The sequence below is a fragment of the Weissella koreensis KCTC 3621 genome (assembly GCF_000277645.1).
This window is the reverse complement of record NZ_AKGG01000005.1, coordinates 1-461,373: the sequence shown is the minus strand read 5'-3', so window position 1 is coordinate 461,373 and position 461,373 is coordinate 1. Positions and strand designations below refer to the sequence as shown.

Below are 461,373 nucleotides of genomic sequence, written 5' to 3'. Positions count from 1 at the left end.
TGACAAATATTTTAATATCAAAAATATGCATATTTATGAAGCAGGCTCTAATGTATTAAAAAAATCTTTACTAGATGGTGATGTTGACATTGCATTATTGGGTTCACTAAATAGCAATGTTCATGAAGAGTTAAATCAAGAGCCATTCGTAAAAGCTCATTTTAAAATTTTCGTTTCTAAAAAAAATCCCCTTTCGCAAAAGGAAAGTGTTTCTTTCGCTGATCTGAAAAAAGAACAATTTATAGCACTAGATTCTAATTTTGTTCATAATCAGGCCATGACAATTTTCGCCAATGAAAATAACATTAGACCGAATTTTTTTATGAAAACTTCCGATATAAATTTTTTAATGAATATGGTTGCAGAAAACTTAGGTATTGCCTTATTAGCTGATATCGTCAACCCAAATTCATCAAATATAGTTGTACTCCCCTTAAATGATGAGAATCAGCCAACATTCATAGGAAGTATAGCATTTAGAAGAAATCACATCTTAACACCGGAAGAACAAATGTTTAGCACAGTTCTTTCAAAATATTCGAACACAAAAAATGAAATTAGTGATCAATAAGTATTTAATTTAACCAGATTAATCAAAAAAACAAAACTGGAAAGAAGTATTTTGACGTTAAGTCATCTACCTCCAACCAGTTTTATTTTTATAATATTAATTAAATTCATAGTTAATTTATTTCAAAATTTTATTACATTATCAAACGTCATATTCTAATTCTTTAATCGCCGCATCCATATATGCATTAGCACTTTTCATTTCTTGATTGTCGTATTCCACTGCGCCGGTTTTTAAACTAATATCAATATCCTTTAACGATTTAGAATTAATCAATAATTGATCAAAATTATCTTTAATTCGCTCCTCAACTATTTTTGCTCCATCAAGATCAGTATATAAAAGTGTCGCCCACGTTAAATTACTTTCATCATCATTTAATAAATAGGAAATATCATTACCACGAGTACTGTGTTTTAAGGCTGTCGTAGTTAAATCAATTAATTCATCAATCCGTCGTTCACTCATAATTTCTCTTAATTGTTCCAAATAGCGAACTTGAATGGCTACAACACTGGTAGGAATGTTAAACCGTTGACTGGTTTCTGTAAATACATTTGAATCCTCTAAAAACGCAGCCGTTGTTCTTAGATTGGTTTTGGTATTAAAAGCACCCTGTTCAATGATTCGATTTTGCAACTCTAGATTATCACTTTGTAATTGTCGCACTCTATTAGTCATTGAATAAAAAGTAAAGGATAATACTAATGGTGCAATCAACCAATAAATTTGTAATAGTTCTATTTCCCCATGATTAATTGAATTTAAAAAAATCATGTAGAGAACCTGCCCAAACATAAAGACTAAATTAAAAGAAAGCCCAATAAACAAACCAAAAAAATACATTATTAAGATCAATAACATGGTGACAAATAAATAAATTGCATTTGCCATTAATTGACCTGATAACTCTGTCATAATCGCCGTTATTAAAATCAATGCCAAAAAAATTAATAAATAAACATCACTTAAAATTGAGGTGCTTTTATTATCTTTCATGATTATTCCTTCCAAATCTCAGCTTATCATTTTTATATAAAATGACGATAATTACACCAATCAATGAAATCAGGATCAATGTAAAGACAACAAGATATACTATTAATTTTTGATTCCGTTTTAATCTTAAGTCAAGGTCTAATTTGGCGTCAGCAGCAATATCTTTTTTAAAACGATATGTCTTTTGTTGGTTATCTCGATCAATAACAATCGCATCCCCATCAACTTGGGATAATCCACTCTGTGAACTAACTGTGTTCGCAGCCATCGCTACATCTTGTTCATGGATAGCCGTTAAAATTAAGATTGACCGTTTCTGATTATAGGGTGAGCGTAACAACTGTGCCGTTCCAATTTTACGACTATAGTTGGACTCCAAACTCATTTTTTCATTGGACACAATATTTTTAAAATGATGATCAAATTTAAAATATAAATCATTATTGGAATTTCTAATAAATTGATTATCCTTAGGTGTCCCAAAGGCAATAATACTGCTATTTGCTAGTTGTGTTTTGTTGGGTGTTTTATGATAAACTTTTATCTGCCCGGTATTCTGTTCAACATAACTACCTATCCCATTAAATAAACTAGAAAGTGTATCAAGATAAATACTATTCAATTTTTCAGGTCGAATCAACGCGATATGCTCATATGTCTTATTCTTAATAAAAGTACTAGGATAATTAGAAAATAACAAATTATTCATCGGCTCTGTTTGGATCGTAACCTTGGATTGTTTTTCAATAATGGCCCATGGTGTTTGATTCAATGAAGATTGGTTATTTACCATATCGAAAATAACTTTTATATTAAACCCTTTTCCAAGCGCTTGGCCATTTGGTATTTTAATTTCAAAAATGTCATTATCTGCTTTTTTGGCAGTTAATTGATGACTTCCAATCTTTTTTCCATCAAGTTCAACCGTCACTAGGGATTTACTAAAATCAATATTTTTAGCATATTTTGTATGGAGGCGAATTGTCGAACCATTCGCATTATTACGAGCTTTTGGCATTTCAAGTGAATAAGTTGCCTCTTGATGACCGGAACCCGATAAAGTCGTGTCATTTGATGAGATTTCTTGAACAAATTTATTTGTTGGTGAAGCCAAGTAAGTTTCAGTTTTTGGTGAAATCTTTTTGTTCGCTTGTTGCGTCTCTTTCATTAACTCTGAATTAGAAACAAATCGTGCGGCCTTAATCAATTGTTTATTCGTTTTCGCAGTTACTACTAGGTAATGTTTTCCTTGATCATTAATAGCTTTAATGCACGCTTCTTGTTGGCCCAAATCTTTACCAACTTCTTTGAATTGTTCTGGGAGATGTGCTTGTTTAGAAATAATGATTTGATAATCATAATTATTTATCGCCTGGTCATCACTATTAATTAACGATATTTTACCTTTATCTGATACTACACCATCAATTCCTGATAAAGCATACAGGTTTGCTTCTAACTCTGGATCAGATAGATTAGTGTTAATACGGATAGCCGATTTTTGATTTATCACTGTATCAAAACCTGTAAAATGATCATAAAATTGATTGATTTTATCATCTGCTTCAGATAATGAATAATCCAAATTAATATTTGAATCTTGATAAACCGTCAACCAATTAGCTGGTGTTGCCAAAAGCGTTGTATTATTATCACTTTGATTAAATATTTGTCCTGAAATTTGTAAATGATTCGATCCTTGCAATAAATCAACGGGGACATCAATCGTTTTATTTTGGATATCATCCGTTGCATCTGGTCGAAAAGAATAGAATTTAATCCCATTCATAGATAATGTTAAGTCTGAAACGTTATAATCATCGAGTTGTGATATCTTAAAATTAAAGTTAATTATTCCTTTATTAACATCCCAATAATCCATTTTATTAAAAAACACATCCTCTTGGACCGTTTCACCAGATATTGTCATATTAGAATTATTAAAATTTTGACTAAAATTTTGGTTTTCATTACTATTATCTGCCCAAACAATTGTTGTGGATCCATATATCATCCCCAATATTAAAGCAATTAATAATAATATCCCTTGAAACTTTTTACTTATACCGTTTAGTCTTATACCACTTGGCTTCTTTATGAAAAATTTGTTCTCTAACATATCCCACCATCCCGTATAGCGCCACTGCTAACCACATCTGACTATATATTAAATACATTGCAACAATCATAAACAAGTTACTTATTTTCATCTCGCCTTTTTCAGTGGTAATAGTAATAAATGTTGTCACAATGAAACTCAAGATTGCAACAAACCATAATTCATTGCTAAACCCTGTTAAGGTTGAATGTGTTATTCCTGCAACTGATAATACAAAAATAATATCTGACAAAATTAATGATGTCAGTAATAGAAAGTATATTGACGCAAAATATACTAAATCAAACCGAATGTGTTTACATGCTTTAGTAAAAAGTTTCTTAAAGTTCTTCAACACAACATAAATATTTCCTTTAACCCAACGCGTTCGTTGGTGGAACCAAACATCCATCGTTTGAGGTTCTTGCTCCCAAGTCACCGCCAATGGTTGGAACTTAATTAAATACCCTAATCCGTAGATTTGAAAACTAATTTCCGTATCTTCAGCTAGCGCTTTTTCATCCCATCCCCCAACTTTTTCAATAAGCTCGCGCCGAATAACATAATTCGTGCCTGGGATTGTTCCTAGATGAAATAGTTGTTGTCTTCCAGCCTGAGCCATCCATTGAAATGATAGCGTTTCAATATTAATAAATCTGGTTAGAATAGAAGCATTTTTATTTCTGGTCCTAAATTTACCAATGACTGCTCCATATTCATCATGTCCCATCAATTCGGCCACTAAATAGCGCAATGCTCCATGTTCTGGTGTATTATCTGCATCATAAATTGAAATAACGGAACCTTTTGCTTTTTTTAATCCAATATTTAATGCATTTGACTTCCCTTTCCCACCATTTACTGCATCGGTATTAATCACTTTCAGATTTCGATCCGGATTAACTTGTTGCAAAGTTTTCAATAATTCAGCAGAATTGTCATTTGAATTATCATTAATTACAATGATTTCATATTTATCAGCAGGATAATCAAATGCTAATAGTGATTGAACTGTTTTTACAATTACAATTCCCTCATTATGCGCAGGTACCATAATAGAAACAAAAGGAGTTTCATTCTTTAGTTGTGGAGCTGGTGTATTAGTCCAATTTAAATAATAAATATACCCAGCAATGGTCAAAATAACATTCACAATCATAATTCCCCAAATGGAAATAATCGCAATAAATAAAGCAATATCTAAAATAGAAATTTTAGTCACCTCTTTCTATGCTATTAATCATTATGGCGCTTGAACATTTTCAAATATATTTTTCTTCCCTTTACTAAAAAGATACCTAAAATTACAAAAGTAATCCCAAAAAAGAACCACATTATCCGATTTTGACTATTAAAAAACTTATTTCCCCAGTTTTCAACTGGTTGATATTTAGGCGCTCTTTTAATCGTAACCTTAACATTATCCCTATTGGCTATTTTATTATCTAATAAATATTGATGATTAGAGTAGGCAATGTCATGATCACTAGTTGAGAGTTGTGTTTCAATATCATTTTCATCGTTTGTAAATAATTTAAATTTGATATTTTTAATTTCATTTTCTAATTGTTTTAATTTTTTAGTGTTATCTGGCATTTCAAATGTAATCGCCAAAGGGATATCTGCATGAAAATCAACATTATTCAATGTTGTCCCTCTTAAATCGGAATTAATCTGATTCATCTCGACCGCATAGATCGAATTTTTAACCGTTTTACTATAATTATCTTGTTGAGCAAAGCCAAATTGTTTAGGATTTGGAAATAAAATTTGTGTATTAGAAGAGTCCCCATAACCCTTTTTATAGGTATTATCACGTAACCAGTACTCGTCAAGTCCAAGTCCAATTGGATATACATTTCTATCAATTAAATGATTAACTCCATCCTGTGTTTGCCTTTGTAATTTATCAATATTACTATCACTAGGACCTGAATCACCGACATATGGATTTTTAATAAATAGGAGTCCCCCGCTATTTGTTACACGATTTAATTCATTTACAAATTTTTGATAAGCATATAAATCAAAATTACCGTCGGAAATGGTTGCTGAAATCGCAAAGGTTCGCTTTGTTTGTTTTAAATATCTGGTTATCTTCTTCAATAAAGCTAAATCAGTATACGGAGTAACTCCACCAATCGTCAATAAAGGCGGGTTTACTCTATTAGGTAAATTAAACATTCTTTTTATTAACGTTGCTAATAAAAACGTGCTATCATCATCACTGGCATAATAAGGAACGTATCCTTGATTACGACTAATAATTCCATATGGGTATTCGTGATCCTGACCTTGTATTTTTAAAGAACCGATCGTCGTGGTATCTGATGACAATTGATCAAAAACTGTCAATTTATCTAATTGCGGTAAATGTTGTTCAACTTTCCGATCTGGATCCTTAAGAATAAACTCTCGTTGATGGTAGCTAATTGTTTCCCCATTAATATCATTCATTTCGTTTAAATTCATATTATCTCCAATATGAATTTGTATCCCATTGAAATTTAATCGGTCTTCATCTAACGCCTTATTACTTTGTTCATGCTCAGGCCAATTAATTAAGGTTACAACGCCATCATATTTATCATCATCTAGTTCGCCAGCTTGATATTCATCTATCTGCATCATTTGAACATTACAGCCTGTACTAACTAATAGGCGATTAAGTGAATATACATTTTCCGCTTTATTATTATCAATATTAAGTGAATCATACATAAATAAAACTACAGGTTGTTTAGTGTCAGCCTGTCCCGCAGCATTGAATAAAAACATTTCCACAATTAAAGTGATTAAAACTAACCATATTTTTTTGAACATATCTTATTCTTCTTTTTGTGTATTAAAATGCCAGAGTTGATGATTAAGTGTATCTGAAATCGTTATTACCAAAATTAAGTCAATCGCAACATCAGCATAGAAAAGGTGTTTTGCTAAATCTGCATCACCATCCCCTATTATGGAAATGATAGGAATACCTATGGCCATGCTCATCATTCCCATGACCATAAACCATCTTGTTGTACCAGGATTATTAACCTTCTTATTTTTGAAATCATCATACATCGCTACAGAATTTACGAAAGCCAAAGTAAATGTTAATAAAATTAAGAAGGAAAATTTTTGTGGAAATAATGCTCTCATTAAAATTCTAAATCCCGTGAAATATTTAACCTGTTTATACGGCTTAGCTCCAGACTGACGAGTATAATCACCCACTGCCTGTGGTTGCGTAGCCATTAAATCTTCAGCTGCTAAATCTAATAGACGTTTAAACTGCGTAAAATGCTTAACATAATATTTTACAATCCAAAATGTGTTAATTTTATTAGTTAAATGTTTCTCGGTATATTTTTCTGGGGGCATTATATCAGAATAATTCTTAGGATTATAAGCTCCACCACGTGTCAGACTAAATTGGCCGTTAATACCTTCTTTTTCGATTTGTTTACCTGGATCAGCGTCGTTGTATAAAACAACACCATTTGCAAAGCTTTGGTACATATTAATGTCATTAAACTCTTTTGGAATCAAAAGGAACGTTATAATTCCTGTTACCAAGATAGCTAACATGCCTGACAAAATATAAATTCGATATTTTTTCAAACCTTGAGCTAAAAGCAAACTCATCGATATAACTAAAAAGCTTAACGCTAACGGAGCATTTTGTTGTTTGTTAAAAACAAACAAAATCACACATATAAAATATGTTAAAATTAATAACCAATTTTTTTTATAACGTCGCCTACTCCATAACAGTAACATGGCAGCAGCAAGAAGCATAAAAATATACCCACCGGCCTCAGCAAATAAAGAATTCATATACAATGTGAAAGATGAATCTGCAAAAACAAATACAACTAGCAAAGCAATTAAGTAATTCGTAAAATTCCTTTTACCTAACGTCAAAGCTTCTGTCAAAAAATAAATAGTTCCACAAAATGGTACAAAGTAAACAACTCCCATAAATCTAATATCAAAAACCGTTTTACTATAAAAAAATTCATTTATCCAAATCGCAATTTTTACTAGACCATTCTGAGAGGAATGTATCACAGTTGGATGCTCATTAAAATACTGCATGATATTATAATGTTGTAAAACATATTGATATGTATCACCAACCCCTTTACGTGAAGGATAGAGTCCATTTTGATAAATCACTCGCCAGAAATCACCATTATCAGCATATCCATGAGGACTGTTACTAAATAACAATGGTCCTACAATTAATATCGTTAAAATTACTGCCAACATGGATGGTGTTATAAATCTTAAAAATTTTGTCTCTACTTTTATTTTCATAAGACTAACGCCTTTGTAATTATATTTTTATTCAGCAGCAATCAACGCATTTAAATTATTATATGAATAAAATTGCCTACTTTTTACATCCCCTAATCCGCCTTTGTATTTACCATTTTTAATCTGACTCTGCCAAATGATCGTCATGGCATCTTGATAATGCTTTTTATCATTTGTTAATTTAAAAATTTGAGCAGCTAAAGCATAATTAGCTACTGATGTATCGTGATTAATCGGAGAGCCTTGCGTTGAATAACTATTAAACAAGGTCTTGTTCTCTACCTTTTCAATTAACCATTTTTGACTTGTATTCTTTAATTTTCCAACTTGTGCCAAATGTAATAATACTTCTAAAGCTTCCGAAGTATTTAAATCATTTGAACTATAAATCCTACTTTTTACATTAAAATTACTGGCATACAATGGGAAATCATCTGATAAATAACCTTCTTCTACAATTTTAATTTGCTGTTCATATTTTCTTTGATCAGGCTTACTTTGTTCTAAGCCCCTTAAAGTATCCAAATCATAATAGGCCAAGCTACTATTCGCTGACCCTTTTTTCAATACAGGGTCATAATAGTCCAGCACTGTCCCATCTTTAATCGCCGTTCCTTTTAAGTGGTTATAAATTTCAGAGATATCTTTCTCATAAAAATCGGTTTTATATCTTTGATCATACATAATTAATGCTCGAACAATTCTTAAATCATCTAATGTTGCATTTACATTGGATAATTTTTTATTATTTGGATCATAACGATAATTGAACTGATCATTTTTCCAAAAAGTTGCTTTGGTATTTTTATAAAAATCTTGGAATGAGTCTTTTGAATCCATTTCAATTAAGTATTGTAACCACATTCCTGATGATTCTGTTAACATTTCCTTACCAGTAGCTAAATTAGTATTCTGAGCATTAACTTTAGCGAAGGGATTAGTGTAAATTCCCTCTTTGATTAATAAATTACTTTTAATAAAACCAACTAAGTTTTGTGTTTGTTCTGGATAATTGTTGAATTTTTTATTTTTCACTAAATTAGCATTATCTATTTTTATTAAATGGCTCTGGTAAATCTCCCTACGAACTCCAAAAAAAATGATAATTACAGCAAAAATTATAATTAACATTACGATATTTTTATGTTTTTTCATTATCATCACTCTATATTCTTATTGTATTATAATTAATATATAATTAAAAAATTAAATCTTAATCATTTATATATACGCATTCATTTTAAAGCGTTATATATGTTTAGTCAAAGCAAAACGGAAGGAACTATAACATGAACAAAATCAAAGTAATGTCTATTTTTGGTACACGCCCTGAAGCCATTAAAATGGCTCCAATTATTTTAGAACTAAAGAAACGTCCTAAGGTATTCGAAACTATTACCGTTATCACCTCTCAACATCGTCAAATGCTAGATCAAGTTTTAGACATTTTCCACATAAAGCCTGATTTTGATTTAAATATAATGAAGCCTAACCAAACACTCAGTCAAATTACAAGTCGGGTTTTATCCCAGTTAGATGTAATCATTGAGCAAGAACATCCAGATATAATCTTAGTCCATGGCGATACAACTACAACATTTGCGGCTAGCATCGCAGCCTTCTATCACCAAATAAAATTAGGTCATGTTGAGGCAGGCTTAAGAACATGGAATAAATATAGTCCATTTCCTGAAGAAATGAATCGTCAAATGACGGATGTACTAAGTGATGTCTATTTTACACCCACTCAACAAAGTTATGATAATTTAATTAAAGAAAACCATAATCCTAATAAAATATATATTACTGGCAATACCGCCATTGACGCGCTTAAACAAACCGTGAACAGTAACTATAAAAATCAGATCTTTCAATTAAATGATTCTAATCATAAAATGATTTTAGTAACCATGCATCGTCGTGAAAATCAAGGTGCTCCGATGTTACATGTTTTTAAGGCGATTCGTAAAGTTGTTGATACTTTCCCAAATATTGAGGTTGTCTATCCCGTTCACCTTAGTCCTACAGTTCAAAAATATGCACAAGAAGTACTAGGTAATCATGATCGAATACATTTAATTCAACCATTAGATGTTATAGACTTTCATAATTTAGCTGCTCAAAGTTACTTTATTATGACTGACTCTGGTGGTATTCAGGAAGAAGCACCCTCACTAGGTAAACCAGTATTGGTCTTAAGAGATACTACTGAACGTCCCGAAGGTGTTCAAGCTGGTACGCTTAAATTAGTTGGTACCAAAGAAAGTAATGTTTTAGCTGCGATGGTTGAATTATTAGAGCAGCCCAAGGTGTATCAGGCAATGGCATATGCCAAAAATCCTTATGGCGATGGTAACGCTGCCACTAATATCATTAATGCAATTCAAAAAGAATTTAATAATAAATAACATGCAAAATAAAAAGGGCGTATTCTCATTAGAGATACGCTCCTTTTTTATCTATTATATTTTTATTATTTCCTGATCAATTGTAATTGAGCTTCTACCATTATTTTTGGAATGATATAAGGCGTTATCCGCTCGTTGATAAACATCATTAAATTCTTTATCAGTTTTATTTATCTCTGTCACTCCCATAGAAATGGTCAATTTTAAGGCTACTCCTTCATTTACTAAAGGATTACTCTTAACTCTTATAGCAACTTGCTTTGCCAATTCTTTTGCTTTATCAACTTTTGATGAATATACTAGTATCCCAAATTCTTCTCCACCTAGACGAAAGGCCTGACCGTCTAAATCTGACTTTGATAAAACATATTGCGTTTGTCGGGTCACTAATTGCAGCACTTGATCTCCAATTGTATGACCATAAGTATCGTTAAATGATTTAAATTTATCAATATCAAACATAATCAAGCTAAAAGTTTTATGATTGAGCTGAAACATCTGAAAGGCTCTTTCACTGGCCTGATTAAAACTTTCACGATTTAACACACCAGTTAAATAATCCTTTTTTGAAGCATTTTCAATTTTAAGATATCGGTCTAACGAAGTCCGTACAAAATAATTTAAATAGTGAACAACAGACATCAAAAGTATAAATTTAACAATTAATGCCACGTAATTATAAATAGTTTGACCGCGAAGGCCTAAAATTAACACCATCCACCATGAACTTCCCCAAATTATGAGCCAAAATAAATAAACTAACATATTACCCAATATTTTTTTAGAATTCATATTAACATAATAAGTAGATAATGCTATTAAGACTATACCAACCATTCCCAGACCTAATTGAAAATGATTCAATGTCGTTTGGGTTGAAAAATAAATAAATAATCCTAAGGACAAAATAATCCCATATAAAATTTGAGCACGACTATCTAGCATAATCAAAAAATAATATAAAATTACTAATTGTAAATCAGTTTGAGGTAAAGAAAATACACCTCCATTTATGGCTATCAGATATGCCTGAAAACTTATAACAGTTATGATAGGTATCAATCCACCCAAGAGGTTCATATTTCTTCGCTCCGCTCTAGAATTAAAGCGACCACGGTTTGAAAAAACTAAAATAAAATCAACCACTAGCAAACCTAAAACAATTATGAAATCATGTAATGTATTATAAGAAAACGATTGCCAAATTGAACTCCATAATTGGCTTAAAATATCTAGCATAAACATTCCTTCTTTAATTAAATAGTAAAAGCATCGTCGCAAAAATTGTGACGATGCTTTGAAAATTAATCAATAATTTTTTTACGATCATCAATCAACAATGGAATAGGCAAAATATCACTTGGTTTTGCAAAAAGATATCCTTGTTGAATGATAATATCATGATCCTTCAACCACGAAGACAATTCTTCTTTTTCAATTCCCTCAATTACAAGGTCTAATTGGTTATCGATAGTAATAGTATTTAATAACTGAATCATCAATGTAACTTGATCATCATCCAAAATATTACGAACATGAACCAAAGACCATTTGATTCGTGTCAAATAATCTTTAACTAACAAGAAATTACCAATTGAATTATTCCCTTGTTCCATATCATCAAGCGCAATTTTGTATCCTAATTCATGAATTGCTTTAAAAGCTTCGACATTAATTGCAGTAGTATATTCATACTGTCGATCAGTAGCCGGATTTTCAGTAATTTCAATAATTAAGCGATCACGTAATTCTGGCTTGATTAAATTCAATAATTGATATGTCCCTGCGTATTCAAGCTCCTGTTGATCCAAATTAAATGAAAAAAGACTATTTGGGTTCATTTCCAAAATTTGTGGTAAGGCTTGGGCTAAAAAATCTAAATAATTGCGATGATGCTCTTCGGTGTTTGTTGCTTCTGCATACAAAGCACCTGGAAATCCAGGAACACTATGACTACGTAACAATAGCTCATATTCATCATAATCAGCGTGCTCTAAATTAACAATTTTTTGACCCATAAAATAAAAATCGTACATGTTTTGTAATTCCTCCAAATAGTAATTGTTTTCTAATGATGGTTAAATTAATTTGATTGGCTCGACACCTGCCGGTTTAGCAAATAAATAACCTTGTTGATTTGTAATATTATTTTTTACTAGCCAATCTGATATTTCCGATGCTTCAATTCCTTCAATTACTAGTTCTAAATCAAATTGATGACTTAATTTATTTAAAAATTGAATGATTCCTTCAATACTTTCATTTGGAATTCGATTTATTACATGCACATATGACCATTTAATCTGATGAATATATGGCATTACAAGTAACAAGTTTCCTATTGAATTATTCCCTTGTGTAATATCATCTAACGCTACTCGATATCCCAACAGATTAATTTGCTTAATCACCTCAACATTAATAGATTTGGGGTAACTTTTATGCCTTTTCAAAGGTGGCAATTCTGTAATCTCTATTGTTAAATTTCCCCTAAACTCAGGATTTATTTTTTTCAAAAAATCTAGCGTTGCATCATATTCTAACTCTTGCTGATCCAAATTAAGACCAAATTTATTACCTGGATTTAATGCTAAAATATGATTTAATTCATGCTCCAAAAAAGATAAATATTCTAGATGTAGTTCTTCAGAAGTCATATAAGCAACATATTGTTCTGCAGGGAAACCAGGAATACTATGACTACGTAATAATAATTCGTATTCAGGGCCTTCAGGATTTAATAAATTTACTATTTTTTGACCCATAAAATAAAAATCATTCATCTTTACGTACCGATCTCCAATCATTAAATATACATTAGTTAAATTTTAATTGTTATTTAACATTTTGTAAACATTTAAATATTGTTTTTACCAAATATTTAATAACAACAAATTTGGAGTATGATATTATATTTATTTAAATGAATTAAAAAAAGTTCTCAAATGAATTGAGAACTTTTGATATTATCGTGTAATTAACGCTGAAACACCCATTCCACCACCTACACAGAGTGCCGCAACTCCAGTTTTCTTATCATCATGGATAAGTTCATAAATTAAAGTAACTAAAATTCGACTTCCGGATGCACCAACAGGATGTCCTAACGCAATCGCACCACCATTAGGGTTCACAATCGCTGGATCTAATCCTAATAATTGATCACCAACTACCAATGATGGTGCCGCAAAAGCTTCATTTAATTCAAAATAATCAACTTCAGATTGTTTAAAATCAGGATGATCTTTAAAAAGCTTTTCAACAGCATAGTATGAGCCAATTCCCATTAGTTCAGGCTCTAGCCCTACTAATGCAGACGCTTGCCACTGTGCTAATGGTTCTATTCCTAATTCGTGCATCTTGCTTTCACTGATTAATACGACTGCAGCTGCACCATCATTTAAGCCTGAGGCATTCCCCGCCGTAACTGCACCATCTTCTTGATAAACTGGCTTCAATTTGGCCAATTTTTCTAATGATGTATCCCGTCGCGGTGCCTCATCTTGATCGACAACATAAGAATTACCTTTACGATCAATCATTGGTAACGATACAATTTCATCATCAAAGCGGTGTTTATCTTGTGCACTCACTGCTCTTTGATGACTTTGATAACTAAATTCATCCATCTCTTCTCGTGAAATATCATATTTTTTAGCAACGTTTTCCGCAGTAATTCCCATATGATAACCACCTTGAGCGTCAGTCAAAGCATCCGACAATAAGGCATCAATCATCCTACCATCACCCAAACGGGCTCCAAAACGGGCTTGATCGACAATATAAGGGGCTTTAGACATACTTTCCATCCCCCCAGCAACAACGATATCTGCTTGGTGTGCTTGAATTAAAGCTGCGCCCATATTGATGCTGGATAGTCCTGATCCACACACATCATTAATCGTTATTGATGGTACTTGTATCGGAAGTCCGGCCTTTAAAGCAGCTTGACGAGCCGGATTTTGACCTTGACCCGCTTGGACTACATTCCCCATCAAGACTTGACTAACTTGATCAGCCTCTAAACCTGATTGATCTAAAGCTCCTTTAATTACAAATGAGCCTAAATCCGAGGCCGTTAAGGAAGACAATGTGCCTCCAAACTTACCAATTGGGGTTCGTTTTGCCCCAATAATATAAACTCGCTCCATAATCCGTTCTCCTATGGCTAATAACTTTTAATCTTCATATTTTATTTTGAAATAACCGTTCCGCGATATAAGCTACCTTCAATCGCTACATTCATATTTGCTTGATTAACCGGTACTGGTAATTCAATTTGAATCCCATAATTTGTATCATTTGGTACAACCCCAACAAAGGCTGACCCATTCAACATCATTTGTACTAAATCACCAGCTTGATATGATCCTTTGATTAAAACATTTTGACTTGAATTGACTAATTGCTTATTAATTTCAGTATATGGCCCTGCTAATCGTACTGTCGTTAAATTTTCAATTTCATCACTGACGGATGCGGTTTGCTCTGTTACTGCTGCATTGGCTACGACAGGCTGAAACAAATTAAAATTAACTGTTACCATTACCGTTGCAAGTGAGCTAATCAAAAATAATTTTGCCTGATTAACTGGGCTCACCTTTGAAAAATTCTTTAATATTGCCATTGACTGAGTACCTCCGTCTTTCAATATCATCATTATGGCGGAAAAAGTATAAACCAAACTTTAAATTAAAGAAATAAATTTACATTAGTGTCATCTAGCTATTGTAACCGCATTCTATTGCTATTAATCAATTAATTAATTTGTTAATGAAGCGTTTGTAATGCATTTTTAATATTTTCATCACCACCACGCATCACAATAGTTTTACCAATTGTTGTTGGGTAGTTAATGACCTCAGCCAAAACTCGTGCCACTGTTGGGATGGTATTTTCACCAAATTGATTTTCATTTAAACTTACCCCAGTGACTTCATCGTTTTCAGTCAAAGAACCTGGTTGCAAAATTGTATATGCCAAACTAGTTCGCGTTTGTAACCATTGATCAGCATAGAACTTAGCAATATTATATGGTGTTAATCCAGATTCATAACCCCCAGGCCATTCACTTTGTCGATCGGCTTTATATGAACTTAATTGAATATAACGTTTAATACCTAATTGTTCCATAGCTGTCATTAACTTAACGGCACCATTCAGATCAACTTCTAATAAGGCTTTACCTCGTGAACCTGCTACAAAGTAAACCGCATCGAAAGTCGCCATTTGTTTAATTTTATCAGCAATATCATCAACAGAAGCATGTACCAAATCTAGGGCGACTAAATTATTAGTATCCCCATTAATTGTACTATTGCGAGTTCCAATAACTTGGTGCCCTGCTTGTTCTAATTCCTGAATTAATGCTTTCCCAACACGACCACTTGCACCTACAACTAATACTTGCATAATATTCCTTCTTTCTAATAAATGATTATTCTTATCCTATTAATTTTAATCTCAAAATTATCAGGAACTTTTATAAAAAATAAAAGTACGGCTAAGATATATTATATCCTAACCGCCTCATATTAGTTATTATTTGTTAGTTATTATTTGATGACATTCCAAATATTCTTAAAATGTATAAGAATAAGTTAATAAAATCTAGATATAGGCTAAGTGCCCCATATACAGCTACACCTTGTTCTGCTTGATGATTACCAGCAATTTGTAAATACATTTGCTTTAAACGATTCATGTCATAGGCAGTAATAATCGCAAAGATTACTACACCAGCCCATGATATTAGCATGTATAAGACTGTTCCACCAATAAAGATATTGAGAATCCCACCAATAATCAAAGCAAAAACTGCCCCAAATACAATCGTTCCCATCTTAGACATATCACGTTTAGTTGTAGCCCCATACAAGGCCATCCCCATAAACAGGGCAGCGGTTGTAATAAACGCCAAGATGATTGTTTGTGGCGTCATGTATAACAAGATGGAAGTAAAGAAAAGTCCCATGATTACACTATAGGCCATTAACAATCCAAAGGACCGCGCTGGATTTTCCATTGCTGAACGTGCCGCTACCCAGCTGATTCCAAAGAGAATAGCAAAGAGAACTAGCGTGGGAACAATTCCCGTTGTCAAAGCTAAGATCTGTTGAGCAAACATCGTTACGCCGATAAAGACTGTTGCAGCCGTTACCAATAAGGCCATCCCCATATAGCTATAAACTTTTAGGAAAAACGAATTCAAACCCGAAGTTCCAGGATTAACTAAACGTGGTCCTTTTGATCGCAAATTATCCATAAATATTCTTACTCCTTTACCTTAACTAATTGTAACTACCATTCTATACTAAAATGCTTAAAATAACCATAATGGGTCCAATAGAAACGTGTACTGCTACTGTAGGTTTGATGTAAGATTTGAGAGAATTTTTTCATATGCAAATTCAGTTTGTTGTACATCTCCAGCCCCCATAAATACGACCACTGGGTTCTGATCATGTTGCATTAATGGCGCTACATCATCAGGTGAGATAATTCCTCCAAACTTTGTCATCTTAGCCCCAAGGTCAGCTGAAGAAATATTACCTTGCGTCTCGCGAGCTGAGGCAAAAATATCTGTCAAATAGACACGATCAGCGAGATCTAATGATTCCGCAAATTCATCTAAATAGGCGATCGTTCTTGAAAAAGTGTGTGGTTGGAAGACAGCAACTAGTTCACGACCAGGAAATTTTTGTCGGGCCGCATCCAAAGTTGCTTTAATTTCAGAAGGATGATGCGCATAATCATCAATAATCGTAACATCACCCACTGTCTTTTCAGTAAAGCGGCGTTTTACTCCTTTAAAGCTCAATAACTCTTGCTGCAACAAATCAAGATCTATTTCTTCAACGTATGCCACAGCGATAACTGACAATGAGTTTAAAATTCCATGTATTCCAAAGAGCGGAACTTGGAAATTACCAAGTAATTCATCATGATAATAAGCATCAAAACTTGATCCCTTAGTTGAACGTTTGATATTTTTAGCAATAAAATCATCTTTATCATTCAAACCGTAGTAGTAAACTGGGACATCCGTTTCCAATTCACGTAATTTAACATCATCACCCCAAGCAAAGATTGCCTTCTTAACATTATGACTAAAATCATTGAAAGCATCAAATACATCATCAATATCTCGATAATAATCAGGATGATCAAAGTCAATATTCGTCATAATAGCATAATCAGGGGTGTAATCCTTGAAATGACGACGATATTCGTCAGCTTCAAAGGCGAAGAAACGAGCATCTGGAACCCCTTTTCCCGTTCCATCACCAATCAAATATGAAGTTGGAGCAATCCCTGACAAAACATGAGCTAAAAGACCGGTTGTTGATGTTTTACCATGGGCCCCAGCAACACCAACTGAAGTGTATTGACCAATCAAGGTCTGAACTAATTCAGGATAAGTTAGCATTTCAACTTCTGAACCTAATTTCAAAGCTGCTGCTACTTCCACTTGTTGATCATCAAAAGCATTTCCTCGGATCACAATCATTCCTGGCTTAATATTTTGCGCATCAAATGAATACATCGGAATGCCAGCAGCAGCAAGCGGCTTTTGAGTAAAAGTATATTGATCAATATCTGATCCAGACACTTCATAGCCTTGATCGTGCAGAATTAACGCTAGCGAACTCATTCCTGATCCTTTAATTCCAATAAAATAATATAATTTCTGTTTGTCCATTACTTATTACCTTCTTCTGACTTATTTTGAATTTTATTTAAAATAATTCAAATTAACTTGTTGTGCCACCGAATTTTCTTCGGAAATAATATCATCCAAACTTAAGCCTAGGCCTCTACTCTTTACAAGCATCTCATTAGAATCAATTACCACATCGGGTGTTTTAGTTTTAGTTTTAGTTTTAGCTTTAATTTCATTTACTGAATCGACATCAACTGATTCCTCAGGTTTCAGGTTTACTGGAGCCAAATTAATATACCCCAAATCACGTTTATGTTTAATCAGTTGTTCCACAGCTTGATCATAATTAGGAAAATATTCTTGGTAACGTAATACTGGTCGCTCTAGCATTGTGACTCCTTAGGCCTCTTGACCTTGAAATAACTTTTGAGCAGCAGGAGATTGAGGATCAAAAATCGTTCCGATCGGAGCAAAATCATCAGGCAAGATTAATGCCCCCGGTTGAGTTGGCGCGTTAGGTAAATTCAATTCACGTCCTGAAACAATCATTCCATTAGAAGTAACTCCTCGTAATTCACCAGGCCAAATAATTAATCCATTAGGCATCATTGTTCCAACTTGAGCTACCACAACTTTAATATTAGCTTGCATGTTTGGTGAACCTGAAACAATTTGAACCATTTGATCATCGCCCACTTCAGTCGAAGTCACTTTTAAATGATCAGAATCAGGGTGTTCTTCAGCACTTCGAACATAACCAACCACCAATTTAACCTGAACCTTATCCAATTGAACTTCAAACCCAGCATTAATAATTGCTTGATTTAGTTGATCAATTTGCGTATTAGTCAAAAATATCTGACCTGCTTGAAAATCTTTAACATCAATAATATCAGCGACCTTCAAAAAATTAACGCCTACTAAATCACCAGATTGACTCATAATAACTGTCACATTATTTTTGGTCTCAGCTAGATCTTTTTCACTAGATGGTGCTGTGATTGCAATTAAAACATCCCCTAAAGCTGCAGGGTTATAACTTGTAATTAACATATTTAATCTCCATAAATAATATCATTGACGGTGGCCGCATCTAATTGCAAAATCAAGCGTTCCACCAAGGACTTTGCTGCTTCAAAATCAGCAATTGACCAAAGCGTTTGGTGTGTATGAATATAACGAGAAGCTACACCTAGTGTAACTGATGGAATCCCATTATTTTGTGATTGTGCACCAGCAGAATCCGTGCCCCCATTTGGGACAAAGTATTGCAGTGGTATTTTTTCATCATTCGCAATATCCAAGATGAATTCTTTCAATCGACGGGGCATAATAACCCCTGGGTCCATAACTCTTAAGATGGTTCCTTGATCTAATTGACCTTGTCCGGTAGAACTATTTAAATCGTCCGCGGTTGAACTATCCAGACCAAAGAAGATATCCGGTTTTAACTGATGAACAGCTGGTCCAACCCCACGTAAACCAACTTCTTCCTGAACATTAGCCCCCATCATTAAGGTGTTAGGTAGAGTTTGATCTTGTAATTTATCTAAGACATCCAAAATAGTTACCAGACCAAATCGATTATCCCAACTTTTTGAAATCACGCGTTTTTGATTAGCTAAGAGCTCTGTTTTAACTTGCGGCACGATAAAATCACCAGGTCGAACTCCAAATTCTAATGCTTCTGACTTTGATGTAAATCCACCATCAAAAAGAATATCATCTAAGTTCGGTGCACCATTAACTCCACTTTGGTTTCGTAATAGATGTGGCGGAATTGATGATGATATTACTGGATAACTTTGTTCCCGTGTAAATAAAGTGAATCGTTGAGCTGATACCACAAATGGATTCCAGCCACCTAAAGGCTTCACTTCCAATAATCCTAGATCTGTTACCGCTTTAACAATAAACCCAACCTCATCAAAATGAGCTCCAAACATAATCCGAGGAGCTTTTTCATCGTTATTTTCACGAATTCCGTATAAACCACCTAAACCATTTTGAACAACTTCATCAACTAATGGCGTTAAATCTTGTCGAAAAGCTTTACGGACCATAAATTCTTGTCCTGATGTTCCTTGTAATTCTGTATATTTAACAATTCTTTCCCATGTTGACGTATCCATTTCAAGCCTTCTTTCTACATCATCTTTATCTTTCAAATAATTCTATTCTAAAGTATGTTTTATTATTACTCCTGGCTTAAAAAACCACGAATTTGTGATTCTAACATATTGATAGCAATCTTATTTGATCCCCCTTCAGGAATAATAATATCTGCATAACGTTTGGTTGGTTCAACGAATTGATGATACATTGGTTTAACTGTATCTAAATATTGATCAATGATTGATTTAGGTGTACGTCCACGCTCAACCATATCCCGTTGTAATCTGCGAATAAAACGAATATCATCATCAGTATCAACATAAACTTTAATGTTAATTAAATCTCGTAATCGTGCATCCACAAAAAGCAATACACCTTCAACGATAATGACATCGGCTGGCTGAACAGTTAGCGTCTCTTTTGACCGAGTTGAATTAACATAATCATAGATGGGCTCCTCGATTGTCTCTCGTTTCAATAGCTCTTGTAGTTGATTAATCATCAAATCAGTATCAAAAGCATCTGGATGATCATAATTCCTAGCCCGTCGTTCATCTAGGGTTAAGTGATCTTGTTGCTTATAATAGGAATCCTGTGCAATCATAACAACTGATTCCCCTGCTAAATGTTCCACAATTTCTCGACTAACCGTAGTTTTTCCTGAACCCGAACCACCACTAACTCCAATAATAATTGGCTTTTTCCCTAGCATATTATTTATTCTCTCTTTATTTTTTATTTGATTGGTAAATCAATTTTAATCGTTGTCCCAACACTCACTTGACTCTTAACATTAATTGTACCATGCAATTTATCAACCCACTCGTGAACAATTGATAATCCAAGACCAGTACCTGGAATTTGTTGATTTCGTGACTTATCAATTCGATAAAAACGATCAAAAATTTGATTTTGGGCGTTGCTAGCAATACCTAATCCGGTATCTTTGACGCTTATTTTAATGCGCTGACCAATTTTTTCAACTCTAATTATTAATAACCCATTCTTTTTATTATATTTAATCGCATTAGAAATTAAATTACTTAAAATTTGTTGTAATGGTTCTAAATAATATTCAATTTGTAAATTAATCATTAATTCTAGACGTAAATTTTTAGCCTCAATAGCTTGTGACTGGCCTTTTAAGATAGTTTGTACAACTTGATCTACATCTATTTTAACAAGTGGCAATACCTTATCCTCTATTTTAATCACCGACAAAATATCATTGGTTAAGTCTAATAATCGCTTAGATTCGTGCGCAATAATATCCAGAAATTCATGCTTAACTTCTTCTGGCATAGTTTGATCATCTAAGAGGGTATCAGTAAAACCAATAATTGAGGTCAAAGGTGTTTTTAATTCGTGCGAAACATTCGCCAAAAATTTAGTTTGTTGGAACTGTGCCTCAATTAGATCAGTTACATCATAAAAAGCAATAACAACGGTATCTGATTGCATAGCAGATCGATAATACTCCATGGTTAAATCTAAAAATTTAGCTTTACTACCTTGTTCTAAAGTAATCATTTTATGATGATTACCCTTTTTCAAAATTCCACGTTCAATAAAGGCGATCAAATCATGATAATTCAAAAGGTCATCATAGTGATGTCCAATAACCTCATCTGGTAATTGAAGTGCTTGCCTTGCTGTTGGGTTGATACGCAAAATTTGACGACTTGTCGTAATTTCAATAATTCCAACAGGCATATCGTTCCAAACCGTATTTAAAATATTCTCATTATGTAAGGCCATTTGAATTTGAACTTGCTTCTCTTGCTGCAATCGATTAACAGTTTGTGCTAAAGGTGCTAAACGATGTCTGGGATCTAAAATAATATTTCCGCGCTCACCAATCTGACCTACCCGATTATTAAATTCAGCTAAAGCTTGATCTTGCCTATATTGCATAATAGCTGATATTAATCCTAGTATTATAGCCAAGCTAAGTTCCACTTCAAGGCCCATAAAAAGCGGCCACGCCTTGATATCAGCATTTAATTTTAAAATAATAAAAGTACAGAATTGAAGAATTAAAAAGACAATCAACATACGCCAAAACCACTGACGCATGTATTTCCACCATTTCTGCATATTATTTACTTTCCTCCTGGCTAAATCGATAACCAAAACCTCTGACCGTTTTAATAAGCATAGGGTCTTTAGGGTTAGCTTCGATTTTGTCTCGCAAGTTCGATAAATGCATATCAACCATTCTTGTATCTAAACCAGATAGTTCAATTCCCCAAGCACCTTTTGCCATTTCTGAACGATCTAAAGTCCGCCCCGCATGTTGCATCATATAAGCTAATAGATCATATTCTTTAGGCGTTAAGTTTAACATGACCTGATCTTGGTAAACTTTTTGTTGAAATAGATCAATTTGTAAATTATGTAGATGAATCGAATTCATTGTTGTTCCATCTGAAAGCGCATTATGACCATTCTTAATTACTTTCTTGTGTGCTTTAGTGTTGCGACGTAGCACTGCTTTAACCCGTGCAAGTAATTCTCGGACTTGAAAAGGCTTAGCCAAATAATCATCGGCACCACTATCTAATCCGTTGACCTTGTCACTTTCAGTATCCATTGCAGTCAACATAATAATTGGTACACTATTATGCTTCTTCCTTAATTGTTTAGTGAGGGTCATGCCATCAACACCTGGTAACATTAAATCAAGAAGAATCAAATCTGGATGATGTTCCTCTACTAGTTCGATAACTGCCTGACCATCACCAGTAGTCACGACATTAAAGTTATTTTGCTCTAAATTATATTTTATTAATGTTACAATTGCTGGCTCATCATCAACGACTAAAATAGTTGTCATAAACATCGCCCCCATTTAGATGTTATAAATATACTATTTATCATTTTATCAAATTTTATCGTTCAATATCAATACTTTAAGTCTGTTAAATACTAATATTTCGCTAAGTTAAACAATAAAAGTTTAAAATATTGATACTATTTTTAAATATTCAAAAAAAGTCACCATTTTATGCTAAGCACAAGACGATGACAATTTATAATTAAAATTTAAGATTTAAGAATTAATTTAAGCTTGCTTGTTTTTTATGCTTAATGAGCCAATGGATCGTCCAGATTCCAAATAACATCAATCCTCCGAAGATATAAAGAATCTTTGATCCGAATGGTTCAACCATATAACCTACTAAAATCACAATCATAGGTACCCATAAATCAATTGAGAAAAACGAGATACTCATCACTCTACCTAAGAATTTAGGATTACTTTCCTGTTGATTGACTGTATTAATTTTAATCGTGACAGAAGCTCGTACAGCCCCTGCAGCAATTACCAAGACGGTCAAAACCGGTAAATATGGGAAAACCGCTGCTAAAATATAAACAACGCCTAAAATAGATAGGTCAAGATATAAAGTTTGCAATCGATTAAATTTTGGCGCCCGCGCTAACCAAATCCCCATTATTAAGCCCGCTATTGCTGCCAAAGATAACATTCCAGAATAAATTTTTGCATCCCCACCATAAACTTTTTGTACTAAATATGGAGTTGCCACCACAAATCCTTCCGAAAAGAAGTTTGACCACATAGCTAACAACATCGATTCTAGTAATTTTGGTGTATTGAAAACATAATGATAACCTTCAACAATCCCTTTAAACATTGGTTGATGATTTTTAGCAACTTTTTCTGGATGATATTTAATCAAGGAATTAATTCCAGCTGTTAAAATCAAAAGCCCACTATAAATTAACAAAAAATCTTTAAAATTAATCCAATTTAATGAGAGTAAAACTCCTCCAGCCATTGGTCCTAAAGCCTGACCCAAGGTAAAAGCCATACTAATCATAGCATTAAATCGTGGCACTCGATTGGCCTTAATGACATCGGGTAAAAGCGTCCGTCCCGCTGGATATGCAAATGATATATCAACATTCAAGACAAAGGTTACCGCAAATAAAAGCCAGATTTGCGGATTATCAGGATTCAAGAAAAATGACAGCAATAATATAATAATACCACCAACTAAATCTGCACCCGCTAATAACATTTTACGATTATATCGATCCAATAAAATCCCAACTATCAGGTCGCAAATCATAAATACCACAAATCCAAAACCTGTTAACCAACCTAAAATTTTTGCATTACCAAAACTAGCTACTAAAAACCAGTTCAAAGCAAAACGGTAAATCCCTTCGCCAAAAACTGAGGCAAAATTCGACCCCAATAACGGCCAACTAAAATTCTGTTTTTTTGTTTCCATTTCCAACTTGAATTCCTCCTAAAATAAAAGGGCACGGATTTGATTAATCCAAGCCATTTTATTCATTAATTTTTTTAATTTATCCTACTGTGCTCCACGCGCTGTACAAATAGCCACAAAATTTTTAAATAGGACAACAAAATCAAACCATTGACTTTGATTATCAATATATTGTAATTCAATATCAGCACGTTGTGGATATTGAATATTACTACGCCCACTTCCTTGCCATAGTCCCATTGCACCTGGTCTCACTGACAATAATTTATTAATCCGCTCAACCGTCTCATATTCATGAAGTTCAGAGGGAACAATCGGGCGTGGCCCAATCACAGTCATATCACCAATTAAAATATTTAAAAATTGAGGCAGCTCATCAATACTTGTTTTACGAATAAAAGCACCAAAACGAGTAATTCGAGGGTCTTCACCAATTGGTAATTTATAGCCATTATCAACAAATTTTTTATAAAGAACTGGATTTTCATAAAGACGTTCTTCAGCACCAACAACCATCGAACGAAATTTATAAATTTTAAATGGTTTTCCATATTCACCAATTCGCGTTTGTTTATAGAAAACTGGTCCTCGATTAAGTCCAAAGAGATAAAAACAAGTAACGATTAGAAAAAGTGGTGACAACATAATCAAAGCAAAAAGTGAAACCGAAATATCAACAAATCGTTTTGAAAAAACATATAAAGAATTTTTTCTCATAACTTACCTAATCATCCTTCCCTATTCAAACTTTTTATCTTGTTAAGTTTACTTTAAAACTTAGCAGTCATTTTTTGCGAGTCACTAGTAATAACATTTTGGTTTTGATCTAATACCGGTGCAAAAGCGATGGTTGCTCGATTTAAGATTTGTTTTTCTTGACCGTCTTTTCCAACTAAAATAGTTGCAAAAGTTTCTACAGTTTCTCCTGGTTGAATCATTTTTTGACTCAACTTCGCATCATTATCCAAACCACTTTGAACAGTCACCACATCGTTTGATGATAATTCAACTTCCTTTACACCGTCCGTTTGAATGATTCGGTTAGTTTTATTAGTGATTGAATAATTAAGTATTAAGGTCTGATAGTCACCATCAATACTACGATCATTCAATGCCATCCTTGCCATTTGTAAGGCTTCATCTGTTTTTGGTTGATTTAATTGTACCTTTATCTTATTTAAAGTATAACTCACCTCAGAATCCATTAATTGTTGATCAGGATTGGCGTTTATTTGTTGTAATTCACTTCGATTTCCAGCAGGACTGATACTATATTGCCCCGGCTTAGTTAAATTCCCACTTGCAACATATTGGTCAGAGTTACTATCGTTCTTAGAAACTTCATAAGTCCTTTTATTTGTCTTATGCTTAGCCCCATCTTGTAACGGTTTAATTGACTCTTCATTTATCTTCTGGCTTGTCTTAATTTGTCCTTGATTCTGACTATCATTATTTTTGTGAGTGAATTTTGCTATAGCAATTCCGATAAGTAATAATAAAATAATTGCAGCAATTCCAATCATCCACCATCTCTTCTTTTTCAAGTTCTAATACCTACCCTAAAATTAATTGTATTCCATCAACACGATAACCAAAAACTGAATGCATTTTTTGATCAACCTCGAATATTAACTTGCTTTGATCCCAGCCGTTTAAATTACGTAAGTCCCTCAATATTATTTGGCCTTCCATTTGTGTTTTAATTTTAATTTGTTTTTGATCTATTTCAAGTGATATCGCTGGTAAAACGATATCATGATTACGCACCATAATTTGATATTGTTCAGGCATCGCTAATGTTGCTGCCCTTAATTGTGATAAATTCATAACTATCCTTCATATTATCTATTTTTTGTCTAATCTCGTCAATCTTTTAATATCTTATTTTGATCATTTGATTACAACATATCAATTAAGTAAAACATATATATTAATAATAATTATACCTAAATGTTTATAAAATATGAATTATGAACTGCGATAAACACACATTAAAAAAAGAAGTAGGCTATTAGACCTACTTCTTTAACTTTAAATATTAATTTTTTATTAAGAGATTTATTGAAATTTTTTCTTAATTTTATCTAACTTTGTTTCTTCGCCATTCATCGCATTTTGGAATTTCTTCAAAGCATCTTGTTGGTCGCGGGTTAACTTAGTCGGAACATCAATATAAACTACAACATATTGATCACCATAACCAGATCCTTGTAGGCGAGGGGCTCCTTTTCCACGTAAACGGAAACGTTTTCCATTCGCTGTACCAGCTGGTATTTTCAACTTAGCTTCCCCATGAACCGTCTTCACCAGAATTTCACCACCAAGGGTTGCTGTTGCAAAATCAAGTGGTTGTTCTAAGTAAACATCTGCTCCATCTCGTTCAAAGCCATCCTTAGATGCAGCCACATGGAATACAACGAAAAGATCTCCAAAAGGCCCACCATTTGATCCAGCTTCACCGTAACCACTCATGCGCATTTGTTGGCCGTCATCAATTCCAGCTGGAACTGTTACTTTAACCTTCTTATGTTCACTTTGACCATTTGATCCAGTGCGGTTATATTCGATTTCAGTATCTAAACCAGCAATAGCTTCTTCAAATGTTAAATTAAGACGGTATTGTAAATCAGACCCTTGTCGAGGCCGATTAGGATCAAAGGCCCCGCCGAACATTTGACTAAATATATCACCAAAATCAGAATAACCACCTTGGCCACCAAATCCACCACCGAAACCACCTTGACCACCAAATCCTTGTTGGTCACCAGTCGTCCCAAATTGGTCATATGATGCACGCTTCTTTTCATCACCTAAAGTTTCATAAGCATCTTGAACTTTTTTATAGGTATCTTCGGCACCTGGTTCTTTATTAATATCTGGATGATATTTTTTCGACAATTTTCGATAAGCCTTTTTTATATCATCTTGCGATGCATTCTTATCAAGTCCTAACGTTTCATATAAATCTGTGTTGTTCATGAGGAAAACCCGCCTCCATTTTTTTATTTTTTATGTATAAGAAAAGGGCACAAACCCCATTCTTAATGGTAAACGTCCTCACGAGAGTAATTTCAATTACTTTTTATCGTCAGAAACGTCTTCGAAATCACCATCAACAGTATTATCATCGGCCTTATCTTCAGACCCTTCAGCACCTTGTTCAGGAGCTGCTTGTTGATACAACTTAACTGCTAACTCTTGAGAAACTTTTTCCAAAGCTTCCTTCTTTTCAGCCATTTGATCTAGATCATCAGCTTCCTTAGCAGACTTCAATTCTGTAAGAGCATCTTCAACAGGCTTCTTGTCATCAGCTGATAACTTGTCTCCTGTATCTTCCAATGTCTTCTCAGCTGAGAAAATCAATTGGTCAACATCATTGCGCAAATCAACTTCTTCCTTACGCTTCTTGTCGGCTTCTTCATTAGCCTTAGCATCGTTCATCATCTTTTCAATTTCTTCGTCAGACAATGATCCAGAATTTTGGATAGTAATCTTTTGTTCCTTTTGAGTTCCAAGATCCTTGGCTGAAACAGTTACAATTCCGTTTCGGTCAATATCAAACTTAACTTCAATTTGTGGTACACCACGTGGAGCAGCTGGAATATCAGTCAATTGGAAACGTCCTAATGTCTTGTTGTCAGCGGCCATAGCTCGCTCACCTTGCAAAACATGAATATCAACGGCTGGTTGGTTATCAGCAGCAGTTGAGAAGACTTGTGACTTTGAAGTAGGAATAGTTGTATTACGATCGATCAACTTAGTGAATACACCACCCATTGTTTCAATTCCAAGTGTTAATGGTGTGACATCAAGCAAAACGACATCCTTAACATCACCAGTAATAACACCACCTTGTACAGCAGCTCCCAAAGCAACCGCTTCATCTGGATTGATTGAGTGATTTGGTTCCTTACCAGTCAAATCCTTAACGAATTCTTGCACAGCAGGAATTCGAGTAGATCCTCCATTCAAGATAACTTGATCAATATCAGCATTTGATAGTCCGGCATCCTTCAAAGCAGTTTCAACTGAAGCCTTAGTACGTTCAACTAGATCATGTGTCAATTGATTGAACTTAGCTCGAGTCAAAGTTGTTTGAATATGAAGAGGACCATTATCTGATGAAGCAATAAATGGCAAATCAATTTGTGCTTCTGTAGCTTGTGACAAAGTCTTCTTAGCAGTTTCAGCAGCTTCCTTCAAACGTTGCATAGCCAAAGCATCTTGCTTCAAATCAATACCATTTTCGTTCTTGAAGTCTTCAGCTAACCAATCAATAACCTTTTCGTCAAAGTCATCACCACCAAGGTGTGTATCTCCTGATGTTGACAAAACTTCAAAGACTCCATCTCCTAATTCAAGGATAGAAACGTCAAATGTTCCACCACCAAGGTCATAAACTAAGACTTTTTCATCCTTAGTCAAATCATCAAGGCCATATGCCAAAGCTGCAGCCGTTGGTTCGTTGATAATACGTTCAACTTCCAACCCAGCAATCTTACCAGCATTCTTAGTAGCTTGACGTTGTGCGTCGTTAAAGTATGCAGGAACAGTGATAACAGCCTTATCAACTGTTTCTCCCAAATAATCTTCAGCATACTTCTTGATGTATTGCAAAATCATTGCTGAAATTTCTTCTGGAGTATAATCTTTTCCGGCTACCGTAACTTTATAACCATCTTCACCCATATGTGACTTAATTGATACAATTGTATCTGGGTTTGTCATTGCTTGACGCTTAGCTGTATCACCAACTTGGCTCTCACCATTCTTAAATGAAACAACTGATGAAGTTGTCCGTCCACCGTTTGGGTTAGTGATAACTTTTGGAGTTCCACCTTCCATAACAGCAACAGCAGAATTTGTAGTTCCTAAATCAATACCAATAATCTTTGACATATTAATTTACCTCGACTTATATTTTTTAATTTTTATTTAAATTAGTTATAAACAACAACCATTGCTGGTCGTACAACCCGATCAGCTAGTAAGTATCCCTTTTGCAAAACTTGAGCAATCGTATCAGCTGGATGTTGGTCATCCGCTGGTTGAGTTTGAACTGATTGATGCATTTCAGGATCAAATGGTTCACCAACCACACCGACAGCCTTGATGTCATTATCTTCCAAGGCGCTGTTCAAACTCTTGTAGACTATTTCTACACCACTCTTAATTTTTTGAGCGGACTCATCATTGGCTTCAACGTCAATGGCCCGTTCTAAATTATCTAAAGCTGGCAAAATTGATTTAGCTAGCTTTTGATTGGCGTACTTTAATGAAGTTGCCTGTTCTTTTGCGAAACGAGTTTGCATATTTTGCATTTCTGCATTGGTACGCAAATATTTATCTTCTAATGCATCGTACTTTGCTTGCAATTCTTGCAATGGATCCACTTCCACTGAATCTTCATCATTAGAAACATCAGCATCGGTTGCAACTGTTTCACTATCAGTTTGATGGTCTGTTTCATCAACTGGTTCTAATAACTCTTCGTCAACTGACTCTGTTTGCTCCGCCTTATTATCGGCCATACCAACACCTCTTTTCTAATAATATTCTTGTAATTCTTCTACTACGGCTTGTCGAACTTCATTTAGAATCGTAACAATCTTAGGATATGGCATATTAGTTGGCCCTAATATCGCTAACTCTCCAAATCCATGCATCGGTATTTGGTAACGCGTTGAGACTAAACTATAAGGTTTTAAAATCTCATCTGAATTTTCTTCGCCAATTTGTACAAAGACTCCTTCATTCGCAGAACCAATAATTTTATGCATTTCTTCAGGATCATCTAACAATTGATATAAGGCCTTAATATCTCCTAAATCACTATCAGTAGTAAAGTCCATTATATTCAAACTTCCCCCAATGAAAACCTTATCCTGAATTGCCTGTGAGAGCATATCTCCAAACAATTGCAAGAAAGCTTGAGGTGACCGAATAGTTCGCTCCAAATCTAATGGAAAATCACCACTCAGACTTTGCAAAGCTTCACGAATTGGACGTCCAACTAATTGATGATTAATATATGTGACAATTATCTTTAGTTCTTCAATTGATGTTCCCTTAGGAAGACGGAAACTTTGACTGGCAGTTTGACCATTACTAGTCACTAACACTGCCATAATTTGCTGTCCATCAATTGGAATTAGTTGAAAACCCGAGAGCTTTACGTCATTAGTCGCTGGTTTTAACGCAATGGCTGTATATCCTGTGATATTTGCCATAAATTTAGTGACCTGAATTAACAAATCATCAACTTGTTGAAATCTTCGACTAAAAGTGCGATAAATTTGTTGTCGCTCCTCTTTTGAAGGACGGTGAGTTCTCATTAAATAATCAACATAGAAACGATAACCCTGTTGAGAAGGAATACGACCAGAAGAAGCGTGCTCCTTCTGAATCAATCCTTGATCCTCTAAATGTGCCATCTCATTTCGAATTGTCGCCGAACTAACCGGTAGATCTACATCAACCAACAAAGCTTTTGAGCCAACAGCTTTTCCAAATCGGATGTAATCAGCAATAATCGCATTTAAAATGATTCTTTGCCGTTCTGTTAACATCTCAATTTTTCCTTTCTTGGTTATTAGCACTCTTACTTTCTTATTGCTAACAACTATAATAATACACTCAAAAAAATAAATGTCAACTATTTTGGCACTTGATTTTATGGAGTGCCAAAATACTTAGAATAGTTCAATACATATTATGCTAATTTTAACGTTCTTACTTGATAAATAAGGGCTTTTATCCATTAAAATACCAAATTAAAGTTATCATCAATATCGGCTTTCGTACCAAAAGTATAAAATAATTCACTATTATTAAAATTTAAAATAAAAATAAAAAAGAATTATCTAATGTAAGAATAAAAAATCATGAGATTTTTAAACCCATTCATCATATTACTTACAAGATAATTCTTTTTACTTATCAAAGTTAATCTTAATTATAAAAAACTTTCAATTAATTTTAGTCCAAGAAATCACGTAATTGCTTTGAACGCGTTGGATGGCGAAGTTTCCGAAGTGCCTTGGCTTCGATTTGACGAATTCGTTCTCGCGTCACACCAAAGACTTTACCAACTTCTTCTAATGTTCGAGTCCGGCCATCTTCTAATCCAAAGCGCAAACGTAAGACGTTCTCTTCACGATCAGTTAGAGTATCTAGTACTGATTCTAGCTGTTCCTTCAACATTTGATATGCGGCGGAATCAGCTGGTGAAACAGCTTCATTGTCTTCAATGAAATCACCTAGATGTGAATCATCTTCTTCACCAATTGGCGTTTCTAAGGAAACTGGTTCTTGCGCAATTTTAAGAATATCACGAACTTTTTCTGTCGCAATATCCATCTCAGCCCCAATTTCCTCAGGAGTTGGTTCTCGTCCCAAATCAGAAAGCAATGATCGTTGGATTCGGATTAATTTATTAATCGTTTCCACCATATGCACTGGAATTCTAATTGTACGAGCTTGGTCGGCAATTGCGCGAGTGATCGCTTGACGAATCCACCATGTGGCATAAGTTGAAAATTTGAACCCCTTACGGTAATCGAACTTCTCAACTGCCTTCATCAAGCCCATATTTCCTTCTTGAATCAAATCCAAGAATTGCATTCCACGACCAACATAACGTTTTGCAATTGAAACCACCAAACGCAAATTAGCCTCAGCCAATTCTTGCTTAGCAGATGCATCACCCTCTTCAATACGTTCGGCCAATGCAACTTCTTCTGGACCTGTCAATAAGCTAACACGGCCAATCTCTTTTAAATACATACGTACAGGATCATTAATTTTAATCCCAGATGGTGCTTCAGCTGCTTGCTTTAATTCTTTTTCACTTAAAGCCGTCTTTTTATTATTCAAAGCACGCATAGCTGGTTCACCTTGTTCATCAACAATGGCAATCCCAGCTGCTTCGACCTTATCATATAGTTCATCAATTTGGTTAGCATTTAAATTCCAACGTTTAACCAATGTTTCATGCAATTCATCTTCTTTAATTGTCGTTGATTTTTTGTATTCTTTTACAAGATCCTTAATTGCTTTGTCAAAACCTTTTTGATCAAAATCTACATCAGTTTGCTCTACTTTTTTAGGCATACTATCGCTCCTTAATTGTTTAAAAATTACTGTTGATTAGATTGTGCTGCTTGCTTTTCTCGTAATAAAGATAAAACTTCAAAGCTTAATTGAGTCGCTAAAACTTCATTATTAACTTGCTTAGCCTCCAACAACTCACGTTGTTTTTGTTTAATTTTTTCTTCAAGCGGCGCTCGATTTAATAACACACCAATATACTCATCCACTTGATCTAATTCCTGCATCATAGCATCATCAATTTGATCTAATTGTGAAAGCACTCTAACTAAATCCGGTTCCTTTACAAAATCCATAAAATCAGCCCAATTATCAATTTCTTGAATCTGATTCTTTTGTTTATAGCCATCAGCTAGCATAAACAAAGTTTCATAAACCACATCAACAAAATGAAAATCAAGCCTACTAGTAACCTTTAACCAAGCATCTTGATGTTTTAACATCCAAGTTAATAAAATTTGTTCAGCCTGCTCCACCTGAGATAAAACCGGTTTTTCAACCAGGTTTGGCGTTTCTAATATTGGAACGTAATTATCTTTTACCCGAGTATTTTCTGTCTGCCTGGAGGCTTGTTGCTGCATCATTAAGTTGCGCAATTGCTCTTCTAAGCCAGAACTGCTTACATTAAACTCTGTTGCTAACTGTTGCATATAGGTTTGACGCACTAATGGTTCTTTCACTTGTGCAAGTGCTGGTAAAACTTGCTCAATATAATTGAAAATATCACTTTGATTGCTTAAGTCATAGTCCTTACGAAGATAGTTCAAATTAAACTCAACCGGATCTTTTAAATTACGAGTCAAAACTTCTCGCAAAGCGTCGATTCCTTGACTACGTAAATATTCATCAGGATCTTGTCCATCAGGAATATTAATAATTTTAATTTTTAATGAACTATTTTTATTAATTAGGTCAATTGCTCGATAAGTAGCTGCTTGTCCAGCTGTATCCGCATCATAAGCAATATTAATTTCTTCGGCGCTTTGACCTAATCGGCGAACCTGAGTTTTAGTAAGACTTGTCCCCATTGAAGCAACTCCATTATGAATTCCTGCCTGAAAAGCGGCAATAACATCCATAAAGCCTTCAAAAAGAATGACAACCTTACTTTTTTTAATTGTTGTCTTAGCTAGATCAAAATTAAATAACTCTTCTGATTTATCAAACAAAGCACTTTCGGGACTATTCATGTACTTAGCGATCGTCGTATCGTTTGACATTCGACGACCGGAAAAAGCAATTGGTGCGCCTTCACGATTTCTAATCGTAAACAATATGCGATCAACAAACCGATCATGCAGCGTTCCATCATCCCAAACAATAAATAGTTCTGATTCACGCATCAACTGATAATCTACTTTTTTTTCATTAAAATAATTATATAAAGCATCACCTTCCGGCGCGTATCCAAGCATGTAAGCATCAATCGTCGTATCATCAAGCCCCCGTTGATGCAGATACTGTAAGGCATCATCCCCAATTTCGGCATTAACCAATAAATAATGATAAAATTTAGTCGCTTCATCATACAATGCTAGAAGATCGCGTTGATGTTGTGAAATTTGGCGTTTCTCATCTGAACTCACTGTGTAAGTTGAGTCAAGTTCTATCCCTGTCATACTTGCCACTTTAGCAACAGCTTGCGGGAAAGATAATTCTTCTTTTTCCATTAAAAAAGTAAAAGCATTTCCACCACGTCCACACGAAAAACAATGAAAAATCTGTTTTTCTTCATTAACTGAAAACGATGGTGTTCGTTCTTCATGCCATGGACAACGGCCGAAGAGGTTCCGTCCTTGTTTTTTTAAAGCCACATAAGGGCTAACCACATCAACAATATTCACACTTTGCCGAATATTTTCGACTAATTCATCTGGAATTGAGATTGCGATGATGACCCCTCCTCATTTTTTTACACCAAATAAGCAACCTTAAGTATGACATTTATCATCATACTTTGTCAATGATTTTAAGAGCTTAAATCCGTTGTCAAACCTTAATTTATCATCACTCCTATTTATAGTTATAAGTAACAATAATGATTGATGAATTCTACCCTAAATTCAAGAAATTTAATAGGTACTTTCTGTTTATTAATACTACACTATATGTCAATATTACAAACAAAAATATACATAGCACAAGAATGGATTAATCATTTAATTAATGCGTTTTTCCCCTTCATAAACATGGCCTTTAGAATAAATCAATTTATCCTTATGCTCAATTGTTTTTAATTGTTTTTTTGACAGTTCGACCTTATGCCATTTTCCGGTTTTATCTTTTACCCTTATAAACTCTTTATCATTTCGACTATGATGAGTAAGCAAGTTCCAAAATATCAAATTTCTGAAAAAGCTGGATTGATTATGGCGATAATGTATAGATTGTCTGCGATTATTATTATGTTGACTAATTTTTGAACGATCATTAGTTCTACTATTACCACTCCGGACTGATTTTCTTGAGCTAATATGATTTGTCGTATGAGTAGTAACATGAGGTGTTATATGCGGAGTTGTGTGCATTGATACCAATAAAATTGGTAAAATCACAATCCCTAAAATGCTTTTATTCATTATTTAATCTCCATTATTTAAATTTTATAATTATGTATATGATACGGCTTTATTATAGCCAATCTTTATGAATAAACAATATTTTAATTTTACTAATTTCAGCAAAAATAACCGAACCACAATATCATCATAATCAATAGTTTCCTGTATCATTTGCCATTGCAGAAAATGTGTATCACTGTATAATAAGCTTCTAATTGTTGGCATTAAATTTTTATCGCTATACTACAATATTCAACATCAGCAATCTTCGATACAAAAGGTGTCTCTTATGGATAGTATTATTGTCGTTACATCTGAAAATATCGCAAATTATGAGGTAATCGTAACATTAGGGGGAGGTGTTCGATCTAACAACACGTTCACGAAATTTATTTTCTAGTTTCGGCCAAGATATGAAAATAATTATTGATGACGAGATCAAAGGTTATACTAAGCTCCAAGATATTGCCCGTGAAGAAGCAATTCAAAGAATGCGTGACCATGCCCAATCACTTGGTGCTAATGCACAATCATTATGTTCCGATTTGATTCTTCATCTGCAACAATTGGCGACTCAGTCATTGCTTATGGTACTGCCGTTAAAATTAAACCAACCAACGAATAAAATATCAACTTATCATAATATGTAATATTATGAAATAACGCTTAACCAAAAAATCGTTAAGTTGTAATATGTTGCTTAAAATAATTTATTTAAGTGGTAACAATTTTACTGTATAATCAGGCATTATCAATTAAAATTAAGCTTTAATTAACATATTTAGGCTATTCTTTGGCATAATAACATTTATAAATCTAGTGGAGGTCACATATGACCAATCAAAAACTTCCCTCACGAAACGAAAAACATAATAAAAAATCAATTAAAAAGCAATCTAAAAACAAACATCTTTTACTTAAATGGTTTGGATTCCTCTTAATAATAATCATCACGGTTGGTTGCCTATTTAAATTACAAATTTTCGCCATTCACGGAGAAGCTAAGACCTATCAGCTCTCCAATGGCCAGAGTGTCCAATTACAAAAAACAAACTTCAAAACATATTTAACTGCAACCAATACTAATAAAAAAATCACTGGACTTCAAACTTTAAATAATAAACAATATTATTTTGATCCTAAAACTAATGAAATGGTTTATGGGTTAAAGAAATTTGATAACAACTACTATTACTTCACTAAAGATGGTTCTGATGATGCCATTCAAGCATACGAGCATGTATCTAATAATTTAAAATCCGATAATCCCATTATCGAAAAAGCTATCTCTTCTGGTTCAAAATTAATTGGTAAAAGCCCCTACGTCTATGGTGGTGGTCGAACTGAATCTGATATTAAGAAAAACCGGTTTGATTGTTCTTCGTTTGTTTCTTGGTTTTACCGTCAGGCAGGTCAACCACTAGTAGTTCAAGCCTATACTAGGACCTCACTATTAGCTACAACAGGGACTTCATATACTTGGTACACAAAAGAGCGTGGCGACCTTTTAATCACCCCTGATGGATATCCTGAAGAACGTCAACACGTAGCTATTTATCTCGGTGATAATTTTATTTTGCATGATGCTGCTTCTCAAAATGGAGTAACTATTACTCGTTTAGATCAATTAGTTAATCCAAAAACTTCAAAAACATTGACTTGGGAAAAACTATTTAAACCAGGTTACGTCCAACGCGAAGTTTAGTTTCTTAAATATAAACTAAAAAACTCTTATCCTAAGTTAGCGCTAGGATAAGAGCTTTTATTTTAATATGATCATTTTTATTCAAAACGACTTAATTCGCCTTCATTTGTAAGGGCATCTTTACCATGCTGCTTAGAATAATAAACAAATCCATCTGCACGATCATAAATTTGCCGAGCATTAACATCCGAATCAACATGAACCATCGTCATCCCCATCGAGATAGACAAATGTATATCAGAATTATCTTTCTTAATATCTATTTGATGAATACGTGAACCAATTTTTCTCACTAGAGTCTCTGTCCGTTCATTCTCATGTTTCCGAATCAACATTCCAAATTCTTCACCACCTAAACGATACAATTTACCACCTAAATAACTACGATTTAATTCATCTTGTACCGTCTTAGTAACTTCTTTTAGAACTTCATCACCCATTAAATGTCCATATGTATCATTGAACGATTTAAAATTATCAATATCGAACATGACAAAAGCCAAACTAAAATTATTTTCAATACTTTCCATAAATAATGTTGTAAAATCTTCGTTAAATGCCTCACGATTAAAGGTTCCCGTTAAAAAGTCCCTGTTTATTTCATCCATCATTTTATGATAATTATTCCATCGCTTTAAAACAATTTGATTAATAATCAAAACTACACTTATGAAAACTATAAATTTCAAAACTAAGGCTATATACATCATAACAGTTAAATCTTTTGATAAAATCAACATTAACCACCAAGCATTAGCAAAACATAAAACTGATATTATTTTCAAATACCAACTACTAACAATCTTTTTAGCATTTCGTTGAATTATAAACATTACAATAATTGCTAATATTAATCCAAAAATACCAAGGATCAAATGTGCTATGGGCAATTTATAAGCCCCATCGCATATAAAGAAGACTGCGAGTACAATGGCCAATCCACTATCTACATAAACTTGAACCTTAGTATTAAACATTAGCAAAAAATAAAACATTAGTATCAATTGTAAATTCGATTCATATAACCCAAAATTATCAACTCTTGTTAATCTCCAATACATTTGGAGCGAAAGGACCGCCATTAATGGAATAAAGCCTGCAATCACAGCTGTCTTTCGTTGCAATTTTCGATTTTGAATAAAGTTTTCATCTAACATTCCAACAGCAATATAACAAATTAGAATTAACCCAAAGACAATAAAAAGTCCTTCAAAACTAGAAGCATAAAAAACATGAATAAACACATCCAAAAATTGATCAATTGTGTTTAGTATACTATTCAACATACATTTATCTATTCTCCTTTTTTATATTTATTTATTTAATTATAAAAATTACACAACAGTTCATTATAAATTAATTAACAGTATATATTTTTCTGTTTTTGCATAAATTAATGCATTTTTTGCCACTAGCTTACTTTTCGTAATAACTAAAGTCAAAAAATGACGACAGGCGAATTTCACCCATCATCATAAATATATCAATAAATGATTTTAATTAATAACAAAGCCAGCAAGACTTGGAAAATAATCGTCATAAATCCATATCCTAAATACTTTAACCCCGAATTAGCAATCGTTTTCCATTTTAGATTGAGACCAATTCCTGCTAAATTAATTACTCCAAAGAATCCAGTAATCGTTTTTGCTCCTGTTACTACAGAATTAGGAACATTAATTAAAGAACTAATAATTAATAAAGCGATGAAAGTATAAATAAACCAAGGCACTAGCTTATATATCTTTAGATGATTGGTATCTTTTTTCATAGTATTAGACTGATTCTTTAAATTATCTCTTTTCACAATCGTTGACATGGTTAAAACAACCACTGCCAACATAATAACTCGTAACATTTTATACAATGTCGCATAATCAATTACCTGCGGATTAACTAACGATGCCGTTCCAATTACCTGTCCCACCGATTGAACTGTCCCACCAATCAAGGCACCTATTAATAGGTTGTTGCCATGAAAAATAGCTGGTCCAATAACCGGCAACACAAACAATAGAACAACACCTGAAAGTGATACAGTGGCTACCGCTGTTCTACGCTGCGTATCAGTAGCCCCGATCTCTGGTGCCACTGCTGCAATAGCACTAGACCCACAGACTGCATTACCAGCTCCCATCAACATTCCCGACTGTTGGTCTACTTTGAAAATCCATTTTCCAATCCACATAACAAACAAGATCGTAGCAGGCATTAATATAATTATATACAAAATTCCTTGCCAACCTAAAGATTGTATAGTTTGTAAAGTGACTTCAATCCCCAAAAGAGCAATTCCAATTTCAATCGGATATTTCTCGGACCATTTAATTCCTGCTGCTAATTCTGGCTTATTAAACAAAGTATTTCCTAAAATAATTCCTAAAATTAATGCAATTGCTTCTGCCCCTAAACTTGGCAAAAATGTACTTAAAAATTCTGAGACTATTGATACAAAAATAGTTACTAAAATTCCCCACCACATATTCTGTTTAATTCTCATTTACTCCTTCTCCTCACAATAATGCTGTTTAACATTACTTACTTTAAGCTTCTTAGTGCTATTAGTAAAATAGATTGTTATAATGATTATCATTAATATTTATAATAACGATTGGAAATAAATCATGTTTGATCTTTTTAAAACATTCATAACTGTTTATGAAACAAAAAGCTTTACCCATGCCGCCCAAAATCTATTTATCTCACAACCTACAGTAACTGTTCGCATTCAAAAATTAGAAAAAGAATTAAAGGCTACTCTATTTTTAAGAGATCAAAATCATCAAATTATTCCAACAGAAGCAGCAACTTTATTCTATCCTCAAGCCATTGCCCAATTAAAAGATTGGCAGCAATTTAAAGCTAATATGCATCAACGTTCGGCGAATAAAATGCCTTTTAAAATTGCAGTTTCACACAGTGCGGCCACTAGCATTATGCCAATTATATTCAAAGTACTAGAACCATATCTAGATAATCTTGATCTAACCATCGAGATGCAAAATTCAGAAGAGGTTTTTAAATTAGTCTGTAATCATAATATTCAATTTGGTATTATTGAAAAGCCTATTCGAGGAGATCAAACACAAAGTTTCGCTCTGTTCCAAGATGAGCTTGTTTTGGCTGGCCCTCAAAACACCGGTAATTTCTTTATTCGTGAAGAAGGTTCTGGAGTCAGCCACTATACAAAACAATATCTAAAATCTTCTTCTTTACAAATTGATCATTTAATTAGTATGAATAGCAATGATATGATCGTCGCACATATTAAAGCAGGATTAGGTGCTTCACTTATTTCTAAGCGATTCGTGGACCAAGATACTATTTTTCAAGAATTGAATGCTCAGTATCAACGTGTCTTTTACGGTCTAGCTTATCTAGATGAGCGTGACCCTCTCGTATTAAAAATTATCGATGATATTAGGAAAACCAAAAATATATAATTACCAATATAAGTGTTTGAGATAAAAATTATATTTATACAATAAACATGATGTCGCCTGTATCTTTTAGACTCAATTCCCTAAATTAAATTCCGACTATAACTTAATCAAAATGAAAAAGAGGTATTATCAATAAATACCTCTTTAACATAAGATGATTCAATTTTTACCATTAATTATAAATAAAAGCTATTTAGTGAAATATTATCTTCCCACAGTTGCGCCTGTAGTTCCACCAACACTATTATCGCCACTATTAGTGTCAACATCATCTTGATTTGAAGATGTTCCATCATTACTACCAGTTAGAGTATTATTGGCTGTAGACGAAGGAGCGGTAGATGATGCTACTGGTTGTTGAACAGTAGCAGGTGTTGTTGTCCTAGAAGTATATGCTGGCGTTACAGTAGATGAAGACACAGATTCTACTTCCGATTCACTTTCTGCTTCACTGGAGTTTTCCTCTGAAGATGATGATTCCGAATTATCATCTTCACCATCACCAACTACAATTTTAATTTTCTTAGTTTCATTACCATTCTTAGCTTCAACATAATAAGTACCATTATTTTTTAGAACTAAGATGTAACGACGTTCTTCGGTAGATGTTGTCCAATCAATCGGCTTAATCACATCATCATCACCAGTCACCTTAGCCGACGTATTAGCTGATAAAGTGACTTTTAGTTTAGCTTTACCATCCTTCAAGGATAGTTCGGTATTATTAACCTTAACAAAATCTTTATTTGGTGTCTCCACCGTTGAATCTTGATTTGATGATCGATCACTTGTAATCTTGAAATATCCACCACCAGCACCAATAACAATAATTGCAACTAACAATCCAATTGTAAATTTCTTACCTATACTCAATGTTACATACCTCACTATAATATGCTAATATGCAGAAAATAACTTTTTCTTATGTATTTTAGATTCTTCAAAGCGAACCAGCTTATTCCCGTTCATCAATGCTTTAGCATTTTTTTCAAATAGAACAGGCATTTGATCGCCCGATTTTTTACCTAATTTTTCAAACGCGGCAGCCATTTGATACTGTCGTCCTGAAATATGATGTGCGTCTGATGCAAAGACATGAGCCAAACCAGCATCAATTATATCTTCACTAAATTTCATGACTGCTTTCCCAAAAGTACCCATATAAGAATTAGCAGTAACCTGAGCATAAGCACCCGAAGAAACAATTTGATACAACAGTTCTGGCTTTTTCATAAATTTCGTATTACGCTCGGGATGAACGACCACCGGAATTTTACCCATTTGTTGTAACTTAAATAACAAATCCATCGTATAACTTGGAACATCATCTGAAGGAAACTCTATCAAAATATATCGTCCTTCTGGATCGGTTGACAAAATATCATTGTGTTCAATAGCTCTCAGTAAGTTTCCATTGATTCTAACCTCTTGAGAAGGAAAAACATTCAATGGAATATTAGCCTCTTGCAAAGCTACTTGGAATTGCGCCGTTAAATCAACGACATCCTTTGCATGATTTATGTATCGCCCATTCATATGATGTGGGGTCATCAGAGCATCTGTAATACCGTCCTCAACTGCGGCCCTAGCCAAATCCAAAGAATCAGCCAAACTCTTCGAACCATCATCGATATTTGGTAATAAATGACTATGTACATCTATCATGATTTTCTCCTTTAAACTTATTACTATATATATCACATTCAGACAGAAAAAAGTAGTATGAAATGAAAAATACATTTCTGTTACATAAACTCAATAAAAGCTTTAGTTAACTTAATTACAAATTATTAATATCATTATTTACATCGTCTTCAATATCTTTATTAATATCTTTTACCATCAAAACATTGAGCACCGTACGTAATAAAATAGTTAAATCCCCTAAGAGAGTTATATGATTTGCATAAGCATTATCAAGTGCTGCTTTTGTTTCGTCCGAAATATTATTCCTACCATTAATTTGAGCTAACCCAGTAATACCTGGTCGAACTAAATTAGCTCCATTTTTTTCACGAAGCTTAACTACATACAAATCACTATCAGAAAGTGGCCTTGGACCTACAATACTCATTTCACCTTTAACAATATTCCATAATTGTGGTAGTTCGTCTAATGACGTTTTACGTAAAAAACGTCCAACTGGAGTTACGTAATCACCAATATTTTTAAATTCTTGGTTTGATATCTCAGGCGTATCTACTCTCATTGAACGAAATTTATACATCGTAAAAATTTTTGAATTTATTCCATATCTCTTTTGTGCAAAAAATACCGGTCCATTCGATGTCATTTTAATACATAATGCCTCAATTATCATTGGAATAATCAAGATCACCAACATACACAAAGCAATTATTGTATCTAGAAAACGTTTTGCCCGCCTATACATAATAAACTCCCAACCTAACCCTTAAAAATTTATATTTTACTTCGTCTCCCCGTATCCATAACCATAACCATAACCATAAGCACTATCTTTCTCTTCTTTACGGTCAACACGTTCTACGACACCCAAAATTTTAGTATCAGCCATTTTTAAATTTTCAACCGTTCGCTTGATATTTGCTTTCAAAGTTTTACCAATCTTAACAGTAATCACTACTCCATCAGTATGCTGACGCAAGACCATAGCATCAGTCACTGCCAAAACCGGAGGAACATCAAAGATAATAATATCATAATTATTACGCATCCATTTAACTAAGGGAGTCATACGATTAGAACCTAGTAATTCTGAAGGATTCGGTGGCACCGGTCCTGATGTCAAAACTTCCAAATTTTCAATGAAAGTTTTTTTGACAATCTCTCGAGGTTGATCGCCTTTAGCTAAGATCGTCGTCAACCCATTCGTATTCCATAGATCAAATGTTGAATGAGCCGTTGGACGACGTAAATCAGCATCTACATATAAGACTTTTTTGCCAGCCTGAGCCCAAGTTACCGCTAAATTACTTGACACCATTGTCTTACCATCCGACATTTCAGGGGACGTTATCATAATAATTTGAAAGTTGTCGACTAATTCTCCTGAAAATTCAATATTCGTTCTTAACGTTCTGAATTGTTCAGAAATAACATTTTTTGGTTCCACGAAGGTAATTAATCGTGCGCCATTGTTTTTCGTTTCATTATCTACTTTTTTATTTTTATTAAAATTTAAAAAACTCATAAATGACTCCTTTCAAGCCTCAAAAAAATTAGCTACATGTAAGTTAAGCACTAGTGCATCTTATTTTGAATGGCTATTCCATCCTCAATATCTAATCGGCCTTCTACATAGCTAATCTTTCCCAAATTAATTAATTGAAGTTCATCAGTTAAGAAATCAACATCTTTAACGGTTCGATCAGTTAATTCTCTAATCACTCCCCAGATAAATCCAATCAAAACACCTAAAATCAAACCAGCTAACGTTATTAATTTAACATTAGGTGAAACAGGTGTATTTTTAACAGTTGCTTTCGACACAATCGAAACATTAGAAATACTCATAATAGAAGCCACTTTATTTTTAAAAGTTTTAGCAATTGCGTTAGCAATATCTTTTGACATCTTTGCATTATCAGACTTTACTGTTAATGAGAAAATTTGTGAGTTTTGTTGATTTGAAACAGAAATCATCGATCCCAAAGTATCAGCATTAATTTCTTTTGTCGTATATTTACCCGGAACTTCTTTATATTCATCCGGAGTATCATCAGACCCTTTTTTAGTTTGAATTTGTTGAGTTTTTGTTAAACTGTCCACAACTTCATTTAAAATGATAGGTCTAGTAATAATGTCTTTATATGTATTAATCAACTGGACGTCAGCTTGCTGGTCTGCATATTGTGTTCCACCATTCTGACCATCCTGTTTCCGATTAACCAGCAATGAAGCTGATGAGCTATATTCTGGTTGAATCATAAATTTTGAAACTCCAAATGCAATCGCACCAAAAACGACACCCATTACAATCATCAATTCCATATGACGACGAATAATTACCCAAATACGAGTTAAATCAATTGTGTTATTCATGTAAATCCACCCTACTATAGTTTTATAATTTATACCAAAATTAATATTAATTATACACTAAATAAAATCTAATCCAATATAAAAATAGAAATAAACTAGAATGCTGTTTCCCCATTCAAATGAAAAAGGACAATCATTCATAAAGATGATTGTCCTTTTTTAGGTTATTTTGATAATTTTTACATATCATTTTATTAGATTCTAAAGACGATTCCAGTGAATTGAATCATTAAATTATCATTTTAATTTTCATTCATTGCTGTTTCAATTTCATCATGAACTCGTGTAATCTCACTCTGTGGAATCACTTGATACGAAACACCATTTTCCATAATTCCCTGACCCATAATTTGATCAGTTTTAATAGTATTAGCTGCCTTGTTATACTTCAAAGCAAGGTTTTGTAATGATGATTGAGAGATATTTGATCGCACGTTATCTGAAACAGATGCCAAGAAATCACTTGATAATACAGAGGTTGGATTTTTCTTTAATTTATTAATAACTGCTTCAACCACTAATTGTTGACGTTGTTGACGTCCATAATCGCCCTGAGGGTCTTCATGACGCATCCGTGAAAATGCCAGTGCTTCTGCTCCATCCATGCTATAACTTTGACCGTTGGCAAATGAATATCCTTCATAATCGAACGTCAAAGGTGCAGTTACAGTCACTCCACCAACGGAATTAACTAATTGTTTCAAACCATTCATATTTACCAATAAGTAACCATCAAGTTTAATATCCAATAAATCTTCAACAGCACTGATTGCTGATTCTGAGTTACCTTCAGCATAAGCAGCATTAAGCTTAGCTGTATGACCATTTAATTGAATTTTAGTATCTCGTTCAATAGAAACCAAGGTAGTTTTTTGTGATTTTGGATTAACGGTCATGACCATCATTGTATCTGTCCGACCTTTTTCACTACGACCGAGTGCTCCTGTATCAGTTCCAAGTAACAAATATGAAACAGACTGACTAGCACCAGTTTTTTTGTCGGAGGTCTTACTCAAGTCACTATCTAAGGAATTAATTTTAGAAGTTGTATTGTGTAATTGGTAGAATGCATACCCACCAAATCCAGCTCCTAAGACTACAATAATTCCTAAAATACTTAACAAAAATTTTTTCATGATTTTCCCCAATTCTTTTTGAATTAGACTTATTATAACCTAATGTTAAAATATTACAAAAATAATTTAGCATTATCATGATCCTATACCATATTTTTAAGGACACAATTTAATTATGACCTTGTTTTAAAAAAACTAATAAAATTTTATTAAATTCATCGAATGATTCTAAATGTGGCACATGTCCAACTCCCATAAAATGATACCCAATCGATTTAGCATCACCTTGCAATTTCAAGGCAGCTTCAGGATAATCTGATGGATATAAAGGCGAGTCATCCCCCGACAAAAACAAATGCGGACGATCTTCAAGCGGCAAAACATCTCGCCAATCTTGTACAAGTCCATCTAATAATAAGGGACGCGTTAACTTAAAATCGAACGGAGTATAGTAATCTGATAAATTTCTTTTAATTTCATCTGTTAAATGCTTTTTTGTTAATTTAATACGTGGAAAACGGTCTGTAAAGCTCGCTAATTGTGTCATAGATGATTCCTTCAACCCAGTCGTCCAGGTTCCCTCATTGAGCAATTTGGGTGGCTGATCTTCTGTAGTTAAACTAATCACCTTTTGGTTACCGAAGAGAGATACATAAATTTCAGCAACACTAGCGCCCATTGAGTGTCCAACAACATGAAATTTTTTAACATTAACTGTTTTTATCAATTCTTGCACGTCCATAGCTAAGCGAGCAATTCGCAATCCTTGAAGCGTTTTATCACTATTTCCATGGCTACGGTAGTCCATCCGTAAAGTCCGATATCCAGCAGTATTTAATGCCTCAACTTGTGGTAACCAAGTTGAAATATTACTAGAATATCCACCAAGGAGCAATACAACCTGACCATCAAATGGTCCATCCCACTGATAATGAATTCTAATTCCATCATTAGTTTTGAAAAATGACATTAATTAACCCTCCCAGTCTACCTTGCATATTTCTTTTTATTATTGATTCCAACTATAAAACTAAAAATTATCTTAGTCTAAATTTTTAAAACTTACAAATAGTTTTAAATTAAATTTATTAACATTATAGATATACCTATTTAAAAGTATCCGATAATAAAAAAAGTCACTGCATCTCAAAACTTTGATGTAGTGGCTCCCTAATTTTAAACACTTGATATCAAATTTAAATTTATATAAGAATAGGTTTTACTCTTCCCATAGCCTTCAAATATGAATTCCCATTCCATCTGCGACTTCTGCTGCATCCATAATCGCCTCACCCAAAGTGGGATGCGGATGGATAGTTAGTGAAATATCTTCAGAAGTCAAGCCATTCTCAATTGCCAATGATAGTTCTGAAATCAAATCTGAAGCACCAGGACCTACAATTTGTGCTCCCAACATTGCTTTAGTAGTTTTATCTGTAATCAAACGGATAAAACCAACACCTGCATCCATAGCTAAAGCTCGCCCGTTAGCTGCAAAAGGAAACTTAATAATTTGCGCATCAAGTTGATTGGCTGCAACAGAATCCGGTGTTTCTCCAGTTGAAGCTAATTCAATATGCGTATAAGCAACAGATGGCAATGAATAATGTATATCATGGGCATTATCAGCACCACTAATAGCTGCAGCTGCAACTTTACCTTCAAAGCTAGCCTTATGTGCCAAAGCCGGTCCAGCCACGATATCACCAATAGCATAAATATGTGGAACACTGGTACGCATACTGTCATCAGTCTCTAATAAACCATGTTCACCTTGCTTAATATCTGTATTATTTAAGCCCAAAGTATCAGTATTAGCTTTTCGACCAACAGATACGAGCAAATAATCACCAGTCACCGTTTGTTCTTGACCATCAACTTCAAAGGTCAAAGTTACATCTTGATCCGTTTGTGTTGCTGATTTTGCCATTGCTGATGTAAAAATTTCACCACCGTGCTCTTTAAAGTCCTTAATGACTGGTTTAGTCATTTCAGCATCAAATCCATTTAACGTATGGTCTAATCCTTCAATGATAGTTACTTTAGATCCTAAATTAGCATATGCACCACCTAATTCAGAACCAATCACCCCACCCCCAATAACAATTAAATGCTTTGGGATTTCTGGAAGACTCAATGCTCCAGTTGAATCAACAATACGTCCTCCAAATTTAAAACTCGGGATCTCAATAGGCCTTGATCCAGTTGAGATAATACAATCATCAAACTGTAAAAGTTGATGTCCATCTTCTTGGACCACATTTAAAGTTTCATTATCATTGAAACTTGCCTCACCTTTAATAATATTAACATGATGCTTTTTCAATAACATTGCTACACCACCTGTCAATTTTTCAACGACTTGATGTTGTTTCCAAGCTTGTGTTTTTTGCCAATCTAATTTACCAGTCATTGTTAACCCAAATGGATTTTCTTCCTGTGTTTCTCGATAATGATGACTTACGTTAATCAACGCTTTTGATGGAATACAACCAATATTAAGACAAACTCCACCAATTTGGTCCCGCTCAATTAGCGTCACGTTTTGACCTAATTCAGCTGCCCGAATAGCAGCTACGTAACCGCCTGGGCCTGAGCCAATAATAACGGTTCCTACTTCTGTTGCCTGTGCTCCTACAACCATTTCACTACACCTCCATTAACATAAATGCTGGATCAGCTAACAATTGCTTTAAATAATTCATGGCATTTTGTGCTAACATACCGTCAATCAACCGATGATCATAACTTAAGGAAAGCTTCATATTTTGTCCAATACTTAGTTCACCTTCTGCGTCAACAATTGGCTCCTTCAAAATTGAACCTAAGCCAAGAATCATAACTTCTTGTCCATTAATGATTGGTGTAAACCAAGTTCCGCGAGCAGAACCCAGATTTGAAATAGTCATTGTACCACCTTGCATTTGTGCAGGCTTAATCGAATTATTACGAACTGCTTCTGCTAATTCACTAATTTCTTGTGCGATTGCTTGAATTGATTTACTTTCAGCATGGGCAATTACTGGTACATATAATCCAGCGGGCGCATTAACAGCAATTCCCATATTAACAGTGTTATGATATACAATTTCCTTAGTATTCATATCTAATGAAGAATTTAATTCAGGGAATTTTTTTCCTACAGCAGCCATTGCTTTAACAGCATAAGCTAAATAAGTTAGGTGTATTCCCTGTTCCTTCATCTGATCTTTGAAAGTTTTTCGATGCTGGACTAACTTAGAAACTTCAATACTATCGAAATTAGTAACAGTCGGGATTGTTTCATTCTGGTGTGCCATAGCCTTAGCAATTGCCTTACGAACACCAGTCATTGGCTGACGTCCTTCTTTGGTTTCAGGTGCATGAACAATCGGGGTTGGTTTAGCTTCCACTTCAGCTATAGGATTTGATACTGGAATATTTGTAGTTTCTGTTGACGATGTTTTATTTTGAGATACAGTTGATCCAAAAAAATTCTGAACATCCTGCAAAGTAATATGCCCATGTCGTCCTGTTGCTAACACTTGGTTCAAGTCTATTTGATGTTCTGCTGCATAATGACGAACAGATGGCATTGCTAAAATTTGACCATTTGATGCCATAACCGGACTTTTAACTTCCACTTGATTTGAAGTTGGCGTAGCTTCTGTGACATTAACTGTCGTAGCCTCATCTTGTTTTGGCACTTGTTCTTGTTTTGGTTTTACATCTGAACTTCCACCTGTTCCGTCCCCATCAAATTCAATCAATGGATCTCCAACGGAAACCGTAGTATTGGGATCAACAAATAGTTTTGTCACCTTCCCTGCATATGGTGATAATATTTCTTGCATTAACTTATCATTTTGGACTTCGGCCACTGAATCATCAACTGCGACCTGATCACCCACTTCAACAAGCCAATTGGTAATATCACCTTCAGCCATTCCTTCACCAATATCGGGCATTTTAAAAATTTCAGTCATAATTTACTACCTCCTTAGCTTTGGCTACTACATCATCTGCTTTAATCATCCAATCATTCTCGGCTTGCCCAAAGGGATAAACGGAATCAGGTGCTGCAACACGGCCAATGGGAGCTTTTAAGCTAAGGATAAATCTTTCTGAAATTTCAGCCATAACCGTTGCACCGATTCCGGCCATTCGCTGCGCTTCTTGTACTACCAAGACGCGGCCAGTCTTTTGAACCGATTCACCAATCGTTTTAATATCAATAGGTGAAACTGTCCTCAAATCAACTACCTCTGCATTAATCCCCTGCTTAGCTAGTTCATCAGCCGCTTTCAATGATACTGGCACTGAACCACCATAAGCAATAATCGTAATGTCATCGCCCTCGCGTGCAATAGCAGCTTGATCAAGTGGCGTGGTGTAATAGCCTTCAGGAACCTCGCCTTTTAATGAACGATACAAGTGTAGGTTTTCCAAGAAAACAACGGGATCGTTTGATTCGATTGAACTTAACAAAAGTCCCTTCGCATCTGCCGGATTAGCAGGCATAACAACTCGAATTCCGGGGACCTGAGCAACCATCCCCTCCAAGTTATCTGCGTGCATCTCTGGGGTCTTCGTTCCACCACCGTATGGTGAACGGACCACAATTGGCATATTACGCGTATTATTAAAGCGATAACGAGTTCGAGCCATTTGTCCTGCGATTGAATCCATTACCTCATAGACAAATCCAAAGAATTGAATTTCCATAATTGGTCGATAATTTTGTGTAGCCAATCCCATTGCTAATCCACCAATTCCTGATTCAGCCAATGGTGTATTAAATACACGATCCTCTCCAAATTTTGCCTGTAGTCCGTCAGTTGCTCGGAAAACTCCACCATTTTTACCAACATCTTCTCCAAAGATTAATGTATTTTCGTCCTTTGCTAGGGCTAGATCCAAGGCCTCTTGAATTGCCGCAATATATGTTTTATTAGCCATAATTACTTTCCCTCGCTTTCAAACTTTTCAATCTGTTCTTGCATTGCTTGGCTTGGCACTTCTAAGGTATTTTTAATAAAGTCCGAAATTTTTTGCTTTTCAATATTGTCAGCAATTTTAATTTGGTCATCAATTAATGCATTAACTTCATCTACATAAGACTGTTCCTTATTTTCATCCCAAATACCCTTTTCAGTCATAAACTGTCGCATCCGAATCAATGGCTCACGCTTCCACCAGTCATCAATATCTGATTGATCACGATAACGTAATGGATCATCCCCAGCCGTTGAATGTGGCTCCAAACGATTTGTTAAAGTTTCTATCAAAACTGGGCCGTTTCCAGCAACTGTCCAGGCTCGGGCTTTCTTAGTAGCTAAGTACATGGCGAGTGGATCGTTTCCATCGACCACCATACTTGGTAGTCCTGAAGCCCAACCTTTAGCTGCCAAATGCTGGGCTGCCGTTTGTAATTTACGTGGTGTAGATATAGCATATCCGTTATTTTGAACAAAGAAGACTGCATTAGCCTTATACGCAGATGCAAAATTAATTCCTTCGTAGAAATCACCCTGTGATGAACCTCCATCACCGGTGTAGGCATATGCTACAGCGTCCTGTTTGCGTTTCTTAAGTCCAAGTGCCGTTCCAGCCGCTTCAACATATTGAGCTCCTATAATAATCTGTGGCATCCAAGCATTAACTGGTTGACCATCTTCAGTGGTCATTTCATTTCCCTTAACATGTCCTCGTGACCAAAGTATCGCTTTCCAAATTGGCCAACCCTTTACAATGGTTTCTGGAATATCACGATATCCTGGAAAAAGCCAATCTTCATCTTTAAAAGCATACGAAGATGCCATTTGTGATGCTTCTTGACCAGCAGTCGGAGCGAAGAACCCGAAACGTCCTTGTTTAGCTAATTTGGTTGAGCGAATATCTAATTGACGGCTCAAAATCATCCGTTGCATAATTGCAATTAAATCTTCATCACTAATATCCGCTTGTTGAAATGTTTCTTCATCGATGAGCTTTCCATCATTATTCAATAACTGGAGAGTCGGAAAAGCCTCATCTTGCTGCTGAAGTTGGTAATCAAAATCTAATATTTTTGCATTCTTTTCTGTTATATTTGCCATTTCGGGCTCCTTTCTAATCTACATTGTCACCAACAAAGAGGTTTGTCAGTTCTTGATTTGTAATTCCGCCAAAATACTGACCATCTTGATTAGTCGCTAAGACCTTTTCAACCGCTTTTTTTTCAAAGGGTACCCCAACGAAAAGGTCTTTGATTTCACGCCAATCACGTACCCCTAAGAAATCACCTTTAAAGTTAATATCTTGGATAATACCTTGTGTCACATTGACTTGAACATCAATACTACCGCCCGTAAACTTAGCATGGTTTTCAAAATCAAATTTTGGACTATTTCCATAGTTCCAATCCCAAGTCGCAAATTTTTGATCTCGTAAATTTTTAATTCCTTCTAATTGTGCTGGTGATAATACAATTTCATCATCTTGACCTCTATTCGTTAGAAAATAACGTAACTCATCAATAAATTTTTCAATTGTGAGGTCTTTAGGAGCATAGTCTTTAATATTACCGACACGTGCACGTACTGACTTAGCTGCCTTTGAAATGAATTTTTCGTCAGCAACATTCAATGCATGCACCATTGCATCAACATCAGTATTCCAAAGTAAGGTTCCATGATGCATTAGGTACCCACCAGCATAACGTTGAGCATTTCCAGAAATTTTTTTACCATCCACTTCTAGATCATTACGCCCCGTGATTTTGGCATCAATCCCCAATGAATGTAAAGCCTCATACATTGGTTGAACAAACTGTTTAAAATTAACGGAACTACTCTTTTCGACTGGAACAAAAAAGGTAAAACAAATATTACCTAAATCATGATAGACCGCACCACCGCCGGAAACGCGACGAACAACTTGAACATGGTTTTTATCAATATAGTCTTGATTAATTTCACCAAAAGTATTTTGATTTTGTCCTACAATCACGGCGCGTTTATTTTGCCATAAAGCGAATACTGGCTCAGTTGGCTTTAGATTATCTAATAACCAGCTATCCATCGCGATATTATCATAGGCATCTTGGCCCAAATAATTGATGTACCTCATAATTTCAACCCCTTTGCATATACTAATGAAAGCGCTTACTCTTTCCTACAATTTCAGTATATCACATATTAAATAGGTACGTTACGATAAAATGTAACGTTTCAAGCTATATAATTTATATATTAAATTTTATTGATCATTTTCTTTATATCTAATGTTTTTAATATTAACTATTGTTGTAAACACTACATGCTTAAATAATAAAAACATCTATTTTTAATCAAAAAAGCCAAGCTAGTTTTTAAACTAACTTGGCTTCATAATTTTAATTTTCTAATTCAAAGCATACTTTTGAATCGCCTTCGCTACTCCGGAATGATTATTATCATCCGTCATGACATTAGCCAAATCCTTAATCTCAGGAATTGAATTACCCATTGCAACTCCCAAGCCAGCAGCTTTAATCATCGTTACATCATTAGCCTGGTCTCCGATCGCCATGGTTTCTTCCACAGCAACATTAAGATAATCAGCTAACGCAAGTAAAGCATTCCCTTTAGAAGTTTCTTTGTTAACAAATTCTAAATTATTTGCAGTCGAACGAATTACCGTAACTTGTTCTTCAATCGATGTTGGAATAATCCTCTGAATTCGATCTAACTTTTCAGAATCAGCATTGGCAATTGCCTTAATTAAGTTAGTATCTTCTAAATCAATATCTTTTTCCAAAACATGTAGTGGTAAGTTAACTAGGTAATTTTCATAACTAGCCCACGGATCAATCAAAGTAGTTGTCGTATAAGCTTGATCTTGATCCTCTGCTTGAAGATAAATACGCTGGTCATGCATAAATTGATTAATTTCAGTCCATTCATCCAAAGTTAAAGCTGAGGAAAAAAGAATCTTTTGACCATCAGCAGTCTGCATTAATCCACCATTATGCGTAATGACATATTGATCACCACCATCAATTCCCAATTCATTCAACAGAGGCTTAACACCTGATAACGGGCGACCAGTCGTAATGACAATTTTGATGCCTTGATCTAATGCATCGCGAATAGCTGCCTTAACAGAGGATGTAACCTCATGCTGATCATTTAACAAAGTACCATCAATATCAATTGATATAATTTTTATATTATTCATACTGTCATCCTTTACTTTACCATCACCACAAAATTATTAAGTAGTTTAATCCAGTTAATATTATATTATTTCATTTAAAATGATCCGAGATTAGAAATCATAATTCCACCAAACACTACCAAAAGCGATCCAACAATGGCATAGATTAATTGACGTTTAGATTTCTTTTCGCCCAAAATGAATATTCCGCCAAATACTCCAACAACAACTCCCATTTGTGACAACGTTGTAGCAACTGCTTGACCAACGGCAGGATTTGCAGCTGAAACGAACATAAAGACATTTCCAACTGCCCAAACTAAACCAGTTATAATATTACGCCAAGTTGGTAACTCAAACATAATTGAACGTTCTTTTAAGAAGAAAATAACAATAATGAATGCACCTAGAACTTGTCCAATCGATTGTGGTCCGACAACTGCCGTCATATAATACAAGCCATTTCCATTGGGCGCACCATGAACTGCATCCGAAATATATCCTAATTTAAATAGTAAGTTAGGCAAAACGAAATACATCATGAAGCCTAATGTAGATACAAGCATTGCTAATAAACCAGATTTAAAATTATAATCTGGGTTTTCTACCTTAGGAGTTTTTGAATCTGGTAACGACGTCAAAATAGCTCCTACTACCACACTCAAAATAGCCAATGAACCAAACAACCACATTTTTCCAGTTGACCATTCACCCAAGACCGCTGCTGCCATCAAAGCATTAGCAACAATTTGGCCTCCCGTTGAAATAGGATTTCCAACTGAAACTCCCATTTTTTTGAACCCGATAAATTGTCCGGCCGTTCCAACCGCCCAAAAAAGACCTGAAACAAATCCAACAACCCATAACCGTGGATTCATTGCAAAATCAAATCCAGCGGATGGAATAACATACAATACTAAAGTTAATATTCCAAAGATCAATGCTCCAAAAGTCATACCCAAACTTTGTTGCCCTGCAGATCCTCCCATTTTGGTTGTCACAATTCCAGTTGCACCCCAAGCTAAAGCTGGAATTAATGCAATTAATAATGATGCTTGCATTTTTATTTCCCCATTTCCAAATATATATTATGTTAAGAATTGTATCACATAAAACAATGAAAGCGTTACCTTTTTGTAAATTAATTACATTATTTTTTGTAAATTTAATATTTTTTGTAAATTAATTGCAAATTGGTACATATGTCTATAGTTAAATCGTTTAACCATTTATCCTATATTTTTTAAAATTGGTTTATCAGATATAAAATTAACTAATTTAATGCTTAAAAATTTTATAAATACTTTCTTAAAAATGGCAAAAAAAAGAGCGAATCGAAATTCGCTCTCTTAAAGATTTGTAGGTGGATTAATTTACTTAACCGCGTCCTTCAATCCCTTTCCAGGCTTGAATGCTGGAATCTTTGATGCTGGAATATCAATTTCAGCATTTGTACGTGGGTTGCGACCCTTACGGGCTGCACGTGTACGTACTTCAAAAGTTCCAAATCCAATTAATTGAACCTTTTCACCAGTGCTCAATTCTTCTTGAATTGCGGCAAAAGTAGCATCAACAGCAGTTGTTGCATCCTTCTTTGAGAAACCAGCTTCCGCTACCTTGTTGATCAAGTCTTGCTTGTTAGCCATGCGACTATCCTCCTGATATGTTCGATCATAATTTTTTGAATCATAAAGTTAAGCTAACTTTATGTCGATATTAAATTTATCATAATTTGAGCGCAATAACAAGCGTTTTCATGAAACAAATGCCGTAACAGCGCCTTTTATAACACTTTTTTAATATTTAATCCACTTATAATTTTAAAAAATACATTATTCAAGCAATTTTATGTTCTTGCTCGCTTGATAATATGAATTGGAGTTCCTTCAAAATCAAAGGATTTTCTGATCTTATTTTCCAAAAATCGTTCATATGAAAAGTGCATCAATTCTGGATCATTCACAAAGACTACAAACGTTGGTGGTTGAATTGAAACTTGCGTAGCGTAATAAACACGCAATCGTTTACCATTGCGATTTGGTGCCGGATTCAAGGCCAACGCATCCATCACCACCTCATTTAAGGTTGCAGATTGAATACGACGTTGATGATTTTCATTAACTTTCTTAATCATCTCAGGTAACTTGTCCAAACGTTGTTTAGTCTTAGCTGATACGAAGACAATTGGTGCATATGCCAAATACTGGAACTCTGCACGAATCAACTCTTCAAATTCATGCATTGTGTGATTATCTTTTTCAAGTGTATCCCACTTGTTAACAACGATAATTACTGCTCTACCAGCCTCGTGTGCATATCCAGCAACGTGCTTATCTTGATCCCGAATTCCTTCTTCAGCATTCAAAACCATTAATACGACATTTGAATCATCAATTGCTCGCATCGCCCGCATAACAGAATACTTTTCAGTGTTCTCATAGACTTTACCGCGCTTACGAATTCCAGCCGTGTCAACCATTGTAAATTGGTCACCGCTATCAGTGACGAATTTAGTATCAATTGCATCACGAGTCGTTCCCGCTATATCTGAAACAATTACTCGTTCTTCTCCTAGCAAAGCGTTCACTAATGAAGACTTTCCAACATTTGGTCGCCCAATAAACGAGAATCGAATAGTATCATCATCTGGAACTCCTGCATCAGTTGGGAATTTACTTATGATTTCATCAAGTAAATCACCTAATCCAGTTCCATGCGAACCAGAGATTGGGAATGGTTCACCAAATCCAAGCGCATAAAAATCAAAAATTTCACTACGCATTTCAAAATTATCAACTTTATTAACCGCCAAAACAACTGGTTTATTAGTCTTATAAAGCATTTTAGCAACTTGCTCATCTGCTTCAGCTAGGCCTTCACGACCAGAAACCATAAAGACGATTACATCAGCTTCATCCATTGCTATTTCGGCTTGTTGCTTAATTTCACTCATGAATGGTTCGTCACTCATTTCAATTCCACCAGTATCAATTAACCGGAACTCATGAGTCAACCATTCAGCGCGTGTATATATCCGATCACGAGTCACACCGGGTGTATCTTCAACAATCGAGATTCTATCACCCGCAATTCGATTAAAAATCGTTGATTTACCAACGTTAGGGCGTCCTACAATTGCTACAACTGGGTAGGCCATTTCGCCACCTCTTTTCTACTAATTTGCTTTTTCATATAATAACATCAATTATACCATTAAAACTTAGATAAACTGTAGACATATTATAGTAAGTATATAATTCAGTTACTAATTGTCGAATGAAAAAAGGCTGGAACAAAAGTCCCAGCCTTTCTATCTAACATTTTAAAATATAATTAATTTTAGTCGAAGTCCTTCAAGTTGAACAAGTCACCCAAAGTTGCATTTCCTTCTTCTTCAGTCGTTGAATAGTTCATAGGAGCTGATTCACGACGGCTGTTGTTACGACGACCACCACCGTTATTGTTACTACGACGGCTGTTGTTATTTGAGCTATTTGAGTTGTTGTTATTGTTGCTACGACGTTGTTCACCATCGTTATTGTCTCCACCTTCACGGGCAGGGGCTTCAGTCAAAGCCTTGATTGACAATGACAAACGTTGGCGTTCAGGGTTAACATCAAGAACCTTAACTTGAACCTTATCTCCAGCCTTCAAAACATCTGAAGGGTTTTCAACGTGTTGGTGTGAAATTTGTGAAACGTGAACTAATCCTTCAACACCAGGGAATACTTCCACAAAGGCACCAAAGTCAACGACACGTCGAACAGTTCCTTCAAGAACAGTTCCTTCAGGAGCATTTTGAGCAGCTGAGTCCCAAGGTCCAGGTTGAGTAGCCTTGATTGACAATGAGATACGTTCCTTTTCAGGATCCAATCCCAAAACCTTAACCTTAACGTCTTCACCAACTGACAAAACATCTGATGGTTGTGAAACACGTTCGTATGAAATTTCAGAAACGTGAACCAATCCGTCAACACCACCAAGGTCAATGAAAGCACCAAAGTTAGTCATACGAGCAACCTTACCTTCAACAATATCACCAACAGTAAGTTCTTCAAAGACACGCTTCAAAGCTTCTGAACGCTCAGCTGACAAAACAGCCTTACGTGACAAGATCAAACGTGATTCAGCAACATTAATCTCAATGATTTGTGCCTTAACAGTTTGTCCCTTGTATTGGTTCAAGTCTTGAACAAAGCGGTTCTCGATCATTGAGGCAGGAATAAATCCACGTACGCCTGCAACATCAACAACTAATCCACCCTTAACGACTTGCGTAACAGGAGCTTCAACAATGTCATCTTCGTTGTACTTGCTTGCGATTTCTTCCCAAGCACGACGAGCTTCTAATTGACGCTTTGAAAGGATCCATGAGTATCCTTCTTTTTCTGAAGTAATAGGCATCTTAACTACAGCTTCAATCTTGTCTCCAACCTTAACAAGGTCGTTAACATCAGCATCACGATCACTAGTCAACTCGCGGGCAGGGATTACACCTTCAACTCCAGCACCATCAATTCCAACTACAACTTGATGAGCATCATCAATCGTTAAAACTTCACCAGTGACAACATCGCCAACCTTCACATCAGGTTGTGCGTCAAGTGCAGCCAATAGCTCGTTGTTTTCTTCATTCATTACAATAATTCCTCCTGGTCACACGAATGTGATAATAAAGTCCATTATAAAATAAACAGCCATCAATTTCCAGTGTTTTCGTGTGACTTTTTAATTTTTTTAATTTAAAGCTGTCAAAAGTTATTAAACATTTAACCTCTTTATTTTACACTATTTTATTCTTTTTTGCGATCATTGATTTTAATTAGACTAAGTTCAGCTCATTATTAGCATGCTTTTCATTAATTATTTGTTTAATAATCTTAACTACTTCTGAAATAGATAAGCCTGTCGTATCAACTTCAATGGCATCAGAAGCCTTTTTTAATGGGCTAATTAATCGGGTAGAATCTAAATAATCGCGTTTTTGAACAGCAGCTTCAATTTCAGCTAAACTTTCGGTCATCCCTTTAGCTTGATTTTCCTTATAACGGCGTAATGCCCGTTCATGTACCGAAGCTATCAAAAATATTTTAACTTCAGCTTTTGGTAAAACAGTAGTTCCTATATCACGTCCATCCATCACCACTCCACCATTATTGGCAATCTTCCGTTGTAATTGTGTCATCAAATCACGTACAGCAGCATATGATGAAATCTCAGAAACATTTGCGGTAACCTCAATGCTACGAATTTCTTGTGTAATTTCTTTTTGATTCAAGAATACTTTTTGGACCGGTTCACCTGGAGCAAAACTAATTTCCAAGCTTGGAACCAACGCTGAAACTGATGACTCATCTTCTGGGGCAATTCCTGATCTTAAAACAGCCACAGTAATTGCTCGATACATAGCCCCAGTATCAACGTAGACGTATTTTAAATCGTTTGCTAAAATCTTCGCAATAGTTGATTTACCTGCTGACGCTGGCCCATCAATTGCAATTTGTATTTCATTCATCATATCTCACCTAATCATCTTTAATCATTTGGAATTATTATTTAAAAAATAATTCCATTTCAATTTTCCATATTATCATAAACCAGGCAATTATGTCTGAATTACCTTATTTCATTTTTCAGAAAATAAAAAAGCTGGAACCCCGTTAGTTCCAGCAAATTAATAAGCCATCCTACTAATTATAAAAATAAAATTTCATCAATATATTATGCTTTATTTAACCTTAACGTCTTTACCGATCCATTGCGTATAATTATCAGCAGTTAATCCTGGATTTAATGCATATAATTGATCCACAGAAATATTATTCGCGGCAGCAAATCCATACAAAGTTGGACGGTTCGAAGGTAGTTCCATTTTAACGGTACTCTCAGCCTTATCAGATGACTCTTTAGCTGCTTCCTCTTCTGAAGAAGATTTGGCCTTAGCAGCCTGTTCTTCTGAATCTTTTGCAGCTTTTTCTTCAGAATCAGATTTGGCTTTGGCAGCTTTCTTTTCTGAAGCAGCCTTAGCTTCTGAAGCCTTTTGTTTCTTCAATTTATCTTTTTCTGACTTTGTTTGACCATCCACCTTGGAAGTCGATGTTTTTGTTTGATTATTACTCAATCCTGATACTGCTGTACCTTGACTAGCTTGATTTGGGTTATTTAATTCTTTCAAATAACTATAAACAGGTACAAACGAAAGAACTAAAATTAATGTCACTAATAATCCCACAACAAAACTAACTCGCTTAGTCTTCTTGCGATTTGCAGTACGTGAGTATTTTTTAACAGTTTCTTCTTGGTTGTCAAATGACGTTTCCCAAGGCTTATTTTGATCATCCATTTCGCTGGAAACCTCCACAACAGTTTTAATGTTACTAAATTACCATAAATTTCAATAAAAAGGGAAGCCTTTTATGTCGGTCTTTACTTTATATTAAACAGTTGCTGCATTTTATCTGACCAAGAGGGTATTTTATTATCCTTTTTTGCCTTTACGATTGAATTTTTACGTGCAAATTTTTGCAAATCCAAAGGCTGATTCGCTGCTTCATATTTTGAATCAAAAGGATTTTCATCTTGGAAAGTCGTTAAAATAAATTTCCGCAGTCCTTGTTCCAACTTAACATACGTTAATAATTGGCTTAAAGCCCTCAATCTTTGTTTCCGTCGTTGATCAAACTGAATCTTCAATTGATCCGGCGTTTGTCCTTGCTCCAAATAATAATTAATTAAGTTAACTTGGTTTTCATTTATTCCTGATACCTGATCTCTTTCTTTAGCCACTAAATCAACAGTTGATGGTTCAGGTAGAGTTAGATCAATCAAATATGATTGTAATAATTCATCTCCTGGTGCATACAATAATATTGCAACCGCCGTCTTACTGTCACGCCCTGCTCGACCGAATTCTTGTAGATAATTGGTTAAATCACTACTTAATTGATAATGAATCACATATCTGACATCAGATTTATTTAATCCCATCCCGAAAGCAGATGTGGCAATTATGACATCAATTTGATCTAACATAAACTGTCGTTGAATTCGATAACGCGTGTAATAATCTAAGCCTGCATGATAAGCTACCGCGGTCAATCCCGTTGCATCAGTTAAACTACGAGCTAAAGAATTTGCTAATTTACGAGAGGAAACATAAACAATACCCGGCCCTTGTAATCCATGTACTAATTGTATCAAACGACTTTCTTTTTCTTGTTCATTTGCTAATTGTTCGGTATTCAAAAATATATTAGGTCGGTCTATCGAAGTTTCATACACAAATGTGTCTGAATTATTAATATCAAATAAGTTCAGCATTTGTTGCCCCATCTTTGGTGTTGCTGTTGCTGTCAGCAATAATAATTGTGGTCTATTCAATCCTTGATATATTTCTGGTAATCTCAAATATTCAGGTCGAAAATCTGGCCCCCAACTTAACATAGTATGAGCTTCATCAATTACTAATAGGTTTAAATCGATTTGTTTTAAGCGCGATTGAACTTGTTCATCTGACAACATTTCTGGTGATATAAATAAGAATTTAAATGTATTTAATTGTTGTAAGGCTTGTTGTCGCTCCGCACGAGATAAAGTAGAATTGAGTGCCACAACCCGTTTCTCGCCCATATAATTCAAGCTAGAAACCTGGTCTTGCATCAAAGAAAGTAATGGTGAGACGATTACAACTAAACCAGTACGTAAATGCCCCGTCATTTGATAAAGAAGACTTTTACCACCACCAGTAGGTAATATCGCCAATGTATTACGTTGATCCAACAAAGCCGTCAGAATTTCTTCCTGACCAGGTCGAAAATGACTATAACCAAAATATTTATTCAATGCTACTTGTAAGTTTATCATGCTTAACACCCTCATCTAACAAAACACAGTCATACCAGATTCATTCTACTTCAGATAATAATTCTTTTTTTACTTTTTGAATTTGATATAGTCTGAAATAAAAGAACTCATCTGGTGCACCTGTAACTCGCACCTGTTGAAACGACCATGATTCTGGCGCACCGACTAACTTTCCTTCAAAATAAGCAATCAATTCTGGCGTCAATAACTGTTGATAATCAAATTGTTCAAAGGGCATAAAAATAGCAGCTGAAAGTAAATGTTCACGAACTGTCCCCAACTTCAAACGGCGTATTTGACTAATTTTATCAAGTGCTATGCCATTTTCGTAAGCCTGATACGTCTGTAACATCGATGAACTTAACAATTGTTGAGTTTGCTTCAATAAATTCCAAAGTTGCTTTAATAAATACTGATTACCAGCCTGTTCTAAAAATTTAACTAATTTAGCATACTGATCTAATTCCCAAAAATATACATCTTGATCATTCCAAGACATTGGAAACTGTAATTGATCAGCACGTAATCCAGGTTGTTGATACCCTGTCCAAGTATTAACCAATCGATCCGCGTCCCAATCCGTTAATGTCCTTAAAAACCTTTGTAATTCTTGGACCCAGTTAAAAGTTAAGTCGTTTTGCTTTTGAAATTGAAACCATTGTTTAACCAACCCTCGTAATTTTAAACGATTTGATATGGGATAATATTTATTATTTTGAAAAGAATATTCTGATACCGCTTGATTAGCCAATAAGAACATTTCTCGAAACTCAAACAAATTCGTTTCCCCACTATACAAAAAAAATCGCGGATAATAATGATCTAATTGTGCTTCTTCTAAAATTTTTTGCCCTTGATCAGTTTTGATAAACATCCCAGGCTCAACTTCTTGTAAAGCATTTTGTTTAATTAATTTCTGTATTAAAAGATCATATTGTTCTTTGGTTAATTGCGGTTGAAAATTAATCAGTGCAAATAACTGATACGCCAAACCATTAAAAGATGTTGAGACCGTCAAATGATTAGTTAATAGGCCAAAAATGACACGTTGGCGTCGAGGTTGCTTCATGTCAAAACACATTAATAAAAATTCTGGTGTCATTCAATCTGCCCCTCTCTTAATGGAATTACTTAATAAATTAGCAACAACTAATTTGTCCTTATCAAATATACCGTTATAATTCTTTATTAGCTATTGTTTTTATTAAATAAATACATTCCTCAAATAAAAAAAGATCTATACCTATTATCTGAAATAATAGCTACAAATCCGTTAAAGTATTACAAGCGACCTGAACTCTTCCGCATTTGCCGTCCGTTTTTAAGATATTGTACTTCGTCATGTCGAAGTGCTCGATATTCACCTGATGCTAAATCAGTGACTTCTAACATTCCATAACGTTCACGATGTAACTTAATAACCGGATGCCCAACTGTTTTTAACATTTCTTTGACCTGGTGATAACGGCCCTCATGAATTGTTAACTGAATTGTTGAAGTACCTTTTTTTCGATCAGTACGAAGAATATCAGCACGCGCCTCGGCAGTTTTCTTACCATCTACAACCACACCTAGTCGTAGTGCTTTCAATTCGTCATTAGTGGGTACACCTTTTACTTTAGCCACATAAACCTTATCTATTTTATAACGCGGGTGCATTAATTGGTTCGCCAATTCCCCATCATTAGTTAGTAACAGAGCTCCGGTGGTGTCATAATCCAATCTCCCTACAGGGTAAACTCGTTCTTTGACTTCATCTAAAACATCAATAACAGTAGTCCGTCCCTTTTCATCTGAAGCCGTAGTGACAACACCACGTGGCTTATTTAAGAGATAATAAACCAATTTTTCAGAGCCTTCAATGGGACTACCATCGACTTCAATCTTATTACCTGGTTCTACGCGTGTTCCCAATTCAGTCACGATCTTTCCATTAACGGTAACATGTCCTTCAGCAATAAGCTTTTCAGAGGCTCGTCTTGAAGCAACACCAGCTTGTGCCATTACCTTTTGTAATCTTTCTGCCATTTAATCCTCACTTCTAATCAGATAAATCTAAATCTGATAATTGTTGTTTTTGCCATTTATTTAAGATCTTTTGTGTACGAATAGTACCCATTAAAATAGTGTTAGGAAACCAATTAGTTAATGCCGTGTAAATTTCACCACCAACTAATTTACGTTCATAGTTTACGACTTCTGGGCTAAATGCCACGAGCTGCAAAATTAGAATTTCTTCCATTTCTTCAACGCCGATAACCGCTGTGAAATGTCTTGTTTTTGGATCTTTCCATAACATTAAATGTCTATTCGAATTAGCATGGTACCAATTCACTTCACGTTGGATCTCCACAAAAGTTGGTAGATTATCAACATGTGACATCAGTCCCATCGCAATTTTAGGTTGCGTTTCTGAAACCATCACTAACATGCTGTTGCTCTCCTCATCTTAATTGACAAATTATTTTAATCTTCTTGTTCATCATTAGTCGATTGATCAACTACTAATAAAATTCCTTCTTCATCTTGTTGAATCAGATGTTCTTTATATAAGTGACCTAAAGCCCGCTTGAACTGCCCCTTTGACATCCCAAAATAATTTGTGATTGACTCTGGTTCAGATTTATCATTGTATGGCAAACGCCCTGTCCGTGATCGTTGTAGAAGTGTCAATATCATTTTGGCATCTCCATCAATAGCTTGATAGGCCATTGGCTTTAATGATAGGTTCAAAATTCCATCAGGTCTTACTCCAATGACTCGTGTATCCAGCTGTTCACCCATCCGTGGTTCATGATAACGTTCACTAGGATGGATAAATCCCATATTAAAATCTTCTGTTAAGACCAAAGTTCCTACCATCTTCAAACGATAGACCGTTGCCTTTACATGCTTTTGGCCTTTCATACTGGTCTTAGCTGGAATTCGAACTGCATTCAAAATTTCATTAGTGGCCAACTCACCCCATAAACGATCTTTATTATCGATCCGTAGAGTAATCATGAGTCGATCCCCACGTTGTGGCCATAATTCTTTAATTGTAGGTAATTCATCCAAAGAAACCACTAAGTCCTTATTTGGCAATCCTATATCCACGAACACCCCAAGGTCTCGTCTTACATCAGTGACCGTTCCAAAAGCATAATGTCCCAAACGAACATCTGGAATGTTTTTGGTAATTTGAAGCTGATTAGATTGGTTTTCATAAGCAAAGCCAGTCACTAATCCCCCGATATGGAGGGGCTTTTGAAGCTCACTTTTATCAATTTCATAAGTAACTCCATCAATTTGTGCAAAGAAAGATTGCTCATTTTCATCAGTTACTTTAGCTGTAATAATTATACCGACTTTTTTTTCCATCTTAAACTCTCTCATTAATTTATTATTTAAATCGTGTAACCAAATTACATAATTCGTCTACTAACTTAAATCCATCTGGTTCTTAAGGTTAAACTCTATTATGCCATAAAAAAAGACGTGATTGTTATTAATTGCTAAAAAGCTTTAAAAACCACGTCTTTTTTAAGTCATTCTTTAATTAAATTTTTATTGTTCTTTTTTTGTGAACAAGTTTGAAAATGGTGAGTCACCAGTATTGGCAACTTGCGTTAGGAAAATTTTAATTGCTGTTTGGGTAGTTAGCCCTTGTGTCTTAAAAATTTCATCAGCGGCGTCTTTAACACCCTCTTCAACTCTTAATTGAATTAATTTTTCTGCCATAAGTTCTTCCTCTCGTTTTTATATAAATTTCAAATGTGTTATTAGATTAACATGCTTAAATTACGACTGTCAAAAGAATTTGTTCACTTATATTACCAAAATTCACGATATTTTGATAAATTGAGGCATTTAATGACGTAATTTTTCATCAAATATTAATATTTAGTCTCAAAATTACCTGTTATAACAGCCCTATTACAACACTTAAAGCTTAAAGAAAGCCTTAAATATCGAGTACTATGATTTTTTTAATCATGCAAAAATATTTTAAAATATAAATTAAATCTCTTTTTTTATAATTTAAAGCCCATAAAAAAAGAGACCAGGATAAATAAAACCCCAATCTTCTTTGAATATCATCAAAAATTTCGCGAACCATTTTTATTTTTGATTCACGTATCAGCGTAATACTATTTTAACTTACTTAAATGCCCTTTTAACGGAACTAACATCCTTAACATTTTTAATCGAATCCATCACCCGTTCTAATTGAGCTAAGTTGTGCACCTCAACCGTCAACGATATAATCGCTTGATTGTTACCATCAACCCGACCATTAATTGAATTCAAGGTCTGTGCATGGTTTCCGATCATTCTGATAACGTCATTCAACAAGCGTGCTCGACTTTCTCCAGTTACCACTAGATCTGTTACATATTCACGTTTACTATTATCTGAGTCTTCATCCCATTTGACATCAACCAATCGTTGACTTAATTCAGCTTCACTTGCTAAATTAGGGCAACCCACTCGATGTACCGAAACACCTCGACCCTTGGTAATATATCCAACAACATCATCTCCTGGAACAGGCGTACAGCAACGCCCTAAGCGTACAAGCATTGAATCAATCCCTTGAATCACAATTGGATCATCACCATGATGATGCTTAGTTTTATGATCTTCTTCATCTTTTGCAACTGTTTCATGTTGTTCAAAGACCAAAGCTTCCTCTTCAGACAAGCGTTGTTCTTCCATTCGTTTACGGAGGTCTTCTGTTAACTTATTCGTCACCCCTTGGACTGATTGATCACCGTAGCCAATCGCTGCATACATATCTCCGATTGATTGATAATGTAGACGTTCCATCACTTGTTCAGTATTTTTATTTGTCATTAATTCATCGAGATTATATCCTTGAGAAATTAAATAATTCATCAATTCCTGTTTTCCAGCAATTGAATTTTCTGAATGGTTTTGCTTTTTAAAATATTGTCGTATTTTATTACGTGCTCGTCGCGTCTTAACTAATTTAAGCCAATCACGATTCGGCTTAGCTATTGCACTAGTAATGATTTCAACAATATCACCCGTCTTAATTTCATAATCTAAAGGAACAATCTTACCATTTACTTTTGCTCCAGTTGTAGAATTTCCAACCTTTGTGTGAATCGAATAAGCCATATCTAATGGACCCGCCCCTTGGGTCAGTTCAACTACATCGCCTAAAGGTGTAAACGCATAGACTCGATCTGTGAAAAGATCACTTTTGACTGTTTCCATGAAATCACCAGAATCTTTCGACTCTGTTTGTAATTCTAAAATGCTTTGAATCATATTTAATTGTTGTTGATCTGAATTTTGAACATCTGCTCCATCGAACTTACCTTCTTTATAAGCCCAGTGAGCTGCTACACCAAATTCAGCCACCTCATGCATATCATGTGTTCTGATTTGAATTTCCAACGGACGACCTTCAGGACCAATTACAGAAGTATGAAGCGATTGATATCCATTCGCTTTAGGTAAAGCAATATAATCCTTAAACCGACCAGGCATCGGTGTCCAATGGGAATGAATTGCCCCTAAAACGGCATAACAGTCTCCAATTGAATTTACAATAACTCGAATTGCCAACAAATCATAAATTTCTTCAAATGCTTTTTGTTTCTTTTGCATCTTACGGTAGATAGAATAAATATGTTTAGGTCTTCCGTAAACTGAAACATTCTTCAATTTCAAATTATCAATTGTAACCTTAATTTCATCAACAGCCGTTGCAACAATTTCTAAGCGTTCATTTCGACGAAGCTGCATGTCCTGTGCAATAGCATGATATGCTTCATAATCAAGATAACGAAGAGAAGTATCTTCTAATTCCCATTTAATTGTCATAATTCCTAAACGATCAGCTAATGGTGCATAGATTTCCAAAGTTTCCCCTGCAATACGCTTTTGTTTTGCTGGGTTCAAAGCATCCAACGTTCGAATATTATGCAACCGGTCAGCCAATTTAACAAAAATTACACGAATGTCATGGGACATCGCCAAGAGCAACTTACGATGGTTTTCTGCTAAACGTTCTGAATCCGATTTATATTCTATTTTAGAAATTTTCGAAACACCATCAACAATTGCTGCGACATCTTCCCCAAACCGTTCCACAATATCTTCTAATTCAGCAGGCGTATCCTCTACAACATCATGTAAATAACCAGCAATAACTGTATCCGGATCCATATATAAATCAGCTAAAATCCCTGCCACTTGAATGGGATGAATAATATATGGTTCGCCAGACCGTCGTCGTTGTTCTTTATGTAGTCCGTTGGCATACTCAAAGGCACGATCTACTGCGTCAACATGATTTGCATTCATATAGCTAGTGTAAATATCATGTACTTCTGTTTGTGTATATACTTTTGCTTCTGTCATATTAAACCTGATTTCTCGATTGATTGCCGATAGGGATTTTCACCCGCAGCATTTAATCGGTTTTGATAATATCATTGTAACTAAAAATAAGCTACCTGACAAACCACGACCTGCAACGTTTAAAAACCAATCCTAATTAATAATTTTTATAATACTACAAATTTATATCAAGACTCGTTGGATCTGTTCTTTTAAAACAAAAAAACTTCGTCTTAAAATCATTTCTTATATCTTGACTAAGGCCTCTTTCAACAATTTGTAAACATTTTGAAAGTCAACTTAATAAATATAACGGATTAAAGATTCAAACCTATTTGAAGATATGAAGATCATTGCAACAAACATACACAATTGGTTTATGTTAATCAACCTTCACTGCTTTAAATGAAATATTTTGTTGCCCAAAAATTCGGACTAATTTTTGTTCTACTTCAAGCCCAGCTGATAATTGATAACCACTAGATAATTTAAGGGCCTGTTTTTTATTTTTAGGATTTATTAATATTACTACGTTCGCCCCTGGATGATTTTGTGCAATTTGAGCAAGATTTTTAAGTCTTGCTTCTGGAATTGGCCAAACATGGGGCCGAATATACCAAATTCCTTGACTAATTTTCTCAACCCCTGCTTGCTTATCATTTTGAATCAAACTATTGGCTGGGATCATTTGATCAACCACAACTTGTAAGTCAATTTGATTTCTTTGATACTCCACATTTCCATAAACAGCAATCAATCCGCCGTTAACTAAATGAGTCTGATATTGCTGATATTGTTTTGGAAAAACGGTTAATGATAACTTTCCTGTTAAATCCGTCGTATCAACAAATGCCATCTGAGTTCCTTTTTTAGTCCGAATTACTTTAACCTTATCGATCATCAAAATAAGTTTCACCCCATTTTGACCTGCTATCAACTCACTTACATTGGTATAAACACTAGAATCAACTTCTTGAATAATTTTTTCCAAAGGATGCCCACTTAAATAAATTCCAAGAACTGCAAATTCTTGATTTAATTTTTCGATTTTCGTATAATCATCCATTACTACTTGTTTAGGTTTCAATCGATTCAATAAATCCAATGAATTACCAGCCAGTTGTACTGCATCTAAATATCCAGGTAAGATGAAACTTACCATCCTTCGATTGGGTTGTAAAGCATCTAACCCTCCCGCCATAATCAAGGGTTCCAAAAATTTCATTTGTCGAAAAGGTTGATCAATTCGTAATAATAAATCACCCAAGTTCTTAAATGGTCCATTCGTTTGACGTGAAAAAATTAAATGATCACGAAAATCCTTACGCAAACCTTTAATGCTAGCTAGACCCATCTGTAAATAATCATTTGTCACGGAGTAACCAGCAAAGCTCTGATTAATTTGCGGTCCTAAAACTTTAACGCCCCGCATTCGAGCCTCATTTATATAAATACGCACCTTATCTTGATTACTAATTTCTAAGTTCAAGACTGCTTTATAAAAAGCCAACGGATAATGTACCTTTAAAAAGGCCAATTCAAAAGCTAATTTAGAATATGCAACCGCATGCGATTTATTAAATCCGTATGATCCAAATCGTTCAATATATTGATAGACTTCTTCAGCTACTAAATCATATTGACCCAGTTTTTGAGCTCCTGTCAAAAATTGTTTCTTAACTTTTTCCATCTGAATGGTATCTTTTTTAGAAATTGCACGACGTAACAAATCGGCTTCAGCCAAACTAAATCCAGCAAATTCTTCGGCAACGCGCATCACCTGTTCTTGATACACAATTACCCCATAAGTTGGTGCTAATAGTTGATCAATAGTTTCCGCAATTTTAGGAATCATTTCTTGTTGATGCTTCCGCGCAATAAAATGTGGAATATTGGCCATGGGACCGGGCCGATATAGAGCATTAGCCGCAACTAAATCATTAAATTGATCTGGTTTCATCTGCTGCAACATTTGTTTCATCCCATTTGATTCAAACTGAAAGATACCATTTGTTTGACCAAGGCCAAATAAAGCTAATGTTTCTGGATCATTTAAATCAATTGTTTTCAAATCAAACGTTGGTTCAATTTTGTGTACTTCTCGCAATGCGATCGCTAAGATATTCAAATTAGATAATGCTAGAAAATCAATTTTCAACAAACCAAGTTGCTCTACCGGATTTTTCGTTAATTGGGTCACTAAGCGTCCATCCTCACCTAATTGTACTGGAATAGACTCCACTAAAGGATTATTCGCAATAACTACTCCAGCCGCATGTAACGAACTGTTTCGTGGTATTCCTGTTAACTGTAAGGCTGTTTTCCACAATAAATCTCCGTCAACAGGAAGATCTAAAATTTCATTTTGGAAACTTTGTGATTTTTGATAAGCTTCTTCTAAATTAATAGCATCTTTAGGCAAGCTGCGTGCTAATTTATCGATCTCAGTTGGTTTAAGTCCGAACACTCGAGCTACATCCCGTAAACTTTGCTTCATCCCCATCGTTGAAAAAGTAATAATTTGCGCAATTTTATCATGCCCATATTTTGTATGTAAATAGTCTAAAACTACTTCTCGTTTATTATCCGGAATATCGATATCAATATCTGGCATTTGTGCTCGTTTAGGATTTAAAAAACGTTCAAACAATAGATCATAAGCAATCGGATCTACTTCCGTAATTCCTAAACAATATGCCACCAAAGAACCCGCTACCGAGCCGCGCCCGGGTCCAGTCATAATCTCATGGGTTTTTGCGAAATTAATTACATCCCAAACAATTAAAAAATAATAATCAAAATCTAGCTCGTCAATAATTTTCAATTCATACTCTAAACGTTCTTGATATTGATGATATTGAATTGATGAAATCGCTAAACGTTCAAGCCCTGATTGAGTTAATTTCAATAACTTTTGTTTGGCTTCTTGCTTACTTTCGTAAAAACTAGGTAACTCAATTTTTCTTTGTGGCAATGTAAAATCAACTTTTTTTGCCAAAACATCTGTTTCATCCGCCGCGCTTTGAAGTCCTGAATCAACATAGGACTGGTACCAATCATCCCTTTGCCTTAAGGCTTGTTCACCTGATTCTTTTTTAGCCGCACCCACATTAGTAATGGTCTCACCAGCTTTTAAATAGGTTAAAACTTTATATGCAAAATGATCTTGTGATTTTGCATATCTAATTTCATCAAAGGCCAGTAATGGCACATTCATTTCTTGACTTAGTTTAGTTTCTGCTCTCAATAATTCAGCATCCATCTGTAAATCAATTCCAAGCCAAAGTTGTGCGCTATTTAGTAATATTTTAAACCGATCAATTAATAGACGCCCTTGATTAAAATCATTCATTAAATTAAGCGACAACTCACTTGTTGGTGGGATCACAATTAAAAGTCCAGATAAATGATTTTGCTGCGCTAAAGTTGTTAAATCCAAAGCTTTTTGCTGTGTTCGTTGTTGACTAGCTAGTATCAATAAATTTTGATAACCTGTTTCATTTTGAACATATACATGCAGAGGAAAAGTCATGCCCTTATTGATTAAGCCTTGAACTTCAATAGTTATTCCTAAAATAGGTGTTAGACCATTCTTTTTAGCTTGTTGATAAAAATTAACCATTGCATATAAATTTTGTTCATCAGCTAGACCCACGGCTGAATAACCTAAATATTTAGCATATTCAGTATATACATTAGGTAGCATCGGACTTTTTAATAAACTATACGCACTTCGAACATTTAATGGCACCATTTTAGATCCCCCCTTTCATCAGAAATTAATTATATTTTAGTATAACAAATTTAAAAAACATACTTTAAAAACAAAAGACCGAATAACTACATAGTAAGTTACTCAGCCTTAATTTAAATTAATTACATTAATTCTCTTTTGATTCATCTTCTTCAGCTTGGCTCGTTTTAGGAGCAAAACTACGAGAAATATAATAAACCAAAATAGTTCCTATTGATCCAGCAACTAAGGCCGAAACCATTGCTTGAGTATAATCGGCTGGTACATTTTGTAATGCACTACCAATATATCCGATTACTGCCCCTAAAATGGCGGTCCAAAAGAAAGTCGTAAAATACTTCATTATTTTTTCTCCACTCTTCAAAAATCTTTAATTTAACTTAATTTCATTTTACGCCTTTATTAAATAATTACCACCTTTTATTTATCTAAATGTTGGCCGATAATAATTCCAAATTTGATAGGCATAATCATTATTTTCATCAGCTTCGCCTTCAGTCAAAAGCTCTTTTTTCCAGGCACCCTCAATTGGATCTAACATAACATCACCATGGTAGTCAGTAGCTAAATAAGTAACTAATAGCCGATCTGCAATCGGCAAATATGAATCATAAATTCCTTTACCACCAATCACCATTAATTGCTTCTGTTCTTCATCAGCAATCGCTTCTGCCGTTTCAATTGAATAAACCTTTTTAAATCCAACAGGAACTTCCAAATCTTTTTGGTGTGTTAAAACTAAATTAATTCGGTTAGGCAATGGTTGTCCGTGCAAGGACATCATCGTATTTCGGCCCATCAAAACAACCTGATTTTTGGTTTTTTGCGCAAAAAATTTCATATCTCCTTGAACGTGCCATGGAATGGATCCATCTTTAGCAATCGTCCCGTCCTTTGTTTGCGCCCAAATCAATACTTTTTCTGCCATTTACAAACTCCTTTTTAAGCCCGCTCGGACAAATCAGCCCAACGATCCATCGTCTCTTCTAATTTTTGATTATTTTCATCGAGTTCTTTTTGTAAGTCTGCTAATTTACCAAAATCATCGCCGGCTTCATTCATATCGTTAGTGATTTGATCAATTTTTAATTCAAACTCATTAATTCGATCTTCAATAGTTTCAAATTCACGTTGCTCTTTATAAGTAAGCTTCTTTTTAGCCGATTCAACAGGCGTTGCGGCCAATGGAGTTTCGACTAATGTTGATTTTTCTTCAGATTTTATAATATCAGAATCCGTAAGTGTTGGAGCACCATATTGATCTAAATAGTCTGAAAAAGAACCAGTAAATCGATCAATGGTACCTTGTCCTTTAAATATAAGCAAATGATCAGCAACTTTATCTAAGAAATAGCGATCATGGGAAACCGTAATAACCGTCCCTGCAAAATGCTTCAAGTATTCTTCTAAGACAGTTAATGTCCCAATATCAAGATCGTTGGTCGGTTCATCCAGCAACAAAACATTTGGTTGTTGCAATAAAATTTTTAGTAAGAAGAGACGACGCTTTTCACCACCTGATAACTTTCGAATTAAGGTTCCGTGCATGAAGCTCGGAAACAAAAACTGTTCAAGTAAATCAGCAACTGAAACCTTCTCGCCATCACTAGTAGTTACAGACTGGGCCACTTCAGAAAGATATGCAATCACCCGCTTATCCTCTGGAATAGGTTCAGTTTGTTGAGTGTAGTATCCAAGCTGAACAGTCTCACCAATATCAATTGTTCCCTGATCCAAAGGAGTCTTACCACTAATTACATTTAATAATGTTGATTTACCGGTCCCATTTGGTCCTGTTATTCCGATTCTTTGATTTGCTTGAATTAATTCATTAAAATCTTTTAAAATCGTCATATCATCAAAACTCAATTGAGCCTCATTGATTTCAATAACTTTCTTACCCAACCGCTTTTGACCTAAATTAACTTCAACAGTCCCATCAATTTGAAGCGTACCTTGCTGTTCTTGTAAATCAGAAAAACGAGTTTCACGCGCCTTTTGCTTTGTACTTCGAGCTCGGGCTGAAGTTTTCATCCAAGCTAATTCTTTTTTATAAAGCTGGGAACTCTTGTGATCAGCAATTTCCTCTGCTGCCACACGTTCAGCCTTAGCCAAAACATAATCTTGATAATTACCGGTATATTCATACAACTTTCCAAAGGATAGTTCGAAAACACGGTTAGCAACGTGATCCAAAAAATAACGATCATGGGTGACCGTCATAACTGATCCTGAATAAGTTGCCAAATATTTCTCCAACCATTCTATGGAATCAAAATCAAGATGATTCGTTGGTTCATCCAACAACAAAAGATCAGGTGCTTGGATTAGAACTTGAGCTAACCCCACTCGCTTTTTTTGACCCCCAGACAATGCTTTAATTGGTAAATTCAAATCTGGTAAATGAAGCTGCGAAAGAATCGTTTTAACTTCTGACTCGGCCGTCCAAGCATCCTCTTGGGTCATCCGTTGTTCTAATTTAGTATAGCGATCCTGAGCCTTTTCATCTAAAGGATTTTCAGCATATGTTGTCACCGCTTTTTCATAATCGCGAATTAATTCGAAAACCGGCTGAGCTCCTGCAAAAACAGCCTCCAAAACTAATTTTTCTGGGTCCAGATCTGGATCTTGTGTTAGATAACCGACTGAATAATCATTAGGGGTCTCAATTTCACCATTATCGGCTGGAACTGTCTGGGCTAAAGCATTTAACAAAGTTGTTTTACCAGTCCCATTCACACCTACAATTCCAATTCGATCACCTGTTTCAATCAAGAAAGAGATCTTATCTAATAACGTTTTTTCACCATACACACTCTGCAATTTTATTGCCCGTAGCTGTTTCATTTATTATTATCTCGTATTTCCTAAAATATCTTTATTTAACATTATAACATTAAGATTTTTGTTTTAAGCTAGCCTTGTTGTATTTTTACTGATATTTAAAATAGCACACGATCACTATTTATTTGGTATTTTAATTGCCAAAACCATTCAGTGAATTTTTTTAATCAATAACAAAAACACTCGATATGCTAAATGATATTTTATAAATTCGGGTGCGAATTTGGTGCGAATTATTTCAAATGGTGCGAATTTTTGACTAATTAAAACAACTTACGGTAACTTATAACTAATTATAAAAAGTCGCTAACCGTTGACATAGAGCCAACAATAGCGACTTAATAACATTCTATGGGCGCAAACGCGTCATAGTTCTTGGGAATGGAATTGCTTCACGAATATGTTCTTCACCCGTGATCCAAGTAACAGCTCGTTCCAAGCCAAGTCCAAATCCAGAATGTGGAACTGAACCGTATTTACGAAGATCTAGATACCAAGCATATTCATCCATATCAAGTCCCTGCTCTTCAATACGTTGAGCTAAGTAATCATAATCAGTATCACGCTCAGAACCACCAATAATTTCACCATAACCTTCAGGTGCTAATAAGTCTGCTGAAATAACCACATCATCCCGTGTTGGATGGCGTTTCATATAGAAAGCCTTGATCTTCTTTGGGAAATTAGTAATAAAGACCGGACTAGCAAAATGATTAGCCAAGAATGTTTCTTCTGGTGAACCGAAATCTACACCCCATTCGACATCAAAGTCATTTTCTTGTAGCAACTTAATAGCATCATCATATGAAACCCGTGGATATGGCAACTTCGTATACGAAGCTAATAGCTCCTTGTCGCGTCCCAAAAGGTCTAATTCATATGAATTACGTTCTAAGACAGAATTAATTAGATAAGCAATATAACGCTCTTGTATTTCTAAGGATGCATCTTGATCCATCCAAGCCATTTCTGGTTCAATCATCCAGAATTCAGTCAAATGACGGCGTGTTTTTGACTTTTCTGCTCGGAAAGTTGGACCAAAAGTAAAGACCTTTCCAAACGCCATAGCTCCCGCTTCAGCATATAATTGACCAGTCTGTGATAAATATGCTTCTGTATCAAAATACTCTGTAGAGAATAATTCAGTCGTTCCCTCAGGTGCTGAACCAGTTAAGAACGGTGCATCGACTTTGATGAACCCTTCTTTATTGAAAAATTCATAAGTTGCTGCAATCATAGTATTTCGGATACGCAACACAGCAAACGGTTGGATGTGACGAAGATATAGATGACGACGATCCATCAAGAAATCTGTTCCATGTTCTTTAGGAGTAATTGGATAATCTTCAGAAGCACCAACTACTACCAAATCCTTGACATCCATTTCGTATCCAAAATCAGAACGAGCATCTTCTTTAATAGTTCCAACTAAGTACATGCTTGTTTCTTGCTTTAACTCTTTAGCTTTGGCAAAAATTTCGTCACCCACTTCAGCCTTAACTACAACGGCTTGCATAAAAGCCGTTCCATCACGCAATTGTAGAAATTGTAGTTTACCTGAGCCACGTTTATTACGTAACCAAGCCCCAATTCTAACTTCCTGCCCCACGTAGTTTTTGACATCCTCTAATCGAATTGTATCCATCTTGTTTCTCCTCTAATTATTTTAATCATTGTTACATTTATAAATTATTAATCGACCGTACCACTTTACCATTAGTAAATTGAACGGTGATAAAATTCAAATTTCCATTTTGGTCAATAAATTTAACTTCCCAAACCGGCACTTTTTTATAAATACCCATTCCAATATTAGTGATCTTTTTTGGTTGATATTTTTGTTCGACTTGTTTTTTAACGGTTTGATAAGACTTTCCCTCATTCATCGCCAAAACCGTCATATCTTTAGTCTTCGCATTCACAATTACGCCTGTCTTTTTATTCTTATCGTTTTTACCAATCAAAGTATAATAATCACCTGATCGATTGCTCCAATAAAAATTTTGAACCGACTTTAATTTATGCTTTTTAATAACTAAATTACTGTATTCTTGATTAGCGTGATTAATTGGTTTTGTAGCCGCAACCAAGACACTATAGCCAATAATTGCCAATAAAATTACACCTAGAATTATCCACAAAACCCAATGAGTATGTGATTTTCGCCGATTCAGTTGTCGCATTTGCATGCTATTTTACCCCAATATTTTTATTAATCTTTCATTTTGCACTTAGCTAAGTGTAGCAAACTTAAAGTCAATTTTAAAGCCTGATCCGTGGTTTGATCTCAATTCTAAAAATATTGTCACAACCATTTTTAAAATTGTTGTTTTTATTAAGATCAGACATGAATTATTATTCTTTATCTTTGTTATCTAAATCTTGCTGATCAAAAAAATGAACTAATTGTTCTACCATCTGACTAGCTGGAATTACTTGACTTGGTAATTCATCTGGCAACATTTTAAGCATCGTTTTCCCATATTGTTTATGAACAATACGTGAATCCAAAATAACAATAGCCCCATAATCTTGATCTGAACGAATCAGACGTCCCACTCCTTGACGTAACTTAAGTGTAGCCTTGGGTAAAGTACTCTGATGGAAAAAGCTTTGCTTACTAGCTGTAAACTGCTGTTCTTCAACCTTTTGTAAAATCGTATCTGGTTGTTCAAAGGGCAATCTAGTCAGAATCAAAAGTTCTAATTGCTGTTTAGGTAAATCAATTCCTTCCCAAAAACTAAGTGCACCAAAAACCATCAATTCTTTTTCATTTTGCAAACGTTTTAAAATTTTCGACTTATTTCCGGAAATTCCTTGAGCCAAAACAGTCATTTTGCTTTCATGATAAATTTTATTTTCCGTTACTAAGCGATAAACGCGATCCATTAATTCCAGTGAAGTAAACAGTACTAAAGTGTTTTTTGATAATTTTCCCAAGATTGCTAAAATCTGCTTTGCTAAATAATTACCATAATCAGGTGCACTAGGAACTACACCATCTTCAATCAATAACATTTCTGCTTGTTTAGACCAATTGAATGATTCTTTAAACTTCTCAACTTGTGCAGTTTTAGCATCTAAATTCAGACGCGTGTACAAGTAAGTTGACTTAGCACTATTAAATAGTGTGGCGCCAATCATCAATGGTGGTAAGAAAGATGGATAAAGATTGTTTTTAAAATAGTCCTTTGTATGTAATAAAGCTCCTGTTAATTGGATACTAGGTCCATTCTGACCATGATAGTCTGTTAACCAAAAGACACTAGTCTCAGCATAATCGATCATAGAATCTTGGAAAGTTTGTAGAGTATTTATCGTTTGACCAATTTTTTCCACTAAATAACGAAAATCGGCCAAACTTTGACGCTCACTAATACTAAAAGGCGTCCCTACCTGAATAAAGGCTTCCATCATTTCATTCAAAGTCACTTGTAAAGTCTGAATTAACTGTTTTACCTGGCTAAAATCATTTTGATGTTCAACCCAAAAACGAGTTAAGTTATCAGATGTAACTAAATACTCATCTTTTCCTACTGTCGCAGGCATCTTGACACTCAAAATAAATTGTCGATATAGACTTTGTTGAATATTTGTTAGATGAATCAACAATTGTGCAAAGCTTTCTATAAAATTTTTTTCCAATTGATGCCCTTTTGGCAGACGTTCCAATATCAATTGCAAATCATTATTTTTATTAGTTGTTAAGGAATGTTGCAATAATTCCGTTTGCGCGATTAAACTAGACCAATTAACTTGGTGCCGGCTATGTTGCAGAACAACATCTGGTAAATTCTGGGCCTCATCAATAACCAAAAAAGGTTTCTTCTCTTGTTGAGTAATTTGGTTAATTTGGCGAGTCAAGTAGGCATGATTAACAACTAAGAACGTAGCTTGACTACTCAAAATTAATTGGCGATGTACAAATTCATGTTGATAAAATTTTGATGCTTCTGGATTATTGGCCGTTTGCGTCAATTGCCGTAAAAAATCAGGACTAACGTTATTCAAATTCAATTCATCAAAATCTCCAGTTAACGTCTCTGTCAACCATACTAAAATTTGTGCTTTCACAAATTGCATGGCGATCGAACCTTCATCGCGCACTAACGAGCGCTTAAAACTTTGTAAGTTCAAATAATTTTGCTGACCTTTTAGTTGAACCCCACGTACCTCAAACGGTAGTAAAGATTTAAGTGTTTGATTAATTGTAGTGTTAACTTGCTTTTGTAGCGCCTTAGTCGGTACTGATAAGACAACTTGACGCCCTTGTTGTAGCGCCAAATACGCAAGTGGAACCAAATAGCCTAAAGTTTTACCCATTCCCGTTGGGGCTTCAACAACCATTGCATTTTCACCAGGATTAGTTGATAAATCATCAGTTCTACAATAATGTTCATAAATCTTATTCATAAGGCGTGCTTGTTGATGGCGATAGTCTAAATCGGGAGCTAATAATGTTTTCTGCTCTTCTTCTTTTTTAGGATAATGTAATTCCGGTTGGTGTTGCTTATAAGCTGATGGGGCTGAAAAGCGTCTTAAAGCCAAACGATCAACAACTTCTAAATTATTAGCAAGTGGTTGAGGATGTCGCCTGTTTTCCGCCAACGCCCAAGCAAAAATTTGTTTTGTTTCCCGTGGTAATGCCAAGGGTAAATCATTTAGTTGTTGAAGCGTGATCATCGGCAATCCCAATGCTTTCCGTTGGGCAGCAATCAATAATTCACCCGTTGCTTTAGCATCACTATCAGCTCTATGCGGGTTCAAATGGTCAATTCCTAGTTGTTGCGTAAGATCACCTAATCGATAACTTGAAGCAGTAGGCCACAAAATCTGTGCTAAAGCTACAGTGTCTAAAGCTAGATTTGTTAACGGTGTTAGTCCTACTCGTTCAAATTCAGCATTTAAAAAAGGAAGATCAAAATTAACATTATGCGCAACAAAGACCGTCTCGCTGAGCATAGCATGCAAAGTTTGTGCCACATCCTCAAAATATGGCATTTTTTTCACCATTGCATCATTAATATGTGTTAATTTTTGAATTCCAATCGGGATTGATTGTCCCGGATTAACCAATGTTGAAAAATGGTTTATAATTTTTTGATTCCGCACAAAAGCAACCGCTACCTGCATTATTCGGCCGGCCTGATTTTGATTACTCGTTGTTTCTAAATCAACGACGGCATAAATCGTTTTTGCATCCACAATCTAACCTCACATGTTCCATAATGTCCTTCCAATTGTACCATGAGTTTACATTTTAGGTGTTTTAAAATTACCGTTTTAACCCATTTAAATCATGAAAATATCATTCTGCCATAAATTATAAAATAGCTATAAATTCATTTGACTTTCTTAAATTATCGCTATTATTAAGGTATAGAATCTTTAAATGCTTCAATATTAGCTAAAAAGTTGGTAAAATGTATTGATTAATAATATTTTTAGAAATGGTGGTTCAATGTCTTGAAAAAAACATCAATCGGTAAAAGTCACGCCAAAGTAATTTTAATGGGTGAACACTCGGTCGTCTATGGCCAACCAGCGATTGCTTTACCGCTTCCCGATATTACTTTTACTGCCACAATTGAAGAACGATTAGCTGGTCAAATTATTTTTACTCCAACGTATCAAGGACCTTTCTCTGGTTTGGCTGAAGGTTATGAGGGAATTCGACAGTTAGTCAATCGACTACTTATCAATTTCAACGCAATCAAGCAACCATTTACCTTACGTCTTCGCTCCGATATTCCTCAAGAACGAGGGATGGGTTCTTCAGCCGCTAGTGCCACTGCAATTATTCGCGCTTTTTACGATTTTTTTGATACTAGCCTTGATGCTGTTACATTACAAAAATGGACGGCCATTGAAGAAAGAATCACACATGGAACACCATCTGGTTTAGATGCCGCAACAGTCTCAAGTAATTCTCCCATCTGGTTTATTAAACATAAAATAACCCAATCGTTCTCGTTGAATTTACAAGGGGTGATTGTCCTAGCAGATACTGGGATCAAAGGTCAAACTGGTTTAGCAGTTTCCGTAGTCCGCAGCCTATTGGAAGAAAACCCTGTTGAAGCTAAGCAACATATTAAAGAATTGGGTTCGTTAGCCACTCAAGCGCAACAAGCCCTACAAACTAATAATTTGAAAGAATTGGGTAATTTAATGAATCAAGCCCAACTAGAATTAACAGCTCTTGAAGTATCACATCCCAAATTAGATATTCTAATTAATGCTGCTAAAAAAGCCGGAGCCCTTGGTGCTAAGTTGACCGGTGGCGGGATTGGCGGAACAATGTTAGCTCTGGCGCCCAATCAAGAAGTAGCCAACAAAATTATTGCATCATTAGAGGCTGCGGGGGCCAATGAAGTTTGGACTCAAACCTACCCTACTCATTAAAAAAAGGAGAACTTAATCATGGTGGCTTTTACAGCGCGTGCACATACAAATATTGCCCTGTTGAAATATTGGGGGAAAGCAGATCAAAAATTAATAATCCCCACCACCACCTCGATTAGCCTAACTTTAAATGAATTTTATACAGAAACCACCGTTGAATTTAATGATGATTTAGCAAATGATCAAATAACTTTAGATCACCAACCCTTAAAAGCAAAGGATCAGAAAAAAATCATTAACTTTCTGGATTTAATTCGCGCACAAGCCAATATCAATACATACGCCAAGGTTGAATCATTTAATCATGTTCCAACCGCTGCTGGCTTAGCATCGTCTGCCTCTGCATTTGCAGCTTTAGCTGGTGCGTCTGCTGCAGCCGCTGGTCTTGACCTAACACCTGCTGACCTTTCTCGCTTAGCACGTCAAGGTTCAGGTTCTGCCAGCCGTTCGATCTTTGGCGGCTTCGTTCAGTGGGATCGAGGAACTGATCATCAAACTTCTGTTGCCCATCCGCTTCAGGAACAAGTCGATTGGCCCATTCAGCTCTTGACAGTAATTGTTTCAGATCAACCTAAAAAAATAAATTCTCGTGGTGGAATGCAGAACGCCATGCAAAATTCTCCCTTTTATCAAAGTTGGGTTGAACGTTCCAACGCGCTTGTTAAACCAATGCAAACAGCGATCAATCAACATGACCTAGCCACCTTAGGAAAAATTGCTGAACAAAATGCATTAGAGATGCATGCCCAAAATATGGTAGCTAACCCTCCATTCTTTTACTTAACTGATATTTCATGGAAGATCATCAATTTGGTTCAAGAATTACGAGAAAATGGTCTAAAAGTCTATGCGACTATGGATGCAGGACCTAATGTAAAAATAATCTCACATCCAGATGACACTGAAAAAATTGAAGATGCTTTGCATACGATCTTACCTGAAATAACAATTCAAGTAGCTACGCCGGGCCCAGGGTTAAAAATCTGGCAGAATGGGGCCACACATGCTTAAGCTTCAGATTCCGGGTAAATTATTTTTAGCAGGTGAATTTGCAGTTACTCATAGTGGTCACTCTAGTTTAGTGATGGCGATTGATCGATACATTGACTTTAAAATTAAACCAGCTTCACAAATAGAAATCCAAAGCGATCTCTTAGGAGCATATTCCATTCCTAATAATCAATTAAAAAATTTACCTAATACTCTTGATGAACAATGGCAACTAATTCAATCAGCACTGAATATCTTTGAGGAATTTCGGAAAGATTTAGAAAAATCACCTGCACTAAAGCCTTTCAGTTTAGAAATTGAAAGCCATCTGAGCATCGATCACATTAAAATCGGTTTGGGATCATCTGGCGCAACGGTGGTCGGAGTATTGGCTAGTTTGTTACAATTTCATCAGATCTCTTTCTCTAAAACAAAGCTTTTTAAATTAGCATCTTTAGCTCTCCTCCAACTCCCTAAATTCAAAAAAGGATCAATGGGTGATATCGCAGCAGCATGTTTTGGCGGAATTGTCTTTTATCAAAAATTTGATCAAGCTTGGGTGGAAAAAGAAAAACGCCAAACTTCACTTCTCAATTTAATTAATATGGAATGGCCTTTATTAAAATTAGAAAATGCCCATTTACCAAATAATTGGCACCTTCTTGTGGGTTGGACTAAAAGTCCTGCTGATACCCAAACTAGTTTAAAACAAATCAATCAAAGTAAATCACAAGAATTAGAATCAGAATTTTTAATAGATTCTGATCGAGATGTCTTAAAAATACAAAAATCACTTGCACAAAATGATTGGTCTGCTTTTAATTTGGCAATAACTTCAATTCAGAAGACATTAATTAATTACACTATTAATCAAAATATACCTTATCAAACACCAGCTTTACAGCACTTTTTATCCGATGCAAAGTTATTTAATCTTCCTAGTAAAATATCAGGGGCTGGAAATGGCGACAACGGTATTGCTTTTACATTAAATCGTATTCCCGATCCTAAACTATTAGATACTTGGAAAACTCATGGTATTCAAAATCTCCCTCTTAACATTGCACCGGTGAAAGGAACTTATTATGGAATCTGAACACGCACATCGTAAAGATGAACACTTAGCTTTAGCGGAAGCTGAATTTAAAAAAAATCCCCCGATTTCATCACTTGAGCAAATCCGCTTAATTCATCGATCTTTGCCAGAAACAAATGTCCAAGAAATCAATCTACAGGTTCAAGATTCAGCTTTGGGTTGGGATTATCCTTTCTACATTGAAGCTATGACCGGTGGAAGTCAAAAGACAGGTGAGATTAATGAACAGCTAGCTAAAATCGCAAAAATAACCGGATTAGCCATGGCTGTCGGTTCACAAAGTATCGCTCTCAAAGATCATAATGCTATTTCTTCTTTTGAAGTTGCTCGTAAATCCAATCCTGATGGTTTTTTAATTGCCAACTTAGGAGCAGGGCATACTGCTCATGAAGCTCAACAAGTAGTTGATATGATTGGCGCTAACGCGCTTGAAATCCATGTAAATGTAGCCCAAGAAATTGTAATGGCTGAAGGGGATCGTGATTTTCATTGGATGGAATCAATTGGGGAAATCATTAATACGATTCACGTTCCAGTAATCATTAAAGAAGTTGGCTTTGGAATGGATCAACAAACTATTAAGCAACTTGAACAAATGGGTGCTCAATATATTAATGTCGGTGGCCGTTCTGGTACTAATTTCGCAATAATTGAAGATCGAAGAAACCGCACTACTGTAACTAAGCAAAGTCATCAATATTTATACGATTGGGGTCAAACTACAGCAGAATCGCTATTAGAAACTAAAGATAGCCATGCTAAGATTTTGGCTACTGGTGGCATCACCTCTCCCCTTGATGTTGTTAAGGCTCAGGTCTTAGGCGCTAAGGCAGTGGGGGTTGCCGGTTACTTTTTACATGACCTACTTAAATATGGTCCGGATCACTTAATTGAAACCATTCAATTATGGCAATCTCATCTGCCTAAACTTTATGCTCTAGTAGGTGCAAATGGACAGAATGATTTACCAAATGTTCCATATATTTTAAGCCCTGAGTTAAATAGTTATGCTCAACAACGTCATTTAGATTAGCCTAATTTTTAAATTTTTATTAATAGAAGTTGCGATTTAATAAACTATTACGTCAAAAAAGCGAACTTGCTAAACAAGTTCGCTTTTTATTTATATACTTAAGCTATGAGAAATTTACAAACTGAAACCATTCGCCAACAAACGGATGATCAAATTATTGATGCAACTTTAACACTACTTCAAAGCCAGTCGTATGACCAACTTGCGGTAACTGAAATCACCCGTAAGGCAGGCGTGTCTAGAATGGCTTTCTATCGACATTTCGGGACAAAAGAAAATATTATTCACACGATCATTGAACAATTAACCAATGATTTTTCACATGATGCCCAGCACCTCCCGCAAGATTCAAGAGCGGTAGCGCAAGCATTTTTTGAATTCATCCAAGCTAACGCGGTTGAGATTGCCATTCTTTTAAATGCAGGTCTCCGCGAACAATTCTACCCGCCTTTGCGAGATATCTTGCATGACTTGTATTCTGATATTTTACGTAATCATGCTACTAATGCTGCAATTGTCGATTATATTTCAGACTTCACTGCTTCTGGTATGCTAGCAATTGCGATTCGTTGGATTTCAACAGGAATGCACGATTCAATTGAAAGTTTAGCAGAGATGGCAAAAGAAATGACAGATGCACAAGGATCATTTCTATAAAAATTTAATACCATTCCAAAATAAAAGATTGAACCTAACATCTCTGTTTAGGTTCAATCTTTTTTAATTCTAATTATATTGAGTAATTGTCGTAAATACATTCTAATTTATTTGACCCGTTCTCCTTGATTTTCGCTATTATCAGCTAAATTATCTTTCACTGAATCATAGCCATCCTTTGTTTTATCCTTAATAGTTTGACCCATATCACCCGCTTTGTCTTGCAAAGTTACTTGATTTTTGTTGAATTCACGAGCAGTTTGAATATCTACTACCTTTACATTCAACTCGATCAACTCAAGACCTGTCATTTCCATGATTTTAGTCTTAACCAATTCTTGAATCTTTTGATAGATGGTACGAGCATCCTTTCCAAATTCGGTAATGATATCGAGGTCTACCGCAACTTGCTCTTTACCAACTTCAACTTCTACACCTTCTGTGGGATTTGAACTATTAACCAACTTATTTTTAACATTTGCAATAAATCCAGCGTCAATTCCAAGTAGTCCATCAATTTTCTCAATTGAATAACCCACAATTTTTTGAATAACTTTATCATCAAAAGTTAAATCGCCTTTAATTACTTGATTTTTATTACTTCCCTTTTCCATAATAATATCTCCTTTTTTTATGATTCAGTAAATATTTGTTTGATTTTTTCAAATGATATATTCCAATTTTGAATGATCCAACCAATAAACCAACCAATTCCACCAAATAAAATAACTAAAACAGAATTCCAGAATCCAAAAACTAGAATCAAAATTGCTAGTAATAAGCCAATGACTAGTCCAATTTTAGATGCTTCTAATTTTAAATTTTGCATCTCCTTACCTCCTTCTACTAAAGGACGCGAATATTCTTACTATTTTTTGGGCGATTTATAACAATATTTGTATTAATTTTATTTATATCAGTATTTTTAAGTAATTCATTTAAATCCTTGTTAATTTGGTCTTGTAATCTTATGATTTTTTGTACTTTATCTTGTTGATATTTTGATTCGGCAGATACCTTAATCTTAATTGAATGAACTTGGTTTTTTATTTTAATATTGATATTTTCCAAATTTTCATCTTTAAATCTTTGATTAATAAAACTGCTAATCCCGCGATTATCAAGAGCCAATTTTCCACTCTTCTGATTGGTTAATACAACATTATTCTTAGCCGATGGCCAGAAAATAATCGTAAATAACATAATAATCAAAAAAACAACACAAATTATCAGATAAATTTCGATAATTGTTTCAACGGTAAAATTATTAATATTGTTTTGAATTAACCATGCATTAATTTGATTCCCTATCATTTTACTTTCATGAGGTTTAATCATTGATATGAAAGGGAATATATACAATATAGTAACAATAGCCATTAATATTTTTTTCCATTTTTTCATATTATCAACCGCCTTTATTTCATTCTATTAATAACCAATGAAATAATTAATACTAATATAATTACCCTCAATAGCAATAGAATTAAAACTATTCCAGACAATGTTGGCCCTTAAATATTTATCCTAATCACAAACCAACAATATTATAAAAGATACTAATAATGCCACATAATCCTAATGGCTAACATTCCAATAATTAAACTCGAATATAATCACCTCCTTTTTGTATACGTTTACATTGTTGCTATAAGTATATTCTAACAATTTTTATTATATTTAGCAAACGATTACATTATAATTAGATTAAAAAATGTAAATGTCTCAAATTTCAAAAAGAATATAACCTTCTGTGACTCCTAAATGACATTATTTTTCCATTTGTCTATAAATGATTTTAAACAAAAAATGATGGGCATAAAAAAGAATTTTATTCTCTCTTATGCTCATCATTTGTATTGTTAATTATTTTTGATTAGCTGCTTCTGTATAAGACGAAAGTGCCGTCTTTAAATCACTATCCGCAATATGAACATCAGCCTTATCTAATTGCTTTCCAATAAAGGTTTGCATTGCCTTTGAATCAGAATTTAATTTATCTTCAACAATAATGTCCTTCATCTTTGCCTTTGACTTGGCAAAGCTATCTTTTTTATCCTTTGAATTTAATTTGATAACATAATAACTATCGCTGGTGCTAGTAGTTCCATCAGCTGTTACCTTCACTGGTGTTTCTGACATATCACCAACTTTCAAATTAAAAGCAGCATCACGCACTGTACTATTCACAACAGAAGAACTAACGGTTGAATCAAATTTATCTAGTTTTCCGCCCTTATCCTTCGTAGCGGTATCAGTTGACTTATCTTTTGCTTCATCCTCAAAGCTAGTACCGTCTTTAATATCACTAATCACCTTTTTAGCATCATCTTCTGAATCAGTTTTAATGATTGAAGCACTAACATTTGGTGTATAAGCGTCATAAGTCTGCTTCAATTCTTTATTTGTAAATTTTTGATTAGCTTGATAAGCGGCTTTTTCCAAAGCTGAAAGATAAAGGCTATCCTTATATGATTCAGTTGTCATTCCACTACTTTGCAAGGTTGTCTCAAATGATGAACCATATTGCTTCTTTGCATCAGCATATTGCTTATCAACATCTTTTTGATTTACCTTATCCCCATAATCTTTTTGTAAAACTTGCTTAATCATCAAGTTCGCAAATGTTTGCTTACCCTCTGGTGTTTTTTTCAAATTTTCATATAATTTCTGTTCTGAAATTGAACCTGCATTTGAAGTTGCAACATTTTTTCCGCTTGACAATCCAAAAGCTACCAAACCACCTGCAATAATTATTAATCCACCAAATACTAATAAACCTTTTTTCATAAAAAATAACACTCCTTTATTAATCGTTCTCAATTTTATTCATCCGAGCACCCATTGCAAATTGACCATTATCAATTTGGGATTCTCGAATCTTCAGATGGGCTGCAAAATCTGGATTAGAATATGAAAGCCGACCTGCTGTGATTGCCCAACTTTGTTTTCGCCAATTTTGGAGCAACACTTCATCATCTGAGGTTACCCGATCTGTCATATATCTTACCATCATTCTAATCCAGTTGACGCCAGTAATTTTATTTAAAAATGCTAAATGTGTAAACGGCATTGGTCTTAAATCATCTGCTTGCACTTCTTGTTCAAAAGGCCAATGGTCAACAACCAATTGATATAAGCCCGGATGAGCCACCTTTAATTTAGGCCGTGGTAATGATTTATAGAGCGATTCAGTCATTACCTTTTGATCAATAATTATCTGAGAATTATCTTGTTGTGCCATTGAAATTGGCGTCAATATTTGACCATCCCAGAAATAATTTACAATTGTTTGTTCATTGTTTTCAGATAAGCTTGTTGGTAAATATTTATCTTTGGCAATGACATTAACTGATACACCCATTTCTCTTAATTTAGTAATTAATTTAATTCGATTTCCCGGAATAAAAACATACTGAGGATTTTCAACTTCTAGAATACTCATCACGTCAGATAATTCTAAAGGCTCATAGTAATGTTTATCAGCAATTTGCGGAATGAATAATAGATCATTAGGATTATTATTCATAACAATCGTTGGAATACCTAAACGTCGCAGCTCTGAACTAACCATCGACATAGTATATGATCCAGCAGCGCCATCCCCTAAGCGAAATGCCCCAGTTCCGACAACCAATGCGGAATTCTGTGAAAGCCGGCTTGTTTCGTTTTCTTTTTCAAATGTGCTATAGAAATGTGGATTGTTTTCATCAAATTCTCCAGCCGACGGATCAAAAGCTTTAAACGTTGGTAAGATATTTTTGTCCCAACGGAAACGCCTAATTTTTTCATACTCTTCATCCCACAACTTAGCCATCAATCCATCACTTAGACCATAATACTTGGCTTCCCGTAAAATATCCGTATTCCACGGATGAGAGGCAACATCTTCTTCAATACGCATAATCCGTTGTAATTTATAAAAATAGAACGGATTAATTTTAGTCATCTCCGCTAATTCGTCAACAGTATATCCACGACGCAACGCCTCCATCAGTACAAGTATTCGATTATCGCGTGGATGAATAATACGTTCGATTAGATCATCTTCAGATAACGTATTCATAATTGTTGGTGAGAAATCACGACTATTAAAATGCGCTGCTCGTAAGGCCTTTTCGAGTGCCTCTTCCACACTACGTCCAACTCCAATCGTAGCACCAACTGATTTTTGAATCGTATTTAGCCGATGATCCGTAACCACCCACGAGGCTTCAAACTCACCAAAGCTAAAAACTGGAAAACGTGTCACAATATGATCCATAACTGGTTCTAATAGGGCCGTATTGTCAGTGAAGTTAGATGGTAACTTCACTTCAGTCAAATTTTCACCCATTACCAAGCTAACCATAACTGGCAATAAAGGATAACCCGTTGAAACTGCAATAAATGCTGATTGACGATCAAAATATGGATTTAACCGAGTTACAACATATTCTTCAGTCTCGGAATTAACCGCAAATCGGACCTGAGCCAAGCCAATAATGTTAAATCCTCGCATCAGATTAAAAGCTGATCTACGCAATTTTTGTAAAACTGGGTCAGACAGAGTTTGAATTGGTGTTAGGGCAATTGAATCTGATGTATGAATACCAACTGGATCCATATCTTCGATTCCTCCTACCAAAATCATGTGATCTGAATGATCGCGAAGCACAACCAATGTAATTTCTTGATATCCACTAATTCCTTGATCAATGTTCACCTGTTTCGTTGGTGAGCGTTCTAATGCTAGTTGAACCGCCTCCTCCAATTGCTCTGGACTATTTGCATTTAGACGTAGAGTTCCAGAACTTGAAGTTACAGGTCTAACCACCACTGGAAAATTAATATCCCGAGCAGCATCAAAGGCTTCAGTGACGTTCGTAGCTAACTTTGTTTTAACCCCTGTTTCACCTAAATCTTCCAAATTTCTACGCAAAAGTTCGGTGTTTTGAGTTGCTTCCAAAGCAGCCATTGAAAGACCGAGCATCTTAGGTGTAGCATCTCCCATTGTATTAACAAGTTGGTAAATAATCTGTACCCCAGGTGTCCCGCCAATATTGGCCATCACACTGGTAATATCATATTTTTCAATAATTTCGATTAAATTTTCAACCGTCAAATCAGCAATAATGGGCGTAATATCAGAACGTTCAATTGTAAAATTATAAGGATTATCATCAACTAAAAAGACATTTGCTCCTTTAGCTTTTAATACGGAAACAGCTTGATAGCTAGCAAAATCACTCTCTGTTTCGTGGTTAAAATCATTCGCGGAGCCACCAACGATTAAAACGTTCTCATTCATCGTAAGCTCCCCCCTTTCCGAGCTGTCACCATTTCCATAAATTCTGCAAAAATATCAGTTGCTTCATACGGTCCAGGTGCACCGTCTGGGAAAAACTGAACACTAAATGCTGGATAGTCTCGATGCCTTATCCCTAAAATTGATTTGTCCATCAAATCCAAGTGAGTGACCATTAATTCCGTTTCTTTCAAAGATTCTCGATTGACAGCATAACCACTCCCTTGATTTGCAAAGATGATCTCACCTGTAATTTGCTCTCGAATTGGATGATTCATTCCATGATGTTCAAAAGTCAATGGTTCTAATTCAGCACCATTTGCAAGGGCAAATAATTCATGACCTAGTCCAATTCCTAGCAAGGGCATTTCCGTTTGAACCATTCGAATCAATTTTAAAATCGACTCATTTAGCTTCAAAGGATTCCCAGGTCCTGATGATAAAACAATCCCATCTGGATCCAAATTAACAATTTGTTCTAATGTCGCGTCGTATGGTAAAACCGTGATATTAGCATCATAATCTCTTAAACTACGTAAAATTCCATTCTTCAAACCAAAATCTAATATAACTACATCAGCACCTCGACCAGGATTTGCATAAGGTTTAGGTGTTGAAGCCTGTGCCACTTGATTTGTTGGCAAAACCATTGCTCTTAATTGATCAAAAGCGTGGTCGTCTGGAACATCAACAATACTAGCTTTTTGTGTTCCCGTTTTTCTCAAATGTCGAGCTAAAGCCCGTGTATCAATCTGTGAAATTCCAGGTATATTGTGACGCCTCAAAAAAGAGTCTAAACTCATTTGTTGCAGACGATTGGTTGAAACGTCTGAAATTTCACGAGCAACGACTCCTTTAATTGTAGGAACGATTGCCTCATCTGCTCGATGATTAATCCCTGTAGCTCCAATGGTTGGTGTTGTAAACATTACAATTTGATTATGATAAATTGGATTGGTAATAATCTCTTGATACCCCGACATGGCTGTATTAAAGACAATTTCACCAAAAGTTGTTGCGGGTGATCCAAAGGCTTCCCCTTTGAACACCGTTTGGTCTTGTAGTATTAAATATCGCTGGGTCATGAATTGATCCCCTTAATGCTTTTAATTTTAAACTTCTTGATATATTTTTTAAACAATTTCAACAGAATCTTGTTGGTCTAATTCTCGTACATGAACTTTAATTCTTTCCGAAGCTGCCGTTGGAATATTTTTACCGACGAAATCAGCACGAATAGGCAATTCACGATGACCTCGATCCACTAAAACTGCTAAATTAACTGCTGCTGGGCGTCCATTATCCATCAAGGCATCCAAGGCTGCTCGAATTGTCCGACCGGTATAAAGCACGTCATCCACTAAGATAACTCGCTTATGATCCAAATTAAGGTCAAAACTATTATCAATTTGTGCCGTATTATCTCGATCGTCGCGATAATTTGAGATATCAAGTTCTAAGACTGGCACTTTAGCATTTTCCAATTGTTGCAATCGTTCCCCGATTCGCCGCGCCAAATAAACGCCACGTGTTTTAATTCCCACGAGAACTAAATTATCAATTCCTTTATTTCGTTCAATAATTTCATAAGTAATTCGAGTTAAAGCCCGTTGCATCGACATTGCATCAACAATTTTTTTAGCTGCCATTTCTTATTCCTCACTCCCCTGATTACTATATGGTTCCAATTGATCAAGCATCTTTGTAAAGTGTTCTGGTAATGGTGCTTCAAATTCTAATTCTTGACCTGTGGTAGGTTGTGTAAGTCCCAATGTATGGGCATGTAAATACTGTCCATTACCTGGCAAGGTTTTCTTTGGACCGTATAATGGATCACCTGCAACCGGATGACCAATATATGCTAAATGCACACGAATCTGATGAGTTCGACCTGTTTCAAGAGTCGCTGATAATAAAGTATAACCAACAAAGCGTTTTATAACCTTAAAATGAGTCACTGCTTCACGTCCACCTGAAACAACTGCTTGTTTCTTGCGATCCTTACTTGATCGTCCTAATGGAGCCTTAATTGTTCCAATATTTTCTTTAAATTCACCATGGACCAAAACTAAATATTCACGCAAATTTTTCTTCGCTTTTAAATTAGCTGATAAGGCTTCATGAGCTTTATCATTTTTGGCTACCATCAAGAGCCCTGAGGTGTCCTTATCAATCCGATGTACAATCCCAGGGCGAAATACCCCATTAATATTTGAAAGAGGAGTATGGAACATTAGAGCATTAACCAGCGTTCCATCTTCATGGCCAAGCGAAGGATGAACAACCATTCCTTGAGGTTTATTAACAACCAAAACATCATCATCTTCATAAACAATATCCAAAGGAATATCTTGTGGCTTAAGGTCCAAAGTCACCGGTGCTGGTACCTCAATAGTAATAACTTCGTCTTGCTTAGCGTGATACTTAGCCTTCTTAATTTCACCATTGACACGCACTAACTCATTTTTAATCCATTCATTAGCCTGTGAACGTGAATATTGCGGTAAATATTCCGCAATAATCTTATCCAAGCGTCCGGTTGTTTCAGTTACCACAAATTTTTCCAACGTCATTTCTTTGCCCCTATTTTCTGTTCAATCGCACTGCGCATTTTTTTAGTTAATAAAAGATCATATGAATTATCATTGTAATCAAAGATAATACCATGCTTAGTCATTTGAACATGTTTAATCCCATCCAAACGAATTGATAACCGATTGAAACTAAGAATTTGCTTCAAATGAATATAATCATCAGTCAATTCTACTTTGTGGCGAAGAACCATAAATACAACTGCCACCACAAAAATACTTGCTACTAGGTATGTCCAAACATTAAATGTAATAAATTCCAACTGTAATGTTAATGCTAAAAGTCCAATCATTAAGACCCATGCCCAAATCACCAAGCCTGATAGGCCTCCTGTTTGATAATAGCTTCGCATGATACCCTCCTTTTTCACATTATAATTATTCATAAGTATACCAGAGAAATGGCTATTTATGCCAAAAAACTAGTTAATATCACTCAGTTAAAGCAACTTAAAACAAACTATGGCTTCTTCTTATAAGATTGTTGTTAAACCGATGATAAAATTAATTTTTGCTATAATAAAAAAATTGATACTTTATCAACAAATATTTATAATATGTTCTAAAATTTTTTTGACTATCCGCCCTATTAAATTATTTCATATTTTGATTTACTACATAAATTTCTTCTACCATGAAAAATATTTCAATTATAATTTATGTCTATTATTATCAAGTAACAAAATAGCTGAATTAATTTCAAATGTTTTTCCAAATTAATAAGTTTAAATGTAATTATTAAAAAGCAAATTAAGCCTCTCAATTTCACAATATTTTAAAAAAATGAATCTTTTAAAAGCTCATAATAAGGCTAAAAAGGCATGTTTGTATATACCAAACCCAATATTGTTATACACAAATCGATTTACAATGCAAAAGTAATAATCATATCACTTAATATTTCTTTAATTTATTTCACAAAAAAAGCCGGAAAATATTCCGACTTTTTTATGAAATATTTGGATTGTAAATAAACTACTTTATTAATTTTAATTCTGAAAAAACGTCCGAAAATAATTTTAATTTAATTAAATTACCTTTAATTTCATTTACCAAGTTGCAATTTTAACTCCATTACTGAATCACGCAAACTAGCAGCATCTTCGAAATCCATGCGTTTAGCAGCAGCTCGCATTTGCTCTTCCAAATTTTTAATCATCTTCTCCTGATCATCACGAGCCATATCACGGAACGCCACTTCTGTGAATGATCCCTCATTATTAGAAGTATCATCTGAATCATGTGATACGGCAATCAAATCACGAACAGGTTTAATAATCGTATGAGGCACTATCCCATGGTCATCATTATATTCAATTTGTAATTGACGCCGTCGGGCCGTTTCATCAATTGCTGATCGCATCGAACCAGTCTCATGATCCGCATACATAATTACGTGTCCATTTTCATTTCGGGCAGCTCGTCCCATACTTTGAATTAACGAACGGGTATTTCTAAGAAACCCTTCTTTATCTGCGTCTAAAATTGCTACTAATGAAACTTCAGGGACATCAATACCCTCTCGTAACAAATTAATTCCAATCAACACATCAAACTTACCTAATCTTAAATCACGAATAATTTCAGTCCGTTCTAACGTCTTAATATCAGAATGTAAGTACTTAACTTTTACTCCCACATCTTCCAAATAATCGGTTAAATCTTCAGCCATCTTCTTAGTCAATGTTGTTACAAAGACTCGTTCATCTTTAGCTGCGCGCTCATTAATTTCACCCAATAGATCATCAATTTGTCCATTTACAGGACGAACTTCCACCGTCGGATCAAGTAACCCTGTTGGTCTAATAATTTGTTGAACAACCTCTGATTCTGGTACTCGTTCATTTTCATAGTCACCTGGTGTTGCTGACATATAGATAACTTGATTGACATGCTCTTCAAACTCTTGCAACTTCAATGGTCGATTATCAAGAGCTGATGGTAGCCGGAATCCAAAATCAACCAACGTTTGCTTACGAGCCCTGTCACCATTATACATTCCTCGAATCTGGGGCATCGTAACGTGCGATTCATCTACAACAATTAAAAAATCATCTGGAAAAAAATCAATTAAAGTAAATGGTGGTTCACCAGGTTTTCTTCCATCCATATGTCTTGAATAATTTTCAATTCCTGTGGTAAAGCCCATTTCTCGAATCATTTCAATATCATATTCAGTCCGTTGCTTTAATCGCTGTGCTTCTAACAATTTACCAGAGTCTTCTAGATTTTTTAATTGCTCGTCCAACTCGGCTTGAATAGTTTTCAAGGCTCGTTCTCGAATTTTCTCATTCGTCATAAAATGAGTTGCAGGGAAAATGGTGATTGTATCTAAATCAGCCACGATTTCCCCGGTTAAGCTATCTATTTCCCGAATTCGATCAACTTCATCTCCAAAAAATTCAATACGTAAAGCTTTCGCATCAGAAGATGCAGGGAAAATTTCGACTACATCCCCTCGAGCCCGAAAACGTCCACGTTGAAAATCAATATCATTGCGTTGAAATTGGATATCAATCAAGTCACGCATCAATGTATTTCGCTCTAATTCATCCCCTACCCGAATTGAGATCACATGGTCCCGATATTGATGAGGATCTCCTAATCCAAAAATTGATGAAACCGAAGCCACAACAATGGTATCATTTCGTGAAAGCAATGACGAAGTAGCCGAATTACGTAATTTATCAATCTCATCATTAATGGATGAATCTTTTTCAATATAGGTATCTGATGAGGGAACATAAGCTTCTGGTTGATAATAATCATAATAAGAAACAAAATATTCTACGGCATTATTTGGAAAAAATTCTTTGAATTCACCATACAATTGTCCAGCCAAAGTTTTATTATGTGAAAGCACTAAAACTGGCTTATTGGCATGGGCAATCACTTCAGAAATCGTGAATGTTTTTCCTGTTCCTGTCGCCCCCAATAAGATTTGTTCTTTAACACCGTTGGCGAGTCCTTTAACTAATTTATCAATCGCCTTGGGTTGATCTCCAGTGGGTTGATACTTCGATACTACTTCATATTTACGATCTGCTTGTCGTGTAATCATCAACAGCCCCCATTATATTTATTTAAAATATCCGTTCTATTATCCACCTTTTTATTATACGCTATTCGAAGTTAAGTTTAAACTAACTTAAGTTGATTATATTAACTTATTTAGGCATCAATATTTAAATAAAAATGAGGTCGGGACAATCTTTGTCCTCACCTCATTTTAAAATTATTATCAAATTACATACATCCCCTGATAAAGAGTTCAGTTTAAAGTAACATAATTTCTACTATCTATTGTGTTACTAATTGTTCTTGTACATATTCTTTATAAAGCGGATGTGTTTTTAAGAGTTCAGCATGTGACCCTGATCCAGTAATTGTCCCTTGCTCGACAAAATAAATTTGATCAGCATCAACAATGGTAGCTAAACGATGAGCAATTACCAAAGTCGTTCGATTTTTCATTAATTGTTCCAACGCCTTTTGTACCATGGCTTCAGATTCAGAATCAAGTGAGGCTGTAGCTTCATCCAACATCAAGATCTTTGGATCACGAAGGAAGGCCCGAGCAATCGCCAATCGTTGTCGTTGACCACCCGAAATCATAATTCCACGCTCACCAACTTGCGTTTCTAATTGATTTGGCATTTTCTTTACAAATTTATCAGCATAAGCTAATTGTAAAACATGCCATAACTGATCATCCGTGTAAGTTGCATCTGATCCATATGTTAAATTATCACGAATAGTCCCGGCCATGATGGCAGAATCCTGGGAAACAAAACCAATCTGCTGACGCCAGTTTTTCAAATTGATGTTTTCAATGGATTGATTTCCAATTTTTATAACTCCTGAATTGGGATCATAAAACCTTTCTAAGAGTTGGAAAATAGTGGTTTTACCACCACCAGATGGTCCAACAAAGGCCACAATGGTATTTGGCTTTGCTTCCATGGTAATATTATGCAGAATTTCTTCAGAGTCCGAATAACCAAAATTAACATTCTGCATTGATAAAGTTTTGCCTTCTAATTCGACAACTTGACCTTTGTCAAAATCTTCTGCCGATTCATCTAAAATTTCAGTTAAGCGTTGAGTTGAACCTTGTGTCTTTGCGTAGGTAGTCGAAAAAGTCCCAATCGACATAAATGCTGGCATAATTTGAAATAGATACATTAAGAAACTAAATAAGGTTCCCATAGTTGATTGCCCATGAGCAATTCGCAAGGCTCCTACAAATAGAATTACTACAAAGAGACCCATCATGACTAAATTCATTACTGGCCCAACTGTTCCATCAATTACTGCTTCTTTTCGTCCGAAGTGGAAAAGGCGCTCAATGGATTGATTCCCCGTTGTTTTGATCTGTTCTTCAGCACCAGAAGATTTAACTAATCTCATTTCAGCTAAAGTTTCTTGTGCCACCCCTGAGAAATCGGCCATTGCGTCTTGTGTTGCATGTCCCACTTTTCGTGAAAACATCATAATAGGCATTAGAAATAGTAAGGTAACAGGTGCTGCCAAAAGAATCCAGAGCGCTAAATGCCAATCGGTTGAAAACATTAACACAATTGCTCCCAACATTTGTAAAAAGCTCGTCACAAAATTTGGTAAATCATTAGCTACTAACCGTTTCACTTGTGTTGTATCATTTGTTAAACGTGATGTGATCTCGCCAGATTTTGTTTGATCAAAATAACGTACTTTTAGTATGGCCAAACGTTCCCATATAATTGACCGTAAGTTTTTAACTAATTGCTCCCCTGCAACTGATGTTAAAAAACTTCCCAAAGCCGAAATTAAAGCACCACCCATGAAAAGAGCTAAGACGATTCCTATCAATTTATAATCTGCGCCTTGCTTACCCATGAATGAATTAATCAAATTTCCAGAATACTTGGGTGCTAACAAATTAGCAAAGACCCCAACTAGCGATAACAGTAGTCCCGTGATCATATATCCCCATTGTGGGTGAGCCATTTTAATGATTTTAACTAAACTTTTTGTCCCACCTTGGGGGCGTTTTTCAAATTGTGATTGTCCTTGTTTCCGTTGCATTATGTTTTCTCTTTCCTTTAGTTAGATTTAAAACCAGTGTGGATCATTAAAGTTTCCCCGTGGATGATTATGTGGATGGTTAAAATGCCGTCCAATATTATTTCTTCTATTTGTAAGCTCCTCAAATTGTTCACGTTGTTGTGGATTCAAGTGATTTACAAATTGTTCATTAAATTGTTCATCATTTAAATGTGCATTGAGTTGTTCCAATTGTTCACCGAATTGTTGTTGCTCTGAATCAGTGAAAACATCAAAAATTTCATTCTCAAGTTTATTGCGTGTCGAGTCTAATTCATTTAAAAAGTCTAATCCATTTTGAGTAATTTTAATTAAGACAATCCGAGCATCCTGTTGATCCTTAATTCGTTCAACCCTCCCCCCTTCTTCAAGCTTTTTAATAATTTGCGTTACTGACGCTGGACGAATATCTAATATATCCGCAATTGTTCCCGCAGTAATTGGTTGGCTACTAGTACTTAAAATCCGTAACAAACGGCGCTGGTTATTCGGCCGTTGACGGTGTTCCTGACCATGTGACATCATTGTAAACCACAAACTTGGTTGTCGCATTAATTCAGTTAAGTTGATTAAAATATCTTTTTGCTCCATTAGAAATACCTCGTTAAATATTTAGTTTTTGTTTTAGTTAACTAACAAATATTAATTATAGATGTTTATTTAGTTTTGTCAAATTAAAACTAAATAATTTTCAAATAATTACATCTTAATCTATAATAAATCACAAAATAAAAAGTACGCCCTAACTAAGTTCCCCCAGTTTTAGCATACTTCATCTCATTAATTATTTTTCATTACTACCGCGGTTAAAAATACCGATGTAAATTCTTTGTAACCGTTCAGAGCCAGGAAATTCTTCCGCCAGCATTTCTGGTAAAACCTCATGTATGAAATAATCCGTACTTTTCATATCCCGAAACGCATAAATAGTTTCTAAACTTTCTTTATATATTTCCATGAAAACCGGTTCTGGATTACCCTTTTGTAATTCACCAAATGCTTCATACAATAAATCAATTTTATCTGATACAGATAAAATCCGTCCTTCTAAGGTATCATCCTTACCTTCAGTAAGTCGTCGATGATAACTATCACGGTATTCTTCTGGAATTTCTACCCGAATAAAATTATCTGCTAAAGACTCCTCAACATCAGCCAACATATGGCGTAATTCAGAAGATGCATACTTTACCGGTGTGCGAATATCACCAATAAACCGTTCATTGATGTCATGGTTTAAAGCTTTTTCATATAACAATTTCCAATTAACTTCTTCGCCATGCTGTTCTTCAATATCGCCTAGAAATTGGGCAACTTGCGTGACTTTCCATGAATGCGCAGCCACAGAATGAGGGAAATATTTAAAGTACCCTGGAGCTCGATTAATCATCTCCAACTCGGTTAATCCTGATAAATACTGATTAAATCCCATCTTAACATCCTCCATTTTCTGAAAACAATCAATCCAACGGTTTAATTGATATAAACTATACACAATACAATTGCTTGATGCAAGGGTTTTCAAAAAAATGTATTTATTCATACCACATCATCAAATATTGGATCTAAAAACAAAAGAAGAGCGCAACCATATAGGTTGTACTCTTCTTCCAAAAATATAATAAACATCTTCAACCTAATATTTATTAATCACTTTCTAAGCGCGTAATATCATAGGTTTTACTATTTGATTTTTGAACCAAGACCGTTTGAACTCCTTCAACAGTTTTTATGCGGATTTGGACTGACAAATTCGTTGGCAAAAAGCTTGGTGCCGTTTGTGCTACATAATTTGAAAAACTATCCATCTCGGTTTGTGAATAGAATTGCGTAGTGATATCAACTTTTAAGCTTTTAACATCCTTATCATTATACTTAGCAGTTCCTGTCACATAAGACACATTGGGGAAGAAGCCTTGAATATTGTTTTGGAAATTTACAAATTGGGTATTCAAGCCACTTGCCATATCTTGATAATTTTTTGTGTTCTCTTGCATTGGCAAAACAACATTTTTTTCATTAATTGACTTAAAGTCGCCCAATTTAGTTCCAGATTTAGATTCTACATAGCTGTAAAAGCTCCCACCCGCTAGACTATCATCAGAAGATTGGCTAAACATAGCTACAACAATGGGCGTATTGTTGCTTATGCCTTCCATTTTACGATAGCGAGCAACAACCTCAGCAGCAATCTCTTTACCCTTGGCAATTCGAGTACTATCCTCTATTTTTTGAGTGAAATTAACTCCATATTCTTCCTTTTGATAAATATCTTCGGTATTCATAGCCAATCCTAAGACAATTCCCTTTAATTTCAAAGTACTATCTTCTTGAGTCATAAAGTCTTGTTCTTCAATTGACTGTAAATAATAAGGATTCCGCCCATCATCGGTTTTACCATTATCTTCAGGGTTTAATCCAGATGGATTATCATGCGACTTTCGTTTTAACCAAGATTGGGCCGTTTTGGTATCTAAATATTGACCTTCTTGAAAAATATAAGATTTAGGCGAGAAATGCTTCCTAGCCACATCTAACAATCCATTTTCAAAATTAACTGTGTTATATTGATTTCCATTTTGATTTGCTGTGACTCCTCGAGCCTTTCCAACCAAATAATTTCCATCTTTAATAACCGACTTATATTGATCATCGGAGTTTGATCCCGTTAATTTAATCCCTTTTTTAGTGGTGATTTTATTATTAACGGTGGTTTTGCTTTTTTGAGATTCAACCTTTGATGAATTTTTAGAATAAAAATTACCAAAAAAGATTAAAGCGCCGCCCAAGAGCACTACACCAACCACGGCCCCAATCCATTTTATATAGCGCATTTGTCCGCCCCTTTTACATTTTTAATATTATTTATATACTGTATATTCTAACAAATTACGGTTGCTTTTGCATAATATCTTGAAAATCTTGTTCAGACCAGATGGTAATGCCTAAATCTTGAGCTTTAGCGAGTTTACTTCCAGCATCAGCACCTGCTATGAGAAGATTGGTCTTTTTAGAAACACTTCCCACAACTTGTGCACCGTGTTGTTCCAACCATTTTTCTGCTTCTGATCGACTAAACATTGTCAATTTACCGGTCAAAACAATTTTTTGATCAGCAAACTCAGGCAAAACTGTCACTGGTGCTTCGGCTTGATAAGCAAAATTAACTCCCAATTGTTGCAACTGAGTTAAGAGCTCTTGTACCAGCGATTCTTGAAAATATTGAACAACATTTTCAGCAATAACTAAACCTAGCCCTTGTATGTTAGCAATTTCTTCCACACTAGCCTTCGCTAATTGATCAATTGTTTTAAATTTTTGCATGATTTGTCGAGCCACTTTAGCTCCGACCGTTCTAATTCCAAATCCAAACAAAAGTCGTTCAGCCGAATTTTGTTTAGACTGTTCCACAGCTTGTAATAGGTTTTGGGTCGCTTTTGGACCAAATTTATCCAATTTCAAAAGTTCTACTTCATCCAATTGATATAAATCTGCAATTGTTTTAATTAATCCACGATCCAATAACTGTTCGACGATTTTAGGACCTAATCCATCAATATTCATGGCATTCCGCGATGCAAAATGTGTCAATCGTTCTTTAATTTGAGCAGGGCAAAAGGGGTTCAAGCATCGTAAGGCAATCTCACCATTTACATGCACCAATTCATCCCCACAAACAGGGCAATGATTTGGAATGTCATATGGGACACTATCCTTAGGACGTTGGTCTAAAACGGCCATCCCCACCTCCGGAATAATATCGCCAGCTTTATGCAATGTAACTGTATCACCAATTCGCAAATCTTTTGCTTTTAAATATTCTGGATTATGCAATGAAGCTCGCGACACTGTCGTCCCAGCTAATTGAACAGGATCCATAACTGCCGTTGGTGTGACAGCCCCCGTGCGTCCAACTGTCCATTCAATATCTTTTAAAATCGTTTGTTTTTCTTCCGCTGGAAATTTATAAGCAATTGCCCATTTAGGGACTTTAACTGTTGCGCCTAATGCTTCATGTAGATCTAAATTATTAACTTTAACCACAATTCCGTCAATTCCATATGCTAAATCGTCTCTTTTAGCCGTCTTTTCTTCAATATAATTCTTTAACGTATTTATATTATCAACGACTTGATTCGTAAGATTAACTGGAAGCCCTAAATTAGCTAAACGTATTAACAATTCTGATTGGGTTTTGACCTCTAATTGGTTCTGTAAATCAACAACTTGATATATAAAGCCTGCCAATTGACGCTGTTTAGTAATTTGTGGATCAAGTTGACGCAAAGAACCCGCCGCCGCATTTCGAGGATTAGCAAAGGGCGCCAATCCATCTCGATCTCGTTGTTCATTTAAGCTGACAAAAGCTGCCTTAGGCATATAAATTTCGCCCCGAACTTCCAAATTTAAAGGCTCGGTTAATTGATGTGGAATATTCTTAATGTTTAAAACATTCGCGGTAACATCTTCACCAATTTGCCCATTACCTCGGGTCGAAGCTTGTGTTAATTGGCCATTTGTATATTGTAAACTAATCGCTAATCCATCAATCTTCAATTCTGCATTATATTCCAAAAAATCCGAAGTACTCTGCTGCATTGTATTCATCCAATCATCTAAAGCTTCAATAGAAAAAACATCGCCTAAAGATAACATAGGTTGCAAATGTTCAACCTTTGGCAGATCATCTTTCGTTTGATCCCCAACTTTTTGCGTAATTGAATCAGGTGTAATCAATTCAGGAAATTGATATTCTAAATCAATTACTTCTTGGTAGACAAGGTCGTAATCACTATCTTCCACTGTGGGTGCATCGTTTTGATAATATTCTACTGCCCATTTTTTTAACTGAGCTTGCCGAATAGCTAACTTTTCTTTTGCTTCCGCTAATGTCAATTGATCTTCGACCATACATTACTCCTTTAGCTTTGCTTTTTGATGGGGGCAAATGCTGCCAATAGTCGTTTAATTCCTTGTGATGCAAAGGCAACATCTAATTCCATATCTTCACCCAACCCATTAACCTTAACAACTGTTCCAGTTCCCCACTTTTTATGAGAAACCAAATCACCAACCGCCCAGTTGGATTGTTCGTCAGATGTAGTATTATTTGGTGCTTGATGTACTTGCCGCGTTGAAGTTAAATTCCGGCTTGTACTTGAATTTGTTCTTTGATTAGGCTGGGCCTGACGTCCTTGAAAGGTTGTACCAGTTACTGATTGCGTTCGTTGTGCAAAAGGTAAACTAGCTTCCCGCGCTCTATAACTATCTAACTGACCTACAGTGGAAAGATCCAAATATTTTGGTGAAATTTCATCAATAAACCGTGAAGGCATATTGTTATTCATCTTACCGTAAAGCATGCGTGTGTAAGCGTTTGTCAAATAAAGTTTTTCCTTAGCCCGAGTAATACCAACATAGGCCAGACGACGTTCTTCATCCAACTGTTTTGGATCAATAATAGCCCGGAATGATGGGAAAATTGATTCTTCCATCCCTACCAAAAAGACAACTGGAAATTCAAGCCCTTTGGCTGCATGCAAAGTCATCAAGGTTACATTATTATCATCCTCATCAACATTATCAATATCGGAAACCAAAGCCAATTCACTCATAAAGTCTACATATTTAGAAACGCTTTCTTCATCTGGAACGTAATTTTTATCAAATTGTTCGGTCACCGTCAAAAATTCATCCAAATTTTCTAAACGATTTTCGTTTTCAGGCGTAGGACTAGCTTTTAATGTTTCCACATAATTCGTTTCTTTATAAATCACCCGTGCTAAATCAGTGATTGAAACATCAAATTGTTCTTGTTGAATTAGATTTTGCATCAATGCTGCAAAATCCATAAATTTATTTTGCGCCCGACTTTGTAAATCATTCATTAAATTAGCATTAGCCGCTGCCTCTAGAAGAGGCCAATTATGCTCACTAGCAAATGCCCGTAACTTAATAATTGACGTATCACCAAGCCCCCGTTTAGGTTCATTGACCACTCGTAAAAAGCTTTCATCATCAGCAGGATTCGTAAGGAGTGAGAAGTACGCTAAAATATCACGAATTTCTTTTCGATCATAGAATTTTGAACCACCAACCATTGTATATGGAATATTAGCTTTAACTAACGCCTCTTCTATCCCACGTGATTGGGCATTTGTCCGATAAAGGATTGCAAAGTCTCGATATTGTCGTTTCTCATTTTTAACTTGATTCGCAATTTCACCTAAAATATAAACAGCCTCATCTCGGTCTGAATTTGAACGATGATAAGTTATTTTTTCACCATCACCATTCTCAGTCCACAAATTTTTAGTAATTCGCCCATTATTATTAGCAATTACCTCATTAGCTGCATTTAAAATCGTTTGAGTCGAACGATAATTTTGTTCCAAAAGGACTTTTTTAGCCCCTACATAATCTTTTTCGAAATTCAAAATAATTTCTAAATTAGCACCACGCCATCCATAAATACTCTGATCAGAATCACCTACAACAGCTAAATTTTTCCAACCATCAGCCAATAATTGAATTAATCGATATTGAGCATCATTAGTATCTTGATACTCATCGACATGAATATATTGGAACTTATCTTGGTAATACTGTAAAACTTCTGGTTCTTGTTCTAAGAGCTCGATCGTCAACATAATTAAATCATCAAAATCCACAGATTGAGATAAGCCTAATTGTTTTTGATAAGCAGCATAGGCTTTCGCCACAATTTTACCAAATAGGTCATTAGCCGTTTTAGCATAATCGACGGGAGTTTCCATGGCATTTTTAGCATTTGAAATTGCACTCAAAACACTCCGAGGGTCAAACTTTTCAATATCAACATTTTGATCTTTTAAAATTCGCTTAACCAGCGTTCTTTGAGTTCCGGCATCAATGATCGTAAAATCACGTTTATAACCTAATTTATCAATATCGCGTCGTAAAATTCGAACGGCCATGGCGTGAAAAGTCGAAACCCAAACTCGATCAGCATCCTCAGCCCCAATTAAATCAGCAATCCGTTCTTTCATTTCTCGTGCAGCCTTATTGGTAAAAGTAATAGCCAAAATCCGCCAAGGCGCCACATTTTTGTCTTTAATTAAATGTGCAACCCGATGTGTTAAAACCCGAGTTTTACCAGATCCCGCCCCAGCCATAATTAACAACGGACCTTCCGTTGTCGTCACAGCCTCAGCCTGTTGTGGATTCATGCCCCTTAACATTTCTTGACTCATTAATTAACGCTCCTTTTTTCCCCAATATTGATACAAATCAACCTTTAACGCTCCATTATAGAGTTTACGTTTCTTCGTTGCTTTTTCTCCATATGCCTTTTCAAATTCTTCATCACTAGTCAAAATATATTTTGACCAAGTTGGCATATTTTTATAAATATCACCCATTTCGCCATATAAACGACGGACGGTTTCTTCATCACCTAATCGTTCTCCATAGGGAGGATTAGCGACAATAATTCCATTTTTATCTTCAGGGACCCAATCTTTAGCTGCTAATTGCTTAAATTCAATATCTTCCCCAACGCCAGCTTTATTCGCATTATCTTTAGCAATATCAATCATATTTTCATCGATATCATAACCTTTGATGTTTAATTCAACATTAAAATCAATCATACCTCGGGCGGTTTCTTTCAATTCTTTCCCAATTGATGGATCAAACATTTCCCAATCAGAAATATCAAATTCGCGATTAAGTCCTGGTGCGATATTTCGACCAATTAAAGCAGCTTCAATTGGAATGGTCCCAGATCCAGTAACGGGATCGACAAACGGATTATCAGTAAACCAATGAGCCAAATCTACAAGAGCTGCTGCCATAGTTTCTTTCAATGGCGCTCCTCCCTTTTCAGTTCGATAACCTCGTTTAAAGAGGGAGTCTCCAGTAGTATCTAAAGTAATCATGACATGATTTTTATCAATTGCTGCCTCAATTAGATACCGAGCACCGGTTTCAGGTAAATGGCCTCGTGTATTATACGTTTCAGATAAACGTTCAACAATTGCCTTTTTTGTAATACTTTGGACTGTTGGAACGGAATGTAAGATTGACCCTTTTGACCGACCATTGACGGGGAATTCCGCGTCATAAGGCAAAATTTCTTCAAAAGGATAAGCTTTAACTCCTTGAAATAAATCCTCAAAAGTTTTGGCTTCAAATTCAGTCAAAACAATTTTAATTCGATCCGCTACTCTTAACCACAGGTTAGCTCGATAAATATCAGTCAAAGTTCCTTCAAAGAACACTCGACCATTTTCAGTTCTAACTTGATAACCTAAATTTTTTAGTTCTTTAGCAACAATTGCTTCCATCCCAGCGCCCATGACAGCCATTAATTTAAAAGTTGGTTCGGTCATCCTATACTCCTCATTCGTAAATATTAAGCTGTCTCCTTCAATAACTGAGTATCAACTTAATGCTAGTTCATTTTCTTTAAATCATTAAAAACTATATTTTATATGTTTCAACAAGTAACCTCACTTCAATTTAAATTATATCAATTTAGTGAGCAAACTTGTTTATTACTTTTATTTTTATAAAAAATACAAAAATAAAAGCCGACACCCTAAAGTGTCGGCTGCCGGATGTGTTAGCTGTAAGCCATGTTTTGTTCCAAACAGAGCTTGGCAGGCTTTGTTTGGTGGCAATCATCTATCTCAGATATTAAAAATATCTCCCCGATCATCACTTCAATTTGTTAGATCAAGCGCCCCTACCAAAGTTTGGGTTGCCCGCTCGTGGGGTTTACCGCGTTCCAGCCTTTCCATTTCTAAAAAGGTTCGTCACTGTGGCACTTTCACAACTATTAAACCGTGGTTTCCTTTAGGTCATTCGTTGGCCGTCAACCATTTACATGGCTGCCTAGCCTTATTTTTTCAGCTAGCGCGAACACTACTGGCATCACAGCCAGTGCGAGCATGGACTTTCCTCATACCATAAAAATGATACGCAATTACCCACTAACACAACATCCTAAATTATACACCAAATGCTTCGCAATTTATAGTGTTTTATTATTCTGTTTTTTCATTAGCTGTTCCAAAGACACGCCGTTCTAAATTAGAGAGCCGCTTTAAGATATCCATATTTGCATTTGCTGAAGGAGTTGCCGGATTACTAGTACTGGTTGTTGCTGTAACTGAATTAGCTCGACGTGTTAACTCAGCAATTTCCAACTTTTGTTTCTCAATGGTTTCTTCTAATTCACTAATATTACTTTCAAATATTTGATAATCCGCCATTAATTCATCAAGATAACTATCAACATCATTAGTATTGTAACCTTGAATTGCAGTTTTCTTAAAATCTTTATTAAAAATTTCTTCAACGGTGTGCCGTACTTGTTCCATAGTGGAGCTCCTTTATTTAATCTTGTTTCAAGTTTACCAGTTTATCTAACTTATTTCATCTGAAAAAATAATTTTTACCATTCTCGAATACTTTCAGCATATTCATCGGAATATTCTTGTAAACGGTCAAAATCAACTAAAGTAATCGGATATGAACGATTTTGCTGATATTGTTGCATAGCGGCATACAGGAAACGAACCTTACTTTCATCTGCTTGTGGATCATAGAATAGAATTACTCCATCTGTATGCTTTAGCATAAAATTTTGATAATTTTTGAATTGCTGAGGATTTTTATAAGGTTCTGGACTGACGCTTTGTGTAAAATCCACTGCTGTTTTTAATTGCTGAAGTTGAGCCTGATTGTTTTCATTCCACTGTCCTCCAAAATCAATAAATGGAGTCATTAGGGCTGTTTTTAACAGCGGGTTATCCAATCTCAACGCATTTGCGGTTTCTAATGCATATTGATCTATACCTAATTGTCCACCCGTTATAACCCACTCTAATCCTTCATCTAATGCTCTCTTCAGCAACTTTTCAAGAGCAAATTTAATAACAGTGACTTTAGGATCTTGATTTCCAAAAATGCCTAATTCAAAACTTCTAAAACCAGTGATCCACAGTCTTGTCATACGTAAAATTCCTCTTTCAACGTAATAATCCTAAATATTATATAAACAATAATATTTTAACCACAATTTTCTTAGATTAAAATTAAAAAATAATCAATCCATCCCTCAATTGCTGATAATTCTTCCTATTAATTATAGCAGAAAATCAAGATTCAATCGGTTCATATCACATTTTATGAGATTATTTTATCTAAACTAGATCATCCTATAATCTAGTTTATTTCTATCATCTAGAAACAAAAATTATAAATTGCTGATAAAAATATACCTCAATTAATAAATTAAATCCCCTCAATATAGGACTAGTCTGGGTAATTTTGGTATAATAATAACAATTATCTTTCATATGGAGGTGTTGCGATGACCATTAAATACCCAAATGGACAACCATTTGAACCATCGCGATCAACAAAAAATGACATAAAACGTCCTAATCAAGGTCATCGTGGAATGTCTTTAGAAAGCGAATTAAATCAAGCCAATCAATTTTATCTACAAAATGGTTTGGCTAACATTCATAAAAAGCCAACCCCTATTCAAATTGTAAATGTTGAGTATCCAAAAAGATCAGCCGCCAAAATAACAGAAGCTTACTTTCGTCAAGCTTCAACGACTGATTATAATGGAATTTATCAAGGACGCTATCTGGATTTTGATGCCAAGGAAACAGCCAACCAAACCTCATTTCCACTTAGTAATGTCCATCAACATCAAATTGATCATTTAGATGATATTAAACGGCTTGGTGGCCTAAGCTTTTTTATTATTCGTTTTACAAAACGTAATGAAACCTACCTGATTGATAGTAGTCTCTTAATCACTTATTGGAAAAATCGGCAAGAAAACCGTAAGTCAGTTCCATATACCGAAATTGTCGAACAAGGAATCTTAATCCCAACTGGTTTAAGACCTTCCCTACCTTATCTCAATGCAGTTGATCAATTAATTGCAATACATTAAATTTATATTATTCAAGGAGAACGATCAAATGCCTGATCAAAATCTTTCTAGAGCTAATCGCACACATCCTAAAAAGAAGCGTGCCAACCATCCGCTTAAAAAGCGAATCTTATTCATTGTTGCAAGTGTGATCGGAATCATTGCCATTATTGTGATTGCTTTGGTTTCTTACTGGTCCATCACTGCTCCAAAAGTCACTAATGCCGGTTTAGCCGGTTCATCTCAATCTACTATTTTAGATAAAGATGGAAATACCGTTTGGACAAGTGGTAACGAACGACGTGAAATTGCCCGTCAAAGTGAATATACTGATACCATGAAAAATGCGGTCGTAGCTATTGAAGATCGACGATTTTATAAGCATGGTGGTATTGATATTCGTCGAATCGTTGGCGCTGCTTTCGCTAATCTAACTGGTTCATCACTTGGTCTACAAGGTGGATCTACCTTAACTCAACAATTGATCAAACAAACAGCCTTTTCATCAGCCACAAGTGATCAAACCCTAAAGCGTAAAGTTCAAGAAGCTTGGATGTCAATTAAAGTCGAAAAACAATATTCAAAAGCTCAAATTTTGACTCTTTATATGAACAAAGTTTACATGGGTAATGGGGTCTATGGAATGAAGACCGCCGCTAAATTCTACTATGATAAAGACATGGAAGATTTGACCATCCCACAGACTGCTTTGATCGCTGGATTACCTCAGTCTCCTTCGGGCTATGATCCATATACTAATCCAAAAGGTGCTAAATATCGTCGAGATCAAGTCTTAAATGCGATGGCTGAGTATGGCACAATTTCCAAAAATGAAGCTCAGACTTATAAAAACACCCCAATTGATGATGGATTAGTTTCTTCTCACCCTGAAAATGATGAAGAAGCAGAGAAAGAAAAAATATCAGACTCTTATGTAACTTCTGTTTTAGCTCAAGTCAAAAAAGCAAAATACGATGTTAATCGTGATGGTTTAACCATTAAAACCAATTTGGATGGTGATGTTCAAAACAAAGCTTACGATATAATTAATTCATCAAATGGTAATTCATATGGGATTAACTTCCCTGATGACGAAATTCAAACGGCTGTAACCATTACGGATCCACAATCAGGGGACGTCATTGCACAAATTGGTGGTCGTAATCAGGACAGTTTGCAAGGCCTCAATCTAGCTACTTCTACTCAACGATCTGGTGGTTCAACGGTTAAGCCTTTAATTGATTACGCTCCTGCAATTGAAGAATTTAACTGGCCAACTTATCGAGCCGTAGACGATTCTTCATCATTTAAATATGCTGGAACTGACCTCAATGTTGGTGACGCTGGTATGACAAACAACTTACCTTACTCTAAACAAAGTGGACAACAATATGTGACAATGCGTAACGCTCTTTCACGTTCATTGAATGTACCGGCTTTGCATACATTAGAGGGACAAAGTACACTACCAAATGGTAAAAAAGATGAGTACGTTGGCTATACGCGGGCTGGTGACTTCCTTAAAAAATTAGGCATCAATCAAAAGTTAACTGGTGGTTCTGCAATTGGATTTAACATCTCAACTGAACAAGAAGCAGCAGCATTCTCTGCCTTTGCTAATGGTGGTACTTATTATAAGCCTTCTTATGTTAAGTCTATTACAACAAGAGAAGGTAAAGTTACTGATATGAGTAGCAAGGGAACCAGAGCGATGAAAGAATCAACTGCATTTATGATCAATAATATGCTACAATCTGTATTCACTGCTAAAGCTCCTTGGAACTTAGGTTATGACAAGTACATTCATTCCGATTATAAGCAAGCTGCTAAATCTGGAACCGTTGCTTACCCTTCTGACTCAAAATTCCCTAGTAATAGTGCTCAAGATCTTTGGTTTACTGGTTTCACTAAATCTGCTGCTATTTCAGTTTGGACTGGATATGATCAACCCATGCAAGTTGATACTCCATTAAGTTCAACTTCGCAATTGCCAAGTGAAATTTATGACACTTTGATGCAATATGTTATGGATAAAAATGATGGTGACGGTTCTAACTGGCGAGTTCCGTCATCAGTTACGAAAGTTACCAAGTACGGTCAAACTGAATATGAGGTCAAGGATGCCGACTTTAAGGATCCGTTTGCTCATCGTGTATTTGGTTCAACTACTGCTGTTAGTGGATCTTCTTCTTCTTCCATTGCACGATCTTCTACGATTTTCTCAACGACTAAAGAATCATCATCAACACAACAACAGAGTCAAAATAGTACTAATTCTACTACTACTTCAACTTCAAATACAACGCCAAGCACAAGTAGTTCAGCTACGTCTTCAAGTACTAGTCAAACACCGACTCCTACTCCTGAACCAAGCGGTACAGATAGTAAAAATGACTAAATAAAAAACGTATTCAAATATTGAATACGTTTTTTATTTACATAAATAGATCATTAACGTTTTATATGTTTTAATAAAGTGTCGTTTTCTTAAACCCAATCATAATAATTAAGATAACAAATACCAATGTTATTGCAACTAGCCCTGCAGCTAAATAAAACATTGAATGATATCCGAGACGCTCAATAAAGAATCCTCCCATCAATGGGCCAATCGCTTTTCCTGCTGATGGTGCTGCCGCCACTAATCCTTGGAATTGTCCTTTAAAGTTCAATGGTGTTAACTCATTTACCAAGGCAGGGATCATTGGGAACGCAGTTGCTTCGCCCAAAGTTGTGATAACCATTGCCAAAGCAAATCCTTTAAAATCATCAACAAATGGCAAAATCAAGAATGCCAAGCCAAAGCAAGCAATACCTCCATAAATTTGGATCCACATCATTTTACGATTAGTGGAAAGATTCAAAAAATTAATGGTTAGTTGCACAACCGCTACCAAAAGTCCATTAATCGTCCAAAGCATTGAATATTGCCACAATGGTAAATGTAAAACATCAGACATATAGACAGACAAATTCCCTTGCCACTGAGCATAAGAAATCCAAAGAACGCTCAGTCCTAAAATCACCGTCCAAATAATACGTAAATTCCAGGTTGGCAATTTAATTTTTTCCATATTTTGATTACCATCTACTTGCGCTTGTTCTAGCTTAAAGTTAAAGAATTTTTGAATAATAATAAAAAGAGCACTGTACATGATAAATGAAATAATAAAAAGCCAAACAATACCATAGTTATAAATTGTACCAACCATGGCAGTAGCAAAAACCATACCAAAATTAGCAATAAAATATAACATATTAAAAACATATCGGCCATCATGACCTCTAACCTGAGTCCCATATGAGTTAATTGTTGCTGTATTCCAACCACTAAAAATTCCCGTAACAGCTAAAATAATTGGGTAAGCTGGCCAACCATGCCAAAGAATAAAAGCAACTTGTGAAAGTGCCATGACTCCAATCCCAATTCGAATGAGGTTAAATGGTTGCATCCGGTCAAAAAGCCGCCCCGAAATAACGCTACCGACCATTTGACCTACAGCGTTCATTAACATAACCCATCCAACAGTAATCAATGTTTGACCTAATTGATTATGTAAATAAATAGAAGTTAATGGCCAAATAAACCCTAAAGCAAAATTATTAATAAAACTCGCTATTAACAGCCATTTTAAAGACATACCTTTTGTTGTTTGCATCCAATTCTACCTCCCCTAAAAATAATTTATAAAAATAAAAAATGAAGGCGCGTGAACGACCTCATTTTTTGGTAAATATTATTTGATTGATGTTGCCGTATTAATTAAAATATTTTTCCGTCAACTCACTTATAGTACTATCTTTTTCAAATTTTGCCAACTGTTTATTTACGGCTAATCTTAATTTAACATCTGATTTCCGGAAACCAACTACAAATTGTTCCTTTGGAAATCTCGTTTGAAGCATCTGAAATTGATTACCTTGAGCCGAATGAGCTATATAATAACGCGCATAATCACTATCAATTAAGACCCCTTGAATTCGATCTACTTGTAAATCGTTCAGCGCCTTTGAAAAATCATCATACTGAACGGTATCACGAATGATGCTTTTCAAAATATGTGGTTGTCCATCATAACTTGCTGCTCCAGAAGAACCCGTTTGAATCCCTAAATCGTGATTTTTTAAATCTTTAGCTTGCTTAAAGTTATGATCTTTTAAAGTTAAAATAACTTGCTCATCTTGGTGATATGATTCTGAAAAGGCAACATGTTTTGCTCGCTCGGGTGTCTCAGTATAACCATTCCAAATTGCATCAATATGCTTAGATTTAAGTTCTGTTTCTTTCATTGACCAATCAATTACTTGAAATTTAACTTTTAATCCCATCGCTTGAAAAGTTTTTCGTGCAAGATCAACATCGTAACCAACTAACTCGCCTTTGGAATTTCGAAAACCCATTGGAACGAACGTATCATCGACTCCAATAACGATCACCTTTTTCTGTTGTGTTTTACCCCATTGGTCTTTGGGGTGATTAACTTTCCAAGTTAACCCACCAATAATTCCTATTAATATTACAAAAACAATTAAATTACCCCAAATTTGTTTTTTATGTCTCAACGTTGAACCTCTTTTCCAAAATCAAACGTTAAATCTGCCACAGCTTCAGCAAATGGTAAGTCATGAGTAACAACCAACTGTGTAACCCCTTGGGATTTCATTTGTTGCATCACATGAACAACTTGCTGCGTTGAAGCTGCATCTAACCCTGAGGTTGGTTCATCATAAGCCAACATACCCGGTTGCATAGCTAGAGCACGCGCAATCGCAACTCGTTGTTTCTGACCACCAGATAATTGATTAGGATACTGGCTAGCTTGATCAAACAATCCTAATTCCTTTAAAAGCTCTTCAGCTTTTTTATTTGCCGCCGATTTTGAATCTTTTAAAACGTTAATTGGGGCCAAAGTAATATTTTCCTGGACTGTATACTGGGGGAAAAGGTTAAAGTCTTGGAAAATAACTCCAACTTGAGCACCTTTACGATTACCAGTTAAATCCAGTCTTTCTCCATTCAATTCCATCGTACCTTGATCAGCTGGTAATAGTCCGGCAATAATTTTTAAAAATGTCGTCTTCCCAATTCCAGATGGTCCTACTATCGCCATGATTTTTCCAGTTGGGATCGTCAAAGCTAAATTTTTAAAGATAAGATGGTCAGTGTATTTTTTTTGTAAATCTTTAATTTCTAACATATTCAATCCTTTCTAACGATCCAAACGATCAAAATCTAATGAATTTTCAATTTTTCGCATAATCAATGTTGCAGCAACAGTTAGGATCAAATATAGAGCTCCAACTAATAAATATGGCACTAGAGTAACATCCCGTGCTGCAGCAATGTTTCCAGCTCGCATTAAGTCTCCTAATCCAATAACATAAACCAATGATGAATCTTTAACCAAATTAACCACTTCATTTCCAACTGATGGCATCACGATTTTAACTACTTGTGGTAAGATGATTTTTTTCATAGTTTGCCATTTGGAAAATCCTAAAACCTGAGCCCCTTCATATTGTCCTTGAGGTACACTTTGTAATCCACCTCGAAAAATTTCAGCAAAATAAGCCGCATAATTCAATATAAAGGTGACAACAGCCGCTTCAAAACGAGGGAAAGTTACAATCTGTGCCAAGCTAAGTCCATAGTAAACAAAGACAATTTGTAATAGCAATGGTGTTCCCCGCATTATCCAAATATAGAAGTTCATCAACAATTTCAATAGTCCAATTTCAGAACGTAGAGCCATTGCAACTAAAACACCTAATGGAATGGCACCAACTAAGGTTAATCCAAACACCCCAAAAGTCATTTTCAAACCATTTAACATACTAGGTAAGATTGACCATAAATAATCCATAATTCTCCCCATCCTTTATTAATAAAAAAAGCCCTCAAGATATGATTAACATATCTTGAGGACGATCGAATTCGTGGTTCCACCTCAATTTTTGTACGCTATTACTAACGTACACTCTGCCACCACTATTAACATAATGGCGGGAATCTATAACGCGATCAGCCGAAAAATCATTACAATTTTCAAACAAACATAGGTGTGGTTCGAATCATCAATTTGATTGCTTCTCAACTTCAGCGCAACTCTCTGAGCAAATTAAACGACCTACTCTTCTATGTGAATTTAATTTATGTTGTAAGAATAAGCGTTTTAATACTAAATGTCAAATAATTTTTGGTTACATTCGATCAGAACGCTTAAAAATCAGGCGATTATTTATTTGCTTATTTTCAACTTGGTAGTCAACTAAATTAGGTGACTCTAGCCAACGATATAAGATACTTAATGCTGGAAAAAACACAATAAAGAATATTAAATTGATCAAAATTGATGGGAACATATGAAAAATAATAAACTCTTGTAAGTTAGCTTTCGCCACATTAATAATTCCAAATGCTAGATAATCAAAAATCAAATAGATACTAATAACCACAAAGAAAATTAACATTTCCCAGAAATATGAATATTCAAAATATTTTTGAGCCCACACAGCTAAACCAACCATTAACGGGAAACCAATCAATGATACTCCAACATACCCCGTATAATAAAAATCGTAAACTAATCCGACAATCCCAGCTAAAACATATAAATTAATATGTTCATTTAAATTATTATCAACTTTAACTAGGATAGGCATCAACAAGACTAGTAAAACCAATAACGGACTAGCCGACATTGGTAATTTATATAAAACTGGGGCCCAATTTAAAGCAATAACGCCATCTAAGATTAGTGCTAAAAACACTAAAACTGGATGAACCCATGATATTTTAAAATATTTTGACATAATTGTAACCAGCCATTCTCAATAAGTTTAATTTACATATAACTTTATTATTATACTATCAAATGAAACAATTTACTATTTATCTTCATCGTTCTCAACCAGTCTATCTTCGCTGGCATTTTAATTCATTATGCAGAATCACACAATCAATTTAAGCAATCCCATCTTGTCGCAAAACTTTGGTATTATGATGGAACCATAGCCCATTAATTCCAATAATCAAAGCAGAAATAATAAAGACTCCTTGGTAATCAAATAATCCAGTGGCTACAGCCCCAATAATTGGACCCGCAACGGATCCTAATGATTGAAAACTTTGATTATAAGCAAACATCCGGCTCACCACCTCATGTGGTGTCGTCTTAGTAATCAAAGTTTGAATTGATGGCATCATTGTTGAATCAGTAATTCCAACGAAAAAACGTAGTGCTGCTAGTTGCCACACAGCACTTACCCAACCCATGGGTAAGAATACAATCACTCCTAAAATAAAACCACTTAACATCACTTTTGAGGTTCCATATTTATCCCCCAATCGACCTAACTGAGGAGCAAAAATAAGAGACGCCACACCAGGTGTTGCAGCCACTAATCCAGCCAAAAATGCCGTATTATTGGCATTGTGCGTCAATTCTTGCACAAAGAGGGCCAGAATTGGATTAATTGATTGATTTACAGCCATAATCATCATGGTTGTAATAAAGAAGCCCCACATAACTCTTGGATATGGTAACATCGCAAATACTTCTTTTCGTGATAACGTTTGCTGTTCTTCTTTAGCTTTAGGGGAAAATTCTTCTTTAACCCAAAATATAACCAATACCGTTGCCGCTAAGATCAAACCACCAGTCAAAGTAAATGAAAAACGATAACCAACTGTGTCTGCTAAAACACCTCCAATTAACGGTCCAAGCAATGTTCCAGCTGTAGAACCAGTCATCATAATTCCCATACTATATCCTGATCGCTCAATTGGTGTTTCTGAAGCAATCAAAGCATTAGCATTAGAAGTAAAGCCACCTAATGCTCCTTGAATAGCACGCAGTAAGATTAATTGCCAAACATTTGTTACTAAGCCCATTAAGAAGAAAGCTACACCCATCGCCAAACCTGCACGAACAATCATTTTCTTACGACCCTTGGTATCAGCTAAACGGCCCCAAAATGGTGAGGCAATTGCCATCGTTAAGTAACTTCCTGAAAATGCTAGGCTTGAATATAAGCTCAACATACTTTTAGAATAATGCCCTAATGTGTTTATGTACAGGGAAAGAAATGGTGTTACCATACTTAATCCAATTCCGGTTAAAAAGACTCCTATCCACAAAATATACATATTGCGTTGCCATACTGGCATTGTTTTTATTTTATTCACAACTAAAATAACCTCCTCTTAGATCACTCTTTATTTTCTGCAATATCTTAATAATATAATTGCAATTTAAAATTCCACTTAAACAAGCCTATCATTTTTTAACCTTGTTGGTTAATACTTTTTTATAAGAAATTAAAAAAACGAGCTTAAAAGCCCGCCTTTTTTTAATTATTAAAAATGCATCTTATAGCCATTATTTCTTATTATTAACAAAATTTTCAAAATTATTCATAACTATATCTAACCAATTAACTGTGCTCTCGTCATTTAAATTATTATCTAACGTTAATTTTTTATGTCCTCCGCCAATTAACACATCATTGCCAATCAAAACAGGAGAGCCTAGTGCAGATAAAATATCCCGCAAATGTAATTGCGCATGAACTGTTCCTAAGAATCCTGGAGTGGTTCCCATCATCATTGATGGCTTATTATTAATCACGTTATCAACACGCGATATCCAGTCAATAGCATTCTTCAATACTCCTGGAATTGATTGATTATATTCTGGTGTTACCCAAATCACACCATCGGCGGCTTTAATAGCATTTTTAAATGCTATAACTTCTGGAACCATATTTTGTTCATCATCACGATTGTACATTGGTAGTTTATCAAGATGTAATACTTCAATTTCATTATTTTCATTACTATACCGTTTAGCTACAAATTGAGCTAAACGCATATTTATAGAATCTTTACTAATACTTCCTACAATAGCAACATATTTCATGAACTTAATCTTCTTTCTTTATTTCATTTTTTAACATCTGACATTTACCTATATTATATATATCAATAAAATAAAAATTCAATATATATGAACACATCTTTTACTATATCTGACTGCTTAAATTCGTAACAATTTTATCTAATATCCTATTCAAAAGGTCTAACTCATCTTCTGAAACATCTTTTAACATCATAGTATCAATAATTTCAAGATATTTATCATTTGCAACAACTAGTTGTATCCCTTTTTCCGTTGGTTCGATAAATTTTTCTCGGCGATCATGTATATTAACCGATTCAATGGTATAACCATCTCTAATCAATCTTCTTAAAACACCACTTACTGTGGCATGCCCTTGTAAACTAGCTCGTTCAATCTGTTTCGTTGTCAAATTATTATCACGATTCAATACTATAAATTTTAAAAATCGTAGCTGAGTCGCCGATAATTTTTTATTTTCAACTCTTCGCGTAAATTCACGGTCAGTCAGTAATGATGCTGCCTTAATTTTCCCGCCAATATCGTTCAACATCATATCGATAATTACCTCATAACATAATATAGGTCGCATGCGACATAGATTATGTTAACTCGCTTTTGATTAAGTGTCAATAACGTTAATACCAATCCTGGTTTTACTTTTACCAGTTCACAATAAAAGGCTAGACCAAAAAAAATCGGCCTAACCTTTTCGATAATAATTATCGATGATTAAAATAACAGTAAATTATTTTAATTGTAATTCCAAAACATTCGCAATTTTAGTAGTTTCAGTTTGAACCTGTGCCAAAGTTGCCAAACGGTTATTTTTAACAGCTTCATCATCTACCATAACCATCGTTTGATCAAAATAAGCTGAAATCAATGGCTCCAAATTCAGCAATTGTTGCAAACGATCCTGTGTTTGATCCTCTTGGAATCGCTTCATTCCGCGATTCAAATCCATCTCAGCCTCATTTTCAAATAAAGCAGGATCGACTTGTGCTGATGTTGGGTTCTTAACTACCAGACGAGCCACCCGACTTAACGCTTCCATCCCACTTCGGAAAGCTGGAGTTTGGCTTTCAACCTGTAACATTTTAGCATTAGCCAACATTGATACCATATCGGAGCTATCATTTTTAGTAACTGCATCGATAATATCACGTCGAATTTGTTGATCTTGTAATTCTTTAACTACTCGATCCGTTAAGAAGTGGATTACATTATTAATTTGAGCTGGTAATTGATCTAGAATTGGCGCTGGCAATCCAGATTGATCGCCTTGCTTTTGCATGGCTACAATAAATTCATCCAAAATTTGATTCAAATCAAGATGCCATTGATTATCTGCCAAGATATCCACTAATCCAGAAGCAGCTCGACGCAATGCATATGGATCATTTGAACCAGATGGGATCATATCACCAGCAAAAAAGGCCATTAATGATTCTAACTTGTCTGCCACTGCCAAAACCTTACCTAGTTCAGAAGTTGGTAATACTCCATCCGCGGAAATAGGCATGTAGTGTTCACGAATGGCTTGGGCTACAGCTGATTCTTCTCCAAAGTGTTGAGCATAAATTTCACCCATGACACCTTGCAATTCATCAAATTCGCCAACCATTCCTGTCATCAAATCAAATTTATAAATTGAACTAGCACGGCTCAAAAGTTGCTTCGTCTCCTCATTAAATGATAAATGAGCAGAAATAATATCAGCTAGTACCCGTACTCGGCGAGTATGTGCAGCAACTGAACCTAATTTTTCATGGAATGAGACTACTTCTAATTTTTCATTATAGAAATTAATGTCATGCTTTTGATCTTCTTGATAGAAGAATTTAGCATCTTCTAAACGGGCTACCAAAACTTTTTCATTTCCAGCAATCACATTTTCAAGGTGCTCTTGATTACCATTTCGAACTGAAATAAAGAATGGTAGTAATTGCCCTGCTTGATTTTGAACGTGGAAGAATCTTTGGTGTTCTTTCATTGAAGTAATCAAAACTTCATCTGGTAGTTCCAAATAATCATCAGAGAATTGTCCTGCAAAGGCCGTTGGGAATTCAACAATATTATTCACTTCTTCAAGTAATCCAGCATCAACTACAACATGCCAGTTATTATCAATTCCTAATTTCTTAATTTGATCTTTGATCATATTTTTTCGCATTTGAGCATCAACAATCACTGATTCGTTTTTCAAACTATCTACATAATCTTTTGCATGTCTAATTTCAACATCATGACCTAAGAAACGATGTCCACGAGATGTTCGATCAGTTTTTACATCTAAAACTTCAAATTCGATTAAATCGGCGTCCAACAAGGCTACCATCCAACGAATTGGACGAACATATTCAAAGGTATGTCGTGCCCATTTCATAGTTGTTGAAAAGGCCATTTTTGTCACAACTTCATCAAAATGGCTTAATACTTCTTGTGCTGATTTACCTACTTCATGTCGGCTTAATGTAACAAACTCTTGTCCATTAAATTCTTTAAAAATAATGTCATCAGTGGTCATTCCTTTTCCACGTGCGAAACCTTGTGCCGCCTTGGTGAAATTTCCATCTGCATCTAAAGCAGCCCGCTTGATTGGGCCCTTCATTTCTTCTTCAATATCAGAAGCTTGATTTGCAACATCATGTACCAAAACAGCTAACCGTCGCGGTGTAGAATATGGTTGAATTTCTCCATGTTCTAAGCGATGTTCATCAAAAAAAGCTGCGGTTCGCTCAACCAGTTGGTTAATGGCTGGGGTTACTAAATGTGCAGGTACTTCTTCTAAACCAATTTCCATCAAAAAGTCAGCCATTTTAGTTTTCCTCCGTTTCATCTGGTAAATATTTATTTCGTAGTGCTTCATCCTTTAATAATGGGAATCCTAACTTTTTACGCTCATCAATAAAGGCCCGTGCAACTTGGCGCGCCATCTTACGAATCCGACTCAAATATTTAGCTCGTTCCGTAACTGAAACAGTTCCCCGAGCATCTAACAGATTAAAGGTATGTGAAGACTTTAAAATATAATCGTATGCAGGGTGAACTAACCCTTGATCCAATAAACGTTGTGCTTCTGCTTCATATTCATCAAAATGCCGTAATAACATTTTTTGATCAGATTGTTCAAATGAGTAGGTTGAATGTTCAAATTCAGGTTCTTTGAAGATATCACCATACAAAACCCCATTTCCCCATTCCAAATCATAGACTGTTGGAACATTTTGAATGTATGATGCTAAACGCTCCAAACCATAGGTGATTTCAGAAGTCACAGCGTCAACTTGGATTCCTCCAACTTGTTGGAAGTATGTAAATTGCGTCACTTCCATTCCATCAAGCCAGATTTCCCAACCAATCCCAGCTGCACCCATTGAAGGGTTTTCCCAGTTATCTTCCACGAAACGAATATCGTGTTCAAGTGGGTCAATTCCCAATTCTTCAAGAGAAGCTAAATATAGTTCTTGAATATTATCAGGAGAAGGCTTCATAACTACTTGAAACTGGTGATGTTGATACAGACGGTTTGGATTATCTCCATACCGACCATCTGCTGGACGACGTGAGGGCTCAACATAAGCGGCATGCCATGGTTCTGGACCATTAGCGCGCAAAAAAGTGTACGGTGACATAGTCCCCGCCCCTTTTTCTGTGTCATATGATTGCATCAACATCGCCCCTTGCTTGGCCCAAAAGCCTTGCAATTTTAAAATAATATCTTGAACTGATAAAGTATTACTCATTTTAATTCCTTTCTCCAACTAGTTTTTTGATTGATTTCAAAATAAAAATCCCTGCACCAATCAAATTAAACATGATTGATGCAGGGACGTTTTTAACGCGGTTCCACCCTGCTTCCAAACGATAATGTTAAGATCATCATTTGACAGCTTCATTTAAATTTTAAAGCGCTCCCGTAGCTCCCCATAAAAAGATACAATTATCCTCACATTAACGATAACTTGCTGAATGCATCTAACTTTATTTTTTCTACGATCTTAGCGTACTAGAAAATTATATGCCTAAACTTATCTTTCAGCAAGACCTAATTAAATCTAAAATAATTAGAATAACCTCGCTAAAATATAATTATTAAAGCGTATCAATAATAGATTCAAATTCATTTAGACGTTGTTCAAAGACGTCAAAGGTTGCTTGTAAATAATCCGTTTTAGCCATATCAACGCCAGCTTTTTTAATAACTTCCAATGGAAAATCTGATGAACCAGCTTGTAGATAGCTCATATAAGCAGCCACTCCTTCAGTTCCTCCATGCAAAATTTGCTCTGCTAAGGCCGTCGCTGCAGCGAAGCCAGTCGAATATTGAAATACATAGAAATTGTAATAGAAGTGTGGAATACGAGCCCACTCATATGCAATTTCTGGATCAACGGTCAACGCTGGACCATAATATTCTTGATTCAAATCCAGATACGCATCATCAAGAACTTCTGCCGTTAAAGGTACCCCGCTTGCATCCTTTTCGTGCATCCATTGCTCAAATTCAGCAAATTGAGTTTGCCTAAACATAGTTCCCTTGAATCCATCTAGGTATTGATTCAAGATATAAGCTCGAATTTGTGGATCCGTAATTGTCTTTAACAAATAATCAGTTAATAGATTCTCATTGGTAGTTGAAGCGATCTCAGCTAAAAAGATTGGGTAATCTCCATATTGATAAGGCTGATTATTTCGAGTTTGATAACTATGAACCGAATGTCCCATTTCATGAACCAGGGTGTACAAATTATTTAAATTATCCACCCAATTTAATAGCATGAAGGGATTGGTATCATACGATCCTCCCGAATATGCTCCACTACGTTTCCCTTTATTTTCAACAACGTCAATCCAACGTTCATCAAAGGCATCATTCATAATTGATAGATATTCATCACCCATAGGCTTCAGAGCTTCCAAAGCCATCGCCTTAGCTGATTCATAGTCGATATCAAAATCAGGTGTTCCTAAAATAGGTGTATACAAATCATATGAATGTAATTCAGGTAACTTCAACATTTTTTTACGAAGTGCTACATAACGATGTAACAGAGGTAAGGCTTGATGTGTAGTTTCAACCAAATTATCATAAACAACTTCTGGAATATGATTTTGTGCCAAGGCCGCTTCACGAGCTGATTGATAGTTTCGAACTTGCGCTTGAAAATTTTGTTGTTTAACATTTCCACTAATAAGTGTTCCAAACGTATTCTCTAATTGCGCATAAGATTGATAGAAAGTTTGAAAAGCATTTTTACGGACTGTTGGATTAGACGACTCTAACAAGCGGCTATAAACACCATTCGTCAATTGTTCGAATTCACCATCTTCATTTTCAACTGCTCCAAATTCCATATCCGCATTATCTAAAATACTAAATGTATTTTGCGAAGCATTAAAGACTTCAGAAGCCCCAGCCAAAAGTTCTTCGCTTTCCCGTGATAGAACATGCCCTTTTTGCGTTAGAATCGTTTCAAAATAATGTTGATAGTCCTTTAATCTAGGCTCAGTCTCAAACATTTCAGCTAATTGTTGATCCGAAAGACTTAATACTGCTGGATCAAAGAAGGCAATTGCACTTGATACTTGTGCCGCTAAATTTCCAGCAATTGCATTTAAGCCTTGATAATATTGATTACCAGTATCTTGATCAGACTTCATTGATGCATACACATATACTTTTTCTAAATCACGCATCAAGCTTAAACCATATTGTAGAGCTTGATATAAATCTTGACCAGAATTAGACACCTTTTCAGCCAAAGCATCTGATAATTCAAGTCGTAGATTCAAATCTTCAACAGCAGCGTCAAAAGCTTGATCATCTTTAAAAATCGTTGTTAAGTCCCAAGTTTGGCTTGTAGGCACTTCTGAACGGATTGGAATTTCTTTTACCATTAATTTTCTCCATCTCTCTTTAATTTATGTATTTAATTCTACCACTATCCTTTCCAATAAGGGTTTCATTATGTTGATGCAATGACATTATTTTTAAATCTAAATGATTAAACCAAGTTGGTTCTCGTAATAAAAACCAATAATTTGATTCCCATGAAACCAACTTTAAATTAGTCCACTCACTTAATACTTGATCCAACCAAAGCCTTTGGACAACTCCTTGATCCATACTACAAAATTCATACCAAGGTAAAGTTTTAGTAAAATCAAACAGTGTATCTTTTGTACATCGTTGCTGTTCTTCAATAAATAAATATAATTGAACTAATGCCAAGGTATTAGAACATTTTAGCCCACCAGTTAAATGTTTAAAATTATGCAACTCCCATGGAATTCCCCATAGCGAACGATGCATTTGATAAAGTTGATTATTTATAATATTAAATGATTTGCTCTGTCTCACTAATTGCTTGATTTGTAAATCTGCTAATTTTTTCAGCTTTACATAATTTTTTATTGACCTTTGACCATCTAATTTTAACCATGGAATTTTAAATAACTGTTTCTTTTGGGTATTCCAAAAACATATCCCAATTTGATTTGCTCCGATGGGCTGAGCAAATTTAGCCAAAGTCCCATCCTGTAATTGTTTTTTCTGATATGGCTTTCCTAAAATCCATCGGACTAACAATCCCATTTGTTGATATCCCAGATTACGTGCCTTTATATATTCTATAGTAATTGGTGAACATTGATATTCAATCATAAATTTTTGCTTTTTCTCAGGATACAAGAGCATCATGTCTGGTCGTTGTTTGATTTTTGGTAAATATTGTTCTAATTCTACCTGATAACCCCGTTCAGTAAAATAAGTAGCTAATTGATATTTTCCAGAAACATGCTCTTTACTTTCATTGTCGCTAAAAATTTGACATGATGCTAGTGCTTGGTGTGCAAAATATGGTAGCCTAATCTGTCCAAATCTTAAAAGCACCAACTGATGACAGTCTAAGCATCGATACTCTATATCTCGATTAGCACATTTAGCACTTGTAACTTGGTTTGTATGTTGATTAATTGCGAATAATATTTTTATATCTCCAATAAAAAAAGTCCCTACAACAAGTAAGGACCCATTTTAACGTAAAACATTAACTACTATTAAATTAAATTTTAGCTTTTGTTTATTAAAAATAATTTATTTGAAATATTCTACAATTTCACTAAGCGCTTTGGTTTCAAAAATAATTTTACCATGTTCAGCCAAAACTGCCGTTGCGACTGCAGAAAGTTTTCCAAATTCGCGGGCGATTGCAGTAATATTTTTAATCTCATTTAATTGATAAGTTTCATCAAATAGTAATTCAAGATAATAAGCACCATCATATTGAACCAACTTATTAGCTGCCTCAATCTCCAAGACCTGTGATAATTGAATCAATGACTCGAAATCATTAAATTTAAAAGTTAAGCTTTGTGGAGTCTTAGCAATTTGACCCGCTTTTTCGTTGCCAGACAATGCTGCACTATCATCAGTTTTGTTACGTTGCTCATTTTGGTCAGTTTCTAACAATTCGTGCAAAGTATCATCTGATACTTCATCACGAGTTTCATCAACTTCATTTTTTTCAGATCCCATCAGCTTATCCAAAATCTCTTTTGGTACCTGATCGTCGGTCATATTTTTAGTAATAAAAATTTCTAATCCCTTTTTACTAGGCATCACCTGGAAAGAGACCGCTTCATTTTGCTCAAAATCATGTTCCACATCGACCTCAGCTAAAATACTATAAAAGAATTTTTCAACTTCGTCTTGGTTACTAAGTAAATCCACCAACGAAATACTACGTTCATCTAAATCTTCTTTAGTAACTAGAACCCGAATAGTATCCTCATTAATTCGTTCCATCTCCATCATGCATACCTCCTTTACATTAAATTTTTAGCAAACGCGAATATCTTTCGATTTACTGTTAAAAAATTAATGTAATCCAGCTAAGAATTCATCCATTTCTTCTGGTGAATCAACCAGTTCTACATGAATTTGTCCCCGCTTGAGTTGTAGTTCAATATCTTTTGTCATCTTAGTTGCTTGCTTTTTTGCTAATTTATCATATTTTTTCATTATTTTAACCCCATTTATTTAATAAATCCATTATAACATTTTAACCTAATTTTGCCGTTTTTTCTCTAACGATATTAATTCTGACAATAATTGATTTGTTTCCTGCTGTTCTTTACGTAAAGCTTTAATTTCCATTAAATTAACATTATATCCAAATTTTTCTGTAGGATTTCTTGCAACGAAAGTATTTAGGATCCGAATAAAGAAAAACACAGAACCAGCAATCAAAATCATTGTCAAAAAAGATTTGCCAAAATCAGCCCAAGGGATAACGTTAAATTGCCAGATACCTTTTTGGATCCAAATACCTAAAAAATGTAACATCCCACTGATTAAATTAACAAAATCCTTCACAAAATTGGAAAAGGCGTTTCCAACGACCACACCAATAGCAAAACCAGTCACTCGATCACCTGTTAAAAAGGAACGAAAATCACCAGCCAGAGCACTATCCATGACAATATCGCCTAAATCATTTACCCGATTTACTGTCGCCGATAATTGTTCAGGTAAAACACCATTTATTTTACTTTTTTTCCACTTTTTCATTAATTGTTCCCTTTAATTTTTATAATTGTTTGGGGTCCAAACTTAACAGGTCAACATCCAAAGGAATCTTAGGCGTGTCTTTTTTAATACCATTTTGCTTATTTTGAAAGTTCTTACGCCTTTTTGAATTTTTTAAAACATCCTGTTTAGAATGATAATTTTGCTTAGTCCAATTCACCAAAATTGATTCAATATATCGTAAATTCAAAGCTTGATTCGCCACAGCTTCCTTAATCGCTTCTTGAATTAATACTGGTAAGAAATGATCAACATCAAACCAATTACTAACAATTTCTAAATCAATTGGTGAAAGCGATCGGCCAAATTCCTGTTCCAACATAGTAAAAATTTCTGCTCGTGTTGGCTCATCTTTAATTTGTCGAAAACTATTATTATTATTCGACTGTCGATCAACTGCTCGAACAGCTGATTCATCCGGTAATTCCAATAGTTTTTGATATAACTGATGAAAATTCAGAGTAGTTATCAATCGTTTGTTTTCATCACGTTTAGTTTCAAAAACTACTAAATTCTTAGCACGCATATTTTCAATTCCTGAGAAAACTTGCGTTGGCTGCAAGCCCATATATTTAGCGATTTTTTCCGTACTTGGTTCAACATACCCTCGATCTAGCATAGCTTTAATTTGTAAATATATGATCAATTCTTGATCTGTCAAACCGATTTCATGATATCTTTGCAATAAAACTAAACTAATATCAATATTTCCCGCATCAAGATACTGATTAAATTGATATTGATCGCTCATGAATCAACGTCCTTTCTGAACTTTCTTGAATTACTATCTTCTTTCAAATTAATATCCCAAACTTCCACCATGAACTTCTGTTACGTTGGTGGTGGTAATAAAAGCATCGGGATCAATATCATGAATTTTACGTAAAAGGTGAGCATATTCATTACCATTTAACATAACCATAATCATCTCACGGGCATCATTAGTATAACCACCTCTGGCTTCATAAATAGTCAAACTCAATTTCTCATCCAATAACATTTTGTGAATTTCTGATAAATGATCATTGCTCATAATTTGAACTTGGCGCTTTAAATCAAACCCAGTTTCAATATAACGCATTACAATCATCGTCACAACCAATGAAAAAGCCGCTAAAAAGAAAGCATTCGTACTTGAGACAATTAAATTAAATAACGTAATAGTTAAATCAATACAAAGTAATGAAACAGCAGTATTGATTCCAAAGAATTTCTTTAAAATCATAGGTGGCACAGTGGTCCCACCTGCTGAAGCTTCCAAGCGGTATAATAAAGCCACCCCAGTTGCAAAAATTCCTCCGCCAATAATAACCGCTAAAACAGCGTCATTAACTAATTTATAGCTAGGAGTTATGTACATCAAGAGTGGCAGTAGAAAACTACCAACTGTGATATTACGAACACTTTTTCGGTCTAAGAAAATGATCGATAAAATAATCATCGCAATATTAAAAATCAAAACGGTTAATGAGCGATTAATGCCAAAGGCCGTATCCAATAAAATTGCAACTCCAGTTGCACCACCTGCTGCAACATGAATTGGTGCATAAAAGAAATTTATAGCGATAGCTACCATTTCCAATGCAATTACCATGGCTAAAACTCGAAACCAGCCTTGCTGAGTTAGTCGTTTTCTATTCATATACTATCCCCACTATCTTCCTAATATTTATATCATTTATCATACCATCCATAATTTAAACTTAGGTTAAATTATACTTTTGGATGTTTTTGAAGATAATCAGCAGCATATTTCAATAAAATTGTCTCATCGTTTTTAACTTGTCCCGCAACCACCGCTTGTTCTAAGACAGTTAATAATTTACCTAGAATTGGTCCCGGATTTAAATTAAGTTTATCTTTCAAAATTTTACCATTCACTTTTAGGTCATTGCGTTGATGAATTGCTAAATTTTGATACCGTTCTCTTAATCGCTCTGAATCAATGGTCAATTCACTTAATTTCAGTACCGATAGTGCATTGTCTATTGCTGAACCAGTTGCGTATAATTGCCAATTACTTGCATCATCTAAGCGCAATTGATTCAAAAGATCTAACGAACGCTGAATGGTTTGAATTAATTCATTACTTTGCTTCCATAATTTCAAAAAATCCTTCACATCCACAGTGGTTAATCCTAATTCAAAAGCCAGCAAAGTCCAAGCTTCAGCATCCGTATGTGCTTGATCAACGGCCAATAATTCTGCATATCCCCATAAATCAATTTCTGTATGATTGAGCCCTGGCATATATTCATTTAGACCCGTGCTTAGCAATGCTAATAATCCAAATTGGGCATTTTTACCTTGCAATAATTTAGTGAATTCAACATTAATTCGTTCAACTGATATATTTTGCAATAATTCTGCATTATTTTTAATAGCCAATTTCGTTTCAGGATCCAAATTAAAATCTAATTGGGCAGCAAAACGAACAGCACGCATCATTCGTAAAGCATCCTCATGAAATCGTTCATCAGCACTTCCAACTGCTCGTAAAGTTTGTTGCCTTAGATCAGTTAATCCATCAAATAAATCCACAATTTCACCATTACTTTTAACTGCTAAAGCATTTACGGTAAAATCACGACGCTTTAAATCATCAGCCAGTTGCCGCACAAATTTAACTTCATCTGGACGTCTAAAATCAGTGTAAGATGATTCTGTTCGAAATGTAGTAATTTCGTAACCATTTCCATGATCTAATACCATCACAGTCCCATGCTCAATTCCAGTATCAACAGTTTTATTAAAAATAGTTTTAACTTCTTCTGGATAGGCTGAAGTTGCAATATCGACATCATGAATTGGCTTTTTTAATAAAGTATCCCGGACCGAACCGCCAACAAAATACGCTTCATATCCAGCATCCTCAAGTTTTTGTACGATTGGCAAAGCATTTTCAAATTCTAATGGTAATTTTTGTAATTGCATAAAATCCTCCTATTCAGCAGTCCGATGATGGACTTTTAAGCCGATTAACAGCGCCCCCAACCCTAAAATAAATTTACGCTGAGTTGCATTTAATTTACATAAAGTCATAAGGTGACACCCCCATCATCCCCACATTGGGGTCTATCGTTTGTGCTTGAATCATGGCGAGTTTAAGCTGATTTTTATTAACTGGTACTTCCTCTTTAATCGCTATAGATTGTTGCTCATGGTTTAAACCAGGCTCAGTTATGTCATCGATCCATTCAGTTTTAGAACCCTTTTCTGATATAACTTTATTATCCCGATCTACTGCTACATCTTGATCGGAAACTTCCACCTTTTGCGTTGGGCCTTTAGGTAAAATTCCCACTAAAGCTTTTTCCAAACGCGTAGGTAGCATCGTTTTCCGTTTAGCTCCCTCAGTTTGAGCAGCCTGTTGATATGCCCCTGGTTCGCCCAATAGAACCAACGAATCCTTCGCTCGTGTAAGGCCAGTGTAAAGCAAATTGCGTTGTAGCATTCGGTTAAAAGCCTGTACTAACGGCATAATAACTAATGAATATTCACCGCCTTGAGCTTTATGAATTGTGGTTGCATAAGCTAAAGTAAGATTCATAAAATCAGTTCTTTGATACAAAACATAATTATTGTCAAAATCAACTTCAATGTAATCAACTTTCATTTCATTTTCAGGATCTTTCGCAAACATAATCGTTTTGATATAACCAATATCACCATTAAAAACATCGTGTTCTGGATCATTGGCTTTTTGCATGACTTTATCGCCAATTCTAAAGCCAAATTCAAAATCGCCTTCACGCCACATTATCTCACGCTTCTGTTTTGTCTTAGGATTAAAAAGATCTTGAGCTAATAGATTTAACCGGTTTACTCCTGCATCAGTTTTATACATCGGCGCTAAAATTTGCATATCGCGAACTGAATTGCCTCGTTCAATCCAACTCATAATGATTTTTTCCATCGCATCCGGAATTTGTTGAACGTGTGCGGGGAAAAATGAACGATCGGGCTGACGCTGCATTAAATCAATAGGTAGTTGCCCACGTTTAACTTCATTAGCTAATTCAATAATCGTAGAATCTGCGTCTTGTCGATGAATTGTTGCCAATTCGCGATAATTTAACTTTCCACTACTTAGCAAATCATAGAAAACTCGACCCGGACCTACTGATGGCAGTTGATCTTTATCTCCTACTAAAATAATTTGCATTGAATTAGGGGTGTTTTCTAACAAGAAGCTAAATAGTTCAGTATCTACCATTGACATCTCATCAATTATTAAAAGTTGCCCTTCTAATGGATCTAAATCTAAATCGGATAAACTTTCACGTCCTGAAATACCTAGCAAACGGTGAATTGTCGCCGCTGGTTTCCCAGTCGCTTCGGATAAACGCTTAGCTGCTCGTCCGGTAGGTGCTGCTAACTTAATTGCTGACTCAATTTTATCTTCATCTAAACCATCTTGTTGTAACAAACGGCCAAAGGCATCGACAACCCCATTAATAATGGTAGTTTTACCGGTCCCAGGTCCTCCCGTTAAAATAAACAATTTACTTGTTAAAGCGGCTAGCATTGCTTCATGCTGCTCATCAGTATATTGCAGTTGATGTTGCTTTTCTACCTGCTTAAGGACTTTTTCAACGGCACGTCTTGGAAAGATACCTTTTTGCGAATTTAGTTCCACAATTCGTTGAGCAATTCCAACTTCTGCATAGTATAAGTTGGTCATAAATAACCGATCATCATCTGCAACAACAATTTCTTGCTCTACTAAATCCAGCAAAGCATTTTGTATTACTTCCGGTTCAATTTGTGTATGGTCATTTCGTTCTAACGACCGTTTAGCAGCATAACTTAGAACACTTAATTCAACATATGTGTCCCCTTGTTCAAAAGTCGCTTTATTCATAGCTGCGACAACCCCTGCTTGAATGCGTCTGGGATCAAGGGGATCCAAACCTTCTTGTAAAACAATTTGATCAATTCGATTAAATGAAACTCCGTCAATTTCCCACACCATTCGATATGGATCATTTTTAAGGATTTCTAAGGTTTCATTTTCATAGTGCTCATAAATAGTAGTTGCTAAAGCCGATCCAAAGCCAAATTGGTTCAAAGCAATAATTGAACGTTCCATCCCATCGGATTGTTTTAACTGTTCTACAAGCGTGGAACTTTGCTTTTCACTCAACCCAATATTATTTAACACAGCCGGATTATCTAAAATTTGGTCAATTGCATCTGTACCTAAACTATCGACAATTTTTTCAGCTGTTTTAGCACCAATTCCCGTAAAATCAGCTCCAGAAAGGTATTGCACTAATCCTGCTGCTGAACTGGTATCTAACCGTTGATAATGTTCACTCGCAAACTGTTGTCCAAAACGAGCATGATTTTTAAGTTGACCAGTGAATTGATAATTTGATCCAATTTGAAGATCTCCAAAAGAACCAGTGACTGTAATTTCATCCCCATCATATTCAAAGTTCTTTTCATCAATCTTAACTGCAATCACTTTATAAAAGCTATCTGTTGCTGAAAAAATAATTCCTTGAACCTGAGCAATCATCGCTGGTGCATCATCCACCATTAAATCGCGAATATCATTCATTGGTATCATTTCCCATCATAATTTGCGTTAAAGCATCTAATTGCCCTGCTTGTTGTTCAAAATGTTTTTCATCAAGAGCTTGTGCTCGTTTAAACCAAGGGTTCGAGGCCTCTTTTAAAACAGTTGCAATTAATCCCCGGCCAAAATTGGCATCAAAATTATTTTCATCAAAGCTTAATGCCTGTTCAAAAGCAGATGCTGCTTGTTCCATATTTTCTAAACTTAACCAAATATTACCTAGTAAAATAAAACCAGCTAAATCATTTTCCGGCATTTCCGTCCCGGTTAGTGCATAAACGAGAGCTTTTTGATAATTTTGTTGATTATACCAAGTTTGAGCCTGCATCATAACAGCATCATACTTTAATTGCTCATCAGTAACTAATTGAAAGAATTCATTCGCGCGTTCGTAGCTACCAGCTAAATAATAGACGTTACCCAACGTATAATGTAAATTGTCTTGTGCAACTTGATCTTCCTTAAATAGCGCTAAACTTTTAAGACCCAGTTCCTCAGCCTCAACTAAATTTTCACTTGTTGCCAATAAATTGACTAAATCAACATAAGCACGCCAATTATTCTCATCTTTTTGAATTAGTTCGACCAATTGATGCATATCGGCTTGTAGTTTGTTTTCTTCATCTTTTGCTTCTACCATATGTAATTGTACCTCCTGTCAATTTATATCGTATTACTTGGATCGTCAATGACTCCTAAATAGCTTGTATCGTTTCGTGAAATTTCATGATAAGTCTGTCCATCATTGGTCTCTAAAATAGATGTTGAAGTATTGCTTAAGCCACCTCGTGCCCGTAATTGGGCTAACGGCTTTTCTAACAAAGTTTCAATTCCAATTGTCAACAACATACCATGCGCAAAGAAAATCAAATTGACATCTTCTCCACCGTAAGCTCGAACTGCTTCATCAACTGCATATTTAAACCGTTTTTGAACGGCTTCAAATGTCTCTGCTCCAGGAACTTGGGTGGCATCATATTGGTCGGGATGATTACGCCAGGCCTCATATTGTTCTGCTTGATTTTTCTTCACAGCAGCAAAAGTCTGCCCTTCCCAAGCACCCAATTTAAATTCAATTAACCCAGAATTCAAAGTCATTGATGGTCGATTCTTAAGTAGGCTTAATGTTCCCTCAGCTGTTAGACGTGCCCGCCTTAGTGGTGAAATAAAAGCATGTTTAAATTCAATATCTTGTAGATAGTTTCCCAATTTTTCAATTTGTTCGTATGACTCCGGTAACAATGGTGAATCTCCTTGCGCTCCTTGGAAGCGTCCCTCGTTGTTCCATTCTGTTTTACCGTGACGAATAAAATATAATTTTGTCATGCCTTACTCCCTTATTGTGTGTTACTTCTATTATATAACAAGAAAACCTTGAAAGTTAACTTTAACTTATGATTCCCACCTATAGAAAAAAACTGAGACAAATTATGCCCCAGTTTTATTTATTGTTTTTTATTTTTATAATCGTTATTACTTTTTTTACTCACCATCATTCAAATTAAGACGAGCAAACACATCGTCAACATGACGTAAATGCCAATGATAATCAAATGCATCATCAACTTGCTTCTTACTTAATTTTTCTTGAATCACTGGATCAGCATCAACTAAACTTCTAAATTGAATTTGTTCATCCCAGGCACGTGCAGTTAATGGTTGTACTACATCATATGCTTGCTCTCTTGAAAAATCAGCATCATCCATTAGTGCATACATCAATCGTTGTGAATAAATTAAACCATAAGTTCTATTCATATTCTTTTTCATTTGTTCTGGAAATACTTGTAAATTATCAAGAATATTGGTCATCCGATGTAACATATAGTCTAATGTCGACGTTGCCTCAGGTAAAATGACCCGTTCTGCTGAAGAATGCGAAATATCTCGTTCATGCCATAACGGAACATTCTCATAGGCCGGAATTGTCATCCCCCGTAAAACTCGTGAAAGACCAACAATATTTTCTGAGCCAATTGGATTACGTTTATGCGGCATTGAAGAAGAACCTTTTTGTCCTCCAGCAAACCCCTCCTCGACTTCATGAATTTCTGAACGTTGCAGTCCTCGAATTTCAACAGCAACTTCCTCTAATGAAGTTCCAATTAAAGCCAAAGTCGAAATATAATCAGCATGCAAATCTCTTGGTAAAACTTGTGAACCAACCGGTTGTGGTTGCAGCTTTAATCGTTTCATCGCTGCCATCTCGACTTCAGGCGAAATATTTGCAAAAGTACCAACGGACCCCGACAATTTTCCTGTTTCCATTTCAGATGCCACTCGATCAAAACGTTCTAAATTTCGTAATGATGCTTGGTAGTAACGGGCCAAAACCAACCCAAACGTGGTTGGTTCAGCATGAACACCATGAGTTCTACCCATCATAACCGTTGTCTTATATTTCAAAGTTAAACGACGTAAGACATCGCTATATGCGATTAATTCTTTCCGAATAATTTTATTAGCATCTCGCAAACGAAGAGCTTGTGCGGTATCTACTACGTCAGTACTTGTTAATCCATAATGAATCCACTTTTTTTCAGGCCCTAATGAAGCTGATATATTTCGGGTAAACGCAACCATATCATGTTTGGTAACTTTTTCTAAATCAGCGATTTCTTCAACATTAAATTTTGCATTTTGCTCAACTAACGCCAATTCAGTAACTGTTGGTCGGATCGATCGCAATTCAGAAACTCGTCCACCTTCTTGTACCAAGCCATCCATAACTGCAATTTCCACTTCCAGCCATGATTGGTATTGTTGTTCTAATGACCATACTTTCTGCATCGCCGCCCGCGTATATCGTTCAATCATTTCCGTTCCGCCTTTTTTTATTATATTTAAATTTTACCGCAATTTATTAACAAAAAGCAAATTATTTTTACTTTTTTATTTAAATCACGAACTTAAAAAAGATAAGTGTATTAACCATTCCTTTTTAGCTTAAAAATTCAATATAATAATTTAATTAATGCTTACAAAAAAAGCTAGAACAAAACGTTCCGGCCTTTATCTATATTATTTTATTTTTATAATTTCACGACTAACCAATTCATCGAGATAGTATCGCAACAATTCCACTAAATCGGACTGATTATTTGACTTAAAAATATTAATATTGGTATTTCCAGAAGCATTCACAACCTTCATTTTAAAACCATCAACACTTCCATTTATAGCTACTTTTAATTTAACCGAATTTTCTAATCCTTTATCCGGTTGCAGTGCACGTTGCATAACATAAGTTCCCGCATTATTTTTAACAAACCCAACATCCGTAAGAGCATATTTTTTCAAGGTTGGATTGATTTCATATGTAATATCATCCCCTAGAATTGTTACCTCTTTTGTAAAAGCCATAATAGCTACTCCATTCTTACTTTTGACGATTAAAACTAAAATTCATTTCTTCCACTGGCTCTAATTCTCGATTGTAAAATTGTACGTCTAACTGTTTTGGTTGAACCGATAAAATGGCATAAGTCCCCTTTAAATAGGCATAAGGTCCTCGAGGAAGTGAAATAGATCCAGGGTTAATAAATAATTTTCCATCAATCATTTCGGCCCCTAATTGATGTGTATGTCCCAATGTTACAACATTGGCATCCAAGGGTGCTACATGTTCTCGAATCAGATTTAAATCTGATTCAGTATGGTATAAATGACCGTGCGTTTGATAAATTTTAATCCAACGGTCACCATATAATCGATCATCAGGAAACAATGAATCGAAGTCCATGTTCCCAATAACTGGTTGAATTTGCTGAAACAGTTCATCATCAGCTTTCAATTCTGAATCACCATTGAAAAACATTGCCTGCACTTGATCAACATAATGGTTCACAATTTTTTCTAAAATAGAGCGATCACCGTGAATATCTGAAACGATTAAATAATCCATTCTGTCCTCCTTCTTAGAGGTCGGATAAGATATCACCGTCCTCTATAAAAACATTTTTACAAATCAGTCAATCTTATCTACTGATATTTTTTTCTTTCAATTTTTCGGCAAAAGCAAGACAAAACTATCAAAGCAAAATATAGAGCATTTTTGTCTTGCTTTTTACCACCATTCATTAAATTTTTGTGATAATACCTTTAAAGCTCTTCCTCGATGCGAAATGGTATTTTTTTCTGATGGGCTCATTTCAGCAAGCGTTTTTTGATATGGTTCATAATAAAATAATGGATCATAACCAAGCCCATTAGATCCTCGAGGAGTTTCCAAAATCAATCCATCCACCTGACCTTCAGCCATAATTTGACTACCATCCGGTTTTATCCCAACCATGACCGTATGGAAAGATGCTTGCCGTTGATCAATTGGTACACCTTTTAACTTCAGCAAAACTTTTTGATTATTAGCTGTATCATTATGGTCACCAGCATACCGTGCTGAATAAATTCCAGGCTCATCGTTTAAGGCTGGAATTGTCAATCCAGAATCATCCGCTAAAACTGGAACTTGTAGTGCCTGACAGATTGTCCGAGCCTTAATTAACGCATTTTCAGCAAAAGAATGACCATTTTCAATAATCTTTGGCATTTCTGGTAAATCATTTAATGAAATTACCTCAATTGAAAAAGGCTCTAAAAAGGTCTTTATTTCTGACACTTTACCTGAATTTTTAGTAGCAACAATTAGTTGTTTCATGAATTAACCTCATTTTAAATATAACTTTTCAGCACCAATCGTTAAAGTACTAACTTGTAAATCGTCTCGTTCTAACCAACGTTCACCCAACATTTTAAACTGAGCTGCATCACCAGTTGTATAATATCGATCAGCATGATGATCAACTTGCAAACTTTCTTGATGCATAATGTTTAGTGATTTTAATTGTGTTGCTACCATCGTTATCGTTTCTGCTCCCGCATCGACGATCTTAACTTTACTTCCAAGTCCTTTTTGAATGCTATTTTCTAATAGTGGAAAATGGGTACATCCTAAAATCAAAGTATCAATTTCTGAACTTGGAAAATTAGCCATATTTCGATCAACAACCGCTTGGATTTCAATTGAATCTGTCGTTCCACTTTCAACTAAAGTAACAAATTCAGGAACTGCCAATTGATAAACTGATAAATCAGCATTGTTTTGATGTAATGCCTTAACATAACTACCTGAATTTATCGTTCCCTGTGTTGCAATTACCCCAACGATCTTATTATTGGTTAGAGTTGCTGCTGTTGCTGCTCCTGATTCAATCACTCCAATAATAGGGATATCAAATTCTTGTTGCATTGTAGGTAATGCTGCCGCAGTAGCAGTATTACAAGCAATCACTACCATCTTAACCTGTTTGTCGACTAAAAATTGAATCATTTGGCGCGTAAAAGTTACTACTTCTGCTTGCGGTCGTGGTCCATATGGCATCCGGGCGGTATCTCCTAGATAATAAATCGCTTCATTCGGTAACTTAGCTAACGCCGCTTTAACTACGGTTAATCCGCCTAGACCTGAATCAATATAACCGATAGCTCGATTGTCCATTACACTGCCTACTTTCTACTGCTTAGCCCATTCCACTAAGTCATTAGGGGTTTCAAAAATATAATCTGCTTGATCTTTAAAGACAGTTCGATCTTTTACACCCCAGCCTGCCATTCCATATGCAATTCCAGCATTATGAGCTGCTTGCATGTCATGGATAGAATCACCAATATAAATTGTCTGACTTGGATCACTCACTAAATTATTCATTGCTAATAAAATTGGATCTGAGGCTGGCTTCATATTTTTAGTCATTCCTGCAAAAACAAAATCAGTAAAGAATTGTTCAATTCCAAATCGATCATGGTGTGCTGCAAACTCGGCTGGTGTGTTCGAGGTCACAATTCCCATTTTATATTGTCCTTTTTTTAGTTGCTCTAACATATTTAGAACTTCAGGGTATAAGAAAATACTATCGCGAAAATCATCTAAACGTGCGATCCAATCTGCCTGAATGAGTTCAGGATTAGGAATTTTTAAATATTCTAATGACTCTGGCCCAGGCAATCCAAAAACATGATGCAATTCAGCATCTGACCGTGTAATTTTATGATCTTTTAATGTTTCCGCTAAGGCCGTAATATACATACTTTCCGTCGATAATAGCGTTCCATCAACATCAAAAATAATAGATTTCATGCTTCATTCCCCCATCTATAATAATAACTCTATTTTACCATGATCAAATCAAAAGAGCGTTTACTTATTTATACATAAGTAATGATCCACTTCTAAGATATGCTATCATAAATTTTTCCATGAAAAAAAGCCGTAGCTCTTATATTAAAATTAAGGCCCAGCTTTATATTATTTATTGTACTTCTAACTCTTCCAAATAATCGTCAATCATCTTTAATACTATTTTTTGACTCTCTGGATCTTCCAAGTCATACTTTTGAAGATCTACTCGCATCTTCGGAGATGCATCGTAATCTTTATACCATTGTTGGTAAGCACTCCACATTTTAAAATAATAATCTCTTAAGTCAGCATTATCATCAAATTGTTCGTAATCACGACCTCGCTTTTTAATTCGATATAATATCGTATCAAAGTCAGCATCAGCGAAAACCATCAAGTCTGGACGACCTTTTTGCATACCACTCAATTCATTCATCATATTATCTAATAATTTCATATAAACATCTAATTCAGCATCAGAAATATTACCTGAACTATGATTTTCTTGTGTGAAAAGAGCATCTTCATAAATGGAACGATCTAAGACATTATTATCGTCTACTAACGCCTTTTTAATCATGGCAAAACGCTTATTCAAAAAATAAATTTGCAGTAAGAAACCATACTGCTTAGGATCAGCATAATATAATGGTAGAACTGGATTTTCTCCCACTGGCTCAAAAAAAGCTTGTGTCCCCTTATGTTTTGCAATTAAGTCTGTCAAGGTTGTCTTACCAACCCCAATCATGCCTGCCGTAATAATCACCATGATTGTCCTTCTTTCATTAAATTTTATCTTTAACCTAACATAGCGTTAGGAAACTTGCTATAACTATATTACCCAAATAAAACTTTAAATACAATACTTCATTTATTAAATTAGTTATGTTATGACCAACGGTTTGAATGTACTAAAATGGCTTTACCTCAGTCATTATATCCATTTGTAAATATTTCATTTATAAATATGAGTTCATGATAAGGCACTTTTAAATAGATTAGATTAAATCCTATTATTAGCATAAACTTAAAATTTCAATAACAAATTTATTGCGTTTAAATGATATCCAACATTATTTAAATAAAAAGATAACGCAAAAAAGCTCAACCACAACTAAATGTGATCGGGCTTTTCAATACAAATTTTTTATCTATTGAACAGTAACTGACTTAGCCAAGTTACGTGGACGATCAACATCCAATCCACGACCAAGTGAAGTGTAATAAGCCAATAATTGTGTTGGAACCACTTCAACTAATGGTGCTAGCAAAGGATCAACATCTGGCAAAACATAACCATCGCCTTCCTTTGCCAAAGACTTCGAAACAATGGTATAAGAACGTGATCCACGTGCTGTCGTCTCTGATAAGTTCCCACGAACAAGACCTGCCGTCTTTGGTTGAGTAATTAAGGCAATCACAGGAGTTCCCTCTTCAATCAAAGCCAAAGTTCCATGCTTCAATTCTCCAGCTGCAAAGCCTTCTGCTTGAACATATGAAATTTCCTTCAACTTCAATGCCGCTTCTAAGGCTACGCTTGAATCGACACCACGACCAATGTAAAATGCACTATTTGTCGATGCTGGCACTAACATTTCATTAGCAACTTGCTTAAAAGTATCCTTATCATCAACAATAGCTTGAATTGCAACCGCAATATTTGATAATTCTTCCATCAAATTAAGGTCTTGCTTACCTGCCAAAGCATAAGCCAAGATTGCTTCCAAAGTAATTTGTGCGATATAAGCTTTTGTTGAAGCCACCGCAATTTCAGGTCCAGCCAATAATGGCAAAGCGTACGTTGCTTCACGCCAAAGCGTTGACTTTTCAACGTTGGTCAACGTCAATGAGTGGTATCCAGCTTCATTGATATTTTGCAAAACTTCACGTGAATCAGCAGTTTCACCAGATTGACTCAAGAAAATAAAGAATGGCTTCTCTGACAACAAAGGTTCCTCATAAGCAAATTCAGATGAGATAAAGACACTGGTTGGCTTGTTAGCCCACTGTTCAAACAAGCGAGCTCCTGCTAGTCCAGCATGGTATGAAGTCCCAGCAGCGATGATGTAAACTCGATCAGCAGCGTTAATTTCATCTAAGATAGCTTTTCCAATCAAAGCATTTCCTTGATCATCAAAATAACGTTCCATCAAACGACGCATTACAACCGGTTGCTCATCAACTTCCTTTAACATATAGTAAGGATAAATTCCTTTATCAGTTTCTGAAGCATCAATATCCAAATGGAATGGTTCACGTTCAACCGCTTCTCCGTCAGCATTAAAAAGTTGAATTTGCTTTGGATCAATGATTGCAACTTCACCATCAAGCAACTCAATAAAGTCATGTGTTTCATCCAACATTGCAACCGCATCAGAAGTCACTACGTTAAAGTCAGATCCAACCCCAATCAACAATGGTGACTTACGCTTTGCAACATACATCCGATCTGGTTCTGATTGATCCATCAAAAGGAAACCGTAAGCTGAATCGCCAAATAAATTAATGGCTTTTTTGAAAGCATCAAAAGTTGATAAATTGTCTTCACGAGCAAACTTACTAATCAATTGAACAGCCACTTCTGTATCAGTATCAGATTGGAAAGTTACATCTGAAAGATATTGTTCTTTTAATTCCATGAAGTTTTCAATCACTCCATTGTGAACCAAATAAAATTTTTCATCTTCAGAGTATTGTGGGTGTGAATTTCTAACAGAAGGTTCACCATGAGTTGCCCAACGGGTATGCGCAATTCCAGCTTTACCATTTACATTTTTGTCAGCCAATAAGGCTTCAAGATCAGCTACACGTCCCTTTTGACGGACTAATTCATCACCAGTCGCATCTTGATTAGGGATAAAAACACCAGCTGAATCATATCCACGGTACTCTAATTTCTCCAAGCCCTTTAATAAGATTGGCGCTGATTCTTTTTGTGTTCCTGTATAACCAACAATTCCGCAATAATACATTTAAATTCTCCCTCATACCTTTTATAAATTGGTATAGTTTTTTATTTTTTAAATTATAAGTATAATTATACCTTTGAATCGCATCAAGTCAACTAATTAAAATGTTTATTTTTTATAAATGGTATAAATTGGTATACATTGATTACATAAAAATAATGCTATTTTAACTCAGAAATGTTATAAACACTCACTTTTTATTAGTATAACCAATTCACTTTATCCAATTTTTTACATATAATTTATTAGTTTATAGGTAAAAAAATAACCTTACTTAAATTTAAAGTAAGGTTATTTTATCATTTTTATGCATTAAATTATATAAATTAATTCAATATAATTATAAAAACATACAAGTTATATTAAATCTTCAAAAGTTCGGCTTCCTTAGAAGCGGCAATTTTTTCGATATTTTTAACTCCATCATCAGTTAAGCCTTGAATATCTTTATCGATCTTACGCAACTCATCTTCTGATAATTCTTCTTTTTTAGCTTGATCCAAAGCATCCCGACGAACATTACGAACTGCAACCTTAGCTTTTTCAGCTTCAGCTTTAACTTCTTTCGTCAAATCCTTACGAGTTTCCTCAGTTAAAGCAGGGATAACCAAACGAATAACTGAACCATCATTTGTAGGAGTTAATCCTAAATCAGAAGCAAAAATAGCTTGTTCAATATCCTTTAATGCTGTCTTATCAAATGGAGTAATCAAAAGGATCCGTGCTTCTGGTACTGAAACTGAAGCAACTTGATTCAAAGGTGTTTCGGCTCCATAATACATTACTTTAACATCTCTTAAAATTGATGGATTAGCAACTCCAGCTCTAATTTTACCAAGTTGAGTTTGCAAAGCCATACCGGCTTTTTCCATTCGTTCTTTAGTGTTTTCTAAAATTTGATTTGCCATGCTTTATTTTCCTCCAACTGTTGTTCCGATGTTCTCACCCAAAACAACGCGTTTAATATTGCCGTGCGTATTCAAATTAAAGACCACAAGATCAATATCATTGTCCATTGAGAGCGTTGAAGCCGTTGAATCCATGATTTTAAGACCTTGCGACAAAACGTCCATGTGCGTTAATTTATCATACTTAACTGCATTTGGGTTATTACGTGGATCATCGTTATAGACACCATCCACCCCGTTTTTACCCATCAAAATCGCATCGGCATTAACTTCAGCGGCACGTAAGGCAGAAGTCGTATCGGTTGAAAAGTACGGTGAACCCGTTCCAGCTCCAAAAATAACAACGCGCCCTTTTTCAAGATGCCTAACTGCTTTACGACGAACATATGGTTCCGCGACTTGACGCATTTCAATTGCGGTTTGTACGCGTGTAGGAACATCCATATTTTCCAATGAATCTTGCAAAGAAAGAGCGTTCATCACAGTTCCAAGCATCCCAACATAATCAGCTTGGGCACGTTCCATTCCTAGCTGAGCACCATTTTCACCACGCCAAAGATTTCCACCACCAATAACAATAGCAATTTCAATCCCTAACTCATAAACTTCTTTAATTTCAGCAGCAATACTATTAACTGTTTCAGGATCAATTCCAAAACCCTTATCACCAGCCATGGCTTCCCCTGATAGCTTTAATAAAATGCGCTTATACTTTACGTCTGCCATGTTTATGCACCCCTATCAAATCTTACTTAATTTGTGCTGCAACTTCAGCCGCAAAATCATTTTCTGCCTTTTCGATTCCTTCACCAACTTCATAACGAACGAATGAAAGAACTTTACCATTTTGTCCTTCAACATAAGCTGCCACAGTTTCACCATCTCCCTTAACGAAAGCTTGGTCAACCAATGAAATTTCTGACAAGAACTTGTTCAAACGTCCTTCAACGATCTTTTCTTTGATTGCATCTGGCTTACCGTTCAAGTCTTCAGCAGCTAATTGAATTTCCTTTTCGTGACTCAAAGTATCAGCAGGGACTTCTTCGCGTGAAACATATTGTGGGTTAATAGCAGCAACGTGCATTGCAACATCCTTAGCCACTTCAGCATTTGCTCCATCAAGCAAAACTAATGAAGAAATACGTCCACCCATGTGTGAATAGGCTCCCAAAACTTGACCATCTTTAGCTTCGATAACTGCAAAACGACGAAGAGTAATCTTTTCACCAGTAATTTGCGTAGTGTGGATGATTTCTTCGTTCATAGTCTTACCGGCCATTGGCAATTCAAGCGCTTCTTCAACAGTAGCTGGCTTTGCGTCAACAATTGTTTCCGCAACGGCATGCAACAAATCATTAAATTCTTTATTGCCAGCCACGAAGTCAGTTTGTGAGTTCAATTCGATAATTGCAGCAAAGTTGCCCTTAACAGCAACATAAGTCATTCCTTCAGCAGCGATAGCTCCGGCTTTCTTAGCAGCCTTAGCCATTCCCTTTTCACGAAGGAAATCAATTGCCTTTTCCATATCACCGTCAGTTTCTACCAACGCCTTTTTTGCGTCCATCATTCCCACGTTTGTCTTTTCACGTAATTCTTTAACTTGTGCAGCTTTGATTGCCATTGTAAATGGTCTCCTTTAAATATATAAGTTTTTATCTAGTTAATTATACACAATTTAACAGTGTTTTAACACTGTTACACCAGTGATTTTTGATCAAGCTATAAAAAAAGCCGAGTCCTAATGTCCTCAGCTTGATTTAAAGCAGATAATTACTTGTTGTCGCCTTCAACGATTTCAGTCAATTCTTCAATAGAAGCAGCTTTTTCAGCTCCTTCTTCAGAAAAGGCTTCTTCAGCAACAGCATCTTCACCTTGATTACCTTCGATGATTGCATCTGCCATCTTAGCAGTGATCAAACGAACGGCACGGATTGCATCATCGTTTGATGGAATCTTAACGTCGATTTGATCAGGATCAGCATTTGTATCAACCATAGCAACGATTGGAATATTCAACTTGCTTGCTTCTTGCACAGCCAATTGTTCCTTGTGTGGATCAACGATATACAATACATCTGGGATGCGTGGCATATCAGCGATTCCACCCAAGAACTTTTCCAACTTTTCACGTTGCTTTGTCAACAATGCAACTTCCTTCTTAGGCAAACGATCGAAAGTTCCATCTTCTGACCAAGAACGCAATTCCTTCAAACGTGAAATACGCTTTTGGATTGTTGTCCAGTTAGTCAAAGTTCCACCAAGCCAACGATGGTTCACGAAGTACATGTTTGCACGTGTAGCTTCTTCAGCAACTGCATCTTGTGCTTGCTTCTTTGTTCCAACGAACAAAACAATTGCACCATCAGCAGCGGCATCACGAACATAGTTATATGCTTGGTCAACCATCTTAACTGTCTTTTGTAAGTCGATGATGTAAATACCATTACGTTCTGTAAAGATATATTCACCCATCTTTGGGTTCCAACGACGAGTTTGGTGACCGAAGTGGACACCAGCTTCAAGCAATTGCTTCATTGAGATTACTGCCATGAGTAAAATTCCTCCAAATTGTTTTTCCACCTAAATCCGCATGTAGTTCGACGACCGAAACGGCACCCGTTCAACTATTAGATTTAGTGAGTATTTTTGGTTATTAAACCAATAACAAATTTTACGCTGAAGCATTAAAGTTGTCAATTATTTAATTTTTTCCAATCCACACCATGATCAAGTAAAAAAGTCTCTTTTTTTAACCGGGTTAGTTTTTTAAAAGCAGCCTCCGCTCTCAAAGCATCCCCTTTAGTCTCAAATTCTTCAGAATAAATTAAATGTAATGGATGTCGTTTTTTGGGTCGAGTATATTTCGCCCCTTTGCCAGCTTCATGCACCGCTAATCTTCGTAATACATTATCAGTGAACCCCCCATAAAATATATTATCAGCAGTTAGAAGCACATACATATAATATTTTTTATCCGGCATTTTTAAGCCCGGCCTTCATAAATAGCTAAAACTTCATCTCGATATTCATCGTTATCTTGATGCGTAATGATTGGTGGTAGAATTTGCGCTCCAGTTAATTTACCATTTTTGATTGATTCTATTAAAACAATATTAGCTTCCTTTCCCACCTTAGGATAAACAAATTGAATTCTTTTTGGAATTAAATTATTGTCCCTTAAAGCATCTAAAATTTCAAATAATCGATCAGGTCGATGAACCATAAAAAAATGGCCCCCAGATTTAAGTAATTTTTTGGCTGTATGGGTCACTAAATTCAAATCAGCCTTAATTTCATGACGTGCAATGGCATAGTGTTGATTTGGATTCTTATGTGATTTTTCCGTTGCTTCAAAATAAGGTGGGTTTGAAACCACATTTTCGACTGAACCAGGTTTAATATCAACAAAAACATCACGCATATCCTTATTAATAATTTTAATTTTATCTGATAATTCATTCAATTGAACCGAACGTTGAGCCATATCAGCTAACCGTGGTTGAATTTCAACCCCAATGATCTGACCAGTTACCTTGTGAGCCATAAATAATGGAATAGCTCCGTTACCTGTACCTAAGTCTACAGTAGTTCCACGTCCACCATTTCGCGGATTAGCAAAATGGGCTAATAAAACCGCATCCAGTGAAAATGAAAACACTGAATGGCTTTGAATAATTTGAATTTCATCCCGATATAGCATATCAAATCGCTCATCAGCTCGTAACTCAATCGTCATTTTAATTTCTCCGTCCATTTTTATATCTTATTTATTTTCCAATTCGATTTATTAATTGTCAACCAATTCCATTTTGTGGGATAATAAAAGTTATGATTTAAGAAAATAAGAGGTATTTTTAATATGTTCTATCAATTTGCGGCCCATATTGTTCGGGGTCTAATTTGGTTAATTAACGGAAAAGTCACCGTATTAAATCAGGATAAAGTTCCCGATAGCGAATATGTTCTCGTCGGTCCACACCGCACTTGGTGGGATCCCCTATTCTTCGCTGCAGTGGGTTATCCCACAGTTTATATGTTTATGGCTAAAAAAGAATTATTCAAAAATCCAATTATTGGTTGGATTATCCGCCATGCAAATGGTTTCTCAGTAGATCGTGATAATCCTGGCCCATCTGTAATAAAGATTCCAGTTAAGGGTTTAAAAAAAGGCAATATGAGTTTAATCATTTTCCCTTCTGGTTCTCGACACTCATCTGACATGAAGGACGGAGCACTCCTTATTGCAAGAATGGCAAAAAAGCCCATTGTTCCACTTGTTTATCAAGGCCCTTTGAAGTTTAGCGGACTCTTCAAGCGCAATAATGTCACTTTAGCATATGGTGATCCAATCGACCCTTTAAGTTTTTCAAAAAATAAAGAACTTGCTAGTCAAGAGTTTGATCAAATTTTAAAGGATTCTTTCAACGCCTTAGATCAAAGTATTAATCCGGACTTTAAATACATCGATCAACATAAAAAATAATTTAATCTCATAACGATCAAGCTTTGCATATCCAATGCCTGATCGTTTATTTTTGATAATTCATACAATGTTTTAACACATTAATCATCGACACCAATCGGGAAAATAAATTTAATCAAAAAAGCTGAGGCAAAAGTGTCTCAGCTTTTTTATATGTTTACTTATTTTTGTTGGTTTTTCATTTGAGCCATCATTTGAGCCAATTTCTTTTGTGAAGGCTTTTGACCCATTGAAGTCATCATAGACTTCATCATTTCTTCAGAAATTGGTGGATTCTTCTTCAAATAAGTTTCCATCGAACGACGTGCCATGAAGAAACCAAAAACGGCTCCTACAATTAATGCAATAACAACAATAACGATCCAAATTGACGTACTCATGTCTTTACCTTAACCTAACTTATTTTTTTAATCATATTTAATTGTATCAAATCTAGCCTAGAATACTAGTTAAGATCCATAAAATATTAACTAGTTATCACGTAAGCCTTTTTCGCGTTGAATATTTTTAACTTTATCGGGAGTGACTTCTTTACCATCTTTATCAAAGACTTGTAACATTTCCACTTGAGAACGGAACGATGACCGGAAATTTTCTAAAAATTCAGCCCGTAAAGCCCGTCGTTCTTCCATTTCTTCCTTCGTTAATCCTGCGGGGGTTTTAGCCTTAGCTGCTAATTCATTAATTCTTTCGCGCACTGCTAACATATGATTATCTTCACTCATATCATTTGGCCTCCAATTTTAATATTTTTATAATTATACCATTTTTATTATATTTTATTAAAATATTGTCATAATAAATATTTATCATCAAAATTATCAAAAAAATGACCAATTAATGAGATTTATCTCGCTTAAATGGTCATTTGTATCTTTATTATTCACCTTCATAAGTTAACAAGGTCTTAATATCGTAATCCTTGAGGACTTCACGGCCTTGCAATTCAGTTAGTTCAATGAGGAAAGCTAAACCTACCACTTCACCCCCCAAACGTTCAATTAACTTATTAGTTGCTGCGATAGTACCACCAGTTGCCAATAAGTCATCAACAACCACGACTTTATCCCCTGGCTTAATCGAGTCAGAGTTCATCTCCAAGGTTGCTGAACCATATTCTAAAGTATAACTCTCTGAAACCGTTCCACGTGGTAATTTTCCAGGCTTACGAGCTGGAACAAATCCAACCCCTAATTCAAAAGCCATTGGGGTTCCCAACAAAAAGCCTCGAGATTCTGGAGCAACAATTACGGTTGCTCCTTTTTCTTTAGCATAAGCGGCTAATTCATGTATTGTAAATTTGAAAGCCTTAGTATCAGCTAACAAAGGGGTAATATCTCGAAAAGTTATTCCTGGTTTTGGGAAATCGGGAATAGATGCAATATATTCATGCAAGTCCATTGTCATTTTAAGCTCCTATGTCGATGATTTAAATTAATCACCTTGTGCTAATTCATTTAGCAATTGTTCTAATTCGGCCGTGGTACTATAAATTAATTTAGCTTCCACTTCCCTTTTTTGTAAAAAATTATGATAAGACGGCATAGTTGTTAAATCAACATTATCCGGTTTTTCTACTTTTTTTAAGAAATCGTCTTCAATTGTAACAAATTTTGCGTCCAAAAACACTTTAATTAACAATTTCAACATTAATTCGTCCATATTTAAATATTGTTCCATCGCCTGAAATTGATTTTTAAGATCGATAGAATTTTGTTGCTGAATAAATTTGAAGAATTTCGAAAAATCATTTCGAGTTGGAATTTTTTGTAAATAGGCAGGATTTTTAGTATAAAAAATCGTTTCCCAGCTACCAATTTCGACATATGCCAAAACTTGATGTAATTCATCTAAAGTGTGTGGTAAATCGACAAAAATGGCCCGATCAATTTGTGTTACATTGAAAGCATCTTCCCACCACATCGCTTGCCCAGCACTTGAAATTAAAGGAGTCAATTGTTTTTGTAGATTATGATTAAAAAACAAGTAAGTAGCAGGCTTGCTAAACATGGGCTTAGTTAAATGTGTAGTCCTTGCATCAATCAATGCTGACCCAGAAGCTTCAATATCTTTAACCATTAATTGATAGCTGGTTGATCCTCGATATGTATTTTGATCTAATGTTCCAACAACCGTCATTTTCTTAAAATGGCCTTGTAATTCATTTGCCAGTGCGCCTTTTTGCCATGCAACTACAGGAATCAATTGTCGCTTGTCCATCCCTGTAAAGCGTAAATGTTTACCCTCTGACATCGTTTTGACATTCTGAACACCATCTAATTCCAATGCAAAAACTGGTTCTGGGTTACCTTCCCCAAACGGGCCAAGTAGTTGTAATTGTTCATAAAAATCAGAATTGAAATTTCTACTATTAATGTTACCAGCCAATGTTATAACCTTTTTTTGCTGATAATCAAATGCTTGTTCAACCGCGGCTTCATTTAGCATTTTACGAACAGTAGGAACTTGGTCCACCGAGATGGTCATCCCCGCGGCTAAAGCATGTCCTCCAAAACTCAAATACAAATCACGATGAGGATCCATCGCCGAAAACAAATCGAAAGCAGCAAGTGAACGGCCTGATCCTTTAGCGATTGTGCCTGTTTGATTTAGGACAATCGTTGGCTTACCAGTTGCCTCTAATATCCGAGCCGCAACAATTCCTAGTACACCCTCGTGCCAGTTTTCACCCATTAATACCAAAACTGAATCTGAATAAAATTGGTTTTGAGCTTGTTCTAAAGCAGCTTCAGCGATCGATTCAACTAATTTTTTGCGTTCTTGATTAGCTTGATCAATGGTCTGAGCCAATTCTAACGCCGGTTTCTCAGCTTCAGCTAATAATAGTTGTACCCCGAGCTTAGCATCATCCATTCGACCAATCGCATTTAAACGGGGGGCGATTTGAAAGCCAATTGTTTTAGCATCTAATTTATCAACTGATATTTTAGCTAGCTGAAGTAACGCCGCTATTCCAGGACGTTGCATCTCATTGAGATTAGCTAGGCCCAGTTTAACGATGGTTCGATTTTCACCCGTTAGCGGCATTACATCAGCAACCGTTCCTAAAGCTGCCAAATCTAGCCATTCATCTGCTGGAGCATCTAATAAAGCAGAGGCAACCTTAAAGGCTACTCCAGCTCCTGATAAGCCAGTAAAAGGATATGGATGTTCTGGAAATTGCGGATGTACAATAGCTAAAGCTGACGGCAATTCAGTAGGAAGTTCATGATGATCCGTTACAATCACATCAACATCATATTGCATCAACGTTTCAATCGCTGCTTTACCACTAATTCCGTTATCCACTGTAATCAGTAGTTGCATCCCCTGTTCAGCCAAATTTTTATAGACTTCTACATTCGGACCATATCCATCTTTAAAACGGTTTGGAACATAATAATCAACTTCAGCTCCCAATACTTCTAAAGCTGAAACCATGATTGTGGTAGCAGTAATTCCATCAACATCATAATCACCATAAACAACAATTTTTTCGCCTTGATCAACGGCTGAAAAAATTCGATCGACAGCCTTTTGCATATCATGTAACTCATATGGATCAATTAAATCATCCAAAGTTGGATTTAAGAAAGTTTGAACTGCCTCTGGCGTTTCATATCCTCGTGATACCAACAATTGTGCAATTAAAGGCTGTGCTCCAATCTGCTTTTGTAATTGAGACACCCGCTCATCTTGAGGCAGTTGATCAAGCTGCCACTGATACTGTGGTTCAATCATTGTTTATTCCTCTTTTTCATCTGGTTCAATTTGAATTTTAATTGGTCCCGAGTTATCTTGCTTACCCATCGGAATTTCATAGACATCAAAATCATTAACTACCCGTGTATTTTTAAACACTGATTGTGCTGAATAAGCTAATTCATTTGCTAAACGTCCAGGGTAACGCGCTGAAATATGAGTCAATAATAAACGCCCTACATGTTGATTCGTAGCTGCTTGTGCAGCTTGCAAATTCGTTGAGTGATGGTATGACCGCGCTAATTTAGCTTCATCTTTGCCATAAGTTGATTCATGTACTACAACTGAAGCCTGATCCATCAAAACATCAATATTAGGTGTCCTTCGCGTGTCTCCTAGAATCGTCACAATCCGCCCAATTTTAGGTTTTCCAACTACATCTTTAGCATAAATTATTCTTCCGTCCGACAAAGTAATATCTTCACCATGCTTCAACTTTCCATAAAGAGGACCAGCTGGAACTTCTAACTCCTTTAATCGATCAACCAATAATTCACCTTCATGATCAGCTTCAACGATACGATAACCAAATGATAAAATTCGATGATCAAGTGGCAAAGCTAAAACACGGAATTTTTCATTCTCAAAAACTACTCCACCGTCATCGCTAATTTCATGATAGTTAATTCGGTAAGTTAGGTGCGTTTGCGAAAGCCTCAAGCTGGTTTCAACATATTGCTTAATCCCATGTGGCCCATACAAATCTAAACGATCATCACCGCCTTGAAAAGAGCGTGAAGACAATAATCCTGGTAACCCAAAAATATGATCCCCATGTAAATGAGTAACAAAAATTTTGGTTATTTTGCGTGGCCGAATTGTTGAACGAAGCATCTGATGTTGAGTTCCTTCGCCTGCATCAAATAACCACACTTCATTTAATTCTTCTAATAGCCTTAAAGCCACACTGGTCACGTTGCGATAACGTGCAGGAGAACCAGCTCCCGTTCCTAAAAATTCCAATTGCATAAAATTTATTGCCTACTTTCTAATTAGCCTAGATCATTTAAATTGATTTACTTTACCTTCACTTGCCTGATCCAATATGGGATTCCAAATTTAACAGTATTTTCTTTGCCATGTACCATACGTACTAAATTACTACGGTGTAGATAAGTAACATAGACCATCAAAATAGCCGCCACTAAAGCTAAAAATTTTTCATCATAATACCAAAAAACAATAGTGCTAAAGAAAAAATTCAAAAGTGAGCTAATTGAAACAATACTGGTTAGTAATAAACAAATTAAAAATATACCTAATGAAATTACAAATAACTTGGGTGAATAAGCCAATAAAATTCCCAATGAACTTGCTACACCCTTACCACCCTTAAAATTTAACCAAACTGAAAAAGTATGCCCCAAAACAGCAATCACTCCAGCTGCCAAAATCAAATAGTGACGATTATCTGGCAATGGTGACCATATTAAGTAAGCTAAAAGCCCACCAACAGTCCCCTTTAAAACATCTAGAATAAATACTATTAACCCCGGAAACATGCCTAAAACGCGAAAAGTATTGGTTGTTCCAATATTTCCAGAACCAACTTGCATAATATCCTTATGATAAACGTACTTACCAATGAGGTATCCAAAAGGAATTGACCCTAAAAAATAAGCCGCCAAAATACCGACAATAATTTTAAATATTTGCATTTTTTCTCCTATGCTTTATTATGTGTGGCATAACACTAAAATTCTTTGAACTATGCCAATGTATCAGCCTTTTTAAGTACCAAATCACTTAAATATTTGATCCATAATAATCACATTGTATTTTTAATAAAATTAAACGCTCGTTATTGAAAATAAGTTTAAATTCAAAAAACTAGATAATTTTACCATTTTCTTACCTAGTTTATCAATTAATTAGACTGTTTAGCAATATTATAACGCTATCAAGTTAGCAATATTTTTTAATTTACCATTATTTATTGAGGTTTACTGATAATCTAGCAATGAATTTAATCTTTTTAACCATATATAATAAAAGATTATGATAAATTATTTAAAATAGATTACATATAATTATAAAATAAAAAAGATAAGAACAATTATTTCAACTGTTCTCATCAATGTATGTTTTAATCTATTATTTTAATTAAGCATGCACTTTAATGACAAATTCACCACTTTGATTAGCTTTAAATAGCATATTTTTAACGTCAAAAGCAGCATCAAAGCGTTTCATAACGTTAATATCATTAGATCTTCCGTACATCAAAGCTGCTACTGATCCCACAATTGGTACAATTTTTTTAGAAGGACCTTTAACTTGGTCAGCAGCTTGAATCGCCTCTTGATATGAATGAGTATTTAATAAAATCCACACCAAATTTTCAAGTGTATCAATAATGTAACCACTACCGTTTAAGGCGCTTTGCGGTTGGCTACTAAAATCAGGAGTATTTAAATTATCTAGCTCCTTTAAGAAACCAGCAAATAAACCATGTTCTGAATAATATTCATATGAAATTCCAACTGCTCGATCTAAAGCATTTTCAAAATCAAACCCATCTAAAATTTGCCCAACTAAAATAGCATATAAACCAATCCCCATCAGTCCACGAGGATGATTATGCGTTAAACCCGCTACTTGATGTAATGTCAACATGGCCGTTTCGTTATTTACAAAATCTGACCCATAATGGCTATAAATATAAATGACCATCGGCAGCATTCGAGCTAAGGCTCCACTACCATTATCATCCTCTAAAGATCCACCTGATGAAAAAGGATCCTGTTTAATTAAATAATCATCTAAAGCTTTTTTTGTTGTCTTACCTGCAGTCTGAATATGACCATCCACTGTATACTTACCGTGTTCATACCATGCTTCAAAAGCCTGCATTATCTTATTAATATCATAACTGATTGATAAAGCATCGATCGTTGCAAGGGCTAACGAACTACCACTACTCCAACGTCTTTGCTCTAATGGTAGATGCTTTTGTGTTAATAAATCACCATCAAGCATCCCAAGGGTGCTATTAATTAATGGATTATTTGGTAAGTCCATATTTAATTACCCATCCTTTCCATTAAAAAATTGTAACATTTTTGCAACCTATTTGGCAAATTGAATTCTGTTCGTTATAATAAGAAGTATAAAAAGGAGCGTCATATGGCTGATCAAAATAATAATATTTTTCCAATTACGTTGTTAAGAGATCATTTACTACCAGATCTGTTAACCGATGATCTTAGTGATATTACGTACTGGGCTGGTAAAAATTTAGCGCGTGAATTTCCGCTAAAAGGAATTAGTGCAGTGATTAATTTCTTCAATGATGCTGGCTTTGGGACTCTAAACATCGAATCTCAAAAAGCAACTAGTCAAAAATGGTTTTTAACTGGATCATTAGTAGAAACCCGGATGACTGAATCATCAAAGCCTGATTTCTTCTTAGAAGCTGGCTTTCTAGCTCAACAAACAGAGCAACAAATTGGTTCAAGCGCAGAAGCCCAAGTTGAATTCGACAAAGACACAGTTATTTTTACCGTTTTGACTATCGAATCCGCCCACATGGATGAATAAAATTAAAAAATCATCTTAGTCAGTACTAAAACTGATAAGATGATTTTTTTAATTTATTTTAATAAATATTTAGCATCAAAGATTGGATCTTGTGAAGTTAAAATCTTAGGTCCATCTTCTGTAATTGCTACAACATGTTCATACTGAGCTGACCATGAACCATCAATCGTCCGAACAGTCCAACCATCTTCCTTTGAAGTTTCAACTTCAAAGCCACCCATGTTTACCATAGGTTCAATTGTAATCGTCATTCCAGGCTTCAACCGCAAGCCACGTCCTGCTACTCCATAATGAGGCACAGCTGGTTCTTCGTGCATCGTTGGACCAATTCCATGGCCAATGTAATCACGAACATTTCCATAACCATGTTCATCTTCAACAAAGTGATTAATTGCTGCCCCAATATCACCTAATCTATTCCCAACCTGAGCTTGGTCAATTCCAATATAAAGGGCCTCTAGTGTGACATCCATCAATTTTTGAACTTCTGGTGAAACATTCCCCACAGCATAACTCCAAGCAGAATCAGAATAAGCTCCATCTAATTCAACTACAGTGTCAACTTTAACCAAGTCACCATCTTTAAGAATTAATCCTTTTCTTGGAAAGGCGTGTGCCACTTCATCATTGACAGAAACAGTGGTTGCATATTTGAATCCCTCAAAACCAATTTGTGCGGCGCGACCACCATGACTTTCAATATATTGCCGACCAAATTCCTCAATTTCCCAAGTCGATAGACCAGGTTTGATTAATTTTTTCATTCCTTGGTGCATTCCAGCAATAATTGCTCCAGATTTCTCCATCGCCACTAATTCACGTTTTGATTTTAAAGTTATCATAATTTTCCTCCGTTATTATACTAACTATTATTATAACGCTAAAAGGTTAATTTAAGTTAAAATCAATGACTTTATTCTGTCTAGTTCCGCTCATACCAACCATTAGAACAACAATCCAATTCCATAATGAATCGTAATTGTTAAAAGTCCAATAATGATATTTCGGATAACCGACTTTCTAACGAAACCTTTGCCTAATTTAGCACTAGCCCAGCCAATAATAGCCGAAGCAATCGTAGTGGCTAAAATAGCTACTAACATCCCCTTTGTTCGACTTAATAAAACCATTGATAGCAGTGGCACTAAACCTGCCAGAGCTGCACAGATCATTGACGAAAAGGCCGCTTCCCATGGATTGACATAATGTCCTAGCTGCACATCATATTTGGTTCCCAAAATAGCTGTTAATGGCTGTTTATTCATTAAATCCTTAGCAATTAAATTAGCTGTTTGTTTAGCCACTCCCCGACCTTCATAAAATTCTTGCAAATCATTTTCAACCAGTTCGGGTTGCTCTTTAATACGTTGTGCTTCTTTTTGAACCACAACTTTTTCAGCATCTGATTGAGAGCTCACTGATGCATATTCTCCCGACGCCATGGATAATGCACAAGCCAAGAGGTCTGAAACTCCAGCAATTAAAAGGGTAAATGAATTATTAGTCGCAGCTCCCACTGAAAATAAAACCCCAACAACGGTCAATACCCCATCATTAGCTCCTAAAACTCCAGCTCGAACCACGTTTAAACGTTCCTCTAATGTAAGTTTTTCACGTTTTTGTACACCCGACTGCATTAAGCGTTCTTCATCTGCTGACAAATTCATATTAAATCTCCCCCATCAAAGTTCCAATTACGAACGTTATAATCATAGTAAAAATCCCAGCTATTACATTCCTGAATGTCGCACGCTTTAAATTAGCTCCTGAAAGTCGAGCCGCCAAAGAACCAGTAATAGCTAAAGCAAGCGCCACAGCTACACCCGTACCCAAGATGTTAAGATGCATCTTAGCTGGTAAAAGTGTAATTGCTATCATAGGTAAAATGGATCCTAATGGAAAAGAAACCATCGAGGCTAGCCCAGCCGAAATAGCATCCATCTCTTGGTTCAAAGTAAACCCATATCGCTCTCGAACGGTTGTTCCTAAAGCATCCTGGGCCATCATTTCTTTAGTTGCTTGGTGAGCTAATTCTGGCTTAATCCCTGCGACTACATATTTATTTTGAACATAATCAAATTCAGATTGCCAATCATTTTCTAAACGTTGTGACTGGGTTTCTTCCGCTTTTTTTTGCGCATCATTTTGCGAATGAACTGAAACATATTCACCCATCGCCATTGAGACCGTCCCAGCTAATGCTCCGGCAAAACCAGCAATAAAAATGGCGAAAGAATTAGTTGTAGCTCCTGCAACCCCGATCACAATACCAGAAACTGATAAAATGCCATCATTAGCACCCATCACCGCTGCTCGGACAATGTTACTTCGTTGCGCTAAGCTTTGTTTTTTCTTACTCATATTATTCACTCCTAGTTTATAATCATTTTAAACTAAAACCAGTATACCAAAAATGGGGTTAAAAAACGAATAACATAAAAAAAGCAGGACAAATTCATCCCGCTTTAATCAACAATGATTAAAATAATTTATTATTCTTCAATCTCTAATTCAGCCTCATCTGATTCTGATGTATCTGTATTATTTTCTTCAGGTGATTCATCCGTTGGTTTCTTAAAGTATTCATCCAAAACTCGCTTCATAATTTCATCATAAATAGCTTTATTTTCTGGATCATCTAACCATCGCATCACATTGACCTTACCTTGGCCAATCTTCTCTCCTTCATATGAGAACCAAGAACCAGCTTTTTTAATGATATCTTTGTCTACAGCTAGATCAATCATCTCACCAGTTTTAGAAATTCCCTTTCCAAACATAATCTCAATTTCAACTTCTCTAAACGGAGCTGCAACCTTATTTTTGACAACTTTAATCTTAGTCAAATTACCAACTGACTTAACATCTTCACCGTCTTGTTTAGTTCCATCAATCCCACCTCGACGTCTAACATCTAAACGAACCGTTGAATAGAAACGAAGAGCACGACCTCCAGGTGTAGTCTCAGGATTTCCAAACATAACTCCAATTTTTTCCCGCAATTGATTAATAAAGATAACTGTAGTTTCCGTTTTCAAAATTGAGCCTGAAAGCTTTCTTAAGGCAGATGACATCATTCGGGCTTGCAATCCCATAGACGCATCACCAATTTCACCATCTATTTCTGCCTTAGGTGTTAAAGCAGCCACGGAATCAATAACAATCAAGTCAATCGCAGATGACTGTATCAACGCATCAGCAATTGATAGACCTTGTTCTCCAGTGTCTGGTTGTGAAAGTAAAAGGTCATCAATATTAACGCCCAATGCCTTAGCATATTCCACGTCCATCGCATTTTCCGCATCAATATAAGCTACATTTCCTCCTGTTTTTTGCATTTCTGCAGCAGCATGTAGAGCCAAAGTAGTTTTACCAGATGATTCAGGTCCATAAATTTCAATAATTCGTCCCTTTGGATAACCACCAATTCCAAGTGCAATATCCAATTTTAGTGAACCAGTAGAAGAAGCTTCAATTTGTGAGAATTTAGAATCGCCCATTCGCATAATTGAACCTTTTCCAAAGTTTTTTTCGATTTTTTTCAGTGCTTCATCTAAGGCTTTTTGTCGCGCTTTTGGATCCGTAATTTTGCCTTCAATTCTTTTATTAGGATTAATATTTTTTCCACTCGTTGCCATATTTAATTTCTCCGTTCATTTGAAAATCAATATATTAAGTATAACCTAATTTTGATCTTTTGTAACGTCTTTCCCAATTAATTCTAAAATTAATTGCGCCCCGCATTCAACAGCCTGCTGTCGAACAGACATTCGATCTCCAACTAAATTAAATAATTTAGTTTTAACTTGTCCATTCGGTTGTGACACACCAATATAAACCGTCCCAGCCGGATGGTTTTCTAATCCGTCGGGACCTGCAACCCCTGTTAATCCAATGGCCCAATCTGTTTTTAACCGTGCTTGCGCCCCCTTAGCCATAGCTTGAGCTACTTGTGCTGAAACTACTCCATATTCTTCAACTAAAGCCATGGGTACATTCACCAATTGCTCTTTAGCTACGGCACTATAGGTAACAAAGGAACCAGAAAAAACGGTTGAAATACCACTGACATTGGCTAATTCACTAGCGAACATTCCTGCTGTTAAGCTTTCAGCAGCCGTAATACTCTGCTTTTTCTCAATTAATAACCGACCTAGTTGTTCAATATTTTTCATTTTAATTGCTCCTAACTAATAAGGATCCACCTAACTAATAAATTAATTATAATATTTTTCAAAGAAAAAGACTGGAATAAACTTCCAGTCCTTTATAAACGAAAAATCAATGTTAGATAACTCCGTTTAGTATCTAATTGATATTATAATTATTTAAAACCATCACTAAAAACAAAACGCGCTTTCCAAAAATATTCAATCCCTGAATAAATTGTAAAGAATAACGCAATCCAGATCATAATTTGCGCGAATGGAACATGAATTAAGTTAAAACCTAAATCATGTAATAAGAAAAAGATGATTGCCAACATTTGCGTAGTAGTTTTTATTTTACCGGGCATTGTAGCAGCCATAACTTCACCGTTATTTTCTACGATTAACGTTCTTAAACCAGTTACTGCTAATTCACGAATCACAATTAAAGCAATCATCCAAGCAGGTAACCATTGAAATTGGACGAAAAAAATCAACGCTGTCATTACAAGAAGCTTATCCGCTAATGGGTCTGCAAACTTCCCAAAATTAGTTACAAGATGTTGTCGACGGGCTATTTGACCATCAGCCGTATCAGTTAACGAAGCGACAATAAAAATAATTGCAGCCACTAAATGCGTCATAGGTAATTGCGATAAACCACCCCATATATCAACTGGTAACATTAAAACAATTGCAAAAATTGGGATCAAAATGATTCTAAAAACGGTTAATTTATTTGGTAAATTCATAATTTTACTAACTTACTCCTATTTTTGAGTGATATTAATCAAGGCATGCCAAACTAAGGTTGTATTACTCAAATTTAGATCATTATCATTGAAATTAACCTTCAAATTATTAGCATTTCCAGTTTGAATATTGACACTTGTAACATCACTATTCAAATTAAACTCCTGATTCACACCAGACTTAACGGTTCCTGAATACAAAACCACCCCTGTATTTGATTTCACTAATACCCATGAATCACCATTTTGACCAGTTAGAGTCAACTTACGATCAGTATCAGCTGGTACCTTAGCTTCAAAAGTAGTAGTGGTTCCCGCAATAGCAGGTTCTGATATTTCTGTTTTCTTATTATCAGACTTCTTTTTATCTTCGGACTTTTTCTTATCTTCAGAAGATGAAGACTTTTCATTTGATGAATCTGAAGATTGTTTTGATGAACTATTTGCTACAGAAGAGCTACTGATAGAAACATGTGAATCTTCTGTTGAAGATTTCGAATGACCTGCAAAGTTTGCAACTAACGCCCAAACCACGATCACAACCGCCAAAGCAACAACACCCATGATTATTTTAGGCATAGCATTTACCAATTGTTTCTTTTGTAAATTTTCTTCGCTACGCATCCCAACTCGAGTAACATTATCTTCATCTACTCGAACTTGTTCCATATTTGGATTTTCAGCTGGCGCTACTAAATCATATCGTTCTAATAAATCATCAGCATCAATTCCAACTGCTGCTGCATATTGACGCGTAAAAGCGCGCTCGTAAAATTTGCCTGGCAATTGATCAAATTGATTATTTTCAATCGCTTGTAAATAACGTTTTTGAATCTTCGTCTGTGCTTGTACATCATCTAAGGTTAGCCCTTTATCAATGCGGGCAGCTTGAAGTTCCTCACCAATTCCCTTTTGTCCCATGTCTGCCATATCACTTAATCCCTTTACTACATATATTTATATGATTATTTTACCATAATTTTATCATTCCGGTTGGATAATTACGCTCGCTATTTCACTTGTTTTAGTTTGTTGCGTAATCGTTTGCATTTCTTCAAACGTTAAACTTTGCAGCAAGTCTAACTCATCTGGCAAAAAGGCTGCGTCAAAGGTGGTCCCTTCAAATTGAGTAGCCCACTCTTCAAGCGAATTAAACTTATTAATCAAGCGACCAATAGCCCCACGTTTAATTTGTTCAAATTCTATAGATAACTCAGCTAACCGTTCCGGAAGAGATTGTAATTCTTGTTTTAGTACTGCGATTAATTCTTCTGGTTCCGGTGTTTCACCTAGCAATACTAGATAAGATAAATTTCTTTCCCAAGTTAATTCCACACTAAAATTATCATCAATCAAGCCCATATCATACCATGTTCGATAATTAGGGGAATTTTCACTGAAAACTAAGTCTAAGGCTAAATCTAGCGCCACACCATTTTTCAAACCAGCTCTTCCTGTAGCCTGGGGTAAGATAATTCTTTGACCTACTGCAATCCGATTACGATGAATATCTGCCTCAAGATATAACGTATCTTCTTTAACCTGTGTAACATTCGATAACATTTGCTCTGATAGTTTTGATATTCTTTGGGCAGATGGACGTTTTCCGGCCGGAGAATTTTCAATCAAATTCTGAACGGTTAAAAAATCAAAGGCACCTACGACTACTAAATCCATTTGATCAGGTCGATAAGCTACGGCATAAGCTGATTCTAAATCTGATGGCGTAATTTCATGAACACTCTCAACTGTACCAGCAATATCAAAAGAAAGAGGATCATTGGGATAAAGCTGCCCCAGAATGGATTGATAAAGTTGTGAGGCAGGATCATCCTGATACATATCTATTTCTTGGCTAATAATATTAGCTTCTCGGGTTACCGCAGTTTGATCAAAGTATGGTTCCTGAGTAAAGGTCAACAATTCTTCAAGACTTTGATATCGTTCAGCTAATGAGACAGTAAAATAACTAGTTCGGGTGGGAGAAGTATATGCATTCACCGTATCGCCTGCCTGATTAATTTTAACCATGGCATCATACCCAGGTTGCTTAAATAATTGATGCTCCAAAAAATGAGCAATCCCTAATTTAGGTGTTCCAACATTTAATTTTTCATCAATTTGATTAACATATAAATCACGTGCTCCGTAATCAACCGTTAATAAGCTCACAATTTGATGAAATTCCGGCCGTTGAATCAAATGAACACGTAGTCCATTTTCAAGTTTATAATGTTGTCCTTTTGGAATTTGTCGGTTCATTTCATCCCTCCTTTCGACGTAAAATCATTTGTATCTGTAAGTTTAAACGAAGTGCTGCTCTTTGAATATCTTCTTTGGTTACCTGTTCTATTTGAGCTTGCCATTCATCTGAGGTTAATCTTTTGTGTGTGATTGCTTGACTCAAGCCACGTTCAGTCCGCGTTCTGATTTGATCTTGACCTAACCGATACTCATTCAACATTAATTGTTTTACTTGTTGTAACTCTGTATCGGTAATAAGTTCTTTTTTAAGACGTTTAACTTCCCCTAAGATCATTGATTGTGCTGATTCAACTTGATCAACCTTAACACCTGCCACTACAAACATTAAATCAGTATAGAAATTGAAATCAGAATAAACTGTATAGGCTAATCCGGCCTGTTCACGCACATTTAAAAACAAACGTGAAATTCCAGTTCCACCAAGTAATGAATTTAAAACATAGCCTGTAAAACGTTCAGACCAATCTAATGATAATTTCCAGCTTAATACAATCTGTGCCTGTTGTACGGGTTCATAAATTTCTTTAATTTGGGGTTCTACAAAAACTGGAGTTTGCTTAACTGGTAAACTAACTTTACGGGCATTAAAAGGCAAATATTTTTGAATCAATTGCTTTATTTGATCAGCAGTAACTCCCCCCACTACCACAATGTCAATTTGATCTGTTTGTAATAATTTTTGATAGGTTGCCCACGCTGACATTTCTGTAACATTTTGGACTAATGCTTGATTTCCATAGGCAGCTAAACCTAATTTATGGTCAACAAAACTATCTTCAATTGTTGTACGAACAATTTGATATTCTCGATCTTCATTAAGCCCTTCAATTTCATCTAAAGCAATTTCCTTTTGTCGCATAAAAATCGTAGGATCAAAACCTGTTATATCATCACCTAATGGCTCAAACATTACCGTTTGTAAAAATTTAAAGGCTTCTGTTAGAAGATCTTCACTACTATTCAGTAGTTTAGGATCTACAATTTCCAAATTTACACAAAAATTATGAACTCCTCCAATATTACTAACTTCTACACTAAAACTTGCCCCATATAATTGATTTAAGATTTGAGCAAATTTTTGTTGACTAGGGTATTTTTTAGAAACTGTTTCTAAAAAATTTGAAGTTAAAAAACGCCCAGCTAAATCCGCGTTTAATTTGGGCGTTGCAAAATTTATACTAATTTGTGTTGTTGTAAACTGCTTCGTTGTTTCAACCTGTAGGTGAACCCCATCAGTCAATTTTATTTGATCCGTCATTTTGCCTTCTTTCTTAATCCATGCTGAATTAATTCCAATTCAAAAAATGTTTTTATAAAATTGGTCCCAATAAGCGTGACATCCGTTGGAGCGCTTTTTTCCAAACAGATTGATGCTCAAAGTAAGCCAAATCTAATTTGGTTGATTCTAAGATATCAGCATGGTAAATATTTTCAAGCTGTTTTGCTAAATTTCGATCATACATAAAGGCATTAGCTTCAAAGTTCAAAATAAACGAACGAATATCCATATTAGCAGATCCAATGGAGCTTATGCGGCCGTCAATAGTCACAGTCTTAGCATGCATAAATCCTTTATCATAACGATAAATTTCAGCTCCTACCTGTATAAGTTGTTTTACATACCACTCAGTTGCCCGATAAACAAATGGGTGATCAGGAAATGCTGGGATCATAATTTTAACTTTAACACCTGATAAAACGGCCATTCTTAAAACCTCTAAAACAGCTTGATCAGGAATAAAATATGGGGTTTGAATATAAATACTTTCCGTAGCTGATGCAAACATCTTTAAGTAACCAGTTTGGATTTGTTTTTTCGTATCATCTGGTCCGGATGAAACAATTTGAATAGCGGTTGTTCGATTATTAGATGCTTGTTGACTTGGAAAATAGTCATCTGAAAAATTTAATTGTTGTTTCTTAGTTGTCGCATTCCAATCAGTAAAGAAACGAGATTGAATGGCCAAAACTGCGTCCCCTTCAATTCGAACATGCGTGTCCCGCCAATGACCAAATTTTTTAAAGCGCCCCAAATACTGATCACCGACGTTAAATCCCCCAATGTAACCGATGCTGCCATCAATTACCGCTATTTTACGGTGATCTCGGAAATTAATTCGAAAAGTAATCGCCACATAACGTGGTGATAAAAACGGAACAACTTGTCCCCCCGCATCACGAAGACGACGCCACATTTTATCATGCCGTCCTTTTGAACCCCATTGATCAAATAACACTCGAACTCGGACCCCTGCTTGTGCACGTTGAGTTAACAAATCCACCAATTGATTACCAATTTCATCATCATAAATTGTAAAATATTCAAGATTAATATGATGTTTCGCTTTTTTAATATCTGCAAACAATTGATCAAATTTATCATGACCATCTGTAAAAATATGCACTGAATTTTGAAAAGTTAAAAGAGCCGCATCATTTTGTAAAAACAAGCGTACAAAACTACCTTCTTCTTCCAAATGTTCAGCGGTATCAATTTCATGCGCCAACTTTTTTTGATTTTTGACAATCTTATCAATCCCTAATACTTTTTGGGTTTGTAGACTGAAGATTTTCTTACTATTTAGATTACGTCCCAAGAACATATAAATTATTAGTCCAATTCCTGGCAAAGTAATTAAAACCATTAGCCAAGCCCACATCGAGGAAACTTCTCGTTCACCTCGAAATACAATGGCAATAGCTGCAATTGTGTTCAATAAAACCACAATATCTGCGAAAACATTAATATGTAGATATAAAAATGGCATAGTATTAAATGAATACTCCTATCGTTGCTGTAGTAGCAAGTATTTATTAGATTTTAACATAAAAGCCCCTTCGTCAAAAGGAGCTTTTAAACTTACAATTAATTTTTAGAAGATTGCGCTTAAGATTAAGATAACAATCAAACCAACGATTGAAAGAATGGTTTCCAAAACGGTCCAAATTTTCAAAGTTTGTGTAACCGTCAAATCAAAGAATTCTTTAAACATCCAGAATCCAGCGTCGTTCACGTGGGACAAACCAATTGAACCGGCACCGATAGCAAGAACAACGAATGCTGGATTAACAGCAGTTTGTCCGGCAACTAATGGAGCAACAATTCCAGCAGCAGTCAATCCAGCAACTGTAGCTGAACCAACTGACACACGAATAATCAAGGCGATCAACCATGCAAAGATGATTGGTGACAATGATGTGTGTTGGAAGGCTTGAGCAATGGCATCAGAAATCCCACCTGAAGTCAAAATACCTTTAAAGGCTGCACCACCACCGATAACCATCAATAAGTTAGCGATTGAACTCAATGCATCAGACATTGTCTTTCCAACTTCGGTCATCGTACGACCTTGCTTAGGTCCCATTGACCAGATGGCAAAGGCCATCGCAATAACCATTGCGATCATTGGGTTACCCAACATCGCCATAATTTGATCAAAAGTTGATGGATTGTGCAAGTAACCATTCTGAGCGGCATGTGTCATTGCCTTCCATGCGGTATCACCAATAGATCCAGCATAAACTTGCTTTCCACCATTTTTAATCATCGTGTAAGCAGTAGCAATCAACATGAAGAAAACAGGCATCAATGAAGTAACAATGGCCATCGCAAAGCTTGGTGTATCCTTCAAATCAAATTTCTTAACTTCACCCAAAGCATCTAATTTCTTAGTAACTTTAAAGGCACTTGGTTCTATTTTTTGAGCAAAGCGAGTAAAGATTGGACCAGCTATGATTAATGCAACTAAGGCAACAATCACTCCGTACATCAAGACCACACCGATGTTAGCACCCAAGATGTTCGTAACAGCTGTTGGTGACGGTTGTGGAGGCAAGTATCCTTGTGCAGCTGACAAAGCAGCAGCCATTGGAATTCCAAGGTAGAGCAATGGAACATTAACTTCCAAGGCAATTGAGAAGACAATAGGAATCAAAACTACAAGTCCAACTTCAAACAAAAGAGAAATTCCAATAATGAATGAAGCGATAGCCACAGCCCATTGCAATCGTTTCTTACCAAATAAAGTAATTAACGTTGACGCAATTCGGTATGATCCACCTGAATCAGCAACCAATCGGCCAATCATTGAACCGAATCCAAAGACCACGACCAGTTCTCCCATCGTACCACCAATTCCCGACTTTAAGGCGTCGGCAATCGAAGCAGGACCCATTCCAAGTCCAAGAGCAACCAAGATTGAAATAATAATCAAAGAAACAAAAGTGTTAACTTTTAGCTTCAAAATAAATACTAATAATAAGGCAATTCCAAGGATTAGAATCAAGAAAGGCCAAACATTGACCCCATTAACCATCCATGAATAAAAGCTAGGTGCAGCCCCAGCAGCAAGATTAAACATAACAAAACACTCCTAATTTTTTTCACCGCATAATAAATTTGGTTAGCTATTTCGTGTGTGAACGTTGGAAGTCCGCAATATTCTTGTATTCCGTCTGTAGTTGACGGCTTAAACGAATAAAGATTGGAGCAAGTTCACGATAAACAGTATAATTTTCTGGATTTGGCTCATATGTGTTGGCTTCTCCAACCATATCTCCAATAACCTCCAAAGAATCAACAAGTCCCAAGGCTTTTTGTGCCATAACAGTTGCAGCTAATGCCCCAGATTCAAAGGCCTCAGGAACAGTTACAGACTGTTCAAAGATGTCTGCTAACATTTGACGCCAAAGCGCTGAACGAACAAATCCACCAGTCGCTTGAATTGACTTCAAATCACCAACAACTTCTTCCAAAGCTAGTTCAACCATATAAATATTAAAAATAATTCCTTCAAGGACTGAACGAGCCATGTGGGCACGTGTATGACTGTGAGTCAGTCCGAAGAATGATCCACGAGCATTAGCATCCCAAATTGGGGCACGTTCACCACCTAGATATGGGTGGAACAACAATCCATTGGCTCCAGCTGGTACTTGACTTGCAATCTCAGTAATCAAATCATATGAATCCATATTCAACAATGATGCGGTTGACTTCTCTGAATCAAACAAATTGTTCCGGACCCATCGGAATACATCTCCACCATTATTAACCGGACCACCAACAACCCAGTGATCTTTATCCAAAGCATAAGTAAAGGTACGCCCCTTTGGATCAATCTTTGGTGCATCTGTCACGACCCGAATGGCCCCAGAAGTTCCAATTGTAACTGCGGCAACACCTGGTTGAACAGCATTAACTCCCAAGTTTGATAATGGACCATCTCCAGCTCCATAAACAAATGGTGTATCCTTTGGCAATCCCAACAAAGCTGAATATTCTTCTAGCATTTCAGTTTCCATTGTATATGGATCAACTGGAGTTGGCATTTGTTCACGACTTACACCAGTAACTTCAAGAGCTTGTTTATCCCAATCTAAATCGAAAATGTTAAACATCCCAGTTCCTGATGCAATTGAAATGTCCATCTTATTGGCTCCGAACAAACGATGGAAAATATATTCTTTAATTCCCAAATAATGTTCTGCTTTATTATAGATATCTGCATGTTCATTTTTCAACCAAAGTAACTTTGACAAAGGTGCCATTGGATGAATGGGAGTTCCAGTATGAGCATAAATTTCAGCTCCTAGTCCATTTGCCTTTAGCTCTTCAGTATACTTAACAGCTCGTGTGTCAGCCCAAGTGATCACTCGCGTTAATGGGTTCCAATCACCGTCAAAGGCAATCAATGAATGCATCGCTGATGAGAATGAAACGGCTAAAATGTTTGCATCCCGATCAAACCGCACCACTTCTCTAATTGCATCTGAGAAGGCTTCAAAAATTTCATCTAAATCTTCTTCCGCCATATCTGGTGCATCCCGATAAAGGTTATATCCTTTGTTTGCAGAAGTAATAACATGTCCTGCCTTATCAAATAGTACGGCCTTAGTTGAGGTCGTACCCATATCAACACCAATTAAATAATCCATTCGCTCAATCCTCCAATATGAAAAAATCGCATTATTTTATATTAATTATTAACCATTATATGTAAATCTTTTTAACAATGCAAGCGTTTTGCATGTAAGAGTTTTACATATAAATACATAAGTAAATTAAGTACATGATTTATTATAATTAAAACGATTTAATATTGCAAGCGTTTTCATGAATTTATTATTAAAAAAGCTGCGGAACTAAATCCACAGCCTTTTTAATAATAAATTCAGATTAGCTAAAAACTAACAATTAGCAAAAAGTCTCTTATTTTGAATCTTGTTGTGCTTTTGCTTGTTCACGTTCATAATTTGCGATAAACTTATCTGCCTTATTAGTAATTCCCTTCAAATCATCTAATTGAATACTTTTAATAATTTCAATTTCGCGATCTAAAGTCACTCGTTCCTCCGGATTTGCCAATTGATAAGCCCGAAGAATGGCATTGATTGAACGTTTTTGTTTACGCGGAATATTGGCATATTCAATTTGCGGATTAAAACTTAGTCCACGGAAAACACCACCAATGATCATCTTAGCTTTTTTAATCCTAAATTTAACATTTCGCTTCAACAATACCCGAGGCAGCTCGTATCTAAACGCCCCTTTAGCAAGATTTTTTGCATCACGTTTGTTAATTCGCCGGCCAGTTAAAATACGGTTTCTAAATTCATAGCCATATCGCCAAAGACGGCTTTCATCTTTTTCACGAATAACATCACCAGGCATCGAATTTTCTTTTGACTTATGCACGACAATAGAATTCAAAACTGTATATCCACGGTTCACGTCTGCAATTCGATTGGTATATTCCATATCATCGCCCCAAATAAAGTACTCTTTTTGTGGTAATCCAACCATGGCAACCATATCACGGGAAAACATGACCGAAACAAAAGTTGAATTAACAACTTCTATTCCATTATTTTCAACATTTAAATGACTTTGCCAAGTGAATCCACGGGGAGCAGGAACATTCATCCATGATGGGTTTCCATTTCGAGAACCCCAACGTACTACGGAATTAACAAAACCAACATTTTCATTTTCTTCCATGAACTCAACTAAATACTTTAAAGCATCTGGCTCAACAATCGTATCATCGTCCATTAACCATACATAATTATCATCTAATTCCTCGGCAAATAAACGAACCGCTTTATTAAATCCGCCAGCTCCACCTAGATTGTCTGGTGAATTGTATACCACCACTCGGGGGTCTTCAATCGTAGCTAAATATTCTGCCGTTCCATCATTTGATTTATTATTAACCACAATCACATGACTAAGATAATCTGTTTGATCTAAAACCGCTTGCAATGATTCTTTCAACAATGCCAACCGATTATACGTAACAATGGCTGCCGTGACCTTCTTGTTTGTCATTTTAATCTCCAAATTTAATTATAAATTATACAAAATCAATTAATTGATCTTTAAATTTCAAATATAAGTGAGTTCCGATCACTGCAAAAAATGCAATTTCTAACCAGAAAATAGCCATCATTGTTGGTGAATCCCAGAACCACTGATTATTCAAAAAGGTTGCTCGCCAACCATTCACGATATAATAAAAAGGATTTACTCGTGAAATAAAGTAAATAAAATTATTAAACCCATTACCTTGTACTGGCTCCGATAGAATTCCTGAAACAAAGAAAAGTAACCGCAATACTTGACGAATTGCTAAGTCATAATCTGGAATCAAAATATTAATCGTCGCATTAAAAATTCCCAAAAAGAATAACATAACAAAAGCTGCAAATAAGTAATAAATAATCTGGAACCAATAAATACTTGGATGGAAATGTCCAGTAACAATCATCGCAATCATCGCAATCCCAGAAATTGATAGAACCGCAGGAATAACCTGAACCACTCGAATCATTGGTAATATGACGACTGGAAATTTAACATTTTTTACCATATACAACTGAGTTTGAATTGAACGAATTGTATCAGAAAAACCTTGATTGACTAAATACCATGCTGAAAATCCAACCGCCATCCAAGTGAAATATGGCATTCCGTCTTGTGGTGCTCGAGTTTGAAATCCACCACCGAAAATTACCGCATACGTTAAAACTTGAAATAACGGATCCAAAATTTCCCATAAACTACCTAAATACTTATGAGCGTTATTGGCACGCGTATCATAAATGGCTAGTCGGACAGTTAATCCAATATTTTTAATTTGTTCCATCATAAGTTGAAACATTGATTTAATAATAATCCACATCTAATTTACCTACCATATCCAAACCAAATCACTAGCACTACCAGTACTACGATTAAGACAATTGTGAACCATAAACTAAAACGACTAAATCCCTCAAAACTACGTAATTTAGTTATTTGATACATCTCATCTTCTGACATGCCAGACTGAATGTATTTATCTTTTAATTGTTCAAGCGTAAATAATTGTTGTTGTTGTTTTTCATGATTAACAAACGATGTCCGTTCATCTTCACCCATATGGTCTAATTTTTGAGTAAATGCTTGGTATTCGTCAGCAACTTTTTTTGTTGGACCAAAATCAAGCATTTGACCATATTGAATCCACATTACTTTATTCGTAAATTCACGAACTTGCTCTAGATCATGGGAAACGAAGAAAATCGTTTTACCATCCGCAATAAATTCACGAATTTTAGTAAGTGCCTTTTTTGAAAAGTTTTGATCCCCAACTGATAAGGCCTCATCCACAACTAAAATATCAGGGTCATTATGCGTTACGATCGAAAATCCTAACTTTGATCGCATTCCAGAAGAATAGTCTTTAACTGGTTGATCTATAAATTCTCCTAATTCAGAAAATTCAATTATATCAGGCATTGCCAAATCAATTTGGTGATTATTCATCCCCATCATTAACTGCTTCAACCGAATATTTTCACGTCCAGTTAAATCCCAATTTAAACCTTCATTAATTGCCACGACCCCAATGGATCCATTGATTTCTAAGGTACCTGAAGTTTGTGGAATAACACCGCTTAATACGTTTAATAAAGTAGACTTACCAGAACCATTTGTTCCTACAATTCCAACAACATCACCAGGTTCAATATCAAAAGTTAAACCTCTCAAAGCCCAAAAATTAGCTCCATCGGTGTTTCCTTTAAATATTGATTTTAATTTTTCGGATTGAGTTGAAAATAATTGAAAGTTTTTGGTTATTCCCTTTGCTCGCACCGTATATTGTTTCGCTTCATCAAGCATTATTTTCACCTTTATATTTAAAGTATCAATTCAATCGCTTTAACTATGGTATCGAAAAAAGTTTATCTTTTCAAGTTAAACGCAGAATTATCGCTGCTTCTTAATAATGAATAGTCTAATTATAATTTGCCTTATAAATTTATATCATACTTTTTTACTTAGATTTACTATTCGTGATTCTTTCTTAATGCTTCTACTTTGGAACGTTGTGGTGTAATTGTCAAAGTTTGTTGTCCTTCAAAAATAACGAAACCAGGCTTAGAGCCATTTGGTTTACGTAAACGACGAATCGGCAAATAATCTACTGGAACGTTAGAAGAATCACGGGCTTTAGAAAAGTAAGCCGCTAACATTGCTCCTTCTTGTAAAGTTTCATCGCTTGGATCATTAGAGTGAATAACTACGTGAGATCCAGGAATATCTTTTGTATGTAGCCAAATATCATTCCGTGCAGCTGTCTTCATTGATAAACGTTCATTTTGCAAATTGTTTTTACCAACTTCGATTAATGTTCCATCGGTTGCATAGAATTTTTCGGGTGCACTAACTTTTGGCTTTTGCTTTTTCTTGGTTTGAATTCGCAAATATCCTTCTTGGATCAACTCTTGCTTAATTTCTTCTATATCTTTAGGTGCAGCAAGGTTAACCTGTGCCTGTAAATTTTCAAAATAGTCAATTTCTAGATTAGCCAAACGCATCTGTTCATCAATATACTTAACAGAAACTTTTAATTTATTGTACCGTGTAAAATATTTTTGTGCATTTCGTGAAGGACTAATTTGATTAGATAGTTCAATCGTTAATGGTTGATTATCATCATAGTAGTTTGGTAAATCAATCGTTGTCATCCCACGTTCAACTTCATGCATGTAGGTAGTTAAGAGTTCTCCCTTAACCTTATATTCATCGGCTTGACTAGCCTTAACTAATTCTTGTTGAAATTTTTTGACCTTATTTTTATTTTTCTTTAACTCATTTTTAATTACACGAAGAACCACATTAGCCTGCTGATTTACCCGATCACGTTCAGACTTCTCAGAAAAATATTGATCCAGCATTTCAGACAATGTTGCATAATTTGTAGCATCTCCTGGCAAAGTTTGCCAGTCAAACGGTGCAAATTTAATACCACGCTCTTGTTCAATAATTTGTGGTTTAGGAGTATTAAATTGGTTTAGCCAAGTTTGTGCATTTGCCAAAGTATCTCCAGGATTATGTAAAACAGTCGCAAACTCTAAAGCTGAATCCTTAGCCATTCCTTGAAAATGCTGTTGTAGCGCGTTAGCTAATTCCGGAATTTCAGGGATATCTAACACTAATTTTGCTAATCCTTGTAGTGATTCAAAAGGATTTAAAACATCTTGCTTGGGCGGCATGATATAACGTCCACCAGGAATAAGTGAACGTACCCGATTTTGATCTGGTGAAACATGTTTAATTAAATCAATAATCTTTTGTTCTGCTTCATCTACCAAAAACAAATTAGAATGGCGTCCCATCATTTCAAGATATAATGAAGTTTTTTCCTCGTCACCCAATTCATTTCGACCGGTCGTAGATAATTTAATAATCCGATCATTTTCAATTTGTTCAACTCCTAATAACTGTGCCCCTTCAAGATGTTTTCGAAGCATCATAACAAAATTAGGCGCTGTTTGCGGATTAGTATATTTAATTTGTGAAATTTGGGCTCGAGCAAAACTAGGATGAGCACTCAATAGAACCGGATAATTTTTACGATCATTTCTGACCACTAAAAAAATTTCATTTGGGTACGGTTGATGAATTTTAGTAATTCTTCCACCAGCCAAGGTTGTATTTAATTCATGTACCATTGCATGTGTGAATAATCCATCAAATGCCATGAGACACCTCCTTTATCTATTAGCTTTTTATTAATTCTTAGTTCAAATATTTTATTTATTATTTAAATAATCTTCACTTTGTTGCCGATCTTGGTTCAATTGTTCAATTAAAGCATCCATGCCAGAAAACTCAACTTCAGCTCGAAGATAACGATGCCAGCGAACGGTCACGTGTTCTCCATAAACTAGATCTTTAAAATCAAAAAGATTGATTTCCAATGTCTGTGCTCTTCCATGACCAAAGGTAACATTATACCCGATTTGTGCCATACCACCGTACCATTTGTCATTTACTTGGACTTCAACAATATAGACTCCATCTTTAGGTAATCTTTCATCACTAGGTGTCACTAAGTTTAAAGTTGGAAAGCCCATCTCACGCCCACGAGCATCTCCATGCACCACTAATCCAGTTGTCGTATAAAGTCGATTTAAAATGGGTGGTAATAAGTCTACCTGACCCGCATCTAACAGAGCACGAATTTCTGTGGAAGCAGCTTCAACTCCTTTAACTAAAACTGGCTGAACCTCAATGACTTCAAACCTATTCTGCGCTAATTGTGGCAAAGTTTGCATATTAGCAGTTTTAGCTGGGCCAAAAGTATGATCGAAACCAGCAACAACAGCCACCGCATGTAAGTCCACCATATATTGTTGAACAAATTTTACTGGTGAAAGTCGAGCTAAAGCTGATGTGAATTCTATTAAGTAGACAATCTCAACACCTAAGTCAGCAAACATATTTAATTTTTGTGGCGTTGGTGTAAGGTATTTAAAGGGTTGTGGTTGCTTACTAAAAACCACCGAAGCATGTTGATTATACGTTAACACCGCTAACTTTACATTTTCTTGACGTGCTTTTTGAGCAGCTTTTTTAATTACTGCTTGATGTCCAATGTGGACACCGTCAAAAAATCCCATCGCTAAAACGACTGGTTCTAATAAAATTTGTTCCATTTGATAAGGATGATGTAATTTAATAACTTGCATACGTTTAGTACCTCTTTATAACCTTTCTCGTCAATTTAATGAATCTTAAAAGTCCGATACGGCCGATATTGATTTTTATCTTGGTTCCAAGCAACGACCGACTTAACCTCTCCATCGTAGACATATACTAATTGATCACTTTGATATGGCATTTCTTCTGCCGAGAGGCCTTTTCCATCCTTAACCTCAACCCATTGGGCATGCGTTAATTCAACATGCGGTAATTCATTTAAAGCATAATCAAGTGGATAAATTATTTCCATAATTTTTTCCACTGGTTGAGCTGCGATTTCTTCTAAAGAGTGAGCCTGTTCTAATTTAAAGCCACCTGCCTCTACCCGAGTCAAACGGCTCATAACTGCTGGTACACCTAAATGTTTACCTAAATCAACAGCCAAAGTTCGAATATATGTCCCTTTTGAAACACGAGCGGTGAATGTAAAAGTTTGCGTCCCAGCACTTAAATCAAAAGATGGATCATTTGTCATCTCAAAGTCGTATATCATAACTTGACGCTCTGGTCGTTCAACTGTCTCACCAGCCCGCGCATATTGATATAATCGTCGACCATTCACTTTGACCGCTGAATACATTGGCGGAATCTGGGTGATTTCACCAGTCATTTGCTCCATGGCTGTAGTAATTGTCGCCGTATCAAAGGGGTTAGATAGAGGCTTTTTCTCCACTACTTCGCCATCTAAATCTTCCGTTTCTGTTGAAAATCCGAAAATTATTTCACCCGTATAAACTTTACCGCTATTTTGTAAAAATTCGATCGTTTTAGTCGCCCGTCCCAATGCAACTGGTAAAACACCATCAACTGAAGGATCCAAGGTACCAGCATGACCGATCTTTTTCATCTGTAAAATTTTACGTAATCTAAAAACTACATCATGTGAAGTCATACCACTTGGCTTATTAACTGCAATAATTCCGTCCATCTTGATCCTCCGAATAAATAAAAAAGAGTGTAGTAAAAATTGTTATTTTAATAAAATTTCCATACCTTGGTTTGCAAGGAAGACATTGAAAATATCATTAATACTAACCATATTAAGTTTTGAAGCACGTTTTTAAAGAGGCTAGGACAATTATTTGCCCCAGCCTCACTGCTGCCTACTTTAATTTATCATGTTCATAAGTGTGCACTAAGTCCAAATCAGGAAAACTTTGTTGACGTAACGCTTCATAAATCACAATTGCAGCTGTGTTTGATAAGTTCAAAGCACGAATATGTTGATCATTTTGAGGAATACGTAAAGCCAAATCAGAATGTTTACGCATAAATTCTTCCGGTAATCCGGTCGTTTCTTTACCAAACATGAAGTAATAATCACGTTCTGGCTGAGTATAATCGACCTCATGATAGCTTCGCTCCGCAAATTTTGAAATTAAAAACAATTCATCATTATCCTTTAAACTTTCCATAAAACTAGGTAGATCTGGGTGAATTGTAATATCAACAGTATCCCAATAATCCAAGCCGGCTCTTTTTAAATGCTTGTCATCTAATTGAAACCCCAAAGGTTCAATTAGATGTAACTTTGTATTAGTTCCTGTAGCCGTCCGTGCAATATTACCTGTGTTAGCAGGCATTAAAGGCTCAAATAAAACAATATGATTAGTCATGTTTTTATATTCCTTTTTCTAATGGTGGTACTTGCCGTGTTTGTAAGCGACCTTGCCAATTTTCTAATTGTTGAATAAAAGATTTACTTTTTAAATGGACACCAACCTGATCATCATAAATATGATTCATTAAACGTGCCATTTCTTGCTTAGTTTCGGCTTTTAATTTTAAAGATCCTAGCTGATTTAGTGGTGTTTGTGATAATTTAGATAAAATTAGCATCGCTCTTGGATCGATATGCCATCGTTGTTCATCAGCTTTAAAATGATTCTGACATAGAACTCCACTATACTGGTCTGAAAAGTCTAAAGGTAAATCGCTACGCCCGCAAATTACACATTTATTCCAGGTCATCTCTAATCCAAATGAAGGTAATAAAGCCAATTCAAAATAATTAGCGATTCCTTGAGGTTCAAATCCCTGTTCAAGCTTCTCCAACCCCAACTGTGCCAAGTCAAACCACTTAACTAGATTTTTATTATCAACAAATGCCGAATCAATAAGACCTAGAATGTATGTTCCATAGGCATTTAATTCAATATCATTCATAAATATTCGCGCCAAACGAGTGGCCTTAACATCATCAATGAAACTCAAACCGCTATAATTAATTGTTCCTTCATAAGTCGCCTGCATTAAGGGCTGAAGCTCAGCTGTTAAGCGATTTTTTTTAGATTTACCATTTTTGACAAAAAACATTTTTTTACCAAATTCACGGGTGAGTATTTTTACCAGTAGATCTCGTTCTTTATGTTCCCGCTGATACATGACAATCCCATGAAAAGTACTTAATCGGGTCTCAACCATGTTAGCCCCCTCAAAAAATCATTTTAATTAGATATCAGAATCCTCTTTATAACCATATGATTGAAGCGCTTGAGGCTTGTCACGCCAACGTTCTTCTACCTTTACCCAGGTCTCTAAGAAGACTTTGTCCCCCAATAAACGTTCAATATCCCGCCGAGCTCGAATTCCGATTTCTTTAATCATCGCACCTTGTTTTCCAATGACAATATTCTTTTGAGTCGGACGCTCAACGATAATTGTAGCTTGAATATGCAAATGCTTTTCATCTTTACGTTCAATTTTATCAATAACGACTGCTACTGAATGCGGTACCTCTTGGCGTGTTAGTTGAAGAACCTTTTCCCGAATTAATTCGGCCATAATAAAGCGTTCAGGGTGATCTGTAATTTGATCAGCTGGATAGTATTGTGGTCCTACTTCCATCTTTGGCATTGCAAAATCTAACAAGCTTTGCACGCCATCTCCATTACGAGCTGAAATAGGGAATATTTCTGCAAAGTCCATTTGAGATTGATAATCTGCAATCATAGTTAGCAGAGCTTCAGGCTTCACCAAATCAATTTTATTTATGATTAAGTAAACTGGCGTCTTCGTTTCTTTTAAGCGGTTAATAATGAAATCATCTCCGCGGCCTCGTGGTGTTTCAGCATCAACTAAAAACCATACCATATCAGATTCACGAATTGCTGACATAGCCGTTTTAACCATATAGTCACCCAATGAATTTTGAGGTTTGTGAATACCAGGCGTATCCAAGAAAACAATTTGTCCTTGCGTCGTAGTATAAATCCCTTGAATTTTGTTACGTGTTGTTTGTGCTTTTGGTGACATAATGGCGATTTTTTCACCAATCATTTGATTCAATAAAGTAGACTTTCCAACATTAGGACGTCCAACTAAGGCAATAAAGCCTGACTTAAATTCTTGCTCGCTCATTATTTTCCTCTTTTTTTCACTGTTAGTGACAACTTTTCATTGTCATTAGTTATACGTAAGTTAGTTATTATAAAAACTAAATTTTTATTTTAAAATTTTAAATTTAATAATTGTTCAATAATTGGAAGCACGTAAGGATAAAAAACAATAACACCAACGGCCATTGCAAACATCACAGCAAACACAACAGCCCCTGCTGCAACATCTTTAGCAATTTTAGCCAAAGGATGATATTCATACCCAACGATCAAATCAACCATAGTCTCAATCATTGTATTAACGAACTCTGACATCACTACGGCAAAAATAGCCATAGCTGTCCAGAGCCAGTCTTGACGCCCGATTCGAAGATGAAATCCTAAATAAATCACTATAACTGACGCAAAAAAATGAAATCGCATATTTCTTTCACGTACTAATAGTTGTCCAATTCCTTCCACAGCATGTCCAAAAGATTGCAAGAAATGAGAATTCTTGGTCACTTGTTGCTCATCAAGGGGTGTTATTGGCTTGATTTTTTTATTATCGTTTGAGTCCAAAGTCATCTAAAATCTCCCGTTGCAAACGAAACATTATTTTTTCATCCTCAGCACTACGCATATGATCATAATTATTTAAATGCAGGAAGCCATGAACAGATAAGAATCCTAATTCACGTTCAAAAGGATGTTCTAAAAAGTCAGCTTGTTCTTTAACTTTATCCACAGAAATAAAAATATCGCCAATGTTTTTAGGTAATTCGGCCATCATTTCCGAATCCATAATAATTGGTAAATCATCATCATCATCTTCCAATGCGAAAGAAATCACATCCGTTGGTTTGTCCAAATCTCGATATTCCCGATTAATTCGTTGAATCTCATCATTATTGACAAACGTTACTGACATCTCAGTATTTACGGGTAGTTCTAGATAATTACCTGCAAATTCTAAAACGTTTTTAACCAAATCTATTTGGTCACTAGGCACCCCTAGCTTCGTTTGATCATAAATCGCCAAATCCATTATCATTCATCTCCTGAATCTTTTATAATTTTCATTTCATATCAATTATATTCTCATATAATTGCACCCGTAGTCGAGTGAATATACTACATCATTTAGATCAGCATTGAAATCAAGATAAGTATCCTATCTTAATTTTGGTTTATAAAGGCCACACATTCTGTGTATCGACCAAAATAATTAACCATTATCACGTACAATATCTTATATATTATACCGCACATTAAATAAGACACCTAACGTTTGCTCAATTTTTATAGATTTAATAAAAAAGTTTGAATGATTCATTTATGCTCCAAGAAAAATAACTTATCTTTTTGCCAATCAACCGTTCAAACTCACTATTTATATCAAAATTAATTGAGATACTTTTGGACTAAGTCATTCACTAACTTACCATCAGCTTTTCCTTTAACCTTTGGCATCAAAGCGCCCATAACTTTACCCATATCACTTTTTTGAGTAGCCCCAACACTAGCCACCGTTTCTTTTACAATAGCCTCTACTTCTTCTTCAGACATTTGTGCAGGCATGTAACGTTTTACCACATCCATTTGTTCATCAATTGCAGCTGCCAATTCTGGTCGATCGCCTGCTTGATATGAGTCACGTTCTTCTACTCGTTGCTTCAATTCACGAGACAACACAGCGACTTCTTCTTCATTACTCAAATCATGTCCAAGTTTAATTTGTTCATTCGAAACTGATGCCTTTAGCATCCTAATAACTGATAAAGTTGCCTTGTCTTTAGCTTTCATGGCCGTTTTCATATCAGCAGTTAACGTATCTAACAATGTCATCTTTAGAGCCTCATTTCTTTTTCTTTCTAACTTAATTATACGGCATATAACACCTTGATGTATACTGCCGACTACTAATTTAAAAATTAAATATCTCACTAACCTTAATGGCTAAATATTACAAAATCCAAAAATGAAATCGAAATATTAAATCTAGTTAATTTTCAACTTGCGAATTTAATTAAAACATTCCATATTTAGCATAATTTATAAAAGAAAACCGAACTATCAATATATTGATAGTTCGGTCCTGAACCTATTAACGGCTCTTCTTGTTCTTACGCTTACGTGCAGCTTCAGCTTTCAACTTACGTTGAACTGATGGCTTGATGTAGTATTCGCGCTTACGGTATTCTTGCAAAGTACCATCTTTTGACACACCACGTTTGAAACGACGGAGAGCATCATCAAGAGACTCATTCTTACGAACAACAGTCTTTGTCATGATAAATTCCCTCCTTTCTCGTGTTTAATTAGTCAATAAGACCCACACTATGTTCAATATTAAATATTACCAAACCTTCACCCTCAAAGCAAGGTTTTTATAACTAGTAACAAATTAAACGACATTTACCAAACTACTATAGTCGTGGTTCATAGAACCGTCCGAAGGTTCGTTCAATTTTCCACATCGATGACCATGCCTTAGGATCAGCTTGATCAATAGCATGATATGCATCAATTTCTTCATACAAAGAAATTACTGTGAACAAAATTTCTTTTGGTCGATGATTATATGCACCCTCTGCATGATGAATAATTGTAATTCCGCGACGTAAATTATTCTGTAACGAATCAGCTACTTCCTGCGGACGTTCTGTAATAATCATCACTTGCATCTTCTGTTGACGAGTATATAACGCATCAATCATTCGTGCATTAACAACTAATCCAATCGCTGTATATAAAGCATATTTAGGTCCAAATAAGAAACCTGCTCCTAACAAAATAAAGAAATTAAAGATTAAATTGGCATTCCCCATATTAATCCCATATTTACGGCGCAATACAATTCCAATGATATCTAAGCCACCAGTTGATAAGCCATTACGTAAAGCAAATCCAGTTCCAAATCCATTGATCAATCCCCCAAAAATGGCGTCCATCAATGGATCTTGAGTCCAAGGATGCTCTGGTCCAACAACAAACCGCATCGCAAATGATGCTAGGAAAATAGCCACAGCTGTAAAGAAAGTAAACCGTCCTCCAATATTTTTAATTGAAAATAATAACAAAGGAATATTTAATAGGACAAAAATAATATAAATTGGTAGCGGAACGCCAAAAGCTTTAGTTAAAACCGTGTTAAGCAACTGAGCTAACCCAGTAAAACCTGAAGAATAAATATGCCCGTTAGTCCAAAAGAAGTTCAAAGCAATCGCCGCACACACTGCGTAAACAACAGCCGCTGTTAAACGACTTGTGTATTCATGGCCTCGCATATAGTCTTTTACTGTTTGCATAAAATTATTAATTCCTCATTATTCTTCTGATAAATTCGGCGTCTTTGTATCAGCATAAACAGGCGCAGTTAGCTCTAGTTCTGCTAATTGTTGCTTTGAAACTGGTAGTGGGGCTTCAGTCATCGGCTCGCTTCCCTTTGAATTTTTAGGGAACGCAATCACTTCACGAATATTTTCAGTTCCTGCTAAAATCATAGCCAACCGATCTAATCCCAAGGCAATTCCACCCATTGGAGGGAATCCATATTCCATTCCTTCTAGTAAGAATCCAAACGCTTCTTGTGCTGCTTCTGGTGTAAATCCAAGTGCTTGAAGCATCTTTTCTTGAATATCCATACGGTGAATACGAATTGAACCAGATCCCAATTCATAACCATTTAAGACCAAATCATAGGATTGAGCATGCGCTTGATGAGCGCCTTCAACCGTATCTAAAAGTTCAATATCTTCTTCATTTGGCATAGTAAATGGATGATGGGCCGAGATCCACCGGTCCTCTTCAGGTTGATATTCAAATAATGGCCAATCAATAATCCAAGCAAAAGCCCATTTTTGTTCATCAATCAAATTTTGTTCTTTAGCAAACATTCGACGCAAAGCATCCAAAGACCCTGCTACTACACTAGCCTGGTCAGCTGCAAACACCAATAAATCACCTACATTCGCATTAGTAGCGGCCAATAATTCTGCTTCATTTTCGTTAAAGAATTTAGCAATTGGACCTTTCAATCCTTCATCAGTCACTTTTAACCAAGGTAGTCCCTTGGCTCCAAAACGCTCTACGAATTGAGCTTTTTTATCGAGATCCTTACGTGAATAGCTATCGGCAGCACCTGGAACAACAATGGCTTTAACTTGTCCTTGATTAGCAACCGCCTTAGCAAAAACACTAAATGTTGAATTTTGCATAAAGCTTGTCAAATCAATCAATTCCATGTCAAAACGTAAGTCTGGCTTATCCGTTCCAAAGCGGTCCATGGATGCTTGCCAAGTTAATGTTGGAATCTCGTCAGTCTTCAATTCATAGCTGACGGTTTTTTTCATAATAGATGCAACCCACTCATTCACCAAAGCAATAATTTCAGATTGATTCATAAATGAAGTTTCGACATCTAATTGAGTAAATTCTGGTTGACGATCTCCACGCAAATCTTCATCACGAAAGGCACGCGCAACTTGATAATAACGATCGAATCCAGCTCCCATTAATAATTGCTTAAACAGCTGAGGTGATTGGGGCAAAGCATAAAACGATCCTGGATTGACCCGTGATGGAACTAAATAGTCACGAGCTCCTTCGGGTGTTGACTTTGCCAGATAAGGGGTTTCAATATCAATGAAACCATTGTCATCCAAGAATTCATGAGTAGCCGCCGTAATCTTTGATCGAATTCTTAAATTCTTTTGCATGACTGGACGACGAAGATCCAAATAGCGATACTTTAAACGTAATTCGTCAGAAGCGTCTACGTTATCATCAATATTAAAAGGCGTGGTTTTAGCTGTGGCTAAAATTTTAGCACTTTGCACTTGTACTTCAATTTTTCCGGAACGCAAATTAGGATTAACCCCCGCTTCACGTAAAGCAACTTTCCCTTGCACCTCAATAACAAATTCAGTCCGTAATTGATCAGCAACCTTTAATGCAGATTCACTAACATCATCTGAAAAAGTCAACTGTACTAAACCTTCGCGATCACGAAGATCTACGAAAATTAAAGCCCCTAAATCACGACGTTTTTGTACCCAACCTTGAAGAGTAACCGTTTGTCCCAAATACTCTTCATCAATCAATCCTGCATAGTTTGTGCGCTGCATCTCTATTCAGCCTCCATATTATTATCTTCGTCTACATCATTTTCATCAGTTAAATAAGTGGGCAAATTCGTGTACAATTCAGCCAATTTAAGATTAACTTCTTTTCCAGTTTGCATATTCTTTAAATTAGCACTCTGAGTTTCTAATTCGCGGTCCCCAATTACCACCACATATCGTGCTTTTTGACGATCAGCTGACTTAAATTGTCCCTTTAATTTACGTTGCAAGTAATCTCGATCAACTGAATAGCCAAACGAACGAGCTGCTTGAACTAATTGCAAAGCCACCAAATCGGTGCCATCACCTTGATTAGCTACATAAAGATCAAGAGTCGGTGCCTCAGGTAGAACTGCATTTTCATTCTCTAACAAGAGCATTAAACGTTCTAGTCCAATTCCAAATCCGATTCCTGACAATTCAGGTCCGCCTAATTCTTCAACTAGTCCGTTATAACGTCCTCCTCCAGCAATAGTAGTCCATCCATGTCCTAATGCCTTTGATTGAGTCATTACTTCAAAAATTGTGTGATTATAATAATCCAATCCGCGAACAACATTAGCATCAATTTCATATTCAATTCCCAACGCATCTAATAAGATTTGAAGTTTCTCAAATCGAGCCTTAGCATCAACAGAAAGGTAATCTAGAATTGAAGGAGCATCTGCCACAATTTCTTGGTCCTTAGCATCTTTTGAATCTAATACTCGTAGCGGATTTTTTTCCAAACGCACTTGCGAATCATGTGACAATTCAGAAAAGTGAGGAGTTAAATAATCAATCAAAGCTTGACGATACGCTTGACGTGACTCTACATCACCTAAAGTGTTTACCACAACTTTCAAATTTGAAAGACCTAAAGTTTGAAAGAAGTCTACCACCATAGCGATCATTTCTGCATCTAGTGATGGATCATCTGCCCCAAATGCTTCGACCCCAATTTGATGGAATTGACGCATTCTACCAGCTTGAGGTCGTTCATAACGAAACATTGGTCCAATATAAAATGCTTTATATGGTTTTTGATACTCCGGTCCAAATAATTTATTTTCAACAAAGGAACGAACTACCCCCGCCGTTCCTTCTGGACGCAATGCTAAATGTCGATCTCCTTTATCATTAAAATCATACATTTCTTTTGTTACCACATCAGAAGTATCACCTGAGGTTCTTGAAAAAACTTCAAAACTTTCGAAAATAGGCGTTCTAATTTCTTGATATTGGTAATCACCAAATAATAAGCGTGCCGTTTCCTCTACATAATGCCATTTATGTGATTCTCCGGGTAATAAATCAGCCGTTCCTTTGGGCTTTTGATACATACTTTGTGCCATTTGAGTATCCTTCCAATCTTTTATATGAATAAATAATAAAAAGCACCCCTGACTAAAAAATCGTCAAGGGCGCTTGAGAGCACGGTACCACCTTAGTTTGTACTTTAAATACCGTAACGAGGCAAACGCGCAAATGCGACCTTAAAAGTGTCCACTAATGAATTAAATGACGGGCTTCCACCAATCCCCGTTCGCTAAACATTTTTCACGAGATAATCTTTCTCATAGGTTCTTTATTAATTAAAATTAATTATCCCTTAATTAACTTGTTTTTTCAAGTTATTCTGCTTGTTTTGCTTGATAATTCAAGTACTGCTCTAAACCTAGCGGAACTCGCTTAGCAATCTTTTTCTGATAATCTACATTTTTAATATTTTTAAAATCACGACTTGAATTGATATAACCATTTTCAAGCAATGCTGCTGGGACTGAATTATATTTCAAAACTATATAATCAGCTTGTTTAACTCCTAAGTTTTTAATTGGCATTGTTGGCGCCATTGAACTATTCAAATATTGAGCCAATTCTTGTGAACCATTGTCTTCTTTCCCATAATATGCAGTGAAGCCGCTTCCGGTATTTTTTTCCACCGTTGAATCAAAATGGAATGAGACAAAAGCATTCGCTCGATGTGATTCACCCACCTTTGGAATCTTCAATAAGCCAACAACACGATCATCGTCACGTGACATAAAAACTCGTGTTCCATAATTTTTTTCTAACTCATTTTTAGTCTTTTGCGCCAAAGATAAAGTATAATTTTTTTCAAAATGTTTTTTATCAATACTTGACGCTCCATTATCTGAGCCACCATGACCTGGGTCCAATTCAATCGTTGCCTCTGACAACAAGTTCATATGCTTTACAGGTTCTTTACGCTCCAACAACCAACCTGCCACCCAACCTGTGGTCTCATCCTCACGCTGAATTTTGTACCAACCATTATCTCGGTCCAAAATATTTAGGTGTTCACCCTTTTTTAAAATTCCTTCAGCTGATTTTAAAACGTCTGGTCCTTGGCGAACAGTTATGTTACTGATATGAACCGTAATTTGTTGTCGAGCTAATAGTACCATCGTAAATGTAATTGCAATTGCCAACATTCCGATTGTAATCCCCAAAGGGAGCCAGAAACGTATTAAAAATTTCTTGATTATATCCAATCCACGTCGCAACATTCCCGCTACTACCCCTGCTTAATTGTCTTTAGAAGACTGGTCCATCCCAGTCACCCTTTGGAAGAGCATCGAAATCATATTCAGCAAGGTCTGTTGCATCTTTAACAAACGCATGACCAGGAACAGAAATCATGATATTAATTCCACCGTCTTTTTCCTTGAATACAATAACTGGCTTTTCTTGCATACCAGCATAACCCAATTCCCAAGCTGTTCCTGGGTCGACATGTTCATCTTGATAATCAACAATTCCAACGACTACTTCAGAATTATGCAATTCACGACGATCTTCATCAAAAACTGCTTCAGCCCATTCTTTTGAGCCAAATTCAAGATCTTCTAATTGATGCCGGAAAGGGCTATAAAACGATGCTACCGTTGGATTCTTTTCCAAAGCAGCTTCTACTCGTTCTAAACGTGCGATTTGTTCGTCACTAAAAAATGGCCCAGCCAAATAAATGTTTTTCATTATAAATGTCCTCTTCCTAAATCAACGTGCGGTTCATGGTCGTCTATTACTCAATTATTTTACTCTAATTATAAGGTGTAAACCACCCTTAATTATATCCAGCTTTCATATCAATGCTGCTCGTATTGGCGTCGCTCTTCTCTTAGACCCGTTAAAATATATTTAGCAGGATCTTTAGTCCCATCCAATTGTCGATCATCTGCGCCCATTAAAGCGCTATTAAACATTGTTTCATATTCTAGAATTGATAGCTTAGTTCGATTTGATAAAATATTTTCCATTTGATCCGTAACCAAAGCTTCTTGATAGTTTTCTTGAATAATACCAGAGTAAAATTCTCCTTCAGCCCCTGATCCATATGAAAATAATCCGATTCGATCACCAGCAATCAAGTCATGACTATGATTCAATAATGAAAGCAGACTAAGATACAATGAACCAGTGTACAAATTACCAATATTCTTATTATCTACACGGCTCGCTTCAAATTGTTCCAAGAGGCTACTTTGCTTGGCTTCATCCGCTTCTGGCAAAATTTTACGCAATCCTTTTAAGCCCAATTTAGTGTATGGCAAATGAAAGACAAAGGCTTTAAAATCATTAATATCTTTACCTGTTATATGGCGGTAACGGTCCCATAATTCCACAAAGAATGATTGATAAACATCGTTTGAAAATTTACCGTCAACTCGCGCTTCTGTGGCATAAACTGGCCGCCAAAAATCCATTACTTCTTTAGTCATAAATTGATTATCACGTTCTAAAGTCATAATTCGTGGGTTAGCCGTAACTAACATTGCTACTGCACCACCACCCTGCGTCACTTCACCACTAGTTCCAAGCCCATAACGAGCAATATCACTTGCTACTACTAAGACTTTTTTATTAGGATTTAATTCCACATAATCACGAGCTTGCATTAATCCATATGTTCCAGCATAACAAGCTTGTTTAATTTCAATTGTTCGAGCATATGATTGAATTCCTAATAGACGTTGTAAATAAGCAGCAGCTGATTTTGAATTATCCACTCCAGATTCGGTAGCAAAAATAATTAAATCAAGTTGCTCCCGATCTGTGTCTGTTAAAATAGATTCAGCTGCATTAGCAGCCATTGTTACAGCATCTTGTGTTGGTGGTATTACTGCTTGTTGAGTCTGACCAATCCCAATTAAATATTTATTGGGGTCTTGCTCTCTTGCCATGGCCAAATCAACCATATCAATATAATAATTTGGTGAAAAGAAACTAATTTGATCAATTCCAACTTGCATTTAATTTTCTCCTACTGATAATTTTATGATCCTTTGCACGATCAAGCGAGCTGTTTCAATTTTACTTAACAATGGTAACGTTTCATTTGGTTGACCTGGTTCTAGAATGGTCACTTGATTTTGATCAACCCCGAAACCACGATCTGTTCGACTAACATCATTTGCAACTAATAAATCTGCATGCTTTTTTTGTAATTTAGTCTGCGCATGCTCAATTAAATCATTTGTTTCCGCTGCAAAAGCAATTACTTTTTGATTCTGTTTTTTAGCACCAAAAGTAGCTACTAAATCAGGATTTTGGGTTAGCTGTAAATCAAGTCCTTGATTCTGATTCTTCTTAATTTTTTGTGTCGCGACTTCAGCTGTTCGAAAATCAGCTACTGCTGCCGCCATTACTAATCCGTCACTTTGAGGAAACAGTTTATCTATTTCAGCTTGCATTTCTAATGCCGATTGCACCGAGATAACTTCAGTCCCGACTGGTACTTTTAAGTTAACTGTTGAAATCAAGGTTACTTTGGCTCCTGCCTCCGTTAAGGCTTGTGCAATTGCATAACCCATTTTACCTGAAGAACGATTACCAATATAACGTACTGGATCTAAATATTCTCTTGTACCACCCGCGGTGACTAAATAATGTTGCCCTTCCAATGAAGTCCCTTGTATTTGTCGAAGCTTTAGTTCAGCCTGAGCCAATAACTCATCAGGTTCGGGCAACCGTCCTAATCCAGCATATCCTTCTGCCAACATACCATAAGCCGGTTCTAATATTAAGACCTGGTCTTGTCTTAATTGTTGCAAATTCCGTTGAACGGCTGGGTTATTATACATATTTGCATTCATCGCAGGTGCAACCAATAATGGTGTATGTCGAGCTAATAAAACAGTACTAGCAACATCATCCCCAATTCCTTGAGCGATTTTACTAATAATATTAGCTGTCGCCGGTACGACCATCATATAATCAGCCCAATCAGCAATTTCAACATGTCCAACTTGGGTACTCTGCGCTGGATTAAAGAGGTCCGTTAAAACCGGTTGTTTCGTCAAAACCGCAAAAGTTTTTTCAGTTACGAATTCAAGGGCATTTGCTGTCATCACCACCCGAACTGTTGCACCAGCTTTCATTAAAAGTCGTGCAAATATTGCTGCCTTATAAGCCGCAATGCCACCAGTCACAATTAAAACAATCTTTTTATTCTCAAACATTTTATCCTACCTCAAAGCTTCTTGAAATTTTTCTTCGATCGATACTATAAAATTGATTTCAACATACCAGCCTTTAAATTGTAACTCTAAACAGGGTCTTTAAATGGCTAATTTGCTAAGTCTTATTTTATCATAACCACCGCTTTTTAATGTATTCCCTTTTAATTTTGAAAAAAATAGAAATTAATTTTAAAAAAAGCTTGCATAATGTTTATATTCTTGATATTATATTATTTGTTGTTAAGCGACAACAAGTCATCATGGCTCATTGGTCAAGCGGTTAAGACTCCGGTTTTTCACACCGGCATCCAGGGTTCGACTCCCTGATGAGCTATCGTCCATAGGTAATTCTACGTAAAGTAGAATTGCTTATTTTTTTTACTTAAAAATAATTTAAAAAGGCTGAGGTAATCCTCAGCCTTTTTATTTTGTCATGTTTTATTAAAAATCAAATTCAGCTGGATCTGGACCAACTCGAACATTCTGATTCAAAGCACTAATCGCATCCACTTCAACCGCTGTTAATTCAAAATCATCTAAATCTGCATTCGCTTTTAAGCGATCAGGATTTACCGACTTTGTAATAACAACTAATCCTTGTTGAAGATCCCACTTTAAAATAATTTGGGCCGGATTCTTATGATATTTTTCAGCTAATTGTACTAATAATGGCTCGGTAAATAGTTTTCCTTGCATCAACGGTGACCAAGCTTCGGTTACAATATTACGTTCAGCTAGAATTGAGCGTAAGGGTAGCTGCGTTAAAGCTGGATGTAATTCAATTTGATTAATTACAGGTTCAACTGTTTTAAAAGTATCAAGGGTGGCTAAATGCTCAGTATTAAAGTTACTAACCCCAATCGCTTTAATTTTTCCAGCTTTATACATTGTTTCTAACGCTTGCCAAGCTGGCTTAAAGCTCCCTTGTCCAGGCCAATGAATTAAATATAAATCAAGATAATCTAATTGTAATTTAGTCAAGCTATCTTCCACTGCAGCCAATGATTCCTCATAATTTAAATTACGATTCCATATCTTAGATGTAATAAATAAATCTTCTCGTTTTAAATTAGCTGAAGCTAATCCAGCTTTAATTCCTACTCCTGTTCCAATTTCATTATGATAAATTTGTGCTGTATCAATTAAACGGTATCCATTAATAATTCCTTGTTCCACCACTGCAGCAGTTTGGTCCTCTGGAATTTGGTAAACGCCTAATCCCATTTGTGGCATTTGTTTTCCATTATTTAAACTAATTTTATTTTCTAATGTTTTAGACATATTAGCTGCTCCTTTTAATTTTCATAAATAAACAATTATAGTAATCTCAACCAATTTCTTGTGTCAAGATATAAAAAAACTAGCAATTTTAAACTGCGTATTTTTCAACCAATTGTTTAAAATTACTAGCTCTTTTTTAATTGAATTCAACGTAAGTAGCACCTTGATCTGGGCCCGTAAAGTTAAATTCTTTAACAGCTCGATGTGATCGCAGGTATTCGTGTGTACCTTTACGAATGGCACCGGTTCCTTTCCCGTGAATAATTTCTACACTGGATAAATTATTCAATAAGGCACTATCAATAAATCGATCTAACTCGTGCATCGCTGCATCATATCGAACGCCTCTTAAATCAAGTGTCGCTGAGGCATTAGCACGATTCATGGCTTGATTCGTGCTGACACTACGACTTTTTTTAGCACTACTTTTTGGCTTACTAGTCTTGGTAGCTTTAGTTGCCATTACCCCACTTTGCTTCTCAATTTCAGCTCCTGGCAAGACCATCTTGAGGATTCCGATTTGAACTTCATATTTTCCATCTTTTAATTTACGTAAGATAGTCCCTTGTTGTCCATATTCTGGTACCAAGACCGTATCTCCAACCTCAATATTAACCTGCTTCTTAGCTTTAGCGCGTCGTAAAATTCGATTATTTTCAGCGGTAGGTTCTTGACGGAGTGCATTTAAAGCACCCTTAGCATCAATAATTTGATTTTCTTTCACATTACCGCCTTGACGTTGCAATCGATGCAAATCATCGATAATACGATCTGCTTTTTGCCGTGATTCAGCTACAATATGATTAGCCTCTTTTTGTGCCTTTTCTAACATTGTAGCTTGTTCAACTGCAATTTTTTCAGTTGCTTGGTCCAATTGATTGGTTTTAACTCGATTTAACTGTAATTGTTGTTCCAATTCAATCTTTTGCTTAGTAACCAAGTTTCTTTTATCAACCAAATCTTGAATCATATCATTTAATTCTTGTGAATCGTCACTCGTTAATTGGCTAGCTTGATCAATGATATTTTCCGACAGTCCCAAACGTTTTGAAATTTCTAGCGCATTAGAACGTCCCGGAATTCCAATCATAAATCGATAGGTGGGTCTTAATGTTTCCACATCAAATTCCATTGAGGCATTAATAGTATCAACTCGATTATACCCATAAACTTTCAATTCTGGATAATGGGTCGTCGCTACCGTATAAGCACCTATAGCTCCGACAGCATCTAAAATCGCCATCGCTAATGCTGCTCCTTCTTGAGGATCAGTTCCTGCTCCCAATTCATCAAAAAGCACCAATGAGTTTGGCGTCATTTTGTCCAAAATATCAACAATGTTCACCATGTGTGAGCTAAACGTTGAGAGGGATTGTTCAATTGACTGTTCATCCCCAATATCAGCAAAAATATTATCAAAAATCCCAACGGTAGAATATTCATCAGCTGGAATAAATAGCCCAGATTGAGCCATAATCTGTAACAATCCCAACGTCTTCAAAGTAATGGTTTTCCCACCAGTGTTAGGTCCAGTTACAATAATCGCCGTATAATCTTCGCCCAAAATAATATCATTAGCAACTGCCTGCTTTTGATCCAATAAAGGATGGCGCGCTTGTAATAAACGAATATGTTGTTCTGGACTATATTCAGGTTGCACGGCCTTCAGGTCAATCGCATAAAGTGCCTTAGCGTTCACAAAATCAAGATGTCCCAAAACTTTAGCATTTTCTAAAATTTCATCTTGATATGGTTGTAATGCCGCTGATAGATCATGCAAGACTTGTGCTTCTTCCGCCCGTTCTTTTAGTTGCGCCTCTTTCAAACGATTATTTAAATCCACAACTGGTGCTGGTTCAATATACAGTGTTTGTCCAGTTTGACTTTGATCGTGAACAACACCTCCAAATTTATTTCGATTTTCAGCACGCACTGGTACCACATATCGATCATTTCGAATAGTTACAATCGGATCAGACAAATATTTAGCCATCTTACCCCGGGTGTATTCTTGCATTTTTTGCCGAATACCATTCTCCGTTCCTAAAATTAGCTGACGTACTCGTTTCAATTCTGGCGAAGCTTCATCCGTTATTCGACCATCTTGATCAATTGATTGATTTAGTTGACGCGTCACTTCTGGTAATGTAATCAATCGATCGACATAACTTTGAAGATTCAATAATTTTTCATCATGATCGAAGATAAAGTTTTCGAAAAATTGTTTTACCTGACCTGTTGCAAACAAAACCCGCCCAACTTGGGCTAACTCTGTACCATTCAAATCAGCATCAATTTTAAGTCGCTTCATTTGAGGCTGAATATTGCCTAGTCTAGTTAATTGCATCCCCCCAGCCATTCGAATAATCGTCATGGCATCTGCTGTCTCAGCTAACCATTGTTGCATTTCTGTAGCATCATCTGTTGGTGTTAATGTTGCTAATTCTTGTGCACCACCAGCGGTTACCATTTTATTCTGTAACTGTTTTTTTATAGCATCATATTCAAGGGTTTCTAAAATTTTTTGATTCATTTTTATATGAATTCCCTTCATCATTATTTTTTATTTTTAATCTATGTTTCTTATTATAACAGTATCGGCTTTATCACAGGCTCCTTTAATTGAATAGAAATAACTTTAATAACGCTTTTATAAATTCAAATCATATTTAGTGCATAAAAGAGAGGTCGAGATTTTGGATCTCAACCTCTCTTTTTTTACTCCCTTATATTAACAAAAACCATTCATATATTTTTTCAGATAATATAGGAGTCTGCTGCATAATAATTTGAGCTAATGTTGAATAGGTAATTTGCTCATGTAGCCATGATATATCCAACGCTCCAGCTATATATAAGAAGAAAAACACTCCTAAATACATAATTATAAAACTAAGCAACGCCCCAGCTAAACGGTTAGCCGTTCCAACCAAAGGCACCTTATTAATAAATGCCAATCCGCTTTGTAAACGGTGTAAAAGATAAAATCCAATTACCGTAATTATTGTAAATCCGATCCCAGAATATAGGAAACTACTAGATTTATCCACTAAATTGTCCGTTACTGGTGATGACCAGTTAGATCCAATCGACCATTGTAGGTTATCTGCTAAAAATTGTCCAATATTGTGAGATAACATTACAGCTACCACCCAAATGATAATCCGGCCCACAAAACGAAAAAGAGTTTTTACTAACCCACTACGATAACCATTCATGATCGCCATCAAAAAAAGAACTAAAATTCCAACTGTAATGACCATTAGTTTTCCTCGTATTTATGTTGCATCCTAAGTTGATCAGATAAAGCGTTTATTGACATTAAGACTAATGCATCATCTTGCTCTAGACTTGGATTCTGCTTTTGTAAATCAGCTAATTGTGTATTAATTAACTTAAAAACAGCCTGCATATGAGCTTCGTCTTCTGGTGTTGACAAGGTATAACTTTTACCTAGTACATTTCCTTTTACTCGATTCATTACCATTTTATATTCCTCCTTCATTCCGTTCGAGCACAATATCATTAATAGGAACGGATCCACTTGAATTTATCAGTTATATCTTAAAATAACTTAATTAATGGATAAAAAGGCTAGGATTAAAAATCCCGGCCTTATAAACAAAGTTTATTGTAACGTCTTAATCATCTGTTTCAGCAAAGTCAGTTCCATCCAACATCCGAGCTTCAATCCATTCCCAAACAATATCTTTTCCATATTTTGTCTCAGAAGAGAAAATTTCAAAGTCTGATGTTTGGTCCTTAAACTGCAGTTCCTTTTTAATAGTACTCTCTGCTTTATTCCAACGTCCGCGAGCAATTTTATCAGCCTTAGTTGCGACAACTAAAACTGGCAATCCGCCCATTTCATCAGAAGTTAGCCATTGATACATCTCAACATCTTCTTTTGAAGGTGCGTGTCGAGCATCAACTAATTGAACTACTCCTTTTAAGACCTGTCGTTTTGATAAATATTCACCAATCATAACTTGAAATTTTGCACGTGAACTTTTCGAAACTTTAGCGTAACCATATCCTGGAACATCGACGAAAAACACCTGATCCTCAACTTTATAAAAATTCAAAGTTTGTGTTTTTCCTGGTTGGGATGAAGTTCGAGCAAACGACTTACGATTGATTAAAGTATTCGTTAACGAAGATTTTCCAACGTTGGAACGTCCAATTAAAGCAATTTCAGGTAATTTATCAGTTGGATATTGACTAGGTCCTACCGCTGACATTACCATTTCAACATTATGCACTTCCATTTGAGCTAAATCTCCTTTTAATTAAACTTACTTTAATACCACTGTGGGTTCGGTATGTTTTTCGACATTTTCTTTTGAAATAACTACCTTATTCACATCATCGCGACTTGGAATTTCAAACATCACATCTAACATAACTTCTTCGATGATTGAACGTAGTCCACGTGCACCCGTTTCACGTTCTATTGCTAAGTGAGCCATTGCTTTAAGGGCCTCTGGTTCAAACTCTAATTGAACTCCATCTAACGCCAACAAAGCTTCATATTGTTTAGTTAAAGCATTTTTAGGTTTCGTCAAAATTAAAACTAAATCATCTTCTGTTAATTGTTCTAGGGCTGTTAAGATTGGCAAACGTCCAATAAATTCAGGAATTAATCCAAAAGTCATAAGATCTTCTGGCAGAATTTGTTGCATAATGCTCTTATCTGCCTGCTCATGCGCTTCATCACTATCAGTACCAAATCCGATAGTCTTGGCTCCCAGACGTTCTTTAACAATATTTTCAATTCCTGCAAAGGCACCACCAACAATAAACAGAATATTGGTTGTATCTATTTGAATAAATTCTTGGTTTGGATGCTTACGCCCCCCTTGAGGTGGCACATTCGCAATTGTTCCTTCAATCATCTTCAAAAGAGCTTGTTGAACTCCTTCACCTGAAACATCTCGCGTAATTGAAACATTTTCAGACTTTTTAGCAATTTTATCAATTTCGTCAATATAGATAATTCCATGCTCAGCTCGTTCAATGTCAAAATCAGCAGATTGGATTAACTTCAACAAAATATTTTCAACATCTTCACCAACATAACCAGCTTCAGTTAAGGTAGTAGCATCTGCAATGGCAAATGGAACATTCAGCATAGTTGCCAACGATTGTGCAATGTAGGTCTTACCTGAACCAGTTGGTCCGACCATCGCAATATTAGATTTTTGTAATTCTACTTCACCATGGTCAGAGTCCGGATCTAATGTGGCATTAATTCGCTTGTAATGGTTATAGACAGCCACCGCAAGTGTACGTTTTGCGTCTTCTTGTCCAACTACATAAGTATTTAAATTGGCTACAATTTCAGCCGGTGTCATCAATTTAATTTGATTATCTTGTGCGTCTTGCTTCAAATCTTCATCAATGATTTGTTGAGCTAATTCTACACATTCATTACAGATAAAAACACCGGGTCCAGCAACTAATTTTTTTACTTCAGTTGATGATTTTCCACAAAATGAGCAATAAGCTGCAGTTGTGTTATCAGTTGTATCAATCATCACTTTATCTCCCCTTCTTTACTATCAAAATCAATTAATACCATTGTAACAAAATATAACTAAAATCCAAACATATTAGTTCTACTAATACTATTTTTTATCAAGTTAAAAAATGAGGTATAAAAAGTACCTCACACGAGCTAGAACTAGTCTAACCAGTATGAGGTACTTCCATTTTATATTAAACATCATCAGCTAAATTACAATTGTCATTAATTAACATGAAATTTAGTTGAGTTTTATCATACTTTTAATTAAGCTTCGATTGCTGAGTCAACAATTGTGTTAACTGCTTCCTTAACAGCAATATCATGAGCTAACATATCATCTGTAAGAGCATTACGGATGGCATCTTCTTCCATTCCATATTGGTCTGCCAATGACTTAACTTCGGCATCAATTGCAGCTTGATCAGGAGTAATTCCTTCAGCCTTAACAATTGCTTCCAAAACTAGGCTAGTCTTTACACGATTTTCAGCACCCTCAGCATATTGCTTATGGATATCTTCATTCGTTTGACCAGTAATTTGTGAATACATTTCTTGAGAAATACCTTGGTTTTGCATTGAAGCGAAGAATGAATTCATTTGACGGTGGATATCTTCTTCAAGCATTGCTGTTGGAATTTCTTCACCAACAACCTTAGCATTGTCAACAGCCAATGAAACAGCTTCATCTTCCTTAGCTTCAGCTGCTTCATTCTTCTTAGCTTCAGCCAAACGATCCTTCGTCTTAGCCTTCAACTCTTCCAAACCAGCAACTTCTTCATCAACGTCCTTGGCAAATTCATCATCCAAGGCTGGTACTTCTTTAACCTTAACTTCATGAATTGTTGTCTCAAAGACAGCTTCTTTACCAGCCAAGTCTTCAGCTTGGTAATCAGTTGGGAAAGTTACCTTAACTTCAACTGATTCGTCTGCCTTATGACCAACTAATTGTTCTTCAAAGCCAGGGATGAATTGTCCTGAACCAAGTTCAAGGTTAAAGTTTTCACCCTTACCACCTTCGAAGTGATCACCATCAACTGATCCATCAAAGTCGATAACAACAGTGTCACCATTTTCAGCAGCATGATCTTCAGCTAAGACCAATTCAGCTTGTCCTTGACGCATTGTTTCGATTTCAGCATCAACATCAGCATCTGAAACTACAACATCTTGCTTCTTAACAGTCAAACCTTTGTAATCACCCAATTCAATTTCAGGTGCAACTTCAACTTCAGCTGAAATAACCCAAGCTTGACCCTTTTCCAATGATTCAACACCAATTTGAGGTTGGTTCACTGGAGCGATTCCAGTTGCATCAATCGCTGAAGGATATGCTTCTTGCAATGCAAAGTTCAATGCATCTTCATACAAGGCTTCTTCACCAAAGCGGGCAATAAACATTTGCTTAGGCATCTTACCCTTACGGAATCCAGGAACATCCAAAGTATCCTTGATCTTGTTGAAAGCAGCATCAATTGCTGCTGCGTGATCTTCAACGGGAATTTCAAACTTCAAAGTCCCTTTATTTCCATCACCACGTGTAAATTCTGCATTATTTGCAACCATTATAATTATTCCTCCACAGTCAATTAACTTATATTTTTAGTTAATCCGTTAATCTCAATTAACATACTTATATATTTTATCGTACTTTATTCCGTTTGCATAGGGTTCACTAGTTAATTTTATATGTTTTCTGCCCTTTTTAATTTGAATTGAGTTGAAGCTAATTTTATTATGATTTCCTAGCCTAATTAAATTTTTATTTTCAAAAATGGATAAAAAAAGAGAACCTGAATAAATTCAAGTTCTCTCTTCTTTTGAGAAGTATTACTTCTTCAAAAATTAAGTCTAATTAAAAATTAGTCATTGATTTCTGAAACAGTTCCGGCACCGACAGTACGTCCACCTTCACGAACAGTAAACTTCAAACCTTGTTCAATGGCAACTGGAGCGATCAATTCGATATCGAATGTAACGTGATCTCCAGGCATAACCATTTCAACACCTTCTGGCAATTGAACAACCCCAGTTACGTCAGTAGTGTGGAAGTAGAATTGTGGACGGTAGTTAGTGAAGAATGGAGTGTGACGTCCACCTTCTTCTTTGGTCAAAACATAAACTTCAGCCAAGAACTTAGTATGAGTCTTGATTGAACCTGGCTTTGCCAAAACTTGTCCACGTTCGATTGAAGTACGTTCAACACCACGCAACAAAGCTCCGATGTTATCTCCAGCTTGTCCTTGGTCCATTGTCTTACGGAACATTTCGATTCCAGTAACAACAGTCTTACGAACTTCTGGCTTCAAACCAATGATTTCAACTTCATCGTTCAATACAACAGTTCCACGGTCGATACGACCTGAAGCAACTGTTCCACGTCCAGTGATAGTGAATACATCTTCGACAGGCATCAAGAATGGCTTGTCAGTATCACGTACTGGAGTTGGGATGTATGAATCAACAGTATCCATCAATTCTTCGATAACCTTAACTTGTTCAGCATCACCTTCTAAGGCCTTCAAAGCTGAACCGCGGATGAATGGTACATCATCTCCAGGGAAATCGTATTCTGAAAGCAATTCACGTGCTTCCATCTCAACCAAGTCAGTCAATTCATCATCATCAACCAAGTCAGTCTTGTTCAAGAAGACGATCAAGTATTCAACACCAACTTGGTGAGCCAACAAGATGTGCTCACGAGTTTGTGGCATTGGTCCGTCAGTAGCGGCGATAACCAAGATGGCACCGTCCATTTGAGCGGCTCCAGTGATCATGTTCTTAACGTAGTCCGCGTGCCCAGGGGCATCGATGTGGGCATAGTGACGTGCTTCAGTCTCATACTCGATGTGAGCAGTGTTGATCGTGATTCCACGTTCGCGTTCTTCAGGTGCAGCGTCAATCGCAGCAAAGTCTTGTTGCTTTGCTAATCCCTTATCAGCCAAAACCTTTGAGATTGCAGCAGTCAAAGTAGTCTTACCGTGGTCGACGTGTCCAATAGTTCCAATATTAACGTGCGGCTTTGTCCGCTCGTAGTGTTCCTTAGCCAAAAGCATATCCTCCTAATTTTCGTAAGTCGAAAACATTGTTTACAACTTAAAAGTTGCTAAAACCATTATACCCCAAAAGTATAATAGTATAAACAACCCATTCGAAAATAATTTAATTGATTTCTCCCCTTTGGGAAGCTGTTAATAATTATATAAGACCAAAATTGGTTTGTAAATATGTTTTTTCTTTAATGTAACAACAATTTAACGTTTTTCGTCTTTTTTAAATTAAATCGATCTTTTTAATGAATTTTATTAACTAAAACATTTCATGTAGCCTGAACTTTAAATTAATTTAGCCTGTTCGTTTAACAATAGCCGATGATATTTTTCTTGTTCAGGTGTTTCTTTTTGATCGATCAACGTATGAAGTCCCAACATTTCTGTCTGAATCCAAGCATCTGCATCTAAGTAAAAAGTTGGAAAATGTGGGTAACTTAACGTCATTTCTAAATAAATTTGTCTTTCTAAACCTTCTAGAATGACTGGATCATCTTGATATATACCATTTTGCAAGGCCTTAGTTAATTTTTTCCAGAATGGTATTTCTTCAAGTGATTCCAATTGACTGGGAATCATTTTTTTATATTGTTGATCCAACCATAAAAATTCTAATTCTTCTGATACTTTTAAGCGACGTAATCGATCCACCAAAGTTGAACGGGTAATTGCTGGTAAAAATGGGTCGACCAACAAGGTTTTAGCCCCTTGTAAATAATAATTTCTCGGTAACATTTCTGCTGTTTGTAAACGTTCAGCTTGTTCAGCCAAATTTACATCACTTAGATTAAAGAAATGTCGTGCGCGGTTTTTAATTGTTTGTGATAATTCGACTTGATCTTTATTTTCCTGGAATTGAACTTTATTAACTAGTTCTTCCGCCCAAGTTGTTGTCACCGCAAATTCCCAAGCAGCTAGATACATTTGATTTGCTAAAGCAATTTCAACGTATAAATAGGCTTGTGTCTCTGAAGTTTTAAATAATGACTCATTGGTCCGAATGAGGCCCCAAGCCTGTTGATACTGTTCGCTTTGTTCCAAACTTGTAACTAACATCAACAAGACTGCATCAGTCTGTTCTAAAATATAGGCTTTTTCTAGTTGTTCATTTGCTCTAAGCCAATCTTGATCGTTCAATGCTTGTTGACCAGCTATAAAATATTTTTGAAATTCATTATTTTTTTCTACCATTAACAGTTTCCTTTCTACTCTTTATGTGTTTAATTTCACTAAAATATCTTACTAGATTTTTTAGAAAAAAATAAGAAGTTGAAATAATATAATTTCAACCCCTTAAATAAAATTAATTTTTAGTTTCATTAACGTCATTGGCTTTGACATTATTTTCGTTTGGTCGCTTATGGCGAGGACGCTTTTTATTGCTATTAGGCTTATTTTCAGTTTTATTATTTGTTACTTCTTTTTTCGATGATTCTTGGTTACTATTCTTAGGGGAACTTTGATGTTCATCCCCCTTTTTATTAGGGCTTCGGCGTCGACGTCCATTTTGATTAGCTTCCATAATAACCGGTAAAATCACTGGCTTACGATGTGTTTGATCGTACAAAAACTTACCTAAGGCATCACGAACAGAGCTCTTTAAATTACCCCAATCAAATTCTTTAGAATTTTTGATCCCCGCAGCTACAGTAGTTTCAACTAATTCTGTTGCTTCTTTCATCAATTCACGTGAAGTTTTAACATATACAAAACCTCGTGAATCGATTTTAGCATTTGCCACAATTCTCTTTTTCTTACGATCAATCGTGATCACTGCAATGAAAACACCATCTTCTGACAAAATACGTCGGTCATTTAAGACGATTGATCCAATATCACCAACACCAGATCCGTCAATCATAGTAGCATTAACTTGAATTGAGCCGCTCAATTCAAATTTACCATTTTCTTCTAAGACCAATCGATCCCCATTTTCCAAAATAAAGATATTGTCATCAGAATAATTCAATTCTTTGGCTGCTCGAGCACCTGAATTTAATAAACGATATTCCCCTTGAACCGGTAAAATATTTTCCGGTTTCATCAAATTCAACATCATTTGAAAATCATTCTTAGAAGCATGTCCAGATGATTTCATATCATTTGAAATTTGCTTAACATCAGCTCCTGCTCGGAACAACATGTCTCGAGTTCGGGCAACATAACCTTCCATTGCAGTAGACGGAGTCGTTGTTATGAAAACAAGATCTCCTGTTTGAATCTTGATATTACGATCATCCCCATGCGCCATCCGTTGAAGATGTCGAACAGGTTCTCCCATCTTACCAGTTTCCAAAATGACAGTTTCTTCTGGCTTTAAGGAATCCATATTTTTTAACGACACAAACAACTCATTCTCAGGAATTGGTAAGTCCAATTTACCCAGATTAAGTGCTGTTCGAACAACCTTTTCAATATCATTTCCTGATAACACCAGTTTTCGTTGATTTTGAAAAGCAGCGTTAATTACTTGTTGTATACGTTGAATATTTGAGGCAGCTGATGCCACAATAATCCGTCCAGCATGGTGCCGGAAAGTTTCAAAAATATACTTAGCAATTTCTGATTCATGCGCAGTTTGCCCAATATTACCAGTCCCAGCTGCATCAATCAAAAGAGCTTTTACCCCTTTACGGCCAATTTCAGCTAAACGCATTAAATCACTTTGATAAGCACCTTGTGCTGTGGTATCAAACTTAAAATCACCGGTATAGACAATTTGTCCTTCTGGCGTACCAACGACAATCCCCAAAGAATCTGGAATGGTGTGCGTGGTTTCAAAGAAAGAAATCTTAACTGCTCCAAAATCAATTTCTTGACTTCCCTTCACCACATGATAATCGTCGAAACTCTTGATTTCAGAATCATTATTGATTGCCAATTTAGCAAGCTCAATTGTTAACTCTGAACCAAAAATAGGTGCTGAAATTTGTTTCAAAAGATAAGGCAATGCACCAATAGCGTCTGCATGCCCATGGGTTAAGAATATTCCTGCAATTTGGTCTGCATGTTCTACTAGATACTTAAAATCAGGAATCACAACATCAACCCCTAAAAGATCACTCTCAGGGTACTGCAAACCAGCATCTAGAATGAAAATATCTTCACCAACTGTAATTGCATACATGTTTTTACCGTTTTCGCGCATTCCACCAAACGGCATAATCGTTAAATTACTACTCATATTATTTTATGTCCATTTTCATTTTTATTTTTTATTCAAAGGAAAAGTTTCCTAAACGTTTTATCAATATATTAAGTTTAACATACCGTTTGAACCAATCAAACATTACTTTTAATTGGTCCAATTTATTCTAACCAAAAGATTTAATATTAATAATCATTAATTCCTATTTTAATGGTTTAATTTATTATTAATAATATATTTTCCTAAAGCAGATGGATACGCTACTTTCATCCATATTATATTAGTAGTGAATTTAAAAAAGAGGTTAGAACAAAAATGTCCCGACCTCTATAAAAGTGTCAAAAGATTCATGATTTAAATGATATTATCTCACATTCTTAAACACCCGTTATATTAATATTAATCTTTATGATCATTAAAATCAGCTTGAGCTCGTTCCATTTGGGCTTGTTTTTCGACTAACGTCACCTGCAACTTCTCAACCTGTTCTAAAACTGGTTCAGACTCACGTTGTAATATCTCGCTTACTCCTAGTAAAACTGCCAATTGTACTTTAGTTTTACGAATAAACCAATAACTAAATCCCAACAATAGAATGAGCGCTAAACCGATAATAATCCATGATAAAATTACCATAATAGGCCCTCTTTCATCTTAATTATGGATCTTACTTGATCTCGTTGATATCATCCTCAGCTAAACCTAAGGCAGCTTTAACGTCTGCTTGTTGCGCATCTAAAACGATATCAAATTCAGCTTGAGCTTCATCAATTTTTTTATCAACTTCATTTTTTGAGTTTTGATGATCAGCTACTAAATTACTCTTTGCTTCCGTAAAAACTTTGGCTGCTTGATTCTTGATTTCTGAGTAGTTAGATTGAATCTGATCCATTGTGCCAGGAACATCAATATCTAAATGAGCATCTACCTGTTCAGCCAATGCTTGCTGCCAATAAGTATATTGGTTTTTAGCTTGGTTACTAAGATTTATATATTCTTGCTTGAAATCAGCTAATAAAATTTGCCACCCTTCATCATTTTCTTGTGCATATCTTAGTTCACTCATTAAAATATTAAAGTGATCCGTTGTATCATTCTTTAACTGATCCATTTTTACTTTGCTTGCTGCCAATTGATCTAAGAAGCGATCTTGTACTGCCTCTTTTTGCATTGGTGATAGTGAACGATAATAAGCCGTTGCTGCTGCAACCCCCGCTGTTAAAGTTCCTAGTAAAATTCCTTTAGTTAAATTTTTCATTATTTTCCCCTCCGACTTGCTTTTTGTTTGCTCTTATTTCTCATATTAAAAAACATATTAGCTGTTGTTGCAGCCGTTCCTAAACTAAAACCTAATCCACTTTTTTTCTTACCAGATTTTTCTTTAATTTTTCTAACAGATTCATTCAATTCAGAAACACTTATTCCCAAATCTCCGGCTGCTTTAAAAACTGGATCAACCGTGACCATTTTACCGTTCACGTCTTTCAAAAGATCATTGGTATTAATCAAAAGGTCATCAGCATCATGCGCGATTAATTTTACATCTTGAGTCACTGAATTTAAAGTTGCACTTAATTGTACTAAAAAATAACCGATAAACAAGACCAATGCTAAAATGGCAATGGCAATAATTAAAAATGAAATATCTCCTGGTGTCATAATCATGTCCTCGTTTTTATAGTTTTTATTATCCAACTTAATTATACACGGTAAATGTATTAATTACTTATCTTTGACCTAAATATATTCTATGATCTTAATAACTTAATACATACCTATAACTATAATCTTTATTTAAATTAAATAAAAAAGCTAAGGAAAATAACCCTAGCTTTTTTAATATCTTATAAAATACCATTATTTTTCATAACAATTTGACCTAATTGTTCAATTGTTCTTGACTGGCATACCACTGTTCTTTATTCATCAAGACCGGACGCCTTTTACCACCTGTTGCGCTGCCAATCACGCCCTGTGCTTCCATATCATCGACTAATCGTGCTGCACGATTATAACCCATACGGAAGTGACGTTGCATCATTGAAGCTGAAACTTCACCTTCGATTGCAGCAAAGTCTAGTGCGTCGTCCCACATTTCATCTAACATACTTTTGTCATTACCAGATTCAGACCCATTCCCATCCATAGATTTAAGATCAGCATCTGTAATTTCCATATTTTGATCGTATTCTGCGCTACCTTGTTGCTTAATAAAGGTTGTCAATGTTTCTACATCATCATCAGACATAAAGGCCCCTTGAACACGCTCAGCACCATTTGCACCAATAGGTTTAAATAGCATATCTCCACGTCCAAGTAATTTTTCAGCGCCATTTCCGTCCAAAATCGTTCGAGAATCGGTTCCAGAACCTACCGCAAAGGCCATTCTAGATGGCACGTTGGCTTTAATCAAGCCAGTAATAACATCAACAGAAGGTCGTTGAGTCGCAACAATCAAATGAATTCCAGCTGCTCGGCCTAATTGTGCGATTCTGACAATAGCTGGTTCAACTTCACCAGATACTGTAATCATCAAATCAGCTAATTCGTCAATAATGACAACTAAATAAGGCATATGTAGTAACTGGCTTTGCCCTTGGGCATTATGTTCATCAACTGCCTTATTATAGCCATCCAAATTTCGAACGCCCATCTCAGCTAGTTTATCAAATCGCTTATCCATCTCAGCAACCACTTTTTTCAAAGCTGCGGCTGCCTTACGCGGCTCTGAAACCACTGGTGTGATCAAATGAGGAATATCATTATATACACTTAATTCTACTTTTTTAGGGTCAACTAACATTAACCGTAATTCTGATGGTTTAGCCTGCAATAAAATTGCTGCCAAAATAGTATTAATTGCTACCGACTTACCAGATCCAGTTGATCCAGCAATTAAAAGATGTGGCATCTTCGTAAGATCCATTTTTACAGTCTCACCGGTTACACTCATACCAATAGGAACTTCCAAAATTTTCTTACGATTAACCCCAACCTTTTCAAACATATTTCGGAATCCAACCACAGCTTGATGTTCATTTGCTACTTCAATTCCAACCAATGATTTACCCGGAATCGGGGCTTCAATTCGCAAACTTTTTGCAGCCAAAGCCATTGCCAAATCATCCGCCAAATTGGTTATTTTAGAAACCTTGACTCCAACTGCCGGTTTAATCTCATATTGCGTAATTGTGGGTCCCAAAACAACTTTTTCAACCGTAGCCTTAATATTAAAACTCTCTAACGTTTGCTGCAAAATCCGAGATTTTTCTGCCAATTGATTCTTCTCATCGCTTTGATCGGTTGAATCAGCCTTAGTTAGAAGGCTTACATCTGGCAATTCATATGGTTTAGCACTAACCTGTTGGTTGAATCCGTTCACATCAATGCCGACTTCAGGCGTAGAATGATATTCTTCGGCCACTGTTTGATGCTGTGAGGCTTTATAATTTGCATCTGAGCGAAGCAAATCAACATGACTAGCAGTTGCTGATTTTGGTATTGGTACTTCTTCAGCTTCTGATTTTGGCACTAACTCTGCAGCCAACTCAGCGCCTGATTTAAATTCATTTGTTACAGAACCCAGTTTAGGCTCAGGATCAGGTTCAAGTTCAGGTTCAAATTCAGATTCATCAGAATTCGAGTTTCCCGTTTGATCCGAATTATTAAGCGTTGCGATTTCTTCACTATCAAGCAAATTTGGCTCAAGGCTTTCTGCAATCTTTTCCAAATTATTATCTTCAGTAATCCCTGTATTAATCTGCGTAGTTATAACATTCGAATTAAAACTAGGATTAGTTCTGAACTGTATATGTTCCACTTCGTTAACCTTGGTCTGAACCATCGTATCTACTTCTAATTCATCTGAGGAATCTGAATCTAAAATTTCACCTGTCTCAGGATCAATTTGATGCTTAATTGTACTGAAACCAGGTGCTTTGACCGTCTGCATCACTGCGGGACCACCACTTGGTGCAATAATTTCTGGCATTACAAATTCATCTTTGGTAGAAATAGTCTGGTCACTTGCCGGTTCACCAAACTCTGGTGCAAATGGATTCCCATGGATTTCTTTTTGAACATCCTGATTTGAAAAAGGCGTCTCTACCACATTTTTATTAGAGGTGTGTTTACTATTTTTAACCTCAAAATCAGCTTCAAACACTTCTGCTGCAATATTGCTACGTCGCTGTTTATAAGCCTCATTTAATTCTGTCATTTTTTTAGCACTTACTTCAACTGCTGATCGAGTAGAATCACTAACTTTATTTGCAGTATATTCTGTTGCTGAAAATATTCCTATCATCAGATCTTTAACAGGCAATTTAAAGAGTACTACAACCCCACTAATCAATAAAACAACCGCAATAATCCAAGAACCCCAATTAGCTAGTGCTGGATAAGTAAGGGATAGAGTAAGAGCTCCTAAACTTCCTCCACCAACTGATGTTCGAACTAAATTATTATTTATATCCTGTTCAATCAAGCTTGTAACTCTATGTACAAATTGATGATGTTGATTTAAATGATTAAATAACCTAATTGATCCAATAAGAGTCAAACCTAGATAAAAGAGGCCAATACCGATTAAATGTTGTCGCTTAATTGCCGGCATTTTTCCATAAACAGCTAATCCAACTAAAACAATCAAAGTTAAAACTAAAAATAGCTGGTAGGTATCACCAACCACCCAGCGGGTCACATTAGCTAAGAATGCTCCAACAATTCCAAATTGTCCAATGGCAGTGATGGCAGCTAAAATTCCAATTAGTCCAATAATATGAAGAGTATACTTTGTATTTTCTGTTTGCTTTTTACGACTTGTCTTCCGCTTTTTTTTTGCAGCATTTTTCGTGGTTTTTCGTGGACTTGCCATAATTCCTCCCATTGAATTTTATTAATATTATTTTTAAATTGAACAATCAATTAAAAGTATAGCATATCTTAAATTGAAGACATTTTAATCTCTTTAAATCTTATTGTGGTCTTTAACTTTTCATGTTTTGTTTAATTCTGCCATAAAAAAAGAAGACATAGAAAAATAATTTTCCAGTCCTCTTTTATAATACAAGTGTTCTAAAATCAAGGTTAATCTTGACGCTTAGGACGATCTTCTGTATGCAGTTGACGAATTAAATCATCAATTTTATTTCCATAAACCACTGAATCATCTTTTTTAAAGAATATCTCCGGTGTTTTATAGATATTCAAAGTTGCTCCAACCTCTTTACGAATTAATCCCGTAGCGGCAGTTAAACCATCTGCTGCTTTTTGATTAACAGAAGCAAGCTCTGACAACACACTATAATAAATTGTAGCTTGTTGTAAATCACCGGTAACTTCAACCCCGGTAATTGTTACATCTTGAACTCGGGGATCCCGAATTCTTTTTAATAAGATTTCATTAACGGAACGTTGAATTTCTTGTTCTAAACGCCCGACCCGGAAATTTTGTTGTGCCATTGGAACCTCCTATAATTAATTATGACAATTTAAATATTTACACTGTCAGAAATAACCTTACTTAGGCTTAACTTCGACCATTTGGTAAACTTCAACTTCATCGCCAACTTTTTCATCATTATAATTTTCAATGGTCATTCCAAAGTCAGTTCCATTCTTAACTTCCTTAACGTCATCTTTACCACGACGTAATGAACCAATTTTACCATCAAAAATCACAATTCCATCACGGATTAAACGTACGCTTGAATCCCGCGTGATTTTTCCACTCATCATCATTGAACCAGCAATTGTTCCAACCTTTGAAACACGGAATAGTTCAAGAATTTGAGCCGTTCCAATTACTTGTTCTTCAAAGACTGGTTCCAATTGACCCTTCATAGCAGCTTCGATTTCATCAATAGCGTTATAAATAACAGAGTGCAAACGGATATCAACTGAATTAGATTCAGATTGCATCTTTGCTTGTGGTGTTGGTCGAACGTTAAATCCGACAATGATTGCCCCAGATGCTTCAGCCAAAGTAATATCAGATTCATTAATTGCCCCAACAGCAGTGTGGATAATATCAACCTTAACGCCTTCAACATCGATCTTCTTCAATGAACCAGCTAATGCTTCCACTGATCCTTGTACATCGGCCTTGATGATAACAGGAACAGACTTCATTTCATTTTCAGCCATCTTATCAAAGAGGTCGGCCACTGAAACAACATTATTACGCTTACGATCCAAAAGCAAAGCACGCTTTGCTCGTTCTTCACCAGCTGCACGAGCTGTCTTTTCATCTTCAAAGACCACGAAACGATCTCCTGCTGATGGTACATCATTTAATCCAGTAATTTCAACTGGAGTTGATGGTGTAGCCTCTTTAATTCGACGACCACGATCATTAGTCATCGTACGAACTTTACCAAAGGTATTCCCAACAACAATTGGATCACCAACGTGCATTGTCCCTTGTTGTACTAAGACCGTAGCAGTTGCTCCACGTCCCTTATCCAAACGTGCTTCAATAACTGAACCAGCCGCACGTTGATTAGGATTAGCATGCAAATCCAAAACGTCAGCTTGCAACAAGATCATTTCCAATAATTCATCAATATTTTGACCAAACTTAGCTGAAATATTAACGAAAATGGTATCTCCACCATATTCTTCTGGAATCAATTCGTATTGCATTAATTGATTAATAACATTTTCAGGATTAGCCCCAGGCTTATCAATCTTATTAACTGCTACGATAATTGGTGCGTTAGCTGCCTTAGCGTGATTGATGGCTTCAATTGTTTGTGGCATCACACCGTCATCAGCCGCAACAACTAAGATCGTAATATCGGTGATATCAGCTCCACGTGCACGCATTGCCGTAAAGGCCGCGTGACCAGGAGTATCCAAGAAAGTGATAACTCGTCCATCTAATTTAACTTGGTAAGCTCCAATATGTTGGGTAATTCCACCAGCTTCGCCTTCTGTAATGTGTGAGTTTCGAAGATAGTCCAACAAAGTTGTCTTTCCATGATCGACGTGTCCCATGATAGTAACAACGGGTGCTCGTGGCTCTAAATCATCACTATTTTCTGGCTCAGCTTCAAAGAATTGGTCCAAATCAGTAATGTCAACTTCAACTTTTGGTTCAGCATTAATTCCATAATCCGCAGCCAAAATTTCAATTGTATCAGCATCCAAAGATTGATTTTGGTTGACCATTACACCGAGCATAAACAACTTCTTGATAATTTCTGTTGCATCACGATGAATCAACTTAGCAATGTCTTGAACATTCATCCCAACTGAATAAACCAAAGTTTCTGGTAAAGGCTGATCTTTACGAACAGTTGGTGCTGGACGATTAGCATTATTATTGTTGCGATTACGGTTATTATTACGCTTACCACGGCGATTACCGTTATTATTACCACGGCGATCACTCCAACCACCATTATTATTACGGTTGTTGCGTTGATTACCTTGACTTTTTTGTGCTACGACAACTTTTTTAACAGCAGGTTTGGCTGCTTTAGCTGGTTGATTGTTATTTTCTTGTTCTTTTGGTTTTTGATTCTCAGCTGACTTTTTTTCCACCGGTTGAACCTCTTTTTTATGATTAGCAGGCTTAGCTGCATTTTGGGTTGACTTAGTTGCTTCTTTTGATGCCGGTTGTTTCTTTTGACGTAAAGCCGCTTCTTGGTCAGCGTCTACCGTTGACATGTGCGACTTAACTTCAATTCCAGCAGCTTTAGCCGTAGCGACCAATTCCTTTGATGGAACATTCAATTCTTTTGCTAATTCAAAAATTCGCTTGGTCATTGAGTTTCCTCCTCTTGTTTTAGATATTCTTTCATCTTTTTAGCAAAGCCTCGATCTGAAACTGCCACTAATGAGCGTGCCATACCAGTTGCATCTGCAATTTCTTGTCGAGTTAACATTGTTGAAAAAGCAACGTTATAACTTTGTGTTTTATTAGTAAATTTTTTCTTAGTGCTGTCGCCACCATCTTGTGCAAAGAATACTAGTTGGACTTTTCCGTTACGAATAGCTTTTAAAACCATATCTTCTCCGGTCACTAATTTTCTGGCGCGGCGTGCTAAGCCTAAAAGGTTTAATAATTTTTGTCTATTTTCCATTTCCAAATAATTCCCGTCGTCCTTGTTGATGGTCGACATAGGCAATTAATTCATCATAGAATAGATCATCTAAGTGGGTGCTAAATGCCTTATCAAAAGTACGGCGTTGCTTTGCCTTCTTAGCAATTTCAACATCAACTTTTAAATAAGCCCCCCGACCATTGGCTCGATTAGTTTCATCTAACTTAACCGTTCCATCGGGAGTTTTAACGATCCGAATTAAATCTTGCTTTGGGACCATCTCACCCGTTACAAGATCTTTGCGCATTGGAATTTTACGTTCTTTCATCGCTAACCTCCAAACTCTAGTTTAGGTCAAGTTCTTCAAAAGCTTTTTCGGCCTCATTCATTGTTGGCTTAGTCCCAACTGTTCCAACCTTTTCTTCCATTTCAGCATATACTACGTCACGTTGTGCCTCTGGCTTAATATCAATTGAAAAATTAGTCAATTTAGCTGCTAAGCGAGCATTTTGACCACGCTTCCCAATGAAAAGTGAAAGCTGATCATCTGGAACCAAAACAGTAACACCACGATCATTAGATGGGTCAAAGATTACTTCCAATACCTCAGCCTTATCGGTCGTCCGTAGGGCGTTCACAATAAATTCTGTTGGATCTTCTGACCATTGAATGATATCTAAGTTTTCTCCAGATAATTCAGAAATCACCGTTTGAACTCGTGCACCACGTTGTCCAATCATTGTACCAACAGCATCTAAGTTTTCATTATATGAAACGACTGCAACCTTTGAACGGTCACCAGCTTCACGTGCAATTGCTTTGATTTCAACCGTTCCATCTTGAACTTCAGGAACTTCAGCCTCAAACAAACGTTTTACCAAATTAGGAGCCGTCCGAGAAACGAAGATTTGTGGTCCACGTTTTGTTTCTTGCTCTACTTCAGTCAAAAGGACTTTAATTAGATCGCCATTTCGATAACTTTCATTAGTCATTTGATCTTGAGTCTTCATAGCTGCTTCTTTTCCGCCAGGTAATGTTACATATAAGTAACGATTATCCTGATAAGCCACTTCACCCGTGATCACCTCATCTAAGTCATCTTTATATTCATTGTAAACCTTCATTCGTTCGGCTTCACGAACTTTTTGAATAATAATTTGCTTAGCTTTTCCAGCGGCCAAACGACCAAAGTCACCGGGGGTTACTTCAAATTTAATTTCATCCCCAATTTCATAATCTTTATGTAATTTATGTGCTTCTTCTAAACTAATTTGTAAATTATGATTTTCTAATTCTTCTTCTGATACCACGGTCTTAATTTGATAAACTTTAATGTTACCTTTTTTACGGTCAAAATTTACTTCAACATTAGTTGCGTCATCATAGTTTTCTTCATAAGCTTTAGCTAAAGCAACTTCAATAGCATCGATTAAAACTTCTGATTGAATTCCACGTTCCGTCTCTAATGCGTCTAACGCTGCAACGATTTCTTTACTCATTTTTTTATCTCCACTTATTAATCTGCGCTTACTTGACGAGCTTTGGCAATCGCTGGCCTTGGAACAGACACTGATTGCTCTTCGGACTCAATGACTAATTGATCTGCATCAAAGTCTATCAACTCACCCTTAAAGACTTTTTCACCATCAATTTTTTGATAAGTATTTACTTGAACCATCTTATTTAAAGCCCATGCAAAATCTTCATCTGAATTTAAACTACGATCTTGAACTAAGGCTAACTTAGCACCTTTAATTTCGGTCCAAGCTACAGGAGTCGAAATGTTTTTATTCTTGATTGTTTGCTTAATAACTACACCATCATTTTGAATTTCAATTAATTCGCCAATCAAGTCATCATCATTAGCAGCTTGTTGTTTCAAAGTTAGGACAATTTTTTGATTCAAAGCCCATTCATAATCACGTAACTGCACTAATTTACGTTCAGCTCCTGGTGATGAAACATCTAGCATGTAAGCATCTGGAAACGGATCAGGTTGAATCGTATCAACCAATTCTCCGATGATCTCAGTTAAATGAACTAAATCATCCATATTAATGGAACCACTTTTACGATCAACTAAGGCTCGTAAAACCATATCATCATCCATTCGATCATATTCAATCGCCCAAAGCATATAGCCTTGTTCATCAAGTACTGGTTCAATCACATTCCGGACTTTTTCAATAATTTCTGACATAGGACTCCTCCTTTATTCATTAATAAAAATTTAATTTAAATTATGAGCTTCTCCAAAAAAATGAGCGGTCTAGAAAATGTTTCCCAGACCACTCGATTAAGAGCTTTTATTTACACTACTCATCATAGCATTTTAGCCCGTCATTAACAAGACTTGATTCCTAGGCCAAAAAATCGATTAAAACTTTTGCTGATTGTTCTCCAGCAGCCACGACAAATTCGTCATATGACATTCCAGCCTCACCATTTGCATTATCTGAAATTGCACGAACTACTGCAAATGGGATTTTAAATTGAGTAGCAACTTGCGCAATCGCTGCCCCTTCCATTTCACCAGATTGAACTGTTGGAAAATGAGCTTTAATCGCTTGCTTTTGTTCCACAGAATTAATAAAAGTATCTCCCGAAACAATCAACCCAGCTTTAACTTGTGCTTGTTGATCTTGATAAGAAGCAATCAACCCTGAAACTAATTCTACATCAGCTGTAAAACGTGCTGGTTGTTGTGGAACTTGTCCATATTCATATCCAAAGACTTGCGCATCTGCATCGAAGTAGGCTAATTCATCAGCGACCACGATATCACCAATTTTAAGACCATCCCCTAAAGCACCAGCTGAGCCCGAATTAATCACTCGATCAATTTCAAATTGTGATAATAATAACGTTGCTGTTAAGGCTGCAGCTACTTTTCCAATCCCACCATTAACCACCACAACCTCGTTTGATCCAATCAAGCCTTCGTGAAAATCAACACCTTGAATTGTTTTAATGGTTTCATTTTTCATTGCTGCCAGTAATCCATCCATTTCGGTCTGTTCAGCATTTATAATTCCGTATCTCATTTAGATTACCTCTTGATATGTCTATTTAAATTTTTCACTTAATAGATTAATTTTTTATTCTTATAGAAAAAACAAAACCAACCATGTAATTACACAACCTAGTACTAACCATAAAATAATCCAATTCAACCGATATTTAAGTCGGTCAGTTTTACCAGTTGGCGTTAATTTTCTAGTTTCCGGATCAATTTCAAATTTACCTTTGTGGGTTAAACGGTTCTCTGCTCGTGTCAAAGGCTTTTTTAAATCTTCCCCAGAATACCTTTTTAACTGTTCAAAAACACTTTCTGTTTCTTCCTCAGCAGATAATGTTTTTTTTCGGTTAAAAGGATTATACTTAAAATTTTCCCACGGTTTATTCATATTATTTTGCCGCCTTTAGTCTTAAACTTTGCCAATATAGAAAAGCGAAACTAGTTTTAGCATCATTTAATTCTCCATTTTTAAACATTTGTTCCATTGTTGAAAAGTCTACCCATTCTAGCATTAATTGTTCGTCTGCATCTTGAGGTAAAGCTTTTTTTACCGGTGTTAAATTGGTAGCATAATAGATGAAAATTTTTTCATCAGCAAATCCAATTGATGAATAAAAATTAGTAATTAATTGTAATTCACCAGCTTCTAAACGAACCTCTTCATTTAATTCACGAACTGCCGTTTCAATGGGTTTAAGATCACGTTTATCCATTTTACCAGCCGGTATCTCAATAGTCATAGCACGTACTGCAGCACGCCATTGATGTACGACTAAAATCTGGTCATCCTGATTGATTACAATAATAGCCACAGCCGGTACATGATGTACAATATCTCGGCTAGCAGATGTTCCATTAGGTAATTCGACAGTCTCTTTTACAACATCAATAATATGCCCTGCATATACGGTTTCTTCATTTAAAACCTTTTCTTCATATTCTTTAATTTCTAAATCTTTAATTATTCTTCTCCCAAGTCACGGCTCACTAAAGCAGCTTGTGCTCCACGTACACCGTTAATAACTACTAACTTAACATTTTCGCCAATTTCAAGGTTACGATTTCGGTCTTCAATTCCTGAAAAATGCACAAAAACATCATCTTCATTGGGAACCTCAATATACCCATAACCGTCTTTTTCATTCCAACTTTTCACAATTCCATTAATCTTTTCCATTTTGCTTAATGCCCCCAACCCATAATGATAAAAATAATCAGAGTAATTAATGTGGTTAATTCAATAATTCTCCACCATACTCTGATAAAGCGTCTAAATGTATAATGTTGCCCTAAAAATCCTTGAAATACAGCAAGTGCAATTCCCCATAATATAAACATTAAAAAAAGATAGGGTATAAATGCTAATTGCCAACTCTGAAAGGAAATGGCGCCAATTTCCCACCAAAATAATGGAACAACAATACTAAGAGGTTTGATATGCTTTGGAATCATTTTTATTAACGGTAATGAATGACCCAGATTCAAAAAGATCCAAATAATTAAGATCGCTCCCAAACCAAGCTTCCAATCAAATATTGAAAACATATCAATTCTCCTTTCACTAATTTTTTTATTATAGCATGTAATCCTACTCAAATTAAAAAACGTTTGTTACAATATATTTCAGACGAACGATTAGAAAGAGAGAAAATATGCCCAAAAAGAAAAAATCACGTATGGCTAAAACATTACAAGTTTTCGTTTACTTAATGTTACTTCTAGCTCTTACAAGTGCCTTCATTACCGTTTTTTACATTATTTAAATTTAATGCTTAAAATAGATAAGCCCAATGCTTTCTCTCATCAGAATTCATTGGGCTTTTAATTTTTATTTCTAATCATTAATTTCTTCATCAATAAACCAAATACCTGATACATCGAATTGAGTTTGTAATTTATCCCAGCTATCACCTATCGCAACAACTTCACCCACAACTCCTTTAGCATTAATATTCGGGTAAACCGTTAGTATCCAATTATCACGAATTTCCCACTGTGTGTATAAACGAGGTAGGTGTTCCGGCTCAATACTGCGAGATAAGATCTTATTTTTAACATTATTTTCAATTGGTAGTAAAGCTTGACCTGTAATTGCCCGTAACATTTGCAAGGCAATATCCGAGTTTTCACCCACCTCAGATACTAATTGTCCTGGGTTAATTCCAGTAATAATATCATGTACATATAAATTGTTTTCTGGTGTAACCAAGAAATTGATAGTTAACGCTCCAACATATTGAATAGTCTTTAAAATTTCAGACGTCGTCTCATATAAGGCTTGTTCCATATCTTCTTCAAGTCTGATCCCAGATGCTAATTGTTTAACCCCTTGTTGAGTAGTGACTTCTAGAAGTGGATAACTAACATATTGGTCTTTTTGGTCAATTACTATAGGTAAACTAATCTGTTTGGCGTCAACTGCCCAAGTTTCAACTAATAACTGTCCCCCATCAATTAGAGGCGCAACTAGGCCCAAATCCCAAGACCCCATTAGAATAACTGATTTACTATTTTGACCAGTCTTAAAGATCGATTTAACTCTCACGGGGTATGTTAAAGCACTAGCAGCCAATGCTACTTCATCTAATGTACTAGCCAACTGATATGGCAAGATATTTATTGCATTTTCTTCAAAGAGTCCTCTTAACAAAGTGGCATCACTCGTTAATTCTAATAAGGTTGTCCCTTGTGGTAAATCAATTTCAGCTAAGCGATCCATCATTTGAAATGACAACCAATTTTGATTATAAATAATTACCGTTGATAAGCCAATAAAGTCAGTCCATTGATCGGCCCCCATGAACCAATAATCGGATTCTGTTCGATAATTTTCATACTTTTTTTCGGTAAATAAAGCAACATTTAACCCCATCTTATGTGCATGCCGAATTAAAGGTGCATTATTTGTATTATCACCAAGTATACCAATGGTGCTTCCTGGTAAAATTTGCATTTTCTTTACTCCTTAATGATCATATTGCGTTAAGTTATAAGTCTTTATAATATCTATCAGCTTTACTGCATAATCTGGGTCAGTTGCATATCCGCCATCCACTAATGCTTGAGCGGACTCTTCCACATTACTTCCTGAAACCACTCTAGCATAACGATTAGGGTTATCCGTTGTTCCTTTTAACAATAGATCAGCATGATCTTCCATTGAGGCTTGCCATGAACTATAAACTCGAAAAGGTGCCTTAACTTGTACCCATTTATTATCAATATATTCACTAGTTGATAAATCAATACTTTGCATTCCACTTGAGGCTTTAACCCCAAAAAAGTTATTGTATTTATACGCCAAAGTCGATTTACCCCAGTCCGATTCCAAACCAGCTTGTGCAATACTAATTGATGCACGAATTCCTGTTTGCGTTTGAATATCTTGAGCTTCAGGAGCAATTCTTTGAATAAACTGTTGCTTAGTAAGTTTATTCATTGGTAACTTACTAACATCCACGCTCTGACTGGGCTGATAATGTAACAGATCTGACACGCGACTTACCCCCAACAATAACAAGCATAGTACAATCAAAACCCGTCCAACCTGTAGACGTCCTTTTTTAACAAACACTTTTTTTAAATTAAATTTTTTAATCCATTTATTTCTTTTTTTTGCCATCATACTACCTGCCCAAATCCCTCAATTTTATCTATCTTAATTTTGAAGGCTATTGTCTATATGATACCAAATTTAAGTTAAGATGACCTTAATCAAAATAATCAATTTTATGTTCAGCTAAAAAGGGTTTAATATCATCCATCATAACTGTATCACCTAGTTGTTCCGCACCAGTATAAGCACGGATATAGGCTTTGCATGATTCTCTCTTTTCATTTTGTAATTTTTTTAAACGTCCTTCTACTAAATTTAAGCGCACCAGTTCAGCAGTTAAAGTGACTTTAGACGCATATTCACGTGCTTGTCTTAAAAATTTTTCTGCTACCACCAATGACTTTTGCTCTAATTCAAGTTGCGCGCTTTGTCGATAAATTCCAACAATTATGTTATTGTCTAAGACACTATGTTTAATGCCTTGAAAATTACGTAATTTTTTAAGTGCAATAGAATTGGAATAACGTGCTTTATCACAGTCTTTTAATTTTAACCAAACTTCTGTGGTCACCATCTCAATTTCTAAAATTAGATTTCGTTGTAAAGGCGTGACCGCTACACTAGCACTCTGTAAATCATTAAGTGCTCCAAAAAAATTGCGTGCACTGAGATCTAATTGAGCATGGAGTGTATGAAATAGAGGTTTTGCTTCATCCGGCAAATGTTTAATATTACATTGCTTTTTGAGTAATTGCCGCGCTATTCCATAGTTTCCAACATTTAAGGCACTACGCACTGCATTCAAATTCAAATAATTGGGTTCTTCCAAGGAAACAATTTGATCTAAGTCAATTTGTAAACGATGACATAACTCCTGTAATATCACCATACTAGTTATATGACTTTCACTTTCCATTCGTGAAATTAATGATTGATGGCAAATTCCATCAGCTAATGATCTTTGACTTAACCCCATTGATTCTCTTTGATGCTTGAGTATCTCACCCTTAATAATCATCGCAATCCCCACTCTCCTTTAAGATAGTTTCAAGTATATTGGGGAAACGCATACAACACAAGACCTTAATTTATTGTTTCGATCATCTAATAATGTCAATAGAAAATTATTCATATTGTTAAGACATTATTCTTATCAGGATATGAATAACAAACTAAGTGTCATTATATTTCAATTGATATTTAAAAAATATTTTTATGAATTTATACATCAAACAAATTTTTGCTTTATTTTCTTTTTTATATGATTTCAAAAAAATGCACACTAAGCTATGTATTCTAATAAATTCAATTTGAATCTTTTTGAATCTTTACTAACAAAAATAAACTCCGTTATACCAGCAATTAGCATGATATAACGGAGTTTTTAATAATTTATTTTATTATAACGGAGACAGAGGGATTCGAACCCTCGCGCCAGTTTCCCGACCTACACCCTTAGCAGGGGCGCCTCTTCAGCCTCTTGAGTATGTCCCCAAATGTTTAACATTCTATTAAACAAATGGGCCTGACAGGACTCGAACCTGTGACCTCTGCGTTATCAACACAGCGCTCTAACCAGCTGAGCTACAGGCCCATAGAGCGGATGACGGGAATCGAACCCGCATTCTCAGCTTGGAAGGCTGGAGCACTAGCCATTGTACTACATCCGCTTAATTAAGTTTGTAAATACCCTTTCCACATTACTTTAACATGGAAAGCGGATGACGGGAATCGAACCCGCATTCTCAGCTTGGAAGGCTGGAGCACTAGCCATTGTACTACATCCGCTTAATTAAAATTTAAAATGGCTTTAAAGCCAATGGCGCGGAAGGGAATCGAACCCCCGACACTACGAGCTTCAATCGTATGCTCTACCAACTGAGCTACCGAGCCATTATAACGGTCACAACGGGGTTCGAACCCGTGATCTCCTGCGTGACAGGCAGGCGTCCTAGCCAACTAGACCATGCGACCAAATTGCGGGTGTAGGATTTGAACCTACGACCTTCGGGTTATGGGCCCGACGAGCTACCAGACTGCTCCAACCCGCGATAATAATATTAAATGAAACAAAGGAGATGGTGGGATTCGAACCCACGCGCCGGTTTCCCGACCTGACGGTTTTCAAGACCGTTCCCTTCAGCCAGACTTGGGTACATCTCCATAATACAATAAGTAACAAAATCCATCAAACACTATGGACCCTGTCGGACTCGAACCGACGACCGGACGGTTATGAGCCGTCTGCTCTAACCAACTGAGCTAAAGGTCCTTGGTTAAGTCAAATCGCGGCGGGGGGGATCGAACCCTCGACCTCCCGGGTATGAACCGGACGCTCTAGCCAGCTGAGCTACACCGCGAAATATAATAATATTTAATCATTATAGAATCGGGACGACAGGATTCGAACCTGCGACCCCCTGGTCCCAAACCAGGTGCTCTACCAAGCTGAGCTACGTCCCGATATTAAATTTTATAATTAGTCCTTAAGACTAAATGCACCTAGCAGGAGTCGAACCTGCAACCTTCTGATTCGTAGTCAGACACTCTATCCAATTGCGCTATAGGTGCGTTATTATATGTTAAATGCTGGATGCCGGAATCGAACCGGCACGATGTTTCCATCGGGGGATTTTAAGTCCCCTGCGTCTACCTATTCCGCCAATCCAGCAATGCCGACTAAAGGGTTCGAACCTTCGACCTCCGCTTTACAAGAGCGATGCTCTACCAACTGAGCTAAGTCGGCAATGGTAATTGCCATTTTTATAATGCCTTTCGGCAATGGATCGTCAGGGGTTCGAACCCTGGACAAATGGATTAAAAGTCCACTGCTCTACCAACTGAGCTAACGATCCAATGGACGTTACAGGGATCGAACCTGTGACCCCCTGCTTGTAAGGCAGGTGCTCTCCCAGCTGAGCTAAACGTCCATGATTGCGTCGCAACTTCCTATCCTCGCAGGAGGCGATCCTCCAACTACTTTCGGCGTGACTGAGCTTAACTTCTGTGTTCGGGATGGGAACAGGTGTGACCTCAGTGCTATCGTTACGACACGCTTACGAGAATTAATTTTCTCAAAACTGAACCATATTGTCAAGTGTTTTTTTAAAAATAAATATAAACGAACCACCACGTCGTATTCAACTTGGTTAAGTCCTCGAACCATTAGTACTAGTCCGCTCCATACCTCACGGTACTTCCACTTCTAGCCTATCTACCTCATCATCTATAAGGGGTCTTACTTCTTTCGAATGGGAAATCTCATCTCGAGGCGAGTTTCACACTTAGATGCTTTCAGCGTTTATCTCATCCGTACATAGCTACTCAGCGATGCTCCTGGCGGAACAACTGATACACCAGTGGTACGTCCACCCCGGTCCTCTCGTACTAAGGGCAGCTCCTCTCAAATTTCCTACGCCCGCGACGGATAGGGACCGAACTGTCTCACGACGTTCTGAACCCAGCTCGCGTACCGCTTTAATGGGCGAACAGCCCAACCCTTGGGACCGACTACAGCCCCAGGATGCGATGAGCCGACATCGAGGTGCCAAACCTCCCCGTCGATGTGGACTCTTGGGGGAGATAAGCCTGTTATCCCCAGGGTAGCTTTTATCCGTTGAGCGATGGCCCTTCCATGCGGAACCACCGGATCACTAAGTCCTACTTTCGTACCTGCTCGACCTGTTAGTCTCGCAGTCAAGCTCGCTTATGCCTTTACACTCTCCGAATGATTTCCAACCATTCTGAGCGAACCTTTGAGCGCCTCCGTTACCTTTTAGGAGGCGACCGCCCCAGTCAAACTGCCTGCCAGACACTGTCTTCCACCACGATTAGTGGTGTGAGTTAGAGTGATCATACAACGAGGATAGTATCCCACTATTGCCTCCATCGAAACTAGCGTTCCGATTTCTACGGCTCCTACCTATTCTGTACAAGCTGCACAAGCACTCAATATCAAGCTACAGTAAAGCTCCATGGGGTCTTTCCGTCCTGTCGCGGGTAACCCGCATCTTCACGGGTATTTAAATTTCACCGAGTCTCTCGTTGAGACAGTGCCCAGATCGTTACGCCTTTCGTGCGGGTCGGAACTTACCCGACAAGGAATTTCGCTACCTTAGGACCGTTATAGTTACGGCCGCCGTTTACTGGGGCTTCAATTCGCACCTTCGCCGAAGCTAAGCACTCCTTTTAACCTTCCAGCACCGGGCAGGCGTCAGCCCCTATACGTCATCTTTCGATTTTGCAGAAACCTGTGTTTTTGATAAACAGTCGCCTGGGCCTATTCACTGCGGCTCAGCTTGCGCTGAGCACCCCTTCTCCCGAAGTTACGGGGTCATTTTGCCGAGTTCCTTAACGAGAGTTCACTCGCACACCTTAGGATTCTCTCCTCGACTACCTGTGTCGGTTTGCGGTACGGGCAGGTAAACACTAACTAGAAGCTTTTCTCGGCAGCGTGACATCATGGACTTCTCTACTTTATTTCGATCCTCATCATCACTTGTTCTTAAAGGGATAAGCATTTAACTACTCCCAAAACTTGTGATTTAACCCAGCACTTCCAGTCGCTGGGATCCATTAGCCTTCTGCGTCCCTCCATCGTTCAAACATGTTCACCTGGTACTGGAATCTCAACCAGTTATCCATCGACTACGCCTTTCGGCCTCGCCTTAGGTCCCGACTAACCCTGGGAGGACGAGCCTTCCCCAGGAAACCTTAGTCATTCGGTGGACAGGATTCTCACCTGTCTTTCGCTACTCATACCGGCATTCTCACTTCTATGCGCTCCACCAGTCCTCACGGTCTGACTTCATTGCCCATAGAACGCTCTCCTATCGCGCCACTTACGTGGCACCCGTAGTTTCGGTGGTGTGTTTAGCCCCGGTACATTTTCGGCGCAGAATCACTCGACTAGTGAGCTATTACGCACTCTTTAAATGGTGGCTGCTTCTGAGCCAACATCCTAGTTGTCTATGCAACTCCACATCCTTTTCCACTTAACACACACTTAGGGACCTTAACTGACGATCTGGGCTGTTCCCCTTTCGACAATGGATCTTATCACTCACTGTCTGACTCCCGGACATACGTAATTGGCATTCGGAGTTTATCTTAATTTGGTAACCCGAGATGGGCCCCGCACCAAAACAGTGCTCTACCTCCAATACGCTACATTCCGAGGCTAGCCCTAAAGCTATTTCGGAGAGAACCAGCTATCTCCAAGTTCGATTGGAATTTCACCTCTACCCACACCTCATCCTAGCATTTTTCAACATGCACAGGTTCGGGCCTCCAGTGCGTCTTACCACACCTTCACCCTGGACATGGGTAGGTCACCTGGTTTCGGGTTTACAACTACATACTATGTCGCCCATTTCAGACTCGCTTTCGCTACGGCTCCGGTCTTTCCACCTTAACCTTGCATGTAATCATAACTCGCCGGTTCATTCTACAAAAGGCACGCCATCACCCATTAACGGGCTCTGACTTCTTGTAGGCACATGGTTTCAGGAACTTTTTCACTCCCCTTCCGGGGTGCTTTTCACCTTTCCCTCACGGTACTGGTTCACTATCGGTCACTAGGTAGTATTTAGCCTTGGGAGATGGTCCTCCCAGATTCCGACCGGATTTCACGTGTCCGGCCGTACTCAGGATCCTACACGGGAGATTGTACGTTTTCGTCTACAGGGCTATCACCTTGTTTCGCGTGGTTTCCCAACCACTTCGACTAACATACAATTTTGTAACTCCACAACGGTAGTCCTACAACCCCAAAGTGCAAGCACTTTGGTTTGGGCTCTTCCGGGTTCGCTCGCCGCTACTGACGGAATCGATATTTCTTTCTACTCCTGTTGCTAATGAGATGTTTCAGTTCACAACGTCTACCTTCAACTAGTCTATATATTCAACTAGTGATAACTTGCATAACAAGTTGGGTTCCCCCATTCGGAAATCTCCGGATCAAAGCTTACTTACAGCTCCCCGAAGCATATCGGTGTTAGTACCGTCCTTCATCGGCTCCTAGTGCCAAGGCATTCACCATGCGCCCTTAATAACTTAACCGATCAACTTTCGTTGATGATTCAAGCTTGAGTATGCGACCTAACGGTCACTTGCGATTACCACAATATAAATATTGTGATGAACTAATTAAAAAACTCAAAAAATAACGCGGTGTAATTCACTGTCAATCATCATTGCGATGATCAACTATTGATTTACTCGGTTCAATTTATATTATTATTCAATATAATTGAAATTTTTAAAATTTACTTAAATATGATTCAGTTTTCAAAGAACTAATTGTAGAGAGATAATTCTCTCAAAACTAAATAACGTTTCAACGAATATGCAGGTTTCCGATTTTCCTTAGAAAGGAGGTGATCCAGCCGCAGGTTCTCCTACGGCTACCTTGTTACGACTTCACCCTAATCATCTGTCCCACCTTAGGCGGCTGGCTCCTAATAAAAGGTTACCTCACCGACTTTGGGTGTTACAAACTCTCATGGTGTGACGGGCGGTGTGTACAAGACCCGGGAACGTATTCACCGCGGCGTGCTGATCCGCGATTACTAGCGATTCCGACTTCGTGTAGGCGAGTTGCAGCCTACAGTCCGAACTGAGACAAGCTTTAAGAGATTTGCGCACCCTCGCGGGTTGGCGACTCGTTGTACTTGCCATTGTAGCACGTGTGTAGCCCAGGTCATAAGGGGCATGATGATTTGACGTCATCCCCGCCTTCCTCCGGTTTGTCACCGGCAGTCTTGCTAGAGTGCCCAACTAAATGCTGGCAACTAACAATAAGGGTTGCGCTCGTTGCGGGACTTAACCCAACATCTCACGACACGAGCTGACGACAACCATGCACCACCTGTCACTTTGTCCCCGAAGGGAAAGCTCCATCTCTGGAGTGGTCAAAGGATGTCAAGACCTGGTAAGGTTCTTCGCGTTGCTTCGAATTAAACCACATGCTCCACCGCTTGTGCGGGTCCCCGTCAATTCCTTTGAGTTTCAACCTTGCGGTCGTACTCCCCAGGCGGAGTGCTTAATGCGTTAGCTTCGTCACTCAAGGGCGGAAACCCTCGAACAACTAGCACTCATCGTTTACAGTGTGGACTACCAGGGTATCTAATCCTGTTTGCTACCCACACTTTCGAGCCTCAACGTCAGTTACAGTCCAGAAAGCCGCCTTCGCCACTGGTGTTCTTCCATATATCTACGCATTTCACCGCTACACATGGAGTTCCACTTTCCTCTACTGCACTCAAGTTATCCAGTTTCCAAAGCAATTCCTCGGTTGAGCCGAGGGCTTTCACTTCAGACTTAAATAACCGTCTGCGCTCGCTTTACGCCCAATAAATCCGGATAACGCTTGGAACATACGTATTACCGCGGCTGCTGGCACGTATTTAGCCGTTCCTTTCTGGTAAGATACCGTCACACATTGAACAGTTACTCTCAATGTCATTCTTCTCTTACAACAGTGTTTTACGAGCCGAAACCCTTCATCACACACGCGGCGTTGCTCCATCAGACTTTCGTCCATTGTGGAAGATTCCCTACTGCTGCCTCCCGTAGGAGTATGGGCCGTGTCTCAGTCCCATTGTGGCCGGTCAGTCTCTCAACTCGGCTATGTATCATTGTCTTGGTGAGCCATTACCTCACCAACTAACTAATACACCGCGGGACCATCTCTTAGTGATAGCAAGACCATCTTTTAAACTAAAACCATGCGGTTTTAATTATTATACGGTATTAGCATTTGTTTCCAAATGTTATCCCCTGCTAAGAGGTAGGTTTCCCACGTGTTACTCACCCGTTCGCCACTCATTGCAATGTTGAAAATCAAATCTGAACAAGTTCTTCATATCATTTCAACCACAATACGTTCGACTTGCATGTATTAGGCACGCCGCCAGCGTTCATCCTGAGCCAGGATCAAACTCTCAATTTAAAATTGAAAAGCTTGAGTATAACTCAATCTTTTTTTTGTTGTTTAACAGTTGTTAAACGAATTTACTAGCGAAATTGACTTCGCAAATGTTTGTATCTTCCATATTATAAATATGAGACACACCTGCACATTTGTTTCATCGAAACGTTATTTAGTTTTCAAAGAACTATTTTCTGTTGCTTTTTAACAACGTTTATAAGTATACAACGTTCAAAACTCAATGTCAACACTTTTTATAAATGTTTTTTAGAGATGGAAATTTTTAAATTTATTTCCTGCCAAAAGACAACTTAATAATAATACTCAATTTAAAGAAACATGTCAACACTTTTAAGAAATTTATTTCAATCAATTTGGTACATACAAATAAAAAAGCATTTCGTAGTATCTCTAAGTTTAGTTTAGGGATACTCAAAATGCCAATTATTATTCAATTATTCTAGCCTTGCCACACCAGTTACATCTACCTTTGTAATAAGTTTTGATAGACTACCTGCACTAGCAAAAGACATTCCTAAATTACTTAAGCGCTCTAAGTTAAGCGTACTTTCATCAAGTAATTCTAACGTATAAAGTGAGATTAAATCATCTTGAACCGATAACCCTTGTGTATGCCAAGCACCTAATTCGCCTAATCGCAATGTTTCAGGGTCAATTCCCAACTCATTACGAATTCCAGTTAATAATGCACCTAGTGCAGTATCATTTTTGTGTCGATGCATTCTTACTGTGAAAAATTTAGAGGCGGGTTGATCAGTAACTAAAAAGAATGTTTGATCCCCTCTAGTAAAATAAATCGTTCCTGCAATTAATGACATACTATAAATGTCCTTTCAATTCCAATCGACAATTAAATTATCAATCTATTTTAAACGTCCTAACGCTTCTTGCAGCATTACCGGATATGATTCAGTAATCGTCTTAAAACCATATTCTGTATATTGATTGGTCCAATAATGGATTTTTCCTTTATTAGGATGCTTTTTCACTACAATCGATCGTTGACTTGCTTCTAGTAACGTTTCTCGACGGGATAAAGATATCTTCTTTGAATAATGATCGATATTTAAGACTACAACTTTAACTACATCCCCAACTTTAAGTTCCTCATCGACACTTTGAATATAGGCTGATCGACATTCAGAAATATGAATCAATCCCTGCGTATGCGCATCTAACTGTAAAAAAGCACCATATGGTTGAATTCCTGTGATCACACCTTCAACTAATTGACCAATTTGGTATTCCATAAGTGAACCTCAGATAATCTTCGATAATAAACTTAAGCTTCTAGATAAGCACGTGTAATAACGATTGGATCAATTGGCTTATCAGCATAATCAACTTTTACCTTTGCAATTGATTCAACAGTATCCAATCCTTCTAAAACATGTCCAAAGACAGTATGACGACGATCTAACCAAGGTGTTCCACCTTCAGTAGCATAACGGTTCGTTACTTCTTTAGGCATAATGGCATCTAGTTGCTTAATCATATCATTTGGCACATGTGATGATTCTACAATAAAGAATTGTGACCCATTAGTGTTAGGGCCAGCATTAGCCATTGATAGTGCTCCGCGGAAGTTAAAGACCTCATTTGAAAATTCATCCTCAAATGAATCGCCCCAGATAGATTCTCCTCCCATTCCAGTTCCAGTTGGATCACCACCTTGAATCATAAAATCACTAATAACTCGATGGAAGATAATTCCATCATAATAACCTTTTTCAATTAATCCAGTAAAGTTTTCGACGGTTTTAGGTGCCTGTGTTGGAAATAATTTAAATTTAATCGTTCCCATTGTTGTTTCAAAAACAGCCACTGGTCCTTCAACATGTTCTAAATCAAATTGTGGTAACATTTGTATTCTCATTTCTATTCTTATTTTTATAAATTTTATAAAAACAATTATACCACATCAAATGACTAGCATTTAACTAGCATTCAGGCTAAAATTAATAATTGTTTAAACCTCATTAATGAATAAAGTTAAAAACGGAGATTTCTAAAAATGAATTATTTTCAAATATTAATTGATATTATGCTACATCTTGATAAGCATCTGGCTCACTGGGTTAATATCTTAGGACCTTGGTCATACGTATTACTATTCGCCGTTATCTTTATTGAAACTGGAGCTGTTATTCTTCCATTTTTGCCAGGTGACTCTCTCTTATTCGCTGCTGGTGCCATTGCTGCAATTCCGGGAAGTGAGCTTCACCATTATGCATTGATCCTCTTGTTCTGGTGTGCTGCAGTTCTTGGTGACTCTTGTAATTTCTTCTTAGGTCGAACTATTGGACTGAAATTAGTTCATCACCCCCTACTTGGTCGCTTCATTAAGCAAAAGCAACTGGATGAAGCCAATAATTTTTTTATTAAACACGGTCCACTTGCTATCATTTTTTCACGATTCTTACCTATTATTCGAACGCTTACTCCATTCGTATCTTCCGTCTCGGGCTTTTCATACAAGTCCTTCGTTATTCTAGACATCATTGCAGCTACTCTTTGGACTACCATTGCAGTTGAGGCTGGCTTCTACTTTGGAAGTATTCCATTCATTCGTGATCACTTTTCATTAGTTATTATTGGGATATTAGTTGTTACAGCCTTACCGGCTATCATTGCTGGTCTGCGTTCTTACCTCGCTAGTAAAAAGGAAAAAAAGATGAGCCAAAGTAACATTGAAAATTAATCCGATTTAAAATATCCAACAAAAAAGATTCGAACTTTTTAGTCCGAATCTTTTTTATTTTTTTATTATTTAGGGTTTGGTTTTAATTGAATAGCTTTCTTGGAAGACTCATCTTCATCTTCATACAACGAAGATGCACTTTGCCACCATTGATATAATTTTGAAATCAAGACCTTCAAAACAGCATACCCCGGAATACCAAACAAAACTCCTAAGAATCCAAACATATTACCCGCTGATAATAAAATTACTACCACAGTGACGGGATGAATTTTCAATGAATCACCTAATAATTTAGGTGAAACCACCTTCCCTTCCAAAAATTGTTCAACTGAAAAGACGATTAAAATTTTAACTAACATCATTGGTGAAATAAAGATCGCAACAATCACCGCCGGAATCATCGCTAAAAACGATCCCAAAAAAGGAATTAAATTTAAAAATCCGGCTGCGATCGCAAGTAGCCATCCATATGGCAATCCCACAACTGTAAATCCAATTGCAAACATAATTGCTACTGCCACCGCCACAGAAATTTGTCCACGAATATAGTTAGACATTTGCATATTGATTTCAGTAATAGTTTCATGCATAGAACCTTGCATGCGCTTTGGCAAAAACTTAACTATAAAATCAGGCAATTGGTGTCCATCTTTTAATAGATAAAAAAGTATTAGCGGGAAGGTGACAATCGTTATCACTACCGAGCTCATCGTTCCAAAGACTGAGGAAACATGAAACGTTCCTCCTGTTGTCAACGATTTCAAAGTTTGATCAATCATTTTATCATTCTTTTTGAGCCATTCATTTACCATTTTAAAATCGTTATTTTTCATCAAGGCATCAATCCAATTGGAAATACCTCGCCAATATTCTGGCCAATGCTGTATCAAACTATAAATTTGGTTCTGAAGCCAAGGAATCACTGCAATAACTGCTAATACGATTAACAAAATCAAGCCAATAAATTGACCAGTAATCGTTAATACCCGATTTACATGGTGACGTTCCTCTAACCAATCCACCATAGGATTCATTAAATAATAAAATAATCCCGCTACAATAATTGGTGCCCCTACTGCTGAAAACAGTGAAAAGAGTGGTTGGAAAATAAAATCAACTTTTTGTAGCATGAAAATAATAATCAAAACCAGTAAAACAACTAGCAATGCTGAAACAAATTTATTATCCCAAAACCATTGCCAGGTCCATGATCGCCTTGATTGATCTTTTTTATCCATATATTTTTCCTGCCCCTATTCTTATTTAGAATTAAATTCAACTCGAACACCCTCAGGAATCATAAAGTCTTTTTGACTCAATGTTAACTCTCCTGTTTGATTATCACGCTTAAAGACACTTACATTATCAGTATTCTGATTTGCGACGATTAAATATTCTTCTGTAGAATTAAACGCCATATCTCGTGGAAAGTCACCTTCTGTACTAATTAATTGAACTAATTCAGCTTCTTCACCAGCGACATTAAATACCGCAACAGAATTATTTCCTCGGTTTGAAACATAAACAAATCGGCCATCCTGAGAGACCCGAATTGCCGCCGCCCCATTATGTTCTGTCCATTCAGACGGAATCGTTGCCAAGGTTTGTTTTACAGCTAGTTTACCATCTTGATAATCCAAAATCATTAGTTTTGAAGATAATTCACCCAATAAATAAGCCGTTTTACCATCTGGACTAAACCGAATATGCCGAGGACCAAATCCAGCTTCAGTTTGAAAACGAGTTTCAGATGTTATTTTACCTTGTTCAGAAAGGTCAAAAAACAAAACTTCATCAGTCCCTAAATCAACAACTACCAATTTTTGATCTGGTGTCAAATTCGTAAAGTGGATATGCGAGCTAGTTTGTTCTGGTCGAGGTCCGCTCCCTTCATTTTGAAAATGATCACTCAATGTTAACATCCCATTTTGATCCATTTTAAAAATATCGAGCGTACCTTTATGATAATTACCAGAAAATAGTAGTTGGCGCTTAGTATCAAGCCCTAAATAAGCTGGTGAGGCTCCTGGTTGTAATAATGTTTGCTTAATCTTTCCAGTGATAGCATTCACTACTGCCACCCCACCCTGATCATCAACTTTATCAACAGTATAGATGACATCGTTATTGGCTAGCGTCGTATAAGTCGGACTACCTAACTTAGCTACTAATTTAGAATTTTCCAAATGGCCATCAATTAAATCTGCTTGATATAGCCCTTCTGAAATACGTCGAGTATAAGTCCCAAAGAAAACTTTTTCATTTAGCATTAATTATTTCCCCCTATGATTTTAATTCTTATTTATTATATCATGAGTGCGCTTTCATTAATTTTAATAAATCATCTTTTTTAATCTCAGACATAATACATCTTAACAATTTGAAATAAAAAAGACCGAAACAATAATGTTTCGATCTTTTCAAGTTTTAATTTAAGCGGATGACGGGAATCGAACCCGCATTCTCAGCTTGGAAGGCTGGAGCACTAGCCATTGTACTACATCCGCAATTACTTGCTGTTGCCTTAACAACATAAACTAGTATAACTAATACCCAAGTAATTGTCAAACATTTTTTTATTTTTATTTATAATAAGTTCTTTTGATCTTTCTCACTAAAGTTGGACACAATTTCAATATGTCTTTGATAATTATCAAAGACCATTGGTGCATCGCCCCCATATTCACCATCTAAGTTAACCATCACTTGTTCATCTGCATTAAGCGACTCAACTTCAACATGAGAAGATTTAACATAAATTAGATTAGGATCATCAACATGTCGTCCACCATTTAAGACTTCAGTAATCAATGTCATAATTTCTGGAATTTTAGTAGTCTTAACAATCAAAACCGTAAATTTACCATCATTTAACTTAGCATCTGGCACAATTGATTCAAAACCACCCACAGAATTTGTTAAAGCTAAGAAAAACATAGATGAAGGGCCTTCATAAACACCCTCATCATATTTCACCCGCAGATGCATTGGCTTAGTTCGGGGAATTAATTCAGCTCCCTTCACAACATAAGCTAAATATCCGTACATAGATTTCAGCTTTGATGGCACCTTATAAGTTAATTCTGAAATTGAACCACCCGCGGCAATATTAATGAAGTATTCTTCATTCGCACGACCAACGTCCATTAAAGCTGATTGATCTTTTAAAATAACTGATGCAGCTTCAAATGGCTCGTTTCTAGGGATTCTTAAGGCTCGCGCAAAATCATTTGTGGTTCCAGCGGGAATAATCGCTAATTTTGGGCGATGATCTAATGACGCGATTCCGTTAACAACTTCATTAATTGTCCCATCTCCACCAGCAGCAACAAGTAGATCGAATCCATCCAAAGCAGCTCGTCGAGCTTCATTTTCAGCTGATTTCGGACTTGCTGTCGTGGCAAAAGCTGACGTTTCATAACCTGCCTTTTCATAGACTGATAGAATATCAACTAAATCACGTCTAATTGCTTCTCGACCAGAGGTCGGATTATAAATAATACGCGCTCGCTTATTCATCATCTTACCTCCGCGCTTCCAAAGCCTGGTGCATCAGATCATTTACAACTGTTGGATTGGCATTTCCTTTTGTCATTTTCATAATTGGCCCAATTAACGCTTTAGTTGCTCGTTCTTTTCCACCTAAGAAATCAAGAACTGATTGTTCATTATCATCTAAGACACTATTAATCATTGGCAAAAGAACCGCTGGATCTGATAATTGCTTCAAATCATGATCTTCAACATACTGTACCGGTTCTTGTCCTTCAGTGATTGCTTTAAAGACCTGTTTGGCCATTTTCGTTGAAATCGTACCGTCTTCAATTAATTTAATCATATCAGCCAAATACTTTGGGGTTAATTTCGTTTCTTGCAAATCTTGATGGGTTGTATTCAAAAATGCATTCACATCCCCAATTAAATAATTTGCGGCCCGTTTAGCATCAGCTCCAAATTCAACCGTTTGATCGAAGAAATCAGCCATAGCCAATGTCTGAGTCAATACTTCCGCATCATAGGGTTCTAATTTCAAGTCGTTAACATAGTGCGCTCTTCGTACACTCGCTGCCAATGGCAACTTATCTTGAGCTCTTTGAATCCAATCTGCATCAATATGAATTGGAGCCAAATCAGGCTCTGGGAAATAACGATAGTCATCAGCGGTTTCTTTAACTCGCATCAAAATCGTCTCACCAGTAGTCTCATCATAGCGTCGAGTTTGTTGCTTTAAAGTTTTACCAGCTAAATACAATTTAGCCTGGCGTTGCTCTTCAAACATCAAACCTTTTCGAACATAGTTAAATGAATTCAAATTCTTTAATTCAATTTTAGTTCCATGTTGATTTGAACCAATTGGCCGGATTGAAATATTTGCATCAACTCGCATTGAGCCTTCTTCCATCTTAACATCTGAAATTCCCGTAAATTGGATTGCTTCCTTCAACTGTTCCAAATAAGCATAGGCTTCATCCGGAGACTTCAAATCAGGTTCACCAACAATTTCAATCAAAGGAGTTCCTTGCCGGTTTAAATCTACATATGAATATCCGTCACCTGAATGGGTGTTCTTACCCGCATCTTCTTCAACGTGCATTTCAGTAATTCCAACTCGCTTTTTTTCACCATTAACTTCAATTTCTAACCAACCATTTTTAGCAATTGGTTCAAATTGTTGAGTTACTTGGTAAGCCTTTGGATTATCAGGATAGAAATAATTCTTACGATCCCAGTGTAAATTAGGTATAATTTCAGCATGCAAGGCTAAAGCTGCCATCATACCAGCTTCAATTGCTCCTTTGTTGGCTTGTGGCAAAACCCCTGGATAACCCCAATCAATAACGTTAGTATTTAAGTTTGGCTCTGCTCCATAACTAGCAGGAGCTGGTGACATCGCCTTTGAATTTGTTTTTAATTCAACGTGGACTTCAAGTCCAATTGTGGTTTCAAAATTTGAAATGGCCATTAATTTTCACCTCCAGGAATTTTTTCAAATAAACGTGTGGCCTGTTCAAAAGCATACGCCGCTTGATAAATTTTTGCTTCTTCAAAACGATTTCCGATCAATTGCATTCCAACTGGTAAACCATCTACAAATCCAGCATTAATTGACATACCAGGCAATCCAGCTAAGTTAACAGGAATCGTCAAAGCATCGTTCATATATGCCACTTGTGGATCATCTTGATTTTCACCAAAGCCATAAGCAATATTAGGTGTCGTTGGTGCTACGATCAAATCATATTGAGCGAAAACATTTTGGAACTCATTAGCAATCAATGTTCGAACTTGTGCTGCTTTTTTAAAGTAAGCATCATATGAACCAGCTGAAAGTGAATAGGTTCCCAACATAATCCGTCGTTTTACTTCATCTCCGAACCCTTGTGTCCGCGTTTGAACATAAAGGTCTTCTAATGTTTTCACATTTTCAGCCCGGAATCCGTAACGAATCCCATCAAAACGTTGCAAATTAGAAGATGCTTCTGAAGAACCCAGAATATAGTAAGCCGCCACACCATATTTAGTATGTGGTAATGAAACCTCTTCAACCTTAGCTCCCAAAGCCTCTAATTGAGCAATTCCGGCTTTAACTACTTCAACAACTTTTGGATCTACCCCTTTGCCAAAGTATTCTTTAGGAATCGCAATTTTCATTCCCTTGACATCACCAGTTAATCCAGCAGTAAAGTCAGGGACGGTTTTCTTTGATGAAGTTTGATCTCGTGCATCATAACCAGCAATGGCATTCAAAACGAGCGCATTATCCTCAACCGTCCGTGTCAAAGGCCCAATTTGATCCAAAGATGAGGCAAAAGCAATCAATCCCCACCGAGAAACACGTCCATAGGTAGGCTTTAAGCCAACAATCCCATTAAAAGCAGCTGGTTGACGAATTGATCCACCAGTATCAGATCCAAGAGCAAAAGGAACTTGTCCGGCTGCCACAGCAACGGCTGATCCACCTGATGATCCACCTGGAATTTTAGTTTGATCCCAAGCATTTTTAGTTTGCTTATAATATGAAGTTTCAGTCGTTGAACCCATAGCAAATTCATCCAAATTTAACTTACCAACTCCAATAGCCCCAGCTTGCTCTAAGTTTTCTAAAACTGCTGCGCTATAAACTGGCTTAAAATCTTTTAGGATCCTTGAAGCTGCAGTAGTTTGAACATCCTTAGTAACCATATTATCTTTAATTCCAAATGGAATTCCAGCTAATATTTGATCTTCTTCAATCCCATTTTTATCCAAATTTTGGGCTTGTCCTAAAGCTTGCTCTTCCATCAAAGTAATGAAAGCTTCATAACGATCATCAGTAGCTTTAATATTATCAAAAGTTTCCTTAGTTAAATCACTGACTGATAATTCCTTAGCAATCAAATCTTGGTGTAAATCTTTTACTGTCGTTTTTAGAAAGTTCATTATTTATCTTCTCCTGCCGTCAAGATTGCTGGAACCTTAATCAAGGTTTCCTGAGTTTCAGGGGCATTTTTCAATAATGCAGCCCGTTGCTTAGCATCAACTGCCTCATCTTCACGTAATTCATTTTCCCCATCGGTCATTGAATACGTAGGTTCAACACCCTCTGTATCAACTTCTGCCAAAGTATCAACTACTTCAAAAATTTTATCTAATTGATTGGTGAAAATTGTTTTTTCTTGCTCTGTTAAGGCTAATTTAGCCAAGCTAGCTACGTGTTCGACTTCAGCTTGCGTAATATTATTTGTTGTCATCAATTCAAAGTCCTTTCAAGATTCTGTTTTAATTTTATCATTTAAAAATGATTTATTTAATTTTATTTAGGCATAAAACGGAGACCTTTAGGATAGAAATTTTTCATTTGTCCATCAACTAGCTTACCAAATCCAGTTCCGTTGCCATTAATCGTCAACAGATACCAACCTTTCACTTGTTGAATATCGGAATCAACAAAAAAAGTTTCCCCATGAACATATTGAGCCCACTGTTGATCGTCTAAAGGATAAACATGCTTAAACATTTCCGGTTGTTCTGCCAAAGCCAAAGCCAAATTAGGTTCAAACCGATTCTTTTTAAAGGTACCCAAATTCAAACCTGCACGTAAGACGCGCAATCCTTTCAAACTTGGTGTATCAGTTGGGACTAAATAAAGTTGATCTCCAAAAGTTATTAAAGTCCCCATTAATGGTCGTTGCAAAGTTTCATCAGCAAAAGTTTGCCAGATTTCTTTTTGGCTATCCGTCAAATTAGTTTTTACGACTTCCGGTGCCTTTTTAGCTACAGCATCAGCTTCTTTCAAACGCAAATGTGCTATGAAATGTCCTTCTCCATCTAAATGATGCGGAAATAATCGTGCCGTCTTTACCAATTCAGGATTACCATCGGCCCATTCTGGTCGACCATCATCCACTCCTTTTGGCTTATCAATTGGCATCAATTCTAACTCAGGATAACTATCCAACAACCAAGCAATAATTTGTTCATCTTCTTCAGGCGCAAAAGTACAAGTTGAATAGATTAATTCTCCACCACTTTTCAGCATTTTTAATGCTTCCACCAAAATTTCCCGTTGTAACTTTGCACAACGGCTCGGATAATCAACATCCCAATATTGCATCGCATCTGGATCTTTGCGAAACATCCCCTCACCTGAACAAGGAGCATCCAAGACAATTCGGTCAAAATATCCGGCGAATTTTGGCACTAGTTCAGCCGGTGCATGGTTAGTGACTAAAACATTCTTAGCTCCAAATCGTTCTACATTTTCACTTAAAATTTGAGCCCGTTTCTTGAAAATTTCATTACTTACTAACAAACCTTTTTGATTCATAAACGATGCCAAGTGAGTAGTTTTACCCCCTGGTGCTGCGGCTAAATCTAAAACTTTTTCGTCAGGCTGGGGATGTGCAATTTCTCCCACTAATTGGGCACTCGGTTCTTGAGAATAAATTAGACCTGTTGTATGGTCAACTGAATGACCTTTCACCCGTCCAAATCGTCCCCAATTTCCCCAAGCAACTGCTTGAGTAGTTTGCGTATCATATAGTGTTTGGTTAGCTTTTAACGGATTAATCCGAAAGCCCTTTTGTACTGGTTGTTTAAAAGTGGCAAAAAAGGCTTCTGCCTCATCCCCCAACAATTCCGCATAACGTTCTTTAAATCCCTGTGGAAAATCATCCATGATCATTACTTTTCCTTACTTTTATAAAATCGTTTTAATATAACGCGCTAATCCATCTTGCTCATTCGTATAGGGGGTGACATCATTAGCAACTTTTTTCAATTCCGAATTTCCATTCTGCATCACCACCCCGTGGCCTGCATACTCAATCATCTCTAAATCATTCATCTCATCACCAAATGCATAAACATCATCTTTAGCAATTTGATATGACCTTTGCAGCACTTGGAGCCCAGTATCTTTGGCAACCCCCGCAGGAGCTACTTCAAGAACCGGCGCATCACCACCCCAAATTTTAACGTTGACATTTTCTTTACCATAACGTGTTTGTATCCAATTTTGAATCTCAGTTTGTTTAGATGCATCAATTGCATGTAATAAAATAGCATTCACATCGGTTTTTAAATTAGCCTTATTTAACTGACCTTTTAACTTATTATCTTGTGGGAAAAATTTTTGATTTAATTTTTTAACACCAAACTGTTGACTCCAGGCTTGCTGATTTTGTTCCGCAATAACCAGATCAACACCTAAGTCACCTGCTTGTTCCAATAAATCAAAAACAATCGTGCGCTGAACTTGATGAGAGTAAGCGTCTCGCCAATTTTGATTAGGAATGGCGCCAAGTGCCCCATTGAAATTAATCATAGGTGAGTGTAAGCCTAGCTCTTGATAAATTGCATTGGTTAACCGCGGTGGACGTCCCGTAATAATCGAAATAATATGTCCTTCAGCTTGGGCTGCTTGCAATGTTTCGCGGGTATATTTTGAAATCATCCCAGCTTCATTTAAAGTAGTATGATCTAAATCAATTCCAATTAACTTACGTGCCATTTTTCGTCCCCCCATCGAATCCTTTATCCCAATATTATAGCAGAACTTCAAGGCGCCTCCCAATTTATTATCACCATGCTTATCTACTACAATATTAATAGCTTTATTAATCCAAAAAAAACCAAGATAAGCAAAATTCTCATCAAAAAACTTAGCTAGTTTTATTTGAATAAGAATTTTCATCATATATCTCAGCTTTTAGATTAAATCAATTTTTTATTGCATCAAAGATGATTCATTTTCTTGATTTAATTTAAAATATTTTCAATTTTTTGTAACTCTTCATCTGACAATTCTAAATTATCAGTAACTTTAATATTATCTAACAAATGCTCAATTGATGATGCTCCAAAGACAATCGATGCCACCCGTCGATCTTTCAAAAGCCATGCCATGGCTAATTGTGCTAACGTTTGACCTCGATCTGCAGCAACAGCATTCAAAGCATTCAGCTTAGCTACTGTTTCATCTGGATTATCTGCTAATCCGGCATTCGTCCGATGAAGAGGGAAATCAGTTGGGAAACCATCAAGATAACGGTCTGTCAATAACCCTTCTGCTAGTGGCCCATAAGCTACTAATCCAGCATGATTCTGATCCAAAATTGACAACATATCATTATCTTCGGCTTCATTTCTGTGTAACATATTATATGAAACTTGATTAGTTACAAACGGCGTCCGTAATTCTTTAAAAATTTCCGCAATAGCTGCCGTTTGCTCAGCTGTATAGTTTGAAACACCAACATACAAAGCCTTACCTTGACGTACTAATGAATCTAAAGCAACAGCGGTTTCTTCTAGATTAGTATTTGGATCCCAACGATGAGCATAAAAAATATCTACATAGTCTAAATGCATTCGTTGCAAGGACAAGTCCAATGCTGCCCGCAAAGTTTTACGTCCTGAAAACTCGCCCAAAGGTCCTGGCCACATATGATAACCTGCTTTGGTGGTAATCACTAATTCATCACGATATGCTTTTAAGTCAGAATTGAAAACTGCACCAAACGTTTCTTCGGCACTACCATTTGAAGGACCATAATTTGAGGCATTATCAAATGAATAAATTCCATTATCAAAGGCTTTTAAAATCACTTCTCTTGAATTAGCCAATGGCTTTTGATCACCAAGGTTGCGCCAAAGCCCAAACGAAAGCGCTGGTAAAATTAGTCCTGAATCTGAAACCCGCCGTGCGGGAACCTTTTCATAACGATCTTCTGCTGCTGAAAATACCATAATTCCAATTCCTCCTCATTCAAAAAACTAAGTTACTTAAATTTTTATATCTGGCTTAATCCGTGATCGTAACAAACCAGATAAGTCTTTATCTTGTCGAACGCGATTAATTGCAGCCGCAATTAATGGGGCCACGGTGATAATATTTAACTTATCAAATTGTTTTTCTGCCGGGACCTCAACGGTATCGGTAATCACAACTTGAGAAATTTCATCACAGTTCTTTAAACGCTCAGCGGCACCATCAGACAAGACGCCATGAGTCGCAACAACTGATACATCAATCGCTCCGGCATACTTCACTGCTTTGGCCGAAGTAACCATCCGCCGACCAGTATCGATAATGTCATCAATGACAATGACTCTTTTTCCCGCAACTTCTCCTACTATCCCGTTGGGGCTCTTAATATCTTCTTGTACTGCACGATCATTGATTACACCCCAATTTGCTTCCAAAATAGACGCAAATTGACGAGCTCGTCCGGCTCCGTTATGATCTGGTGCAAATACCACGGTATCTTCACCTGTAAAATTACGTTCCAAGAAGTAATCCGATAACAATGGAGCTGCCAACAACTGATCAACTGGAATATCGAAAAATCCTTGAACCTGATCAGCATGTAGATCAATTGCTAAGATGCGTTGCACACCGTTCATTTCCAGTAATGATGAAACCATTTTAGCCGTAATCGGTTCACGTGACTTAGTCTTACGATCCTGTCGTACGTATCCAAAATAAGGCATAACAACATTAATACCATGTGCGGAAGCCCGACGCAAAGCATCTACTACAATCATAATTTCCATGAAACTATCATTTACTTCTCCAGAAATGGGGGCCAGAATATAAACATCAGCTCCACGAACGCTTTCTAAAATTCGTTCATAAATCTCACCATCAGCAAATTGGTTGATAGTCATCGGCATCAAATCTGCACCCATTTCATCGGCAATTTTTTGCGCTAATTCATGATTAGTGCTCAAACCAATCAACTTTAATTCATGCTCCACCCGCTTATTCCTCCGTTTTCTATTACTTTATATTTTACCAAAAAAACATCATTAACGCAGTAGGTTAAGTGAAACTATTTACTTTTAATTGCTTTTTTAAGGAAAAAGCCTTAAACTAATTTTGACATATCAAACAAGCTGGGGCGCTCCATTTGAGCTGAGAAGTAACCCATTGAACCTGCTGCGGTTAGCACCGACGAAGGAAGCTTGGTTATTTACCCGAGAAATTGTAAACAACCGTTCTTATTTGCTTTCAACGTGCAAAAAGAACGGTTTTTTGTTTGACATATCAATAATAAATTCCCGGAGGCATTACCATGCACACAATTTCTGACAACTCGTCACACTGGCAACTAAAAGATGTTATCTTTTTAGCTTTAATTGCCCTTTTTTTTGGTGTAATTTATCAAATTTGGGGTTTCTCTTATACTTTCATTGCTGCCACACCACTCAAACCTTTTGCCAATGATGCTACTTTAGGTGTTTGGCTCATGGCCGGTCCGTTAGCTGGACGCTTAATTCCAAAACCTGGTTCTGCCATTTTAGGTGAATTTTTAGCTGCAACCATTGAAATGTTTCTTTTTTCACAGTGGGGCGCTATGAATCTAGTCTCTGGCTTAATTCAAGGTCTAGGTGCTGAAATTGGCTTTGCTAGTACTAAATATCAGCAACGTCCTAAAACAAATCTTTTGATATCAGCTCTCATGATGACAATTTTAACTTTCATTTGGGACCTTTTTCAATCAGGTTACTTAGCTTACCATCTACCAATGCTAGCTCTTTTATTCATAATTCGTTTCATCTCAACTGGGTTCTTTGCTGGAATTTTAGTTAATTTAATTGAAAAAATGGTTACTAAGACTGGAGCGATTCGTAAATAAATTATGACACTTTTAAAAATTAATGACTTAACTTTTACCTATCCAAATGATGCCAAGCCTGTTTTGAATCAAGTAAATTGGAATTTAGAGCCACATAGTTTTAATTTATTAAGCGGTCCCAGTGGAGCTGGAAAATCCACCCTGTTACGTTTAATGGCTGGACTTGAGCGTCCACAAAGCGGAACGATTACCATTGATCAATATCCGATCCATACAGTAGTCCCCTTTGAGCGTGCTAAACATGTCGCGCTCCTATTTCAAAACCCATCCCGCCAGTTTACAATGCAGACTGCTCAAGAAGAATTACAATTTGCATTAGAGAATTTACAAACACCACAAGCACAAATTAAACCACGCATCGAGAAAGTTTTAACAGCCCTAAATTTAACGGATATAGCGGATCGCCCTTTACTTCATTTATCTGGAGGTGAACAACAAAAAGCGGCCCTAGCAATCATTTTAGCCATGGACACAAATATCATTGTATTAGACGAGCCATTTGCTAATGTCGATCCTGATGCCCGCTTATCTTTATTGAAAACCTTAAAACAAATTCAACTAGAGCAAGATAAAACAATTATAATTACCGATCATGATCTAAACAATTATCAGCAGATCATTGATCATCATTACCAACTGACTTCCGCTGGTGAATTAATTATAAGTAAATCAAATCAACTTATGACAGCCCCTCCAGTCATTTTCAAAAAGCGGACTAATTTAATTAATGGGTCCTTATCTTGGACGGATTTATCTATTACGCAAGCTAAAAAAACATTATTGAAGCCAAATAGTTTCACTCTGCCAGCGGCCTCCATTGGCCTCCTTTCAGGTCAAAATGGATCGGGTAAATCCACTTTGTTACAAACAATTAGCCGTCAACGCCCGTTAAATGGAACCTTAACATGGGATGGCCAATCCCATCTAAAAGATTGGTCATCCTTTGTCGGCTATGGCTTTCAAACTGCCAGCAATCAATTTATAACTATGACTCCGGCTGAAGAATTTTCAATCAGTTTAAAAATCAGTCAACAAGCTGAATACTGGACCCCCACTTTTATCAATTCTTGTATCGAGCAGTTACAATTGACCGAAGTTTTAAACCATAGTGTCTACCAGCTATCTGGTGGACAGCAAAAAAAAGTCCAAACTTTAGCCCTACTAATCTTAGGCTTGCCAGTTCTCTTATTAGATGAACCCTTAGCTGGATTAGATTTACAATCAATTAAAACAATTATGGATATTATGCAAAAATATATTAAAAGCACTCAAACCAGTATCTTGATGATTTCACATCAACGCCATGGTTTAGAAGCATTTATTGATTATGAACTCAATCTGACACAACAAACTTTAATTAACCCAGCCGAGAGGGGAGCATAATTATGGCAGGCCATTTTAAATTTGAACCGGCGTTATTGCTATCTACCGTTTTATTAGCTTCCATTGAAATTTCATTTGTACGTAGCATTCCAGGAAATGTTTTTTTAATTTTAATTGGACTCCTATATTTATTTTTAAATCAAATTAATTATCGGAAAATAAGTTTACTCTTGCTCATTTCAATTCCATTGGCATTTGGAACCTGGACCTCATTTTGGCTTTTTGGAACTGGCGATAATCTTATAAATGCTCGTATTTATACATCTCGCCTTTATGTTTACTTAATTTTAGGCGGGTTAGTCACGCTAACATCTACTCCACGAGAGCTATTAATAAATTTACATGACCGCTTTAAGTTATCAAACACCTTCGTTTATGGGATTTTAGCAGCATTAAACTTGCTAGACCAAGTAAAACAGCAAATCAAAGTCATTCAGTATGCAGCTAAACTACGAGGCATTAAATATCATCTTTGGAGCCCTCAACTATATTTTAAAACAATTTTAAGCGCCAATTATTGGGCTGACGATTTAACCAATGCGATGCATTCTCACGGTTTTTCCGAAGGCCAATCACGAACTGAATCACAACCAACGCCTTGGCCCATTGTACAAATGATCATCCTAGTTTTGATATTAATTCTGTTCAATATCATTTTATGGCTTTACAGTAGTTAAATCAAAAAAAGAGGCTGGAACATTAAGTTCCAACCTCTTTTTATTTAAAATGTTTTATATTTATTTTTGATCAGTCCGTGAATAATTAGCAATGTCAGCTAACAAAGTTTTTTCAAACTCAGCCAATGGCATCGTCTCAGTATCCCGTGAACCGAAACGACGAATTGTAACACTTTCATTATTCTTCTCATCATCCCCAATTACCAAAGTATATGGAATCTTCAATGATTGAGCATCACGAATCAAATAACCCAACTTTTCATTGCGGTTTTCATATTCGGCACGAATTCCTTGGTGCTTCAATTGCTCCACAATCTTTTCTGCATATTCACCGTGAGCTCCACGGTTAACTGGGATTACTCGTACTTGATGAGGTGCCAACCAAGTTGGGAAAGCACCCTTGTACATTTCAATTAGGTAAGCTGTAAAGCGTTCCATCGTTGAAATAACACCACGGTGAATCATAACTGGACGATGTTGTTCCCCATCAGGACCTACATAACCTAAATCAAACTTTTCAGGCAACAAGAAATCCAATTGAATTGTTGAAAGTGTCTCTTCACCACCCAAGGCAGTCTTAATTTGAACATCCAACTTTGGACCATAGAAGGCGGCTTCACCTTCAGCTTCAAAGTATTCTAATCCCAAATCATCCATAGCAGCCTTCAACATCCGTTGTGAGTTAGCCCACATTTCATCATCGTCAAAATACTTTTCTATATTTTTAGGATCACGATAAGAAAGACGGAAGCGGTAATCACTAATATTAAAGTCATGATAGACATCAATCATCAAATTCAAAATGTTTTTAAATTCATCTTCAATTTGGTCCAGAGTCACAAATGTGTGTCCATCGTTCAATGTCATTTCACGAACACGTGATAGTCCAGTCAAAGCCCCTGATTTTTCATAACGATGCATCATACCTAATTCTGCAATGCGCAAAGGCAATTCTTTATATGAACGTGGATGGTGATTATACACTTGAATGTGTGAAGGACAATTCATTGGACGTAATTCTAGGAATTCGCCATCTCCCATGTCCATTGGTGGGAACATATCATCATGATAATGATCCCAGTGCCCTGAAGTCTTATACAAATCTAAATTAGAAAGGATTGGTGTATAAACGTGTTCATACCCAGCTTCTAATTCGCGATCAACAATGTAACGTTCCAAAGTCCGACGAATTGCTGCTCCGTTTGGCATCCAAACAGGTAATCCTGATCCAACCTCTTGTGAAGTAAAGAATAGATCTTGTTGAGCCCCAATACGGCGGTGATCGCGTTCCTTAGCTTCATCACGACGCTTTAATTCAGCTTGTAAATCATCATTATTCCAAAAGGCAGTTCCATAAATCCGTTGTAGCATTGGATTTGAAGACTTTCCACGCCAGTATGCTCCAGCTACAGAAGTCAATTTAAAGTTTTTAATCCAACCTGTTGATGGAACAAGACCACCCTTATCCAATTCAACGTGATCACCTTGTACAGCAATTGAAATTTTTTCATCAATTGGCAAGTCATTAATCAATTCAACTTTGTATGGATCGTCTTTAAACATATCTAATGCTTCCTCACGTGAAATCACACGTGAAACAATAGGTAAGTTTTCTTCCACAATTTTATGCATAATTTTTTCAATTGCTGGGAATTCTTCAACTGAAACTTGGCCTTCTGCATTATCAGTATCATAATAGAAACCATTATCAATTGCTGGACCAACTCCAAAATTCATATCAGGATGCAAACGTTTTAAAGCTTGAGCCATCAAATGTGACGCTGAGTGCCGCAATAAGCGTAGGGCCTCTTCTGAATCTTTAGTAATTAATTCAAAATCACCACCAACCATCATTTGGTCATGCATTCCAACATATTCACCGTTTAAACGACCAGATACAGCTTTTTTTGCCAATGACTTTGAAATACCATTTGCAATTTCAAGCGGCGTAACACCACTTGCAAAATTTTTAATTGCTCCGTCTGGGAACTTAATCTCAATATCTGCCATTACTTTACTCCTTATTTATGAAATATTTTAAAATTAACATTAAAAAAGTCCCGTTCCAACATCATCTTGACATTAGAACGGGACGTTAACACGTGGTACCACCCGAAGTTTATGCATATTTAAAAAATAAATATACAACTCAAATCCCTTAACGCGGGAAACGGAATTAGTTTTCTAATTCACTTCAAAAGTAGTATCAAATCAACCCATATTAACTGGCTTCCACCATCCCAGTCTCGCTTTTAAATATTTTGGCTAAATTAACATGTCTTTCTCAACGTTTTAATTATGTTTCTTATTATAAGCACTTTTCCAAAGGGTGACAAGCCCCTCATTAATTAATCTCAATTATTACTAGCTTTTTGTACCAAGGCTTGCGTAAATTTTTGTAATTCATCCGTAGCTTTGGCATCTGGCCGCAAATTAACTTTCACTCCAGAAGCGCCATGAATCCCCGCCGTCTTTGAAAATTGTTCTTCTAATATGTCAACCGCTGTTCCGTAATCTTTACCATAGTAAACATCCCCTGAACCAGCTACTCCATAAGTAACGCCTTGCAAATCAACATCTGGCAAATCTTCATAAAAATCAATTGCTTCATCAGCTAAAGTTCCCAAATCAAAGGTATAAACCACTGTAACCAAAATATCTTGTGTCGTGGGATTTAAATCCAAAGCCTCAACATCAGAAATATCTTCCTTAATGGTTTGCACTCCTAGTCGTTCAAACTCAGCAATAATTACATCTGCAACATCTTCATTATTACCAGTTAAAGTTGCATACAAAACTCGTGCCCGCATTTGATTATCCTCCCACATATGATGCCTATACAGCTATTATTGTTCCTTTCGATATTCTAAGGCCATTCCTTTCAGAATGTTTCTTAAATATCGATTTCCCGCTGGACGATAATTTCGATGATCCGGGCGCCGTAATACCGCACTCAATTCAGCATTCGAAACTTCAATTCCTGCTGACTTAAAAAAGCTTTGATAATCTTCACTGGTATATTGCATTGCTATTTTCAATTTCTTTAGCACCACGTTATTAATATCATCCTCTTTTTTCATATCAAAGGTTGGTTCTAAAGCTTGTCCATTAGCGTCTTTTTTAATCCCACGTTGAGAAATAATTAAACCGTTCATAAACCGTTCAAGCTCTTCCATCGTTAAATTTTGATCTCTTGGTGTTTCTTTATCTTGACGTTTTAGAATTTTTACCAATTTTTCATTGGTAAGTTCTAAACCACCTAGTTTAAAAATTTTAAGCATATCTGCATTTGAAATCGCCAAAGCGTATCGTAATCGAATTACAATGTCATTATTATTCATTTTTTATGTGTCCTTTTTTATTTTCATATTTAGAATGGGTGATTATCGTATTCAACCCAATTTTCATGGCTATCTTGGATCCGTTTAAACATTTTTTCCAAATCAGTTTCCTTAAAATTAATCACAACTGGTCGGCCATGCGGACAATTATAAGGGTTTTTAGTTTGGGCTAACTGATCAATTAAATTTTGCGCTTCAATAGCATTCAACTTCCAATTCGCCTTAATTGAACGTTTGCAGGCCATCATAATGGCTGTCTTTTCACGAAATTGTTGTAAAGTTAAACCCCCATCGCGCAATAACCAATCGACCATTTCCTGCACTGTCTCAGCTTCTTGCCCCGCTGAAAACCAGCCTGGATGCTCACGTAAAATAAGCGTATTGGGGCCAAAATTTTCCAAATGTAACCCTAATTCTTGCAACGTCTCAGTCTGGCTCTCTAGCTCCAACATTTCGACCGTTGTAAACTCGAAAACCAATGGGACTAACATCTTTTGCTGTTCTAAATCATGTTTTGCTAGCGTTGCTTGATAGTATTCATATTTTACCCGTTCTTGAGCAGCATGCTGATCAATTAAATATAATCCATCTGAACCTTGAGCAAATAAAAATGTACCGTGTAATTGACTCAGATATTCTAATTTTGGAAATCCAGCCAATTCTGACGTCGCTTCTGTTTCATGGTCTAAAACAAGTTGTGTCTGTTCTCCTGTAATCACAGTCGAACTATCCAGTCCAAAAGGATTTGCCTTCGATTCTTGTTGATACTTTTGCTCAAATTCTTCAACCGTTGCTTCGTTTAAGTCGCCCCGATGTTCTACTATAATCGGGGTAATCCGTCTTGCGTCATGGGGTGGCTGAATGTCTTGATTTGCTGATAATTCATTATCTTTTTTGGAATCAGATAATCTCTCTACATTTACCCGTTGATTTTGAGCTTGCTTATTCTTAGAAATAGTATTTAATTGTTGAACAAAGTTTTTTTCAGGTTTCACATCATAATTCTTAACTGACGATTCAATTAAATTTTCAGTTGCATTGGGAATTAAATTAACATTATCAAAAGCCTCAGCGACCATTTTTTCTATTAATGCTAATAGTTTATTTTCTTTACTAATTCGCACTTCAAATTTTTGGGGATGCACATTAACATCCACCAATCTGGGATCTAAGTCAATTTTTAACACTGCCATTGGAAAACGGCCCACCATTAAACGGGTTCCATACCCTTTAATTAAAGCTTTTGCTAAATTAAAGTTATGCACATAGCGACCATTAATTAATAAACTAATATAAGATCGATTTGAACGAGTTAATTCTGGTTTAGAAATCCAACCTTGCACTTTGAAGTCAGCATCATGATCATCAATGGTAACCATATCACGAGCCACACTTACCCCATACACAGCACTTATTACTTGCTGTAAATTTCCATTCCCCACTGTTTGCATTAACTGCTTCTGATTATGGACTAGGTTAAAAGCAATTGAAGGATAACTAAAAGCTAATCGATTGATAATATCAACAATCTTAGCGAGTTCTGTTGATTGTGATTTAAGATATTTCAGTCGTGCGGGCGTATTAAAAAACAAATCACTAACTGTAATTTTAGTTCCCCGCCGTGCTCCAGACCCCTTTTTTTCTATAATTTTATTTCCTTTTATATGAATCATAGCTCCAGAAGTAGCGTCAACCACTGCCGTCTCCAAAAAAACATCGGCTACTGAGGCAATTGAGGGTAAAGCCTCCCCACGAAATCCTAAGGAATGAATTTGAAATAAATCCTGCTTCGTCTGAATTTTAGAAGTAGCATGCCGTAAAAAAGCTCGTTCTAATTGATCAGTTGGAATACCTTGACCGTCATCAATCACTTCAATTGACTGAACTCCGGCCGCTTCAATTAAAATATCAATTTTATGTGCTCCAGCATCAATCGCATTTTCCACTAACTCTTTCACTACTGATGCAGGCCGTTCAATCACTTCACCTGCTGCAATCTGATTGGCCAATGTTTCTGATAATTCAATGATTTCCTGCATCATATTACCTTCCCTTTTATTTTATTGATATCTTAAAAAGTTTCATCAAATAATTAGTAATGATAATTAATATTGTTCCCAAAACAGCAATAACAAAAAAGTTCGCAATTCCAGCATACAACCCCTGTTTAAAAACTAGTTTAGCTTTGGAACCATAAATTAAAATATCTCCTAGTGGGGCAATTATCACCCAAGCAATTAGATTAGCCAATCCTTGCCAAATGTTAAATGTTACAATCTTATGCAAACTTAACGGACTAAAAATTAATTGTAGTCGTTGCGTAACCAAACCTAGCAATAATCCAAATAAACCATCAGCAATCACCCATGACCACCAGGCATTTCCTAATAATGAATAGTCTTGTAGGGCGTGCCCTAACAACCCCATCAAAAGGCCAAAAATTGGGCCAAATACTGCTGTCACTAATGACAACCATGCCATACCAAAGGTAATTTGTGTATTTCTAACCCCAACTGGTAAATTAAAAATCGGCATGATTAAAGCAAAAAAGATAACACTAACAACAAGCGCTAAAATCCATTTTAATTTTTTAAAACGCATATTTGTTTCCTCTAATCTTTTTTCTCAGTCTCAGTTGGTTCTTCATTTTCAGCTTGTTCATCTTTTTCTGCTTGATTTTTACTAATATTCTGAATTTCACGATCAAAAAAGAGTGAAATTTTACTCATCACTGATTCTCGATCATCTAAGAATGATTGAACTGAAGCTGCTAATTCAATTCGCATCCCTGAACGTGTAACATCAGGATGATCCACAAACATATATACGTTCACATCTGTCTCAGGATCATTAATAATGATCTTACTAATTTGGTTCACATAACGAAGTGGCAAGTTAATCACATTGGTTTCAACACTTAAATGAATAGGTTCATCTCCGCTAATTATTATTTCTCCATTGACTAGTTTATTTTCATTAATTTTTTGTTCTAAAAATAAAAATAAGGGGTCTAAGTTAATCAAAGTTTGATCTTCCGCCGTCCAAACTTTATGTTCAATTTCTTCATTTTTCAAGGCTTCTATTACTTCATTTCCAGTTAGCTGCATTTTAAAATTCCTTATCTCAGACCATTGTTTGCGATTGCAAAATTAATCTAGCTTTTATATTAAACTCCATTTTACCACATTGATTTCCTACTATTAATCAATCCTCTTGATAATCTCAAATTGTCTTCTCAAAAGCTTCAAGCTAATATTTATTTACTTGAAATAAATTTAATTTAAATTCTTTATTCATAATACAAAAAAGAGGCTGAGATGAAAATCCCCCAACCTCTTTGAAAATAAATTTAATTTAAATTTTTCTACATCATACCGTTCATGCCACCTTGTGGCGCAGCTGGCATAACTGTTTCATCCTTTGGTTGCTCAGCAACAACAGCTTCAGTTGTCAACAATAGGGCTGAGACTGAAGCGGCATTTTGTAATGCTGAACGAGTAACCTTAGTTGGGTCCACAATTCCAGCATCAATCATATCTACCCAAGTATCATCAGCAGCATTATAACCAGTTCCTAATGTTTGTTCCTTCAACTTATTAACAATAACTGAACCTTCCAAACCAGCATTTTCAGCGATTTGACGAACAGGTGCTTCTAAGGCACGTTCAACAATATTGATTCCAGTTTGAACATCACCTTCGGCAGTTAAAGCTGAAACAGCTGGAATAGCATTAACTAATGCGGTTCCACCACCAGCAACAAAGCCTTCTTCAACCGCCGCACGAGTAGCATTTAAGGCGTCTTCAATCCGGTACTTACGTTCCTTCAATTCTGTCTCAGTTGCTGCTCCAACATTAATCACAGCAACACCACCAGCTAATTTAGCTAGACGTTCTTGTAACTTCTCACGATCAAAGTCAGAAGTAGTTTCCTCAATCTGACCCTTGATTAAAGCGACACGTTCACTAAGTAATTGTTTATCACCAGCGCCTTCAACTACGGTCGTACTATCTTTCGTAACTGTAACCTTAGCTGCTTGACCTAAGTTTTCGATGGTAACGTCCTTCAAATTCAAACCAAGTTCGTCAGTAATAACCGTTCCACCTGTCAAAACAGCTAAGTCTTCTAGCATTGCCTTGCGACGGTCACCAAATCCTGGTGCCTTAACAGCCACGACATTAAAGGTTCCACGCATCTTATTCAAAACCAAGGTTGGCAAAGCTTCACCTGTAATATCATCAGCAACGATCAAAAGTGAACGTCCTTGCTCTACAACTTGTTGCAAAACAGGAAGAATATCTTGAATGTTTCCAATCTTCTTATCTGTGATCATAATAAATGGATTATCTAAGTTAGCTTCCATCTTCTCATTATCTGTCACCATGTATTGTGACATGTAACCACGGTCAAATTGCATTCCTTCAACGACATCCAAAGTAGTTTCAATTCCCTTAGATTCTTCAATGGTAATAACACCATCATGACCAACTTTGTCCATTGCTTCCGCAATCAAAGCACCAACTTCTTCGTTAGCAGCTGAAATTGAGGCAATTTGAGCAATTTCTTCTTTAGTTGAAACCGTCTTTGACATATCATGCAAAGATTGAACAGCAGCATTCGTAGCTAATTCAATTCCGCGGCGAACCCCAACTGGATTAGCCCCGGCAGTAACATTCTTCAAGCCTTCGTTGATGATAGCTTGAGCCAATACAGTCGCAGTAGTTGTTCCATCACCAGCAATGTCGTTGGTCTTAGAAGCAACTTCAGCGACTAGCTTAGCTCCCATGTCTTCAAAATGATCTTCTAATTCAATAGACTTAGCAATCGTTACTCCATCATTTGTGATCGTTGGAGCACCATAACTTTGCTCAATCACAACATTACGGCCCTTGGGACCAATTGTTGTTTTAACGGTGTCCGCTAATTGATCAACTCCGGCCTTCATCTTTGCTCGCGCATCTTCAGAAAATTTCAATTCTTTTGCCATTTGATAAATCTCCTTACTTATTATTGAATTTTTACTTTTAATTTAATGTTTTTATAGGATGGCCATGATATCGCGTTCGTGCAAAACCAAATATGTTTCACCATCATTTTTAATTTCTTTACCGGCATATTGGTCATAAATCACTTCATCCCCAATTTTAACGGACTTAGGAGCTTCCAAATCACCAACTGTAGTTTCAGAAACTGCCACTACTGTTCCAGTAGCAGATTTTTCTTGCGCATTTGAAGCGATAACGATACTACCGACTGTTTGTTCTTTTTCATCATTGACCTGTAATAAAACCCGATCTCCTAATGGCTTTAACATGATATGATTTCCTCCTTTATTTTTAGCACTCATTGTTGTTTAGTGCTAATCAACACTTACTATAATACCACATTGGATAATTTTTTCAACCAAATCCAGAATTAAATCATAGTTTTGTAACCGATTACTTATCCCCGTTAATCTCAGCTGTAAATTCATCAAGATAGAAACGCATAAAAGCAGTCCGCCGGGCAGCAAGTTTTTTAGCCGTTGCTGTATTCATTTCGCCTTCTAACTTTAACAGCTTTTCATGAAAATGATTTATCACTGTACTGTGCTGCCGGTATTCCGCACTGGTCATATTTTCTCGTACTGCTTCATTGGGATTATACATCAAGTTATTGGCATGCCCTCCATAAGTAAAAGCTCTTCCAATCCCAATCGCCCCTAGTGCGTCCAGGCGGTCAGCATCTTGAACAATTTCACCATCTAAATTCAGCACATGATGTTGTTCCAAATTTTTAGCAAATGACATATGTGTAATAATATCTAAAACTTCTGCCCGCTCATCATCTGTCAATCCCCATTCCCGCATTTTAATACGTATTTCATCAATCATTTCATTGATATTATTCGTTAATTTTTCATCAATTAAATCATGTAACAAAACCGCAGTCACAATTACATCTCGTTTAAAGCCCTCTTCTGACTGCATTAATAATTCAGCATTTTGTAACACCCGCTCTAAGTGTAGATAGTCATGTCCCGAAAATTCTTGGCTTGTAATTTCACGGACATAATCTTTAATTGCTTCAACCTTCATCTAGACCTACCCCCTTAAAGTTACTATGATCGTCAAATCATAATTTCCACTACCAAATTATCAATATGCTTCAGTTCTTAGAAATTAATTTTGATATCATTTTAAATTGACAATAGAAATGATATGGCTAATCTAAACCAGTAATCACACCATTTTCATCAATATCAATCCGATTAGCTGCAGGTACTTTTGGAAGACCTGGCATCGTTAAAATTGATCCTGTCAAAGCTACAATAAAACCAGCTCCTAGTTTTGGAACTAATTCACGGACATGAATTTTAAAGTTTTTCGGTGCTCCGAGTGCCTTTGGATTATCTGATAGAGAATACTGGGTTTTAGCCATTACAATCGGCATTTTATCCCAACCCAGTTGCTTAAATTGTTGAAGTTGTTTTTGTGCTTGATCAGATAATTCATAATCAACACCGCCATAAATCTCAGTAACTAATTTTTCAATTTTTTCTTCAAAAGTATCCTCTGATGCATAAAGTGGTTTAAATGCACTCTCAGTTTCTGTCGCTGCTGCTACGGTCTGCGCTAATTCAATCGCTCCAGACCCTCCTTGCCCCCAAACATCTGCTACCACAGCTTGTGCTTGATGATTTTGCACAAAGTTCTTTATCAAATCTAATTCTGCTTCGGTATCATCGGTAAAGCGGTTAATTGCTACGATCACTGGAGTCTGATAACGTTGCATTGCCTTTAGATGTTGACCTAAATTAGCCAAACCAGCTTCCAACATTTCCAAATTTGGTTGGGTTAAAGTATCTAAACTCTGCCCACCATTGTATTTTAAAGCCCTAACTGTTGCCACTATAACAATCGTATCAGGAGTTTTTCCTAGAAGCGGTACCTTAACATCAAGGAATTTTTCACCTCCTAAATCAGAACCGAACCCAGCTTCAGTCACAACATAATCAGCTAATCGTAAGGCCGTTTTAGTCGCCAAAAGCGAATTAGTCCCTTGAGCAATATTGGCAAAAGGTCCTCCATGAATCAAAGTCGGCGTGTGACCCAAACTTTGAACTAAATTAGGCTTAATTGCATCTTTCAACATTACCGTTAAAGCTCCAGCCACTCCCAAATCATCTACTGTTACTGGCTTATTATTGATATCGTATGCTACTACGATTCTTTTGATCCGTGCTTTAAGGTCCATAAGGCTCGTTGACAAAGTCAGAATGGCCATTAATTCGGATGCTGCCGTAATATCAAATCCATCTTCACGTGGGACACCAGAAGTTGGTCCACCCAGACCAATTGTAATATGACGTAATGCCCGATCGTTTACATCTAAAACACGCTTCCAAATAATTTTCCGCGAATCAATTTGTAGCGGATTACCTTTTTGTAGGCTGTTATCGATTAAAGCCGCTAACGTATTATTGGCAATCGTTAAAGCATGAAAATCACCAGTGAAATGTAAATTAATATCAGCCATTGGAATAACTTGAGAATAACCGCCCCCTGTGGCACCACCTTTCATTCCCATGACTGGCCCCATTGATGGTTCACGTAGCGCTACCATAGTTTGATGATCAGTTAAATTTAAAGCATCTGCCAGTCCAATCGTTACCGTTGATTTACCTTCCCCTGCCGGAGTGGGGCTAATTGCCGTCACCAAAATTAATTTACCTAGTTCTTGTTTCTTTTGCTTTTCATTTAATGTGATTTTAGCTTTATAAGGACCATACATTTCTAAGTCATCTTCACTTAGGCCCACCTTTTCAGCTACTTTTTGAATCGGCCAGATTTCAGCCTGTTGGGCAATTTCAATATCAGTTGTCATGTTTTAAACCCTCCAAAATATTCGTATCTTCTTATATCCATTTATTATCATTATAGATGACTTTAAATAAATTGAAACGCTTTCTTCTTCTCCCTTATTTTTTATTTTTCTCATATTTATTAAATTTATATTTAATATTTATGATAAAAGTTGTTTGTTAATTTGAGCTTTAGTAAGATTAAATTAATAATTTAATTTTAAGGAGTAGGTCAATGCTTAAGGAATTTAAAGAATTTATTTCACGTGGTAGTGTTTTAGACTTGGCTGTTGGTGTCATTATTGGAGGTGCCTTCACAGGTCTAGTTAAATCATTAACTAATAATTTAATTAACCCAATTATCGGACTATTTACTGGTCAAGTTTCAAGTTTGGACAATTTAAAATTAACCATTACAGATAACTTAGTTTTGAAGTATGGAGCCTTCTTGGGGGACGTGATTAATTTCTTAATTACTGCCTTCGTAGTGTTTTTGATCATCAAGTTCTTAAATAAAGCGTTACGCAGAGATAAATCTAAGGATGAACCTGAAGTAGTTAATCCCGAAGTCGAAATGTTAGCTGAAATTCGTGATATTTTAGCTGATCAAAAAAAGTAATATTTATTTAAACGCAATAAAAAAAGCATCCCTAAGTCCATTTTATGGACTAAAGAGATGTTTTTTATTTTAATTTCTTAATGATTAGCTAATCGAGCCTTTTCCATATAACGTAAAACTGGCCAGCCGACCAACATACCTAAGAGGCCATCGACAACGATTTCAATCAACACATTTACTCCTGCAATCGAAGTAAACATCCAAATAATTCCTACATGGTTAGGCAAACCAGCCACCGTTGTATTAAATATTCTAAAATGAATCCAGGTTAGTGTAATGACTAATCCTGTATTTATGATAGCAGCCAAGGTCCCTAGCATAAATATCAAAAAAGGGGATGTTTTATGTTTAGAATTATTGATCCATTTTAAATAAATCAGACCTATAATAATACCCACTAGCATTCGTGGTAATAGTGCTGTAATTGGATCTCGTAACATTAAAGATCCAATTCCAACCGGTAAAGTCCATGCATGATAAAACGAATATAGTCCCATCACAGCCCCAAGCAACCCACCGACTTTAGGTCCCAATAACATCCCACCTAATGCTACAGTAAAAGGTATTATTGTGACACGGACCATTGGATTAATCGGAATAAATCCCATCCATGGAACCATACACTGTAACAAAATAATGGCCATAAACATTGCCGTTAAAACTAATTGGCGCGTTGATCGTTTTTTATTTGTCATGTATTTTCCCTCTTCCCAGTTGATAAAAGTTTTTACCTTTTACCGACTGGCCCTTTTTTGATCAATCCAGGCTGCCATTCGTTCCATTCCAGAAGCTAAATCGTCATCATTAGCAGCATATGAAATTCGAATGTATTCAGCCGTTTGATCTGAGAAGGCGATTCCTGGTGCAACCCCAACTCCACCTTCAGTGGCCAAAGCCCATGCAAAATCCAATCCATCCACTCCAGCTGAAAAATCTTCTGGAATACGTGCAAAAATATAAAATGCTCCTTGTGGATTTCCTACTTTAAAGCCCATAGCGGTCATTTTTTCAACAACAAAATCCCGACGACGCTGGTACACCTTACGCATCTTAGCTGGTGCATCTTTAGCTTGCGTTAGAGCTGCAATTGCTCCATCTTGAGTAACCTGTGGTAAGGCGAAAGTTAATGTATCATGGACTTTTGAAACTTCTGCAATAATTTCAGCACTTCCAATTACAAATCCGATTCGATAACCAGTCATGGCATGTGATTTTGACAAACCAGTAATCATAACTGTTTGCTCTGGTAATAACTTCATCATTGAAACATGCTTAATATCATAAGTTAATTCCGCATAAATTTCATCTGAAATAACCCAAATATGATGTTTCTTAAACGTTTCTGCCAATGCACGCAGCTCCGTCTCAGTATAAGTAGCACCAGTTGGGTTGCTTGGATAATTAAACAAAATCACCTTCACAGGTAAATCTGCACTAGCAATTGCATCGTCCACCATTTGAGGAGTTATTTTAAACTCACTCTGTGAAGTATCTACTTTCAACATTTTTCCACCAATAATGTTGATAGCAGCATAATATGGTGGGTATGCTGGTGTTGGAATCAACACGCCATCACCAGGGTTCAAAAGTGTTTGGAACAATGCATAGATCGCTTCTGTGACTCCTGAGGTTACTACCACATTTTCAGGGCCTTGGAAATTTAGATCAAATTTTTCATTATAATTATCTACAGCAGCTTGACGGAGGACTAAATCGCCTTCGGCTACAGCATAGTGTGAATGATTATTCTTAACTCCATCGATAACAGCATCCTTAATCGAATCTTCAATGTTAAACCCTGGTTCACCAAAGGTTAAGTAAACTAAATCTTCGATCCCTGCTATTTTCTTTTGAAATCCAGTTAAGCCATCAATCGTCATTGCTTGGACGGTTTGGTTAATTGGTTGAACAAATTCTTGACTCATTCTTAAAATTCCTCCAAATTAATCCGCTATTTTCTTCTTGAATGTATTAGAATAATAATAGCTAATATGTTTAAAACATTATACCGTAAATTTATCAAAAGAGGGAAACCATGGGAAAAAATATACAAAATAAAATTCCAACCGATCTATCCGAATGGGACTGGTCAACGGCCTTAGATCCGGACATCAAAGATAACAATGAGCCACTGGTTCCATTAGGCCTTTTACCTGAAAAAATCATTGTACAACCTGCTTATTTCATCCAAAATCTTTCTGGAGCAATGTCAGAATTATACGCCCGGCAGACTGTTCAAAGTAAATTAGTTCAAGCAGCTAATTTGCTCCCAGCTGGATACAAATTAGTTATTTTTGATGCTTGGCGTTCCGTTTCAACCCAAGCAGCCCTATTTCACTCTCTTAAACGTAAAATTGCCCGCACCAACCCTTCTTGGACGAAAAATCAGATGATTGAAAAGACATTAGAAACGGTCGCTCAACCTTCCCGTGATCCAAAAAAACCTTCTCCCCATAATACTGGTGGATCTATTGATCTAACAATTGTTGACGATCAAGGTGTTATGTTAGATATGGCCTCTCCATTTGATGACTTTAATGATAGCTCAAAAACTAATTATCTCGAACTAAAAGCTGAACTCAATCAATCTGAATTAAAAGCACGTGATAATCGCCGTCTTCTATATCATATTATGACTGAGGTTGGGTTCACAAACCTATCAAATGAATGGTGGCATTATGATTATGGTAATCAAAATTGGGCTAGTTGTAGCCAGCAAGAGCATGCACTTTATGGAGCAACAAAGCCATTTTTTCCATGGGTTACCATCCTTGATTAAATTTTATCGCATTTAAATATAAATAAATAGAGCATGATAAAAAACATTCCTGTATTATAGTTTAAATTAAAGATAAAACTAGTTAAAAAATTTGAACCAAATTAATAAAAAGGCCAGGACAATTTCCTAGCCTTTTTATTAATATATTTTTGATGCACTATATTTTAGTTGTAGACCAACATTAACGATGGGCTCGATTTTTAATCTCCTGATACCGTCGATACCAAAGATCAACATATCCTTTAGAAAAGGGGCCTTCTTGCTGTTGAATCCAATCAACTAAGATCTTCACATGCTCACTCAAAATAAAATCAACCTCATTGGAATAATTCCATTTTTCACGATGAGCCTGATATTCATCAGCATCTAGTAACCGCTTTTCACCATCTGGATAAACTTTGATATCCAAATCATAATCGATATACTTCAGCGCTTCTTTATCCAGAACAAATGGGCTTGCCAAATTACAATAATATGACACTCCATTATCTCGAATCATTGCCACGATATTAAACCAATACTTACGATGAAAGTAAACAATTGCCGGTTCGCGGGTTACCCAACGTCGACCGTCATCTTCAATCACCACTGTATGATCATTAATCCCAATAATTTCATTCTCACTGGTTTTTAATACCATGGTTTCACGCCAAGTACGGTGTAGACTTCCATCGTGTTTATAGCTCTTTATCGTTATATAGTCACCTTCTCGAGGTAGTCGACTATTTCGCATAACTTTAATTATCTCCTTCGCCGCAGCGACGAACTTCGTTTAAAATTATACCACGCTTAATCAAACTTTGCTTAAGTTATATCGTAAGCACATCAATGGCTTAATACCAACGTTTAAAATATTTTGATATTCGAACAAGCACGGTCAAAACCGTGTTCACTTAAACCTAACCTAATAATAAATAAATTAATTAGGTATAACTTACTTAATGATTTTCTTTAGTGTCTCCCATAATATTACTGAACACGTCCGCTACTTCTCTTCTAGCCTTTGGTGTAAGCTCCGCATATATATTTGCAGTAACCGCTATGTCTTTATGCCCTAATCTGTCAGACACCTTCTTTAGATCCATTCCACTAGATATTAATAAACTAGCGTGCGTGTGTCTAAGTCCATGAATATTTAAATATGGTAACTTTTGCGCATGGTTACAGTTGTACCATTCAAGAAATGATGCAAATTGTCTATACATTCGACCTCTAAGCACATCAAAGACAAAACTGTCATCGTTTATAGGTTGTCCCTTTAACATTGACTGTTGTGCCTGAACATAATGCCATGCTTTTAATTTATCAATTACTACATCATCAATATCAATGTATCTAAAATCATCCCCATTTTTAAGACCTTTTAAATAGTGATCCTTACCATGCCCATCCAATGACATACGACCGTTGAGCAATAATTCACAACGTCCAAAATCTACATTTTTCCATTTAAGTCCACATAATTCTCCGCCACGCATACCAGTTCGCAACAATACAGTAAATAATGCTAGAAATTTATTTCCTCGTTGATAATATTCATTGATTCCATGTTCAAACATTTTAGCTTGTACTTCATTATAGAAACGAACTTCACGCCGCGGTACTTTTTTAACCCTTACCATTTGAATATGTTCTAATGGATTGCTATCACATATTATATGTTCACTATCCACTGCATATTTAAATACGCGCTTGGCATATCCTAACATCTCTTTTGATTGTGTGTATTGGGGTATAAACTTATTTACTTTATTTTGAATATCAATCCTAATAATTCTATCTAATCTCAAATTACCAAATAACTTAGGTTTTAATAGATGATTTTTAAAATGACGTGCCACTTTATCTTTAGTCGATTGTGCAAAGTCTTGGCTACTATAAAACTCCCACCACTCTTTATACGCCTCTTCAAACGTATATGGTTGAGGTTGCAAGTGTTCTAATTCCTTTATAACAATCTCGCCACGTTCAACAGCTTCATTTAATTGTTTCTCGATCATAATAGCACTGGTCTTACTATCTGTGTTTCTATACTTATATGTTGTATGACCAGTTACTTCATCAGTTCCAACATATACACGTACTTGATATTTACCATTTTTTAGTTTTCTAATACTCATAATTTTTAAGTCCTTTTCCAGACATGCCCGCCAGCTATGTATTGGATTAGTTTCTTCTATGTGTATAGGTTTAAGCATTTGAAATCCATAAACCTATTGAGTATTAAAAGATAAGATAAATAATATCTACGTCAGGTTAAGGATAATGTTCCTATCTGTGAATAATCTAAGGTAGTGAATTGCGACCTTAAGTATTTAAAATAGACGACATATATTGGAACTGGTCACACCCATTTATTAGACTTAACAACTCAAAATAACAAATATGTAAAAATATACATATATAATACCGTAGCCATAAGTGGCGATGGGTCTGCTAACAAGATAGCAACCTATAAACCCCGCGGACTACTCCGCAACCCTATAACTCAATCGTAAAATACGATTAGGCTAGCTTAATATTAAGCCAACTAGGGACTGCGCAATATTGCGCTAACTCAAAGACGTTTTAGTTTCCAGTTGCCTGCGTAAAATTGCGCCAGCATACGTGAGACCAAATACGGACTTATGTGAGTACAAATGTGTACCGACCTGAAACATTAAAACAAATTACTTATCATTTTGATCATATTTTTCTAATTTTCTATTGTTATAAAACTTTCGTATAGTCCATGCGTTTACTAATACAATTGGCAAGAAAAATGATCCTTCTAACTTAAACGACCAATCACTAACACTTATCGCAATAACGTCACTATTAAAGTAAACAGATACTAACGCTAATATAGTTAAAACAATCGAAACTATCAACCAAAATCCTGATTTTTTCATTAATTAGACCTCTTTATATTTATTAACTTGGATATAAATTTCACCTATTTAAAACCCTCTAATTCGATAGGTTTAGAAACGTTTAAAGGAAGTTGCTTAAATCAACATCCCTTTTTAGGACTCCGAAATCTCCGAATACAATTAATACAGACGTAAGGTAGTAGATTAAATCGACATCCTTTTGAGGGTCGTGAATCGTTACCCCTTTATGACCTAGCCGACCGATAACCAATTTTTAAGGAAAAATATACCTATAAATTTACTTAAGACTTTTGGACACTTTTGGCCAAAACTATAAAATATATTCCTTTTTAAGGTCTCCCATATCTCCCCATACCAATTTATGACAGTTTCCAATTTTGCAACAGTCGTTAAATACTGTCTTAGGGGATGAATTTAATCTTTGGCCATAAATTAAATACGGTACATTTATAAACTTTTTTGTTCCGTTTAGGCACAATACAGAACATTTACAAATTACTACATGCCCATAAATGGGTACGTAGTTACATCCACACACCAGAATAACGGTCGTACTTTTAAGTACAGTTATTGTCCTTAATTGGACAACCGTAGTTACGATTACGCCTGTTCAATTGCCAAGGGCTTGAACATTTCTATAACGGTCTCATAGTGTTCACTAGGCACACCCATAGCCTCCGAGAATTGCAACCAATCATTTACACCGACATACTTACACCACTTAGTAAATAGGTATTTAAGCGCCAAACTATGCGCCTCGGATTCATCTTTATTTAAGACATCATAGTCATAAAGCCTGTGGTGTTTTTTTAGTGCGTGAAAATACTCTTCAGTTATTTCAAAAAGAGTTACGCTATCCGGGTTATAAATTATAACTTTTCGTTGATTGTTTGTTGTTGCTGATAAATTTGTAATTGGTAGCTTCTCAATATCATAATCAAGAGATCTAATATTTTTAAGAACATCTGCCATAATCCAATCATGCATTAATTCCATATAATATTAGTCCTCACGCTTTGGATACTTTGCTAAGACAGCTTTAATAATTGCCCAGTCTTCATCACTAATGGGACGACCACCAGCCGAGACCATCTCATCACGTTCAGAATCATCAACTTCATACAAATCCATGGGTTCGTTAATTGACTTTTCTTGGATTGGGACAATATTATCCGTGTTACCCAATAAATAATCAGTAGAGACACCCAGGACATCAGCAACGGCGTTTAAACTTTCCATACGTGGGTTATAAGTTTTCCAACGATACAAAGAATTAGTCCCCAATCCAGCTTTATCCTCTAACTGTCTAAGGTTTAGTCCTTTTGACTTAGCGATTTCTTTAGTTCTTTCAAAAATAGACATAACAAAATACGCTCCAAATATTAAGAAAAAGTAAAGTTAGACGAAGTGCTAAATGAATAGTTGCTTTTTAGACGTTCGTTTAATATACTTAATCATGTAATCAAGTTTACTTAACAAGCGTATAAAAAAAGACAACCAAATAATTAGCTTCCTACGGCTCTTAAATATTGGTATATCGCTATTTTTAACGCTTGTTTATATTTTATAATTATATTAGACGTTCGTTTAATTGTCAACAAAACTTAACAACGAAAGGCACGTTAAAACATGAAAAAAACATTGTCAAGACGTAATAAAGAGAGAGTTAGAACCATTAAAGCTAATATTACTCGCTTAGGTGTAACCGCCGAAGAAATGTCGGACGACTTAGAGATCAACGTGGCTACTATTTACGCCACGTACCGAGGCCGATACATCGAAGAAACAACTAACGACACACTAAGCTCTATTGAGACTTATCTACGTTATCGTTTAGGCGTCCGCTACATTGAGCCGTACTTTGATGACTTAGATTAGGGGATGGACATCCCCTATACATCAAACTCTTTTGTCAGGCGTGACGTTAAACACGACAAACACACTAGGAGATTTACACCATGAAGACACAAGAACAACTAAGCAACGAAATTGCAGACGAAAATACATATAACTCATTAATTAAGGCATTAGGTTTGTTGCTAGAAGCCAAAGATCAATTAGATACAGCCGATAACAACAATGCTAAAGATGAATGGATGGGCGATATTCCGGTAACTTCACTTGAAGTCGGAGAACAAGCCTACACTCTTAAAAAAATGCTAGGTATTCCATTTAATCAGTTTGAAATTGATATGTATGAAGACCAACCAAAGGTTGAACCTGCCGAGAAGTCGGCTACCCCTACTATCCAATCAAAAGATAATCTAGGATTACACAACGCAGTCGATGGCTTATATCTTGCAATTGAAAAAAACAACTTAGAGACTGCTTTAAATTACGTTCGTTGGATTGAAGATATTACCCGAACTTACGCCGATCCAAGAAGTGAAGCACACGATCATTTACATTTTTTTGACCAAGTACAATCTCTTTATTCAGCTATTGATATTGAAGACAATCATCAAGTGAACGAGATTATAAATAAGATATCTTCAGTTGCTAATGACGGGATCGAGCGAGCTAAATTCGACAATAAGTTTAATGAAGAATGGGACACCTCACATAACCAATAAATATTAATTCATCCATGCCCGCCAGCATAAAAAAGCCCCCTATCAATAAATAGGGAGCCATACATATAAGAATTTGGAAAGGAACTTAAAACCTTATGAGTACAGAAAGTATAACACAGCCCAATATATTAAAGCTATATCCTGCTATCACAGTTACACAAAAACAGGCTGCCGATTTAATGAGCGTTTCAATAACTACTGTTCGCAATTACGTTAAACAAGGTAAATTACATCCCAACATCGTTGGAACACGTAAATTTTATGATTTAGATGAAGTTAACGCCTTTGCTCGACCTCGTAATAAAAACAGTAAATCTATCTATCTGATTGCTGATGTGGGAGATTATGAGACATTTATCAATCAAGTTAAAAATGACGTCATCAAGTTAATTCAATTAGAACAAATTAAAAAGCCCTAACGTTATACGGCGACCAAACCACAACGTTAAGACTTAACACACACTGCCATAACCAGCAATAAAGCCAATTAAGGGAGCTTTTATAATGACAAATATAACATATATAACAACTACAACGCTAGACCTAAGGGAAGCTATGCCATTAAATGAACTAGTCTACCGACTATCTAAGGCTAGCGATGACTGGAAACACCCCATGCTAGCACAATATGCTGAAATTTACCGAGATACACTTTTTAACTTTGATTATAACGATTATCAAATATCGACCGTTCAATATTTCTATCTTGATATTCATAATATGGTACTCGATTTATTCAAGTTAGATAATCATGCCCACACTGTCGCTCGTTGCCTAATGCAAGCAATTTACGGAAGTTAAACCATGACTGAAATTAAATACCCCGAACACATTAAAAAATTAATTGAAGCCCTACCCCGTGGCATTGATAATGCTAAACCAGCCAGTTACATTGCTAAGCTATTCCAGCCCGAAATCGACCCACGTACAGTCCTAGCATATAAAGCTATCGCTATACGTGATTATGGTATTCCAATTGGCGCACGTCGAGACAGTCAAAACGGTGGCTTATTCATTATTGAGAACGACGAGGAACGTACCAGTGTATTAAAAGTTTCCAGTAGCCAAATAACTAGTGAGGTCTTAATTCAAAACGCCTTAACCCAGATTGATTTAAATAGTTGGGAGGTCATCAAATGACTACTAGTCACTATAAAGTTAAAACACCAGAACAAAGTACTAAGGACATCATAAGCGGTCAAGTACTGGTTATTAATAATCAAACACGCCGTATTGATGATTTAAAACAATCTAAAAAGAAATATGATGAATTTATCACTACCTTACAATCCGAAAATGACACTCTTAAATATGAAAATAAAGGACTTAAGACTGCCCTTAAATTCCAAATGACTGGAGATAAATAACATGATCGATATTAATGCCCTATCTGATAAGTTCATGACTGAATTAATTAAAAATACAACTCCCATAGAACAATCTAATTTATCCGACAAAGATAAAATTATGGCATTCAAAACACTTATCAATCAATTAAACGAACTATATTAAGGAGCTAATAAAATGAAAACTATTGACCCAGCCACATTAATCACAAACGTTGGAGCACTTAAGAATTTGGTTGATCTATTATCTGATATTACCGAGTTTAATATTCCCCTAGTCTTTGCTACAGATAATATTAATGAAAAACAACAAAGTAACATCAATCAAATCATTGATAAATATAGGAAAATCGAGTTGCTTGTTCCTGCCATGTATCAATTATCTAATGTAGTTCGATCTGAATTGATGAAATTACCTAATGACATCGTTACTGAATATGAGGACTAGCCATGACAGAAGAAACAGCAACATCCCCTATTAATGACGAACTAATAAACGGTTTGATTGCCGGAGGTCTAACGCAAAATGAAGCTAAGGAAATGTTAGGGCTTGAAAATAACCTTAGTCAATCACAAAAAGAAGCAGTTAAGCAACGCCTTAGCAATGAAGAACAAGAACGAAAAAAAGATAATTTCGATCCTACCCGTGCCTTAGATCTTCAAATGAAAGATCCAGAGAAAACAGCCGATACGATATTGGCCAACATGTTTTTAAAAATGTATCAAATCGCAGACGCCGAGCAAGTCATCACATTCTTAGAACCATTGGGAGTTACAACCGAGCGTAAAATATCAGCAGTTGAAAAGATCGTTACAAAAAAGATTAAATCAATGAATGGACGCAGTAAGTTGAACCCAAAAGGCTATATCAATCTAGGTAATCCCAAAGGTATTAATAACGTTGTCTTTGACGTTGCCAGAGGAACTATCAGACCAAAGCAAGAACCTTATGAAGCAATTTATACTCGTGTCACTACCCCATACAATCCAAAAGCCACTGCCCCGAAGTTTCAAGAGTTATTCTTAAATCACGAAACGAACGGCGAAGCATTTACCAAACTATTTAAATACATTGCTTATGGTATCTATACTCGTGGTGTTATGAAAGACGTTTATATCATTCAAGGTTCAGGCGGGGATGGTAAAACGCAATTCTTAGAAGCCATTACTAATGCCTTAGGATCATACGCCAATACATCTATGACTAGAGCTGATTTAAGTCCTAAGAGTAAGGATATGAACCGTGTAGGATTTGGTCAATCTAGTGGGGCTTTAATCAATATTATTGATGAGACCGAGGAAGGACTTATTCTAGACGGCGAAACTCTTAAACGTTTTTATAGTGGTAAAAACAGCCCTATCTCATTAGAGAAAAAAGGGGCTTCTAAACCAGTAGCTATTCAAATAAACGGCGGTTTAATAATTGCAACTAATAACCTACCTACTACTAACGAAACGGCAACTAAGAACCGAATATCATTAGTTGAAGTTGAAACGATACAAGAAAAGATTGAATTAGTTAAACTAACCGCAATTATGCAAGATGAAGCTAGTGGAATATTAAACTTATTACTTGATGAGGTAACTAATATTGCTAATAACGGATATGATCTACCTAAAGGCGACAAAGAACTATTTGCCATCAGAAGCGCAGAAATAAATCCAGAAGTTGAGAAGTCAAAAGATATTGAGTATTACATTAAACAACGATACAAGATAACAGAAGACATAAAAGACGTTGTAGACGTAACGTACCTAAATGACTCAATTAAACGTTACGCTAAAGAAAACAGCGGTCAACTCAAAATAACCAATAAAGATATTCAAAAAACATTGAAAAGTTTAGGTGTAAATAAAAATAACGATACATTTAAATACCGTAAAATTAAAGAAATTCCATTAAGTTAAAGAACTAAAAAGAACCATCAAAGAACCACTAATCGAACCACCCTACACCGTTGTCCCCCAACGCATGAACCAATAAAACCCCTATAAATTAAAAGTAGTATATAAACATTATACCTATATAGGGGCTTTTTTCAAAAAATGGGTTCTTTGGTTCACATACTGATACATAGCCGTTTATAGTGGTTCAAAAAGTAGTTCCGGACTAGTTCATCTTTAGCAAACGTGTATATAAAATAAAATATACGCATAAAGTAAAAATATTAAATATTGCGTGATTTTCAAGTAATAAATGGTTAATTATTAATCAAGTGAGTACGACTGATATTTCAGTCTATCTCGATACATAGAATAAATTAGAACCCCACAAAGCCTTATCTGAAAACCTGTTAAAATTTGCTATTGAATCATTAAAAATATAAGTATCAAGAACCTAATAAAACCTAATATTAAATTTAAAAAAGCATGCACACAAAAGTTACAAATTCAAAAAAGGTTGCAATAAAATTTAAAAGTGTTGCAGAGCATTGCAACGGTGGTTAAAGCTCTCACATCACCTCCACTAATCACATTAGGTTGCACTTATCAGACTCATGATATTTAAAATTTAAGCACAATATTTAATAAAAAGGTTGCACACACATTGATATTTTTTACTAATGATTTAGAGGTATGTGGAGATGATGAATACAGTTGAAAGCTACAATAAAATAGATATAGCTGATTTATCAATTCGGGGTACAGACGAGGGTATTAAACAGCATATCAATATAAATGGTCATAATATAAAAATAACGCCCACACGTCCAAATTATGGCGGTTTGCGTTGGTGGTTTGTTTGTCCCTCATGTCATAAAAGGAAACGTACACTTTATTTATCTGATGACTATTATTGCCGTAAGTGTTTAGGACTTAATTATAAAAGTCAGACCTATCGAAGCAATTACGACGTTCTCGCTGATGAGTATATTCATCTATTACATGACATCTATAAATTGAAGTGGAAGATTGATCAACATGCTATGCAAGGCTTTATAAATGTATATGAGCCAAACCTACCCGCTTATGCTACTCTTTATTTTATTCCAGACAAGCCCTACACCATGCGCCAAACTACTTACGATAAGTGTGTAGATAAATTGTTAGGAATGATCGAACAATTAGGACAAGTAAATAGACTTGCTATGGGAATAAATAAAGAACGTGCTGAAATAGTTCAAGAACAATACAAAGCAGCTTATGAATATCAAGAAAAACAAGATAAATAAAAAAACCATTATATATCAGCAATTAAGTTGAATATATAACGGTTTTATTTTAATGTAATATATGTCTATTTAAGACGTTCTAAAGTAATTGAATGTATTTAGTCACAATGAATTTTAAACTAGCACAGGTTAGTTATAATTTAACAATGACCCCCGCCGTACCCTTGATTAAGAGAAACGATGCAGTATTGTCGTCTTATAAGTTTTTACCAAAAAATAACTTTTGAAACTCATTCCCTTCCCGGAAAATACTTTTCGAGCATTATAATAGATATACATCAGCGCAAAGCGTTGCCTAATTAGTCCTAGTCATAAAATTAGGGCTTTTTATGTATAAACTAAAAATACGACAACCCTAAGGGTCATCGTATCATTAAGTTATTACACTTTTTTAAATAATGGTTTCATGATTATTGGAGCTATTATTGTTGAGATAATTACTGCAACTATAAATTCTGACGATGTATCATCATTGATAATCTGCGACGATATACCTATTTGAATAATCACTAAAGCCATCTCTCCTCTAGAAATCATACCAGATCCGATTGCATTAGACATATTAACGCTTAATCCTGATACTCTTGCACCAATATATGAACCATAGAATTTAGTAATAATAGCCAAAATACTAAATATTAGTATAGCTACTAATTTATTATTTAATCCCTGTACTGCAACCTCCAGCCCAATAGATCCAAAAAACGCTGGATAAAAGAACCAATTACCAAACTTAGTACCTATATAACCAATCTTTTCAGAAAAATCAACTTTTCTCAAAAGTATACCTAATGCAAATGCAAGTAAAGGTAACAAATCACTGAACCCCAAATTTCCTCCACCAATAAACATAGAAAATAAAGTCACCGCTACCAAGGCAATTATATCATCCAAAACAGCAGCTGAAAGTATTATTGACCCTATTGAGGTAGCTAATTTCTTTTGCTCGGCTAATACAGCTAAAGTAATGGAAATAGAAGTTGCAGAGAAAACAATCCCTGAAAACATTGAAACTTGTATACTATATCTAAGCAATAAGAATGTAATTGGGAAAACTATTATAGGCAATAATACTCCCATGCACGCGATAAACGAAGACGCTTTAATATATTTTTTCATTTCTTTTAAATCTGATTCTAAACCTGAATTTAACATCAACAAAAAAATACCTATCTCAGAAACTAAATGAATTAAATCATTTGGATGTACTACATTTAAAAAACTAGTACCTAAAAATATACCTGATAATAATTGACCAACTACTTCAGATAAGCCAAAACGAGTACCTATCTTCCCAAATATAATAGTCATAATTACCAGCAACAATAATAATAAGTATTCCAATTTATTCTTTCTCCTAACATAAAAAAAGCTTCAAAAAAAGTTAGTTCCCCGACTAACAATTCTTGAAGCTTACGCTCAACCGTTTAAAATTAATTATATCATAATTTTATTTGTTATTTAAACATAGTGTGTAAAACTAAGCTGAAATGCTTCACAATATATTTTATGAAATGTTGTTATGACTTTATCAACTGTAGTATATGAATATTTTAATTAACGCCTGTCTTTTACTTCTAACCTTTGCAATATGACTATAATAGATTAGATGTCAATTAAATTAGATGAGGACCAAATATCTATATATACTTGCTTGAACATCAATCATATTAAAGAGATACTTTCAATACGCTAACAGGCGACCAAAAAAGTATAATAGGTCAAATGTGTTTTAAAAAGATGGAACATTTGTTATTCGGTTCTTTTCCTACTAAATGGGCGGGGACAAATAAAAAAGTCATTCAATTATTGAATGACTAAATTAATCTTATCTAATTGCATACTGTTTTAACATATCCGGTGTTACGTCAAACGCACCACCTAATTGCCCTTGAGGCATCTTTAATGTAATTGCTGGCTTATCATCAAAATAAAGTTCAAATCTATGGTTATCATTACCCAAATTGTATTCACTAGCTAAGTTTCTATAAAATCCAGTATCTCTAACTTTATATGACATCCCGTCAACAAAATAAATTTTAAATCCGCCCGGTATTTCTTCAAAATGATCTAATTTAGGTGTATCTTTACCATTATCAGAATAGATAGCTTTACCAACCGATAGTCCAATTCTCATTCTAGTAAAATACATAGATTGCTCATCATCAGTAACGCCGTTGTTTTTTACACTTTCACTTGATGAAGATACAGACGTCGATATGCTTGTGTTACTGGTACTTATACTTACACTCTTTTCACTACTAGCCTGTGATGAGCTACTAACTTTTTTAGAACGTTTATTTTGTTTAGCACTTTCAGCTTCAATAGATGACTTACCTGCTATTGATAAACTAGCCATTGTAATCATTAACATAACCGCAAATAAGACAGCTACAATTGATATAATGATTATTTTTTTTGACTTTTATTACTATTATTTTTATCTAATCTAGACCTCATACTTCTACTCCTAATTTTTGTATAATACTCCTAAAAAAATCGCTTCAACAATTAAGTCAAAGCGAACATGCCAGCGGGCAAATCTTTAATTTTCAAGCACGGAATTAAGCACAATACCCACGTAGATGACACGTAAAAAAACACAAATTAAGTTATACCTAATGGTAGTTATTGTTAGTTTAATCGTTGGTAACACTGGGTTTTCAACAGCTATCCATATCTATTGTTAGGTTAAACAGAAACTTTGCTTAAGTCTGATAAACCATCACCTGAACTACCAAATTAATCAGAACGATGCTCTTTTAACCATTGATCCACTTTTCTTAGATCAAAGCCTCGTCGATACATTCCTGCCTTAACCTTACTTTGATAATCCCAACCAGTAAGATGTTGATATTTTTGAGCTGTTTTTTCCATCATTCGCACAAAATTTTCTTGAGCCTGTTCTTCATCGACGGGAGTCTCGGCATGATAATCTTGTAGCGCTTGCTTGATTTGACGTTGATCAAATCCGTTTTGATACAGCTTTTGCGTCACTTTTTGATCTGCCATAAAAGCTGATTCACGGCGATATTTTTGAAATAAAGGATCTATTAATTCAGATAACTTCTCCCTTTGTAGCGTTTCATCATATTCAACCAGTAAATCTTCAATTATAAATTGATCAATCCCATATTTTTTTAAATTAAATTTAATAGCCCGTGGGCCTAATTTTCCGCGTCGAATCTGACTTTGAACATATTCATTCGCAAATTGTTGATCATCAATAATATCCAATTGTTCTAAACGTTCAATTGCTTGTTCAATTACTGAAACAGGAAAATCAGCCTGCTGTAATTTTGTTCGAACTTGTTGCTTGGAATGCAGACTATTAGCAGCATAAGTCAGAGCCTTTTGGTAAGCCTTTTGATTATATTCAGCTTCAATAATTGTAGCCTTTAATTCATCATCAACTTTGGTCCCCTTGAACAAATTAAATTGTATTAAAATTTTTTCTGCCACAGCAAAAGCAAACTTATCATCTAAATAGATATTATAACGTTGGTTCTTTTTTGTCTGAGTGACACGTGTTACTTCAGCCATTTAAAACTTCCTTTTTATGCTTGAAAGGTTTCTAAATCCATGGATGCCTGAGTCCACTCTTCTTCAAGTTGATTTAATTTTTGTTGTAAAGCTTCTATTTGTTGTGTTAATTCGGTCAATGTAACCAAATCTGAACCATTAGCAGGATCATTCAATTCTGTTTCTAATGGCTCCATCTGCTCCATAATTTCTTCCATTGCTGCTTCAGCTTTGGATACGGCGCGTTCTTTTTTACGAAGCTCTTTTTGCTGTTCACGCGTAGCTTGGTATGTTGGTGTCGCATCATCACTAACCTGTTCGGCAGTCACTTCATTTTCGAGCGCCATTTGGGCATCTCTTTGTTCAATTTTTTCTAAATAATAATCATAATCACCGTCAAAGAATTGCGTTCCATTTGCAGATAATTCAACAACTTCAGTTGCAACCTCATTAATAAAATAACGATCATGTGACACAAAGAAAATGGTCCCATTATACTCATTTAAAGCTGTTTCTAAGACTTCACGTGAATCAATATCTAAGTGATTGGTCGGCTCGTCTAAAATCAAGAAATTATCTTCATTCATCGAAAGCACGGTTAGTAATAACCGTGCTTTTTCGCCACCAGAAAGTGCTGTGACTTTTTTATCAACATCTTCCCCCGTAAACATGAAAGATCCTAAAATAGATCGTACATCTTTTTCCGGTAATTTAGGATGTAAATCCCAAACAGAGTTTAATACTGTCTTCTTTGGATCTAACGTTGCTTGCTCTTGATCATAATAACCAACTGTAACATTAGCACCCAGTTTAAACGTTCCCGCTAATGGTGCTAATTTACCTAAGATCGTTTTGATTAAAGTAGATTTACCAACCCCGTTTGGTCCAACTAAAGCCACGGCATGTTGTTTATTGACCGCTAAATTCACATTTTGGGATAGTACCTTATCTGCTTGATAACCCAAGCTCAGTCCTTCAACTTGAAGGACCTCATTCCCTGAACTTTGAGCAGCTTGAAAAGTAATATGTGCTACCCCTGATTCATTTTTAGGTGCATCCAAAACTTCCATCTTTTCAAGTTGTTTACGTCGAGATTGAGCTCGTTTTGTGGTTGAAGCTCGCACAATATTACGATTAACAAAGTCTTCTAATTTAGCAATTTCACTTTGTTGCCGATCAAACGCCTTTTGCTCTGCTGTAATTTTCGCAATCTTTTGCTCCATATAGCGGCTATAGTTTCCTTGGTAATGATCCAAAACTCCAGAATGTACCTCATAAACTTCATTTACTACTCGATCTAAGAAGTAACGATCATGCGAAACAATTAGCAGTGCTCCTTGATAATTTTGTAAATATTTTTCTAACCATGCCAAAGTCTGCATATCCAAGTGATTGGTTGGTTCATCCAGTACCAAAAGATCTGGTTTCTCTAATAATTGCTTTGCGATCGCTAAACGAGTTCGTTGACCACCGGAAAGATCGGAAATTTTTTGTGAATAAAACGACTCGTCAAACCCAAATCCATGTAAAACGCCACGAATAGTTGCTTCATATCCGTAACCATTTAAAGCTTCAAAATCATGCTGAATTTGATCATATTCAGTAAGTAGACTTTGATAAGCTTCACTTTCATAATCAGTCGTATTAGCAATTTTTGATTCCATTTGATGCATCTGTTGTTCTAATGTTTGCACCTTTTTAAAGCTGGCCAACATTTCATCATACACACTTAAAGTTGAGTCCATCCCTGAATTTTGAGCTAAATAAGCTAGTTTTAATCCTTTTTTAGACGAAACGACCCCTTCATCTGGTGATTCCTGACCAATTAAAATTTTTAGTAATGTAGATTTTCCTGCCCCATTTCGTCCGACCAAACCAATTCGGGATCGATCTTGAATCTGCAGCGAAAAGTGTTCAAAAAAAGTCACGCCATTGAAGCGTCGACTGACATCATTTGCTTGTAAAATTATCATTTTTAACTCCATTTAATAAAAGAGGCTGAGACAAAAATCGTCTGAGCCTCATTTTATATTTTTTTAGTTACTTATATCATTATCGATAAAATAAAGTAACGTTTGCAACTCATTCGTTAAGTCCACGTTTTGAACATGCACCTTCCGAGAAACATTTAACCGCATTGGTGTAAAATTCAAAATACCTTTGATACCACTTGCTTCCAAGCGGGTTGCAATTGTCTGAGCCGCATCAGCCGGCACTGTCAACATTGCTACATCAATCCTTTGTTCCTCAATTTGTTCTTCTGATTCATCCATTGAGAATACTGGAACGCCACTTTGAATTGTATTAATTAATTCCGGCTTAACTTCAAAAACAGCAGATACTCGCACATTAGAAGTTTTTTGAAATTTAAAATTCAACAAAGCATGGCCCAAATTTCCCAAACCAATCAAAGCAACTGAAGCCAAATTATCTTGATTTAATTCGCCAGCAAAAAATTCAATTAATTCAGCGACATCATAACCATAGCCACGCTTACCTAATGCTCCAAAACACGAAAAATCACGACGAATGGTCGCAGCATCAATTTTAACAATTTCAGCCAAATCAACGGAAGAAATCTTAGTTTTTCCTTCATCTAGTAATAACTTGAGATAACGATAATAAATGGGCAACCGTTTAGCAGTTGCACGAGGAATTTTCTGTTCTGTCATGTTAACTCACCTTAATCTTATATAATTTAGTTAATATATATTTAGTGTAGCACATCCCCATAACTTTGTGAAACAAAAAACAATTATTTTTTTAAAAGTTCTTGTAATTCATTTAATAACATCAATGCTTGGAAAGGCGTTGAATTTGCCAAATCGGCATTTTTAACCCGTTCCACGACTTTATTTTGTTCATAATCATCAGGCAATGTGTCAAATAATGACATTTGCGTTTTAGAGTCTAATTCATCAGTTAATTTCACAAGCTCAGGAATTTCAGTTTGCTCAGGTGTTTCCAATTGATTTAAAATCACTGTTGCTCGTTCAATCAATGTCTGAGGCAAGCCTGCTAATTTCGCGACATTGATTCCATAAGACTGATCAGCTGGTCCCGCTAAAACTTTGTGTGAGAAAATCAATTCTCCATTCTCTTCATGTGCGCCCACATGGACATTGAACAGTTGTGGTAGTTCTTGATCCAAACTAGTCAATTCATGATAGTGGGTTGAAAATAGCGTTTTAGCATGTACATTTTGATGAATATGCTCAATAATAGCTTGCGCTAGGGCCATTCCATCAAAGGTAGCCGTTCCTCGTCCTAATTCATCAAATAGAATTAAAGAATTTTTAGTTGCATTTTGTAACGCCGTATTTGCTTCCGACATTTCTACCATAAAGGTTGAATTTCCCGAAATTAAATCATCAGCTGCCCCAATTCTAGTAAAAATTTGATCAAAAATTGGTAAATCAGCACTTTGCGCAGGTACAAACGAGCCAATTTGAGCCATAATCACGGTTAAGGCCAATTGACGCATATAAGTTGATTTACCAGACATATTGGGTCCAGTAATCAGCATGATTTCTTGATTTTGATCCATCATAATATCATTGGCAACATAACTTTGATGCCCCAAAACTTTTTCAACAACGGGATGGCGTCCACCAACAATTTCTAAATGTTGTTTTTGATTAAGTCGTGGTCGCGTAAATTGATTTTTTTGTGCAACATCAGCTAGTGAAGTCAAAACATCTAACGTTGCGATTTGTTTAGCCAACCGTTGTAATCGTTTAATATTAAGCTTAATCTGTTCGCGTACTTGAGTAAATAATTGATATTCTAATTGGCTAGATTTCTCTTCCGCTTCTAAAATTTTTTGCTCATGTTCTTTCAATTCAGGGGTAATAAAACGTTCGGCATTAACTAAAGTTTGTTTTCGTGTATACCGATTATCATCTAATTTATCAATGTTCGCTCTAGTAACTTCAATATAATAACCAAAAACTTTATTAAAACCGATTTTCAAACTATTAATCCCAGTCGCTTCACGTTCGGTAGCTTCTAATTCAGCCAGCCATTGCTTTCCATTGTGCATGACATCTTGGTAAGCATCGAGCTGATCGTTATAACCTGCCTTTATCAACCCACCATCAGTAACTGACAATGGTGGGTCCTCAATAATGGCCGTTGAGATCAACGCTTCAAGATCCGTAACTGGGTCAATTTGACTGATTAACCCTCCAAAAACGGCAGGATCTAAATCTTCCAATAATTCCAAAATAGTAGGAATTTGACGTAAGGAATTACGAATCTGCAATAAATCACGGCCGTTTGCGCTACCGTATGCGACCCGACCAACCAGACGTTCTAAGTCATAAACACTTTTTAACGCACTTTGCAAATCATTCTCAATCAAAAAATTCTGCATGAATTGTTCAATTTTGTCATATCGACTCATTAAATTTTGTTGATCAATTAACGGTTGCTCAATCCATTGTTTTAATAGCCGTCCACCCATGGCAGTTTTAGTTTCATCCAAAAGCCACAACAATGTACCACTTCTTTGCTGTGTGCGTAAATTAACTGTTAATTCCAAATTAGCTCGTGAATTCCGGTCCATTTTTAAATATTGAGCAACTTCGTAAGCACGAGCTGGTTGAAGATGATCTAATGCTCGTTTTTGTGTCGTATGCAAATATGTGATTAAAATTTGGGCTGCCGTTAAACTAAGATCTGATAAATCCTGCACTAAATTTGCTTGATTATCTGGTACCGTCTCTAATGCTTGCGTTGAAACCATAATACCCAAATTCGTCAAAGAAGCGGTTAAATCTGCTGGCAAAATCTTATCAATAACAATTTCTTTCGCCGCTAAACGGGCGAGTTCATTCAGGACGGCAGTCGTTGAAATTAAATCAGTAGCTGCCATTTCACCTGTTGATAAATCAGTGTAAGCAAATCCATAATGATTAGCATCTTCGGACGTAATTCCCACTAAATAATTATTATCTTTAACAGACTCTCCATTCACGTTCATCCGCGTTCCAGGTGTAATCAATTGAACAACTTCACGTTTGACCATCCCATCGGCTTGACTTGGATCTTCCATTTGTTCCACTACAGCTACTTTGTAACCTTTATCCACTAAAATATCTATATAATTTTGAGCAGCATGATGAGGAACCCCTGCCATTGGGACTGGATTAGGTGAATTTTTATTTCGTTGAGTTAAAGTAAGTTCCAAGATTTGGGACCCCAAAATGGCATCCTCATTAAACAATTCATAAAAATCGCCTAAACGATAAAATAAAAAGGCATCGTGATACTGTGATTTAATTTCATTATATTGTTGCATCATCGGCGTTTCTTTACTTTTAACCATTTAAATCTCCTTGGTCCTTAATTATTGGTCTATTTTTTATTTATCTTTATCTTCAGATAATAAGTCAGCTAAACCGGCCAAAGGCGTATTAGTAGCTTGTTCTTCGCCATTTTCTTGTTCGGCTAAGTAATCATCTTCTGATATAACTTCCCATCCATCCCCAGTTGGCATAGCTTCTTCTTCTTCACCTTCTGCCAAGATTTGCAATGGGATTTGTAAGAAAATGTATTGTGCTAAGACTTCATTAAAATCAATAACATCATCTTTCACTAAAATAACAGATTCTTCAATCTCATACCGATCTGCATGTTCAGTTTCGCGAATGTAAACTTCGTCGATCATGAAGTCCAAAGGAAATTCTACTGGGCGAGCTGAACGAGTTGAAGGTGTTGTAAGTTGTCCTGTAACATGTGCATGGATAATAACATCATCGCGTTCCATACGTGCCCAACCTTGTACTTGAACAGGCTCCAAACTCAAAATAACATCCCCAAACATTTCTTTGGTCATGGCTTCTAAGTTTAATTCTTCTTGAAACTCCATTGGTTCTTGTTTATATTTTAATAACTCACTAAAATTCCATTTCATCTTCTTACTCCCTCTTCATTTTAAATTATTGTTTTCGATACGGTTGACGTTTAGTATCTTGTGGTTTTTCATCAGAATTACTTCGCAACATATTATATAAACGACCAGCTCTAAAATCTAGTTTTAAGAGACCCTTTAAATTATTTTGATCAACCTTACCAATAATCGGCAAAGTGAAATTTTTACGCCCATGTTTTAGCCATAACTGTCCGTTAGCATTAAAAGCCAAGGGTCGAATATAAGGTTGTTTCAAAGCAACCTTCATTTCAATTTCACTCACATTTAACAATAAGTATAAAATGCTCCGTTGCAGCCGACTATAGGTATATCGTTTACTTTTAAATTGTTGCATAAAGACATTCCAATCGATTTGCTTCGACTCAGCATTCTTTTCAACCGTTTCTAGAAGACGATATGCTAATCCATCATTTAACTGATAAATAGACTCCAATTGTTCTACCGGTGTCGTTAAGACTTTATAATGAAGTAAATTCCACATATTTGGTTCATAATCTAAAAATGGTGCCTCCATTAGTAATTGTTGCGTGCCCGTCGGCAATTGTTGGCTTAATTTTTCTTTGGGTAACCCATTCTTTAAAACATGTCGAATTCCTGAGGCACTCGCAAAGTCTTCGTCAGAAATTTGTGTAGCATGATATCCACTCCCCTGACGCTGTAATGGCATCAAGGCAACCTGATCTTGCGCGTCCAATTCAAGCACTGCTAATGCATAACTTAATCCCAATAAATCATTAGGTTCATTGATCGTGACGCCTAACTTATCCATTAAAACTGTATTAAAATTACTTGCATAAGTTGTCTGATAATTGTGAAATTCATCAGAATGAGTAGTTACATCCCGAACTGTTCGCGCTAATTTCATAAAATCCCATTGAGCGTGCTCTGCTCCAAAAACAATTGTGTCAACTCCTGCAGCTAACAAGATTTGAACTGCACCTTTAGCAAAAAAAGGACCTGGTTGAATTGAAAAAGCCACCGGCAATTCAATAACCAAATCCACTCCATTTTGAACCGCCGCCTGCGCTCGTTTCCATTTATCATACATCGCAGGAACCCCGCGCTGTACAAAATTTCCACTCATTACAGCAATTGCTGTTTCAGCCCCACTCATCGCCTTTGCTTGTTCGAGGTGGTATTCATGACCAGCATGAAAAGGATTATATTCGGTAATTAATCCAACTGCTCGCATCGGCTATCCTTTCTTATTTGCACTAAAAAACCAACGTGGTGTTTTTTCATCAGGCTTTGTTTGACGACCAAAATCACCAGTAACTTTAATATTTTCAAATCCCGCTTGTTCCAGGGCTTGAATATATTTTTTCAATTCATAAGTTTTTTCCGTATGAATTTCTGTTAATTGCTTATATCCGTCAATTTTCTCATCATATACAAAGAAAATTAATTCGTGCTCCACCGTATGTTCTTCACCTTCAACACCATATGAATTCCAAAGAAAAGCCGTTTCATCATCATGAAAATTATACATATATCCTGGATAATATTCATCGGTTTGATATGGTGAAATGACATCAAATAAGAACTGTCCACCGTTTTCTAAATGGTTAGCTACTTGTTCAAATGCCATTTTAGTTTCTGCTAAACTACCAAGATAATTAAATGAGTCAGCAAATGAAGTAATCGTTTGAAAATGATTTGGATAATCAGACCATTCTCGCATATCCCCTTGAATCAAGGGTAAATCCACTTCAGCCGCTTGCGCATTTTCCTGAGCTAAAGATAACATTTCAGTGGATAAATCAAAAACCGTCACATCATGGCCAGCTTTTATTAAGCGAATTGCTAAGCGCCCAGCACCACCAGCTAGTTCTAAAATCTTACCTTGCGGATTTTGAATATTTTTTTGTGCATACTGAAACCAGTCATCATAAGCTTCATCATCAAATAATTCATCATATAACTTTGCAAAGGTTTGATAATTTTCCATTAAAAGTCTTCCTCAATGATCCAGTCTGTGATATCAATCTCTTCACCTTGTTCAGACCAAAGTTGTTCCAATCCATAAAAATGACGTATTTCTTGTTTGAAAACATGAACGGTTAAATCACCGAAATCAAGAACAACCCATTCCCCAGAATCACGACCTTCATGTTGATGAACTTCAAATCCAGCTTCTTTCATTTGATCCATAATTTCTTGAGCAATCGCCAAGACTTGACGATTTGATGGAGCATCCATAATCAACATTACATCAGTAAAGATTGAAGTTTCATGTATGTCCAAGGCCACTAAATCTTCAGCCCGCTTTTGGTCTCCAGCTTTTACAGCTACTTCTAACATTTTCATCATTGTGGTTTCAATCATAATTATTTATTTTCCATTCTTATTTGGTTGACCATGTATTATAGGTCAATAGTGACAAAGGGAAGACCCTCTGTTTATTTTTAATTAAATATTCTAATGTATGTTGGGCTTGCCAACCAACACTAGCAGCTAAGTCTTCAAATGCTAAAGCTCTTACTTCATCAACCCCGGGGAAGTCTCTGGCACTTTCAATATAATCAGCCATAAAAATAATTTGTGACACGAGCGTCATTTCTTCAGCCCCCGTAGTATGTTGGCGGACTGCATCTAAAATAATCGAATCATTAATTCCTAATTCACTTCGAATCATTTCTGCTCCAACAACTCCATGCCAAATATTATTTCCCCAAGGTAATAAGCTAGTGGATAGATGATATTCTTTTATAGCTTCGATAAAATCTTCATCGGAACGTTCTTTTGTATAATCATGTATCAATGCAGCTATCGAAACAATTTCAGCTTCGACTTGCCATTTTTCCGCTAACTTCAAGGCCATCGTTTCAACTCGTAATACATGTTGATATCGATAATCTGATAAAGCAGCTCGTACGGTTGATAGTAATTCTAAACGAGTCCCAGGATAATAACGTTTTTGATACTCTAAGTTATTCATTTTGATACAGCCCCTTCTCTACAATATAAGCCGCCACTAAATCTGGTACTAAATAACGAACACTTTGTTTTTCTTTAATTCTTTGCCGAATTTTAGTAGAGCTAATATCAAGATTAGAAACAGTTACAAATTCAACTGGATAATCAGTCACTGGATGTTCTTGTCCTGGACGATTAACCCCAACAAATTGCACCATTTGGCTTAATTCTTCAATTCTATACCAAGTTTTAAGGTAAGCAACCTCATCGCCACCAATTATAAAGTAATAATCATAATTTGGATGAATTTCATTTAAATAACGCATAGTGTCATAAGAATAGCTAATTCCACCACGGTTAACCTCTGCCTGTTCCAACTTAAAATGTTGATTACCATAAATTGCTGCTTTGACCATTTGGGCACGATCAGATGCATCGATGGCCATTTTGGGATCCACATGTGGCGGTGTTGAATTTGGCATAAAATAAACTTGCTCAAGCTGTAAATCAGAGGCTACCTGTTCAGCAATAATAAGATGCCCCAGGTGTGGAGGATTAAACGTACCACCGATAATACCAACACGGTGTCGCTCTTGATCTAATTCAGTAGCTACTTGTGTTTTTGGAGCTAAAGTATTCACTGTTTTAATCATAAGATCCCCCTTTTGATTTACTATAGCTTATATCTTTTGTACTGCAATTGAGTAGTTACGATACTTTGGATCACGTGCTTGATCAAACAAAACTAAAGTGTGCCCAATGGTTTGGACAACTTGAATTGAAGAATTTGATTCAATAAATTCCTTAACTTCATCAACTGTTACATCAGAATTATTCAAAATATTAACTTTAAATAATTCGCGTTTTTCCATGGCTGAACCTAATTGTTCCAACCAATTTTCCGTTAATCCTTGTTTCCCAACACTAAAGAGGGGATTCATAGAATGAGCTGAAGCTCTTAAATAACGTTTTTGCTTTCCGCGTAATTCAATCATTTTTATATCATAGCCTTTCGTGTCAAAACTGAAACTCCTTTTGGTGCCCAAGCTGCAACAACAACTTGACCCGGTACTGTAACCCAGCCCAATCCATCAATCACAATATCAGTCTTTTCAGTTGTTTTAAATTCATGTCTTTTCAATGGTGGTAGATCTTCTAAATTCACTTTTTCAGGTGGTGTCAATAATACACCCGCGTGCTTAACATAAAATTGATCTGCATTATCTAATTTGGTCCGATGAATCGGTAAATTATTTTCAAAATATGCCGTAATTCCAGATTTGGGTCCCTGAATAAAATCAAATCGGGCCATTGCTCCCATAAAGAGTGTTTGTTCGGCATTCAATTGATATGTTCTTGGTTTTAATTCCTTTTGGGGTGAAACATATTTTAAATCTTGAGGTGTAAGATAATGAGCCATTTGATCTGGATGAATAATTCCAGGAGTATCAATAATATTTGATTGATCATCCAATGAAATCTCAATTCGATCTAATGTAGTTCCTGGGAAACGTGATGTAGTGATAACATCATTCTTTTCACCAGTAACATCCTTAATGATTTGATTAATCAAAGTTGACTTACCAACATTAGTGACCCCTACTACATAGACTGAACGTCCAGCTCGATATTTTTCGATCATATCTAATAATGCAGGTACATCATCACCATTTTTACCAGAAGTTAAAGCAATATCAATGGGGCGCAAACCAGCTCGGTTAGCTTGTTGACGCATCCATTCTTTGATTTTTGCTCGTCTTAAGGCATGGGGTAAGATATCAACTTTATTTCCCACAAGCAAAACAGGATTGCTTCCAACGAAACGATGTAGACCAGGAATAAGTGATCCACTAAAATCAAAGACATCCATCACATAAACGACCAAGGAATCTGTCGTTGAAATTTGATCCAAAAGACGACGGAAATCATCATCCGTTAAATCAACCGGTTGAATTTCATTATAATGTCTTAACCGGAAACAACGCTGGCATAGCACTTCCCCGTTTTCAAACCCTTTTTTTAGCGCAGACATGGGAGTATATCCAACTTCCCCTGGCCTATCGGTTTGAATTTCAGCCCCACAACCAATACACCTAAGGCCTTCGCTTAAATAATTTTGTACTTCAGTTTCACTTATCAAGATTTTTCCTCCATTTTAGATCTGGATTTTGCTTTAACATCTTCTTTTTAACCCCTTTTTCCAAAAAACGATTAATTTTAGTGTTCCATTGGTCTGTTTCAATCAGCGGTTGAACTAATATACTGCGCATTCCCATATTATTAGCCGCCCAAACATCCGTCAAAAGTTGATCGCCAACCATCACAACCTCATTTGTTGTAAGATCAAGCTTTTTAATTGCCATCTTCAATCCTTTAGTTAGTGGTTTTAAAGCCCTCCCAACAAATAGGAGATCAAGTGGTTTAGCCACTCGTTCAACTCGATCATCAGAATTGTTAGATACAATAATAACTGGAATACCCGCCTGATCCATTAATTGCAGCCATTGATGAAGTTGTTCTGTGCCATCTGGGTTGTTCCAAGCAATCAGAGTATTATCTAAATCAGTCAAAATAGCTTTGATACCATGCGCTTCTAATTCAACTGGTGTTAAATGATAAATTGCTTCAACCATCCAAGTTGGTGTAAATGAACCAGCCATCGAGATTCCCTCATTTTCTTTTTTAGTCTGTTATTTTTTAATTATACGCTAGTTTCTAATGTCAATAAAGCGATAAAATAAACTAAGTTTTTAAATTCGATTTAAGACTTTATAATTTAATGCTATCTACTTTCATTCAATGATAAACTAATACTATTAAATCTAAAATAATTTAAGTAGGGTATTGATTATGTCAAAAAAAACTAAACTAGTACTTAAGCGAATCGCCATTTCTATTGTAATATTCCTTGTTACTTTTTTCCTAGCATTTACCATTACACGAGGACTACATAAGTTGTTTCATCATGAACCAACTGCAACAGCGACATCAAGCAAGATCACCCAAAAGGTTAAAAAAACAAGTTCAAGTTCCTCAAGTCACAAAACTAGTACAAAAAAATCTACAAAAATAGCAACAACTAAAGTTTACACCGTTGAAGCTGGCGAGACGATTGATACAATTGCCACTAAGTTTAATACTTCTTCTAAAAAACTTAAAAAATTAAATCCTAACATCGATTGGGCAACTCTCCAAATTGATCAAATTATTGAAGTTCCTAATAATACTACCAGCACCACTGAACTAGATACAACTACAGTTGCATCTGATGATTCACAGTCTTATGTGGTTACCCAAGGTGATACATGGTATCGAGTCGCTGTTAATAATAATCTAAGTGTTAGTGAGTTACAGAATCTAAATCCTAATGTTACCAGTTTAAAAACTGGTGAAGCAATTCGTGTCCAATAAGATTTCATTGAAATTAAATCTACCAAACTACTATGTAAAACTATCCATGCGCTGGGGATTTTTATATAGTTTTTTTATTTCAATAAATTTAAATTCATCAAAATAAAAAAATCCATGAAAATTCAATAAAAAATTGAATCATCACAGATTAATCATTATTAATGTTTATTAAAAGATTACTTTTCTGAAATAGCAGCAATTCCAGGTAATGTCTTTCCTTCAAGGTATTCCAATGAAGCACCACCACCAGTAGAGATGTGGCTCAAACGATCAGCCACCCCAAGTTGTTGAACAGCAGCCGTTGAATCTCCACCACCAACAATAGTTGTAGCTCCATTTTCAGTTACTTCAACCAACTCTTCACCGATTGCAAGAGTTCCTCTAGCGAAGTTAGTCATTTCAAAGACACCCATTGGGCCATTCCATACAACAGTCTTCGCATCAGCTAAGACAGACTTGAAAAGTTCAATTGACTTAGGACCAATATCAAGTCCCATGTAGCCATCTTTAATACCTTCTTCACCAGCAGTATAAGTGTCAGCATCATTATTAAATGCATCAGCCGCAATGGCATCCACAGGCAATACCAACTTATCTCCAGCTTCAGCGATCAATTGCTTAGCTAATTCAACCTTGTCTTCTTCAAACAAAGAATTCCCAATTGCCTTACCATTAGCAGCGTCAAAGGTATAAGCCATTCCACCACCAACAATAACTTTATCAGCCTTCTTCAAAAGATTTTGGATAATTGTAATTTTATCAGAAACTTTAGCTCCTCCGATAATAGCAACGAATGGACGTTCTGGTTCTTCAACAGCTCCACCTAAGAACTTAATTTCCTTTTCCATTAGGAAACCAGCAGCAGTTTGTTCAATGTTAGCTGCGATACCAGCATTTGAAGCGTGTGAACGATGGGCAGTTCCAAAGGCGTCGTTAACAAATACGTCACCTAATGAAGCCCAGTACTTTCCCAATTCGGGATCATTCTTTGATTCGCGCTTAACTTCAACGCCATCAACAACATCTTCGAAACGAGTATTTTCAAAGACCAAAACTTGGCCATCTTCAAGATTGTTAATTGCTTCTTCAAGTTCAACACCTTCAGTAGCAGGTACAAAAGTAACGGGTTGTCCCAATAAATCAGCCAACTTTTGTGCAACTGGCTTCATTGACAAACCTTTTTTATCTTCTTCACTCTTTACTCGAGCCAAGTGAGAGAACAAAATGGCACGTCCGCCTTGTTCCAAAACATATTTAATAGTTGGCAAAGCTGCAACGATTCGGTTGTCATTAGAAACAACCACTTCTCCGTCTTCTTCCTTCAATGGAACATTGAAGTCAACTCGCATCAAAACTTTTTTACCTTTTAATTCTAAATCTTCGACTGTTAATTTAGCCATTTTCAAAAAATCCTCTTTTTTCTATAATTTAGTATTACTAGTTTATTATACCGTAATTCCAATATTAATATGCACTATTTTCAATAAAAAAACAGACGTTTAGATTCCTCCAACCGCCTGTTTTCTTGCTTAAATTAGCCTAATTTTACAATTGTGCCAAGTGCAATAAAGTACGAACCATGTTTGAAGTAAATCCGTATTCATTGTCATACCAAGCAGCAGTTTGAACCAATTGCTTGTCACCAACAGTGATAATCTTAGTCAAAGTTGGGTCAAAGACAGCACCGTGAGTATCTCCAATGATGTCTGAAGAAACAATTTCGTCTCCGTTATAACCGAATGAAGGAGTCTCGTACTTCTTAACAGCATCGTTAATCTCTTCAACAGTAACAGTCTTTGACAAAACAGTAGTCAATTCAGTGATAGAACCGTCAACAACACCAACACGTTGTGCATGTCCATCCAACTTACCCTTCAATTCAGGAACAACAAGTCCGATAGCCTTGGCTGCACCAGTTGAGTGAGGGATAGTGTTAACTGAAGCTGTACGGTTTGAACGAGCCTTCTTACCCTTAGGTCCATCCAAAATCATTTGAGTAGAAGTAAAGGCGTGAACAGTTGTCATCAAACCAAGTTCGATTCCAAATTCAGCATTCAAAGCGTTTGCCAATGGTGCCAAAGATTGTGTAGTACATGAACCTGCAGAAACGATTGTGTCATCTGCTTTCAAAACATCTTGGTTAACACCATAAACAACAGTAGGAACATCACCGGCTGGGGCTGAGATAAGAACCTTCTTAGCACCTGCATCCAAGTGAGCTTGTGACTTTTCTGCTGAAGTGTAGAATCCAGTTGATTCCAAAACGATTTCAACACCGTCATTTGCAACCCACTTCAAGTCTGCAGCATTACGTTCTGCGTAAACTGTGATGTGGCGTCCATCAACGATGATACCAGTTTCGTCTGCTGAAACTTCAGCATTCAAAGTTCCGTGAGTTGAGTCATACTTCAATAAGTAAGCCAACATTGCAGGGTTAGTCAAGTCGTTAATTGCAACAACTTCAATATCATCTGCTGTACCTTTTAATTCTAAGATACGGCGGAATGCCAAACGTCCAATACGGCCGAAACCGTTGATACCAATTTTAACAGTCATGTGTAAGAAGCCTCCAAGTATATTTTTGTTAACGTTTTTTACAACTATTATTTTACGCTATTTTCGATCAATTCGCAAATCAAATCAGGCATCATTTCTTGAGATTGTGAAATTTTTATATAACAGTATTGTATGCAAGCGTTTCCAATGGCTATTTAACCATATTTGTATTGTTCATCATTAGCTGATTCTGTCTGCTTTTTCAATTTACGGAGAACTTGTCCTTATTAATTTCAATCAAACTTTGTGAAGGCTTCACATTTAACATGACTCCAAGCCCTTAGTAGCTTTATTATTACTGCTCGTTATGTAATAGTCCATTTATTTAATTTTTAATCATTGTAAATCACCTTTACAAGGTTTAAAGACAAACTAAATTTAAATATCAACATTTAAAAAAGGTTGATAACATCCTTCTATTCAGGTCTTGTTAATTAATCATTAACTTGTACTTGTTCAATAATTTATGATATAATTATCGAGTTGTTAAGCGCGCCTAGTGTAATGGATATCACGTGAGATTCCGGTTCTTGAGATGAGGGTTCGATTCCCCCGGTGCGCATAGCTAATATTTAAAATCCCAAATTATCACCGTTATCTTTGGTAATTTGGGATTTTTTATATCTTAAATTACCAAAAAAGGCACCCAAATAAAAGAGTGCCTAAAATAGTATTTTTAACAAAGATATTTAAATCATTATTATGTATCTATTTTACAGAAAAGATTATGTTAACCCATAACCCTAAACCACATTTACTAAAAACTTTTCAGGAATTAATTAATTAATCCTTGCCGTTCATAATAAGCAACTGTCTCTTCCGCAAATTCGCGATCATATCCCAATTCGTCCATGATCATCCATGGTTCAAAAGATTGATCGGGATATTTCTGGACTAGTTTTAAAATAGTTTTTTCGTTAGTCATGTATTCAATAATAGATTCACGTGCATCAACTTCATCATTATTGGCATGCAATTCATCATAATCCAAGTGATTGCCTAGATCAGAAATAGCATGAAAGTACTCTTCAACTAACGTTTTTGCCTTATCAAAAATACTTAAATCTTTATCCACAAATATAAAAGCATTATTTCCTTTTAAAAAAGTAACCCCTTCTAATTGAGTTTCTTTATATAAAGGTACCGTATCTGAAATAATCGGCGTTAATTTATATTGTCTTAAATCTTCTTCTACTCGAATCAATAATTCATCGTATTCGTTACTATTCATTGACGATCCTCATAATCTGCAACTAATCCTTCAACATACGACTTAGCCCGATCAATAATTCTTTGTCGATCATAAGCTGGTAAACGTGATAAATCAATTCCCCAATGCGCAGCAACGAGCGTTGGTTCTTCGTTATTTTGATCCTTATTTTCTTGATCTTCAACTAATTCATATTTTCCGACTCCAAAGAAGTTAGCCATTAATTCAAGTTTATCAATCCGCGGATACGTTTTACCATTTGACCAATCAGAAACAGTAGCCGTTGACACACCAATTGCTTCAGCAAATTTAACTGCTGTTATTCGGTTTTCTTTCAATAACCGTTTAATGTTACGTCCCATGATGATTCGACCTTCTGAACTTGCCATATTAAACTCCTAGTGTAATTTATTTTACATTATTATAAACTGAAACTTAATTTATTTCAAGGTTAAACCTAATTAGCTCTTGAAATAAAGTTAAACCTAATATACAATAAGATTATTCATTAAAAGCTAAGTTATTTGCTATTATTCTGGAGGCATTCATGTATTCAAACTTTTTCATTTCATTAATTACCGTCTTCTTCTTCATCTTAATTCTAGTTGGTTTATATACCTTAACCAACTTCATCATTCATTTCTTTAAACGCTATTGGCGCGGTTTTTATCGTATGTCCCGATATTTATACAAGCGACTGCATGGTGAACCAGAATCAGATGCTATGCACTATGCAATGCATCATTAACCTTATTATTTATATATAAATAGGACTACTTTATTTGATTTTTGGGGAACCCCTAGTGAATAAAGTAGTCTTATTTTTTATTTTCTAGTTAATTTTACCTGCACCAGTTTGATAATTAATCGTTACCCCTGGTTGTACATTTGGAATTAAAACATTAATTTGAAGTGTTCCATCTGAAGACTTAGCTTCAATGTGATTCACCGATGGCACTAAATTATTACCAGTATAAAGGGGCGTTACTCGATAACGAACCTTCTTATTTGAATCTAGTGCTTTACGAACTAAACTTTCATAATAATTTTGTCCAGTGTTTTGATCATTTCCATTAGAAGATTGATTAGCCCAAGCAGTCTGCGTAGTAATATTTTGCGGATTAGCCTCACTGGCATCAAATCCATTAATATTCCCAGCTAATGCATATCCAATAGAATGTCCACGATTATACAGGACCTGACTTTTACCATTAATTCTTAGTTGTTGCCAACCGACCGGATTAATCGTACGATTATTACCGGTTTCTTGACGATTACGATATTGGCGACTTGATCTTGATAACCATGCATTCGCTGCACCTGGCCGTCCTTGTTGATCTTGACGCGCCAATTGAACATATGGAGCTGATGAAACATTTGCATTTAAATTAGTTTTATTTTGATCAACAACAAACGCACCGGTTCCATTATATTTAATGGTTTGAGCCCGGACTTGATTTTTTACATCATCCGTCAAAACTGAAGTAGCCAAGCTTTCAGTCGGCTTTTGATCATTTACTGAACCATATTCAACTTTTTCATCAGTTTTGACCGTTTCAGTCGCATAGTTATCATTTATTGAAGAGTCCTTCTGATGTTGATTTTCTAAATATCCTCCAGTAGCCACTACGACAGCTGCTAATAAGCCATACCACTTTTTATAATTTATCCTTTTTTTACGACTCATCTACTCAAACTCCTTCTTCATGATCTTGGTATCTCACCTCATATATCAACAATTCATAAAATTATATTTATAAAAAAATATATACTCAAGACCAGCTTAATTTAAATTTGATATTCCATGGCTAAACTAATATTTTTAATTATTTTTTATAATCATACAGTTTTACAATTATTTACCATTTCAATTAAATTTCACCAATTAGTAGCATATTTGTATAGTTTTTAGTAATTGGTAACCGTCTGCTTCATTCATTTGGATAATTATTTTTATATTGTAATTTAAAAATGAAACAAAAAAAGAGGCTGGACAAAAATTGTCACGGCCTCTCTAAATTAACATTAATTGCTTAATTTTTATTACTTGTAGTTGATGATTGCTGCCTTAGCATCTTTATCGATGTTGTAGAAGCTGTTAATACCCTTGTAATCAGCTACAACAGGAGTCAACAAATCTTCAATACGCATCAATTGGTTATACTTAGCAATACGATCAGTACGTGACATTGAACCAGTCTTAATTTGACCAGCATTAGTTGCAACAACTAAGTCTGCAATGGTTGTATCTTCAGTTTCACCTGAACGGTGTGAAACAATCGCTGTGTAACCAGCTTCTTTAGCCATTTCAATAGCTTCCATTGTTTCAGTCAATGTACCAATTTGGTTAACCTTGATCAAGATAGCATTGGCAGCGCCCATGTCGATACCCTTCTTCAAGTATTCCGTATTAGTAACAAAGAAGTCATCACCAACCAATTGAACCTTGTCTCCAAGCTTATCAGTCAACTTAACCCAAGCATCCCATTCGTTTTCATCCAAAGGATCTTCGATTGAAACGATAGGGTACTTTTCAACTAAGTCTGACAAGTATTCGATGAATTCGTCAGTTGTGTATTCCTTCTTATCAGGTTCTCCATCCAAAACGTAAAGCTTACGTTCTGCATCAAAGAATTCTGATGAAGCAACGTCAAAGGCGATAGCAATATCTTTACCAGCAGTGTAGCCAGCATTTTCAATAGCCTTCAACAAGTATTCAAATGGTTCTGCGTTTGACTTGAAGTCAGGAGCAAATCCACCTTCATCACCAACAGCAGTTGAGTGACCTGAAGCCTTCAACAATGCTTGCAAAGCATGGAAAGTTTCTGATCCCATACGAATAGCTTCGGCCATCGTCTTAGCCCCAACAGGCATGATCATGAATTCTTGGAAATCAACAGAGTTAGCAGCATGTGCTCCACCATTGATAACGTTCATCATTGGAGTTGGCAAAGTATGAGCATTGAAACCACCAAGGTAGTTGTACAATGGAGTTCCCAATTCATCAGCAGCGGCACGAGCAGCAGCAATTGAAACACCAAGAATGGCGTTGGCTCCCAACTTAGCTTTAGTTGGTGTACCATCTAAAGCGATCATTGTCTTATCCAACAAAACTTGATCAGTAACATCCATACCAATCAACTTGTTCTTAATCGTAGTGTTGACGTTTTCAACAGCCTTCAAAGTTCCTTTTCCAAGGAACCGGCTCTTGTCACCGTCACGAAGTTCAACAGCTTCGTGTTCTCCAGTTGAAGCTCCTGAAGGAACGATTCCACGACCGAAACCACCTTCTTCAGTGTAAACTTCAACTTCAACAGTAGGATTACCACGTGAATCCAAAACCTCACGTGCATAAATATCAGTAATTGCAGACATTTGTATTCTCCTTACAAATTATATAATTAGTAGTTGGGTTGTAATACCCATCACAAAGAGAATTATACCATATTTTTACATTAAAACTCATCAAGTCGTCTAATTTTTGTAAGAAGTGCTCGATTTGCTACTTGGCATAATTCAATAAAATTGTCTGGGTCCAGTGCTGAATCACCAACTAAGACCCCATCAATATCATCTTGAATCATTAATTCATACGCATTTTCTGGTTTCACTGAACCACCATACATAATGCGCACGGCATTTGCAACATCCCAATCATACATATCAGCTAAAGTTAGACGAATTCGTCGCAAGCTAAATTGTGCTAATGCCGGGGTCATGGCTTGACCACTCCCAATTGATGCAGTCGGTTCATAGGCAATAATAACGGATTTGGCTACTTCCGCAGAAATACCTTCTAAAGATTCAATAACTTCATTTACCACCCAGTGAGATCGATCATTATCATCTTTAGGTTTAATTGCTTCATCAATTGCAATAATAGGAATTAAATTATGTTGTAAAGCAGCCTGTGCCTTTAAATTAACTTTTTCATCTGTTTCACGAAAATAATTTCGTCGTTCAGAATGACCAATAATCACATATGTAACACCCAAATCTTCTAAAGCTGCAGGGGAAGTTTCACCAGTAAAAGCACCACGATCTTGCCAATACATATTTTCAGCACCAATTGAGATATCCGTCTGTTTGGCCGCTTCAACCATTGCAGGCAATAAAACATCCTGACCTGCTAAAACGGGAATCACATCAGGATAGCGTCTCAGCGGATTTGCAATTTTTTGAATATAAGCTGACGATTCACTTGGTAACTTGTTCATCTTCCAATTCGCAATAACCAGTGGGCGTCGATTCATCATTTCCATCATGCTGCTCCCTTCACCAATAGCATAAACACATTATACCAAAAATAATAATTTAACAATATAAATAAGTTTATTAAGCCATTCACAAGGTTTCGTTAAACTATACCAATTACATTTAAATAAAAATAAATCGCATATCCTCATCTCATGTAAGGCTATACGATTTTTTAGTTACTTTAAGTTCAAAGTATCCTCAACCAATTTTTTAACTTCTTCGTTGCTATCCATATTCAAAGCTTTTTCAGCTAATTTAGCCATTTCTTTAGAATCTAGAGATTTTAGAAGTGCTCGCGTTTGAAGGACAGAAGTTGATGACATTGAAAATTCGTCTAATCCCATTCCTAACAAAAGTGGAGCCGCAATTTGATCTCCAGCCATTTCTCCACACATTGCAACAAATTTATTGTATTTATGTGCAGCGTCAATTACATTTTTAATCAAACGCAAAATTGAAGGATTATATGGTTGATATAAATAAGAAACGTGTTCATTACCACGATCGGCAGCCATTGTATAGGCTATTAGATCATTAGTTCCAATTGAAAAGAAGTCAACTTCCTGAGCAAATCGGTCAGCAAGCATGGCAGCAGCAGGAATTTCAATCATGATTCCTAGCTTAATATCATCTGAAACAGCTACACCAGCTTGAACTAATTTTTGCTTTTCATCATCAAAAATATCACGTGCGGCTCTAAATTCAGAGAGTGTCGCAATCATTGGGAACATAATCCATAGTTCTCCATAAACTGAAGCCCGCAATAAGGCACGTAACTGTGTCCGGAAGATATCTGTCCGATCCAATGAAATTCGAATAGCCCGATAACCCATAAAGGGATTTTCTTCTTTTGGTAATGGTAAGTAAGGCAAATACTTGTCCCCACCAATATCCATAGTTCGAACTGTGACTGGTTTGTCACCCATTCCATCTAAAATCGTTTTATAGGCTTCAAATTGAGCATCTTCTGATGGTAATTCAGCCGAATCCATATATAAGAATTCAGTCCGATAAAGTCCTATACCTTCAGATCCACTTTCAAGAACGCCAGCCAAATCCTTAGGCGTCCCAATATTAGAACCAACAATTAATTTTTTACCATCAGCTGAAACTGAAGCTTCATTTTTAAGTTTCGACCATTCGAGCTTTTTAGCATTATAATCATCTGACTCTTTTTGTGCCTCTTTGATTTCAGTCTCTTCCGGATTAACTACAGCGGTTCCATCTAACCCATTAAGAATCAAAATATCCCCATCGTTAATATCCTGTGTTGATGTTGCTGAACCAACAACTGCTGGTATCTCCAATGTTCGTGCCATAATAGCCGCATGAGCAGTTCTACCACCCAAATCGGTAATAAATCCCTTAACAAATTTTCGATCAAGTTGCGCAGTATCCGACGGTGTCATATCCTTAGCAACAATTACAACCTCATCTTGAATCAAAGCTGGATTTGGTAATTTTTTACCTAATAAATGAGCCAAAGCCCGCTTAGTAACATCTCGAATGTCTGCAGCTCGTTCTGCCATATAAGGATTGTCATCAGCCATTCCTTCAAACATATCAATATACATGTCAGTTACACTTTTCAGTGCACTTTCAGCATTAACATGTTCTGTTTCAATTACATTATTAATTCCACCAATTAATTCAGGATCTTCTAGAACCATAATATGAGCGGTAAACACTTCTGCTTCTTCCGCTCCCATATTTTGACTAGCTTTATCTCTGATTTGTTCCAAATCTGTCTTTGAAACAGAAAAGGCCGCTTCTAAGCGGCCCTTTTCTGATTGCACGTCATCAATTGTAACTTGCTCAAAAGACAAATCAGGATCCACTAACTTATAGGCTTTCGCAATTGCAACGCCATTTGACGCAGCAATTCCTTTGATCACTTGTGCCATAATTTGGCTCCCCCTCATTTATGCAACAATTTTATTACAAGTAAAAATTATGCTAATCCTTCATTTGTCATTGTTTGTCCAATGGCTTCGATTGCTTCAGCAGCATCGTCACCATCAGCTGAAATTTTAACATCAGCATGTTGTCCAACACCCAAAGACATTACACCCATGATTGACTTTAAATTAACGTCCTTACCATCGTATGATAAAGTGATATTTGATGAGAACTTTGATGCTGTTTGAACCAACAAAGTAGCTGGGCGAGCGTGGATACCTGTTTCGGCTGTAATGTGAAATTCGCGTGATTCCATGATAAATGTACTCCCTTTTATTTATATTTAATTATTTATGATAATCCGGATATAGTCCTTCTTACCTTATCTATTATAACGATATTTTCTTTTTTTTGCAAACGGTTACAGTCCGCATTTTAACAACACCTATCAAAAACAATAAAGGTCTTATTAAACAGAACAATTTTGATCAATAAATTATATGAATTAGTTATCATTATTCTCTGAAAAATTAGCCCGGCGATAAGTGATCAAACCATTCCGGCCTGCGATTCCTCGAATAGCATTTTGATATGGATAACTTCGCCAAACTTCATAAAAATCCGGAAATTGACTAGGCTCCAATTTAAATTCTTTAATTTCATCCATCCTTAATTGTTCTAATAATTTATTATAATCCATCTATGAATTCCTCGATATGTTTTTTTAATAAATTAACTGATTGATTTTTACTAATCTTTTAGACTTTCAATATATGCATAGGCATTCTGACCTGCAATTGCTGCATCCCCAACGGCTGTTGCAATTTGCCTTAACTCTTTAGATCGAACATCTCCTAGTGCAAAAATACCAGGTTGTTTTGTTTCCATCCGTTCATTCGTTACAATCCAATTTTCTTCATCAGTAATGTCTAAATTCATAAACGGTTCAGTTACTGGCAAAAGTCCAACATAAATAAAGACTCCAGCGGTTTCAAACGTTGAACGTTCTTGCGTTTGATTATTAATCAGTTTTACTCCTGTTACCTTTTGATCAGTTCCAATCACTTCTTCAACTTCAGTATTCCACATAAAATCAATTTTATCATTAGAAAAAGCCCGATCTTGTAGGATCTTTTGAGCACGAAGTTCACCACGTCGATGAATAACGGTGACATGGTCAACAATTCTTGCTAAGTAATTAGCTTCTTCAATCGCAGAATCACCGCCACCAACTACAATAACATTTTTACCTTTAAAAAAGGCACCATCACAAACTGCACAATAGGAAATACCTCGACCGTTATAGGTATCTTCTCCTGGAACACCTAACTTTTTATATTGTGAACCGGTAGCAACAATCACAGAATCAGTGGTGTATTCATCCATATCAGTTACAATTTTAAAAGTTTTATCCGATTGTGGCAAAACCTGTTCTACATTGCCAAACGTATATTCAACTCCTAATTTTTCCGTAGCCGCATACATTTTTTCAGATAATTCAGGTCCTTGAATTGACACGTAGCCTGGATAATTTTCAATTTCAGCGGTATTGTTCATTTGACCACCATAAATTCCACGATCTAACATCAACGTTTTTAAATTAGCACGGGCAGTATAAATTGCTGCTGTCATTCCACCGGGGCCGGCTCCAATCACGGTTACTGCAAAATGTTCACTCATTTGATGCCCTCCTGTTTAAAGATAACTTCTACATCTTGAATCAAGTTTATTCCAAAATTATAACGCATTTACTATGCAATTTCAGTATATACCCGAATCAACTATATTGATGTAGTGTAGTACATCAATTTAAATTAACATGAAGTTATCAAATAATTACCATTAATTAAAAAAGAGGTCCGAATATCTTATTCTTACCTCTTCTTAAAATTATAATGATTTAGTCTAAGGTTTTAGCTAAATCTTTAATGTATTGCTTCAAAGCTGCACCTGTTTGTGGGTGTTCCAAACCAAATTCAATATTTGTTGTTAAGAAACCGATCTTTGATCCAATGTCATAACGATGTCCCTTAAATTCATGAGCATAGACATGTTGACGTTGGTTCAAAGAATCAATAGCATCAGTCAACTGAACTTCGTTTCCCTTACCTGGCTTAGTCTTTTCTAGTTCTTCAAAAATTTCTGGTGTTAATAGATACCGTCCGATAATAGCCAAATCAGAAGGTGCATCTTCTGGCTTAGGCTTTTCCACGAATGTTGAAACTTTATGCAATCCAGGTGTTACTTCAGTATCTGGTGCAATCACTCCATATTCAGAAACTTGATCATGTGGCACCTTCATAACCGCTAAGGTTGAATCACCAGTTTGTTCATAGCGTTCAATTAATTGCTTAGTTAATGGCTTTTCATCAGTCATTAAGTCATCCCCAAGCATTACAACGAATGGTTCATCACCAATAAATGCTTTAGCTGTCAAAACTGCATCCCCTAATCCCCGTGGATGTGATTGACGGATAAAGTAAAGATTAATATCAGTTGTTTCTTGAACCAACTTCAATAATTCATCCTTACCTTTTTCTTTCAAATTGTTTTCCAATTCAGGATTTGAGTCAAAATGATCTTCAATTGAACGTTTTGATTTTCCATCAACAATGACGATATCTTCAATTCCTGAAGCCAAAGCTTCTTCGATGATAAATTGAATTGTAGGCTTGTCAACAATGGGTAACATTTCTTTTGCTAAAGCCTTTGTTGCAGGCAAAAAACGTGTTCCCAATCCGGCTGCTGGAATAACTGCTTTACGTACTGGTTTCATTATATTTTACTTCCCTTCGTGGTGCAATGGACGATCCATTAATTCTCTAATTACAATTTTGGGGTCGCGATCTTCATAAATAACCTGATAGACTGCTTCTGATATTGGCATTTCAACTTGCTTAGTTTGTGCTAAATCATGCACCACCTTAGTTGTTGAAATTCCTTCAATCACCATTCCCATATGTTCAATCACTTCTTCTTTACTTAGTCCCTCACCTAATTGCATTCCCGCACGAAAATTACGTGAATGTGTAGATGTAGCAGTAGCAAATAAATCACCAACTCCTGCTAAGCCCATAAAGGTCATTGGACTAGCGCCATAAGCTTTTCCTAGCTGTGCCATTTCATTTAAGCCTCGAGTAAACAAGGCCGCTTTCGCATTGGCATCATAATTTAAACTTTGCAAAGCTCCTGCCGCAATGGCAATTACGTTTTTCAAAGCGCCACCCAACTCGGCCCCAACAATATCATCATTGGTATAAACCCGAAATGTTGAATTACTCATCACACGTTGAACTCGTTCTGCCACGGCCAAATCTTCGCTAACCGCTGTAACAGTTGTCGGATCATGTTTAATAACACCCTCAGCGTGTGAAGGGCCTGCGATAACTGCGATACCTGCCAAATATTTAGCCTCAATTTCTTCGGTAATCATTTGACTCGCAAACTTATATGTTGATGGTTCCAGCCCCTTGGTTGCGGCCACCACAATCGATTTTTGCTGTAATTGTTCCAGTGCTTGATTCAACAAGTTAGCCACTTCACGGGTCGCCTTAGTAGGAACAACACTCAAAATAATCTCTGCTCCATCAACCGCAGTTAACAAATCAGTCGTCGCACTAATGCTCGCTTGTAAAACACGGTCTCCTAAATATTCTTTATTTGTATGTTGTATATTAATTTCGTCAACTGTGACCGCACGATGGCCCCAAATTTTGACTGCATGTCCATTTTCTGCCACAACATTAGCTAAAGCCGTTCCCCATGAACCAGCCCCTAATACTGCCACCTTTATTTGATCCATGTCATTTCTCCCCAATGGTTTTAATTAAATCACTCTTATAGGTTATCATATTTTATCATCTTTTAAAATCTATATTTAAGCGCTTTCAATAATGATTTTGTTAGTCTTTTGAATTTTCTTCGATTAATTTATTCAAATTTTGATTAAACGTTTCAGTTGCATCAAATCCCATCTTCTTAGCTCGAAAGTTTTTGGCTGCAGTTTCAATCAAAACAGCTAGATTTCTTCCAGTTTGAACTGGCAAAACCATTCTTGGCAAACTTACACCTTGGATTGAAATATGATCTTCACCATTTCCTAAACGGTCAAATTTTGTATCTTTATCCCACTTAGCAAGGTGAAGATTAAATGAAATATTAGAATGATCACGAACAGCCCCTGCACCAAATAAGTTCAATACGTCAATAATACCGACGCCTCGTAACTCCATTAAATTTCTTAAAATAGCTGGCGCTTCACCAACTAAATGCTTTTCATCACGTTGATAAATATCAACTCGATCATCCGCAATTAATCGGTGTCCACGTTGAACCAATTCCAAAGCTGTTTCTGATTTTCCAACACCAGAATCACCGGTAATTAAAATTCCTAATCCATAAAGATCCACCAAAACACCATGCATTGATTGACGTTCTGCTAACTCCCCAGATAAATAGTATGTCATATTTGCTAAAATTTGAGACGATGTTAATTCAGTCGCCAAGACCGGAATTTCAGATTCATTGGCAGCTTTTAAGAACTCAGCTGGTAATTTGCGACCTGTTGAAATCACAAATACTGGAGTTTTTTCGCCCATCATTTTACGCGCAATCATTAATAATTCATCATGATTCATTCGTTCAGCAAATGAGGTTTCCGTAATCCCCATCAACTGTACACGCTCTGGTGCATAATAATCAAAATAGCCTGTCATCTCCAGACCAGGTCGTGAAATATCGGCGGTTACAATTTTACGATTCAACCACTCTTCACCTTGCACAACCTCTAAACGGGTATTTGCTAATAGATCTTTCACTTGAATTGTTTTTGCCATAATAGCTCCTAATTTTAGCGACTAAAAAAATCTGATAAAATCGCATTAACTAGCGACATAATCAAAGAAATAAAGAAGGCCCATCCAAAACTAGTAAATTGAAAACCAGGTCCGACAAACCAACTAGTCATCCATAAAACAAACGCATTAACCACGAATGAAAATAAACCAAACGTAAAAAAGGTCAATGGTAAACTTAAAATTTGCAAGACTGGACGCACAAAGACATTTAAAACACCCAAAATTACGGCAGCCATGAAAGCACTCCACAAGCTTTGTACATAGAGGCCTTGCTGAAATAATCCTGCTAAAGCTAACAGAATAATCATATTAATTATCACTCGCTGTAAAAATGAAAAACGCTTTAGTCCCATGCATAAATCCTCTTTTTCTTCCTTATTGTCTTTCATTATACCAAAAGAATAGTCCTATGCCATTATTCCTATGCTATTTTATAATATATCATAATAAAAAATAATTAACTTCCGCTAATTTTTCATCAAATAAAAAAACCTAACAAAAACCCCGCAACTCGAAGTTACGGGGTTTCATGTTTGGCGTTGTTGATGTAAGACCTGCATCAACTCAGGAGTTAGTTTTACCTAACTGTCGACGTACACCAACTTATTGCTAAGTTGTAGTCTGTGCAGCAAGTTTAGTTCCACAACTTCCCTTGCACCAACCACCATTCGGGTGTTAACGTTGGCCGTCTGTAAAAGATTATCGTAATAATCTTTCTCGACTCATCGCATAAAATATATTATAGCAAACTAATTCTTATTGTGCAATCTTAAAATCAAACGGTAACCTGTCAAAGACCAAGCAATTAATACTAAAAACATTCCAAAGAACATCGCGAAATGTAATCCATTCACGAAGACTGTCGGATGGCCCACTGGATACGTGGTGACTTGATGTCCCATTTGCTTAGACATTGAGATGTAAAGTGTTGTTGTTACAATTGTGGTTCCAGAAATCATTCCCACATTACGAGCCAAAGCATTAATGGCTCCCGCAACTCCTAATTGTGATTTAGGTGCATTTGACATCGTAATTGCGTTATTAGGAGAATTAAAGAAGGATGTTGAGAATCCAGTCCAAGCACTTAACATCGCCACAAAATAAAGTGGGCTTTGATCAGTCATAAACAACCAACCTGACATCCCTAAGGTAATCCCCGTTAAAGCAAAGAATGTAACATATTCACGATCAAATCGATCGGCAATCACCCCTGCAATGGGTGTCCCAATTAGCATAGCTAAAGGATATGACATCATATACATTCCTGCTACGCCTGGCTTAATTTGCCGCAAGTTTTCCAAGTAAAAGGGCAAAAGTACATTAATAAAGAAACCTGAAGCAAAGACCAAAAACGATGTAATGACTGACAGAGTAAACATTTTTTCTTTAAAAATTGATAGATCAATTAATGGTTTTGAAGTTCGTTGTTCCCATTTAATAAATGAAATCAACAAAATTATACTCAAAATATAACTAACAATCGGTAATATTGCTGTGAATCCTTGCTCTTGTGCCACATTAATTCCACCAAAGAAAATTGCGATCATCATGAAAAAAATAATTGTCCCAATCCAATCAATCGTTAAAAGCTCTTTGGTCCGATTAGTTTTTGGAAAAATAAATTCACCTAAAACAATTGTGATTAAACCTAATGGTACATTAATCCAAAAAATAAAAGGCCACTTCAAAATTGATAAAATCAAGCCTCCCACAGCTGGTCCTGCGATTGATCCTAATGATACAAACATAGCAATGGTTGCCATCGCTCGTGCCCGCATGTTAGCTGGTGCGACCGATGTTGAGATCCCAAAAGAGTTGCTCATTGTCATAGAAGCTCCCACTGCTTGAACCACTCGGGCCAATAACAAAAAGCCTAATCCTAAATTAATTCCCGCTAAGAGCGAACCTAATGTAAAAATATAAGTCCCCCACTTAAAGACGCGAATTTTACCAAGTTGATCCCCTAAATTACCAAACAAGGTTAAAAGTCCTGATATGGTAATTAAATATATTGAAACTGACCAAGTAGCCTGATTCATCGGGATAGATAAATCATTTGCCATCACGGGCAATGCAATATTAACAATTGATGCATCCAAAGTGGACATAAAGGTAAACATACCTAATGCAACCAAGATTAAATTAACCCTTCGTGGTGATAATTGTGTATTCTCTTCCATATGATTTACTTCCTTTTAATTTTTTCAAAACGAATGAATAATTGCCTCACTTAGTTTAACACCTTCCTACTGAATAGGTTCAACTTTTTATAACTGTAAACCCTTACATATCAGATAATTTAGGGTATAATATAAATATGATATGAATTAGAGAGGGATGTATATTATGAAAAATGGAACTTATGACAAAATTTTGGCCCCATTGGATGGCTCAGATATTTCCAATTCTGTAGCGTTAAAGGCTGCGGCTGTAGCAAATCGAGACCACGCTCACCTTGATTTGTTATACGTAATTGATACCAACTCATTGTCTGGAGTCGCTGGGATGTCTGTAACTGGTGATGTTGTTTACCACTTGGTTCAAGATTCACAAGACAAACTTGAAGCTTATCAGAACTTAATTATCGAAAAATTCCCTGACCTCGATGTGTCATTGCATATGCGCTTTGGTTCACCTAAAAAGGTAATTGCTACAGAATTCCCTGCCGATCATAATAATGATCTGACAATTATTGGAAAATCTGGTTTAAGCAAGATTGAGCGTCTAATTGTTGGATCCGTTGCATCATTCGTTGTTCAAAATGCTAAGACTGATGTTATGATTGTTCAAGGTTAATTACTGATAAATTTTGTAACAAAAAAAGATCGAGGACTTATTCCCCGATCTTTTTTATGTTACAGCATCTATACTTTAAATTTTCTATTTCGTAGCTGTTTGAAGCACTTCAATCGATTCAATTTTAACCGGATTTTCGGGCTTAGAATTTTCTCCATTATCATCTGTCTTAACAGCTGATGAGGCAATTTTATCGACGACGTCTAAGCCTTCAACAACTTGTCCAAAAACAGTGTAATTCCCATCTAAACTAGGATTTCCACCATTTTGATAAGCTTTAATAATTTTATCAGGATATTTTTTTACACTTATTTGCTTGGTCACGTCTTTATTTCCTTGATTGATAAAAAATTGTGATCCATTGGTATCAGCTCCGGCATTAGCCATTGCCAATGACCCTCGAATATTATACAAATTATTTGTAATTTCGTTTTTGAATCCATTACCAGAATCAATCTTACTATCCTTATGAGCACCTTCCGCCCAAATCGATTTACCACCACGACCTAAATCAGCAGCCTTAGCGTCCTCAGCTGATTTAGGATCACCACCTTGAATCATAAAATCTTTAATCACACGATGAAAAGTCGTATTATTATAATAATTTTCTTGCGCATGAGTTAAAAAATTTTCAACTGCTAATGGTGCATACTTATTGAATAATTTAATCTTAATATCACCTTGTGTTGTATGTAAAGCCACTAATGATTCATTGTCTGATACCGTCGTAGTTAATTGTGGCAAAACCTCTTTGTTTAATTTAGCCTTACTTTCACTAGGCCGTTTAGTAGTTTCAACTGAACTTTCTTGTTTCGTTTGATCAGTGTTTTTTTGCTTATTACCTACCATTAACCCCGCCATGATCAGCAAAGCCAACAAAATTACAATCACAATTCCTAAAATCGTCGTCATTTTATTTGACTTTTTCATTTTCACTCTCCAAATATTATTTAATTTATCATATGCAAATAATCTTAAAGCTACCTAAATATTATTTGCCAGCTATGATCCCCAAAATAACAGCTACTATAAATAATATTAAAAATATCATTTCAAGACCAAAAATTATTTTTCTTTTTTTCATTTCATCAGCCGCCTTTGATTGGTTTTAACGATTTGTACTCATTTTAAATTCGAGAAATAAGTCATTATATTTTTCAGTCCAGTCGAGACCTAAATCTCGATATGTCGTTAACTGCTTTAACGTTTTTGAAGTCGGATAAAATGCCTCGTTATCTCTAATCTTAGCTGGCAATAATTTCTTAGCCTTAGCATTAGGTGTAGCATAGCCATTATATTCAGCATTTTTAGCTGCATTTTCTGGCTCCGACATAAAGTTCATAAAAGCATAAGCCCCCTCCTTATTTTGAACGGTTTTTGGGATCACCATGTTATCAAACCATACATTTCCTCGACCATTTGGAATCAAATAATGTAAATGAGAATTTTCAGACATCATTTGCCGGGCATCTCCTGAAAAGTCTAAAGCAATTTTCGCTTCATCTTGAACCATATACATCTTAATTTCATCACCAACAATAGCTTTAACATTTGGCATCAAAGCATCTAAACGGCCCTTAGCAGCCATTAATTCACCATTATCCTTAGTATTAATATCATTGTTATTAGATGCTAAACCAACTGCCATTACATCACGTGCTGAATCATATAGCATAATTGAATTTTTCCACTTATCGTTCCACAAATCATCCCAATTCTGGATTTCCATTGGATCAACATACTTATCATTATAAACGACACCTAAGGTTCCCCAAAAATACGGTAATGAATACTTATTATGAGGATCAAATTCCTGATTCATTAGTGCTGAATTATAATTATTTAAGCCCGTTAATTTTTGATGATCCAACGGTTCTAATAAATTAGCAGCCTTCATCTTTTGAATCATATAATCTGATGGAATGGCTAAATCATAATGAGTACCACCTTGCTTAATTTTAGTAAACATGGCTTCATTTGAGTCAAATGTTTCATAATCAATTTTATATCCTGTTTCTTTTTCAAATTTTTTAATCAATACTGGATCAATATAATCTCCCCAATTAAAAATAGTCAGTACTTGTTGTTTTTTATTAGCATTTACTGACTGTTCCCTTTGATCGGAAACTTGCCATCCATAATTCACCAAAAACAACACACCTACTGCACCTAAAATTACCAGGGTGAATGTAATTAATTTTTTCATTGGATTCCCCCGTGCTGCTTAATTGTTGAACGACGACGAATTTTTAATCCGCCCTTATGCTTTTTGGGATTTGTGATGAAATAATAAATCACTACTAATACTAATGAAAACAAAAACATCACCGCTGATAAGGCATTAATTGACAGATCAATCCCATGACGTGCTCGGGCATAAATTTCTACTGATAAAGTCGAAAATCCATTTCCGGTTACAAAGAAGGTAACCGCAAAATCATCTAATGAATAAGTGATTGCCATAAAGAAACCAGCAATAATTCCTGGCCAACTATATGGTAAAACGACACGACTTAAAACTTGATATGAGTTCGCTCCCAAATCTTGGGCAGCTCGAATTAAAGCAGTATCCATTTCGTTTAGTTTTGGTAATACTAATAAAACAACAATCGGAATCGAAAATGCAATATGAGCCAATAAAACAGATCCGAAGCCTAAAGTAATTCCACCCAAAGTAAATAAAATCAAGAAGGATGCTCCAATAATAACATCTGGGGACACCATTAAAATATTATTGAGAGACAAAACTAAATTTTTAAGACTTGGTTTTCTAATTTGATAAATCCCCAAAGCACCAAAGGTCCCAATTAATGTTGCTAAAATTGATGATAAAAAAGCCAAAATAAAAGTATTAATTAAAATGCTGACCAAATGATGATCTGCGAACATATCTTGGAAATGCCGCAAGGAAAAACCAGTGAATCGTGACATCTGGTCTCCTTGATTAAAGGCAAAAACAATCAAGTATAAAATAGGGGCATACATTAAAATGAAAACTAAAATTAAATAGATTCGACCAATTTTTATTTTTTTCATTATCGACGCCCCCGTTTCTTTGTGCGTTCGCGAGTAAGATACATTGTTAATGCCATCGCTAAGACCAAAACAATTCCAATCGTCGATCCCATTCCCCAATTTTGTGTCACCATAAAGTGTTCCTCAATCGCCGTTCCAAGGGTAATAACACGATTACCGCCGATCAATCGAGTTAGCATAAATAGTGATAACGTTGGAATAAAGACCGCTTGTATACCAGTTTTAACCCCATTCAAAGTTAAAGGAAAAATAACCTTTTTTAATGTTTGCCAGGCAGTTGCACCTAGATCATGTGCAGCATTCGTTAAACTTGGATTAATTTCAACCAAGCTATTATAAATCGGTAAAATCATAAAGGGGATTTCAATATATGTCGCTACTAAAATAAAACTAGCATCCGTAAAAAGTAATTGCTGCGGAGCAATTCCCATAAATCCCAAAAATTGATTAACTGTTCCCTCACGTGCTAATAAACCGATAAATGCGTAAGCTTTCAACAATAAATTAACCCAAGTTGGTAAGATCACCAATAATAACCAAAATTGACTGTGCTTGATCCGGCTTAATATATACGCCATAGGATAACTAATTAAAAGCGTAAGCACTGTTACTAATAACGCGTAAAAAATAGAATTAAAAGTCATTTTGAGATAGGTTCCTGAACTAAAAAAATTAGTATAATTTTCCCAAGTCCATTGATGATGTATATTTTGAACTGATTGGGTAACCATCAAAGCTAATGGTAGTAAAACAAATAAACCAACCCATAAAATGTAAGGCAGCATAAAGCTAATCGTTTGACGATTACTCTTCATCATAAGCCTCCAAACGAGCATCAAAGTCCTCTTCGGTTTCGTTAAGACGCATAATATGAATATCTTTTGGTTCGAAGGTCAATCCCACTCGTTTACCAATAGGAACCCCATTGGTAGATTGGATCTGCCATTCATGATGGTCATCGTCATAAGCCGTAATTTCAAAATAATCGCCCCGAAATGAAGTTGCATCAATGGTAACAATAACTTTACCAACTTCTTCTGTGACAATATCAACATCTTCGGGCCGGATTACAACCTCAACCGATTCATTTAAGCGCATTCCTCCATCAACATTTTCAAAATTTTGCCCATTAAAGTGAACTAAATTATCAGCAACCATTACACCTGGAATAATATTTGCTTCGCCGATAAAATCAGCAACGAAATGATTAATGGGTTCGTCATAAATATCAACTGGATCACCATTTTGAACTATATCACCATCATTGATAACAAAAATCCAATCTGACATTGCCAAAGCTTCTTCTTGATCATGTGTTACAAAAATAAATGTAATCCCCAACCTTTGTTGAATATCACGTAATTCATATTGCATCTCTTTTCGCAATTTATAATCCAGTGCTGAAAGTGGCTCATCTAATAAAAGAACTTTAGGCTCATTTGCTAACGCCCGTGCGATTGCGACTCGTTGCTGTTGACCACCTGACAGCTCATTAATTTCACGATCTTGATATCCCGATAATTTCACTAAATCCAACATTTCGGCCACTTTTTCTTTGATCGTATTATCGGGCAAACCTTTTATTCTCATGCCGAAAGCAACATTTTCAAAGACATTCATGTTTGGAAATAACGCATAATTTTGAAATACAGTATTAACCGGCCGTTTTTCTGCTGGAACATCATTAATTCGTTGCCCATCAAATAAAATATCGCCACTCGTTGCTTCTAAAAAGCCCGAAATCAAACGTAAAATAGTTGTCTTACCAGAACCTGATGGTCCCAATAACGTATAAAATTTGCCTGTTTCAATTTCTAAATTAACGCCATTTAAAATAACTTTATCATCATATTGTTTTAAAACATTTTTAAATTCAATAATTGGTTGTGCCACTTAGCTGTCCACCTTTCAAATCCTAGCTTAAATTATACTATATTGCTTTAAAAACTAGTTATGTTATTCCCAATTTAAAACATCTATTTTTACATATTTCTATCATTTTAATCATACAACATCTTCAAATATACGCTTAATTTGACCAACATTATATCTATGCTGTTTTTTAATAGCATTAGCTAATGCTTATTATGATTTAAATCATTTTTTAATAAAAGAAATAAAAAAAGACCAGGACATAATATCCCAGCCTTTTTTATCATTAATCGTAGCTTTAAAAATAATAACCTGAAATCAGATTAATCTTCAACACTTCCACGACCATACTTCTTAACGATATCTTCTTGAACACTCTTAGGTACAGCTTCATAGTGATCAAAGACCATTTGGAATGTACCACGACCTTGTGTTGATGAACGCAAAGTTGTTGCATATCCAAACATTTCTGACAACGGAACCTTACCGTGAACCATCAATGAATTTCCACGTTGTTCTTGTCCTTCGATCATTCCACGACGTGCTGAGATATGTCCCATAACGTCACCAAGATTATCTTCAGGTACAACAATATCGACCTTCATGATTGGTTCCAAGATAACGGCTCCAGCGGTCTTAGCTGCTTCACGCAATGCTAATGAAGCGGCAACCTTAAAGGCAGCTTCAGATGAGTCGACATCGTGATATGATCCATCATACAACTTGGCCTTCAAGTCAACCAATGGGAATCCGGCAAGTGGTCCATTATTCAATGAATCACGCAATCCAGCTTCAACTGAAGGAATATATTCACGTGGAACAACTCCTCCAACAATGGCATCTTCGAATTCAAATCCAGCTCCCTCTTCGTTAGGGCTAAATTCGATCCAAACATCTCCATATTGTCCCTTACCACCAGATTGACGCTTGAAGTATCCACGCGCTTCAACGGTTTTAGTAAAGGCTTCACGATAAGCAACTTGAGGTGCACCAACAGTTGCATCAACGTTAAATTCACGACGCATACGATCAACGATGATGTCCAAGTGCAATTCACCCATACCAGAGATCAAAGTATCTCCAGTTTCAGGGTTAGTTTCGGCACGGAATGAAGGATCTTCTTCCGCCAACTTTTGAAGGGCTTCACCCATCTTAGTTTGGTCAGCCTTAGTCTTAGGCTCGATAGCCAATTGGATAACAGGATCAGGGAATTCCATTGATTCCAAAATCAAAGGACGATCCATAGCTGTCAATGAATCTCCAGTTGTCGTATCCTTCAAACCAATAGCAGCCGCGATATCACCTGAGAAGACTTCTTCAATTTCAGTCCGGTCAGTGGCGTGCATTTGAAGCAAACGTCCAACACGTTCACGCTTTCCCTTTGAAGTGTTTTGTACATATGAACCTGATTCCAAAGTTCCGGTATAAACACGAACGAAAGTCAAACGTCCAACATATGGGTCAGTCATAACCTTAAAGGCCAAGGCTGCGAATGGGTCTTCATCGTTAGCGATCAAGTCAATTTCTTCATCAGTATCTGGATCTGTAGCAATATATGGCTTAACATCCAAAGGTGATGGCAAGTAATCAACAACCGCGTCCAAAACCATTTGAACACCCTTGTCTTTATAAGCTGATCCAGCAAGTACTGGGTAGAATTCCAAAGCCAAGACTGCACGACGGATAGCTGCCTTCAATTCGTCTTGAGCAATAGTTTCACCATTCAAGTACTTATCCATGATAACATCATCGACATCAGCAATAGCTTCAACCAATTCATTATACTTTTCTTCAGCTAATTCTTTGTAATCAGCAGGAATTTCACGTGGTTCCCACTTTTCACCCAAATCATCAACTGGGAATAAAGCTTCCATTGTGATCAAGTCAATGATCCCAGCGAAGTCATCTTCAGTTCCAATAGGCCATTGAATAGCTTTAGCATTTGCTCCCAAACGAGACTTGATTGAGTCAACTGACATTTGGAAATCAGCCCCCAACTTATCCATCTTGTTAACGAAAACAATACGAGGTACTTGATAAGTTTCAGCTTGACGCCAAACCGTTTCAGTTTGTGGTTCAACTCCAGCAGCCCCATCCAATACGGCTACGGCTCCATCAAGCACACGCAATGAACGTTCAACTTCGATAGTGAAGTCCACGTGTCCTGGTGTGTCAATGATGTTGACACGGTATGGTTCTGTTTTGAATTGATCATGGAAACCATGCCAAACAGCTGTTGTAGCAGCTGATTGAATCGTGATTCCACGTTCTTTTTCTTGATCCATAAAGTCCATTTGTGAAGCTCCATCATGAGTTTCACCAATCTTGTGGATCTTTCCTGTATAGTACAAAATACGCTCAGTAGTTGTTGTCTTACCGGCGTCAATGTGGGCCATGATCCCGATATTACGGGTCCGGCTTAATGGGTATTCACGCGTGTTAGCCATTGTGAAAAATCTCCTGTTATTTAATTCAGCATGTTAGCTGCTTACCATGAATTATACCGCAAAATCTTAAAAGTAACCACCCTTCCCGGCTGATTACCCTTAATTAAAGCAACAATTTATGTTTAAGCAACAAGCAAGTTTTTGTTATTAAAATCTATAATTAAATATCTAATTATAGACTTACCAATTTTTATCAAAAAAAGCCAGACTAACACTTTAAAAACGAAGTATTAGTCTAGCAATTCGATTTAAACTATCGCAAATCTTACCAACGATAGTGTGCAAAGGCACGGTTGGCTTCTGCCATCTTGTGTGTATCTTCGCGCTTTTTAACAGATGCACCAGAATTGTTAGCAGCATCCATAATTTCTTTAGCTAAACGTTCGTCCATTGTGTGTTCCCCACGCAAACGTGCGTATGAAACCAACCAACGAAGTCCTAACGTAACACGACGTTCTGGGCGAACTTCAACTGGAACTTGGTAATTTGATCCACCAACACGACGTGCGCGGACTTCCAAGACAGGCATGATGTTATTCATGGCTTCTTCAAAGACTGCTAATGGTTCATTACCAGTTGTTTCCTTAATACGATCAAAAGCTTCGTATAAGATTGTTGAAGCAGTTCCACGTTTACCATCAAGCATCAAACGGTTGATCAAACGTGAAACAAGCTTTGAGTTATAAATTGGATCAGGCAGAACTTCTGCCTGCTTAGTATAAGCCTTACGTGGCATAATTAATGTCCTCCCTTAATTACTTCTTCTTAGGGCGCTTTGCACCGTACTTAGAACGTGATTGCATCCGTCCATCAACACCGGCAGTATCCAAAGCACCACGAATAATGTGATAACGTACTCCAGGCAAGTCCTTTACACGTCCACCACGGATCAAGACAACTGAGTGTTCTTGAAGGTTGTGACCGATTCCAGGAATATATGCCGTAACTTCAATCAAGTTTGAAAGACGCACACGGGCGTACTTACGCAAAGCTGAGTTAGGCTTCTTAGGAGTCATTGTACCAACACGAGTTGCAACACCACGTTTTTGTGGGGCTGGGGCAAGGATGGTTTTCTTTGATTGTGAGTTATAACCGAAGTTCAAAGCTGGTGACTTTGACTTCGTGCTCTTTGACTTACGAGGCTTACGAACCAATTGATTAATTGTAGGCATGTCTAAGAGGCTCCTTCCATATTTTTTATTTTAGTCCACAATTCCGGGCGTATCGTTTATAAATAAATCCGAAATTCCAAACTTTTTCGGTACCGGCAAAATTAGTTCAGCACGTCGCGCGAACTAACGCGGACACCAACTTACTACAAGCACAAAGAATATAATAGCATCTCTCGTTTTTTTTTGCAATACTTTATCTAAAATAAACCAATAATAACGGGATTTTGATGGTAAACATTTCCGGGCGTGTCTTTTTGTTACGTTTACCTTAATTATCGATTCTTTCTGAACATATATGGAGGTTATTATGTTAATAGTTATTTTTTGTTTGCTTATTTTATTTACTTACCAAGATATAAGATATTATGCTATTTCGAGTTGGTTTGGGATGCCAATTATTTGGATGTATGGATTAAATTATGATTTGAATAAATTATTGCTTGCTCTGCCTATCTATTTTAGTTTACTTTATTTAAATCGTTGCGAAAAATATATCGGAAATGGAGATATAGATATATTTTTTATTCAATTTTTATATCTAACTTTTGAGCAATGGCTAGCATGTATTCAATTGAGCTGTTTTTTTGGCATCCTTCTATCATTATTTTTAAAATCCAAAAAAATTCCGCTCATTCCTTGTATCACTGCCAGCTTTGGCTTAATAATTTTTTTTAATTGGCTATAAAAAAAGCCAAGACATAAATGTCTCAGCTGATTTTTATGCAGAATTTAAAAAATTCAATTCATGCCTTTAAAACTTATACCAAAGCTAACAAGTCAGCCTTCTTTGCTGAAGAAGCGTATTCAGTCCCTTGGGCGTCCAAATATGCTTTAATTTCAGCAACAGTATTCTTTTCAGATGGCTTTGATTCCGCTGTCTTAGCAGGCTTTGCTTCGGCAGTATGGATTTCAATAACCTTTTCAGTTGTTGCAGGTGTGATAGCGTGGAAAGTTTGGTTGTTATCAGTCAAAGCTTTCTTTGCTGCATCTGCCAAAGCTGAAAATGCAGTTGCATCTGTGATAGCCAAATCAGCTAACATCTTACGGTTCAACTTTGATCCCATCAAGTTCAAACCGTTCATGAAACGTGAATATGACAATCCATTCATCCGGGCAGCAGCGTTGATACGTGTAATCCAAAGCTTACGGAAGTTACGCTTAGTGGTCTTACGATCACGGAAAGCATAAACCCAACCCTTCCAAACTTGTTGCTTAGCAACCTTATAGTTGATGTGACGTTGACCACGGTAACCCTTGGCCAATTTGATCATCTTTTTACGACGCGCACGTGTAACTGTTCCACCTTTTACTCGCATGGTTTAATCCTCCAATATTCTTTACAAAAATCTAACAAACCTGATCTAATTAATTAAATTAGATACGGCTCAACATGTGACGGTATGTCTTCAACGTAGTGTGATTCATCATTGAAGTTCCACGCAATTGGCGACGTTGCTTCTTAGTCTTACCATGGAAACGGTGTGACGTGTAGGCATTAGCTGACTTCAAACCACCATTGGCAGTCTTCTTAAAACGCTTTGCAGAAGCGCGGTGTGTCTTAAACTTAGGCATGAGTTTTCTCCTCCAAATATAATATGCGGTTACTTGGCGTCCTTAGGGGCTAGCACCATAAACATGCTACGTCCCTCCATTTTTGCTCGAGCTTCAACCTTAGCGGTATCTTCTAACTCAGCAGCAAATCGATTCATGACTTCACGTCCAATTTCCTTGTGGGTAATTGCACGACCCCGGAAACGAATGGAAACCTTAATCTTATTTCCCTTACTAAGGAATTTATTGGCATTTATTTTCTTGGTATTAAAATCACCAGAATCAATAGTAGGACTTAAACGAATTTCCTTCACAGTGACCGTTTTTTGATTTTTTCGTTGTTCGCGAACTTTCTTTTGGCTCTCGAACTTGAATTTTCCATAATCCATGATTTTTGCAACGGGAGGCTTTGCGTTTGCTTGAACCAAAACTAAATCAAGTTCAGCTTCGTCAGCAATCTTTTGAGCCTCATCCTTTAGAATAACCCCTTTATCACCATCATCGGTGATCAAACGGACTTCATGCGCACGGATATTTTCATTAACCAAATCGTTCTTCTGCTGTGGTTGGCGTACATTAGCTGCTATGGTACTTACCTCCTATTTTTGTCCAGACAAAGTAAAAGCGAATTGTCGCATACAACGACAACCCGCTATTCATTCAATAATTAATGAAATCGATAGACCCGAAGAAACAAAATTCTTCTAGGTGAATAGCGGGTAGCCATTACTTTGTTTTCTAACGTTACCTAATACTACGTAATTTTATCTAAAATGTCAATACTTTTGATAAAATTCCATTAATGAATTTAGCTGAAGAATCATCAGTAAATTCTTTTGCTAAATTAAGCGCCTCATTTACTGCAACTTTGGTTGGTACATCACCTTGGTTAGCTTCATAAATAGCAATCCGCATAATTTCTAAATCAATCAAGTTTAGTCGATCCAAAGTCCAACCTTCAATCAAGTATTTTGAAATCATTAAGTCTGCGTCATCAGTATAAGCTTGAACCTTTTGAACTAAGTCTAGGACTTCTGCCGGAACTTCCGTCACATTCTCTAATTCAGGATCACCAGCTAAAGCTTGCATAATAACTGCTTCTGGTTGAGCGTCTAAATTAGCTGAAAGGCCAAACAAAGTTTGCAAAGTTACTTGGCGAATTACATGTCGTGTTAGTGTCACCATTACTTATGGTCCTCTTCCTTTTGATCATCTCCAAAAAGATTATTAGGATCAATTTCAGATTCAAGTTTTTCGGACAAAACTCCAACAACGTGAACATCAATTGTTTCAACATCAATTCCGAGCATTGCATTCATTTGCGTTTTAATTTGAGTTTGAATTGTATGAGCGACCTTTGGTACAGCGACCCCATAGTTTAAATCAACATAAACTTCAATTTGAAGGTTGCCTTCTTCGTCTTGGTTAGTGCTAATCCCCGTTCCATGTTGGTCTTTATAACCTAAGACCTCTTTAGCACGTTCACCAAAGGTTCCACGTAAACGTGCAACCCCTTCCACTTCACGTGTTGCCAAGCCGGCAATAATATCAAGTACCCGAATATTAACCCGCGTTGAACCATTTTCGGTTTGTGTTAATAAAATCGTTTCTTCTGCTGCCATCTGATTGTCCTCCTTATTACGTAAAATTTCATTTAGACAATTGAAGCGCCCACCAATCAAGTTAGTCTGGTAGACGCTTCGAAATGGATTCATTCACAAATTATGCACGTGAAGAGTATGATCCACCATTATCTGTATTAACAATTAATTTTTCACCAGCGTTAATGAAATCAGGAACTGTAATTACTAAGCCTGTTTCCATTGTAGCAGGCTTACCACCACCATTGGCAGTAGCACCTTTAATTCCAGGTTGTGTTTCTGTAACAGTTAATTCAACGGTCTTAGGAACTTCAATTCCCAATAATTCGCTTTCATAATAAGTTACCTTAACGTCAGTTCCTTCTAATAGATACTTCATCTCGTTTTCAATACGGTCAACCGGAATAGCGATTTGATCATATGTATCCATATTCATGAATACACGATTGTCACCATCAGCATATGAATATTGCATTGGTGAAGTTTCGATATTAGCAATTTCAAACTTATCTCCAGGTCGGAAAGTAACTTCATTTACTGATCCTGAACGCAAATTCTTTAACTTTGAACGGACAAAGGCTGCCCCTTTACCAGGCTTAACGTGTTGAAATTCCAACACCCGCCAAATTGAGTTTGAGTATTCAATTGTCAAACCCGTCTTCAAATCATTCATTCCAATGGCCATGATTAAAATCTCCTAAAATTAACTTTTATACTTATAAATATTAACAGATTAGTTATCAAAAAACCAGCTTTATTCAATATAACTATAAATTACTTATACTTATTCTCTAGTTGGGACATCCACCATCCCAACGCCATTCCGGCTAGCATTAAAATTAAAGCAAAAACCATCGTACCTATATTTATTCCTTCATAATTAGCTACTGGCGGAACCAAAATCAGTCCAATTGAGGCAATCACGATTCCCAAAATAAAATGATAAACCTTTGCATAAAATTTTTTCAATAAAATCAACATTACTTTTGATAGAGCCAATAAAGTAATTCCGGCACCAATAATCATTGGAATTAACACACTTAAGTCACCCGACTTAAATCCTTTTAGCATAGGCTCAAATAATCCAAGATAAAGCAATAAATTTGAAGGGCTTAATCCTGGCAGAATAATTCCTAATGCAATTAATCCACCTGCCAAAATCCAACTAGCAAAATTAGGTTTTAAAGTACCAAAAATTGTACTTAAATTATATAAAAACCATCCCCCTAGCACCGTCGTTAATATCAAGACCATCCAGTCACTAGTCTTACGACCTTGTACACCTGCCGTTTTAAACAATGATGGTAAAGTTCCAATAATTGCACCAGAGAATGCCCAGAGTACTAAAATCTGATGTTTTTCTAGTAAATACTCTAGTGGAGCACTCAATAAAACTATACCCAAAAGACCACCTAAGCCAACTGGAACAAAATACCAAAAATCCAATTTAAACCGTTGTCTGACATTCCCCATAAATTGCAAGAGACGTTCATATATTCCTAAGATGGCAGCTAAAACTCCGCCAGATACACCTGGTAAAATAAATCCAAGGGCTAAAATCATACCTTTTATTAACCGACTAAGCCAGTTTGTTATGTTGCTCGTTTTAATCAATTATCCGCTCCTGTCGTTTCAAATTAATCCGAATGAGTAATATTGTTTTTATCATCTTACTAAATTAAACTTAATTAATCTTAAATATATTTTGATATTAACTAAAAAGAGGAGAAGGAAAATTTTCCCAGTCCTCTTATGCTTTATAGACGTTCACGCAAGGCAGCAGTCAATTCTTCGTAACCAGGCTTTCCCAAAAGACCAAACATATTCTTTTTATAAGCTTCTACCCCTGGTTGATTAAATGGATTAACTCCATTCAAGTATCCAGAAATTCCAACTGCAATTTCAAAGAAGTAAATCATGTATCCCAAATGATAAGCATCTTGTTGTTCAATTTCAACAACCATGTTAGGTACACCACCATCAACGTGAGCTAATAATGTCCCATCTGAAGCCATTCGGTTAACATAGCTCATTGTCTTACCTTGTAAGTATTCCAAACCATCATCGGCTTCCATTTCAGGAATCACAACATCTGAAGTTGGGTTAGTAACCCGTACAAGTGTCTCAAATAAGTTTCGACGACCTTCTTGTATATATTGGCCAAATGAATGTAAGTCAGTTGAAAAGTTACCAGATGCTGGGAAAATTCCTTTTCCATCTTTACCTTCTGATTCACCCTGTAGTTGCTTCCACCATTCACCAAATTGTACTAGCGTTGGTTCGTAATTAATTAGTAACTCAGTTGTATAGCCCTTACGATAAAGAATATTACGATAAGCAGCATATTGATAAGCCTCATTCTTTTGCAAATCAGCATCAGCATAATCTTTTTGCGCTGCGGCTGCCCCAGCCATCAATTGTTCAATATCACCACCAGCAGCTGCAATTGGCAAAAGTCCTACTGCAGTCAAAACTGAGAAACGACCACCTACACCATCTGGCACAACGAATTCTTCATAACCTTGATCATCAGCCAAAGTCTTCAAAGAACCACGCTTAGCATCAGTTGTAGCAAAGATACGCTCCTTTGCTTCATTCACACCATACTTATCTTCCAACATTTGTTTGAAAACACGAAAGGCAATAGCTGGTTCGGTTGTAGTACCAGATTTAGAGATGATGTTAACTGAAAAATCACGATCTCCAATTAACTTAATTACTGAATTCAGGTATTGTCCTGAAATATTATTCCCAGTAAAAATAATTTGTGGGAATTCACGTTCACTATCATCATATGATGAATTGAAATATTCATTTAAAAAATCAACAGCGGCCCGAGCACCTAAATAAGATCCTCCAATTCCGATCACTACCAAAACTTTTGAATTATTCTTGATTTTTTCAGCCGCACTTTGAATCCGTGCAAACTCCTCTTTATCATATTCAGTTGGTAACTTAATCCAATCGGTATAAGCCGCTCCAGCCCCTGTTCTTTGACGTAACATTTCATCTGCTACATTCACCATTGGTTGGATCATCGCTAACTCTTCTTCATCAACAAATGTTGATAATTTACTCTTATCGAAAGACAACGTCGTCATATTAGTATTACTCCCATCTTAAAACTAGTAGTGAAATTATAGATTCTTAAAAGCATATTTTGTGGTGTAGGTTTTCTGCTGGTTAGCTGGCAAAACAATATCCCCAAATTCAGGATGATGAATTGAATCAGACAAAGTTTGCGCTTCCAAAGCCACCCCGTTATAAGGATGTTCTGCTAGGAATGCAGCCTGATCAGAATAATTATCAACTTCTGGATTAGTAATAAAGAAAACAACAGCATTCCGATCAGTCGTCATTTCAACTGCACGCTTAGAAACAGGATCCGACAACACTACATTTGTTTGATATTTTGAATCCAACGCAAAGACATCATCAAACTTCTTATCAAAATCATCAGAAGGAATCTCAGCAATTGCCTCACCAATTGTGGTTACTGTATTGAAATCATATGCAGTTCCTTCAACTGGCAACAGCTTACCGGTAGGGATTTTATCAGTTTTGCGTAATTCCATATAACGATCTGCTTTGATTTGTAATTGCATTTTATTGGCATCAGTTTCCAAACCACCCATATTAAAGTATACATGTGATGTAGGATTAAATAACGTAGTTTTATCTGATAACGCACTGAATTCAAGTGTCACTTCATCAGTATCGCTCAACGCATAAGTAACAGTTACTTGCATTGTTCCTGGAAAATGATCCTCATTTTCATCCAAAGATGTTCCAAAGACTACCCGATTATTAATTTCATCGAGTTCTTTAATTTCCCAATTGCGGTGTGAAAAACTTTTTTCCCCACCATGTAAAGTATTATTCCCCTCGTTTTGGTCCAATTGATAATTATGACCTTCTAAATCAAAATTAGCACCATCAATACGCCCCGCTACACGTCCCACAGCATTTCCAATATAATAATTATTATTTAAATAGCTGTCGACGTCATGAAAGCCTAAAACTAAATCTTGACCGGCGGCTGTCTTAAATGATTGCCATGATGCTCCCCAAGATACTAGACCTAATTTATGACCATTTTTATTTTGAATTATCACGTGTTGAAGTTCTTCTCCACTTGGAGTTGTTCCTAAACTAGTTAAATTAATCGCCATTTCAATATCCACCTTTAACTTATTTACTTCACAGCTCTATTTTATCACGATTAAGCGTTTTCAAGTACAAAATATATTATACCAATTCATATACCAATTTTCCATATTTTTACTTTATGGGCCATACCTATTTTTATTCTTCAAACTTATAGCCTCGACCCCAAACCGTTTTAATTAAATTAACAGGTAATTTTTTCCGAATCATTTTAATATGTGTATCCACTGTTCGAGTATCAACATAAACTTCCTCATGCCACACATGTTGTAAAAGTCTTTCTCGGGTCAAAACTTGTCGTGGATGTTGTACCAAAATTAATAACAAATCAAATTCCTTAGGTGTCAAATGGCCTAATTTTTCTCCACTTACTATTACTTCTTGAGTTAATTCATCTATATGTAACATCGGAGTTACTTGTTCCTCATCCTTAATTAACTTGTTTTTATGCAAGATTGATCGAAGACATTCAAGCTTATCCATTAATTGTTGTGCTGTATTTGTTTCCATTGACTGTTCTGCTGGAATAGCTTCATAATCATCCCACCCTTTCTTCAATTTTTCTGAATGGAATAGAATAAAACAACTTTGAACGTCCATCTTATTTTTGAATTGTTCTAGCTCATTTTTAGATTGAATCAATGTATCATCCAACATAATTGAAGCAAATTGATTTGGATTTTGTTGGATTAATGTCTTTGCTAATGTTAAATCACTTATAAATTCTAAATTCCACGATGTTCTATTCAACAAAGTCTGAATTTGTCCCAGTAACTCTAATTCTTTGGAAATTATTAAAATTTTCAAATAAACATCCTCCGTTACTTAATTAATAAAACTAATATAACGGATTTGTTTTTAAAAACAAAGTATTTTATATAAACACATTAGTTTTAAGAAAGAGTTTCTTCATATTTAAATGAGTTTTCCAAAATTCACTAATCAAAATTGATTTAATTATTAAATTAATCAACCTATTCTATTAAATATGGTATTAAAAATAATTAAAATTATTTCACACATAAATTGATTGAATATCAATATTAAAAAAATCGAGATAAAATTATCCCGATCTCTTCATGCTTTTTATTCTAGATTAAAAATCAAGTTCAATTTCGGCAGGTTTCGTCTGAACTAAAATGTCCCCATTATGAATTGAATACAAAATTTCTGCTCGTTGATTAAGAGCCTCATAAAAGTTCGAAGCATTTAAAATCAAAAATGATGCAGGTTTTCCCACTTCAATACCATAGTGATCTTCCACTTGTAACGTTCTAGCCCCATTTTTAGTAATAAAGCGATATGAATCCATAATTTCTTGATGACCCATAATTTGAGTAGCATGGAGTCCCAAATGCAAAACATCCATCATATTACCATTTCCCATTGGATACCACGGATCTTTAATATCATCCTCGCCGAAAGCTACATTAATATTTTCCTTATCTAATTCCTTAACACGTGTTAAACCACGTCGTTTCGGATAAGTGTCAAAACGACCACCCAGATACATGTTAATAAGGGGATTTGAAACAAAATTCAAATCCGCCATTTTTAACAACCGCATCAATTTATACATATAAGCGTCATTATAAGAGCCCATCGCAGTTGTATGAGATGCAGTTACTCGAGCTTTCAAACCCGTTTCTAATGCTAAGGTCGCCATTGTTTCCAAACTCTTAGAATCAGGATCATCAATTTCGTCAGTGTGTGCATCAATCAACAAATTATATTTTTGCGCTAATTCAAAAACAAAACGTATAGATTCAACCGAATATTCTCGATTAAATTCAAAATGTGGAATAGCACCTAATGCATCCACACCCATTTGAGCTGCTTTTTCCATCAACTCTTTTCCATGCGGAAATGATAAAATTCCTTCTTGAGGGAAAGCCACTAATTGTAACTCCATCCATGGTTTAACTTCATCTCGCACATCCAATAAAGCGCGTAAAGCTGTTAAATTTGGATCAGTCACATCAACATGAGAACGCACAAATTGCAAACCATGCGCAGCTTGTAATCTTAGTGTTTTAAGAGCACGCGCTCTAACATCCTCATAACTTAAAGTTTTCTTTCGTTCAGACCAAATTCGAATACCATCAAATAAAGTTCCCTCTTCATTCCACTCTGGATCACCCGCTGTTTGCGTTGAATCAAGATGGACATGAGGATCAACAAATGGTGGAATCGCAACTTTACCCGCTACATTTAACACCTTCTCACCAGTTTTTGGTGTGATATTTTTATCTATAGCAACGATCAAATTATCTTCAATTTGAATATCTTTTAATTCCGAACTATTTTCAATAGAAATTTGCTTAATTAACATTTTTACCCCTGCTTTCACCAACGGAAATCGTTTTCATTCGGACAATTGTACAATAAATCCAGTAATAAAACTACTAATTTATACGTTTTTATCCCCGACATTTTTAGAAAAAGCATGTACCTTGATTACATCAAGGAAAAACGCAACAATAGGAACCCCCAAAATCAATCCCCAAGGTCCCAAAATCCGTTCCATCACAATCAAAGAAATAAAGGTTACAAAGACTGGCAGTTCCGAACGTGTTGCCATTAGTTTTGGATGTAAGACATAAGCTTCAAAGGCATGAATGATTAAAATGAAGATTAAAATTTCACTGGCTAAAACCCAACCACCAGCAGAGAAGGCAACAATCGTCAAAGGAATCATGGAAATCAAAACACCTGCGACTGGGATTAGGCCTAAGACCAAAACCATACTTCCCAAGACCATTGCAGACGGCATCCCCAGAACAATAAACCCTATGACTGACAATGAAGTATTAACAAGATCAATCACAATTTGTACCCTAATAATTTGTCCCAAAATATAAACAAATTTATTGGCTAATTCATAGATATTCGTAAAAAAGCGTGGAAAATCAGATGTTTGGAAGCGACGACCAAATTTTTTGAGCGGATTTAAACTTACCGCATAAACAAAACTAAGTAAGACAGCCAAAACAGTCTCGGTAATGCCTTTCCAAAGCCCTTGTATAGTTTGCAAACTCACGTGTAATACCGACGTTAATCCACTAGTTATTTTGTCATCTAAATTGGTCTTAGCCAAATACTCATTAATTTGATTTGCAATCTTAGGTGAATGCTCATAAGCGTGAATAATCGAATGAACCAAACTCACACCTTCTTTATAAAACATTGGGGCCACAAACGAAATAATTAAAAAGAGCCCGAACAGAATTAAAATATAAAAAATTGTAACTCCAAAAATATAAGGTAATTTCGTCCATTTTTTAACCCATTGGCCTCCGGAAATTCCAATTGATGCAAAAATGATTATTAATAATATAGTTGGCATGAATGACCGAAATAGGTAAATTACTCCGATCATAAATATCAACGTTAAGTACATTTGTGTGCGGTCATTTAACCACCACCTTTTAATATCTTCCATCTATTTAACTCCCCTTATTATCGACGATACTTTTAAATCTTATTTTTATACAATACATTCAACCTGAACATTTATTATGATTAGTCTCATTTTAACTTTTTAAATTTAACTTAATAAATTAGTATTATCAACCTTTTTATCTAACTTTACCAATATTAATTTTAGTTTTCAAATTATTTAATTTTTAAATAACTTTATAAGCACCTTAACTATAACAAAAAAAGAGAGGTCTAAAACAAAGTAGTTTCAGCCCTCTCTATCAACATGTTTCAAAACTAAATATTATTCTTTAATCTAACTTTTATCGGTATTCCTAAATTTTGCTTATTTCAGCCGGAATCCCAAACATATTAATTGCTTTCAAGTAATCCTGACTAGTGATTGTTTCAGTTGAGCGCATCAAGTGAAAATCGCCAGACATATTATGAGAAAGCATATCAGAAGCTTTCACCCCATTACGCTCATAGAATTTGAAACGAGATTGACGTTGTTCCTCATTACCAGCCTGCGTCCCTATCTGTTCACTCTCCAAAATAAACCCATTTGGATATAATTCTTTCATCGCAACCAATGCTTTACTGCCAAGACCCATTCCTCTTTGTTTTGCATGAGTTGCAAAATATAGAATAAATCCTTTTTGATCAGGTAAATCAACGTGGCACAATAGGCCAACTATTTGATCCAATTCCATTAATTTTGATAAATTAATCTTCGGATTATCTTTTGATAATTGCACTAATTCATCAAAATCGATGCGTTCTGAAAGTGGGAATGCCTCTTCATAAATCGTTTGCCATACTGGCCAATCTTTTTCTTCAATCGGTACAATCCGCATTTTTATCCCCCCTTTGTTCATTCTTATTTATATACTCTATATTAAGATGAAATTCTAACAGAACGTTTCAACAGATGCAAGTTTCAATAAACCCCATTTATCAAGTATACAAGCATCCCATAACATTAACTATCTGCTTACTTTTATTCTAAAAATTTTTTCTCTCGTCCAGGTAAAATAATATTCAACCCGACAGCTAAGATTGCTGTCACCACAACTGCATTTTGAATCAAAATATTAATCATTGTAGGCATATGTTGAAACAATTGTGGATAAGCAGAAATTCCAATCCCAGATGCAATAGACAAAGCAGCAATCATCAAATTACGTTCAATTCCGAAATCCACTGCACGCATGATCGTTGTTCCTTGCACTCCAATAGTTCCAAAGAGAATCAACATCGCTCCGCCTAAAACAGGATCTGGAATAATGGTAGCTAGTGCACCAAATTTGGGTAACATTCCAATAATAATTAAAATAACAGCGGCTGAATAAATTGGCTTTTTTGAACGCACTCCTGAAAGGCGTACAACTCCAACATTTTGCGAAAATGTTGAATATGGAAAAGTATTAAATATTCCTGACAAAATAACTGCTAACCCTTCTGCCCGATAACCACGTGCCATACGTTTTTCAGTTAACTTCGTTCCCGTAATGTCAGCAATTGCAAAATACACCCCCGTTGATTCAATCATTGATGTTAATGCAATAATAATCATCGTAATAATCGCTGAAGCATCAAAAGTTGGAACTCCCATAAAGAATGGCATGGGTAAGTGAACCCAAGATGCATCGGATACAGCTTGAATCGATACTTGGCCAATTAATCCCGCATAAATCGTTCCACCGATAATTCCTAATAAGATCGCGATCGATTTCAAAAATCCACGAGTAAAGATATTTAGAATAATGGTCACAATAATTGTGACTGCAGCGATTGATAGATCAGTCATGTTTCCAAAACTTTTCGCCGCAATATCACCACCACCAATTTTAGTAACCGCCACTGGAATCAATGACAAACCAATTACCGTAATTAAAGATCCCGTGACCACAGGTGGGAAAAATTCTCTTAATTTTGCAAATAATCCTGCAATTAAGAATACGAAAATTCCCGCTGAAATAGTTGCTCCATACATGGCCCCAATCCCCAAAGTACCGCCAATGCTAATCAATGGTGAAACTGATTGAATGGCTGACCCTAAAACCACAGGCATCGCAATTCCAGTCAAGCGCGTCGATTTAAGTTGTAACAACGTTCCAATCCCTGTCATAAAAATATCAACTGAAATCAAATAGGTCATCTGCTGTGGGGTAAAATGCAGCGCGGCCCCAATTAATAATGGGACTAAAATACCGCCAGCATACATGGCTAAAACATGCTGAAGCCCAAGAATAGTTGATTGTAAAAAATTCGGCTTACTTACCTGATCCATCTCTTTAAATCTCCTCTGATGAGTGCTTGAATGTTCGTACAATCGCCGTCCATTGCAAACACTCCTATCAATTCAATACAACATAAGTTATGCCAAATTATGAATTAACAGCTTAAAAAGCGAATACAAAAACGCACCCAAACAAAAATGAATGGGCGCGCCAAAAAGCTTCATCTAGTAGTCTGCGTTTCGGTGCAGGTAGGAACTCGTTGGCCATTCTCCAACGATTATACTAAACATTCGGTATTATTCAATTGCTCTCATTATAAAAGATGAATTTATTATTAGCAAGGCTTTTCCATCATTTAGTTTAAATCTTGTTAATCATTATTGATTAGCCGTAATCGTAAATGTTTCACCCTTAACACCTAATTCATTTTCAATTCGATTTTGTAATTCTAGAATTGCTTTTGCTCCACGTTCTTTTTGTTGCTCCGTAATACCTTCAATAATTAAAATAGCATCTTGAGTATCTTCAGTTAACATGGTCCGTTGTGCATCACGCCAGTTTAACGAACGACAAATTGCTCCTTCAGAATCATAATAAATCAATTCTTCAGGTAATGCTGGTTCTGATTCATCCGCTCCAACAGGAATAAAATCTTCGCCACCTTTAGCTAATCCAAGATGCATAGGAACTTGAACTGCGTGCAAATCTTCGCCACCACATGGCACCCCATATTCTAATGAAACACTATTATAAATATCAACTAATGGATTAATTGGAGTCAATTGTTTCCCTTGATTTACACGTTTTAATAAAGCTTCAATGGACGAACGTGCCCCCTTCTTCTTTTTAAAGCTAGTAAATGCTTGTCGCCATTCTTGAATCACTTGATTATCTTTAAAGTCTTCTTCAGTTAAAAAAGATTTTGACATCTTCATCGCTTCATCTAATAATTGTTGGTTATGTTCCTCACGTTCGTCAGATGCGTGATTGTCGATTCCCTTTACTACTAAAGCAAAAATATTTGCCTCGGGGAAAATATCAAAAAATTCATTATCAATAACTAATGGTTGCATATTATTTAACTCCTTTTAAATTATATTTTAGTAGAAGATCGCGTTGCGAACTGCTACCTAAATCAAAGACATGTTCACTAAACGGGACAAAGCCTTGTCCTTCATAAAACTTTAACGCTCGTTGATTATTTTCCCAAACTCCTAGCCATACATATTTTTTACCAGCTTGACGTGCAATATTCAAAGCATGTTGCATTAAATTTTTACCCAAAGCAAGTTTATGAAAATTTTGTTTTACGTAAATTCGTTCAATTTCCATGCTATCTTCATCACTAATCTCCGACTGAGCATCGCCAAAATTCAATTTTAAATAGCCTGCTAAGTGCTCATCTAAATAAATAAAGAAAAACTGACTTTGTCCATCTTCAATTTCATACCGCAACTGATCTAACTGATATGCCGTCGCTAGATAACGTTCCATGTTTTCAGCAGAATTATATGGGCCAAACGTTTCAGCAAATGTTTCTCGACTAAGCTGTTGTAAAGATTTAACATCTGTTAAATAAACTGGTTTAATTTTTCGTTCCATTGAGCCCCCTCAATACAATCTTACTTTTCCTTTTTTTACACTTTTCCAATCCTGCACCACATTTTGTGTGACTTTATCCAATAAAACATTTATTTGCTCAACCTCATCTGGTTTTAAGCCTTGAAGGGCCACTTGAGTTGAATAATCGCTCTCACGACTCAACGTTTCATACAATATCTGCCCTTTTTTTGAACTATAAAGCCGTTGGTTTTTACGATTGATTGGATCGGTCTGTTTCACAATAATTTCTCGTTCTACTAAACGATTAATTGCACGATTAGTGGTTGTTTTATCTACACACAGCAATTCTGACAACTGCATCTGGGTAATCCCAGGATTTTCCGTAATTCGGCTCAAATATAGATATTGTCCTCGGGCTAAGTCAATTTCTTTAAATTCAATATTACTGATTGAATCTAGCGCCCGAGCAATTGTACCAATCCGTCTTAAAAATGTTTGATCCAAATGTAACCACCTCCTACTCATGCTTAATTTAATTTTACTTGATTTTAGTTGCAAATACAACCAAAAACATTAATGCCCACTTGTGACTTTAATTCCAATTATTCCAATAATCAGTAATGCGATAAAAAACCAGGTTAACGGATTAATCTGATCTTTAAATAAAAATAATCCTACCAAAATTGATCCAACTGCCCCAATTCCAGTCCAAACAGGATATCCAATACTGAGAGGAAGATGCTTCACTGCAAGAGCTAGAAAACCAAAACTAAAAATCATCCCCATTATAGTCAGTAAACTATACCCCAAGTTTGAAAAGCCTTGGCTTAATTTCATTGTGGTCGCCCATACCACTTCAAATAATCCGCCTAAAATTAAATATACCCACGTCATATTTACATCCTCCTTTAAAATTACAAAAAAAGGGCCGGTAAACTCTTCTATGACCTAATGAGTTTACTCAGTCCCTAAACACCCGGTGGTGTCGATTAATTAATAATATAATAACATATTAATATCCATTTATTTACTTAAATAATCAATTTTTTTATCTAAAAATAATTGATATGCATTTCTTCTATCCGCAGGATTCGAATCCATATATACAATACCTCTATATTCAAAACCTATTTTTTCTAGAACATGTTGCATTCTTAAATTCTGACGATGCGTATCAATTCTAATTTCTTTAAATCCTAATTGTATTGCCTCACTAAGTAAATTACTAAATATGAAATCACTTAGATGTTGTCCAGTTTGGTCACTTTTAATAGCAATCCGATGAATTGTAGCATAATGTTGGTCAGATGTTCGCCAACCACCGTGATAAATATTTTGATAATTAGGTTCCGGTATCGTCATAAGCGTGGCTGTTCCCAAAATTTGTTGGTCAACAATCAATAAATAGGTCATTCCTTGTTCTAAGTCAGCCAATATATCCGTTTTTTGTGGATAATCCCCTTGCCATTGAGGGATTCCATCCGCAGCCAGTAATTTTTTAGCATCTTTAATTAGATAATCAATTTGATCTAAATCAGCTAAAGTGGCTTTTCTTAAATAAATCATTGCCATTTTATCTTTCTCCATCCAAATAATTTCAAAGAAGACATATTAACGTAGTTCTTACTTTATATTTATTTTTAGAATTATTTTAATCCAGCTATTTCCTAAAATAATAAAATTTTAATTATTCAATATAAACACGATTTCTCTTAATCATTTCACTAATTTTAAATATTTGTTCTGCAGTAGTTCTTGGTAGAGACAATTCAGGTAATTGATCCAAGGAAAAATAACAAACATCAGATGTTTCATAATTAGATTTAAAAGTCCCCTCATCAATAATTTTACCTTCAAAAATTAATTTATAATATTGTGTCAATTGTTTACCTAATTTGGACTGATCAGTATCAAAAACACCTTTTAAATTAATAATTTCAGCATTAACCCCCGTTTCTTCTAGTACTTCACGTTGCGCATTTTCAATGGGTGACATACCAACCTCAGCAAAGCCTCCTGGCAAGGACCACTGCTTAGTCTTGATGTCTTGAACTAATAAAACTTTTTGTTGATCGTTTTGAATAAAGACACGCACATCAATCTTTGGCGTAATATATCCCGGTTCTAGAATGATCTGTTGTTTAATTTCATCAATTGTATAATGACTTATTTGTGCTAAAAGACTGATAGAAATTTTCTCAATTTCACGCAATCGTTCCCGATCAAATGTGTCTTTTGTATAAGCTAACCCAGTTCGAGCAATTGTTAAAATGCGTCTGACTCGCTTCAATTCATCGAAATTCACCATATATGCAGCTCCTGTCGTGTTTTTTAATTATTCCATAGTAGATAATTGATTAAACAGGTATTTATTAATAGATAAAATATAACATATGATCTTTAATAAAACTGAACTATATCTTATAAAATTATATACTCAAACAAAGATATTTTTATAAATTAAAGTAAGTCATCCAAATTATACTAAAAGAATATCATCGACCTTTTCTATATTTAAAAAATGACAGTTTTAATTTCTGATGTTTAACCTTCTTAGACTACATTGAATAATAAAGAAGGAATACATAATTTTTCAGTATGACATTTAAAAATTACGATCAAGCAATTCAAGAATAAGTAATTAAATAAAAAAAACGTCCTAAAAATATAGGACGTTTTTTATTATTTTATAAAGATATTTTTTTATTAAACCTAAAGTGAGTTCTACTCATTCCCTTATTTTCATAAAATTGGTGAGCTTTAACTCTTACTACATTACTAGCCACTTCTATTTCAACACAATTGTTATTTAGAGCATATTCACAAGCTTCATTGAATAACTCTGTACCAAATCCCATATTTCTATATTTATCTGATATGATAAATTCCAATATTTCTGCTATTTTATTTCCATGATGTAATTGATATTCCAATCTAAGATTGATCATACCTACTACCTTATTTTCAAATTCATAAATCAGACAACAATAATTATCATTATTATATTGTTTTTTTATTTCATTTTTAAATTGATTAAAATTAAATTCATTCTGTTCTAATTCTGTAATCAATCTAAATATTCCTGTTATATGCTCATCACTACCAATTTTAACTGACATATTTCAAATCCTCATTTCAAAAAATTAAATTTAGAGATAAGACCATAAACCTGTTAATACTTATTATAATGAACCTTTTAAAAATATAAACTTATCTATATTAGATTAATTTAGGATAAATAACAAAAACAAACCCCACCACACCAACGAATATGTTGATACAATGAGGTTTACCTTTTTATATTATGGAGCCGAGGGGAGTTGAACCCCTGTCCTAATACCTTGATACTAATACATCTACGTTCATAGTTAATTAATTTAAAATTCGCCCTTGGCACGCCAATTAACCCGGCGATCCTTTAGGCTAATCTGATTATCCTCTTCATAACAGCTTCAGATGGGAGCGTTATGCGCAGGCCATAATTATTATGACTAACTAAACTGGATGGCCACCAATCGTGTTAGTTTGGTTCACTGGTTTTTAAGCAGCGAAAGCCAAGTTGTTTGAATTTTTTGCAGTTAATTCGTCTGAGTGGATTATAGGGCCACAACCCCTAAACGCAGCATTAGCTCAAACAGCACCAGTCGATTCCGGAACGACCCCGTACTACTTCATTATAGCCGATTTAAACACAAAAAAACAACCCGAACTAATTAAATTGTCCGCGTTGTTTTAATATTACTGATTAACAAAGGTATTTTCTAAATAATCTACCGCATTCTTAGCAACATCATCTGCTTGTGGGTTCTTATTTTCACCATTTACCACTGAATTTTCAACTACAAATATTCCCGTAAATTTATTATTTTGCAGGTCATGAATTGAAACTAATGCGTTTTGGTTATTATTACCTGTTTCTGCAGTTCCAGTTTTGGCAGCTAAATTATAACCTTCATTATAAAGATTATGAGCATAACCATCTTCATCAGAAACAATTCCGACTTCGTCATCAAGAATTGTTTTTACATCATCAGATTTAACTGCATCTTTAATTACGACCGGCTTTTTATCATCCTTAATTAATTTTGGCATTACGATGTTACCATCATTATCTAAGAAATTAAACATGGTGACCATCTCAATTGGATTAACTGACATTTGCGCCTGACCATAAGCACTATCGGCTAATTGTTTATTATCTTCTAACTTACCAGTATTACTAAAGGAAGCTGCCTTCATCGTAATTGGTAACTTATAATCTCGACCAAAAGTGAATTTATCCGTCAATTCTGATTGGAATGTATCTCGACCAACCTTCAACATTTGTTGTGCAAAATAAACATTATCAGAATGTTGCAAAGCAGTTTTCAAGTTAACCTCAGTATCACTATTCACCCGGGTAACATTATATGGCGTCCACTTAGTCCCCTCAATTTTAATAACTTCATCAGGATTCAAAGTTCCCTTGCTTAGTCCAATGGCTGCCGACACCTGTTTAAAGGTTGATGCTGGTGCGTAACCCTTGGCAAAACGGGCCATAAATGGATAATCAGCATTATTATTAGAAGTTAAAGTTGTTGGATCATATGACGGAGTTGAAACAACTGCTAGTAAATCTCCAGTTTTCGGTGCCTGAATCACTGCTGAACCAGGTACATCATTAAATCCATCATAAGTTGCCTTTTGAACATCTGAATCAATTGTTAACTTAATATCTTGCCCTTTTTCAAACTTTTGATAAAGTAAAGTCTTTTTTGCTTCACCTTTTTGATTCAAAATTTGATATTTAATAGTTTCTTTTCCGCGCAATTGTTTGTCATAAGCTTTTTCTAAACCAGCACGTCCTACAATATCATTGCCACTTAAAGTAGCATCCTTTGCAACATCATCGGACGTAGCCGTGCTTGTGTATCCAATCAAGAGACTAGCTGCAGCGCCCAAAGGATACTCTCGTTCATAACTTGATTGAACTGATGCACCATCACCATCGTCATCTTTTTGATAATCATCGTCACCAAGGCTTTTAACTGTATAGGCCCAATCTGGATGATTACTATAAGCATTAATACCTTTAGTAATTTCATCTGAAGTGGCATTGTATTTCTTAGCAACTTCGTCAACTTGATCTTGATTAATTGAACCATCTTTATTCAAAAAGTATTGTGGTACAATTTTTAATTCTTTGGTAATTTTAGTACCCGCCAAAACTTTACCATTTCGATCCAAAATTTGGCCACGTTGCCCACCATCTTTGGCAATATTTAGATGATCATCTTTCGCCAAACCTGGCAAAATCAAATTACTATTATAAATCACAGTAGCTTGCTTTTTATTAATTTTAAAATTGACAACATAACGCTTATTCTTAATCATTCCAGCTGGCGTCTTCAAATCAGCATTATAAGTCATTTGGAAACGATTTCCACCCTTATAATTTGTCTTAACATCACTGACTTTAATATTTTCAATACCTAAATAATCAAAACTTTTTTCTATTTTGGCTGACGGATCTTTATCTGTTAGACCATATGCTTTCAAACTATTTTTATCAGTATTTTTCAATAACTGGCTATACTTTTTCTGCGCAAAATTTTTAGTATATTCACGTGCGAACTGTCTAGCTTGGCTGGATTGGGTCTGATTATAATAATAGAATGCTCCTGATCCTGCGATCAGTACTATTAATGCAATGCTAATACCTATCAGCCAACTTTTTTTGTTTTTCATTTTGGCGCCAATACTCTGCTTTTTGCTATTCAAATCATCATCCACAGTCCAACCTCTTCCTTTACCTAATTAATACACAATCAAGTATTTAATTAATAACAAATTGATTTTACCATAAAAATTATTATTAATCTCTACGACAAAATTTAAATTGATTTTACTATGGTTAATTTATCCAATCAACATTTATATGTTGCACGATTATATACTATATTTATCATAAATAAAAGAGAGTGGACAAAGTTCAAAGTTAATTATTCAACTTTTCACTTCAACCCTTTTAAGGCTAAAGTGAAAACAACGTTAAATCAAAACATTGAACGAGTTTGTCTCACTCTCTCATTTTTTTACTTGGCATATTCAATCGCACGAGATTCTCGAATAACCGTAACCTTAATGTGTCCCGGATAATCAAGATCATGCTCAATTTGGTTCTTAATGTCACGCGCAAGGACAGTCGCTTCCACGTCTGAAATTGCTGCTGGTTCCACCATCACTCGAATCTCACGTCCAGCTTGGATTGCAAAGGTCTTTTGAACCCCATTAAATCCATTTGCAATTCCTTCAAGTTGTTGCAAACGTTGAACGTAATTTTCTAATGACTCGGAACGAGCACCTGGACGTGCCGCCGAAATCGAATCTGATGCAGCTACTAAGACTGCAATAATTGACTCCGGTTCAACATCCCCATGATGTGATGCAATTGCATTCACAACAGTCGGACGTTCGTGATACTTAGTTGTTAATTCAACCCCTAACTCCACGTGTGATCCATCCACCTCATGATCAATCGCCTTACCAATATCGTGTAATAATCCTGCGCGCTTAGCAAGCGTAATATCTTCACCTAACTCAGCTGCCAACAAGCCAGTTAGTTTTGCAACTTCAATCGAATGTACTAAGACATTTTGTCCGTAACTTGTTCGGTAATTCATTCGTCCAATTATTTTAATTAGATCAGGATGAATATTATGAAGACCTAGGTCAAAGACCGTTTGTTCTCCAACTTCCCGAATATGTTCGTCCATTTCTTTTCGAGCCTTTTCAACCATCTCTTCAATCCGAGCCGGATGAATCCGACCATCAGAAATCAAAGCTTCCAAAGCTCTCTTAGCAATTTCACGACGAACAGGATCATAACCACTCAACACAACCGCTTCTGGAGTATCATCAATAATCAAATCAATTCCAGTTAGGGTTTCAATTGCTCTAATATTACGGCCTTCTCGTCCAATGATACGACCTTTCATATCATCATTTGGAAGTGCAACAACTGAGACTGTTGATTCAGCAACCATATCAGCCGCTGAACGTTGAATAGCTTGAACAACCAAACTTTTAGCCTTTTTATCAGCTTCAATTACGGCTTCCTGTTCACTTTCCTTAATCAACTTAGCTCGTTCAGAAACCAAAGCTTCCTTTGTTTCTGTTAAAATCAAACCTTTAGCATCCGTGCGATCCATTTCGGCCACTTCTACTAGCTTTGCTTCACGATCTTCCACCAATTGTTCCGCATAATTTTGCTTATCCTTCACACTTTGGCGTTGTTGATCAAGTTTATTCTCTTTCTCAGAAATTGATTCTTCTCTTTTTTGAAGAGAAGCATCTTTCCGATCTAAGACAGATTCACGACTTACCAAACGTTCCTCTTGGGCCAAAACGGCTTGACGTCGTTCCTGTAATTCTCCCTCGATTTTAGCTTGGTATTGTTGGCTTTCATCACGTGCTTCAACAATGGCACTTTGTTTTAAGGCCTTTGCTTCAACTTGTGCTTGATTCGTGATATCTTCTGCAGTTTGTCGGGTTTGCTTCAAACTGTTTTCAATCTTAGTTCGAGTGAAAACATGTCCAAAAGCATACCCAATTACGATTGCGACAAGCGCTGTCAGGATGATCATAGTGATGTTCATCATTGACTCCTGTCTAGTAAGTTAAATGGTTTCAACTTATTTATAAATTATTAAATTTGCGCTTTTTAACACCTTTTAATTTTATCTGTTTTATTAATGTGTGTCAATGAATTGTAATAATTATTAAACGATATAAAAAAATAAAGTTGATCTTTAATCAGACCAACTTTATATCTTCTTATTTAAATTAGTTTCTCATTTGATACATTAGAGTAAACATTGCCACCAAGCGAATAACAGCTGCAATTAGTGGTGCCAAAATAATCCAGTTACCTAAAGCTAATCCTAATAATAATCCTATTAAAATTAGGACCAATATAATAATATTCATCCAACGTAAATGATTCTTATTAATATGATCCAATTGATCAGTAGAACGGAAAAGTGGTCCCAATTGCTCTAGGTCTTTCAATTGCGCATCTGCAATTGGAAGACTATCTCCAACTTCCATCAAAATTCTTTTTGGTAACCCATTGGGAATTTGTTGATTAGTAATAAACATTGAATTTTCATCTTTTAAAGCCGCAATTTGCATATCATGCTTATCTTTAGGGCTTAAACCAGCTTTGACATAACTAGCACTTTTGAATAATTCTTTTAAGCCATGCACTGATCCTAATGCATCAGCAGAAATAACTTGCGTTCGAATTCCACGTTTAACTAACATCCGATCTATTTCTAATAGTGAATGCTTTAATGGTGTACCATAATTAATAATTCCGATAACCTGAATCCCATCAACAATATATGAAACAGAATTACCTATTGATTGATAATTTGCAAAGACTTCTGGACTCACAGCATAGTTTTTTAAGGCTTCTCTTGCTGAAATAACCGCAAAAAGTTCTTGATGAATCACTCCAGAAACTCCAATTAATGCAATTTTTTCTGGTTCTGAAACTTCACTGGCTTCGATTCCTTTACCAGCAGTGTATTGTGCAAAACCACTTGATAACGGACTAGCAAAATTTTGTAATAAGCCAGCTGCAATTCCAATCACATCATTATCACTATAACGATCATCAACACTTTTAACCGAATAAACAATAGCGACTGATTCTGTTAAAACGCCGGACTTTTCTAATAAAATACTTTTAATCTTTGGCAACCGGTTTAAGATAGTCCAATCATTAACTGTAATACCATTTTCGCGTAAACGATCTTGTAATAGTTGTCTTTGATAGCGGACCAAAATAACTGGCCATTGTGGATCAGCAATCAGTAAAATCGTTGTCAAGATCATTAATCCGACCATTAATCCTGACGTCATTGTTCCCAAAGCAAATCCAATAGTAGCCACTAAGGTCATCATTAGATTCATTTTGTGATTATTTTTTTGATCTTTTTGATTTTCTTGATCCAAATTAATAGGTTGAAAGATTAACAACGATCCTAGCAAAAGTGATACTCCCACTAAAGCAAGTGGTAAAACAAGCCAAGTTTGCGCCGATCCTTTGTACATGGCCATCGCCACTAAGCACGACACACCCAAGCTCACTAAAGCGCCCAACGCCCAACGCCATGAATTAACAATATTCTTATTAGCTTGGCGGATATAACGAACCATACTAGTTCCTAAAAGGACCCAAAAGAGCATCCCCACCCCCATGACAGTCCCATAAATATAGCTTGGATCGATGTTCATAGTTTGTGCGTTATTAATCAAAATTGGCGAGGCAATACCAGTTAATAGTGCTAATATAATGGCGATAATTATATATCGCAAATATTTAAAATTCATCTGCAATACTCCCAACATAAATTTCATAAATGATAACTAAAGTATAGCAAAGGTCAGTGCACCGAAACCTCGGCTTCAACAAACCTTACCAAATCATAATATTCTTAAAAATAAATAAAAAAACCAAGTTTACAAGAAACTTAGTTTTAAATGATTGCGGGAGTAGGATTTGAACCTACGACCTTCGGGTTATGGGCCCGACGAGCTACCAGACTGCTCCATCCCGCGATAATATTAAGGAGAATGTGGGATTCGAACCCACGCGCCGGTTTCCCGACCTGACGGTTTTCAAGACCGTTCCCTTCAGCCAGACTTGGGTAATTCTCCAAATGAATAAGTTGATTAATCAACATATTTAATATTAACAGGCCTCTATATTTTTGTCAAATAAATTTCTAAAAATCACTATATATTAGTTTTCCAAATTTTAAAATTAAGAATCTGCAAGATTGCTACTACTAATCCTAATAATATATAAACACTTATCAAATACATACTATTGAGATTTAATTCTTGAATGCAATATACAATAGTTACCCAGTAAAATCCCCAATAAGTCATACTTAACCATTTTTTGATAATCGCTTGTTGTAATAATTTTAAACTTGTTTGAACCAAAGTTAAATGATCAGCTTGAATCTGGACATCCGCTATTAATCCCAATGAATACTTATTATGCATAATTCCAATGGAAAAATCAGCATTTTTTAAAGCTTGATAGTCATTCATACCATCCCCAACAAAAAGGACCCGTCCATTTTGCTGATAGGCTTTAACTAACTCCCCTTTAGACTGACTGGTTAAATCAGCAGCAATCACATCAATGCCCAATAATTGACCAATTTGATTAGCGTTACTATCATTATCACCAGTCGCCATGACTGTAACAATCCGTTGGTTTTTAATTTGTTTAATCAAACTCGTAGCTGAACTTCGAACTTTATCTTGCAAAACAATTGAGGCTATAACTTTTTTCTGATTTTCGATCAAATAACACATCATCATGCCATCAGCTTTTATTTTAGGTTCGATTCCTAATTGTCGGACACCGGCCCGACTCAGCAATGCATAATCAGCATCCTCAAAGCGGCCCCAAACCCCAGAATCAACTTTTTGCCGTTGCTTTAATTGAACTACTTTGCGCTCAAATATTTGATTATTTAAATACATCATTATCCCACGTGCAACAGGATGTTTAGACTCTTGTTCTAATAATTCTAAAATCGAAAAAATTTTCGCACGTTCCACCGAATTCGGAACAACAATATTTTTAACTTGTGCTGCAGGCTCAGTTAAAGTTCCTGTTTTATCTAAAATCGCATAATCTAATTTGAAGAAGCGTCCAATCACTTTTTGATTATTAAAAATAATTTTAAGTTGAGAACCAATTATAATAGTCTTATATTGTATTAACTTCAAATTAATATAATAAATAGCCACAAACGAAATGATACTGCATAAGACAAGCCCAATCCAGCCACTTACCGATTCTCGATTACTTGTAGTATTTTGAAATGAATAAAACGTCCACATCATCAATCCCCACAAAAACCAAATTCCTCCTAACAAAATCAAAAGGCGTAGGCTATGTTTTTTCAGCTCAGATAATGATAAGTTAACCTGGCCTTGATGTGTTTCATTTGTTACATCAGTTAGTTTATCTGACCTTGGAATATCTTGGCTCAGATGCCTAATATTAGAGACTTTACTGAACCAGTTATCTGAATTACGTTTATTCATAGCGTCCCTCCTTTATTCTATATAATTATATAGTAAAACAATACTTTTTAGTTGATTTTAAAAGTCATAAAACTATGCCAAGACAACCAATCTAAACTGAACTAGTTTAAAAATATAGAAAACAAAATTAAAGCCCCGTCATATCAACGTTTTCGCTGATTCAACGGGGTTTTTAATTTACTTAGATGCGGGCGGCGGGGGTCGAACCCGCACGATATTTCTATCACAGGATCCTTAGTCCTGCGCGTCTGCCAATTCCGCCACGTCCGCATAAGCTGTGTTAGTAACTAACACAGCTTATCATACCAAATTGAACTTCCAGTTTCAAGCGTTATTTTTAACTGATATTTTCAGAAAATAACGTTAATCCAATCCGTTCACGCTTCAAATCCACTTCTTTAACCCAAACTGTAATAATATCACCAACTGCAACATGATCATGTGGATTTAGTTTATGGTGTTGGTTTTTATTTTTGACCATTTCGTTAATATGAACTAATCCATCTTCATGAACTCCAATATCAACGAATGCTCCAAAATCAACCACATTTCGCACTGTCCCTTGTAGTTCCATACCCGGTTTTAAATCTTTTAAAGTCAAAACATCTGAACGTAAAACTGCGCTGATGGCTTGATCTCTTAGATCTCGTCCCGGATGTTTAAGGGCATCTATAATATCATATAAAGTCGGCAATCCAATTTGTAATTCTTTAGCAACATCATCAGTTGCCAAAGCTTGTAATTGCTGCTGACGTGATTCTACATCTGTCGCATCAATACGTTTGAGAAGTTCTTTTGCGACTTTATATGACTCTGGGTGAATTTCAGTATTATCCAAACTATTCGTTCCATTTGGAATTCTCAAAAATCCAGCCGCCTGTTCGAAAGCTTTAGGACCTAGTTTTGCAACTTTCTTTAATTCATTTCGCGTCTTAAACGCTCCATTATGATCACGATAGTCCACAATATTTTGAGCTGTCGTCTTAGTTAAACCAGCGATATGCAATAATAATTGTGCTGATGCCGTGTTCAAATTAACACCAACTTGATTAACCGCCGTCTCCAAAACTTGATCTAATTGTTCAGATAGTTCTTTAGTTGGTAAATCATGTTGATATTGTCCAACACCTACCGCCTGTGGATCGATCTTAATTAACTCAGCCATAGGATCTTGTAATCGGCGTGCAATCGAAATTGCTGATCGTTGCTCAACTTGTAGTTCTGGAAACTCCGTCCGAGCAATATCAGAGGCTGAATAAACTGAAGCGCCGGCCTCATTAACTACCACATACTTCAAATCTGGCAAGTCTGACTTAATCAAATCAGCAATAAACTGCTGAGACTCACGAGAAGCCGTTCCATTTCCAATCGCTACCAAAGTTACTTGATATTTATGAACCAAATTAATAATAATTTTTTTCGCTCCTGCAGGATCATATTTAGCAGCTCGATGTGGATAAATAACTGCTTTTTCTAAAAACTTTCCATTTTCATCCACAACGGCTAACTTAGAACCAGTCCGAATTCCAGGATCAAATCCTAAAACAACTTGTCCCCTTAAGGGAGCACCCATCAACAAATGATACAGATTTTTACCAAAGACTTTAATAGCATCCGCACTGGCTTGGGCTGTCAATTGTTTACGAATTTCACGTTCAATTGCTGGTCCTATGAAGCGTTTATAAGCATCCTTAGCGGCATTAACTAACACTTCTGCTGCAGCGCCTTGTTTGCTACCAACTAGTCGAAACTTTAAATAACGTTCAATTGCCAATTGATCCACTTCTATCCCAACTGATAATATGCCTGCTTTTTCACCACGATTCACAGCCAAAATTTGATGATTTTGAATCTGCTTAATTTTTTGACTAAAATCATAATACAAAGCATAAATAGATTTAGGATCCTGTTCTTGCGCTCCACGTTTAATTTTGGCATCAACAGTTCCATTTTGTTGCGTATAATTACGAATCCATTCACGTAATCCCGCATTTTCCCCAATCACTTCGGCAAAGATTTCATGGACCCCATTCATGACAGCCTTCACATCCGGTAAATCTTGCGCAGGGTCAACATAGTCTAAGGCTATTTGATTTAAATCATCGGTTGGAAAACTTTGAATTTTTTGAGCTAATGGCATCAAACCAGCTTCCTTGGCGATCGTCGCCTTGGTTCGCCGTTTTTGTTTATAAGGTAGATAAAAGTCTTCCACTTTTTGAAGACTATCAGCCGCAATTAAACGTTCCGCCAACGCCGAATTCCATACGGATTGGTCTATCAATGCCTTTTGTACCGTTAATTTTCGGGCTTGCAAATCTTCTAATCGCTTACTACTGGCTTGAATGTCACGAATTTGGACTTCATCTAAATTACCCGTAGCTTCTTTTCGATAACGAGCAATAAAAGGAACAGTATTACCATCTTGTAATAAGTCTGATGTTGCTTTAATTTTTGTCTTAGGTAGCTCTAGCTCATTCGCAATTCCGGCGATTAGATCTAATTCTGGAATTGATACATTCTCCATACTTACATTACCATTTGGAAGGCTCGGCGAACTTGCTTCATGAACTCTTCCATCAATTGATCTTGATCTTGTTCGGATTGGTCAAAGGCAGTTACGTCAACTTGTTGTTTATTGACATCCAATGCATTAGCCATAGCCACTGTAGCATCATAGTAATCTCGGAAGGTCTTCTTTAAACTTCCATGAACACCAATTAAACGAACTGGTGCTTTCATTTGATCTAGATCATCGGCAGCTTTTTTGTACACTTCTACCACGTCATCAAATTCAACTGAAATTTCAGCAAATTCTGCTTTGGGCATCTCCGCAACTTGATCTTCATCAATAGCTGTTCGGATTTTTTCGAAGTATTCCGCAACATTTGAACCACTTTCTTCAGTTGTTTGTACTAATTGTGATAACTTCATTGCGTAGTCACGCGGATTTGCAAACATTTTTTTAGCCATTTTAATTCCCCATTCGTTGATATACTTTAATTATTTTTATCATCCATACTATTGATTAATAATAAAAGAATACAGCGATCAATCCTAGAAGGACCAACCGCTGTAATTCAAGCTATGAATCAAAGCCGAAATGATAATACAGCTTCTCTATTATACATTATTATTGCTTGTGCATGGTGTGACGTTGCACGAATTTAATAATTTCCACAACTGGAATAATCGCAAACGAAGCACCCAACACTAACAACCATTGATGCCAATCCAAATGTGTGACATGGAAAATATCATTCAATCCTGGCATTACAATAGTAATCGCCAAAGCTAAGGCCGCAATCAAAATCGCCCAATTAAAGGTCTTATTTTTGAAAATACCCACCTTGAAAATTGATTGATAAATTGATTTGGTATTAAACGCATGGAATAATTGAATCAATCCCAAGGTAGCAAAAGCCATTGTTAAAGCATCGGCATGCGCCGCTGCTGAACTAGCATGAACAGGGAAATTAATAGCATACCAATAAACACCCAAAGTAATCAATCCTTCGATCAATCCTTGATAAATAATAGTGCTACCTAATCCATCAGCCAAAAAGTCACTATTACGACCGCGAGGCTTACGCTCCATAATTCCTGGTTCGACTGGTTCCATTCCCAATGCAATTGCTGGTAAGGTATCAGTCACTAAATTAATCCAAAGAATATGCACAGGTGCCAAAATATTCCATCCCATGATCGTCATCACAAAGAGGGTCAAAACTTCACCCAAATTGGCAGATAATAGGTATTGAATTGATTTTTGAATATTTGAAAAGACTTTTCGCCCTTCCTCAACAGCATTAACAATTGTGGCAAAGTTATCATCCGCAAGGACCATATCAGCGGCCCCTTTAGAAACTTCCGTTCCAGTAATTCCCATAGCAATTCCAATATCAGCCGTCTTCAAAGCAGGGGCATCATTGACTCCATCCCCTGTCATTGCTACCACTTGACCTTGTGATTGCCAAGCTTGTACAATCCGAACCTTGTGTTCAGGTGCAACCCGAGCATAGACACTATATTGACTAACTTGAGCTTTAAATGTTTCATCGTCCAATTGATCTAATTCACGACCAGTAATTACTGCATCACTGCCTTGCTCAGGACTTAAGATCCCCAAACGACGTGAGATAGCTTCGGCAGTAATTTTATGATCACCAGTAATCATCAAAGTTCTGATTCCCGCCTTTTTCGCTTCAGCAACCGCACCGGCCACTTCAGGGCGTTCAGGATCGATCATTCCAATTAATCCAACAAAAATAAGATCATTTTCAACCAATTCTGATTCCAATTTTTCTGGAATTTCATCAACTAATTTGTAGGCAAATCCCAATACACGCAAGGCATCCTGCGCCATAGCAACGTTAACTGCACTAATATTATCTTTATCAGCTGGTTGCATTTCTACCGCTTGATTTTGCTCCAAGCGTTTTGTAGTTCGACGTAATAATTCATCAGGTGCTCCCTTAACCGTAATCATAAATTGATCACCGTGGGGATGAATCGTGGTCATCAATTTACGTTCTGAATCAAACGGAATTTCTGACACTCGAGGATTTTCAGCAAATAATTGTTCTAAATTACGATTTTGAGTTTCATTAAAAGTAATCAAAGTCGTTTCAGTTGGATCACCTAATTTATCACCATCTGAATTAATTTTTGTATCATTATTCAAAGCTAATAAATCAACCAATTGTTCAGCTGATCCTGTAACCGGCGTCTTAGCATCAATTAAATTCTGGTCAACATAGTATTTTTCAACCGTCATTTTATTTTGCGTTAAGGTTCCCGTTTTGTCTGATCCAATAATTTGAGTCGAACCCAAAGTTTCAACAGCTGGCAATTTTCGCATTAAAGCGTGCTTTTTTGCTAATTGATTGGTTCCCAAAGCAAGGGTAATCGTAACGATCGCAGGTAATCCTTCTGGAATTGCTGCAACGGCTAAAGAAATAGCCGTCAACAACATATCTACAACACGGTTCCCACTTCCAACTTCTGGAGTTCTAAACATTCCTACAATAAATACAATCACCGCGATAATCAAAATTAAATAAGTTAATGATTTACCTAATTTTGATAAATTAACTTGCAACGGTGTTTTAGTAGTTTCAGTTGATTCCAACATTCCAGCGATATGTCCAACTTCAGTTGACATCCCTGTCCCAGTTACAATTCCAACACCACGACCATAGGTCACATTCGAATTCATAAAGGCCAAGTTAGTCCGATCACCAAGAGGTAACTCTTCACCTGCTAAAGCGGCAGTTTGCTTTTCAACAGGTACCGATTCACCCGTCAAAGCAGCTTCTTCAATTTTTAATGATGCTGATTCCAACAAGCGCATATCTGCAGGAATTACATCTCCAGCTTCTAACGCAACAATATCACCTGGTACCAATTCACTAGCTGGCAAGGTCATAATAACCCCATCACGACGAACATTGGCATTAGGCGCTGACATCTTTTGCAAAGCTTCAATTGCTTCATCGGCTTTTGCTTCTTGATAGACCCCAAAAATAGCATTCAAGATTACAACAGCTAAGATAATAAGCGCATCAGCCACTTCACCAGTCAAACCAGCAATTAAAGCGGCAACCAACAAAACTACAATCATAAAGTCTTTAAATTGATTAAAGAATTTTTGCATCAAAGTAGTCTTTTTCGTAGCTTTTAATTGATTCGGTCCCACTTCTGCTAAGCGCTGTTTAGCATCCGTACCAGATAATCCATTGACTGAATCAGCTTTTAAAGCTGTTTCAACTTCTTGGGCCGTTCGTTGATATAAAGGTTTTTGATCTCCCTCAAGCATAAATAATCCTCCTAGATATGATAATTACATTTAATCATTAAATAAAAAGAGACCTATGGTGACATTTAGAAAGTCACCACGAGTCTCACAATTTAAGGACCACCGGAGCAGTCAAGCTGCTCTTGCTGACGGTGGGACCGCAAACTTAAGTCTGCCGTTACTCCCTCATGATTTTATAATTAATTTAACATCTTTATTTTATCATAGAATGTGAACAAATTGGTAATTAGTTATTCTTGATATTTAACTAATATAAAATTATAGATCTAAATTAATTCCAATTTGCATCTAAGAAGGGCGTCCCCTTAAACCATCCTAGGGCAAGAACATCAATAGCCCTAAATTCAAAAAATTCATACAAAAAAAAGCAGTACATAAATGCACTGCTTTTTTATTTAAGCACTAAAGAATTAACCCTTAGTAACGTTAACAGCTTGCAATCCGCGAGCTCCTTCTTCAACGTCAAAGTTAACTTTTTGTCCTTCGTCTAATGACTTGAAACCGTCAGTTTGAATAGCTGAGAAATGTACGAATACATCTCCACCATTTTCGCGTTCGATAAATCCAAATCCCTTGTCTGCGTTAAACCATTTTACTGTTCCTTGTTCCATGTGTGAAACCTCCTTGGCACTTGCCATACTTAAATAATAATAAATCAAAAATCAATGTGCCATACATTCGGTAAAACATAAAACAAAATTGCTTTTTAACTCTGTAATTATTATAACACCGTCATATTCAAAAAGCTACATTTTAATTAAATTAAATTATAATTTTTTTATTTTCAAATTCTTCTTCTCTAATATTATCGCACTGAATGGCTCTATAATCAAATCAAAGTCCCTATTCATAGTATAAAATAATTTATCAATGTACATTAAAATGATATACCTTCTTATAATTATGTCCAGTCGCAATATCTAGTTGTAGCTTATCTTGTTGATAAACGGCACTCCATTGTGTGACCATGGCTTTACTATTATCACCTTTATCCTCTAAATGTGTAGCCTTTAAAAGATCCATTGATTGTTCTGGTGTCAAAATACCTTTCTGATCTTCTAACTTTTCCGTCGCGATTTTATAACGATCTTGACCTTTTCCTTGACCATACTTTTCAGGACTCAAATAAAAATTCGTCGCAACTTGATAGTTCTTATCAGATGGTAAGACCTTCATTTGATTATTAACATATTCAACTACAACACTTTTTCCTCGTTTATCCGCAATTTGAAAATGATATGTCGCAGTTGAAGAACTATGCATATCATACTTTTTCAACAAATTAACAGCTTCATCTGTCGTTTTGGCCTTGTCTAAAATCATACGAATAGCAACAGTAGTATTAATCCCTGGCTTACCCGTGTTCTGATTCGTATTTTCATCTTGCAATTTTAATACTGCAACACTTAGTCCTTTTTCATTCATTCCATCTAATGGAATATAAGGGGCAACTAATGTCATTAAACGCCCCATTGGTTTGTTCATTCCCTCTGCTTTAATCCCGATCAAGCCAGGATCAACTACAGAAATACTTTCATAATCATTTTTAGGTTTAGTCCGGACAACCATGACTGGAGCGTTATCTAAATCAAAATTACGGGCAAACGTTTTATCTCCGTCTGGAGTAATCGCATTGAAGGTTGTACAACCCAAATTTGGAACTTTTATTTTAACCGGTATACCATGCAATAATTGCTTTGTTGCAAAATCAGCCAATTCTTGATCATTATCAACTCCTTTTTTCAAAATTTTATCTAAAGCATAATCTCCACGATAATTCATTTCATAAAAAGGTTTATCATTAAGTTTTTTCGTCGTAGCTATTGTTGTTATCTCATTTCGGAAAACAATCCCAAAAACTACCAACAAAAAAACTAGAACCAAGCCGACCCACATTAATATTTTTTTCATAAAACTACTCCGTTTTTATCTTTTGTATGAATTAAGTAAATAAATTCAATCTAACCGCTCTAACGCTAATTAATTTAACCAATATTTCAAATTATAAAACTTTTATTTTCAAAAAGAAATATTTATTTATTCCAAACTTATTGCAATTTTTGGTAATAATTATTGTTATATAAAAAAAGTTCAGATATATAGAACTAATTTTCTAATCTGAACTTATAATGATTTTATAATTTGCTTGCTTGAAATAAAACATTATTGCTTTTTGGATAGCCCATTCAATTTAACTAAAATTAAATCCAGTTTATTCAACTAAAGTCATGTCTATATGTGGAATTCCGTCTTCTAGATATACGTCTGATTGTGTTTTAAAGCCAAAAGAAGCATAAAAATTACGTAAATAATTTTGAGCAGCAATTTTCACTGTACGTTTTGGAAATTGTTTATGAATGTGGTCTATTGCCGCTGTAACAATCGCCCTTCCCAATTGTTGTTGGCGATATGATTTAACAACTAAAACGCGTCCGAAGCTAATTGATTTTCCATCATCATGTCTAACCACGCGAGCATAAGCCGCAACTTGATCATTTTTTTGATCTTTTAAAATAACATGCCATGCATCTTCATCCTTATCATCAATTTCTTGATAGGGGCAATCTTGTTCCACCACAAAAACTGCAACACGTTCTTGCATGATTTTAATCATTTCCAAAGCCGATAAATCGGCATTGGACTTAATTTCAAGTTTAAAACGATCCATTGTTATAATCCTCCATTTCAGTAAATAAGCTCTAATCCAAACTACTCATACTCTTATTAAAGATAATTTTAAACGTCTTTAAATAAAAAGGGTAATAAAAACCAAATTCATGGATTTTTATTACCTAACTAGTTTAATTTTTAATCTACTCCATCCATCAAACGTACAACCATTTTTACAAGAAACAACATAATAATTCCTAACACAACGGCCACGATTCCAAAAATAAGGAAGTATGAAACCTCTGTCTTTGGTGTGTACAATCCAACAAATTGTGCGTTCAACGCTGATCCAGCTGCTGCAGCCAAGAACCAAAGAGACATCATTTGTGAATTAAAGGCCCGTGGTGCTAATTTAGTAGTGACCGAAAGACCCACCGGTGAGATTAACATTTCACCAAAAATAATTAACGCCCATGATCCCAAAAGCCATAATGGTGATACACGAGTAGCAGTTCCCCATAGACTTCCTGGGATTGCAAGAAGTAAGAATGATGCTCCCGCAAAAATCAATCCAACCGCAAATTTCATTGGTGACGAAGGCGCATTTTTACGCCAACGAGTCCACATTGTAGCAAAGAAAGGCGTATACAACATAATAAAGAATGGATTCAACGACTGGAACCAAGCAGCTGGAAACCATGAATGGATTGTTCGTGTTTCCGCAAAGGTTGCTAATACAACTGATCCCTGCTCTTCTAATGCCCAGAATAATACAGCACCTAAGAAGAGTGGGATATATGCTAAGACTCGTGAACGTTCTTTACTAGTTACCTTCTTAGAAGATAGCATTTGAGTAAAGTAATAAATTGGCACTAACACTGCAATGATAGTTAGTAAATTAATATAATCTGTAATATTATTCCAACCCATCATCATCATAACAGCAACAACCACTACCAAAGCAACGATTCCAGAAACAGTTTTAATAATTAAAGGTTTAACTTCATGAGCTTCCAACGGATCAGTAGGTTTTAGCCCATCCTTTGGTAAGTTCTTTTTACCACCGAAGTAGTATTGAACCAATCCAAGGAACATCCCAATTGCTGCTAATCCAAAGGCTGGATGGTAACCAGCATTTTGTTGTGTCCAACCAACCAACAAAGGTGCAATAAATGAACCCAAGTTAATTCCGAAAACAAAAATTGAAAATCCGGCATCCCGACGTCGATCTTCTGGCCGATAAAGTGAACCAACCATCGACGAAATATTTGGTTTCAAAAGTCCTGTTCCTATAATGATCAAGACAATGGAAGTGAACAAAGCTGAAGATCCAAATGGTAGCGATAAGACAATGTGCCCTAGCATGATAAAGACTCCACCAATGAAAACGGCTCGCCTAGAACCAATCACTCGGTCAGCTAAGTAACCACCTAATGCACCCGTCAAGTAAACCATTGAGGCATAGATCGCCATCACTGATGCAGCCACGGCCTTAGTAATATTTAAATCACCAACCGCAATTAAATGCCACATGTAGTAAAGTAAAATTGCTCGCATTCCATAATAAGAAAAACGTTCCCACATTTCTGTCATAAACAGAGTTGACAAACCAATTGGTTGTCCGAAAAATTTCTTTTCTTGCTTTTGTTCAGTTTCCATACATACCCCATCCTTTTTATTATTAATTCTTATTAAAATGTCCTTTTTTAATAATGTTCTCATTTTAGCAATTAGTTTTATCTTTGACAAGCACTAAATTAGTTTTACAGAACATATATTCTCATAAAATCAAATTAAAGGTTGCGCTTAGCCTGTTTTTGATTTTAAAATTAATAAGTTTTTTTCACATATAATTCTAATTACCGAATTATACAAGATACATTTAAGTTATTTTGACAATAAAAAAGAACCTAGGACAATTTTTACTCCAGGCTCTTAAATAAATTAAATATATTTTTTTATAAGATTTCAACAAATGTTAATAAACTCAGTTGATTAACGAACACTACCTTTAAACTTACGTTGTAGATCACGATCTTGATCTCGCCTTTTAATAGTTTCTCGTTTATCAAACCGCCGCTTACCAGTTCCAACCCCAATTAAAACTTTAGCAAAACCGTGATTAATATAAACCTTGAGTGGCACAATTGTGACACCCGCTTCAGACGAAGAGCGTTCTAGTTGTTGTATTTCTCGCTTGTGTAATAATAAACTCCGTGGGCGCAAAGGTTCATGATTAAATTGGTTTCCTTGCGCATAAGGTGCGATATTGACATTATCCAACCATGCCTCACCATGTCTAATTTGAACAAAGCCATCAGCAATGGTAATTTGACCTGCACGAACAGATTTAATTTCAGTTCCAGTGAGTGCCATCCCAGCATCATATGTAGCACCGATAGCATAATTATAGCGTGCTTTATTATTGGTCGCTAAATACTGTTGTGTTGTTTTTTTAGATTTGGCCATGGTTAACCTCCCTGATTTTAGTGTCGGCCTTTCCGATTAGCATTATCTCTTGAATCATTAGGCTTACGACGGTCGTTAAGTGTCCCAAGTGCTTGACCGTTATTATGACGTTGACTAGTACCTTGGCTCTTCTTAGCATTTCCGCTATTATATTTACCATTACGTGGCTTATCATGGTGATTCTTATTGTTTTTATCACCATAACCACCTCGATGCCCATCAGCTACTTTGATATCCGTAATTGGTGCTGCATCAGGATCAACTAGAACAAAATCAAGCGAACTTTGTTCCTTGTTAACACGAACTAATTTCACCTTCACTGCTTGTCCAATTTGATAAATATGATGGAAGCGACGACCAATTAGAGCTAAATGGCTCTCATCATACATATAATAATCATCAGTTAGATTAGAAGTGTGAATTAGACCTTCAACAGTGTTATCCAATGAGACAAACATTCCAAACTTCATTACCCCATTAACAACTGCATCAAATTCTTGGCCAACCTTATCTTCCATAAATTCGGTCTTTTTCATTGCATCAGTATCACGTTCAGTATCAATTGAACGACGCTCACGCATTGAAGTATCATTTCCAATCTCAGCTAACTTATCGCGATACTTTGCTTGTGCTGCTTCATCAGTTCCATTCTTCTCATACCACTTGATCAAACGATGAACCGTTAAATCTGGATAACGACGAATTGGTGATGTAAAGTGAGTATAATACTCAGCCCCCAACCCGAAATGTCCCAAAGATTCATTTGTATAAGCTGCTCGTTGCATTGAACGAAGCATCATTGTTGAAACCATTTGTTCAGATGGTAATCCCATAAATTCATCATGAATTTTTTGGAAATCCATCGGCTTAACTTTATTTGGATCGGCATTAACTTTACCACCCAAGGCTTTCACGAATTCAAAGAAACGAACACTTTTATCCAAATCAGGCGAAGTGTGAACTCGGTATAAGAATGGTACCTTCAATTGATCAAAATGCATGGCAACTGTTTCATTAGCTGATAACATAAATGATTCAATAATTCGTTCTGAGAGTCCTCGTTCACGAATTTGAATATCTGTAGGCTTACCAGCAGCATCAACAATAATTTTGGCTTCTGGGGCGTCAAATTCGATTGCTCCACGATCAATTCGCTTTTGAGCTAAAATTTTATGCAACTCTCCCATGGTTTCAAACATTGGGACCAAATCAGCATATTCTTCACGAGTTTCTTCATCCCCATCCAAAATGGCATTAACCGCTTTATAAGTCATTCTTGCGTGTGATTTCATCACAGACTGATGCAATCGATAATCAACAAGCTTACCCTGCGGCGTAAATTCCATTTCAGCTGACATCGCTAAACGTTCAACCCCTGGATTTAATGAAGCAATTCCATTTGAAATATTACGAGGTAGCATAGGAATGACACGATCAGTCAAATAAACTGAAGTTCCGCGATTATAAGCTTCATCATCCAAGGGTGTCCCCTCAGGAACATAATGAGAAACATCAGCAATATGTACTCCCAAATGGAAGTTACCATTTTCTAATTTCCAAACAACTACCGCATCATCCAAATCCTTTGATTCAATTGAATCAATCGTAACCAAAGGTTGGTCAGTAATATCTTCACGTCCTGCCCATTCAGAATCTAAAACATGGTCAGGGATAGCTTCTGCTTGTGCCAAAACTTCCTCATCAAAAACAGCTGGAACCTTATGTTGATGAACGATTGCCATGATATCAACCCCTGGTTCATCTTTGAATCCAATGGTTTCTGAAATAACTCCATTCATATGCTTAGGCATCGCTGGTGTAGGATATTCTTTGATTTGAGCAACGACAACTTCACCATCGTTAGCGGTCACTCCACCTTCACTTACTAAGAAATTATAATTTGCATTTTTCTTATCCGTTATATTAATTGTTCCAATATATCCGGTGTAATCAGAACCTAATTTAAATTCACCAACCACTTGATTCAAATCATGACTAATAATTTCTTCTACGATTCCTTCGGGGCCTCGACCAGCATCAGCATCCCCCTTCGTTAACAAAGTCACTCGAACTTGATCCAAATTTAAAGCTTGAGCTGTATTATCTGGATTTACGAAAACATCTTCCGTTAGATCATCTACAGCCACAAATCCAAAGCCTTTCGCATTAGAACGGAAAGTTCCTATATATCCTTGGCTCTTTGCATTATATTTGAAAGCCCCATCAATCTCGGCAATTTGTCCATCACGTTCCAATTGAGCCAAGGCTTGAACTACCTGTGTAAATCCGTTTACGTCATTTAAACGTAAGCCATCCGTTAAAGTTTGAGCGGAATAACTTTGCGTATTATTAGCTTTTAAAAAGCCAAATAATTCTTTTTGTAATTGTTGTGCGTCCATTTTTTATCTTTTTCCTCTGTTTCTAAAATAAAACCCTCTCGCAACGTATCACGAGAGGGAAATGCGCTATTCGTTAGTGTGCTGAAAGATATACCAAAGCCAATCCCAAGAGGAACCAAATAGCTCCTAATACGGTTGTAGCACGTTGCATCACAGCTTCAAAACCTCGTGCTTTTTGGGTTGCAAACAAATCTCCGCCACCACCTGATAAGGCCGACAAAGCATCTTGTTGCTTTGATGGCTGCATTAATACAGCAATAATAATCAAAATTCCGACAACAATCATTGCCGTCAATAATGCGTTATACATTTAGCTGCGCCTCCTTTAGATATCCTATCTACTGGTAGATTTTAGCATACCGACAACATAACTTCAAGTTTAAGCAATAGTTTACGCTCAAAATTAAAAACTAGTTTAAAACTCCAACAGCCCACTTCTTCTTTCCACGCTTAACAATAATATATTGCCCATCATATTTGCTTTGTGGATCAATTTCAGCTGTATCATCTTTGATTTGAACACCGTTAATGCGAATAGCCCCATCTTTAACTGCGCGACGGGCAGCAGTCTTTGATGTTTCTAGTCCAGCTGCCACGATTAAATCAAGTAGCTCAATTTTATTTCCATCTTGTTTAAATGTTGGAACATTTCCTGCTAGAGTGGCTACTTCTTCTAATGTAAGTTGACTTACATCTCCATTCCCAAACAAAATTGAGGTCATCAATTCTGCCGTCTTCACAGCTTGTTCCCCATGCACAAAGGAAGTTACTTCTTGTGCTAAACGAACTTGAGCTGTACGTTTTGCAGCATCATTTTGCATTTCATTCATTAATTCTGCAATCGTTTCTTCCGATAAGAAGGTAAAGTACTTAAGCATTTTTTCTACATCATTATCTGCTGTATTAAGCCAGAATTGATAGAATTCAAACGGCGTAGTCTTAGCTGGATCCAACCAGATAGCTCCCCCTTCGGTCTTACCAAATTTGGTCCCATCTGCCTTCAATAACAATGGCACTGTCAATCCATAAGCTTGGGCATCATTACCTTCCAAACGATGAATTAGATCAATTCCACCGGTAATATTTCCCCATTGGTCGGATCCCCCAATTTGTAACCGAACATGCTCATTTTTCCAAAGATGATGAAAATCGATTGATTGTAGAATTTGGTAGGTAAATTCGGTGAATGAAATTCCAGCTTCAAGTCTTGATGCTACAACGTCTTTGGCTAACATTACGTTGATAGGAAATAGCTTTCCGTAATCACGTAAGAAGTCCAACAAAGTCATTTCACCCAACCAATTTTTATTATTTGTTACTGTAAAACCATCTTTACCAAATAAACGTTCCATTTGTCTCGTAATTTTTTGGACGTTTTGATCCACTGAACTTTGATCTAATAATTTGCGTTCTTGCTTCTTACCAGACGGATCACCAATTGAACCGGTTGCCCCCCCGATTACGATCACCGGCCGAACATCGGCTAATTGCAGGCGCTTTAAAATCATAAAAGGAATTAAATGTCCAATATGCATAGAATCTCCTGTCGGATCAATTCCTACATAAGCTCCAATCGTTTCATTTTCGATCGTGTTTTTTAATCCTTCCGCATCAGTAACCTGATTAATGGCTCCACGCCACTTTAATTCACTTAAAACGTCCATCTGTAAATCCTCCAATAATAATATTTATTTCAATAAAAAAGCACCCCAATAACAAAAAATGTCATTAGGGTGCAACTTAATACACGGTACCACCTAAATTGTGACTGTCTAACAATCACCACTTGGCATCTTGATATCGCTAGATGAAGCGGAAAACTATATTATTCATGAATGTAATTCAAATTAATTTTAGGTATCGCTTGCACCAACCGCCATATCTCTAACATGTCCTAAATTAATTCTACTCAGTTCCTAGCTTTCATGCTAATTTTAACATACTTAAATCTAGTGCTACAAGTAATTTTAATAAATTTAGATAAGCCGATTTTGGTTGTTTTGTTCTCTTAAAATTTCGGTCGTTCCTGGTTCAATTCGATCTAACGCTTGTCCCAAAACCTCAACGGCCTTTTCATAATTATAAAACTGATTATATTCCACCTGAGCATTTTGCACAGCTTGAACTACTTCAGGATATTCCCGATATTGGTTAGCCTTATGCAATAAAATTCCAGTTAATGTGGCATTGGCGAGTAGCTCATTAGTAGCGACCTGCAGATTATCTAGATCCGAGCCAACAATACTAACTTGACGTTGTAAGTCATCAACATTTACCCGCGGAGCATTGACTTGTTGTTGTAACTTATTCAACATTTCCGAGACTTGATCAAAGAAATTCAAATAAGTCGTGGGTGCTCCAGGTAATCCTTGTCGCTCAACACGTCGTTTAATCTTGCGCATAGATTCAACAAATAATTCAACTTTATTTTGAGCAGTTTTAACGATTTCAGGTAAAACTTTTAAATTATCCCAAAGGCCAATTTGTTGTTCTTCAACTTGATCCAATTGATTTTCATCAACCATTAATTTTTCCGTTAATTGTGAAAATACAACTTCCTTCTTATTAATACCTAGTCGAATGCTATCTAAATCTTTTTCAACTTGTAACAGCTGACGTGATAAATCACGAATACTATTTTCTTCATCATGATTGAAAATGTAATTTTGATTTAATTGTCCAACTAACTGATTCAAATTTTGGTTTTGCTGTTGCAGATGTCCCAAATATTCTCGTAATTCGTCTAACTTTTTTTGCACAATTTGTGATGCTTGGTATTCATTCTCAAAAGTTTTATAAATTTGATTAATTTCTTGATGTAAAGTTGTTAACTGCTCTTGAACTTTTTTAAGCGTCAAATTCTTTAGTGCTTCTAAAGTAGTCTTGCGATCTTCTTCAATTTGTTTAAGTGCCTGCTCTACGAAATTATCTTTGAATGTAAATCCCTGTTCCATCATTTGATCAAAAGTCGCTTGTAGCTCTTCTTGTTGTTCTGGAATTGTGGTACTCAAATCTTTAACCAAACCCGGAATTTGATCCATCCGTTCTTCTAATTGGTTAGTCTCCATAGCCAATGATTCATATATTTCTGAGGCGGCTACATGGTCTCCATTCTCCGTACGATTAGAAAATTCAGAAAACTCATCTTCTAATTCGCCCAAAATATCTTCTAATTTATCTAATGTATTCCCAAAAATAAAATTTTGTGACAACAAAGTTTTTCGTAAATTTTTATATTTTAGTTCTAAATCTTGAACCGCTTGCTTGTGTTCTGCATCAATTTGTTCTAAATCAGTTAAACCTTGATTAACAGTATCAATATCGCGTGCAACCTGATCAACACGCTTTTTCAAATTTCGTAAGTCTTGATTAGTTTGCCAGATATTAAATCCCTGTGCTGATGCTAATACTTGATCAGCCTGTTGCTTCACATCATCAAAGTCTGTAGCCACAATTCGGTTATATAAAGCTTCATTTTCTTGAAAATCATCTAAAGTTTGTCCCATGAGACTCATTTTACGACCTTTAACCAGTCGATCTTGCATTGGAATATCCTTTAAAGTTTGTAGTTTAATCATTAATTTAGCGACTTGTCTTGTTGTCAAACGTTGCGTGACAAAAATAAATAAATATATGGCCGCTATTACCACAATTAAACCAATAACAATGTGTCCTACTTGGGTCATCTTGCTTTACTGAAACGTGCCCGCCACGTCCAAACTCCTTTTTCTACTTTTCCTTGATTTTAATTTAACATGTTTTGCCACTACAAACTGTTTTTGACCTCGAGCTTTATTAATTCTTGAAATTCCTTTATATAATATTAATATTTAAAGATTGTTTTTATGAAATTTTTCAGACTTTATATCAAAAAAATTATCAAAACAAAAAAGGCAGGAATAAAATTATTCCCACCCGCTAGTTCACTTACATCAAATTTCACCTTAATTATTTTCAATCGATTTTTCCATTGATAATACTTGCCGTGATTCTTTCCAAAGACTATAAGCTGTCCACAAGGAAAGGATAACGATTCCATAACGCAAAACTGAAAGATTAATATTTTTGACTAAAGTTGCTGCCACAACCACACCAGCAATTCCACCCAAAACAAGCATACCAAGTCCTCGCCATTGAATTCGCTTAGTTTTAATAAATCCAGTTGCAGCTGTCGTCATAACGACAGCTGAATTCATCATCATTACGGGATAAGCCACTAAGGGGTTCATTCCCATTAAAGAAAAGAAAATTAATTCAGGCGTGTAGTTTCCTAGACCCAACGTCATTAAAATCCCCAGCAAAAAATTAAAAACAAACCCTAACCATAATTGCCAACCAACTAAAGCATTTTTTCCCATCGCCGGAATTGGTAAAAAGAAAATATTATAAATCATCACAAGGGCTGCAATAACTAACATCCATGCTAACACCCCGCGAATTTTTTGCGCATCCCACCCAGCTGTTAACCGAGGTCCAATGACAGCTCCTAAAACAGATGCTACCGTCATCACTATAAAAGTAGGCCAATCAATTTTAACTGCTGTAAGAAAAAATAACGCCTCAAACATCGTTGGTACGGCATGTACGGCGTTCATTGTTCCTGGTAACTTTCGATCATCATCTAAAAAATTAGTTACCTTAAACGCTGCCGTGGTTGTTGCAAAACTTCCCACTCCAATAGTATCACCAAAATCAGTGATAAAGCCGATGATAAAAGCTTTAATTCCACCCTGGCGTAACTTTAACCCAGCTTTTTTGATCTGACGGTAGTAGACAAACAGCATTATCGCAATTCCAATTACCAAAACGATCTGTAAGCCTCGCAAAATTAATGTATCATTCATACTTTTCCCCTAATATTTTTATCAAATTAATTAACTATCTTTCATATGATACCAAATTTTTTAACAAGCGTTACGCTACTATTTAAAGCTCTCACAAAATAAAAAGGAGGAATTGGATAAAAATATCCCTATCCTCCCTATAAATTAATTTTTGTAATACTTTTACAAACGTAATTTAAAGCTGGATTTCAATTATTAAACATCACTTTAATCATTATTTTTAAAGATTAATAATCTAAAATTAATTCAATATATCCAAAATAAGCATTTCACTCTATGATGTTTAGATAAAGCTTGAAGTGCCTGGATTTAATTCTACAATCTTACCAGTTCGCTTATAGATTACCCACTCGGCAATATCTGTAACATAGTCTGCCGTCCGCTTCAAATATCCTCCTACTACCAAATAATCAGTAGCAGCTTCAACATTTTCAGGATCAGCTTTCATAGCTTCAATCGCTAAATCACGAATTGCTTTGGTGGCGTTTGCCACTACCATAGCTACATCAGACATTGAAGTGGCACCAGCAGCATCATCACTAATGTAATAAGTTAAAACATCAGCCACCATCTTAGCAACCAAAGTCCCAGTTTCACCAATTTGCTTTTCAATTTTCGCCACACGTCGGTTTCCCTTAACGTGAATGGTTGATAAAGCAATATTTCGTGCATTATCCCCAATGCGTTCTACTACTGAAACGGCTTTTAAAATAGTCACAATTTCACGTAAATCTGTGGTAACCGGTTGATACAAAGCGATCATTTCAAAAGTCTTTTTTTCTAAAGCAATCTCACGTTGATTAATCGCCTTATCATTGTCAATGATATCTTGTGCGCTGTCACGGTCATGGTCCAAAAAGGCTTGTACAGAGCGTTGAATCGTCTCAGAAACTAATAATCCCATTTCTTTAAACGATGTATCTAGATCTGCTAATTCTTCATCAAATAATCGACGCATAGCGGTTCTCCTTTAATTTTTATTATCCAAAACGACCAGAAATATAATCTTGTGTCATCTCTTGGTCAGGATTAAGAAACATTTTTTTAGTATCATTCACTTCAATCAAATTACCTTGATTAAAAAAGGCAGTTCGATCTGAGATACGCGAAGCTTGCGACATCGAATGTGTCACAATAATCATTGTATATTGATCTCGTAATTGCATCAAAGTGTTCTCAACCATATTAGCTGAAACTGGGTCAAGCGCTGAGGTTGGTTCATCTAGTAGCAAAATTTCCGGTGAGGTGGCTAATGCTCGCGCAATGGAAACTCGTTGTTGCTGTCCTCCAGACAATGAAAGGGCTGATTTATGTAAATCATCTTTAACTTCATCCCAAATGGCCGCAGCTTGTAAAGATTCTTCAACCTTTTCATCCAGTTGAGCTTTATCTTTAATTCCTGCAGTACGCATTCCAAAAGCAACATTATCATAAATTGAAAATGGAAACGGATTCGGTTGTTGAAAAACCATCCCGATCTGCTTACGTAAATCAACTGTATCCATCGTTGGGGCATAGATATCTTCACCATTTAGCAGAAAGGTTCCCGTTACGGTAACGTAATCAGTTAAATCATGCATCCGATTCAAGGCCCGAAGATAAGTTGACTTTCCTGACCCAGATGGGCCAATTAAGGCAGTTATTCCATAACGATCATAGTCTAAATTAATCCCATGTAACGCTTCTTTTTCACCATAATAGAGGCGGACATTTTCTGTAATTAATAATTTTTCACTCATTTATATCACCCTTATCCAAAGTTTCCATTGACATAATCAATCGTTCTTTGTACCTTTGGTCGCGTAAATATTTTTCGCGTTAAATCGTATTCCAATACTTCACCCATATGGAAAAAGGCCGTGTAGTCAGACACTCGAGCAGCTTGTTGCATATTGTGTGTCACAATAATAATTGTATATTTTTCTTTTAATTCTAACAAAGTATTTTCAATTTTGGCAGATGAAATTGGATCTAAAGCCGAGGCAGGTTCATCTAAAAGTAAAATGTCAGGATGTAAGGCGATTGCTCGTGCAATTACTAATCGTTGTTGTTGTCCCCCTGATAAAGATAAAGCAGATTTGTTTAAATTATCTTTCACTTCGTCCCATAAAGCGGCTTGCTTTAAACTCGTTTCTACCCGTTCTTTTAAAATTTCTTTATCTTTAATTCCATGTTGCTTTAATGCAAAGGTTATATTTTCTTGAATCGACTTAGCAAAGGGATTGGGCCGTTGAAAAACCATCCCAATATGTTTCCGCATTTCATAAACATCAATATCAGATGAATTAACATCCAAACCACGGTACATAATCTTACCATTGACCGTTCCAACCGTATCATTCATTCGGTTTAATGACCTCAAAAAAGTTGATTTACCCGAACCGGAAGCTCCAATTAATGAAGTGATTTTATAACGTTCAAATTTAAGATTGGTTTTTTGAAGAGCTTGTTTTTCACCATAAAAAACTTCTAAATCCTGTGATGATAAGGCTACTTCATGTTTTTCATCATTAATATCAATGACGTAATGCTCAGGCATTTCGTCTGAAAAAACTAATTTATTTACGTCTGTCATCTAATAACTCCCTACTTACTTGATGTTAAGCGTTGGTATAAGAACTTACTTAACGAACGTGCTGTGAAATTAAAAAGCAAAACCGCAATAATTAAGACTGCTGAAGCTCCCGCTGAAACAGCTGTGGCATCAGGCATAATTCCTTCAGAATTAATTTTCCAAATATGCACTGCTAAGGTTTCCGCTGGACGCATCACATTCAAAGGCGATGTAGGATTAAATGGATTCCAATCAGTAAAATTAACGACTGGTGCTGATTGCCCCGCCGTATAAATTAGCGCCGCTGCTTCTCCAAAAACTCGTCCTGCTGACAATACAATTCCGGTTACAATTGAGGGTAAGGCTGCAGGTAAAATTACGTGCCCCACCGTCTCCCAACGAGATAATCCAAGTGCTGCCCCAGCTTCACGTTGCAAGTCAGGAATTGTCCGTAAAGATTCTTCCACAGAGCGGGTCAACAATGGCAAATTGAAGAATGTCAACGCAATCGCTCCAGATAGCAATGAAAATCCAAATTTAAATTGAACCACAAACAGTAAAAATCCAAACAACCCGACTACCACAGAAGGTAATGAAGAAAGGATTTCAATCATAGTCCGAATCACTTCAACTGTTTTAGATTTTCGATTAGCATATTCGTTCAAATAAATTCCGGCCCCCAAAGCAATCGGGAATGAAATTACCATTGTAATAATTAATAAATAAAAGGAATTAAAGAGTTGAATTCCAATTCCACCCCCAGCAGTAAATGATTCTGCCGGAGACGTTAGGAAATGCCATGATAAATGGGGAATTCCTTGTACCAAAATGTAGCCCAATAATGCGGCCAAAATTAAAATTACGAATCCAGCAATCCCATATAGAATAATGGTTGCTAATTTATCACTTTTTTTTGCGCTCATGAGCTACATTGCTCCCTTCTTACCAATTGCACGGATGACCAAATTAAAGACAAGTGACATTAACAATAAGATTAATGCTAATGACCATAAAGCATTATTTTCAAGTGATCCCATGACAGTGTTCCCAATTCCTTGGGTCAAAACTGAAGTCAAGGTAGCTGATGGTGATGTTAAATTATGTGGCATCAAAGCCGCATTTCCAACCACCATTTGTACCGCCAAAGCTTCTCCAAATGCCCGTGCCATTCCAAATACGATGGCCGTTAAAATTCCTGGAGTTGCTGACCGTAAAATAACTTTATAAATCATTTGCCAACGTGTCGCTCCTAAAGCTAAAGCCGATTCACGATAATGACGTGGTACAGCTCGTAAAGTATCAACCGTCATTGATGTAACTGTTGGTAAGATCATTACAAACAATACCATCGCCCCAGCTAAAATTCCAAACCCAGATCCACCAAATATACTGCGCATCGTGGGTACAACAATCGTTAATCCAATAAATCCATAAACAACTGATGGAATTCCAACCAACAGTTCCGTAACTGGTTGCAAAATTTTTGCACCTTTTCTAGGTGATATTTCCGTCATAAAGACAGCTGTTCCAATCGCAAAAGGAGTTGCAATAATTGCCGATAACAAAGTTACCAAAAATGATCCCACAATCATTGATGCGGCTCCAGCCATTGGTTTCCCTTGTGCATCGACTTGCCCCGGCGCCCATTTTGAACCAGTTAAAAAGTCACCCAAATTGACATGATTGGTAAAGAATGTTGCTAAGCCTTTGGAGGCAACAAACCAAAAAATCGATATAACAACAATTAAAATCAAAGCTAAAGCTGACATTGAAATAGCTCGGCCAAAACGGTCTTTTTTGGTAGCGGCACTAGTTTTTGTTAGCGCTTCTCTAATCTCATCCATTTTAATACCTCTTTACTTGACAGATGTTACGACACCTGAGACATTACGTTGAACTTGCATATCATGAATTGATATATATCCTAATTTTGGTATCAATGTTTTTTGAATCTTTTCTGACTTTAAGTACTTAATAAACTGACTCACTTCTGGCTTAGTATCGCCCTTAGTATAGATATGTTCATATGACCAAATCGGATATTTACCATTCGTTACATTGGTATTATTAGGTGTCACTCCATTTAACTTAGGGACATCAATTTGTTTTTTATCAATATAAGAAAATGCTACGTATGAAATTGCCCCTGGCGTTGAAGAAACAATTGAGCGTGCTGTTCCTGATGAGTCCTGTTCTTGTCCTTCTGCAGAAGGCGTTTGATCTAGTCCATAACGTTCAAAGGTCACCCGAGTTCCTGATCCATTGACTCGATTAACTAAGATAATCGGCATATCAGCGCCACCGATTTCTTTCCAATTGGTAATTTTTTTAGTGAATATATCAATCATTTGTTGTGTAGTTAAATTTTTGATTTTAGCTTCTTTATTCAAGATAGGCGCAATTCCAATCACGGCCACTTGATGATCAGTTAATTTATCCGCTTTGATACCTTTTTTTTCTTCAGCGAACATATCTGCATTTCCTAAATCAACCGCTCCAGATTGAATTTGGGCTAAACCAGTACCTGATCCTCCACCCTGGACATTAATATAAACACCTGGATTTTTACGTTGAAATTCTTCACCTGCTGCTTCCACCATTGGTTGTAAGGCGGTGGAACCTACCGCGTTAATATTAATACTTTTTTGTTGATCACGTGTTAAATATGCACCGATCAGGGCGGCAATTCCTACTAAGGCAACACTTCCCCATATCCACTTCTGCTTCATCGCACTATCTCCTTCAAAGTCCTACAATCGTTAAACTCATTATCTTATGTTTTGCAGATGGATTCCATAACATTAATGTAAAGATAATTTCTAATTTGAAATATTTAATATTAAGCAGTCGTTTATTTTAATCCAAATAAAAAAGCTGAGACAAAAATATGTACCAGCCTCTGTATCAAATTCTCCATTAATCTGTTTCACTCAATAAACCAATCATCCAAAGAATCAACTTCATGAGTTGGCTTAATTTGCGCTGCAGTAATTTGTTCTTTCGTTGAAATTCCACTATATACTAACAACGTGTCCATCTTCAAATTAATTCCAGCTTTAATATCGGTATTATAATTATCACCAACCATTACCACATCATTCACAGTCAAACCTGCACGCTCCAAAGCACCTTCCATAATGGGAGTATAAGGCTTACCAATCACGATTGGATCCACTTGTGTTGATGTTTGCACTGATGCCACAACTGATCCTGCACCTGGAATCATCCCCTTTTCATTAGGTAAATTAGTATCAATGTTTGTGGCGATAAATTTTGCCCCTTGTTGAATAGCCAAAGTGGCGTACATTAAATCATCATATTTCAAGTTACGATTTAATCCCACAACCACCGCATCTGCCAAACCTTGAGTAACAATCTTCAATCCCTTTGATGCCAATGCTTGATGCAGACCATTTTCACCAACCACTAATACTTGATGCACATTTGGTAATTGTGCTACATAATCAGCAGTAGCCATAGCTGAAGTGTAAATTTGATCCAAATCTACATGAATATCGTGCCCATCTGCTAGTGTAGCTTGGACCTGCTCTGGCGTTCTAGTAGCATTATTGGTCACAAACATAAATTGCTTATTAGCAGCTTTTAAACGTTCAATAAATCGTTTTCCACTAGGAAAGCTCTTTTTACCTTGATAAATTGTTCCATCTAAATCAATAAAATATCCTTTATATGCCATACTTTATTCCCCCTCAGTACTTCGTTCATGGATTTCAAAACGACGCTTTCGATTGTTACCTTTCGTCGTTACTTGACGTGGACTCTTATTACTCAATTGATGAGTAGCTTTTTTGACAGGATTCTTTTTAACGGAACTTTTCTTCTCATCAATATAAGCATTATTTTTATTACTATGATGATTTCGGCGACGTCTTGGGCGAGAAACTTCTGGCTCATCATCTTCCACCATATGTGGTTCTAGATTTTCTAAAACAAAATATGGAGCCCCAAAATTCATAAATTCATAAATATAATCCTGTAACGCACTAATTTGATCCATTCTTGAAACACCAGGTGTTCCATCTTTATAAAAACCATGAATACGTAGTTGATCAGCAGCTATATCACCGACTAAATAATCATATTTTTCCAAAAAAGTGCTGAATCGCTCAGCCATCAAATCATCTTGATATGCATCACGATAGTTAGCAACTAATTTATACGCCCGTTCATTAATCAATAAGTCAGCAGCTGATTCACCGTGCTCCAATCGCGTTTGTGCAATTCGTTCCAGCTTCTGGGCTTGCGCCAACTCTTTCATTCGTTCTCGATCCATTTCAAAATACCTTCAATTTTTATTTTTTTGATGGGAATTTTTGCGCTAAATAAGTAGCAAAATCCTCACGTAAAACGGTGTCATATGATAATTCATTATTTCCCGCAATTTCTAACGTTGGAAAATATGGAAAAAACAAATAATGATCCAACCCACCAATATAATAATCCTTCGTCAAATTAATCGGTTGACCCTGTACCAAAACATTACCATCATTCGTCAATTCTAAGCCTGACCAAACTATTTCACCCCATTTACGACCACGGAACCCCATCCCATAAACTGGACTACCAAGAAGATAATTACGGTTCTTTTTGACTTCTTTCATTAACCTGATAACATCTTGTCCTTTTAACTTAGTGCGCATAGGATGCACAGCATGAGGTAGCATATGGTGTAATTCATACATACTGACAGGGCCTTCAGTCAAATCGTCCAAAAACATCCCCGTTGAAAGCATTGCTAAGTCCGTCTCCGTACGAGTTTTCAATGCCTCTAATCCTAAATCAATTATCCTATTTTTAGCATCTACACCTCGATAAAAGGTTTGTGGAATGTCTGCCACCAACTGATTTTTTAGAATTTTAGTGCCTTCGTTCTGATAACTAGCTGCCGTCTCTGCATCACGAGCTAATTTTGGGAGTTGATCTACATCAATAGTTGAAGCTTGAGCACGTTTAAATTGGCCGTCTTCAATTTCAAGTTGGACCTGACCAACATGTTCACCATACCGCCCCGCCGCAGCTAATAATGTTTGATTTCGCCATTCACCTTTTGGTAAATGATGATGGGTGTGTGATCCTAAAATAATTTGTAATTCTGGAAATTCATCCGCTAATCGACGATCAGTCGATAACCCTAAATGTGACAACAAAATATTGAAATCAGTTTGTCCCACTAGTTCTTTTAGAATCATTTGTAACGTTTCATCAACTGGTAATGGCTTCCAGCCAAGTAATGGGTACGTTAATATGAACGGAGCCGTCATACCAATCACTCCGATCCGTGTCCCTTCACCGGTCGTAATAATTTCATATGGATGCGCCCATTTTGGAATTTGTCCACTTTTTTGATCTAATAAATTAGCTAGCAAGACCGGAAAATTAGCATGTTCATAAAGTCGATTTAAATCATTATGACTCAAACCCAAGCCTTCATTATTACCAATCGTCACACCGTCATAATGAACCCCATTCAATAAATTAACATTGGCTTGACCATGACTGGCTTCTGTTAAAACATGATTACGATCCATTGCATCGCCAATATCAAAAGTTAATACAGTTTCACCATTACGTAAAAGTTGTTTTCGATAAGTATTTAAGAAATGCCGAATCTGCGGCCAACGCTCCAAATGTGAATGAATATCATTAGTGTGTAAAATTGTTATTTTTTCCATAATTCATTGGCCTCCTTTCGGCTATTCTGATAATTGATGACGTTTCCTCTCTAAAATCATTTCAATTTCAGATAAATTCAATGGTGTTCCCCAAGTAGGACGCTCGTCTGAATTTAAATATTCTAGATCGGAACTATCAATTCCTACATTAATATTTTCGGCAATTGCTACCTGACTATGATGAATATGACCATGTAAATTAACACTAGAGGCGGTTGGCCCCAGTATCAAAGGATAGTGTGTCAAAAAGAATTGATGGTGATTAGCTTTCACAATCATTCCAACATCATGAAATTTAAATTTAGGACGACCATCAGATAATGTTGAATGTTGATTTTGTAAAAATTTAAATAAATCCCGAGTATCATGGTTTCCCTTAATCAATACAATTTGTCCATTGAGGCTTAATAATAATTCATAAAGTGCTTGATAACCTTTTTTAGCTGGTTTAATTTTATTTAAAAAAGCTAAATCGCCTAAATGATAAACTGTATCATTTTCTGTCACCCTAGCATTCCAAGCCTGTTGTAGGCCTTGATGCTCATCCTGCAAATCATCATATGGACGGGGCGAAAAATGTTCACTTTGTAATAACTGTTCATGAAAAAAATGTAAATCGGCTATAAAATATTCCATCATGCTTACCTATCAATGCTAATTAAATCAGTCGTTAACTCACTAGTTAGGTTTTCAACCCCATTTTTAGTCACAATAACATCATCTTCAATTCTAATTCCAAATGCTCCTGGAATATAAATACCAGGTTCAATCGTCAATAACATTCCAGCTTCAAGTCTTTCTTCTGCTTGTGTTGAAACTACGGGACCTTCATGAATGGCTAATCCGACGCCATGTCCGGTTGCATGGGTATAATATTTACCATATTCGGCTTGATCAATCACTTCTCGTGCGGCTTGATCAACATCACCAGCTGATACTCCTGCTTTAATCTTTTGAATGGCCTTTTGATTTGCTTGTTGGACTACCTGATAAGCTTTTTTAACTCCATCATCAACCGCTCCTAAGGCAAACGTTCGTGTAATATCTGACGTATATCCGTCCACAAAATAACCAAAGTCAATCGTGACCAATTCACCTTCAGCTAATTTTTTATCAGTTGCCTCACCATGAGGTAATGCGCCACGATAGCCAGATGCAACAATTGTTTCAAATGATGCACTAGTTGCACCCAAACCTTTAATAATAAAATCTAGCAGATTAGCAACCTGCCGCTCTGTCATCCCTACCTCTACCTTTGTCAATAATTCTTCATATGCTTTGACAGCCACTTCAGTCGAATGACGTAGTGCATCTAACTCGTTTTCAGACTTAACTTGGCGTAACCACTCTACTAATTCTGGAATTGGAACAATATCTGAATTTTCATCCTGTCCTTCAAAATTTTCATCCAATACATCAAATATTTTAAATGGCAAAGTATCTTCAAATCCTAAATTATTTATTTTAAATCTTTTAGCAGCAAGCATTGCAACACCATAATAATCACGAGTAATTAATAGATCAATTCCCTCAGGTAAACTAGTCCTTAATTCTTCTTCATAACGGGCATCTGTAATCAGTGCTGCCTTCTTCTCAGATGTTCCAATCAATAGTAGACCATCCCCAGTTCCACCTAAAAATCCAGTTAAATATTTTAGGTTATCCCCCTCTGCTACCAACATTCCATCAGCGTTAAAAACAGCTAAATTTTTACGAACCTTTTCAATTCTATCTAAATACATCTGATTCACCTCATTTTCTTACTATTTATTATAACAGTCCCCTGTTCACAAAGCTTTTGAAAGTCTTAAATTTATTATTATTATACTAAAAAAGATCAACTATCATCGTAGTTGATCTTTTTGATTAATCAATTATTTAATGTTATAAATCGGTATCAATCAAAGCATACTTACCATCTTTACGCTTATAAACTACCGCTGGCAAATCACTTTCTGCATCTTGGAAGACGAAGAAGTTATGACCCAATAGATCCATTTGAAGAATAGCTTCTTCTACATCCATTGGCTTTAATGAAAGATGCTTAGTTCGAACAATTTCAAATTGAGCATCTTCTTCCTCTTCTAATTGAGGTTCATCCAATGATTCATTCATAAAGGTATCAATACCTTTATAACCCTTTTCACGTGACTTACGATTTACCTTAGTCTTATATTTTCGGATTTGTCGTTCCAATTTATCTGAAACAAAATCAATAGATTGATACAAATCATCTTGGGTGTCTTCAGCTCGGAGAAGGAGATATGGCAACTGAATGGTTACTTCAATTTTAAAAGTCCGTTCTTGGTATGAGCGCAAATTGACATGCGCTACATACTTATTGTCATCATTAAGATAACGCTCTAAACGAGTTAGACGCTTAATGACGTAGGCCTTAATTGCCTCTGTTACTTCGATATTTTCACCACGTACAATAAATTCTAGCATAGTGTTAATCTCCATTCTTTTTAATTGGATTTATCAATTTCAATTAAATCCGCACAGGCTTAGATGAAACCGCTATCTTTCTTTCCTGTAATAGCATTGTAACATATATTATATTATAAATAAAGACGTTCACATTTTTTTATCTTATTAATGTAATCGAATTCACATTTTTGGCACCAGCCTGATACAAGCAATCAGCTGCATGATAAAGGGTTCTGCCAGTTGTATAAATATCATCGATTAATGTAATTTTTTTATTTTCAATCTGATTTGGATCAATATTTAGTTCAAACCATTGCTGAGTGTTAATTCGCTGATATCGCGTTTTTTTAGATTGAGTAGCTTTAAAATGTTTCTGACACTTAAGTCCGTCAATCCATTTAGTTTGCGCGCTTATCAGTCCACTACTCTGATTAAATCCCCTTTTTTGTAATTTATCATTTGCAATTGGAATTACAATTAATGTTCGTCTACTATCAGTAATCTTCTCTATTTCACCCATGAAAATAGACTTCAAATGATACCCGCCTCTAAATTTATATTCTCTAAAATACTGCTTCATCATTTGATTATAGCAATATATGGCTCGGTTATTTATTATTTGATAGCCTTTAATTTTCCAAAGATTACAATCACTGCAAAGTTTTGAATTCATTTGCTTTCGACCACATCCTGGGCAAAAGATCGCTCCTATTTCATTAAAATCTTTACGACATCCATTACAAATATCATACAATTCAATTGTTTTACCAAAAATAAATTGTTTAACATTCCATGTCCGTAAAATTTGTTTTTTGCAAATTTCACAATTCACTATGATGATCCCTCCAACTGTTTAACCACTGAATCTCTTTTTTAGCTCGTAACATTCTTAAAGTAATATCAGCGGTAAATATCCACACATTTCCATTAGGGTACTCAGCATCTCGCCCGCATCTACCTGCTATTTGCAAAATAGTCTCATAAGTAAAAACTACTTCATCACCACCCAAAATATAAACATCTAATGCTGAAAAAGTAACTCCTCGTTCTAAGATTGTAGTAGTTATTAACCCATTAATTTCGCGTGATCTTAGTTTTTTAATATTATTGGATCTTTCTGGGTGCTTGGAATATACGGTAGCAACAGACAGTGATTTAGGCATCATCGCCTTCACTAAATTTAAATCCTCTATTTGCGGTACAAAAATTAAAAAGCAGCGTTTATTTTTTTGATATTTCGATAATTGTTTTTCTATTTTAATGGGTAATTTTTTTCTCCATTTTGGCGAAATATATATTTGTATTATTGGTAATGGATAACCATGAAATCGATTAGCTAAAAATGACAATTTCCAATTAGTATGTTTAACTCTACGTAATAAATTAATTGAAGGTGTTGCAGTAAGATAGTATTTTACCCCTTGAGGTCGTTTTGCTTCCTCAATTACTTTTTCTAATGCTTTGTTATTTCGTAAAGGAAATGCATCTACTTCATCAACTACAATTAAATCAAAAGTCTGATGAAATTTCATCAATTGTTGAACGGTGCAAATTAACAATTGTGTGTATTTAATTTCATGTTCTTCTCCATGTAATACGGTCATGGATCCATTAAAATATTTTTTTATACGCTGAGATAATTCAATTACTACATCAACACGTGGTGCTACTAAAGCAATACGACCTTTTTCTAACAATACTTGATTAATTAGTGGATATAATATCTCAGTTTTACCAGATCCAGTCACCGCATATGTTAAATGATTTAATTTCCTTTCCCATGCTATCAATTGCTCATTAGCTATTTTTTGTTGTTGTAATGTTAGTTGCCCTTTCCAATTTATTTTACTATTGTCTAAATACTGTTTAGGATCTTTTATTATCACTAAATAATCATTACTTCTGATAGTCCCCATATCTTTACAATACCAACAGTATTTTATTCCATTTTTAGGGTATTTCCAATTAATTTTAATCTTATTAAAGCAGCGTTGACATATATCTGATTTAATCGGTTTTGTAATTTCAATAAATCTATTTTGACTTTGATAAAAAGCAGTCTTTTTTAAATCTTGTAATTCATTCTTCGTTAAAAAAAGCTTACACCCATATAGTTGATCTAATCGATTGATTTGTTTAAATTCCATACTAGAAAGAAACCTGATTTTCAAAAAACATAACAAAAAAGCCCATCAAAATGATGAGCTTCAAACATGCACCGCAACTTCCTATCCTCGCAGGAGGCGATCCTCCAACTACTTTCGGCGTGACTGAGCTTAACTTCTGTGTTCGGGATGGGAACAGGTGTGACCTCAGTGCTATCGTCACGACACGTATTAAATTGTTGAGAGTTAGTTCCCTCAAAACTGAATCATATATATTTATAAATTTTAACAATACACCTTGAACCACCACGTCGTATTCAACTTGGTTAAGTCCTCGAACCATTAGTACTAGTCCGCTCCATACCTCACGGTACTTCCACTTCTAGCCTATCTACCTCATCATCTATAAGGGGTCTTACTTCTTTCGAATGGGAAATCTCATCTCGAGGCGAGTTTCACACTTAGATGCTTTCAGCGTTTATCTCATCCGTACATAGCTACTCAGCGATGCTCCTGGCGGAACAACTGATACACCAGTGGTACGTCCACCCCGGTCCTCTCGTACTAAGGGCAGCTCCTCTCAAATTTCCTACGCCCGCGACGGATAGGGACCGAACTGTCTCACGACGTTCTGAACCCAGCTCGCGTACCGCTTTAATGGGCGAACAGCCCAACCCTTGGGACCGACTACAGCCCCAGGATGCGATGAGCCGACATCGAGGTGCCAAACCTCCCCGTCGATGTGGACTCTTGGGGGAGATAAGCCTGTTATCCCCAGGGTAGCTTTTATCCGTTGAGCGATGGCCCTTCCATGCGGAACCACCGGATCACTAAGTCCTACTTTCGTACCTGCTCGACCTGTTAGTCTCGCAGTCAAGCTCGCTTATGCCTTTACACTCTGCGAATGATTTCCAACCATTCTGAGCGAACCTTTGAGCGCCTCCGTTACCTTTTAGGAGGCGACCGCCCCAGTCAAACTGCCTGCCAGACACTGTCTTCCACCACGATTAGTGGTGTGAGTTAGAGTGATCATACAACGAGGGTAGTATCCCACTATTGCCTCCATCGAAACTAGCGTTCCGATTTCTACGGCTCCTACCTATTCTGTACAAGCTGCACAAGCACTCAATATCAAGCTACAGTAAAGCTCCATGGGGTCTTTCCGTCCTGTCGCGGGTAACCCGCATCTTCACGGGTATTTAAATTTCACCGAGTCTCTCGTTGAGACAGTGCCCAGATCGTTACGCCTTTCGTGCGGGTCGGAACTTACCCGACAAGGAATTTCGCTACCTTAGGACCGTTATAGTTACGGCCGCCGTTTACTGGGGCTTCAATTCGCACCTTCGCCGAAGCTAAGCACTCCTTTTAACCTTCCAGCACCGGGCAGGCGTCAGCCCCTATACGTCATCTTTCGATTTTGCAGAAACCTGTGTTTTTGATAAACAGTCGCCTGGGCCTATTCACTGCGGCTCAGCTTGCGCTGAGCACCCCTTCTCCCGAAGTTACGGGGTCATTTTGCCGAGTTCCTTAACGAGAGTTCACTCGCACACCTTAGGATTCTCTCCTCGACTACCTGTGTCGGTTTGCGGTACGGGCAGGTAAACACTAACTAGAAGCTTTTCTCGGCAGCGTGACATCATGGACTTCTCTACTTTATTTCGATCCTCATCATCACTTGTTCTTAAAGGGATAAGCATTTAACTACTCCCAAAACTTGTGATTTAACCCAGCACTTCCAGTCGCTGGGATCCATTAGCCTTCTGCGTCCCTCCATCGTTCAAACATGTTCACCTGGTACTGGAATCTCAACCAGTTATCCATCGACTACGCCTTTCGGCCTCGCCTTAGGTCCCGACTAACCCTGGGAGGACGAGCCTTCCCCAGGAAACCTTAGTCATTCGGTGGACAGGATTCTCACCTGTCTTTCGCTACTCATACCGGCATTCTCACTTCTATGCGCTCCACCAGTCCTCACGGTCTGACTTCATTGCCCATAGAACGCTCTCCTATCGCGCCACTTACGTGGCACCCGTAGTTTCGGTGGTGTGTTTAGCCCCGGTACATTTTCGGCGCAGAATCACTCGACTAGTGAGCTATTACGCACTCTTTAAATGGTGGCTGCTTCTGAGCCAACATCCTAGTTGTCTATGCAACTCCACATCCTTTTCCACTTAACACACACTTAGGGACCTTAACTGACGATCTGGGCTGTTCCCCTTTCGACAATGGATCTTATCACTCACTGTCTGACTCCCGGACATACGTAATTGGCATTCGGAGTTTATCTTAATTTGGTAACCCGAGATGGGCCCCGCACCAAAACAGTGCTCTACCTCCAATACGCTACATTCCGAGGCTAGCCCTAAAGCTATTTCGGAGAGAACCAGCTATCTCCAAGTTCGATTGGAATTTCACCTCTACCCACACCTCATCCTAGCATTTTTCAACATGCACAGGTTCGGGCCTCCAGTGCGTCTTACCACACCTTCACCCTGGACATGGGTAGGTCACCTGGTTTCGGGTTTACAACTACATACTATGTCGCCCATTTCAGACTCGCTTTCGCTACGGCTCCGGTCTTTCCACCTTAACCTTGCATGTAATCATAACTCGCCGGTTCATTCTACAAAAGGCACGCCATCACCCATTAACGGGCTCTGACTTCTTGTAGGCACATGGTTTCAGGAACTTTTTCACTCCCCTTCCGGGGTGCTTTTCACCTTTCCCTCACGGTACTGGTTCACTATCGGTCACTAGGTAGTATTTAGCCTTGGGAGATGGTCCTCCCAGATTCCGACCGGATTTCACGTGTCCGGCCGTACTCAGGATCCTACACGGGAGATTGTACGTTTTCGTCTACAGGGCTATCACCTTGTTTCGCGTGGTTTCCCAACCACTTCGACTAACATACAATTTTGTAACTCCACAACGGTAGTCCTACAACCCCAAAGTGCAAGCACTTTGGTTTGGGCTCTTCCGGGTTCGCTCGCCGCTACTGACGGAATCGATATTTCTTTCTACTCCTGTTGCTAATGAGATGTTTCAGTTCACAACGTCTACCTTCAACTAGTCTATATATTCAACTAGTGATAACTTGCATAACAAGTTGGGTTCCCCCATTCGGAAATCTCCGGATCAAAGCTTACTTACAGCTCCCCGAAGCATATCGGTGTTAGTACCGTCCTTCATCGGCTCCTAGTGCCAAGGCATTCACCATGCGCCCTTAATAACTTAACCGATCAACTTTCGTTGATGATTCAAGCTTGAGTATGCGACCTAACGGTCGCTTGCGATTACCACAATATAAATATTGTGATGAACTAATTAAAAAACTCAAAAAATAACGCGGTGTAATTCACTGTCAATCATCATTGCGATGATCAACTATTGATTTACTCGGTTCAATTTATATTGTATTCAATAAAATTGAAATTTTTAAAATTTATATATATGATTCAGTTTTCAAAGAACTAATTTAACACCGAAGTGTTAATGGAGAATAGCGGGATCGAACCGCTGACCTCCTGCTTGCAAAGCAGGCGCTCTCCCAGCTGAGCTAATTCCCCAATAAAATTAAATTGAGTGTAGAACACTCAAAACTAAATAACGTTTCAACGAATATGCAGGTTTCCGATTTTCCTTAGAAAGGAGGTGATCCAGCCGCAGGTTCTCCTACGGCTACCTTGTTACGACTTCACCCTAATCATCTGTCCCACCTTAGGCGGCTGGCTCCTAATAAAAGGTTACCTCACCGACTTTGGGTGTTACAAACTCTCATGGTGTGACGGGCGGTGTGTACAAGACCCGGGAACGTATTCACCGCGGCGTGCTGATCCGCGATTACTAGCGATTCCGACTTCGTGTAGGCGAGTTGCAGCCTACAGTCCGAACTGAGACAAGCTTTAAGAGATTTGCGCACCCTCGCGGGTTGGCGACTCGTTGTACTTGCCATTGTAGCACGTGTGTAGCCCAGGTCATAAGGGGCATGATGATTTGACGTCATCCCCGCCTTCCTCCGGTTTGTCACCGGCAGTCTTGCTAGAGTGCCCAACTAAATGCTGGCAACTAACAATAAGGGTTGCGCTCGTTGCGGGACTTAACCCAACATCTCACGACACGAGCTGACGACAACCATGCACCACCTGTCACTTTGTCCCCGAAGGGAAAGCTCCATCTCTGGAGTGGTCAAAGGATGTCAAGACCTGGTAAGGTTCTTCGCGTTGCTTCGAATTAAACCACATGCTCCACCGCTTGTGCGGGTCCCCGTCAATTCCTTTGAGTTTCAACCTTGCGGTCGTACTCCCCAGGCGGAGTGCTTAATGCGTTAGCTTCGTCACTCAAGGGCGGAAACCCTCGAACAACTAGCACTCATCGTTTACAGTGTGGACTACCAGGGTATCTAATCCTGTTTGCTACCCACACTTTCGAGCCTCAACGTCAGTTACAGTCCAGAAAGCCGCCTTCGCCACTGGTGTTCTTCCATATATCTACGCATTTCACCGCTACACATGGAGTTCCACTTTCCTCTACTGCACTCAAGTTATCCAGTTTCCAAAGCAATTCCTCGGTTGAGCCGAGGGCTTTCACTTCAGACTTAAATAACCGTCTGCGCTCGCTTTACGCCCAATAAATCCGGATAACGCTTGGAACATACGTATTACCGCGGCTGCTGGCACGTATTTAGCCGTTCCTTTCTGGTAAGATACCGTCACACATTGAACAGTTACTCTCAATGTCATTCTTCTCTTACAACAGTGTTTTACGAGCCGAAACCCTTCATCACACACGCGGCGTTGCTCCATCAGACTTTCGTCCATTGTGGAAGATTCCCTACTGCTGCCTCCCGTAGGAGTATGGGCCGTGTCTCAGTCCCATTGTGGCCGGTCAGTCTCTCAACTCGGCTATGTATCATTGTCTTGGTGAGCCATTACCTCACCAACTAACTAATACACCGCGGGACCATCTCTTAGTGATAGCAAGACCATCTTTTAAACTAAAACCATGCGGTTTTAATTATTATACGGTATTAGCATTTGTTTCCAAATGTTATCCCCTGCTAAGAGGTAGGTTTCCCACGTGTTACTCACCCGTTCGCCACTCATTGCAATGTTGAAAATCAAATCTGAACAAGTTCTTCATATCATTTCAACCACAATGCGTTCGACTTGCATGTATTAGGCACGCCGCCAGCGTTCATCCTGAGCCAGGATCAAACTCTCAATTTAAAATTGAAAAGCTTGAGTATAACTCAATCTTTTTTTGTTGTTGTTTAACAGTTGTTAAACGAATTTACTAGCGAAATTGACTTCGCAAATGTTTGTATCTTCCATATTATAAATATGAGACACACCTGCACATTTGTTTCATCGAAACGTTATTTAGTTTTCAATGTTCTACTCATCGCCTCTCACGAGACAACTTAATTAGTATAACAAGTAGCCGATTTAATGTCAACAACTTATTTTATTTAATTTTGTCATTCGTTTCAACAACCGAAGTTGCCGTTCGTATCTGACTTAATTAATATACCTTAGATCCGATTGTTCGTCAACTACTGATTTGATATTTTTTTGACGAACGTTGTTATCGACATCTCTATCCCTTGATAATACTAGATTTAAATTTTATAAAAGCAGCTTATTTAAAAAGAACTTTTAATTTTATTATTTTAGAATAACCATCTTAAGCCTAAAGCAGCCTTTATGAATTAATCATTTATCTCAATAAAATGAAAGTTCATCGTAAAAAAAAGAGGTTAGGATAAAAACACCCAACCTCTCACATAAGTATAAAATTTAACTAAACCAATCATTACACCTTTTTTTATACATCATTTTTAAAAAAGTGCCATCTGATTTTCTTCAGACATTCCATCAACAACACCATTATCTTCGAAAAATTGCATCAACGTTTGAGAAACACCTCCACGTTTAGCCAAATCTTCCTTAGATAAGAATTCGCCTTCCGCTCGAGCTGCAATAATTTTCTTTGCAACGTTATCCCCTAAACTAGGAACTGCATTGAAAGGTGCTAACAAAACGTCCCCATCAATAATCCATTGTTCCGAATCTGATTTATATAGATCTACCATCCCAAAATCAATTCCACGCTCAGTTGCCTCATTAGCAACTTCCAACACGGTCACAAGATCGCGGTCTTTAGCTGATGCATCTAATCCTTGGCCATTAATCTCTATGATTCGACCTTTGAGTGCTTGTGAGCCACGAGACATCGTAACAATATCAAAATTACTAGCTCGAATCGAGAAGTAAGCTGCGTAATACAAAGTTGGAAAATAGACTTTAAAGTAGGCAATCCGCAAAGCCATCAAAACATAGGCAGCAGCGTGGGCCAATGGGAACATATATTGGATTTTTTGAAGAGATTCAATATACCATTCTTGGATTCCTGCATCACGCAATTCAGCTTGATAGGCTTCAGAAACGCCTTTTCCCTTACGTACTTTTTCCATAATTTGAAAGGCTGATTCAGGGTTAACCCCCCAATTAATTAAGTCCGTCATAATTTTGTCTCGTGTTCCAATAACGGTAGAAATATCAGCTAACCCATTTTCGATCAATTCATCTGCGTTACCTCGCCATACATCGGTCCCGTGAGATAGTCCTGAAATTTGGAGTAAGTCAGCATAACTGGTCGGTTTCGTTTCTTGTAACATCCCCCTGACAAAAGCTGTTCCGAATTCTGGTACACCTAGCGTTCCAGTTTTTGAGAAAATATTTTCTGCCTTAACGCCCAAAACATCTGGTGATTGAAAAAGGCTCATGACCCCTTCATCATTCATTGGAATAGTTGTTGGATCAATCCCTGACATATCTTGTAATGCACGAATCATCGTTGGATCATCATGTCCCAAAATATCCATTTTCAAAATATTGTCGTGAATAGAATGGAAATCAAAATGAGTTGTCTTCCATTTAGCCTTAATATCATCCGCCGGGAATTGTATGGGGGTAAAATCATAAATTTCCATATCATCAGGAACGATTAAAATTCCAGCCGGATGCTGACCAGTCGTTCGCTTAACTCCTGTTGAACCAGCAGACAGCCTTTCAATCTCAGCTGTTTTAAATGATATTACCTCTTCTTCCGAAAGATGAACATCGTCTAAATTACTAATCCCTAAATCCTTTTGTTTTTGTTTACGCACGTTTTCATTTAGATCCCGTTCATATGCTTTTACATAACCAAAAGCCGTCTTATCAGCTACAGTTGCGATAGTTCCCGCCCGAAAAACATTATTTTCCCCAAACAATGATTTCATATAGTTATGCGCAAAGGATTGATAATCACCTGAAAAATTCAAATCAATATCAGGAACCTTATTCCCCTTAAACCCTAAGAAAGTTTCAAATGGGATATTATGCCCATCTCCAAATAAATCGCTTTGATCTATTGGTGATCTTTTAATCGGAATTGAATAGCCCGAGCCATAGATACGTGGATCAACAAACTCAACATAGTCACCCTTCTGGCTATAATAATGAGGTGCTAGTGCATTGACTTCAGTAATCCCAACTAATAAGGCGACTAATGATGAACCAACAGAACCACGTGAACCAACTAAATAACCATCTTTATTAGATTTTGCAACCAGACGTTGCGCTACCAAATAAATAACTGAGAATCCGTTTCCAATGATTGAAGCTAATTCTCGCTCAATTCGTGCCTCTATTTGCAATGGTAATGGCTTACCATACATTCGATACGCTGTCTGATAAGTCTTTTCTCTAATTTCTTGTTCCGCATTAGGCATATTTGGAGGATAATTTCCCGTTTTAATGGCTTCTACATCATCAATCTGATCAGCCACAATATTAGTATTATGCACAACTATTTGTTTTGCCAAGTCCTCACCCAAAAAATCAAACTCATCCAATAGTTCTTGGGTTGTTTTAAAATGCACCTTGGGCAAAGGGTAACGGTTCAAAGGATTCGCTCCACCTTGTGAATTAATCAAAATTTTACGATAAATTGCATCTTCAGGATCCAAATAATGAGCATCTCCACTAACTACAACTGGTTTATCCAATTGTTTTCCAATTTCGATAGCATCCTTAATAATTTCTTTCAGTCGATCTTCTCCTTTAATCATTTCCCGCGCTAATTCTTGGGTGTAATTACTTAAAGGTTGAATTTCAATATAATCATAATATTTAGCGATCTCTTTAGCTGCCAAAACTCCTTTTCTTTCAAGGGCCTCAAAAAATTCTCCGCTGGCATCCCCCGTTCCAATCAAAAGACCTTCACGATACTTATTTAATATAGATCGCGGTGTCCGCGGAACACGTTCGAGATAGTTGACATTGGCCTCTGAAATTAACTTATATAAATTTTTAACCCCAGCTTGATTTTTGACCAAAACAGTTGCCCGCTTAGAACGCTCGTGACGCCAAGATGCTGCTTTACCAGCATACTCATTTAGTTGTTTCGTATTTTTGACACCATATTGCTCTTCCATGTCTTGCAAAAGTTTCCGAGCCACTTGTCCAGTTGCCGTTGCATCAAAAATGGCATTATGGGCGTGATCTAATGGTACCCCTAGTTTTTTAGCCAAAGTACTTAGTGTAAATCGGCGCATTTCAGGATGTACAAACCGTGCTAATGGCAAAGTATCAACTACTACATTACTAATGGTCTCCATCCCTAATCGTTCATAGGTAGTATTAACCATCGGTACATCAAAATCGATAACGTTATGCCCAACTAAAATATGATCTGCACAGAAAGCTTTAAATTCAGCAAAAACTTCACTTTCTTCCCGTGCATTTTTCAAATCTTGATCAGTAATATGCGTAATATCCATAATGATTGGGCTCAAGGGTTCATGTGGATTAATATATTCATCAAATTCCGCAATTACATTTCCCCTTTGCATTTTAACTGCTGATAATTGAATAACCTTATCATATCGAGGAGCAAGTCCTGTCGTTTCCACGTCAAAAGACACGTAAATGGCATCATCTAAATTGGTTGTATCTTCATTTAGTGCAAAAGCACTACTATCTTCAACTAAATTAACTTCAACCCCATAAATCATTTTAAAATGAGCTTGCTTGGTTTTTATAAACTCGGATAATTCATTCGTATGAGTTTTTAAAAAGTCTTTAACTATATCTTGATCATTAGGGTCAATTCCAGATTCAACGAGAAACTGTTGGGTTGCCTTATCATTTAACTTATTATTGATTTGTTTAGCTGTATTTGACGCTTCTGGAAAAGCTTGTGCCCCAGCTGTATCAGTAACAGCTATGGATCTCATGCCCCAATCAGCAGCGGTTTTAATATAATCACCAATTCCATTAGTAGCATCCATCGTAGACATAAGCGAATGAACTTGCAAGTCAACGCGCTTTTCATCCCCTTGATATGGGTCTTTTCGAGCTTTTTTGCCTGGAATTACTTCAATATCCCGAAACATCATAGTTAAATCATGACTAAATGAATCTTCACGAATATTTCCACGTACTCGATACCAGCCACCATTTTTCAAATCCTTCAACCATGGCTCTTCAGCCTCTTGGTTCAAAAACTTCTTCAATATAAATGAATCAGTGTAATCTGACATTTTCAAGATCGCTAATTTTCGTCCATTCCGTAATTCTCGAATTTCACTATCAAAAACATATCCTTCAAAGGTCACTAAATCAGCTTCCATTTGAACATCTGTCATTTTAGTCACAATAACTCCATTAGGAATCCCCTTCCCAATCGAACGATCTGTAACTTTAGATCGAACTCGTGACTTCTGTTGATCTTCAATTTTTTCACTTTCTTTTTTATGCTGAAGCATTGCTGCATGTTGCGCTTCCAAATTGGCTTGTGTTTTTTTAGCTATCTCAGCTTGTTCTTGCATTCTATGTTGTTGGTTTTGATTCAATGAACGTTGTACTAATTGATCATCTACTTGTAATTTGAAAGGCAAAGGATCAACTAGACCCAACTTATAAAAAGTATCAGAAACAATTGTCATTCCAGTTTTTTCTGCATATTGAAGCCACGCCTTAGAATTGAATTTTAAATTAATCTGATTTTCAGTTACCTCTAGTACAACGTGACTAAACGCCGGATTAAAGGCTCCACTCTCATTTTGATGTAGTTGCATAACCCAATTCCAATATTGTGCAATAGTTGCAACATCTGGTTGCTGACTCAAATTAAACTTAAAATCAGGCTCAGCTAAATGTTGAAAACTCATCGTTAATCGGTGAACAAAATCAGCCGTTTCTTGAACTGCCGGTAATGCTGGCAAATTCAATTTAAACTGCCATACTTTTGAATTTTCATGAACCGTTAATTTCTGTAATTCAGCGTTTTTAAATCCCTGAGGAATTTTTTCAAATTGTAATTGTTTCGCTAAAACCTGAAATTGTTCTGATGCTGATAAACTCATCTTTTCCCCCATCCTTAACGCCTTACCCAAATTAAATGGTAAACACTAAAAATAAATAACTGTACTAAACCAAACACAATCACAAAATAATACAAATCAGGATTCATCACAAAAGAAACCTGGTCAATCAATGTCTTGAAATTTGTTACCAAATCCCAAGAATTAGCTCGTTGAAAACGGCCTAGATAAATTGCCGAGCTTGATACAATCGCAATGAAAATATAAAAAGGAGTTTTAAAATACCACTTTTGAAATGGTAAAGTTTCCACAATTATCTCTAAACTAGATAATCCAATTAGCATTCCAATGAAAACACCGGTGAAAAGTACTCCATAATTTAAATATTGGGCCGGATTAGCTAAGCCTGTTCCAATGGCCGATAAATGACTAAAGTCGGTCATCAAATACATTGCATTCGGGAAAAAGGCCAACCAAACAATAAGAGCTATTATTCGAAGGGGCCATTGTTTTTTAATTTGTAGGGTTTTATGAATCAGCGCAACATCCAAAGGTACCAGCGCTAAAAAGACATTCCAAATTAAAAATCCAAATCGAGATGGAATTGCATAAACCATGACATAAAATCCTAAAACAATCAGGTGGATTAAGATAAATATTTTAATTTCGCTTTTTTTCATTTAGATCTCCCAACCAATTACTTTTTACTTACATTTAATATAATGAACCTATTTATATCATATAGATTGAAACTTAATTTATTCTATATCTAATGAAAGAGGCATACTACCGGACAACTAAATCCACTAGTAACGCCTCTTAATTTCAACATTTTAACTATTCACTAATTTCATCCGTTGTTTGGAGCAAAATTGTCAATGTATTAACTAATTCATCAACTCGAACTTCAATTGCTTCGTCTGCCGTACGAACCTTGACTTCCACAATTCCTTCATTAGCCTTTTTACCAATCGTAATACGAACTGGTAATCCAATTAAGTCAGAATCAGCAAACTTAACGCCTGGTCGTTCATTACGATCATCTACCAGAACCTCATAACCCGCTTCAACTAATTGTGTTTGAATTTGATCAGTTAAAGCTCCTTGCTCGGCATCTGTATATTTGATTGGTACCAAATGAACATCCCAAGGCGCAACCGCTTTAGGCCATACTAGTCCCTTATCATCAGCATTTTGTTCTGCAATTGCAGCTAACAAACGTGAAACACCAATTCCATAACTACCCATAATAACATCTTGTTGACGTCCATTATTATCCAAAACTTGGGCACCTAAAGCTTTAGAATAACGTGTCCCCAATTTAAAGATATGCCCAACTTCGATTCCCTTAGTAAAGATTAATTTACCTTTACCGTCAATTGTTTGATTTCCCTCGATGGCAGTTCGAATATCAGCAACTTCATCAATGCGGAAATCACGTTCAAGATTAGCATTCAAGTAATGGAAACCTGCTTCATTGGCTCCGACTGGAACATTAACCATATCTTGAACCCATTCATCAGCAATAATTTTAATTTCAGTGTCTACATTAACAGGACCTAATGAACCAAATGATGAGCCAAGCAAAGTTTGTGCTTCATCTTCAGTTGCCATCCGTAATTCAGTGGCTCCTGTCAAATGTGCAACTTTAACCTCATTGACTTCATAGTCACCTCGAATTAACAACATCAAAGGCTTTTCATCAGCAATCATCAAAAGTGTTTTAACCAATTGATCTGGTTGCTTTTTAAGATAATTGGCCAGTTCTTCAATTGTCTTAACCTCTGGTGTTGCAATTTTTTCTAACTCAGCAAAAGCAGCGTGCGACTTATTAGGCGTATACAGATCCTTGGCCATTTCTAAATTAGCTGCGTAATCAGATTCTTCAGAGTAAGCAATGATATCTTCTCCGGCTGCGGCTGGGGCAGAAAATTCCTTTGAATCAGAACCACCCATAGCTCCAGCATCCCCCACGATGACACGATACTTCAATCCCACACGATCAAAAATTTTAATGTAAGCTTGTTCCATATTTTTATAAGCTACATCTAATCCTTCCTGATCAACAGAGAATGAATAAGCATCCTTCATCAAGAATTCACGACCTCTTAACAGTCCTGAACGAGGACGACGTTCATCACGTAATTTGTTTTGAATTTGGTAGATCGTTAGTGGCAACCGCTTATATGACTTAATATCATCACGAATTAATTCAGTCATAACTTCTTCATGCGTAGGCGCTAAGATCATGTCACGATCATGACGATTTCGCAATTTAAACAAATCAGGTCCATAACTTTCGTAACGGCCAGACTCTTGCCATAGTTCAGCGGGCAATAACGTTGGTGCCAACATTTCAATAGCATCCACGCGTTCCATTTCTTCCCGAACGATAGTTTCAATTTTATTTAACACCCGTTGGGCTAGTGGTAAGTATGCATACACACCGGCTGAGACTGGACGAATATATCCAGCCCGCAACATCATTTGGTGGGAAATTACTTCAGCATCGGCAGGCGCCTGACGTAAAGTTGGGATAAACACTTTAGATTGTTTCATAATTACCTTCCTAATTTAAATAATAAGATTGTTCCTTATTTTACCATAATCCGCTAGGTTAACGGATAAAATCAATTAAACCAAATAAAAAAGAGGATGAGATAAAACTAAAGATTCCTTATTTAATCCCATTTTATTCTGTACCCTTGCAGGGTAATCCTAAAAATATATTAAATGTAGTAATCTTTAATGAGTTCTTTCTCACTCTCTTTTATCATTAAACCATTATAACATCCCACCTAAGAGATATAGAATTGGCATAACAATAATCATTGAATCAAAACGGTCCAAAATTCCACCGTGTCCTGGTAAAATATTACCTGAATCTTTCACTTTGTAGTAACGTTTCAATCCTGATTCAATTAAATCACCAAATTGTCCTGCAATAGATAAGATCAATATGATCAAGATCATAACTGGCAAACTATAAACCTGTGGGAAAAAGTAAGCATAAATAGTCATAACAACTACGGCTACTACAGTTCCGCCAATTGAACCCTCCCAAGTTTTATTAGGACTCAACCGAGGTGCTAAAGGTGTCTTTCCAATCTTTCGGCCAATCATATAGGCCCCTGAATCAGTAATCCAAACGATTAACATTCCAAAGAAAATAACACTAATTCCGGCTTCCCGGGCTTGTACCAAGAAATGGAAGCCCATTCCAATATACATCATTGCCAGGGTGAAAACCCCTGCATCTTCAAAACTAAAATGATTGCGACTCACCACGGTATGGAAAAGCATCAATAAGACGAAAATATATAATAGTGAAGAAAATTGTAGTCCAACTGGTAACCATGCATTCCATTGTTTCCAAATTCCAGATGGAAGGGTCATTAAGAAAACCCCTATCATTGAAACAATTGCTTCAAATGAAACAAATAATTTTTTACGCATTAAGACAACTTCGCTCATGGCGATCACTGCTAATACAGCTGCGACTAATTCTAAAAGTGTTCCTCCCAACAAAATCGTTGGAATAAAAACTATTAATGCAATTACCGCAGTAATAACTCGAGTTTTCATGTTTTATTTTCCTTCTCTACTTTTTATCTTCTTTAATTCCACCAAAACGACGATCACGGCCTTGATAAATTGAAATTGCCTGTTTAAATCCATCTGCGTCTAAATCTGGCCAATGTTGATCCAAAAACACCATTTCACTATACGCTAATTGCCACAATAAGAAATTTGAAATCCGGTTTTCACCACTTGTACGAATTAATAACTCCGGATCTTGATAAGGAGCTAAGGGAGCCGTCATCAAAGCATTCGAAATTTGTTCTTCATCGATTTGATCTGGTGACAGGCTCCCCGTTTGAACTTTTCGAGCCAGATTCTGAACTCCAGTAATAATCTCTGCACGACCACCATAATTAAGTGCAAAATTTAATACCATTCCCGTATTATTTTTAGTTTGATCAATGGCTTGTTGGACTGCCTTTTGTGTTTCTGTGGGTAATTGATCTATATATCCCATTACTTGCACTTTAACATTGTTTTGTATCAATTCGGGGACAAAAGTATCAAAAAAACGAGTTGGTAGTTTCATCAGAAAACCAACCTCACTAGCAGGGCGCTTCCAATTTTCTGTAGAAAAAGCGTATAAAGTTAAAACTTTAACTCCCAGATCACTAGCAGCAACTGTAATTTTTTTAACCACTTCCATGCCTTGTTGATGTCCAGCTACCCGTGGTAAGCCCTTAGCTTTTGCCCAACGACCATTTCCATCCATAATAATTGCGACGTGCTTTGGAATCCGTTCTAAATCAAGTTCCGTTGATACAACCGGTGATTTTTTATTAAAAAACATCCTGATTATCTCCTTATCATCCTAGTCTTGAGATTGATCAGCTAATAGCATTTCAATCGTTTCTAAGACCCCATCATTTTCATTATCTGCCTTAGCTTGCTGTGAAATTCGCTCTTTCATAAATTCAGCAGCATTTGGCATCACGAATGGATGGCCCACATAACGTAGCATTTCAAGATCATTACTATTATCTCCAAACGCTACCATCTCTTCTGGCTTAATTCCCCAAATTCGACTCAATGCTTCTAGGCCCGTTTCTTTATTGGTGTTAGCTGCTAAAATGGAAACTGAACCAAACCCAGATCCAGTGGTATGAAGTTCTTCACCAAACTTTTTACGCAACACTTGTACAAAATATTTAATATCCGCATTTTCTGGCCAAAGAAGTTCCATTACTAAAATATCATCTTCGATTTCAAGAAATTTTTCAACTTGTATCACCTTAGGATAGAATTGTTCCACTGCTTGAATCATCTCAGGTGTAGCATGATTAGAAACATAAGCAGCTTTAATTCCAGACAAAACAATTAAATTTTCCATTTTAGCCCGCGTCTGCGTATTCCAGTCCAAGACTTTCTTAATTTGTTCTTTAGAAACTGGTCGCTTATACAAAATTCCTGTGGTATCTGAGACCATTGCTCCATTACTTGAAATGTAAGTTAAACGATTCGTTGGAGTCTCTTTAAAGTAATGCAAAGTCTGTTCAACTTTATTTCCAGTAGCTACAACCATTTTTACATCTTGGTCTTCCATTTGATCCAAGAGCCGGTTGAACCGTGCCACATCAAAAGTACGATCATTCCTTAAAAAAGTACCATCTAAATCAGTTGCTATTAATTTAATCGTCATATTCCATTTCCTCCTTATGCTTGAAGATAAACCACTTACTTAAAATATAATTAGAAATAATTACAAAAATATTTTGAATAATATTCCAAACAAAATCATTTTGTTGTAACCAGCTCACACCAATAAACATAATTCCTGATCCTAAAATCCCAGTTATAAAACGGGCTAAATAAAAATTAAACACTTCAACACTAAGTTGTTTAAATCCATGTGCTTGGGAACTAAAAACCCAACGTCGATTGGTTAAATATGCAAAAAGAACCGTTACAAACCAAGCAGTCCAGTATGCAATTTGATAAGGAGTATGTATAAGATGTAATCCCCCATATATCAAAATATTAATAATAGTAGTTAATACACCAAAAAATAAGTATAAAATTTGCGTTTGATACTTATTAAATATCTTCCAAATTAATTTCATCAATTTATCCTCAATCCTCAGACCCAATAAAATTTGTTAAATCTTTATTTATCAGTACTTCTCGTACTAAATGGCGTCCATTAAATGTTTTAAACATTTTTTAATTGTAACATTGAATTAATTATCTGCGAAATAAACCTTATTGATTATAAGATTTTTTTAAAGTTAACCCATATTTAACGAAAAAATGACTTCAAGCCAAATGCATTAACGTTATAATAAGAAGTATGAAAAACTAATTATCATTTTTCATACCTACTATTTTCTTATATTAAACTATTAAAAAGGATTATTAAGCTATGCCACCTGCATCAGATTACCAACAAGAAAACATTCAACAACCACGTGCTCAAAAAATAAAGCAACGAATAAATTACAAAACATTCTGGATTATGCCTACTCTCGGTTCAATTGCCCAGCTTTTAATGTGGTGGACCTACCCCCTCATTTATTCTAAACAACTTACTGCTGGTCAATGGCAAAACAACCCCCTTTTAATGACTTATTCTGTTTTTTTAGCTTTAACCATCTACATTACCTTTAATCGTCAGTTTAAAAGTGTTCTAAATTATTTACTCTTAATTGTCCCATTTATTTTATTATTCTTTTTATACCGTGAAATGACCATCCAACAAGTCATTATATTAATATTAATGCCAATTGCTTTAGTCTTAATTCATGTCAAATGGCTTAATCTACAAAATATTTTTGGCTTAATCCTTTTTTCTGGACTATCTACCCTATCTCTTCCAGTAGTTATTTTCTACCAGCAAAATACATTTTTAACCAAACCATTCTTGTTTAGTCTTTTCCCCCTCTTCTTGTGTTATCTCTTCTATATGTGTATCATCTTCATCCCCGACGGTCAGCAAAAAAGAATTACCTCTCTGGTCTTTGGAACCATATTATTATTAAATATTCTTTCCTTATCATGGAACGTATGGACCTTCCTAGCGATCGTTATCTTGATTTTCACTTGGACCGTCCTTATTAATTTAGACTTAAAGCAGCAGTATCGTATGCCGTTTTTCACCATTTTACAAGCAATAACCGTCCTATTAATTTTCCTCCAACAATCACATTAAACAAAATATCGTTATTAATAAAAAAGAGGCCAGACATGGTCTCTTTTTTATTGTTTATCAACTTAAATTATTCAAAATAAAAACAGCTTAAACAAAGTCTTAGCCGCTTTTTTTATCTATTCAATTAAACCAATTGACGCATTCACTTAATTATATTTTATACCGTCTGAGTTGTTAGCTCTAAAACTGCAATATATGGTAAATTTCGATAATGATTATTATAATCCATTCCATATCCAATCAAGAATTCATCAGGAGCCACGGTACCCACGAACTCTACCGGATCAGCCTCTTGAATTGCCTTGGGACGCTTATCCACGGCAATTGCCCGCGTAACTTCACTTGCTCCACGTTGCAAAAAGACATTTTGCAAATATTGAAGTGTGAGCCCACTATCAATAACTTCATCCAGTAAAATGATTTTTTTGCCTAAGACGTTGGTCTTTAGATCATGAATAATTTGGACTTCACCAGTTGAATGATCGTCCTCATAACTAGCCACCCGCACATAATCCATTTGGACATCGGCATTCAAGGCCCGCAGCAAATCTGCCATCCACAAATAGGCGCCTTTCATCACACCTACAAAGAGTACTTGGTCATATTCGGTCCCATAAGCTTGATTAATTTCGTCCGCCACCTTTTGAACCATTCGTTTAATTTCTTGCGTTGTTACAATTGTTCTTCCAATTTTACCCATTACGCTTTTCCCTCTGCCTCTGACCATAAGTCAAATAAAATATTTGTTTGTTCATTAGATGGACCCACAGCAAACGTATATAAAGGGGTGCCAATTAATTCCTCAATTCGAGATAAGTAACGTTGCGCATTTTGAGGAAGATCATTCCGATTCTTAATGCCAGTAATATCTTCATCCCATCCAGGAAACTCTTCATATACCGGTATCACTCGTTCTAAGTCTTTAAATGATGCAGGATAGTGCGTAATTCGTTCACCATCAATTTCATAAGCCACTGCCAATTTCAAGACCTTGAGCCCTGATAAAACATCAAGGGAATTCAAAGCTAGATTCGTAAATCCACCAACCCGAGCCGCATGTCGCATAACTACTGTATCAAGCCAACCAATGCGTCGTGGACGTCCCGTGACAACCCCATATTCATGCGCTACTTCGCGAATTTGGTCTCCCGTTTCATCAAAAAGTTCAGTTGGAAACGGACCATCCCCAACGCGGGAAGTATAGGCCTTCATCACACCTATAACAGCTTTAAGCTGAGTTGGTCCAACACCTGCTCCAATTGTAGCCCCACCACCAATTGGCGAAGAAGAAGTAACATAAGGATAAGTCCCATGATCCAAATCAAGCATTGCCCCTTGAGCGCCTTCAAACAAAACCCGACGTCCGGATTGTAAATAATCATTTATCAAACCAGCTGTATCAGTAATATAAGGACGCAATTTTTCACCATAATCCAAAAATTCTTGAACTAACTCTTCTACCTCAAATCCAACATGTTGATAAATTTTTTCTAGAATTTCATTTTTTTCAGTCAAGACAGCTTGAAGACGTTCACGTAAAACATCCTCATCTAATAGATCAATCATCCGAATTCCAATTCGAGCAGCTTTATCCATATATGCTGGTCCAATTCCGCGGCCAGTTGTTCCAATCTTTTTTTCGCCTTTTTTTTGATCCGCCAGTTTATCCAAAGCTAAGTGGTAAGGAAAAATAACATGAGCTCGATCCGAAATACGTAAATTATTAGTTTGAACTCCTTGATTCTGAATCTGGGTCAATTCTTCTAATAATGCTTTCGGATTCACGACGCATCCGTTGGCAATCACAGCTAATTTATTCGAGTCAAAAATACCTGATGGAATCGAAGATAATTCAAATTTTTGACCATCAACATAGATTGTATGTCCAGCATTATTCCCGCCTTGATAACGAACAACCATATCAGCTTCTTGAGCGATAAAATTAGTAATCTTACCTTTTCCTTCATCGCCCCATTGACCACCAACAACCACAACTCCTGCCATCTTTGCTTCCTCCTATTAATAAGAAAATACATCTACGTCGCATTTTCGGTTTTTGTTCGGCTTTTACAGATTAATAATAGCAGATGTTTCTAATTTCAGCAATTTTTTCCTTTATTTTTAAATATAAATAATAAAATGACTTGTTTTTTATAAATAAAAATTAAATAGTTCGGATTTTGCTATTGACTATTATTTACATTAACTGCATAATATATCTTTGTTGTTATTTATTTTATTTATTATATTTTTAGGAGAGTCATTCATGAACTTCATTGCGCGTTATTTTCACTTATCTGAACTAAAAACAACTCATCGGCGCGAATTCATAGCCGGCCTAACTACATTTATGGCGATGGCATATATCTTGTTTGTTAATCCGACAGTGCTCAGTGCTTCGGGAATGGACAAAGGAGCTGTCTTCACTGCCACAGGAATCACTGCTGCAATTTCAACTATCTTTATGGGCATTTTCGCTAACTACCCTATTGCGATTGCTCCTGAATTAGGAATTAATGCTTTCTTCTCATACTCAGTCGTAGTTGGGATGGGAATTCCTTGGGAAACAGCCCTCGCTGGGGTCTTAGTAGCGGCCTTGATTTTCTTACTACTAACTTTCTTTAAAGTACGAGAAAAAATCATCAACTCAATCCCGCAAGATCTAAAAGTCGCAATTGCGGCAGGAATTGGATTATTCATTGCTTTCATTGGTTTGAATGAAGCTGGATTAATTGTTGCTGATCCTGATACCATGGTTTCGCTAGGTCATCTAACTTCTGGTACTTCTTTACTCGCAATTTTTGGAATTATCGTAACTTTCGTTTTGATGGCTAAAAATGTTTCAGCTGCAATTTTCATCGGAATGATTTTAACTTCAATTGTTGGAATGATCTTTGGATTAATTGAATTACCAACGCATTTAATCTCACCTGCCCCATCATTAGCACCAACCCTTGGTGTATCAATTCAACATTTAGGCGATATTAATACTGTTCAATTAGGAATCGTAGTCTTAACATTCTTATTAGTTACTTTCTTTGATACTGCAGGAACAATGATCGGTCTAGCAACTCAAGCTGGCTTCATGAAAGACGGTAAGATGCCTCGGATCGGAAAAGCTTTAGGTGCTGACGCCTTAGGAATGACTTTAGGTGCCATTACTGGTACTTCTCCAGCTTCAGCTTTCGTTGAATCGTCTGCCGGAATCGCTATTGGAGGTCGTTCTGGTCTAACTTCAGTTTATACTGGATTGCTTTTCTTTGTCGCTTTGTTATTCTCTCCTCTTTTGGCAGTGGTAACACCTCAAGTTACTTCAGCCGCTTTGGTGGTTGTTGGAGTCTTAATGGCTAAGAATCTTAAAGACGTTAATTGGGATGATTTTGCAATTGCGGCACCTGCATTCCTAATCGTGATTGGAATGCCCCTGACATATTCAATCGCTGATGGAATTGCCCTTGGATTTATTCTTTACCCTATTACAATGTGGGCAACTCACCGTGGTAAGCAAGTTCCAGCAATTATGTATGGCTTAGGCGTAGTTTTCTTAATCTTCCTATTCATCATTGCTCGTTAAATTTAATATTAAATAAAAAAGAACTCTAAACATACAACGTTTAGAGCTCTTTTTTATTTATATATCAACTTAATATTTTTATTTTAAATCAGCAATTTCTAATTTCACAACATACTTGGGATTATCGTCATAGCTCAAATTACGCAAATTTTGCAAAAGTAAAATTAACCATGCAAATGCAAAACCAAACGCTACCATTTCAAAAGCAGTTAGGGATAAATAACCAGATTTTTTAAATACAATATCTGAAATGGCTAATCCCCCAGCCATAACATATGAAATCACCAAAAATTCCCAACTTGGATTCGGAATTAACCAACGAATGGCAATAATCATAACCAAAACCATCATCACTAACCATTGTGCAATTCCATCATGTACGTGATGCATCCATCCCGGATTATTCGGGAAAACCCCAATTAAACCTACCGCAATCGCCGTAATCGAAAAGAGCAAACGCAGAATAAATAATCGACGATTTTGACGAAATGTTGCTCCCAATGAACTAAACAAATAATCAACAATGGTTAATAAAATTAACGATGAGAAGATCAAAGTAAAATTAAAGATCCAGCCATTTCCAACCCTGTTCGTTCCTAAGTAACTAAAATTATATTGCCACCATCCTACAGAACCATTGGTCGCCATCGACATAATAATTCCGCCAAATAAAGTTGCAATCAAAACTGAGACAGCTTGCTGGAAACGTAAACCTTGTGCCGTAATAACCATGATATAATTCATAGTTCCCACTAGGGCACAGATAATTAAACTCATTGTATAAATATCTAGCCGTGCACCCGCAAAGGCCGATGAAATAACCCACATTACCAAAGCCAATGCGACAACCCCTATAATGCCATACGCTAAAGTAATCATTAAAATATTATACCAACGAATTAAATGGCCTTCTCGATTTCGCGTTTTAATGGCCATAATAAGAAAACTAAACGTCCCAAATCCACCACCTAAATAAATAGTAATTTGAGTCAATGAATTAGCACCTGTCATACCAACTGTAGTAGTTTGTTGCATAATAAAATTAATCACAGCAATCAATGCACTAATAACCCCAGTGGCCATAACCCATCGAAAGGCAACTTTATTATCTTGACGAATATTTTCAATATTTTTATCAATAATAATTTGATCATCAATAATTTGCATCTCAACTAATTGTTCATTATCAAGTTGAAGCTTCTGGACAAATTCATCCGGTAACTCAACAATTGTTTTTTTCATTAAGCTCTCCTTATCCATCTTTTTTATATTCAGACTATTTATTTTCACCATTCTATCAATTTAGATCTAAAAGCTCCAACTCAGATAGCATGTAAAAAGGAGTTATTGGACAAATCTATCCAATAACTCCTTAACTTTATATCAATATTGATTAAACTCTACGGCAATTTGCCTAGTGACAAACTACCAAAAACCATAAAATACTGAATCAACAAATATGTTAAATTAAAATCCAAATTTCTTTTAAAAAGAAATCCAAATTTTTATCCCAACTTGTTGTAGTATTCAACGATAAGAGCTTCGTTAAAGTCACCATCAAGTTCTTCACGTTCTGGCAAACGTGTCAAAGAACCCTTCAAAGTTTCTTTATTGAATTCTACGAATGGTAGGTGACCGAATTGTGATTCAACCGCTGCCAAGATGTAGACATTCTTTTGTGACTTTTCGCGAATTGAGATTTCTTGTCCAACCTTAACTTCGTATGAAGGAATATCAACACGCTTTCCATCAACTAAGATGTGACCGTGGTTAACCAATTGACGTGCTTGTTGACGTGTAGTTGCCAAGCCCATACGGTAAACGATATTGTCCAAACGAGTCTCCAACAAGATCAAGAAGTTAGTTCCGTGAACACCGTTACGGATTTGACCAGCCTTGTTGAACAAGTTGTGGAATTGACGTTCTGTCAAACCATAAGTGAAACGAACCTTTTGCTTTTCACGCAATTGTGTTCCGTAATCAGAAAGCTTTGAGCGACGCCCTTGACCGTGGTCTCCAGGTGCATAGTTACGGCGAGCAATTTCTTTACCAGTTCCTGATAAAGAAACACCCAAACGACGTGAGATACGGTACTTAGGACCAGTATAACGTGACATATTAATGTCCTCCAGAATTTTTTATTTGGTTGAATTCTAGAGAATTACCTCATATTCGTGCAATTTATCCTAACTTTCACTGCTGCAGCGCAGGTACTGGTGAGGCCCCGCCATCAATTTGAAACGAGGGTGATAAATTGTTGACGAGCTTATGGATAATCCGCTGCAGTTTTCAACGCTTCATCAAGTGTAACAAATTAAATATTCATAGTAAAGAAAAATAATCGTTTATAACTGAATTTCATAGCGATTTCCCGCGTATTGTGTTCGTACAAATTCAAATGGTGACCCTTGGTCATCAGTAGTAACCTGCGTTAGTACTAAAACAGGATCGCCGCTATTCATGGCCAAGAGCCGGGCCACTCGTTCATTTACGGCCGCTGCCGTTAAAATTCTTTTCGCCTTATTTACAATTAGACCATTACTAATTAAAGCTTGATATAAAGATTTTGTGATCTCATCTTCATCAATCCCAACTAATAATTTTTGTGGCACAATGGCCACTTCAAACGCAATCGGCTCATCATCCCCATATCGAACTCGTTCCATTCTAATAACACTAGTATCTGTGCTTATTTCTAATTTTTCAGCTTCTAGGGCTGTTGGTAACCCAACTTTATAATTAATCACTTGCGATGATGCTTTTTTACCAGCAGCATCCATCATTTCTGTAAATGAAGAAGCACTATCAAGATTTTCTTGTACGCGCTTAGTTGCCACAAATGTTCCCGAACCAATCCGTCGCTCCAAATAACCTTCATCAACTAATAACATAATTGATTGACGTAGCGTCATTCGCGATACATTAAATTGTATTGATAATTCTCTTTCAGACGGAATCCGTTCACCAGCCGACCAGCGACCAGCATCGATTGCTTCTTTAATCTCATCATGAATTTGAACATAAATTGGTTCTGTCATTTAAAATCCCCTATTTCTTAATGACTGCATCCTGTGGTGTAAATTTGCGGCCGAGACTATAAGTTGTCTCTAATTGAGTTAATTTGCCATCAAATAAATTGAAGTCGGCGTCCTTCCCGACCTCTAATGTTCCTTTTCGATCTAACAATCCAAACTCCGTTGCTTGATTAACAGAAGCCATTCGTACAGCTTCTTCAACCGTTGCACCGGTGAATTTAATCATATTCAAAAAGGCATGTTTAAATTGTAACACTGATCCTGCTAATGTGCCGTCTTCTAATCGAGCTTGCCCATCTTTGACCCAGACTTTTTGACCACCTAATTCAGATATACCTTCTTGCAATCCTTTAGCTCGCATTGAATCGGTAATTAAGTCAATTCGATGTGACCCCTTCAATTTAAAAGCCAAGTTAACCATATCAGGAGCAATATGGAAACCATCAACAATCATTTCAGCATACATATCTTCATCCAATAATGCATGACCTGTGACACCTGGATCACGGTGCTTAAGTGGTCGTTGCGCATTATAAAGATGCGTTACATGCTTCACTTTAGAATTATTTTGTAAGAATTCACGAGTAGCATCAGAATGACCAACAGAACCAATAATATTATTAGTATGCAGATAATTTTCAAAGACCGTTAAATCATCGGCCTTCTCGGGTGCATAAGTAATTAAACGCACTCGATTTCCTGATAATTCATTCCATTTTTGAACTAATTCGACACTAGGTGCAATAATATATTGTTCTGGTTGGGCTCCTTTATAATGAGGATTAACAAAAGGTCCTTCAAGATGAACTCCTTGAATAGCTGGTTCTTCTTCCGCAGCAATTTTGATTGCTCGCATTGAATTATCAATATTTTCAACACTCTGCGTCATTGTCGTTGGGAAGACAGAAGTAATTCCTTCAGTAATTTCATCGCGCACCATATGGACAATTTCTGTGGCGTCTCCATCCATCGTATCAAAACCATATGCTCCATGCGTATGAACATCAATAAAACCGGGGACTATTACTGCTCCCTGGGCATCAACCACCTGATCACCGGGCTCAGCTTGATATTGTTTCATTGCAGCAACCATCTTAATTTTTTCATCAAAGCGAATAAAACCATTTGGAACTATCGGATTAGCACCCGTTCCAGAATAAATTTTTGCATTAATTATGACTTGACTCATAGAAAACCCCTTTCATTCTTCACAGTGGTATATACCATTACATTTATTATAATCCTTCTATACTAAAAAACACGCTTTTTTTAGCGTGTTTTTACGTTATTTTGCTAAACCGGTAATATACGTTTCACCGACAAATCCCTTTAGCCCATTATAAATGTGTTTCGCCCAACTTGCTTTTTGAGTCATTCCAAAAACAGTTGGTCCCGTTCCAGACATTTGAGCCACATCTGCACCAAATTGGAGCATTTTCTCCCGGATTCGGATAATTTCTGGAAACTGTCGTGCAGAGACCGGTTCTAAAACATTAAACATTCGTTTCACCAGTTGTGGGTATGATGATTGAGCTACTGCATTCATTAATTCCTGCATATCACCATGCTCTAATTTATCATATTTGACAGTCCTTAATAATTTAGGCGTTGAGACACTCACTGCTGGTTTAGCAATCACAAAATAAATTGGTGGCATTCTTTTTTTCAATGGCTCCACAATTTCACCCCGTCCCGTCACTCGAGAAGGCCGTGAATAAATACAATAAGGCACATCAGCGTCAATTTTTAAGCCAAGCTTAGCTAATTCCGCTTCCGATAAATTTAAATTCCACAAACGATTTAAAGCCCGCATAACTGCTGCAGCATCTGAAGAACCGCCGCCTAATCCTGCTGCGATTGGGATCCGCTTCTGAATATGAATTTCCACACCTTCATCAACATTTGCCAAGCTCTGCATTAACTCAGCTGCTTGGTATGCTAAATTTCTCTCATTTACTGGTAATAATCCCGATGTTGACTCAACTAAAATATCATGATGACAATCAGTTGTCTTAATTGTTACCGTATCGGCTAAATCAATTGAAACCATTAACATGTCCCACTCTTGCAAGCCATCAGCATGTACAAAGGGCGTATCCAAACAAATATTTAGTTTTGCATACGCACGCTCTAAGACTTCCATCGCCTTGTATCCTTTCATTAATAACTTTTGTCTTATTATAGCAAAAAAAGCTCAAAACTGTCTTGCAATGAAAAAGCGAGTCCCCTTTATATCAAATTATAATTAACCTTTATTTTATTTTTTAGTCGCATTCAAATTTAAATGGCCAAACCTATTTAACCATTTTCCCAAAAATAATAATAAAAAGGCTAGGACATTTGTCCTAACCTTTTGTAATTATTAGTTTAATTAAGCATTAAAATAAACCCACTTTAAACCAATTACATCACCGTATAATTAACAAGATAATCAAAATAAACTAATTGATCTGTCACATCAATAATCAAGTCATCTCGTTTATAAAGAATTAAACGCCAATCAGAAATTTGGTTGTCATTTCGTTCATTAATAAATTGATTCATTGTCCCATCATAGTTAAGCAATAAATAGCCTGCAAATTGTTCCAAGATGTCATTTAACTTAGTGAATTTTTGTTCCATTTTTGCCGTTTGTGGCTGGTACAAGGCTACATTGAAAGTTCCTAACTCAGGTCGAGTATTTTCAAAGTACCATTTAAATGCTAATAAATCATTCATAGTAATTCCAACATTCATTAAGTAATCCACGCTCAGACGAAAATGAATTGGTTCGACATTATCACCCACTGCAGGTACGTGAAAAAGATTAGCGTAATATTCGGCTAAATGTTGCCACTCTAAAACATTTGGTATTTTTTCAGCTAATTCAAAGGCTTCTAACTTTACCTTATCCCAATTTAAGCCAGTACTTGCTTGGCTTAAACTTAAATCAAAAAATTCGCGTACTGTTCTTAAATTATTCATCACTATCACCCATCTATCGTTTTTAGTAATTCTATTCTATGCTAAATGTTTTCTACAATCAAATTTAACTTACGCCCTTTAATTTGCCAACTTGGCCAAGCTAAATCTGTCATAAATTTTTGATCATGAGACACTAGTAAGACCGCCCCATCAAAGTCGTATAAAAATTGTTTCAATGCTGCTAAAGCTGGCAAATCCAAGAAGTTAGTCGGTTCATCTAAAACTAACAAATTAGCCTGTGTCAATAAAGTAGCAACCAAACTAACTCGGACCCGTTCTCCCCCACTCAAAGTCGCAACATCACGCTCCACCATTTCTCGACGAATTCCAAATGCACCTAAAAAATCACGTGCAACTTGAACCGATTCAACCGAATTTTTCATTACATTCCACAGAATATCTTTATGTGGATCCAATTGATCAATCTTTTGATCGAAATAGCCCACCTGAGTTTTTTTATGACGGCCAGCATCACGTAGAATCGATTGAATTAACGTGGTTTTACCTGATCCATTAGGACCCTGTAAATTAATTTTATCTGTCCCCTTAATCACTAATGAAATGCTTTCAAGTAAAATTTGTCCTGCGGGATCAAAAACATCAGTGTCAGTCAACCGTGCTAAAATTTGGGTAGGCCTTGCTATCAAAGCATTATTTAATTTTAATTTTTTAGCCGTTTGAGGTCGCTCACCTTGGCCTAATTGACCCGCCTTTTGCCGTAAATATTTAGCGTTTCCCGTTAATTGTGCTTGAACGGTATCTCCCTTCAAAGTATTATTATTTCGCTTAACTCGATCACCGGCTTGAACTTGTTTTTGGGCTTCAAATAATAGTTTCTTCTTCTTACGACTTTCTCGATTATAATCCTGGGTTGCCTGATTAAATTGTTGTTCTTTTTGTACTTGGTAATCTACATAATTCAAATGGTACGGAGTGATCATCTGTTGGTCAAATGACCAAATCTGATTGGTTATTTCTTGTAAAAAATAAGCATCATGTGATACAACTAAGAGCAATCCACGGAAACGTCGTAATTGTTGTATTAATTTATTTTGATGTGCTTCGTCTAAATTAGCAGTTGGCTCATCCAGAATCAAAATATCAGGGCGTTGAACCAGCGCTTCTCTAATTCGGCGCCAAACAGCCTCACCACCACTTTCATCGTCTAATTCAGTCATCATTTGTGGCACATAACCAATTAAACCTTGAACACTAACTTGACCACTATATTCCTCATCAATTCCTAAAATAATTTTTAATAGAGTACTTTTACCAGCCCCATTCGGCCCAACAATACCGATTTTATCACCCATTTGAGCTAATAATTTTTCAGACCTGAACAGAATTCCTTGCTCATTTAATTTTTGTATTTTATTTATTTTTATCATATAAAAAACCACCAATCTTAGTAGAACTGAGACTGATGGTTTAAAAAACACTGAAAAAACTTCTTTCAGCCACATTCCATAATCAGTCTCAAAAAAGATAATATTCCCCTAAGGAAAAATAACTCCATTTGTAATTACTGATTAGTTGCGCATTGGCTGAATACCTCGTATTTGATTAATTTGTATTATCATAACGACCATTTTTTAAAATGTCAAATAATTATATTGTATTTTTACTAAATTCTTTGTAAAATAGAGTAGTTAGTTCTTTGCCCCTGTAGCATAATGGATAGTGCAAAGGAGTTCTAACCCTGGGATGGGGGTTCAATTCCCTCCAGGGGCATAATTTAATACATTTTAATGAATTAACAATATTAACGACTAATTATCTGTAATGATAATTAGTCGTTTTTATTTTTTAATAATAATGCCTATTGTAATTAGTCAACACAAAGCCAACTTCTCCTAGTTGCATCTACCATTATGTAAACAAAATAAGTTGAACATCAGACGTAATAACCAAAAATAACCTTCAATCAGCCGTTGCCAATCAAAGATTATCCGTTTTACTTTATTTAATCGTCCATCCGCCATCAATCGTAAAAACTTGTCCCTGAACATACCGTGCTTCAGGGCTAGTCAAATAGAGTGTTAAATCAGCGACTTCCTGAGCCTGAGACCACCGATGTATCGGCGTTTGAGCTGCAACTTCTTTGGCCATGGCACCATCACCAGCGAAATCAGCCGCATTCATAGGCGTATTCACTGCCCCAGGAGCAATTCCATTAATATGAATATTTTTATCTGCATAATCCAAAGCCAACTGTTTCATCCAGCCAACCAATGCATGTTTGGACATGGTATAAGCTGCACCACCACCACCAGCCACTTGACCCGCAATTGAAGTCATATAAACAATAGTACCTCGCTGCCGTTTAACCATTCCGGCTAAAATCGGTAAAGTAATTTGCACTGCTGCATTCACATTAATTGCCATCAATTGTTGAATCGCTTCATAATTAGTATCTAATGCTGGTGTGAAAGCATCTAGCACCCCTGCTGTACTTAAAAAAATATCAATTTGACTTAAATCGGTTTCTTTCAGCCAAGCCGTTACCGCCCGTACATCCCCCAAATCAACTTGGAATGTAATTAAATTATCATGCTGAATGGGAACTAAGTGTCGATCCAACACCCATACGCGTGCTCCTAAATCCAGATAGGTTTGTACTTGAGCTAGCCCAATTCCAGAAGCGCCACCCGTAATAAACACAATTTGGTTTTGATAATCTTGAGAAATCATCTGTTTCACCTACTTCTAAATTGACAAATCGATTCTTTTTTGTAAAAAATAAATTAAGATAGCACCAATAACTAATGAGCAAAGCTCACCTGCCGCTAACCAACCATAGCTTAACCAAAAAGGTAGTTTAAAAATCCAATATTGTTCTACAGCAACCGACCACATCATAATGGTGTCAATGACAATACTTATGGTCAACTTCATCCATATTTGGTCAACTTTTTTGGTTGCCCAATATGATAAGCTGGTCATCACTAGGGTCCCCAAAGTTCCAAAAATAACATCCACAATTCCTAATGGTGAAGTCAAATTAGCAATAAAGACACCAATGGTAACAGCAATAATATAGCGTTTATTGAATATTGCCAAATGATTAAATCCCTCCGATAAACGTAACTGAATTTGCCCATAAGCAAAAGGAGCTACCAACCAGGTCACCGCTACATACAGTCCGGCCACAATACTCATCAAAGCTATTTCTCGAGCAGACCACTTATTTCTTAACTTCATCTTATTACTCCTAGTTTTTTATTATAAATCCTTTACAATCAAAGTAAGGCTTTTATGCGTGGGATGGTTACGAACCACTAAAAACCATCATAGCACAAATTAATTGACGCAGAAACACCATAACTTCAAACTTCTGCTACAATGAAACCATCATATTTTTTTAGGAGGCACTATGTCGAACCAAACAAAAGGATTAATTTTTGCCATTGCCGGCCCTGTCTTTTGGGGCTTAAACAGTATTGCTGTCAAAGTATTATTAGAACTAGGGATTAATTCCCAATGGTTTGCTACTTTTAGATTATTAACCGCAGGCGCCCTAATTCTTATTTTTGCTGGCTTAAGAAGACCAAAGCAAATTTTAGCACCTTTTAAAACACCCCGTAGTTTGATTCAGTTATTAATTTTTTCAATTGTGGGTATGTTTTCAATTCAGTATGCTTATGTTATGGCTATCCATTTTGGAAATGCTGCTACGGCAACCGTCTTACAGTTCACTAACCCCATCATGATTGTTATTTTCTTAGCATTAATGAAACGCCGTTTTCCTCGGCAACAAGATGTCATTTCAATTATCTTAGCCGTAATTGGAACCTTTTTACTAGCTACCCACGGTCAAATCGGGAATTTAGCTATGTCAAAGCTTGCCCTCCTTTGGGGCTTGATTGCTGCTGTCGCGACCGTCTTTTATACTTTATTACCACAAGAGTTAATTGATAACTTTGGGGCTGTTTCGATTTCTGGTTGGGCCATGTTAATTGCCGGAATCTTTTCTAATTTTCTACATCCAGTTTGGCAAAATGTGCCTCAATTTACACCTAAAATCATTAGTTTATTAGCTTTCTCAATTATTTTAGGAACAGCCTTTGCTTATCTCATCTTCATACAAAGTTTGACCCTTATTACACCAACAACTGCTAGTACCTTGGGAGCCGTTGAACCACTAATTGCTACCATTTTAAGTGTGACCCTCTTCCATATTAACTTTGGTTGGATTGACTTTATTGGAGCAATTTTAATTATTAGTACTGTGTTCTTACAAGCTTTTCAACCAAAAGAAAAACGTTCTAAATTTGACACTAAACAAATAAAATAATATATATTTAAAACAAAAAGAGGCTAGGATTATTTAATCCCAACCTCTTTTTTATTTATTCGTCAATCTGATTGAGTTGTTGCATAACTAATTCATTTAATTCAACTGGTTCTAAGTTTAATTCAAACAAACCTAGTTTTAAATATGAATGCCAAGCATGCTCAAAATCACTTTGCCTTTTTTGATGATAGCTATTAAGTAACATTGTCATCAATCCCATATATTGATGGTTTAAGTTACGTTGTGGGAATTTTCTTAATTTTTCTAAATCCTCAGCTTCTAATACCATTAAATGGGTCCATTGTTGCTTTAAACTGATCAATAGAAATTGGATAAGGCCTTGTGCAAATAAAGTTTTGCTTGGGTCAGATATAACCATCTTTGTCCCTTTTAAATTAAAATTAATCGCCTCTGTTTGAGATGACAAACTGGTTAGTGTTTGCATCAAATTAAGATAATCATTTAATAATAAATCATCTCGCTTTAAAGGCCGTTCCCATTCATCAGGGACTGTCAAAAACATGGCCCGCGCCAAGCGTAAATATGTCGCAAAATCTAATTCCATTCTTAAACACTCCGTGGTTGTAAAATTTCAACATTAACTACTTCTGATTTTACTGTCAATGTGCCTTCATCAAAAATAATTTGATTCGAGGCTATTTCAATATTATGCCGTTCATTCAAATACCAAGAACCTATAAAGTTGTAATCTAGAAGAATATCTAACCATGAGATACTATCTTGTCCATCCAAAACTTGGAAATGCCATTCTTTGTCTCCCAAAGCTTGTGGATTTTGATCATAAAAGATACGCATTTCAACGTCTCGATCTAGTATCATTGCTGCCCCATTCGTGATAGCCTGCATGAAATAGTTTGATTCTGCTGAAAGCACAAACAAACGATCCAACATTCCTTCAGAAATTCCATTTTGAGTTATGGAATATAGGTACTCATCTGCTGTTTCCAAAATATTATAATCGACATGATACCCAAAGGTTGACTCTAAATAATGACCGAAAGTTCTTAATAGATCAGCAATAATTCTAATATTATCAGCAATATCTTTGGATAGATAATTATCAACTAACAAGCTTGTCAATGCATGCGAATTGAACAGTAGCTCTTGACGTTCCAATGACCAATAAAATAGTTTTTGTTTCGTTCCCATCTCCATAAAGTAGACACCACCAGCTTGACCTGGATTTTCTACAAATTGAAAAACTCCCGGCACTTGAAGTTGCTGAAAGACCATTGCTAATTCTTCACGATCCTCTGGTGTCAGAAGATCATATCCTGTAGCTCCAGCTAACGATAAGAAACGATGCATAGCCAATAAATACCAATCAGTTGTTTTATATTGACGTGGTGCCACAACCCAATTAGTATCTAATTGATACCCGACCAGTTGTGCCAAACCTTTGTGAATAGCATGTGGATCATTCACAGTATTTAGTAAATTAATTTCCTTTAATTGTTTTGAAATTTTTTCAACGTCATTTTGCAGTAAGTCTGTATAGGCTGTTAAATGTCCTTGAATATGATCAGTCATGGATTCGTCCTCCATTCGTTGATAATGGTCGATCATCTAATTGTTTTACGTAATCACGATAGAGATCCTTAACAGCGACTTTAAAGTTTTCAAAGTTACCAAATTGGTCATTAATTGCCCGTTGCTCATAAATCAAAATGGTATCTTCTTTAGAATAATTTAGGATTAAATCATTGTTCTCAGCAATTAATTTGGGAACTTCCCAAGCTTTTTCATCCATACTGCGAATTTCACTCAACCGTTGTTTTAAAAATTCACGGCGCGCTTTATTCTCTTGTGATTCAAACATACCAGGCTTTTCGCCGATCTTTTCCAATTCTTTTTGAAATTGATCACGTTCCTGGTCGCGTTCATCTTGTTTATCTACAATCTTTTGTAATTTTTCGTTTGCTTTAGTTGTTTTCTCAATAATATCAGTATGATAACGGCGCCCTTCAGTTGCTAATTCAACTGATTTTTGTAACATTTCGTACTCGTCTTCATCAAAAATAAAAGTCACCGTAATCGGATCTAACAATCCAAAATGACGACGATCCCACCAATTTCCAAAATAAAGTTGATATACTCCTCGTGTATCTTCTTCATAATAGAAAAAAGGGAATCTTTCTGATAAGTATTGAATTAATCGTTGCGATAAATGATGTGATAATGCTTCCATCAAATCATCAATCATTCTAAAATCACGTTGATTATCAGTGACATCAATTTGTTCTTTAATAATAGTTGAATATTTCTTGCTATCTAATAGTTGAAACAGTTTGCGATCATTATCTTCATTGATCGCCTGCTGTACATCACTAATATATTGCAATTTTGCTTCTAACGCGTTTGAAAACTGAGCACGCTCATCTAGTATCTCAGTTTTCAAATATGGTGTCTGCTCCATAACCAACCTCCTGAAAATTTTATTAACGATTTATAATCTTAATTTTACACTGTTCCTTTAGAATTGATATGCCAATTTATCACTCTATAATCTTTCTTAAAAATTCTATTAACCAGTAATCCATTGCCTTTAACTATTAAAAAAGCCCGAAAGTTATTTGGACTTTCAAGGCCTAGCGTGAAAAGTCACGTTAAAATCATACTTTTGATAAATTTTTATTTAATCTAACATTAATATTGTTGAATATACGTATCAATTTCCCACTGTGACACATGTTGCCGATATGAAGCATATTCAACTCGTTTAGCAGCAACAAAAGTATTAGCCATATTTTTTCCCAAAGCATCTACCATGGTTTCGTCTTCTTCGAATTGATCTAATGCTGCCAATAGTGTATCTGGCAAATTAGTAATTCCTGCCCTTTTCCGCTCGTTTTCATCCATTAGATAAATATTTTGATCCACCGCATGATTTGGTGTTAATTCGCGATCAAGTCCATCTAAACCAGCAGTTAAAATAGCTGCAAACGCAGTGTACGGATTGGCAGTCGGATCAACTGAACGCAACTCTAAACGGGTTGAATTTCCACGCGCTGCTGGAATTCGAACCATTGGCGAACGATTAGAAGCCGACCAAGCTACATAAACAGGAGCCTCAAAACCAGGTGTCAAACGCTTATATGAGTTTACTGTTGGATTTGTAATAGCCGTAAATGAGGCTGCATGTTCCAAAATTCCGCCCATGAATTGATAAGCTTCTTCTGATAATTGTAATTCATCACTTTCATTATAAAAAATGTTACCATTTTCATTGAAAAGCGACATATTAACATGCATTCCATTCCCGTTAATGCCTGTTACCGGTTTAGGCAAGAAAGTTGCATATAAACCATGTTTACGTGCAATCGTTTTAACAATAATCTTAAAAGTTTGAATGTTGTCAGCCGCATCTAAAGCATCTGAATATTTAAAGTCAACTTCATGTTGTCCAGGAGCGACTTCATGATGCGCTGCTTCAACTTCAAAGCCCATCTTTTCCATTTCCAAAACAATCTCACGTCGAGTATTTTCACCCAAATCCAATGGAGCCAAATCAAAATACCCCCCATGATCATTTAATTTCATGGTTGGCTCACCATTTTCATCCATTTTAAATAAGAAAAATTCTGGCTCAGTACCCAAATTGAATTCTTTAAATCCTCGTTTTTGCATATCTTTCAAGACACGTTTCAAATTACTACGTGGATCTCCCGCGAAAGGTTGATGATCAACTGTATAAATATCTGCGATTAAACGAGCAACTTTACCCCCGTTTTCATCGGTTGCCCAAGGAAAAATCATGAAGGTATCTAGGTCAGGATACAAATACATATCAGACTCTTCAATTCGAACAAAACCATCAATAGATGAACCATCAAACATCATCTTATTATTCAGTACTTTATCCACCTGTGATACTGGTACCTCGACATTTTTAATGGTTCCAAAAACGTCCGTAAATTGAAGCCGCAAAAATTGTACATTTTCTTTTGCAATAATCTCTTTAATTTCATTCTTTGAATACTTATGTTTTGTCATGATATATCCCCTCTTTGGCTTGTTCCAAAACGACCAATTTGAATAAATTCGGCTTGTAATGACCGACGAACTGCATCTTGATCGAGAGTAGCAGCTTTTTTTTGCTTCTTTTGATCAACGGCGTGAATATCAGCAATTGAATAACCAGCATCTAAATAATCCGCAATTTCCATTAATCGTTCAATCTGATTCAACGAATAACGACGTTGTTTACCAGATCCACGCTCCGGATAAATTAAATTTTGCTGATCATAGTAACGGATTTGTCGCGCACTTAATCCAGTTAATTGCGAAACTACCCCCATCGGTAGAATTGCTAAATCTTGCCTTAACTGCCGTGTTCGTGTCATTTTTATTCTCCTTTACTCCTTCAATAAGCTATATTATAGTCATTTTAGTCAAATTTAAGGAATTTGATGTTAGCTTTTATGCCATGAAATTCTGAATATCAGTTTCAATTTCATCAAGTTGGGCTGGATTTTTTACCAAATCATACCAATTAATATCATTAAATTGATTCCTAAACCACGTTAATTGCCTTTTTGCATAACGCCTTGAGGCTTGTTTTAACTCCGCCACACCTTGTTCTAATGTTTCAGACTGATCCAAAACAGGGAATAATTCCTTATACCCAATTGCTTTTTTAGCCGTCGCTGCATCTGGTAATTCAGAAACCATAGCAACTTCATCCATTAAGCCTAAAGTTAACATGTGATCAACGCGCTGATTAATTCGATCATACAAAACTTGACGATCAGTATCTAAGCCAATGATATAAGCATCATATTGCCTTTTAGGTTGCGGCTGTAAGCTAGAAAATGGTTGTCCCTTTGTTTGACTAATCGCTAAGGCTCGAATCATACGCCGAATTTGACCTGGTAAAATACGCTCTGCACTCACTAAATCAACCTTGGCCAAAGCTTCACGTAATGGATTTTCACCAAATTGCGCAACTTGTTGCTCCCAAGCTGTAATAAAATCCGGTTCGATTTGAACATCATCGACTGGTGCCAAAGGACGATCCCCTAATAATGCTTGGAGATAAAAACCAGTCCCACCTACAATAATAGGAATTTTACCTCGGCTTGCTATTTCATGAATATTCTCTTGCGCCTTCCTTACAAACTGAGCCACTGAAAAATTTTCAGTTGGTTCTAATAGATCAATCAAGTGATGGGGGACTTGATCCTGTTCAGCTTTTGTAGCCTTAGCCGTCCCTATATCAAGGTGTCGATAAATTTGCATCGAATCACCAGAAATAATCTCCCCATCAAATTTTTTAGCCAGTTGAAGTGATAAATCTGTTTTTCCGACTGCCGTGGGTCCAGCAATCACAATTATTTTTTGCATTTTGTTTCCTTTCACAGCTTTTAGACATATCTTAAGTAGTTTCGTGATAAAATATAAGTATTAAAAGAATATGAGGTGTTTATTATGAAAAAATTTGGTTTAGGAATGTTAACAGGAGTTGTTGGAACCATTGCCAGTCTAGCCGGAGTCGCTAAGGTTTATCATAAAATTGCAATCGAACCCATCGAAAAAGAAGAAGCTCAATTCGAAGCTACTGAAATTCGCGGAGCTCGCAAGGCCGGAAATTCACATACTGCCCGTTAATAAATAGGGGATAGAACAATTATTCCTAATACACATAGAGAGGCCAGGACAGATTTGTCCTAGCCTCTCATTTTTTTATTTAGTTTTACCAGTATACTTTGACATGCCCCCTTTAAGGACCACAACATCAGTATAACCTTCTTTTTTTAACTTTCCTGCAACTCTTCCAGCAGCTTGGTTGTCGGCATCAACAAAATACACTGGCTTATCCCGACGAATTGCTGAAGTGTTTTGCATCAAATATTGCATTGGAATATTTCGTGCACCCAAAACATGCTTACTTTTAAAGTCAGCTGCATCTCTCAAATCAATGATTTGACCATTTCGACTTTGTTGCTCAAATTCTTCACTTTCCAACACGGTTGCTTTTCGCTTCAAAGAAAAGGCCGTCCAGTAACGCAGCCCAAAAGTCAAAACTAAGTAAATGACGATAATTGCAATTATGGTATACCACATAAAAAATTCCCTCTAGATTTCTGATAAATTTATACTATTAATTTTAGCATAAAAAAGTTAACATAATCTAATTAAACTAGTCATTTTTGGTAATTATCTGTGTTTGACCTGTCGCTAGGTACTTTTTGTAAACATCGTAAACAGCCTGGCCAGCAAATGTTAAATTGACTTCTTCAATTTCAGCAAGGGTCATCCATTTTTTAGCATCAATTTCTGTTTGATCGATCTCCATTAATTCATGCTGTACAACGGAAGTAAAAAAAACGTTAGTAAAAAGTTGAGTTTCATCCCCATTTGCATATTTAGCTCGATAATTTTCACCAGAAACTGATCCAATCAGCTTAAGATCATCCGGATCAACCATCAACCCCGATTCTTCTTGAGCTTCACGGCTGGCATTCTCAGCCCAGGACATCTCAGGTTCTACATAACCACCAGGAAATGACCAGCCATTAAAATCACGATTATAAATTAACATCAATTTGCCGGACTTCTCAATAACAACATCAATTGTTGGCATTACCAATTTAAAATCATGACCAATATATTTTCGTATTTGCGCAACATATGAATCTCTATATGGCATTTTACTCTCCTTACTCTATTTTTACTTAAAATAAAAACCCATGACCATTAAAAAGTCACGAGTTTTTTTATTTTATATTAACGTAAAGTTCCAGCAAAGCTTGGCATCCATGAAGCTGTAAGAGTTTGTACACGCACAACATCTCCTGGTTGTGGTGCAGCAATAAATTGGTTATTTCCAAGATAAATTCCTACGTGGTAAGTTGCTCCTGGTGTTCCCCAGAACAAAAGGTCTCCTGGTTGAGCTGCAGAAACAGAAATGCTAGTTGTTGCACTTTCTTGTGCCACAGTATAGGCTGGGAAGTTAGAAGTCATTCCTGAGTGGTTATAAACCCAAGCAGTAAATCCTGAACAATCTAATCCAGTTGCTGGTGTGTGTCCGCCCCAAACATAAGGGATTCCTGTCAATGACATTGCTACATCATACCAAGAACCTTGATTTTGGCTGTTGTTAGTAGTTGCAGTTTCTTTTGCTGGTGTAGCAGTCTCTGTAGCTGCTGGAGCAGCAGCTTCTGTTGACTTAGTATTGTCAGTTGTAGCAGCCTTAGGTGCAGCTTCAGATTCGTGACGTCCACCATTAACCCATGCATTATATTCTGAGACATTCATGAAGCCGTCATTGTCAGAATCAGCATTGGCATTATATTGTAAATCAGCAACTTTAGTTCCATCAACGGCTGTGTTAGCATCGCTTGTTGCAGCTGTGTCAGCTGTAGCTGATGATGCAGCTGTCTCTGTTGACTTAGCATTGTCAGTTGTAGCTTCTGAAGCTGCTTCAGCTTCGTGACGTCCGCCATTAACCCATGCGTTATATTCTGAAACAGTCATGAAGCCATCGTTATCAGAATCAGCATTGACGTTGTATTGTAAGTCAGCAACTTTAGTTCCGTCAACAGCTGCATTGGCATCGCTTGTTGCAGCTGTGTCAGTTGTAGCTTCTGATGATGCAGTAGTTTCTGTTGACTTAGCATCTTCAGTTGTAGCTTCTGAAGCTGCTTCAGCTTCGTGACGTCCGCCATTAACCCATGCGTTATATTCTGAAACAGTCATGAAGCCATCGTTATCAGAATCAGCATTGACGTTGTATTGTAAGTCAGCAACTTTAGTTCCGTCAACAGCTGCATCAGCATCGCTTGTTGCAGCTGTGTCAGTTGTAGCTTCTGATGATACAGCATCTTCAGTTGTAGCTTCTGAAGCTGCTTCAGCTTCGTGACGTCCACCATTAACCCATGCATTATATTCTGAAACAGTCATGAAGTTATCATTATCAGAATCAGCATTGACATTGTATTGTAAGTCAGTGATCTTAGTCCCATCAACAGCGGTGTAAGCATCACTGGTAGTATTAGCTTCTGATGTTTTAGCATCAGTATTGTTGGCTGATAATTGTAGAGTTTCACCAACAATAATCATATTCTTATCAGATATACCATTAAACTTTACCAAATCATCTAAAGATACATCATTAGCTTTAGCGATTTTAGTTAAAGTATCACCTGATTGAATTTTATATGTATTAGTTGATTGTCCAAGATTTTGAACCGCTGCTTTCGTATCATCAGCGTTAACCATTTGATCATTTTGATTAATTTGTACCAATGCCCCAGCCGTTACTGCTGCTGCAGCAACGATCATTTTACCAGTATTTGACAGTTTTATATTTTCTAAATTCGACATTTTTGTACCCCTTCGAGTATATTTGTTGAGGTAATCCTTAATTACTATAGGATTACTTACTAATATTGTTTTGTAAATAAATTCTGACAGTTAGCAACTAATGTAAAAAATAATTTTGACAGTATTGATAACTATAACAAATATTATCGCATATTCTCATTTATTTTCAATTACAGAAACGCTTTAATTATCTAGCTATTGGTTTAATTCCCTTTAAATAGGGATTCATTCAACTGTTAAAAATTTCATATTCTTACATTAAGTAAATTTTAACATCTTTTAGCTTTCTTTACCATTTTAAAAGAAATTTAATATTTACATTTTTATAACAAAAGTATAACGCTACATTACCAAAAAAAAGATTTCCCCAAAAAAGTTGAGTAAATCTTTATTTATTTCAGCTTGATTATGCTTGTTTAGATAACAAACCAGCTCCATAAACTCCAGCATCATTTCCTAAAACTGCCAATTTAATGTCAGTATTTTCACGTACTGGTTGGAATGCAAATTTCATAAAGTTAGTTTTCACTCGTTCTAATAAGAAAGGTCCAGCTGCTGAAACTCCGCCACCAATAACGATAGCTGATGGATTTAAAGTATTAGCCAAATTAGCTGAGGCATATCCAAGATAGAATGCAACTTGATCAACCACCTCATTTGCCAAATAATCATCATTTTTAGCTAAATCAAAAACAATTTTAGATGTCACCTCAGCTCCATCATCAATCATCGCTTTTAGTTCTGATTTTCCAGCATATGCTTCTGCCAAGTCTTGAGCAAGGTGAACAACCCCCGTTGCTGAAGCATATTGTTCCAAACAACCATGGTTTCCACATGTACATAGGTATCCATCAGGTTTAACAACAATATGACCTACTTCACCAGCTGTTCCATAAGCTCCATGCATCAAGTGACCATCATTGATAATTCCACCGCCAACACCAGTTCCTAATGTAATGAAGACCACTTCTTGTGCATTTTCACCGGCACCACGCCATTGTTCTCCCAAAGCAGCTGCATTAGCATCATTATCAATTGTCAAAGGTAAGCCAGTTCCTTGTTCAATTTCAGCTTTAACTTGAACTGGCGTCTCTTGCCAATTTAGATTATAAGCTGATCGGACTGTTCCCTTTTGATAATCAACCGTACCTGGAGTTCCCATTCCAATTCCAATAATACGTTCTTTTGGTAATTCATATAGATCAAGATGATGATTAATTGATTCAACAATATCAGGTACGATATGTTCTCCATCATCTAAAACGTTGGTACGAATCGACCATTTTTGCTGAATTTCACCATCCGCAGTCATAATCGCAAACTTGATCGTTGTACCACCTAAATCAACACCAATTAATTTATCTTTTTGCATCTTAAAATACTCCCCCGCAAGATTTCAATGTATGCGTTTTCAATAACCTTTTATATTGTACAAAACAAATCCTATAAAAGTCAATGAAAGCGATTTAATTTATTTTTTTAATTCTAAGCGATGTTCTCGTTCTAATACCAATTTAGTTCGCAAATATAAATCGTTATCAATTAAACTTGCTTTAGCCAAATTATCAACTTCAATAGCTGCTAACTCTATATCCCACAAACGCTCACCCACGTGAATATAAATATCATAAACTTTTAGTAAATTTAGCACATCTTTAAAAGTTTGCATTGGTCGTTGTTCCATTTAACACCTCGTTTTTTACATACTTTTTAAATATTTTTTGAAATCACCATATCAGTTATGATACAGAAATATCTTACCATATCTTGTCCTTATTCGATCGTTAGTTTTATTACTTTATCCATAGGCTGATCCATTTCTTCAACATTCCACGTTGGTATTGGTTGCCAATTATTAGCTATCGTCATTCCTACTCGATAACCCTTACTTTGTCTTAAATATCGATCATAGTATCCTCCTCCAAATCCAATACGATGACCATCAGCACTAAAAAACAAACCTGGAACTACGAATAAATCGATTATATTAGGCGGAACTATTTGCCCAGTAATTGGTTCCAAAATTCCAAATGTACTTTTTTCATAAATAGTCTCTGGTGTCACTACAACAAATTCCATTACAGTTTTAGTTTTAACTTTAGGTACCACAACTGTTTTTTGTTGCTGAAAAGCAATCTGAATTAGCAAACTAGTCGGAATTTCAAATGTAGTCGCCATTGAAACGGCCACTACTTGGCTCGTTTTCCATTGTACTAGTTGAGTAACCATTTTAGGTAACTGCGTTAACAGTTCAACCCTCTGTGATGTTGTGACCCTTTTTAAATTTTCCAGAGCTTGCTGCCTTAATATTTTTTTAGATATCATCATAAGCCACTCTCATACTTTATCTTGAATAATTATTGTGTAACAAAGTAAAATCCTCAATTTGTTATAACACAAATCAAGGATTTTACTTTTATTTTTTAATATCTACTTGTTATCAGAATTTTCAACATCTTTCCAATAAGCTTCCCAAATCTTCTTAGTAAACTCTGATGAAATTCCATCTTGTGCTTGATTTGAAATTCCTGGAATAGCTACTGCAATAGCTACATCACTGTTTGGCACAAACGAAATTCCGGTTGAACTATAAGTCTGTTGACCCTTGGTAAACGTTTCAGCTGTTCCAGTTTTGGCATAAATACCAGGCTTAATTGACTTCAAATTTGAACCAGTCACGTAAGGACCTGTTCCATTTACCACTAAGTTCATTCCCTTCCAAATCACTTCACGTTCAGCAGAAGTCCATCCTACAGTGCCCAAAACCTTAGTTGGAATCGTAGTCTGGAGTTGATCAATCGAAGAATTTTTTTGTCGTTGTGAAATCGAACCAACTACATGTGGCTGTACTCGATAGCCACCATTTGCAATGGTCGCAGCATACTGTGCTAATTGAATAGGAGTAAAGGTATCATATTGACCAAAAGCCTCGTCCAAAGCATTACCGCTATGATCAGCACCAGTATCACCTTTAATTCCCGTTGTTTCTCCAGGCAAATCAATTCCCGTTTTAACTCCCAAGCCAAAGCGAGCAAACCCATTGCGCATCTTCTGCCATACATCATGATCCAAATTACCTAGTGTCATATTTGGATAGTAATTTAAGCCACCCATCTTTAGCATCATTTGCATCACGTACGAATTTGAAGAATTTTGTAGGGCTGTTTCAGCTGTTAATGGAACACTACCATCTTGATTAAACCAAGATGACTTCTTCGCCGTTCCCGCAATTTGAATTGGCACATCATTAACTGCATTATTTTGAGGACTAATTACATTATTCATCATACTAGTAGTAATCATGGCCGGCTTAACAACCGATCCGACAACCTGTGCTCGATTAATATTACCCAAAGCATCTGATGTTAACTTCCCAGTTTCATTATCACGGTGTACTCCAGCCATTCCATACAACCCACCAGTCTTAGGGTTAATGGCTACAGCATAAGCACCTTCTGTTAAACCACCTGGAATATTTTCTTCCAGAATTTTTTGCAAATCTTCTTGGAACTTAGAATTAATTGTTAAGTTCAAATTTGATCCAGCTTGACCACTTTGTACTACTGTTTGTTTTGAATCATTACTTCCCACAGAAATAATTTTCTTACTCCCACTCAAAGCCGATTCATAGTATTTTTCAAGATATGAAGTTCCTACACTGTCATCACGACTATATCCTTGCGTCAACAAAGTATTAACTTCTGATTCAGGTAATCCTGACTTTGAATTTGAAACAGAACCAATAATTGAACTCATTCCATCCCCATTCGGATACTCACGAGTATAGAAAATTCCAACCTTCACCCCTGGCATTTTAGATTGACGTTCCCCAATATTAGCAATTTCTTTATCTGTCACATCGTTGGTCTTCAAATAAACCGTCGATAATGCATATGCTCCTGACATCTTTTGATACAACATGGCATTATTCTTTTGTTGACCAGTCATAGGAAAATCATCCTCATGCGTCATGACATATTTAGTCACTTGACGCATCCACTCATCAGTTCCATAAGTAGCTAAATTCTTAATTGAACGGCCAACTTTTTCAGCTCTTTTTTTATCTAATACATAATAAGTTGCGTAATTAGTTGGTGCCAATTGATCGGTATCCACCTTAAGATATTTACCAGTCTCATTAGCGACTCGATACATCTCTGCCTCACTAGTGCTTTTGGGCTTACGATATGTAATCGCTTGAGTCCCCTTATTATCAACGATTACTTTTCCAGTATCATCGTAAATTCGACCCCGCTGTACACGCTCTTTTTCTAAATTGGTAGCGCTTGAGTTAACTTCTTCTTTAAAACTAGCTTGGCGACGAATTTGCAAGTTTGCCAACTGCAAGCCTAGTAAAACCAACAGCAAAATTACAATTCCTAGCAAAACATTTAACCGTACGGAAATACGAGTTAATGAATTGGGTGCCCGCCTATTTTTCTTTTTACGTCTTGGCTGTTGCATTCATCACACCTTAATTTCTTATAATTTAGTTAGTTTTATTCTATCACATTCTACATAGACAATTAACAAAATCTACTCGTTTCATTATTCAAGAATATCCTGGAAAAAAATAAGTTTTTCAAAATCAGCCAATGCTCATTTCAAAAAACTTATCACCCCGTTAAACGGTATTATTTATGCTAAGGTTACTGAAATAATTTTAACTTCAAACGAGAAACCATTTTCAGTAGTAATTTTGACCATGTCGCCCACCTTATGTCCTATCAAGGCTTTTCCAATCGGTGATTCATTAGAAATTTTACCGTCATCGGGATCAGCTTCAATTGAACCTACGATAGTATAAGATTCTGGTTCATCCCCATCTTCTTGAAAGGTAACCGTCTTACCAACTGAAACTTCATCGGCAGCAATGGAGCTCGAATCAATGACTTCAGAATTATCTAACATATTCTGCAAAGACTTAATTTGGCCTTCCATGAAAGCTTGTTCATCCTTAGCTGATTGATATTCTGAATTTTCAGATAGATCACCATGGGAACGCGCCTCTTGAATTGCGGCAGTAACTTCACCACGGCGCACCGTGATCAATTCATTTAACTCCGCTTCTAATTTTTGCTTTCCCTCAAGTGTCATTGGGTATGTTTTTTCATCTGCCATAATTGGCCCCCTATAATAATTTATATAATTTTAATTAATGGTTTTTACCATCTAAACTAAAAATCAAGATACCACGATCTTAATTAGTTGTAAAGATTATTCATGTAAGGAATGTCGACGCTTAGAACTTTCTGACCAACTCATCCCCAATAAAAAGATCATAAATCCAATGGAAATAAATAGGCCTTCATGTAATAGTGGCACCTTATATTCATATTCAATTCTATGATCTCCTGATGATACAACCGCCCCCAAGAAATTACCAGCAACTTTAACTGTATTGACCTCACGTCCATCAATCGATACTGACCAATTTTTAGAATAAGGAATGGTCGACATCAAAACATTTTCTCCTTTAGGAACATTGATGGTTCCTTTAATATCATTGGATTTGACCGTCTGATATTTAATACCTTGTTTTTGCAATTGCTTAGCTTGTTTGTCCCAAATATCCTGCCGCATAGCATATAACGAGACATTCTGTAACCATACTGTATTCGTCTTCAAAATTAATTTAATTTGATGTTGATCTCCCACTTGACCATTATCCGGTAATGTATAAATCATCGTATGTCGATGTGCTGGAATCGGATAAATTATTTGACCATCAACCTGTAGCTCTAAATTGTCAGAATTCAAAGCAGTCCCGAGAGTTAAATAAGTCGGTCCTGATGCTTGTTTTTGATAATACAAAGTCAAACTTGCATTCTTTTTTTGATTATTTTTTGACAAAAAAGCACCGGTCACGGTTTCAGGTGTCATTAGATTTTCCGCCTGAGCGCCACTAAAATTAATATTTTGAAAAGCTTTATCCTCACTACCTAGTAATGATTGCCAAAGATCACTTTGATTTTTGATCGGATCATCATTATGCGTTTTAAAATTAAGTACTGTTGGATCAGAGGCAAAGATCAAAGGTAAGGCGTTTTTATTTTTCGTCACCTGAATCCCTTGTTGCTGGCTGATCATCTTATAATTTTCTTGTGCATCATATCGATTATCATTAAACATTGCTGACGGAATTTGTTGATTAGTCGTTTGATCTAAACGTAACAGGTAACGCATTCCTAACAAGCTATCACTAATTAAAGTTCCTCCCCCGTAAGCAATATAATTATCTCCTTCTGGTTGTCCAAAAGTTGCCATCAAATCACTTTGCTGATTTTCTAACATCGATGTAAAAACACTTCCTCCGGCATAACCAAATTGCATTGGATCATCCTTAGTTCGCTGAAAATTTTTCGTTACACGATAAAAATCATTGCTTTTATGAGGTAAAGTATCGATATTCTTTTGAATAGTCTTAACAACCGTTTGATATTCACTATTTGATAAATAACTGAGATGATTAAGGGTTAACACAGAGTTAATTATCATATCAATTCCAACCAGCAAACCGATCACAGCTATCCACCAGGGATGCTTATGTATTTGTGTCAATCCGATTAAAATCAAAGTAAATATAGTAGCACCTAAACCAATCTGATACAGATTTAAATACTCATATTGATCAATTCGATAAATAATCCAACCAATTGCTGCTATTGCTAACCCAGCTAAACTAATAACCTGAAATTTACTAAACTCAATTTTTGGCGACCAAACACTAGCTGATAACCAAATTAACCAAAAAATAAATACAAAACTAAACCGATACGGATACCACACAGGAAATGAGAATCCATGCCAGACAACATTGAGGGGTTGATATAACATTGACACTACGAAAAACGCGGTCACAACGACCCCCATAATACGTGTGGGCCAACGAACATTTTTGGTCGTGAAAAAATACCAACATAGAATAAGAATCAAACTTCCTACGAAAATATTCGGTAAACCTGTTTCTATTTGTTTAAAATTAAACGCACCTGGGAAAAATTTAGTTATTAAATCGACAGGGGTATTATCAAAAACATTTTTTACATTTTCCCAAAAATGCTGCCCCTTCGAGTTATGCAAAGTCATTGCCGTTGGTAACCACACAAACGTTGACAAACCAATCCCCATCAATGATGAAAATATAAATTTACCTGCCAATTTTAAACGTTCATAAAATGAATATGGTTCCCAAGTTAGACGCCATAAAAAATAGAAAATCAAAAATAGTCCAGCCATATAGGTCATGTAATAATTACAGATAAAAGCTAATGATAATAGCAATATATAAGGCCAATAGCTATATCCAGCTAAATAACGTTCTAGAAAAGCTACAATCAATGGCAGCAAGATCACAACATCGATCCAAATTACATTTAATTGATTCACTAACATCCAGCCACTTAAAGCATAAATCGAGCCAAAAACGGATAACGCAAAACCATTTTGCCAACGCATCAAGCGTAGAGCCCAAGCCATACTTAAACTTGCCAAGCCATAACGCAGAATAGTAACTAAAAAAATTCCTAATGGTAGCCCTGTTTTAGAAAATGGTAGCAATAGTAAGTTAAATGGACTAAACAGATAATACGCTCCATCACTATAGAAATTACCACCCAGGCCTTTACTAAAACTATATAATAAGCGACTAGGATCCTGCAGCAAACTATCTTTCAAATACGCAATAAAATCAATATATTGTTGTCCCAAATCAACCGTCAAAATTGTATTATCACCAAATGGCGCAACACCTCGAAACGCAAAATAACCGGCTATAAAAATAACCGGTCCTAAAAAGCTGAGCCATAAGGCCTGAGTGTTGGCACGCCACTGTAACGGATTTAAATTAATCGTTTTTTTGTGCATGTCTAGTCCTTTTACTTATTTTCCATCCCTTGATTAACATCATCAACCTTAGCTACCGCCGCATCATGATCATCTTGGTTCTTAGTATAAGTAATAGCTCCTGTCTTCAAATTAGCCACAAAGTACAAGTACTTTTTCTGACGATCCTTGGGATTCAAAACAGCTTTAACCGCTTGAATACTTGGATTATTCATTGGACCTGGTCCATAACCAGGATTCCGATATAAGTTATATGGTGAATCTACCATCGTATCATCAATTGATAAATTAACTCTATCAGTTTTCAATGCATATTTAACAGCGACATCAGATTGAATGGGCATATCAATATCCAATCGATTCAAGAATACGCCCGCAATAATTCGCATATCCTTATCGCCGACACCTTCGCCTTGGACTAATGAAGAAACGGTCATAAGTTCTTGCATGTTCATATTACTTTTCTTAATCTTACTATAATAAGGTCGCATTTCTGTATCAGTTTTATCTACCATAGCAGTAATGAGATCTTCTACTGTTTTATACCGAGTATAGTCATATGTCGCTGGATAAAGATATCCTTCTAAACGATATCGAGTGTCTTTAGCCGACATAGCTGAAGTTAATAATTCAGGATACTTTTTAGCTAGCGATTCCAAGAAGGTTTGATCATTAACTTTATCTAAAAAATCCTTTTCCGTAAATTTCTTAGAACTACCGACTTTTTTTGCAAAGCTATCGATCCCCTCACCTTCAGTCATCGTTAAAACCATATCATGATTAATGGGCGTATCTGAACCACCCTTTAAGAGTCGATTAACTAAAACATTCATCGGCATTGAGGGGCTCAATTGATAATAACCTGCCAACATATTGTTAGCATCATGGGCGTTAACATAATGCAAAAAAGCTTTATTCGAATGAACTAAATGTTTGTTAACTAAAATTTGTCCAATTTGTTGCACTGTGGATCCTTGCGGAATATAAACTTCTTGTTTCTTCTTGTTTTTTGGTTGCATAGCACTGTAATTATTTGATTGTTGATAAGCGCTAATTCCACGCCAACCTATCACTCCAACAATTACAATAACTAAGACCAATATTATCCACATTACGCGACGTTTCCCACTTACCTTTTTAGCCTTAGGACGTCGTTGTTGTTTACCACGAGTCACTTTAGATTTCTTAGTTTTAATCGGACGCTCAGAGACAACTTTTGGTGCCACCTTCTTCGTCTGTTTTTTAGCTTTATTTGAATTTAAACGTGAACGTCTAGATAGTGATTCTACAGTTTCATCTGTGAGACGCTGATCTTTAGTCAGATGATCTATTTCTACGGATGCCTCCAGTTTCGCAGGAAGCTCTTCTTTAGCTGAATTATTCTCAATCTGAACGTTTTGGATTGGTTTAGCGTCGTTTTGTTTTGGCTGATCGTTTGGCTTTGGTTTAGTCAATGTTTCTTCCTTTAATTGAGGTGTCAAACGTTTGGATTCTAATTGATTATCGTCTAGTAACGTTGATTTTTCATCAGGTGCTTCTTTAGGCTGATCTTTAGGTTTATCACGTTTTAAAAATCCTTTTTTAGATTTTTCGTAACGCGAATTTCGCGGTTCAAATGGCATATTAAATTCCCCTATTACTTTTATATAAATTCAGTCCATAGTTTCAATCAGAAGCTTCTATGATCAAAAACCATTTCTGTTCATTCGTGATAATTTCATATAAATTCGATCAACGAAAATTATAAGCTATGCTAAGTACTCCGGTTTTTTCTTAAATGGATCTATCTCGTTAATACAAATTAATATTATTTTAAATAACCTGAAAAACAGGTACTAAAAATGGGATTGGAAACAATTATCCCAATCCCATTTATTTTACCATTTCATTCATAAAACGCCTAATTTGTTTAAAAAAACGAAGTAATATTAACGAATTTCAGCATTATATGTTTCTTCAAGCGTATTAGTAATTGCTTCTACTGCTCCAGTCACGACATCATCAGTTAGCGTATTTTCTCGATCAACAAAAGTTAAAGTATAAGCCAATGATTTTTGATCGCTACCAACATTCATTCCGGTATAAACATCAAATAGTTCAACTTTTTCTAGATAGCGACCACTAGCTTGTACAATAGTCTTTTGCAAAGTAGCAGCATCTAATTCTTTATTGACCAATACAGCGATATCTCTTGAAATCTCAGGATAACGTGAAACCTCGTTATATTGCGTCTTTAACTTTTTCAAATCAATAATTGTATCCAAATTCAATTCAAATCCAAAGGTTTCATTGATTTTGTACTCTTTAGCAATCAAAGGATGGATTTGACCAACCATCCCCACATAAACTTCACCAACAAAAATATCTGCTGTTCGTCCAGGATGCATTTCGACGTGTCGATCAATTGGTACAAATTTAATTTCTTGCTTAAATTTATAATTTTCTAATAACCGTTCAACAATTCCTTTCAATGCATAAAAATCGACTGCTTCTGCTGCATCAGCCCAAGAACGTTGGTGCCAGTTTCCTGAAATAACTCCTGCTAAATGCTCAATTTCTCGTGGTTGTTGAGTTTGATCAGAATCAGCAATAAAAATACGTCCTTGTTCATACAAAGCCACATCATTTTGATTATGAGCAATATTATAAGCTGTATCATCTAACAACCCCGTCAACAATGAACTACGTGTTTGTTGACGATCTTGTGACATTGGATAATTTAATTGTACGGGCATCCCAGCTTCTAATTGGAAATGTTTTGCCTTTTTCGGTGTCGTCAATACATATGACATAGCTTGATTTAGGCCCAAGCCCTCTAATGTATGACGACTAGCTCTAATCAAAGTCTGTGCTGGGGTTAATTGACCAGGTGTCATTTCCCCTACTGGTAAGGTTGTTGGTAAATTATCATAACCATACATCCGTGCTACTTCTTCCACTAGATCCGCTGAAATTGAAATATCCCAACGGCGGGTTGGAATTTCAACCTTGAATTCGCCTTGATCTTCTTGATAAGCAAATTGCAAGCGATCAAATATATCCCCAACCTCTGTGACCGTAATTTCCATTCCTAAGACATGTCTAATGTATTCCAAAGTTATTGACACAACAGGTAAACTAATTGTTTTACTTTGAGCAATAACCGGTTCCGCCAAAAGATCACCACCTGCTAATTCAGCCATAAGGGCTGCTGCATGATCTAATGCTACGAGCGTCATACTTTCATCAACTCCTCGTTCAAAGCGTTGTGAAGCTTCAGAATGAAGATTTTGATCACGTGCAGTATGCCGAATGGATGTTGGTTCAAAAATAGCCGCTTCTAAGACCACAGTTTGGGTTTGATCAGTAACTCTGGTTGAAGCTCCACCCATCACTCCAGCAAACATTAACGGTTCATTATCCGCTGTGATTAAGATATCGCCCGCACTTGTTTCTCGCTCAACATCATCTAATGTCACTAATTTTTCACCAGCTTGAGCTGTCCGAACTTTCAAATTAGTACTTGGTAATTTATCATAATCAAATGCATGTAGGGGTTGACCATACATTAACATTAAATAATTAGTAATATCTACAATATTATTAATTGGTCGAATTCCCATATTCCAAAGACGCTTTTGCATCCAAAGAGGCGAATCCTTAACTGCTACATTCTTAACAACGCGAACGCCGTAAGTAGTTGCCAGTTCCTTTGGCACTTCAACTTGTAAAGTCTCATTAGTTTTTTGCGTTGCTTCATGTAACTCAAACTTTGGCAACGTCATAGGTACACCTAACATCGCAGCAACTTCAAATGCCGTTCCATTCATCGATAGCATATCTGCACGATTAGGTGTGATCCCAGTCTCTAAGATATCATCATCCATTCCAAGCGCATGAAAAGCATCATCACCAGGCTTTAAATCTTTAGCATCATCTTCGTTAAAGACCCAAATTCCAGCTTCCAACTCCTTAGGCGCTAACTTATCATCAAGCCCAACTTCTTGCAAAGCACAAAGCATTCCATTTGAGCGAACTCCACGAAGTTTTCCTTTTTTAATCTTAACGCCATTTCCAATGACTGAACCATGCTTGGCTAAAATAACAGTTTGTCCTTCTGCAATATTAGGTGCCCCCGTGACAATTTGAACTGGTTCTTCTTCTCCGGCGTCAACTTGCGTAATTACCATATGATCTGAATCAGGATGTGGTTCAACTGTTAAAACCTTCGCAATAACGACTTTTTTCATGTTCCCTTGCATTTGGGATTGTCCTTCAATCTCAACAGAAGTCCGTGAAATTTTTTCGGCTAATTCATTGATTGGTAAATCAATCTTCATATAATCTTTTAGCCAATTTGTTGATACTCTCATATTAATTATCCTTTCTGGTCAAATTGCGTTAAGAAGCGCATATCATTGAGGTAGAAATTACGAATATCTTCAACCCCATACTTTAGCATGGCAAATCGATCTGGACCCATTCCAAAGGCAAAGCCCCCATAAACACTTGAATCGACACCCGCTGCTTCCAAAACATTAGGATGAACCATCCCAGCTCCCAAAACTTCAATCCATTCAATATCTTCTGGCTTTGTTTTAGCAGTTACTGGTCCCCAAGATATGTCAACTTCAACAGAAGGCTCTGTGAAGGGGAAATAAGATGGTCGTAAACGAATATCATGATCAGAACCAAATAATTGATGAGCGACTGCCAAAAGGGTTCCCTTTAAGTCTCCCATCGTAATATTTTTATCAATCACTAAACCTTCAACTTGATGGAATTGATGTGAATGTGTTGCATCATCAGTATCACGTCGGTAAACTCGCCCGGGTGATATCATCTTTAATGGACCCTTAGTAAAATCGTGTTGTTCTAATGTTCGGGCCTGTACTGGTGAAGTTTGTGTCCGCATCAAGAGATCAGACGTAATATAAAATGTATCTTGCATATCACGAGCTGGGTGGTCTTTTGGCAAGTTCATCATTTCAAAGTTATATTTGTCTTGCTCGACTTCAGGACCAGCAATGACTTGATAACCCATTCCCATAAATTGATCTTCTAGTTCATCAATAATTTGTTGTAACACATGGGGCTGTCCTTGTTGAACTTTACGACCAGGCAGTGTAACATCCAATGTTTCTTTTTGTAATTGACGTTCCAAAGCAGCTGCTTCAAATTCAACTTGTCGTTCTGCAATTGCATCCGTGATGGCATCACGAATTTCATTAGCCATTGATCCCACTGTTGGGCGTTCTTCAGGTGTTAAGTCTTTCATCCCCCGCAAAATATTCGTCAATGAACCCTTCTTACCTAACCAATTAACACGTGCATTTTGTAAGTCTTGTGCATTTTTACTTTTTTCATCAATATCTTGTAAAGCTTGTTGCCGTAGTTTTTCTAAATCTTGAATTAAACTCATGCTCACACTCCTCTTTTTGAAATTAATCATAATAAATAAAAAAGTCCCTTCGGCTTAAAAAGCCAAAGGGACGTCTAATTAACGTGGTACCACCCAAGTTTTGTCAGGCCAAAAACCTAACACTTACGGCATTCAATAACGAGAATGAACCGGATTAATCTTATCAATTAATCAACTCCCGGCTGAAATTCAAAATTAATCGGGGCGATTTCTCACCAATCACCGCTCTCTAAAACCCGATTTAAAATTTACTAGGCCGTTCAAAGTTTATATTTAAAAGTATACAAGGTTCCTATTAAAAAACAAGAGATCTAACATGAATTAATTTTATCTTTAAATGAATTCTTTAATATTTTTGATTGAAGCTTCGCGACCTAACAATTCCATTACATCACCTAAGTTAGGTCCTTCGTTGACCCGTGAAGCTGAAATACGTAATGGCATCCACAAATCACGACCCTTAACATCCATTTCATTTTGCAAGCTTCGGATTGAAGCGACAATTGATCCAGCATCAAAGACAGGCATTGCTTCTAACATTTCAATCCATCGCTTCAACAATGATGGAACGTAATCTTTTTCCATCCAGTCCATTGAATCAGAACCCAAATCATCTTTAGCCGTTAAGTCAAAGAAAACCGGCTTAACCAATGGAACAATTTGTGAAGTATATGAAATACCGTCTTGATGAAGCGCCATCACACGTCGAACCCATTGTAGCTTTTCCGTAGTTAACTCATCAGGTGTGATTAATTTAGCATCAATTAATTCTGTAATTAATTTATCAAATAATACGCCTTCATCAATCTTCTTCACCCATTGATTGTTAACCCATTCTAACTTTTTGTTATCAAATTTAGCAGGTGACTTTGACAATCGCTCCGGATCAAACATCTTAATTAATTGTTTCTTGGTGAAAATTTCTTTTTCGCCTACTGGTGACCACCCAAGCAATGAAATAAAGTTTAACATAGCTTCAGGTAAGTACCCCAATGAACGATATTGTGAGATAAACGCAATGACATTGTTATCACGCTTTGATAATTTTTTACCAGTTTCAGCATTCAAGATCAAAGTCATATGTCCATAAACAGGTGCTTCCCAGTCAAAGGCATCATAAATCATTAATTGCTTAGGCGTATTTGAAACGTGCTCATCCCCACGCAAAACGTGTGATATTTCCATCAAATGGTCATCTACTACAACCGCAAAGTTATAAGTAGGCATTCCATCAGCCTTTTGAATAACCCAATCACCACCAATTTGTTCAGATCCAATTTCAACATGGCCCTTAACAAGGTCTTGCCATGCATAAAGCTTATCTTTTGGTACACGGAAACGTACAACCGCTGGTAATCCTTTGGCTTGAGCTGCTTCTTGAGCCGCTTTAATTTCTTCACCACTCATACCTTCATACTCATAGACATAATGAGGTGCTTGCTTAGCAGCCACTTGCGCTTCACGTTCAGCATCTAATTCTTCTGAAGTCTTATATGAATAATAGGCCAGATCACGATCTAACAATTCTTGAATATAACGCTTGTAGATATCAAGACGCTCTGATTGGCGGTAAGGTCCATATTTACCAGGATTACGAGGTGATTCATCCCAATCAAGACCTAACCAGTTCAAATTATCAAATTGTGATTCTTCTCCATCCTCAATATTTCTTGATGTGTCAGTATCTTCAATTCGAACAATAAATTCACCACCAAAATGTCGGGCAAACAACCAGTTAAATAAGGCCGTCCGTGTATTTCCAATGTGTAAATATCCAGTTGGTGAGGGTGCATAACGTACTCGAACTTTTTTATCTGTGACTTCAGTCATTTAATTCTACCTTCTTTATTAATTTATTATATTCAATAATTCCCAAAACAATACTAAATTTACGCTATTAAGTCCTACTTTTCAAGTTATACCGTTGCTAAATAATCTCCAAAGATCATTCGACCAGCATCTGTCTGTAAGCTTGACGTAACTTCAACTTTAACTTGTTGTTGAAGATGCTTCTTTCCGTCCTCAACCACCACCATCGTTCCATCATCCAAATAACCAATTGCTTGTTGACGTTCACGACCGTTTTTAACCAAAACTACTTGTAATTGATCACCTACCGCTACTTGTGCTCGTAATGCACTAGCTAAGGCATTTAAGTTCAAAACTTCAACATTTTGGAAAGTAGTCACCTTATTTAAATTAAAATCATTAGTAACTAAAACCCCGTCTAATTCTTGGGCTAACCGAATTAATTTTTCATCAACTTCCTTAATATCTTCATAATCACCATCCCACATTTCAAGAGGAATAGTTTGATTTTCGCGTAATTCATTTAGAATATCTAATCCACGACGTCCACGCACTCGTTTCAACGGCTCTCCTGAATCAGCAATATACTGTAATTCATATAAAACAAAGTTTGGAACCAATAGAGTTCCTTCAATCCAACCAGTCTTCACAAGTTCCAAAATTCGCCCATCAATTAAAATATTAGTGTCTAAAATCTTGTAATGATGAAAATTAGCTTCATCCAAAGGTTCCTCATCCGTCGTTTCTGTTGAATCACCACGAGGTGATCGTATTCGTAACCGCGACATCAAACTTGTCATGAAACGATAAACTTCATCCATACGACCAGTACCAATTCGATAGCCTAGATACCCCAAAACAATCATAGCTAACAAAGGTATTCCGGTATTAATAAAGAAGTTGGGAATATTTCTTAATGGAGCTGTGGCTAAGAAAGCTAAAGCCAATCCAACAATAGTTCCCAAACTACCTAGCAACAACTTAAGTGGTGGCTCTTCAGTCAGAGCTTGTTCAACCCTCTTCAATAACCGATCAAAAAACGACCATGTGAATAAACTCAATAGATAAAAAATAATTGCACCAAGGATAAATCCCAAAATCGGATTATTAATCCATAAAATATGTGAATAACCTATTAAATTCCACAGGGCCGGTAGGTATGCTATTCCAAGAGCCCCACCACCTAAGACATACGCTAATTGAATAATTCTTTTGCGCATTCTAACTCCCTCCTATTCTCTTACATCAACGTTAACTCAACGCGAGATCTAAAGCCTCACGGAGCGTTTGAACTGTGATCACTTTAATCCCTTCAATTTTCAGCATTTTCTTTAAACTATTTTTCGGAATGAAAATCCGCTTAAACCCTAATTTTTGTGCTTCCGTGATCCGTTCTTCAATATGTGGTACTCGCCTAATCTCACCAGTTAAACCAATTTCGCCCACAAAGGCGTCAGTTAGCCGAGTCTCTGCCTCACGATAACTGGATGCAATTGCTACTGCCAAAGCTAAATCAACTGCAGGTTCATTGAGTTTAACCCCACCGGCAGCTCGAACATAGGCATCCTGATTTTGTAATAATATGTTGGTTCTTTTTTCCAATACCGCCATAATCAGTGACACCCGATTACGATCAATTCCCGAACTGGTTCGTTGAGCGTTTCCAAACACAGTTGGCGTCACTAAAGCCTGCACTTCTACCAAAATAGGTCGTGAACCCTCTAAGGCCACAACTACTGCTGAACCAGTGGTAGCTTCCATCCGTTCTTCCAAAAACATTTCAGAAGGGTTCAAAACCTCCGTCAAGCCTTCCTGCTGCATTTCAAAAACTCCGAGTTCATTAGTTGAACCAAATCGATTTTTGACAGCCCGTAATAATCGATAGCTACGTTGATTGTCACCTTCAAAATAAAGCACTGTATCAACCATGTGTTCTAATATTTTCGGTCCAGCAATAGCACCATCTTTGGTAACATGACCAACGACGAAAATCGTAATCCCATTGGTTTTAGCGATCTGCAATAATTCAGCTGTCGTCTCACGAATTTGTGCAACTGATCCAACTGCCGAATTGACATCTGGTTGTTGCATCGTCTGAATAGAATCGATAATGACATATTCAGGTCCGTAATCATCAATAGCCTTCCGAATATGTGTCATATCAGTTTCTGGATAAATCAAAAAATTATGATCATCTTCTACGCCCAAACGTTCCGCCCGTAACTTAATTTGAGCCGCACTCTCTTCGCCAGAAACGTATAATACAACCCCTTCGCCAGCTAATTGGCCTGAAACTTGCAACAATAACGTTGATTTACCGATTCCTGGGTCACCACCAATTAAGACCATCGAGCCGGGAACAACCCCTCCACCTAAAACTCGATTAAATTCTTCAATTTTAGTTTTAACGCGAGGAACCTCTTCTAATTCAACCTGATTTAATCGTTCTACTTTCGCCACTTGTCCAGCTAAGTTAACTCGATTTTTACGATCAACTTTATCGCTTGGAATTTCTTCTTCTACTAAAGTTCCCCAAGCACCACAGTTACTGCAACGACCCAAGTAACGTTGTGAAATATCACCACAGTTAGAACAAACAAAATGGGTCTTTACTTTTGCCATATTTTATACCCCCGTTGAACCAAATCCGTTTTGACGTACTTTTTTATTATCTTGATCATCTTGATCTGTCACCAAATACTTCATGAAAATTCCTTGACCAATCCGTTCACCTTTTTTAATTATGAGATCACGTAGTCCAAAATTGGTCATTTGAATAAACAACTCACCTTCGTTACTTGGATTATCAACATAGTCAGCATCAATGATCCCCACCCCATTCGGTAGAATTAAACCGCGTTTTAATGGATTGGACGATCGATTCGCCACCATTAAATATTCATCTTCTTCTAGATAAACCTTTATCCCTGTTGGAACTAAAACAGGTTTGAAATCCTGATGAGCTCGTTGGTACTCTGTATCTGTAACTCGATTTTGACGCCAGATTGACCAAAGCACTTTTAAAACATTATGTCGCCAAATTGAAGGTACCACAAACTCTTCTGCTGCTTCAAAATCATACCCTGCTGCATATTTTGTACTTCTTTGTGGTAGTTTCAAATCAGCATTTTGATATTTTTTAACGATCGCAAAGCTACGTCCCATCTTAAAGCCTCCTAAAATGAATTGTCTGTTTTCTATTATACCTAATTTACAAATAAATAATGCGTTGCCAATCACATTTTAAGATTTAAATTACTAAATCAGTCCCCCTTTTAAAATAATAAAGCGCCCTCCTAAAAGGACGCTTAAAATTCGTGTTTAAATTTCAACTAAATGGCATACCATCATGCCATTCTATTTTTTGATATTCAGGGTTCATAAAAAATTTCTTTTTTGCATATGAACAAACTGGTCGAATTAATTTATGCTCTCGTTTAGCCATTTGTACCACTTGGGATAACATCATCCCTGCAATTCCTTGCCCTCGTAATTCCGGCGACACATTCGTTGAATCAATTGACCATACTTTTCCATCTTCAATCGTGCTATATACTAATTCAGCATCAATTTCGTTTTGTGCATCCCGGTGAATGATTCTATCTGGCTCAACTATAAACTCCATAACATCTCCACCTTTCATATCAATCAATAAAATTCCTGAAAATTTAAATATCTTTTCTTAATCCATATTACTAGCATGCTTCAAAAAACAAAACGTAAAAATATTAATTCAAATTCAGCATTGGTTGAATTTTATCATTTAATCAGACTCATTAACATCTTTTACACACCTTTAATTACAATTTTATCATCTTCCAATTTTGCTTCCAATTCATGTTCAGATGGATTATCAAGATAAAAGTCAGCAATTTGATCCTCTAATTGTTCTTGAATTACTCGTCGTAATGGACGTGCACCCATCGCTGGATCAAAGCCCAAATCAACTAACTTAGCTTTAACATCATCATCGACCTTGATCGTCAATCCAGTTGGTTCAATCATCTTATTCATGTCACCTAACATTAATTGTACAATCTTCATCAAATCAAGCTTTGTTAAAGCATTAAATTCTACAATCCCATCAAATCGATTCAAAAATTCTGGCTTAAAGTACGGAGCCAAACGTTCCATCAATTTGGTTTCATTTTTATCATCATCCAAATGATTTTGTGTTCCAGCGTTCGATGTCATAATAATAATCGTATCTTTAAACGAAACGGTGTGCCCTTGAGCATCAGTCAAACGACCATCGTCCAAAATTTGCAAGAACATATTCATCACATCCGGATGAGCTTTTTCCACCTCATCCAGCAAAATCAATGAATACGGATTACGGCGTACTGCCTCAGTTAATTGACCTGCTTCATCATAACCTATATAACCGGCTGGTGCTCCAATCAACTTAGAAACACTATGTTTTTCCATATATTCTGACATATCAAATCGAATCAAACTATCAGTAGTTCCAAATAATTCTTTTGCTAATTGCTTAGCTGTTTCTGTTTTACCAACCCCAGTTGGACCGACAAATAAGAAACTTCCAATTGGTCGATTGGCCTTATTAAATCCAACTCGATTTCGACGAATAGCGCGAGCAACTTTGGTCGTCGCCTCTTCTTGTCCAATCACATGATCTGCTAAATTATTAGCCAAATTTTGCAATTGTTTTTGCTCCGCATTCTGCAAATCACCAACTGGAATTTTTGTCTTTTCTTCCACGATTTTTTGAATGTCTTCTACGTCAATAACTTGAGTTTTACCATCAATTGGTTGTGAATCTTTGGCTGCTTGCTTTTGTCGATTCAATTGCTCAACTTGCGACTTCCAATAACCAGCCTTCTCATAATCCTCAGCGTCAATTGATTGCTGCTTCATATTCTCAGCATACTTAATCTGATTCTCTAGCTTCTTGGGATCATCCACTTTCACTTCCAAATTCTTTCGTGAGCCGGCTTCATCTATTAAATCAATTGCCTTATCAGGCAAGAAGCGTTCTGGAATATAACGACTCGATAATTCAACAGCCGCCTTAAGCGCTTCGTCACTGTACTTAACTTTATGATAATCTTCGTAACGTCCACGAATTCCTTCCAAAATCTGTAACGCTTCTTCTGCACTAGGTTCATCAACTTGAACCGTTTGGAACCGTCGAGCAATAGCTGCATCTTTCTCAATTTGGCGATATTCATTTAAAGTTGTTGCTCCAATAAGTTGGAACTCACCACGAGCAAGAGCTGGCTTCAAAATATTTCCAGCATCCATGCCACCTTCGCCCGCAGCTCCAGCGCCCATAATTTCATGAATTTCATCAATAAACAAAATTACGTCTTCGCGCTTAGTGACTTCTTCCATCAGCTTTTGCATCCGCTCTTCGAATTGCCCGCGAACGCCAGTTCCTTGAACCATTGAGACGACATCCAGACGAATCACTTCTTTACCTTGCAACTTAACTGGCACCTGACCATCAACAATTGCTTGAGCTAAACCTTCTACAACGGCCGTCTTACCGACCCCAGCCTCTCCAATCAAAACCGGATTATTCTTAGTTCTTCGATTTAATATTTCGACAACTCGTTTTATTTCATCATCACGTCCAATTACCGGATCAAATTTACCTTTCCGGGCCATTTCGGTCATATTAATTCCAAACTGTTCGAGTAAACCTTCATTTTTTTGACTGTCTGCAACTTCAGCTTGTCGCTGACGGCTAGCTTGTTCTTGCGCAGCTCGTTGTTGCATCTGCGCTCGTTGCATTTGTGCACGCTGTCTTGCTGCTGAATCACTGGTTCCATTCATTGCATTAAAAATATCATCAAAATTCGAGAAACTAAATGGATCATAATTTGCCATATTTTGTATCCTCCTATTTATTAAATCATTCTAACGAGTTAAAAGGTCCCATTTACATCTTCAACTTTGACCTTCCTTAACCTTACATGAATATTTTAGCACTCCACCATCGAGAGTGCAAGTTTTTGAACCTTTATTTTTAACTTTTTATACGTAAAATATAATCTTTTTATAACTATATTTTAATATAATTTACTATCAATGTCAGCTTTTTCCAGTATGAAATTTTATTTAACAAAAAAAGCCCAACGAATAAAAATTCGTCAGACTTTCTAAGTTTTATTTTAAATTATCTACTAAGCTTACTTAGCTTCGATAACTTGCTTACCATTGTATGAACCATCAGCGGCTACGTGGTGGTTACGTACGTAAACACCATTTTCGTTCATGTGGATTGCAGGGGTTTGGATCCCACCGCGTCCTCCACGACGTGAACGCTTCTTAGCTTTTGAAGTCTTATGTGTTGGAACTGCCATAGTTGTATCCTCCTTTTTTACGCTACCAAGCCTAAACTGAGGAGGCAGCATTAATTAATAATCGATTATTTTTCAACTGTTCTAATTTACATGTTTTTTTGCGTTTTGTCAAGATCACATACCCAAAAAAAGCTGTAAGAGAACAACACTTAGTTCAGTTTAACACGGTTTATATAAGATTCAACCCTTATTCATGAATTTCAGGCATTTGTTTAATAACCCGTGCGGGATTACCAGCAGCCATAGTATTGCTAGGAATATCTTTAGTCACAACACTTCCTGCTCCTATAACCACATTATCCCCAATCTTCACACCTGGCAAAACAATGACTGATCCGCCAAACCAACAATCATCCCCAATCGTAATTGGTAAATCATATTGCCATCCTTCCCTTCTTAAAACAGGATTTGAAGGATGGTGATTAGGTGTATAAAGCTGGCAATTAGGTCCAATAAAACAATCTTTTCCAATTGTAACCTGCCCAGCACTTAAAATTTGCAAATTTGCATTTATAAAAGTCCGAGCACCTACTGTTAGATTATTTGGATATTCAATTGAAGTGATTGGAAAATATATATCAACATCAGCGGCAGCATTTGGTAACAATCGGTTTAATTCTCGCGTAGCCTCTTCATCATCTTCAATCGCGAGTTGATTAATTTTTTGAATCCGTTGAGCACTGATTTTTACAATTTTTTGTAATTTTGGTTCTTTAGCATATTGATACCAATCTCCATCAGCAACTTTTTGAAAAACATCTTTTCGAGCAAGCGCTTTGATATCAGGATCTTGTCTTTGTTTATTCATCTGGATAAATTATCTCCTAATTTATTTATACGAACAAATTATATCACATTATCTAGAAATGTATGCGCTTAACTCAGGCTGAATTAGGTTTTTATAGGTATATTCATAAATTATTTTTTATGTTTAAAATATATTGATTTAGCTCCATGAATAATAATAGTTAACAATATAATGGGAACCACCACTAATATTAAAAAATTTCCATCTTCATTCTTTAGAAAGAAATATTTCAACAATCTTAAGATTAAAGTTCCCCAGATGGCTAACTCAATAGAATTTAAGATTCCTTCTTTAACAATGTTTTTCATCAAATATACCTCTTCGCTATTTTTTGAATCTTCTATTCATGTAATATATTCCACGGAAAAATAGTATTACCAATATTGCCACTACAGTATTACCGATTAAATTCATTCCACTTTGTCCTGAATATACTCTACATAGATAAACAATGAGGACTGATAATACAATAGAGTTTAGCAATCTCATATACATGTCCCTTACTTTCTTAATTTAAATCGGTGATGGAACCAGCCAGCTCTTAAAAACATCCGTTTTACTTTTGTATTTTTACCCCAAAAACACATACCAATGTCATGTTATCATTATGTTAGAGTCAATAAACTGCCTGAATAACCCTCTAATTGTACTACTATTTTTCGTATATGATTCAATTACAATTTAAAATAACAAGTTAAATATTTTTTCTAGCAATCCACTTTCCAATACTATAAATAAACCTATTAAAATATAAATGAGCCTAGTGATCATATCTCCAAATTTATCAAATGCCCATTTTACAATTTTGATATTACCTGTATAGTAAGCTAAGATACTAGTTATGAAAGCCAATAACATAAAATAAAATCCATAAAAAATAGGCTGATTAATAGTCAACATAGATAATACTGGTACATACAAAGCTATATTATCCGCACTACATGATGTCAGGTAGAGAAAAGCAACTGTCAAAATCGACAAATTCAAATAATTATCTCGGTTCTCTTCCTCAGCACCCTTTATTCCAAAATAGACCGGAATTAATCCTAAAATACCAATTGTCCAAGAAGGAAATATCGCTTGAAACATTTGTCCAATCGTAGCGCTAATTAAATACATACCAGCAACACCAACAATATATCCAATAACGGTATCTCTAAAACCATGCCTCTTAATTAACGGTATTAATAATATGAAAAAATCTAAGTTAGCCCCTACAAATAAACTAGTCATTAATGTAAAATACATAGTTATCTCCTTTTATAACCAATTGGTTATATAACTATTAGATTATATAATGAACCTTCCTGATTATCAATGGAGAAATTAATATGAAAAAAGAAAAACCTCTTTTAGAAGAAGCTATCAAAATATTTAAAATATTAGGTAGCGAAACCAGACTCAATATTTTATTACTATTAGAAAAAAAAGATATGACCGTAACTGATCTTTTCAATGAACTCGAAGTATCGCAACCAGCGATATCTAAACAATTAGCTATTTTAAAAGAATATAAAATTATTTCTTATGATAAAAAAGGTGTTGAAAACATTTATAAATTAAATGATTTACATATCCTAAATGTTATCAATTCAACAATGGGCCACGCTGAACACGTTTTAAATAATCAAGACTGCGATAATAACGCCTAGATAAAATCGCCTACCTTCAATTCATAAAATAATTTTATAAATATCTAAGATTTAAAAAACGCCTTAACATTTAAGTTAACGCGTTTTTTTAAGTATGAAATAATCTATGCCTTTTTATCATTATTAAATATATCCAGCATTGCTTTGATTACTAAATAAATCAAAACTATTATTTGGTTTAATAAATATAAATTAAACTTTATTGTGTCATTATTTGATATAAAAAATTATGCAGATCGATCATTTTTAACATCGCAAATGAAAGCAATGTTATAAAAATTATAGAATATCCTATTTGACTTCCATAAGATGAAATTTGGTATTTTCTAATAATTCCGCTACCACCATTAAAAAATTCACCCTTCACATGATTTTTATTCAAATAAACGTTTAGATATCCTAAATATAGCGTCCATAACAATATACCCAAAAGATAACTATATTGATTAGGAATGCTAATCATCAAAGCTACGAAATAAAGTAATAAATCAGGTTTTACATTAACTTTTTTGACTACGATAGATCCCGATTCGAAACCAATTAAGTACAGAATATACATAATGATTGGTGCTTTAGACCCAAACCAATTCATTGAATAAAAAGTCGCAAAAAATAATACGTACACCATCAACATTCCTCTTAATATGGTTAAATTAAAAACAATGTTCCGACTGAATTTTTTACTTACTGATATGACATACACGATTAATATAATTAAAATGATACTAATTAATAGATCTAATCCATAATTCTTAGACAAACCTTTTGAAAGTAAAAAAAGCACTCCTCTAATGGTAAAGATTATAAACACTAGAGCCAGAAACAATATTGGATTGTTATCACTTATTTTTTGTACATCTTGTTTTGCAAGATCTTTGGTCATTTTATATGCCGAAGGTAGACACAACATTGATAGGATACCATAACCTAAAAAATTAATTTGATAATAACTTTCAGAATATGGATGCGCTAATAATATTGCTACTAACATAACTATTAACAAAATAAATATCGACCAGATATATTTTTGATTAATTTTACTTGTATAGTCCAAATCAACCTTACCAGCAAAAAAAGTCGGCCATAAAGTCGCTGAATGGTAACCCAACAAGATCCCCGCTAATAGGCTACTATAAATATTCAAAGGAATCATCGCCATGCTCAAAGCTCCCAATATTCCAGCAGCAATACTAATTAAGATGTTATTCCATTTATTGGAAAAAATATTAAATAACATAATACTGACTGATCTGGTTGCATATATAAAAGCTAAGGTAACTAACAACAAAGGATTATGATTATTTGCATAAGCCATTAAAGTTATAAAATAAGGCAAAAATACACATACATTTGCAATAAAATTTAAAAATGAATAACTAAATATCATATCATTTTTCCTTTACTATTATTTAGTATATAAAAAACCGCTTCAACAATAAAGTTAAAGCGAGTATAGGCCTTTAAGGCGTTTAATTTTTCGATCATCATTTAACTTAAATCAAATTACAACTAATGCTTACCAATGTGCTGATCAATTTAGTTAAACTACTGGGTATGCTGGATTCGAACCAGCGCATGCTAGTACCAGAAACTAGTGCCTTACCGCTTGGCTAATACCCAATCACAATACACCTTATTATATAACAAGCATATTGGCAATTTCAAGAACTAAATTTCGGATTTAATGATTCTATTCATGAAGTTCCAAAGGGAGCCCATCAGGATCAAAGAAGAAGGTCATCTTTTTATTTGTTAGTTCATCCATCCGTACCGGCTCAAATTCAATTCCTTGAGCCTTCAATTCAGCTAAAGCTTCGTCCATATTTTCAACTTTAAAAGCTAAATGCCGCAATCCCAAAGCTTCAGGATAGGTAAGGCGCTTAGGAAAATGGTCTGCAATAAAAATTTCTAATTCTTGATCACCCAAACGCAAATCAAGTTTAAGATCATTTTTAGCTGGACGCGGAGTTTCACGAATAACTTCAAAGCCTAATTGATCAACATAAAATTTCTTGGTTGCTACATAATCTGATGCGTTAATAGCAATATGATGAATTACTGAAAATTGCATATTATCAACTTCCTTTACTAAATATAATGTTAATTTTTAAACCTTTTCGTGTTCTTCAACAACATTGGATAAGATTTTTTCATTAACCATTTCGCCATTTTGCTTCCACGTGCCTGATTTATTCCCCTCAAACCAATTTCCAACATATCGTTATAATTTAGACTCGGTTGAACAAATTGGCCATTTAAATAACATTGAGTACAATATATTTGACTACGTGAACCATCCGTTTCAGTTCCTAAAATATTTTTATTTAATGGCATTGCACAACTTTGACAAAACTTTTCCATAATTATAACCGTCCTTAATTCAATTGATTTAAAATTTCTAGCAAAACCGCAGCATCGGCTTCTTTTCGAAAACCAACTAAAACATTTTTAAAATTTGAATTTTCAAAATAGGCTCGATTTTGATCAAATAACAATTGATAAGTTACATCATCTTTCAATAACATAGCTAATCGTCCCCACGTAATCGGTTGATCAGGTTGTTTAACAGGGGCAATTAAGATATGTCCCCCATCATTTGGTTCTGAAACTGCGATATATTCTTGCATAATATAACCTCAATTAATTCGTTTTTTTCACTAAAAAGTCGTGTTCAAAATATGAATCATAATACCAATTATTATATCCATTATATCAAGCTTTTACTTTAAGCCCTAAATAAATCAGGGGTCAAAGCAAAAATGCCTCAATCCCTGATCTTTTTAATGATTTTATTTATCGCTAACGTTTTTCAAAATTTTGTCAATCAAGCCATATTCCAAAGATTCATCAGCATCAAGCCAGTGATCTCGTTCAATGTCTTTATTAACACGCTCTAAAGGTTGATCAGAGTTTTCAGCCAAAACTTGTGCTAAACGCTTTCGTGTCTTGAAAATTTGCTCATAAGCAATTTTCATTTCAGTTTCTTGTCCTTGCGTTCCGCCCATTGGTTGATGAATTAGGAATTCAGAATTAGGTAGCATGAAGCGCTTCCCTTTTGTTCCTGATGAAGCTAAGATAGAAGCCATTGAAGCAGCTAAACCTACAACAATTGTTTGTACATCAGCATGCACAAAGTTCATCGTATCATAAATTGACATACCGGCGATCACTTCACCACCTGGTGAGTCAATATACATATAAATGTCCTTATCAGGATCTTGTGCATCTAAGAATAATAATTGTGCTTTAATTGTCGCAGCCATTGCTGAGTTGATTTCACCCGTCAACATAATAATACGATCAATTAGTAAACGTGAATAAATGTCATATGAACGCTCTCCACGTGCAGATTGTTCAATGACGTATGGAATTGGATTCATTAAGTACAAACCTCCTATGAATGTGTATGTTTCATTTTATATTTTATTTGTTTTGAGGTCAATCACTTAATCGTTTTTGGTAATTGTCCACCATTCCTGAAACTTTCAGCAAGTTCTGAAATTTTACGTAAACGATGATTGACCCCAGATTTGGTAATTTGACCAGAATGAACATACTGCCCTAACTCTGATAAAGGATCATCGCGATGTGCCAGTCTAATTTCAGCAATTTCTCTTAATTTAATTGGTAATCGATCTAACCCAATTTCTTCATCTAAAAACTCGATATCCTGAACTTGTTTTTGACTAGCGCTGACCGTTTTGTCGATATTAGCATTCTCAGCGTTAACTAACCGATTCACGGAATTTCGCATATCCCGCATAATTCTAATATCTTCAAATTTCAACATAGCAACCGTAGCTCCCATTAAATTTAAAAGATCAACAATTTTTTCGGATTCTTTTAAATAAACAATGTATCCTGAGCGACGTTCCACAACCTTTGGTTTCATTCCAAATTTATCAATCAAGCGCGCCAACTGTTCAGCTTGTTCAATATATAGAGAATATATTTCTAAGTGATAGCGTGAAGTTTCTGGATTATTGACTGATCCAGCAGCCAAAAATGCGCCACGTAAATACGATCTAATCATTCCCTCATCAGCCAGCCAATCTTCTGAGACCGTGGCTGTAATTTCACCAGATTCAAAAATATGAAGATCATTTAAAAGCTCACTCACATCTTGATTAATACGAACAATATAAACATTGTTTTTTTTCAATTTCATTTGTCGACGAACTGATATCTCAGATTCAACATCATAAAACTGTTGCAAGAGGGTTAAAATGCGACGCGCCGTGGCGGCATTCTCTGTCTGTACATTTAAAGTCCATTGCATATTGTTCAAGCCCAAAGCTCCATTCATTCGCAACAGAGCAGATAACTCCGCCTTAGCATTTGGAGCCTTAGTTATTTCTAACATAGTTAACTCTTTTTTGACATCACTAGCAAACGACATAATTACCCCCTTTCATTCTTTTTGACAAAAGGAACGGGCTGAAACATATTTCGTCGCAGCCCCGTTCTAATTTTAATTTATTTTTAAATCACCACTACATCTATCATATTACAAGGAATCTTTTCCCGTCCCCGGATCTTTGATGATTGTATATAATAATTCAGCAATCTTTTGGGCGTCATGAAAGACCCCTTCATCACGCAGTTCAATCAAGTTACCCATAATTGGAACTGCACCTTGCTTACGCACTTCTTCAGGATCAGATTTTACCTGATGCGAAATTTCGTCCCATCTTTGCCAGTCAATATAATCTTCAGGAACTAATCCGGAATTCATAATTACGGTATCAATCACATTAGCTCCAATATGTTTATTTAAGACACGTAAATGATCACTATCTGAAAAATCATCAGTTTCACCTTTTTGAGTCATAATATTAGAAATATAGATGATTCTAGCAGGAGTAATTCTTAAAGCTGAGGCTACATTTGGAATACTAATATTCGGTAAAATACTAGTATATAAAGAACCTGGTCCTAAAACAATCACATCTGCGCCCAAAATAGCATTGATGACTTCTGGCTCTGATTTTGGTTCTGAGCCATCAACGTCTTCAACCCAAATTCTTTCAATTTTTTTATGAGCGTGTGTAATCTCAGCTTCACCACTGATTGTGGTTCCATCGGTAAATGTAGCGCATAAGGTCAATGGATCATTCAAAACCGGATAAACATGTCCTTGCACGTCCATCATCTGAGACAATATCTTGATCGCGGCGCTAATATCTTGGTTTTCTTGGGCCAAGGCAGCAATCATAAGATTACCAATGGTGTGATTAGCTAAAAATCCGGCGTCACTCTTAAAGCGATATTGAAAAAGATGTAAAAAATCATTAGAAGCATTCGATAAAGTTGCCATGACATTACGAATATCTCCAGGCGGTACCATCCTTAAATAATCCCGTAGTGTCCCTGAAGAACCTCCGTCATCAGCAACCGTAATAATCGCTGTTAAATCTAGAGGATAAGCCCGTAAACCATTAAGTAGAACTGATTGTCCGGTTCCTCCACCAATAACTACTACTTTCCCATTATTATTAGCAATGGATTGCTCTATTTTTGTACTCATACTTGTTGGCCATTATCTTTCCGCCGCTGCATATCACGATGGTATTCAGTAACCGGCCAACCTGCATCTTGTAACATTTTCGCAGTTCGATGTGCAAAAGCAACTGATCGATGTTGCCCCCCAGTACATCCAAAAGCAATCGTTAAAATTGAACGTCCTTCAGCTTTATAACGTGGTAACGACCATTCCAAGACGCCTAATTCTTTTTGATAAAATTCATCAGCTCCATCTGATTTCCAAACATACTTATAAACTTCATCATCAATTCCTGTTTGATTTCGTAATTTAGGAATGTAATAGGGATTATCTAAGAAGCGAACATCAATCACCAAATCAGCATCTAAGGGAGCTCCATACTTAAATCCAAAGCTCATTACCTGAACTTTAAATAAATTAGAATGAGCAACTTGATCTCCGTAGTTACGTAAAATTGTTTTGCGTAACTCACGTGGCCCAAAATTAGACGTATCTATAACTTCGGTTGCTAGTCCTTTAATATCATCTAATAAATTCCGTTCCTTTTTAATATCATCTAAAGTCCCAGACCCATCACTCAGCGGATGGTGACGGCGTGTTTCTTTATAACGTGCAACCAATTCTCCATCGGAGGCATCTAAAAATAAAATTTTCAATCGATATGCTTGATCCTGATTTTGATTCAACATGTTTTGCACAATTTGACTTAAATTAGCAAATATTTGTTCTGAACGTAAATCAATAACCACTGCAGCATTCACTGTTGGATCTTGTTTTTGCATGAGCGCCCAATAATTAGGCAACATCTCAGCTGGGAGGTTATCCGTTGTAAAATAATTTAAGTCTTCAAACGCCCGCATTGCGACCGTTTTACCAGCTCCGGAAACACCAGTTATAACGACTAATTCTGGTTTATGCATTGCAAATCCTCCCTCAATTGTTCCTTTATATCCCAAATTATACCATGCCTAGACCAAGTTAATTAATAAAAGAATGTAACAAAAAAACCAGGACAAATATCCTGGCTTTTTTACATTTGAAATTTATAAATTATTTAACTGATTTAGTGCCGATATAGTTGACGTGCAACCAAAGTTGAAACTCGTGCATGCCTAGAGACATAAGCTGCTTGCGATCCTAGTGAGTCCCAGAATCCTTCATGCGAATGAGCTCCCACCACAATTAAGTCAGCCTGAACCTTAGGCGCAATTTCATGGACTAAAATATCACCAGCTTTGGCTCCATCTTCAAAGACCACTTCAACATCTTTAACACCTTTGGAATGGGCATAATCACGGTAACGTTCCAGATTGGCTTGATATTCATCACGTTTTTCTTTCACTAATGATAATGACATAGCTTCAAGAGTTGAAAGGTCTCCCATCTCTAGAACTGTTGCGATAACTAACTTTGAATCATCTTCGCGAGCTTGATGCACCGCATTGATAAGGGCGAAATATCCTTGTTCTGACTCATCCACACCTACTAAAATTGTTTTAAATTGGTTTGGTTCAACATCAAAATTCAATCCACTCATATTAGTTCTCCTCATTCTCTAGAAATTAAAACAGTGCAATGATTTTTCCAAAAATATCAATTACAAGTTGAATATTCAATCCTGTCAAAACAATGAATATTAACCATGATAAGATGATCATCCACTTTGGATTAACGAACTCTTCACCCATGATCTTCTTTGATGAAGTAAAGTAAATCAACGGTGCCATCGCAAATGGTAATGCAACCGACAAGAATACTTGTGAATAAATCAGAAGTTGATCTAGCTTAGCTTCATTTCCACCATACATAAGTGTGAAGATAATAACTGGCAACAAAGCCAATCCACGCGTTACCAGACGTCGGAGCCACATTGGAACCTTCAAATGCAAGAATCCTTGCATGATAACTTCTCCAGTTAGAGTTCCCGTAATTGTTGAATTTTGACCTGAAGCTAACAAAGCAACGGCAAACAAAGTTGACAAGACTGGTGAGGCAACCGCCCCAGCAATCGTATTATCTTGTAAGGCGTTATACATAGCGCCAAAGGTTCCAACTTGATCAGCATGGCCAAAGAATAGTGCAGCCCCTAGAATCAAAAGTAATGAATTAATTACAAAGGCTAATGACAATTGAATATTTGAATCCCAAGTCATGAAGCGTACTGCTTCTTTTAATTCACCCTTGTTTTCTCGATCAATCTTACGAGTTTGTGAAATTGAAGAATGAAGATACAAATTATGGGGCATCACCGTTGCTCCAATAATTCCCAAGCTCAACATCAAACGTGTTTCACCACCACCCATAGCATGCGAATTATTCATCGTTTGTAATGATGGTAAGTAACCCTTAAACATGGCCACAATATCGGGTTGTGACAAAATAACAAGGTAAGCAAAGATGGCTAAAATTGTTAGAATCAAAGTCATGACAATTGCTTCGATTTTACGGAAACCGAACTTCATTAATAATAGCAATAAGAATACATCTAGTGCAGTTGTCAAAACTGAGGCAATCATTGACCAACCAAACAACAAGTGTAAGGCGATCGCTCCCCCAATAACTTCAGCAATATCAGTCGCCATTAAGGCCAACTCTGTCATAATCCAAAGTGCGATTCCGGTTTTCTTACCAGTTCGAGCTCGTGTGGCTTGTGCTAAGTCTTCCTGCTTAACCATTCCTAGCTTTCCAGCCATATGTTGCAATAGCATCGCAATTAGCGACGAAATTAGAATAATTGATAACAGTAGGTAGTGATATTGCGCCCCACCACCTACAGAGGTTACCCAGTTTCCAGGATCCATATAGCCCACTGCAACCAGTGCACCAGGTCCAGAGAAAGCAGCTAACTTATGCCAAAAAGATCCAGACATTGAGGCTTCAACGGAACCGTTGACTTCCTCTAAGCTCAAATCATCCCCAGCATCTTCAATCATGTGATGCTTCTTACTAGCTTCGACCATTTCAAATCTCCTTTTCGACTATTGAGATATTTGCATATCTGTACGTCTATTAAATTGTTTGACCATTTGATCTAGGAGCGAGTTCTACCGGTCTCGCAACTAACCTGTCCGTAATTCTAACCTAGGTCATTTTACGGTCTTTATTGAAAACTTGGCTAAATATAATTCATAAAGGTTTTCATTCAACCATTAGTTGAAAGCTTATGAATGATACCTAACTCGCGCCCTATCTCTTTTGGCTGGTCTTATTGTCTATCTAATTTCACAAATTGTCAATCATATTTTAAGATAGGTTTAATGTAAGCGTTATTTTTTATGATGTCAAATTTAACGAGTTTTCATACTTTTAAGATAGAGCCTAATATAGAGAAATTATATCGCCTAAACTATGTATATATATAACTAATAAATCTAATTTAAAAAACATTGGTTTATTTTTTTAATAGAGTATTAATTGTAATTTTTAATATCAAAAAAGGCCGTGATAATTTTATCGCGGTCTCTTTTAATTTAATATTTTTATATATTTTATTCTTTCACATCGGCGTTATATTTTTTCTCACCAACATGTTCTTCACCCAATGAAACGAAATCATATGATAGAGCAGCATTTCGTTTAAATTCAGCCAAACCATAATTAATAATTTCGTCAATTAATTCTGAATAGCTAATTCCTGAGACTTGCCACATTTGAGGGTAAAGTGAAATATTAGTGAAGCCTGGTAAGGTATTTGGCTCACCTAAGTATGGGGTTCCATCTTCATCTAACATGAAGTCCATTCGCGTCAAGCCCACCAAGCCCAATGCGCGGTATGCTTTTAAGGCCATCGTTTCAATTTCTTTGACAGTTGCTTCTGGTAACTCAGCTGGTAACTCAAAAACCATCCCTGAAGCATCCACGAATTTATTATTATAATCATACCATTCGTCATTTTCGGGTAGAACAATTCCTCCGATTTTTGAAACACGAGGATGTTCATTTCCCAAAACAGAGATAAAGACTTCACGTGGACGCTTTAACCCAGCTTCCACCAAAACCTTATAGTCATATTGGAAGGCTTCTTTTAGGCCTTGTTGATATTCAGCCTCATTCGTTACCCGTGCAATTCCAACTGATGACCCTTGTTTAGCCGCCTTAACGAATAAAACATCCGTTCCCAGTTCCGCTACCAATTTTTCATATGAATATTCTTGACTATTTAAGTCCGTCAACAAAACATACTTAGTATTGCGAACTCCAGCATGATCTAAGATTCGCTTCGTCAAATCCTTATCAAAGGACATCGCAGAGGCAGCTGTTCCAGCCCCAATATAAGGCTTTTGTAACAAACGGAAAAGGGCTTGCAAAGTTCCATCTTCCCCTAAGTTTCCATGAACGACTGGGTAGAAAAGATCAATTTGATCAACTTTACCTAAATTAATAATTGGAGCCAATGGACTTGTCGTATCTAAATCCTTCATAGCTTCAGCCACAATTGGGTCTTCATCTTCACCCTCAAACACCCGCCATGAAACTTCTGGGTTCATAATATAACCAGCTTTTGAGATCAAAAAGATCGTTACATTATATTTTTCTTTATCCATTGCATCATAGATATTATGTGCAGAACGTTTTGAAACATCATGTTCTGATGAATTACCACCAAATAACATCGCCACATTTAATTTTTCGCTCATGGTTTTTATGCTCCTATTTTTCCTTTTATCTTACCTTAGTCTGAACAAATTTAATAGTTTTTTAAATCAAAAATGCACGTCCTTCATCCAAATATTCATATAACAAAGGCGGTAAATCTTTTTGTAACAAAATAGCGGCCAATAAATGCGTTTGATTATAATGTTGCGTCCAACTGTCATAATTTTCAGCTTGCATTTGTCGCATCAATTCAGGACGCCATTGCTTTAACTGTCGTAAAATATATTGTAAGTATAAATCGTTGATCTTAGCTAAATTAACTATATAACGGGCTATTCGCTCAACTTCACCCATCACTAATGGGGTTTTCACTCGTTTAACTCGTTCTACTAATAAAGTTTCCAAAAATATTTTGTCTGCTCGATCAACTTGATTATTCACATTAATCTCATCCAATAAATTCCCTAAATGAGTAAAAGCATGGGCCCAACCTTTATCAGCTACATACCCACGTGTATCTCGCTCTAATACAATATAGATTCCGATTTTTTCAATTAACTCATTCCATTGATCATGATTCATTAACTTAATATGTTTCCGTCGGCCTGAATAAATTAACAAAGCCAGTAGGAAAATCGCAAAAGATCGTTGAAAAATACCGTCATTTTCAGGTTCATTAATATGGCTAAATAAAACTTCATCTTTTAGTAATTCACGCACCATCATTTGTTCTTGTACCAGGCTAAAAGCGTCTTGTTGAATCCCTTGCATCAAAGCCATAAAGACACCTTGATCTCTAATTTGTGGATTTGTTTGCTTTAAACCAGCTAATAGAACCTTGATATCATTTTCAGTTAATTCGTTGACCGTTTGTTCAGCCAAATGTTGATTAAATTGATCAACTCGAGCCAACAATAACAACTCATCTTTCCCAGAAATTTGAGTCACCGGTGTGGATACATTAAATTCAAGATCATCAAGCATTTTACCGGATACTGGTCCTAATGAATCAAATAATTCTCCAGTATGAATTCGTTCACGCAAGTCGATCACTTGCGCTTTAATTTCATCAATTTGATTAACCATCATAGCGACCCCCTTTCACTTTAAATTACTTATCTCTAGTTTAATGCAAAAACCAAATTTAGTGAACTCTTCAATTTTCAATCATTTTCATTAACCCGATCCAAATAATTAAGATATAAATATAAGCTTAAACTTTATTAATAGAAATTAAAAAGCCAATTTAAGTTTTCCCTTTGAAAAAGAGCTCCTAAATTGACTAATATTATAAATGATTTTTACTCTGACAAATGGAAATAATAAGTCGAAATGGTAACATCTCGCTTTGCCAATGCCGTTCGTAACCGTAAACTATTTTGGTTATGCAAAGCATTTTGCCAAGATGAATGCGGAATAAACTGTGGAATCAAAACAGTTAGAGAACGATTTCGTTCTTTAGCCCCTTTAGATATTTCATCCACGAATCTTAACGCCGGAACCGTAATTGAACGATATGAAGTATGCACATCCACATAACGTACATCCGGGAATTCACGTTTAAATTCAACCCCTAAACGATATTCACGTTCTGGATTTGAATCAAATGAAACATGCAAAGCCATCACGTTATCCCCAATCGACTTAGCATAGTCGACTGCTTCAGCCGTCACTCGTGTGAGATTAGAAACTAAAATCACTACTTCGGATCCCTCATAATGTTGACGCTTAATTGGTTCCTTTGACAAGACACGTAATTGTTTTCCAATTTTACGATAATGTCCTCGGATACTCATAAACATGTACAATAAGATCGGCATAATAATCAAATATGGCCAAACATTTGAGAAATGCAAGGAAAATAGAATAACTACTAATGAAGCTGAAATCGCAGCCCCAATAAAGTTAATAATTGCCTTACCCACCCAGAATCCATCACGTTCACGCCACCAATGAATAATCATTCCAGACTGAGACAAAGTAAAGGGAACAAAGACCCCGACCGCATACAGCGGAATCAAAGCTTCCGTTGATCCACCGAAAATCAAGATCAAGACAATTGAGCCCAAAGCGAGGGACACAATTCCATTCGAGTAGCCCAAACGATCGCCCTTATCCATATAAATATGGGGCATAAATTTATCTTTAGCCAAATTGTAAGCCAACTGTGGAAATGCTGAAAAACCAGTATTAGCTGCAACTGCCAAAATCAAAGCTGTGGAAATTTGAAAAATATAGAAAAAGGCGCCGTGTCCGAAAACTTTTTGCCCAATTTGAGCCAAAACAGTCAAATCAGAATCAGGCCTAATTCCATACCAATACGATAGAAAGGTCACACCACCAAAGAAGAAAGCCAAAATAATTGACATAATCACTAACGTTGATGCCGCATTATGTGCTTTTGGTTCCTTAAAGTTTGGCACTGCATTAGAAATGGCTTCAACTCCTGTTAATGAAGATGATCCACTTGAGAAGGCACGTAAAATTAAGACCAATGACAGTCCGCTAAAGCTAGTTCCAACCGCTGCTGGAGCTTGATATTCTACCTGGCCAGTCATAATATTGTACAATCCCACAATAATCATGATCACCATCATCACGATGAAAGCATAAACTGGTAAAGTCAAAAATCCAGCTGACTCACGAACCCCTCTTAGGTTTACAGCCATCAATAACAAGACCAAGAGAATGGCAATCGCGATTGAGTAATGTCCCAGCCATGGAATGGCTGACGTAATCGCCGCTGTTCCAGCAGTTACCGAAACCGCCACCGTTAACATGTAATCAACTAAAAGTGATCCTCCGGCCACCAAGCCTGGTTTTTGACCCCAATTTCTAGAAGTGACCAAATAAGCGCCACCACCTGATGGATACTCATGAATAATTTGTTGATATGATAAAGTAATCGCTCCTAATAACACCAAAACCAAGATGGCAATCGGAATTTGAAGCCATAGCGCCATTGCACCGGCCGCAATTAAAGCGGTCGTAATTTGTTCTGTTCCGTATGCCACTGATGACAAGGCATCAGATGACAATAAAGCTAAGGCTTTCCCTCTGCTTAAATGTTGTGATCCTTCTTCCAACGTTTTTAATGGCTTCCCAATTAAAAACCGCTTCAAATAGCGCCACATACTAATTATCTCCTATTATTATTATTCCTACAAACTGCTATTCTAATCCATTTGTTTCGCTTTGTCTATGGCTTAGTTACCAATTAGATTAGTATAATTTTTCATAATAGAAACTATCATAATTTATTAAAAAATATATAAAAAGGCCCTTACATTTCTGATTTAACTCAACTCTTCGTCTCATAACGTTAGTTTAATTTCATCAATTCCATGCAGGGTCTTCTTATTTTGTAAAAAACATTAAGTGTAATTTGTTCTTTTAATCTTTCACGCTGAGGTTGATTTATCCTACTTCTTTACGGTTTGCTTGCGAGCATCATGTAAAGCTTTTAAAGCACGTTTACGTGTTTTAATGTTAGGACTCTTCATCTTTCGACGTGCTGAAGCTAAATCTAATCTTTCAGTCATAGGTATGATCTCCTTTTTAATGTGCTCGGTAAAAGGGACGGGATCAAAAATGATCCTAGCAATCCATTACTTACTATAAATAAGTGTAACTGATAAACTGTTTTTTTACAAGTAGCGTCATTTTATAAATAATGAAAAAATTCATCTAGATTTATTTTTAAGCTTTAATTTGCTTTTTTTCTCGTTCAATATCACGTTCCATCAAAGGGCCTAAATAATTTCCAGTGTATGATTTTTTAGTTCGGGCAATTTTTTCTGGCGTTCCTGCCACCAAAATTTTACCGCCACCTTCACCACCTTCGGGACCCAAATCGATCAACCAATCAGCTGTCTTAATTACATCAAGATTATGTTCAATCACTAAGACGGTATTTCCACTATCAACTAAACGTTGTAGAACTTCAAGTAACCGTGAAATATCATCTACATGTAGTCCCGTTGTTGGTTCATCCAAAATATAAATTGTTTTACCTGTTGATCGGCGTTGTAACTCTGAGGCCAACTTCATTCGTTGGGCTTCACCACCAGATAAGGTCGTAGCTGCTTGCCCTAATTGCACGTAGCCCAAGCCCACATCCACAATCGTTTGAAGTTTACGTCGAATTTTTGGAATGGCATTAAAGAAATCTAAGGCTTGTTCTGCCGTTAAGTCTAATACTTGTGCGATATTTAGGCCACGATAAGTTACTTCTAATGTTTCAGAATTAAAACGCGTACCACCACACACTTCACATTTAACATAGACATCTGGCAAGAAGTTCATCTCAATCTTCAAGACGCCATCGCCTTTACAAGCTTCACAGCGTCCTCCCTTAGTATTGAATGAGAAGCGCCCTTTTTTGTAACCTCGCATTTTAGCTTCATTCGTTTGTGCGAACAAATCACGAATATCATCAAAGACGCCTGTATAAGTAGCTGGGTTAGAACGTGGAGTCCGACCAATTGGACTTTGATCAATATCGACAATTTTATCCAATTGCTCCCAACCAGTCATTTCTTTATATGCCCCAGGCTTTTCAGTGTTTCGATTAATTTCGCGCTTCAAAGCTTTTTTGATCACTGAATTAACTAATGATGATTTTCCTGACCCAGATACACCGGTCACAACAACAAATTCACCCAACGGAATATCAACATCAACATTCTTTAAATTATTTTCACTGGCGCCTTTAATCGTCAAAAAATTACCATTTCCAGTACGGCGCTTTTTAGGCACTGGAATAAATTTCTCACCTCGGAGATATTGACCAGTAAGCGACCGTGGATTATTTCGAACCTCTTCAGGTGTTCCGTAAGCCATGATTTCACCACCATGTTCACCAGCTCCTGGTCCTACATCAATTAAATAATCAGCGGCTAACATGGTATCTTCATCATGTTCAACCACAATCAAAGTATTTCCCAGATCTCGCATTTTTTGTAGCGAGGCAATTAATCGATTATTATCGCGTTGATGCAAACCAATTGAAGGCTCATCCAAAACATACATGACCCCTGACAAATTAGAACCAATTTGCGTAGCCAAACGAATTCGTTGGGCTTCACCTCCAGAAAGAGTCCGAGCTGAACGAGATAACGTGAGATATTCTAGACCAACATTTTTCAAAAAGTTTAAACGATCTCGAATTTCTTTGGTAATTGGCCGAGCAATTTCTGCATCTTGTTCGCTAAATTGAAGATTGTCAAAGAAAGCCAGTTCATCTTCAATTGGCATTGCTGAAACTTGTCCAATATGCTTTTCGCCAATTTTAACAGATAGGGCACCTGCATTTAAACGATAACCATGACAAGTACTACATGGCAAAGCAGTCATATAGCCACGCATCACTTCTCGAGTAAAATCAGAATTAGATTCTTGATAACGTCGATTGATATTATTAATAACTCCTTCAAATTCAGAGTCAACATCACGAACACCACCAAAATCATTTTTATAGTGGAAGTGGAAAGTCTTTTCTCCTGCTCCATACAAAATAAAGTTTTTTTGTTCATCTGTTAAATCTTGAAAGGCAATGTTCATTGGGATATCAAATTGATCAGCAAATTGACGCAACATTTCTGGATAATACTTAGATGAAATTGGATTCCAAGCCGCAATTGCCCCCTCTTCAAGGGTCAGGGTTTGATCGGGCACTACTAGTTCAAGGTCAACTTCTACCTTCACCCCTAGTCCTCCACAAACTTCACAAGCCCCCATGGGAGCATTAAATGAAAACAAAGCAGGCGAAAGTTTTCCAACTCCAAAATCCTTTAGTGCCCCCGTATAGTGATCCGAAAATTGGAGTGTTGAGCCATCAACTACAGCAACTGAAACTACTCCTTCAGCCATGTGCATTGCTGCTTCAAATGATTCAAAAAGGCGCGTTCGCGAAGAGTCACGCAAAACAATTCGATCAACTACAATTGATACATCATGGTATTTATTTTTATCCAATTTTATATCTTCGGAAATATCATAAAGTTCACCATCCACCATGACACGGATATAACCTTCTTTTTTAATCCGTTCAAAAGCAGTAGCATGTGAACCTCTTTTATGCCGCACAATCGGTGACAAGATTTGCAACTTACTACCTTCAGGTAAGTTTTCTGTTAAATAATTCAACATTTGATCAATCGATGGTTTAATAATTGTTCCATCAGCTGGTTGATCAGGTTTTCCAACTCGTGCATACAAAAGCCGATAATAATCATTAATTTCAGTAACCGTACCAACTGTTGAGCGCGGATTTTTAGAAGTTGTCTTTTGATCAATAGAAATAGCTGGACTTAGTCCATCAATGGAATCAACATCTGGCTTATCAGACTGCCCTAAAAATTGACGAGCATACGCAGATAAGCTTTCTACGTAACGGCGTTGTCCTTCTGCATACAAGGTATCAAAAGCCAACGAGCTTTTTCCTGAACCGGATAAACCAGTTACAACCACAAACTTATCTCGCGGCATCTTCACATCAACATTTTTCAGATTATGTGTACGCGCCCCGTGAATTGTAATCCAATCATTTGCCATTACCTTTCCTCTTTCCATTTGTTTTTATTACTAATATTATACCAAAAAATTAAATAAAACCTAATTTTATACCAAATCTCCATCGAAGATTAGGTTTTACAACATTGATCCTAGTATTAAGCTAAGTTCTTAAATAATTTATTTCTCGCTGAAAAAAAGACTAGGACATAATTTTGTCCTAGTCCCTATATTTAAAATTTTTAAAGCTCAAATCATCTTAATTAATCTTATTTTCATTTCTAGCCTACCAGTTTAGCAAATCTTTGAAACATTTTGATTAATCATGCTTTTTTAAGGGTTAATTAATTTACATTCGTTTGATTTTACTAATCTTCATTCAGATCTAGATATTGCTTAACATCATATTTACCTTTAGGCACACGCGGATAAAAGACGTCCAATAATGACCAGTATGCCACAATGAAAAAGATAATCAAAAAATGCCAACCAATCACACCCACAGCATTTCCATAAACATTAGTGTAAGTATTAATTAATCGTCCTTTTTCAATAAAAACAACTATTTCTTCAACCAAGACAATTAAAATTGTCAAAGCTAGTGCTGCGCAGAGAACCATGATCACCATTAAAATCACCGAAATGATATGTTCGATCATTTGTTGCCACCAACTTTTATTTTGATGTTGCAACATACCAAGCTCCTTCCAAATTACAGCAATAGTTCAAATTCTAAATTATTGTATTGATCGCGCTCGCGAATTTGGTGATACCCAAATTCTTGTGAATGACGAGCCAATAGATCAGTTTCCCAAATAATTTTTTCAGCATTATCGGAAAACATTTCTTCTTTCAGGCGATTGATCAACGCCAAAATTTGGCTTCCATCTTCGGCGGTCATTGAAACATAGGCACGTTCATCATTCCCATATTTTTTTGAAATTCGCTTTAATTCAACATTCATCACTTGCCGCGTATATGCTGGATTTCGATTTAAGCGCACGCTGAAGATAATGTGATTAAAGTGTCCATCTCGACTGTATTGTAAAAGCATTGCTAAAAATCGTTCTGCTTCTACCTTATTTGCTTTTTTTGCCATTTTTAATCCTCTAATTATATTATATTGTTATCGACTTTATTTAAACTTGTACCCGATATTCATTTTTCATTCATTTTCTATTTTAGCATGAATTTATAAATTCTTCGGCGGATTAAAGAATTTATTACCGGTGCCATCTTAAATACATTTGTCCCAATTGCCTTTGCCGATGCTTAAAAGTTGTCCTTGGTAAATCTAATCGCCGACAACGTTCATTAATTGTCGCCTCAGGAAATTTAACCATATCGTTAAAAATAACTTTAAGTTCAGTCGTTGGTAAAATTTGAAAGAAGTTAATTAGGTCTAAAGAAAAATCAAATTGTTTAGCTGAAACACGATCAGCTAGTTCAGGCCGAAAAGTTTTCTGTACTCGGGTCTGTAATGCCTGATTACGAGCCTGTTTTCGTCCAAAATCACGCATTAAATTAACTAATATCATAAACAAATATGGATTTTGTTGAGCCTTTAAGTCAGGTTGGTTTTGTAGTAAAGACCAAATTTTTTCCCGACAGACCTGTTGACGATCTTCGAAATCTGGATTGCTCCGATAAATATGTTGATGTTGTAAAACACCGCCAATAATTTGTTCAAAATCTTCTACGCCTACCATCTAATTTATTTCCTCCAATCATACTGTGCTAATTGGATTAACGTTATTTAACTGTTATTTTAACCAAATATTTTTTGAATATGCCAATTAAGTTCAATTAATTTTATTACCTGAATATTTAAATCACTACAACCATCATGCAAACTCGCATCAGGCATTTAATTAAAACTTTTAGTTAGACAAAAAAGAGGTATGGAACATATCCTGTTCCATACCTTGAAAGATTCAATTGAAATTCTGTTAAATCATCACTTAAACAAATTTTTAATTTTCACGACGATAAGCTAATAACTGATGGCTAATATCAGATGTTTGTTGATAGATCTGCTTATAAATTGGATAAATTTGCGCATATTTGGCTACATTTTCTGCATTAGGTTCATAGACTTGACCAAAGCTAGCAAATTGTTCCGCTGCTTGTTCAACGCTTTCAAACCAACCAAGACCAACAGCAGCCAAAATAGCTGCTCCCATTCCTGGACCTTGCTCATTTTCAAGTACAATCACCTTCTTATTGAAAATATCAGCTTGAATTTGGAGCCATAGGGCAGATTTAGCACCACCACCAGAGGCAATAACCGTATCAAAATGGGTTCCAGCTGCTTCATAAATTTCGAAAATATCCTTGAATGAGAAGATAATCCCCTCTAACACTGAACGAACGAAATCATAACGTTGATGCATCGAATCAATTCCTAGCCATGATCCACGAATATCACCATCGGCATAAGGCGTTCTTTCCCCCACAATATATGGAGTGAAAAGGAGTCCATTCGCTCCAACTGTTGATTTTTTAGCACTGGCAACTAAATCATTGAAGTCTTCTTCTGGAGCAAAACGATTCTTAAACCAGTTCAACGAATGTCCCGCTGCTAAAGTTACACCCATTGAATAATATTTATTGGGAATTGCATGATTGAAAAAATGAATTTTACCATGGTAATCTACCTCAGCATTATCTTCATATTTCAATACAACACCTGAGGTTCCAATCGATGACCAAACCATATTTGGCTTTAAAATGGCTGATCCAATTGCTCCAGCTGCATTATCTGCTGCACCACCAAAAACTTGAGTATTAGTATTGAGGCCTGAAAATAGTGAATATGATTCTGAAATATATCCAGCTGATTCAACACCTTGAATAATTGGTGGAAAGAATGATGCTGGTAAATCAAAGGAAGCTTGAATTTCAGTAGACCAGTCTCCTTTTGCGACATCCAACATCACAGTTCCAGCTGCATCAGAAATTTCCATTGCTAATTTGCCGGTCATTCGGTAACGCAAATAGTCTTTGGGTGTAACAAAAGTTTGAGCAGCTGCAAAAATTTTTGGCTCGTTTTCTTTAACCCACAAAATTTTTGGCAAAGTAAAGCCCTCTAAAGCTTTATTCCGAGTAATATTAATAAACTCATCACCCATTTTATCCGCAATTTCTTGTGTCTGTTGACTCGTACGAGTGTCATTCCACAAAATAGCAGGACGTAAAACTTGTTTATTTTGATCTAGTAAGACTAAGCCATGCATTTGACCTGAATATGAAATTCCTTTAATAGCTTCGACATCAATTCCGTCTTTTAAAATCAATTCCACAATAGCAACAGTAGTTCCATTTACCCAATCTTCCGGATTCTGTTCTGAAAAACCTGGTTTAGGTTGTGATAATGGATAATCAAATGAACGTTGCGCCACAATTTTACCGTTACGACTAACCGCTGAAACTTTAACCGCTGAAGTTCCCAGGTCAACACCTAATACTAATTCTTCCATTATTTTTCTCCTATAATATATGTCTGAATTCAAGTCAATTGATTTAAAAAGGGCCGGACTATTTTATAGTCCAGTCCCCTTTACTAATTTATTAAGATTTTAACCAGCTTACTTTTTAAATGTTTCACCTAATACTGAATAAATGTAATTATTTAATGAGGCCTTGATCGCTTCGATTCGACCTGACTTAACAGTATCGAGAATTTCACTATCTTCCTTATTCAAAATATACTTTTCCATATCAGCAAAGGTTACCTTACCAGCTTCAAAGTCAGCACCAATTCCTGAATCAAATGATGCATAACGATTCTTCAAAATATTTTCAAAGAAGTTGTCTTGAACCAGCTTGTAGGCAACACGGAATCCAGCAGCGTATACATCCATTCCTGCCATATGACCGTAGAACAAATCTTCCATTGTAAATGATGAACGACGAGCCTTAGCATCGAAGTTTAATCCTCCAGTTGGCAAGCCACCATTCTTGATGAACTCATACATTACCAAAGTTGCTTCGTAGATATCATTAGGGAATTCGTCAATATCCCATCCAGTTTGCTTATCACCCATATTAGCATCTAGTGAACCTAGCAATCCAGCCTCTCGAGCAAAGCGTGCTTCGTGTTCATAGGTATGACCAGCTAAGAATGCGTGGTTTCCTTCCAAGTTCAACTTAAAGTTATCTTGAAGACCATATGTGTATAGGAATGAAATTGTTGTTTGAACATCAGTATCATACTGATGAGTCGTTGGTTCTTTTGGCTTTGGTTCCAACAAGAATTGACCAGTGTAGCCAATTTCTTTTGCGTAATCAATTGCTAACTTATAAAAGTCAGCAATATGATCTAACTCACGCTTAGTATCAGTATTCAAAAGTGAATCGTAACCTTCACGACCACCCCAGAAGACATATGACTCAGAGTTCAAACGCTTAGCAATTTCAAGTGAATGCTTGATTTGTGCTCCAGCATAAGCAAAGACATCAGCGAAAGGTGCAGTTGCTCCACCAGAGACGAAGCGCTTATTGGTGAATAATGATGAAGTATTCCAAAGCAACTTTTTACCAGTCCGCTTCATCTCAGCTTCGATCATATCAACGATAATGTCCAAATTAGCATTAGTTTCAGCTAAAGTCTTTCCTTCAGGAGCTAAATCACGATCATGGAAAGCGAAGTATTCTACCCCCAACTTATCCATAAACTCAAACATATATTTAACCTTTGACTTGGCATGTTCCATATCTGACATGTCATCTTGACCATTTTCATCCCAAGGACGTACTGCAGTTCCTTCACCAAATGGATCAACCAATCGTTGGTCCATTGTGTGCCAATAAGCAACTGAGAACTTTAACCAGTCTTTCATAGCCTTAGTTTCACCATTAATAGTGAATTCTTCATCTGCATTATAGAAGTTATATCCCTTAGATTGTTCAAAATCCAAGCCCTTCTTACCACCAATAAATTCTACCTTAGGAAAATCAAATAATTCTGCCAAAATCTTACCCTCCAAAATACTTTAATTTATAATTTTTGTTTGGTTGGTTTTTTCGCCCAACTAACTTACAATTTCCATTATAAGCACCTGTTAATAATTATGCAAGCGTTTTCACTAGATTTATTTTTACCCAGCTAACTTTTCATTCATTTCTTTCACTTTAGCATCTGTCAATGGATACATAGTCATCACACCAACCGCAATGATAGATAGAACGATTGGTGCAACCATCTCATCTGAGACTTTCCGTAATTCCAGAAAAAAGATATACTTAACATATATGATATATATTAGGTTTTTTTACGATATCACTTATACATAAAATGCCTAATTAACTCAAATTTCTATACTAGGAGATTTTAATATTTATGGTTTCTAAAATCGATCAAGATTCGATGCGTGAGACAAACCGTCAACTAATGCTTCAAGTTCTTTTTAATGCTGAGAAAACATCACGCGTTGAAATTGCCGATAAAGTTAATCTACATAAATCAACGATTTCATCAATTTATCGTAATTTAGAAGAAGAAGATTTTATTGAAGAACTGGGGGATGGAGTTGCATCCAACTCCGGTGGTCGCCGCCCCAAATTAATTCGCTTCAATCACAACTATGGATATATCGTAACTTTTGATCTTAGTCGAGGTCACTTGCGTTATTTAGTGGCTAAGATTACTGGTGAAGTGCTTCAAAATGGAGAATTTCAAACTCGTAACCTTCCCATCGATAATATTCAACAATTAGCTATCGATTTCATCAAAAGTCTGGATGATTTAGGCACTAATCATGGTCTCATTGGTATTGGTATTGGTATCCACGGAGTTGTTTTCAATAACACCATTCGTTATGTTCCTTATCATGAAGACTTATTGAACTTAAGTCTGGTTGAAAACTTGGAGGATCAATTCCAAGTTCCTGTTTATCTAGAAAATGAAGCCAACTTAGCTGCAATTTACACTCGTGATTTTCAAGGCCATCTTCTTGAACCCAATATGTTAAATTTTAGTACCCTAAATATTCATGACGGGATTGGTTCAGGCATGATCCAAAATGGCCAACTCTTTATTGGTAAACGCGGTGAAGCTGGAGAAGTCGGTCGTTCAATCACTTTTAAAACTGATTTCGGGCCCACTGAACAACCTGTACACCTAGAAGATTTATTTTCAGAAGAATCACTCCTACATCGCACCGCTATTAAATTAAAAACGCAACAACTCACTCGCCAAGAATTTTGTTCGCTGGTGGATCAAAAAGATCCAATTGCCACTGATATGTTAAAGCATTGGCTTCAATCCTTAGCTATGATTTGTTATAACATGGCACAACAATCTGCCCCAGATGCGATTTTTCTTTATTCCCGAATCATTACCCTGCGTCCAGAGTACTTTGATCAATTACAAAAATACTACCAAGCGATTGTTCCTGCATCTGACACAAAAATTTTATTTGCCCATCAAACCGTTGATAAGGCAATCTTATTAGGCGGAGTTGCTTTAGTCACTCGGAAGTTACTTAATTTTGATAATTTCAAGTTAACCTTCCATTAAATTTATCAAATCACCTATTTTTTTAAATTTCATTTTTATATTAGCTAGTTTTTTTGAAGTATAAGTAAGCCTTTTTAAATTAGTAAAAATATAATAAAAAGATCGAGACATTTTGTTTCGATCTTTTTATTATATTTTTCAAATTAATCTGATTATACAATAGTTATTAAGCCAATCTGATCAATATAAAAGAACCCATGAAGCCTAATTTTACGACTACCATGGATTCTATAAATTTAATTTAAATATTATCTTACTTCAGCTCCATCGCTATATCCATCAGCATGAGCTTTTGACCGCAAAGTTGCTTCGATTGATTCCAATGAACGATTTCTAGTTTCAAAGGTATATTTTTTAATGAACCAAATTGCTACGAAACATAGAAGTCCATAAATAATGAAAAGCTTAGCAATTCCTTGTCCCTCAGCGTTAACTGAATGGGCAGGGGTAAAGGCAATTAATAGCATTGGGAATGATTGTGAAACAGCAAAGTTTGCTGTCCAATTAATAACAGCCCCAAATGAGTTACCCAATCCACGAATATTCAATGGGAAAGCTTCACCAATCATTACCCACATAACAGGTCCCCAAGTTGCAGAGAAGAACGCAATGTACAAGGTTAAAGCAATCACACAAATCCATGATCCGAAGTTTCCTCCTCCGGCCTTCAAAACTAGCATGGCAGTTGACATAACTAATAATGAAGCTCCCATTCCTAAGGCACCATACGTCAACATTTTTTTACGATCAATTTTATCCATAATCTTAACCGCAATAGCCGTCACAATCACATTAAATATTCCAATTACAATATGTGATTGGAGAGCGAAATGTTCGCTAAATCCAGCTGAAACGAAAATCTTTGGTGCATAGTACAAAACCGTATTACATCCCATAACCTGTTGGAAAATAGCAAGTCCTAATGCCATAATCAAAACTGGACGGGCCATTGGTCCAAATAATTCTTTATATCCACCAGAGGGCATTTGAGCCTGTAATTTAATATCATGTAACTCCTCTTGAACCACTTTTGGATTAGAATTAAACGTTTCCAAAACGCTTTGGGCTTCTCGATCTTTTCCTTGCTTCACTAAATATCGTGGTGATTCAGGCAAAGTTAATCCACCAAAGAATAACAATGCAGCTGGAATAGTTGCTAATCCAAGCATCCAATGCCAACCAACATGCGATGATAGTCCGAATAGTCCGTGTGGTGAAAGCCATTCATTCGAGACATAGGCTAAGAAAATTCCAGTCATGATCATTAACTGGAACAAAGTCCCGATTCCTCCACGCTTATCAGCGGGAGATAATTCAGCTAAATATGTTGGAATCAAAGCTGACGCCGCCCCAACTGCCACTCCTAACAAGACTCGAGAAGTAACTAACATTGCATAATTGAGACCAATTCCTGATCCCATTGCTCCAACAAAGAAAATAATAGCAGAAGTTAAAAGTAATTTCTTTCGTCCAAGCTTATCCGACATCGGACCAATGATGGCTGCTCCTAAGATCGCCCCCAAAAGGACCGAAGCAGTAATAAATCCATCTTCAAATGAACCAGCTCGGATACCGAGCTCTTTTCCAATAAAAAGCATGGCACCAGAGATAACCCCTGTGTCATATCCAAACAATAACCCACCTAGGGCTCCGAAAAAATAAATCCAACTAGTTGACATGTGTTTTTTACTAGCCATGACTATTTTGCCTCCTAAAAACAAAAAATAAAAGTTAACAACAAAGCAAATGTAACCGCTTACTAATTTACAATGTTTATCTTACTCTAGTTAGTTGGTTCTCGCAACCAACTTTTTATAATTTAAAAAAAGTGGTCTCCAAAATTATTTGGAAATCCACTTAGATGTTTTTATAATTAATCTTTTTCTAATTTGTCCATAATTTCTCGACGATACTTATTCCATGCCGGTAATAGGCACAAAACTGATGCTAACCATGCCAAAGGATTAGAGAGACTAGCTCCAAAGAATCCAAACCAGATGACAAATACGAAAGCGCCAATGGAGCGGGAAACCATCTCCGCAAACCCAGCCATGGTTGGTGCTTTAGTGTTTCCCAATCCTTGTAAGGCATATCTTAATATAAATAGAACCCCCAAAATTGCATAAAATGGTCCGTTAGCCCAAAAGAATGTCTGGGCCAAATGCTGAACAGCAACAGCATCCCCACTATTTGATTCCAAAAACAATTTCACTAAATAACGACCAAAAAGAATTTCAAAAATACCTAGCAAAACTCCAAAGCTAATATTAATTTTCAAAGCTTGGCGCATTCCTACCAAAATTCGGCGATACTCTCCTGCCCCATAATTTTGTGCCACATAAGTTGCCATTGTAACTCCAAATGACATTAAGACTAAGACTAAAATTTGATCAACCTTGGAAGCTGCCGTATATCCGGCCACAGAGTCTGTTCCCAAAGAGTTGATTGCTGCTTGTAAAGTCATCGATCCAATTGCAATAACAGATTGTTGGAACCCCATAGGCAATGCCGCTGAAAGATGAATTTTAATTTCAGTAGAATTCCACTTTAAATCTTCTTTTGTAATATGTAAAACTGGAATAAATTTGGTAATATGCCACCAACTAGTGAGCGTTGAAATTGCATAAGCCACTACAGTTGCCAAAGCTGCCCCTGCAGTCCCCCAGTGAAAAACTAATATGAATAATAGCTCCAATAAAATATTAATAATCATTCCTAAAATCAAATGATAAAGTGGGGCCCGCGAATTACCGACGGCTCGCATCTCATTAGCTAAAATGTTATATCCAACTTGAGTCACAACTCCACCCCAGATAATTACGATGAAGGCATAAGCCATTTCAAAAATATTCTTCGGTGTCTGCATTAAAATCAGCAACCCGCGGAGACCTACTATCCCGATTAACGTTAAGAAAACAGTAATCACTCCTGAGGCTAGAATACTTTGTCCAAATGAGCGTCTAACTCCTGCCCAATCTTGAGCACCATAGCGTTGAGCCGTTATAATGGACATTCCTGAGGTCACGCCACCAACAAAACCTAGTGCCAAAAACATCACTGAACCTGTTGACCCAACTGCAGCTAAAGCCTTAACCCCTAAAGTTTGCCCCACAATTAACGTATCAATAATATTATATAAATTTTGAAATAAATATCCCACGATAATTGGCAATGTAAACATCATGATTAATTTAACCGGATTTCCCTTTGTTAAATCTTGCATCTTCCTACTACTCCCTCATCTCTTTCTCTACTCCTAATCAGGTCAATAATCTTTTATTAATATCCTAACAATCCGATTAGTCTCTCCAAGTGACAATATGTATCTGACCTAATTTTCATGCTTTTAATTTAACATTTTTAAACTTAATATAAAACACCCCAAAAGTTAAAATAACTCTGGGGTGTCCAACAAACTTAACATATAACAACTTTTATTTCCGTTGTTTTCTAATCTCACGTGGTAATGATCCATAATACTGTTCAAATAATTTAGTACCTAAGCGAATATTTTTGACACCATTGTCTGAAAAAATATTATGAATCGGTTTATCACTATTAACCACCTCAAAGTGGACATGTGATAGACGGACTAAGTAAATGTACCGATTCAAAGAAATCCCCGTCTTTTGTTTAAAAAAGCGACTTAAATAGTCAGGATTATAATTGAATTTCTGAGCGAGATTATTTACGGTAAGTACCATTGAATAACGTTCATTTATATCGGATAAAACTTCTTTTAAACGATTATTTTGTCCAACGTTAACGACCACACTATCCTGACCATATTTAGTAAAAATCAAATACAGACAATGTAACATCAATTCATTGAACTTGAACCGATAACCACTAATCTTGTGTTGATAAACGTGAGCCATCTCTTGTAATGCTACAACAATTTCTTGATACTCAGAATCAAACCGGTCCTTTTTATGAATAGTAAATAACATATTTTCAGGATTATCCCAGTATTTTTCCAAATAAGAAACTGGAATTTGTAACACTATGGAACAATTTTTTTCATGACTCGACGAATGTAGTACCCCAGAGCCGATCGCAATAAACTCACCTGGTTGTAAGACGACATCATGCCCTTCATAACTAAAAGTTACCGTTCCAGATAAAACTAAGACAATTTCAACATGCCGATGCCAATGAGGCGGCTTAAAACCTGGTTCTTCACGTGAGACAAAAATCCGCACATCTACATCGTTATTATTAACGACTACCTCATATTCACCACCCTTTTCGGCCGACATAATTAATCCTCTGATTTCGTCTTTTTAATCAATTTTTTTCCATACTGGTAAGCTTAAATAATCATAATTTTCAGCCATCCATTGTCCATGAGTATCAACTGTAATCTCACGACCATCAATCACATGTTGCCAATGTCCAGCTGGAAGATAGTAATCAACATCCCCATCTTCACTCATCACTGGTGCAACCAAAAGGTCAGAACCAAACATATATTGGCGATCAAGATCAGCACAATTGGCATCGTCTGGGAATTCAAGATACATTGGTCGCATCAATGGAATACCCGCAGCAACTGAGGCCTTAGCTTCACTGTAGATATAAGGCATCATGTCTTGCTTTAGCTTCGCAAAGTTACGTGTAACATCAACTGCTTCTTCATCAAAGAGCCATGGCACCCGATATTGAATATTACCATGGTAACGAGAATGACTTGATAGTAATCCAAATTGAGTCCAACGCTTATAAATAGCGGCACTAGCATTTTCTTCAAAGCCGCCTATATCATGACTCCAGAAAGTAAATCCTGATGACATCAAACTTAAGCCACCTCGCAAGGTATCAGCCATTGAATGGAATTGGCTCAAGTTATCTCCACCCCAGTGAACTGGATATTGTTGTCCGCCGACAGTTGCTGAGCGGGCGAAGACCACAGCTTCATCATCACCCTTCTCTTGCTTCAAAAGCTCAAAGACGGCCTTATTGTAACGATGTGTGTAATAGTTATGTTCACCTTCTGGATTATTACCATTATAATAAACCGCATCATGCATTGGAATTCGCTCACCAAAGTCAGTTTTAAAGCAATCTACACCCATATCTAATAAATTCTTCAATAATCCTTGATACCATTGTACGGCTTCTGGATTAGTGAAATCAACAATGGCATTTCCGGGTTGCCACAAATCCCATTGCCAAACGTTACCATCGGTCCGCTTAATAAAGTAACCTTTTTCCTTACCAATCTTGAATAAACGTGACTTTTGTGAGATATATGGATTAATCCAAACACAAACTTTCAAACCTCGATCATGTAATCGCTTGATCAAACCTTCTGGATCTGGGAATTGTTCTTTATCCCATTCAAAATTACTCCACTCAAAGCCTTTCATCCAGAAACAATCAAAGTGGAAAACTGACAAAGGAATATCACGCTCAAACATTCCATCAATAAACTTCATAACCGTTTCTTCGGAATAATCTGTTGTAAATGATGTTGAAAGCCACAAACCAAAAGTCCACTCTGGTGGCAAAGTAGAACCACCCGTCAACTTATTGTACTTACCCAAAACATCCTTAGGCGTTTCTCCAGCGATTACATAATATTCTAGGCTCTCACCTCGCGTTGAGAAGCTAACACGATCAACGACTTCTGTTGCTACTTCAAAGCTAGTAGGTTGGCTTTCATTTACAAAGACTCCATAATAGGTCCCTTTGGCATCCTTTGAAATTCCTGCTTTAGCTGCAATGTAGAATGGAATTGCCTTATAACTTTGGTCTGAACCAGTTCCGCCATCACGATTAATGATATCAATTGTTTGACCATTTTTAACAAATGGGCCAAATGTTTCACCAAAACCATAAACTTTGGTTCCAGGTAGTAAACTCAATTGCTCACGCATATAGTGGTCAGCACGAGTAACTTGACGATCACTTACCATAGCCTGTGCACCAACAACAGTATTAGGATGCATTACTTGACCTAATTGTTGACCTGACAAATCATCAATAGAACCTTGGGCTTTAAATTCAGAGCCTGTAATACGCTTACCTTTATAATTGAAATCAAGGTTAAATTTATTGTGCATATCAACCGTTAATTCCAAATCTCCACTCTTATAATGAGCTTTTTGATCGTCAACATTGATTTCAGGATTTACGTTTTGGGTCGTTAATTCATATAAAGGATTATGATCGTTTTGATCAAAATGCTTCAACTCAACCCCAATCACATCAGGCGCAGGGCTGAATACTGACATGGTAGTATTACCAACATCCAACATATCACTACGCGAGGCTAATCTTTGATAACTTGCATTTACTATTAAAGTTTCACTACTTTTTTCAGCTTCTTTCGCTGTTAAAATCGAAGTATCGAATGCTTCAATCGGTGAATTAATAATGTATTCATCTTTTCCTAACCAATATCCATTTGAAAATTTCATAATTTATGCCCTCTTTTATATTTTTTATGATAATTCTTCAGCTTCACGCTGATGCTTATTTTCCAAATCACTAACCATTTGTGGTTCTAGCTTATCCACATTATTGAATAATAAGACCAAACCAGAAGCCACATATCCAATCAATGGAATCCAGATAAATCCTAACCGGATTGCGTCAAGTGCTGATGCAGTTTGTCCAGCAGATGATCCTGCATTTGCGGCAACATAACCACCACCAGCCAAAACAGCTGACAGTAACATACTTCCTAGTCCCATTCCTAGCTTGGCACTAAATGAACTAAATGAAGTTACAAATCCTTCTGCTCGAATTCCGTTCTTCCACTCTCCAAAATCAACAGCGTCAGAAAGCATTACGGCAATTAAAGCTCCCACTAATCCATAACTGATGTAGTAAACTAACATTCCAAACAAGATCATCGGAACATTACCATTCATTTGATCCGCAAAATGTAATATCACTTGTGAAATGGCAGTTCCTACCATCCCGATAAACATAGTATTACGCTTACCAATGCGCTTTGAGAAGAATGGTACCATTGCTGTCGAAATCAAAGTGATGATCGTTCCGGCTAGTACCGCACTTCCCAATGCTTCATTATGTAGAACATACTTGAAGTAATATGGTAATGAACTTTGACGAATGGCAAAACTTCCCCAATACACAAAGTTGATGAAAATGATAATTGCCCAAGGATAATTTCCTTTCAAAGCTTTAATTGATTCACGCATTGGTACTGAACGATTTGAATCTTTAGTTACCACACGTTCACGTGTTCCCTTGAAAGCTGTCATCAAGCAAATTATAGTTACAATTCCAAGAATCACTGCCCAGATAAACCAACCAGTTGCTGAGGTTGAAGGATTTGAGTTTTGCTTATCGAAAATCCCAGCGAAGAATGCAACAGCTGGCAAAGTTAATGGTAGGAAAACCGCTGCACCCAAGTTCCCAAAGAATTGACGAACCGTTGAAAGGGTTACTCGTTCTTGTGGATTGCTAGTCATGGCTGGCAAAATTGAAGTGACAGGAATATTAATTCCTGAATATAAAACCTTAGCTCCAATATATGCAACGTAAATCCAAACAATCTTCCAAGTCATTGGCAAATTTGGTGCTGAGAATGACATAATACAGAATAGTGCAAATGGCACTGAGAACCAGAGCCAGTAAGGACGAGATTTTCCCCATTTTGTGTGTGTCCGGTCAATAAATTGTCCCCAAACCACACCGTCAATTGAATCAATAATTGCAGTTAACGCAAACAGTCCAGCAACAACTGAGGCTTTAATCCCCATTGTATCGGTACTAAACACCATAAAATATGTTCCTACAATTTGAAAAATTGTATTACAGCCAAAATCTGACATGGCATAAGCTAGCCGTTCCGGCCATTTAACTTGATTACCATTATTCATAACATTTCTCCTTAGAGTTAGCTTATTTCTAAAATAATAAAAACATTTTTGTTTCGTGTAAACGCTTACAAATTTTATTATTATGCAGCTTTTAAAAATAATCAATTCAATTGGCCTAAACAGTAAGGAACCACATAGTTATAGGTAAGATATGTACATTTATTGGTATTCCATAACAACTAACTACGATATAATAAAAGAAATTAAAAAAGTGAATTAAATATAAAAGCCAAGGCACTATTGATAAGTGACTTGGCTTAATTTATATTAAGTAAACAAATTATTATTCAAAAAATTTAAAATAATCATACGCATTATTATAAGAAATGTCTTTAACGACCTGACCTAATAACTCTTCATCATAAGGAATTCTTCCAGTAGTTGCTAACTTTCCTAGATAATTTGACAAAACGCGACGGAAATATTCATGACGTGGGTATGATAAGAAACTTCGAGAATCAGTGAGCATTCCAATGAAATTTGGTAGTAGGCTTTGTTGTGCAAATACTCTTAATTGTTCTTCCATTCCTTCAGCAGTATCATTAAACCACCATGCTGCTCCAAGTTGAATACGATTCTTATCTCCATTATCATTGCTTTGGAAACTTTGCATCATTGTTGCCAATTGCATCCAATCATTAGGATTAAGTGAATAAAGAATTGTTTTTGGAATAGCATTTTCTGTTTGAGCCTTAGTAAATAATTGACGCATTCCTTCAACAATATCAGCTTGCGTTCCGATCATATCATATCCAGTATCAGGACCAATTTTATTATACATTCCTAAATCTAGATCACGTTTAGAATTAATATGGAACTGCATGACCCATCCATATTCAGTATTTAACTTCATCAATTCCAGCAATAACTTAGTTAAATATGCATTTTCTTCGTCTGCAGTTATTACCTCATTTTGCATAGCTTTAGCAATAATTTCATTCACTTCACTATCTGATGCTTCAACATATTTATATTGTAGTAATGAATGATCTGATAACTTACCACCGTGCAATTTGAAAAAATCAAATTTAATACGCATAGCTCTTACAATATCTTCAATTGTATTAATTTCAAAATCAACAGAAGCACCCAATTTTTGTAAATATTCTCCAAATGTTGGTTTAAAAATTTGAATTAATCCATCTGGACGCATAGCTGGTAAAACTTTAAATCCATTTTCCGCTTCATCGTTAGCAATTAATTCATGATAATGTAGATCAGAAATAGGATCATCCGTTGTTGTAACTAACTTAACATTAGAATTTTTAATCAAATTACGGGGCTTAAATGCATCTGTAGCTAGTAGTTCGTTAGCTTTCTTCCAGATACGTGGTGCAGATTCTACTGTCAATTGTTCATCAATATGGAAAAAACGACGTAATTCTAAATGTGTCCACTCGTATAATGGATTCCCCAATGCTTTTTCAATAGTACCTGCCCAAGCAATAAACTTATCATAGTCTGCTCCATCACCAGTAACCAATTTTTCTGGAACTCCATTAGCACGCATTAATCGCCACTTATAATGGTCACCATATGTTCCATCATTTAACCATAATTTAGTAATATTTTCAAAATTCTTATTCTCATATATTTCATTTGGATTTAAGTGGCAGTGATAGTCAATAATTGGCATATTTTCAGCATACTTATGATACAAATTAATCGCCATTTTATTTTCTAACAAGAAATCATCATCTAATAAATTCATTATATTCCTCCTTTCAAACTAACCTTCATAATGTGCAATCACTTCATCTTTATTCTTGAATTTTCCTTCAAGCAAATCAAGGTGTTCTGCAATATGAGTATTCAAATATTGTCCATATAAGTCTTCATTTTCATGTAGGATATTAAAAATTTGATTACGATAAACGTACTTATAGCTACTCTTCAAATTTAAAATTGATCCATACATTGTATGTAGTACTTGTCTAGTATCATCATCTTGAAGTAAAACATGTACATTATCTAATGTGACATCTTCAGGCTTCATTACTAGTCCTTTTTTAACATTTTCTTGTGCATTAAAGACGTACATATTAGCTACATCATCTAAGTTTTCATAAGAGAATTTATATAAATCAATCATTAATTCAGGATCCTTAGCAGCAATTACTCGTAATGCTTCTAGCCAGTTTGTACCAGCAGTTTTAACATGCCAACCTTTTTTAGAAACACGTCCAATAATCTCATAAACACTTAACTTATCGGAACCTGAGTGAACTGATATCCGATAACCAAATTTTTCAGCGATGGCTTGATGTTCAATATATTCTTTTTCAAATCGATTAACATCACCAATATAATCGATGGCCTTTTGAAACTCTCCATAGAAACGTGGTGCTAATGTTTCTACAACCACATTATTTAAACTTAATTCGCTTGCAAAGAAATAATGATTTTCGGGTGAAGTTGGTTCCGATGTTTCGTCAACTGATATTTCAAAATCAAGGTTAAATGGTACAACATAACGATTATAAACAAATACTGACCGTAAAATTGCATCATAATACATTAACACAGATTCTTCCAAATCTCGCTTAGTAAATTTCACACTTAATGTATCATTTATTTTGAATTCTTGGTTTAAATATGTCTTGTTAAATCGATTAACAAATTCTTCATCTAAAGCATTAAACTTTTCATCTAATTCTTCATCTGATAAAGTAACAACCTCTGGATGAAGATCTTCAGTTAAATCAAGAGTAATCATAGTCTCGCCGGACTTAATGGCGTAATCAATTTCAAAGTCATTTTTAACATGATCACCATCTGCGCCCCAACCAGTTGTGTATCCTTCTTCAAATACAGCCCACGCAGCATCTTCCACAACATCACTAAATGTTCGTCCAGTTAAAATTAATTCACGAATTGATTGTTGTCCCAAAACAGGGAAAATGTCCTTATGTGCTTTGAACAAACGTAAATGTGCTTGTGAAGCTAGGCCCAATCGATCACCTAGTCCAAAGGTATATTTATAACCATGCCGTGAAGTTGGCTCAACCCAGTTAAAACGTTCTTCAATTGCCTTAAGATTTTTAGAATTTAATTTACCAATAAACAATGTTTTATTAGCTACTTCTTTACTTTCAATAGTTTCAAAATCATTAATTAGATCAGTATCAATAAATCCAACTAACTTTTTTTTGTTATTACTCTTCAATATAAAGTAAACATTCTTTCGATCAACTTTGATACTAGGAACATAGATATCTGAATTTTCTAAATTATCATAATTTCCATTCGCATCCAAAATAACTTCAACATCATTTAACAATGTATCTAAATTCATTATATTTTCCTCTTTCTTCTAATAAAAATATTCATACTTTAAATTCTTTAAATTTAAAATCTATTCCAAAGTTCCCTTTTCCCAACGACCATTATCCAAATCAGTAATCATCTCCTCATACTTTGTCTCGTTCAATTTGTATAAGAACCCTAGTGTTAGGGCTGCCAATAACATTGTCACTCCAGGATACAATGTCATCGCGGCCCGAATTCCATGTAATGTTTCAGGTGTTTGCGGTTTATTAGCAACATATCCTGTAATAGCCAAAACTCCTGATGTTACAAATGCCGCTAATGATTGAGCAATTTTTCGTGAAAAATTAAATGCGGCATATGTAATTGCTTCACGTCGATGTCCAGTATGCCATTGCCCATAATCAATCGCATTTGAAACCATTGCCCAAGTAATTCCATTAGGAATAGCCAAAGCGGTATACCCAATTGTCACGAAAAGAATAAATGTTATCGTATTCTCTGGAATTACGAAATTAATTAAATTAGCAATAGCTGAGACAATTAATGAAACTACTGCAACTTGCTTTTGTCCCCAACGTTTTGTTAAGAATGGAATCATAAATACTCCAACAATGGCAGATCCCATCATAATTGCATTAATAACCGGTTGAAGTGAAATATTATGTAAATTATATTGAGCAAAGAAAATCATCATTGAATTATTGGTATTCATTGCTGAGATTGTGAATAGAGTCATCAAAATCAAAGCTCCTAAAGGACCATTCGTAAAGACAACTTTAGCGATATCTTTAAATTTAACTTTTTCTGCCTTTTTAGTTCCATCGTAATCAACTTTTACGTTTTCACGTGTACCTAAGAAACAAACGGCAAACATTGCCACACCCATAATTGCAAATACTAATGACGCTATAAAATATCCATGTCCAGATATTCCAGATGTTGTTGCTACTTGTGATCTAGTAAACATTAATGCTAATGGTACAAAAGCTACTCCAGTTATAAACTGTGCGGCAACTGATCCAACTTGACGTGTCGTCGCCATGAAATTTCGATCTTGTGAATTTCTCGTCATAACTGATGCTAATGATCCATATGGGTCATTTGTAAATGAATAAACTAATCCCCAAATCATATAAGCCGCATAAGCATAAATTATTTTACTTGTCATTGACATGCTTGAAGGCATCGTGAATGTTATAACTGTCATAAGGCCAAGAACCACAGCCGAAACCATCATAACTGGGCGAAATTTACCATGTTTGCTAGGCTTTCTGGCATCAATTACAGAACCAGCAATCGGATCCATAAATGCATCAAAAATTTTTGTAAAAACAAATATACCTCCAACTACTGCAGCTGATAATCCTTCATCCGTCCAAAATTTTGTTAAGTATGCCTGACCTAAATCGAACATAAATCCATTTCCGAAATCACCAAATCCATACGATATTTTCTGACTCATTGGAATGCGAGTGTTCAGAGTTGCACCCTGGCTACCTAACATATCAGTACTAGTATCCATATCCTTAATCCTCTATCATTCTGAAATAATTGTTTCTGAAATAATTGATCAACATATGTTTTGAAAGCGCTTTCTCGTTCGAACGTATAAATCATATCACAATAATTATAAAATTGATATATTAATATTTAACTTTTTAAAAAACAAAAGAAATAATTGACCACATTTTTGAAAACGCTTACAATCAACTTGAACTTATTTTTTAAATTTTTTACTAAGGAGTTTTATTATGAGTATGCAATATATTTGTCAAAGTTGTGGTATGCCTATTGAGCATTTAGAGGATTTTGGAACAAATTCTAATGGTATTCGTAATCGAGAATATTGTAACTATTGTTTTGAAAATGGTAAATTTAATGATCCAAATTTAACAATTGATGATATGATCAAAATAAATCTTGATGGGTTAGATCACAATCCTAACATTGGCTATTTAAAGCGATTCGTTCTTAAAAAAATGTATCCTAAGAATCTTGCCAAAATGAAGCGGTGGCAACATAATTAATGATAATAATAAATAAAAAAACTTGGATTGCTTTA

The 461,373-nt window shown here is 36.1% G+C and carries 420 protein-coding genes, 25 tRNA genes, 6 rRNA genes, 2 other RNA genes, 2 pseudogenes, 2 riboswitches and 1 other annotated feature (1 of these 458 only partly in view); of the genes and pseudogenes, 43 read left to right on the top strand and 412 right to left on the bottom strand.

Annotated features, from left to right (window positions below):
* Positions 1-571, top strand: partial view of a LysR family transcriptional regulator gene (locus JC2156_RS02970; protein ID WP_006845351.1) — the 3' portion only. It extends 344 nt beyond the left edge of the window; the window shows 571 of its 915 coding nt (coding positions 345-915); its start codon lies off the left edge, out of view; it ends in the stop codon at positions 569-571.
* 141 nt (positions 572-712) lie between these two features.
* On the opposite strand, the gene JC2156_RS02965 is transcribed toward JC2156_RS02970, so the two are convergent.
* Genes JC2156_RS02965 through JC2156_RS02940 form a run of 6 tightly spaced genes read right to left on the bottom strand, consistent with a single transcriptional unit; the run spans position 713 to position 9,011 of the window.
* Positions 713-1,570 carry a GGDEF domain-containing protein gene (locus JC2156_RS02965; RefSeq protein WP_006845350.1) on the bottom strand — a complete coding sequence of 286 codons (858 nt, stop codon included), beginning with the start codon at positions 1,568-1,570 and terminating at the stop codon, positions 713-715.
* Positions 1,560-3,584 carry a cellulose biosynthesis cyclic di-GMP-binding regulatory protein BcsB gene (locus JC2156_RS02960; protein WP_006845349.1) on the bottom strand — a complete coding sequence of 675 codons (2,025 nt, stop codon included), beginning with the start codon at positions 3,582-3,584 and terminating at the stop codon, positions 1,560-1,562. Before JC2156_RS02960 ends, JC2156_RS02965 begins: the two co-directional genes overlap by 11 nt.
* 43 nt (positions 3,585-3,627) lie before the next feature.
* A complete protein-coding gene (locus JC2156_RS02955) occupies positions 3,628-4,881 on the bottom strand; it encodes a glycosyltransferase family 2 protein (RefSeq protein ID WP_193785807.1) in 1,254 nt (417 codons plus the stop codon).
* Between the two features lie 23 nt (positions 4,882-4,904).
* Complete coding sequence (locus JC2156_RS02950; RefSeq protein ID WP_006845347.1) at positions 4,905-6,491, bottom strand: hypothetical protein; 1,587 nt, start codon at positions 6,489-6,491, stop codon at positions 4,905-4,907.
* 3 nt (positions 6,492-6,494) lie between these two features.
* Positions 6,495-7,976 carry a glycan biosynthesis hexose transferase WsfD gene (gene wsfD / locus JC2156_RS02945; protein WP_238530579.1) on the bottom strand — a complete coding sequence of 494 codons (1,482 nt, stop codon included), beginning with the start codon at positions 7,974-7,976 and terminating at the stop codon, positions 6,495-6,497.
* Positions 7,977-8,003: 27 nt separating this feature from the next.
* Positions 8,004-9,011 (bottom strand): hypothetical protein, encoded by a 1,008-nt coding sequence (locus JC2156_RS02940; RefSeq protein WP_238530578.1) that lies wholly within the window; start codon positions 9,009-9,011, stop codon positions 8,004-8,006.
* A 254-nt stretch (positions 9,012-9,265) separates the two neighbouring features.
* Here JC2156_RS02940 and wecB point away from each other — a divergent pair, with 254 nt between their 5' ends.
* On the top strand, positions 9,266-10,384 hold the full coding sequence (wecB, locus tag JC2156_RS02935) for a non-hydrolyzing UDP-N-acetylglucosamine 2-epimerase (RefSeq protein ID WP_006845344.1): 1,119 nt from the start codon (positions 9,266-9,268) through the stop codon (positions 10,382-10,384).
* A gap of 54 nt (positions 10,385-10,438) precedes the next feature.
* Here the strand turns inward: wecB and JC2156_RS02930 are convergent, their stop codons facing one another.
* From JC2156_RS02930 to JC2156_RS08540, 25 genes are all read right to left on the bottom strand, one after another.
* Positions 10,439-11,623, bottom strand: coding sequence for a GGDEF domain-containing protein (locus JC2156_RS02930; RefSeq protein WP_006845343.1), 1,185 nt, complete (start codon positions 11,621-11,623; stop codon positions 10,439-10,441).
* Between the two features lie 65 nt (positions 11,624-11,688).
* Positions 11,689-12,420, bottom strand: a complete 732-nt coding sequence (locus JC2156_RS02925; protein WP_006845341.1) for an EAL domain-containing protein — start codon at positions 12,418-12,420, stop codon at positions 11,689-11,691.
* A 42-nt stretch (positions 12,421-12,462) separates the two neighbouring features.
* Complete coding sequence (locus tag JC2156_RS02920) at positions 12,463-13,167, bottom strand: EAL domain-containing protein (RefSeq protein ID WP_006845340.1); 705 nt, start codon at positions 13,165-13,167, stop codon at positions 12,463-12,465.
* 183 nt (positions 13,168-13,350) lie between these two features.
* Positions 13,351-14,535, bottom strand: coding sequence for a thiolase family protein (locus JC2156_RS02915; RefSeq protein WP_006845339.1), 1,185 nt, complete (start codon positions 14,533-14,535; stop codon positions 13,351-13,353).
* 41 nt (positions 14,536-14,576) lie between these two features.
* Entirely contained in the window at positions 14,577-15,011 is a 435-nt protein-coding gene (locus tag JC2156_RS02910) for a hypothetical protein (protein WP_006845338.1), read from the bottom strand.
* Positions 15,012-15,154: 143 nt separating this feature from the next.
* Positions 15,155-15,796 (bottom strand): SDR family oxidoreductase, encoded by a 642-nt coding sequence (locus tag JC2156_RS02905; protein ID WP_006845337.1) that lies wholly within the window; start codon positions 15,794-15,796, stop codon positions 15,155-15,157.
* 136 nt (positions 15,797-15,932) lie between these two features.
* Positions 15,933-16,649: a Bax inhibitor-1/YccA family protein gene (locus tag JC2156_RS02900; protein ID WP_006845336.1), complete on the bottom strand. Its 717-nt coding sequence runs from the start codon at positions 16,647-16,649 to the stop codon at positions 15,933-15,935.
* Positions 16,650-16,745: 96 nt separating this feature from the next.
* Positions 16,746-18,086 (bottom strand): UDP-N-acetylmuramate--L-alanine ligase, encoded by a 1,341-nt coding sequence (gene murC / locus JC2156_RS02895; RefSeq protein ID WP_006845335.1) that lies wholly within the window; start codon positions 18,084-18,086, stop codon positions 16,746-16,748.
* Between the two features lie 33 nt (positions 18,087-18,119).
* Positions 18,120-18,437, bottom strand: a complete 318-nt coding sequence (locus tag JC2156_RS02890) for a hypothetical protein (RefSeq protein WP_006845334.1) — start codon at positions 18,435-18,437, stop codon at positions 18,120-18,122.
* Positions 18,438-18,446: 9 nt separating this feature from the next.
* A complete protein-coding gene (gene ytpR / locus JC2156_RS02885) occupies positions 18,447-19,100 on the bottom strand; it encodes a YtpR family tRNA-binding protein (RefSeq protein WP_006845333.1) in 654 nt (217 codons plus the stop codon).
* A 2-nt stretch (positions 19,101-19,102) separates the two neighbouring features.
* Entirely contained in the window at positions 19,103-20,179 is a 1,077-nt protein-coding gene (gene pepA, locus JC2156_RS02880; RefSeq protein WP_006845332.1) for a glutamyl aminopeptidase, read from the bottom strand.
* Between the two features lie 65 nt (positions 20,180-20,244).
* Positions 20,245-20,874, bottom strand: a complete 630-nt coding sequence (udk, locus tag JC2156_RS02875; RefSeq protein ID WP_006845331.1) for a uridine kinase — start codon at positions 20,872-20,874, stop codon at positions 20,245-20,247.
* Positions 20,875-20,897: 23 nt separating this feature from the next.
* Positions 20,898-22,259 carry a sensor histidine kinase gene (locus JC2156_RS02870; protein ID WP_038240972.1) on the bottom strand — a complete coding sequence of 454 codons (1,362 nt, stop codon included), beginning with the start codon at positions 22,257-22,259 and terminating at the stop codon, positions 20,898-20,900.
* A 1-nt stretch (position 22,260) separates the two neighbouring features.
* Complete coding sequence (locus JC2156_RS02865; RefSeq protein ID WP_006845329.1) at positions 22,261-22,998, bottom strand: response regulator transcription factor; 738 nt, start codon at positions 22,996-22,998, stop codon at positions 22,261-22,263.
* A 223-nt stretch (positions 22,999-23,221) separates the two neighbouring features.
* Positions 23,222-24,424 carry an MFS transporter gene (locus JC2156_RS02860; RefSeq protein WP_238530583.1) on the bottom strand — a complete coding sequence of 401 codons (1,203 nt, stop codon included), beginning with the start codon at positions 24,422-24,424 and terminating at the stop codon, positions 23,222-23,224.
* Positions 24,425-24,508: 84 nt separating this feature from the next.
* The gene (locus tag JC2156_RS02855) at positions 24,509-25,141 is read right to left on the bottom strand and encodes a sugar transferase (RefSeq protein ID WP_006845327.1); all 633 of its coding nucleotides are present in this window, start codon (positions 25,139-25,141) and stop codon (positions 24,509-24,511) included.
* Between the two features lie 53 nt (positions 25,142-25,194).
* Positions 25,195-25,968, bottom strand: a complete 774-nt coding sequence (locus tag JC2156_RS02850; protein ID WP_155815898.1) for a hypothetical protein — start codon at positions 25,966-25,968, stop codon at positions 25,195-25,197.
* A gap of 10 nt (positions 25,969-25,978) precedes the next feature.
* The gene (locus JC2156_RS02845) at positions 25,979-26,251 is read right to left on the bottom strand and encodes a hypothetical protein (protein ID WP_006845325.1); all 273 of its coding nucleotides are present in this window, start codon (positions 26,249-26,251) and stop codon (positions 25,979-25,981) included.
* A gap of 231 nt (positions 26,252-26,482) precedes the next feature.
* Positions 26,483-27,403 (bottom strand): DnaJ C-terminal domain-containing protein, encoded by a 921-nt coding sequence (locus JC2156_RS02840; protein WP_006845324.1) that lies wholly within the window; start codon positions 27,401-27,403, stop codon positions 26,483-26,485.
* A 96-nt stretch (positions 27,404-27,499) separates the two neighbouring features.
* The gene (gene dnaK, locus JC2156_RS02835; protein WP_006845323.1) at positions 27,500-29,323 is read right to left on the bottom strand and encodes a molecular chaperone DnaK; all 1,824 of its coding nucleotides are present in this window, start codon (positions 29,321-29,323) and stop codon (positions 27,500-27,502) included.
* Between the two features lie 41 nt (positions 29,324-29,364).
* Entirely contained in the window at positions 29,365-29,955 is a 591-nt protein-coding gene (grpE, locus tag JC2156_RS02830; protein WP_006845322.1) for a nucleotide exchange factor GrpE, read from the bottom strand.
* Positions 29,956-29,970: 15 nt separating this feature from the next.
* Positions 29,971-30,993, bottom strand: coding sequence for a heat-inducible transcriptional repressor HrcA (gene hrcA, locus JC2156_RS02825; RefSeq protein WP_006845321.1), 1,023 nt, complete (start codon positions 30,991-30,993; stop codon positions 29,971-29,973).
* 409 nt (positions 30,994-31,402) lie between these two features.
* Entirely contained in the window at positions 31,403-32,536 is a 1,134-nt protein-coding gene (gene rpoD, locus JC2156_RS02820; RefSeq protein ID WP_006845320.1) for an RNA polymerase sigma factor RpoD, read from the bottom strand.
* Between the two features lie 26 nt (positions 32,537-32,562).
* Positions 32,563-34,413 carry a DNA primase gene (gene dnaG, locus JC2156_RS02815; protein ID WP_081482755.1) on the bottom strand — a complete coding sequence of 617 codons (1,851 nt, stop codon included), beginning with the start codon at positions 34,411-34,413 and terminating at the stop codon, positions 32,563-32,565.
* A gap of 279 nt (positions 34,414-34,692) precedes the next feature.
* Positions 34,693-35,112 carry a hypothetical protein gene (locus JC2156_RS08540; protein ID WP_050986670.1) on the bottom strand — a complete coding sequence of 140 codons (420 nt, stop codon included), beginning with the start codon at positions 35,110-35,112 and terminating at the stop codon, positions 34,693-34,695.
* Positions 35,113-35,383: 271 nt separating this feature from the next.
* On the opposite strand from JC2156_RS08540, the pseudogene JC2156_RS02810 reads away from it, so the two are divergent.
* Positions 35,384-35,719, top strand: a pseudogene (locus JC2156_RS02810) (heavy metal-binding domain-containing protein).
* 207 nt (positions 35,720-35,926) lie between these two features.
* Positions 35,927-36,799, top strand: coding sequence for a C40 family peptidase (locus tag JC2156_RS02805; protein ID WP_006845316.1), 873 nt, complete (start codon positions 35,927-35,929; stop codon positions 36,797-36,799).
* Positions 36,800-36,876: 77 nt separating this feature from the next.
* On the opposite strand, the gene JC2156_RS02800 is transcribed toward JC2156_RS02805, so the two are convergent.
* A complete protein-coding gene (locus tag JC2156_RS02800) occupies positions 36,877-38,085 on the bottom strand; it encodes a GGDEF domain-containing protein (RefSeq protein WP_006845315.1) in 1,209 nt (402 codons plus the stop codon).
* Positions 38,086-38,282: 197 nt separating this feature from the next.
* Positions 38,283-39,299, bottom strand: coding sequence for a YeiH family protein (locus tag JC2156_RS02795; RefSeq protein WP_006845314.1), 1,017 nt, complete (start codon positions 39,297-39,299; stop codon positions 38,283-38,285).
* Positions 39,300-39,423: 124 nt separating this feature from the next.
* On the opposite strand from JC2156_RS02795, the gene JC2156_RS02790 reads away from it, so the two are divergent.
* Positions 39,424-40,242 carry a LysR family transcriptional regulator gene (locus tag JC2156_RS02790; protein WP_006845313.1) on the top strand — a complete coding sequence of 273 codons (819 nt, stop codon included), beginning with the start codon at positions 39,424-39,426 and terminating at the stop codon, positions 40,240-40,242.
* A gap of 204 nt (positions 40,243-40,446) precedes the next feature.
* Here the strand turns inward: JC2156_RS02790 and JC2156_RS02785 are convergent, their stop codons facing one another.
* From JC2156_RS02785 to JC2156_RS02625, 33 genes are all read right to left on the bottom strand, one after another.
* Positions 40,447-41,115 carry a hypothetical protein gene (locus tag JC2156_RS02785; RefSeq protein ID WP_006845312.1) on the bottom strand — a complete coding sequence of 223 codons (669 nt, stop codon included), beginning with the start codon at positions 41,113-41,115 and terminating at the stop codon, positions 40,447-40,449.
* A 24-nt stretch (positions 41,116-41,139) separates the two neighbouring features.
* Positions 41,140-41,907 carry a tyrosine-protein phosphatase gene (locus JC2156_RS02780; RefSeq protein ID WP_006845311.1) on the bottom strand — a complete coding sequence of 256 codons (768 nt, stop codon included), beginning with the start codon at positions 41,905-41,907 and terminating at the stop codon, positions 41,140-41,142.
* A gap of 115 nt (positions 41,908-42,022) precedes the next feature.
* On the bottom strand, positions 42,023-42,634 hold the full coding sequence (locus tag JC2156_RS02775) for a sugar transferase (protein ID WP_006845310.1): 612 nt from the start codon (positions 42,632-42,634) through the stop codon (positions 42,023-42,025).
* Positions 42,635-42,670: 36 nt separating this feature from the next.
* Complete coding sequence (locus tag JC2156_RS02770) at positions 42,671-43,414, bottom strand: CpsD/CapB family tyrosine-protein kinase (protein ID WP_006845309.1); 744 nt, start codon at positions 43,412-43,414, stop codon at positions 42,671-42,673.
* A 50-nt stretch (positions 43,415-43,464) separates the two neighbouring features.
* A complete protein-coding gene (locus tag JC2156_RS02765; protein ID WP_006845308.1) occupies positions 43,465-44,265 on the bottom strand; it encodes a YveK family protein in 801 nt (266 codons plus the stop codon).
* A gap of 242 nt (positions 44,266-44,507) precedes the next feature.
* Positions 44,508-45,401, bottom strand: a complete 894-nt coding sequence (locus JC2156_RS02760; RefSeq protein WP_006845307.1) for an LCP family glycopolymer transferase — start codon at positions 45,399-45,401, stop codon at positions 44,508-44,510.
* A 109-nt stretch (positions 45,402-45,510) separates the two neighbouring features.
* The gene (locus tag JC2156_RS02755; protein WP_006845306.1) at positions 45,511-46,311 is read right to left on the bottom strand and encodes an alpha/beta fold hydrolase; all 801 of its coding nucleotides are present in this window, start codon (positions 46,309-46,311) and stop codon (positions 45,511-45,513) included.
* Between the two features lie 267 nt (positions 46,312-46,578).
* Positions 46,579-47,985, bottom strand: a complete 1,407-nt coding sequence (gene lpdA, locus JC2156_RS02750; protein ID WP_006845305.1) for a dihydrolipoyl dehydrogenase — start codon at positions 47,983-47,985, stop codon at positions 46,579-46,581.
* A gap of 4 nt (positions 47,986-47,989) precedes the next feature.
* Positions 47,990-49,306, bottom strand: a complete 1,317-nt coding sequence (locus JC2156_RS02745; RefSeq protein WP_006845304.1) for a 2-oxo acid dehydrogenase subunit E2 — start codon at positions 49,304-49,306, stop codon at positions 47,990-47,992.
* Positions 49,299-50,279 carry an alpha-ketoacid dehydrogenase subunit beta gene (locus JC2156_RS02740; protein WP_006845303.1) on the bottom strand — a complete coding sequence of 327 codons (981 nt, stop codon included), beginning with the start codon at positions 50,277-50,279 and terminating at the stop codon, positions 49,299-49,301. The genes JC2156_RS02745 and JC2156_RS02740 overlap by 8 nt, the downstream gene beginning before the upstream one ends.
* 2 nt (positions 50,280-50,281) lie before the next feature.
* Entirely contained in the window at positions 50,282-51,418 is a 1,137-nt protein-coding gene (locus JC2156_RS02735; RefSeq protein WP_006845302.1) for a thiamine pyrophosphate-dependent dehydrogenase E1 component subunit alpha, read from the bottom strand.
* A 13-nt stretch (positions 51,419-51,431) separates the two neighbouring features.
* The gene (locus JC2156_RS02730; protein ID WP_006845301.1) at positions 51,432-52,430 is read right to left on the bottom strand and encodes a lipoate--protein ligase; all 999 of its coding nucleotides are present in this window, start codon (positions 52,428-52,430) and stop codon (positions 51,432-51,434) included.
* Between the two features lie 273 nt (positions 52,431-52,703).
* Positions 52,704-53,519, bottom strand: coding sequence for a Cof-type HAD-IIB family hydrolase (locus JC2156_RS02725; RefSeq protein WP_006845300.1), 816 nt, complete (start codon positions 53,517-53,519; stop codon positions 52,704-52,706).
* A 74-nt stretch (positions 53,520-53,593) separates the two neighbouring features.
* Positions 53,594-54,559: a GRP family sugar transporter gene (locus JC2156_RS02720; RefSeq protein WP_006845299.1), complete on the bottom strand. Its 966-nt coding sequence runs from the start codon at positions 54,557-54,559 to the stop codon at positions 53,594-53,596.
* Positions 54,560-54,871: 312 nt separating this feature from the next.
* The gene (locus tag JC2156_RS02715; protein ID WP_006845298.1) at positions 54,872-55,144 is read right to left on the bottom strand and encodes an HU family DNA-binding protein; all 273 of its coding nucleotides are present in this window, start codon (positions 55,142-55,144) and stop codon (positions 54,872-54,874) included.
* A 200-nt stretch (positions 55,145-55,344) separates the two neighbouring features.
* Complete coding sequence (gene der, locus JC2156_RS02710) at positions 55,345-56,655, bottom strand: ribosome biogenesis GTPase Der (RefSeq protein ID WP_006845297.1); 1,311 nt, start codon at positions 56,653-56,655, stop codon at positions 55,345-55,347.
* A 182-nt stretch (positions 56,656-56,837) separates the two neighbouring features.
* On the bottom strand, positions 56,838-58,136 hold the full coding sequence (gene rpsA, locus JC2156_RS02705) for a 30S ribosomal protein S1 (protein ID WP_006845296.1): 1,299 nt from the start codon (positions 58,134-58,136) through the stop codon (positions 56,838-56,840).
* A 184-nt stretch (positions 58,137-58,320) separates the two neighbouring features.
* Entirely contained in the window at positions 58,321-59,013 is a 693-nt protein-coding gene (gene cmk / locus JC2156_RS02700; RefSeq protein ID WP_006845295.1) for a (d)CMP kinase, read from the bottom strand.
* Positions 59,014-59,226: 213 nt separating this feature from the next.
* Positions 59,227-59,841 carry a LysM peptidoglycan-binding domain-containing protein gene (locus tag JC2156_RS02695; protein ID WP_006845294.1) on the bottom strand — a complete coding sequence of 205 codons (615 nt, stop codon included), beginning with the start codon at positions 59,839-59,841 and terminating at the stop codon, positions 59,227-59,229.
* An 83-nt stretch (positions 59,842-59,924) separates the two neighbouring features.
* Entirely contained in the window at positions 59,925-61,361 is a 1,437-nt protein-coding gene (locus JC2156_RS02690) for a RecQ family ATP-dependent DNA helicase (RefSeq protein ID WP_006845293.1), read from the bottom strand.
* Positions 61,362-61,401: 40 nt separating this feature from the next.
* Positions 61,402-62,463 carry a YpbB family protein gene (locus JC2156_RS02685; RefSeq protein WP_006845291.1) on the bottom strand — a complete coding sequence of 354 codons (1,062 nt, stop codon included), beginning with the start codon at positions 62,461-62,463 and terminating at the stop codon, positions 61,402-61,404.
* Between the two features lie 179 nt (positions 62,464-62,642).
* Positions 62,643-63,389, bottom strand: coding sequence for a pseudouridine synthase (locus JC2156_RS02680; RefSeq protein ID WP_006845290.1), 747 nt, complete (start codon positions 63,387-63,389; stop codon positions 62,643-62,645).
* A 13-nt stretch (positions 63,390-63,402) separates the two neighbouring features.
* On the bottom strand, positions 63,403-63,792 hold the full coding sequence (locus JC2156_RS02675; protein ID WP_006845289.1) for a hypothetical protein: 390 nt from the start codon (positions 63,790-63,792) through the stop codon (positions 63,403-63,405).
* A 35-nt stretch (positions 63,793-63,827) separates the two neighbouring features.
* Positions 63,828-64,721 carry a CvfB family protein gene (locus tag JC2156_RS02670; RefSeq protein WP_006845288.1) on the bottom strand — a complete coding sequence of 298 codons (894 nt, stop codon included), beginning with the start codon at positions 64,719-64,721 and terminating at the stop codon, positions 63,828-63,830.
* A gap of 186 nt (positions 64,722-64,907) precedes the next feature.
* On the bottom strand, positions 64,908-65,081 hold the full coding sequence (locus JC2156_RS02665; protein WP_006845287.1) for a type II toxin-antitoxin system RelB/DinJ family antitoxin: 174 nt from the start codon (positions 65,079-65,081) through the stop codon (positions 64,908-64,910).
* Between the two features lie 420 nt (positions 65,082-65,501).
* Positions 65,502-67,736: a RelA/SpoT family protein gene (locus tag JC2156_RS02660; protein WP_006845286.1), complete on the bottom strand. Its 2,235-nt coding sequence runs from the start codon at positions 67,734-67,736 to the stop codon at positions 65,502-65,504.
* A 361-nt stretch (positions 67,737-68,097) separates the two neighbouring features.
* Entirely contained in the window at positions 68,098-71,469 is a 3,372-nt protein-coding gene (locus JC2156_RS02655; protein ID WP_006845285.1) for a DNA polymerase III subunit alpha, read from the bottom strand.
* A 127-nt stretch (positions 71,470-71,596) separates the two neighbouring features.
* The gene (locus JC2156_RS02650; RefSeq protein WP_006845284.1) at positions 71,597-71,812 is read right to left on the bottom strand and encodes a YjzD family protein; all 216 of its coding nucleotides are present in this window, start codon (positions 71,810-71,812) and stop codon (positions 71,597-71,599) included.
* Between the two features lie 81 nt (positions 71,813-71,893).
* Complete coding sequence (locus JC2156_RS02645; protein WP_006845283.1) at positions 71,894-72,397, bottom strand: dihydrofolate reductase; 504 nt, start codon at positions 72,395-72,397, stop codon at positions 71,894-71,896.
* A gap of 14 nt (positions 72,398-72,411) precedes the next feature.
* Positions 72,412-74,316, bottom strand: coding sequence for an ABC-F family ATP-binding cassette domain-containing protein (locus tag JC2156_RS02640; protein WP_006845282.1), 1,905 nt, complete (start codon positions 74,314-74,316; stop codon positions 72,412-72,414).
* 346 nt (positions 74,317-74,662) lie between these two features.
* Entirely contained in the window at positions 74,663-75,958 is a 1,296-nt protein-coding gene (gene asnS / locus JC2156_RS02635) for an asparagine--tRNA ligase (protein ID WP_006845281.1), read from the bottom strand.
* Between the two features lie 37 nt (positions 75,959-75,995).
* On the bottom strand, positions 75,996-76,502 hold the full coding sequence (locus JC2156_RS02630) for a cell wall elongation regulator TseB-like domain-containing protein (RefSeq protein ID WP_006845280.1): 507 nt from the start codon (positions 76,500-76,502) through the stop codon (positions 75,996-75,998).
* Between the two features lie 166 nt (positions 76,503-76,668).
* Entirely contained in the window at positions 76,669-79,518 is a 2,850-nt protein-coding gene (locus tag JC2156_RS02625; protein WP_006845279.1) for a helicase C-terminal domain-containing protein, read from the bottom strand.
* 261 nt (positions 79,519-79,779) lie between these two features.
* On the opposite strand from JC2156_RS02625, the gene mvk reads away from it, so the two are divergent.
* The 5 genes from mvk (at position 79,780) to JC2156_RS02600 (ending at position 84,491) form a co-directional block, all read left to right on the top strand.
* Entirely contained in the window at positions 79,780-80,715 is a 936-nt protein-coding gene (gene mvk / locus JC2156_RS02620; protein WP_006845278.1) for a mevalonate kinase, read from the top strand.
* Positions 80,716-80,733: 18 nt separating this feature from the next.
* Entirely contained in the window at positions 80,734-81,726 is a 993-nt protein-coding gene (gene mvaD, locus JC2156_RS02615) for a diphosphomevalonate decarboxylase (protein WP_006845277.1), read from the top strand.
* The gene (locus JC2156_RS02610; RefSeq protein WP_006845276.1) at positions 81,719-82,801 is read left to right on the top strand and encodes a phosphomevalonate kinase; all 1,083 of its coding nucleotides are present in this window, start codon (positions 81,719-81,721) and stop codon (positions 82,799-82,801) included. Before mvaD ends, JC2156_RS02610 begins: the two co-directional genes overlap by 8 nt.
* Positions 82,791-83,834, top strand: coding sequence for a type 2 isopentenyl-diphosphate Delta-isomerase (gene fni, locus JC2156_RS02605; RefSeq protein WP_006845275.1), 1,044 nt, complete (start codon positions 82,791-82,793; stop codon positions 83,832-83,834). The genes JC2156_RS02610 and fni overlap by 11 nt, the downstream gene beginning before the upstream one ends.
* A gap of 105 nt (positions 83,835-83,939) precedes the next feature.
* Positions 83,940-84,491, top strand: a complete 552-nt coding sequence (locus JC2156_RS02600) for a TetR/AcrR family transcriptional regulator (RefSeq protein WP_006845274.1) — start codon at positions 83,940-83,942, stop codon at positions 84,489-84,491.
* 107 nt (positions 84,492-84,598) lie between these two features.
* Here JC2156_RS02600 and JC2156_RS02595 read toward each other — a convergent pair whose 3' ends face one another.
* The 20 genes from JC2156_RS02595 to JC2156_RS02505 all read right to left on the bottom strand — a co-directional run bounded on the left by JC2156_RS02595 (position 84,599) and on the right by JC2156_RS02505 (position 107,454).
* Positions 84,599-85,105 (bottom strand): Asp23/Gls24 family envelope stress response protein, encoded by a 507-nt coding sequence (locus tag JC2156_RS02595; RefSeq protein WP_006845273.1) that lies wholly within the window; start codon positions 85,103-85,105, stop codon positions 84,599-84,601.
* A gap of 17 nt (positions 85,106-85,122) precedes the next feature.
* Positions 85,123-85,320: a DUF2273 domain-containing protein gene (locus JC2156_RS02590; protein ID WP_006845272.1), complete on the bottom strand. Its 198-nt coding sequence runs from the start codon at positions 85,318-85,320 to the stop codon at positions 85,123-85,125.
* A gap of 17 nt (positions 85,321-85,337) precedes the next feature.
* Positions 85,338-85,895, bottom strand: a complete 558-nt coding sequence (amaP, locus tag JC2156_RS02585; protein WP_006845271.1) for an alkaline shock response membrane anchor protein AmaP — start codon at positions 85,893-85,895, stop codon at positions 85,338-85,340.
* Positions 85,896-86,357: 462 nt separating this feature from the next.
* Positions 86,358-87,281 carry a peptidylprolyl isomerase gene (locus tag JC2156_RS02580; RefSeq protein ID WP_006845270.1) on the bottom strand — a complete coding sequence of 308 codons (924 nt, stop codon included), beginning with the start codon at positions 87,279-87,281 and terminating at the stop codon, positions 86,358-86,360.
* A 19-nt stretch (positions 87,282-87,300) separates the two neighbouring features.
* Positions 87,301-89,781 carry an ATP-binding protein gene (locus JC2156_RS02575; protein WP_006845269.1) on the bottom strand — a complete coding sequence of 827 codons (2,481 nt, stop codon included), beginning with the start codon at positions 89,779-89,781 and terminating at the stop codon, positions 87,301-87,303.
* Positions 89,778-90,863, bottom strand: a complete 1,086-nt coding sequence (locus JC2156_RS02570) for a carbamoyl phosphate synthase small subunit (protein ID WP_006845268.1) — start codon at positions 90,861-90,863, stop codon at positions 89,778-89,780. The genes JC2156_RS02575 and JC2156_RS02570 overlap by 4 nt, the downstream gene beginning before the upstream one ends.
* A gap of 48 nt (positions 90,864-90,911) precedes the next feature.
* Positions 90,912-91,427 carry a bifunctional pyr operon transcriptional regulator/uracil phosphoribosyltransferase PyrR gene (pyrR, locus tag JC2156_RS02565; RefSeq protein WP_006845267.1) on the bottom strand — a complete coding sequence of 172 codons (516 nt, stop codon included), beginning with the start codon at positions 91,425-91,427 and terminating at the stop codon, positions 90,912-90,914.
* Positions 91,428-91,430: 3 nt separating this feature from the next.
* On the bottom strand, positions 91,431-92,351 hold the full coding sequence (locus JC2156_RS02560; protein ID WP_006845266.1) for an RluA family pseudouridine synthase: 921 nt from the start codon (positions 92,349-92,351) through the stop codon (positions 91,431-91,433).
* A complete protein-coding gene (locus tag JC2156_RS02555) occupies positions 92,348-92,722 on the bottom strand; it encodes an EbsA family protein (RefSeq protein WP_006845265.1) in 375 nt (124 codons plus the stop codon). Before JC2156_RS02555 ends, JC2156_RS02560 begins: the two co-directional genes overlap by 4 nt.
* A 692-nt stretch (positions 92,723-93,414) precedes the next feature.
* Positions 93,415-95,430, bottom strand: a complete 2,016-nt coding sequence (gene uvrB / locus JC2156_RS02550; RefSeq protein ID WP_006845264.1) for an excinuclease ABC subunit UvrB — start codon at positions 95,428-95,430, stop codon at positions 93,415-93,417.
* 239 nt (positions 95,431-95,669) lie between these two features.
* Complete coding sequence (locus JC2156_RS02545) at positions 95,670-97,436, bottom strand: ABC transporter ATP-binding protein (protein WP_006845263.1); 1,767 nt, start codon at positions 97,434-97,436, stop codon at positions 95,670-95,672.
* Between the two features lie 27 nt (positions 97,437-97,463).
* The gene (locus JC2156_RS02540; RefSeq protein WP_006845262.1) at positions 97,464-98,045 is read right to left on the bottom strand and encodes a MarR family winged helix-turn-helix transcriptional regulator; all 582 of its coding nucleotides are present in this window, start codon (positions 98,043-98,045) and stop codon (positions 97,464-97,466) included.
* Between the two features lie 193 nt (positions 98,046-98,238).
* Positions 98,239-98,886: a YfbR-like 5'-deoxynucleotidase gene (locus JC2156_RS02535; protein ID WP_006845261.1), complete on the bottom strand. Its 648-nt coding sequence runs from the start codon at positions 98,884-98,886 to the stop codon at positions 98,239-98,241.
* 214 nt (positions 98,887-99,100) lie between these two features.
* Complete coding sequence (locus JC2156_RS02530) at positions 99,101-100,288, bottom strand: CamS family sex pheromone protein (RefSeq protein WP_006845260.1); 1,188 nt, start codon at positions 100,286-100,288, stop codon at positions 99,101-99,103.
* Between the two features lie 55 nt (positions 100,289-100,343).
* Positions 100,344-102,365 carry an NAD-dependent DNA ligase LigA gene (ligA, locus tag JC2156_RS02525; RefSeq protein WP_006845259.1) on the bottom strand — a complete coding sequence of 674 codons (2,022 nt, stop codon included), beginning with the start codon at positions 102,363-102,365 and terminating at the stop codon, positions 100,344-100,346.
* 11 nt (positions 102,366-102,376) lie between these two features.
* Entirely contained in the window at positions 102,377-104,686 is a 2,310-nt protein-coding gene (gene pcrA, locus JC2156_RS02520; protein WP_006845258.1) for a DNA helicase PcrA, read from the bottom strand.
* Positions 104,687-104,689: 3 nt separating this feature from the next.
* Complete coding sequence (locus tag JC2156_RS02515; protein ID WP_006845257.1) at positions 104,690-105,826, bottom strand: THUMP domain-containing class I SAM-dependent RNA methyltransferase; 1,137 nt, start codon at positions 105,824-105,826, stop codon at positions 104,690-104,692.
* Between the two features lie 235 nt (positions 105,827-106,061).
* Positions 106,062-106,434, bottom strand: an RNA gene (gene rnpB, locus JC2156_RS08685) — RNase P RNA component class B.
* 49 nt (positions 106,435-106,483) lie between these two features.
* Complete coding sequence (gene gpsB / locus JC2156_RS02510; protein WP_006845256.1) at positions 106,484-106,819, bottom strand: cell division regulator GpsB; 336 nt, start codon at positions 106,817-106,819, stop codon at positions 106,484-106,486.
* A 74-nt stretch (positions 106,820-106,893) separates the two neighbouring features.
* On the bottom strand, positions 106,894-107,454 hold the full coding sequence (locus JC2156_RS02505; RefSeq protein WP_006845255.1) for an SLOG family protein: 561 nt from the start codon (positions 107,452-107,454) through the stop codon (positions 106,894-106,896).
* Positions 107,455-107,814: 360 nt separating this feature from the next.
* Between JC2156_RS02505 and recU the strand changes: the two genes are divergently transcribed.
* Both recU and JC2156_RS02495 read left to right on the top strand, forming a co-directional pair.
* Positions 107,815-108,414: a Holliday junction resolvase RecU gene (gene recU, locus JC2156_RS02500; protein ID WP_006845254.1), complete on the top strand. Its 600-nt coding sequence runs from the start codon at positions 107,815-107,817 to the stop codon at positions 108,412-108,414.
* A 28-nt stretch (positions 108,415-108,442) separates the two neighbouring features.
* Positions 108,443-110,791: a transglycosylase domain-containing protein gene (locus JC2156_RS02495; protein WP_006845253.1), complete on the top strand. Its 2,349-nt coding sequence runs from the start codon at positions 108,443-108,445 to the stop codon at positions 110,789-110,791.
* A 70-nt stretch (positions 110,792-110,861) separates the two neighbouring features.
* Here JC2156_RS02495 and JC2156_RS02490 read toward each other — a convergent pair whose 3' ends face one another.
* From JC2156_RS02490 to JC2156_RS02325, 35 genes are all read right to left on the bottom strand, one after another.
* A complete protein-coding gene (locus JC2156_RS02490; RefSeq protein ID WP_006845252.1) occupies positions 110,862-112,052 on the bottom strand; it encodes an MDR family MFS transporter in 1,191 nt (396 codons plus the stop codon).
* 100 nt (positions 112,053-112,152) lie between these two features.
* On the bottom strand, positions 112,153-112,956 hold the full coding sequence (locus JC2156_RS02485; protein ID WP_006845251.1) for an amino acid ABC transporter substrate-binding protein: 804 nt from the start codon (positions 112,954-112,956) through the stop codon (positions 112,153-112,155).
* Positions 112,953-113,591 (bottom strand): amino acid ABC transporter ATP-binding protein, encoded by a 639-nt coding sequence (locus JC2156_RS02480; RefSeq protein ID WP_006845250.1) that lies wholly within the window; start codon positions 113,589-113,591, stop codon positions 112,953-112,955. The genes JC2156_RS02485 and JC2156_RS02480 overlap by 4 nt, the downstream gene beginning before the upstream one ends.
* Positions 113,592-113,603: 12 nt before the next feature.
* Positions 113,604-114,257, bottom strand: a complete 654-nt coding sequence (locus JC2156_RS02475) for an amino acid ABC transporter permease (protein ID WP_006845249.1) — start codon at positions 114,255-114,257, stop codon at positions 113,604-113,606.
* Positions 114,258-114,594: 337 nt separating this feature from the next.
* Positions 114,595-115,206, bottom strand: coding sequence for a rod shape-determining protein MreD (gene mreD / locus JC2156_RS02470; RefSeq protein WP_006845248.1), 612 nt, complete (start codon positions 115,204-115,206; stop codon positions 114,595-114,597).
* A gap of 151 nt (positions 115,207-115,357) precedes the next feature.
* Positions 115,358-116,581, bottom strand: a complete 1,224-nt coding sequence (locus tag JC2156_RS02465) for a multidrug efflux MFS transporter (RefSeq protein WP_006845247.1) — start codon at positions 116,579-116,581, stop codon at positions 115,358-115,360.
* 193 nt (positions 116,582-116,774) lie between these two features.
* The gene (locus JC2156_RS02460) at positions 116,775-117,314 is read right to left on the bottom strand and encodes an NADPH-dependent FMN reductase (RefSeq protein ID WP_006845246.1); all 540 of its coding nucleotides are present in this window, start codon (positions 117,312-117,314) and stop codon (positions 116,775-116,777) included.
* Positions 117,315-117,417: 103 nt separating this feature from the next.
* Complete coding sequence (locus tag JC2156_RS02455) at positions 117,418-117,849, bottom strand: MarR family winged helix-turn-helix transcriptional regulator (protein ID WP_006845245.1); 432 nt, start codon at positions 117,847-117,849, stop codon at positions 117,418-117,420.
* A gap of 192 nt (positions 117,850-118,041) precedes the next feature.
* A complete protein-coding gene (gene glyS, locus JC2156_RS02450; protein ID WP_006845244.1) occupies positions 118,042-120,114 on the bottom strand; it encodes a glycine--tRNA ligase subunit beta in 2,073 nt (690 codons plus the stop codon).
* Position 120,115: 1 nt separating this feature from the next.
* Entirely contained in the window at positions 120,116-121,042 is a 927-nt protein-coding gene (gene glyQ / locus JC2156_RS02445; RefSeq protein WP_006845243.1) for a glycine--tRNA ligase subunit alpha, read from the bottom strand.
* Between the two features lie 349 nt (positions 121,043-121,391).
* Complete coding sequence (pepF, locus tag JC2156_RS02440; RefSeq protein WP_006845241.1) at positions 121,392-123,197, bottom strand: oligoendopeptidase F; 1,806 nt, start codon at positions 123,195-123,197, stop codon at positions 121,392-121,394.
* A gap of 19 nt (positions 123,198-123,216) precedes the next feature.
* Positions 123,217-124,224 carry a competence protein CoiA gene (locus JC2156_RS02435; protein ID WP_081482754.1) on the bottom strand — a complete coding sequence of 336 codons (1,008 nt, stop codon included), beginning with the start codon at positions 124,222-124,224 and terminating at the stop codon, positions 123,217-123,219.
* Between the two features lie 171 nt (positions 124,225-124,395).
* A complete protein-coding gene (locus JC2156_RS02430; RefSeq protein ID WP_006845239.1) occupies positions 124,396-125,115 on the bottom strand; it encodes an adaptor protein MecA in 720 nt (239 codons plus the stop codon).
* 63 nt (positions 125,116-125,178) lie between these two features.
* Positions 125,179-125,322 (bottom strand): hypothetical protein, encoded by a 144-nt coding sequence (locus JC2156_RS08980; protein WP_006845238.1) that lies wholly within the window; start codon positions 125,320-125,322, stop codon positions 125,179-125,181.
* Between the two features lie 45 nt (positions 125,323-125,367).
* The gene (locus JC2156_RS02425; protein WP_006845237.1) at positions 125,368-125,871 is read right to left on the bottom strand and encodes an MscL family protein; all 504 of its coding nucleotides are present in this window, start codon (positions 125,869-125,871) and stop codon (positions 125,368-125,370) included.
* A gap of 19 nt (positions 125,872-125,890) precedes the next feature.
* The gene (locus tag JC2156_RS02420; RefSeq protein ID WP_006845236.1) at positions 125,891-126,640 is read right to left on the bottom strand and encodes a DnaD domain protein; all 750 of its coding nucleotides are present in this window, start codon (positions 126,638-126,640) and stop codon (positions 125,891-125,893) included.
* Between the two features lie 48 nt (positions 126,641-126,688).
* Positions 126,689-127,531, bottom strand: a complete 843-nt coding sequence (locus tag JC2156_RS02415) for a YitT family protein (RefSeq protein ID WP_006845235.1) — start codon at positions 127,529-127,531, stop codon at positions 126,689-126,691.
* Positions 127,532-127,602: 71 nt separating this feature from the next.
* Positions 127,603-128,823 (bottom strand): CCA tRNA nucleotidyltransferase, encoded by a 1,221-nt coding sequence (locus tag JC2156_RS02410; protein WP_006845234.1) that lies wholly within the window; start codon positions 128,821-128,823, stop codon positions 127,603-127,605.
* Positions 128,824-128,917: 94 nt separating this feature from the next.
* The gene (gene recD2, locus JC2156_RS02405) at positions 128,918-131,455 is read right to left on the bottom strand and encodes an SF1B family DNA helicase RecD2 (RefSeq protein ID WP_006845233.1); all 2,538 of its coding nucleotides are present in this window, start codon (positions 131,453-131,455) and stop codon (positions 128,918-128,920) included.
* Entirely contained in the window at positions 131,448-132,113 is a 666-nt protein-coding gene (locus tag JC2156_RS02400; RefSeq protein WP_006845232.1) for a tetratricopeptide repeat protein, read from the bottom strand. The genes recD2 and JC2156_RS02400 overlap by 8 nt, the downstream gene beginning before the upstream one ends.
* Positions 132,114-132,136: 23 nt before the next feature.
* Complete coding sequence (locus tag JC2156_RS02395) at positions 132,137-132,799, bottom strand: histidine phosphatase family protein (protein ID WP_006845231.1); 663 nt, start codon at positions 132,797-132,799, stop codon at positions 132,137-132,139.
* 156 nt (positions 132,800-132,955) lie between these two features.
* On the bottom strand, positions 132,956-134,290 hold the full coding sequence (gene purB, locus JC2156_RS02390; protein ID WP_006845230.1) for an adenylosuccinate lyase: 1,335 nt from the start codon (positions 134,288-134,290) through the stop codon (positions 132,956-132,958).
* Between the two features lie 204 nt (positions 134,291-134,494).
* Positions 134,495-134,836: a DUF1831 domain-containing protein gene (locus tag JC2156_RS02385; RefSeq protein WP_006845229.1), complete on the bottom strand. Its 342-nt coding sequence runs from the start codon at positions 134,834-134,836 to the stop codon at positions 134,495-134,497.
* Positions 134,837-134,852: 16 nt separating this feature from the next.
* Positions 134,853-135,377 (bottom strand): YfcE family phosphodiesterase, encoded by a 525-nt coding sequence (locus JC2156_RS02380; protein ID WP_006845228.1) that lies wholly within the window; start codon positions 135,375-135,377, stop codon positions 134,853-134,855.
* 162 nt (positions 135,378-135,539) lie between these two features.
* Complete coding sequence (locus JC2156_RS02375) at positions 135,540-136,130, bottom strand: XTP/dITP diphosphatase (protein ID WP_006845227.1); 591 nt, start codon at positions 136,128-136,130, stop codon at positions 135,540-135,542.
* A gap of 9 nt (positions 136,131-136,139) precedes the next feature.
* Positions 136,140-136,970: a glutamate racemase gene (gene murI / locus JC2156_RS02370; protein WP_006845226.1), complete on the bottom strand. Its 831-nt coding sequence runs from the start codon at positions 136,968-136,970 to the stop codon at positions 136,140-136,142.
* 15 nt (positions 136,971-136,985) lie between these two features.
* Positions 136,986-137,609 (bottom strand): HAD family hydrolase, encoded by a 624-nt coding sequence (locus tag JC2156_RS02365; protein ID WP_006845225.1) that lies wholly within the window; start codon positions 137,607-137,609, stop codon positions 136,986-136,988.
* A gap of 172 nt (positions 137,610-137,781) precedes the next feature.
* Positions 137,782-138,420, bottom strand: a complete 639-nt coding sequence (locus JC2156_RS02360) for a deoxynucleoside kinase (RefSeq protein ID WP_006845224.1) — start codon at positions 138,418-138,420, stop codon at positions 137,782-137,784.
* 382 nt (positions 138,421-138,802) lie between these two features.
* Entirely contained in the window at positions 138,803-140,623 is a 1,821-nt protein-coding gene (gene glmS, locus JC2156_RS02355; RefSeq protein WP_006845223.1) for a glutamine--fructose-6-phosphate transaminase (isomerizing), read from the bottom strand.
* A gap of 359 nt (positions 140,624-140,982) precedes the next feature.
* Entirely contained in the window at positions 140,983-141,528 is a 546-nt protein-coding gene (gene frr / locus JC2156_RS02350; protein ID WP_006845222.1) for a ribosome recycling factor, read from the bottom strand.
* 3 nt (positions 141,529-141,531) lie between these two features.
* Positions 141,532-142,254: a UMP kinase gene (gene pyrH / locus JC2156_RS02345; RefSeq protein WP_006845221.1), complete on the bottom strand. Its 723-nt coding sequence runs from the start codon at positions 142,252-142,254 to the stop codon at positions 141,532-141,534.
* 22 nt (positions 142,255-142,276) lie between these two features.
* The gene (gene tsf / locus JC2156_RS02340; RefSeq protein WP_006845220.1) at positions 142,277-143,149 is read right to left on the bottom strand and encodes a translation elongation factor Ts; all 873 of its coding nucleotides are present in this window, start codon (positions 143,147-143,149) and stop codon (positions 142,277-142,279) included.
* Positions 143,150-143,298: 149 nt separating this feature from the next.
* On the bottom strand, positions 143,299-144,078 hold the full coding sequence (gene rpsB, locus JC2156_RS02335; RefSeq protein ID WP_006845219.1) for a 30S ribosomal protein S2: 780 nt from the start codon (positions 144,076-144,078) through the stop codon (positions 143,299-143,301).
* A 143-nt stretch (positions 144,079-144,221) separates the two neighbouring features.
* On the bottom strand, positions 144,222-144,509 hold the full coding sequence (locus JC2156_RS02330; RefSeq protein WP_006845218.1) for a GIY-YIG nuclease family protein: 288 nt from the start codon (positions 144,507-144,509) through the stop codon (positions 144,222-144,224).
* A gap of 2 nt (positions 144,510-144,511) precedes the next feature.
* Positions 144,512-145,264 carry a tRNA1(Val) (adenine(37)-N6)-methyltransferase gene (locus JC2156_RS02325; RefSeq protein WP_006845217.1) on the bottom strand — a complete coding sequence of 251 codons (753 nt, stop codon included), beginning with the start codon at positions 145,262-145,264 and terminating at the stop codon, positions 144,512-144,514.
* Positions 145,265-145,387: 123 nt separating this feature from the next.
* Between JC2156_RS02325 and JC2156_RS02320 the strand changes: the two genes are divergently transcribed.
* The gene (locus JC2156_RS02320; RefSeq protein WP_006845216.1) at positions 145,388-146,011 is read left to right on the top strand and encodes a lysophospholipid acyltransferase family protein; all 624 of its coding nucleotides are present in this window, start codon (positions 145,388-145,390) and stop codon (positions 146,009-146,011) included.
* 161 nt (positions 146,012-146,172) lie between these two features.
* Here the strand turns inward: JC2156_RS02320 and JC2156_RS02315 are convergent, their stop codons facing one another.
* The 7 genes from JC2156_RS02315 to JC2156_RS02285 all read right to left on the bottom strand — a co-directional run bounded on the left by JC2156_RS02315 (position 146,173) and on the right by JC2156_RS02285 (position 152,794).
* Entirely contained in the window at positions 146,173-146,391 is a 219-nt protein-coding gene (locus JC2156_RS02315) for a YneF family protein (RefSeq protein ID WP_006845215.1), read from the bottom strand.
* Positions 146,392-146,481: 90 nt separating this feature from the next.
* Positions 146,482-146,736, bottom strand: coding sequence for a DUF896 domain-containing protein (locus JC2156_RS02310; RefSeq protein ID WP_006845214.1), 255 nt, complete (start codon positions 146,734-146,736; stop codon positions 146,482-146,484).
* 154 nt (positions 146,737-146,890) lie between these two features.
* Positions 146,891-147,418 carry an adenine phosphoribosyltransferase gene (locus tag JC2156_RS02305; RefSeq protein ID WP_006845213.1) on the bottom strand — a complete coding sequence of 176 codons (528 nt, stop codon included), beginning with the start codon at positions 147,416-147,418 and terminating at the stop codon, positions 146,891-146,893.
* 27 nt (positions 147,419-147,445) lie between these two features.
* The gene (gene recJ / locus JC2156_RS02300) at positions 147,446-149,752 is read right to left on the bottom strand and encodes a single-stranded-DNA-specific exonuclease RecJ (protein ID WP_006845212.1); all 2,307 of its coding nucleotides are present in this window, start codon (positions 149,750-149,752) and stop codon (positions 147,446-147,448) included.
* Positions 149,753-149,755: 3 nt separating this feature from the next.
* Positions 149,756-150,742, bottom strand: coding sequence for a ribonuclease Z (gene rnz / locus JC2156_RS02295; protein ID WP_006845211.1), 987 nt, complete (start codon positions 150,740-150,742; stop codon positions 149,756-149,758).
* Between the two features lie 47 nt (positions 150,743-150,789).
* Entirely contained in the window at positions 150,790-151,431 is a 642-nt protein-coding gene (gene plsY, locus JC2156_RS02290; protein ID WP_006845210.1) for a glycerol-3-phosphate 1-O-acyltransferase PlsY, read from the bottom strand.
* Between the two features lie 445 nt (positions 151,432-151,876).
* Positions 151,877-152,794, bottom strand: a complete 918-nt coding sequence (locus JC2156_RS02285; protein ID WP_006845209.1) for an ADP-ribosylglycohydrolase family protein — start codon at positions 152,792-152,794, stop codon at positions 151,877-151,879.
* A 105-nt stretch (positions 152,795-152,899) separates the two neighbouring features.
* Between JC2156_RS02285 and JC2156_RS02280 the strand changes: the two genes are divergently transcribed.
* On the top strand, positions 152,900-153,313 hold the full coding sequence (locus JC2156_RS02280) for a DUF2507 domain-containing protein (RefSeq protein WP_006845208.1): 414 nt from the start codon (positions 152,900-152,902) through the stop codon (positions 153,311-153,313).
* Positions 153,314-153,366: 53 nt separating this feature from the next.
* Here the strand turns inward: JC2156_RS02280 and map are convergent, their stop codons facing one another.
* The 32 genes from map to coaBC form a co-directional block, all read right to left on the bottom strand.
* Positions 153,367-154,155: a type I methionyl aminopeptidase gene (map, locus tag JC2156_RS02275; protein WP_006845207.1), complete on the bottom strand. Its 789-nt coding sequence runs from the start codon at positions 154,153-154,155 to the stop codon at positions 153,367-153,369.
* Positions 154,156-154,257: 102 nt separating this feature from the next.
* The gene (locus JC2156_RS02270; RefSeq protein WP_006845206.1) at positions 154,258-154,980 is read right to left on the bottom strand and encodes a VIT1/CCC1 transporter family protein; all 723 of its coding nucleotides are present in this window, start codon (positions 154,978-154,980) and stop codon (positions 154,258-154,260) included.
* A 1-nt stretch (position 154,981) separates the two neighbouring features.
* Positions 154,982-155,674 (bottom strand): VIT1/CCC1 transporter family protein, encoded by a 693-nt coding sequence (locus JC2156_RS02265; RefSeq protein WP_006845205.1) that lies wholly within the window; start codon positions 155,672-155,674, stop codon positions 154,982-154,984.
* Between the two features lie 131 nt (positions 155,675-155,805).
* A complete protein-coding gene (gene recA / locus JC2156_RS02260) occupies positions 155,806-156,951 on the bottom strand; it encodes a recombinase RecA (protein WP_006845204.1) in 1,146 nt (381 codons plus the stop codon).
* A gap of 45 nt (positions 156,952-156,996) precedes the next feature.
* On the bottom strand, positions 156,997-157,488 hold the full coding sequence (locus JC2156_RS02255) for a nicotinamide-nucleotide amidohydrolase family protein (RefSeq protein ID WP_006845203.1): 492 nt from the start codon (positions 157,486-157,488) through the stop codon (positions 156,997-156,999).
* A gap of 149 nt (positions 157,489-157,637) precedes the next feature.
* The gene (pgsA, locus tag JC2156_RS02250) at positions 157,638-158,213 is read right to left on the bottom strand and encodes a CDP-diacylglycerol--glycerol-3-phosphate 3-phosphatidyltransferase (protein WP_006845202.1); all 576 of its coding nucleotides are present in this window, start codon (positions 158,211-158,213) and stop codon (positions 157,638-157,640) included.
* A gap of 18 nt (positions 158,214-158,231) precedes the next feature.
* On the bottom strand, positions 158,232-159,143 hold the full coding sequence (locus tag JC2156_RS02245) for a helix-turn-helix domain-containing protein (protein ID WP_006845201.1): 912 nt from the start codon (positions 159,141-159,143) through the stop codon (positions 158,232-158,234).
* 54 nt (positions 159,144-159,197) lie between these two features.
* Entirely contained in the window at positions 159,198-160,475 is a 1,278-nt protein-coding gene (yfmH, locus tag JC2156_RS02240) for an EF-P 5-aminopentanol modification-associated protein YfmH (protein WP_006845200.1), read from the bottom strand.
* A gap of 1 nt (position 160,476) precedes the next feature.
* Entirely contained in the window at positions 160,477-161,736 is a 1,260-nt protein-coding gene (yfmF, locus tag JC2156_RS02235; RefSeq protein ID WP_006845199.1) for an EF-P 5-aminopentanol modification-associated protein YfmF, read from the bottom strand.
* A 52-nt stretch (positions 161,737-161,788) separates the two neighbouring features.
* Positions 161,789-163,246 (bottom strand): cardiolipin synthase, encoded by a 1,458-nt coding sequence (gene cls / locus JC2156_RS02230; protein WP_006845198.1) that lies wholly within the window; start codon positions 163,244-163,246, stop codon positions 161,789-161,791.
* Between the two features lie 105 nt (positions 163,247-163,351).
* Positions 163,352-164,839 (bottom strand): gluconate:H+ symporter, encoded by a 1,488-nt coding sequence (locus tag JC2156_RS02225; protein WP_006845197.1) that lies wholly within the window; start codon positions 164,837-164,839, stop codon positions 163,352-163,354.
* A 46-nt stretch (positions 164,840-164,885) separates the two neighbouring features.
* Positions 164,886-166,415 (bottom strand): gluconokinase, encoded by a 1,530-nt coding sequence (gene gntK, locus JC2156_RS02220; RefSeq protein WP_006845196.1) that lies wholly within the window; start codon positions 166,413-166,415, stop codon positions 164,886-164,888.
* Positions 166,416-166,689: 274 nt separating this feature from the next.
* Positions 166,690-167,808, bottom strand: coding sequence for a glycosyltransferase family 2 protein (locus tag JC2156_RS02215; protein ID WP_006845195.1), 1,119 nt, complete (start codon positions 167,806-167,808; stop codon positions 166,690-166,692).
* A 25-nt stretch (positions 167,809-167,833) separates the two neighbouring features.
* Complete coding sequence (locus JC2156_RS02210) at positions 167,834-168,661, bottom strand: ABC transporter permease (protein WP_006845194.1); 828 nt, start codon at positions 168,659-168,661, stop codon at positions 167,834-167,836.
* A gap of 5 nt (positions 168,662-168,666) precedes the next feature.
* Complete coding sequence (locus JC2156_RS02205) at positions 168,667-169,644, bottom strand: ABC transporter ATP-binding protein (RefSeq protein WP_006845193.1); 978 nt, start codon at positions 169,642-169,644, stop codon at positions 168,667-168,669.
* Positions 169,645-169,811: 167 nt separating this feature from the next.
* Entirely contained in the window at positions 169,812-171,509 is a 1,698-nt protein-coding gene (locus tag JC2156_RS02200) for an NFACT RNA binding domain-containing protein (protein WP_006845192.1), read from the bottom strand.
* Between the two features lie 51 nt (positions 171,510-171,560).
* On the bottom strand, positions 171,561-172,499 hold the full coding sequence (gene ribF / locus JC2156_RS02195; RefSeq protein WP_006845191.1) for a riboflavin biosynthesis protein RibF: 939 nt from the start codon (positions 172,497-172,499) through the stop codon (positions 171,561-171,563).
* A 35-nt stretch (positions 172,500-172,534) separates the two neighbouring features.
* Entirely contained in the window at positions 172,535-173,440 is a 906-nt protein-coding gene (truB, locus tag JC2156_RS02190; protein ID WP_006845190.1) for a tRNA pseudouridine(55) synthase TruB, read from the bottom strand.
* A 175-nt stretch (positions 173,441-173,615) separates the two neighbouring features.
* Positions 173,616-174,128 carry a tRNA (cytidine(34)-2'-O)-methyltransferase gene (locus JC2156_RS02185; RefSeq protein ID WP_006845189.1) on the bottom strand — a complete coding sequence of 171 codons (513 nt, stop codon included), beginning with the start codon at positions 174,126-174,128 and terminating at the stop codon, positions 173,616-173,618.
* Between the two features lie 4 nt (positions 174,129-174,132).
* Positions 174,133-174,936, bottom strand: coding sequence for a DNA repair protein RecO (gene recO, locus JC2156_RS02180; RefSeq protein WP_006845188.1), 804 nt, complete (start codon positions 174,934-174,936; stop codon positions 174,133-174,135).
* A gap of 27 nt (positions 174,937-174,963) precedes the next feature.
* Positions 174,964-175,872 carry a GTPase Era gene (gene era / locus JC2156_RS02175; RefSeq protein ID WP_006845187.1) on the bottom strand — a complete coding sequence of 303 codons (909 nt, stop codon included), beginning with the start codon at positions 175,870-175,872 and terminating at the stop codon, positions 174,964-174,966.
* An 89-nt stretch (positions 175,873-175,961) separates the two neighbouring features.
* Positions 175,962-176,417 (bottom strand): diacylglycerol kinase family protein, encoded by a 456-nt coding sequence (locus JC2156_RS02170; RefSeq protein ID WP_006845186.1) that lies wholly within the window; start codon positions 176,415-176,417, stop codon positions 175,962-175,964.
* The gene (ybeY, locus tag JC2156_RS02165) at positions 176,395-176,877 is read right to left on the bottom strand and encodes an rRNA maturation RNase YbeY (protein WP_006845185.1); all 483 of its coding nucleotides are present in this window, start codon (positions 176,875-176,877) and stop codon (positions 176,395-176,397) included. The genes JC2156_RS02170 and ybeY overlap by 23 nt, the downstream gene beginning before the upstream one ends.
* Before the next feature lie 356 nt (positions 176,878-177,233).
* The gene (locus tag JC2156_RS02160; protein WP_006845183.1) at positions 177,234-177,677 is read right to left on the bottom strand and encodes a GatB/YqeY domain-containing protein; all 444 of its coding nucleotides are present in this window, start codon (positions 177,675-177,677) and stop codon (positions 177,234-177,236) included.
* Between the two features lie 259 nt (positions 177,678-177,936).
* Complete coding sequence (gene rpsU, locus JC2156_RS02155; protein ID WP_006845182.1) at positions 177,937-178,122, bottom strand: 30S ribosomal protein S21; 186 nt, start codon at positions 178,120-178,122, stop codon at positions 177,937-177,939.
* A 136-nt stretch (positions 178,123-178,258) separates the two neighbouring features.
* Positions 178,259-179,140 (bottom strand): YitT family protein, encoded by an 882-nt coding sequence (locus JC2156_RS02150; protein ID WP_006845181.1) that lies wholly within the window; start codon positions 179,138-179,140, stop codon positions 178,259-178,261.
* 18 nt (positions 179,141-179,158) lie between these two features.
* Positions 179,159-180,958, bottom strand: a complete 1,800-nt coding sequence (gene aspS / locus JC2156_RS02145; RefSeq protein WP_006845180.1) for an aspartate--tRNA ligase — start codon at positions 180,956-180,958, stop codon at positions 179,159-179,161.
* Positions 180,959-180,960: 2 nt separating this feature from the next.
* Positions 180,961-182,289 (bottom strand): histidine--tRNA ligase, encoded by a 1,329-nt coding sequence (gene hisS / locus JC2156_RS02140; protein WP_006845179.1) that lies wholly within the window; start codon positions 182,287-182,289, stop codon positions 180,961-180,963.
* A 279-nt stretch (positions 182,290-182,568) separates the two neighbouring features.
* Entirely contained in the window at positions 182,569-183,468 is a 900-nt protein-coding gene (locus JC2156_RS02135) for an N-acetylmuramoyl-L-alanine amidase family protein (protein ID WP_006845178.1), read from the bottom strand.
* A 28-nt stretch (positions 183,469-183,496) separates the two neighbouring features.
* On the bottom strand, positions 183,497-183,937 hold the full coding sequence (locus JC2156_RS02130) for a nucleoside 2-deoxyribosyltransferase (RefSeq protein WP_006845177.1): 441 nt from the start codon (positions 183,935-183,937) through the stop codon (positions 183,497-183,499).
* Between the two features lie 110 nt (positions 183,938-184,047).
* Entirely contained in the window at positions 184,048-185,211 is a 1,164-nt protein-coding gene (locus tag JC2156_RS02125; RefSeq protein ID WP_006845176.1) for a hydroxymethylglutaryl-CoA synthase, read from the bottom strand.
* Entirely contained in the window at positions 185,212-186,420 is a 1,209-nt protein-coding gene (coaBC, locus tag JC2156_RS02120) for a bifunctional phosphopantothenoylcysteine decarboxylase/phosphopantothenate--cysteine ligase CoaBC (RefSeq protein ID WP_006845175.1), read from the bottom strand.
* Between the two features lie 262 nt (positions 186,421-186,682).
* On the opposite strand from coaBC, the gene JC2156_RS02115 reads away from it, so the two are divergent.
* Positions 186,683-186,754 (top strand) — tRNA-Glu (locus tag JC2156_RS02115).
* 107 nt (positions 186,755-186,861) lie between these two features.
* On the opposite strand, the gene JC2156_RS02110 is transcribed toward JC2156_RS02115, so the two are convergent.
* The 50 genes from JC2156_RS02110 to JC2156_RS01865 form a co-directional block, all read right to left on the bottom strand.
* A complete protein-coding gene (locus tag JC2156_RS02110; protein ID WP_006845174.1) occupies positions 186,862-187,701 on the bottom strand; it encodes an aldo/keto reductase in 840 nt (279 codons plus the stop codon).
* A 136-nt stretch (positions 187,702-187,837) separates the two neighbouring features.
* The gene (locus tag JC2156_RS02105; RefSeq protein WP_013989759.1) at positions 187,838-190,234 is read right to left on the bottom strand and encodes an endonuclease MutS2; all 2,397 of its coding nucleotides are present in this window, start codon (positions 190,232-190,234) and stop codon (positions 187,838-187,840) included.
* Between the two features lie 193 nt (positions 190,235-190,427).
* Complete coding sequence (locus JC2156_RS02100) at positions 190,428-190,964, bottom strand: CvpA family protein (protein ID WP_006845172.1); 537 nt, start codon at positions 190,962-190,964, stop codon at positions 190,428-190,430.
* Positions 190,964-191,188 (bottom strand): cell division protein ZapA, encoded by a 225-nt coding sequence (locus JC2156_RS02095; protein ID WP_006845171.1) that lies wholly within the window; start codon positions 191,186-191,188, stop codon positions 190,964-190,966. The genes JC2156_RS02100 and JC2156_RS02095 overlap by 1 nt, the downstream gene beginning before the upstream one ends.
* A 154-nt stretch (positions 191,189-191,342) precedes the next feature.
* A complete protein-coding gene (yihA, locus tag JC2156_RS02090) occupies positions 191,343-191,969 on the bottom strand; it encodes a ribosome biogenesis GTP-binding protein YihA/YsxC (RefSeq protein WP_006845170.1) in 627 nt (208 codons plus the stop codon).
* A gap of 27 nt (positions 191,970-191,996) precedes the next feature.
* Positions 191,997-193,238, bottom strand: coding sequence for an ATP-dependent Clp protease ATP-binding subunit ClpX (clpX, locus tag JC2156_RS02085; RefSeq protein WP_006845169.1), 1,242 nt, complete (start codon positions 193,236-193,238; stop codon positions 191,997-191,999).
* A 254-nt stretch (positions 193,239-193,492) separates the two neighbouring features.
* Positions 193,493-194,791 (bottom strand): trigger factor, encoded by a 1,299-nt coding sequence (tig, locus tag JC2156_RS02080; protein ID WP_006845168.1) that lies wholly within the window; start codon positions 194,789-194,791, stop codon positions 193,493-193,495.
* A 296-nt stretch (positions 194,792-195,087) separates the two neighbouring features.
* On the bottom strand, positions 195,088-196,275 hold the full coding sequence (gene tuf / locus JC2156_RS02075; protein ID WP_006845167.1) for an elongation factor Tu: 1,188 nt from the start codon (positions 196,273-196,275) through the stop codon (positions 195,088-195,090).
* A 285-nt stretch (positions 196,276-196,560) separates the two neighbouring features.
* Positions 196,561-197,466, bottom strand: a complete 906-nt coding sequence (locus JC2156_RS02070) for a hypothetical protein (protein WP_006845166.1) — start codon at positions 197,464-197,466, stop codon at positions 196,561-196,563.
* A gap of 112 nt (positions 197,467-197,578) precedes the next feature.
* A complete protein-coding gene (locus JC2156_RS02065; RefSeq protein WP_006845165.1) occupies positions 197,579-199,459 on the bottom strand; it encodes a ribonuclease J in 1,881 nt (626 codons plus the stop codon).
* Between the two features lie 363 nt (positions 199,460-199,822).
* Positions 199,823-200,059: a hypothetical protein gene (locus tag JC2156_RS02060; protein ID WP_006845164.1), complete on the bottom strand. Its 237-nt coding sequence runs from the start codon at positions 200,057-200,059 to the stop codon at positions 199,823-199,825.
* 31 nt (positions 200,060-200,090) lie between these two features.
* Positions 200,091-200,681: a hypothetical protein gene (locus tag JC2156_RS02055; protein ID WP_006845163.1), complete on the bottom strand. Its 591-nt coding sequence runs from the start codon at positions 200,679-200,681 to the stop codon at positions 200,091-200,093.
* On the bottom strand, positions 200,681-201,082 hold the full coding sequence (locus tag JC2156_RS02050) for a DUF948 domain-containing protein (RefSeq protein WP_006845162.1): 402 nt from the start codon (positions 201,080-201,082) through the stop codon (positions 200,681-200,683). The genes JC2156_RS02055 and JC2156_RS02050 overlap by 1 nt, the downstream gene beginning before the upstream one ends.
* Before the next feature lie 220 nt (positions 201,083-201,302).
* Positions 201,303-204,299, bottom strand: coding sequence for a DNA translocase FtsK (locus tag JC2156_RS02045; RefSeq protein WP_006845161.1), 2,997 nt, complete (start codon positions 204,297-204,299; stop codon positions 201,303-201,305).
* A gap of 212 nt (positions 204,300-204,511) precedes the next feature.
* Positions 204,512-204,886, bottom strand: a complete 375-nt coding sequence (rbfA, locus tag JC2156_RS02040) for a 30S ribosome-binding factor RbfA (protein ID WP_006845160.1) — start codon at positions 204,884-204,886, stop codon at positions 204,512-204,514.
* A gap of 57 nt (positions 204,887-204,943) precedes the next feature.
* Positions 204,944-207,196: a translation initiation factor IF-2 gene (gene infB, locus JC2156_RS02035; RefSeq protein WP_006845159.1), complete on the bottom strand. Its 2,253-nt coding sequence runs from the start codon at positions 207,194-207,196 to the stop codon at positions 204,944-204,946.
* On the bottom strand, positions 207,193-207,513 hold the full coding sequence (locus JC2156_RS02030) for a YlxQ-related RNA-binding protein (RefSeq protein WP_006845158.1): 321 nt from the start codon (positions 207,511-207,513) through the stop codon (positions 207,193-207,195). Before JC2156_RS02030 ends, infB begins: the two co-directional genes overlap by 4 nt.
* Complete coding sequence (rnpM, locus tag JC2156_RS02025; protein WP_006845157.1) at positions 207,503-207,802, bottom strand: RNase P modulator RnpM; 300 nt, start codon at positions 207,800-207,802, stop codon at positions 207,503-207,505. The genes JC2156_RS02030 and rnpM overlap by 11 nt, the downstream gene beginning before the upstream one ends.
* 16 nt (positions 207,803-207,818) lie before the next feature.
* Positions 207,819-208,973 (bottom strand): transcription termination factor NusA, encoded by a 1,155-nt coding sequence (gene nusA, locus JC2156_RS02020; protein ID WP_006845156.1) that lies wholly within the window; start codon positions 208,971-208,973, stop codon positions 207,819-207,821.
* Between the two features lie 17 nt (positions 208,974-208,990).
* The gene (locus tag JC2156_RS02015; protein WP_006845155.1) at positions 208,991-209,674 is read right to left on the bottom strand and encodes a ribosome maturation factor; all 684 of its coding nucleotides are present in this window, start codon (positions 209,672-209,674) and stop codon (positions 208,991-208,993) included.
* Positions 209,675-209,834: 160 nt separating this feature from the next.
* Positions 209,835-210,518, bottom strand: coding sequence for a 5'-methylthioadenosine/adenosylhomocysteine nucleosidase (locus tag JC2156_RS02010; RefSeq protein ID WP_006845154.1), 684 nt, complete (start codon positions 210,516-210,518; stop codon positions 209,835-209,837).
* A gap of 60 nt (positions 210,519-210,578) precedes the next feature.
* Positions 210,579-210,881 carry a hypothetical protein gene (locus JC2156_RS02005; RefSeq protein WP_006845153.1) on the bottom strand — a complete coding sequence of 101 codons (303 nt, stop codon included), beginning with the start codon at positions 210,879-210,881 and terminating at the stop codon, positions 210,579-210,581.
* 1 nt (position 210,882) lies between these two features.
* On the bottom strand, positions 210,883-211,305 hold the full coding sequence (locus JC2156_RS02000; RefSeq protein ID WP_006845152.1) for an NUDIX hydrolase: 423 nt from the start codon (positions 211,303-211,305) through the stop codon (positions 210,883-210,885).
* Positions 211,306-211,454: 149 nt separating this feature from the next.
* The gene (locus tag JC2156_RS01995; protein ID WP_006845151.1) at positions 211,455-211,670 is read right to left on the bottom strand and encodes a cold-shock protein; all 216 of its coding nucleotides are present in this window, start codon (positions 211,668-211,670) and stop codon (positions 211,455-211,457) included.
* 5 nt (positions 211,671-211,675) lie between these two features.
* A complete protein-coding gene (locus JC2156_RS01990; protein ID WP_006845150.1) occupies positions 211,676-212,038 on the bottom strand; it encodes a DUF3397 family protein in 363 nt (120 codons plus the stop codon).
* Between the two features lie 289 nt (positions 212,039-212,327).
* Positions 212,328-213,446, bottom strand: a complete 1,119-nt coding sequence (locus JC2156_RS01985) for an ATP-grasp domain-containing protein (protein WP_006845149.1) — start codon at positions 213,444-213,446, stop codon at positions 212,328-212,330.
* Positions 213,447-213,458: 12 nt separating this feature from the next.
* Entirely contained in the window at positions 213,459-214,115 is a 657-nt protein-coding gene (locus JC2156_RS01980) for a glycoside hydrolase family 73 protein (RefSeq protein WP_013989748.1), read from the bottom strand.
* Positions 214,116-214,203: 88 nt separating this feature from the next.
* A complete protein-coding gene (locus JC2156_RS01975) occupies positions 214,204-215,067 on the bottom strand; it encodes a helix-turn-helix domain-containing protein (RefSeq protein ID WP_006845147.1) in 864 nt (287 codons plus the stop codon).
* A 388-nt stretch (positions 215,068-215,455) separates the two neighbouring features.
* Positions 215,456-215,543: transfer RNA gene (locus JC2156_RS01970), tRNA-Ser, on the bottom strand.
* Between the two features lie 26 nt (positions 215,544-215,569).
* A tRNA-Ile gene (locus JC2156_RS01965) sits at positions 215,570-215,643 on the bottom strand.
* A gap of 4 nt (positions 215,644-215,647) precedes the next feature.
* Positions 215,648-215,719 (bottom strand) — tRNA-Gly (locus JC2156_RS01960).
* A 46-nt stretch (positions 215,720-215,765) separates the two neighbouring features.
* Positions 215,766-215,837, bottom strand: a tRNA-Gly gene (locus JC2156_RS01955).
* 32 nt (positions 215,838-215,869) lie between these two features.
* Positions 215,870-215,942: transfer RNA gene (locus tag JC2156_RS01950), tRNA-Phe, on the bottom strand.
* A 7-nt stretch (positions 215,943-215,949) separates the two neighbouring features.
* Positions 215,950-216,023 (bottom strand) — tRNA-Asp (locus JC2156_RS01945).
* 3 nt (positions 216,024-216,026) lie between these two features.
* Positions 216,027-216,100 (bottom strand) — tRNA-Met (locus tag JC2156_RS01940).
* Between the two features lie 22 nt (positions 216,101-216,122).
* Positions 216,123-216,212, bottom strand: a tRNA-Ser gene (locus tag JC2156_RS01935).
* A 35-nt stretch (positions 216,213-216,247) separates the two neighbouring features.
* Positions 216,248-216,321: transfer RNA gene (locus tag JC2156_RS01930), tRNA-Ile, on the bottom strand.
* Positions 216,322-216,335: 14 nt separating this feature from the next.
* A tRNA-Met gene (locus tag JC2156_RS01925) sits at positions 216,336-216,409 on the bottom strand.
* 29 nt (positions 216,410-216,438) lie between these two features.
* Positions 216,439-216,512, bottom strand: a tRNA-Pro gene (locus JC2156_RS01920).
* A 34-nt stretch (positions 216,513-216,546) separates the two neighbouring features.
* Positions 216,547-216,620, bottom strand: a tRNA-Arg gene (locus JC2156_RS01915).
* A gap of 16 nt (positions 216,621-216,636) precedes the next feature.
* Positions 216,637-216,720: transfer RNA gene (locus tag JC2156_RS01910), tRNA-Leu, on the bottom strand.
* 2 nt (positions 216,721-216,722) lie between these two features.
* Positions 216,723-216,795 (bottom strand) — tRNA-Thr (locus JC2156_RS01905).
* A 36-nt stretch (positions 216,796-216,831) separates the two neighbouring features.
* A tRNA-Lys gene (locus JC2156_RS01900) sits at positions 216,832-216,904 on the bottom strand.
* A gap of 2 nt (positions 216,905-216,906) precedes the next feature.
* Positions 216,907-216,979 (bottom strand) — tRNA-Val (locus tag JC2156_RS01895).
* 6 nt (positions 216,980-216,985) lie between these two features.
* Positions 216,986-217,102 (bottom strand): 5S ribosomal RNA (gene rrf / locus JC2156_RS01890).
* A gap of 92 nt (positions 217,103-217,194) precedes the next feature.
* Positions 217,195-220,109 (bottom strand): 23S ribosomal RNA (locus tag JC2156_RS01885).
* 310 nt (positions 220,110-220,419) lie between these two features.
* Positions 220,420-222,000 (bottom strand): 16S ribosomal RNA (locus JC2156_RS01880).
* The 16S, 23S and 5S rRNA genes sit together here with 16 tRNA genes alongside, the layout of an rRNA operon.
* Before the next feature lie 434 nt (positions 222,001-222,434).
* Positions 222,435-222,818: a hypothetical protein gene (locus JC2156_RS01875; RefSeq protein ID WP_006845146.1), complete on the bottom strand. Its 384-nt coding sequence runs from the start codon at positions 222,816-222,818 to the stop codon at positions 222,435-222,437.
* A 45-nt stretch (positions 222,819-222,863) separates the two neighbouring features.
* Positions 222,864-223,250: a CvfD/Ygs/GSP13 family RNA-binding post-transcriptional regulator gene (locus JC2156_RS01870; RefSeq protein WP_006845145.1), complete on the bottom strand. Its 387-nt coding sequence runs from the start codon at positions 223,248-223,250 to the stop codon at positions 222,864-222,866.
* Between the two features lie 32 nt (positions 223,251-223,282).
* Positions 223,283-223,864 (bottom strand): peptidylprolyl isomerase, encoded by a 582-nt coding sequence (locus JC2156_RS01865; RefSeq protein WP_006845144.1) that lies wholly within the window; start codon positions 223,862-223,864, stop codon positions 223,283-223,285.
* A 150-nt stretch (positions 223,865-224,014) separates the two neighbouring features.
* On the opposite strand from JC2156_RS01865, the gene JC2156_RS01860 reads away from it, so the two are divergent.
* Positions 224,015-224,701, top strand: a complete 687-nt coding sequence (locus JC2156_RS01860) for a VTT domain-containing protein (protein WP_006845143.1) — start codon at positions 224,015-224,017, stop codon at positions 224,699-224,701.
* Between the two features lie 65 nt (positions 224,702-224,766).
* On the opposite strand, the gene JC2156_RS01855 is transcribed toward JC2156_RS01860, so the two are convergent.
* The 11 genes from JC2156_RS01855 to JC2156_RS01805 all read right to left on the bottom strand — a co-directional run bounded on the left by JC2156_RS01855 (position 224,767) and on the right by JC2156_RS01805 (position 235,945).
* Positions 224,767-225,942 (bottom strand): AI-2E family transporter, encoded by a 1,176-nt coding sequence (locus JC2156_RS01855; protein ID WP_006845142.1) that lies wholly within the window; start codon positions 225,940-225,942, stop codon positions 224,767-224,769.
* Between the two features lie 21 nt (positions 225,943-225,963).
* Positions 225,964-226,974: a lactonase family protein gene (locus JC2156_RS01850; protein ID WP_006845141.1), complete on the bottom strand. Its 1,011-nt coding sequence runs from the start codon at positions 226,972-226,974 to the stop codon at positions 225,964-225,966.
* A gap of 165 nt (positions 226,975-227,139) precedes the next feature.
* Positions 227,140-227,211: transfer RNA gene (locus JC2156_RS01845), tRNA-Gly, on the bottom strand.
* Positions 227,212-227,290: 79 nt separating this feature from the next.
* Positions 227,291-228,223: a diacylglycerol kinase gene (locus JC2156_RS01840; protein ID WP_013989743.1), complete on the bottom strand. Its 933-nt coding sequence runs from the start codon at positions 228,221-228,223 to the stop codon at positions 227,291-227,293.
* A 4-nt stretch (positions 228,224-228,227) separates the two neighbouring features.
* Positions 228,228-229,667: an Asp-tRNA(Asn)/Glu-tRNA(Gln) amidotransferase subunit GatB gene (gene gatB, locus JC2156_RS01835; protein ID WP_006845139.1), complete on the bottom strand. Its 1,440-nt coding sequence runs from the start codon at positions 229,665-229,667 to the stop codon at positions 228,228-228,230.
* The gene (gene gatA, locus JC2156_RS01830; protein WP_006845138.1) at positions 229,667-231,124 is read right to left on the bottom strand and encodes an Asp-tRNA(Asn)/Glu-tRNA(Gln) amidotransferase subunit GatA; all 1,458 of its coding nucleotides are present in this window, start codon (positions 231,122-231,124) and stop codon (positions 229,667-229,669) included. Before gatA ends, gatB begins: the two co-directional genes overlap by 1 nt.
* Positions 231,124-231,435 carry an Asp-tRNA(Asn)/Glu-tRNA(Gln) amidotransferase subunit GatC gene (gene gatC / locus JC2156_RS01825; protein WP_006845137.1) on the bottom strand — a complete coding sequence of 104 codons (312 nt, stop codon included), beginning with the start codon at positions 231,433-231,435 and terminating at the stop codon, positions 231,124-231,126. Before gatC ends, gatA begins: the two co-directional genes overlap by 1 nt.
* A gap of 62 nt (positions 231,436-231,497) precedes the next feature.
* Positions 231,498-232,862, bottom strand: a complete 1,365-nt coding sequence (locus tag JC2156_RS01820; RefSeq protein ID WP_038240932.1) for an RsmF rRNA methyltransferase first C-terminal domain-containing protein — start codon at positions 232,860-232,862, stop codon at positions 231,498-231,500.
* Positions 232,863-232,883: 21 nt separating this feature from the next.
* Positions 232,884-233,696 carry a Cof-type HAD-IIB family hydrolase gene (locus tag JC2156_RS01815; protein WP_038240995.1) on the bottom strand — a complete coding sequence of 271 codons (813 nt, stop codon included), beginning with the start codon at positions 233,694-233,696 and terminating at the stop codon, positions 232,884-232,886.
* 248 nt (positions 233,697-233,944) lie between these two features.
* Positions 233,945-234,934 (bottom strand): aldo/keto reductase, encoded by a 990-nt coding sequence (locus JC2156_RS01810; protein ID WP_006845134.1) that lies wholly within the window; start codon positions 234,932-234,934, stop codon positions 233,945-233,947.
* Between the two features lie 36 nt (positions 234,935-234,970).
* On the bottom strand, positions 234,971-235,945 hold the full coding sequence (locus tag JC2156_RS01805; RefSeq protein WP_006845133.1) for a ribose-phosphate diphosphokinase: 975 nt from the start codon (positions 235,943-235,945) through the stop codon (positions 234,971-234,973).
* Positions 235,946-236,074: 129 nt separating this feature from the next.
* A riboswitch (TPP riboswitch) is annotated at positions 236,075-236,167 on the top strand.
* Positions 236,168-236,262: 95 nt separating this feature from the next.
* Here JC2156_RS01805 and JC2156_RS01800 point away from each other — a divergent pair.
* The 3 genes from JC2156_RS01800 to JC2156_RS01790 are packed head-to-tail and all read left to right on the top strand — an operon-like array spanning position 236,263 to position 238,886.
* A complete protein-coding gene (locus tag JC2156_RS01800) occupies positions 236,263-236,826 on the top strand; it encodes an ECF transporter S component (protein WP_006845132.1) in 564 nt (187 codons plus the stop codon).
* A gap of 3 nt (positions 236,827-236,829) precedes the next feature.
* Complete coding sequence (locus JC2156_RS01795) at positions 236,830-238,209, top strand: ABC transporter ATP-binding protein (protein ID WP_006845131.1); 1,380 nt, start codon at positions 236,830-236,832, stop codon at positions 238,207-238,209.
* A gap of 2 nt (positions 238,210-238,211) precedes the next feature.
* The gene (locus JC2156_RS01790) at positions 238,212-238,886 is read left to right on the top strand and encodes an energy-coupling factor transporter transmembrane component T family protein (protein ID WP_006845130.1); all 675 of its coding nucleotides are present in this window, start codon (positions 238,212-238,214) and stop codon (positions 238,884-238,886) included.
* A gap of 60 nt (positions 238,887-238,946) precedes the next feature.
* On the opposite strand, the gene thrS is transcribed toward JC2156_RS01790, so the two are convergent.
* The 10 genes from thrS to JC2156_RS01740 all read right to left on the bottom strand — a co-directional run bounded on the left by thrS (position 238,947) and on the right by JC2156_RS01740 (position 250,093).
* Positions 238,947-240,896: a threonine--tRNA ligase gene (thrS, locus tag JC2156_RS01785; RefSeq protein WP_006845129.1), complete on the bottom strand. Its 1,950-nt coding sequence runs from the start codon at positions 240,894-240,896 to the stop codon at positions 238,947-238,949.
* Positions 240,897-241,240: 344 nt separating this feature from the next.
* The gene (locus JC2156_RS01780) at positions 241,241-241,696 is read right to left on the bottom strand and encodes a flavodoxin domain-containing protein (protein WP_006845128.1); all 456 of its coding nucleotides are present in this window, start codon (positions 241,694-241,696) and stop codon (positions 241,241-241,243) included.
* Positions 241,697-241,732: 36 nt separating this feature from the next.
* Positions 241,733-242,227: a YehS family protein gene (locus JC2156_RS01775; protein WP_006845127.1), complete on the bottom strand. Its 495-nt coding sequence runs from the start codon at positions 242,225-242,227 to the stop codon at positions 241,733-241,735.
* Positions 242,228-242,256: 29 nt separating this feature from the next.
* Positions 242,257-244,266: a DNA mismatch repair endonuclease MutL gene (mutL, locus tag JC2156_RS01770; RefSeq protein WP_038240992.1), complete on the bottom strand. Its 2,010-nt coding sequence runs from the start codon at positions 244,264-244,266 to the stop codon at positions 242,257-242,259.
* A gap of 16 nt (positions 244,267-244,282) precedes the next feature.
* Complete coding sequence (locus tag JC2156_RS01765) at positions 244,283-244,828, bottom strand: ECF-type riboflavin transporter substrate-binding protein (protein WP_006845125.1); 546 nt, start codon at positions 244,826-244,828, stop codon at positions 244,283-244,285.
* Between the two features lie 11 nt (positions 244,829-244,839).
* Positions 244,840-245,334 carry a hypothetical protein gene (locus JC2156_RS01760; RefSeq protein WP_006845124.1) on the bottom strand — a complete coding sequence of 165 codons (495 nt, stop codon included), beginning with the start codon at positions 245,332-245,334 and terminating at the stop codon, positions 244,840-244,842.
* 257 nt (positions 245,335-245,591) lie between these two features.
* Positions 245,592-247,214 (bottom strand): chaperonin GroEL, encoded by a 1,623-nt coding sequence (gene groL, locus JC2156_RS01755; RefSeq protein WP_006845123.1) that lies wholly within the window; start codon positions 247,212-247,214, stop codon positions 245,592-245,594.
* Positions 247,215-247,265: 51 nt separating this feature from the next.
* Positions 247,266-247,541 (bottom strand): co-chaperone GroES, encoded by a 276-nt coding sequence (locus JC2156_RS01750; protein ID WP_006845122.1) that lies wholly within the window; start codon positions 247,539-247,541, stop codon positions 247,266-247,268.
* A 124-nt stretch (positions 247,542-247,665) separates the two neighbouring features.
* Entirely contained in the window at positions 247,666-248,304 is a 639-nt protein-coding gene (locus JC2156_RS01745) for an HD domain-containing protein (RefSeq protein ID WP_006845121.1), read from the bottom strand.
* Positions 248,305-248,431: 127 nt separating this feature from the next.
* Positions 248,432-250,093, bottom strand: a complete 1,662-nt coding sequence (locus tag JC2156_RS01740) for a formate--tetrahydrofolate ligase (protein ID WP_006845120.1) — start codon at positions 250,091-250,093, stop codon at positions 248,432-248,434.
* A gap of 212 nt (positions 250,094-250,305) precedes the next feature.
* On the opposite strand from JC2156_RS01740, the gene mscL reads away from it, so the two are divergent.
* Entirely contained in the window at positions 250,306-250,689 is a 384-nt protein-coding gene (mscL, locus tag JC2156_RS01735) for a large-conductance mechanosensitive channel protein MscL (RefSeq protein WP_006845119.1), read from the top strand.
* Positions 250,690-250,766: 77 nt separating this feature from the next.
* On the opposite strand, the gene JC2156_RS01730 is transcribed toward mscL, so the two are convergent.
* Together JC2156_RS01730 and JC2156_RS01725 are read right to left on the bottom strand one after the other, a co-directional pair.
* Complete coding sequence (locus JC2156_RS01730) at positions 250,767-251,384, bottom strand: ECF transporter S component (protein ID WP_006845118.1); 618 nt, start codon at positions 251,382-251,384, stop codon at positions 250,767-250,769.
* Between the two features lie 39 nt (positions 251,385-251,423).
* The gene (locus JC2156_RS01725) at positions 251,424-252,614 is read right to left on the bottom strand and encodes an aminotransferase class I/II-fold pyridoxal phosphate-dependent enzyme (RefSeq protein ID WP_006845117.1); all 1,191 of its coding nucleotides are present in this window, start codon (positions 252,612-252,614) and stop codon (positions 251,424-251,426) included.
* 110 nt (positions 252,615-252,724) lie between these two features.
* Between JC2156_RS01725 and JC2156_RS01720 the strand changes: the two genes are divergently transcribed.
* Complete coding sequence (locus tag JC2156_RS01720; protein ID WP_006845116.1) at positions 252,725-253,468, top strand: M15 family metallopeptidase; 744 nt, start codon at positions 252,725-252,727, stop codon at positions 253,466-253,468.
* A 181-nt stretch (positions 253,469-253,649) separates the two neighbouring features.
* On the opposite strand, the gene ntdP is transcribed toward JC2156_RS01720, so the two are convergent.
* The 5 genes from ntdP to JC2156_RS01695 all read right to left on the bottom strand — a co-directional run bounded on the left by ntdP (position 253,650) and on the right by JC2156_RS01695 (position 257,703).
* Entirely contained in the window at positions 253,650-254,201 is a 552-nt protein-coding gene (gene ntdP / locus JC2156_RS01715) for a nucleoside tri-diphosphate phosphatase (RefSeq protein ID WP_006845115.1), read from the bottom strand.
* Positions 254,202-254,406: 205 nt separating this feature from the next.
* Positions 254,407-255,588, bottom strand: coding sequence for a tyrosine-type recombinase/integrase (locus JC2156_RS01710; RefSeq protein WP_006845114.1), 1,182 nt, complete (start codon positions 255,586-255,588; stop codon positions 254,407-254,409).
* 549 nt (positions 255,589-256,137) lie between these two features.
* Positions 256,138-256,359, bottom strand: coding sequence for a hypothetical protein (locus tag JC2156_RS01705; RefSeq protein WP_006845113.1), 222 nt, complete (start codon positions 256,357-256,359; stop codon positions 256,138-256,140).
* A gap of 582 nt (positions 256,360-256,941) precedes the next feature.
* Positions 256,942-257,337: a hypothetical protein gene (locus tag JC2156_RS01700; RefSeq protein ID WP_006845112.1), complete on the bottom strand. Its 396-nt coding sequence runs from the start codon at positions 257,335-257,337 to the stop codon at positions 256,942-256,944.
* Between the two features lie 6 nt (positions 257,338-257,343).
* Positions 257,344-257,703, bottom strand: coding sequence for a helix-turn-helix domain-containing protein (locus tag JC2156_RS01695; RefSeq protein WP_006845111.1), 360 nt, complete (start codon positions 257,701-257,703; stop codon positions 257,344-257,346).
* 596 nt (positions 257,704-258,299) lie between these two features.
* Here JC2156_RS01695 and JC2156_RS01690 point away from each other — a divergent pair.
* From JC2156_RS01690 to JC2156_RS01655, 9 genes are all read left to right on the top strand, one after another.
* The gene (locus tag JC2156_RS01690) at positions 258,300-258,914 is read left to right on the top strand and encodes a hypothetical protein (RefSeq protein WP_006845110.1); all 615 of its coding nucleotides are present in this window, start codon (positions 258,300-258,302) and stop codon (positions 258,912-258,914) included.
* A 95-nt stretch (positions 258,915-259,009) separates the two neighbouring features.
* The gene (locus JC2156_RS01685; protein WP_006845109.1) at positions 259,010-259,333 is read left to right on the top strand and encodes a helix-turn-helix domain-containing protein; all 324 of its coding nucleotides are present in this window, start codon (positions 259,010-259,012) and stop codon (positions 259,331-259,333) included.
* Positions 259,334-259,418: 85 nt separating this feature from the next.
* On the top strand, positions 259,419-259,715 hold the full coding sequence (locus JC2156_RS01680) for a hypothetical protein (RefSeq protein ID WP_038240913.1): 297 nt from the start codon (positions 259,419-259,421) through the stop codon (positions 259,713-259,715).
* A gap of 3 nt (positions 259,716-259,718) precedes the next feature.
* Positions 259,719-260,054: a hypothetical protein gene (locus tag JC2156_RS01675; RefSeq protein ID WP_006845107.1), complete on the top strand. Its 336-nt coding sequence runs from the start codon at positions 259,719-259,721 to the stop codon at positions 260,052-260,054.
* Positions 260,051-260,281 carry a hypothetical protein gene (locus JC2156_RS01670; protein ID WP_006845106.1) on the top strand — a complete coding sequence of 77 codons (231 nt, stop codon included), beginning with the start codon at positions 260,051-260,053 and terminating at the stop codon, positions 260,279-260,281. The genes JC2156_RS01675 and JC2156_RS01670 overlap by 4 nt, the downstream gene beginning before the upstream one ends.
* Before the next feature lies 1 nt (position 260,282).
* Positions 260,283-260,426 carry a hypothetical protein gene (locus JC2156_RS08975; protein ID WP_006845105.1) on the top strand — a complete coding sequence of 48 codons (144 nt, stop codon included), beginning with the start codon at positions 260,283-260,285 and terminating at the stop codon, positions 260,424-260,426.
* Between the two features lie 12 nt (positions 260,427-260,438).
* Positions 260,439-260,708: a hypothetical protein gene (locus tag JC2156_RS01665; RefSeq protein WP_006845104.1), complete on the top strand. Its 270-nt coding sequence runs from the start codon at positions 260,439-260,441 to the stop codon at positions 260,706-260,708.
* Positions 260,709-260,710: 2 nt separating this feature from the next.
* A complete protein-coding gene (locus tag JC2156_RS01660) occupies positions 260,711-262,168 on the top strand; it encodes a DUF5906 domain-containing protein (protein ID WP_006845103.1) in 1,458 nt (485 codons plus the stop codon).
* A gap of 677 nt (positions 262,169-262,845) precedes the next feature.
* Positions 262,846-263,433, top strand: coding sequence for a hypothetical protein (locus JC2156_RS01655; RefSeq protein WP_006845102.1), 588 nt, complete (start codon positions 262,846-262,848; stop codon positions 263,431-263,433).
* Between the two features lie 381 nt (positions 263,434-263,814).
* Here JC2156_RS01655 and JC2156_RS01650 read toward each other — a convergent pair whose 3' ends face one another.
* The 15 genes from JC2156_RS01650 to JC2156_RS01580 all read right to left on the bottom strand — a co-directional run bounded on the left by JC2156_RS01650 (position 263,815) and on the right by JC2156_RS01580 (position 278,466).
* Positions 263,815-264,777 (bottom strand): cation:proton antiporter, encoded by a 963-nt coding sequence (locus tag JC2156_RS01650; RefSeq protein ID WP_006845101.1) that lies wholly within the window; start codon positions 264,775-264,777, stop codon positions 263,815-263,817.
* Positions 264,778-265,261: 484 nt separating this feature from the next.
* Positions 265,262-265,792 carry a hypothetical protein gene (locus tag JC2156_RS01645; protein ID WP_155815895.1) on the bottom strand — a complete coding sequence of 177 codons (531 nt, stop codon included), beginning with the start codon at positions 265,790-265,792 and terminating at the stop codon, positions 265,262-265,264.
* 383 nt (positions 265,793-266,175) lie between these two features.
* The gene (locus JC2156_RS01640; RefSeq protein WP_006845099.1) at positions 266,176-266,976 is read right to left on the bottom strand and encodes a RecX family transcriptional regulator; all 801 of its coding nucleotides are present in this window, start codon (positions 266,974-266,976) and stop codon (positions 266,176-266,178) included.
* A 14-nt stretch (positions 266,977-266,990) separates the two neighbouring features.
* Positions 266,991-268,928 carry an ABC-F family ATP-binding cassette domain-containing protein gene (locus tag JC2156_RS01635; protein ID WP_006845098.1) on the bottom strand — a complete coding sequence of 646 codons (1,938 nt, stop codon included), beginning with the start codon at positions 268,926-268,928 and terminating at the stop codon, positions 266,991-266,993.
* Positions 268,929-268,991: 63 nt separating this feature from the next.
* Positions 268,992-269,627 (bottom strand): redox-sensing transcriptional repressor Rex, encoded by a 636-nt coding sequence (locus JC2156_RS01630; protein WP_006845097.1) that lies wholly within the window; start codon positions 269,625-269,627, stop codon positions 268,992-268,994.
* Positions 269,628-269,710: 83 nt separating this feature from the next.
* Positions 269,711-272,284: a DNA mismatch repair protein MutS gene (gene mutS, locus JC2156_RS01625; RefSeq protein WP_006845096.1), complete on the bottom strand. Its 2,574-nt coding sequence runs from the start codon at positions 272,282-272,284 to the stop codon at positions 269,711-269,713.
* Positions 272,285-272,320: 36 nt separating this feature from the next.
* Positions 272,321-272,872, bottom strand: coding sequence for a YceD family protein (locus tag JC2156_RS01620; protein WP_006845095.1), 552 nt, complete (start codon positions 272,870-272,872; stop codon positions 272,321-272,323).
* A gap of 25 nt (positions 272,873-272,897) precedes the next feature.
* The gene (locus tag JC2156_RS01615) at positions 272,898-274,082 is read right to left on the bottom strand and encodes a nucleotidyltransferase (protein ID WP_006845094.1); all 1,185 of its coding nucleotides are present in this window, start codon (positions 274,080-274,082) and stop codon (positions 272,898-272,900) included.
* A gap of 3 nt (positions 274,083-274,085) precedes the next feature.
* Positions 274,086-274,838: a class I SAM-dependent DNA methyltransferase gene (locus tag JC2156_RS01610; protein ID WP_006845093.1), complete on the bottom strand. Its 753-nt coding sequence runs from the start codon at positions 274,836-274,838 to the stop codon at positions 274,086-274,088.
* Positions 274,838-275,215: a ribosome silencing factor gene (gene rsfS, locus JC2156_RS01605; protein ID WP_006845092.1), complete on the bottom strand. Its 378-nt coding sequence runs from the start codon at positions 275,213-275,215 to the stop codon at positions 274,838-274,840. The genes JC2156_RS01610 and rsfS overlap by 1 nt, the downstream gene beginning before the upstream one ends.
* Before the next feature lie 19 nt (positions 275,216-275,234).
* Positions 275,235-275,828, bottom strand: coding sequence for a bis(5'-nucleosyl)-tetraphosphatase (symmetrical) YqeK (yqeK, locus tag JC2156_RS01600; protein WP_006845091.1), 594 nt, complete (start codon positions 275,826-275,828; stop codon positions 275,235-275,237).
* Positions 275,821-276,459: a nicotinate-nucleotide adenylyltransferase gene (locus JC2156_RS01595; RefSeq protein ID WP_006845090.1), complete on the bottom strand. Its 639-nt coding sequence runs from the start codon at positions 276,457-276,459 to the stop codon at positions 275,821-275,823. Before JC2156_RS01595 ends, yqeK begins: the two co-directional genes overlap by 8 nt.
* 27 nt (positions 276,460-276,486) lie before the next feature.
* A complete protein-coding gene (gene yhbY / locus JC2156_RS01590) occupies positions 276,487-276,801 on the bottom strand; it encodes a ribosome assembly RNA-binding protein YhbY (RefSeq protein ID WP_006845089.1) in 315 nt (104 codons plus the stop codon).
* Positions 276,802-276,803: 2 nt separating this feature from the next.
* On the bottom strand, positions 276,804-277,946 hold the full coding sequence (yqeH, locus tag JC2156_RS01585; RefSeq protein ID WP_006845088.1) for a ribosome biogenesis GTPase YqeH: 1,143 nt from the start codon (positions 277,944-277,946) through the stop codon (positions 276,804-276,806).
* Positions 277,936-278,466 carry a YqeG family HAD IIIA-type phosphatase gene (locus tag JC2156_RS01580; protein ID WP_006845087.1) on the bottom strand — a complete coding sequence of 177 codons (531 nt, stop codon included), beginning with the start codon at positions 278,464-278,466 and terminating at the stop codon, positions 277,936-277,938. The genes yqeH and JC2156_RS01580 overlap by 11 nt, the downstream gene beginning before the upstream one ends.
* A gap of 190 nt (positions 278,467-278,656) precedes the next feature.
* On the opposite strand from JC2156_RS01580, the gene JC2156_RS01575 reads away from it, so the two are divergent.
* The gene (locus JC2156_RS01575) at positions 278,657-279,217 is read left to right on the top strand and encodes a lytic transglycosylase (protein ID WP_013989696.1); all 561 of its coding nucleotides are present in this window, start codon (positions 278,657-278,659) and stop codon (positions 279,215-279,217) included.
* Between the two features lie 176 nt (positions 279,218-279,393).
* On the opposite strand, the gene JC2156_RS01570 is transcribed toward JC2156_RS01575, so the two are convergent.
* The gene (locus JC2156_RS01570; protein WP_006845085.1) at positions 279,394-280,617 is read right to left on the bottom strand and encodes a phosphoglycerate kinase; all 1,224 of its coding nucleotides are present in this window, start codon (positions 280,615-280,617) and stop codon (positions 279,394-279,396) included.
* A 145-nt stretch (positions 280,618-280,762) separates the two neighbouring features.
* Positions 280,763-281,773, bottom strand: coding sequence for a type I glyceraldehyde-3-phosphate dehydrogenase (gap, locus tag JC2156_RS01565; RefSeq protein WP_006845084.1), 1,011 nt, complete (start codon positions 281,771-281,773; stop codon positions 280,763-280,765).
* Positions 281,774-282,263: 490 nt separating this feature from the next.
* Here gap and JC2156_RS01560 point away from each other — a divergent pair.
* Positions 282,264-282,335: transfer RNA gene (locus JC2156_RS01560), tRNA-Arg, on the top strand.
* A 213-nt stretch (positions 282,336-282,548) separates the two neighbouring features.
* Here the strand turns inward: JC2156_RS01560 and JC2156_RS01555 are convergent.
* Both JC2156_RS01555 and JC2156_RS01550 read right to left on the bottom strand, forming a co-directional pair.
* The gene (locus JC2156_RS01555) at positions 282,549-283,004 is read right to left on the bottom strand and encodes a hypothetical protein (RefSeq protein ID WP_006845083.1); all 456 of its coding nucleotides are present in this window, start codon (positions 283,002-283,004) and stop codon (positions 282,549-282,551) included.
* On the bottom strand, positions 283,001-283,372 hold the full coding sequence (locus JC2156_RS01550) for a helix-turn-helix domain-containing protein (RefSeq protein WP_006845082.1): 372 nt from the start codon (positions 283,370-283,372) through the stop codon (positions 283,001-283,003). Before JC2156_RS01550 ends, JC2156_RS01555 begins: the two co-directional genes overlap by 4 nt.
* A gap of 158 nt (positions 283,373-283,530) precedes the next feature.
* Between JC2156_RS01550 and JC2156_RS01545 the strand changes: the two genes are divergently transcribed.
* Complete coding sequence (locus JC2156_RS01545; protein ID WP_006845081.1) at positions 283,531-283,731, top strand: OadG family protein; 201 nt, start codon at positions 283,531-283,533, stop codon at positions 283,729-283,731.
* A gap of 84 nt (positions 283,732-283,815) precedes the next feature.
* On the opposite strand, the gene JC2156_RS01540 is transcribed toward JC2156_RS01545, so the two are convergent.
* From JC2156_RS01540 to JC2156_RS01485, 12 genes are all read right to left on the bottom strand, one after another.
* Positions 283,816-284,670 carry a DNA/RNA non-specific endonuclease gene (locus JC2156_RS01540; RefSeq protein ID WP_006845080.1) on the bottom strand — a complete coding sequence of 285 codons (855 nt, stop codon included), beginning with the start codon at positions 284,668-284,670 and terminating at the stop codon, positions 283,816-283,818.
* Between the two features lie 356 nt (positions 284,671-285,026).
* On the bottom strand, positions 285,027-286,358 hold the full coding sequence (eno, locus tag JC2156_RS01535; protein WP_006845079.1) for a phosphopyruvate hydratase: 1,332 nt from the start codon (positions 286,356-286,358) through the stop codon (positions 285,027-285,029).
* A gap of 80 nt (positions 286,359-286,438) precedes the next feature.
* Positions 286,439-287,248 carry a triose-phosphate isomerase gene (gene tpiA / locus JC2156_RS01530; RefSeq protein WP_238530577.1) on the bottom strand — a complete coding sequence of 270 codons (810 nt, stop codon included), beginning with the start codon at positions 287,246-287,248 and terminating at the stop codon, positions 286,439-286,441.
* 168 nt (positions 287,249-287,416) lie between these two features.
* A complete protein-coding gene (gene ptsP, locus JC2156_RS01525; protein ID WP_006845077.1) occupies positions 287,417-289,144 on the bottom strand; it encodes a phosphoenolpyruvate--protein phosphotransferase in 1,728 nt (575 codons plus the stop codon).
* Positions 289,145-289,191: 47 nt separating this feature from the next.
* Positions 289,192-289,455: a phosphocarrier protein HPr gene (locus JC2156_RS01520; RefSeq protein WP_006845076.1), complete on the bottom strand. Its 264-nt coding sequence runs from the start codon at positions 289,453-289,455 to the stop codon at positions 289,192-289,194.
* Between the two features lie 189 nt (positions 289,456-289,644).
* Positions 289,645-289,839 (bottom strand): hypothetical protein, encoded by a 195-nt coding sequence (locus JC2156_RS01515; RefSeq protein WP_006845075.1) that lies wholly within the window; start codon positions 289,837-289,839, stop codon positions 289,645-289,647.
* 50 nt (positions 289,840-289,889) lie between these two features.
* Positions 289,890-290,819 (bottom strand): thioredoxin-disulfide reductase, encoded by a 930-nt coding sequence (trxB, locus tag JC2156_RS01510; RefSeq protein ID WP_006845074.1) that lies wholly within the window; start codon positions 290,817-290,819, stop codon positions 289,890-289,892.
* A gap of 220 nt (positions 290,820-291,039) precedes the next feature.
* Positions 291,040-291,915, bottom strand: a complete 876-nt coding sequence (galU, locus tag JC2156_RS01505; protein ID WP_006845073.1) for a UTP--glucose-1-phosphate uridylyltransferase GalU — start codon at positions 291,913-291,915, stop codon at positions 291,040-291,042.
* 6 nt (positions 291,916-291,921) lie between these two features.
* A complete protein-coding gene (locus JC2156_RS01500; RefSeq protein WP_006845072.1) occupies positions 291,922-292,941 on the bottom strand; it encodes an NAD(P)H-dependent glycerol-3-phosphate dehydrogenase in 1,020 nt (339 codons plus the stop codon).
* Between the two features lie 100 nt (positions 292,942-293,041).
* Complete coding sequence (hprK, locus tag JC2156_RS01495; protein ID WP_006845071.1) at positions 293,042-293,974, bottom strand: HPr(Ser) kinase/phosphatase; 933 nt, start codon at positions 293,972-293,974, stop codon at positions 293,042-293,044.
* Positions 293,975-293,988: 14 nt separating this feature from the next.
* On the bottom strand, positions 293,989-294,348 hold the full coding sequence (locus tag JC2156_RS01490) for a phage holin family protein (RefSeq protein WP_006845070.1): 360 nt from the start codon (positions 294,346-294,348) through the stop codon (positions 293,989-293,991).
* 396 nt (positions 294,349-294,744) lie between these two features.
* Positions 294,745-296,175: an MFS transporter gene (locus JC2156_RS01485; protein WP_006845069.1), complete on the bottom strand. Its 1,431-nt coding sequence runs from the start codon at positions 296,173-296,175 to the stop codon at positions 294,745-294,747.
* Between the two features lie 166 nt (positions 296,176-296,341).
* On the opposite strand from JC2156_RS01485, the gene JC2156_RS01480 reads away from it, so the two are divergent.
* Positions 296,342-296,791, top strand: a complete 450-nt coding sequence (locus tag JC2156_RS01480) for a universal stress protein (protein ID WP_006845068.1) — start codon at positions 296,342-296,344, stop codon at positions 296,789-296,791.
* A gap of 84 nt (positions 296,792-296,875) precedes the next feature.
* On the opposite strand, the gene JC2156_RS01475 is transcribed toward JC2156_RS01480, so the two are convergent.
* The 8 genes from JC2156_RS01475 to rpsL all read right to left on the bottom strand — a co-directional run bounded on the left by JC2156_RS01475 (position 296,876) and on the right by rpsL (position 305,318).
* Positions 296,876-297,721, bottom strand: a complete 846-nt coding sequence (locus JC2156_RS01475) for a peptidylprolyl isomerase (protein ID WP_006845067.1) — start codon at positions 297,719-297,721, stop codon at positions 296,876-296,878.
* A 178-nt stretch (positions 297,722-297,899) separates the two neighbouring features.
* Positions 297,900-298,997 carry an ABC transporter substrate-binding protein gene (locus tag JC2156_RS01470; RefSeq protein ID WP_006845066.1) on the bottom strand — a complete coding sequence of 366 codons (1,098 nt, stop codon included), beginning with the start codon at positions 298,995-298,997 and terminating at the stop codon, positions 297,900-297,902.
* Positions 298,994-299,827, bottom strand: coding sequence for an ABC transporter permease (locus JC2156_RS01465; protein WP_006845065.1), 834 nt, complete (start codon positions 299,825-299,827; stop codon positions 298,994-298,996). Before JC2156_RS01465 ends, JC2156_RS01470 begins: the two co-directional genes overlap by 4 nt.
* Entirely contained in the window at positions 299,827-300,642 is an 816-nt protein-coding gene (locus JC2156_RS01460; protein ID WP_006845064.1) for an ABC transporter permease, read from the bottom strand. The genes JC2156_RS01465 and JC2156_RS01460 overlap by 1 nt, the downstream gene beginning before the upstream one ends.
* A complete protein-coding gene (locus JC2156_RS01455) occupies positions 300,632-301,720 on the bottom strand; it encodes an ABC transporter ATP-binding protein (protein ID WP_006845063.1) in 1,089 nt (362 codons plus the stop codon). Before JC2156_RS01455 ends, JC2156_RS01460 begins: the two co-directional genes overlap by 11 nt.
* A gap of 302 nt (positions 301,721-302,022) precedes the next feature.
* Positions 302,023-304,146 (bottom strand): elongation factor G, encoded by a 2,124-nt coding sequence (gene fusA, locus JC2156_RS01450; protein WP_006845062.1) that lies wholly within the window; start codon positions 304,144-304,146, stop codon positions 302,023-302,025.
* Positions 304,147-304,411: 265 nt separating this feature from the next.
* The gene (gene rpsG, locus JC2156_RS01445) at positions 304,412-304,882 is read right to left on the bottom strand and encodes a 30S ribosomal protein S7 (RefSeq protein ID WP_006845061.1); all 471 of its coding nucleotides are present in this window, start codon (positions 304,880-304,882) and stop codon (positions 304,412-304,414) included.
* Between the two features lie 19 nt (positions 304,883-304,901).
* Complete coding sequence (rpsL, locus tag JC2156_RS01440) at positions 304,902-305,318, bottom strand: 30S ribosomal protein S12 (protein WP_006845060.1); 417 nt, start codon at positions 305,316-305,318, stop codon at positions 304,902-304,904.
* Positions 305,319-305,625: 307 nt separating this feature from the next.
* On the opposite strand from rpsL, the gene JC2156_RS01435 reads away from it, so the two are divergent.
* Positions 305,626-306,003 carry a prepilin peptidase gene (locus JC2156_RS01435; protein WP_013989685.1) on the top strand — a complete coding sequence of 126 codons (378 nt, stop codon included), beginning with the start codon at positions 305,626-305,628 and terminating at the stop codon, positions 306,001-306,003.
* A gap of 220 nt (positions 306,004-306,223) precedes the next feature.
* On the opposite strand, the pseudogene rplT reads toward JC2156_RS01435, so the two are convergent.
* The 67 genes and pseudogenes from rplT to JC2156_RS01105 all read right to left on the bottom strand — a co-directional run.
* A pseudogene (rplT, locus tag JC2156_RS09065) lies at positions 306,224-306,634 on the bottom strand (50S ribosomal protein L20); the annotation flags it as partial.
* Between the two features lie 58 nt (positions 306,635-306,692).
* Entirely contained in the window at positions 306,693-306,890 is a 198-nt protein-coding gene (gene rpmI, locus JC2156_RS01425; protein WP_006845058.1) for a 50S ribosomal protein L35, read from the bottom strand.
* 29 nt (positions 306,891-306,919) lie between these two features.
* The gene (gene infC / locus JC2156_RS01420; protein WP_006845057.1) at positions 306,920-307,417 is read right to left on the bottom strand and encodes a translation initiation factor IF-3; all 498 of its coding nucleotides are present in this window, start codon (positions 307,415-307,417) and stop codon (positions 306,920-306,922) included.
* A gap of 220 nt (positions 307,418-307,637) precedes the next feature.
* Positions 307,638-308,054: a transcription antitermination factor NusB gene (gene nusB / locus JC2156_RS01415; protein WP_006845056.1), complete on the bottom strand. Its 417-nt coding sequence runs from the start codon at positions 308,052-308,054 to the stop codon at positions 307,638-307,640.
* A complete protein-coding gene (locus JC2156_RS01410; protein ID WP_006845055.1) occupies positions 308,054-308,491 on the bottom strand; it encodes an Asp23/Gls24 family envelope stress response protein in 438 nt (145 codons plus the stop codon). The genes nusB and JC2156_RS01410 overlap by 1 nt, the downstream gene beginning before the upstream one ends.
* 100 nt (positions 308,492-308,591) lie before the next feature.
* Positions 308,592-309,155 (bottom strand): elongation factor P, encoded by a 564-nt coding sequence (efp, locus tag JC2156_RS01405; RefSeq protein ID WP_006845054.1) that lies wholly within the window; start codon positions 309,153-309,155, stop codon positions 308,592-308,594.
* 89 nt (positions 309,156-309,244) lie between these two features.
* A complete protein-coding gene (locus JC2156_RS01400) occupies positions 309,245-310,081 on the bottom strand; it encodes a DUF368 domain-containing protein (RefSeq protein ID WP_038240989.1) in 837 nt (278 codons plus the stop codon).
* A 146-nt stretch (positions 310,082-310,227) separates the two neighbouring features.
* On the bottom strand, positions 310,228-311,571 hold the full coding sequence (locus JC2156_RS01395) for a glucose-6-phosphate isomerase (RefSeq protein WP_006845052.1): 1,344 nt from the start codon (positions 311,569-311,571) through the stop codon (positions 310,228-310,230).
* Positions 311,572-311,607: 36 nt separating this feature from the next.
* On the bottom strand, positions 311,608-312,642 hold the full coding sequence (locus tag JC2156_RS01390; RefSeq protein ID WP_006845051.1) for an aldose epimerase family protein: 1,035 nt from the start codon (positions 312,640-312,642) through the stop codon (positions 311,608-311,610).
* A 133-nt stretch (positions 312,643-312,775) separates the two neighbouring features.
* A complete protein-coding gene (locus JC2156_RS01385; protein ID WP_006845050.1) occupies positions 312,776-313,444 on the bottom strand; it encodes a response regulator transcription factor in 669 nt (222 codons plus the stop codon).
* Positions 313,445-313,733: 289 nt separating this feature from the next.
* Positions 313,734-314,969 (bottom strand): cytosine deaminase, encoded by a 1,236-nt coding sequence (gene codA, locus JC2156_RS01380; RefSeq protein ID WP_006845049.1) that lies wholly within the window; start codon positions 314,967-314,969, stop codon positions 313,734-313,736.
* Between the two features lie 78 nt (positions 314,970-315,047).
* The gene (locus JC2156_RS01375; protein ID WP_006845048.1) at positions 315,048-316,079 is read right to left on the bottom strand and encodes an AI-2E family transporter; all 1,032 of its coding nucleotides are present in this window, start codon (positions 316,077-316,079) and stop codon (positions 315,048-315,050) included.
* A 313-nt stretch (positions 316,080-316,392) separates the two neighbouring features.
* Complete coding sequence (locus JC2156_RS01370) at positions 316,393-316,914, bottom strand: GNAT family N-acetyltransferase (RefSeq protein WP_006845047.1); 522 nt, start codon at positions 316,912-316,914, stop codon at positions 316,393-316,395.
* Between the two features lie 143 nt (positions 316,915-317,057).
* Positions 317,058-318,350: a nucleobase:cation symporter-2 family protein gene (locus JC2156_RS01365; protein WP_006845046.1), complete on the bottom strand. Its 1,293-nt coding sequence runs from the start codon at positions 318,348-318,350 to the stop codon at positions 317,058-317,060.
* A 158-nt stretch (positions 318,351-318,508) separates the two neighbouring features.
* Positions 318,509-318,605, bottom strand: a riboswitch (purine riboswitch).
* A gap of 72 nt (positions 318,606-318,677) precedes the next feature.
* A complete protein-coding gene (locus JC2156_RS01360) occupies positions 318,678-319,373 on the bottom strand; it encodes a B3/B4 domain-containing protein (protein WP_006845045.1) in 696 nt (231 codons plus the stop codon).
* A 1-nt stretch (position 319,374) separates the two neighbouring features.
* The gene (locus JC2156_RS01355; protein WP_006845044.1) at positions 319,375-319,902 is read right to left on the bottom strand and encodes a GNAT family N-acetyltransferase; all 528 of its coding nucleotides are present in this window, start codon (positions 319,900-319,902) and stop codon (positions 319,375-319,377) included.
* Between the two features lie 9 nt (positions 319,903-319,911).
* Entirely contained in the window at positions 319,912-320,388 is a 477-nt protein-coding gene (locus JC2156_RS01350; protein WP_173677185.1) for a MarR family winged helix-turn-helix transcriptional regulator, read from the bottom strand.
* Between the two features lie 48 nt (positions 320,389-320,436).
* Positions 320,437-320,757, bottom strand: a complete 321-nt coding sequence (locus JC2156_RS01345; protein ID WP_006845042.1) for a DMT family transporter — start codon at positions 320,755-320,757, stop codon at positions 320,437-320,439.
* A 129-nt stretch (positions 320,758-320,886) separates the two neighbouring features.
* Positions 320,887-321,435, bottom strand: a complete 549-nt coding sequence (locus tag JC2156_RS01340; RefSeq protein ID WP_006845041.1) for a GNAT family N-acetyltransferase — start codon at positions 321,433-321,435, stop codon at positions 320,887-320,889.
* A gap of 115 nt (positions 321,436-321,550) precedes the next feature.
* Complete coding sequence (locus JC2156_RS01335; RefSeq protein ID WP_006845040.1) at positions 321,551-322,171, bottom strand: NUDIX hydrolase N-terminal domain-containing protein; 621 nt, start codon at positions 322,169-322,171, stop codon at positions 321,551-321,553.
* 379 nt (positions 322,172-322,550) lie between these two features.
* A complete protein-coding gene (locus JC2156_RS01330) occupies positions 322,551-322,982 on the bottom strand; it encodes a GNAT family N-acetyltransferase (RefSeq protein ID WP_006845039.1) in 432 nt (143 codons plus the stop codon).
* Between the two features lie 183 nt (positions 322,983-323,165).
* Positions 323,166-323,526, bottom strand: a transfer-messenger RNA (tmRNA) gene (ssrA, locus tag JC2156_RS08680).
* A gap of 75 nt (positions 323,527-323,601) precedes the next feature.
* A complete protein-coding gene (locus JC2156_RS01325) occupies positions 323,602-325,635 on the bottom strand; it encodes a penicillin-binding transpeptidase domain-containing protein (RefSeq protein ID WP_006845038.1) in 2,034 nt (677 codons plus the stop codon).
* A 302-nt stretch (positions 325,636-325,937) separates the two neighbouring features.
* Positions 325,938-327,500 (bottom strand): ribonuclease Y, encoded by a 1,563-nt coding sequence (rny, locus tag JC2156_RS01320; RefSeq protein ID WP_006845037.1) that lies wholly within the window; start codon positions 327,498-327,500, stop codon positions 325,938-325,940.
* Positions 327,501-327,687: 187 nt separating this feature from the next.
* The gene (locus tag JC2156_RS01315; protein ID WP_006845036.1) at positions 327,688-329,241 is read right to left on the bottom strand and encodes an HAD family hydrolase; all 1,554 of its coding nucleotides are present in this window, start codon (positions 329,239-329,241) and stop codon (positions 327,688-327,690) included.
* 154 nt (positions 329,242-329,395) lie between these two features.
* Positions 329,396-329,469, bottom strand: a tRNA-Met gene (locus JC2156_RS01310).
* A 9-nt stretch (positions 329,470-329,478) separates the two neighbouring features.
* Positions 329,479-329,568: transfer RNA gene (locus JC2156_RS01305), tRNA-Ser, on the bottom strand.
* A gap of 78 nt (positions 329,569-329,646) precedes the next feature.
* Entirely contained in the window at positions 329,647-330,981 is a 1,335-nt protein-coding gene (locus JC2156_RS01300) for an HAD-IC family P-type ATPase (protein ID WP_006845035.1), read from the bottom strand.
* A 186-nt stretch (positions 330,982-331,167) separates the two neighbouring features.
* A tRNA-Leu gene (locus JC2156_RS01295) sits at positions 331,168-331,251 on the bottom strand.
* Positions 331,252-331,318: 67 nt separating this feature from the next.
* Positions 331,319-333,505 carry a Tex family protein gene (locus JC2156_RS01290; protein ID WP_006845034.1) on the bottom strand — a complete coding sequence of 729 codons (2,187 nt, stop codon included), beginning with the start codon at positions 333,503-333,505 and terminating at the stop codon, positions 331,319-331,321.
* 2 nt (positions 333,506-333,507) lie between these two features.
* Positions 333,508-333,951 (bottom strand): hypothetical protein, encoded by a 444-nt coding sequence (locus JC2156_RS01285; RefSeq protein ID WP_006845033.1) that lies wholly within the window; start codon positions 333,949-333,951, stop codon positions 333,508-333,510.
* Positions 333,952-334,111: 160 nt separating this feature from the next.
* Entirely contained in the window at positions 334,112-336,796 is a 2,685-nt protein-coding gene (locus JC2156_RS01280; RefSeq protein WP_006845032.1) for a cation-translocating P-type ATPase, read from the bottom strand.
* A gap of 410 nt (positions 336,797-337,206) precedes the next feature.
* The gene (locus JC2156_RS01275; RefSeq protein ID WP_006845031.1) at positions 337,207-337,407 is read right to left on the bottom strand and encodes a cold-shock protein; all 201 of its coding nucleotides are present in this window, start codon (positions 337,405-337,407) and stop codon (positions 337,207-337,209) included.
* 256 nt (positions 337,408-337,663) lie between these two features.
* A complete protein-coding gene (locus JC2156_RS01270; RefSeq protein WP_006845030.1) occupies positions 337,664-338,707 on the bottom strand; it encodes a linear amide C-N hydrolase in 1,044 nt (347 codons plus the stop codon).
* Positions 338,708-339,008: 301 nt separating this feature from the next.
* Positions 339,009-339,464 (bottom strand): GNAT family N-acetyltransferase, encoded by a 456-nt coding sequence (locus JC2156_RS01265; protein WP_006845029.1) that lies wholly within the window; start codon positions 339,462-339,464, stop codon positions 339,009-339,011.
* A 140-nt stretch (positions 339,465-339,604) separates the two neighbouring features.
* Positions 339,605-341,065, bottom strand: a complete 1,461-nt coding sequence (locus tag JC2156_RS01260) for a peptide MFS transporter (protein ID WP_006845028.1) — start codon at positions 341,063-341,065, stop codon at positions 339,605-339,607.
* 336 nt (positions 341,066-341,401) lie between these two features.
* Entirely contained in the window at positions 341,402-341,875 is a 474-nt protein-coding gene (gene smpB / locus JC2156_RS01255; protein ID WP_006845027.1) for an SsrA-binding protein SmpB, read from the bottom strand.
* A gap of 17 nt (positions 341,876-341,892) precedes the next feature.
* Entirely contained in the window at positions 341,893-344,274 is a 2,382-nt protein-coding gene (rnr, locus tag JC2156_RS01250; RefSeq protein ID WP_006845026.1) for a ribonuclease R, read from the bottom strand.
* A gap of 73 nt (positions 344,275-344,347) precedes the next feature.
* On the bottom strand, positions 344,348-344,584 hold the full coding sequence (gene secG, locus JC2156_RS01245; RefSeq protein WP_006845025.1) for a preprotein translocase subunit SecG: 237 nt from the start codon (positions 344,582-344,584) through the stop codon (positions 344,348-344,350).
* Between the two features lie 100 nt (positions 344,585-344,684).
* Entirely contained in the window at positions 344,685-345,938 is a 1,254-nt protein-coding gene (gene tyrS / locus JC2156_RS01240; RefSeq protein ID WP_006845024.1) for a tyrosine--tRNA ligase, read from the bottom strand.
* A gap of 312 nt (positions 345,939-346,250) precedes the next feature.
* On the bottom strand, positions 346,251-347,960 hold the full coding sequence (locus JC2156_RS01235) for a septation ring formation regulator EzrA (RefSeq protein ID WP_006845023.1): 1,710 nt from the start codon (positions 347,958-347,960) through the stop codon (positions 346,251-346,253).
* A 258-nt stretch (positions 347,961-348,218) separates the two neighbouring features.
* A complete protein-coding gene (locus JC2156_RS01230) occupies positions 348,219-349,118 on the bottom strand; it encodes a sulfite exporter TauE/SafE family protein (RefSeq protein ID WP_006845022.1) in 900 nt (299 codons plus the stop codon).
* 283 nt (positions 349,119-349,401) lie between these two features.
* Positions 349,402-350,076 carry a phosphate signaling complex protein PhoU gene (gene phoU, locus JC2156_RS01225; RefSeq protein ID WP_006845021.1) on the bottom strand — a complete coding sequence of 225 codons (675 nt, stop codon included), beginning with the start codon at positions 350,074-350,076 and terminating at the stop codon, positions 349,402-349,404.
* A 22-nt stretch (positions 350,077-350,098) separates the two neighbouring features.
* Positions 350,099-350,857, bottom strand: coding sequence for a phosphate ABC transporter ATP-binding protein PstB (gene pstB, locus JC2156_RS01220; protein ID WP_006845020.1), 759 nt, complete (start codon positions 350,855-350,857; stop codon positions 350,099-350,101).
* A gap of 11 nt (positions 350,858-350,868) precedes the next feature.
* Complete coding sequence (pstB, locus tag JC2156_RS01215) at positions 350,869-351,657, bottom strand: phosphate ABC transporter ATP-binding protein PstB (protein WP_414826354.1); 789 nt, start codon at positions 351,655-351,657, stop codon at positions 350,869-350,871.
* A 47-nt stretch (positions 351,658-351,704) separates the two neighbouring features.
* Positions 351,705-352,595, bottom strand: a complete 891-nt coding sequence (gene pstA / locus JC2156_RS01210; RefSeq protein WP_006845018.1) for a phosphate ABC transporter permease PstA — start codon at positions 352,593-352,595, stop codon at positions 351,705-351,707.
* 3 nt (positions 352,596-352,598) lie between these two features.
* The gene (gene pstC, locus JC2156_RS01205; RefSeq protein ID WP_006845017.1) at positions 352,599-353,516 is read right to left on the bottom strand and encodes a phosphate ABC transporter permease subunit PstC; all 918 of its coding nucleotides are present in this window, start codon (positions 353,514-353,516) and stop codon (positions 352,599-352,601) included.
* Positions 353,517-353,528: 12 nt separating this feature from the next.
* On the bottom strand, positions 353,529-354,401 hold the full coding sequence (locus JC2156_RS01200; protein WP_006845016.1) for a phosphate ABC transporter substrate-binding protein: 873 nt from the start codon (positions 354,399-354,401) through the stop codon (positions 353,529-353,531).
* 197 nt (positions 354,402-354,598) lie between these two features.
* A complete protein-coding gene (locus JC2156_RS01195; protein ID WP_006845015.1) occupies positions 354,599-355,369 on the bottom strand; it encodes a TIGR01457 family HAD-type hydrolase in 771 nt (256 codons plus the stop codon).
* A gap of 3 nt (positions 355,370-355,372) precedes the next feature.
* The gene (locus JC2156_RS01190) at positions 355,373-355,966 is read right to left on the bottom strand and encodes a YutD family protein (RefSeq protein WP_006845014.1); all 594 of its coding nucleotides are present in this window, start codon (positions 355,964-355,966) and stop codon (positions 355,373-355,375) included.
* A 19-nt stretch (positions 355,967-355,985) separates the two neighbouring features.
* Positions 355,986-357,365, bottom strand: coding sequence for a bifunctional metallophosphatase/5'-nucleotidase (locus JC2156_RS01185; RefSeq protein WP_006845013.1), 1,380 nt, complete (start codon positions 357,363-357,365; stop codon positions 355,986-355,988).
* A 21-nt stretch (positions 357,366-357,386) separates the two neighbouring features.
* Entirely contained in the window at positions 357,387-358,001 is a 615-nt protein-coding gene (locus tag JC2156_RS01180; protein ID WP_038240987.1) for a metallophosphoesterase, read from the bottom strand.
* A gap of 5 nt (positions 358,002-358,006) precedes the next feature.
* A complete protein-coding gene (locus JC2156_RS01175) occupies positions 358,007-359,107 on the bottom strand; it encodes a M24 family metallopeptidase (protein ID WP_006845011.1) in 1,101 nt (366 codons plus the stop codon).
* 142 nt (positions 359,108-359,249) lie between these two features.
* Complete coding sequence (hpf, locus tag JC2156_RS01170; protein WP_006845010.1) at positions 359,250-359,813, bottom strand: ribosome hibernation-promoting factor, HPF/YfiA family; 564 nt, start codon at positions 359,811-359,813, stop codon at positions 359,250-359,252.
* Positions 359,814-359,952: 139 nt separating this feature from the next.
* Positions 359,953-360,627, bottom strand: a complete 675-nt coding sequence (locus tag JC2156_RS01165; RefSeq protein WP_006845009.1) for a ComF family protein — start codon at positions 360,625-360,627, stop codon at positions 359,953-359,955.
* Positions 360,617-361,942, bottom strand: a complete 1,326-nt coding sequence (locus JC2156_RS01160) for an ATP-dependent helicase ComFA (RefSeq protein ID WP_006845008.1) — start codon at positions 361,940-361,942, stop codon at positions 360,617-360,619. The genes JC2156_RS01165 and JC2156_RS01160 overlap by 11 nt, the downstream gene beginning before the upstream one ends.
* A gap of 68 nt (positions 361,943-362,010) precedes the next feature.
* A 5S ribosomal RNA gene (gene rrf / locus JC2156_RS01155) occupies positions 362,011-362,127 on the bottom strand.
* A 95-nt stretch (positions 362,128-362,222) separates the two neighbouring features.
* A 23S ribosomal RNA gene (locus JC2156_RS01150) occupies positions 362,223-365,137 on the bottom strand.
* Positions 365,138-365,393: 256 nt separating this feature from the next.
* Positions 365,394-365,466: transfer RNA gene (locus JC2156_RS01145), tRNA-Ala, on the bottom strand.
* Positions 365,467-365,544: 78 nt separating this feature from the next.
* Positions 365,545-367,125: ribosomal RNA gene (locus JC2156_RS01140) — 16S ribosomal RNA — on the bottom strand.
* 611 nt (positions 367,126-367,736) lie between these two features.
* Entirely contained in the window at positions 367,737-372,311 is a 4,575-nt protein-coding gene (locus JC2156_RS01135; protein WP_006845007.1) for a PolC-type DNA polymerase III, read from the bottom strand.
* A gap of 14 nt (positions 372,312-372,325) precedes the next feature.
* Complete coding sequence (locus JC2156_RS01130; RefSeq protein ID WP_006845006.1) at positions 372,326-372,949, bottom strand: DUF1361 domain-containing protein; 624 nt, start codon at positions 372,947-372,949, stop codon at positions 372,326-372,328.
* Between the two features lie 157 nt (positions 372,950-373,106).
* A complete protein-coding gene (locus JC2156_RS01125; RefSeq protein WP_006845005.1) occupies positions 373,107-374,828 on the bottom strand; it encodes a proline--tRNA ligase in 1,722 nt (573 codons plus the stop codon).
* Between the two features lie 225 nt (positions 374,829-375,053).
* The gene (locus JC2156_RS01120; protein WP_006845004.1) at positions 375,054-375,854 is read right to left on the bottom strand and encodes a phosphatidate cytidylyltransferase; all 801 of its coding nucleotides are present in this window, start codon (positions 375,852-375,854) and stop codon (positions 375,054-375,056) included.
* 16 nt (positions 375,855-375,870) lie between these two features.
* The gene (locus JC2156_RS01115; protein ID WP_193785806.1) at positions 375,871-376,647 is read right to left on the bottom strand and encodes an isoprenyl transferase; all 777 of its coding nucleotides are present in this window, start codon (positions 376,645-376,647) and stop codon (positions 375,871-375,873) included.
* A 15-nt stretch (positions 376,648-376,662) separates the two neighbouring features.
* The gene (locus tag JC2156_RS01110) at positions 376,663-377,490 is read right to left on the bottom strand and encodes a Cof-type HAD-IIB family hydrolase (protein WP_006845002.1); all 828 of its coding nucleotides are present in this window, start codon (positions 377,488-377,490) and stop codon (positions 376,663-376,665) included.
* Positions 377,480-377,911 (bottom strand): GtrA family protein, encoded by a 432-nt coding sequence (locus tag JC2156_RS01105; RefSeq protein WP_006845001.1) that lies wholly within the window; start codon positions 377,909-377,911, stop codon positions 377,480-377,482. The genes JC2156_RS01110 and JC2156_RS01105 overlap by 11 nt, the downstream gene beginning before the upstream one ends.
* Positions 377,912-378,210: 299 nt before the next feature.
* Between JC2156_RS01105 and JC2156_RS01100 the strand changes: the two genes are divergently transcribed.
* Positions 378,211-378,996, top strand: a complete 786-nt coding sequence (locus JC2156_RS01100; RefSeq protein ID WP_006845000.1) for a hypothetical protein — start codon at positions 378,211-378,213, stop codon at positions 378,994-378,996.
* Between the two features lie 157 nt (positions 378,997-379,153).
* Here JC2156_RS01100 and hpt read toward each other — a convergent pair whose 3' ends face one another.
* On the bottom strand, positions 379,154-379,696 hold the full coding sequence (hpt, locus tag JC2156_RS01095) for a hypoxanthine phosphoribosyltransferase (RefSeq protein ID WP_006844999.1): 543 nt from the start codon (positions 379,694-379,696) through the stop codon (positions 379,154-379,156).
* A complete protein-coding gene (locus tag JC2156_RS01090; RefSeq protein WP_006844998.1) occupies positions 379,696-381,000 on the bottom strand; it encodes an adenylosuccinate synthase in 1,305 nt (434 codons plus the stop codon). The genes hpt and JC2156_RS01090 overlap by 1 nt, the downstream gene beginning before the upstream one ends.
* A 262-nt stretch (positions 381,001-381,262) precedes the next feature.
* Here JC2156_RS01090 and JC2156_RS01085 point away from each other — a divergent pair, with 262 nt between their 5' ends.
* Complete coding sequence (locus JC2156_RS01085) at positions 381,263-382,570, top strand: NCS2 family permease (RefSeq protein WP_006844997.1); 1,308 nt, start codon at positions 381,263-381,265, stop codon at positions 382,568-382,570.
* Positions 382,571-382,648: 78 nt separating this feature from the next.
* Here JC2156_RS01085 and JC2156_RS01080 read toward each other — a convergent pair whose 3' ends face one another.
* From JC2156_RS01080 to JC2156_RS01050, 7 genes are all read right to left on the bottom strand, one after another.
* Positions 382,649-383,812, bottom strand: coding sequence for a DUF998 domain-containing protein (locus tag JC2156_RS01080; protein WP_006844996.1), 1,164 nt, complete (start codon positions 383,810-383,812; stop codon positions 382,649-382,651).
* Between the two features lie 263 nt (positions 383,813-384,075).
* Positions 384,076-384,687, bottom strand: coding sequence for a 30S ribosomal protein S4 (gene rpsD / locus JC2156_RS01075; RefSeq protein WP_006844995.1), 612 nt, complete (start codon positions 384,685-384,687; stop codon positions 384,076-384,078).
* A 228-nt stretch (positions 384,688-384,915) separates the two neighbouring features.
* A complete protein-coding gene (locus tag JC2156_RS01070; RefSeq protein ID WP_006844994.1) occupies positions 384,916-385,608 on the bottom strand; it encodes a GntR family transcriptional regulator in 693 nt (230 codons plus the stop codon).
* Positions 385,609-385,618: 10 nt separating this feature from the next.
* A complete protein-coding gene (gene nagA / locus JC2156_RS01065) occupies positions 385,619-386,794 on the bottom strand; it encodes an N-acetylglucosamine-6-phosphate deacetylase (protein WP_006844993.1) in 1,176 nt (391 codons plus the stop codon).
* A gap of 96 nt (positions 386,795-386,890) precedes the next feature.
* On the bottom strand, positions 386,891-387,748 hold the full coding sequence (ispE, locus tag JC2156_RS01060; protein WP_006844992.1) for a 4-(cytidine 5'-diphospho)-2-C-methyl-D-erythritol kinase: 858 nt from the start codon (positions 387,746-387,748) through the stop codon (positions 386,891-386,893).
* 260 nt (positions 387,749-388,008) lie between these two features.
* The gene (locus JC2156_RS01055; protein WP_006844991.1) at positions 388,009-388,569 is read right to left on the bottom strand and encodes a hypothetical protein; all 561 of its coding nucleotides are present in this window, start codon (positions 388,567-388,569) and stop codon (positions 388,009-388,011) included.
* Positions 388,570-388,610: 41 nt separating this feature from the next.
* Positions 388,611-389,957, bottom strand: a complete 1,347-nt coding sequence (locus tag JC2156_RS01050; RefSeq protein WP_006844990.1) for an ATP-binding cassette domain-containing protein — start codon at positions 389,955-389,957, stop codon at positions 388,611-388,613.
* A gap of 271 nt (positions 389,958-390,228) precedes the next feature.
* Between JC2156_RS01050 and JC2156_RS01045 the strand changes: the two genes are divergently transcribed.
* A tRNA-Arg gene (locus JC2156_RS01045) sits at positions 390,229-390,300 on the top strand.
* Positions 390,301-390,528: 228 nt separating this feature from the next.
* On the opposite strand, the gene JC2156_RS01040 is transcribed toward JC2156_RS01045, so the two are convergent.
* Positions 390,529-391,260 (bottom strand): 3-oxoacyl-ACP reductase, encoded by a 732-nt coding sequence (locus tag JC2156_RS01040; protein ID WP_006844989.1) that lies wholly within the window; start codon positions 391,258-391,260, stop codon positions 390,529-390,531.
* 15 nt (positions 391,261-391,275) lie between these two features.
* The gene (locus tag JC2156_RS01035) at positions 391,276-391,770 is read right to left on the bottom strand and encodes a QueT transporter family protein (RefSeq protein ID WP_006844988.1); all 495 of its coding nucleotides are present in this window, start codon (positions 391,768-391,770) and stop codon (positions 391,276-391,278) included.
* Between the two features lie 172 nt (positions 391,771-391,942).
* Between JC2156_RS01035 and JC2156_RS01030 the strand changes: the two genes are divergently transcribed.
* On the top strand, positions 391,943-392,863 hold the full coding sequence (locus tag JC2156_RS01030) for a DMT family transporter (protein WP_006844987.1): 921 nt from the start codon (positions 391,943-391,945) through the stop codon (positions 392,861-392,863).
* A gap of 55 nt (positions 392,864-392,918) precedes the next feature.
* On the opposite strand, the gene JC2156_RS01025 is transcribed toward JC2156_RS01030, so the two are convergent.
* The 6 genes from JC2156_RS01025 to miaA form a co-directional block, all read right to left on the bottom strand.
* Positions 392,919-393,428 carry a hypothetical protein gene (locus tag JC2156_RS01025; RefSeq protein ID WP_006844986.1) on the bottom strand — a complete coding sequence of 170 codons (510 nt, stop codon included), beginning with the start codon at positions 393,426-393,428 and terminating at the stop codon, positions 392,919-392,921.
* Positions 393,429-393,430: 2 nt separating this feature from the next.
* Entirely contained in the window at positions 393,431-394,414 is a 984-nt protein-coding gene (locus JC2156_RS01020) for a hypothetical protein (protein ID WP_006844985.1), read from the bottom strand.
* Positions 394,407-395,300: a hypothetical protein gene (locus JC2156_RS01015; RefSeq protein ID WP_006844984.1), complete on the bottom strand. Its 894-nt coding sequence runs from the start codon at positions 395,298-395,300 to the stop codon at positions 394,407-394,409. Before JC2156_RS01015 ends, JC2156_RS01020 begins: the two co-directional genes overlap by 8 nt.
* 230 nt (positions 395,301-395,530) lie before the next feature.
* On the bottom strand, positions 395,531-396,877 hold the full coding sequence (glnA, locus tag JC2156_RS01010) for a type I glutamate--ammonia ligase (protein WP_006844983.1): 1,347 nt from the start codon (positions 396,875-396,877) through the stop codon (positions 395,531-395,533).
* A complete protein-coding gene (locus JC2156_RS01005; RefSeq protein ID WP_006844982.1) occupies positions 396,874-397,227 on the bottom strand; it encodes a MerR family transcriptional regulator in 354 nt (117 codons plus the stop codon). Before JC2156_RS01005 ends, glnA begins: the two co-directional genes overlap by 4 nt.
* 76 nt (positions 397,228-397,303) lie before the next feature.
* On the bottom strand, positions 397,304-398,227 hold the full coding sequence (miaA, locus tag JC2156_RS01000; protein WP_006844981.1) for a tRNA (adenosine(37)-N6)-dimethylallyltransferase MiaA: 924 nt from the start codon (positions 398,225-398,227) through the stop codon (positions 397,304-397,306).
* An 84-nt stretch (positions 398,228-398,311) separates the two neighbouring features.
* Between miaA and JC2156_RS00995 the strand changes: the two genes are divergently transcribed.
* Entirely contained in the window at positions 398,312-398,491 is a 180-nt protein-coding gene (locus JC2156_RS00995) for a DUF3042 family protein (protein ID WP_006844980.1), read from the top strand.
* 75 nt (positions 398,492-398,566) lie between these two features.
* Here the strand turns inward: JC2156_RS00995 and JC2156_RS00990 are convergent, their stop codons facing one another.
* The 22 genes from JC2156_RS00990 to JC2156_RS00885 form a co-directional block, all read right to left on the bottom strand.
* On the bottom strand, positions 398,567-398,947 hold the full coding sequence (locus JC2156_RS00990; protein WP_006844979.1) for a rhodanese-like domain-containing protein: 381 nt from the start codon (positions 398,945-398,947) through the stop codon (positions 398,567-398,569).
* 76 nt (positions 398,948-399,023) lie between these two features.
* Positions 399,024-399,533 (bottom strand): NUDIX domain-containing protein, encoded by a 510-nt coding sequence (locus JC2156_RS00985; RefSeq protein WP_006844978.1) that lies wholly within the window; start codon positions 399,531-399,533, stop codon positions 399,024-399,026.
* 77 nt (positions 399,534-399,610) lie between these two features.
* Positions 399,611-401,209 carry a C40 family peptidase gene (locus JC2156_RS00980; RefSeq protein WP_006844977.1) on the bottom strand — a complete coding sequence of 533 codons (1,599 nt, stop codon included), beginning with the start codon at positions 401,207-401,209 and terminating at the stop codon, positions 399,611-399,613.
* A gap of 406 nt (positions 401,210-401,615) precedes the next feature.
* Entirely contained in the window at positions 401,616-402,581 is a 966-nt protein-coding gene (locus JC2156_RS00975) for an ROK family glucokinase (RefSeq protein ID WP_006844976.1), read from the bottom strand.
* Between the two features lie 99 nt (positions 402,582-402,680).
* Complete coding sequence (locus JC2156_RS00970) at positions 402,681-402,893, bottom strand: YqgQ family protein (protein WP_006844975.1); 213 nt, start codon at positions 402,891-402,893, stop codon at positions 402,681-402,683.
* A gap of 89 nt (positions 402,894-402,982) precedes the next feature.
* Positions 402,983-403,537, bottom strand: coding sequence for a 5-formyltetrahydrofolate cyclo-ligase (locus JC2156_RS00965; protein WP_013989630.1), 555 nt, complete (start codon positions 403,535-403,537; stop codon positions 402,983-402,985).
* 102 nt (positions 403,538-403,639) lie between these two features.
* Positions 403,640-405,673 carry a penicillin-binding transpeptidase domain-containing protein gene (locus JC2156_RS00960; protein ID WP_006844973.1) on the bottom strand — a complete coding sequence of 678 codons (2,034 nt, stop codon included), beginning with the start codon at positions 405,671-405,673 and terminating at the stop codon, positions 403,640-403,642.
* 174 nt (positions 405,674-405,847) lie between these two features.
* The gene (gene greA / locus JC2156_RS00955) at positions 405,848-406,330 is read right to left on the bottom strand and encodes a transcription elongation factor GreA (protein WP_006844972.1); all 483 of its coding nucleotides are present in this window, start codon (positions 406,328-406,330) and stop codon (positions 405,848-405,850) included.
* Between the two features lie 96 nt (positions 406,331-406,426).
* A complete protein-coding gene (locus JC2156_RS00950; RefSeq protein WP_006844971.1) occupies positions 406,427-409,075 on the bottom strand; it encodes a YfhO family protein in 2,649 nt (882 codons plus the stop codon).
* Between the two features lie 11 nt (positions 409,076-409,086).
* Positions 409,087-410,676, bottom strand: a complete 1,590-nt coding sequence (gene mltG, locus JC2156_RS00945) for an endolytic transglycosylase MltG (RefSeq protein ID WP_006844970.1) — start codon at positions 410,674-410,676, stop codon at positions 409,087-409,089.
* A gap of 306 nt (positions 410,677-410,982) precedes the next feature.
* Positions 410,983-413,406 carry a phenylalanine--tRNA ligase subunit beta gene (gene pheT / locus JC2156_RS00940; RefSeq protein ID WP_006844969.1) on the bottom strand — a complete coding sequence of 808 codons (2,424 nt, stop codon included), beginning with the start codon at positions 413,404-413,406 and terminating at the stop codon, positions 410,983-410,985.
* Positions 413,407-413,411: 5 nt separating this feature from the next.
* On the bottom strand, positions 413,412-414,455 hold the full coding sequence (pheS, locus tag JC2156_RS00935) for a phenylalanine--tRNA ligase subunit alpha (protein ID WP_006844968.1): 1,044 nt from the start codon (positions 414,453-414,455) through the stop codon (positions 413,412-413,414).
* A 63-nt stretch (positions 414,456-414,518) separates the two neighbouring features.
* Positions 414,519-414,728 (bottom strand) — a binding site (T-box leader).
* 60 nt (positions 414,729-414,788) lie between these two features.
* On the bottom strand, positions 414,789-416,285 hold the full coding sequence (gltX, locus tag JC2156_RS00930) for a glutamate--tRNA ligase (RefSeq protein ID WP_006844967.1): 1,497 nt from the start codon (positions 416,283-416,285) through the stop codon (positions 414,789-414,791).
* Positions 416,286-416,371: 86 nt separating this feature from the next.
* Entirely contained in the window at positions 416,372-417,484 is a 1,113-nt protein-coding gene (locus tag JC2156_RS00925; protein ID WP_006844966.1) for a PIN/TRAM domain-containing protein, read from the bottom strand.
* A 31-nt stretch (positions 417,485-417,515) separates the two neighbouring features.
* Positions 417,516-418,886 (bottom strand): DNA repair protein RadA, encoded by a 1,371-nt coding sequence (radA, locus tag JC2156_RS00920; RefSeq protein WP_006844965.1) that lies wholly within the window; start codon positions 418,884-418,886, stop codon positions 417,516-417,518.
* A 3-nt stretch (positions 418,887-418,889) separates the two neighbouring features.
* Positions 418,890-419,429: a dCTP deaminase/dUTPase family protein gene (locus tag JC2156_RS00915; RefSeq protein WP_006844964.1), complete on the bottom strand. Its 540-nt coding sequence runs from the start codon at positions 419,427-419,429 to the stop codon at positions 418,890-418,892.
* 163 nt (positions 419,430-419,592) lie between these two features.
* Entirely contained in the window at positions 419,593-419,907 is a 315-nt protein-coding gene (locus JC2156_RS00910; protein WP_238530580.1) for a GNAT family N-acetyltransferase, read from the bottom strand.
* 143 nt (positions 419,908-420,050) lie between these two features.
* Positions 420,051-422,117, bottom strand: coding sequence for an ATP-dependent Clp protease ATP-binding subunit (locus JC2156_RS00905; protein ID WP_006844962.1), 2,067 nt, complete (start codon positions 422,115-422,117; stop codon positions 420,051-420,053).
* A gap of 302 nt (positions 422,118-422,419) precedes the next feature.
* On the bottom strand, positions 422,420-422,593 hold the full coding sequence (gene rpmF, locus JC2156_RS00900) for a 50S ribosomal protein L32 (protein ID WP_006844961.1): 174 nt from the start codon (positions 422,591-422,593) through the stop codon (positions 422,420-422,422).
* A 187-nt stretch (positions 422,594-422,780) separates the two neighbouring features.
* Complete coding sequence (locus tag JC2156_RS00895; RefSeq protein WP_006844960.1) at positions 422,781-423,401, bottom strand: sugar O-acetyltransferase; 621 nt, start codon at positions 423,399-423,401, stop codon at positions 422,781-422,783.
* Positions 423,402-423,511: 110 nt separating this feature from the next.
* Positions 423,512-423,709 (bottom strand): hypothetical protein, encoded by a 198-nt coding sequence (locus tag JC2156_RS00890; RefSeq protein WP_006844959.1) that lies wholly within the window; start codon positions 423,707-423,709, stop codon positions 423,512-423,514.
* A 373-nt stretch (positions 423,710-424,082) separates the two neighbouring features.
* The gene (locus JC2156_RS00885) at positions 424,083-424,649 is read right to left on the bottom strand and encodes a cadmium resistance transporter (protein WP_006844958.1); all 567 of its coding nucleotides are present in this window, start codon (positions 424,647-424,649) and stop codon (positions 424,083-424,085) included.
* An 83-nt stretch (positions 424,650-424,732) separates the two neighbouring features.
* On the opposite strand from JC2156_RS00885, the gene JC2156_RS00880 reads away from it, so the two are divergent.
* Positions 424,733-425,053: an ArsR/SmtB family transcription factor gene (locus JC2156_RS00880; protein ID WP_006844957.1), complete on the top strand. Its 321-nt coding sequence runs from the start codon at positions 424,733-424,735 to the stop codon at positions 425,051-425,053.
* Positions 425,054-425,252: 199 nt separating this feature from the next.
* Here the strand turns inward: JC2156_RS00880 and JC2156_RS00875 are convergent, their stop codons facing one another.
* The 21 genes from JC2156_RS00875 to xylA all read right to left on the bottom strand — a co-directional run bounded on the left by JC2156_RS00875 (position 425,253) and on the right by xylA (position 446,638).
* A complete protein-coding gene (locus tag JC2156_RS00875; RefSeq protein ID WP_006844956.1) occupies positions 425,253-426,440 on the bottom strand; it encodes a hypothetical protein in 1,188 nt (395 codons plus the stop codon).
* A gap of 161 nt (positions 426,441-426,601) precedes the next feature.
* Positions 426,602-426,673: transfer RNA gene (locus JC2156_RS00870), tRNA-Gln, on the bottom strand.
* A gap of 70 nt (positions 426,674-426,743) precedes the next feature.
* Positions 426,744-427,124 (bottom strand): SMU1112c/YaeR family gloxylase I-like metalloprotein, encoded by a 381-nt coding sequence (gene gloA2, locus JC2156_RS00865; protein WP_006844955.1) that lies wholly within the window; start codon positions 427,122-427,124, stop codon positions 426,744-426,746.
* Between the two features lie 29 nt (positions 427,125-427,153).
* A complete protein-coding gene (locus tag JC2156_RS00860; protein WP_006844953.1) occupies positions 427,154-427,414 on the bottom strand; it encodes a zinc ribbon domain-containing protein in 261 nt (86 codons plus the stop codon).
* A 14-nt stretch (positions 427,415-427,428) separates the two neighbouring features.
* A complete protein-coding gene (locus JC2156_RS00855) occupies positions 427,429-427,680 on the bottom strand; it encodes a hypothetical protein (RefSeq protein WP_006844951.1) in 252 nt (83 codons plus the stop codon).
* A 162-nt stretch (positions 427,681-427,842) separates the two neighbouring features.
* Complete coding sequence (locus JC2156_RS00850) at positions 427,843-428,433, bottom strand: ATP-dependent Clp protease proteolytic subunit (protein WP_006844950.1); 591 nt, start codon at positions 428,431-428,433, stop codon at positions 427,843-427,845.
* A 62-nt stretch (positions 428,434-428,495) separates the two neighbouring features.
* Entirely contained in the window at positions 428,496-429,452 is a 957-nt protein-coding gene (gene whiA / locus JC2156_RS00845) for a DNA-binding protein WhiA (protein WP_006844949.1), read from the bottom strand.
* A gap of 108 nt (positions 429,453-429,560) precedes the next feature.
* Positions 429,561-430,580 carry a gluconeogenesis factor YvcK family protein gene (locus JC2156_RS00840; protein WP_006844948.1) on the bottom strand — a complete coding sequence of 340 codons (1,020 nt, stop codon included), beginning with the start codon at positions 430,578-430,580 and terminating at the stop codon, positions 429,561-429,563.
* Complete coding sequence (gene rapZ, locus JC2156_RS00835; RefSeq protein WP_006844947.1) at positions 430,577-431,476, bottom strand: RNase adapter RapZ; 900 nt, start codon at positions 431,474-431,476, stop codon at positions 430,577-430,579. Before rapZ ends, JC2156_RS00840 begins: the two co-directional genes overlap by 4 nt.
* A 143-nt stretch (positions 431,477-431,619) precedes the next feature.
* Positions 431,620-432,093, bottom strand: coding sequence for a universal stress protein (locus JC2156_RS00830; protein ID WP_006844946.1), 474 nt, complete (start codon positions 432,091-432,093; stop codon positions 431,620-431,622).
* 25 nt (positions 432,094-432,118) lie between these two features.
* A complete protein-coding gene (locus JC2156_RS00825; protein ID WP_006844945.1) occupies positions 432,119-433,516 on the bottom strand; it encodes an Nramp family divalent metal transporter in 1,398 nt (465 codons plus the stop codon).
* 528 nt (positions 433,517-434,044) lie between these two features.
* The gene (locus JC2156_RS00820; protein ID WP_006844944.1) at positions 434,045-435,193 is read right to left on the bottom strand and encodes a D-alanine--D-alanine ligase family protein; all 1,149 of its coding nucleotides are present in this window, start codon (positions 435,191-435,193) and stop codon (positions 434,045-434,047) included.
* Positions 435,194-435,254: 61 nt separating this feature from the next.
* A complete protein-coding gene (locus JC2156_RS00815; RefSeq protein WP_006844943.1) occupies positions 435,255-436,241 on the bottom strand; it encodes a DUF2785 domain-containing protein in 987 nt (328 codons plus the stop codon).
* A gap of 212 nt (positions 436,242-436,453) precedes the next feature.
* A complete protein-coding gene (locus JC2156_RS00810; RefSeq protein WP_006844942.1) occupies positions 436,454-438,286 on the bottom strand; it encodes an APC family permease in 1,833 nt (610 codons plus the stop codon).
* 288 nt (positions 438,287-438,574) lie between these two features.
* A complete protein-coding gene (locus tag JC2156_RS08815; RefSeq protein WP_006844941.1) occupies positions 438,575-438,694 on the bottom strand; it encodes a putative metal homeostasis protein in 120 nt (39 codons plus the stop codon).
* A gap of 157 nt (positions 438,695-438,851) precedes the next feature.
* A complete protein-coding gene (uvrA, locus tag JC2156_RS00805) occupies positions 438,852-441,707 on the bottom strand; it encodes an excinuclease ABC subunit UvrA (RefSeq protein WP_006844940.1) in 2,856 nt (951 codons plus the stop codon).
* Positions 441,708-442,033: 326 nt separating this feature from the next.
* On the bottom strand, positions 442,034-442,360 hold the full coding sequence (locus JC2156_RS00800; RefSeq protein WP_006844939.1) for a hypothetical protein: 327 nt from the start codon (positions 442,358-442,360) through the stop codon (positions 442,034-442,036).
* Positions 442,361-442,377: 17 nt separating this feature from the next.
* A complete protein-coding gene (locus JC2156_RS00795) occupies positions 442,378-442,764 on the bottom strand; it encodes a hypothetical protein (protein WP_006844938.1) in 387 nt (128 codons plus the stop codon).
* A 124-nt stretch (positions 442,765-442,888) separates the two neighbouring features.
* Positions 442,889-443,374, bottom strand: coding sequence for a hypothetical protein (locus JC2156_RS00790; protein WP_006844937.1), 486 nt, complete (start codon positions 443,372-443,374; stop codon positions 442,889-442,891).
* A 264-nt stretch (positions 443,375-443,638) separates the two neighbouring features.
* Positions 443,639-445,144 (bottom strand): xylulokinase, encoded by a 1,506-nt coding sequence (xylB, locus tag JC2156_RS00785; protein WP_006844936.1) that lies wholly within the window; start codon positions 445,142-445,144, stop codon positions 443,639-443,641.
* Between the two features lie 108 nt (positions 445,145-445,252).
* Entirely contained in the window at positions 445,253-446,638 is a 1,386-nt protein-coding gene (gene xylA / locus JC2156_RS00780) for a xylose isomerase (protein ID WP_006844935.1), read from the bottom strand.
* Positions 446,639-447,006: 368 nt separating this feature from the next.
* On the opposite strand from xylA, the gene JC2156_RS00775 reads away from it, so the two are divergent.
* On the top strand, positions 447,007-448,185 hold the full coding sequence (locus tag JC2156_RS00775; protein ID WP_006844934.1) for an ROK family protein: 1,179 nt from the start codon (positions 447,007-447,009) through the stop codon (positions 448,183-448,185).
* Between the two features lie 248 nt (positions 448,186-448,433).
* Here the strand turns inward: JC2156_RS00775 and JC2156_RS00770 are convergent, their stop codons facing one another.
* From JC2156_RS00770 to JC2156_RS00735, 8 genes are all read right to left on the bottom strand, one after another.
* On the bottom strand, positions 448,434-449,882 hold the full coding sequence (locus JC2156_RS00770) for a sugar porter family MFS transporter (protein ID WP_006844932.1): 1,449 nt from the start codon (positions 449,880-449,882) through the stop codon (positions 448,434-448,436).
* A gap of 176 nt (positions 449,883-450,058) precedes the next feature.
* Entirely contained in the window at positions 450,059-451,408 is a 1,350-nt protein-coding gene (locus tag JC2156_RS00765) for an MATE family efflux transporter (RefSeq protein WP_006844931.1), read from the bottom strand.
* 211 nt (positions 451,409-451,619) lie between these two features.
* On the bottom strand, positions 451,620-452,444 hold the full coding sequence (locus JC2156_RS00760; protein WP_006844930.1) for an AraC family transcriptional regulator: 825 nt from the start codon (positions 452,442-452,444) through the stop codon (positions 451,620-451,622).
* 24 nt (positions 452,445-452,468) lie between these two features.
* Positions 452,469-454,607: an alpha-xylosidase gene (gene yicI, locus JC2156_RS00755; RefSeq protein WP_006844929.1), complete on the bottom strand. Its 2,139-nt coding sequence runs from the start codon at positions 454,605-454,607 to the stop codon at positions 452,469-452,471.
* Positions 454,608-454,631: 24 nt separating this feature from the next.
* Positions 454,632-456,041 carry a glycoside-pentoside-hexuronide (GPH):cation symporter gene (locus JC2156_RS00750; RefSeq protein WP_006844928.1) on the bottom strand — a complete coding sequence of 470 codons (1,410 nt, stop codon included), beginning with the start codon at positions 456,039-456,041 and terminating at the stop codon, positions 454,632-454,634.
* 283 nt (positions 456,042-456,324) lie between these two features.
* Positions 456,325-457,752, bottom strand: a complete 1,428-nt coding sequence (uxaC, locus tag JC2156_RS00745; RefSeq protein WP_006844927.1) for a glucuronate isomerase — start codon at positions 457,750-457,752, stop codon at positions 456,325-456,327.
* Positions 457,753-457,770: 18 nt separating this feature from the next.
* A complete protein-coding gene (locus JC2156_RS00740; protein WP_006844926.1) occupies positions 457,771-459,336 on the bottom strand; it encodes a tagaturonate epimerase family protein in 1,566 nt (521 codons plus the stop codon).
* Between the two features lie 60 nt (positions 459,337-459,396).
* Positions 459,397-460,833: a glycoside-pentoside-hexuronide (GPH):cation symporter gene (locus tag JC2156_RS00735; RefSeq protein WP_006844925.1), complete on the bottom strand. Its 1,437-nt coding sequence runs from the start codon at positions 460,831-460,833 to the stop codon at positions 459,397-459,399.
* A gap of 229 nt (positions 460,834-461,062) precedes the next feature.
* On the opposite strand from JC2156_RS00735, the gene JC2156_RS00730 reads away from it, so the two are divergent.
* Positions 461,063-461,338 (top strand): zinc ribbon domain-containing protein, encoded by a 276-nt coding sequence (locus JC2156_RS00730; protein WP_006844924.1) that lies wholly within the window; start codon positions 461,063-461,065, stop codon positions 461,336-461,338.
* The last annotated feature ends 35 nt before the right edge of the window (positions 461,339-461,373 follow it).

Excerpts from the sequence above, each read along its gene's own strand:
- hpt (WP_006844999.1), bottom strand. The coding sequence starts at position 379,696 with ATGGGTAAAATTGGAAGAACAATTGTAACAACGCAAGAAATTAAACGA.
- JC2156_RS01100 (WP_006845000.1), top strand. The coding sequence starts at position 378,211 with ATGCCACCTGCATCAGATTACCAACAAGAAAACATTCAACAACCACGT.
- pgsA (WP_006845202.1), bottom strand. The coding sequence starts at position 158,213 with ATGAATTTACCAAATAAATTAACCGTTTTTAGAATCATTTTGATCCCA.
- rapZ (WP_006844947.1), bottom strand. The coding sequence starts at position 431,476 with ATGCATAAACCAGAATTAGTCGTTATAACTGGTGTTTCCGGAGCTGGT.
- JC2156_RS02255 (WP_006845203.1), bottom strand. The coding sequence starts at position 157,488 with ATGAAAAATATTGAACAACTAGGTCGGTTATTAATTGAGAAAAAGCAG.
- JC2156_RS02030 (WP_006845158.1), bottom strand. The coding sequence starts at position 207,513 with ATGGAAAATAGACAAAAATTATTAAACCTTTTAGGCTTAGCACGCCGC.
- JC2156_RS01315 (WP_006845036.1), bottom strand. The coding sequence starts at position 329,241 with ATGAATTTTAAATATTTGCGATATATAATTATCGCCATTATATTAGCA.
- ntdP (WP_006845115.1), bottom strand. The coding sequence starts at position 254,201 with ATGCGAAATAGTCGACTACCTCGAGAAGGTGACTATATAACGATAAAG.
- JC2156_RS01645 (WP_155815895.1), bottom strand. The coding sequence starts at position 265,792 with ATGGCTAGTTTATCAATAGCAGGTAAGTCATCTATTGAAGCTGAAAGT.
- JC2156_RS02410 (WP_006845234.1), bottom strand. The coding sequence starts at position 128,823 with ATGCAATTACAAAAATTACCATTAGAATTTGAAAATGCTTTGCCAATC.
- purB (WP_006845230.1), bottom strand. The coding sequence starts at position 134,290 with ATGATTGAACGATATACGCGGGCGGCGATGCAGAAAGTATGGTCATTA.
- JC2156_RS01850 (WP_006845141.1), bottom strand. The coding sequence starts at position 226,974 with ATGCTAAATGAAAAAGTTTTCTTTGGGACTTATACTCGACGTATTTCA.
- JC2156_RS02865 (WP_006845329.1), bottom strand. The coding sequence starts at position 22,998 with ATGACAACTATTTTAGTCGTTGATGATGAGCCAGCAATTGTAACATTA.
- JC2156_RS02560 (WP_006845266.1), bottom strand. The coding sequence starts at position 92,351 with ATGACGTTGGAAAAATTTGTGGTAACTGAAACAACCGGACGCTTGGAT.
- rpsB (WP_006845219.1), bottom strand. The coding sequence starts at position 144,078 with ATGGCAGTAATCTCAATGAAGCAATTGCTTGAAGCTGGTGTCCACTTC.
- JC2156_RS00860 (WP_006844953.1), bottom strand. The coding sequence starts at position 427,414 with ATGGAAAAGTTTTGTCAAAGTTGTGCAATGCCATTAAATAAAAATATT.
- JC2156_RS01015 (WP_006844984.1), bottom strand. The coding sequence starts at position 395,300 with ATGGAGCAGACACCATATTTGAAAACTGAGATACTAGATGAGCGTGCT.
- gatC (WP_006845137.1), bottom strand. The coding sequence starts at position 231,435 with ATGACAACAAATAATATTACGCAAGCTGAAGTCGAACACGTAGCTAGC.
- JC2156_RS02920 (WP_006845340.1), bottom strand. The coding sequence starts at position 13,167 with ATGAATGATTTTTATTTTATGGGTCAAAAAATAGTAAATTTATTAAAT.
- gltX (WP_006844967.1), bottom strand. The coding sequence starts at position 416,285 with ATGACTGAAGTCACAGATAAAAAAGTTCGAGTACGTTATGCACCCTCA.
- JC2156_RS00880 (WP_006844957.1), top strand. The coding sequence starts at position 424,733 with ATGAAAAAAGAAAAACCTCTTTTAGAAGAAGCTATCAAAATATTTAAA.
- JC2156_RS01020 (WP_006844985.1), bottom strand. The coding sequence starts at position 394,414 with ATGACTGATCATATTCAAGGACATTTAACAGCCTATACAGACTTACTG.
- mltG (WP_006844970.1), bottom strand. The coding sequence starts at position 410,676 with ATGCCATTTGAACCGCGAAATTCGCGTTACGAAAAATCTAAAAAAGGA.
- JC2156_RS02475 (WP_006845249.1), bottom strand. The coding sequence starts at position 114,257 with ATGGATTATTTATGGTCAATCTTACCTAGTATGTTAAATGGTTTGAAA.
- yfmF (WP_006845199.1), bottom strand. The coding sequence starts at position 161,736 with ATGACGGATCAAATAAAATTGACTGATGGGGTTCACCTACAGGTTGAA.
- codA (WP_006845049.1), bottom strand. The coding sequence starts at position 314,969 with ATGTTAATTAAGCAAATTTCTATTGAAAATAGTTCGGAATTAAAAGAT.
- JC2156_RS02905 (WP_006845337.1), bottom strand. The coding sequence starts at position 15,796 with ATGCAAGTATTAGTTGTAGGTGCAAGTGGTCGTGTTGGGAAAGCATTA.
- JC2156_RS02200 (WP_006845192.1), bottom strand. The coding sequence starts at position 171,509 with ATGGCATTTGATGGATTATTCACACATGCAATGGTACATGAATTAAAT.
- JC2156_RS02375 (WP_006845227.1), bottom strand. The coding sequence starts at position 136,130 with ATGAAACAACTAATTGTTGCTACTAAAAATTCAGGTAAAGTGTCAGAA.
- JC2156_RS02055 (WP_006845163.1), bottom strand. The coding sequence starts at position 200,681 with ATGAAAAATTTAACTAAAGGAATTTTACTAGGAACTTTAACAGCGGGG.
- JC2156_RS02650 (WP_006845284.1), bottom strand. The coding sequence starts at position 71,812 with ATGAAGTATTTTACGACTTTCTTTTGGACCGCCATTTTAGGGGCAGTA.
- JC2156_RS02315 (WP_006845215.1), bottom strand. The coding sequence starts at position 146,391 with ATGAGTACGTCAATTTGGATCGTTATTGTTGTTATTGCATTAATTGTA.
- pepA (WP_006845332.1), bottom strand. The coding sequence starts at position 20,179 with ATGGATACGTCAACATGGGAAAGAATTGTTAAATATACAGAATTACAA.
- udk (WP_006845331.1), bottom strand. The coding sequence starts at position 20,874 with ATGCTAGGGAAAAAGCCAATTATTATTGGAGTTAGTGGTGGTTCGGGT.
- JC2156_RS02890 (WP_006845334.1), bottom strand. The coding sequence starts at position 18,437 with ATGCTAGAGCGACCAGTATTACGTTACCAAGAATATTTTCCTAATTAT.
- JC2156_RS01540 (WP_006845080.1), bottom strand. The coding sequence starts at position 284,670 with ATGAGTCGTAAAAAAAGGATAAATTATAAAAAGTGGTATGGCTTATTA.
- JC2156_RS01840 (WP_013989743.1), bottom strand. The coding sequence starts at position 228,223 with ATGAATAAGCGAGCGCGTATTATTTATAATCCGACCTCTGGTCGAGAA.
- glyQ (WP_006845243.1), bottom strand. The coding sequence starts at position 121,042 with ATGAGTAATACTTTATCAGTTCAAGATATTATTTTAAAATTGCAAGGC.
- JC2156_RS01035 (WP_006844988.1), bottom strand. The coding sequence starts at position 391,770 with ATGAAGTTAAGAAATAAGTGGTCTGCTCGAGAAATAGCTTTGATGAGT.
- JC2156_RS01270 (WP_006845030.1), bottom strand. The coding sequence starts at position 338,707 with ATGAAAAAAATATTAATGTGGGTCGGCTTGGTTCTAGTTTTTTTGTTG.
- JC2156_RS02415 (WP_006845235.1), bottom strand. The coding sequence starts at position 127,531 with ATGAATAGAAAACGACTAACTCAGCAAGGCTGGTTTCGAGTTTTAGCC.
- JC2156_RS02360 (WP_006845224.1), bottom strand. The coding sequence starts at position 138,420 with ATGGTGATTATTACGGCAGGCATGATTGGGGTTGGTAAGACAACCTTG.
- dnaK (WP_006845323.1), bottom strand. The coding sequence starts at position 29,323 with ATGTCAAAGATTATTGGTATTGATTTAGGAACTACAAATTCTGCTGTT.
- JC2156_RS02730 (WP_006845301.1), bottom strand. The coding sequence starts at position 52,430 with ATGAGGTACATCAATTATTTGGGCCAAGATGCCTATGATAATATCGCG.
- JC2156_RS00970 (WP_006844975.1), bottom strand. The coding sequence starts at position 402,893 with ATGGAACAACGACCAATGCAAACTTTTAAAGATGTGCTAAATTTACTA.
- greA (WP_006844972.1), bottom strand. The coding sequence starts at position 406,330 with ATGGCAGATGAAAAAACATACCCAATGACACTTGAGGGAAAGCAAAAA.
- ribF (WP_006845191.1), bottom strand. The coding sequence starts at position 172,499 with ATGCAAGTTATTAAATTACATCATCCTTATCAAATGGAACAAATTTTA.
- mutS (WP_006845096.1), bottom strand. The coding sequence starts at position 272,284 with ATGGTTAAAAGTAAAGAAACGCCGATGATGCAACAATATAATGAAATT.
- JC2156_RS02505 (WP_006845255.1), bottom strand. The coding sequence starts at position 107,454 with ATGACAAGACTGTGGATCACTGGTTTTAGAAGTTTTGAATTAGGCATT.
- JC2156_RS02950 (WP_006845347.1), bottom strand. The coding sequence starts at position 6,491 with ATGTTCAAAAAAATATGGTTAGTTTTAATCACTTTAATTGTGGAAATG.
- JC2156_RS00775 (WP_006844934.1), top strand. The coding sequence starts at position 447,007 with ATGGTTTCTAAAATCGATCAAGATTCGATGCGTGAGACAAACCGTCAA.
- uvrB (WP_006845264.1), bottom strand. The coding sequence starts at position 95,430 with ATGATTACACGACAAGCAGATCGTAAATATGAAGTAGTATCGAAGTAT.
- JC2156_RS02675 (WP_006845289.1), bottom strand. The coding sequence starts at position 63,792 with ATGTTAGTGATGGTTTCAGAAACGCAACCTAAAATTGCGATGGGACTG.
- JC2156_RS01580 (WP_006845087.1), bottom strand. The coding sequence starts at position 278,466 with ATGGCTGGTTCATTTACACCAACTTGGATGGTTGAAGCAATTTATCAT.
- JC2156_RS01390 (WP_006845051.1), bottom strand. The coding sequence starts at position 312,642 with ATGGCGATTAATTTAACTAGTTTAGGAACAACTCCAAGTGGAGAAGAA.
- JC2156_RS01285 (WP_006845033.1), bottom strand. The coding sequence starts at position 333,951 with ATGGCTAAAAAAATGTTTGCAAATCCGCGTGACTACGCAATGAAGTTA.
- mutL (WP_038240992.1), bottom strand. The coding sequence starts at position 244,266 with ATGCAGGAAATCATTGAATTATCAGAAACATTGGCCAATCAGATTGCA.
- JC2156_RS02760 (WP_006845307.1), bottom strand. The coding sequence starts at position 45,401 with ATGAAAAAATTTTTGTTAAGTATTTTAGGAATTATTGTAGTCTTAGGA.
- JC2156_RS02740 (WP_006845303.1), bottom strand. The coding sequence starts at position 50,279 with ATGGCTAATAAAACATATATTGCGGCAATTCAAGAGGCCTTGGATCTA.
- JC2156_RS01780 (WP_006845128.1), bottom strand. The coding sequence starts at position 241,696 with ATGCGGGCACGAGTTTTGTATGCAACTTTAACTGGTAATAATGAAGAT.
- JC2156_RS01630 (WP_006845097.1), bottom strand. The coding sequence starts at position 269,627 with ATGACAGAACAGAAAATTCCTCGTGCAACTGCTAAACGGTTGCCCATT.
- JC2156_RS00810 (WP_006844942.1), bottom strand. The coding sequence starts at position 438,286 with ATGTGGCGCTATTTGAAGCGGTTTTTAATTGGGAAGCCATTAAAAACG.
- JC2156_RS01820 (WP_038240932.1), bottom strand. The coding sequence starts at position 232,862 with ATGGATGATTTTCCACAGGGATTTAAAGAACGTTATGCGGAATTGTTG.
- JC2156_RS01685 (WP_006845109.1), top strand. The coding sequence starts at position 259,010 with ATGAGTACAGAAAGTATAACACAGCCCAATATATTAAAGCTATATCCT.
- JC2156_RS02245 (WP_006845201.1), bottom strand. The coding sequence starts at position 159,143 with ATGGCAGACATGGGACAAAAGGGAATTGGTGAGGAACTTCAAGCTGCC.
- JC2156_RS01555 (WP_006845083.1), bottom strand. The coding sequence starts at position 283,004 with ATGAATAGTAACGAATACGATGAATTATTGATTCGAGTAGAAGAAGAT.
- JC2156_RS02305 (WP_006845213.1), bottom strand. The coding sequence starts at position 147,418 with ATGACAATGGACTTGCATGAATATATTGCATCTATTCCCGATTTCCCA.
- JC2156_RS02420 (WP_006845236.1), bottom strand. The coding sequence starts at position 126,640 with ATGAGCGATCAATATCAATTTAATCAGTATCTTGATGCGGGAAATATT.
- JC2156_RS08815 (WP_006844941.1), bottom strand. The coding sequence starts at position 438,694 with ATGACTGAAAGATTAGATTTAGCTTCAGCACGTCGAAAGATGAAGAGT.
- nusB (WP_006845056.1), bottom strand. The coding sequence starts at position 308,054 with ATGGTGACACTAACACGACATGTAATTCGCCAAGTAACTTTGCAAACT.
- eno (WP_006845079.1), bottom strand. The coding sequence starts at position 286,358 with ATGTCTGCAATTACTGATATTTATGCACGTGAGGTTTTGGATTCACGT.
- JC2156_RS01395 (WP_006845052.1), bottom strand. The coding sequence starts at position 311,571 with ATGACGACGTTGTCTTTCGATAAGAGTAAATTATCAACATTTGTTGAT.
- recU (WP_006845254.1), top strand. The coding sequence starts at position 107,815 with ATGACCATTAAATACCCAAATGGACAACCATTTGAACCATCGCGATCA.
- JC2156_RS02645 (WP_006845283.1), bottom strand. The coding sequence starts at position 72,397 with ATGGCAGAAAAAGTATTGATTTGGGCGCAAACAAAGGACGGGACGATT.
- JC2156_RS01815 (WP_038240995.1), bottom strand. The coding sequence starts at position 233,696 with ATGGCACGTAAGTTAATTGGAATTGATTTAGATCATACTACTTTAAAT.
- recJ (WP_006845212.1), bottom strand. The coding sequence starts at position 149,752 with ATGATTGAACCACAGTATCAGTGGCAGCTTGATCAACTGCCTCAAGAT.
- JC2156_RS02010 (WP_006845154.1), bottom strand. The coding sequence starts at position 210,518 with ATGAGATACGGAATTATAAATGCTGAACAGACCGAAATGGATGGATTA.
- JC2156_RS01865 (WP_006845144.1), bottom strand. The coding sequence starts at position 223,864 with ATGTTACCACAATTTGATTTAGAACATGTTGAAGGACCAGTGGCTGTT.
- JC2156_RS02630 (WP_006845280.1), bottom strand. The coding sequence starts at position 76,502 with ATGCAAATGCGACAACTGAATCGGCGAAAATCACATACTCATTGGGTT.
- pstA (WP_006845018.1), bottom strand. The coding sequence starts at position 352,595 with ATGAGCGCAAAAAAAAGTGATAAATTAGCAACCATTATTCTATATGGG.
- JC2156_RS01750 (WP_006845122.1), bottom strand. The coding sequence starts at position 247,541 with ATGTTAAAGCCATTAGGAGATCGGGTTTTATTACAGGTCAATGATGAA.
- JC2156_RS00850 (WP_006844950.1), bottom strand. The coding sequence starts at position 428,433 with ATGAATCCAATTCCATACGTCATTGAACAATCTGCACGTGGAGAGCGT.
- wsfD (WP_238530579.1), bottom strand. The coding sequence starts at position 7,976 with ATGAAAATAAAAGTAGAGACAAAATTTTTAAGATTTATAACACCATCC.
- nagA (WP_006844993.1), bottom strand. The coding sequence starts at position 386,794 with ATGAGTCAAGTCATAATTAATGCAAAAATTTATTCTGGAACGGGTGCT.
- JC2156_RS01280 (WP_006845032.1), bottom strand. The coding sequence starts at position 336,796 with ATGCTTGAGGGAGATCAAAAACCTTTATATCAACGAACGGCCCAAGAA.
- JC2156_RS02870 (WP_038240972.1), bottom strand. The coding sequence starts at position 22,259 with ATGCAGAAATGGTGGAAATACATGCGTCAGTGGTTTTGGCGTATGTTG.
- JC2156_RS00985 (WP_006844978.1), bottom strand. The coding sequence starts at position 399,533 with ATGCCATATAGAGATTCATATGTTGCGCAAATACGAAAATATATTGGT.
- JC2156_RS01690 (WP_006845110.1), top strand. The coding sequence starts at position 258,300 with ATGAAGACACAAGAACAACTAAGCAACGAAATTGCAGACGAAAATACA.
- JC2156_RS02395 (WP_006845231.1), bottom strand. The coding sequence starts at position 132,799 with ATGACAAAATTATATTTTATTCGTCACGGTAAAACAGAATGGAACAAC.
- JC2156_RS01435 (WP_013989685.1), top strand. The coding sequence starts at position 305,626 with ATGTTAATAGTTATTTTTTGTTTGCTTATTTTATTTACTTACCAAGAT.
- JC2156_RS08975 (WP_006845105.1), top strand. The coding sequence starts at position 260,283 with ATGATCGATATTAATGCCCTATCTGATAAGTTCATGACTGAATTAATT.
- JC2156_RS02385 (WP_006845229.1), bottom strand. The coding sequence starts at position 134,836 with ATGGCTTTTACAAAAGAGGTAACAATTCTAGGGGATGATATTACATAT.
- JC2156_RS02670 (WP_006845288.1), bottom strand. The coding sequence starts at position 64,721 with ATGGAAAAAAAAGTCGGTATAATTATTACAGCTAAAGTAACTGATGAA.
- JC2156_RS00875 (WP_006844956.1), bottom strand. The coding sequence starts at position 426,440 with ATGATATTTAGTTATTCATTTTTAAATTTTATTGCAAATGTATGTGTA.
- JC2156_RS00885 (WP_006844958.1), bottom strand. The coding sequence starts at position 424,649 with ATGTATTTTACATTAATGACTAGTTTATTTGTAGGGGCTAACTTAGAT.
- rpsG (WP_006845061.1), bottom strand. The coding sequence starts at position 304,882 with ATGCCACGTAAGGCTTATACTAAGCAGGCAGAAGTTCTGCCTGATCCA.
- JC2156_RS01055 (WP_006844991.1), bottom strand. The coding sequence starts at position 388,569 with ATGAATAATTTAAGAACAGTACGCGAATTTTTTGATTTAAGTTTAAGC.
- ligA (WP_006845259.1), bottom strand. The coding sequence starts at position 102,365 with ATGGTCGAAGATCAATTGACATTAGCGGAAGCAAAAGAAAAGTTAGCT.
- JC2156_RS01810 (WP_006845134.1), bottom strand. The coding sequence starts at position 234,934 with ATGGTATTTTCAGCAGCAGAAGATCGTTATGAAAAGGTTCCCGCACGG.
- JC2156_RS02425 (WP_006845237.1), bottom strand. The coding sequence starts at position 125,871 with ATGAAAAAGTGGAAAAAAAGTAAAATAAATGGTGTTTTACCTGAACAA.
- JC2156_RS02960 (WP_006845349.1), bottom strand. The coding sequence starts at position 3,584 with ATGATATATGGATCCACAACAATTGTTTGGGCAGATAATAGTAATGAA.
- tig (WP_006845168.1), bottom strand. The coding sequence starts at position 194,791 with ATGGTTGCAAATAATGCAGAATTTACACGTGGTGATGGAAATAAAGGG.
- JC2156_RS00990 (WP_006844979.1), bottom strand. The coding sequence starts at position 398,947 with ATGTGGTATACCATAATTGCAATTATCGTCATTTACTTAGTTTTGACT.
- nusA (WP_006845156.1), bottom strand. The coding sequence starts at position 208,973 with ATGAGTAAAGAAATCGTTGCAGCGTTAGACGCATTAGAGACGGAACGT.
- JC2156_RS02840 (WP_006845324.1), bottom strand. The coding sequence starts at position 27,403 with ATGAACAACACAGATTTATATGAAACGTTAGGACTTGATAAGAATGCA.
- hrcA (WP_006845321.1), bottom strand. The coding sequence starts at position 30,993 with ATGTTAACAGAACGGCAAAGAATCATTTTAAATGCGATTATTGCTGAT.
- JC2156_RS02280 (WP_006845208.1), top strand. The coding sequence starts at position 152,900 with ATGGCTGATCAAAATAATAATATTTTTCCAATTACGTTGTTAAGAGAT.
- JC2156_RS02545 (WP_006845263.1), bottom strand. The coding sequence starts at position 97,436 with ATGCAACGGAAACAAGGACAATCACAATTTGAAAAACGCCCCCAAGGT.
- gatA (WP_006845138.1), bottom strand. The coding sequence starts at position 231,124 with ATGAACTTTCTAAAAACGACAGTAAAAGATTTACACCAAGATTTGATT.
- rpsU (WP_006845182.1), bottom strand. The coding sequence starts at position 178,122 with ATGACAAAGACTGTTGTTCGTAAGAATGAGTCTCTTGATGATGCTCTC.
- rpmI (WP_006845058.1), bottom strand. The coding sequence starts at position 306,890 with ATGCCTAAGTTTAAGACACACCGCGCTTCTGCAAAGCGTTTTAAGAAG.
- JC2156_RS01135 (WP_006845007.1), bottom strand. The coding sequence starts at position 372,311 with ATGAGTTTATCAGCATCAGAACAATTTCAGGTTTTAGCGAAACAATTA.
- JC2156_RS02965 (WP_006845350.1), bottom strand. The coding sequence starts at position 1,570 with ATGAAAGATAATAAAAGCACCTCAATTTTAAGTGATGTTTATTTATTA.
- JC2156_RS01365 (WP_006845046.1), bottom strand. The coding sequence starts at position 318,350 with ATGGATCAGGTAAGTAAGCCGAATTTTTTACAATCAACTATTCTTGGG.
- JC2156_RS02900 (WP_006845336.1), bottom strand. The coding sequence starts at position 16,649 with ATGGATAATTTGCGATCAAAAGGACCACGTTTAGTTAATCCTGGAACT.
- JC2156_RS00760 (WP_006844930.1), bottom strand. The coding sequence starts at position 452,444 with ATGTCGGCCGAAAAGGGTGGTGAATATGAGGTAGTCGTTAATAATAAC.
- JC2156_RS01175 (WP_006845011.1), bottom strand. The coding sequence starts at position 359,107 with ATGTATTTAGATAGAATTGAAAAGGTTCGTAAAAATTTAGCTGTTTTT.
- gntK (WP_006845196.1), bottom strand. The coding sequence starts at position 166,415 with ATGGATTATTTAATTGGTGTTGATATGGGTACGACCTCAACTAAGGCC.
- JC2156_RS00730 (WP_006844924.1), top strand. The coding sequence starts at position 461,063 with ATGAGTATGCAATATATTTGTCAAAGTTGTGGTATGCCTATTGAGCAT.
- JC2156_RS02805 (WP_006845316.1), top strand. The coding sequence starts at position 35,927 with ATGACCAATCAAAAACTTCCCTCACGAAACGAAAAACATAATAAAAAA.
- ptsP (WP_006845077.1), bottom strand. The coding sequence starts at position 289,144 with ATGGCACAAGTGATCAAAGGAATTGCTGCGTCAAATGGCGTTGCAATT.
- JC2156_RS01070 (WP_006844994.1), bottom strand. The coding sequence starts at position 385,608 with ATGACAGAACCAATTTATGTTCAAATTCATGATGAGATTAAAGAAGCA.
- JC2156_RS02125 (WP_006845176.1), bottom strand. The coding sequence starts at position 185,211 with ATGCAAGTTGGAATTGATCAAATTAGTTTCTTTTCACCAAATTATTAT.
- asnS (WP_006845281.1), bottom strand. The coding sequence starts at position 75,958 with ATGGATACAATTCGATTAGAGGATGTCAAAAACTACGTGGGGCAGGAA.
- rpmF (WP_006844961.1), bottom strand. The coding sequence starts at position 422,593 with ATGGCAGTTCCAACACATAAGACTTCAAAAGCTAAGAAGCGTTCACGT.
- JC2156_RS02060 (WP_006845164.1), bottom strand. The coding sequence starts at position 200,059 with ATGGTAATTTTATCATGGATTATTATCGGTTTAGCGCTCATTCTATTG.
- JC2156_RS02640 (WP_006845282.1), bottom strand. The coding sequence starts at position 74,316 with ATGAAACAGCTACGGGCAATAAAATTGCAGAGTGTGTATGGTGAAAAA.
- JC2156_RS02925 (WP_006845341.1), bottom strand. The coding sequence starts at position 12,420 with ATGTACGATTTTTATTTTATGGGTCAAAAAATTGTTAATTTAGAGCAC.
- uvrA (WP_006844940.1), bottom strand. The coding sequence starts at position 441,707 with ATGGCAAATGATTGGATTACAATTCACGGGGCGCGTACACATAATCTG.
- yfmH (WP_006845200.1), bottom strand. The coding sequence starts at position 160,475 with ATGAACCGACAAATTCCAAAAGGACAACATTATAAACTTGAAAATGGA.
- whiA (WP_006844949.1), bottom strand. The coding sequence starts at position 429,452 with ATGTCGTTTGCTAGTGATGTCAAAAAAGAGTTAACTATGTTAGAAATA.
- JC2156_RS01130 (WP_006845006.1), bottom strand. The coding sequence starts at position 372,949 with ATGAAAAAAAGCGAAATTAAAATATTTATCTTAATCCACCTGATTGTT.
- JC2156_RS01230 (WP_006845022.1), bottom strand. The coding sequence starts at position 349,118 with ATGAATGATACATTAATTTTGCGAGGCTTACAGATCGTTTTGGTAATT.
- JC2156_RS02270 (WP_006845206.1), bottom strand. The coding sequence starts at position 154,980 with ATGAATTTGTCAGCAGATGAAGAACGCTTAATGCAGTCGGGTGTACAA.
- map (WP_006845207.1), bottom strand. The coding sequence starts at position 154,155 with ATGATAACTTTAAAATCAAAACGTGAATTAGTGGCGATGGAGAAATCT.
- tpiA (WP_238530577.1), bottom strand. The coding sequence starts at position 287,248 with ATGATGGAAATGATGAATCGACGCCCACTGGTTATTGCGAATTGGAAG.
- fni (WP_006845275.1), top strand. The coding sequence starts at position 82,791 with ATGGAATCTGAACACGCACATCGTAAAGATGAACACTTAGCTTTAGCG.
- JC2156_RS02515 (WP_006845257.1), bottom strand. The coding sequence starts at position 105,826 with ATGACCGAACCAACTTTTAAATTAATGGCTGTCATGGGCGCTGGGATG.
- JC2156_RS02555 (WP_006845265.1), bottom strand. The coding sequence starts at position 92,722 with ATGCGAAGCTATTATCAAACAGGAGGCCTATCAGGCTTGGTGATTTGG.
- JC2156_RS01760 (WP_006845124.1), bottom strand. The coding sequence starts at position 245,334 with ATGCAGCTAACTGGAAATGAAGTAATAGAAGCCTTGAAAAATGAAGAA.
- JC2156_RS08980 (WP_006845238.1), bottom strand. The coding sequence starts at position 125,322 with ATGAAAAAATATGATAAATTAGCAAAAAAGCAAGCAACTAAGATGACA.
- JC2156_RS01410 (WP_006845055.1), bottom strand. The coding sequence starts at position 308,491 with ATGGCAGCAGAAGAAACGATTTTATTAACACAAACCGAAAATGGTTCA.
- JC2156_RS02695 (WP_006845294.1), bottom strand. The coding sequence starts at position 59,841 with ATGGATGATCAAAATAAGCCTTGGGAAACGTCATTTGACAACCAAGAA.
- JC2156_RS02050 (WP_006845162.1), bottom strand. The coding sequence starts at position 201,082 with ATGACACCAGGAGATATTTCATTTTTAATTATTGCCATTGCCATTTTA.
- JC2156_RS02320 (WP_006845216.1), top strand. The coding sequence starts at position 145,388 with ATGTTCTATCAATTTGCGGCCCATATTGTTCGGGGTCTAATTTGGTTA.
- mscL (WP_006845119.1), top strand. The coding sequence starts at position 250,306 with ATGCTTAAGGAATTTAAAGAATTTATTTCACGTGGTAGTGTTTTAGAC.
- JC2156_RS00925 (WP_006844966.1), bottom strand. The coding sequence starts at position 417,484 with ATGCGCAAAAGAATTATTCAATTAGCGTATGTCTTAGGTGGTGGGGCT.
- JC2156_RS02160 (WP_006845183.1), bottom strand. The coding sequence starts at position 177,677 with ATGACATTGTTAGATACGTTAACTGCTGATATGAAAACGGCCATGAAA.
- JC2156_RS00840 (WP_006844948.1), bottom strand. The coding sequence starts at position 430,580 with ATGAGTACAAAAATAGAGCAATCCATTGCTAATAATAATGGGAAAGTA.
- JC2156_RS00820 (WP_006844944.1), bottom strand. The coding sequence starts at position 435,193 with ATGAGCGAAAAATTAAATGTGGCGATGTTATTTGGTGGTAATTCATCA.
- clpX (WP_006845169.1), bottom strand. The coding sequence starts at position 193,238 with ATGATTGATACAACTGATAACACAACTGCAGCTTATTGCTCATTTTGT.
- hprK (WP_006845071.1), bottom strand. The coding sequence starts at position 293,974 with ATGGCAAAAACAATTCAAGTGAAAGATCTATTAGCAAATACCCGTTTA.
- JC2156_RS02540 (WP_006845262.1), bottom strand. The coding sequence starts at position 98,045 with ATGGAGCAAAAAGATATTTTAATCAACTTAACTGAATTAATGCGACAA.
- JC2156_RS02725 (WP_006845300.1), bottom strand. The coding sequence starts at position 53,519 with ATGAATAATATAAAAATTATATCAATTGATATTGATGGTACTTTGTTA.
- JC2156_RS01660 (WP_006845103.1), top strand. The coding sequence starts at position 260,711 with ATGACAGAAGAAACAGCAACATCCCCTATTAATGACGAACTAATAAAC.
- JC2156_RS02455 (WP_006845245.1), bottom strand. The coding sequence starts at position 117,849 with ATGATGTTGAACGATATTGGCGGGAAAATTAAGGCAGCATCATTACTG.
- JC2156_RS01680 (WP_038240913.1), top strand. The coding sequence starts at position 259,419 with ATGACAAATATAACATATATAACAACTACAACGCTAGACCTAAGGGAA.
- rpoD (WP_006845320.1), bottom strand. The coding sequence starts at position 32,536 with ATGCCTAAAAAAGTAGAGCAAACTGATGTAGATTTTGATCAAAAAGGT.
- JC2156_RS08540 (WP_050986670.1), bottom strand. The coding sequence starts at position 35,112 with ATGAATAAAAGCATTTTAGGGATTGTGATTTTACCAATTTTATTGGTA.
- JC2156_RS01610 (WP_006845093.1), bottom strand. The coding sequence starts at position 274,838 with ATGGAAAATTATCAAACCTTTGCAAAGTTATATGATGAATTATTTGAT.
- JC2156_RS01345 (WP_006845042.1), bottom strand. The coding sequence starts at position 320,757 with ATGACGTGGGTATATTTAATTTTAGGCGGATTATTTGAAGTGGTATGG.
- JC2156_RS02015 (WP_006845155.1), bottom strand. The coding sequence starts at position 209,674 with ATGTCAGAAATTATTGAAAAAGTCCGGAATGTGATTGAACCAGTACTT.
- aspS (WP_006845180.1), bottom strand. The coding sequence starts at position 180,958 with ATGCAGCGCACAAACTATGCAGGATTGATTGATGAAGAGTATTTGGGA.
- JC2156_RS01190 (WP_006845014.1), bottom strand. The coding sequence starts at position 355,966 with ATGGATCGAGAACGAATGAAAGAGTTGGCGCAAGCCCAGAAGCTGGAA.
- JC2156_RS01335 (WP_006845040.1), bottom strand. The coding sequence starts at position 322,171 with ATGGTGAATTTCGATGAATTGAAGCGAGTCAGACGCATTTTAACAATT.
- JC2156_RS02185 (WP_006845189.1), bottom strand. The coding sequence starts at position 174,128 with ATGACTAATCATATTGTTTTATTTGAGCCTTTAATGCCTGCTAACACA.
- JC2156_RS01990 (WP_006845150.1), bottom strand. The coding sequence starts at position 212,038 with ATGTTTTCAATATTTGATTGGAAGCTTGGTTTGGGAGCGATCTTAATT.
- cmk (WP_006845295.1), bottom strand. The coding sequence starts at position 59,013 with ATGAATGAAATACAAATTGCAATTGATGGGCCAGCGTCAGCAGGTAAA.
- JC2156_RS02660 (WP_006845286.1), bottom strand. The coding sequence starts at position 67,736 with ATGACAGAAGCAAAAGTATATACACAAACAGAAGTACATGATATTTAC.
- JC2156_RS02780 (WP_006845311.1), bottom strand. The coding sequence starts at position 41,907 with ATGATAGATGTACATAGTCATTTATTACCAAATATCGATGATGGTTCG.
- JC2156_RS01260 (WP_006845028.1), bottom strand. The coding sequence starts at position 341,065 with ATGGAAACTGAACAAAAGCAAGAAAAGAAATTTTTCGGACAACCAATT.
- JC2156_RS01575 (WP_013989696.1), top strand. The coding sequence starts at position 278,657 with ATGTCAAAAAAAACTAAACTAGTACTTAAGCGAATCGCCATTTCTATT.
- JC2156_RS01705 (WP_006845113.1), bottom strand. The coding sequence starts at position 256,359 with ATGAAAAAATCAGGATTTTGGTTGATAGTTTCGATTGTTTTAACTATA.
- hpf (WP_006845010.1), bottom strand. The coding sequence starts at position 359,813 with ATGCTAGAATTTATTGTACGTGGTGAAAATATCGAAGTAACAGAGGCA.
- JC2156_RS02580 (WP_006845270.1), bottom strand. The coding sequence starts at position 87,281 with ATGAAAAAAGGTTTATTAGTATTTGGTGGATTAATAATTATTGCAGGT.
- coaBC (WP_006845175.1), bottom strand. The coding sequence starts at position 186,420 with ATGTTTGAGAATAAAAAGATTGTTTTAATTGTGACTGGTGGCATTGCG.
- murC (WP_006845335.1), bottom strand. The coding sequence starts at position 18,086 with ATGGACAAACAGAAATTATATTATTTTATTGGAATTAAAGGATCAGGA.
- JC2156_RS00790 (WP_006844937.1), bottom strand. The coding sequence starts at position 443,374 with ATGGTAGGCGTAGAAGATTTTGAACAAATTATTGGCGGTGTTTTACAA.
- JC2156_RS00815 (WP_006844943.1), bottom strand. The coding sequence starts at position 436,241 with ATGATGGTTAATCAAATTGATGAAATTAAAGCGCAAGTGATCGACTTG.
- JC2156_RS02365 (WP_006845225.1), bottom strand. The coding sequence starts at position 137,609 with ATGAAATCTATTATTTTTGATGTTGATGGAACGCTATTATCGACGGAA.
- JC2156_RS02690 (WP_006845293.1), bottom strand. The coding sequence starts at position 61,361 with ATGATAAACTTACAAGTAGCATTGAATAAATATTTTGGTTATAGTCAT.
- JC2156_RS00750 (WP_006844928.1), bottom strand. The coding sequence starts at position 456,041 with ATGAATAATGGTAATCAAGTTAAATGGCCGGAACGGCTAGCTTATGCC.
- JC2156_RS01300 (WP_006845035.1), bottom strand. The coding sequence starts at position 330,981 with ATGAATAAACGTAATTCAGATAACTGGTTCAGTAAAGTCTCTAATATT.
- JC2156_RS02745 (WP_006845304.1), bottom strand. The coding sequence starts at position 49,306 with ATGACTGAAATTTTTAAAATGCCCGATATTGGTGAAGGAATGGCTGAA.
- smpB (WP_006845027.1), bottom strand. The coding sequence starts at position 341,875 with ATGGCCAAATCTAAAAAAACAACACAACAGTATTTAGCGACCAATAAT.
- thrS (WP_006845129.1), bottom strand. The coding sequence starts at position 240,896 with ATGGCAGATATTGAGATTAAGTTCCCAGACGGAGCAATTAAAAATTTT.
- JC2156_RS02215 (WP_006845195.1), bottom strand. The coding sequence starts at position 167,808 with ATGACAAACAAGAAGGTCACGGCAGCCATTGTTACGTATAATCGGTTG.
- JC2156_RS01330 (WP_006845039.1), bottom strand. The coding sequence starts at position 322,982 with ATGTCAGTTAAAATTGGTAGTGATGAGCATATAACAGGAATATTTAGA.
- yhbY (WP_006845089.1), bottom strand. The coding sequence starts at position 276,801 with ATGATTGAATTACGCGGAAAGCAAAAACGTTATTTAAGAGCTTCAGCT.
- JC2156_RS02590 (WP_006845272.1), bottom strand. The coding sequence starts at position 85,320 with ATGCAAAATTTAAAATTAGAAGCATCTAAAATTGGACTAGTCATTGGC.
- yqeK (WP_006845091.1), bottom strand. The coding sequence starts at position 275,828 with ATGAATAACTTAGAGTATCAAAAACGTTATTATCCTGGGACTCGTTTA.
- JC2156_RS02845 (WP_006845325.1), bottom strand. The coding sequence starts at position 26,251 with ATGAATTTATCACAATTAAGGGCAGCAACATTAGCGATGCCTGAACAA.
- JC2156_RS01595 (WP_006845090.1), bottom strand. The coding sequence starts at position 276,459 with ATGATTAAAACAGTGAATACTTTAGCTCCAAAAACACAAGTAGCTACT.
- pheS (WP_006844968.1), bottom strand. The coding sequence starts at position 414,455 with ATGAGTTTAATTCAAGATTTAGAAAAACTACGGCAACAAGCTTTACAA.
- rnz (WP_006845211.1), bottom strand. The coding sequence starts at position 150,742 with ATGCAATTGGAATTTTTAGGAACGGGAGCTGGTTCTCCTGCACGTTAT.
- galU (WP_006845073.1), bottom strand. The coding sequence starts at position 291,915 with ATGAAACCAGTACGTAAAGCAGTTATTCCAGCAGCCGGATTGGGAACA.
- JC2156_RS01265 (WP_006845029.1), bottom strand. The coding sequence starts at position 339,464 with ATGGATCGTTTTAAACTTGAAATTAAGTCCAATGCCGATTTATCGGCT.
- gap (WP_006845084.1), bottom strand. The coding sequence starts at position 281,773 with ATGACTGTTAAAATTGGTATCAACGGTTTCGGCCGTATTGGACGTTTG.
- rnr (WP_006845026.1), bottom strand. The coding sequence starts at position 344,274 with ATGGACGCACAACAATTACAAAAAGAATTATTTGGCTTTTTAAAAGCT.
- JC2156_RS02225 (WP_006845197.1), bottom strand. The coding sequence starts at position 164,839 with ATGTTTAATCTTGCTGCTGGGGCTGCACCTAGCTTTTATTCATGGATG.
- JC2156_RS00740 (WP_006844926.1), bottom strand. The coding sequence starts at position 459,336 with ATGAATTTAGATACATTGTTAAATGATGTTGAAGTTATTTTGGATGCG.
- JC2156_RS01855 (WP_006845142.1), bottom strand. The coding sequence starts at position 225,942 with ATGGATAAAAAAGATCAATCAAGGCGATCATGGACCTGGCAATGGTTT.
- JC2156_RS01640 (WP_006845099.1), bottom strand. The coding sequence starts at position 266,976 with ATGGCTGAAGTAACACGTGTCACTCAGACAAAAAAGAACCAACGTTAT.
- JC2156_RS02005 (WP_006845153.1), bottom strand. The coding sequence starts at position 210,881 with ATGAATAAACCGTGGGAAAATTTTAAGTATAATCCTTTTAACCGAAAA.
- JC2156_RS00980 (WP_006844977.1), bottom strand. The coding sequence starts at position 401,209 with ATGTCGAATTTAGAAAATATAAAACTGTCAAATACTGGTAAAATGATC.
- JC2156_RS02130 (WP_006845177.1), bottom strand. The coding sequence starts at position 183,937 with ATGAAAAACATTTATTTGGCTGGGCCATTTTTTAGTGACGAACAAATC.
- JC2156_RS02285 (WP_006845209.1), bottom strand. The coding sequence starts at position 152,794 with ATGGACTTACCAAATAATCCATTAATTAATAGCACCCTTGGGATGCTT.
- JC2156_RS01655 (WP_006845102.1), top strand. The coding sequence starts at position 262,846 with ATGATGAATACAGTTGAAAGCTACAATAAAATAGATATAGCTGATTTA.
- JC2156_RS00995 (WP_006844980.1), top strand. The coding sequence starts at position 398,312 with ATGAAAAAATTTGGTTTAGGAATGTTAACAGGAGTTGTTGGAACCATT.
- secG (WP_006845025.1), bottom strand. The coding sequence starts at position 344,584 with ATGTATAACGCATTATTGACGGCAATGATTGTTGTCGGAATTTTGATT.
- JC2156_RS01360 (WP_006845045.1), bottom strand. The coding sequence starts at position 319,373 with ATGCAACCATTAGTTATTGATAATGAATTTTTTGATATTTTCCCCGAG.
- JC2156_RS02595 (WP_006845273.1), bottom strand. The coding sequence starts at position 85,105 with ATGGAAAAGGGAAGTAATAAAAATCAAGTAATTAAAGGCGATTTAACT.
- JC2156_RS01500 (WP_006845072.1), bottom strand. The coding sequence starts at position 292,941 with ATGGATCAAATAAAGGTGGCAGTATTAGGGGCTGGTTCATGGGGAACG.
- tyrS (WP_006845024.1), bottom strand. The coding sequence starts at position 345,938 with ATGGACGTTTTAAGTGAATTAAAGTGGCGTGGAGCCATTAATCAGGTT.
- JC2156_RS01795 (WP_006845131.1), top strand. The coding sequence starts at position 236,830 with ATGACACTTTTAAAAATTAATGACTTAACTTTTACCTATCCAAATGAT.
- JC2156_RS01085 (WP_006844997.1), top strand. The coding sequence starts at position 381,263 with ATGAACTTCATTGCGCGTTATTTTCACTTATCTGAACTAAAAACAACT.
- JC2156_RS01110 (WP_006845002.1), bottom strand. The coding sequence starts at position 377,490 with ATGACGATTAAATTAATAGCAACTGATTTAGATGGTACTTTTTTAAGG.
- JC2156_RS01090 (WP_006844998.1), bottom strand. The coding sequence starts at position 381,000 with ATGGCAGGAGTTGTGGTTGTTGGTGGTCAATGGGGCGATGAAGGAAAA.
- der (WP_006845297.1), bottom strand. The coding sequence starts at position 56,655 with ATGGCCTACCCAGTTGTAGCAATTGTAGGACGCCCTAACGTTGGTAAA.
- JC2156_RS02790 (WP_006845313.1), top strand. The coding sequence starts at position 39,424 with ATGTTTGATCTTTTTAAAACATTCATAACTGTTTATGAAACAAAAAGC.
- rny (WP_006845037.1), bottom strand. The coding sequence starts at position 327,500 with ATGAACATCACTATGATCATCCTGACAGCGCTTGTCGCAATCGTAATT.
- radA (WP_006844965.1), bottom strand. The coding sequence starts at position 418,886 with ATGGCAAAAGTAAAGACCCATTTTGTTTGTTCTAACTGTGGTGATATT.
- glmS (WP_006845223.1), bottom strand. The coding sequence starts at position 140,623 with ATGTATTATTGCGGAATTGTTGGTTATACAGGAACACAAAAAGAATCA.
- JC2156_RS01490 (WP_006845070.1), bottom strand. The coding sequence starts at position 294,348 with ATGGGACTAAAGCGTTTTTCATTTTTACAGCGAGTGATAATTAATATG.
- gpsB (WP_006845256.1), bottom strand. The coding sequence starts at position 106,819 with ATGGAACAAGTACGGCACACCGTTGAAGAAATTTTTAATAAAGATTTT.
- JC2156_RS02530 (WP_006845260.1), bottom strand. The coding sequence starts at position 100,288 with ATGCGCTATATAAAATGGATTGGGGCCGTGGTTGGTGTAGTGCTCTTG.
- murI (WP_006845226.1), bottom strand. The coding sequence starts at position 136,970 with ATGGACAATCGAGCTATCGGTTATATTGATTCAGGTCTAGGCGGATTA.
- JC2156_RS00895 (WP_006844960.1), bottom strand. The coding sequence starts at position 423,401 with ATGAATAAACAAAGACAAGATCCTGATATCAAAGCGCTTGCTCGAAAA.
- JC2156_RS02490 (WP_006845252.1), bottom strand. The coding sequence starts at position 112,052 with ATGCAAACAACAAAAGGTATGTCTTTAAAATGGCTGTTAATAGCGAGT.
- JC2156_RS01740 (WP_006845120.1), bottom strand. The coding sequence starts at position 250,093 with ATGACAACTGATATTGAAATTGCCCAACAGGCTGAAATCTGGCCGATT.
- amaP (WP_006845271.1), bottom strand. The coding sequence starts at position 85,895 with ATGAAAAAATGGAAAAAAATATTAATGGCTATTGTTACTATATTGTAT.
- JC2156_RS02205 (WP_006845193.1), bottom strand. The coding sequence starts at position 169,644 with ATGCTTGATGAAGCGAAACAATATACGGTGCGAGCAAAGGGAATAACC.
- JC2156_RS02265 (WP_006845205.1), bottom strand. The coding sequence starts at position 155,674 with ATGAGTAAGAAAAAACAAAGCTTAGCGCAACGAAGTAACATTGTCCGA.
- JC2156_RS01975 (WP_006845147.1), bottom strand. The coding sequence starts at position 215,067 with ATGATTATTAAGGGTGAGATACTCAAGCATCAAAGAGAATCAATGGGG.
- rpsL (WP_006845060.1), bottom strand. The coding sequence starts at position 305,318 with ATGCCTACAATTAATCAATTGGTTCGTAAGCCTCGTAAGTCAAAGAGC.
- JC2156_RS02380 (WP_006845228.1), bottom strand. The coding sequence starts at position 135,377 with ATGGATTATTTAATCGTTTCAGATATTCACGGTGATCGCTCTATTTTA.
- JC2156_RS01980 (WP_013989748.1), bottom strand. The coding sequence starts at position 214,115 with ATGGCAAAAAAAAGAAATAAATGGATTAAAAAATTTAATTTAAAAAAA.
- trxB (WP_006845074.1), bottom strand. The coding sequence starts at position 290,819 with ATGAGTGAACATTTTGCAGTAACCGTGATTGGAGCCGGCCCCGGTGGA.
- yihA (WP_006845170.1), bottom strand. The coding sequence starts at position 191,969 with ATGGAAGTGCATAATGTTGAAATGGTAATGTCAGCGGTAGGACCTAGT.
- JC2156_RS02915 (WP_006845339.1), bottom strand. The coding sequence starts at position 14,535 with ATGGAGCGAGTTTATATTATTGGGGCAAAACGAACCCCAATTGGTAAG.
- pstC (WP_006845017.1), bottom strand. The coding sequence starts at position 353,516 with ATGGATGAGATTAGAGAAGCGCTAACAAAAACTAGTGCCGCTACCAAA.
- JC2156_RS02070 (WP_006845166.1), bottom strand. The coding sequence starts at position 197,466 with ATGGTAGAAAAAAATAATGAATTTCAAAAATATTTTATAGCTGGTCAA.
- JC2156_RS01355 (WP_006845044.1), bottom strand. The coding sequence starts at position 319,902 with ATGGAACGAAAAATTAAACCAGTTTATTTAACAGATGTTAAATCTTTA.
- JC2156_RS01860 (WP_006845143.1), top strand. The coding sequence starts at position 224,015 with ATGAATTATTTTCAAATATTAATTGATATTATGCTACATCTTGATAAG.
- JC2156_RS01485 (WP_006845069.1), bottom strand. The coding sequence starts at position 296,175 with ATGGAAGAGAATACACAATTATCACCACGAAGGGTTAATTTAATCTTG.
- JC2156_RS01730 (WP_006845118.1), bottom strand. The coding sequence starts at position 251,384 with ATGACAAATAAAAAACGATCAACGCGCCAATTAGTTTTAACGGCAATG.
- JC2156_RS01275 (WP_006845031.1), bottom strand. The coding sequence starts at position 337,407 with ATGGAACAAGGAACAGTAAAATGGTTTAACGCAGACAAGGGATTTGGA.
- recD2 (WP_006845233.1), bottom strand. The coding sequence starts at position 131,455 with ATGAATGATATTCGCGATTTAATGGTGGATGATGCACCAGCGATGATT.
- JC2156_RS01235 (WP_006845023.1), bottom strand. The coding sequence starts at position 347,960 with ATGACCCAAGTAGGACACATTGTTATTGGTTTAATTGTGGTAATAGCG.
- JC2156_RS01375 (WP_006845048.1), bottom strand. The coding sequence starts at position 316,079 with ATGGAAGATATTAAAAGGTGGTGGTTAAATGACCGCACACAAATGTAC.
- JC2156_RS02770 (WP_006845309.1), bottom strand. The coding sequence starts at position 43,414 with ATGAGTTTTTTAAATTTTAATAAAAATAAAAAAGTAGATAATGAAACG.
- JC2156_RS01200 (WP_006845016.1), bottom strand. The coding sequence starts at position 354,401 with ATGAAGCAGAAGTGGATATGGGGAAGTGTTGCCTTAGTAGGAATTGCC.
- JC2156_RS02065 (WP_006845165.1), bottom strand. The coding sequence starts at position 199,459 with ATGAGTAGTAATTTAACGATTATGCCGTTTGGTGGAATGCGCGAAAAC.
- JC2156_RS00765 (WP_006844931.1), bottom strand. The coding sequence starts at position 451,408 with ATGCAAGATTTAACAAAGGGAAATCCGGTTAAATTAATCATGATGTTT.
- JC2156_RS00890 (WP_006844959.1), bottom strand. The coding sequence starts at position 423,709 with ATGAAAAACATTGTTAAAGAAGGAATCTTAAATTCTATTGAGTTAGCC.
- JC2156_RS02800 (WP_006845315.1), bottom strand. The coding sequence starts at position 38,085 with ATGTTGAATAGTATACTAAACACAATTGATCAATTTTTGGATGTGTTT.
- JC2156_RS02045 (WP_006845161.1), bottom strand. The coding sequence starts at position 204,299 with ATGGCAAGTCCACGAAAAACCACGAAAAATGCTGCAAAAAAAAAGCGG.
- JC2156_RS02720 (WP_006845299.1), bottom strand. The coding sequence starts at position 54,559 with ATGCAAGCATCATTATTAATTGCATTAATTCCAGCTTTAGCTTGGGGT.
- JC2156_RS01120 (WP_006845004.1), bottom strand. The coding sequence starts at position 375,854 with ATGAAAACTCGAGTTATTACTGCGGTAATTGCATTAATAGTTTTTATT.
- JC2156_RS02715 (WP_006845298.1), bottom strand. The coding sequence starts at position 55,144 with ATGGCTAACAAGCAAGACTTGATCAACAAGGTAGCGGAAGCTGGTTTC.
- JC2156_RS02570 (WP_006845268.1), bottom strand. The coding sequence starts at position 90,863 with ATGACCCAGCGATATTTAATACTACAAGACCAAACGGTGTTCAAAGGG.
- JC2156_RS01180 (WP_038240987.1), bottom strand. The coding sequence starts at position 358,001 with ATGGAATATTTTATAGCCGATTTACATTTTTTTCATGAACAGTTATTA.
- JC2156_RS01550 (WP_006845082.1), bottom strand. The coding sequence starts at position 283,372 with ATGGCAAGTTCAGAAGGTCGAATCATCATGGGACGTAACATTAAACGG.
- hisS (WP_006845179.1), bottom strand. The coding sequence starts at position 182,289 with ATGGCACAAAGTATGTATCAAAAGCCCAAAGGAACGGCTGATTTATTA.
- JC2156_RS01050 (WP_006844990.1), bottom strand. The coding sequence starts at position 389,957 with ATGATAAAAATAAATAAAATACAAAAATTAAATGAGCAAGGAATTCTG.
- miaA (WP_006844981.1), bottom strand. The coding sequence starts at position 398,227 with ATGCAAAAAATAATTGTGATTGCTGGACCCACGGCAGTCGGAAAAACA.
- JC2156_RS01025 (WP_006844986.1), bottom strand. The coding sequence starts at position 393,428 with ATGGAATTAGATTTTGCGACATATTTACGCTTGGCGCGGGCCATGTTT.
- JC2156_RS02735 (WP_006845302.1), bottom strand. The coding sequence starts at position 51,418 with ATGGCAAATATAACAGAAAAGAATGCAAAAATATTAGATTTTGATTAC.
- JC2156_RS01870 (WP_006845145.1), bottom strand. The coding sequence starts at position 223,250 with ATGGAATACCAAATTGGTCAATTAGTTGAAGGTGTGATCACAGGAATT.
- JC2156_RS02860 (WP_238530583.1), bottom strand. The coding sequence starts at position 24,424 with ATGGAAACAAAAAAACAGAATTTTAGTTGGCCGTTATTGGGGTCGAAT.
- JC2156_RS01700 (WP_006845112.1), bottom strand. The coding sequence starts at position 257,337 with ATGGAATTAATGCATGATTGGATTATGGCAGATGTTCTTAAAAATATT.
- JC2156_RS02535 (WP_006845261.1), bottom strand. The coding sequence starts at position 98,886 with ATGGGATTTAATCAGTATTTATCAGGATTAACCGAGTTGGAGATGATT.
- frr (WP_006845222.1), bottom strand. The coding sequence starts at position 141,528 with ATGGCAAATCAAATTTTAGAAAACACTAAAGAACGAATGGAAAAAGCC.
- JC2156_RS02110 (WP_006845174.1), bottom strand. The coding sequence starts at position 187,701 with ATGTCTAAAACATTAGAAAATAAAATTAGTTTAAATAATGGAAAACAA.
- fusA (WP_006845062.1), bottom strand. The coding sequence starts at position 304,146 with ATGGCTAACACGCGTGAATACCCATTAAGCCGGACCCGTAATATCGGG.
- cls (WP_006845198.1), bottom strand. The coding sequence starts at position 163,246 with ATGCCATTTTTATATCTACATATTAATGTTTTCGCAGATATTGTGGTT.
- JC2156_RS01080 (WP_006844996.1), bottom strand. The coding sequence starts at position 383,812 with ATGAAAAAAACAATTGTTGAGTTACCGGATGAATTTGTCCAGAAGCTT.
- JC2156_RS02095 (WP_006845171.1), bottom strand. The coding sequence starts at position 191,188 with ATGGTAATGAATCGAGTAAAAGGAAATGTACTAGGTAAAAGTTATACC.
- JC2156_RS02135 (WP_006845178.1), bottom strand. The coding sequence starts at position 183,468 with ATGTTGCGACGTGGATTGGATATAATCAAGAAATTTTTAATACGTTTC.
- JC2156_RS02910 (WP_006845338.1), bottom strand. The coding sequence starts at position 15,011 with ATGGCAATATTAAAGAATTTTTCAAAGGTGAGCCCAGTTAATCAGGCA.
- JC2156_RS01720 (WP_006845116.1), top strand. The coding sequence starts at position 252,725 with ATGGGAAAAAATATACAAAATAAAATTCCAACCGATCTATCCGAATGG.
- JC2156_RS00800 (WP_006844939.1), bottom strand. The coding sequence starts at position 442,360 with ATGTTGCAACATCAAAATAAAAGTTGGTGGCAACAAATGATCGAACAT.
- JC2156_RS02460 (WP_006845246.1), bottom strand. The coding sequence starts at position 117,314 with ATGAAATATGTTGCTATTGTAGGAAGTATTAGTAAAGATTCTATAAAT.
- JC2156_RS02150 (WP_006845181.1), bottom strand. The coding sequence starts at position 179,140 with ATGCAAACAGTAAAAGACTATATGCGAGGCCATGAATACACAAGTCGT.
- JC2156_RS01370 (WP_006845047.1), bottom strand. The coding sequence starts at position 316,914 with ATGCGGATTGTACCGATTGAAGAAAAAGATTGGCCAGTATGGCAAACG.
- JC2156_RS01620 (WP_006845095.1), bottom strand. The coding sequence starts at position 272,872 with ATGAAATGGAATTTTAGTGAGTTATTAAAATATAAACAAGAACCAATG.
- JC2156_RS01350 (WP_173677185.1), bottom strand. The coding sequence starts at position 320,388 with ATGAGTAGGAGGTGGTTACATTTGGATCAAACATTTTTAAGACGGATT.
- wecB (WP_006845344.1), top strand. The coding sequence starts at position 9,266 with ATGAACAAAATCAAAGTAATGTCTATTTTTGGTACACGCCCTGAAGCC.
- plsY (WP_006845210.1), bottom strand. The coding sequence starts at position 151,431 with ATGCAAATATTTAAAATTATTGTCGGTATTTTGGCGGCTTATTTTTTA.
- JC2156_RS02775 (WP_006845310.1), bottom strand. The coding sequence starts at position 42,634 with ATGTATAGGCGGGCAAAACGTTTTCTAGATACAATAATTGCTTTGTGT.
- JC2156_RS01160 (WP_006845008.1), bottom strand. The coding sequence starts at position 361,942 with ATGGAATTTAAACAAATCAATCGATTAGATCAACTATATGGGTGTAAG.
- JC2156_RS00830 (WP_006844946.1), bottom strand. The coding sequence starts at position 432,093 with ATGAGTGGATTGAATTTTGATGTTGAACCAAACCAATTTAAAACAATT.
- pstB (WP_006845020.1), bottom strand. The coding sequence starts at position 350,857 with ATGAGTGAAAAATTATTAATTACAGAAAATGTCCGCCTCTATTATGGT.
- JC2156_RS01105 (WP_006845001.1), bottom strand. The coding sequence starts at position 377,911 with ATGAAATTAATTTGGAAGATATTTAATAAGTATCAAACGCAAATTTTA.
- JC2156_RS02855 (WP_006845327.1), bottom strand. The coding sequence starts at position 25,141 with ATGAGAAAAAATTCTTTATATGTTTTTTCAAAACGATTTGTTGATATT.
- JC2156_RS00960 (WP_006844973.1), bottom strand. The coding sequence starts at position 405,673 with ATGCAACAGCCAAGACGTAAAAAGAAAAATAGGCGGGCACCCAATTCA.
- JC2156_RS00910 (WP_238530580.1), bottom strand. The coding sequence starts at position 419,907 with ATGAAAGGTGGAGATGTTATGGAGTTTATAGTTGAGCCAGATAGAATC.
- JC2156_RS01195 (WP_006845015.1), bottom strand. The coding sequence starts at position 355,369 with ATGGCATATAAAGGATATTTTATTGATTTAGATGGAACAATTTATCAA.
- JC2156_RS01340 (WP_006845041.1), bottom strand. The coding sequence starts at position 321,435 with ATGGCAATGATTTATTTAAGAAAAGCCACTTTAGCTGATTTAGATCAA.
- JC2156_RS02100 (WP_006845172.1), bottom strand. The coding sequence starts at position 190,964 with ATGGTCATTACAGTTGGAATTTTAGTTCTTTTTTTGATGGCGATCATG.
- ispE (WP_006844992.1), bottom strand. The coding sequence starts at position 387,748 with ATGGAAGTCTTAGAGCGTGCGTATGCAAAACTAAATATTTGTTTGGAT.
- JC2156_RS01460 (WP_006845064.1), bottom strand. The coding sequence starts at position 300,642 with ATGAAGAGTAATCGTCAAACGATTAGCTTTATGCTGCCTTACATTTTA.
- JC2156_RS01875 (WP_006845146.1), bottom strand. The coding sequence starts at position 222,818 with ATGTCATTAATTGCAGGAACGATTTATTTTACTAGAGGGGATCAAACA.
- recA (WP_006845204.1), bottom strand. The coding sequence starts at position 156,951 with ATGGCAACGAGTGGAAAAAATATTAATCCTAATAAAAGAATTGAAGGC.
- JC2156_RS02105 (WP_013989759.1), bottom strand. The coding sequence starts at position 190,234 with ATGAATCAAAAAATTTTAGAAACCCTTGAATATGATGCTATAAAAAAA.
- JC2156_RS01185 (WP_006845013.1), bottom strand. The coding sequence starts at position 357,365 with ATGGAAAAAATAACAATTTTACACACTAATGATATTCATTCACATTTG.
- JC2156_RS00795 (WP_006844938.1), bottom strand. The coding sequence starts at position 442,764 with ATGGCAAAAAAAGCAAATAAGGTAGAAGCAGAACGATTTTTAGCAATG.
- JC2156_RS01670 (WP_006845106.1), top strand. The coding sequence starts at position 260,051 with ATGACTACTAGTCACTATAAAGTTAAAACACCAGAACAAAGTACTAAG.
- JC2156_RS00770 (WP_006844932.1), bottom strand. The coding sequence starts at position 449,882 with ATGGCTAGTAAAAAACACATGTCAACTAGTTGGATTTATTTTTTCGGA.
- JC2156_RS01030 (WP_006844987.1), top strand. The coding sequence starts at position 391,943 with ATGTCGAACCAAACAAAAGGATTAATTTTTGCCATTGCCGGCCCTGTC.
- JC2156_RS02210 (WP_006845194.1), bottom strand. The coding sequence starts at position 168,661 with ATGTGGATTATTATTAAATCAATGTTTCAACTTATGATGGAACAAATT.
- JC2156_RS01520 (WP_006845076.1), bottom strand. The coding sequence starts at position 289,455 with ATGGAATCACGCGAATTTCACATTACAGCCGAAACAGGTATCCACGCT.
- JC2156_RS02930 (WP_006845343.1), bottom strand. The coding sequence starts at position 11,623 with ATGCTAGATATTTTAAGCCAATTATGGAGTTCAATTTGGCAATCGTTT.
- pyrR (WP_006845267.1), bottom strand. The coding sequence starts at position 91,427 with ATGGCAGCTAAAAAAATTGTTGATGCAATGTCGATGCAACGGGCTTTA.
- JC2156_RS02310 (WP_006845214.1), bottom strand. The coding sequence starts at position 146,736 with ATGAGTGAAGATAATCATATGTTAGCAGTGCGCGAAAGAATTAATGAA.
- pstB (WP_414826354.1), bottom strand. The coding sequence starts at position 351,657 with ATGCCTGAGCATTACGTCATTGATATTAATGATGAAAAACATGAAGTA.
- JC2156_RS02480 (WP_006845250.1), bottom strand. The coding sequence starts at position 113,591 with ATGTTAGAAATTAAAGATTTACAAAAAAAATACACTGACCATCTTATC.
- ytpR (WP_006845333.1), bottom strand. The coding sequence starts at position 19,100 with ATGTTAATTACAAGTTATAACCCTGCAGCTTTAGGGGATGTTTTAATT.
- JC2156_RS01790 (WP_006845130.1), top strand. The coding sequence starts at position 238,212 with ATGGCAGGCCATTTTAAATTTGAACCGGCGTTATTGCTATCTACCGTT.
- JC2156_RS01725 (WP_006845117.1), bottom strand. The coding sequence starts at position 252,614 with ATGAGTCAAGAATTTGTTCAACCAATTAACCAAACCGTCCAAGCAATG.
- glnA (WP_006844983.1), bottom strand. The coding sequence starts at position 396,877 with ATGACAAAACATAAGTATTCAAAGAATGAAATTAAAGAGATTATTGCA.
- JC2156_RS01005 (WP_006844982.1), bottom strand. The coding sequence starts at position 397,227 with ATGACACGAACACGGCAGTTAAGGCAAGATTTAGCAATTCTACCGATG.
- ybeY (WP_006845185.1), bottom strand. The coding sequence starts at position 176,877 with ATGGATTTGGCGATTTATGATCAAACGAAGCTAGGGGTGCCTAGTGAC.
- rpsA (WP_006845296.1), bottom strand. The coding sequence starts at position 58,136 with ATGAATGAAGAAAACAACGAGCTATTGGCTGCACTTGACGCACAACCT.
- JC2156_RS02665 (WP_006845287.1), bottom strand. The coding sequence starts at position 65,081 with ATGGCAGAAAAATTAATTCAATTAAGAGTTGAAGAGGGTGTTAAAGAC.
- JC2156_RS02400 (WP_006845232.1), bottom strand. The coding sequence starts at position 132,113 with ATGGTAGAAGCAAAAGATGAAGAAAACAAACTACAAGCCGATATGCAT.
- JC2156_RS02655 (WP_006845285.1), bottom strand. The coding sequence starts at position 71,469 with ATGGTGCCATTAAATGTTCGAAGTGCGTATAGTTTATTAAAAAGTCCG.
- JC2156_RS02680 (WP_006845290.1), bottom strand. The coding sequence starts at position 63,389 with ATGGCAGAAAGATTACAAAAGGTAATGGCACAAGCTGGTGTTGCTTCA.
- efp (WP_006845054.1), bottom strand. The coding sequence starts at position 309,155 with ATGGCCATTGGAATGAATGATTTGAAGACGGGTTTGACAATTGAATAC.
- JC2156_RS01765 (WP_006845125.1), bottom strand. The coding sequence starts at position 244,828 with ATGCGTTTTAAAAAATTAAAATGGATTTTAGCGCTTGTTGTTAGTGTT.
- rnpM (WP_006845157.1), bottom strand. The coding sequence starts at position 207,802 with ATGAAAGAACGTAAAATTCCAATGCGCAAAGATCTTGTAACGGGTGAG.
- rsfS (WP_006845092.1), bottom strand. The coding sequence starts at position 275,215 with ATGATTGAAACCACAATGATGAAAATGTTAGAAGTAGCTGTAAAAGCT.
- pyrH (WP_006845221.1), bottom strand. The coding sequence starts at position 142,254 with ATGGCAGACGTAAAGTATAAGCGCATTTTATTAAAGCTATCAGGGGAA.
- JC2156_RS01985 (WP_006845149.1), bottom strand. The coding sequence starts at position 213,446 with ATGCAAATTTTACCAGGAAGCACCATTGGTATACTTGGTGATAATACA.
- JC2156_RS01040 (WP_006844989.1), bottom strand. The coding sequence starts at position 391,260 with ATGATTTCTCAAGATTATCAAAACCAAATTGTGTTTATTACGGGTGGC.
- JC2156_RS02325 (WP_006845217.1), bottom strand. The coding sequence starts at position 145,264 with ATGACGATTGAGTTACGAGCTGATGAGCGATTTGATATGCTATATCGG.
- JC2156_RS02755 (WP_006845306.1), bottom strand. The coding sequence starts at position 46,311 with ATGTCATTTTTCAAAACTAATGATGGAATTAGAATTCATTATCAGTGG.
- JC2156_RS01615 (WP_006845094.1), bottom strand. The coding sequence starts at position 274,082 with ATGCGAGCAGTTGGATTAATTACCGAATATAATCCTTTTCATGCTGGT.
- JC2156_RS01515 (WP_006845075.1), bottom strand. The coding sequence starts at position 289,839 with ATGGATTATAATAAATTATTAGAACAATTAAGGATGGATGAAATTAAA.
- JC2156_RS01475 (WP_006845067.1), bottom strand. The coding sequence starts at position 297,721 with ATGAAAAAGTCAAATAAAATGACGACGATTTTAGGAATTGTGATTGTA.
- JC2156_RS01800 (WP_006845132.1), top strand. The coding sequence starts at position 236,263 with ATGCACACAATTTCTGACAACTCGTCACACTGGCAACTAAAAGATGTT.
- mreD (WP_006845248.1), bottom strand. The coding sequence starts at position 115,206 with ATGTCAAAATATTTTAAAATATCATGGGTTCATCCAGTTTTAGTGTTT.
- JC2156_RS01665 (WP_006845104.1), top strand. The coding sequence starts at position 260,439 with ATGAAAACTATTGACCCAGCCACATTAATCACAAACGTTGGAGCACTT.
- yicI (WP_006844929.1), bottom strand. The coding sequence starts at position 454,607 with ATGAAATTTTCAAATGGATATTGGTTAGGAAAAGATGAATACATTATT.
- grpE (WP_006845322.1), bottom strand. The coding sequence starts at position 29,955 with ATGGCCGATAATAAGGCGGAGCAAACAGAGTCAGTTGACGAAGAGTTA.
- JC2156_RS01775 (WP_006845127.1), bottom strand. The coding sequence starts at position 242,227 with ATGAATAATAATGACATTGTAATTCGATTACGATACGCTTTGGCGATT.
- tsf (WP_006845220.1), bottom strand. The coding sequence starts at position 143,149 with ATGGCAATCAAAGCTGCACAAGTTAAAGAATTACGTGAAAAGACAAAC.
- JC2156_RS00735 (WP_006844925.1), bottom strand. The coding sequence starts at position 460,833 with ATGGATACTAGTACTGATATGTTAGGTAGCCAGGGTGCAACTCTGAAC.
- JC2156_RS01290 (WP_006845034.1), bottom strand. The coding sequence starts at position 333,505 with ATGGAGAATGTATCAATTCCAGAATTAGATCTAATCGCCGGAATTGCG.
- JC2156_RS00950 (WP_006844971.1), bottom strand. The coding sequence starts at position 409,075 with ATGCACAAAAAAACGATTAATTTAAATCCGTTACAGTGGCGTGCCAAC.
- era (WP_006845187.1), bottom strand. The coding sequence starts at position 175,872 with ATGAGCGAGCAAGAATTTAAGTCAGGCTTTATTGCCTTAGTTGGACGT.
- groL (WP_006845123.1), bottom strand. The coding sequence starts at position 247,214 with ATGGCAAAAGAATTGAAATTTTCTGAAGATGCGCGAGCAAAGATGAAG.
- JC2156_RS02575 (WP_006845269.1), bottom strand. The coding sequence starts at position 89,781 with ATGAATGAGAACGTTTTAATCGTTGGTGGCTCCGCGAATGATTTTAAC.
- JC2156_RS01995 (WP_006845151.1), bottom strand. The coding sequence starts at position 211,670 with ATGGAAAAGATTAATGGAATTGTGAAAAGTTGGAATGAAAAAGACGGT.
- JC2156_RS02795 (WP_006845314.1), bottom strand. The coding sequence starts at position 39,299 with ATGAGAATTAAACAGAATATGTGGTGGGGAATTTTAGTAACTATTTTT.
- JC2156_RS01745 (WP_006845121.1), bottom strand. The coding sequence starts at position 248,304 with ATGAAGGTTGAAGCAATTAAAGATTATGTCCGTGAAATTACAAGCCAA.
- JC2156_RS02330 (WP_006845218.1), bottom strand. The coding sequence starts at position 144,509 with ATGCCGGATAAAAAATATTATATGTATGTGCTTCTAACTGCTGATAAT.
- gatB (WP_006845139.1), bottom strand. The coding sequence starts at position 229,667 with ATGGCCATTTCAAATTTTGAAACCACAATTGGACTTGAAGTCCACGTT.
- phoU (WP_006845021.1), bottom strand. The coding sequence starts at position 350,076 with ATGCGTCGATTATTTGATGAAGAATTAGCAGATCTAGATACATCGTTT.
- JC2156_RS01710 (WP_006845114.1), bottom strand. The coding sequence starts at position 255,588 with ATGAGTATTAGAAAACTAAAAAATGGTAAATATCAAGTACGTGTATAT.
- rbfA (WP_006845160.1), bottom strand. The coding sequence starts at position 204,886 with ATGGCACAACAAAATTTCCGGGTCGGGCGTTTAGAACAAGAAATTCAA.
- infB (WP_006845159.1), bottom strand. The coding sequence starts at position 207,196 with ATGACCAAGCGAATTTTTGAATTAGCAAAAGAATTGAATGTTCCATCA.
- JC2156_RS00975 (WP_006844976.1), bottom strand. The coding sequence starts at position 402,581 with ATGCAAAAAGATAAATTAATTGGTGTTGATTTAGGTGGTACAACGATC.
- JC2156_RS02765 (WP_006845308.1), bottom strand. The coding sequence starts at position 44,265 with ATGAATAACACAATTGATTTAACTCGTATTTGGGTAATTATTCGTCGT.
- JC2156_RS02600 (WP_006845274.1), top strand. The coding sequence starts at position 83,940 with ATGAGAAATTTACAAACTGAAACCATTCGCCAACAAACGGATGATCAA.
- gloA2 (WP_006844955.1), bottom strand. The coding sequence starts at position 427,124 with ATGCAATTTTCAGTAATTCATCATATTGCTATTAACGCATCAGATTAT.
- JC2156_RS00825 (WP_006844945.1), bottom strand. The coding sequence starts at position 433,516 with ATGGTCGAAGCTAGTAAGAAGCATCACATGATTGAAGATGCTGGGGAT.
- rpsD (WP_006844995.1), bottom strand. The coding sequence starts at position 384,687 with ATGTCACGTTATACTGGTCCTAAGTACCGTATCTCACGTCGTTTGGGT.
- JC2156_RS00915 (WP_006844964.1), bottom strand. The coding sequence starts at position 419,429 with ATGGGACGTAGCTTTGCGATCGTTAAAAAATATCAAAATGCTGATTTG.
- JC2156_RS01635 (WP_006845098.1), bottom strand. The coding sequence starts at position 268,928 with ATGATAATTTTACAAGCAAATGATGTCAGTCGACGCTTCAATGGCGTG.
- JC2156_RS01470 (WP_006845066.1), bottom strand. The coding sequence starts at position 298,997 with ATGAAAAAATTAATTACATTCACCCTGGTAATTTTAGGTGCAGTAGGT.
- xylB (WP_006844936.1), bottom strand. The coding sequence starts at position 445,144 with ATGGAAGAATTAGTATTAGGTGTTGACCTGGGAACTTCAGCGGTTAAA.
- JC2156_RS02685 (WP_006845291.1), bottom strand. The coding sequence starts at position 62,463 with ATGACACCAGAATTTTTATTAATGTGTTTTGACATGAAGCAACCTCGA.
- JC2156_RS01545 (WP_006845081.1), top strand. The coding sequence starts at position 283,531 with ATGTATTCAAACTTTTTCATTTCATTAATTACCGTCTTCTTCTTCATC.
- JC2156_RS01675 (WP_006845107.1), top strand. The coding sequence starts at position 259,719 with ATGACTGAAATTAAATACCCCGAACACATTAAAAAATTAATTGAAGCC.
- JC2156_RS01695 (WP_006845111.1), bottom strand. The coding sequence starts at position 257,703 with ATGTCTATTTTTGAAAGAACTAAAGAAATCGCTAAGTCAAAAGGACTA.
- JC2156_RS01570 (WP_006845085.1), bottom strand. The coding sequence starts at position 280,617 with ATGGCTAAATTAACAGTCGAAGATTTAGAATTAAAAGGTAAAAAAGTT.
- JC2156_RS01465 (WP_006845065.1), bottom strand. The coding sequence starts at position 299,827 with ATGAAAAAAATAAAAATTGGTCGAATCTATTTAATTTTAGTTTTCATT.
- JC2156_RS02610 (WP_006845276.1), top strand. The coding sequence starts at position 81,719 with ATGCTTAAGCTTCAGATTCCGGGTAAATTATTTTTAGCAGGTGAATTT.
- JC2156_RS01480 (WP_006845068.1), top strand. The coding sequence starts at position 296,342 with ATGAAAAATGGAACTTATGACAAAATTTTGGCCCCATTGGATGGCTCA.
- pepF (WP_006845241.1), bottom strand. The coding sequence starts at position 123,197 with ATGGTAAAAGAAATTCCAATCCGTTCAGAAGTGCCTACAAGCCAAACT.
- recO (WP_006845188.1), bottom strand. The coding sequence starts at position 174,936 with ATGGTTGAGACCCGATTAAGTACTTTTCATGGGATTGTCATGTATCAG.
- pheT (WP_006844969.1), bottom strand. The coding sequence starts at position 413,406 with ATGAGAGTATCAACAAATTGGCTAAAAGATTATATGAAGATTGATTTA.
- JC2156_RS02495 (WP_006845253.1), top strand. The coding sequence starts at position 108,443 with ATGCCTGATCAAAATCTTTCTAGAGCTAATCGCACACATCCTAAAAAG.
- JC2156_RS02170 (WP_006845186.1), bottom strand. The coding sequence starts at position 176,417 with ATGACTTTGGACTCAAACGATAATAAAAAAATCAAGCCAATAACACCC.
- truB (WP_006845190.1), bottom strand. The coding sequence starts at position 173,440 with ATGGACGGAATTATTGCAGTTAATAAGCCAAGTGGTATGACTTCACAT.
- pcrA (WP_006845258.1), bottom strand. The coding sequence starts at position 104,686 with ATGAGTCAAGAAATGTTAAGGGGCATGAATCCACAACAGGCTGAGGCT.
- uxaC (WP_006844927.1), bottom strand. The coding sequence starts at position 457,752 with ATGAATTTATTAGATGATGATTTCTTGTTAGAAAATAAAATGGCGATT.
- glyS (WP_006845244.1), bottom strand. The coding sequence starts at position 120,114 with ATGGCTGACTTTTTGATGGAAATTGGTTTAGAAGAAGTACCTGCACAT.
- lpdA (WP_006845305.1), bottom strand. The coding sequence starts at position 47,985 with ATGGTTGTAGGAGCACAGGCAACAGAAGTAGGAACCGTTATTATTGGC.
- JC2156_RS00905 (WP_006844962.1), bottom strand. The coding sequence starts at position 422,117 with ATGGCAAATTATGATCCATTTAGTTTCTCGAATTTTGATGATATTTTT.
- JC2156_RS01125 (WP_006845005.1), bottom strand. The coding sequence starts at position 374,828 with ATGAAACAATCTAAAGTGTTTATCCCAACTTTACGTCAGGCGCCTGCC.
- JC2156_RS00965 (WP_013989630.1), bottom strand. The coding sequence starts at position 403,537 with ATGATGATATCTAAAAAAATATTAAGGCAGCAAGCTCTGGAAAATTTA.
- JC2156_RS00855 (WP_006844951.1), bottom strand. The coding sequence starts at position 427,680 with ATGCAAGAATATATCGCAGTTTCAGAACCAAATGATGGGGGACATATC.
- JC2156_RS02430 (WP_006845239.1), bottom strand. The coding sequence starts at position 125,115 with ATGATGGAGATGGAACGAATTAATGAGGATACTATTCGGGTTCTAGTT.
- mvaD (WP_006845277.1), top strand. The coding sequence starts at position 80,734 with ATGGTGGCTTTTACAGCGCGTGCACATACAAATATTGCCCTGTTGAAA.